Here is a 461,373-nt window from a genome sequence, read left to right as displayed (position 1 = left end):
GTCACCCCGCTCTTTTGGAGAACCCATGAGGAAAGTACCGCCAGGAACAGATACCATTTCCAGGACTGTACTGCTACCAAGATGTTCTTCAAAAAAACGCGCTTGGCGGCTGTTAACATTAGTTTGCTTCCCGCGCTTGTCTACTGTCACCACCTGAAATTCAAAAGTGCTTTTGACAGCCGCAATTCTCTGCGATGCCTTGTTCGGAGGCGCATTGGTGTTGGATTTTCCCCTGGGATTGACAGAGATATTGCTATTGATTTGCCCGCTTTGATTGACCGGAGTATGGATAGCAAGCGCGCCTCCCTTTGTCACAGCAGAATTTAAAGCAAGTGGGCCTCCCTTTGTCACAGCAGAATTTAAAGCAAGTTGTCCTCCCTTGACAAAAGGGGGTTGGGGAGGTAAAGAATAGAGATTTAAAGCTTTGATTACTTCATCAGCAGATTTATATCTATTTTTGAGATAATCTTCAATTAACTTATCTAAAATTTTTGTCAACTTGCTGCTGAGTTTTGTGCCTGCGGGCAACCGTTCTCTCCACATCCACCCGCCGTTTATCGGGTCATAAAGGTCATCGGAACCGTCAATTTTTGGCAAACATTGAGTTAGCAGTCTCAGGCAAGTTATTCCCAAACTGTACAAATCGCTTCCGGGGAAAACTTGACCGCGCATTTGTTCTACCGGCGAATATCCGGGCGTTCCTACCGTCGTGCCTACTTTGCTCATCAGGGAGCCCGTCACTTGTTTGGAAATGCCGAAATCTATCAAAACTAACTCTCCCCGCCCTCCCCTTCGGAAAGCTGAATTCGGAAAATTTCCCGCCTTGGGCAGGGAGGAGCTAACAGAGGTGCGGCGCCGCATGATATTCTCAAGTTTGATGTCTCGGTGAATGACATGGCGATCGTGCACAAATTTCAAAATCGGCAGTACATCTGCCAGCAACTGCCAAATTTTTTCTTCGCTAAAAACACCCTGCTGAGTTAATTCAGCCAGTAAAGTTTGCCCCTCAATCAACTCTTGTACTAAATAAAGTCGCTTGTCTTGTTCAAAATAAGCAATTAATCGAGGAATTTGGGGATGTTCGCCGAGTTCGTAAAGTCGTTTCGCTTCTTGCTTAAACAATTCTGCGGCTTTTGCAAGTGCTGAGGTTCCTTGAAATTGGGGTACAAACTGCTTAATTACGCAGGGATCGTCCATGCGATCGGTATCTACCGCTTCATAAGTTCTGCCAAATCCCCCTTCGCCCAACAGTCGAATCACGCGGTAGCGGTTTCTGAATAGAGGGTTGAGGCCTTGAGCTCCGCAACTTTGACAAAATTTAGAGTTGTCGGGATTGAAAGGATTAGAGCACCTGGGATTAGAACAGTAGAACATATCTGGGAAGAAATGATCCGGTTAAGGTTATGATATACCTTTTTGGCTTCCTCATGGAATCCTAACAATTAATAATTGGTTATTGACAATTGACGGTAGGGAGGGCATTACCCGCCGTTTGTGTGGCCCCAAGGGAGAAAGTAGAAGGCAGAATTTCCAACGCCAATTAATCCAAAGAAAGGGATTTGAGGGCAAAAAATGCCAGCGCGATCGACCGATTTTAGCAACCCGCTTACCGCCGATATTCGTCTGGGGATCTTGGTAATTGCTTTACAGGGGCTAGTATAAGCAGTTCTACATTTAAATTGTCTGTTAAAAAAAATCCCCGTCTTGTGGGGTAGGCGTCCCGCCCGCCCTGAATATACAATTTAAACGCGCGACAGCTTAGTACAACTTGGCGATCGCCCAACCAAAAAGCGATCGCACTCAAAGGACTATCGGGCTAGAAATTAAGAAAGCAATTTCCATAAGCAATTCAATCGCTTCATGGAGGCGTAAGAACTCTACAAGCTCGATCGCCCTTAAAGGCGATCGGGGTAATTTCAACCTCAAATTTCATATGTATGCTGCTTTCACCAATTTTATAGTCCCGCTAAATAAATTTATTCTTGAATACTTTGACTGCTAAAATAAGTGATAAAAATAGACCGCAGCATGATACTGACACTATTGTTTCGGTGATATTTGGTGATATGAATACGATCGATACCCGAAGTTTAATTAAAGCAGAGAAGCTTGAAACACAAAATGGCATGAGATATAACCTGAATGCCTGCCAATTATCTCTTTTGCCTTTACTAGAGTAAACACTTAGCATCAGATCCGTACCGATTACAGCACTTATACCAATTGAATCGATCCATATCTTTACCGAAGGATCAAAATGAAAACAAACTACTATAATATACCAAATGAGATAAGCTGTTCGGCATTTAAAGGAGGATAAGCTGTTGTGCATTTAATTTGTATGTTGAGGGCGGGTTCTCCTGCCCACCCCACAAAGGAAAAGATTTATTTTACTATGCAATTTAAATGCGGATTAGCTTAGTAGGGTGCGGAGCGTAAATTAGCGTTTCCCATGTATAGTAAGTGTTCTAGCTGACGCACCTTACCTGGATCGTTAATGGTTTAAATGGGTAACAGCTTAGCACCAGAGAATAGCTTTATCTAATTTGATTTCGTAAAGATATTGAATTAACCCTTTCATAGGTTTAAACAAGCTTTTACCTTTTCATTTTTTTTGATGAAGGCAACCCGGTGGATTCAACTATTAGGGATGGAGAGCAAAAGAGTCTTCTAACGAGACAAAGCAATAAGGCCAAGGTGGCTCGCAGGCGCACAACTTCATCTCTATCCTGCAAGGCTTCAATCAAAGCGGGAACCACCGTATCGGCTTCCTAACTCATCCCACCTAATGCCGATGCTGCCTGACTGCGCTGGCGCCAATCCTTATCGGTTTTTAACTTTTTGATGTACGTGGAAATCTGGGGATCTGAGGCACTTTTTCCCGAGGCTTCGCCAACGGTTGCCAGCGCGAACCTACTGCTGAGAACGGCAACGGTGAGGAAGGTCGCAAACTGTCGTTGGGGATGTGCCATCATCGCTTTGGTCGGGTAGATGTTCGGTTTTTGAGCTGTGGCGGTGTCTTGTCGCTATAGGTAAATGGTAGCCCTTTGTATTTTAATCTCTCCTCCAACCATTTGGGTTTCTCGCTAAACGAGATCGACATCGTACCGTCGGGAGCAACGCGATACAGCCATTTTGAGCCCGGACAAATAGACGATTTCATATCGGGAACCGATGCCGGCCATTTTCCGGTTTGGGCTGCTAGTGCTTTGACTTGCAGAATTTTCTGAGTGAGTTCCAAATCCAGCATAGACTTGGCTGCTTTACTGGTTTGGCTGGGTAAATTTGTAGATGTCCTACCTATATAATTCCACCACGCGAAGTCCTTTGCCGGGGCTGAATCAGAAGCGCAAAAATTCTGCTGGCGAGATGCTGCAAGCGATCGTTTATAGGCGTGATAAGTATCGATCGCACAAAAGCGAACATAAGGTTTGATTACTGGCTTGAACCACACCAGGACATGAGATAAAGTCCAGTCTAAGATTTTGTCTTTTAAAGTTGGGGGATAGTTCGTTTCCGTCTGAAATAGTGAAAGTATTCCCAGACCACTAAAAGGGTCTGATGCTTCTAGTATCGAAGACCACGAGTATTTCCAAGCGAAGTCTTGCGAAAATTTGAACTTAGACAAATATTCTCCCTGCAAGGATGTCAATACCGATTCGCGGTAATCGCGTTCCAGCAAGCGCTGCTGCCACTGGGCCGGAAGGCGATCGACTTTCCGCATCACCCCTGCTGGATATTTAGTCACAATCAAACCCACAAGTTGAGAGATTAGGAGGGGGCTTTCTGTTAAAGGCTGGTTGATTTTCCAGGATACTTCCAGCATTTCTGCTGCTGCTTCCGTCTGACCTTTACGGTATTTTTCTAGAATGTCTAGGGCTAAAAGTTTTTGGAAATTAACCTGCCATAAATAAGCGGGTAGGGGAGCCGTCATATCTCCTTCTAGAATCCAGGTAATATCCGTTCCCCAATGCGGCACTTCATTATTTATTAAAACCTGCTGGCGAAGTTTTGCTAAAGCCGTTTGCTTGGAGGCGAGATAGCGCTGTAATTTCTCTGGAGGTGGATTTACGGTATCGTTTGGTTTGGCAATCTCAGCGTCTAGGTACTGATTTAATTCTTGAGAGAAACTTCCCCAGTCTACGAGCCCCACTTTAGCGAGGGACGGCCCCAGCTTCAATGCCGCATCATTCGGCTCAGTTTTGGGAAACCGTTGGGCATAAGCTGCTAAATCCTGCTCGATTTCTTTTTCCTGCACAGAAGCGATATAGTTGCCACCCACAATCCAGACTGCCAGCAGTCCCGCCAACCCAACAGCCGAACCACCCAGAAATTTAAGGTACTTTTTCCGTCTGAACGATGGGTTTTGAATGCCCATAAACTCCTCCTTCGCGCGATCGCACCTGAAGATGAGTGCCAGAATCAATTTAAACTCAACCATTGTCTTCTACATTCGCCGGTTCTCGATACTTTTAAAAGTTAAATATTGTTAAGATGAATTGGATCGATCGGCGAGATTCATTTGGCGATCGCCCGTAGGTAATTTTGAAGTATTGCGATCTAACGACTCGGTTAAGTGGCAGACCGCTCCGCAATACCCGGAACACACACGCAGAAACAGGGTGCGCTTTCCGCTGCACCCTCATTGTTCGGCGACTGTTGATAACTTCTACCTCATTTGAACGAGGTTAATTGATTGTTCCAAAGTGGATAAGTGCTGCGCGGATCGCGATGAACCATACCGCGAACGTGGCAAATAGGTAGAGGTAGAACCGAAGTATGATAAGATTGAATGTGCAATGAACAGCACTATGCAATGTGCGAAACACAACGAATACCCACGCGGCGTTCACATACACTGTATCGACCTGCTTTGTGACGAACAGGTATAGGACAAGCGCATAGAAAAGTACCGGAATCTCGAACAGGTTTTTTAGGTTATCCGATGGATTGGATACGCTTGGTGGCGAAATTTGTGCCAGTGCGCCCGGTACAGCAAGTTCATTCAGGGCGATCTTTCTACTGGTAATAAAACTGATACGGCGGATGTACATATACACCCAGACGATGAATGTGAGAAACACTGTTGCAAAGAAGGGACTGAAGATTGTATCTTGCGTCATTTTTACCTCTCAAATTTGATGGTTATGATTGTTGGTGGGCGAGAAAGTGCGCGATATGTGATGTACAAGGCTTGAAGAAACATAGAGCAATGTAAATCCAATCAGAGGATGGAGTATCTCTAGGTGAAGAGGACTTTTGAGATGAATGCTGGCAAATTGTAGTCCAAGCAGCACTGGCAAACTTGTGGCGAGATTTCGTATTCTGCGTGAAAATGGGGCGACAAACGACCATCCCAGTAATACTAATGACAATCCGCCATAACCTCGCACTAGCCAAACATGAATATTCCACCATGCAGGATTATTGAAGTAGGCAACTCCAACCGTTAATAACTGAGCAATCAAGCAGACATTAAAGATGATTGAAGTCACATAAAAGCTGATGAGTATCCCACGTGCGGGAGTGCGATCGCGATCGATTTCCGAACAGGTTGTCATGTCAAGTTGTTTTTGAGACTGTAAGAGTAATATAATTCGAGTAAGCCAATGCTTCTAGACCTCGATCGGGTACTCTTTTTGACAATCAAGCAATTTGGTTACAAGCCCCCGGATTCCTCCGTGGGGTCAATTCTAAAATCTAAAATCTAAAATCTAAAATCGGTTGACATCACGACCATGAAAAGTTCCTTGCAGCTTTTATTTGAAGCGATCGAGCAGGTAAAGGACGAACAAGATTTGCGATCGCAAGTCGTGCCCAAAATCGGCGAGTATTTTGCAGCTAAGCGATCGGGAATCTTTTTCTTCGATCGACTGCCCTTGGTAGATAGTAAGCTTCAGAAAACATTGAAAGTGGCGCTATCGATCGAACACAATCCTGTTGCGCGTTATTTAGTGGAACGTCATTCTCCTGTCCATGAAGCATTGGTGGCATCTCCCAAGGTTTGGACAATAATTTGTCCCCGACCCGATCATTGGCACGTGATGGCGGGGCCGATTGTCAGTCGCGGTCAATTAATGGGTGTAGTGGGCTGTACGCGCGATCGGTCAATGCCCGCCTTCGATACAGAAAATCTAGCCGATTTGAGTGCGATCTGTTTGCACTTGTCTGTTTGGGCTGCAACAGTACGCGCGGCGGAGCTATCCCGTAGGGAATCGCAACACCAACCTTTGAAGACCTCACGCCTAACGCCTCGTGAATTGCAAATTGCCGAATTGGTTGCTTTGGGGCGAACCAACGCAGGAATCGGGAGGGAACTTTGGATTACAGAGAATTCAGTGAAGCAAGCTTTGAAGCGAATGTTCCGCAAGCTTGAGGTTTCGTCTCGTGCAGAAATGGTTGCACAGCTTTCCACAACATATAATTTGCCCAGCGTAAAAAGCTCTCCAGCCAACTTGGTGCAGAACACCCAGCAATAAACTTAAGGCTGGAAATCCCAAGAGCGATCGCTCTTCAATTAAGTGCGATCGCCCGTAGGTAATTTTGAAGTATGGGGTATTGCGATCGAGTGTGGGAAACTAATATTCATCAAATGAATGATTACATATTAATTTGTAGTTTTGGGCAACAATTGATTTAGCGCACCGCACAAGTATCGCTTCACGGTATCCCTACTTGCGCCCACCCCACTGGGAAGGGTAAAGATCATCTCAACATTTAATAGATTGCCGTCCATTGAGGCAAATACGTCAATTGGCAAAGCACGCTGAAATGCTGTCGCGGGATTTTCGGCTTTCATTACACCTAAGTTCAGATCCGTGCTGAGAGTCTTGATACCCTCGCGGGCCAAAATTGGTCGTAATTGGGAAAATGCTCTCTCTATCGATAACCCCTCAACCTGAACACGTGCAGAAAAGGCGGCACCATTCAAAAAGTCCCCCTTTTTTTGAAAGCTTTCCTCGCAGGTTGCGGCAACAGCGGGGGTGGCTAAACATATGAGAGCTAGAGTCAATACAAGCGATCGCATATTAGCTTAGTTAGGAGAATGAAACGAAACAATCATCAAGATTATGATGAACCATCATAGGATTGTTTGGCAAGTGATGCAAATACCTTCGATGGTTTTTAGCATGAGTTGCAGTCGGGTTAGTATTCGCTGCTATTGTAGCAACTATAGAAACTAGAATAATTAAGGGTAAAGACTAAAAGAGCGATCGTACTTAATTGAAGCTCGTACTGAATAGAAGGTCGATTTAAGGCTAGATGCTCATCTTCCAACAACATTTCGCTCGCTTCACGTAAGTTCGCTTGTATGTCGTCTAAAGTTTATCCTTGAGAATGTGCTCTCTTAGAAACCGGAAACATAGACTACATATAAATCAGTGTCAGGGTCTTTCGGAACCACCGCTGTAAACGTTCTCATAAATTTAAACTTAAACAGCTTGACTTTCAAGCAAAATCCAATAAACTTAAGTTTAGCATATCCATCACCTACCATACGTGAAATCACTTAGAGTGAGGCTCAATGACACTACCTAGAGATGCTGCAAGTTTAGATCCAATACGGATACCCTAGAGTCTAGCATTTGGATGTTTCGCACTCAGGTAATCAGCAGCCTGTAAACCAGTTTCATCAACTTTATAGTCGGCTGTTTCTAGATCCATGATGACGATCTTGCCAACATTGTCTTCTCAGTCAATTTTAGGGCGGATGCTGCTCTCATATAAATGTTTGGTACGAGGCGAGACTTCTTCACGACTCCAAAGGATGGTTTCCATACATTCCCCATTTTTTGTAACTTTTGATCCTGTTACGGACGTGGGCTTTATGAGGCGAATTCACAATGTTTCTGGAGCGAGTTCTTGGGTTTTACCTGGCGGATACTCAGCCATTGCTGAGGCTGCAAGTTTGGTAAGAGCGTCGGAAGAACGAGCATTTGGTGGTTCCCCTCTGGTATCATCTTCAAGTTCTTCCACAGTCATTGAGGCGATCCTCTTCGTTGGCGTAGCCCCCGTATGGGCGGGCAACGCTTACGCATCTTGCTCACTTACAGACCAGGTTTTCAACTTAGCGATGATCCTCTTCAAGGGCTCCGCTAACGCGCGCTCAAGTAATTCAGTCATGGCTAGCACACTCTTACAATAGACCTCTTAAAAAAGTAGGCAAGGATCTCGCGACTTGTACCCTGGTAAGAACAACGATCGCGCCCGGTAGAATTGCTGCAAATAGGTTGTAGTAGGATGTATAATCCTAATTTGGAATAATTCAGGGACAGACAGATAATCAGCTACTGGGATGTAATAAAAAACCTGAGTTCTCAAAAATTTAAGCGTCTGTGCGGAGTAAGTTCAGAGAACTTTAAACAGATACTTTAGGTAGGGCGATCGCATAATTTATCTGGAGGCGCTTGTCCAAGCGCCAATTCTTGCTTATCCAACTCCAGCATAGGTATTATAGTTCTAATTAAACATTAGACCCTGATGCACATTAGCATTTAATGAGCACAGAAAATATTGCCACTTGCTAACAAGCTGATTCCCTGCTAGTTTAATTTTTCCCTACAGGCGATCGAACATCGCCGTTTCAGATTTCCCTCTATCAATTCCAGGCCAGAATAATCGTACTCATCGAAAAAACGAATATGAAAACCACGCTGCCCGGTTACAAACTCTTATCGTTGCCCATTCATGAAGGTGTCAATACAGTTATTTATCGCGGGGTTAGGGAGTCCGACCTAATCCCGGTTATAGTAAAAACCCTCAAATCCGAGTATCCCACAATAGAAGAAATCGCACGATTGAAGCATGAATATAAAATTCTCAAAACTCTGGACATGGCAGGGATTATCAAAGCTTACTCTTTGGAAAAGCATAATAACGGTCTGGCGCTGATCTTAGAAGATTTTGGGGGGGACTCCCTGAAAAACCTAATCGCAGCTAAACACCTTGAAATCAGCGAATTTCTGAGTCTGGCAATTCATCTAGCAGAGACCATAGCTCAACTCCATGAAAACAAGATTATTCATAAAGATATTAAACCGCAGAATATTATTATCAACCCCAAAACAGGTCAAATAAAAATCATCGATTTTAGCATTGCCACGCACCTAGAGCGAGAAAACCAGACCCTCAGCAATCCCAACTTGCTAGAAGGCACCCTTGCCTATATGTCCCCAGAACAAACCGGGCGGATGAATCGATCGATGGACTACCGCACCGACTTTTACTCATTAGGTGTCACCTTTTACGAAATGCTAACTGGAAAGCGGCCGCATCAAGCCACCGACATCCTGGAATTAATTCACTGCCATATCGCTAAAAGACCAGTGCCACCCCATCAGCAAATCGGTGAGATTCCCCAAGCAATTTCTGACATTGTAATGAAATTATTAGCCAAAACTGCTGAAGACAGATACCAAAGCGCTAGGGGACTAAAAGCTGATCTAGAAATATGCCGTCATCAACTGCAAACCCTGGGTAAAATTGACAACTTTCCCATCGGTAAGAGGGATAAATTTGGACAATTTATCATCCCGCAAAAGCTCTATGGTCGCGAGCAAGAAGTAGCCACTTTGATGGCAGCCTTTGAGCGAGTCTCCGGGGGAACCAGCGAAATGATGCTAGTGAGCGGTTACTCGGGGATTGGCAAATCTTGCTTAGTGAATGAAGTTCAAAAACCGATTGTCAGGCAGCGCGGGTATTTTATCTCCGGTAAATTTGACCAATTAAAGCGAAATATTCCTTATGCTTCTTTGATTCAAGCTTTCGCCGACTTGATGCGGCATCTGTTAACAGAAAGTTCAGAAAAACTAGCGATTTGGAAAGAGCAACTTTTAGAAGCTTTAGGCTCAAATGGCCAAGTCATAGTAGATGTCATTCCCGAAGTCGAACTGATTGTCGGGCCTCAAGGATCGGTTCCGCAATTGGGGCCATTTGAATCCCAGAATCGCTTTAATCGGGTGTTTAAAGAATTCATTCATGTATTTACTAAACCCTCACACCCCCTCGTCGTCTTTTTGGATGACTTACAGTGGGCTGATTCGGCATCGCTCAAGTTGATTCATCTGCTGATTTGTGACCCGGACAGCCAGTATTTACTGCTGATGGGAGCCTATCGAGATAACGAAGTTAGTCCGACGCATCCGTTGATGCTGACGTTAGATGAGATTCAAAAGAATGGGGCGGTTGTAAATCATATCACCCTCCGTCCTTTGGATCTTGGCAACGTCAGCTTGCTGGTAGCGAATACCCTGAATGAGTCTTCTGTTCCGAGAAACCGGGTTTCTGAATTGTCCGAGCTACTTTTCAATAAAACCCAGGGCAATCCTTTCTTCTTGACTCAGATGTTCGCCACTCTGCATCAAGAAAAGCTATTGACCTTTGAATTCAGTGCTGGGTGCTGGCAGTGGTCATTGAACCAAATTCAAGCAGTAGGAATCACGGATTATAATGTCGTCGAACTGATTGCCAGAAATATTCAAAAACTCTCGGAGGAGACGCAGGATATCTTAAAGTTAGCCGCCTGTATTGGAGACAAATTTAATTTAGACGTTCTGGCTATTGTCAATGAAAAATCTGAGTCGGAAACGGCGGCTGATTTCTGGGAAGCGCTTCAGGCTGGCTTGGTTTTGCCTCTGAGCGAAGCCTACAAAATCCCTCTCCTTTTTACCTCTGATGAAATGAGCAGGGAAGTCAAGGAGAGAATAGTTCCAGATTGTCCTCTGCTATCATGCTCACCTGACCCTTTGCCTTACAGCCATCACGCGCCTATCGCTTACAAATTTCTCCATGACCGGGTGCAGCAAGCGGCGTATTCTCTTATTCCCGAATCTCAGAAACAACAGACCCACCTGAAAATCGGTGAACTGCTACTAGAGCATACTCCAGCAGAGGAGATTGAAGAAAATATTTTTGAGATTGTCAATCAGTTAAATGTTGGGGCTGACTTCATCACGGATCGGGCAAAAAAAGAGCGTCTAGCCCGATTAAATTTGATAGCAGGCAAAAAAGCTAAGGCAGCAACAGCTTATGAAACTGCCGCCCGACAACTACGGATGGGGCTAGAACTCCTCAGAGAAGATAGCTGGGAAACTCTGTATGACCTGACATTCCCTCTGTATGCGGAAGCGGCGGCGGTGGAATTTCTAAATACCAACTTCGAGCGAGCAAAAATGCTGTCTGAGGAGGCTCTCAAGCACACGAAAACTCTGCTAGAAAAAGTCAAAGTTTATGAAATCCAAATGCAGTTTTATTCCCTGCAAAACCAGATGCAAGTCGCGTTAGATATCGGGCTGCAAGTTTTGGGTATGCTGGGTGTCTCCCTTTGTTCGGAACCTCCACAAGAGATGAATACTGAGGCGTTAGCTAATCTGCCAGAAATGACGGATATCAATAAGCTGGTGGCTATGGGGATATTATGGAAATCCGCCCCTCTTGCTCATCATGTGACTCCTGCCTTATTTCCGCAATTTCCATTTACAATGATTCATCTTTGTATTCAATATGGTAATTCACCCCAGGCCGCTTCCGGCTATGGGATTTATGGCTTATTTTTGTGCGGACCTCTGGGTGAAATTGAAGTAGGATATCGCTTTGGACAGCTAGCTTTAAATTTGTTGGATCGATTTGATGCCCGGGAAATCAAATCTCACGTATATGTAGTTTTTAATGCTCATATTAGACACTGGAAAGAGCATGGAAAAGAAACCTTAGCACCATTGCTTGACGGAATAAAAAGCGGTCTGGAAACGGGAAGTTTAGAGTATGTTGGTTATAATTCTATCTACTATTGCGATCATATACTTTTTACAGGTCAACCGCTGGAGTTTGTGGCTCAGAAGCAGGCGCAATATCTTAATATACTTCTAAATATTAAACAAGATTCCCATATTCGTTATTTAAAAACATGGAGAGTAATGGTATTACAATTACTCGATGCCCCTGAAGAAGAATATACGATCGAAGGCGAATTTTTGAATGAAGAAGAACTCCTGCAACAATCTATTGCCGACAATAAACATATGTTTATTTTTGTTGCTTACCTGACAAAAGTGATTCGATTTTACTTGTTGAAAGATTACGGTCGGTCAGTAAAAAGCGCCCGCGAAGCCGAAAAATACAAAGATGGTGTGCCCGGTCTGATGAGTGGTGCGGAACACAATTTTTACTATTCTCTGGCTCTCCTTGCTCAATATCGCCAAGTTTCCAGCAGTGAACAAAAAGAATCCTTGAAGCAAGTGGCGAAAAATCAGGAAAAAATGCAGCAATGGGCTATACATGGGCCGATGAATTATCAACACAAGTATGAGTTAGTGGAGGCAGAGAAAGCGCGGGTATTGGGTAAAATTGGCAAAGCGATGGAGTATTATGATGCTAGCATTCAAGGAGCCAGAGAACAGGGATACATTCATGAAGAAGCCATAGCTAATGAACGGGCCGCCGAGTTTTATTTCTGTCGCGGGCGGGAGAAGATAGCAGAGATTTATTTGACGGATGCTTACTATGGCTATATTCGCTGGGGAGCCAAAGCAAAAGTGCAGGATTTATCAGAAGAATATCCTGAATTCTTCTCGCGACTACTGACTAAAGAAGCTTCCAGCCTCGACGTATCACGGACAACTAGCGCGACGACTACGGGGAGTTTTGCGGCGCTGGATTTCGCCTCTGTGATGAAATCTTCTCAAGCTATTTCTGGCGAAATTGTTCTGGAAAGTCTGCTTTCTAAGTTATTGAAAATTGCCATTGAGAATGCTGGGGCTGAAAAAAGTTACTTAATTTTAGAAAAAGATGGTCAACTGGTGGTAGAAGGGACGGCAAGCATAGATAATAATGAGGTATTAGTGCTGCAATCCACACCCATAGAAACGAGTCAGAAATTGCCGTTTTCTATACTAAATTATGTGGCGCGAACTCAGAAAAATGTGGTATTAAATGATGCAAGTCAGGAGGGAATTTTTACCAGGGATAGCTATATTGTTAACGCCCAACCCAAGTCAGTTTTATGTATGCCGGTCGTCCATAAAGGAAAGCTCATTGGTCTGCTTTACTTGGAAAATAATCTGACAAGGAGTGCGTTTACTCCCGATCGCCTGGAAGTTTTAACCGCGATCTGTTCTCAAGCGGCGATTTCCCTGGAAAATGCCCGACTATATGCCAATTTGTCTGAGGCGACTGACAGCCTGAAACAAGCCAATGAGCAATTAGAAGATTACAGCCGGACTTTAGAGCATAAAGTGGAAGAGAGGACGCAGGAATTAAATGAAAAAAATCTGCTCCTGAGCCAGGAAATTCGCGATCGCGTGCAGATAGAGCAAGCTCTGCGAATATCAGAAGCGCAATTAAAAAAACAAGCCGAACAACTAGAGCTTTCTTTTGAAGAACTCAAGCGCACCCAGACCCAGCTCATTCAGACTGAGAAAATGTCCTCCCTCGGACAGATGGTGGCAGGGGTGGCCCACGAAATCAATAACCCGATTAACTTCATATATGGCAACCTGAGTCACGTCAGGACTTATTGTGAAGACATACTAGGACTGGTGAAACTCTATCAAGAACAATACCCCCATCCCACAGCAGTAATTGTTGAGGATATTGAGGCAATCGAATTAGATTTCTTGATGGAAGACTTACCCAAAGTGCTGGATTCGATGAAGGTGGGGGCAGACCGAATTCGCAAAATTGTCCTCTCCCTGCGAAACTTCTCGCGACTGGATGAAGCGGAAATGAAAGAGGTCGATATCCATGAGGGCATCGATAACACCCTACTGATTTTGCAGCACCGACTGCAAGCCAAATTAGACCAGCCTGCTATTCAAATCATTAAAGAGTACGGCCCGCTGCCGCTGGTGGAGTGCTCTGCCGGCCTACTGAACCAGGTGTTTGTAAGTATACTGGCGAATGCGATTGACACTCTCAATGACCAAAGGGGGCCGCGGGCGATCGCAATTCGCACCTCAGTGGGGTATGGGGAAGAAGAAAAATCCCCGATTTCCAATCCCCCCCTTGCGGAAAGCTCTACAGTTTCTTCGGCTGAGGTGGATTCCCCCAACCTCGACCCAACCCGGAAAAGTCCCCAATTTGTTGTGATTCGCATTTGCGACAATGGCCCCGGTATGACAGAGGAAGTGAACCGGCGGCTGTTCGACCCCTTCTTCACCACGAAACCCGTAGGGAAGAACACCGGTCTGGGGCTGTCAATCAGCTACCAGATTGTGGTAGAAAAACACCGGGGACAGTTGAAATGTGTTTCTCATCCCGGTCAGGGGGCAGAGTTCATCATTCAGATTCCTATTCGACAGAACTATCAAAAATTGGCTTTGCAAAGACAAACCAGATGAGTAGTTGTTATTGGTATTTCCCGTAGTCCTAAACAGACAAAAATCAGTTGTATTGATGAATAGACATCGTGGAAAAATCTGGGTGCAATTGCTTCTGTACGCCTCTATTTCTCTTCATTTTTATGAATTTTTTGCACTTGATTTAGTTCTTAATTATCAAGTCTAGCTATCAGTTACACTGTAAATATGATACCTCATATCAAATCCGGTAGCATCGGAATTAATATTACCCACAACCAGGACACGGCAGTGCCCTTGGACTACAATTAATCGCGGTAGTCCAAGGACACTGCCGTGTCCTCTCGATCGTGTCGGTGCTCGGCGCGATCGCCCTTGACAAACATCGCACTCTTGGCATAACAATAACCCGAGAAACTAAGAGATCGCATTGAATTGAAAGGCGATCGACCTTATGGTAATTTTGAAGTATGGGGTATGGCGATCGCGAGCTCAGGGCTAAGAGGAGTGGCGGCAGATCACCTCGGCATCACAGCCGACATCTCCCGTCCGTCTGCAGAAAGTGCGTTGTGAGGTGGCCCGTCAGCAGATGACTTTTTGATTCCCTGTAAGCTATCACGATTTTGGACTAATACGAATGTGGCGACTAATAGCAGGAAGTAACCGAACCCTTTTTGAAGTTGTTGCGCTGGAATAAACTGTGCAAGATAAGCCCCCATCACCGTTCCGCATCCAGCTAAAAAGGTGAATGAAACCGTGAGATTCCAGTCTAAGGAAATATGCCCTAAATAACCTAGCAAACCCGCGACCGAATTACACGCAATAATTAGCAGAGAAGTCCCGATCGCCTGTCGCATGGGTACGTTTCCCAATAAAACCAAGGCAGGGACGATCGCAAACCCGCCCCCCACACCGACTAATCCTGTCAAAATCCCTACTGCAATCCCTTCAGTCATCAGCCATAGCCAGCAGTATTTGCAAACAGGTTTGACATACTGGATAGCCTCTATATCATCCTTACTAGATACGTTCTTTGACAAGGTGGTGCGATAAATCATCAAGCCTGCAGCAATCAGCATCGACAATCCAAATAGGGTCATCTGGAATGCGCTGGTAATCAACGGCAGCGTGGCAATTCTTGCACCGAGGTAAGCCCCCAACATGGTTGCAGTTCCAAAAATAACTGCGGTTTTGAGATTAAGATTACCGCGCCGCCCGTGGGGAATGCTGCCCAACAAGCTAACAGTCCCGACAATAATCAAAGTCATGGCGATCGCAGGTTTAGGCGCCACACCCATCACATAAACCAGCACAGGCAGTGCTAGCACAGAACCACCACCGCCCAACAAGCCTAAACTCACACCAATGCAAACTGCCAGGAAATGTCCAATTATCCAGATCATGATTTATTTCCGGCTTGTTGGTTGTAAGGTAACTTTGCCAGTAGCATTCCCATCGCACAGGTGTTAGTGATTCCAGCAAACACTAAGCCAGCACCCACAAATCCACTCAGAAGTAAAAAATTAGGTGAGACAAACACCCCTAAAACTGTTCCCAGCACAACCAATGAGCCTGCAACAATCTGCACCTGTCGAAACAAGCTAATCGGCGCATTTTGACTTTTTTCAATGCGATAGCCTGCATTCTTCCAAGTAGGAATTCCGCCACGCAGATGAATCACAGAATTGAATCCTGCGTCTAAACATTTTCTGGCGGCTTTGGCAGAGCGATTTCCCGATTGACAGTAGAGAACGAGTTTTTGTCCTGCAGACGGTCGTAATTGAAGTGGATCGAACTGTGAAAGTGGATGCAATTTTGCGCCGGGAATACGTTCAGTTGCATATTCGGCAGCTTCCCGAACATCCACTAAAGTTACGGCGTTTTCCTCAAGCAATTGTTTCAAGGTTTGAGCATCAATTTCTTGAAGTTGAGAATCGTTAGTCAGTGTCATAGTTGTACTCCAAATAAAATAGATCGAAGGTCTAGGCAGAAATTGAGGTTAGGTTGCCACACCGTTCATTAGCTGGCACAGCTTCCATCATTTTTTGAGGGTTGGGCAGATTCAGTGCATTCATAAATTCAATAAACTCATCCCGGCTGCGCCCTGTAAACCTAGGGTTCCAGCGTTTTTCTTCCTCAATGGAAGAAACAGTTTGCCCGCGATAGTCGTGTCCTGGATAGATCGAGGTAGAATCAGGCAAGGTAAATAATCTTTGAGTGACAGAATCAAACAAGGTTCCGGCGTCCCCGCTTTGAAAATCCGTGCGTCCACAGCCACGGATCAATAACGCATCCCCGGTCAGCAAGTGAGTTCCATTGACGATGTATGCCATGTGGCTATCTGTGTGCCCTGGCGTGGCGATCGCCTTCACTTCCACCGTTCCAACCTGTAGCGTTTCCCCTGGGTAGATAAAACGGTCTGCACAGTTAACCTGTGCTTGGGCTGGAACCACACTCACACAGCCTGTTAATTCCCGCAGTTGAGATGCACTGGTAATGTGATCGGCATGAACATGAGTTTCCAAGCAATAACGCAATGTCAAACCCAGTTCTTTCAGCAATTTGAGATCTCGCTCAACCTGTTCCAACACTGAATCGACCAATAGGGCTTCTGCGGAAGCGCGATCGGCTATCAGATAAGTATAGGTACTGCTTTCCCGGTCAAAAAGTTGACGAAACAGCATAGCCATCAGTCTCCTACCATCTAGTTTGCTGATAATATTACTATATAGTAGTATATTCGATAAAGCAAGCCTTGCTCAAAATTAATTCACTCGTCCTTATGTCTCAAATCCCAGTTTCCGCTCTCGCTCAGATTGCTGACTACTTCAAAGTTTTATCAGACCTGAGCCGGTTGCAAGTGCTGTGCGCGCTCAAAAATAATGCTAAAAATGTCACTGAAATCATTCAAGAAACAGGGCTGGGGCAAGCCAATGTTTCCAAGCACCTCAAGATTTTGACCCAGGCAGGCATCGTTCAACGGCAGCCGCAGGGAGTCAGTGTTTACTATCAAATCACTGACCCGATGATTTTTGATTTATGCGAACTTGTGTGTCAGAGGCTCGAAACTCGATTGCAAGAACAGTCACAACAGTTAAAAAAGCTCGACAGATTGCGTCAACTCTAACCGCGCTTTGTTGGCTGCAAGTGCTGTGTGCGATCGAGAGCGAGCCTAAAAATCTCACTAAATCTAACTATCTGCACGCTTATAATTCATCACCAAATCCAACCGCGATAAAGAACTTGTGGCTGATTCCCGCACATAGGAATCCACCGATTCATCATTGGCAAATGTGGTCAGAACTTCTAAACAACGTCGATCGCCCACAGAAGCAAGAGCATTCACGATCGCCACCTGTACTGCCACATTATCCGTTGTTTTCAGCGACTCCACCAAAATCTCAAAAGCTCTTGAACCCATCTGCCCCAATGCCATCACTGAAGCAATATTAACCACAGGATTCGGATCGTCGATCGCCTTTTTTAATCCCTGCAAGCCCGCTTCAGGGAACGGCAACTCTGGATAATTAATCGCAATTTGTGCCAATACCTTCGCCGCACTCCCTCGCACAGTCACATTATCACTGTTTAACAATGCGTCCACCACCGATGGCACGGCATCTTCACCAATCACGCCCAAGGCTTTTACGGCCGCCCGACGATAGGTGACATCTTCTTCATCTAAAATGCCCACGAGTCGAGAAATTGTATTTTCATCGCGGGAATCGGCAATTTCAAACATTGCCCGATCGCGCAGATGAGGATTCGGGTGTTTTAGTTGTTCAAAGAAAGCATCTGTTGTCATGGTTTTTGGGGTTTTATAGCAGTTGACAGTTGACAGTTGACAGTTGATAGTTGTAAGCTGTCGCGCATTTAAATTGTATATTCAGGGCGGGCGGGACGCCCACCCCACAAGACGGGGATTTTTTTTAACAGACAATTTAAATGTAGAACTGCTTATGGCGGTTCTCAAGCGTGGTGAGGTATGCCCTATGCCCTGCGCGGGCCAATGCCCTATGCCCTATGCCCTATGCCCTATTAAGATAATTCGGATGTTACACAAGTATGAGCATCTACTTTAGCTCTAACCAACCAATCTTGGTCGGCCCCAGCAATTTCATAACCGCTGACATCACCAAGTTTTTCTAGTGCCATTAATGCAGCATACTTCAAATCCCAGATTTTAGTTTCCAGACAGGCTTTCAATTCTGGAATAGCACGTTGTTCTCCCAGTTCCCCCAGGGCGATCGCCGCCGCCGCACGGGATTTCTGAAACTGGGGTTGGGGGTGATGCAAAGCTTCCAATAACAAATCGCAGGCTGGAGAATGTTTTAACCAACCAAACAATTTTACCACATGAAAATGCGCTCCATAGTCATTATTTGCTTCTTCAGCAAAGGTAGCAAACAGGGCGGCTGGTGCATCCTCTGAGTAATTTTCAAGTATCGTTTTAGCTGCTAAATAGCAACGTCCAAAATCTGTTTCGTATAATTGGCGAATCAAAAACGGTAAGTCTGGTAATTTTTCATAACTATGCACTAGATCTAAATCTGCTGGATAGTCTCTTAATGTTTGTTCCAAATATGGTTTAATGTTAGCAAAGGTCAGGAATTTGTCAGCAATTCCTGCTTCTGCTAACGTTCTAATTCCTCTGAGTCGAAAGACTAAAGATACCGGACATCTGGCAATATTTGGAATTGCATCGTAGTAACGCGCATCTATCAAATCCTGAATAGATAATCTGCGCCCGAGGACATTTTTGTGTTGCAACATCGCGACAACTTTTCCCATTTGAGAAAAGTCTCTGGTTAAGCGACAAATTGCGGCGATCGCAGCACTAGCAGTCGGCGGGTCAATATCATCGACAAATCTGCGAATTCTGGCTACGGCTGGCTGATAATCTAATTTAGTCAGGGTGTGGATAATTACCCGGTAGGTTTGTCCCGGTTTGTCGAGCAATTGAGCAACTTCTGCTAAAATATCGGCATCTTGAGTGCCAATTTCGCCGATCGCCCAAACGGCATTTTCCACCGTGTAGCAGTCATCATCGGCCAGACAGGTGCGAATCACCGGCAATGCTTGCACAGCTTGCAGTCTTCCCAAGGTTTCCACCGATTTGCGGCGCACAATCCGGTTTTCCAGCACCGGATCGGTTTGTTGTACTGCTCGCATCAGTGCTGCGATCGATCGATCACTTGAGAAATTGATCAAGTGGGAAGCAGCTATGTAGCGGGAATCCTCTTCGCCGATTTCAGCTTGGGGCGTATCTAAAAGGGCGATCGCCTGGTCTTCCGTTAAATTAAAAAAACTAAAAAAGCGTTTATCCATAAAATTAGCAGTCGGCAATAACTATAATATGATATGCCTATTAAAACACAATAACAAGCCTAAGAATTCTTTACCCTTACCTCACCAAAATCGGTAAAGCAACGAGCCAAGAGTTCCTAGACTTGTCGGGTAGAAACTACCCAGTCACGACATTACAAACCTGTCAGTTAATTAGGACAGGGAGTTGATCGCGTAGTCAAGAAGAGCATTGTACTCAGTCAAAGCTTGAGCAGACAAATCGCGAGGAGCGCAACCGCGGTTACGAGCAAAGCTCAATGCTTCAACGTAAGGAGCAGTAGGCAAGCCCAAAGCGCGATAAACTTCGCGTTGACCGGCAATACCCCATTCGTCCAGAGGGCCTGTGCCGCCAACAACTAAGCAGTATTGGATCAAGCGCAGGTAGTGCTTGATGTCACGATGGCATTTTGCTTTGAAAGTATCGGTCGAGTTAGCTTGACCGGCTTCGTTCAAGTAAGGATACTTTTTGATGCAAGCATCATAAGCTTCTTTAGCAACTGCGTCGAGGTTGTTGCCTAGTTTTTCTGCAGCTTCTAAACGAGCAGCAGAGCGTTGGATAGAACCTTGAACTGATTCTAAATCTGAGGTGCTAGGGAAGCGGCCTGCTGCATCAGCAGAGGCAATAGCGGTGGTGAGAACTGATTTCATTTCCTAAAACTCCTAAAGTGATTTTGACGACAGTGAGCGTAGTTTCAATTTTGCTGAGCGAATTGCGATTAGCAACGGACTAGCTCAGTGCAGAAATGATGCGATCGAAGTAGCTGGAAGCTTCAGCAACGAGGCTAGCACAACGATCTTCTACTACAGGACTGCCCATTTTGCGGAGCTTAGCACCAGCAAATTTTTCGCTGGGATTGTCTTGGATGTGAGCGGCGGCTTGAGCCTTCATGATTTGAACGGCACGCACGGTGGAGGTGGTGGGCACGCCCAAAGCTGCGTAGGTTTCTTTCAAACCATTCAAGCAACGGTCATCAAGAACTGAAGCATCTCCAGCCAACAAAGCATAGGTTACATAGCGCAAAATGATTTCTGCATCGCGCAAGCAAGCAGCCATGCGGCGGTTAGGATAGCAGTTACCACCAGCTTGAATCAAGCCTTGGTTTTCGCAGATCATACCGGCAACAGCATCAGAAACCATGCAGCTAGCGTTGCTGGCGATCGCGTTTACAGCATCCAAGCGTCTGTTGCCGCTGGCAACGAAAGCTCTCAGGGCACTAATATCACCGACGGTGGAGGTGCTGGCATCGGCTGAAACTACAGCTCTTGAAAAAGCGTCAAGCATTGAGTTCTCCTTAACTTAGAAAAATTATTTCTGATCTCAGTTGGTCAACTGGGTGACTAACTTAATGGTTTTGAATATATCTCTGGGGTGTTTCCTCTGTCTCATTCCTGAGAAACAAAGTAACAATTTGTTACTTTTGTGGCTAAAAGCACTTTTTTTCGTGGACAGGGGCGCAAAAAGTCGAGTTCTGAAGACAAGAAGATTTTGGCTCTTGCCCCTGTACAATGTTTTCCATGAACCATATTAAGCAGTTTGTTGAAAATTCTCTAGGACGGTGGCGATCCCAGCGCAGCGCCCATCATTTGACTTTCAGACACTTTGAAGCTGTGCAGTCAGTCATTGATATCGTTGCTATCTCACCGGACGATCGGGCAGTAATCGAACTCTGTCAATTGTATAGTGTTGACCCATCCCAAGCAGTAATGCCTTTTCAAATGAGCTGGGAGGGTGAGTCAGATTGGGATGAGAATTCTGAGGTTAAGGGGAGTTGTATTCTTGTACCAATCCCCGATCCAAATCTACCTAATCGGGGTAAGTTACTACGAGATCAAGGTTATGCTGAAACTATTGCCGCAGCAGGTGACTATCACATCACAGAGGATGGAACTTTTGTGCTGTTGACTACCTACGAACACGCCGCAGCGGAAGAAAAAATCTGGTTTGCTAATCCTAATTTACGGTTTCGTGTTTCCCTAATTAAAACCAGCGGAGGCAGTGGGGTAGTAACCGCATCATTTTCCTCAGAGATTCGTTCGATGTCAGGTAATTAGTGAACTACTAATTGCTATTAATCAACTTTGTTCTACCTTCTTCTTAGCTTATGAATTCAGTTAAAAGCAATGATTTAATCACTTTAGCTCAGTGGATGGCTGGGGATTTTAGTAACTATCAACAATCCTTTAATAACCCACAACAATTTGCCCATATTCGGATATTTTTTCGTCCCTTACCCTTTGAATTTTTCAATGCCATTGGCTTTTACTCTGAACAGGTTTACGATCACGATCTGTGGAGTCCCTATCGTCAGGGAGTTCATCGCTTAATTGACCGGGGAGATCGGATTTATATTGAAAATTATAGCCTCCAAGACCCCATACAGTACGCCGGAGCAGCACGAGAATTAAGCATTCTCAAAACTATTAAACCAGATAGTCTGCAACGACGCTATAACTGTTCCATGATTTTTAAACGAGACGGCGAAATGTTTCGAGGCGGTGTGGAACCAGGAAACCTTTGTCTAATCGAAAAAAGAGGTTGCTCAACCTACCTAGTCAGTGATGTCGAAATTACAGAAACAACTTGGAGTAGCCTCGATCGAGGTCTGGACGTGAATACCCATCAACAGGTTTGGGGGTCGGCTTTTGGCTCTCTACAGTTTGAAAAGCGTCAAAGTTTTGCCACTGAGTTGCCTCACCTCTTATAACTTATCGGCTTAATAATTTCAAGTCACATTCGCTGTATATTACAATAATTCACGATGTACTACAAAAAAATATTGCAAAAGGAGAGTCATAGCCAAGATATCAACCTCTTTGTGTAGTACGAATCAGCTCCCAGAGCAGATTTTATGTTAAGTTATGTAAAGTTTTTTAATATAACGTCTAAATATGGTAGTTTCTCATGTAATACAATTGTGGAGATTTTTTCAATGGTTTTTGGACCTGCATCTCGACTTGGAGTCAGTTTATTTGAAGAAACACCCCGTTTAGAACTAATTCCAGGACGTTCACAAGAAGAAGTAGAAACCATTATTGCTGCCGTTTATCGGCAAGTTTTGGGTAATGCTTACGTCATGGAAAGTGAACGGGCGACGATTCCTGAATCCCAATTCAAAAGTGGTGAACTCAGCGTGCGCGAATTTGTCCGCGCTCTGGCAAAATCAGACGCTTACCGCTCTCGCTTTTTCGATACTTGTCCTCGCTATCGGTTTATTGAACTCAATTTCAAACATCTTTTAGGTCGGACTCCTGATGGCTTAGAAGAAATGAGAGAACATAGCACCATTCTAGATACTGAAGGCTTCGAGGCAGAAATTGATTCTTACCTCGACAGTGATGAATATCAAAATGCCTACGGGGAAAATATCGTTCCCTATTACCGAGGCTACAAAACCCAGCCAGGACAAAATATGGTTGGGTTTACTCATATGTTTGCTCTCTTGCGGGGAGCTTCCAGTAGCGACCTCAAGGGCAGTCTTTCTGGAAAAACCCCTGTTCTGAATAAATTCGTGATTCAGCAAACCCCCCTACCCATAGTTCCCCCTTCCGGTGGTGCAGTTGGAGATGGTTGGGCATTCCAAGAGTCTGGTATCAATTCACGTACTCGTGCTGGATTAGGCGCCTCAGCAGAAGGCAAAGTTTATCGCATTACTGTGACTGGATATCGTTCTTCAGCAACGACTGTGATGAACCGAGTCTCTAAATTTCGCTCTAGCAATCAAGCCTATCTCGTACCATTCGATCGGCTCTCGCAAGAATATCAACGCATCCACAAACAAGGCGGCGTAATTTCCAGCATCACTGCTGTCAATTAACAACCGCTCAAACTTCTGCCTTAACGACTTGGGGAATTATCTCCCTGAGCGTGTCTTTCACAATCCCTAATTCTCTGTTTTGAAGCGTTATTTTTTCTTAGGAGAAACTCAATGAGTGTCGTTTTAGATGCGCCAGTAGAACTTTGGCCTACAAGCAGCTCCGATGATAAACAGGCCGTAATTCGCGCTGTTTACAAGCAAGTGTTGGGCAATCCCCATGTGATGGAAAGTGAACGCCTGACGACTGCAGAATCCAAGTTGTGCGATGGCTCGATAACAGTACGAGAATTTGTCCGCGCTGTGGCTAAATCTGACTTTTATCGCCGTCGGTATTTTGAATCCTGCGCTCCTTACCGCTTTGTCGAGCTAAACTTCAAACATTTGTTGGGTCGCGCTCCTTTAGCTCAAGAGGAACTTTCTGAGCATATTTGTCGGTGTACTCAAGAAGGCTACGAGGCAGAAATTGATTCTTACCTCGATAGTCCAGAATATCAGGAAAAATTTGGCGAGAATACAGTCCCTTATTATCAAGGGGCAAAAAGTCAAGTCGGACAAAAGCAAGTCGGCTACAATCGCACCCTTTCCCTGTATCAAGGTTATGCAGGAGTTGATAGTGCTTTTACCGCTTCTCGCTTAGTAGATTTTGTGGCTGGCAATAGCGGTAACAAGATTACTTTACCAACAACAGGCGGTCGGATCAGTGCTTACAAAGATGCCACTGACAAGACCTTCAAGATTTTAGTCAAGGGGTCTAAATTTGACAGTCCTCGCCGAGTAAGTAACACTGAATATCTTGTATCCGGTGCGAATATGACTCCGCAAATTCAGCGAATTCATCGTGCAGGTGGCAAAATTGTCAGCATCACAGAAGTTGCTTGAGGCATAGAGTGATTAGCGGGTAGAGAAGTAAAAACTTACTTCTCTATCCCTCTGTGAAACAATCGCGATTTTTATCTTATCACCCTCGCAATTATGAAAGCGATAACGATAGAAATAGATAGTTTTTCTCTGCCTCAATAACAGATGTGTTTCCGTCTGTCAAGCTATTTCAACTGGCAGTGACTTTTTTTTTACACTCTCAATCAAACTTTAATTAACGTTAGGAAAAAACAATGTCTAGTTTAACAGCCGCTTTCGTCAGTGACCCAGTAGAACTGCGATCCAATGCAACGGAAGACGATTTACAAGTCGTTATTCGTGCTGCTTACCGACAGGTGTTAGGAAATGCTCACCTGATGGAAAGTCAGCGTCTCACCAGTGCTGAATCTTTGCTTCGCAATGGTGATATTACGGTGCGCGAATTTGTCAGACAAGTGGCAAAATCAGACCTGTATCAATCTCAATTTTTCAACACCAATTCTGCCTATCGGTTCATCGAGTTAAACTGCAAGCATTTACTTGGTCGTGCTCCTTTAGAACAGAAGGAGATTTCCGAACACGTCCAAATTTGTAACGGTCAAGGCTATGAAGCCGAAATCGATTCTTATATCGATAGTGACGAGTATACCCAGAACTTTGGCGAGAATATTGTGCCTTATCCTCGGAGCATTCGCAGCCAAACTGGTATCAAGAATGTCGGGTTTAATCGGATGCTTTCTTTGCTGGGAGGAGCAGCTACTAGCGATAGCAGTAATCAAGCTCAATTAATTGCGACGGTTGCTAGCAATCTGCCTCAGAAAATCAAGCTCTCTAGCGTTGGTACCAGTGGAGCCTCTAGCACAACTGGTAAACGTTTTCGGATTACTGCTGCTAAGTCTGGTGGTGCTAAAGTCAGAGTGAGCAATATCAGCTATGAAGTCAGCTATGCTCAAATGTCTAAGCAAATTAAAAATATTCAGAAAATGGGAGGCAAAATTCTCAGTATTACTGAAGTTGGCTAAATTTACCTAGACTTCACCTTTGTGTTCATTGAAGTGTGGTATCTCCTGCTTTCTATAGAGCGAGTTTATTATTCGCTCTTTTTCTTCTGTGCAACACTTGAAAATAAAAATAAATCACTCAGTTTTCAAGCTGAGGATCTGAAAAATGCTACCCCCAATAGCTTGTAAAAAAATTCAGGCTTGGATCAGAAGTCGTCACCTAATTTTTTGCGGTCAATTGCTAGTTTTTGAAACTTTAGACTATCCAGCAGTTGAGCGATTTGAGGAATGTGTTAACAGTCTAGGAGGGTGCTTAATTTCTGTTGAACCAGCCAAACGACTTTGGATGGGAAATCATCGACAAGTGATTCTCTATCAGGCTAAAGCCAGTTTGCATACACCTCATCATGAACTGCGGCAATATTGGTTCAAGTACGGCTGTTTTCAGACTCGATTCGATCAAAGAGCTTAGCTATAACAACCGCCAAGGTTATTAATTATTAAAATATCTTTGGTTATTTGCATAATTAGGAACTTTTTGGTTAAAATAAAGAAAACTTATACTTTGTTGTGGTTATGGATATTCACGAAATCGAAACGTCTCTGAAAAATCCTGATTTTCAGTATCGACTCAAGGCCGTCGCGGCTCTCAAGGATTATCAACCAGAGATTGCTGTTCCCTTGCTCAAGGGCAAACTCGATGACCCGGAGTTCTTAGTACGTTCTTTTGTCAGTCGGGCATTTGGGACACAACAAACCGCTGAATCCTTCGCCGCATTGCTCCAAATCATGAAATTTGATAATACGCCGAATGTGCGAGCTGAGGCTGCTAATTCTCTTTCGCTTTTTGGTCGATGTGCTGCATCTCATTTAGTCTTGACTTTTTTTCAGGATGACCACTGGTTAGTTCGTCGTAGTATTCTGGCTGTTTTGGTTGATATGAAGTGCGAAAGCGAACTCTTTGAGGTCTGTATGGAAGCCTTAGCTGGCGAAGATATGACCACCCAGGAAGCCGCTGTGGATGCACTTGGTACATTAGCCGGAACTAATCAGGAACAGGCTGCACTTTCTCAGTTATTAATGCTGGCTAATTCTGAGTACGAACGTATGCGTCAGCACGTCGCATCTGCTTTGCAGCATTTTGACGATCCGCAGGCTAAGGAAATTTTAGGTCAACTTCGGCAAGACTCAAATCATCGAGTTGTTGCTACTGCTTTAGAAAATCTGCTTTAGACAATAAATAGTAAGGAAGTTGATTAAGCTTGACTAAAAGTTTTTAACCCACTGATTAAATGGTCAAAATAGAGACTCAATAAATCCCGGTCTTCCGAATTAAAATGCTGCAAGCTAACTTTTTTCAACTGTTCTAGTCCACAGAGCATCGCCGAAACAGGAACCCGCAATTCTTGATACAGTAGCTCCATGTTTTTAAGTCCTTCTTGGCTAGTAAATTGAGGACTGTTACCTGCAATTCCATAGGTGATACAGCGTAGGAACTGCCAAAAATCTCGCCAACAGGCTTCAGCACGTTCGGGAGGATAAAGGTCATTACCAGGCTCAGTGATATTGGGAAAGTCCGCTAATACCTTTTTCCTCGCATCAGCAACAATATTAGGAGCTTGCTCTCGCAATAATCTGGCTTTCTCTAGCATTAAAGAGAGATGAGGATGAAGATTTTTAATGCGTTCTAAATCCTCATCTGTGAGATATCGACTTTGATTGTCAGCATCTTGAAAAATGGCAATTACTTCATCTGAATATAAGTTTTTCCAAGTCGCAAAACTGACAATTCTCGCTTGGGGAATTAATTGCTTGGCTCTTTCACTTAATTGCATATTTATTAAATTACACTCACTTAATTTACTAGGATAGACTAAAATTATGAGCGAATTGGTTAAGATTTATTACAAATAGAGCCGTTTAATGATGGTTGGTAGAGGGTTTTTCTGGGGAATCCTGAGCGCACAACGGATTTTTGTAACGAAATATTACTTTGTTTGTCAAAAACAGAGACAATATTTAAGGTAATCCCTTATGATATTGTTTTTAGGGAAAGATTGAAGGAGCTAGATTTTAATCTATGTTTAAGCCGTTTCAGGAATTCTTAGAAAAAGAACTGTTTGGACGTTTTGCTCTAGAGAGTCGTCCCATTCCCTCTGGGTTGGAATCGGTGGTGAGTGAAAGAGGCAAAAATCCCGCCACCATTCAAAGTTGGTGCTATCAATGTCCCGAATTGCGAAAGATTCGTTACACCTACATTGATGCTGGAGAAACGGCACAAATTTTCAATAGTGTCATTTATCCGAATTATAATTACGATCTGCCTTTGCTAGGAATTGATTTTTTAGCCTTTGGACAGAAGAAAATCTTGGTTGTCTTAGATTTTCAACCTTTATTCCGCGATCGAGCCTATATAGACAAATATATCGGGCCAATGAGCGCAATTAAGGATAAATACAAAGATTTAACGCAAGACTTAGAAATGAAGTTTTACGATGCGAACCAGTATTTTTCTAAGAACTTGCTATTTGCTAAAACAGATGCAGAAACGGTTGTAACTCGTTTGTTTCCAGCCTATCAAGAATATGTCCAGTTGTATTGGCAAATGCTAGAGCAAGCCTCCCCGCTTAACACTCCAGAAGAGATGCAGCGGATTGTGAAGGCACAGAAAGATTACGACCAGTATAGTGCGGAACGCGATCCAGCATCAGGGCTATTCGGCAGCTATTTTGGGCATGAATGGTCAGATAGATTTCTGTACGAATTTTTGTTTGAAGATGCTGTTCCCTTAGCAGTTCCAGCGGGGGTAAGATAAGTTAAAAATGACTCTTTATCAGCCTTTCTTAGATTACGCTATCCCACTTCTAAAAGCACGACTTGACTTGGCGCCCTATCCAATTCCCGCAGGTTTTGAACGGAAAGAAGCTCTAACTGGGAAGGGGAAAAAAGAGCAGTTGGTGGTGACGACAAGTCATGCTTTTAAGTCCTCAAAATTACGGCAAATTCGGGCAGCTCATGTTGAGGGTGGTGATGCTCTCCAGGTACTTAATTTTGTGATTTTCCCCCAGTTAAATTATGACTTGCCCTTTTTTGGGGCGGACTTAGTAACCTTGCCGGGGGGACATTTAATTGCTTTAGATATGCAGCCTCTTTTTCACGAGGCGGCTTATCAGAAACAATACTCAGAGCCAATTTTGCCGATTTTTAACAAGTATCAAAAGGAGTTGCCTTGGGGAGGAGATTTTCCTGACGAGGCAAAACCTTTCTTTTCACCTGCTTTTCTTTGGACTCGTCCCAAGGAAACAGAGGCTGTGCAAACTACGGTATTTGAAGCTTTTAAGGATTATCTTCAAGCTTATCTCGATTTGGTGGAGCAAGCGCAACCTGTCACAGATAGTCAGCGACTTGGAGAGATTCTTGAGGCACAGCGACGTTATATTGATTATCGTGCTGCCAAAGATCCGGCTAGGGGGATGTTTACGCGGTTCTATGGTGAGGAGTGGACTGAGGAATATATTCACGGTTTTCTGTTCGATTTAGAACGCCACATTCCAGAAGTTCAACAATCAGTGTAAGTTTATCCTACCTGAGAGCCAAGACTCTGAGCCGTATTGTTACGAGTAAAAGCATTCCAAGTTCCTAATTCTTTGCGATCGCGACTACGAAGCATGGCTTTCATCTCTTGGGTGAGTCCTTGTGCTAGGGTAAAATCAGCGCCAGCAATACTCTTTAATTGCTCTAAATTTGCTCCGGTTAAGTCAGCCCCTCGTAAATCCGCTCCTTGTAATTCGACTCCAATTAAGATAGCATTTCGCAAATAAGCACCAGTCAGAAAGGCATTCTGAAGACTCGCCCCACTTAAGGCGGCTCCCTCTAAATTGGCCCCAGTTAAATCGGCTCCACTGAGATAAGCACCTCGAAGGTTACAGCCGTGTAAATCTGCGCCTCTGAGGTAAGCTGTATTCAGAAAAGCTCCACTGAGATTGGCTTGGGGACCAATTGCTCCCGAATTTTTGTAATTAAAACCCTCTGGCCACAGGGTACGAGCATCATATTGAGCTAATTTTAATTTAGCCTCTTGTAGCTGGGCATCGACTAAATTACAGCCCTGTAAATCTGCACGAAAAAGATAGCTTTCTTGTAAATTCGCTCCACTCAAATTGGCATCTCTGAGATTTGCCCTTCGTAAATCAACCCCTTGGAGATTTGCCCCTTGCAGATTGGTTTGACTGAGGTTTGCCCCAATCAAGTTCGATCCGCTTAAATCAATACCAAATAAATCCATCTGGCTGAGGTTGATTCCCGCGAGGTTGCTTTGAGCTAGACTTTTCCCTTGCTGAATGGTTGCCAAGATTTCTGTTGCAGAAAGGGGTTCGGAGAGGAAAGATGAGTGTTGACGAGGTGACATTATATTTTTCTGAAAATTTATTGGTCGATTTGCTCAAAATTGTCCTGTGTCATTTATCCTAGAATTTGAAGGATTACAGACTGACGTTTGTTTATTTTTCTTAACCAAAATCAGCTCTGATTCCCTGTTCGGCTAAACTCAGGTCAAAGCCTAAATCCCCGTTTTTCATTGAGATTTGTCTCAATCCCTCTGATTCCTCTCGCTAAGTTGACACAGAAATGCTGCTAACACCACCTATGACTATGATGGATTTCTTTCGCAAGAGTGAGGGCGTTTGGTTTACTCAGCGAACAGTGCATAATTTTGATACTGCTGCGGCTGATGAGTCGGGAGAGTCCAATGTCATCGTTGAAGTTTTGTCAATAGACGATCGCAGACTTTTAGATGTTTGTCAAGAGCAGAATGTCGATCCCGCTTTAGTTAGTGGGGGATGCAGTTTTATGTGGCAGGACAATTTAGATGATACAGTTCCGAACCAAAACTATGCTGCTATTCTTTTAGATGTGCCTAATCCTACTAATCCGAGAACGGGCAAGTTTCTGCGAAATCGAGGCTATGTTGAAGGTATTCCGGTCATCGGTGTTTACCATTTTGCGGATGATGGGGTGTTGACTATTGAGACGGAATATGAGACCAATCAAGGACAGGAACGCTGTTGGTTTATTAACGATCATTTTCGGGTACGGGTGATGACTGTGCAGATGGTAAATGGGGTTAAACAAATGGCATACTGTTCTGAGCGTCGTTGTATTTCTCACTCTGCTTTAGAAGAGATGATTGAACAAAATCGCTTGAGATTTTCTGGGGTGGGTGTGCTGTCACCTTAAAGCACAAAGATCCAGTGTCTTGCAATCCCAGCTACACACAAAGTCAAAATATACTGGTGATTGAAATTGCGATAACACAAACAAAAAATATCCAGACGACTGCAATCTCATCTGCACACAAAGTTCGCAGACGCGGACTAATTATTAAACTATCAAAACTATGTCTGAAAACGAAGAATTGAATCCATCAGATAATGAGGAAACTGTTGCTACTTCACCAGAGACTAAGGTTGAAGAATTGACCGAAGTAATTGCTGAATTTGAGAAATATCGCGAACGTTTGGTTAATGAAACGATGACGGCTGCACAAAAGGCCAAATTACCTCCGAAGGCGGCGATGGCTAAAATTGAGCCGGAACTTGCTAAGATTGATGCTGGACTGGAGAGTCTTCGCGCTCAATTGGCGGCTCTAACTACTAATAATTAGGTGATGGTGATGGTCAATTCTAATGCTCGATCGGAGGCAGATCCAATTCTATTGGATCACGCTGAAACAGATGCTTTTCTTCGGGAAGTTACTGAACAAATTGATTTAGATACTTTCGACGCTAACGATCCCAATCTGTTGAAGCGGTTGGTTGAATGTTTGGGAGATACGCGGGGGATGACTCGACTGCGTTTCGCGGAAACTTTGGCGGAAATTGGCGAAGCGGCGACTCCTTTTTTGTTGGATGGTTTGGCAAATCATGCTAATCCGGTTGTGCGGCGTGCTGCTGCTAAAACTCTGACTTTGATTGCCGATCCTACTGCGGTTCCTCATTTAATTCATGCTTTGTTGAACGATGAGGATACGGTGGTTAAGGGTTCATCAATTGGGGCTTTGGCGAGGATTGGGGAACCGTCTGTGCAGGCTTTGTTGGATATTTTAGGGTCAACTGATTTGCCTGAGAGTACGATCGGTCATGCGGCTTGGGCGTTGGCTTTTATCGGGGCGGGGGCGAAGGAGTATTTGTATCGGGCGATCGCGTCTGATTCGCCTGTGGTGCGCGGTGCGGTGGTGGGTGCGATCGCCAAGGTTGCACAGGAAGAACCGAAGGATGAATTATTCGAGATTTTAGTTAAGTCTCTGACGGATGTTGATGTTGATGTGCGCTGTGAGGCGGCGGCGGCTTTAGGAAATCTGGCTTATAAACCTGCAATTCCTAATCTGATTGAGTTGCTGGATAGTGGTGATGGGGAAACTCGCAGGGCGGCGGCTTTGTCTTTGATGAAAGTGGGCGATCGGGCGGCTATTGAACCGCTACAAGCTGCATTGGAAAAGGAGTCAGAAGCGGCGATTCAAGGTGTGATTAAGTTGGCAATTTCTCAAATTAAGTAACTAAAAGTATGACTGAATCGGGAACCGGGCGGATGTTGCTTTCTCATAATTTTGATATGCCCGAGGGTGTTTTTCCCACTTTAAGTAGGGAAGAATTTACTCTGGTATTTGCTGAGGGTTTAAGTCAATATCCTGAGATTAAGTGTCGTCAATTAAATCATCCTCATTGGATGGTAGAAGTTTTATTTTCTACTGATGCTTTTTCTCCGCCTCAAGTGGGAGAATTTTGTGCTCAAAGTTTGGTGGATAAGCGGATGAGTCAGGGGAAAACTGATGAGTTTTTTCCTGATATTTTGATTTTAGCGGGATTGAAGAAGACTCCTCCTTTGAGTAGCGATGCTGATGCGCTGCAAACGGGAGAATGGGGGGTGGATGTGGTGGAAACTCAGTCTGCTGAGAGTTTTTTGATGGCGATGGGGTGGGAGGAGAAAACGGCGGGGAAAAGTATTGAGGATGTTTTTAAGGTTGAAAGGAGAAAGGGGTAACGGGTGAGTTAAATTGCCAGGATATCTTTTTGATTGATACTGTTTTTTATTCTTGAGACTCAGCCAATTTAAAGGCTTCCCAATAAGCTGTAGCAAATTCAGTTTCTATTTGTAAAATATCAGCTTGATACTCTGGAGCGCTTGCCATTTCTCCTCGCTTCAGCGTGGCTAATTTTCGACTAATAGCCCGCATAATAAATTCATCAGGGCTTTTGGCTTTTCCCTGGTTTACGGCTCGATAAGTCGCTTCTAGTAAATTAACAGGGAGACTGATTTTTGATGCAATTGTAGGATGCGAAATCCAAGTTACTCTTAACTGAAACCTGAAGGTTCTGTAGATCTATATTAACTCTTTTTTCTCCAAATAGTCATGGGTAAAGCGATCGAGGATGTTTTTAAGGTTGAAAGGAGAAATGGAGGAAGGCTTCAAGGTTGTTTGGAAAGTTGGATATCAGTCCCAAAACGCTGATTTTGACGTTTACCAGGCTATGATCTATCTCCCGTAGATAAAATCGTCGTCGATCTCGATATTGTCAACCCCTAATGCTGAACGGGAATACAAATCTCAAACTCCGTCCCTTTTTCTGGCGTTGAAAAACACCTAAGCGTCCCACCATGTTTTTCAGTAACAATCTGATAACTAATCGCCATTCCCATTCCGGTTCCCTTCCCTACAGGCTTTGTTGTAAAAAATGGATTGAATATCTGTGTTTGAATTGATTCTGGAATTCCATTGCCATTATCGGCGATCGCAATTTTAACCCATTGCGAATCTACCACCGAGGTACTAATTGTAATACAACATGGTTGCTTCTCGATCGAGCAAGCTACCTGTTGAGTATTTATTTCTTCCAGTGCATCAATAGCGTTTGCCAAAATATTCATAAATACTTGGTTAAGTTGTCCGGCATAACACTCAACTAGCGGTAAATCACCATAGTCTCGAATGACTTTAATTTCTGGATGTTCGGGCCGCGCTTTGAGACGATGTTGCAAAATTAACAGGGTGCTATCAATTCCTTGATGGATATCAACTTCTTTAAATTCTGACTCATCCATCCGGGAAAAATTGCGGAGTGACAGCACAATCTGGCGAATGCGATCGGTACCAATTCTCATTGAACTCAAAATTTTAGGTAAATCATCTTGCAAAAAATCCAGGTCAATCTTTTCTGCTTCTTTCTCAATTTCGCCAATTGGGTTGGGATAATGCTTTTGATATAGGTGTACCAAATTTAATAGACAGTCAGCATAATATTGTACGTGAATTAGATTGCCATGTATGAAGCCGACCGGATTGTTAATTTCATGGGCGACTCCTGCAACTAATTGCCCCAAAGATGAGATTTTTTCTGTCTGAATAAGGTGGGATTGCGTTCGTTTTAAATTATCAATAGCCTGTTCAAGCTGCTGAGATTTGTCTCGTTCTCTGGCTTCGCTATCGCGTAATGTGGCTTCTATTTGTTTCCGTTGAGTTATTTCTGCGGTGAGTTGGTCGTGGATTTCCAATTGTCGGAATACTTCCTCAAATGTGCTTGCCAAAAACTGAATTTCGTTAGCTGGAATCGTCTTTGGCATAAGAAAAATGCCAGTTTTTTTACTTTGAGAAACTGCTGCGTTTAAGTCGCGCAAGGGTTGCAATACATTCTTCTGAAGGAGTATCCCCATGATTAACAAAATTGTGATGATGCCAACTAGCAATGACAAAGTTGAGGTAATGAAAGTTCTGTCGGCTGCTTGCTTCATTTGGTTGAGATCGAGTAGCGCGATCGCCACTCCCCGCCGTTGAGATGCGCCAAACAAGGTACTGCTAAAAGGCAGAATTTGTACGATCGCAGGCTGGTTGTCCACGACGATATCTTGGCTGACTTCAATGCCTGCGGTTGCCGCCCGATCGATCGCGATCGCGAGTTGTGGATAGATCGAAGTGTATGGCCCATTAGTCGTATTCTGAGGACTGCGGGCGATCGGCATTCCAGATGGATTAACAATCGCAATTTCCAGCACGCCGGGCATCGTGGCAAAATTTTGTACAACCCGTCGCAGAATGCTTTTATTCTCCAACTCTAGTAAGCCTTCTGTAGAAAACTCCAGAGATTGTGTAATTGATTGAGCCCGGTTATGAACTTGCGTTTCTAAGTGAGACTGCATCAGCCGATAGTTAAGTCCCAGAGTTGCCAGTCCAACTGTGGTAATCGACAACCCAACGCTAACCAGCAAGCGCTGCGACAAGCTATGGGGATGCAGGAATTTCGTCATAATTTCCATTCATTGATTGCTGTAGTTACGATCTCAGTGTTAATCTCCACATCCTGACGCGGCATCCGTCCGGCACGAAGGTCAGATTTTAATAGTTCAGCCATTTGAGCGATCGCCTCTGGCAACCTACCAGACAGAAACATCTTCTGCTGCATGGCAATGTCACCCTTTTTCAGACCAGCGTAATCTTTAGCAAAAGCCTCACCCTTCTGTCCCAGGTTTTGAGCAACTTTTTGAAACACTTGATTAGGTTTTATTTCCACCGCACTCATAATATCAAACCAAGCCATAATAAATTGCTTCACTTCAGCTTTTTTCTGGCGAATAATCGTTGACCGAGAAACCAACGTATCAATAACTAAACTATCAACTTCCTGAGTGGTAAAAATAATATTCCCCTTGATTGCTTGGGCAGTTTCGCCTAGAAGCGGTTGCCAGATCACGGCGGCATCTAAACGTCCCTGCTGCATCAAATCAACCGCTGTTTCGTTAGAGATATCTTCAATCTTGACCTCTTCGGGTTTAATCTGGTGCAACTTGAGGGCTTCCAATAAAATCAGATGATTCACCGTTCCCAGTTTCGCCCCGACTCTTTTACCGCGAAGGTTTGCCACTGACTCGATCGCAGGTTGAGCAACAATACCATCAGCCCCATGAGAAATATTTGTTACCATCAGCACGGCAGGCTTGTCACTCCCCGAATCAGACTGTACCACATCCCACAAAGAAGCGAAATTAGCATCGAGATTACCGCGCAGCATGGCGCGAGTTGAATCTTGTTGATTCTCAAACCGAATGAGTTGCACGTCCAATCCGCGCTGTTTGAATAAGCCTGCTTCCTGAGCATAAAGTACAATATCAAATCCTGCCCAACTGACGATTCCGACGCGCAGGGGAGCTAGTTGCTGTTGTGCAAGGCTGCAAGCATTCACAATCAGGCTAACGGCCAGTGTCAAAACGCAGAGGACACTGAGCGATCGCCATTTCGTTAAAGTCAACCAACACCTACGCAATAATTGTCTAGTCCCAGTCTGAGCTTTGCCAGTCATCTATGCAGCCTCAACGCTGTTGTTCGTCGATGATAGCAAGAACTTTTCTGGATGTCATTCCCTGAAAAAATGCCCAAAACAAATGTAAAATAGAACTATTATCCTCGCTTATAATTCATTAGCAAATCCAACCATAATCAAGAAATCGTTGCTGATTCCCGCACATAAGAATTCACCGATTCATCTGCTGGGAAATGTGGTGAGAACTTCTACACAACGCCGATATTGCGATGCGAATCGCTTGCTGGAGTTGAGGGGTTCGTTGCTCTCGCGGTTCCGGGGCCGCTGCAATCCACGGTTCATCCACATGGGAAAATTCCGTCCAAGATCGCGGTAACGATATCAGCCGGATGAGAATGCTTCCGGGCCTCAACGAATTTCCCCAAACCCCTTTTTTCAACTAAATTTGGGGGTTGTATTGTTATGTTTTTTGCCTGTAACAGCCCGATCGCATCAAAAGTTGCGATCGCGCGATCGCCCTTAACAAATATCGCACTCTTGGCAGAACAATAACGCTAGAAACCTGTATAGCAGCGATCGCACCGAATTGAAGAGCGATCGACCTACTGGTATTTTTAATGTATTGGGTATTGCGATCGAGCGTTGAAACTACAACTCATCAATCGTCACTAACCCCCCTTCAGTGAACTGAATCACAAGTTCTTGCTCGTCCAGCAAAGCAGTTCCAATCAGAGGCCTTCGCCCTGTAGCAAATACACGAACTTCTCGTTCTTCCCCGTCCCAAAGGATGATTGCTTCGTGAACTGCTACTAGGACTTCACTGTTATCTGCTAAGTTTACAGGCATATCGTACAGGAACGGCAACCCCAGTAAGGTAACTGCCTCCGGTGGCAAACATAGGTAGTCAGTGAAGCCCGTATCTATGACAAACTCGATCGGGAAAGTAGAGCCGCTTGGGAGGAGAAACGTCAACAAGGGCGATCGCGTGCCGATCGGTCACAATACCAGAAATCACTTGTTGACACGCTCCATTACACCACCCAACGAAGCAGCCACATTGTAACCAATACAAATGCCAAAAAGTCGAGCATACGGATGCTTTGCCATCAGACTACGTGCGGCTTTTAGCCCAGTTTTATCAACTTCGTAGTCACCTGTTTCAATATCAATGATGACCATCTTGCCAATATTCTCTTCTATTTCAATTTTTTGGCGGATGGTGCTCTCATACAAATGTTTCGCACGACGCGCGACTTCTTCACGACTCAAAAGGATTGTTTGCATACATTCCCTCTTTTTTGTAACTTTTTATCCTATTATGGATATGATAGCTCACTACTTCACAATGTTTCTGGATCGAGTTCTTGGGTTATACTTGCGCGATACTCAGCCATTGCAATCGCTGCAAGTTGGGCAAGAGTATCGGGAGAACGAGAAAATGGTTGATCGCATCTTAGAGCCTCTTGAAGTTCTTCCAAAATCATTGAAGCGATCGACCTTTTCAAATATCGCACTTTCCGTAGAACAATAACGCTCAACTACCTCCAAAACTGCCACCATTGCTTAGATTTTAGATGTTGATGCTTCTGTCCTTGGCTGAATTTATTGATTAACTCTTGCAATTTTAACTCGGATTCGCGATCGTCGCCAATTTCTCGATAAATATCTAAAGCTTGCTGAATATTTTCAAGAACACGATTGTATTCATTCATCGAAACGTAGTACATCCCAAGGTTATATAAACAATTCGCTTCACCTCTCCGTTCTCCTAACGAGCGATAAATCGGTAGTGCTTTTTGATAGCACTCATAGGCTTGAGCAGACTGGTTGAGGCGTGAGTAACTTACACCGAGAGACAGAAACATTCCTGCCTCTGATTGTAAATTTCCTTCCGTCTGGGCAAAACTGAGTAACTGTTGGTAAATCTCGATCGCCTTTGGGTACTGTGCTGCTGCAAAGTATGCTTCTGCTAGGCGATACGAGCAATCCAATTGAGCCTGATAATTCCCATTCTCCTGGGCAATCGCTATTGCCTGTTGAAAAACTGCGATCGCCTGTGAGTGTTGTCCCAGTTGAGTATAAGCCGTACCCAAATCTGCCAGTATGGTGGTTTCTGGAGCTTGCTCACCTGACTCACGCCAGACTGCAAGAGCTTGCTGAAAAAAATTAACACTCAACTGAATTTGATTGTATTTGTAGTGTAATTCCCCCAGCGCATAAAGCGTTTTGGCTTCCTCCCGCAAATTACCGATTTGCCTAGCCAACATCAAAGCCTGCTCATAAGACGCATTGGCTTGAGGATAATCTCCTTGGTTACTGTAAATAGCTGCTAAATTTCTGAGTGGCATGAGTTGCCCATCTGCGCTGCCAAGTTTTTTAGCCACTTCAATTGCCCGTTGATAATTCTGGGCTGCCTCTTCCAGTTTACCGGATATCCAATAGGTCACACCCAGACGGTTAAGAACATTGCATTCTAGATCTGCATCAAACACGTGATACACATCAGCAGCCTGAGTCAGGTACTCAATTGCTTGCTGATATTGCTGTAAGTCTGAATGGAGTGAACCTAGGGTTTCCAGTGATTTTGCTTCATCTTCCCGATGATGAATTTCTTGGTAGATGGCGATCGCCTCTTGTATGTAAGCGATCGCATCTTGATGCTGTCCTAATCTCTGATATGAAAAGTGAAGATTATACAGAGCATCTGCTTCACCTTTGCGACTTTCCTGGGGAAATTTCTTGCGAACATCAACCTCCCGATAAAGCATTAATGCTCGTTGTAAAGAATTGAGGCTATGTTGCGTTGAGCTTGTGGACTGAAATGAACTAAAAAATGGGCTAGAACTGAAAAACCCCTCTGAGAGCAACTTATCTGCCTCGGTTTTTTTCGCCGCTATTTTATCAGACATGACACTTCCTCTCGCTGATAGAAGTATGGATTTGTAGTAATATCTTTATTCTACTTCCTTGACCGCATACCCACTTTTTTTTTCAAACCCAACTCCAAATTGCTTGAGAGCCAAAGTTTCCCTGATTTGTCTCTCAATATAAATAGAAAACCCCCAAACCCATTTTAAAATGGGTTTGGGGGTTTCCTTCCTAAATCCAGTTTAAATCACAATTTGCTAGGCTCGATCGCCGGAGCACGCAGAGACACAGTTTTATCCGCAGCAGCCTTAGCCACAAGCGACGGCACAGAATCCCTCAGCTTAGCCGTCAACTGTACAGTAGTCGCATCGTAAACCTGAGTCAGAATTTTCGGATACAAACCAATGCCAATAATCGGCACTAACAGCGAAGCAATGATAAACACTTCTCGCGGTTCCGCATCCACCAACTCTTCGTGTTCCGCCAATTCCTTATTCTCAGGCCCGTAGAAGATTTCCCGCAGCATCGACAGCAGGTAAATCGGAGTCAAAATCACCCCGACAGCAGCTAGAAATACCACACAAACTTTAAACACGGGATTGTAAGCATCGCTGGTTGCAAAACCCACAAACACCATCAATTCTGCTACAAAACCGCTCATTCCGGGCAAAGCCAAAGAAGCCATAGAACAAGCAGTCCACATCGCGAAAACCTTACGCATTTTCTTGCCGACACCGCCCATTTCATCGAGCATGAGCGTGTGAGTGCGATCGTAAGTGCATCCTACCATGAAGAACAAACTCGCCCCGATTAAACCGTGGGAAACCATTTGCAGCATTGCACCGCTAATTCCCAAATCGGTAAACGAAGCTATCCCAATCAGCACAAACCCCATGTGCGAAATTGAAGAATAAGCAATTTTCCGCTTCAAATTGCGCTGAGCAAAAGAAGTTAAGGCAGCGTAAACAATGTTTACCACACCCAAAATTACCAAGATGGGTGCGAAGACAGCGTGAGCATCGGGGAGCATTCCCGCATTCATTCTGAGCAAAGCGTAGCCGCCCATTTTCAGGAGAATTCCTGCTAGCAACATGTGGGCGGGTGCGGTTGCTTCGCCGTGAGCGTCAGGGAGCCAAGTGTGCAGCGGAAAAATTGGCAGCTTGACGCCGTAAGCTATTAAGAAACCTGTGTACAGTAGCAATTGTATATTGGTGCTGTAATCTTTAGCTGCGATCGCCCGCATATCGAAAGTAACCGTATCGCCGTAAAACGCCATCGCCAGCGCGCCAACCAAAATAAACAGCGAACCCCCTGCCGTGTACAGGATAAACTTAGTTGCTGCGTAAAGGCGCTTTTTGCCGCCCCAAATCGACAAAATTAGGTAAACCGGCACTAATTCCAGTTCCCAAACCAGGAAAAACAGCAGCATATCCTGCACGGCAAAAACTGCTATTTGGCCGCCGTACATAGCCAGCATCAAAAAGTAAAAAAGCTTCGGTTTAAATGTGACCGGCCAAGCTGCTAAAGTAGCCAGCGTAGTAATAAAACCTGTCAGCAAAATCAGGGGCATCGATAAACCGTCAGCACCCACCGACCACTTCAAATCGAGTTGCTGCACCCAAGTATAGCTTTCTACCAGTTGCAAATCTGGATTGCTGAAGTCGTACTGAGTGTAAAAAGCGTAAACAAGTAGGGCAAAATCGATCAAACCCACAATTAGGGCATACCACCGCACCGTCTTGCCATCCTTATCGGGAATTAAAGGAATCAGCAAGGACGCAGCAATGGGAAACAGGATTGTTGTTGTTAACCAGGGAAAATTAGCTGTATCCATTGCGTTTTAAAATGATCCATCTGTTATTAGGTTTAAACACATTTTGGCAATTTTAGCCTAAATTTTATACTTTCTTTAGACGGAACATTTTTTTTTGCTATTATTTGGACAAATTATGCGATCGCAACAGTTAAGTTTAATGAAAGATTTATTTCTATTTGCTAATTGTCAAGTGTGAGTTCTTGAGCTAATACCCGTTCTTAAAACATCTTCTGGTGGGAAATGGCATTGCCCATTGGTGTCAACTTAAGCCGACGATCTGCAATTCCACGAGTCCGCCAGGGGTTGAAACCCCTGGCTAATAGCGAAAGTCCTCGCTATGAGGACTAATAGATATCTCCAAAAAAGCTAGTATTGAACAGGCAAGATGCCTGTTCCACAATAAGAGGTTTAAGGAGTTCTTCAGTCCTCATAGCGAGGACTTTAGCTTTGAGACAGGGAATTCATTCCCTGTCGGACTATCGGTTTTACCTGTTTGTTGACACACCTAGGCAGTGCCGCTTCCCTACAGATTTAACCGACTCCAGAAACGATCGCAAAACCCAGAACTGCGACAAACACAATTAGGGCATAAAATTGAGCGCGACCGCTCTCAAAGTATTTCAAACCTTCGCCGCTAACCAGGGTGATAAACCCTGTTAAGTTGACGACACCATCGACGACTCGCAAATCAACTTCCATGACTTGCCGCGCTAAACGGCGGCTGCCTTTGACAAAGAGAAAATCGTTGATCTCGTCGAGATACCACTTGTTGAGGGAGAACTCGTAAAGCGGTTTGATCTTTTGGGCGATCGCACTTGCGTCAATTTTACGGCTCAAATACATCAGAGAAGCCAAAGTAATGCCCAGCAAAGCAATACCTACAGAGCTTCCGCCCATGATGAGAAATTCCGTCAAATTGAACTCAGCAGCGTGTTCCAAAACTTCTTCAAGAGACTCGCCTGGAGCGCGAACAAACTGCTCGAAATAATTGGCAAACGGCGTACCGAGAAAACCGATAAACACAGAAGGTACTGCCAGCAACACTAACGGCAGAGCCATTGTCAGAGGAGATTCGTGAGGCAAATGGTCGTGTTCGTCGTGACTGTCGCCAGTGGATGCCAATTCCTTAACGTTCATCGCTCCCGGGCCAAAAACAACACCCGGTTGCAGGAGTTGCCGCTTGATGGCGCTGTCATTGCCCCGGAATTCGCCCTCAAAGGTGCTGAAATACATCCGGAACATATAAAACGCGGTCATCCCGGCCGTCAGCCAGCTAACAGCCCACAGAGCGGGATTTGCTGCGAAGGCGCTGGCGAGGATTTCGTCTTTTGACCAAAAACCAGCAAACGGGGGAATTCCGCAGATTGCCAAATTTCCGATTAAAAAGCAACTAGCGGTAATCGGCATATATTTCCGCAAGCCGCCCATGACTCGCATATCTTGAGCGAGTGCGGGGTTGTGGCCTACAACTGCTTCCATCCCGTGAATCACTGAACCCGAACACAGGAACAGCATTGCTTTGAAATAAGCGTGAGTCATCAAGTGGAAAAGTCCGGCACTGTAAGCGCCGACGCCCATTGCCATCACCATGTAGCCGAGTTGGGAGATGGTGGAGTAGGCTAAGCCTTTTTTGATGTCATTTTGGGTAATCGCGATCGAAGCACCCAGAAATGCCGTAAAACAGCCGGTGCAGGCGATCAAATTCATGACGGCCGGCAGCCCTTCAAACACCGGGTACATCCGAGCGATCAGGAAGACGCCGGCTGCTACCATTGTCGCGGCGTGGATCAGGGCTGAAATGGGTGTCGGGCCTTCCATTGCGTCTGGCAGCCAGACGTGGAGGGGGAATTGAGCGGATTTGGCGGCCGGCCCCAAAAATATGAGGACGCCGAAGATTGTCGCCAGAGTCGCCGAAAGGGCGCCGGATTCGACTAAGGAGTGCAGGCGTTCGCCCATCACCTCAAATTCAAAGCTGCCGGTGGCCCAGTAAATGCCGAGGATGCCCAGCAGCAGCCCGAAGTCGCCGACGCGGTTGGTGACAAAAGCTTTTTGGCAGGCGTCAGCAGCGGGTTTGCGATCGTACCAAAATCCGACTAGCAGGTACGAACACATACCTACGAGTTCCCAAAAAATGTAAATCTGAACGATATTCGGGCTGACTACGAGACCTAACATCGAGGCGCTGAAGATGCTCAGGTAGGCGTAAAAGCGCACGTACCCGTCATCGTGAGCCATGTAGCCGTCGGTGTAAATCATCACCAAAAAGGCGACCGTGGTGACGATCGCCAGCATTACCGCCGTCAGGGGGTCGATGATATAGCCCATATTCAGCGAGAAGTCGCCTGCTGAAGCCCACTGAATACTGCGGGTGTAGGGTGCGTGGCCCTGTAGTTGACTCCACAGCAATGCGAAAGAGAGTACCATTGACCCTCCGAGCGCGGACACGATTAATATCGCATTCGCTTGTCGGAGTTTGTTGGTTGCCTGGTTAAAGGTGATTAAACCTAGACCTACTAGCATTGCGCCTGCCAGCGGCAGGACTGGAATCAGCCAAGCGTATTGATAAAGCAGTTCCATGACTGATAGGTAGTTTAAAGTTTCTACTAGATATTGCCAAAACTGTAAACAATTGTGACACACGCCTGCGCGACCCGGCATAAATACTTGTTGTAATTCTCAAGCGTTGTCGATCGACAACGCTTGAGACCTACTGCCTATTTTCCCGATCGAGCCGATCGATCTAGTTCCCCTTAAATTTCTACCAAAATATAGATTGACAAATCCAGATTGTCTTGGACGGACAGGAATCAAGAAACCGGGTTTTTTAACCTATACTCTCGCGCTGCACCTATATTTTTGTAAAAAACTGTTTCTGCGTTCACGACTGCGAGATTTGGCCATCAGGTGGCCCATCGACAAATCAGGAATTGCTTCTGCTTTCTACCTAAAAGCCGAATCGCTTGCAGCCGTTACCTTTTAGCTACTTCCTGAAGTTGCAGCCGTTGAGATGGGGAAGCTACGTGAGCCGCGAGCATCCAGGAATCCAGAGTCCGCCGCAGTTCCTCGCGCCCTTGGTAGTCTTCAAATCTAAATCGAACTTTATCGCCCTCAAACAAAATCAGCGTGGGCAGACTGGTCAGCCGATAAGTGTGGGCCAACTTGAAACATTGATCGGCATTCACCGCTACGATCTTGACTTTTGAGGCCCACTGTGCCTCAAAAGTCTTAAGCGTGGGGTCGATCGCGCGGCACAAACCGCACCAAGGAGCCGAAAAGTGAACTAAAACGGGGGTAGAGGCTTGAAACACCTCTTGTGCAAAAGTGCGTTCGCTAACCGACAACACCATGAGCCCTCAAAATTTAATAATTTTTTTTCTATCCTAGGGATCATGCTACCAGTATATGTTCCTAGTTACACGCATCAAAAAAGGATGAATTTCCCAAAGCAGGCCCGTAAAAATGACTACACCTACGTAGGAAGGTCGCAAAAACTCAAGCAAATCAAGGGTTTGACGCTTTTGTAGGATTGCCAAAAATGGAATTATTGAGGTTCGAGTTTTGATGGTTTCAAAGGATTCTCCAAAACGAGCCTGAAGTCGCCTGTCGCCGTGCCACACTCCGAACAGGTGGTGAAGTACCAAACCGATGGAAGTGACGAGGGTAAAGCTAGTGCCAATCCACAGGGTGTGGGCCACGCACCAAATCAGTTGTCCCACCATTTGCGGGTGACGGGTGATACGAATGATGCCAGTTTCGTAGAGGTGAACTTGGGGCTTTTGGACGGCGGCAATTTCTAGGAGGTTGAAAGTTGCTGGGTACAGAAACAGAAAGGAAATTGCCGAAAGTATCCAAACTGCAGGTTTAACTCCGGACACTCCCTGTACTTGCCAAAGCTGCAGGCCGTCGTAGCGGTGGTTGAAAAAGTAGACTATCAGAATGACGGCTAGCGGCAAACTGACAAGGGCAAACAAAACCCGGTAAAGTCTCGGCCCGATCAGCTTTTCACCTTTTGGCCGGAGGGCTGCTAAACCGCTGTGGGCGATCGCAAAAACCAGTAACAGACCCAGAATAACTAAGTGGGAGTCGAGTCCCAAGTCGATTGTCATTGCAAATATTAAGAAAAGTTATTGATTCTCGGCCAATTTGTGTCACAAAGTATCTATGGGAGCATTCAGCGGTTATCAGTCAGTTAACTGTTCACTGTTCGCTGTTGACTGTTGACTGTTCGCTGTTCGCTGTTGACTGTTCGCTGTTGACTGTTCGCTGGAAAGCTGTTCGCTGCCTACAGTCAACCGTCAACCGTCAACTGACAACTGACAACTGACAACTGACAATTTAGATATATGTCTGACCTTCCTTTCACTTTAGACCAGTTACGCATTCTCAAGGCGATCGCCTCTGAAGGAAGCTTCAAACGCGCCGCGGACAGCCTTTATGTATCCCAGCCAGCAGTTAGCTTGCAGGTGCAAAACTTAGAGAGACAGTTGGACGTGCCGCTGTTTGACCGGGGGGGGCGGCGGGCGCAACTTACCGAAGCCGGACACCTGCTGCTGAGTTACGGCGAGAAAATTTTATCGCTTTGCCAGGAAACTTGTCGAGCTCTGGAAGACTTGCAAAATCTCCAAGGCGGTACTTTGATCGTCGGCGCTTCTCAAACAACGGGAACCTATTTGCTGCCCCGGATGATCGGGATGTTTCGCCAAAAGTACCCGGATGTAGCAGTACAGCTTCACGTTCACTCGACCCGCCGCACGGCGTGGAGTGTGGCCAACGGGCAAATCGATTTGGCAATTGTTGGCGGAGAAATTCCTACCGAACTTGTAGAAGCTTTAGAAATTGTTCCTTACGCTGAGGACGAACTGGCTCTGATTCTCCCTCCATCTCACCCGATGGTACAACAAGAAACTATCCAAAAAGAAGACCTTTACAAATTGCAGTTTATATCCCTCGATTCGCAGTCTACGATCCGCAAAGTAATCGATCAGGTACTGACTCGCTGCGGCATTGACACGCGCCGCTTGAAAATAGAGATGGAACTAAATTCGATCGAAGCCATTAAAAATGCCGTTCAGTCGGGGCTGGGGGCTGCTTTTGTCTCGGTTTCGGCGATCGAAAAAGAGTTGCTTATGGGCGTCTTGCACAAATCTCAAATGGACGAAGTTTTGGTAACTCGGATTTTGTCGCTGATTTACAACCCCAACCGCTACCGTTCTAAAGCTGCAGAGGCTTTCAGCAATGAAATTTTGCCCCAGTTTGCTACTTATTCGACCATCCTGGAGAAGAAAGAACCCCCAGCGCTCGATTTGGGATTCATAGAAATAGCAACTCCCAACTCGGCGGGAAGTTAATCTCTTAGGTCGCTGGCAGTTAGCAGTTCGCGGTTAGTTGAGAAATCGAAATCTGGTTTAACCATCACTTTTTCTTCCTTCTTCCCTTTTCCTTCTTCCCTCTTCCTTCTTCCTTCTTCCCTCTTCTTAGCAAACAAAAATGGAAGTTTACTGCACCCGACCGGGCTGCCCGCGCCCTCAAAACTATTTTCCCGACCTCGATGACAGTTCGCTGCTGAAAACCGTGCAGCAAAAGTTTTGCACGACTTGCGGGATGCCCCTGATTTTGAGCGGGCGCTATTTGCCCGTGAGGTTGTTGGGTCAAGGCGGTTTTGGGGCGGCATTTTTGGCCAGAGACCGCTATACTCCCGCGATGCGGCTGTGCGTTGCTAAACTTTTGCAGCCGTCGGTAGGTCTGACTCCGCCCCAGCTAAAAATCGCTCAAACTCTGTTTGAACGGGAAGCGGCGGTGCTGGAAGAACTGGGAAACGAACATTCCCAAATTCCGAGTTTGCTGGCTTTTTTTGAGCTGACTGTTACGAGTTTGCAGCCGGGAAAAAACGATCAGTTTTTCTATCTGGTTCAAGAATTTATAGACGGTACAAATTTGGAGGATGAACTAGCTGTTAAAGGCAGGTTTTCGGAAGCGGAAACGGTGGAGGTGCTGCGGGAAATTTTGAAGGTTCTCGATTTTGTCCACTCTCGCGGTTCGATTCACCGGGATATTAAACCTGCTAATATTATGCGGGGTAAAAACGGTCGGCTTTATTTATTAGATTTTGGGGCTGTTAAACAAGTAACGCAAAGTGTTGGGAGTGCAAAAGCTTCGACTGGAATTTATTCTTTGGGTTACGCTCCGCCAGAACAGATGAGCGGGCAAGAAGTTTATCCGGCAACGGATTTGTATGCTTTGGCTGTCACTTGTATTACTTTGCTGAGCGGTTTGCAGCCGACGGAGCTTTTTGATAGTTACAGAAACGAGTGGAATTGGCATTCGCGGGTGCAGGTAAGTTCGCGTTTGGCTCACGTTCTCGATCGAATGTTATTATCAGCTCCCAGCCAGCGTTTTCAATCTGCCAGTGAGGTGGAAGCGGCCCTGATGTCTCGGCCTCAACAACATCCTCAACCACCTACAGTCGCGGTAGCGTCGCCTCCAATACCTGTTCAACCGACTCTGCCGCCTCCTGTACGGGTTCCTGCAACACCTCCTGGAGGGCTGCAACCTCCGCAGAGAGCGACTTTTTCGATTTGGGAGGTTTTGTCGGGGGCGGCGTTTACGGGTTTTGAGGGGGGGGTGCTGGCGATCGCCCTGACGAGTTTGCTGCCGTCTCCTGGCTTGAGTATCGGATTGTTGGGGATGATTGTGGCGGGTTTGATTTACGGCCTTTACCGCAGGGCGATCGAACAAACTGAGATGTTGATTATTGGTGCAGGTACTGTGGCTTTGCTGTGGTTTTTCCCGGTTTTACAGACGGCGGCACTTGCGATTTATCCGAATTCTCCGATCGCGGGCGTGTTGTTTGTGGGATGGTTGGGTGCTTTGGGTGCGATCGCTGGCACAGCTATTTTTAGGTTGATTTATAAGTTACTTTCTAATATTTTTTAACTTGCACCACTGTCAGCAACAGGCAAGATGCCTGTTCCACAAAGAGTGAATTTATTGTGGGATGGACATCCTGCCCGCAACAGGCAAGATGCCTGTTCCACAAAGAGTGAATTTATTGTGGGATGGGCATCCTGCCCGTCCATAAAAAGCTTAATAAATCAATGGAAAATCAGAAGTTGATTAACCCGAATTGGGTCATTGCTTGGGGCCCAGAAGCCCGATCGCACCCTGCAACTTGGCAAACTTCCGGTTTTGCCATAATCGGAGCGGAACCCACCTTCAGCCGCGATCGGCGATTTGTGATCGTAGGTGACTGCTGCTTCGATCGCACTCCAATCCTCAAACAACAGATTGACACGGATGGATTGACTGATTTGGCGATCGCCGCGCGGCTATGGGAACAGTCAGGCCCTCAAACTTTGAGCTTACTGTCAGGACAATTTGCCCTTGCCGTGTGGGATAGAGACGAGCAAACCTTGTGTCTGGGGCGCGATCGCGTTGGAGCCAAAACCCTCTATTACACCCGTACAGGAACGACTCGCTTTCTGGCGCCTCGACTGCGATCGCTCAATCCGTATCACGATCGAGAACTTGATTTAGTTGCTTTGCGCGACTACTTGTGCTGTGCCTTTGTACCCGGATCGCAAACGCTGTGGGAAGCGGTGCGAGAGTTGCGGCCCGGTAGCTACCTGTATTTACCGGATGTTGAGGCGCAGAGATACTGGCAGCCACAGGAGCAAATTACTAATGCCGATCGCCCTTTGGAATGGCACAGTCAGCAGGTGCGATCGCTTTTGGAACAACTCGTGCAGTCAGCGCTACCAGCGGGAAAACCAGTCGCAGCATACCTTTCCGGTGGTATTGATTCAAGTTGCGTCACGGCGATCGCCACAAGGCTGCACGATCGTCCGGTACACACTTTTTCGATGCACTTTGGCGCTCAATATCCCAGCGAGATTGAATTTGCCAACATCGTTGCGCCACATTGCGGCACTGAGCACCACGTTTTGGAAGTTTCGCCGCAGCAAATTTGGGAGTTGCTGCCGGAAACGCTGGTGGCGATGGACGATCCGGTGGGGGAAGGCTTGACGGTTCCTAATTTGCTGCTGGGGCGATCGGCAAAGCAATTCGCAGACGTGGTACTCAATGGCGAAGGCGGCGATCCGTGCTTTGGCGGGCCGAAAAATAAGCCGATGTTACTCAACAGTTTGTACGGTTCGATTCAGGGTAAACCAGATCCGATCGCAGCTTACTTGACTTCGTTTCAAAAATGCTATGTGGATTTGCCGCGTTTGCTGAAGCCGGAGGTTTGGGAAAAGGTGAAGAATGCGCCTTCCGTCTTTGCTGAGGAATTGCAACAGACAGAAACGACGTTTTTGAATCGGCTGATGCGGCTCAACATTGAGTTTAAAGGAGCCGATTACATTTTAACCAAGGTGAATAATCTCACGGCTGCGGCGGGACTAAAAGCTCGATCGCCCCTGTTCGATTCGCGGATGGTGGCACTGAGTTTGCAAATTCCCCCAGAGTACAAGCTTTCGGGCGCGCAGGAAAAAGCGGTTCTCAAAGCTGCTGTGGCCGATTTGCTGCCCGATGCGATTGTCAACCGTCCGAAAAGCGGCATGGTGATGTCGATGCAGCAGTGGTTTTTGAGGGATTGGCAGCGGCAAGCGCGATCGTTGTTGCTGAATCGTCATGCGGCGATCGGGCCTTACCTCGATCGATCGCTAATCCGCGAGTGGCTAAACTATCGTGGGGAAGTTTTTCCCCGCTATGGGCTGAAGCTGTGGCTGCTGGTGACGCTGGAAATTTGGTTACAAGTGAATCGCCGTTAGGATGGCGAATTAAATAACTTACAATTTTAATTGTTATTGTGGGATGGGCCTAAGAGCCCGTCCAAAAAAGACGGGCTCTTAGGCCCATCCCACTTTCAAGAGTGGAAGTTTTTTATACCAATTTTAAAAAAGAATGCAACAGTATTCTTTTTTGAAATTGGTATAGAATCTAAAATCTAAAATCTAAAATCTAAAATCTAAAATCGAATGACCCCCAAATTTGTCGATCGACAATGGAATTTTCCCTATGCGGTTTTCGCTCTTGTTTATAGAACCGAATTAAACCGCAAAGGGCGCAGAGGATACAGAGAAAAGGAAGAGACAGATGAATCGTTCCGATGCCAACGGATTTGATATACAGCGTATTCTAGGTGTATTTCATAAACCTGGAATACGCTGTATATAAGCTGCTACGCATTTAAATTGAATCCAGAGAGGGATCTAACTCCCGACCAATTTTGGCCGGGTTTTTTTTGTCAATCGCCCGCCCTCGCCACAAATTCTCCTAAATTCTGCCAAAGTGTCCTGAAAGAGGTGCTGTGAGGTGGAAGACTAAATTAGTAGATGCACCCGTCGCTAATTTAGGATGATTGCATTTATGTATTTGTGTAGTTAATTCTGTCTAACTACTTATCTAACACAACTACGTCAATAATTTTTCAAGGAAAAAAATATGTCCAGTAAACAAGGTCAACCCCCCTGTCAACATAATGTAGAGTCTGGAGATACATTTTCCAATCTTGCACTTGCCTACTATGGTGATGGTAGCGATGCGAACGCGAACAAAATTGCAGGTGCAAATCCTGGCGTTTCCCCTACAAGTTTGCAAATTGGTCAGAAACTTCAAATTCCTGCTTAACAGATTTGGAAAGCTTGTCAAACTAACCACTGCTAATAGCAGTTATTAAGAGTGCAGAAGGTTAGCCAATCAAACTGACCTTCTGCAACTAACACTTGCAAAGGGATTTATATTGACCCGAAGAAGCCAGAAATAACTCTTTTTCAATTTTTGGAGCGTTAATTATGTCAGTCGAAATTTTTACAGATTCCAATTTCTCTGGAACCAAATCAGGTTCTCTTGAGCATGACTCTTCCTGGATTGGAGATTTTTGGAACGACAAAATATCCTCGATAAAAGTTTACTCCGGCACTTGGGATTTTTTTGAACATTCAAAATTCCAGGGACGAAGCCTCCGACTTGGACCAGGCGAATATCCCAGCTTCAACAATGAAGTTAATGATACTATCTCGTCATTTAAAAAAGTGGCAGTAGGTGATTCAACTGGTTCAGATAATGGTGTTCTGAAAAGAATCCTAGACCTTACAAACAATGAGCGCGGTAAAGTGGGTTTATCTCCGCTCACACTTAATTCCCAACTGACTGCTGCTGCACAGAAACACAGCCGGAGCATGGCAATGCAGGACTTTTTTGATCACCGACAAATGGTGGAGCGGGTCACAGCGGAAGGTTATCATTACTCACGAGTGGGGGAAAACATTAGCGCTGGCAACTCTACACCAGAGGATGCCATTAAAGGCTGGATGAATAGCTCAGGACATCGTGACAACATTCTGAATTCTAACTATCGAGAGCTTGGGGTCGGTTACTACTTTTTGGAAAACGATCAGGGTAGCGTCAACTACAAGCATTACTGGACTCAGGTGTTTGGCACACCCCAGTAACGCTCGATAGCCCGATCAATTACAAGTTGGGCAAACACCTCAAATTCCATAAACCTGAATCGCCGTAGGAATAGCTGATTTTAATTGCAGTTATTGAGGATACAGAAGGTTAGTAACTCAAACTAACCTTCTGTAATTAATACCAACCCCTGGATTTATATTTAGCGAAAGAACTTGAAAAATGGGAATTTCTACAGATTATTCAAACGTTCCTGACTGGGTAGCTAAACCCGAAGGGTACCCGACCGGATCGATGGTCAAATACAATGGCAACATCTTTTATGCCAACTTCTGGGCTTCAGAACCAGGGGTAGGGGATGCAGATCATAATGGTTGGCGGTTTTACGATGAGTTGTACGATCAAACACCTCACACGCCTACCGCACAAGCTAAAATCATTGCCTATATTCCTACTTGGAGAAAGAAAGAGGGATTTAACTATGCCAATGATGAGATGTATCGATACATCACACACGGCATCGTCTCATTTCTCATGTTTAGTGAGGTAAATCTCGGTGAGTTTGAACCAAAGTCTTTGGATGAGGTTAAGGCAATCCTCTCAGATGTGGTCAACACCGGACATCGAAACGGTACGAGAATCTCAATTGCGCTGGGAGGTGCAGTTGATTATGGATTCCTCAAGTTGATGACTGATATAGGAAATAATCCCGATAATCCACTTCTGGATCGCGCCGTACAAAATGTAGTCAATTTTGTCAACTCAAACAATCTCGATGGCGTAGACCTGGATTTAGAGTGTTGGTGGGGCAAACCTGGCGAACAGGATCAGGGAGGAAGACCAAAAGGTGATGGACCTCATCCGGCTGGATCTGCTTTGACTTTGTTTGCTCAAAAATTAAAGCAAGCTATGCCTGATAAATTGGTTTCTGCAGCTATTTTTGGCACCTCATGGTATGGAAATAACTATGACCCAAAATTAGCAGATTATGTGGATTGGCTGGGAATTATGACCTACGATCTTACTGGATCTTGGAATAGTTCTCCAGTGGGGCCACATACAACCCTGTATAAGATACGCAATCAGGAGTCATATGTTGAAGAACAACAGGGAGAGTGGCCTGGTGGTGGGATTGTAAATAATCCTATTCTTTCAGTGGAAGACACACTTTGGTACTGGACGAATCCATTATTTGTGAACTGGCAGGGTGCAGGACAAAATATACCCAGAAATAAGATCGCCGCAGGAGTTCCGATCTATGGCTATGATTTTGCCTACGGGAAAGACCCAGATGACCTGAGCGGTCAAGTACCTCCAGGGTATAAATCGATTCGGTACAAAGATATCCTGGCTCAATTTCCGGATGCTCATACGGCTGCCAATGGCAATATTAAAGTGTCGGGAAGTACACCTAGACCTCCTTTTATCTCTGCTTCAGGAAATTACCCGTATACTCACAATATCTACTTTGAAACTCCAGACACTGCTGTTAGCAAACTGAATTTCTTAAAGGATGTGGGAGCGCAGGGAGTGATTATTTGGGAACTTTCTAATGATGTCTGGGAAGATAACAAGAGTATAATTAAAGCTCTTTACCAAAACTCAGGTAATCCGGAGAAACCGCCCTTGCCCTCGACGTTAGAGCCATCTATCACCCCTTTAGGTATTTTTGATAATGCTAAAGCCCTAACGACTGGTAGCGCCAACATTATTGGTACATCTGGACCACCAGCCGTGGCGGTCTATGATGACAAGCTTTTCTGCGTTCATGAGGGACAAGGAGAAGATGGTTACCTATGGTACTGCACTTTTGATTTTAAACGTAACGAATGGTCTCAAGATATAAAGTTGAGTTTTGGAACAGGTGGACCACCAGCCGTGGCGGTCTATGATAACAAGCTTTTCTGCGTTCATGAGGGACAAGGAGAAGATGGTTACCTATGGTACTGCACTTTTGATTTTAAACGTAACGAATGGTCTCAAGATATAAGGCTGAATGTAGGAGTAGGATCGAGGAGACATAACAACCCCTCTGCGGCTTTAGCAGTGTATCGTGAGAAGCTTTTCTGCGTTCACGAGGGACGAGGGGAAGATGGGTTGCTGTGGGGCTGCACTTTTGATAAAAATACTCAGACTTGGTCTGAAGATTCATGGTTGGTATCAGGAGGAAAATGGCCTTGGGACCCCAAACCAGGAACTGTCGGCTCTGCTCCGCCATTTATCAAAAGCTCTGGTGCACCAGGTCTAGCGGTATTAAATGATCGGCTAATTTGCTTGCATGAGGGATCGTCTGAAAGTGGCACCTTGTGGCATTGTGATTTTAACGGTACAGAATGGTCTAAAGACCAAGAATTCTTTCCGACAGCGGAGCTAGCAGCGCCAGTAATTAGTATAACTGGTCCTCCCTCTCTGGAAGTAATCGATGGCAAGCTCTTCTGCTTTTATGAGGGACCTGGAGCAGATGGTTACCTACATACTTTAAATTACGATTTAAAACATGAAGATCTAAATACAGATATTGGTCTATCCGGTTCTCCCGCTGCAAAAGCCTATAATGGCGAGTTGTACATCCTCCATGAGGGGCCTGGGGACGATGGTCGTTTAATGATGACTAATGCTCCTTTACCCAAAGTACCAAAAGGCTGGATTGAAGTACGAGGGGAGAATTCTTACTGCTACTGTGTATGTAATAGAGCTTCTAGTGAGCAACAAGGGGATATCTCTCATAGCCATACGATGAATATCGAAGCGGGTGCCCCATATTTTTATGCTGTCCTCACTAAAGATGATGATACGGTAGATTTCCCAACTGGTGCAATACTGACAATTCAAGATCCCGATGGAACCAAATACGATCGCGATATTCAAGAAGAAAACCTACTGGTAATTATGTCTGGTTCTTCAGTTCGGTGTCTTATTGTCAAAAACCCTAAGCCCGGAAATTGGACGATGACGATGACAGTGCCTGATGGGGTCGGCTTCCATTGTGAATGCAATACGATTCCGTCTAAAGACGTATACGATACGATAACGACTGCCCTGAGTACAACAAATCAGCTTCAGAAGAGAAGTGTAGTCGCGCTAGGTATGCTTGGGCTAGCCGTGCTCGTAAATTTCTACCTTGAAGATAATAAGACCAAAAATCAAGACATAAAACTTGTGCCAGAACTTGTCGGAACCGCTGTAGAAAGTCCAACAAGTATTGCGCTGAATGCCTCTGGCGCAACACCTACAAGATCCAATTCAGAAAAGGCAACAGCTCTGGCTGCGGCTGCATCATTGTCCTCGAAAGAGAAAGCTCTAGTTACCGAAGGAGATGCACTTCAACAGTACCTTTTGGAAGGAAAGGGAAACAACGACACGGGGACATTTGAGATTTTAGATTCAAATGGAACTGGAACCCCTGAAACCTACACCTCCTACCTTCGGTGGATCGCTGCGATAAGACCCAGATTAGGAGGAAATGGTTATTTTGCTGTGCGACTCCAATTACCTGATAGTCAGCAAAGTCCCTGGATTAGAATTCAAGCCTCTGGCTTTTATCTAGAGGCTTTTAGTACCGCAGACAATCCTTTTGTTAATGGTAACTGGCAAGGGAGAGATATACCTGAAAACTTAATTCCCTATCCCGATCCAAGTAGCCCAGAAAATGCTCCTACTGTTTCCTTTGATTCAATTAACCAGGGGGCTATTCCTAACGCAAACAATTGGATGAACGGAACGACTGATACTTTGAATCACTCAACAGTAGTAATTCTTATCTTTGTGATTTCTGAAGCAGCAAGATTTGATGGAGTTGCGTTTGCTGTCGATAGAGTGTTGTCGCAATTCGCAACTTATAATTGGTACTATTTTAGACCTCTCCTTAATCTTTGGGACCCTATTTCTAATCAATACTACAATACCGAACGCCACGCTGGAGTATCAGTGCGTGCAGCAGGTCAAATGGTTAGGAGACGGCCAGAACTACAAAATGACCTCCCGCGTAGAAATACGCTACTGAATTACTTGGTAGCTCTTGTAAGGGACTATGGATATCCCTCGGAGCCTAACAACTAAAAGATCGTATGAGGGAAACGGTGGCTGAAATCAAATCTAAATACCCTCGGATCTCGCAATCAGATTCCATCCTCCGATCTTGAGGTGGTGAGATCGCCGCTTTCATCGGGTTCTAAATGCCTCAGTCGTGGTGGGTTAGAGTCAGCATAACCCACCCTCCAAAATTCTACTCATCCCCATTGCATTTCAATAATACTCAATTCTTCTTAAGAAAAATACACCCATGAATAACTTACAAATTGGTGCCCCAAAAGGGAATCAAGCCGAGGCAACCATGATAGTCAAAGAGACCATCAGTACAGCAATGCAAAATCTTCGCGAAGCTGTCACGAGCATAGCGCAAAGCTCCAACAAAGAAAAAATTATAGTCGAGGAGTTTCAGGTCGTCGGCTTCGACCCCCAGTCTGCTGTAGCACTTCTCACTCTCCTCGAAGACTCTCAAGGCAATCTCCTCGAAGACCAATGAATATCTAGAGGCTCTGCCTCGATTGAAAAATAGTAGAAAAGATGAGTTTTTACCGCCGGATTAATAGCCATGAAAAAAATCCGTTTTATTGACTTATTCTCAGGAAGAGGTGGCATGAGATTAGCGTTTGAAGCCGCCGCTCGTTCCTTGAATCTGGAAACGGAATGCCTCTTAAGCAGCGAAATTAATCCCGACGCTCAGTTACTTTACCAGTACCGGGTAGGCGACTAATTGACTATCGCGGTGGCACTTCTCTTCATTCTTGGGAACTGGGTTTGCGAGGCGAGTTCAGTTTAGACAAAATTGAGTTGATGAAGAGTTTTATTTTGAGAAGGCGAAATAAAGAATTTGGGCATGACCCAGATGGCAAGCTATTAACTAAAGAGCAAATAGCTACTTTTTTTGCTCATCCCAATCTCGATAAAATTTTGGATTCCTTGGTAACAAAAAAGTACCTGCAAGGGAACAACAATCAGCACAAACCTGTAGCCAGTAACTTTTCCTTTGAAGTCTATAAATTTCTCGATCCGCATAAGATTTCGGTAACAATTGTTGCCAGTGATGCTAATAGATTAGGAGTTTACTCTCATAACCGAGTCCGCAGGATTACTCCCCGCGAAGCATCACGGTTACAAGGTTTTTTAGAGAGTTGTATTTTGCATCCTAACGATGATAAAGCTTATCATCAACTGGGTAATAGTGTAAGTATTAATGTAGTTAAAGCTGTTGCTCTAGAAGTTATCCATAATTGTTTATCCTCAGCAAAGCAAGTTCCTTTGAAAAATGCAGTTTAATAATTCTCAATCATAACCTAAAACTGTATAGGATGGACAAAGCGATTCGCCCGCCCAACTAATTATTGCGTCACGACCTGTATTATGCAAATGGTGAGTAGTATGACGGGATCTCCTGCCCGTTCCACAATAATTGTATAAAAATTGACTGTCAAATTAGGTGTACAACAGCTTAGCAATCCTCGCATCATTTGTGAATTTCTTACTCCCTCCCCTTGGTAAGGGGAGGGTTGGGGTGGGGTAAAAAATTTACTGATCCAGCAAGGATTACTATAGCTTTCCTGGGATGATTATGGGATGTTTGGTTTCACCTTTTTTAAATTCGCCAACAGTCTCTTGAAATCGCGCGCAATTCTTCAACCCGCAATTTTAAGCAGCCGCATTTTTAACCCCCAATTTCAAGCACTATTTTACCGGTTACTGAGCCTGTTTCTAAGAGTTCGTGAGCGGCTTGTGCTGCTTCGAGAGGGAAAGTTTTGCTGACGTGAATTTTTAGCAAGTTGCGATCGCACAAACGAGCACAATTCTGCAAAATATGAGCCTGCTGTTCCTGTTCCTCCACCAAACCTTCCAGCATCGGTGTTAACATTAATTCCAGACTAATTCGCAGATTCCGCATTCTCGCTGTTTTCAAATTGCCCAAAGCCGGATCGGGTTCCAAAATTGTTACCAAATCCCCATAAAACTTCACAGCCGGAATAGTTTGATAAAAAGTTTCTCCCCCGACTGTATCGAAAGCCAAATCAACTCCTTCTCCTTGAGTCCAAGTCAAAACCTCATCAACAACATTGGTATTTTTGTATAAAATAACTGAATCTGCACCTAAGTGCTTGACAAAATTGGCTTTTTCCTCAGAACTAACAGTGGTGCAAACCTCTGCCCCCTGCAACTTCGCCAACTGTACCGCGACGTGACCGACACCGCCGGCGCCAGCTTGAACCAGCACCTTTTGACCGGCTTGCAAGCGCCCTCGATCGTACAGCGATTCCCAAGCTGTAATTAAAACTAACGGTGCCGCCGCCGCCTCAGCAAAACTTAAAGCAGCAGGCTTGATGGCGAGAAAGCGTTCGTCTACAACGGCAAACTCGGCATAAGTACCGATCGGCCCGCCCAAACCGCCATTGCAGAAAAAAACCTCGTCTCCCACTTGGAAATTTTGCACGCCAGCACCGACAGCCTCTACGACTCCAGCACCGTCGCACCCCAAAACGTGAGGAGTTCTCTCGGGGTAAAAAGTGCCGCGCGATCGCAACTTAGTATCGATCGGATTGATACCCGCCGCTCGCAACCGCACCAAAACTTCAGTTTCTGTTTGTATAGTAGGGGCGGGGATATCTTGCAGTTTCAATACGGAGGGGCTTCCGGGGGTTTGAAAAACGATCGCTTTCATCATGGGTGTTACACTAGATTGGATAATCCCTAAACTTTATTGTATATTGCTTGGCAAAGCAACAAAAAACTTTTCGTTTATCCCAAAATTTATGATTGTTTTTGAAAGGCCTTACATAGATCGTCAGCATCAGTTTGATAAACAGTTTGATGACTTATCATTTCTGTCCAAAAATCTCTACGACTACGGTAAACATTTATGAAAAAACACTTTTTTACTTCTGGATCTAAAGTTGGTGGCACTAGAACTATCGGACAGTCTTTTACCATCTTAAAACCTAGAGATTGCTCTCAATCATTCCCCGATCAAATTAGCAATCAAGTTCTCAAACAACTTGTTTGCGATTGGGAGGATTGCCAAAAGTCAATAATAGCTTATGACCGAGATATACCTAGAGTTTCATTCCTCCCCAGCATCCCCCAATACAAACATAAAATCTGTACAGGTAACTTGTTCAGTTCTGATAACCAATCCATAGAGAAAAGGGGGATAAACCCCAATAATAGACTACTTCATTTATCTCAAAGTGACATAATAATTTCTACAAAGTCCCAAGATGTCATAAAGGTAAGGGTAGTTCCTGCAACAGCAATCTACTTTTTTGAGGTGGCTCATCAAAAGCCTGTAACGTTGGTGGATTTAAATTACCACCTCAGAGCAGGTATAGATTTAGGGATCGATCGCCTCGTCGCTTTGGCACCTAACAATCCAACATTTACTCCAACTATTTATGATAAAAAACATCTCAAATCAATCAATCAAGGTTTCAATCAGCGCCGAGCATTTTTACTGTCAAACATCGCTCGGATAAAATCTACCGCAGGCCAAATCCAGCAAATTACATTTAATCGAAACAAGCGATTAGAAAAATACTTTTGTCAAACGATCGGTTTGATTGTCAAGCAGTTGGTGGATGAGAAAATAATCCAGTTAATTATTGGCACAAATGCTGTCGAAAAACAGAATATAAAATTAGAAAAAAAGCTTCATGTTTTTGTGGTAATTCCTTATGCCCAGCTCGTAAAATTTATTACTTGCAAAGCTGAGTTAGTCGGAATCAAGCTAATAGTTACAGAAGCCTCTTATACAAATAACTGCCGCTTTTGGGATTTAGAGCCTGTCGGTAAGCAAGAGTCTTACCAGGGTAAGAGCGGTAAACGCGGGTGGTTTCGGTCTGGGAATGAAAGTCGGATTAATGCTGATGTGAATGCAGCGTTAAATATGATTAGAAAAGTAAACGTAAACTCACCCCCTTAGAGGAGTGCCACAACCGTATATAGCAGTTCTCAATCTTGGTGAGGTATGCCCAATGCCCAATGCCCAATGCCCAATGCCCAATGCCCGCTTATCAAGCGTGCACCTCATATTACTGAGAAAGGCTATATATGTGTTTGCAATTTCACCTGTACGGGTTGATCCTGTACGAAAAGAACCACAAAAAGTTGCGTAATGTCAAGTATTGCCCGGTTTTTTGTGAACTGTTAACTCTCTTGTCGCCTTCAGGGCGATCTGACCTTGTATTCGTTACCCATCCGTGACGATACTTAGTTATTTTTAAATAGATTGGCTTCAGATAACTACAATAATTGTCGAGCGGTGCTAATCGATGTTCGAGCTAGATTTATTTTTTTACTTTGAGATTCTTGCATATCTTCTGGGATTATCGGCGACTTTAGCCTTGGTGTCGGCGATTTATCTCAAGTGCCACCGAAGGCTTTCCAGTCTACCGCCAGCCCAAGAGCAACGGCAGTTGGCAGAATTAAAGCCCGACGATTTATCTGCAGGATTGAAAAGGCGGAAAAACTTTTTGATTTTCCCCAACTCAAATCTGTGGGCGGCAACTGACAGCTTTTTGGGTAAAGTTTTAGGTATTGGGCACGCTGTATTCTTGGCCAAGCAACAGGGCCTAACTGTGAATTCTTCGCCTATTGTGGGGTCTGGAACCAGCAAAACCCTAAGTCCGAGCATTTCGGGTTCGATGGGGGAAAATCCCGATCGCCCGAATGCCGAGAATCATCCCAAAGTTACTGCTTCCGAGCAATTAGAGGAAGATTTGCTGGGCGAAATCTTAGCAGGTACTGAGTCGCCGGGAGGAGCAGAATTCTTTGATGCCTTAGTTAGCCACTTAGCCTTAGCACTCGGAGTTCGCACCGCCGTCGCTGCCAAATCGATTAAGTCGAAGGCACGCACCGATGCTGCTGCCGATAGATTGCAAGTTATCAGTTTTTGGAGCGACGGACAGCAGCAGCCAAACTTTGAGTGCGAAACCGCCAATACTCCCGAAGCGCGGGTGCTGGAGGAGGGAATGTATTCCTGTCCAGACTACCTCTTGGAAACCTTTCCCGAAGACCGCAGACCGGTAGTTACAGGTGCGCGCAGTTTCCTGGGAGTCTTGCTGAAAAACTCTTACGGCGAACCTTTAGGCATTATTTGTATTTTCCACGATCGACCCCTGGTGGAAGCACATCTTGCCAAATTCCGATTAATTCTCAATATTTTTGCCGGACGGGCAGCCGCCGAATTAGAGCGGCAGCGCCTAGAAGCAGCACTGTCCACTGTAGAAGCGAAATACTGCGCCCTGGTAGAACAAATGCCCGCTGTCACCTACATTTCTCCCCTCAACCGCAAGGCTGCCAAACTTTACATCAGCCCGCAAATCGAGACTTTTCTAGGTTATTCTGTAGCTGAGTGGAGAGCAGATCCCGACCTGTGGCTGAAACTCGTTCACCCAGAAGACCGTGACCGCGTGTTAGTGGAAAACGCCACACAGAAATTCAGCGATGGAGAAGATATCTTCTGCGAGGGGTCGCTGGTTTCAGAATACCGCGCGATCGCCCGCAACGGGCGAGTCGTCTGGTTCCGCGATCGAGCGACCGCAGTTCGGGATGAAGCAAGCAAGTCTGTCATCCTTCAAGGCGCAATGTTTGACATCACAGAGACTAAAGTAGCTGCCAGCGCGCTGCTAGAAAGCGAATACCGCTATTACACCTTGGCAAAAATACTGCCGGTCGGGATTTTCCGCGCCGACGCTGCTGGAGATTGCTTGTACGTCAATGAGCGATTTTTGGAGATGGCGGGACTGACTGCGCCAAAGGCACTAGGCGAAGGTTGGGCGCAAAGTTTGCATCCCGAAGACCGCGAGCGCGTTTTGAGCCAGTGGTATCGCGCTGTCACAGACAAGTTGCCCTGTAAGTTAGAGTACCGCTTTTGCAACGGTGACTTCACAACCTGGGTATTTTGGCAAGCAGTGCCAGAAATGACCCAAAGCGGGGAAGTTCTGGGCTATCTCGGCACCTTGACCGATATCAGCGATCGCAAGCAGGCAGAATTCGCGCTGCAACAGGCGGAAGAGAAATACCGCAGTATCTTTGAAAATGCGATCGAAGGCATTTTCCAGACAACGCCCGACGGACGCTACCTCAGCGCTAACCCTGCTTTGGCGAGAATTTACGGTTACGAGTCGGCGGCCGACTTGATCGCGAATATCCAAGACATAGACCGCCAACTTTACCTCGATCCCAACCGCCGCGTGGAGTTTTTGCGCGCGATCGAAAAACACGGTTTTGTGTCTGAGTTCGAGTCCCAAGTTTACCGCGCTGACGGCACTACTATCTGGGTTTCCGAGAACGGCCGGGCAGTTCGCGACCCTGACGGAAATTTACTTTACTACGAAGGCACTGTCGAAGATATTACCCTCCGCAAAATAGCAGAAGAGAAGTTAGTACACGATGCTTTGCACGATATGCTAACCGGTTTGCCCAACCGAGCTTTATTTATGGATCGCTTGGGACACGCGATCGAGCTTTCAAAACGCCGCCCCGAGATTTGGTTTGCGGTGCTGTTTATCGATATCGATCGCTTTAAGGTTGTTAACGACAGTTTGGGGCATTTAGTGGGCGACCGGTTGCTGATCGCGATCGCGCAGCGCCTGGGAATCTGTTTGCGCGCGGGAGATACCGTTGCCCGTCTCGGCGGCGACGAATTCGCTATTTTGCTGGAAAATATCAAAAGCAGCGAGGATGCGATCCAGATTGCCGAACGAGTGCAAGCGGAACTGGCAGAGCCTTTTTACCTTAACGAGTATCAAGTTTTTACCAGTGCTAGCATTGGGATTGTTTGTTCTGGTTTTCCTCCGTATCCAAGGGAAACCCGCAAACTGTCGAGTCCCGAAAATCTGGGCAATATCGATCGGGAAACTTCTTTGTCTTGCTTATCTTCTGACTCTCCTGTTCCCAATGCCCCGTTCCCCATATTGTACGATCGGCCTGAAGAACTGCTCCGAGATGCAGATGCTGCCATGTATCATGCTAAGGGATTGGGCAAAGCTCGCCACGAAGTTTTTGACTTAAGTATGCACACTCGCGCCGTCGCCCTTTTGCAACTGGAAAACGACCTGCGGCGCGCTTTAGACTCCCAGGAATTTCAGCTTTACTATCAGCCCATCGTCTCTCTAATTACGGGTAAAATCAGCGGTTTTGAAGCGCTGCTGCGGTGGTATCACCCGGAGCGGGGTGTCGTATCTCCCGGCGAGTTTATTTTAGTGGCTGAAGAAACTAGATTGATTATACCTATTGGTTGGTGGATGATGCGATCGGCCTGTCATCAGATCCACGAGTGGCACCAAAAATTCCCAGCAAATCCGCCGTTGACTGTCAGCGTCAACCTTTCTAACCAACAATTTAAACAACCGGATTTAATCGATCGCATTCGCGAAATTTTACAAGAAACTCAGCTTGACCCCCGCACTTTAAAGGTAGAAATTACTGAAGGCGTCATCATGGACAATGCCGAATCAGCAGTCGCTATCCTCGCGGAATTGAAAAATTTAGAAATTCAATTATATATTGACGATTTCGGCACTGGCTATTCTTCTTTGAGCCGCCTGCACACTTTTCCAACTGATGCTTTAAAAATCGATCGAGCTTTTGTCAGCCGCATGACTGAAGATGAAGGCAACGAAGCGATTGTACAGACTATTTTAATTTTAGCCAGTCATTTAGGTATGGATGTAATTGCTGAAGGAATCGAAACCAGCGAACAGCTTAATTTACTCAGAGCGCTGCAATGCGAATACGGACAAGGATACTTTTTCTCAAAGCCGATAGACAGCATCGCAGCCACACTTTTGATAGAAAGTCAACCTAAATGGTAATGAGTCATGGGTAATGAATCATTGGGAATTGCTAATTCGGAATCGGGAATAGGGAATTGAAAATTGGAAATTAGAAATTAGCAAGTGGAAGTTAAAACCTTCTTCCTTCTTCCTTCTTCCTTCTTCCTTCTTCCTTCTTCCTTAAACTTTCGCTTCCAAAGACTTGAGAAACTCTGTATTTACCCCCGACTCCCGCGTCAGGGCAATTTTCCCAGTACGAGCAATTTCCTTAATCCCAAATCTATTCAGAACCTGGACGATCGCCACCATTTTACCGGGATCTCCCACAACTTCCAATGTCAGCGTATCATCACCAATATCCACCACTCGCGCTCTAAAAATTTGAGCTAACTCAATTATCTCCGATCGCGTCCCGCTAGCAGCATTAACTTTCAGCAACATCAACTCCCGTTCCACACAGGGAATTTCCGTTATATCCTGAACTTTAAGCACGTTAATCAACTTGTACAGTTGCTTTGTCAACTGTTCGATAATCTGGTCATCTCCCGGTACAACCATCGTAATCCGAGACACTCCCCCTTGCTCCGCCGGGCCAACGGCCAGACTTTCAATATTAAAACCCCGACGGGCAAACAAACCAGCAATTCGAGTGAGGACACCCGCTTCATCTTCAACTAAAACCGAAAGAGTGTGTTTCATTTCTCCAAAAAGACGCATTTCGTGCCATTCTACTTTCGCCAATTCGCCTTTTAGCAGAACCGCACGGTCATTGAACCTGTATTAAACAATATATAGCAGTTGACAGTTGACAGTTGACAGTTGACAGTTACATATAGCAGTTCGATCGCTTTGTGAGGTACGCCCGCTGTGACCTATATCCCAGAACTCTTGATGTTACTGAGAAAGGCTCTAGTATCCCACTCAAACCGTTGACGAAGCAAGGGATCGCGGGATCTATTCATGACGTTATTTGTGTCAACACCGATATAGCGGTTGCTATATTATGTTATACGAGCAGGTATGGGGCCGATTCTTCAATTGTAAAATTGCTTTCGCATTGTTCGCGATCGCCCTGCTACCTCTAAAATCTAAAATCTAAAATCTAAAATCAATTGACCGGGACTGAAATTTTGAGACCCAATGGGTCTCAAAATTCCTTCACAGAAAAACCCGGTGTTGCAGCGACGGCATCTGGCGGCGGACTTGTTCTAGTCTATCGGGATTAATTTCTGCAATCGCCACACCCGGTTCCTCTCCAGCATCCGCCAAAACCACACCCCAAGGGTCTACAATCATCGCGTGACCGTGAGTTTGACGGCGACCGTAGTGGCGGCCAGTTTGTGCTGGGGCGATCGTATAACAAGTATTCTCGATCGCCCTAGCTTGCAACAAAACCTTCCAGTGATCCTTGCCAGTGTAAGCCGTAAACGCCGCCGGCACGAACAAAATATCGGCACCCTTGTACGACAAATGCCTGTACACCTCCGGGAACCGCACGTCATAGCACACCGAAAGTCCCAGCGTCCCCAACTCCGGCGACACATAAATCGGTGGCAACTCTTCACCAGCTTTCACAGTGTTCGATTCCCTGTAAGTAATGCCGTCTGGCACATTCACATCGAACAAATGTACTTTTCTGTACCTTGCCACTTCAGTGCCGTTTTGGTCTACCAGCAAAGAGGTATTGTATACCTTCCCCCCCTCCGTCGGCACCGGAAACCCGCCGCCCAGAATCGTTACCTGGAACCGCTGGGCCATCGTTTTGAGGAATTTTTCGCTCAGGAGCCCGATCGCCTCTGCTGAAGCAATCTTTTCCTCCTCTTCTCCCATAAACGAGAAATTTTCTGGTAAGGAAACTAACTCTGCACCCCGACGCACTGCCAGGTCGATTAATTCCTCTGCCTGAACCAAATTTTTTTGCAGGTCAGGCAAGCTAGTCATTTGAATTGCTGCGGCGAGATAAGACTTCATCGATTCACAATATTAGTCAGTAGTCAGTAGTCAGTAGTCAGTAGTCAGCAGTCAGCAGTCAGCAGTCAGTAGTCAGCAGTCAGCGGTCATTAGTCATTAGTCATTAATCATTAATCATTAATCATTAATCATTAATCATTAGCCATTAGTCATTGGGAACTAATTTGATAACTACAGCAGTTCTCAATCTTGGTGAGGTGTGCCCGCGGAGGCCTATTCCCACGGAGGCCTATTCCCGCCGATCGAGCCTGCACCTCATATTACTGAGAAAGGCTATAAATAGTTTATATCCTTGGCTTTCACCCATTTAGGCGCTGGTTTTGCACTCACTGCTCCGGTTTGAGAGTTTTGATATTTGAGCTTTGAAATAACTTGATAAATCACCGCTCCAACTTCAAAACTCTCAACTTTTTTCCTAGGTTGGGGAACCTAAATCCACTGATTTTTTATGGCATCGGATGGAAAAGCAAGTCTGGGAAAAAACGGTTGAATTCAATTAAAATTCCCGCCGTTATCACCATCCAAGCTGCTGCCAATACTGGTGCGGTCGAAAGATACTTCAGAAAGTATTGCATGAATACTGCTCCTCAAAAGTCGAGACAACTTAAATTATGCGAACCGATTTTAGATTAAGGATTTTAGGCTGGGAATTTGTAAACCAACTAAAATCTAAAATCTAAAATCCCAAATTGCTAGCGCGGCGAAACAGTAATTTCGTCGTCCTTCGCAAACATTTCACCAGTGGTGATTTCTTTGAGAGCTGCTAGAGGCCACAAAAAGCCACTCAGCATCAATGCGACTGCCTTTGGAACATCGATAATAATCTCTTTTTCCTCAGGAGAGTCAGATTTTTTGGCTGCTTGCAGATAAGAACGGCCTACCCAACCAATCCAACCTGCGATATACAAGAACAGCACGCTGGGAATCAAAAAGTCTCCGGCTTTGCTCAAATTGCCGTCTACGATCAAGTGCGGGTATCCTTCCGGGCCGCACATAGCTTGAGAATAGCGATCGAATCTTGCTTTGGCAGATGCGGGGTCGCCATTCGTAGAACGGGCATTTTTAGCCAGTTCCTTGAATTCGGGAGAGTCCTTGCACGGCACTAAATTGTAAGCCGAAGCAACTGGAGCAAAACTGATCCAGACACTCAACACTAAAATTGCAGCAAACAATCGTCGCATGGAATTGTTTCCTTTTGTTACAAAACAATAAGTTTTTGTACAAGCATTTCAACTTGCCGATCTGGAATCCAGATTACCGTGTTTGTTGACAGTGTAAAGTATCCATCATTGATGCGGCAAATCCCAAGAGAATGAGGGATTAGCGTTTTCATAGGTCAATGCTGAGCTAGCAATACCGCGAGGATATTCCTTCATGGCATCAGATGATGATCTTACCTGTCGATCGGGCAAAAATCCCTTAACAATAACCTGATTACAGGTAGAGCGGGGACTCGCGCCGAATTAGTTAAGCTAGCAATAACTAACCTATCAAATAAAATTACCAGTTAATGGCAACCATTTTCGCAATCGAAACAAGTTGTGACGAAACAGCAGCAGCAATTGTTAAGAATCGTCAAGTTTGCAGCAATGTTGTAGCATCGCAAATTAAAATCCACGAGCAGTATGGCGGGGTAGTACCGGAAGTGGCTTCGCGGAGTCACCTAGAAATGCTCAATCAGGTAATTGCCCAGTGTCTGTGTGAAGCAAACCTGAGTTGGTCAGAAATTGACGGCATTGCAGCGACTTGTGCCCCCGGTTTAGTAGGTGCATTGTTAGTCGGGCTGACAGCGGCGAAAAGCTTGGCAATAGTCCATCAAAAACCTTTTTTAGGCGTCCACCACCTCGAAGGGCACATCTACGCTTCTTACCTTACCGAACCCGACTTGCAGCCACCGTTTTTGTGTTTGTTAGTTTCCGGGGGACATACTAGCTTTATTTACGTCAAAGATTGCGGCGTTTATGAAACTGTAGGACAAACACGCGACGACGCCGCCGGCGAAGCTTTTGATAAAGTCGCGAGACTGTTGCAGCTAGGATATCCCGGCGGGCCGCTGATTGACAAATTGGCCGCCCTTGGCAATCCCCAAGCATACCCTCTACCAGAAGGCAGAATTTCCTTGCCTGGTGGCGGCTACCATCCTTACGACAGTAGTTTTAGCGGCTTGAAAACCGCAGTTTTGCAATTAGTGCAGAAACTCAAAAAACAAAATAACAATGTGGGCGAGGAAGGCATCTTGCCTGCCTCTACAATTAATGATATTGCGGCCAGCTTTCAGGAAACAGTAGCCAAGGGTTTAACAAAAAGAGCGATCGACTGTGCCGTAAATTTCGGGCTTACCACTATTGTCGTGGGTGGCGGAGTTGCAGCAAACAGCGGACTGCGAAAACACTTACAAACAGCAGCCGCAAAACACAACTTGCGAGTATTGTTTCCGCCATTAAAATATTGTACAGACAACGCAGCAATGATCGGCTGTGCGGCGGCAGAACACTTGCAGCGAGGACACACATCGCCGCTAACTTTAGGAGCAAATTCAAGAATGGCCCTCAGCGATATTATGGAACTGTACAAGAGTTATTAGTCATTAAGCTGTCGGACATTTAAATTGTAGATTCAGGGCGGGCGGGACGCCCACCCCACTCATTGTTTGATTTTTTTGACAGACAATTTAAAGGCCGCAACAGCTTAGTCATTAGTTAACAGTCAACAGTCAACAGTCAACAGTCAACCCAACGATGAAAATCCGCGACGCAGAAGAAAGCGATTTGCCAGCAATTGTCGAAATATACAACGCAGCAATACCAGGTAGAATGGCCACAGCAGATTTAAAACCAGTCTCAGTCGAAAGCCGCCTCCCGTGGTACAGAGAACACTCTCCCAATTCCTGGCCGATTTGGGTAATGGAATCAGAACAAAATATTGTTGGCTGGCTGAGTTTTCAGATTTTCTACGGACGCGCTGCCTATCAGCATACTGCAGAAGTTAGCATCTACGTCGCACCCGATCGCCAACGCTGCGGAATCGGACAAAATTTATTGCAATCGGCAATTGTGCGGAGTCCAGAATTGAAGCTTAAAACTCTCATAGGAATAATTTTTGCTCACAATCAGCCGAGTGTAAGATTGTTTGAGAAATTTGGCTTTCAGCGGTGGGGATATCTGCCACAAGTTGCCGAACTTGATGGCGTTGAAAGAGATGTCGTAATTCTGGGTTTGCGTTGTCTGTAGGGACTGAGATGTTGCAGCATTCTCAAGAACAGGCAAGATGCCTGTTCCACAAGAAGAAAATTCATCTCTTGTGGAACAGGCATCTTGCCTGTTCATAAAAGGATTATTGAGAATGCTGCAACATCTCAGTAGAAACTGATACCAAATCCGGTGCCACCGGAATTGATGCGATGTTTGCTCAATCTGCTAAAATTGTAATTTCTTCCAAAGATGCGATCGCCACATCAGCATTTTCCAAATGGCGAACCTCCGCCTTTCCCCAACAAATCCCGATACAGCCAGCCGCGCCCGCATTTTTACCCATCTGAATATCGCCCGCTGAATCTCCCACCATCAAAGTTGCTGCGGGATTGACTCCGAGTTTCTCACAAGCTTGCAAAAACAATTTCGGGTCTGGTTTATGAAGGGTTGAGTCAACTCCCATTTCTAACTGAATCCACTCGGCTAATGCGTGGTGTTTCACAAATTTCTGCACCGATTCTGTTGTAGCCGCCGAAAGAATGCCCAGTTTTAAACCCGCTTCCGAAAGATATTTCAGCACTTCCAAACTGCCGACAAATAAAGGAGAAACAGCACTATTTTTAAACATTTCGTCAGCTTCGTCAAAAGCGCGGCGCGCCATAGTTAAAGATTCCAGCCATCCCCTGCCGGTTTCGGCGATGTATCCCGCCGCCACAATCTCATTTTCCCTGCGACTACCGACTGCTAGCAAGCCTGTGGGGTCGATGCTGCCACCTTCGACGATGCCGAAAGCCATTTGTAAAGGCTCTCCAACGCCCGGAATTTGAGCGTCTGCGAGGCGCGATCGCTTAATTCCCAACAATCTCAAAAATTCTTGAGAATCCTCTAGAGTGCCGTCTTTGTCAAAGATTACGGCTTGGATATTCGAGAAGGTAATGCCCCGACATTTAATAGTTACCAAGAATCTGAACTCCGTAATTTTTATATTTTTTTCTATCTTCCCATATTGCGCTATTTTTGGCAATTTTTTATTGTCTGTAATCAGGTTTTGTTCCTATAAAATCACGGTCCAACATTAGACATCTCCAATAATCATTGTGGAACAGGCCGGAAAGCCTGTTCAAAACAGGCTTTTATGGAGCTAACTATTGTTGTGTTCCTACAAAATTAGGACACAACATTGTTGTGTCCCTACAATCAATAAATTAAAATCGTCCTACTAAATTAGCCACCATTAATCCTAGTACAACCGGCTCGATCGGCTTAACCATATGCCTTTGAAAACCAGCTTCGATAGCCATTTCGCGTTCTTTATTCCCCGCATAGGCAGTCAGCGCCGCGGCGGGGATTTCTCCTCCGGCTTCCGCAGCAAGAGCTCGCACTTCTCGAATTAAGAAAAACCCATCTTCCTCTGGCATTCCCAGATCGGAGATGAGCACATCATATCTGCCGGGATTTTCAGTCAAAGCAGCGATCGCACTTCTGGCAGATGCAACTGCCAAAACCTCCGCCCCATAGCCTTCAAGCACAAATTGTAAGAAATCGCGCGTATCGATCTGATCGTCTACGGCTAAGATGTGCAAGCCTTCGAGAGAGGGGACGCGATCGCTAGAGGCGTTTAAAGGCCCTGCCAAAGCAGTTGACTTTAAATCGATCGCCGATGTCAACTCTTGAGGCAGCGATCGCAACGGCAATCTCACAGTCATTGTAGTTCCTTGTCCCTCACCCGGACTTTCGGCTTGCACCGTTCCCCCGTGCAATTCAACCAGGTGACGCACGATAGATAAACCCAATCCCAGCCCTTGATTTGCCTTAACGCTGCTGGAATCGCCTTGATGGAAACGATCGAAAATATACGGCAAAAATTGTGCCTCAATGCCTTTTCCCGTATCGCTGACTCGAAGTTGAGCATGATTATCGATCGCCGATAGCAGGATTTCCACTCGTCCCCCCGCCGGAGTAAACTTAATCGCATTAGACAGAAGATTCCACACAACTTGCTGCAAGCGATTGATATCCCCTAAAACACTCGTAGAAATCAACTCCGAAACAATTTGAATGTTTTTTGCCTCGGCTGATAATTGCACCCCCTCCACCGCAGCTTGCACCACTAACCGCAGATCGATCGGACAAATGCACAGTTGAAGCTTGCCGCTGGTAATCCGGGAAATATCCAGGATATCTTCGATTAACTGAGATTGCGCCCTCGCGCTGCGATCGATCACCTCTAAAGCCTTAGTAACTGCTACTCCCTTCAGTTTCCCGGAACGCAGAATTTGTGACCAGCCCAGGATCGGAGTCAAAGGATTGCGTAATTCGTGGGAGAGATTCGCCAGAAATTCATCTTTAGCACGGTTGGCCGTTTCTGCTTGTTGGCGGGCCAACTGTTCGTGCTCAAATAACTGCGATCGTACTTTCTCAAACTGCTTGCGCTCCGTGATATCCTCGATCGACAACAGAATCATTAAAGCTTGGTCTTCTCGTTGAAGTTTACAAGCATTCAGCAGCATAGTTTTCTGCCCGATCTTCTCAAACAGGTGAGTCAACTCAAAGTTTTCAAGCTGAACATCACTAACTAGAATATCTTCCAATATCCATCGCAATTGAGGGATATTCCACTGCCCGTTTCCTAGCTCAAACAGCGAAGATTGCGCTGTTTCTGAGGATGAAATCTGAAACGTTTCATAGAACGCTCGATTTGCTTTATTCACTCGGAAATTAGCATCTAGCGCGACTAAAGGCGTTTGCACAGTTTCCACAATGGTTTCAGCATAATTTCGGGCCTCCTCCAAGGTTCTGGCACTGCGTTTAAGAGCATCAATATCGAGCAAAACCATCACCACACCGTCAATCTGGTTTTCCGTTGTCCGGTAAGGACGAATGCGGAGGTTGTACCAATATCCCGATAAAGTTTGAATTTCTTGTTCTTTCGTCTGGAGAGTATCAATCACCTCCAAAATCATCTGTTCCAAGCCAGGAACGTTCAGAGTTGAGCGGATGTCGCTAAAAGGTCGTCCAACATCTGTGGGAATCACACTAAAAATTTGCTGTGCCGTTGGGGTAAAGCGTCGAATCTGTAAATCGTTGGTCAACATTAAGATAGGGATATTGATACTGGAAAGCAAATTTATCAGATCGTTATTTACCAGGCTTTGTTCAATATTGCGGCTGCGAAGTTCCTCGTTAGTGGTAGTGAGTTCCTCGTTAGTGGCTTGAATCTCTTCTTTGGCAGTTTCTAACTCTTCGTTGGTGCTTTGCAACTCCTCGTTGCTCGATAGGATTTCTTCGTTGGCAATTTTGATGTCTTGGTTGAGATTTTCGTGTTCCTGGATCACCGCTTGCAGTTGCGTTTGAACCGCAGTTTTGTCTTGGTAAGCGGTTGCAAGTGCCTGCCTCAGCAGATCAATTTCGCGCACTAAATCAGCTTGCTCGAAGCTTTCAGAAGGGAGGGGTGTGAGTTTAAGCATTGGGGGTGAAGCCTGTTCCAATAGCACCAAAAAGTAGCGTCCTTCAACCGCCTGTGGCTGGAACGGAATCACTTCAAAATTGACGATACTCGATCGTCCGGCCGATTCAACAACCGATACCCCTTCTTTCCTAACGGTCACGTTCTGCGTTTGTGCCTGATAAATAGCGGTGCGAAGCTCAAGCAGCAAGCCTTCCCTTGCCATTGTCAGCAAGTTTAAGTCGGGCGTTCCGAAGGCCAATCTGAAGTAAGGATTGATGTCTCCCCGCACTTGCAGGATGTTCATGAGATCGTTGACAACCACACCTGCTAGGGCATAGCGATTCAAAATCAGTTGGTCTGTTTCTCGCTGTAAATCAAAGCTATTTGTCAAATTTTCCTTCACTTCCTGCCGTTCACGTGCTTTAGCTACGGGATAGGAACTCGGCGTAAACGAAAAAGTCGGACGAGTCGCCGTCAAGTTTTTGGCATAAATTTTAGAGTTTTTATCCACTGAAGTAAACAAGTATGAGAATTTTCCGGTACTCTCAGAAGTGCCTAACAACAGAAAGCCATTTGGGTTAAGACTGTAATGAAAAATGGGCATCAATTTTTTTTGCAATGACTCTCCCAAGTAGATCAGCACATTGCGACAGCTAACTAAATCGAGATTGGAAAAAGGCGGGTCGCTGCCTAAGTCTTGTCGGGCAAATACACACAGTTCGCGGACTGCCTTGCTGATTCTATAGCTACCTTCTTCTTGGGCAATAAAGTAGCCAGTACGTCGTTCTGGTGAAACATCTACCATCTGGTTTTCTGAGTAGACGCCAGACCTCGCTTTGCCAATTGCCTGTTCGCCAATGTCCGTGGCAAAAATCTGGATCGGTGGCTGGATGGCTCGATCGCCCAAAAACTCTAACAAGCAAATCGCGATCGAATAAACTTCTTCACCTGTGGAACATCCCGCCACCCAAATCCGAATCGGAGTTTCGGCCGATTTATTTTGGGTAATCGTGGGGAAAACCAGTTCTTTTAACTTTTCAAAGGCTTCGGGGTCACGGAAGAAACTGGTAACGTGGATCAGGATTTCTTCATACAGGGCTGTGACTTCAGCCGAATTGTGTCGAAGATGTTGGGCGTAATCATCCAAGCTTTCCAGCTTGTACAACACCATCCGTCGCTGGATGCGTCGAGCGATCGTCGTGGGTTTGTAGTGGCTAAAATCAACCCCTGTGGTCGATTTCAGCAGCGCAAAAATAGTTGCCAGGGCATCTCCCTGTTCGGGCGATTCCTCAACTTTTGTCATGGCAAGCGGGCCAGTGAGAAGGGGATTGTGACTGTAGTTTGCCAGTTCCTCGGCAATTTTTTCCGGTGGCAGAACGAAATCGACATTTCCTGTGGCAACAGCGGTAATCGGCATACTGTCGAATTTTGCCGTGTCTTGACATTGAGCAAACGTCATGCCTCCGGCTGCTTTGATGGCGTTGAGCCCGAGTGAACCGTCTCCGTCTCCCCCGGATAAAACTACGGCGATTGCTTTGTGCCCGCGATCGATCGCCAATGAGGTAAAAAACGCATCTCCCGGCAGATATTTGCCGTAAATCTTCTCGCGCGGTGATAGTTGCAGCACGCCTTTAGATAGCACCATCTTGGTATTGGGCGGAATAACGTAGACTTGATTGGGTTCTACAGCTACGCCGTCTTCTACCTCATTCACAGGCATTTGCGTCGTTCTCGCGAGAATCTCGCTCAGCAGACTTTTGTGATCGGGGGCTAAATGCTGAATCAGCACAAACGCCATACCCGTATCGCTCGGTAAATGGCTCAGTAACTGCGTGAATGCTTCCAACCCTCCTGCTGAGGCAGCAATCCCAACAATGGGAAAGGGGGCATCGGTTTCGGTTAATTGTTCTCTATCGAGGGCGGCTGGTGCGATCGATTCGGGTGTATTTTCTGGAGATAATTGAGGAGAAGTCATAATGTGAAGTCCTCGACTTCAGTTATTTAAGAGCCAACATATTTGGTAAGTGTGTGGCTAAGTAATTCGGACTATTTGTATCAGAGCCTACTTAAGTTAGCGGCATTATGAAACTCCCTTAAGGATGAGCTACACTGTGGGAGCCATGAGCTGAGGGCTATCGAACAATCCTATATGCTGTTAGGGCGATCGCAACAATATGCTGGCAATAACCAAGTAATATATCAGCTTTTGTACTTACAGCGGTTCTCAAAAAAGTCAGCTATAAAGGCCTTACCAGTTGCAGTTTGTTTTGGAGTACGGGAGGGGGAGCGCAGACGGGCTGCAGTTGCGGGTATTCGATTTCTTTGTTCAGGGAAAAAGTAACTTCGACACGATCGAGCAAGTCAATTTTAAACTCGCGAGCGCACATCGGGCAAAAAGACATTTCTGATGTGTCTGCCAAATCCTTAAATTCTTCTGTAAGGATTAATTCTCAATCTCTGCAAAATGTGGGAACCGGTTAACCAGTTTTCGATTTGGTCGATCGTTCCTTTGCTACAATTGGGACGTTTTTTTAGCTGTTCTAATTTTTCTTTTAATAGTTCGATGTTCATAATCAACTTGCCTTTGAGCGTCAGGGCAAGAAATTTTTGACACTCTCCTGGCTAAAGCCGAGGAGATTCTTGATTCGCAGAATCGACTTGCCGATGCAGAATTACTTCAACATCGGTAGCGGTCAATTCTCCACAAGCGTTCGGATCTAAGATCCAAGTTCCGACGTGCCCCGCCGTACTCAATCCCCGACTCAGGATATTTTTAGCTGCGTTCCAGTCACGATCTAATACGCATCCACACCGACAAGCGTGGGTTCGCGTTGAGAGACTTTTCTTAACAATTGTTCCGCAACTAGAGCATTCTTGACTTGTTCCGTTAGCTGGCACAGCAATCGTAATTCTTCCGAATACTTTGCCAAAATATTCCAACCTAATTCGGAACATATACCAAGAAGCGTCGTTAATCGATTTTGCCAGACAGTGATTCTTCACCATATTTTTAATCCTCAAATCTTCGTAGACTACGCAGTCGTTAGACTGGATGACGCATCTTGCCAACTTCACGGCAAAATCTTTACGCTGTCTACTTATTTTGAGGTGGCGCTTTCCTAGAATCGCTCTAGCTTTTTTTCTGTTTTGCGAACCCTTGACTCGTTTTGAAACTCGTTTTTGGGATTTCTTCAACCTGCGTTCTCCCTTGCGGAGGAAACGCGGGTTATCGACTGCAATGCCATTTGAGTCAGTGTAAAACTCTTTAAGTCCTACATCTAACCCGATGGCGTTACCCGTGATTTCAATCTTTTCAGAACGGTCAACTTGAATGCAAAACTGGACATAATATCCGTCTGCCCGTCTCACCAAACGTACTCGTTTGATTTGACTGCGCTGAGAGAAATGTAAGTCGCGGGTTCCTTTTAATTTAAGTTTGCCGATTCCTTGCTTGTCGGTAAAAGTGATTGATTTCCGGTCGTCTGCCAGACGCCAGCCCGTAGTTTTGTACTCTACCGAGCGGTTGTGTTTCTGGAATTGCGGAAACCCTTTTTTCCTGGGACCTTCTTTTTACAGTTGTCGTAGAATCGGGAGATTGCCGACCACGCTCTTTCTGAACTCGATTGTCTGGCCATGCTGTTCAATTCGTCGCAAAACGGGAATTCCTTAGCTAAAACAGCGCTATACTTGTTCAATGCGTATTTATCAACTTTTTCGTTGTCCATCCAAAACCGCAGTGCTTTGTTTCGGATGAACTGCACTGTTCTAATCGCTTCATCTACAGCGTCAAATTGCTGTTTTTTCCCGTATGCCTTGAACTCAAAAACTAACATGACTTCGACCTCATCACGATAGTCTTATGCTACCAGAGTCGGCTTAATATCCCTCTAGTTGTTCACAAAGATTTACATGGTTTTACTTGACAGCGCCATCCTGAGAGCTCAGAAAATAGACTGGGAGGCTAAAGCCTCCTTGTCCCTTTCATCCCCGGACTAAAGTCGCGGGGTTTTCAGGGTTTTATTTATAAGAATTTTGTTGTATACTTTGCTCGTCTGGTTGGTTCTGGCGTGAGAATTCTGATGAGTTTGCCCCTGTACGGATGTCTCTGGCCTTTATAAAAGTTAACAAATTAGCACCATAAAGGCCATGCCTATTTAGGCAGATCGATCGCGCTGTCACTTGTTTTAATTCAAAGTGCGATCCGTGCATCGGTCTACAGAAATATCTTAAATCTCGGTAATTAAGAATGGGGAATAGGGAATGGGAAATTCTCAACCAATACGCTTGGGTTAAAACTATTTATTCCTCGGATATCCCCCTAAATCCTCCTGGTTGTTGGGGGACGCAAGAGTAAGTTCTTGTCCCCCCCTTTGTAGGGGCGGTGCCCCCGTGCCCGCCCTAGGCGCCAGGGAGATCGAGCTTAACCCAAGCGTATTGAATTGTGAACCACCCAGCAGCGACTAATGACTAATGACTAATAACTAACTCAAAAAAAAAGAGGGAAAATTCCCTCTTTTAATCACACTAACTGCGATGTTATTCTTCCGTCGCAGGAGGGATTTCTTCCTCTACATCTAATACTGCTTCGGGTGCTGCTTCGGGTGCTGCTTCGGGTGCTACTTCCGGCAGATCCTCTTCCATTGCTGAGGGTACATCTTCGAGTATTTCGTCGGAGAGGTCATCATCAGCATCGATCGAGTCTACAGGAATGTCTATGCCTGCTTTAGCTTGCTTTTGAGCGAGCATTTTCTCGCGGAACTTAGCTGCCATTTCCTCAGCTTTTTCGTATACCAATTCGCGATTTTTAACCATCGCGCCCGGTTCCGGTTCCAACTGCTTGGTGGAGAGAGAAATCCGGCCCCTCTCGGCATCCAAGTCAATGATCATCACTTTCACTTCGTCGTTGACATTGAAGACGCTATGAGGCGTATCGATGTGATCGTGTGAAATTTCCGAGATGTGCAGCAAGCCGCTGACGCCGCCGATGTCGATAAAGGCACCGTAAGGCTTGATACCGCGTACTGTACCGATGACCACTTCCCCGACTTCGAGGCGGTTCATCTTGCGCTCAACTAAGGCGCGACGGTGACTCAACACTAGGCGGTTGCGGTCTTCGTCTACCTCTAAGAATTTTAATGGTAATTCTTCGGCGACTAATTCTTCCTTCGGTTTGCGGGTACTTATATGAGAACCGGGAATAAAGCCTCGCAAGCCTTCTATTCTCACGAGTGCGCCGCCGCGGTTGGTGGCAAATACTTGCGATCGTACTGTGGCATCTTCTGCTTGCAGTTGTCGGACTCTTTCCCACGCCCGCATATACTCGATGCGCCGGATGGACAGGGTTAATTGTCCGTCTTCATTTTCATCGGTTAGAATGAAAAATTCTCTGGTTTCGTTTGATTGCAATACCTCTTCTGGGCTTTCCACTCGATTGATCGACATTTCCTGAATGGGAATGTACGCTGCTGTTTTAGCACCGATATCAATCAGAGCGCCCCTGGGTTCTATACTAAAAACTGTACCCGCTACTACATCGCCCGGGCTAAAGTGATAGTCATATTTATCAAGTAGGGCTGCAAAATCTTCGTGAGTAAAGCCGATGTCTTTGACTGTGGTTTTGAGATTGACCATGCGAATAGTTTCCTAGGATTTCTCTCCTTCATGTTTTTCGTTTGTGCCGGCAGATATTCGAGATTTTGGTGAAAAAGCGATTAACTTTTTTCAAAATCTTTTACTAAAGTCAGTTTTTGCTAACTTTTGCTGGGTGCAACTGCACACCAGCGCTTGCCATTACTGTTACTCCATACTCTGTGTTAAAACGTTTAATCTTAACATTCCGAGTCAAGTAGACTATTTTGACACTCTCAGGTATAAATAAACTGAGATTCTTCGTTCAACGAGCCGACTTGCTGGCGACAGGATTACTCCAGTCTAAGTAGAGGTCGGTTTCTCCAGAAGCGTAAATTTCGGTATGCCCTACCGTATTTAATTAGTCACCGATCTTTAGTTAGGTTTTGTTCAAATGCGAGCTTTCCTAAACTGCAACACCGTTAGGTGTGACTACGCACTCAACTAATCCAGTTAAGTTTTTACGTTGTCTAGTTATACTCTATTTTAGACCGATGACGATCATATCACACCCAGCACTCTTACTGAGAAAAAAGAACACTCGCTCGAATGAGAGTTCCTTGAGTCGCTATTCCTCCGGGCCTTCCTCGCGACACGGTTTTCTATCTCCCAGAATATTTCTCTAAATTAATTTAAGCGAGCTTAGCTGGGAGTAGCGCAGGATGCTGGGCTTTCTCGATCGACTGATTCCGCATCCGGCAAATCTGCCTCAAAATTCGGTCTAGTTTCTGTATCTTCAGCTTGGTTGAGGGGATTCTGAAGGTGATTTAGGGTTTCTACAAAATCTCGGATGCCTCGAAATTGCCGATATACGGAGGCAAAACGGACATAAGCGACTTCGCTGAGCGGCCGCAGGTGCAACAGCACCAGTTCCCCTATTTCTGAGCTGGCGATTTCTCGGAGCGATCGACCTTGGAGTTGGGCCTCGATTTCTTCGGCCAGAGTTTCGAGATGCCCGGAAGACAAACCGGTTTTTTCGCAGGCCCGAATCAATCCCCTGACTAATTTTGACCTGTCAAAAGATTCGCGCTTGCCGTCGCGCTTGATCACCGTAATCGGCACAAATTCTATGCGTTCGTAAGTTGTGAAGCGGTGCTGGCAGCTCAAACACTCGCGCCGCCGACGGATGCTTTGACCTGATTCGGCTGAACGCGATTCTAAAACGCGACTATTGGTGTGTTGGCAGGAGGAACAGCGCATGATTGCTGATTTTAACAGGCATTGCCAGCAAATTGCCATTCATCTAACCGCCTGGGGTCTGATGAATGGCTGGACTAGAAAAATCACTTAGCACACAGCAGTGAAATAGTCCCGCACCAAATTAGATCACTATGATGCGGGTTGACGGCAGTCCGGTTCAAGATATTTTGGACTTGCTGGAGGCGTATAGCTAATTATTTGCCAATCCGGGGAGGTTCCCGAAAGGCGATCGCAAAAAATAGTACGCCTATGGCTAAAGCCAGAATCAAAATGTAAGCAACACTTTCCATGTTAAATTTTCCCTATCTTCCCTTGCCGTATTATTTTATCTTAATTGTTGGTTTTATTATTAACTAAAAAAACCCGGTTTCTTGAAGAAACCGGGTTTTTTTACACCGGGGAAGTTTCCCGGCTAGCCAGAGGCTGGCGAAATCTAGAGAGGTTCTTCTCTTCTGGTGGTCACGTCACCCAGTTTTTGGAACAAGCCCCACTCGACTTGTTCTTCCATGTCAGCCTCAACTCCAGCAAACACGTCGCGGAAGATTGTCCGAGAACCGTGCCAGATATGGCCGAAGAAGAACAGCAAAGCAAAGCAAACGTGTCCGAAAGTGAACCAACCGCGAGTCGAAGTGCGGAACACCCCGTCAGAGTTCAAAGTTTCGCGATCGAATTCAAACACTTCACCCTTTTGAGCAGCGCGAGCAAACTGCTTAACATCTAGAGGATTATTAAAGGTTTGACCGTTAAGTTCGCCGCCGTAGAAGCTGACTGTAACTCCGCTTTGTTCAAAGCTGTATTTTGATTCAGCACGGCGGAAGGGGATGTCAGCGCGAACGACCCCATCTTTGTCCGTCAAAATTACTGGGAAAGTTTCAAAGAAGTTGGGGAGGCGGCGAACCGACAATACCCGACCTTCGCTGTCAGTAAATACTGGATGGCCCAGCCAAGATTTAGCAATACCGTCGCCATTGACCATCGCGCCGGCGCGGAACAAACCGCCTTTAGCAGGAGAGTTGCCCACGTAGTCGTAGAAAGCCAATTTTTCGGGAATTTGTTCGTAAGCTTCTTCGAAGCTTTGGCCCGCGGCCAAGCTAGCTTGAGCTCTGCGGTCGATTTCTTGTTGGAAATAGCCGCTGTCCCACTGATAGCGAGTCGGGCCGAAAAGTTCGATCGGAGTCGCAGCAGAACCGTACCACATCGTACCCGCAACCACAAAGGCTGCGAAGAACACGGCAGCGATACTGCTAGAAAGTACAGTTTCGATATTCCCCATCCGCAGGGCTTTGTAAAGACGTTCCGGCGGCCGCACTGTCAAGTGGAACAAACCGGCAATTACGCCGACTACGCCCGCTGCAATGTGGTGAGCCACGATGCCGCCCGGATTGAAGGGATCGAAGCCTTCAGGGCCCCAAGCAGGTGCCACTGGCTGGACGTGACCGGTCAGCCCGTAGGGGTCGGAAACCCACATTCCCGGGCCAAAAAGTCCCGAAAGGTGAAATGCGCCGAAGCCGAAGCAGAGCAAGCCGGAGAGGAACAGGTGAATGCCAAACATTTTTGGCAAGTCGAGGGCTGGTTCACCGGTGCGAGGGTCTCTGAAAAGTTCTAAGTCCCAAAATACCCAGTGCCAAACTGCTGCTAAGAACAGCAGCCCCGAGAGGACGATGTGAGCGATGGCTACGCCTTCAAAGGACCAGAAGCCCGGATCGACGTTACCTTCGCCGGTGATGCTCCAACCGCCCCAAGAACCCGTAACTCCCAAGCGAGTCATGAAGGGCAACACGAACATCCCTTGACGCCACATCGGGTTCAGAACTGGATCTGTGGGGTCAAAAACTGCTAGTTCATAAAGGGCCATTGAGCCGGCCCAACCTGCCACGAGGGCTGTGTGCATTAAGTGTACAGAAATCAATCGGCCTGGGTCATTTAAGACGACTGTGTGTACGCGATACCAGGGTAGTCCCATTGACTGCGGTTCTCCAAGGTGTAAGTGATGATGTCTATTTTTACGGAAAAATCAGATTCTGAATCCCCAGCAGTTACCTGCAGGGTTTAAAATCTGCCTTTTGCCGACTGCCATCTACCTTCAAAGGTGGAGGCATAAAAATGAAAGTTATTTAAAGAAGTGTATCGAGTGTTAGAACCGATTGCAATATGTTGAGCATTACATTAATTGCGGGTTGCCCATTTCGCAGCGGGCGGCGATCGCCCCGAGGCGTTCGAGGACTTGTTCGGCATCAATCAGTCTGGTGAGGGTGACGTTGCCGATATTTTTGGCGGGATCGGCGGGATCGGGACGGACTGCTGGTTGGACTTCTACCATGAGTACGGCGTCTTCTACGCGGTAGAGCCACATTTTTTCGTTGCGATCGAAAAGACAGAGGTTGAGCTGTTGGATGTCCGGCGGCCGCCTCCAGGCCGCGTGACTCCACTCGCCGCCTACCCCCCAGACGCGCCCAACTTTCCAGCCGTCGGATAAGAAGAAGTATTTCACTTGTGTACGCTGGTTGAGATTTTTTTGTCTAACATAGCGCAAAACTGCAATTGTACGGAATTAAGGGTGCATATAAATATTGTTATTCTATCGACTATTGCCTATAATATGCTATGTAAGGCATAATCGATCCAAATGACATGAAACATTGAGTTTCACTTGGATTTTTACTGTGAGTTTACCTAATTCCCCACTGATGTCAGATGACAGCTTTTAAAAAAACTCACACTGTTACAAGAATTTGGTCCAAACCTCAAGCGTCCTCACGTCCATAATCTCAATGGTTCTACCTACACCAATAGGAAGGAACTTAGGTTTCAGGCAGCTCGTGGAGTTTGGCGATTCGCTTTTGCATTTGACCCCCGCCGACCTGCCATTCTGTTGGTAGCAGGGGACAAATCTGGTAGTAGTGAGAAACGATTTTACAAGCAATTAATCTAAGATAGCAGATAGTAGATTTACCTGCCATTTTAATCAGTTACTGGAGCCAGAAACAGATGACAATTAGCCTGAAGAATATTATGGATAATTTGCCTCCTGAACAACGAGCAATAGTCGAAAAGAGAGCGGTTGAATTAATGGCTGAAGAAATGACATTGCCAGACTTACGTAAAGCCAGGAAATTTACTCAGATTCGCATGGCAGAATTATTAAATATGCGTCAAGAAAATGTCTCGCGACTCGAACGCCGTGCGGATTTGTTGGTATCAACTTTGCAAGGTTATATCGCGGCTATGGGTGGGGAGTTGTCATTTGTCGTAGAATTCAAAGATCGACCCCCCGTAAAAATTACTGGATTAACATCGATGTGTGAAGAAAGCAGCTACACTAATGGAGGGGAAGAGTTTTAATTGAGGAACACCTGTTGTTTGAGTGAGATGCTCGAACCTTTTCGCATCTAGAGACCGAGCAATCAAAAACATCCTATCCGATAACTAAGAAGCATCCGGATTAAACTCTGAAGTCAATTAGACATTTCCTAAAAAGATTTTGTCAGCCTTGCCCTACCCGGACTAAAACCTAATTTTGCCAGATGTCTGTTATTCAATCTCAAATCTCAAATCTCAAATCTCAAATCTAAAATCGAATGACTGCACAAACTCCAGTACAATTCCAAGACAGTTTCGACATCATCGTAGTGGGTGGCGGACACTCCGGCTGCGAATCCGCCCTCGCCACTTCTCGCCTCGGCTGTCGCACCCTTCTCCTCACCCTCAACCTCGACAAAATTGCGTGGCAACCTTGCAATCCTGCTGTCGGCGGCCCGGCTAAAACCCAACTTACTAACGAAGTTGATGCGTTAGGCGGGGAAATTGGCAAAATGGCCGATCGCACTTACTTGCAAAAGCGCGTCCTCAACGCTTCGAGAGGCCCCGCTGTGTGGGCCCTGCGAGCACAAACCGACAAGCGGGAATACGCCACTGTGATGAATAATATTGTTGAAAATCAACCCAATTTGACCGTCCGCGAAGCGATGGTAACAGACTTAGTTTTGGGCAAAAATGAAGAAGTTATCGGAGTCGAAACATACTTCGGCGTCGCTTTTGAATGCAAAGCAGTAATTCTCACCACAGGCACTTTTTTAGGCGGCACGATTTGGGTGGGCAATAAGTCGATGCCCGCCGGACGTGCTGGAGAATTTGCCGCCGTTGGCTTGACGGAAACTCTCAATCGTTTGGGCTTTGAAACTGGCAGGTTGAAAACAGGAACTCCGGCAAGAGTTGACAAGCGGACTCTCGATTACACCAACCTGGAATTGCAGCCGGGAGACGCAGAAGTTCGCTGGTTTAGTTTCGATCCTGAAGTTTGGGTGGAACGGGAACAAATGCCTTGTTATTTGACTCGAACTACGCCCGCTACTCACCAGTTAATTAGAGACAATTTGCACCTTTCTCCAGTCTACGGCGGCTGGGTTGATGCGAAGGGGCCGCGCTATTGTCCGAGTATTGAAGATAAGATTGTGCGGTTTGCGGATAAGGAAAGTCACCAGATTTTTATTGAACCGGAAGGTAGAGATATTCCTGAACTTTATATCCAAGGATTTTCTACTGGTTTACCGGAAAATTTGCAATTGCAAATGCTGCGGACTCTTCCGGGTTTGGAAAAGTGCGAGATGATGCGCCCTGCTTATGCTGTGGAGTACGATTATTTGCCGGCTACTCAGTGTTTTCCGACGCTGATGACTAAGAAGATTGAAGGGCTGTTTTGCGCGGGTCAGGTGAACGGTACGACCGGATATGAGGAGGCTGCTGCACAGGGGATTGTGGCGGGTATTAATGCGGCCAGGTTTGCGAAAAATCAGGAGATGATTGTGTTTCCTCGCGAGCAAAGTTATATCGGCACTTTGATCGATGATTTGTGTACGAAGGATTTGCGGGAACCTTACCGGATGTTGACTTCGCGATCGGAATACCGGCTATTATTGCGATCGGACAATGCTGACCAACGCTTGACGCCGCTGGGACGGGAAATTGGTTTGATTGACGATCGCCGCTGGGAGTTGTTCGATCGCAAACAAGCTAATATTGTGGCAGAGAAGGAACGCTTGTACTCGACGCGGGTGAAAGAGCACGAGGAAGTAGGCAAGGCAATTTTTGCAGACACTCAACAAGCGATTAAAGGTTCAATTACTCTTGCTGATTTGTTGCGCCGTCCTGGTTTTCATTATGTGGATTTGGAACGCTACAATTTAGGCAATTCTACTCTGAAGTTGGCTGAGAAAGATGGTGCAGAAATTGACATCAAATATTCCGGCTACCTGCAAAGACAGCAAAATCAAATCGATGACATTGCCAAACACGAACGCCGACAATTGCCTGCTGATTTGGATTACATGGCAATTACAACTCTCTCCAAAGAATCGCGGGAAAAGTTGGCTAAGGTGAAACCGCTGACGATTGGCCAAGCTGCCAGAATTGGTGGGGTAAATCCGGCTGATGTTAATGCTTTGTTGATTTTTCTGGAAGTGCGAAACCGTCAGCAGCCAGCGGGTGTGGGTAAATAAGCTAAACTAGAGGTGTCTCAAAGCTCCCTTCAATTTTATGAAATAGCAGTATGAAAAAGTGTGACTATTGTGGAACCACTATTTTGTTCGGCGGCTTTCATATTGATGGATATAGATTCTGCACCTTGCTGATTCACGGTATGAATCAACTTTTCGCTTGAGGTTACAAAACTCACCATACTTGGCTGATAAAAATTCCAAAATCTTGAATTTATACCTGCATTCAGCAACGCCACAAAAAAGGAAAACTGGCAGAATGTCAACTATAATTGATAAAATTCTGCCAGTGTATTGTAGATATTGATCGATCCTCGCACCAATTCTGAATTTCGCAAATATTCCGCATAAGAATCAGCGTTCATCGGTAGTTCAAACCTCCCCGAAATCCCCACCCGTGTTGCCACCCTCAAAGCCTTAAAAGAACAGCGAGATGCCTTGCTATACGCTTATATACGCGCTCACTGGTGGTAGTTGGGAATAGAGCGGAATGTGGTATTGGGCGATCGTTTCACAACCGGCTACACAACCATTCCCCAACTTCGATAAGAAAAGTGGGAGACCGGGAGAATTAGGAAAATATTCCTTGATTCTCCTGACTCCTAACTAATGACTACTGACTACTGACTACTGACTAATGTGCCCAGAGAATCACGCCAGCTTCATAAGGACTGCTGAGATTATCGTGCTTCGGCAAAACGCGCAACGACAAACCTTGCAAACCGCTAGAAGTATAAGTAATGTCAGCCGTATAAAGGCTAGCATTGTGAGAATCTTCTCCCAAATACTCCATCACCACCGGCACGCCGCCGACAATATCTCCGTTAGCATCAACCGAACCTTGATAAAGTTCGACTTGCACGTCTGCAGGGGTCAATCCCATGAGATTAATCCGAGATTTAACAGCGATCGATTGATTGACCTTAACTTCCTTATCCTGGGAAATATCAACAGCCTCAATCTTAATATCGTGCCACTTCGCGAGAACGTGCTTCTTCCAGTGAGACAACTCCTTGGCGGGAGCGCAATTATCCGAAGTCATGGTGTGGTAGCGATCGCTCACCGGGAAATAAGCCCGCCGCGCGTAATCTTTCACCATCCGAGCAGTATTGAAAAAAGGACAGTTCAAGCGAATCGAATCCTTCATTTTCTCCGTCCAACCGCGGGGAATGCCATCAGCATCCCGGTTGTAAAACAGCGGTACAACTTCCTTTTCCATCAAGTCGTACAAAGCATTCGCCTCGACCTCATCCTGATACTTAGTATCTTCGTAAAACTCCCCATGTCCGATCGGCCAACCGGTACGAACATAATCAGCCTCATCCCACCATCCGTCGAGGATGCTGAGATTCGGCAAACCATTCATCGAAGCTTTCATCCCCGAAGTACCGGAAGCTTCGCGGGGGCGGCGCGGCGTATTCAGCCACACATCGCAGCCGGACACCATCATCCGAGCGACGTTAATGTCGTAGTTCGGCAAAAACACCATCGAACTCATCGTCTCGTGCTCGCGGATGAAGTGAACGATATCCCGAATCAATTCCTTACCCGGAATATCCATCGGGTGAGCCTTCCCAGCAATCACAAACTGCACCGGGCGGTTTTTGTCCCGCATGATCCGCATAATGCGATCGACATCGCGCAAAAACAGCGTCGCCCGCTTGTAAGTAGCAAAGCGGCGGGCAAACCCGATCGTCAGCACCTTCGGATTGAGAGCCTCCCGCGCGTGTTCGATTTCCGTTTGGGCCGCACCGCGCTCGCGCAAAGTCTTTTGCAGCCACTCCCGCGCGAACACCACCAACTCCGATCGACAGCGTTCGTGATTCCGCCACAGTTCCTCATCAGGAATCGACGACAGCCTGTCCCAGAGACGATCGTCCTTGCGAGTCATTTCCCACTCCGGGCCGAGGTATCGATCGTACAACTCCTGAGTAGACTTCGCCACACAACTGCGAGCGTGCACCCCGTTGGTAATCGAAGTAATCGGCACCTCATCCACGGGCAAACCCGGCCACAAACCCTGAAACATCGGGCGCGACACCACACCGTGCAAAGCGGCCACCCCGTTGACAAAACTCGACATTTTAATTGCCAAAATTGCCATATTCAGAGGTGCGGACAAATCGCCAGTATTCTCCCGGCCCAATCCTAAAAACTCATCTTGCGACAAGCCAAACATCTTGGGATACTGACCTAGATAGTGCATCACCATATCCGGCTCGAACAAGTCAAACCCAGCAGGTACCGGCGTGTGAGTCGTAAACATACTGCTCGAAACGACCACCTGTTCCGCTTCCTCGAAACTCAGGTGATATTCCTCCATCAGCATCCGAATGCGTTCCAAAGCCATGAAAGCCGCGTGACCTTCATTCATGTGGTAAGCCGTAACTGTCAGCCCCAATGCCTTGAGCATTTTCACGCCGCCGATGCCCAGCATGATTTCTTGGTGCATCCGCAGAGTTTTATCACCGCCATACAGTTGGTCGGTAATATCTTGGTCGTAGCGGCTGTTAGGTTCAATATTTGTATCCATCAGGTACAAAGGAACCGTTCCCACTTGTACCCGCCAAATCCGGGCATACACCTTGCGGCCGGGATAGTCCACCTCAATCCGCAATTCCGAACCGTCGGGATTGCGTTCTGGGTGCAGCGGCATATTGTAGAAATCATTGAGCGGATAGCGTTCTTGCTGCCAGCCATCAGCGTTGAGATACTGCGAAAAATAACCTTCTTGGTAGAGCAGCCCGACACCCACTAAGGGCAAGCCCAAATCACTAGCTGATTTGAGGTGGTCGCCTGCGAGCACGCCCAAACCGCCCGAATAGATCGGTAGGGCTTTAACTAAGCCGAATTCCATCGAAAAGTATGCGTAGCATTCTTGCTGCTCGGTGCCGCGCTGTTTGCGGTACCAGGCGCGATTTTTGAGATAATCGTCTAACTGCTGGGCTGCTCGGTTCATTTGGGCAATGAAGCCTTCGTCTTCTGCCATTTCTTGCAGCCGCTCTTGAGATATGGTTCCGAGCATCAGCACCGGGTTTTGGTTGCTGGAGTCCCACAGGTCTCGATCGAGGCGGCGGAAGAGGTCTTTGGTATCGACGTTCCAGTCCCAGTGCAAGTTGTAGGCAAGCTTGCGTAGGGGTTCGAGAATTGTCGGTAGCGACGGGGAAACGTTAAAAGTGCGAATTGGCTGCATAGACAAAGCCTTTATGTTGGGGTAGCGATATTTTCCTCTGTCTTTAGGCACAAGTCCGTTATTCTGCACACTATTTTAAGTTTTAACAAGCGCGGGCGATCGCGATCGACGATCTGTATCGACTATCTGCAATGACACAGCAGTGCGGTGTCCCTAACCCAGCTAAGCTTTTAACTGCGGTGGCGGGTGCGAGGACTTGATGCCTCGAAGCTGAAAATCCCTCAAGTTTAAACGGAACTTACCCCGCACCCTTTGAAAGTTGCATTTCAAACCTCCATCAGTGGGGCGATCGGACTTGAGCCAGGACCCGCTACATGACTAGAATGTCAGTGAAACCTCTAGCAAATCGAAGGCTTTCTGTTGTAAAGAACTCGGTATCGTCAGTTTGTCAAAGCTAACTGAAATACCCCCCAATTTAGGCTGCACCCGGTTTTTAGTAATCGTCGCCAAATTAGTCAGCAAGGTCCGAAAACTTTGAACTGGAAAACACTCAGAATTACGTTTGGTTGAAGCTTTCCGCCTAGCCGGAGTCTGGGATTTATTCGGGACAACGACGCTCAGTAGGTTCCAGAGGCTGTAAGCTGTTCTACATTTAAATTGTCTGTTAAAAACAATTCCCCGTCTTGTGGGGTGGGCCTATGAGCCCGCCCTGAATCTACAATTTAAATGCGCGACAGCTTAACTCAATCTACAGCGGTTCTCAAGCGTGGTGAGGTATGCCCGCTCCAGCCCGCGGAGGCCTAGAGTATGTCATATGAGAGCTCGAAAGGCTATACATTCGAGCGCGTAAAGAAATATTAAAATCACAAAAGTTGATAGTGTGAGTTATAAAATTCACCTATGGATTCAATTACTGTAATTAAATTTCACTACATATTTATTACTACCTGCAGGGGGAAGAACGAATTCAGGAAAATACTATTTATGTGCGATTGCGGGAGGGAAAAATTTGGATTGAGGAGGATTGGACAGAAGATGGAGTGGTGACAGATTTTTTGCAGGCTGGGGTGCCGCGGGAGAATATTGTATTGGCGTTTCATCCGCCGCACTTGCGGCAATATACAGAGTTTGCGATCGCTTAAAAAAGGCGATCGCCCATCTAACTAAGTATGCCTACATAAAAAACATAATACCAGATACCCACTTTCTTAATAAGTCAGGTATCTAAAAAATATCGCGGTTTTTATTCCAACCTTGCTCTCAATTCATCAGCCGATAACTGAGGCAATTGTTCTACAAACAATGTCAATTGCTCGACAGGCATTGCTAGTAAATTGCTAACGGCTGTATGCAGAATATCCCCCAATTCATTTTGGCGAGTTCTCAAAACATTTTCTGCTAATAACCTGACCGCTTGTTGTCTTCCTGCTTCATCGACTGTTAGCATGGATATTGCCAGCAACAGCACCGTAAATTCTGCAGCGGGTAACTTTGATATTGGAGATAAGAAAGCAGTCATTTTTGAGTTGATTTCTCCAAATCTTACTTGCAGAAAATTTTCTAAAATTAAGCGCTGTTGTGCTTGTCTTCCTTGTTCAATTCCTTGTTCAATTCCTTGTTGTTGTGCGGCTTCTAACTGTTCTCTAAAAAGTGATGGGATCGCCATAATTAACTCCCGCTCTTCTGGCTGTAACTCTTGTTCGGTATCGGTTACTAAGTTAGACTGTAACTGATACAACAATTCTAGCGCGATAATCCGTAACGGATCGTCGGTTGCTAAAGAGCTCAACTCGCCGATCGCCCTTTGCTGCACTTTCCCTTTCCCTAAAATCCTCAACCACATGGTTTCGGGAGTTTCGGGCAATTGGTGAATCACCGCAATTGCCGATTTCAGATGCCTGGGCAAAAAATAAATGCCCTCCATCCAATTCTCAGGCTTGGGTATCGCGCCAAAACCCTCCAGCATTGCTTTCGATGCTGTAGGTGTCAAAATCCACAGTGTCGGAAAATTAGCATCATCATAGCGAGTATTTTCTCTTCTGGCTTGCCGCTCCAATTCACCTCGCAAATCCCATAACTTACTCATACAGCTAATGACTTCGCCGACAGTCACTGGATTGCGAAACGGTTCAAAAATTGCCGCCGTCTCAGCCATTTTTCCCAACAACCCTAAAGTTGCTGAGTATTCAGGAATTACAGTCATTGGAATGAAATAAACATCGATTTCTCTGACTTCGGCAGTAACATCATACCCGATATTCACCGTCCCGATGGGAGACAGCAGTTCTGTTAACAAGTCTTTGGCAAAGCGATCGTGAATAAATCGCGTCATAAAAATTGCTTGTCATATTTTATGATTGAATTTTATCAGGTTATCGTCGGATATTTAAGATATTTTATCTAACAACCAGCAGACAAACATAAAAAATAAAACACTCAGATACCCGGCTTTTTTAAGAAGTCGGGTATCTAACAGATATCGCATTTGACGTTCATTTAGAATGCAAGCTGCAATCAATATCCAATTTGCAAAGTCACAGATGCTTCAATCTGCTGTTCCCCTCCCACCACAGGTGTTGCAGCATCAGCAGCAGCAGCGCGAGCACCAGCCAATTGCCGGTACATAGGAGGCGGCGCGATCGCACCGTTGACTTGAATGCCCAGAATGTCTCCCCGCTTGAGGTTGAGGGCGCTCAAGACTGCATCCGCTTGCGATTGAGCATCTTGAGTTGCTTTGCGGAGTGCTTGTTTTCGAGCTTGTTCGATCGCACTGTCGGCGGCTACAAAACTCACGCCTTGAATTCGCGTTGCTCCCGCTTGCACTGCATCGTCGAGCAAAGTGCCAGCAGATTCAGTATTAAGGCGAAAACTGACGGTATTCGTAGCAATATACCCTGTTAGGCGCTGCTGGTTGTTTTCGTAGCTGTAAGTCGGGTTCAGGGTGATGCCGGTCGTTTCGAGTTTTTCCACTTGGCGCGATCGCAGCAATGCTACCACAGCGGACGATCGTCTCGCCGCTTCCTGCTGCACCTCGGCCGCCGTTTTCCCCTGCACCTCAACCCCCAAAGCAACTTGAGTTTGGGTTGTCGGAATTGCTTCGACGCCCCGCCCAGTGACACTCAGCGTTCTCATCCGCTGTTCTTGAGCTACAGCAGGATCTAATCTCACAAAACTAACGAGAGTTAAGGTTAAACACAACGCTGTTACCAGGCTGCGAAAATTAATGCGATCGCCACGTTGCAAATTTGAATTCATAAACTTGATTATCCTCACATACAACAGATGCTATACTTTACCTTCCCACTGAAATTGCTAAATATCCGGGTTGTTACATTTTTAGCAACTAAAAAAAGTATTAGTCATTAGTCATTAGTCATTATATGCAATGCTTAAAACAAGCTGCCCGCCGACTAAAAAAAGAGACTTACGCGGTTTATTTAGCCAGTACAGACCAGAGAGTACCTTGGTACGCCAGAATTTTAGCAGGTCTTACGGTTGCCTACGCTTTTAGCCCGATCGACTTAATTCCTGACTTCATACCAGTTCTCGGCTACTTGGACGATTTGATAATTGTACCTTTGGGAATTTGGCTGGTACTGAAGATGATTCCGCCACAGGTTTTAGCCGAGTGTCGGGAAAAAGCAGCCGCAGAAATAGAGCGAGGAAAACCGATAAATCGGGCTGCCGCTGTTGTGATTATTGCCATTTGGATGGGCTTGGGAATATTAGCAGCAATGTGGCTCAAACAACTATTTAAACGTTAGAAGGCCGGGCGGTTGAAACCGCGGCTATACAGACAAAACCCGCCGACGCGGGTTAAAGAATAGGTGGTGAAAATTATGTTTTACGCTATTCTCTTAAGTCCGCAGAGGCGGACATCGTTTGTGTAGACGCGGTTTAAACCGCCGTCCGATCTGATATTATATTGTAGGGCGATCGCGCCTTACCTTAAAAAAACTCGCGTTATCCGATACCAAGTATTATTTACCCCTTAAAAAAATAAACTAACATTCTAGCTATGACTCAAACCACTGATTTCCTCAGCCACCTCAACCCATCTCAGCGCCAAGCAGTCGCCCATTATAACGGGCCGCTGTTAGTAGTAGCGGGCGCTGGTTCCGGCAAAACCAGAGCTCTAACTTACCGAGTTGCTAACTTAGTTCGCACCCATCGAGTCGATCCTGAAAATATTCTGGCGGTGACATTTACAAATAAAGCCGCCAGGGAGATGAAAGAAAGAATTGAGAAATTGCTGGCAACTCAGCAAGCTGAAGCGGAATATGGCAAACCTTTGGTAGACTTAGCCCCGGATGTGCAAACCAAATTGCGATCGCAAATTTACCAGAGAATTACCAAACACATTTGGATGGGGACTTTTCACTCTTTGTGCGGTCGCATTCTCCGCTACGATATAGAAAAATACCAAGACGAAAAAGGCCGCCAGTGGAAGAAAAACTTTTCGATTTTTGACGAGTCAGATGCTCAAAGTCTAGTCAAACAAATCGTCACCAAAACACTGAACCTCGACGACAAGAAATTTGACCCGCGCAAAGTCCGCTATGTCATCAGCAACGCTAAAAATCAAGGCTTGTCGCCTCAAGAATACCAAGCAGCAGAACCGGATTATCGAGGTCGCGTGATTGCCGATGTTTACAGTCGCTACCAAGACGCTTTAGCAGCCAACAATGCCCTAGATTTTGACGATTTAATCCTCGTTCCCGTTAAACTTTTGAGCCAAAACGAGCAAGTATTAAGTTACTGGCATCAAAAGTTTTGCCATATTTTAGTTGACGAATACCAAGATACCAACCGCACTCAATACGATTTGATTCGGATGTTGGTGACAAATAACGCCGACCCGAAAAACTTCGATAAATGGCAAAACCGCTCGATTTTTGTCGTGGGCGATGTCGATCAGTCAATTTACAGCTTTCGGATGGCAGATTATACCATATTGCTGGAATTTCAAGAGGATTTTGGCGATGGTTTGTCCGACGAGAAAACTCAGACAATGGTAAAATTAGAGGAAAATTATCGATCGCGCGAAAACATCCTGCAAGTCGCGAACCACTTGATCGAACACAATACCGAACGGATCGAGAAAATTCTGCGCCCGACTCGCGAACCGGGAGCTCCGATTGTTGTCTGGCGCGCCGACAACGAATTAGAAGAAGCGGAATTTGTAGCAGGTCAAATTCATTCCTTGAAGCGCCAAAACTCCGAATACGAAAACGGCAGTAACTTTGCGATTCTCTACCGCACAAACGCTCAATCTCGATCCTTTGAAGAAGCGTTAATGCGTTTAGACATTCCTTACAATATTGTCGGCGGCCTCAAGTTTTACGATCGCAAAGAAATCAAAGATATCCTAGCATACCTGCGGGCGCTTGCCAATCCCGACGATAGCGTCAGCCTCAAACGCATCATCAATACTCCCCGGCGCGGCATTGGGGATACCACATTTTCCAAAATTGAAGACGCTGCAACTCAGTTAGGGATTCCGTTGTGGGAAATCCTCAGCGATGAATCTTCTGTCAATACTCTAGCAGGGCGATCGGCAAAAGCTATTATTAAGTTTGCCGAAATGATTGGTCGTTGGCAATCGCAAGTTGAAACCCTGCCGGCTTCGCAAATTGTCCAAGGAATTATCCAAGATTCAGGCTACATTGAAGATTTGAAAAATCAAGGAACCGAGGAAGCAGAAAATCGCATAGAAAACGTCATAGAATTGTACAATGCAGTGCTGCAATTTGAAGAACAAAACGAAGAACCGACGCTGACATCATTTTTAGCAAAAGCATCTTTAGCATCCGATTTAGATGACTTGCAGGAAGAAGATTCCCGCGTGTCGCTGATGACGCTGCACTCCGCAAAAGGGCTAGAATTTCCCGTAGTATTTCTAGTCGGAATGGAACAGGGTTTATTTCCCAATTTCCGCAGTTTGGACGACCCGAAAGCGATTGAAGAAGAACGCCGTTTGTGCTACGTCGGCATCACTCGCGCCCAGGAATTGCTATTTCTCACCCACACTCGCGAACGCCGCCTCTGGGGAGGTTTCCGGGAACACTGCACCCCTTCGCTATTCTTAGGGGAATTGCCGACACATTTGCTGGCTGGAAGTGGGAAGAAAACTAAAGCGGGGAAAACGGCTGCATCTAAAGGAAAAACTAATAATTCAGCAGCCAATTCCGGCACTTCTCAACCGGGAAACAATGTACAATCGGCGGATTGGCAAACAGGCGATCGGGTTTTTCATCATGCTTTTGGAGTTGGAGAAATTACCCACGTTTTAGGGGCGGGCGACAAAACTAATCTGGCAATTAAATTTTCGGGTTTGGGCAGAAAAATCATCGATCCGAGAACAGCTAAGTTGCAGCGAGTGTAATAGAAAAGCAGAAATAAAAACAACATCAGATTTTATGCCTTACAGTCAATTTACAACGATCGGCAAAGTTAAAGAAGCCTTCAATCTCACAGCAGTCGAAGGAATCAGATTTCTGCCGGAAATCGAGCCGATCGCACCCGCGACAGCCTTGCAGACCCTGCTAGAGACAAATTTGCCTTGGGCGATCGCTACTAGCACAGAAAAAGCCCGTTCTGAAGCTATTATCAACCCTGTATTGCTGGAAGTCCGCAATATTCTGAACCAACAAATCAGCGTGTTTTCGGGTGAAGAATTTAATGTCGATCCTGCTGTTGGACTTACAGGAGTTTGCGATTTTCTCATCAGCCGTTCCCCCGAACAATTAGAGATTGAAGCCCCAGCAATTGTGATGGTAGAAGCTAAAAAAGGAGATTTGAAAGTAGGTTTGGGTCAATGTATTGCTGAAATGGTGGCTGCCCAGAGGTTTAATGAAGCGAAAGGGATCTCGATATCAGCCATCTACGGCAGCGTTTCCAGCGGCACAGCTTGGCGGTTTCTCAAGCTGGAAGGGCAAATAGTGACGATCGATCTTACCGATTATCCGCTACCTCCCGTAGATAAAATATTGGGATTTTTAGTCTGGATGGTGCGCCAAAATTAGCATATATCAAATCTGCATTCAAAATTCGCGATCGGAGTCGGCGGTTAAAACCCCTACTAAACAAACTAAGTCCCAGGAGAGGGGGACACAAAAGAAATGATTCAAGGCTATCCCGCAGAGAATGGCCCCTCGATCGATCTTATCTCACATCTTGCACCATTCTCAAGAACAGGCCGGAAAGCCTGTTCATAAAAGACTTATTAACAATGATGCAACATCTCATATCTTATTCGACTACCTGAGATTCCACACGCCTGTATTTACCCGCCAAACGTTCTCGACGCTGGCGGCGGTTATCAGCTTCAAATATGGCGATTAATTCATCCAGGTTTAGAGTCAAAGCGTCAAGCTGTTGGCAGACTTCACGCATCTTTTCAACGTGTCGTTTTCTGGTTTCAGCGTCGGGGATTCTAGGTTGTTGATTCATGGCAAATTCCAATCCATTTTGATTTCTCGGATAGTTGCTTCTGAGGCCTCGACAGCCGCCTCTGTTTGTTCTATCGTTCTATACAGAAAGTTTAACGTATCTGCAGTCGCAGCGGGTTGAGATTCTGCCACCTGCTGCAAAAGCCTGTACAAACGATTGTAAGGGTTTCTCAACCTTTCCTTAACATTATCCAGGGATTCTAGTTCGGGGAGTGTCGCTTCTGTCTCGCCAAACTGCTGCATTAAAATGTATTCTGTGGCGGTTGTTTCGTTGAGGATTTCCACTAGCCGCCGCTGCAATGTGAAAATTGTGTTCAGTATGTCATCAGGTAGCTTTGCCATTGTCCTTAATTTTTAGGATAACAACTTAACACAATATATCAGAATGTTTGCTTCCTCTCATTTTAGTTTTAATCGACTGCGATATCAGTCCAAATTTACCCCCTTTCAATTTGCGTTCCATGCTTCGCCAATAACGCACTTCCATAAGCAGCCGCAGTATGAATTGGCGTTACTGCAGGCACTTTTAAATAACGCTTTCTCATCGCACTCCAAACCGAATTTTTTGCCCCGCCGCCAGCAGTATAAACCTTTGTCAAAGGAGTTGCACCCAATTCTTGCAATAATTGATATCCCCGCGCTTCAATTCGCGCTATGCTTTCTAGCAAACCGTGCAGAAATTCCACTGAATCAGTGGGACGCGGTTCGAGTCGGGGCGGCAAATTCGGGTCATTAATCGGAAAGCGATCGCCCTTTTTTAACAATGGATAATAATCCAGCAAAGTCTCTTGTTCTGGATCGATTTGTGTGCTATAATTCTCCAACTCAACATCAGTAAAAAAGTGTCGCAGCACCGCACCTCCGGTATTAGAAGCACCTCCAACTAACCACAAATCGCCTAATTTGTGACTGTAAATTCCGTATCTAGAATCATCTACGCGGGTATGACTTAACAGTTTGACGGCTAAAGTAGAACCGAGAGAAGTTACTGCTTCCCCTGGTAAATTGACACCGCTTGCTAAAAATGCTGCAATGCTATCGGTTGTGCCAGCACAAATCATACAATCGCGGGGAAAACCGAAGCGATCGCCCACTTGAGCTCTCACTTCCCCCACAGGCGTACCCGGTGCGACAACTCGCGGCAATTCAGGCGTTGCAGCGCCCGCAATTCCCTGTGTCAGCCAATTCGGATAGCACAAAGTATCAACATCGAAACCGAGTTTCAAAGCATTGTGATAGTCGCTAATTCCCAATTTTCCGTGCAGCAGAAATGCCAGCCAGTCAGCTTGATGCAGGAAATAAAGCTTCTCAACCACCGGCAAGATGCCTGTTCCACAAAGACTGACAGGCAAGATGCCTGTTCCACAAAGACTGAATTGTGTTGTGGGGTGGGCTTCTAGCCCGCCCTCCTGCCACCACAGGAGTTTTGCCAGACTGGATGTAGCGCTTAATACTGTGTGGTTATCGGGCGCGATCGCCCGCAACCTGTCTGTCACCGCTGCACCGCGCGCATCATTGTATAAAATGGGTTCGCATACGGGTATACCCTCGGTATTGCACAGCATGACAGTGGAAGATGTGCCGTCAAGGGCGATCGCCCTTACCTGATTGCGGATTGTTGGGGGAATTTGCTCGATCGAGTCCCACAGCGCATTTTGCCACACCGACGGCAATTCCGGCTGTTGTTGCCCGTTGTTGGCAAAAGTATATTCAGTCTCACAATGTATTGTACCCTGGGAGTCTATGACAGTCGATCGCGCGCCCGTGGTGCCGAAATCTATTCCCAAATAAAGATTCATTTGTTACTCCCGCGAATTTTCCTATTTTCACCTAAAAACTTTATTGGCATCAAATACTTATGTTTGATTTTATGTCCGGTCAATTACTATTAATAAAAAACGTTTGTATTGAGGAATGCAAGTCCTTGGATTTATTGCGCTGCTTGTTTTGCGCCTAAATCAGCTTTTATTTCTGCTTAATCTATGAAATATTTTGCCCTACTACCGTGCTTCTACATAGTCCCAGAGCGTAGTTGGTTCGGGAATCGGTAAACCTTCTTCTCGCAATCCTTCTAAGTGAAATTCGATTGCTTCTTTAATTTGCTGCTGTACTTCCGCAAGGGTAGCGCCTGTGGCTGCACATCCGGGCAAATCGGGTGCGTAAGCTGAATAATTATTGGGTGTTTTTTCAATCACAATGGCATAGCGCATTAGTTGATACCCACGGGTGGTCAGAAACCGGGTTCTTTTACGAAAATCTTTCGTTGTCACCCACAAATTAGGTAAAAAACCCGGTTTCTTTGGCTAACTGCTATGACCCAAAATTCGCGACTCTGTTGTTTGATGAGTGAGCCTACCTTACCCTCTTTCAGGTAATTCAATAGATGAGCACAGTTATACGAGTGACGTAGCAGGTAATGAAATGACGAAAAGCCTATAACTTCGTAAAAAAAGGTTCGATAAAAAAGACTTGACAAGGGGCTGAAATCGTTATAGGTTACAGATTACAACTCTCGACGCGAGAGAAGAATCCTTCCCAATCCCATAACCCTGCACCTACCATCAACGTACGCCCAACGAGCACGCCGCCCTGCCACGGCCGGACCGCCCAGACCGCCAACCCCGTCGGGAGGTGGCCATGCTCTGCTCTGAGATTAAAGGTCAGGTACTCTAAGTCCAACCAACTTCCTCCTTTTCGCCAACCGAGGCGATCGCCCAGGTCGTCTTCAACCTCCCAATCTTCTTTACCGCGTACTTCCCACCAGATTTGTTTCTGGACACTAAAGCCGAAACGACCCTGACTGTATTTTACCCACAACTGGTCGATCGTCCGTAAATCATCGCAAGGAAAATTATCAATTGATTCCCGCTCCAAATAACCTTCCTTCTCCCGTCTAGCAGCTTTCAGCATCACCTTCAGCGTTTCCCAATCCGCCTCTTCCCACTCCCCCGCCGCCAATAAATCCCGCAGATCAGTATAGTCAACACCCCGGGCCGATTTAAGGGAGTCTGGTAATGGTTGAGGTAATGGCTGAGGTGATGTGTGACGTGGCGGTGGAGGTATTTGAGGTGATGGTTGAGGTGATTGAGTACCAAGAGCCTGCAAAACTTCAGTAGGAGATTGATAACGTCGCTTACTAGCAGGTAGTATCATTTTATCTAAAATCAGACCCAGTTCCGAACTGACAGATGCTTTTAAGTGTTGTCGCCACACCCACTCCATCTCACTTGTATCGAATAAATCAATCGGTTCAACCTGAGTTAACAGATACAGACAAGTGACACCCAGACTATAAATATCACTAGGATAAATGGCTTTGCCCGCTGCTTGTTCCGGTGCCGTATATCCAGCAGTCCCGATCACCGTTCCCGTTACAGATAAAGCAGTTTGTGTCGCATATTTCGCGGCTCCAAAGTCAACTAAAACCAATTGCCCATCTTGCCGAACAATAATATTTTCTGGCTTGATATCTCGGTGAATTACTTGGCGAGAGTGAATGAACTCGAATACTGGCAGTAAATTATTAAGCAAGTTGCGAATCTGCGTTTCGCTAAAATATCCCTTAGATTCTAGTGCTTCGGCTAAATTTTCACCCTCGATGAATTCTTGGACTAAATACTGCCGTCCATCTTGACTAAAATATGCTAATAAGTCGGGAATCTGAGAATGTTTACCCAACTGTTCTAGGCGTACTGCTTCAAGCTCAAATAACTCAGCAGCTTTCTGGATACTAGAAGCGCCTTGAAGTTGGGGGTAGAATTGTTTAATAACGCAGGGAGGTTTTGAGGGTTTATACTCGTCAACAGCTAGAAAAGTGCGCCCAAATCCCCCTTGTCCAATAATTTTTTTCGCTCCGTAGCGATCGCCCAATAGCAGTTTATTCCCGCATTTTTGACAAAATTTTGTAGAGCCAGAGGGGCTTTGGAATAGGCAATCAGGGTTTAGACACTGGCTCATAAAATATGCTTACAGATTACAGATTAAAGCTCTTGATCCGATGCCAGGGGACATGGTGTTAAATATGAAACAGCAGAGCCGGGTAAGGACATGGCATTACCTTTCATCGTGTCAACTTAACCCGAAAAACCGCTTAACCCGAAAGATCGGCAGGGGTTTAAACCCCTGCCCAACAAGGCATTGCCGTGTCCCTAGTTAAACTTTTGTCCCGCACTCAGGACAAAAGTTATTGGTCGAAACATTTTTAGCGCCGCAACTGGGACAATAAACCAACTCTGCTGATTGCAACTTGCTACGATCGGGCAAACCAACCATTTGAGCGTTGCTCTTACCTGGAACTACCATCGGATAGCAGTTTTCGTCCCTCGTCACCTTGACGTTCATCAGCACCGGGCCGTCGTGAGCGAGCATTTGCCCGATCGCATCTTTGAGTTCCTCCGGTCGCGAAACCTGCATCCCCTTAACCCCGTAAGCTTCAGCCAGCATCACAAAATCCGGCATCCCTACAGTCATATTCGACGACGAATAACGCTCGCCGTAGAACGCCTGCTGCCACTGCCGCACCATGCCTTGCCAGCCGTTATTTACAATCACAATCTTGACATTAATGCCGTATTGTGCTAGCGTTCCCAACTCTTGAATATTCATTTGCACGCTAGCATCGCCAGCAATACAAATCACTTGCTCGTTGGGTAGCGCCATTTTCGCGCCCATAGCAGCCGGCACCCCGTAACCCATCGTGCCCAAACCAGCGCTCGAAATCCAGCGGCGCGGCCCGTTGTTCAAAAATTGAGCCGACCACATTTGATGTTGACCGACATCCGTCGTGTAGTAAGCATCCGGCGCTTGAGTACCCAACTGAGAAATCACCTCTTGCGGAGACAAAATGTCTGGGTAATGAGGCACAACTAACGGATAGTCCTGTTTCCACCGATCGATCCTGTGCAGCCATTCCGCAGTCTGTCCGGCCTTCCCCGAAACTCCAGTCTCCCGGCAGCGGCGCAGCAAATCGATCAAAACTTGGCGGACATCTCCGACAATCGGCACGTCAGGGCCGCGATTTTTGCCGACTTCCGCCGGGTCGATATCGATGTGAATCACCTTAGCGCGCGCGGCAAACTCGTCTAATTTGCCCGTCACCCGATCGTCAAACCTCGCCCCGACAGCAATCAGCAAATCGCACTCGGTAACGGCAAAATTAGCGTAAGCAGTGCCGTGCATCCCCAGCATTTTCACCGACAAAGGATGGTTTTCGTCAAAGGCCCCTTTGCCCATCAGCGTTGTCGTGACCGGCAATTGGAAAAGTTCGGCCAGTTCCTTAATTTCCTCGTGGGCCCCCGCCGCGATCGCCCCGCCGCCCACATACAGCAAAGGACGCTTTGCTTCCTTCAGCAAATAGATTGCTTGATTAATTTGCCGGGGATTTCCCTTCACCGTCGGCCGGTAGCCCGGAATTCTCACTGCTCCAGGTTCCACGGGCAGATAGTCAAATTCTTCTAAACCCACATCCTTGGGTACATCAACCAAAACAGGCCCCGGCCGCCCTGTACTCGCGATGTGGAAAGCTTCTGCCATAATTCGCGCCATATCTCTCGGGTCGCGCACTACATAGGAATGCTTGACAATTGGCAGGGTAATCCCGTAAATATCAGTTTCCTGAAACGCATCAGTGCCGATCGCCGGACGGGCCACCTGACCGGTAATAATTACCATCGGGATCGAATCCATGTGGGCCGTCGCAATCCCCGTCACTAAATTAGTTGCGCCGGGCCCGGAAGTTGCGAAACAAACCCCAACTTGTCCCGTAGCGCGGGCGTACCCGTCGGCCGCGTGAGCGGCACCTTGCTCGTGGCGCACCAAAATGTGTTTGATGGCGCCGGTTTCTTCAGCGCGGTAGAGTTCGTCGTACAGGGGCAGAATTGCGCCGCCGGGATAACCAAAAATATGCTTGACGCCGTGGCGGATCAAGCTGTCAATCAGAGCAAATCCACCAGTTGCACGCTTGATGGTCACTTTAGTTTTTAGTTGCACAGAATTTCCTTCCTTAAACTAATTATGATTTTTAATGAAAGCTTTGATACTACTTTAATCTCAATTAATGAAACTATGAAAATTTAAGCGGTAAGATTTTACAAAAGATTTCGCGATCGCAGAGGGTTCGCCCGATCGAGAAATTGTGGAACAGCAGAGGAAGAAAAGAAACAGAGGAAATCGCGGCTTCTATGCCGGTTTACCGCTATATGACGCTTGTACAGCATTCGTCATGCGGCATTCGACAACAAAAACAATCGTTTCAGCAATTAAGAACGTCCTCACCATCAGGGCGATTGCTATGTTAGAGATCGATCGCGAAAAGACAGTCCTCTTCCCTCTTACCATTGGTGTCAACAATCGCCTAAAACCCTTGATAAATCTTGTTTAGACGCGAGTCTCGAACCCGCTCCCGTTCCCGTTAACAAGGGAAACTAAAGAGAATGCTCCGGTTCCCCCCAACTCTCAGGGGATCTGGACAATCATCGTCAATCGATTTTAGATTTTAGATTTTAGATTTTAGATTTTAGCATTGACTTGCGCGAGATAAATACGTTCGGCTCTTGATCGGATACAGGTTTTTTCTTTCTCCACGGATGAATCCGGGGGCTTGTATCCTCGATGCTTGATTGTCAAACAGTAGCTCGGTACTACATTTGACCTTAAGTTGACGCCAATCCCCTGTTCTTCCTTCTTCCTTCTTATTCCTTCTTCTTTCTTCCTCCTTCCTTCTTTCTTCTTTGCAAAGCTTACAAAACATCCTGCAAGACTTTGCGAGTATTTTTCCAAGCTGCCATGCCCATCACCGAGACCAAAAAGCCCAAACTCAGCAACACGATCCGCAAGCCCTTGTCATCCGAGCCGACAGATTTGCTGACAGCATCCGTCAGGGGGCCAGTAATCGCTAAAGGCAGGCTCAGAGCAATATTAATCGCATTGTTTTCCAATCCAAAGACTTTGCCCCGCATAGATTCAGGAGTTTTTTCTTGAATCAGAGCCTGCATCGGCCCGTTAATTAAGGAAGCACCAAAACCGAACAGAGCGCTCAATCCGAATCCCACCCATAACTGTCGAGTAAAGGCAAACATTGCCAATACAAAACCCATCATCAAGAAACCGATTAAAGGCAGAGGTTTGTGGTGCATTCGATGACCCCAGTGTCCCAAAAAGGCTGCGCCGAAGACCATTCCGACTCCCGCAGCAGCGAGCAAAAAGCCAAATTGAGTTTCTTTGAGACCTATTTTGCCTGAAAGCGCGATCGCCAGCACCTGAAGCGCCGCAAACACGGAATACAAAATGGTCAACTGCACCATCGCGTTGCTGACAAGGTGATTGTGTTTCAAGTAGCGCAAACCTTCTTTGAGATCTTGCCAAGGATGGACGTTTTTGCCGCTGCCGCCGGCACGACTTTCTTTGATCCGCATGGTATAGATCAAACCTGCTGATATCAGGTACAACCCGCCCAGCAAAAACTCTTGAGAATCGGCTCCGAAGCTGTGTTTTACCCAACTAAACAGCGGTTCGCCGATCGTCATCCCGACAATAATCCCGCCCATTGTGGACGAGGCGAACAGCGCATTTGCCGACATCAGTCCCTCTCGCCCCACGGCCAGGGGGATTGCAGCCTGCTCTGCCGGAGCAAAAAATTGCGTTACAGTAGAGATTAAAAACGTCATCGTCAATAAAACCACAAAAGCTTTGGGCAAAAACGGCAAAGCTACAATCAACGCGGCTCGAATCACGTTGCAGGCAATCAGCATTTGCTTTTTACAAAAGCGGTCTACGACGATACCCGCTGCGGAACCAAAGACGATCGCCGGCACGGTGTAGGCAATCATCACCGCTGACAGCATAGAATTTTCCGAATGTTGCCAAGAAACAGGCCAGGGTCGGTAGTCGCCTGTTTTCAGCAGAATAATCAGCAATACGTAAAAAATTTTATCCGCCACTTGGGCCAATAACTGGCCCGTCCACAAGGCGAGGAAGGGGCGATTTCTCAGTAGGGCATCAAGCCCGCTGCGGTCAGGGGGAGGGCTGGCTGGGTGCATAGGAATAGTTTAACTGACCGCCTCTGGCAATTATAGTTTTCAGCAATACGTGCAAATCTGACATAGCAAAGCGGAAACTCGGAAAACTCCTGTCTCCTGGGTTCTTTTTCTGTTTTAGCATCTCGGCGGGGGACGGCTGCTGCAGTCTTCTTAACTCTACCGCGATCTGCCGGAGCCGAGAACCCGCGCCCCCGGAAAATCCGAGAATATTGTTAAAGGTTGGCGTGCATTTCATCGCGAGTACAACATAAGGTAATATATTTGACAAAATACTTGCCGTTGGCAGTGATATTAAAAGATGTCACGCCGATTAAGTAATATAACGAAAGTAGTAGTGTTAGGAGTGAGAAACTTGAAAAAGGTTGAAGCTATTATTCGCCCCTTTAAACTAGACGAAGTGAAAATCGCGCTCGTCAATGCTGGTATTGTGGGGATGACTGTTTCTGAAGTTAGAGGTTTTGGCCGTCAGAAGGGCATGACAGAACGCTATCGCGGTTCTGAGTACACCGTTGAGTTCTTGCAAAAGCTCAAGGTCGAGATTGTTGTGGAAAACGATCAGGTTGACATGGTGGTTGATAAAATTATCGCGGCTTCCCGCACGGGGGAGATTGGCGACGGCAAGATTTTCATCTCTCCTGTAGAACAAATTATTCGGATTCGGACTGGGGAAAAGAACTTGGAGGCAATCTAAGATACTGGGGCATTGGGCATCGGTCATCGGTCATCGGTCATCGGTAATTGGTAATGGAGAAAGCTTCTTCCCTGTTCAGTTCTGATATCTGATTGCCAATTCTCATGCCCCTGTTTTTTGACCTCAGTTTTGGTTGACAATATTCGCCATTTGTGGTATTAGAGCATGGAATGCTCTGCCGCGGTGAGAGTGCGATCGCTTGATATCGGGTGTCATTTCTGCAAAAGTCTGTTGCTGTGCGGGTACGTAGAAAATGGGGTCATATCCGAAACCTCCAGTACCGCGAGGAGTGTGCAGGATTTCGCCGCGGCAAATTCCTTCTACTTGCAAGGCAATTGTACCGTCGGGACGGGCGATCGCGATCGCGCAGACAAATTGTGCTTCCCGGTTTTGTTCGCTTCCCAATTCTTTGAGGAGTCGAGATATCCTGTCAGCATCGGTTTTCCCGTAGCGCGCCGAGTAAATCCCGGGTTGCCCGTCGAGTGCATCTACCATTAAACCAGAATCATCGGCGATCGACCATTTGCCCGTTGCTTTTGCCACTTCAGACGCCTTCAAGCAAGCATTCGCAATAAAAGTTTCGCCTGTTTCCTCGATTTCCAACTCTTCCGGTTTGAGTTGCAATTCCCATCCCAAATCCTGAAGATAAACTTGCATTTCCTTGAGTTTACCCGGATTGCCCGTAGCTACAACTAGCAATTTGCGATTAGTCATTATTTCAATTAAAACTTACCAATTGATATTAACAAAAGATTAAGAAAATGGTTGCAATAAAATTCCCAAAATCTTATCAACATCTTGAATATAGTATTCAATCGGATCGATATAGAGAATAGTTTCCTGTAAAATCAAGAACTTCCAGTTAGTCCCAGTCGTCACAGCACCGTAAATGCGATCGACCTCACTGTCTTGGTTTTGATTGAAACATTGAGCAGCCACCATTGCCGCCGCGCATTGCCCCAACCCGCCAATGATATCTTCCTTTTTTGCCTCAAAAATTGTTATAACCGGAGCACTGATGAACAATTGTTCTGAAGATCCGCTAATAATATAATCGCAAAATCCTTGCAAACCTCTTTCTGGATCGACAGTAAAATCCTTACCGGAAAAAAGAGAAACTCGTTTGTTTAACAATCGCCGGACTTCTGCTAATATCGGCGCGATCAAAAATTCTGAACGAGCTTTTTCTGTCGAAATAAACGTGGCTAGCGGTACATAATCAATCAGGATTGTTGTTAAAAGTTCGGATGGTAAAACTGGTTTTGTCTCGGCAAATAAATTGCGACTTTCATCTAAGGTTAATCCAAAATCTTTTTTGACTCTCGCAAGGCTGAAATCGCTGTATGCCATCTTCTTTTATCCTAAAATTGATCTGATATAGCAATAGTCTTTCCTTGGTAAGTAAGATTTTTACGAATCGCGAAGACGCAAAGGAAAAAAAGTTCACAATTGATGGGAAGATTGCTATGGCAATACGATTTTATTTATGAAGAAGCTTTTTTTTACCGGAGAGGACGCAGAGGACACGGAGAAAGAGAGATTTGATCTCAAGTCATCCGCGTTTATCAGCGTCGATCTGCGGTTCAAAACTCCGATTAATTTTGCGCCCAAGTTTTCGCCCAGTTTAAGTTTTGCATAACTTCTTTCAATGTCGCCGCTTCTGAATACAGCCGCAACACGGGTTCGGTTCCGCTAAACCTAATTAACAGCCAACTTCCGTCGGCTAAACGGAATTTATATCCGTCAACTTTGTTGCAATCTACAACTGCTTTGCCGGCGATTTCTGTTAAGGGTTGATTTTGCAGCAGCGACAGCAAACGCGACCTTTCTTCCATGTTTGCTAGGTGCAGGTCTATTCTGTCATAAGCTGAAGTAAAGCTTGTTTCTTGTTGCAGTCGGCTGTAAATTTCGCTTAAGTCTTCTCCGGATTTGACAACTGCTTCTAACAAGTACAGCGCTGACAGCAAAGCATCTCGTTCGGGAATGTGTGTACCGTAGCCAATTCCTCCCGATTCTTCGCCGCCGACTAAGACTTGGGTGGTTAACATTCGATCGGCTATATACTTGTAACCGATCGGCGTTTCAAATAAGGGCAAGTCGTACAGCTTGGCAATTTTGGGAATTATGTCTGAACCGCTGACTGTTTTGATGACTTCCCCGGTCAAGCCGCGCCGCGAAGCTAAATGTTCGATTAATATGGGAATTAGGATTTGCGAACTGAGAAAGTTGCCGCTAGAGTCAACGGCTGCAATTCGATCGCTATCTCCGTCAAATACAAATCCGATCGACAAACCAGAACTTTTTCGCTGGTGAGTTCGCATTACCCGAAATAACTGCGACAGGTAGCGGGGCAAAGGTTCCGGTGCACCGCCGCCAAACAGCGGATCTCGATCGCTGTTGACTTCATGTACTGTTTCTTCTAAAATTTGAGCTAGTCCTCCTGCTGCGGCACCGTGCATTACATCTACAAATACTGTAATTTTGCCGCTGGCGATCGCTTGTTTAATCGCCTCAATATCTACCGTGTCCCGCAAGGTTTTGCAGTAAGCCGGCCAAGGATTGAAATTCTCCAATTTGCCGGGAGTTGCTGAAAGTACCGCCGGATTTTCGAGTTTTGCTTCTATCTGTTGAGTAACTTCTGGCGAAACTGAACCGCCAAATCCGCCCTTGACTTTTAACCCTAAATATGCACCGGGATTGTGGCTGGCTGTCAGGACGATCGCACCCAAAGCATTTAATTGTTTGGCAGCTAAACTGAAAGCTGGAGTGGGGGCGTAAGATTCGCTCAGCAGCACGTCAAATCCTGCGTTTTGGACGGCAACAGCCGCTGTGAGGGCAAATTCTTCAGCCAGAAATCTGCGGTCGTGACCGACAATTACGGTACCGCTGCTGCCATCGCTGCCGCCGGTTTGTGCGAGAACTTGTGCCGCTAGGGGAGCGACTAACGCTACGCGATCGAATGTAAAATCGTCAGCAATGATACCGCGCCAGCCATCTGTACCGAATTTAATAGGATTCATAAACATCTTGAAAAATCAATACTTTCAGCCATTCTTACTCTAGTTTCTAGACTCTTTCTAGTTGTCTAACGTATTTAATAGGATTCATCAGTCACAAGTCATGAGTCACCCGTCTATTTTATGGGTTTATCAGTCGATCGTCATCTGATTTTAGATTTTAGATTTGAGATTTGAGATTATGGAATTGCTTCCACAGCTTTTACTCTGGCTGTTGACTGTTGACTGTTGGCGGTCCTTAGCCTTGCTTGATAGATTATGTTGGGTTTAGTCCCTCAACCCAACTTACTAATTACTGTTAAGTGCCAACTGCCAACTGCCAACTGTCAACTGTCAACTGTCAACTGTCAACTGACTAAAAGAATGTCGGTTGGTGGCGGATCAAATTCAGGAATTCTTCGCGAGTTTTCTGTTCCTCTTGAAACACGCCCAACATGGCACTCGTAACCGTCCAAGCACCGGGTTTTTGCACGCCCCGCATCGTCATGCACATATGGCTGGCTTCCATGACTACAGCTACTCCCTTCGGTTCCAATATTGTCTGAACTGCTTCGGCAATTTGACGTGTCAAACGTTCCTGCACCTGCAACCGGCGGCTGTACATCTCGGCTATTCTGGCTAATTTGCTCAGTCCCACTACTTTTTGATTGGGAATGTAAGCGATGTGAACTCGGCCCATAAACGGCAGCATATGGTGTTCGCACATACTGAATACGCTGATGTCTCGTACCAGTACCATTTCGTTGTGGCCTTCGTCAAAGATAGCGCCGTTGAGGAGTTCTTCGAGGGATTGACTGTAGCCGCTGGTGAGGAACCGCATTGCTTCTGCTACCCGCTTTGGGGTTTTGAGCAATCCTTCGCGTTCGGGATCTTCTCCTACTCCCAGCAGCATTGTGCGAACGGCCTCCATCATTTCTTCCAGCCCTACTTCTGAAGCTATGGGCACGCTGGATTCTTGACCGTGAGAGGAATTGCGATCGGGTCGAGTTGGGATGCGCGGGGTGTTGTTGTCTGCGGTTTCTGAAAGTTTCATGCTGTCAGTCGAGAGTGAGTTCGAGCCATTGGAATCGGTGGAAGATGCAATTGTCATAAGAAGTTGGTGTGAGGGTGAATCGATTTTGGATTGGGGGATATAGCTAGAGATTCAAAGATTGTTGAATTCGAGAAAAATCCAGCAGTCTCAAATCTCAAGTTCACAAAACTCCTGCGTTGGACATGAGGGTGATTTCTTCAATTACTGCACTTGCTGGCAACTGAACTGCGTGCAGAATTGATTGGGCGACGATTTCTGGGGTTAACATGGCGGTGCGATCGAAGTCGGCGTCCACGGTGTCTGTGTCCCACATGGGAGTATTGACAGAACCCGGACAGATTGCTGTTACGCGAATTCCGCGAGCCCGTTCTTCGGCGGCTAGCGTTTTAGACAAAGCCATGAGACCGAATTTGCTGACGCAGTAGGCTCCCCAGTTGGGGAAGGTTTGGCTGCCGGCGATCGAGGAAACGTTGATGATGATTCCCGATCCGCGATCGCGCATGGAGGGCAAAACTCCTAAAATGCACTGCCAAACGCTAGTCAGATTGAGGTCTAGAACGCTCTGCCACTCGGCTAGCGGCGTTTCCGTTAAGGAGCCGGTGTAGCCCATGCCAGCGCTGTTGACCAGGATATCTATGGGGCCGAATTGAGCTGCGATCGCGCTGATGCTGCTTTGCACTTGCTCAATTTTTGCCAAGTCTAAGGGATAAGCTTCTGCTTTCACTCCGACTTCTCGGGCTGCTGCGGCAACGGCTTCTAAGTTTTCCGACTCTCGGCTAACTAAGGCCAGATTTATGCCCTCGGCGGCGAACGCTAGAGCCGTCGCTTTGCCAATACCGCTGCTGGCTCCGGTAATCAGAGCCTGCTTTGTTGTGGGATGGTTCATTCAGTGTCCTAATACTTTCGCTCGGCAACTCCCTACAGCGTTGCAGCCTTCTGAGGCAAATTAGACAACTGTCTGCTGCGGGCGATCACAGTTAATTATGAGATGAACATTAAGAACTGTTAAGCCGTGTCACCTGAGAAATTATAACACTGCTGACAGATTCGCAGAATAGTGAGTTATCAGTTTATATGAGTTTAAAGTTAAGAATTTTTAACTCATAACTGATAACTCTGAATTGATCGGCTCAAGCCGCAATTTCAGTGAATACACCGATGTGGCGAAACTTTTGATACCGGAGTTCGCGTCGCTGCTGACCCGTAAGCTGGGTTAGTTCGGCTAAGTTTTCTAACAAAGCTTGTTTGAGTATGGACGCAGCTTTGAGGGGATTCGAGTGAGCGCCGCCGATCGGCTCTGGTACTATTTGATCGAGAACGCCGAGGTTTTTCAAATCCCAGGAAGTTATTTTTAGGGCTTCTGCGGCCAAGTTAGCTTTAGCAGAGTCTTTCCAGAGAATGGCCGCGCAAGCTTCCGGCGTGGCGACGGTGTAGACGGAATGTTCCAGCATCAACAGCCGCTCGCCGACACCGATACCCAATGCGCCGCCGGAACCGCCTTCGCCGATGACGGTGCAAATAATGGGAACGTCCAGGCGAAACATTTCTCGGAGGTTACAGGCGATCGCCTCTCCCTGTCCGAGCTGTTCTGCTTCTAAGCCCGCCCAAGCCCCCGGAGTGTCGATAAAGGTGAAAATTGGCATTCCGAAGCGATCGGCGTGTTCCATCAACCGCAGGGCTTTGCGGTAGCCGCCGGGAGCTGCCATGCCGAAGTTGCGGGCGATATTGTCTTTAGTGTCGCGCCCTTTTTGATGGCCGATGATGACTGTGGGACGCCCGTCTATGCGGGCAATTCCGCCGACGAGGGCCGGATCGTCTCCGCCGCGCCGATCGCCGTGAAGCTCGATCCACTCGTCGCTAATTGCCTGAATGTAATCGAGGGTGCTGGGGCGGCGCGGGTGACGGGCGAGTTGCAGGCGCTGCATGGGGGACAAGCTGCTGAAGATTTCTTGTCGCAGTTGGGCGGAACGCGCTTCGAGTTTGCGAATTTCGTCGGTGACATCGACGCTGTTTTCTTCGGCGAGTTCGCGAATCTGGTGAATTCGGGTTTCGAGTTCGGCCAGGGGCTTTTCAAAATCTAAGAGTAACGGTTTACGGTCTGGGTTTGGCACGCGGATAATTTCTATAAGGTTTTGTCAGGTTTTGTCGATCGACTCTTTCCAGATCCTACCCTGTCAGGGGATGGTAAAAAAGACGGGCTAATTGGAAACTTTGAGTTTTAAATTTTGTATGATATCAAATTCTGTCACATCATCATTATCATATAGCGCGAGCTTCCCGATCGCGCTGCACTCCGAAAAATATTATTCCGATGCCAAAGAAAAAGTCAACTGTTAAATGTGAAAATTTAACAGTTGACTTTTAACATCAAAATGACATTAATAAAGGTCGGAAACCGTGTTTGACAGAAATCAGACCGATTTGCTCCATCTTCTCCACAGTAATTTGGTTCCGTCCCCAAGAAAAATTGGTATACAATTTTTCAAATTCCAGCAGCATTGATTCGGCAAAACAGGCAAACAACTGTCTCCCCGGTACATCCATATTGACAATCTTCATAATTTTCCACTCAATATCGAGGGAATGCTCCACAATCCCGCCATTGAGTACGTAAATTCCGGGATGCTGAACCTGAGTTGCCAGATTTTTCGGATAGCCACCGTCAATCAATAAACATGGTTGCTTCAGTGTCTTAGGGTCAATTTCTACTCCCTTTGGCATACTGGCTACCCACACTACAATATCCGCTTGGGGGAGAGCTTCTTCCAAATCCATGATTTTGCCTCGCCCCAATTCCGATTGCAAATCTTGCAATCGTTCTTTGTCGCGGGCAATGAGCAATAATTCTGCTACATTTGTTTTAACATTGAGCCAGCGACACACAGCACTGCCAATATCGCCAGTAGCACCGCAAACCGCTACCGTGGCTTTTGAAAGTTCAATCCCCAATTTAGGGGCTGCTTCTTCTACTTGGCGGCAGAGGATGTAAGCCGTGTGAGTGTTACCAGTGGTGAAGCGTTCAAACTCCAACTTGAGATTGCGAATTTGCTTAATTTGCTGCAAATTGAAAGTCTCAAAAATGATCGAAGAAAAGCCGCCTAAAGCAGTGATGTTAATCCCGTTTTTTTGAGCGTGTGCCATCGCATTAAGGATTTTGCGAGTGGCTGCTTTAATCCGGCGAGTTGCTAGCATTTCTGGCAGAAAACAGGACTCGACATAGCGCCCTTCTATTTTTTGTCCAGTGATGCTTGTTACCGTGATATGATCAACTATTTGGGGCGGTGCGCTGCACCAAAAATCGAGACCTTGATCGCCATATTCTGGATAGCCCAGCTCGTTAGCTACTGATTGGGCGTGTTCTAAGCTGGTTAAGTGACCGATTAGACCAAACATTAAGTTGTCAAATGAAGGAAGATTGAAGATTGAAGATTGAAGATTGAAAATCGAAGAGGGAAGATGGGAAGATTAAAAATTTATATTTTCAAATGAGGTATCCCATTTTTAATTTTTAATTTTTAATTTTTTTCCCATTCCTTATGTCCGAATTAACTAGGCTGCTAAGCCTTGTGCTGACATCCGCATGATATCGCGGTTGTTAAAGCCTATGTTGCCTAGAGCTTCGCCGTAGGCAATCATAAAGTCTTCGATTAAAGCGTCTTTTTCCATTCCTAAAACGCGGGCATCGTCTGCGACAGCGTTTAGCAGCTTCCAGATGATGGGCAGGTTTTGGCGGTTGGCGGCTTCTAGTTCGGCTTTGGATTCCTCAAAGTGAGCTTGCAGCCAGACTTCCCCAAAGTTGAGGTGGCTGTATTCTTCTTTAACGACGCCTTCGGTGATTTTGCGGGCAAAGTCATCGGCGACGGGGATGTAGATGTTGTAAGCTGCGATCGCAAAACACTCGATAATTAGCGATTGAATCAGCAAGCAAGTTACAATCTGACCTTGGGCCGCTGCCGTTTGGAAGTTTCTGTGCAGTTCCGAAAAGAACTCTTTGGCAAATGCCATGTCGGGCGTGACTTTAAGATTCCGGCCACAAGCTTGGAAGCCTTTCATGTGGCGGTTCTCCATCTTGGACAAGCCAACTAACTCTGCTTTTTTGTCAGCCAACAGTTCGGCCAGTGTCAGGTAATTATCGTGAGCTTCTTGTTCGCCTTCAATCACAATGGCGTTGATGCGGCTGTAAGCATCTTTGTAAGTTTCGGTTTGAAAGTCAATTGTTGGGCTGGCCTCAAGCTGGGGCATAGATATGTAGTCTCCTCATATAAGCTTGTGGGATGTTGGAAAACCCCTTTAAAATTGGGGGTCAGTGACAGTACACTTTACCTATTTTGAACGCACCCCATCTAAATCACAGATTATAGCTGAGGATGCTTTCGACAAAGAACTTTTCTTTGACGTTCCGGGAAAAACTGGCGTCCTCAGCGCGTTTGCCGGACTTTTGCCGTCGAACACTCCAGAAAGACTATCGCTAGAATGCTATCTATTTACTAATTACTTGAATTAGTCGTTAGTCGATCTTTTGCCCGGAAATAGATGATAGAAATACGGTCTATGTCTCCCCCTTTAAGGGTTTTATAGTACCAACTCTATCTATAACATTATATCCCCAATCACAACTTCCTCCCTAGGTACTCCTTCTTTCCCTCTACGACTATTATGTTGTTGTATGGGAATCTGGGAGGCGATCGGGTTGGAGAACCTCACAGGCTTATTATTTTAGGTTAATTCACAAATTTATGGGTAAATCATTTGACAGGTCTCAAGCGCTGGAACTGCTGAGTTTTATTTTGTTGCTGGCGGGTGCTGCGCTGGTGCTGCTGCCGCTGGCTGCTGTATTTTTGGTTTCTCTATCACCATCTGGTGTCGGTGTCAATGCCACAGAGCTGACTTTTGCGAACTATCAGGAGGCTTGGCGGCGGGGCAATTTTTTGTTGGCATTTGTTAATTCTACTCTAGTGGCGATCGCAGTAACTGCTTTTCAGGTTGTAACTTCTGCTTTGGCCGGTTACGCCTTGGCCAGGCTGAAGTTTCGGGGGCGACAGGCGATTGTGTTGGGTGTTTTGGCGACGCTGGTAATTCCGTTTCAGCTTTTGGTGGTTCCGATTTTCTTGGTTTTGAAGTGGGGCCACCTGCTGAATACCTACGGGGCGCTGATTTTGCCGACGGCGGCTAACGGTTTTGGGATATTTCTGCTGCGCCAGTATTTTATGACTGTTCCGGTGGAGTTGGAGGAGGCGGCAATGCTGGATGGGGCTAACCGCTGGCAGGTTTTGTGGCAGGTGATGTTTCCTTTGGCCCGCCCTGCTTTGGTGACGCTGTTTTTGTTTACCTTTATCGGGGAGTGGAACGATTTGTTTAAGCCGCTGGTGTTTACGACGCGGCCGGAGTTGCGGACTGTGCAGTTGGTTTTGGCTGAGTTTCAGGAACAGTTTACTAGCAGTTGGCAGTTGTTGATGGCGGCGGTGGTAATTGGAACAGTGCCGGTGGTGTTGCTGTTTTTGGCCGGTCAGCGGCAGTTTATTCGGGGGATTGCGGCGACGGGGATTAAGAATTGAGTTGGAAATGCTTCACAATTAAGTTTGTAGTAATTTGTGACACCATTCTCAAGAACAGGCTTTCCGGGCTGTTCCACAAATACTAAATATTCTTGTGGAACAGCCCGGAAAGCCTGTTGCTGACATGGGTAAAAAATGTGAATTCGTAGTCACTCGGCGATTGAAATCGCTACGGAATGAGAATTAAATAACTTACACTCTTGAAAGTGGGGTGTGCCGATTCCGCCCGCCCAGAAAGGACGGGCGGAATCGGCCCATCCCACAACAGTCATGAAAAGTGGATTTTATTGAATTCTCATCCCTACTATACAAACGAAGTCCACTTTCAGCGGACTAACAGATCAAGGGGATATCAAAGCGGTAGTATGTGAATCTATGCAAAAACTCGGTTTATTTTTATTTGTCCTATCTTTTCTACCGTGGTTGGCAGTCTTATTTGTTGTGCCATTCCTGCCGCTGGACATTACCCAAAAAACTACTTTATCTGTCGTTCTGGCTGTTGGGGCGGAAGTTTGTTTTTGGATTAGCGTAGTGCTGTTGGGGAAAGAAGTAGTTACCAAATATCGGCGTTATTTGCATCCCCGATATCTTTGGAAAAAACTTAGAAATTTTAACCGCAGATGAACAGGGTTCGACGCCGATAATGAGCCTGGAGGTTAGTGTTGATATGCGGTCAAGGTTGAGCTATTCGCTGAAAATTTGCAAGCGAATAGAGCGTTCTCCGTCTCCGAAATCCACTTCAATCTTTTCTCCCGAAAGAGTGTCCAAGCATCCCAAAAGCAACCGCAAATTGGGTGTGCTTGCTCCTGTATCCACATACAATCTATCTGCCAAACTGCCTAAACGCTTCCAAATTGTGTAGAGTTTGACTACTGTTTGTTCTAGCTGTGCGGCTTGTTTTACAACGTCGGCGGTGGTTCCCAAACAGCCTACTCGCAAAGATTCTTCTAAGGCCATTTCCATGTCTAAATGAGACTGATTGAGAGCTTGCACTTGGGCGGCGGCGTCGAGATATTTTGATAAGTTCTTGGCGTCGGATGTTAGCTGTTTGACAGTATCTACGTCGGGATTTTCTGCTACTTCTTTTTGAATTTCGCTTTGGTGAGATGGGGAGAGTTTCTCCATTTCTTTGACTAAAGGAGCGAGGTAGCGGGAAGGTAGAGAACCGGTAGATGCTTTTTCTTTGACTTCTTCTGGCAGTAAATCTGAGTTCATTGCCATCCATTCGTCGGAGAGTTGTTTGACTTCGCGGCGGGTGATGCGATCGCCACTTGCTGCGGCATCTGTTACCATTTGCTGCACTTCGGGTGATGCTTTGGCGGTTTCTACAAAGGCTCTTTTGCTGAAGTTTCTAATGGAATTTGGATCTAAATCTCCTTGCTGGATCAGAGTGTCGGCACTATTAGCTAATTCTATCAAAGAATAGGCTTGACTTTTGCCAATTTCTCTTTCTTTGAGCCAGTTCAAAAACCCTGTGCCGCGTCCTTCGCCGCCTTTTTTTTCTCTGTCTCTAACTGTTCGGAGAATGCGTCCCCGCCAAATGTCGGTTTGCAAGTCGAAGCGATCGCACACTTTCCAAGCATTGTCAACCTGATTTTCAAAATCAAAGTCTGGTAGTTGTTCGTCTTCGGGGTCTGGCAATTGGAAATTGATATCGGTAAAGCCGTTGAGGGCTTCTGCAAGTTCTGCGGGATTTAGGGGGACTTCAGCCATTAGGAAAAATTTGTGTAGTGCAACAGCCGGTTTAATTGGGAACTTGCACGGGTTGACAGTTGAGACGCTATATGTAGCGGTAAGGTAGGCAAAATTTACCTACTAATAGAGTTTTTGTGCAAGTCATATCATTATTGCACGATGGGGTGCGATCGGGCGATCGCTACCTGCACAAAAAATCTGCTCCGATAGTGGCCCCACAGCGTCGCCACAATACAAAAGTGGGTGACACAGATAGTCGCGTATTTTGAAGAAAGAGCCACTAACGGAATAGTTGAAGGAACTAATTACCAACTACAGCGGCGATACTTTATCGCGTTCAATCTCCTCGTGGGGAGCCGTTTTCCCGTTCAAAATTGTGCCATCCTCGTCGGGCAGATTGTCTACACGATCGCGCTTCTTAAAGCGATCGCGAGCCGAGACAACCACCACATACAGAACCGGCACTATAAACAAACTCAAGACAGTAGAAACAACCATCCCTCCGGCGATCGCATTTCCTAGCGATCGGCGGCTGGCTGCACCCGCACCCTCCGGGTTAACCAGAGGAGCAATACCCAAAATGAATGATAAAGAAGTCATCAAAATCGGTCGCAAACGCTCTTGAGAAGCCTCAACTGCCGCCTTAGCAATTGGATATCCCCGCTCCCGTAACTGGTTCGCAAACTCCACGATTAAAATCGCATTTTTACTAGCCAATCCAATCAACATCACCAAACCAATCTGGCAATAAACATCATTAGCCAAACCCCGCAACGACTGAGCTAAAAGCGCACCTAAAATCGCCAGAGGTACCGATAGCAAAATAATGAAAGGATCGACATAATTTTCATACTGCGCCGCCAACACCAAGAACACAAAAATCAGCCCCAAACCGAAAATAATCGGTGCTTGACCCCCCGACTCAATTTCTTCTAAAGAACTCCCCGACCATTCATAGCCAAAACCCGAGGGCAAAACTTGAGCCGACACCTTTTCCATCGATTTTAGAGCCTGTCCAGAACTCGCTCCCGGAGCCGGAGAGCCAGTAATTTCAATTGACCTATATAAATTGTAGTGGTTAACAGTTTGTGCCCCCACCACCGGAGTTATCTTCACCAAATTGCTCAAAGGAATCATTTCATTCTTTCCAGAACGCACATACAATTTCCCAATATCTTCAGGGTTATCGCGAAACTGTTTGTCCGCCTGAACATACACCCGATAATTGCGCTGCTGCAGGTTAAAATCGTTCACATACTGAGCGCCCAGAGCCGTTTGTAACGTACTGAAAACATCATTGATGGGGATATCTAGAGCCTTAGCTCGATTGCGGTCAACCTCCACAATTAACTGAGGCGTATTCGCAGCAAACGTACTAAATACCGCTTGCAATCCGGGTGTCTGATTAGCCTGCTTTAAAATCTCGCCCATAGTCTGGACTAAAGCATCTAAACCGCTGTTGCCTTTGCGGTCTTGCAATTGAAATTGGAAACCCCCAAATTGACCTAAACCTTGAATAGCAGGCGGATTCACTGGGAAAATTCTCGCTTCTGGAATCGAGAAAAACTTACCCCGCAACTTACCAATAATCGCTTGTACAGTTTGATCTTCTCCGTGACGTTCTTTCCAGCCTTTAAGTGTAGTAAATATAATGCCTTGATTAGAAGTGCTACCGCTAAAACCAAATCCACCCACTGAAAAAGTCCCGACAACTTCAGGAAGTTTGAGGATTTCTTGTTCTACTCGATCCATTACTTTCTGAGTGTATTGCAGCGAAACACCTTGGGGCCCTTGAATAATTGTCAGAAAATAGCCCTGGTCTTCTTCCGGGATAAATGCTGTGGGTACTGATAAATAAAGCCAAGCTGTTACTCCCAGAGAAGCGATGAACGCGAGGGTGACAATAGTCTTAATTCCTGTGAGAAATATTAAGGATTTCCGATATTGCCGCTGTACCCAATTGAGAACTTCATTAACCCGGTCAAACACCCAACCCAGCGGGCCCCCAAACTTCGGGCCTCGGCGCAGTAATATAGCTGAAAGTGAGGGCGTGAGAGTAATAGCAATAAAGGTAGAAAGGGCTACAGAAAAAGCAATTGTCAGCGCAAATTGTTTATAAAGCGCTCCCGTAGTTCCGGGAAAAAATGCCACTGGCACGAACACTGCCATCAACACTAAAGAAGTCGCAATTACAGCGCTAAAAAGCTCGCGCATTGACTCAAAAGCCGCTTGGCGGGCGTTCATTCCTTGGCGGATCAGGCGGTCAATATTTTCTACTACAATGATAGCGTCATCTACCACTAATCCCGTCGCTAATGTCAGACCAAACAGAGATAAACTGTTAATCGTAAATCCAAAAACTTTGATAAAGGCAAACGTCCCAATCAAAGAAATTGGAATAGTGACGGTAGGAATAATAGTTGTGCGCCAGTCTTGCAAGAAAACAAAAATCACTATCACCACTAGCAAGACTGCTTCAAATAATGTCTTGACTACTTCTGCCATCGACTCTTCTACAAACAAAGTCGTGTCCAGCGCTACTCTATGTTGCAACCCCGGAGGGAAAGCAACAGCTAGTTTTTCCATTTCTGTTTTGACGGCATGGGCAACATTCAAAGCATTACTTCCCGGCAGTTGGTAAATCCCTAAACCTACTGCATCATTGCCTCGAAATCGCAGAAATGAGCTGTAATTCTCTGCCCCTAGTTCGGCTCTCCCCACATCTTTTAATTTAACTAAAGTTCCATTTGTCTCTGTTTTGAGGACGAGTTCTTCAAATTCTGCTGGTTCTTTGAGGCGACTTTCAGCACGCAAGTCAATTTGATACATTTGTCCCTGTGGGGCAGGTTCTTGACCAACTCTCCCAGCACCAACTTGCAAGTTTTGTTCGTTGAGAGCCCTCGTTACATCTTGCATTGTGAGACGGCGAGCTGCTAATTTATTGGGATCTATCCATAAACGCATTGCATAGCGTCTTTCCCCAAAAATTCGCACGTCGCCCACGCCTTTTACCCGTTTTAAGGCATCGGCCAAATATAGGTCAGCGTAGTTGCTTAAAAATATGGTGTCGTATTCTTTATTTTCGGTAAATAAGCCGATCGCTAATAGGAGACTTGTAGATTGTTTTGTAACTCTAACTCCTGTGCGCTGTACGGCATCTGGTAGTTGTGGCTGAGCAACTGCAACTCGATTTTGGACATCGACGCCGGCAATGTCTTTGTTGCGCGATGAATCAAAGGTAGCTGTAATGGTGCTGGTGCCATCGTTACTACTACTGGAAGTTAGATATTTTAGTCCTTCAACGCCGTTGATTTGCCTTTCGAGGATGTTGGTAACTGCATTTTCGACAATTTCAGCACTCGCCCCGCTATAGTTAGCTGTGACGTTAATTTGGGTAGGGCTGATGTCGGGGAAGCGCTCGATCGGCAGCGTCGGAATGCTAATTGCGCCTACCAAGATAATAATTAAGGCGCAGACGCTAGCGAAGACTGGTCGTTTAATAAAGAAATCTGCAAACATTATTTGGGTAATGGGTAGTTGTTAGTCGATCATTCGTAATTTCTAATTCCTAATTCCTAATTCCTAATTTGAATTACCTCAAAAATTAAAATTTCTACTTTTTTAAGAGCTGAGCATTCAAGTAGTTTCACATAAAGTACGTAGTTGCGATTTAGCACTCTTAAGAGGTTAATCAAGAGCGCTAAATCGCAACAATATACCTTATTTTTTGCTTTCTACTGGTGATTTTTTACCTGCTCCTTGCCCTTCCTCTTGAGCCATAATGGGAACACCGTCTGTAAGGTTAAGGATGCCTGCGGTAACAATTTTTTCGCCTGCTTTCAAACCTTCGATAACTTGATAATTATTCCCCTCAATGGCTCCCAATTTCACGGACTTTTGCCGCGCTACTAAAGGTGGCATCCCAGGTTTTGGCTGTTCTGGCTTTTGAGCTGTGAAGACAAAAGTTTCGCCACCTAAGCGAGTGACTGCTGTTACTGGAACTAAAATTCCGGGGTTCTGTTTCCAGATGACTTTAGCTTTTACAAACTGGAGATTAAGCAGTTCGCCGCTGGGGTTGGGAAATGTGGCTTTAGCTAAAATTGTTTGGGAATTGGCGCTGACGTTGGGGGAGATAAAACTGATTTGACCTTGGGCGATCGCCTTACCTTGAGCGTCGAGCATTTGTACTGGCAGCCCTAAGCGTAATTGAGGCTGCCGTTCCAAAGGAATTGATAACCGCAAGTCTAGCACTTGGTTCTCAGTCAGGGTGGCGATCGCATCACCTTTTTTCAAGTAATCACCTACTTTCACTGGTATGTCGCCGATGACTCCCGCGAAGGGCGCGATGACCGCAGTTTCTTGCAGTTGTACTTCAAAGCCGCGCACTTGAGCGGCGGCCTCGGCAACTTGCGCTTGGGCTTGATCGAGCTGTTCTTGGCGCGTACCGTTGGCTAACTGCGCTAATCTGCTCTTGGCTTGTGCGACTTCTGCTTCGGCTTTGGCTATTTCCTCTGGGCGCGAACCGTTTTGCAATTGCCGCAAAGCTTGCCGCTGCTGTTGCAAAGCTGCTGTCCGTCGCTCGATCTCGGCTTGTCTGTTCTTTTGCCGCTGCTCGAACCGCCTTTGAGCTTCTCGGAGGTTGGCTTTGGCGGTACCTGCTTTTTGGGTGTATTCCTCTAGGGTGTTGGCGGATTCTGCGCCTTCTTTTGCCAATGCCTGATATCTGGCAAGCTGCTGGCTGGCTAACTTTGCTTCGGCTGTGCTTGCTTCTATTTGCGCTCTGGCTTGGGCGATTTCTTCTAAGAGGCTACCTGTTTGGGCATCGGCGAGGTCAGCTTCAGCTTGGCTAACGCGGGCTTGGGCTTGACCAATTTCTTCTGGCCGAGAGCCCGATCGCAGTTGGGCGAGGTTGGCTTGGGCTTGGGCGACTTGGGCTTGAGCTTGGGCGATTTCTTCGGGCCTGGTTCCTGCTTGCAATTCGGCTAAGTGGGATTGAGCGCGGATCAGGTTGGCTTGAGATTGCCTCAAGTCAGCTTGGGCGCTGTCGCTTTTTATCCTGGCGATGGCTTGCCCTTTGTTTATGAAGTCCCCGGATTTGACAAAAATCTCGGTGACTAGCCCTTCTGCTTCGGGTTTGATTTCTACCGAACGCTTGGCCTCTAAGCTGCTGACAAATTCCGAGGCATCTTGGACTGAGCTGGTTTGTACGGCTGCGAGCTTGACTGGTATGCCTTTGGGTTGGGCTGCTGCTGCCGGTTGCTGTGCGCGATTCTGACCCGATTGCCACGAGTACCAGCCGAAACCTGCTGCGCCTGTGGCGATCGCGAGCGCGGCAATTAGGGGCCAGCGCGATCGCGGTTTACCAGGCTGGGGGCGATCGGCAATAGGCGGAAAATCCTGCGGTCGATCGCTGTCTGCATCGGTTGGGTGCAGTTCCGGTTTAGCAACAGCTTCGGGGCGATCGACAACGGTAGCAGAATCCTGCGGTCGATCGCTGTCTGCATCCCTTGGGTGCAGTTGCGGTGTGGGAGATTTTTGCTCTTCAGCTTCAACGACGGATTCTGGGGATTTAGAATAACTCATTGGCAGCACCACTTAGATTTTTTTTAACTTCTGACTTACTGAGACTTGGGCGGAATATTTGATTTTCCGGCGTTCCCCTCAAACATGGGGGAATAAGGACAAGCGATTTTAAACAGGATGGAATCGGGAAAGTACCTTTTTAATGAGGTTGCGGTATGTGCAGGGCTTTAGCCCGATCGCAGTTAGCCAAGCCAGGGAGTGATTCTTTTTAGGAAAGCTTCTTGTTGTCTCTCAAAAGTTACGATGGCAGGAAAGATTACACATCCTTCTTATGACTCACCTGAGTGGGTGAGTTGGAAGGATTTTCCCTTGGAGTCGGCGGATTCAGCGGAGGTTGGGGAGTCACGAACTCCAGCGATCGCCCTTTTTTCCTTGGCTAGTTGCTCGGTTAACCACTCTATCTCTGACGCCAGCACTGACTTGCAGCGATCGCGAGAGGCAAATTGATAGTCGTCGGTTAGTGGATATTCGCTCTTGAGGCTTTCGATGTAGTCTTGCCGGGTGTAACAGGCTCGCAAGCGGTGTTCCAATAGCTTCAGCCGTTCTGCGGGTTCTAAGTCCCCAAAAAAGAAAAACTTGATTTGGAACCGGGAACCACTGTTAACCCAGCTTTCTTGAGGGTGTTCGAGCATTTTTTGCCGCCACAGTTCGCGCCCTTTGGGGGTAATTGCGTAGATTTTGCGCGGACAGCCCGCATCTCCGGCTTCTTCGGCAATTGTCGCAATCTGGCCTCGCTCTTCCAAGCGCTTCAGGAGTGGGTAAATCGCTCCGTAGTTGACGCTGATGCAACTGCTCATAAACAGCTCCAGTTTTTGCTTTAGCCGATAGCCGTGCATCGGTTGCAACTGTAGCAGCCCAAGGGCTGATAATTCAAGCATTTATATCAATTTGATATTATAGTCTGGATTATATCACTAGATCCGACTCAAGGGCGAGCCGCTCAATAGCTAGTTTCAAAGACAATTGAGAGTTGAATACACATTTAATATTTTTTGTCAACACCCTTAAAATATATTATTTTAGGTTCGAGAAAGGGCGATCGCTTTTAATCTCTTAAAAATTCACAACAGAACCTAGCAATTAGATGCAAGATGTAAGTTAGCGCGTTTCCCTATCTATTTTCATATCCCAATTCATTTGTTAATTGGCGAATTGATTTTTGATTGATAACTGGCAGGATTAGGGATTTACGATTAAGCCATCTAGTCTCATCTGCTGGGACTGAACACATCACTGGCTGCATTTCTTCAACAACCTTTTTGAGTTCGTTATCTTCGCCAATTCCGATAAATTCCAAAATTCTACCAATTGTCAGTAGACGCTGTTGGGAAGATGAGATAATATCTTCAAATTTCACTCTCAAAATGTTATTTGCTTTCTCTTGTGCTAAACTTTCTAAAATTACCTGATGTGAACTCGACCACTGAAAGCAACAAACATATTCTAAAGGTTGGTTGATCACCTTTTTCCATTGGGGTGGAAGTTCATAGTTCCACCAATGTTTCCCCCATTCATAGAGATCAGAATATCCAGGGATTGCTAAATTAGCAATCCCCTCTAAATTATGAGAGAAAAATCCTCTGTGACTCCAGCCGTCATAGAGACCGTTAATACTTGTTGCGGGAAGGCGAGTAAGATGAATGATTTTAAACTCGGCATTGGGAAACAGTTGCTTGAGCAGGGGAAGGCGAAAAGCATCAATTGAAGCTTTTAACAACCAAGGCTTGCTGCTAATTTCCTCTGAAGTTGGACAACGGCGGGGTTTGAGAACAATAAAAGGAGGCTCCTCAATACAAAAGTGGGGATTAGGCGGTGCTTTTGGATAACTAATATTTGGGAAGTGGGACTTTAATAAAGATGGTTTTATATCGTAGTAAAACGGATTAAATCCTGGATAATAAATCAATAATCTTTTTAAAATGTCGATTAGAAAGATAGATGAATTCCATGTTGAATGTTCGTAAAAGTATTGTCTACAAGCTTCTGCAATATACCCTAACCACTGTTCTGCTGACATACCCAATTGTGGCCATTGCATAGGTAGTCTTAAAGCCATAAGTTGAGTAAAATTTTTCAATTCTTCGGGTCTCGAAATTACTTGTTCAGAACCTACACCAACAGATGATAAAAAATCCCGTGAAAAATTCTTTAAGTCCGACTTACTTATCTTGGGATTTTCCAGAAAATCTGATTGAAAGTTGCGAAACGGAAAACTGTAGCCATTAAGTTTGTAATAAGTGGTATGTTCTCCATTAAGTGAGAGCAATTGTTCTGTATGGCTGAGGAGATGAAAAAGGAGACTACTCCCGCTACGTGGCGAGGATAGAATAATGACTACTTTGCTAACATCTTGGATACTTTTCTGATACCAGAGAGGTTGATTTATGTGCTGAAAAATTTCTTCTCTGACTGCTTTTGCGTAATCTAAATATTGACTGGTCATGGTTATAGACATACACGAAATTTTTTAAGTAGAATTTATCCCAGATTAGGTTCTCTTAACCTGACACAGCTAGAATGATTTATTATTTTTACCCTAAAACCCAAGATTAACGCCCTGTAATTACTTGAAATAGCCAGCCAAAAAGCATCACACTCAAGAAAATCACGCCTCCGACAATTAATATCAAACCCAACAACAACGCCGCCACAAATAGCCAATCGGCTTTTTTGCCTTGTTCAGGGGAACCTAAATGAGCATCCAGCAATTCTATATTTTTGACATTAGCTTTCCAAGCAACATCCAACAAATCTCCGGCTACCGGTACAGTACCAGCAACTGTATCAAATACGATATTAGCTGCCATTTTTACTAAAGTCTCTTGAGGCACTCCCATTTGAGCGGATTTGAAGACAACATATCCTGCAAAAATTGAACTGATTAAATCGCCGCCGCCCGGTATAAGTCCCAATATCGGATCGAGTCCGATACGGTATTTTGTGCCGGGAATCGGAATTGCATTGTCTAGTAAATGGCTGATCCGGCGGAGTCGGCGCAAGGATGCGACATGAGATGGGCTGGGAGTATTTGGGGAGGAATTTTGTATAGGATAACGTGACATTTAATTGATCTCGATTGCGCTATTACTGCTAGTTTATGATATTTATCGAAGCATATTCTAGTTTTGTCTCTATGCCTCAAGCAAGATTTTTAGTAATTTTAGTCGATCGGCTTTGGTTTGTTTTTGAATGAACAGAAACCCGGTTTCTGTTCAAAACCGGGTTTCTTGCTTCTAGCTACGGGCTTTTAGTTAAGCCTTCTATTTGCCTTCTGTGAAGTCGGCGTCAATCACGTCGTCGCCGCCGCCAGTGGGGCCGCCGTCTCCATAGCCGCCAGGGCCACCGGGGCCACCAGGGCCATCAGTTGGGCCGCCTGCTTGCTGGTACAGGTTGCTGCTGACAGCGTAGAATGCTTGCTGCAACTCTGTTGTTAGGGTTTTGATGCGATCGTCATCTTCACTGGCGATCGCCTCGCGCAAGTTTTTGAGCAACCCTTCAATCTTAGTTTTGTCAGCAGGGGGGACTTTATCACCCAATTCTGCCAACTGCTTCTCGATTTGATAGGCTTGAGAATCAGCTTGGTTTTTGCGATCGATCTTTTCGCGACGTTCCTTGTCAGCAGCCGCATTTGCCTCGGCTTCCTTGACCATTTTGTCGACTTCATTGCTGGGCAAAGTAGAAGCACCAGTAATGCTAATCGATTGCTCCTTGCCAGTACCTTTATCCTTAGCAGCTACATTCAAAATACCGTTAGCATCGATATCGAAAGTAACTTCAATTTGAGGTACGCCACGGGGGGCTGGAGGAACTCCATCTAAGCGGAATGTTCCCAAATCCTTGTTATCATTCGCCATTTCCCGTTCGCCTTGCAAAACGTGAATTTCCACGTTTGTTTGGCCGTCTACAGCAGTCGAGAAAGTTTCCGACTTCTTGGTAGGAATAGTGGTGTTGCGGGGAATGATTTTGGTCATCACGCCGCCCAAGGTTTCGACGCCGAGAGACAGCGGGGTAACGTCGAGCAACAGGATGTCTTTGACTTCGCCGGAGAGTACGCCTGCTTGAATTGCTGCGCCCACTGCGACCACTTCGTCCGGGTTTACCGTTTGGTTGGGTTCTTTGCCGAGGAGTTTTTTGACCAGTTCTTGCACCGCAGGAATCCGCGTAGAACCACCAACTAAGACGACTTCATTAATTGCAGATTTGTCTAATTTGGCGTCGCGGATCGCATTTTCTACGGGGATGCGGGAGCGATCGATCAAATCCGAGCACAGTTCTTCAAACTTGCCCCGCGTCAAAGTCGTGTCCAAGTGTTTTGGCCCGTCTTGAGTCGCGGTAATAAACGGCAGGTTGATTTCTGCTTGCGTAACGCTTGACAGTTCAATCTTGGCTTTTTCTGCTGCTTCCGTCAGGCGTTGCAGTGCTTGTTTGTCTTTGCGGAGGTCAATGCCTTCGGCTCTTTGGAATTCGTTAGCGATGTAATCGACGATTTTTTTGTCGAAGTCGTCACCGCCGAGGTGAGTGTCTCCAGAAGTTGCTAACACTTCAAACACGCCGTCGCCTACTTCGAGAATAGATACGTCGAAAGTACCGCCACCTAAGTCAAATACGAGGATGGTTTCGTTGCTCTTTTTATCTAATCCGTAAGCTAAAGCTGCTGCTGTAGGTTCGTTAATAATCCGCAGCACTTCTATGCCGGCAATTTTTCCCGCATCTTTCGTAGCTTGGCGCTGGGAGTCGTTGAAATAAGCGGGAACAGTAATTACTGCTTGGGTAACAGTTTCGCCGAGGTATTTACTGGCGTCTTCTACCAGTTTGCGGAGAACTTGTGCAGAAATTTCTTCTGGGGCAAATTGTTTGCCGCGGGCGGGACAGTCTAGTTTGAGGCTGTTGCCGACTTTGAGGACTTTGTAGGAAACTTCAGTGGTTTCATGGGCTACTTCATCAACCCGACGCCCGATAAACCGTTTTACTGAGTAAAAGGTGTTTTCGGCGTTCATCACGGCTTGACGCTTGGCGATTTGTCCGACAAGTTGATCGCCATTTTTAGCATATGCTACTACAGAAGGTGTGGTGCGACCCCCTTCGGCGTTGGCTATGACGGTGGGTTTGCCGCCTTCCATAACTGCGACGCAGGAGTTTGTCGTACCTAAGTCAATTCCAACTACTTTTCCCATAGGGGTGTTCCGGCTCCAATCTCTACAAAATTTTGGTTTTCTATCTGTGTGATAGTCTGGTTATTCAGGACTGCGATTTCACCTGGGAGGTGTACGGATAGTGAGTCCTGCTTTAATACAGTCTTCGATAGGGTGCTTATCTCTATACTGCGGGCGGTTAGACCGGGGGATGAAGGCGTGTTTACCGAACCTGTTGAGGGACGGTTGCATTCACGAGCCTTGCACCGCTACAGTTGTTGACTGCTTTTCTTTACTCTTCCTAATGTACGGGGTACGATGGATTCGGGTATTGTGGCAAACCGTATAGGTTGTGTTGTATTTGCCGTCTTTGTTGTATCAATTTTGTTTGGTTGGTAGGGGCGATCGATCTTGTGGCGGCAAAATAGAAGTAAAAATTCTCAATTAGAATCATGTTAAGTAGCGGTTGGATCGGAAGGCTTCACATTTGCTGCTTGTTTAATTGTGTTCATCAGCATAAAAAGTGAAAGGGCAGTTTCCTGGCATTCTAAAAAACCAAACTTCTGGTAAAACTCTTTTGCCTTCTCGTCTATGGCATCAACTCTGACACCGTAAACTCCTACTATTTCGGATACATCTATTGCTCTAGCAAGAGCGTGAAGTAATAGTTGTTTGCCAAGTCCTCTACCCTGCATTGAGCGATCGACTGCAAGTTTAGCAATCAGTATAGCTGGAATCGGATATCTCGGCAGCCTCTGGCGCAGGTCTGCTGGTAAGTCTTCGCGTTCAACTACACCTGCACAGCAAGAATAATAGCCAATTATCTGACTGCCTCCAGACGAAAAAGCCACAAAAGTTTTGGCAATCCCATCTCGATCGTTTTTTTGAGCGTATTGTTTGAAGTACCGATCTAATTCGGGATTTCCAGAATTAAATGGCTCTTTTTTAAGGCTGCTTGTACTGCGCTCTATTCTATCGATCGGAGCAATCAAGAAGTCCACAATGTATTATTTGTTTGAGTTGCCATAGTCTTGAAATAATTTAATCAGAGCTTCATTTGGAGGAGGCGGATCTAACATCATGTCTAGCAAAAAATCCCAGTCGCGCTCGGACAGCTTCAAAACTGGGTTGCCAAGGGCTGCTGGGCCGTTGATAGTAGCATCTGCTTCGGCAATGAATTCGTCGAGGACAAATAGGTAAGCCCACCAAGAGAGTCTGGTTTCGGTACTGGTTTCGGTTTTGACGAGCGATCGCATTTTGCTATTCCTCTCGCTACTAAGATTGCTTTCCTGCTAATATTTTAACTCAAAAAGCCCAGCACGTGGTAGGGTGCGTCAGAGCCAAAAAACCTTGTGAAATCCCAATAATCAATGCCTGACGCACCCTACCACTTTAGTTTCTATTTTTTACCGATCAGCAGAGCTGCGGGAAAGTAACTCAGAGCTTCACCAATTGCCAAAGTACCGTTACTTTCTACCGCCTGATTTGTAATCGCATCTTTCCAAACCGACGGCATTTGCTCGGATAATTTCAAATTAGTATCTTTCCAGACTTGTTTGCCGATCGGCATTTCTTCCGGTTTGACAATTCCCGTCAAAAACCGGGGAGCAATGACAATAACGGTAGTCTCTCCAAAGCTTCTGGCAAAGGCAACAACATTATCTTTAAATGTGCCAACTGCTTGCAGGGGCAGATAATCGCCTGATTGAAAAACTTGCAAGTATTTTTTTCTCGCTTCTAGCGCTCTTGCCGTCAAAAACAACTTAATTCTCGCGTCTTCTCGCGTCGCAATCAAATCTTCCACCAGTTGCAAAATATCAGTCTGAGCTTGCTCTTTAATTTCCCGCAAAACCTCGATTCTGCGATCGAAATCTACGGGACGGCGGTTATCCGGATCGACGTGGCTTAAATCCCAGAATTCCGTCCCTTGATAAATGTCGGGAACGCCCGGAGCCGCGATTTTCAGCAGCGTTTGAGATAAAGAATTGAAAATTCCGTAATTAGCTACTTTTTTACAGAAAGGTATAAATTTGTTGAGAAACTGATTTTGTTCCGAAGGTTCGAGAACGCTATCGACAAAGGTCATAAAACCAGCTTCGTAGTCGTTATCCGGTCTCAGCCAAGCCGTATAAACTTTGGCTTCGCGGACAGCTTTAATCACATAATCTTTCAGGCGAGCGACATAATCAGTGTTTTCAATTCCCTCAAAGGGAAAACTGCCGAGCAGAGTTTGGTACAGGAAGTATTCGTCATTAGTATCTGGAACCATTCGATTCACAAAGTTGACTTTCTTAGAAGAGTTTACCTCTCTCCAAGACCTGACTTGCTGTTCCCATTCATCGGGAATTTCTGACAAAACGTTGATTCTGGCTCGCACATCTTCGCCGCGTTTGGTATCGTGGGTAGCTGTCGCATTCATTTTGTGCGGCCAAGCAACTTGCTGTTGTTTGTTGAACTCGTGAAAATCTACCAGCGACACGCCGAACTGACTGGGATTTCCTCCCACTTCGTTGAGGGATAAAAGCCGATAGTAGACGTATAAAAGGGTGTCTTCAACGCCTTTTGCCATTAATGGGCCTGTCAACTGCTGGAGTTTCATTACAAAGTGTCGGCGCTGCTCTTTTTGTTCGGGTGTTAGAGTTTCTTCTTCTTCGAGCAACAGCACCGTTTCGATAAAATTAAGTTCCTTGAGGAGTCGCGGTACTTGTTGTTTGGCATGGGCGATCGCATATTTTACGTAAGTGCGATCGGACTCTCTCAAACCGTCTTGATTGATGTAAGTTCGGTAGACTGGAAAAATCGTCAAAACAGCCGCCAATGCTTTTTCCAAACCGGGACGAGTAAAGTCATTTCCCTGTCTCGATTGACCGGAGATATTCTTCAAAAGTTGAGCTAGATTGTCTACGTCTCCCGCCAAGTTTTTCTCAACAATCAGTCCTTTTTTATCTAAAAATAACTGTTCGTAGGGAACGTTCAACCGAGTAAATCTCTGATATATTTCGCTAAATTGCTGTTCGCGATCGCACCGACAAAAAACGCCGTTTACGTAATTCAAAAAGTCGTACCCGCTAGTTCCCTCAATCGGCCAATATGACGGCAAATCTTCTTCGTGTTCCAGAATTTTTTCAACAGTAATATAAGTGTCTCCGACTTTCTCCCGGAGCCGTTTTAAATATTCTGTGGGGTCATACAGTCCGTCGATGTGGTCGATTCTCAATCCAGTAAACTTTCCCTCATCAACCATGTCGAATATCAGAGCATGGTTTTTGTGAAACACTTTAATCTCTTCAACTTTTACCGAAATCAGTTCGTTGACCGTAAAAAACCTTCGGTAGTTAATTTCCTCTGCCCCCACTTTCCAGAAAGCCAGACGGTAAAACTGCTCGGAAAGCAAATCGTCTAGCAAATTAAAGCTTTCTGGATTTCCCTTTTCTCCGTTAAACACTTTGATATTTTCATCGATGAATTCCTGTACAAGGGGATTTTGATTGTAGAGTTCCCACAGCAGTCCTTTGACAAAAGCTATTTGATCGTATCTGGTTTTACCTTTAGTTTCTGAAGGTGTATTTTTAATCAAATAAAGAATTCCTAAAAACTTGATAAAATCTGGATGGCGTCTGCCTAATTCTCTGGCTAAATGCCCCAAATTATGACTGATAAATTTAGCATAAGATTCAATTCTTACTGGCAATTGTAAGCTATAATAATTGATAGTCAGCCCAATTTCGCTGTATTTGAGTTGAATCTCGCCATTTTCCAGACACTCTCCATAAAAATTGCCCAGCAGCGGAGCCAGCACTCGACCCCTGAGATGTTCGTAAGCGTGATTCCATTCAATATCGAAGTAATCAAAATAGTCGGAATCGGGCCCGTGTTCCAATACGTCTAACAGCAGCAAATTTTGAGTATCGTAAGCCATGTGGTTCGGGACAATATCTTGCAGCCATCCCATGTTCCGTTTCTTGATTTCGTATGTGAGGCCTTCAAAATTTTCTGATGTTCCCAAATCGGGATTGAGCTGATTTGAGTCAACGACATCGTATCCGTGAGAGCTGCCTTTTCTGGCTTTAAATATTGGTGAAGCGTAAAGGTCGGTAATTCCTAAATCTTCCAGATAGCTAAGGATTTGTTTGGCGGCTTCAAAGTTAAAACCTCCATGAAATTGAATCCGATAAGTTGTTGTGGGAATTCTCATCATGTTAATTTTACTCCGGGTTTTTTAGGGTTTTCTCTTTTAATACTATGAGGCAGAGCCTCCTCTACTGCATTCCCGGGCAGAGGCGGGGAATGAGAGAGGCTCTGCCTCCCGTTTCTTGTGGGACTACATTCCGCAGTCTAGCCTGAGAGCGAGACAGGTTCTGCCTCCTGTTTCTTCTTTCTAGGCTCTGCCTGGGAACGCCTGTATGTGAGGCTTTGCTTCCCGTTTTAATTACTGTAATTCATAGAGTGCGAAACTCTGCGGTTTAACGGTCAATTTTTGCTCGGAATTGATCTTTTCAGGCAAGCTAGAACCTGAACCCATCCATTTTTCATCAGCAGAGTCTAAAATTTTGTGACCGTTGCCTTGGGGAAGTGCAGCCGTAAAAGCTACCTCTTGCCTGTTGAAGTTTAGAATGCAGAATATCTGGCTGTCATCTGTCCACCGACGTAGAAATAAGATTTTTTCGGCTTCAATGCTGGACACTTCAAGACTGTTTTTGTCGAGTTTTTTAAGGGCTGGTATTGTCCGCCGCAGTTGAATCAGATGTTGATGCCATTCCCAAAGGATTTTGTGTTTGCCTTCCGTTTGTTTTTCCCAGTTTAACTTGCACTTATCAAAAGTCTCAGGACTCTGGGGGTCGTGAAACTCGCCTCGCCCTTCAAAGATTTTAAATTCTTGTTGTTTGTCTTTGCGGATAGCTTCAATTAAGTTTTCGTCCGAGTGGGAAACGAAGTAAAAAAACGGTGCTTCTTCTCCGTATTCTTCTCCCATAAAAAAGAAGGGAATGTAGGGAGAAATTAAGACAGTGCCTGCTGCAAGTTTCAATCCTTCAAAGTCAACTATTTTCGAGAGTCGGTCTCCCAAAATCCGGTTGCCGATTTGATCGTGAGTTTGGGAAAATACCAGAAATTTATGACCGGGTTCATCCTTAACGGAATTGCCGTGCTTCCGCTTTCTGTGGGGGGCGTACTGGCCCGAGTAAACAAAGCTTTCTTTGAAGGCTTTTTCTAAGTGTTCGCACTTGCCGAAATCTTGGTAGTATCGGTCGTCTTCTCCGGTGAGCAAGGCGTGCAGTGCGTGGTGGAAATCATCGCACCATTGGGCATCCAGTCCGAAGCCACCGAGTTCTTTGGGACGTACAGTGCGGACATCATTTAAGTCACTTTCGGCTATTAAGTAAAGTTGCCGTCCTAGTTCTTGGGAAATATCGGCTGTGGCATCGGATAGTTCTTGTAAAAAAGGTCTTGCACCTACTTCAAATATTGCTTGAATGGCATCTAATCTCAGGGCATCGATGTGATAGTCTCGAAACCAGTAGAGGGCGTTTTCAATAAAGTAGTTGCGTACCCCGTCGCTGTAGGCGTCGTCGAAGTTGAGGGGATCTCCCCAAATCGAGCCGTATTTTGATGTAAAGTAGGGGCCGAAGTCCCTGAGATAGTTTCCTTCGGGGCCGAGGTGGTTGTAAACTACATCGAGAATTACTGAAATGCCGTGTTCGTGGCAGGCGTTAACGAGTGTTTTGAAGCCTTCGGGACCGCCGTAGGAGTTTTGAACTGCGTAGGGATATACGCCGTCATATCCCCAGTTTCGGTCGCCGGGGAATTGGGCTACTGGCATGATTTCGATGGCGTTGATTCCCAATTCTTTAAGTTGTTTTAGCTGGGGAATTATTGCTTCAAATGTTCCGGCTTGGGTGAAGGTGCCGACGTGCAGTTCGTAAATAATCATTTCGGCTAGCGGCACGCCTTGCCAACTTGTGTCAGTCCAAGTAAAGTTATTTGCATCTATTACTTGCGACGGAGCGTGTACGCCTTGGGGTTGATATTTTGAGGCTGGGTCTGGTCGGTCGGTTTTTCCTTCGATTTGGTAAGTGTAAAGGGTTCCTGGTTCGATGTCTGTAGCTGTGGTTTGCCAATAACCTTCTGCCGATTGTTGCAGGGGTATCAGGCGTTTGTTTGGGGAAACAATTTGGACTGCGATTTGTTTGAGGGTGGGCGCCCAAACGGTAAATTCACATTGGTTATTGCCGAGGTAATTTGCTCCTATCTTCACTTTTAGTTGTTCTCCTTATAAAATAGTTTGGTAGTTCGATCGCCCGACGCGCTATCAAATGCTTGCCCTTAATGTTCAGCGCCTGTTTAGACGGTAATATTACTCAATATAACAAACAACTAACTTTAGACAGAGGCATCAAAGGCTAAAATTGTGTAACGGGCAAAATTAGCGCTTGGTTGTGTCTAAATTAGAGCAGGAATCGGCACGGGAGCGATCGCCAAATTAACGGTCTGGAATCGTTAATATTTCAGGTTGATATCATGTGGAAAATCTACCTAAAGGTAGGTCAAAAATCAGCGCGAGTGTGGATTTTATGGTTATGGCTTTTGGACGGGAAATCTGCTGCAATCTCGACTCGGCGGAGTCTCGCGAGTGGTTGGTCACCAACGGGATCGGCGGTTACGCTAGCGGGACGATCGCAAATCTCCTCACCCGCCGCTATCACGGCTTGCTGGTAGCCGCCCTCAAACCCCCGCTGGGACGCACTTTGATGCTCGCCAAGCTGGACGAGACGGCGGTGTATCGCGATCGCCCCTATCCGCTTTATACAAACCGCTGGGCCGACGCGACGATGGAACCCCACGGCTACAAATACGTCGAAAGCTTTCACCTAGAAGGCACGACGCCTGTTTGGAGGTTTGCTCTCGCCGACGCTATCCTGGAAAAGCGGATTTGGATGCAGCAAGGTGCTAACACAACATATATTCAATACCGCACCCGCCGCGCCTCACAACCGATCGCCCTCGCTGTCAAAGCCCTAGTCAACTACCGCGACTACCACCACACGACGAGGGCCGGTGACTGGCAGATGAGCCTAGAAACCTTGGAAAGCGGGGTTTGCGTGACGGCATTTCCCTCCTCTGCACCCCTGTACCTGCTGACGGATGCCGAACCAGAGGCACAATTTCGCGTCTCTACGCCGTTATACAATTGGTACTACGGATTTGACTTGGCAGCAGAAAAGCGGCGCGGATTGGACTGCTGCGAGGATCACTTGCACGCGGCGACTTTTCACATGACGATCGCACCGGGAAGTTCTCTCACATTGATAGCCAGCACCGAGAAAAATCTCGAAATCAACGGCGGTAAAGCTTTAGAAGGGCGCCGCACTTATGACCGACAACTGCTGCAAAACTGGTCAAAAGTCAGCGAATCTCCCGACTGGATCGATCGCTTAGTGCTCGCCGCCGACCAATTTATCGTCAGCCGCCCGCTACCGCAGGAACCCGAGGGCAAAACGATTATCGCCGGATATCCCTGGTTCAGCGACTGGGGCCGCGACACGACGATCGCCCTGCCAGGTCTCACAATCTGTACCGGGCGATGGGAAATTGCGCGATCGATTTTGCGGACATTTGCGCGGTATGTCGATCTGGGAATGCTGCCGAACCGCTTCCCGGATGCGGGCGACGCACCGGAATACAACACCGCAGACGCGACGCTGTGGTACTTTGAGGCAATTCGCGCTTATATCGATGCCACGGGGGACGATCGACTTTTGAGCGAACTCTGGCCTACTTTATGTGAGATTGTCGATCGGCACGTACAGGGAACTCGGTATAACATCCGCGTCGATCCCGATGACGGTTTAATTTACGCGGGCGAAAAGGGTGTGCAACTGACTTGGATGGACGCGAAAATCGGCGATTGGGTGGTGACGCCCCGGATTGGTAAGCCGATCGAACTCAGCGCGCTTTGGTACAACGCTATACAAGCAATGGCAAGTTTTGCTCGAAAACTGGGCAAGCCTCACAATGAATACCAGCAATTGGGCGATCGAACAGCAGCCGGATTTCCTCGCTTCTGGAACGCCTCAACCGGTTACTGTTACGACGTTCTCGACGGCCCAGACGGACACGATAGTTCCCTGCGCCCCAACCAAATATTCGCCGTATCCTTGCCCCTCGACTCGATTCCCCCTCACTGGGCCAACTCCTTGTCAGCGGGGAGGCGCCAGGAAACCCGCTATACACCGTTACTGACGCCCATCCAGCAGCGCGGCGTGGTGGACGCCTGCGCTGAAGGGCTTCTCACTTCTGTCGGCCTCCGCAGCCTCTCGCCGCAGCACCCGCAGTATCGCGGCGCATACGGAGGCGACCAATTGCAGCGCGACGGCGCCTACCACCAGGGCACAGCTTGGGGCTGGCTGATTGGCCCGTTTGTCTTGGCGCACTTGCACGTATACAAAAACCCAGCACAAGCGATCGAATTCCTCGAACCGATGGCACATCATATAAGAGCCGGCGGAGTTGGCAGTCTGGGCGAAATTTTTGAGGGCGACGCCCCCCACTCGCCGCGGGGCTGCACGGCTCAAGCTTGGACTGTGGCTGAGGTGCTGCGGGCTTGGTTGGCAATTAATACTGTGGGTGTTTAAATTAGTAGTGTTATCAATCATTTGGTAATATCGCAAATTCAAGCCATTAAGAGAATCTCTCTTTCTCTGTCTGTTCTCTTTCTCTGCGTCAAGAGTACCTCTGCGGTTCGTTAAAAAAAAGAGTTCACCAATCTGCCTATCATTGCTATAAACTAGGTGGGTTATTCGGCAACAAAATCAAGACAACTACTAATTAAATAGGAGATTTATGGCATTATTATTAGCGGGCGATATTGGCGGAACTAAGACAATTTTGCGCTTAGTAGAAAGGACTGTTAACGGTGAAATGAACCCTCTTTACGAGTTTCGCTATCCGAGCGGGGAGTTTCCCGATTTAGTACCGATGGTGCAGCAGTTTTTGACGGAAGCTGGTACTAAGTTAAATTTGACACCACAACCTGAAAAAGCTTGTTTTGCGATCGCAGGCCCGGTGGTTAACAACACTGCAAAACTGACTAATTTGCCTTGGATGCTGGATGCGAAGCGTCTGGAACAAGAATTAGGAATATCCCGCGTCAGTTTAATTAATGATTTTGTTGCGGTTGGCTACGGCGTGTGGGGTTTGGATGCTAAAGATTTGCACATTTTGCAAGTCGGAAAACCCCGCCAACACGATCCAATTGCTGTGATTGGTGCGGGGACTGGTTTGGGAAATTGTTTTGCAATTCCCGAGGCAAATGGCATCAAGGTTTTTTCTTCGGAAGGGGGACACGGTGACTTTGCTCCTCGTTCGGAGTTGGAGTTTGAATTGCTGAAATATTTGTTAGCAAAACACGACATTCAAAGAATATCGATCGAGCGTGTAGTTTCGGGACAAGGGATTGTTTCAATTTACCAGTTTTTGCGGGACAGAAAGTTTGCTCCTGAATCGCCGGAGGTAGGGGAAGTTATCAAACAATGGGAGTCAGAAATCGGTAAAAGCGAGAAGAGTGTCGATCCGGGGGCGACAATTGCACAGGCGGCACTCAAAAAGTGCGATCGGCTTTCGGAACAAACAATGCAAATGTTTGTAGAAGCTTACGGTGCAGTGGCGGGAAATCTGGCTGTGACACTGTTACCTTACGGCGGTTTGTACGTAGCTGGCGGCATCGCTGCTAAAATTTTGCCGCTGATGCTAGAAGGGGGTTTTATGCGAGCTTTTACCCACAAAGGCCGGATGGATTCGCTGTTAGAAATGATGCCTGTTCGTCTTGTTTTGAATGATAATGTAGGGTTAATTGGAGCCGCAGTTTGTGCGGCCGGTCTTTAGGAGAATTTTAAATACTTTGGGCGGGCTAGAAGCCCACCCCACAAGAATTATTGTGGCACAGGCATCTTGCCTGTGAAATCCTTGTGGCACAGGCATCTTGCCTGTGAAATCCTTGTGGCCAGGCATCTTGCCTGTGACTGAAGCTTGGGCGGGCTAGAAGCCCACCCCACAAGAATTATTGTGGCACAGGCATCTTGCCTGTGAAATCCTTGTGGCACAGGCATCTTGCCTGTGAAATCCTTGTGGCACAGGCATCTTGCCTGTGAAATCCTTGTGGCACAGGCATCTTGCCTGTGAAATCCTTGTGGCACAGGCATCTTGCCTGTGACTGAAGCTTGGGAAGGCTAGAAGAGCCCACCCCACAAGAAATTCAGCATAGGCTAAACTTCATACATTTGCCAGAAAAAAGGATATTCCTCTGGAGTCACTGACAGACCAGCTTTGACAGGATTTTGCCTAATATATTCCCAAAAAACCTGAAATTCTCGTTCATCTCTGACAATGTGGTCATGTCGCTCATCCTGCCAAACAGTACCAATATGCTTCATCACCTTGGGAATTTGTTTAGAACTGTAGCTTTTAATACTGTGCAGAATGCTGCTGAGCGACCAGAATTTATGATCCGACTTTTCTAAAGGCTGCATTAGCATATGTACATGATCGGGCATTACAACCAAGCAAAATATTTGATACCTTTGCCTATCAAAAAACTTGCAAGCATTGACGACAACTTGCCTCGCAGCCGGAGTTAATTCCAGCTTTTCCCAAGTATTAAAAGTGATGAAATAGACCGCTCCTTCTAACTCCCAATGAGGTAAATTTCTGTAAGTATAGTCATTTCAAATAAATGTGAGACAAATGCAAGATGATGTAAAATCAAGAAAAATTGTTAACTCGGAGCCGAAAAATGGCATACAGTCTAGATTTAAGAAAAAGAGTAGTGGATTATGTGGAAAATGGAGGGGGTATAACCAAAGCCGCCGCCCTGTTTAAAGTAGGAAGAGCAACAATATACAGATGGCTAGGGAGGGAAGACCTTCGAGCCACTAAGGTAGAACACCGTGAGCGAAAGATAGACTGGGAAATGCTCAGAAAAGATGTAGAAGAAAATCCCGAAGCAAGATTAATAGAAAGAGCAAGGAAATTCGGGGTGAGAGCGAGTGCCATATGCTATGCCTTAAAGAAAATGAAAATTACGATAAAAAAAAGAATTTCGTTATAGAGAAAGGAATAGAGAAGAAAGAATACAATACTACCAAACACTGAGAACTTTAATTAAAGTTCATGGGAGTAAAAGCCTTGTATTTATTGATGAGTCAGGGTTTGAAGAGTTTCATGCTTGTGTTTATGCGTGGTCAAAAAAAGGGAGAAAAGTATATGGGGAGAGACAAGGAAAACGCGGAAAAAGAGAAAATTTAGTAGCAGGAAGAAGAAAAGGCAACAAGGACTTGATTGCACCTATGGTCTTTACAGGGAGCTTGAATGCAGAAAGTTTTGAAGGGTGGTTAGCTTTATATTTATTGCCATCTTTAACAATACCATCAATATTAATCATGGATAATGCACCGATTCATCGTAAGACAGCAATTAGGCTCCTGGTGGAGGAAGCAGGCCATCAGATACTTTTTTTACCAAAATACTCTCCTGACTTAAATGATATTGAGCATGATTTTAGTGCATTAAAGAGAGCTAAAATGTATGCGTCTCCTGGCACATCTCTTGATGAAGTTATTCGTGCTTATTGTGCAGAAAGAGTGTCTCATACTTATTTGAAATGACTATAACTTTTAATTGAGCATCTCTGACTTTAAGTTGCAGACTAGAAGCCTGTCCCACCAAAAGCTGATATTGACCTGTGGGGTGGGCATCTTCCCCGCCCAAATCCTGATTGCTGGCTTCACTCAAATTTCCGCGAATCATATGACTAAGCACAACCGCAACTTAATCTAAAATAGCCTTCATCAGGCAAGATGCCAATACCCTTACAGCTCATTTTCCTAAAGTCTTTAAATTTTTGTGGGGTGGGCATCTTGCCCGCCCCAAATATGCAGGTTAAATTGCCACAGTTTATCTCATCTTCAAAATCTTCTGGGCTGCACTTTCAGACACCGGCATCACCGATAACCGATTGCCTTTCCTCACCACCAAAATCTCATCAGCACTAAACTTTTGTTTCAGTTCATCCAAAGATATTAACTTAGCAAACTCCTCAACAAACTCAACTTTCACAGTTTGCCAGCGAGGCGCATCAAACTGCGATTTAGCATCATAATATTCGCTATTAACATCGAACTGAGTTGGGTCAGCAATTCCAGTTTCAACGACGCGCACTAACCCGACAATACCCGGAAATTTAGTATTAGAATGGTAAAAAAATACTAAATCTCCCCGACTCATTTCTCGCATAAAATTGCGCGCTTGATAGTTGCGAACGCCATCCCAAATCGAAGTGCGATCGCCCTTCAAATCCGCAAGACTGTAAACATCTGGTTCCGACTTCATTAGCCAATAATTCATACAATCAATTCGCTTGGGTTAGCCAAATATTCTTGAATATTATCTAAACACTGCTGCATAGCTTTTTGCATAAAAACCTGAACTAGCAACAACCCAAGCGGATAGAATACCGGAGAAGTCAGCATAAAATAAAACTCCCAATCAATCCGAGTTCCCTTTGCTGTAGGAGTGAAATTCCAATCTCCGCCACCAGACTCAATGAGTAGAGAAATCGGAAACTTAAACCCTCTAACCAGTCGGTAGGTTTGTCTTTCTGGCTTTTTGAAAGTAATGATTTCTTCATCAATAACCGAAGCGTCGGAATTTTCTATCCGCCGCACGCCGCCTTCACGCATCTCTCCACCATCTGCCATCTCAGCTTTAATAATTGCTGGAATTGGGCCATATCCGCGAAAGACTTTGGGCAGATTTGACAGGGACGTAACAAAATCAAAGACTACTTCAGGCGATGCAGCAATTTCTACTACTGCGTTGGTTTTAACTAACACTTATCTCTCCTACGATCTGATTTTATAATGAACTATGAGTGAAAAAGGCGTAATTTTAATTATAAAATATCCTTCCGCTTCTGCAACCACAGAGTCAACATCAAATAAACGAAAATATGCACGAACAAAATACCCCAGTTCAAACCCAAATTCTCCCATGTTGGATCGTAAACAGGAGTAGGCTCAAACGGCAGAGGAAGCGTACTCCCGTCCGGTAATGCAGTAGGCGCGGGAACCATCCCATTCACATTAACTAAAGACCCGTAAGCACCCACAGACCAGCGGCTTAACATCAGCCAAGAAAACTTGCTCGCCGCACCTTCCATCTTAAACAAAACTCCCGAAAAAATAATCTGAGGCAGCAATAATAGAGGCAAAGCGCTGTTAGCTTGAGAGCCATTTTTAACAATTGCGGAAACGAGTAATCCGAGACTTATGCAGCTCATCAAAGTTAGGAATGTGGTAATACTTGCTCCCACAGGCCAGGAAATAAAACTCGGTTCTGGGGATTTAAACGCACTCAGAATAACTCCTACCATTAACAGCGTTTGCAATACTGCCAAACCAGAAAGTATGAAAAACTTTGAACCCAAATAAGCAAACAATCCTAAATTAACCAAACGTTCGCGCAGATAAATAGCAGATTCTTTAACAATTTCTTGCAGAGAAGTTGCCAGTCCTACCCAAATCGCCGCACAGGTAAATACAAACAAAACTCGCAACGCCAAAGGTGCTAAAGTTGCCTCCGGTGCGCCAATTAACGGGTCTTTATCTCTGACGGCTAGCCGCAGCAAACTAATGCCTATCGGCGCTGTCAAAAGAGCTAAACTCAAGTTAACTACGTCGCGGGAAATAAGCTGAAAATAGCGCTGGGCAAGCAAAACGAGTTGTTTTACAAAAGATTGAGATTTGGGTACAGAAGGTGCGGAAGGCGTTTTTCGATTAGCGTTGCCTGTGCTGAAGTGGTTGACAATATAGCGCTGATAGTAGGGAGATTTATTAAACTTTTCTGCCCAGCTTTGAACGTTGGTTTCTCCTGTTTCTAATTCGTTGTAAATGTCTGCAAAATCGCCCGTTTTGACATCGAAAAAATCGAGCGCTTCCGCAGGCGGGCCGAAGTAACAAAGGCGTCCGCCGCGACCCATAAAAACAATCCGATCGCACATCGTGATATTTGCCGTCGCGTGAGTCACCAGAATCACCGTCCGGCCTTGATTTGCCAACTTTCGCAGCAGTTGCATCATCTTCTTATCCAAACCCGGATCGAGTCCTGAAGTCGGTTCGTCTAAAAAGAAAAGTTTCGGGTCTGCTAACAGTTCGACTCCGATACTGACCCGTTTCCGCTGTCCGCCGCTAAGCTGTTTTACCAAAGCCTTGCGGCGGTGAGTCATTTCAATATCTTCTAAAGTTTTGGCAACTACCTGATTGACATCTGTATCGGGAGGTAAGCGCAATTTAGCTGCATAACTCAAGACTTCTTGTACTGTCAAATCTGCGTGTACAATATCATCTTGAGGCACGTAACCGATTTGATTGCGGTAAATATTGAAGTTTTGGCGCAGGTTGTCACCGTTGAGAAACACAGCGCCGTTAGTAGTTTTTTCGATGCCTAAAAGCGTCCGCATTAAAGTAGATTTACCCGCACCGCTACCGCCGACTAAAGCCACAAACTGCCCCGGTTCGATCGCCAAAGTGATGTTATCCAAACGCTTCGGAATCACCAGACTGTCAGCATCCAAACGAATTTGATGGCCGGAGTCTTGCATCTGCAACTCACCGCTGCGGTAAGTTAGAGTAAACGGGCCGATCCGAATTGCATCTCCCTCGGACAACTGTACAGAATTTGTCACTCGCTGACCGTTAACAAAAACCCCGTTAACGCTGTAGTCTCGCAAAATATAATTACCGCGACTGTCTTGGTCGATTGTGGCGTGGCGTCTAGAAACAAGCGGCGCATCTAATTGCAGCGAAGCGTTTGGATCGCGGCCCAACAAAACCGACCGATTCTTAAGAAGAATTGACTGCTTGCTAGGGACAGCAACCTGATTCGCTAGCGGATTAAAATAAGTCAGCAAAACTTGATTTTGAGGATCGAGACCGATTTTAATTTCTGTACCGTCTTTCAGACAATAACCGTCATTGGGAGTGATGCGAGTGCGATCGACAAATAAGCCATTAGTGCTCGGCCGCTGCCCGTCACCGTCGTAAATCCAGTAATTATCCCCAATTTGGCGCAAAACAGCGTGAATATTGGAAACTGCCCGCCAAGCTTCGGGAATGACTAAATCAGCACGAGTGCGATCGCGCCCCAATACGTGCTGCTGCTGTTTTAACTCTAACTGTAAAACCTCCCCTTGATTGCTTAATACTATATACGGTCGATCGCTTAAAGCAGTCAGTTGTCCTATATTGCCTGTCATACTTCAATCGCGGTTTTTGCACTCACTTTTGTCAGCATATCAAAAGTAGGACAACAATACTTATATTAAGCAAGTCTACTTAGCAACAACCGACAAACTGCGAAGCCGATTAATTGCCGCCGCCAATTCTAACCCTCGAAACATGGCAAAATCCCCTTCAGGAAAAGGCGATAAAATATCCATCCCCCGCGCGTCAATATCTGCCATCACCAAATCTATGATTTCCGACAAAGTGCGTTTCCCGTCCATGTATTGCTGCTTAGCATAAACCATTGCCGCAGCGATCGCCCTTAACTGTCCGCTGTCCACAATTTGCTCAACTGCACCCAAATCAATCTCCTCTGTTCCGAAAGCCAATTCATCAACATCCCGCACCTTCACCCGCACATTTCGCCGTCCCCGACTCGGATCTAAACTAGCAGGAACCGGCACTCTTTGAGTAATCTTACCAAAATTTTCTCCCCCTTCAGCAGCGCGGCTAATCGAGTAATTCTTAGCAATTTCTTTAGCTTTTTTCGTCACATTATATGCTTGAAAATTATCCAGTGCAATCACAGTATCTGCCACATCAAAATAATCGCCGCTTCCGCCCATTACTAAAATAGTCGATACGCCATAATCCGCATACAATTGTCTCACTTTATCAATAAACGGCGTAATCGGTTCCTTATCCTTAGCGATGAGTTCCTGCATTCGGCGATCGCGAATCATGAAATTCGTCGCCGCCGTATCCTCATCCACCAATAAAACAGGCATTCTTTCCACTTCCAAAGCCTCAATAATATTAGCAGCTTGCGATGTACTGCCGCTCGCATTTTCAGTATAAAATTGTGCAGTATCTCTACCTTGCGGCAAGTGGTTAATAAAAGGCGAAATATCAACCCCCGCCACACTTCTGCCATCTTCCGCCCTAATTTTAACCGCCGCCGGATTAGTAACCACAAATTCCCGACCGTCTCCCGGAATTCGGTTGTAGACTCCCAACTCGATCGCCCTGAGTAAAGTTGATTTGCCGTGATAGCCGCCCCCAACAATCAAAGTAATGCCAGCGGGAATACCCATACCGGAAATCCTACCGCGATTCGGACAATTAAACTCAACTTTTAACGACGGCGGCGACTGAAAAGCCACAGCATTATTTAACAAAGGACTGTTGTCAACACCAGTGCGGCGGGGCAAAATAGAACCGTCAGCAACAAACGCAACTAATCCGTTTTCAGCTAACTGCTGCCGCAGCCAGTCAGCATCTTCTACAGTTTCAACGTGACGGCGACATTCCGCAGCATTTAAGTTAGCATACTCCAGAGATTGACTGACAATTTGCGGGATATCTTCGCACAGCATTTCAGCAGCTTGTCGCCCTAAGATACTGCGCCCTCCCGCTGGAAGTCCGACGATAAATCGCAGTTCTACCCCCCCTAATTCCCCCCCTTGGTAAGGGGGGGATATAGAGATTTTCTCCCCTCCTTGGTAAGGGGGGAATATAGAGATTTTCTCCCCCCCTTGGTAAGGGGGGGATATAGAGATTTTCTCCCCTCCTTGGTAAGGGGGGGATATAGAGATTTTCTCCCCCCCTTGGTAAGGGGGGGTTGGGGGGGTAATAAATGCGGAAGTTCGCTCTAAAACTTCTTGTCCCAAGCGAGTCACTGCAATCAAACCGCTTTTTCCTGTGCCGCGTTTGCTGCTGATGCTGTGTGCGGCTTTGTCAAACTGGCGAGTTAGGTAATCTCGCAAGGCTATTTCTCGACTGCGAGAGTTGAAAAGTTCGCGGGGAATTTGAGCTATGTTTGGCGGAACTCTGACTCTAAATTTACTGGGAGAAGCAAACGGATCTCCCTGCACGTAATCAATAATTAATCTGAATTCTGAAAAGTCGTAGTTACCTTGAATGTCTTTGTAGGCTTTGTAGCCTCGATTATCTAGTTGCAGTAAATGCCGTCGCAGGCTTTCTTTGTTAGTCATTAGTTATTAGTTATTAGTCATTAGTCATTAGTCATTAGTCATTAGTTATTAGTTATTAGTTATTAGTTGGCAGTTGGCAGTAGTCAGTAGTCAGTTGGCAGTTGGCAGTATCAATTGCGCGATGCCCCATCCCCAATTCCCAATACCCCATGTTCAATTCCCAATTTCCCATTATTGAATTTCCAATAATTTAGCCACGGCATTAACAACAATTTGAGCAGAACCGGCGAAAAAAGGTCGATCGATAGTTGCTAATGTATCGCTAGATTGGTGATAGTGGGGCGATCGCAAATTTGCAGTATCCGTCACCAACACAGCACCAATTCCTTTATACCAAAAAGGGGCGTGGTCGCTCCGCAAAACATCGGGAGTCAGCAACCCTTTCAGGGGAACCGGCAGCGCCACCACCGCAGGTAAATCGGCTTTTCCCGACTCCGCAAAACTTTTCAACAGCAGCGGATGTTCCGCATCGCCAATCACAGCGATAAACTCGCCTTTATCCGGAGATTTTACCCCCGATGCTTCTAGAAAAGGTTGCGCTGTCAATCCTTCGGGATATTGCTGGCATCCGGGCGTGCGGCAGGCATAACCTACCATATCCAGGACGATCGCACCCTGCAAATTTTTTAACCGCGCGTCGCTACCGGTGAATGCTAAACTGCCTAAAAGTCCGATTTCTTCCCTGTCGAAAAAAGCTACTTGCAGTGTCCGAGGTGTGGCACTAGAACCCAGCAATCTTGCTACTTCTAAAACTACCGCAACTCCCGTCGCATTGTCGTCAGCCCCGGGCGAGTTGGGTACAGTATCGTAGTGGGCTGCCACTAAAATTGCACCGGCGTTTGAGTCAGTACCTTTTCTCTCAGCGAAGACGTTGATTCCTCGATCGAACTGCTGCAACTCTGCGGAAAATCCTAATGTTTGCAGTTGTTTGGAAATGTAGTCTCTAGTAAAAGAGCGAGATCGTTCTCCCTCGCGTTCTCCTGCTAAAGTCTCGACGTGTTTCCACAACCGGGACGGGTCAATTTCGGGCAGATAAACTGCATTTTTTTCAGCAGGAAGCGGTAAGGGAGAAGGGTTTTCGGAAGTGTGGATATTGCGATCGATCCAAACTTCTGGTACAGCCGACAACCGCTGCCACGAGTCAGAACCCCAGCCGACAGCCACCACCGCAACCAGAATAAATAGCGCTATCCAAATCAATTGTTTCATCAGTAAGTCTATTTGAGATTTTAGACAGGGCTTACGCACTCCTCACTCTCATCAACCGGGTTTTTTAGCGGAAGCGAGGGCTGCAACAAAGTCTTTTCGTACAAACCGGTTGATGCGTCCAGAACTGTTATATTTTAGATTTTAGGTAGACACCAGAGTTAAAAATAAACCTGTTTCAAAAAATGAAACTCAAAAATCTTAAAATTAGCTGCGCCAGAGGCAGTTTTGTATTTTTTATCTGGAAAAGCAGGTAAAAGCCTTGAAATGTTGCCGTCGAATCTCTCTTGCTTATTGGATCGTTCGACGGCGACATTCAAATCACTAATTTACCTTAAAAATTAACAAGCAAAAACTACTTTTTTTCCCACTCAATCTCCTTATTCTCCAATATCAACCCGCTGCTGCTGGGGACAGCGTAAGGAATAGTTGTTGCCGAAAATTTGACTATTTGAGTTGGTTGTTGAAACCACTCGGAATAACTCGGATTTAGTTGGTCGTACAGTGCTTTTAAAGCTTGGATTTCTACCTCTAGCTGCGCTGCTGCTTGATTGATTCGGCGAGCTTGTGCTTGCAAGCGCTTTTCCCCGGTTTGAACTTTGTTTTCTACTTCTTGCCAGTGCTCTCCGGCCAGCAATTTTTCTAGTTCACCTTGTTTGTAATTGAGTAAAGCCTGTTTTGGCTGCAGTTGCTTTTCAATATTTTTAGTCTCTCGGTCAATTTCCTGGATTTGCTGCAACCACTGCTCCCCAAAAGCAGCAGTTTGCTGGTGGAACTCGGCAATGGCTTCAGGAGTATTATTTTTGGGAAAACTGACTGCCACTCGGCACTCAGAGCGCTGTAGGCCAAGTTTGTCCCGCGACTCTTGCAGGGCGGTAACTTCTGCTTGCAGCGCGCGGACTTCTTTTTGGAGTTCTGGGATGGTCTGACTCATGGGTTCAATTAGTGGACCTCTGCATCGATTTTAAGCTAATTGTTTATTTTTATAACAAATCCCGGTCGCCTCCTTGCGGGAATTATCTAATTTTAGCGCGCTTCCACCCGGTGTCTAGGCAGAATGGCGGATAATTTGTGGCACAATGGCTGATGACACATTTTAAATTAAGATTTAAATTGTAATTAGTTAGAAAGCTAAGTTATTAGCTTGGTCAAATTTAATTGACAAATCCACATAAATTAATGGTGGCTGGGTTTTCCAATGGCTGAGAGATTTATGCTATAGCTTTTTAAATTTATGGTTTCTCAAAACATTTATTTAAAATTAGGAAATAGAGCAAATGCAAATTATTTTTAAATTCATGTTGGGATATTTCGCGGTTGCTATTTTTGGTGTGGAATGTGGCATTAATCCAAAAATATTACCGACAAGTCTAGGAGAGGGGCATGGCACTCGCCCTGTAGAAGGGATTTTGATTGGGTCTCAGAAACATAGCTATTTGCGATCGGCATCTCGCCCCCTTACTTCTGCAAGCGCCACATTATTTTTGGATAAATTATCCCGAATTCAACCAGTAAAATTTCCGATTTCTAATTATATACAATCTCAGGAAAATCCTAAAAAAGAACCTACTATTAGGTTGAAAATAATCTGTTTTTATCTGGTTTTTATTTATTTATTAATCTCATTATTGAGCGGGGCGAAGACAGTAAATAGCTTATCCAAAATGATGAGGTTAATCAAGCCCAAGTCTGAAACAGACAATGACAACCTACCAAAAGGAGAAAAAATGTTGTACCCAAAAAAAGAACAGGATATCTGGCATACTATTGCCCAAATGACCCAAGATTGGCAGCAAACTGCCGAATATGCCCTGGATATTTGCGAGGAAATGAACGTCTCGATAATTGCGACCACCCCGGGCGGTCATATCCTGTCGTTAAACCAAGCTACCTGTCAACTTTTGGGATACTCTAAACAAGAGTTGTTAGGCAAACCAATAGCCGGACTTTTTAAGAAAAGTGAATCAACAGCCCCGGAGTTAGAGTTAGCAAGTTTAACAGCAGAAGGTGCTGTCCGCAACGTCGAAAAAGTCTACCTTTCTAAACACCGAAAAAAAATAATTGTACAGCTTTCTATTTCAATTATTCGCGACGGTCAAGGCAAGGTCAGAGGCAAGTTATACATAGCACAAGATATTACTGATAGCAAGCGGGCTGAAAGAAATTTGCGGCGCAGTGAAAAAAAGTTTCGCCAACTGATAGAAACTGTTAATGCTGTGGCGTTTATTTATCACCGCAGACAGTTGCGCTATGCCAATGCTCAGACAGAAGCTCTGACAGGATATACTCGCGAAGAATTACTAGCATTGGATTTATACGACTTAATTCATCGAGATTTTATAGAAATAGTTAAAAAATGGGGTAAATCCAGCCACGCCCGCTCAACTGCAGGGTCAAAATATGAATTAATAATAGTCACGAAAACAGGAGAAATGCGCTGGATTGAAGCAACGGTAGATATTATAAAATTTGAAAAAAAAGCCTCAATTTTAATCACAGCGTTTGACATCAGCGATCGCAAATTAGCAGAGTTAGAAATAGAAACATCTCTTTCGTTGCTTCAAGCAACCATTGAATCTACTGCTGACGGTATTCTGGCGGTTGACAGTGCAGGAAAAGTTGTCAGCTTTAACCGTAAATTTGCCGAAATGTGGCAGTTGCCGGATTTGCAGGTTGATTCGAGAGATAACAACCAAATTTTGGGGTTTGGAATCAACCAGTTAAAATACCCGGAAATATTTCTCAACCGCACTAAAGAATTGTCCGATCGCCCCACAGCAGAAAGTTACGATATCATCGAGTTTACAGATGGCAGAATCTTCGAGCGCTACTCGCTGCCCCAGCGCACGGGAGGCAAAATTACTGGTCGAGTATTCAGCTTTCGGGATGTAACGAAACGGGTGCAATCTGAAGAAAAACTACGCAAAAGCGAAGAACGCTTTCACCTGCTGACGCGGGCGACAAATGATGCAGTATGGGATTTTGATTTGTTAAAAAATGAGTATTGGTTGAGCGAAGAATTTGAAAAAGTTTTTGGATACAAACTCAACGAAACTCAGACGATAGAATTAGAATCTTGGTGGCTAAATATTCATCCCGAAGAACGGGAAAGAGTGATGTTAAGCTTCAACAAAACAATGAACTCAGACGCTGAATGTTGGTCTGAAGAATACAGCTTTCACCGTGCAGACGGGGGATATGTTTTTGTGCTCGATCGCGGCTACATCATCCGCAATGAAAGTGGCAAAGCAGTAAGGGCGATCGGTACGATGATGGATATCACTCAGCGCAAGCAAGCTGAAGAAATTATTCGCTATCAAGCTGTTTATGACCAACTCACCGGTTTACCAAACCGGATACTTTTTAACGAGCGGCTGCTGGCGTCCTTAAAACAAGCTCAAAAAAACCAAAAAATGCTAGCTGTGATGTTTTTAGACTTGGACAGGTTCAAAAAGATTAATGATACACTAGGTCACGCTGCGGGCGATCGCCTGTTAGAAGGTTTTGCCGCACGCATCAGCGACACTTTGCGATCGACTGACACGGTTGCCCGCTGGGGAGGCGACGAATTTACCATACTGCTTCCGGATATCAATTGCTTAGAAGATGCAGTTAAAACAGCTCAAAGAATACTCAACAATTTAAAGCCAGCATTTAAACTAGAAGGACAACCGTTTCATGTTAGCAGCAGCATCGGCATTGCCCTTTATCCAGATGATGGTGAAGATGCCGAAAATTTAGTAAAAAATGCCGATACTGCCTTGTACCGCGCTAAAGAAATGGGAAGAAATAACTATCAGTTATATACTTCAACAATTAATCCCCAAGGCAGCCGGTTACTCACTATAGAACACAGGCTGCACGAGGCTTTAGAACAGGGAGAATTTGAGGTTTTCTACCAGCCAAAAGTCAACCTGACTACTTGGAAAATTCAGGGTATGGAAGCCCTGCTGCGCTGGCAACATCCACAATTAGGTTTAGTTACTCCCGCTACATTTATTCCGATCGCCGAAGAGAACGGACTAATTGTAGCTATTGGGGAATGGGTGCTGCAAACAGCCTGCACTCAAAATAAAGCTTGGCAGGATGCTTTGCAGCCAGATTTGCGGGTAGCAGTCAACGTTTCGGCTCGGCAGTTCCAGCAATTTAATTTATTAGAAATGGTAGCGAACTGCTTGGAAAAAAGCGGTTTAGCACCCAAGTATTTAGAGTTAGAAATTACCGAGACTACAGCCATGCAAGATGTGGATTATACCACAAAAGTTCTCACGGAGTTGCAGAATATGGGAGTGCAAATTGCCCTGGACGATTTCGGCACGGGTTATTGTTCTCTAAATTATCTCAAAAAGTTTCCCTTGAATATCTTAAAAATAGATAAATCCTTTGTCAGCGGAATGACGACCGATCCGTGCGAACGAGCGATCGCCAAGGCTGTAGCGACGCTGGGGCGAGATTTGAACTTGAGCGTGGTAGCCGAAGGAGTAGAAACTAAAGAGCAGTTGGAGTGTTTGCGATCGCTCCACTGTCAAGAAATTCAGGGTCACTATTTCAGCCCTGCCCTCTCGGCTGGTGAGGCTAGCAAACTTTTAGTAAATTCTATGTTGAGGAAAGTGCAAATTGCTTAATTAGTCATTAGTTATTAGTTATTAGTTATTAGGGTAGTAATAAATATGTAGTTAAATTCAATTACAGTAATTGAATCCATAGGTGAATTTTATAACTCACACTATCAAATTTTATAATTTTAATATTTCTTTACGCGCTCGAATGTAGATTGACTTACAGTTATGCTATCCTAAATAAATTTTGCTAAAATCCTGGATATTTCCCAACATTAGTTTGGTCATATAATATGCTATCCTTACGACCAAATTGCTCTAATTTTGGTTCAAATCACATAGTTAAGAATGGTAGAATTCATAAGAAAAAACCCAAATACAAGTGTCTTAGTTGCGGTCGCCAACTTCTCGAAAATCTTTCCAACAAAGTAATTAGCTCACCAACAAAAGATTTAATCGATCGACTTCTGTTAGAGAAGATTTTTTTGGTTGGTATAGCTAGAACAAAGGCATATTTCTCAAAAATAGTTACAGGATTACGTAAATAATAAATATTCCTCAATCGAACGCATAGTCAAGGTTCAACCTCAAAAACAAGTCAGATTGAATGTTGAATGTGAGGAATTGCGGTTATTGGTAGATTCCAAACAAAATAAACAATGGGTGTGGCGCCGCAATGGATAGAGAGACCAGAGAGATTATGGGTTTTTATATTGGCGATCGTAGCGTATTCCCGATCGAGAAAATTATGGAATTCTCTACCTCCTGTATATCGACAAGGCGCTGTTTGCTATAAAGATTTTTGGGCTGCCTCTGCTTGTATTTTTCCAAGCAAATGCCATCAGCCAGTTGATAAAGAGAGTGGAAAAACTCATCATCTTGAAAGATTTAATAATACTTGGCGTCAACGTGTTTCTCGGAGCGGAAGAAAAAAAATAATTTATAAAAAGTTAGATAATTCTATTGGTGCTATGTGGTATTTTATCCCTCACAAAAACTATGTTATCAACCAATAAATATCTAATTACTGCATATTTATTACTACCATATTGTCGAACTCAAACAAGGTGAAACTTTGAGAGCTGATTGCGATTTGGTTAAAGGATTTACCCAGGGAATTGAAGAAAATTAGCGAAAATGATGTCATTTTGGCAAAGTCGGTGGAGAGGGTTATGTTTGGTTTTATCGGGGGAAAGGTAAATTATTAGTATGTGAAAATGATGCTATGGGCTTGGGTTGAGTTATTGACAGCGACAGGAGATGCGATCGCTCAAAAGGAATGGATTTGACAAATTAGTTTGATTTTAGCAAAATCTGGAAACACAGGCGATCGATTACACTTGGGTACATCAGGGACACGGAAGTGCCGTGTCCGTAACTGTATTTTAAGCAACAGTCCGATCGCCCAAATCCCTCTCAACATCCGCTAGCAGCCCGTATTTTCCCTGTATTCCCAATGGCCGACTTGCTTATCTGCCTAGAAATCATATACTTTGTCAAGTTAAGAAAATATTTTTTTGATTCTTCCAGGAGCGAGAAAAAAAAATGTACATAGTACAAATTGCCTCGGAGTGCGCCCCCGTTATCAAAGCAGGGGGTTTGGGCGACGTAGTTTACGGTTTGAGTCGGGAGTTGCAGAATTCCGGCCACTGCGTCGAGATTATTCTACCGAAGTACGACTGCATGAGGTACGACCACATTTGGGGACTTCACGAGGCCTACCGGGATTTGGCTGTGCCTTGGTACGGCGGCGAAATCCTCTGCGATGTCTTGTGCGGCTGGGTGCACGGGCAGTTGTGTTTTTTCATCGAACCTCGCTCTCAAGATCGCTTTTTTAATCGCGGCTGTTATTACGGGTGCGATGACGACAATATGCGGTTTGCATTTTTCAGCAAAGCCGCTTTGGAATTTTTGCTCAGAAGCAACAAGCGTCCCGATGTGATTCACTGTCACGATTGGCAAACTGGTTTAGTGCCAGTCTTGCTGTTTGAAATTTACAAATACAATTGGATGGAAAATCAGCGAGTCTGCTATACCATTCACAATTTCAAACATCAAGGCATGGGAGGTAGCGATATTTTGAATGCAACGGGTTTGAATCGAGAGGATTATTATTTTGAGTACGATCGCCTCCGAGATAACTTTAACCCTTTTGCTATCAACTTTATGAAAGGCGGCATTGTTTACTCGAACTTTGTTACCACTGTTTCGCCGCACCACGCTTGGGAAGCTCACCACGGCGAGTTTGGCTACGGTTTGGGTCACACTTTGCACTTGTATCAAGACAAGTTTCGCGGGGTGCTCAACGGCATTGATTATGATGTGTGGAATCCCGAGAGCGATCGCTATCTTCCGGCTCATTACACTCAGGATGATTTGGCAGGAAAAGCCAAAACTAAAAAAGCTTTGCGCGATCGGCTGTTACTGCGCGATGCTGACAAGCCTATTATTACCTTTATCGGTCGTTTGGACGACCAAAAAGGTGTTCATCTCGTCCACCATGCAATTTATTACTCTCTGAGTAAGGGAGCGCAATTCGTGCTTTTGGGTTCCGCGACGGAAGCGGGAATTAACGCACATTTCCAGCACGAAAGATACTTTTTAAATGATAATCCAGACTGCCATTTAGAACTAGGTTTTAATGAGGAACTGTCGCACTTAATTTACGCGGGTGGAGATATCATTGTGGTTCCCAGCAATTACGAACCCTGCGGGCTGACTCAGATGATCGGGTTGAGGTACGGCACTGTGCCTGTGGTGCGGGGAGTTGGCGGTTTGGTGAATACAGTGTTCGATCGAGATTACGACACCCGCCACCTGCCGGAAGAACGCAACGGTTACGTATTTTACCAAACCGACTACTACGCTTTAGAGTCGGCGCTCGATCGGGCGATCGGATTGTGGTATGACTATCATGATGAATTTGAAAAACTCATGCTTCAAGGCATGAATTGTGACAATTCGTGGAAATATCCAGCTAAAGACTATGTGGAAATTTACGAGCTAATTAGACACAAATAATCAGTAGGACTAGCAGTGTGCAACTTACTAACTGTAGGGTGTGCACTGCTAGCCCGCGTCTTGGTGGCTGTTGAGCCTGGTTGCGAATTCCGGCAGTTGATAGATGGCGGTGACGCGAATCGCTTGGGAGATGGCTGTTGCTTTTTTTTTGGGAGTGCGAGATTGTTTAAGGAATCTTTTTAAATTTACCTCCTCTGCAGGCCATAACAAAGTCTGTTCGGAAAAAAACAGCCGGTTGAGCGAAGCCGAGACCGGATTTCTGACCGCGAGTGCGGCAGCCCTAAATATAGTTACGCTGTCGCTCATCAAATAAGAATCATTTGCATTAATATAGTAAAGCAATGACTATAGATGGCTGTAGATAGACCATCGTGTCAATTACCAGATGAAAAAACCTATCATTATAGAACAATGAGCATTTCTCGGCGTATTTTTCTTGCCAGCGGTACAGCAATGGCTGTCGTGGCCGTGGGGGAACTAAGCAAAAAAGCCCCTGTCGCAGCCCAAACCGGCACTCTCAACCTTTATTCAGCACGTCACTACGACACTGATAATGAGTTGTACCAAAGCTTCACCAAAAAAACTGGGCTCAAGGTTAACCTCGTTGAAGCGGATGCTGACCAACTAATTGAACGGATCAAAAGTGAAGGTGCAAATAGTCCCGCTGATGTTTTCATCACGGTGGATGGTGGGCGTTTGTGGCGGGCAAAACAAGCCGGTATTCTGCAACCTGTTTCTTCAACAGTCCTGACATCGGCAATTCCAGCAAGTTTGCGAGATCCTCAAGGTTTCTGGTTTGGTTTATCGCGCCGGGCACGGGTGATTGTTTATAACAAAAGCAAGGTGAACCCTGCCCAATTGTCAACCTATGAGGCGCTGACAGAACCTCGGTGGAAAGGCAAAATTTTAGTGCGATCGTCCACTAATATCTATAATCAGTCTCTGGTTGGGGCTATGTTAGCGGTTCATGGAGCTCAAAAAACAGAAGCTTGGGCGCGAGGATTGGTAGCTAATTTTGCGCGTCCTCCAGAGGGAAATGATACGGCGCAAATCAAAGCTGTTGCTGCTGGGGTAGGCGATATTGCCCTGGTTAATACCTATTATGTAGCTCGCTTAATGAAATCGAAAGATCCAGCAGAACAGGCGATCGCGGCGAAAGTAGGTGTATTTTTCCCCAACCAGCGCGATCGCGGTACCCACATCAACATTAGTGGTGGGGGTGTAGTCAAAACCTCCCGTAACAAAGCAGGCGCGATCAAATTCTTGGAACACTTAGCCAGTCGCGAAGCGCAACAAATTTTTGCTAGGGGTAATTACGAATACCCTGTGATTTCAGGTGTGGCGATCGATCCTGCCGTTGCCAGTTTTGGTACATTCAAATCTGACCCTCTCAACCCTGACGTGTTTGGGAAAAATAACGCCGACGCTTTAAAGATTGCCGATCGCGCAGGATGGAAATAGACGCTTTTTGAACGAGAAGCTACTCTTTGTTATTCGGCGGTTTCAACCGCCGAATCCCATCAACTTTCATTTTTAATTTTACCATCCGGCATTATAGCGCCTTTGAGGTTTGCCCCTTTCAGATTTGCCCCTGTTAAATCAGCAATATTTAAGTCAGTTTCACTTAAATCGGCATTACTAAGATTGGCATTATTCAGTTTTGCACCTCGCAAAAAAGCCCCCTTGAGATTTGCATTACTCAAATCAGCCTTTGTGAGATCGGCAGAAAATAAACCTGCTTTTTCCAGAGAAGCACCTTTTAAATTTGCACCTTTGAGATTGACGCTATCGAGTAAGGCTTCATTAAGTTTGACATTTTCGAGCACAGCACCTTCCAACTTAGCACCATTGAGATTAGCGCTTGTTAAATCCAGGTTGCTTAACTTAGCGCCAGTCAGGTCGCATTCTGGACATTGCTTAGTTTTTTGTAATGTTTCGAGGGGACCAGCCACCTGTTTTTGGCATCCAAACGTGACCAAAATAGTAAGCAGTAACAAGGAAATTGTGCCAGTAGTGCGGGTAAACATTGCTGAATTTTTATTAATCATCTTGATTTATGAAGGAAAAAGGAAGAGGGAAGAAGGGTTGATACATTCTCCTGAAACCCGCCAGGGAATAAATTCCCTGTCTAATAGCTTGCATTCGGTTGAAACCGACTGAAATCTTAGCTTTATAGTCGTCTTCAGACGACTTTCGCTATGAGACAGGGGTTTCAACCCCTGTCGGACTATAGCTTTAAAAGAATCAATCAACTCTGCAAGCAGGTAAGATATTTGGGGGTTATAGTATTGAAGACTGGCGCGATCGCGCAATTTTCCAACTTAATAAAATAACCGGTAACATCCCCACTAAAACAATTGCCAATGCTGGGCCAGAAGCTTCAGCCAATCGCTCATCAGAGGCAAGTTGATAAGTTCGCACAGCCAAGGTATCAAAGTTAAAAGGTCTAATAATTATAGTAGCAGGTAACTCTTTCATTACATCAACGAATACTAACATCATGGCAGTTAGTAAACCTCCCGTCATCATTGGTGTATGAACTGTAACTAAAGTTTGCATCGGACTGTAACCCAAACTTCTCGCCGCATCATCTAAATTAGGCTTGATTTTGCTCAAACTTGACTCTACCGCATTTAAAGAAACAGCTAGGAAGCGAACTATATAAGCAAATACCAAAGCTGCGATCGTACCGCTTAACAACAAGCCTGTAGAAATTCCCCAGTTTTCGCGCATCCAACTATCCAATAGATTGTCAATTTTTCCAATTGGAACCATAATCCCCACTGCAATCACAGAACCAGGTACAGCATAGCCCATTGCCGCAACTCTAGTTGCTAACTGCACTCCTACATTAGGATATAACCGCAAACCATAAGCCATAATCAAGGCAATAATTACGGCTAAAATTGCTGTCAGGGTGGCCAAAATTAAACTGTGACGGGCAAATATCCAAAAGCGTTCATCTAAGGTTAGTTGCCAATTAGCTAAGGTCAACTTTACTAAAAGACCCGCTGGCAATAAAAAACCAAAAAACAGCGGCAAAAAACAAGCAATTACCGCTAAAATTTCCCTAATTCCTTTAAGTTGATAAGTTTGTAGTTGGCGATAGCGGCTGCTAGCTTGATAATATTTAGTCCGACTTCGAGACCAGCGTTCTAGTAAAATCAAACCCAGAACAAATAATAATAGCATCGCAGCTAATTGATTGGCTGCAATTCGTTCTCCCATGCCAAACCAAGTCCGATAAATACCTGTGGTGAATGTATCAACTCCAAAATACTGAACAGTGCCATAATCGTTGAGAGTTTCCATCAAAGCGAGTGCTAAACCTGCTACAATTGCGGGTCTTGCCATTGGTAAAGCAACTGTAATAAAACTCCGCCAAGGACTACAGCCCAGTATTCTACTAGCTTCTAGGGTACAAGTGGATTGCTCCAAAAAGGCTACTCTTGTTAATAGGTAGACGTAGGGATATAAAACTAAGATTAGCATTAAGATTGCTCCAGGGAGCGATCGCACGTTAGGAAACCAATAGTCTCCATAACTCCAGCCAAAAATATAACGCAAAGCTGTTTGAACTGGGCCTGAAAATTCTAAAAAGTCTGTATAAGTATAAGCTAGCACATAAGCTGGGGCCGCTAAGGGTAACAGCAATGCCCATTCAAATACGCGACTGGCCCGAAAGCGACACATTGTTACTAGCCACGCACATCCTACGCCGATCGCGACAACACCAAAGCCTACACCGATCGTTAACAATAAAGAGTTGACGATATAACGGGTTAAAACTGTATCGGTTAAATGTTGCCATGTATCTTTAGCTTCCAAAAAGATACTGGATAAGACACTGATCACTGGTATGGCGATCGGCAATGCTAAAGCGATAACCGCAAGTGTCCACCCACTAGCGGATAAACCGCGTAAGGTCGATCGCCATTGGATTGTCCTGATTGCTGTTTGCTGTAGTGATTTTTGGGAATTTTTCATTGCTAGTAAAAGGTCTAGCTTGCTATTTTATCAGTAGGTGTAAACATTTGTCAAGGCTTTATGATAATAAATCTCACTAAACTGCTTTATTGTAGAATAGTAAGTTGTTGATTATTTATGGCAATAATGGCTCGACCGATAATTCTGCATTTGGATGGTGTAACAAAACAGTATGCCCAAGCAGCATCACCTGCGGTGGCATCTGTCACCCTGACCTTACATCAAGGAGATATCCTGGGGTTGTTGGGACCATCGGGTTGTGGGAAAACAACGTTGCTGCGGTTAATTGCTGGTTTTGAACAGCTACAAGCAGGGACGATCGCTTTAGCAGGAAAAACTGTAGCGAGTGTTAATATGTCAGTCGCGCCGGAACAGCGAGACATTGGTATGGTGTTTCAAGACTATGCACTCTTCCCCCATTTGACAGTCGCGAAAAATGTAGCTTTTGGCTTGACGCATCAAGGAAAAGAGTCAAAGCATAATATTCAGAAAGGTGTCGCAGAAGCATTAGCGTTGGTGGGATTAGAAGGATTGGAAAACCGTTATCCCCATGAATTATCGGGGGGTCAGCAACAGCGAGTAGCCCTGGCCCGTGCGTTAGCCCCTAGACCTGCGATTATTTTACTAGATGAACCCTTGAGTAATTTAGATGTACAAGTACGGTTAAGATTGCGTCAGGAAGTCCGCGAGATTCTCAAAGCAACAGGAACCTCTGGTGTATTTGTCACCCACGATCGCGAAGAAGCACTTTCGATTTCAGATTGGGTAGCGGTGATGCGTCAAGGCAAATTAGAACAGTTTGGCACTCCAGAGGAAGTTTATCAAGAACCAGCATCTCGGTTTGTGGCTGAGTTTGTGACGCAAGCTAATTTTGTGTCGGCATCGCTAAAGCAGGATTTTTGGGAAACAGAAGTAGGTTGTTTTGCTGTGAAAGGAAATTCATTTGTAAAAGTTCCTTGTGATGTTTCTACTGAAGGAGAATTGATGATCCGGCAGGAAGACTTGAGTTTATACTTAGATGAAGATTCGGCTGTTGTGATTTGCGATCGCCAATTTTTAGGCAGAGAAAATCGTTATTGTTTAAAAACACCTTCGGGCGAAAAGTTATATGCACTCACAACCACAGGAAATGTTTTTCCCATTGGTTCTAAAGTTCGGTTATCTTGTGGGGATAATTCTCCCTTAGCTTTCTTTGTAGGTAAGCCTAAGCCATAGCTAATGAGTAATTGCTAATTCCTAATTGGGAAAAAATCCTCCCCCTCTTCCCATCTCCCAGTCTCCCCCTCTTGCTTCTTCCTTATACTGCCTGATAGGTTTTCTGTCTATCGCTGTTGTCAGGGAAGGGGCTACTCACGATATCCTCTGTTTTTATACCCCCTGCAATCAGCGCTTGGCTTAGACCTTCCTCGAAGTTATCCTCTTCAATTACAACTTGATTATCGACTAAACGAGCATGAAACAGAATCGTGTCAATCCACCGCTGTTTATCCCAGCCTGTAGCGAGAATCAGAAAGTGACCCGAATCGACATCACAGACGGGGTAAAGCTGGATCGCCTGTAAGCGGGGTTGGGCGATTGTTGCTTCTTGCAGGGTTTTTTTGAGGATGTCTGCATAGCTTAGTGAGTTATCCATTGGAGAATCACCTCTTGATTTGGTTCGTAAACTAATAAGTTGATTTTATTTCGTTGAACGGCTAACTGAAAAATCGGTTTTTGAAAGTGTTTAATGTACATCGCTTGGCTCACAGCTAAAAACAACTGACGCTCCGGTTCTTGCCCTTCCAATGCCCATTGGAAAAGCCTACGCAGACATCGTTTTTTCCAGTTCGCTGATGACTGAGGGGGAATCGAAGTCTTTGATTTCAACAGCGATTTTCTGCCCTTGTTTTTCCGCAGTTAAAAACTTTTCGGCTCCTAAGTCTGCTTTCAAAAGTGTCTGTTCTAACACTAAGACTAAAGGATCGTCCGTAATTGTCCACCCGTCTTTTTCGAGGGTGCGACGTAGAGAGAAGTGTAAATTATCGCGTCTAGACATTCGACATTCGAGAATTGAGGTTAGGAAAGATAAGCAGGGACTTTTTGAACTCCTATGTCTTGCAGATATCGCTTATTACGATCTATGGTACCACATCTGCGATACAATTTAAGTTATACGTCAGATCAAACTGGTATGGAGTTTAAATGGCAAGGCAACCAATTGTTCTAAATGGAATAGAGTTCAAATTCCAGAAAGATGCTATTGAACACTTCAGAAATATGTTGGATCGCTATCGAAATGGTCAAAGCATAGCAGGTGACGATCGCGATATGTTACTAGCTCTTCTGGAGCGCCATCCTGAAGCAGATAAAAAGATTGGATGTGGTATAAAACGTTTGTACAAATATAGAACCGATATGCCGACAAGTTGCTTTTGGATAGAAAGAACAGATGGCTCTCGAACAGATTTTTCTTATCGAACAGCGATTTCTGCTAAAGGAAAGTCTCTTTATCAAGAATTTTTAGAAGCCTGCCGTGCCACTGTTGAAGATGATCTGCGGGTAACTAAAAAAAGATACTTTGAAAAGTGTGCAGATCTGGATGGAAAAGTTGAATGCGATATTACTGGTGATAAGGTAGCTATTTATGAGAGCCATCTTGACCATAAAAAACCATTGACATTTCAGGTTATTGTGAACACTTTTATTGGCGCTAATGATATTGAAATAAAACCTGAAATGTTGTTGATGTCCCAGGATGTCCAGTTTCAAACAACTATGATCGATCGAGAGTTAAAGGATAAGTTTCGACGATATCATCATAAAGTGGCGCAGCTTAGGGTTATTAAAGCCGAACAAAATCTTAGTCTTGGCGGATCTGAGAGAATTCGGAAGAGCCGTAATCCTGTATTGATTCCTATGGAACTTGTAGGTGACTGACGTATCACATCCCTGTTGGAGCGGATGGACTCAGATTTCTGGTGCATTGCGAAGTTTTCTGGCAGCCACTCAACAGGAAGGTTACATTTTTTCCCGATAGGTGAATGCTCACGCCTGCAACTCCTTCTCATGGATCGCCCTCTTTTCCTGTCCTCAAAAAATACAGCCACCACCAAGGCTCAAATCAGATCCCGATCGCCAATATGCCGCCAACCCCGTCAGCAACAAATTCCCCTCGCTATCCCACCAGCGCAACCAACGCTGAGTCTGATTGTGGTAACTGCCTGACCATAGGCTCAATTGTACTCCCATGAGTTCGATCGGCTAGTGAAAGAAAGGATATTACAAAATAAAAGCCCTTCATCCCCGGACTAAAGTCACCGGGATGAAAGGCTTTTGCAAGTTTTAACCAGCCTTCAATCTTGTTGGTTTGACAGATTTAAGCTAATTTAATTCAAATGAAAGTCTGTTAATTTTCGGACTTCTGTCCTTGCGATTCTCGCACAGCAACTTCTGAATCCGGTTGATTCAGAGCCATTTCTAGAGATTTTGCAATCTCGACTGGCTCAGGAGTACGCTTAGAAAATCCCCAGACAAACATCAAGACGATACTGGAAACTAGCAGCCATTGCGGAGGAACTAAATCGGGATTAATTACTTTCACCAACAACCGCATTCCCACGAACCCAACTGTGATGTAACCAGCACTTTCTAGGTGAACGAATTCATCCAGCCAGCGGATGAACAACCCGGCCATGAATCGCAGGGCAATAATTCCAATAGTAGCGCCTGTTACGACGATAAAAGTGTTGTCAGAAACAGCGATCGCAGTAGTAACGCTATCCAATGAAAACGCTAAATCCGTAAAAGCAATCATGGGAATTGCTTGCCACACAGAGGCAAATCTGGGCCCGTGATGTTCTCCTTCGGAGTCTGTATCTGAAGTAAAATGTTGGAAAACAAGCCACAGCAGGTAGAGAGCACCAAGCAGTTCAAACTGCCAGTATTGGATCACCCAAGTAGCCATTAAAATTAGGGCGATCCGCAGTACAAAAGCAATGATCAAACCAAGGTTGAGAGCATTTTGCTGTTGCTTGGCATCTTCCAAACCTTTAGAAATAGACGCCAGGGCGATCGCGTTGTCAGCCGAAAGTACAGCCTCCAAAGCCACCAAAACCAACAATAATAAAAAGCCGTCAACTCCAAAAATGGGTGAAGCGTCGAGAAATTGATCTAGCATTAACTATTTTGTGCACCTAAGATTGGCAAGGGTCGAGCGCAGCGCAAATTACCCGCTCTGTCTAACATTTAGTGTCACCTTCACTTAAATCTTAACCTAACGCGGTAATTCTGTGGGAGGCGATCGTCAGAACAACGTCCGAAGGAAGCAGTCCCAGGAAACAAGGAAAAATTCTCCCCTCCGACACTCAAAAGCTGCGCCACTGCGCCACTGCGCCACTGCGCCACTCCTCCCCGGACGCAGCATTTGTGTTGCAAGTTGTAACAAATGATTCCCAAAAGCGCCAATTTGTCTCAAATTGGTGAAAGCTCGTGCCCGCGAAAAGGAGTTTTGCGAATATGTCTTTAACAGATACCCAAGTCTACGTAGCGCTCGTAATTGCTTTGATTCCCGGAATCTTGGCTTTCCGGCTGTCAACTGAACTGTACAAATAGTTTCCAGACACCTGTTGCGAACCGCAAAACGCCTGCCTGACCAGTTAAATCTCTCGCTTTACAGATACAGACAATTGCTGCCCCAGTGCAGTAGATTGTTTGTGTTCAGCAAGACGAGACTGCAAGGGCAGGCATTTTTATGGGAAAATTCCGTCTTCAGGCGTCACCTTTGTCTCAACAATTTTGGTTGTCAGCACCCTGACGAACAGGGGCGAGTGTGCGTTAAGCTCAGAATTTGCTCTGTTGAACTCTAAAACGTCAGTCTCAGGTATTTGAAAAAAAAATTATGCAAGCGATTCAACCCACCGTTACCCCACTGCGTCCTGTAAAAAACTCCCCTCGGGTTACTCCTCGTCGCAGCAGCAGCCGCCAGCGTTCCTACCCTCACCAAACCCTCGCGGCCGAAACAGGGGTCAAGTTGGCAGTCAACATGGTACTTTCAGTCTGTGCAACTTCTGCTGTGCTTCAGCTTTGGCCTCACTACCGGGCGGTGCAAGAAAAATTGCACGAAATCCAAGCTGAAGTCAATCTTACCCAAGGGCGAGTAAATCAGTCGCGATCGAACTTTAACCGCTACTTTGACCCTAGTCTTGCTAAAACTGTGATGCAAGAGCAAAGCAACCAAGCTGACCCGCAACAGCGTCCGGTGATTTTGCAAGAAGCCGAGGTACCAGACGCCGAGGAATCAACCCTGCAACCTTAAGGGAACGGCAGTTTTGGGTTTTGATATCACGTCCGATGTGCATCACATTGTTTTATGTCATTGCTTCGCACAGCAAACAATGACAGATGAATCTGTCGGACGTGATATCACTTTTGAGTAAAAGAGTTTTTAGGATGATTCTTGTCTGTCCGGGCGAACGAAACGCAGAGACAGACAGACCTGCGTATTGTCACCTGTTGCAATCTCAAAACTTCAAACTCCGGCTTATACTGACTTTGCCAGCACGGTTTTTTCTTTCAGCAGTTGCAGTGCAGCTTGATATTGCAAGTCTGCTGCGGTGCCAATTCGATCGCGCGCGATGGGTTCCAAAGGCACTACGCGATCGGGCGCAATCCCCAGCTTGTTAATATCTTTATGGTTAGGTGTCTCGTACTTAGCAACAGTCACGGCCAACCCGGAACCGTCAGACAAATCAAACAGCGACTGAATCAGTCCTTTGCCAAAAGTCTTTTCTCCTACCAGTTGAGCTCTGCCGTTATCTTGCAGCGCACCCGCCAAAATTTCGCTAGCACTGGCAGTTCCCTTGTTCACCAAAACAATCAGCGGATCGTGAGTTAGAGCTTCTCCAGAGGCTTCAAAACTGCCGAGAATGCCTTGTCTGTTCACCGTGTAGACGATCGTCCCGGAATCCAGCCACAGGCGGGCAATTTCAATCCCCGCTTGCAACAGTCCGCCCGGGTTGTTCCGCAGGTCGAGAATGTAGGCGGCGGCTCCTTGTTTTTCCAAGCGGTCGATCGCGTGAGCGACTTCCTCAGTGGCGTTAGCGCTGAATTGACTCAAGCGAATGTAGCCCACCGGCAAATTTTCCGACCCCGACTGCAATTCGGCGTAAACCGGATTCAGAGCAATGCGATCGCGCACTAGCTTAATTTCCTCAGCAGCCTCCCTTCCCTCGCGCCCCAAGGTCAAGGTAACGGCAGTGCCGATGGGGCCGCGCATTCGAGTTGCAGCCTCGTCTAGGCTCAATTCTGAGGTGGGAGTGCCGTCAATTTTCAGAATGCGATCGAGGGGTTGGATACCAGCTTTATCCGCCGGTGAGCCGGCCAAAGGAGCCACCACTGTCAGGGTATTTGTCTGGGGGTCGATCGCAATTTGCAGCCCCACACCCGTCAATTCTCCCGAAGTGTTAACCTGCAAGCTGCGGTACTGTTCGGGTTTCAGCAGTCGAGTGAAGGGGTCGTCGAGATTCGCCAGCATCCCCTGAATCGCCGCGTAAGTCTGCTGTCTGTCGTTAAGCGGTTGCTTGACAGCTTTTTGGCGAATCGACCACCAGTTTTGAGAGTTGAAGCTGTCGTCCACATAAGAGCGGTTAACAATTCGCCAAGCTTCGCTCAATAGCTGCTGTTCAGGAGTCAGCGCCGCGGCAGGCTGCGCCCACCCACCTAGAACTAGGACGACTTGGAGGAAAAGTAAAATAGCAATCTGGAAAACTCGTCTGTGCATGATTGTTCTGTAAAATACCAGTAAGTATTACATTTTATGTATTTTACGTTTGTACGCTGGGAACGCTGTTGCAGATTTAACTCGCCTTTTGAACGATCGCGAGCGTCCCGCTGGCACTTGTAAATAAATATAAGCGATCGGTCGTCGATGATATGACGCGATCGTCTCAGGAATAGGGCGCGATTCGCTTGCGCCCTCGGCTGGCGCGACCAGCGAGGGATTGCTGGAAAACCTGGTTTGACTCTCCGCAGAGATACTAAAGCACCGCCTAACTATCTCCATTAGTCGCGGACGCATCGGAGTTGACAAACCGGGTTTGATGTACTAAGGATCGTCAATTAAATAATTTCCTTTTTTTCTTGTGGGATGGGCCTATGAGCCCGTCTCCGATAGACGGGCTCATAGGCCCATCCCACAACAGTCATGAAAAGTGGATTTTTTTTAATTCTCATCCCTAAATTACTTCGTTATCACGCGCAGATTCGGTAAAAAATTGGGTTTCAGAGTCTCGCAGTACCTCCAGGAGTGTCTGTCTGGATGCAGCAAGATTTAGTAGCATCCCTACATCATCGATACGTTAAAAATTAATGATTGTATAGTTGGTTAAGTTATCAAAACTTATATGAATTTTTGATAAGAAAAGTGGGAAAAACAAATATTTTTTGGAGAGCTGCTAAACAAAAACATAAGTCATAGGATATCCTATTTAAATTTTAGCAAATCTGTCATGTTGAACTCAATGACTCCACTTTCCTCAAAAGCGATCGCATTTATCGATGCTGCCGTCCCCGACCCTCAAACCTTAATCGACGGCGTTATCCCTGAAACCGAGGTAATTCAATTAGAGTCAAACCGCAACTGCCTGGAACAAATTGCCGAAGCTTTGGAGGGAGAGAAATTTTCAATAATTCACATTATTGCCCACGGGCAACCCGGTTGCGTGCAACTGGGGAACGTTGAATTGAGTTGGGAAAATTTGAGAGATGGGGCGGGTAATTACGCAGCAGCAGTCCAAGGATGGGCGCAATCGCTGACACCAAATGCCGAAATTATCCTCTACGGCTGCAATGTTGGCCAAGGAAATATAGGCAAAGCATTTGTACAGCGTTTGAGTCAACTAACAGGGGCAAGTGTTGCTGCTTCTGAGAATCTGACAGGTTGTGCAGAAGCTGGTGGCGACTGGGAATTAACAGTGACAGCGGGGACAATTAAAGCTGACATTGCATTTGGGCCAGAAGCGATCGCAGCTTACAGTCACGTTCTCAATACGTTTAAACTAACACCTACTGGCTTGACAACAGGAAATCGCCCTACAGCTATTGTTAGCCAGGACTTCAACGGAGATGGCCTTCTCGATTTAGCCGTAGCTAACAGAAGTTCTGACAGTGTTTCGATCTTGTTGGGAACAGGTCAAGGTAATTTTGGCACAGCTACTAACTTGACCTTGGGGAGTGCAGGAAATCCCAACGGTATTGTTGCGGGCAATTTTAATGGGGATACGCTGCCAGATTTAGCTGTATCGACAGCAATTGGCGGCGATATAGGAGGAGGGGTTTATGTCTTTTTAGGAACAGGCCAAGGCAACTTTAGCAATCCTAACAACTTTGGCCCGGGCATCACTAAAGAGGCGATCGCTACGGGAGATTTTAATCAAGATGGCTTCGCTGACTTAGTTGTGGCAGAAGACAACCAAGTTTCTATTGCTTTAGGCAATGGTCAAGGAACTTTTGGTAATTTTAACAATGTGGGGACTGCAATCAGCCCCTTAGCGATCGCGATCGGAGATTTTAACGGCGACAACAATCTCGATGTTGTTGCCACTAACGGGAATCCGGCTAACAGCGTTTCTATTTTTTTCGGTACGGGTCAAGGCACTTTTGGCAATCAAACCAACTTGAATGTCGGCACAAGTCCCAGCGCGATCGCAGTTGGAGATTTTAACGCTGACGGCAGTTCCGATCTGGCTGTAGCCAATGCAGACAATCAGAACGTATCAATTTTATCAGGTACAGGTCAAGGAACTTTTAGCAATCCTGCTAACTTTAATGTGGGATTAAGTCCTGATGATATTGCCGTTGGTGATTTCAACGCTGACGGTCAACCCGATTTAGCTGTAGCGAACGCCGGTTCTAATGATGTTTCAATTTTAACTGGCACCGGTCAAGGAACCTTTAACGGGCCCTTTAATTATAATACTGGGGGAACAACTCCGAGGGCGATCGCGGTTGGAGATTTTAACTCGGATACCAGACCAGATATTGCTGTCGCAAATACTGGCAGCAACAGAGTTACAATTCTGGCGAATGTACTCTTGCAACCAAATTTTGACGGCGTACCACTCAGCGTCGCGGAAGGAGACACCGACACAACAGTTAATCTTCCTATAACTCTCGAAGAGGGGTTGCTATTTGCAGATCAGATTGTTACCATATTAACTGCACCTAATTTTGTTACTTCGACAGCTACAGCTACTCAAGGTGTTGACTATAATCTTTCTAATAATCCTCTTACTTTCCCTGCAGGTAGTAGCAGTTCAACCCAAAATCTTGCACTCACAATCAAAGCAGACAATTTTGCAGAAGAAGACGAAGCAATTGTATTGACTAGTACAATTTTTCCCTACTTTCGTAGTCTTTTAATCCCTGCTAACGATCCGATTATTTACACAGTTGGTGCTAGTGCTGGTACTGTTCCTGAAGGCAACTCCGGCACAAATCCGCTGATATTTACTGTTAGTCGCAGTGGCGGTACTGATTCTGCAGGGACTGTCGATTATGCGATCGCCGGAACTGCTACAAACGGCAGCGATTACAACAATATCGGCGGCACTTCCGGGGCAACTGACGTTAATGGTACGGTTAATTTTGCTGCGGGCGAGACATCGAAAACGATTACTTTGGACGTTTTGGGGGACAGTGCGATCGAACCGGATGAAACTATTACTGTCACGTTATCAAATCCGATCGCACCAGGCCCGACTCCAACAATTACAACTGCTAGTGCGACAACTACTATTACTAATGACGACACTGCTGGAATTTTAGTCAATCCCGATAGCGGATTAACGACAACAGAAGCAGGAGGAACAGCAACATTTACTGTCCAACTCAACTCTCAACCAACTGCTAACGTGACTGTTGGCTTAAGCAGTTCCAATGTTGCCGAGGGAACAGTTTCTATACCCTCGCTGACATTCACTCCCGCGAATTGGAGTGCGCCGCAAACAGTAACTATTACTGGCGTTGACGACAATATTGCTGACGGCAATCAAACTTACACTATTTTCACTGCTGCGGCTGTTAGTACAGACAGCAATTACAGCAATTTCAATCCCTCTGATGTCAGCGTTACGAATAGCGATAACGAAACTCCCGGCATTACCGTTAATCCCACAGCAGGATTAACTACAACAGAAGCGGGAGGTACGGCTAATTTCAGTGTTGTCCTCAACACTCAACCTACGGCACCTGTTACTATCGCTTTAAGTAGTTCCAATCCCGCAGAAGGAACAATTTCTACTAATACCTTAAGTTTCACTCCCAATAACTGGAATCAGGCGCAGACGGTAACGGTGACAGGTGTGGGCGACAATATCGCTGACGGCGATATTGCTTATACTATTGTTACTGAGGCTGCTGTTAGTACAGACAGCAATTACAGCAATTTCAATCCCTCCGATGTCAGCGTTACTAACAGCGACAGCGATACAGTCGGCGTTACCGTTAATCCCGCCAGTACCACAGCAGCAGAAGGCGGTGCCACGGGAAGTTATACACTTCAGCTAAATTCGCAGCCAACCGCGCCCGTAACAGTCAGCTTTGACGGCGGGAATCAAATAAGTGCGATCGCCCCTATTAGCTTCGACGCTGCTAATTGGAATATTGCCCAAACTGTAACTGTGATTGCGACGGACGACACAGTTATAGAAGGTACTCACACTGGCACAATCAATCACGCGGTAACAAGTACCGACGCGAAATATAGCGGAATTGCGATCGGGCCTGTCACAGTCGCCATTACCGACAATGACACGCCAACACCAACACCAACACCGACGCCAACATCGCCAACACCAACGCCAACACCAACGCCAACATCGCCAACACCGACACCGCCAATAATTACATCGCCAACACCAACACCAACACCGACACCGCCAATAATTACACCGCCAATTACATCGCCAACACCAACACCGCCAATAATTACATCGCCAACACCAACACCGCCAATAATTACATCGCCAACACCAACACCGCCAATTACATCGCCAACACCAACACCGCCAATTACACCGACGCCAACACCAACACCCACACCACCAATTACACCGACGCCAACGCCCACACCACCAATTACACCGACGCCAACGCCGACACCCACACCACCAATTACACCGACACCAACACCAACGCCTACAGTTTTGCCGCCGGCACCAACACCAACACCGTCAATTACACCGACGCCAACGCGCGCCCCCGCCAAGTGGACTTTTATGGTTTACATGGCCGCTGCCAACGACTTGGAACCCTTCGGCATCGAAGACTTTTTGGAAATGTCATCCGTTGGCTCTAACAGTGATGTCAATATTGTCGTGCAATTCGATCGCACTCCCGGTTTCGATGCTACTTACGACAACTGGACAGACACTCGTCGGGGGTTAATCCAGGCGGGAGATTTGCCAAATTTGACTTGGGGAACCAGCGTCGGCGAAGTCAACATGGGAGATCCCAATAACCTCACAAACTTCGTGAATTGGGGTACAGCCAACTATCCCGCTGACAACTACGCGATCGTGGTTTGGGATCACGGTGACGGCTGGCGCAATACGGCAACAGCCAGAACCGTTGCTAACGATTGGGAGTCAGGCGATGTTTTGGAAAACCGCGAGGTGGGGGCTGCTTTAGCAGGGGTGCCAGAAAATATGGATCTGATCGGCTTCGATGCTTGTCTGATGGCGATGCTAGAAGTTGCTCACCAGGTTAAAGATGAGGGATCGGTTTTTGTCGGTTCAGAGTACCTAGAGCCCGGAGATGGTTGGCCTTACGACCCAATTTTATTGCAACTTAAAGCTAATCCTACTTGGTCGCCAGCTCAATTAGGCAGCGCGATCGTCACTAACTACGGCGATTCTTATGGCGGTTCCCAGACGCAATCAGCTACTGACTTATCGAAGATCGGCGGTTTATCAGCAGCAATGAGCGATCTGGCAACTGCGATCGTCAGTGGTGCCACAGCAACAGATGTCGATCGATTGCAGGTACACCGCAATAATTCAGCAGACTTTTATTACTCGCATTACCGCGATTTGGGAACGTTTCTTGCCAATGTTGCTGGCGATTCTACAATATCCGACAGCATTCGTACCGCAGCTCAAACAGCTTTTGATACTTACAATCTGGCAATTATCCAAAATCATTCAGGTCTGTCCTATGGTGGAACTGGTCTGTCAATTTATTTGCAATCTCGCGGTGAAGCTTTAAACCCAGATTACAACAGCACGATTATAGATTTTGCTGCCGACACTCAATGGGATGAGTTTCTTAACTGGTGGCAAAGTCCTATAGTCAACAACCCGCCAGTTGTCAATCGTTCTGTGTTTTCTCAAAGTGCAGCGCTAGGTTTTTCTCAAACTGGTAATGCTTTTAATTTAGTAGCAAATACCTATACTGACCCCGATCCGGGCGACAGCATTAATTACTCGATCGCCCTCGCAAATTTTAGCGAAAGTTTCTCTGCATTTACCTGGGAAACCGATCTCAATGGCGGTTCTTATCGCCAACCAATTGCCGGTTCAACTTTCCCGGAAATTCCTTTGCCTTCCTGGCTAACTTTTAATTCCGCAACTCGCACGATTAATTTAGGCCCGACTCGTCCAGCATCGTTCAATTATTGGCTGAAAGTAAAGGGAACTGATGAATCTGGCGCGACTGCGAGCGAAATTATTCGGTTCAAGAGTAATGCCCTGGGCGGTTTTGTGATTGACGGTTACATCGCTGGCGCTACAGTCTTTTTCGACGCTAACAAAAACAGTGTATTAGATGCTACCGAACCTTCTGCCACTACTGCGGATAGCGGCGAATTCGATCTCGATCTCGACTCCAACATTTTCGACAAAAATCAAAATGGCGAACTCGATCCAGAGGAAGGCAATATTGTTGCTTTCGGCGGCATTGATACTGCTACGGGTTTGCCTTTGGAAACGCCTGTCACTGCCCCGCCTTACGCTACTGTTGTCACCTTGTTAACCAGTTTAGTCGCGGATTTAATTGACAGAGGAATTGACAGCGATCGCGCCGAATCTCTCGTCAAATCTTCTCTTTCCATTCCCGCTAATGTTGATATAACTAGCTTAGATCCGATCGCAGCTACCGAAAACGCGATCGCGGGTGGAGTAGAAACTTTGACTGCAATGGTCAAGGTACAAAACGTCATTACCCAAACTGCTGCTTTAATAGACGGTGCGTCGATTCTGGAAAATACCGACAGCGTAAAAGCAGTTGTAAGTGCGATCGTTCAACAAATTCAATCGGGGACAACTCTCAATCTCAGCGATGCCAACCAGTTAGCAACAATTGTCGATCGCGCCGCCACCGCAGCGCAACAATTTGACTCGGATTTAAACACTCAGCAACTGTTGCAAATTGCCCCGGATGCAGCTAAGGTAATGGCCGAAGCAAATCAGCGCATTGACCGAGTTGTATCGAACACAGCAACAGTTTCAATTAACCGAGAAGTTGCCCGCGTGCAAAAAGTAGCTCTAGGCGCAACCTCTGAAGACTTAAAAGCAGTCGGTACAGGTACGAAATCGATCGCCCAAGTTATTGCCGAAAATACTGGTACTGCCTTAGATACCAAAATTCAACAAACGACATTGCCCGATACACCTGCTGTTGCGGTGATTGAAGGAGAAATAGATGCGATCGCAGCTAACTCCAATCTCACCGGTACTGACGGCGACGACAGCCTCTTCGGCGACAGCGGCAGCGATACAATGGCCGGTAAACGCGGCAATGATACTCTCAGCGGTTTGGGCGGCAACGACTGGATACAGGGCAATCAAGGCAATGATTCCCTCGACGGTGGCGACGGCGACGACACTGTTTACGGCGGCAAAGAAAGCGATAATTTATTGGGCAATAATGGGGAAGATATCCTATTTGGAAATCGCGGTCAAGATAGCTTGAGTGGAGGAGAAGGCAATGACAGTCTTTACGGCGGTCAAGCTAGCGATATTCTGCTGGGTGATAACGGCGACGATTTTCTCAGCGGTGAAAACGGCGATGACAGTTTGATAGGAGGAAATGGGAGCGATCGCTTCTTAATTTCAGCCAATTCTGGCAGCGATATCATTTTTGATTTTGAAGCCGGCATCGACTTCCTCGTACTTGCCGAAAATTTAACCTTCTCGCAACTTTCTATTCTCCCTAGCAACAGTGCAGCTTTAATCAGCTTGACAGCAACTGGCGAAATTTTAGCGGCTATCAATGGCGTGACAGCCAACCAAATTAGCATCGCCAATTTCACTTAAAACATTAGGGACACTGGCAAATCTAGTGTCCCTAAAATTCGTTCAACAATCACGGACACTGCAACCTGAATTGCTCTAATTTATCTGCGTTAATCCGCGTCAATCAGCCCTCATCTGCGGTTTTAACAAGAGAAGGTATTAACCGCCCAAGACAATGGCTATACACGAATTAACGCAGATAAATAGAAGAAAAATAGGAATACTTCCGATGCTAACAGATTTGAAATCGGGACCAAAATCCTTACAAAATCCCCAATTCAAAATTAAAAATTGAGTTGACGGGAACAATCCAAAATCTCAAATTGATTGACTGTTGTGAAATAGTTTTCATGAGGACAAATTTATGGTAGTTATATGCGGTGACAATCTCGATAATTTGCTAGCAGGTGAAATTGGCGATGATTCCCTGTGCGGGCTTGGAGGTAACGATACTCTATCTGGTTTGGGTGGCAATGACACTTTAGATGGCGGAGAAGGAAATGATAGTCTCGCAGGTGGAGTCGGTAGCGATCGCCTTTTGGGCTACTTTGGTAACGACAGTCTCAGCGGTGGCGAAGGCAATGACAAACTTGAAGGAGGTGCCGGGAACGATCTTCTTGAGGGTGGCGAAGGCGCCGATTTAATCAGAGGAGAAGACAATAACGACAGTATCTTCGGAGGGGCTGGCAATGACTGTCTTAACGGCGGTCAAGGCAATGATACGGCGATCGGAGGAGATGGAGACGATCGCTTGTTTGGTGGCAGCAACAACGACTTGCTAATGGGCGGCAAAGGTAACGATCGCCTGTTTGGAGAAGGTGGCAATGACACTCTAATAGGTGACTTAGATAATGACTACATCAACGCCAATGCAGGAGACGATTTGCTTGAGGGAAATCAAGGCAGCGACACCCTGATTGGCGGGCCGGGTAATGACATCATATCGGGTTATGGATTTTCCTCAACAGTAGAACAAATTGATTATTTAATCGGGCAAAATGGAGCCGACTTATTTGTTCTCGGTTCGTCAAATGCCCGCCCTTACCTTTTCTATAGCGGTGACGCCGCCCATGCCGTTATTGAGGATTTTAACCGGGGCGAAGGTGACAAAATTCAAGTTGTTGGCTTCGTACAAGATCGTGACGGTTCTCGCTTCTTCTCTTACCGATTTGAATCTTATGATGACGGTACGAGACGGGGAACTCGGATATTGGTCGGATCGGATTTAATCGCCGATGTTCAAAATATTACTGATGTGAATCTATCAGATTGCGCGATCGTTTCGACAGGGTTTACACCGCCATCGCGAGATTTTCCATCCTTCCCGTCTCTGCCGGAAATTCCCTTCCCGATACCGCCGCTTCCCACTCCTTTCTCGCCACTGCTGCCAGTTTTTGTGGAAAGTTTGGCTTCTTTTCAATTGTGATAAAACTTACCGACGGGGGCAATCACCGGCTTTTTTTACGGAAATACGCAGGTTGCAGCCAGCAGATTTTGTTAGCAAGGACTGCTGTCCTGACTGCAAAACAAGATTCGATTGTACGATCGAACCGGATCGGGCTACTCGATCGACAATGAGGTCGTTTGGGGCCGAAAGTGAAGTTTTACGATCGAGATGAAATTTGGGATCTCCCGGCAAACCGGTTTCCGGCTCGGACTGCTTTCTGCAGCTCAGCCCTCCCCGCATAGTAGCTTGGGCGGATGTTGAGATTCCGAAAAAAGCCTTTTAAGTGTCCAAAAAGCGATCGCGCGCGTGAAAATTGCACGGCAATTATGTTACATTTTTTATCACAGTCTGGAATTCGATCGGGCAACGCCAGCGAGTAGGGACAAGCCACCGCTTAGTTTCCCAGAGCTTGCAGGCGATCGCACAAGAGATTTCCTTTCGTCAGCTCCAAATTTAAAAAATAGCCTCAGGCATTTGCTAGTAAAAGCAAGCTGCTCGGCGCGGGGCGACAAAAAACCTTGTGGCTGCTGCCCTGAACCTCAACCACAGCAATATTCTTTTAGGAATTCTGGCTCCATGTTTTCTAAACAAATCACCGACTCAAAAACCTACCAGTGGTTTGAGGAACGCCTGGAAATTCAGGCGCTCGCCGATGACATCACTACAAAGTATGTACCCCCGCACGTCAATATTTTCTACTGCTTGGGCGGAATTACTTTAGTTTGCTTTCTGATTCAGTTTGCCACTGGCTTCGCCATGACTTTCTATTACCGTCCCACGGTAGCAGAAGCTTTTTCTTCAGTGCAATACCTGATGACTGAAGTCAATTTCGGCTGGCTGATCCGCTCCATCCACCGCTGGTCTGCAAGCATGATGGTGCTGATGATGATTTTGCACATCTTCCGGGTTTATCTGACCGGCGGCTTCAAAAAGCCCCGCGAATTAACCTGGGTGACAGGAGTAATCTTGGCAGTCATCACTGTTTCTTTCGGCGTGACCGGCTATTCACTGCCTTGGGATCAAATCGGTTACTGGGCGGTTAAAATCGTTTCCGGCGTCCCCGAAGCTATCCCGTTTGTCGGTTCTTTGATGGTAGAACTGCTGCGCGGCGGTGTCAGCGTCGGTCAAGGCACTTTGACTCGCTACTACAGCTTGCACACTTTTGTGTTGCCTTGGCTGATTGTAGTCTTCATGCTGGCTCACTTCTTGATGATTCGCAAGCAAGGTATCTCTGGCCCGTTGTAAATTTTGAGTTGTGGGGGCGGTATTTTTTTGCCCCCCCGCTGAATTGTGAGTTGAAAATTCAGAATTCATCACTCATGATATTTATTTACGGCTAATACTTCCTGCGATCGCGCCGCTGATTCAAACTAACGAATACAGTGGAATGGCAGCCCCGGGTAAAACTAAAAGGAGAACACTCTCACTATGTCTATTATCAAAAAACCAGATTTGAGCGATCCCGCGCTCCGCGCTAAGCTCGCTAAGGGCATGGGTCATAACTATTACGGCGAACCAGCTTGGCCTAATGACTTGCTCTACGTTTTCCCTATAGTCATCATGGGAACGATTTCTCTGTGCGTGGGTTTGGCCGTGCTAGACCCGGCTTTGGTTGGCGAACCTGCTAATCCTTTTGCTACTCCGCTGGAAATTCTGCCGGAATGGTATTTGTGGCCTGTGTTCCAAATCCTGCGCGTTTTGCCTAACAAATTGTTGGGTATTGCTTGCATGGCCGGTGTTCCCCTGGGCTTGATTTTGATTCCGTTCATCGAGAGCGTTAACAAGTTCCAAAATCCGTTCCGCCGCCCTGTTGCTACTACTGTTTTCCTGTTCGGAACTGCGGTAACTCTGTGGTTGGGTATTGGTGCTATTTTCCCGATCGACAAATCTTTCACACTGGGTCTTTTCTAAGATTTAAGTTTGCTTGATTTTGACGCCTGCGGGTTTCCTGTAAAGTGCTTTTGTACTGGTGGGAAACTTTAGCGGGCGTCAATTGATTTTAGATTTTAGATTTTAGATTTTAGATTGAAGAATTGGGGATTTTAGATTGGGGATTTTAGATTTTATATTTTATATTTATAGCTATAAAAATTAATAATTATCGGTAATTAATTGTAGGCGCAACGGCTGGTATAAAAGTGCCGATGATCGATCGACCCTCCACCACCCTAGGGTCGAATTCCATTAATTTTTATTGCGAAATTTTGACAAACAGACCGAGAATATGTATGGTAAGTGCGGGATATATTTTGTATAACTGAAAGGACTTCAGACCTATAGATTGACACTCTCCTGGCTAAAGCCGAGGAGATTCTTGATTCGCAGAATCGACTTGCCGATGCAGAATTACTTCAACATCGGTAGCGGTCAATTCTCCACAAGCGTTCGGATCTAAGATCCAAGTTCCGACGTGCCCCGCCGTACTCAATCCCCGACTCAGGATATTTTTAGCTGCGTTCCAGTCACGATCTAATACGCATCCACACCGACAAGCGTGGGTTCGCGTTGAGAGACTTTTCTTAACAATTGTTCCGCAACTAGAGCATTCTTGACTTGTTCCGTTAGCTGGCACAGCAATCGTAATTCTTCCGAATACTTTGCCAAAATATTCCAGCCAAATTCGGAACATATACCAAGAAGCGTCGTTAATCGATTTTGCTAGAGAGTGATTCTTCACCATATTTTTAATCCTCAAATCTTCGTAGACTACACAGTCGTTAGACTGGATGACGCATCTTGCCAACTTCACGGCAAAATCTTTACGCTGTCTGCTGATTTTGAGGTGGCGCTTCCCTAGAATCGCTCTAGCTTTTTTTCTGTTTTGCGAACCCTTGACTCGTTTTGAAACTCGTTTTTGGGCTTTCTTCAACCTGCGTTCTCCCTTGCGGAGGAAACGCGGGTTATCAACTGCAACGCCATTTGAGTCAGTGTAAAACTCTTTAAGTCCTACATCTAACCCGATGGTGTTACCCGTGATTTCAATCTTTTCAGAACGGTCAACTTGAGTGCAAAACTGGACATAATATCCGTCTGCTCGCCTTACCAAGCGTACTCGTTTGATTTGACTGCGCTGGTAGAAATGCAAGTCGCGGGTTCCTTTTAATTTAAGTTTGCCGATTCCTTTTTTATCGGTAAAAGTGATTGATTTCCGGTCGTCTGCCAGACGCCAGCCCGTAGTTTTGTACTCTACCGAGCGGTTGTCTTTCTGGAATTGCGGAAACCCTTTTTTTCCTGGGACTTTCTTTTTGCAGTTGTCGTAGAATCGTGAAATCGCCGACCACGCTCTTTCTGAACTCGATTGTCTGGCCATGCTGTTTAAGTCGTCGCAAAACGGGAATTCCTTCGCTAGAATGGCGCTGTATTTATTCAAGTCGTATTTGTTGACTTTTTCGTTTTCCATCCAAAAGCGCAATGCTTTGTTGCGGATGAACTGCACCGTTCTAATTGCTTCGTCTACAGCTTCAAATTGCTGCTTTTTACCGTATGCTTTCAACTCGAAAACTAGCATGACTTCGACCCTCATCACGATAGGTTTATGCTAGCAGCGTTGGCTTAACCCGGTTCTCATTGTTCACAAAGATTTACATATAGCGATTCTCATAAAGATGAGGTATTTACTAATTAATTAACAATTCCTCAATCCCCCAATCCCCCAATCCCCCAATCTAAAATCTAAAATCTAAACTTGTACCTCATCTATCTGAGAAAGGCTATAGTTGTAATTTACAGTACATACAATTCAGAAATCTCATGAAAAATACTGGGAGGCTAAAGCCTCCTTACCCCTTTCATCCCCGGACTGAAGTCGCGGGGTTTTCAGGGTGTTCTTTATAATAGCAACTCTCCCAGGTGCAAGCTATGTCCCCAGAGAAAGCCTTAATTCTTGATTTTGCCCAGACAGACGCGATGAAATCGATTCTCCCGAGTCCCTCAATCCTGTCGAGTCACGGGGCAAACTGGGAGGGAATTCACGTCGAATATCACCGTCAGCCAGCCGACGAAACTCCCGAACACTGTTTCCAACAACACAACCTTGGGCTGATACTCAATTCAGTTACAGTAAACGGAATACTCAACGGCAAACACTACGGTAGCGAACCGTGGCAAAGAGGAGAGATTTTCATTGGTGGTGCTGGTACTGATTTCCAGTCAGGTGCAGTCGAAGATCCTGAATTTGTCGCGATCGCGATCGACCCTACCGACTTCGACAAAACAGTTGGCGAATCGACCAATTCAAACCTCATTGAAATTATACCGCACTGGAAAATCAGCGATCCTTTGATTTTCGGCATTGGCTGGGCCCTCAAAACCGAACTCGAATCAGGTGGATTAAACGGTACTCTTTATGTCGATGCACTGAAAAACGCGCTTTCAATGCACATACTTCACCGCTATTGTGCACAAAAAACCAAGATGCGAGATGTTGAAGGCGGGATCGATCCTCAGAAATTACAAATAGTTATTAATTACATTAATGAGTACATACACAGAGATTTGCACTTAACTGAACTTGCTAATTTAGTGCAGATGAGTCCTTATTATTTCGGTCGTTTGTTTAAACAGTCAATTGGAGTCACGCCCCATCAGTACGTGATTCAGTGCCGGATTGAAAAAGCCAAACAGTTATTGAAAAGGCAAGATTTATCAATAATCTATATCTCGCAGCAAGTCGGGTTTCACGACCAAAGTCACTTTAGCAAGACTTTCTGTAAAATTGTCGGTTTAACTCCTAAGAAATATCGCGATCAACTTTAATAAAGGTAACACCCGCAGTCTGGCAGCGGTTAAAAACCCCTGGCGGACTGTCGGACTCTCGGACTTACCCAAAGTTTTTGGCATTCTTGAGTTTTTGCATTCACCCGCAAGTCCGCCGGGGAATTAATTCCCCGTCTCATAGCGAAAGTCGGTTGAAACCGACTGGCAAATCCAATTAAATTATCATCAACACCAGTCCTCTTTGAGAGGACTTTCGCTATGAGACAGGGGTTTTTAACCCCTGGCGGACTGTCGCACTTACCCAAAATTTTGGGCATTCTTGAGTTTTTGCATTCACCCGCAAGTCCGCCGGGGAATTAATTCCCCGTCTCATAGCGAAAGTCGGTTGAAACCGACTGGTAAATCCAATTAAATTATCATGAATACCAGTTTTCTTTGAGAGGACTTTCGCTATGAGACAGGGGTTTTTAACCTCTGGCGGACTGTCGCACTTACTCATCGAACCCGTAGACTGTCACACTTACCGATCGAACCCGTCATCGTTGTTACAATTATTCATAAAATTAGGTAAAATTTCGCAAGAAAATTGTATTTTTCACAAGTTTTCCGCAAGAATTTACAATAAAGCAGAGCTCGTACTTGTATATACTTAGTCGCATAACATAAACCAGGGGTACCAGCTATGAGCTCTCAAAATCAACAGGCATCTTACGGTCAAATTCCCTTAAGTTTTATTGCAAATGCTGGACAAACTGACCCCAATGTGAAATTCCAGGTTAAAGGTGCTGGTCACAGCATCTTTTTTAGTCCAAACGAAATCGCCTTCGTCGCTTTCCAGCAACCGAATGAACCGGGAAACCAAGCCACAAATTCTTCAATTGTCCGCAGCAGCTTAGCCAACAGCAACCCGAATCCCACAATTTCCGGGCTGGAACAATTGCCGGGAGTTGCTAACTTTCTGTTAGGCGAAGATTCTAGTCAATGGCAGACTAATGTGCCTACTTTTAACGGTGTTGTTTATCAAAACGTCTATCAAGGAATTGACCGCGTTTTCAAAGGCACAGAAGGACAACTTAAAAGCGAGTTTTTAGTTGCACCTTTTGCCGATCCGAGTCAAATTAAGATGAACTATAGCGGTGTTAACGACATCCGGTTGCGTGACGACGGGGCGCTGATATTAGAAACACCGCTAGGCGAATTAATTGATAACGCACCGATAGTTTATCAAGATATAAACGGACAGCGGGTGAATGTTCCCGCAGCTTACAATTTATTAGGAAACGGTCAAGTTAATTTTAGTTTGGGAAATTTTGACCCCTCTCAACCCCTAGTTATTGACCCGGTTTTAGCTTACTCCACTTACCTAGGCGGCAGCGGCAATGAGAATGCCAACCGCATCACCGTAGATAGCACAGGTGCGGCTTACATTATTGGAACTACTTTTAACAATTTTCCGACTACTCCTGGTGCATTCCAAACTACACCAGGGGGTCAATCTGATATCTGGGTTACGAAAGTTAACCCCGAAGGAACTGCCTTAGTTTACTCTACATATATTGGCGGCCCTAACAATGATGAAGGTTTTGACATTGCCGTAGACAGTCAAGGAAATGCTTATTTAACCGGGCCTGTCAATCCGGGTTATCCAACTACAGCCGGTTCTTTTAAACCTACAGCAGATATTACGAGTGCTGCTGTAACTAAACTCAATGCAGCAGGGAATTCGTTAGTTTATTCTACTTTTTTAGGCGGTAGCGCTATCGCCAATGGTGGTACTTTTTTCGGCGCTAGCGGGAGTAGCCTCGGCAACGGCATTAAAGTAGACAGTAGCGGTAATGCTTATGTTGTCGGGCCGACATACGGTGGTTTCCCCACCACTGACACTGCTTCCCAGTTTAATTACGGAGGCGGACTGGATGGGTTTCTTGCTAAAGTTAATCCCACCGGCAGTGCTTTAGTTTACTCTACCTACTTGGGCGGTAGCGGTACCGATGATGCTAAAGCCATTGCACTAGACAATTCTGGTAATGTCTGGGCTACCGGAAATACGGATTCGACTAACTTCCCGCTGAACTCAGCTAATGATACACTTACAGGCGGTGTTGAAGCTTTTGTCAGTAGATTTAACGTTGATGGCGCACTTACTTATTCCACTTATTTAGGTGGCAGCGGTGAAGATAAAGGTAATGATATCGCTGTAGATAGTTCTGGAAATGCCTATATTGTGGGAAATACCTCTTCAATTGATTTTATTGTATCTGCTGATGTTCCTATAGCTCCTAAGATTATAAATACTCCGATTCAAGCTGCTAATGCAGGTGGTGCTAAAGACGCTTTTGTCCTCAAGATACGTGCTAATAACTCTTTGGCTTATTCAACTTATTTGGGCGGTAGCGGAGATGAGAATGGCGATCGCATTACTGTAGACAGTGCGGGTAATGCTTATGTGACAGGAAATACGACTTCGACTAATTTCCCGACTAAGAATGCTATTCAAAGTATCAGCGGCGGCGGGCAAGATGCTTTTGTCACGAAAATCAATTCATCGGGTTCTGCCTTAGTTGATTCTACTTATCTCGGTGGCAGCGGTAACGACTTCGGTAGTGGTATTGCGGTGGATGCTTCTGGTGCAGTTTATGTAGGGGGAGGTACTGCTTCTACTAATTTCCCAACAGCAACTCCTTTGCAAGCCGCAAATGCGGGAGGTGTTGCTGATGCTTTTATTACTAAAATAATTCCTGGCGGGCCGCAGGTTAAGATTGTTGAGTCAGGCGGCAGCACTAATGTAGCAGAAAGCGGGACGACGGATACTTATACAGTTGTGCTCACTAATCAGCCTACTGCAAATGTGGCGATCGCACTTAACACCGACACTCAAATTCAACCTATTGCTGGCATTACTTTCACTCCAACTAACTGGTTTGTACCGCAAACAGTGACAGTAAGTGCAGTTGATGATGCAGTAACAGAAACTTCACCACACAGCGGCCCGATCGCCCATACTGCTATCAGTACCGATGCCAATTATAACGGGGCGACTGCAAGTTTTATCGTCAATGGCACTGCTGGCAATACCGTCAATGCTAATATTACCGATAACGACACCGCAGGCGTTACCATTACTCCTGCTAACACGACTGCGACGGAAGGCGGTGCAACTGGAAAATATAGCGTTAAATTAAATACTCAACCGACAGCACCTGTTACGATTAACTTGGCTACAGGCAGTGAAATTCAACCAATTACCGCACTTACTTTTACCGCTACTAATTGGAATGTCGAGCAAACTGTAGCGGTGAAAGCAGTTGATGACAATTTAGTTGAAGGAAATCATGCAGGTGCGATCGCCCATACTGCTACCAGTACCGATACTAACTATAACAGCATCACAATTCCGGCTGTTAGCGTCGCCATTACCGATAACGACACGGCAGGTTTCAGCATTGCACCTACGGACATAACTGCTACAGAAGGCGGTGCAAATGGCAGTTACAAAGTCAAGCTAACTTCGGAACCGAAGGCAGCGGTTACTATCAGTTTCAATACTGGCGATCAACTTAATCCGATCGCCACACCTATTACTTTTGACAGCACTAATTGGAATGTTGAGAAAACTGTCACTGTCAGTGCGATCGACGATAATTTAGCACAAGGAACCCACAGCGGCACGATTTCTCACACAGTTACGAGTACCGATGCCAATTATAATGCGAAAGCCATTCCCAATGTGACAGCATCGATTACTGATAACGATAGTCCCGGTGTTTCTATTGTGCAATCAGAAGGGGAGACAGCTATTGCTGAAAGCGGTGCAACGGATAGCTACGGCGTACTTCTGACTACCGCACCTACTGCAAACGTCACGATTAATTTTGATACGGGCAGTCAAATTAATGCGATCGCACCTCTGACTTTCACCCCGAATAATTGGAATGTGGCGCAAAATGTCACTGTTACGGCGATCGATGACAGCATAGCGCAAGGAAGCCGCAGCGGCACGATCGCTCATACGTCTGTCAGTACAGATACTAATTATAACAACCTGACGATTTCTCCCGTGACTGCCACGATTGCTGACAACGACACGACTGGTGTGAGTATTTCACCGGAGAGCACAACTGCTACAGAAGGCGGTGCCACAAGCAGTTATACACTCAAGTTAAATTCGCAGCCAACTGCACCCGTTACTATCAGTTTTGATGCGGGAAATCAAATAAATGCGATCGGTGCAATTACCTTCGACGCTACCAACTGGAATGTTGCCAAACCCGTCACAGTAACGGCTACAGATGATGCGGCTGTAGAAGGAAATCATGCGGGGGCGATCGGGCATACTTCTACCAGTAGCGATGTTAAATATAACAGCATCACCATTTCCCCTGTTAATGTCGCCATTACTGATAACGACACTGCCCCAACCCCAACACCTCCAACACCTCCAATACCTCCAACACCTCCAACACCTCCAACTCCAACACCTCCAACTCCAACACCTCCAACTCCAACACCTCCAACTCCAACACCTCCAATACCTCCAACACCTCCAACACCTCCAACACCAACCCCAACACCTCCAACACCAACCCCAACACCAACCCCAACACCAACCCCAACACCTGCTGGAATTACCGTTAATCCTACAAGTGGATTAATCACCACAGAAGCAGGCCAAACAGCAACATTTAATGTTCAACTCAACACCTTAAACATCCCACCTACTGGCGATGTGAAAATAGATTTAGCAAGTTCCAATACAGCAGAAGGAACAGTTTCCCCGCAATCGCTTACATTCAACTCTACTAATTGGAATCAGCCGCAGACAGTAACGGTAACAGGTGTTGATGACTTTGCTATTGACGGGGATAAAGCTTACACCATTGTTACTAACCCAGCGGTCAGTACGGATAACAAATTTAACGGATTAAATGCGTCCGATATCGCTGTCACCAATAACGATAATGACAGCAATATCCCAGCACAAGACTTAGCTGGAAACACGGCAAGTACAGCCCGCGTACTCAATGTAAGTTCCGATCTCAGAAACTACAGTGATTCAGTCAGTAGTAACGATCCAGATTACTACAAATTCACGATCGGTGCTGACAATGACTTCAACTTGGCAGTCAGCGGATTTACGGGAGATATTAATCTGGAATTGCTTGACAGTAATCAAAATGTCATCTCAACTGCACAAAGTTCGGGTGCTGGCTCAAAATTAATTAACCGCATTTTGGAACACGGGACTTACAGCATTCGAGTTTCTTCAGTTAATAGCGCTCAGACTCCATACAATTTGAATTTGTCGGCTGTACCTCGTCTTGCAGGTGTCACCACTACAGGATATGAAGGCCCTGCCGTCACAAATCCCCAGTCAAATTCACCTAGCAGCAGCATTTTGCGCGGCATCAACAACAATCTACTCACTAACAATCTATCCACTTCCCTGATTGATAGCAATTTCCTCGACTCAGTGTTGTTTAGTGGTGTTGGTGGTAATAGTAATGCTTCAAGTTTCGTTAATAACTTCTTGCCAGCAGACTTTTCTGGTGGTTTTGACGCTATCCCCACCGGCAACGACCCCTATAATACTAAAACTGCCAGTGTATCCAATAAACTGATCGATCTGGACAAATTCCGCGCCACACCGCGTTTTTCCGGTATTGACGGCAGCGGTTTCTCTGTAGCGGTATTAGAAACTGGCATCAACTTAAACCACCCATTCTTTGGCCCTGACAGCGACTCAAACGGCATCAGCGATCGCATCGTTTATAACTACGATTTTGCCGACGGCGACGCGGATGCTAGCGACAAAGACGGACACGGATCGAACATTGCCAGCATTATTGCTTCCCAAGACCCAACCTATACAGGGATGGCACCAGGGGCTAAGATTATCGACCTCAAAATCAGAAAGGATACTATACCTGCTGGTAGTTCAGACGAAATTAATAAGTTTCCGTATGTTGAACAAGCCTTGCAGTGGGTATTGCAAAATGCAGATACTTACAACATTGCCAGCGTTTGTATGGCATTCGGCAGCGGTGAAAGTTTTACCAGTCCTATTTCACTCTACGGTATTGGAGATGAACTGGCAGCATTGGCGGCGAAGAATATAATTGTTGTCTCTTCATCAGGCAACCGTTACTTCCAGTACCAGAATCCTCCAGGTGTAAACTACCCTTCAGCCGATCCGAATTCGCTATCGGTCAGCGCGGTATATAACTCCAACATTGTTCCTGAGCCTTACCCTTATACAAGTTATTTTGGATCGGCAACCGCAAATACCACTGCTGCCGATCGCATTGCTCCTTTTTCTCAGCGTAACGGGCAATTAACCACTGTTTTTGCACCAGGAGCACCTATCACCGGGGCTGGCCTAGCTGGCGATCCCACAACCGCCTCTGGCGCTCCCATAAACACCTATCACGGTAGCAGTCAAGCTACAGCCCACATTGCCGGCATTGCAGCATTAGCCCAACAGTTAGCACAGAAAGAATTAGGCCGCAAACTGACACCAAAGGAGTTTGGCAATCTTTTAAAACAAACCGGTGTCACTATCAACGACGGCGACGATGAAGACGACAACGTTAAGCATACCGGTCTTAATTTCAAGCGCGTCGATGTGCTGGCTTTGGGTGAAGCTATTGCTGGAGGAGGTGTTGTTCAGAACCGTCCGCCACAAGAGAAGATTCATTTAGCCTATTACTATAAGGAGTTTAATCAAGACATTCAAAATGTCTACACCGATCCGGATGGCGACTTAATCTCCTACAAATTAACTCGAGAGGATGGCAGTCCTTTAACCAGCAGTTTCAACAGTAGCTGGCTGGGATTCTCTTTCGACTCTAACAAGAACACCATCAAATTTACTGGCACTCCACCAGTGTTTAATATTAATGGAAAACCATTGAGTTTTGTAAGACCGTTTAAGGTTAAGTTAACCGCCACCGACCCTGCAGGTGCTAGCAGTTCTCAAACCTTCAAGATAACGAAAGTTAACGGTCGCTGGGTAATTGATAATTACATTGCAGGTGCCAAAGTATTTTTGGATGCCAATAAAAATGGTGTTCTTGATGCTGGCGAACCATCAACTAATACTGACGGCAACGGTGCATTTAATCTCGATATCCCCTTCGAGACTTTCGACAAAAACGCCAATGGGGAAATTGATTCAAATGAAGGCAATTTAGTTGCTTTTGGCGGCACTGATACTGCTACGGGTTTGCCTTTAGAAACGCCTGTTACTGCACCTGCTGACGCTACTGTGGTCACACTGTTAACGACTCTGATGGTGGACTTGGTAGATCGGGGAATTGAGAGCGATCGGGCCGAATCTCTGGTCAAATCTGCTCTTGCCATTCCCGCTGATGTTGCGATCGCAGATTTCGATCCGATCGCGGCCACCAACGACACCGAACCGGGCGGCGTCGCAACTTTGGCAGCAATGGTAAAAGTTCAAAACGTCATCACTCAAACTGCTGCTTTGATTGACGGTGCTTCCAGTGCAGCTACTAATGAAATTGTCAAGGCTGTTGTCAGTTCAATTACGAGTCAAATTCAATCGGGCACGGTTTTAAACCTCAGTAACGCAGCCACTTTAGAACCAATCATTCAGCAAAGTGCCGCGAAAATTCAGCAGATTGACCCCAGTTTCAACAGTCAAAAAGTTACCTCAATTACCTCGCAAGCTGCGACTGTAATGGCAACAGCAAATCAGCGCATTGATTCTGCTGTCTCCAACCCAACAGGAACATCAATTCCTGAATCAGTAGCCCGCGTCCAACAAGTAACTTTGGGCCCAACTACTCAAGACTTCAAAGAAGTTGGTGCGGGAACTAAGACAATTTCCCAGGTAGTTACTGAGAATACTGGTGCTGCTTTAGATACCAAAATTCAAGCTGTGATATTACCTGCTGGGATTGCAACTCCTGTTGTCACCGGCGACGCAGATTTGGGCAGCAATTCTCCGAATCGCATTCTCGGTACAAATGGCGATGATACCCTGACTGGCGACAGTCCAAATAATGTTTTGCTGGGTCTGAGGGGCAATGATTCCCTGGACTCTGGCGTGGGGAATGACACTCTTTTCGGCGGCAAGGCTAACGATACTTTGCTTGGCGGTAACGGTGAGGATGTCTTGTTTGGCAACCGGGGTGCTGACATTTTGAACGGCGACGATGACAACGATATTCTGCTGGGAGGTAACGGTGATGATTTGCTGAATGGCGGTTTGGGAAATGATAGTTTGACAGGAGGTGATGGCAACGATCGCTTCTTGCTCTCTCCCAATTCTGGTATCGATCTTATCTTGGATTTTGAAGACGGAATAGATTTGCTTTCTCTAGGCAATGGTCTTACTTTCTCCCAACTGTCCTTTACTCAAGAAAACAGTGCAACTTTCATCCGTTTGTCAGCAACCGGAGAAATTTTAGCCGCTCTCAATGGGGTATCCTCCACTCTAATTAATGTCGCCGATTTTGGCTAAATTTAATAGCAAGTAGTCGCACATAACTAGGGTTTATGTGCGACTCTCAGAGATTGGGGCTAATACTTTAGATGTAGAAAGTAGATCTACTTACCAGGAATCATTATAAAATCCACTCAATCTCCGGAAAAAGGCTAGACTTGAGCGCAGACATATTCAGTAAAACTATCTCTATATTGCCACTGCGTGCACAAAGAAAAATGGCTATAGTTATACTTACTGATTTTGGCAATGAAGCGGGTATTCGATCCCGCTCTATTACTGCTCAATACCCTCTTGCTGCTAAATGCAAAGCGGGTTATGGGGAGGGATTCTCGGAGGAATTATGATGAACCTAAATTTAGATACTATTTTCTCATCGCTGATGAACCCGGCACTGAACGAGTTTCAGGTTTGGGCTTTGCAAAACCCGGAAGAAAGTCTCAGCAAAACGATGCTACCGCCGATCGCCCTGATTGAGGGTTTGATTGCCAACGAACCCACCTATTTGCAGATAAAACGGCTGGCTTTCGGAGCCAACTTTTGCTGCGCCGGGCAAGTCGTGATGGGAGAGTTTGACACGCTGGAAAAAGCACTCACATCGCCCCAGGCGCGCGGATGGCGGCTGGGTACTTCTGTACTCGATCCCGATCGCGCGCCCAACCAAGATGTCGGCGGCAGAAACCTTTTCCTGCTGTCTTTGTCCGATCGCGAAACTGACGGTAGCAGCAACCACGCAGCATTCCGAAGCTGCATGCAGAAATATCTGTTCAACAGTGCCACAACGGATCGCCAAGAGGACGAAATCAGCAGACGGTTGCTCGATCGGCTAGCCGCAGATTATGCCGAGATGTCGCACGGTGCGGGGGGAGCGTTTTTTACCGATGTCAAGCGGGGTTGGATGGGATTTTTAGTCCGATACCTGCACTACGTCATCTTTGGGATTAATCCAGACGATTCAGAGTCGATCGAACTCCTCACCGAATTGCATTACACCCGCCAAAGCCCGCTGCACTACTTCGCCGTCATCGGCAACCTGCTGCAAAGCCTGAACCTCTTTGGACACGGGGATTTGTCCGCTCTAATCGAGCGTGCGGCGACTATCTATGAAAATTCCCCAGCTTTAGCCGACTTCGAGGAGAGCTCGGAAAACAACGGCATGACTAAGCGGGAATTGGCGAAGCTGATGACATCAATTATGGGGATAGCGGGACTGCAAGGCCCCCTGCACCTAGGCTACACGGCAATGGGATATCGCCCTCTCCCCGCCTATAAAGGACAGCAGACGGCCGAAATTAACCCGACTGATTTTTGGGATCGGCTCGATTTGGACGATCGCCAGTCGATCGAGCTGTTCCTCTTGGAATGCGCCCGCCTCTGGGCCCCCGTCAGCGCCACCCACCGAGTCGCGACAGAGCCCTTCACCGCAACGGTAGCGGGCAAAGAGCGCACCTTCCCCGCCGGAACCAAGGTACTGATACCGCTCAGTTTGGGGCTGCTAGACGAGAGTTTCTGGGGCTCTACGGTATACGAATTCAACCCTAAGCGGGAGAATCTGTGCCCTTTTCATATGGGATTTCATTCCGTGGGCGATCGCAGCGCGGGACGGATTTGCCCCGCTAAAGACATTGCACTCAAGATGCTGGTGGATGTCGTGAGTACGGTAGGCAAAGTGCGCCGAAGCTCTGAGCCTAATTTGCGGCGGTAATCAATCCAAAAGCTCGATCGTATATCTCTGGTAGGGACTTAGGCAATCGCGGTGTCTAAAGCTGTATTTCATCAGATTGAAAACTGCTATCAGACTCGGCGGTTGAAAGAGATCCTACCCTGCACAAACTTTCGTCCGAGCGATCGATCGACGAAGAAATCAAGGGGGTATTTAACAGGAAACCAAAACACAACTACTTTGAGGATAAATAATACCATGTTAATCGAACAAAAGCAACTAAAAGACATCGCGAATTGGATGAAAGTAGAACATCCAGCGGAGTTACCTGAAGTCCTGCAAGGTATCTTTTTTATGGACGGGAATGTTTTACCAGATGATTGTCTGACGATGTACAGTTCAGACTGGAATGCTGACAAACGGACGTTATTGCTGCGCGTTTTTGACCCTGTTATCTGGACATTTCATTCATCAATGGCGGGACGGATGTTAATTTATTTAGTTAAATTTTCTCGCTTCAGCTACTTGTTTCGATTCTCCGATGCAACTTTGCAGCACGGACACATCACCCCGATAGTGTTTGGATGGTGTGTACCGCCGTGGCTGGTAGATTTTTTGATCGATCGAGATCCGAACACTCCGAATGGAGATATCTGGTATCGCACAAACTCGTTTTTCGGCAGACCTCCTGACAACGGATATATACTCCGCAGGATTGCAGACAAAGATGGCAACTACACCTCAGCTTTTCCAGATATGCTGTCTAAAGTGGAGAGTGATTGTTTGATCGTTGCCAAAGAGTGAAAATATTTACAAAAACGACAAAACCCTCTTCGTTACGGGTTTTGTCGATCGCAGCGGCGGCATTTGAACCGACGACCCCCACTAACACAGTTTTATTTGCTAGCCTATAAAGGCTATGCAGCAAGCTCTAGCAGGCTGTTGTCAATTATTCCTATCAATAATTCGGATAGTGTTTGATTGGCAACTGTAGAATCAGGGTTTCAGGGCAATTACACAATCGATATCCCAACGGAAAATCAACGGTTTCCGGCTAGGAGCTAACAACAGTCTTGACTATCGATCGTTGACAGTGTAAAGCTTGAAACTAGAATGGGGAACACGAGTTCTCTGTACAGTGCGATCGGCATCTCCTCATGGGATATTGAGGGTAGGAAATCTCTCCGTCCAAACTCATCATTATAACAAAAAATCTGGGTTTCACAAGGATTTAATTCAGTTTATACAGGCTCGACAGCTCGCATTTATCTAGGTCATTGTTGACAGGGTTGCAGTTTCTCTTTCCTGAATCTACTGCGATCGCACTTGATTCAGGTAGATGAACACAAACATTCTCAAAATAGCTGGTTCTTTGGACTTAAAGTCCCTAGGTATTAACTTTGGAGGAATTTGTCATGACTAAACTTTCACAAATCGACTCTTATCAACTCGAGCAATTACTAAAACGCCTCGAACAAATTGAAGCTAAGCTGGGAATCAAAGTTGTCTCAGGTGGCGAAGCATCAGGTAAAGAAGCACAAAAATTTTGTGCTTTGCTAAAGGTTCCTCCACGCACTTTCGATCCGAGCGTGCTCGTCTAATACTGTTACTCGGGAAGAAGTGGGTTAACGGTACAAAATTACGTTATTACTTTTTTGAGAGCGGTCCCAATTCAGGCGGGAACGAACAGAAGGAGATCGTGCGGCAGGGGTTTGAGGTGTGGAAGAAGGTAGGGATTGGTATCAAGTTTGAGGAGGTTCGGAACATCAGCGAGGCAGAGATACGAATCGGCTTTGTGCAAGGAGATGGAGCCTGGTCATATCTTGGCCGCGATGCGATCGATATTCCTCAACAAAGCGAGCGAACCATGAACTTCGGCTGGGCTCTTCGGGCTGATCCCCGTGGGGTAGATGTCCCGGTTATCGTTTGGGACGAAGAAGCCGTTTATAAATATTTCGGTGCTTCTCCTAACAATTGGGACCGAGATACAACTTTTGATAATGTGCTTCAAAAGCTGGCAGTAGGAGAAGTGGAGGGGTCAAAGTGGAACCCCAACTCGATCGGGCATTACGCTTTTGCAGCGGGATTCATTGAGAAACCTGTGGAGTGCCAGAACGGATTAAACCCTGCTGGCGGACTTTCTGAGCAGGATGTGTTGCAGGTACGATTATTCTATCCCCCGCTTGATGACTCGAGTTATACAGAACTTAAACCCTTCCATTCCGAGATTCTTTCCCTCGCGCCTGCTGAACAGAAAAACTTTGCGATCGAACCCTCTGCTACCCGAACCTATAGCGCGTCGCGTGAGAACCCCGGTCTTTCCCGCAGGGTATGAAACGCACTTGTAGCCTTTAGGCTACGAGTCTGTGTTATAATAATTGAGCAATGCCGAACAAGTAGGCGTATCAACTACGTGATGAACTATTCCTAGTACGGTGAGATTCCCGGCAGTAAGACACCCTCAGCGTTCATCGTCTGAGAAAGACTAAGGCACAGCCAAGCAACGCAGGATAGTGAGCGTACCGAACTGGCAAGCGTGTTGAAAAGTGCGAACGAAAGCATACAAAAAGTAAGCGTAATTGCAACACCGAAAGGTAGTTGTTTTGAACGTCTAGAGGTGTCTTGACAGCACCTTTAAGAGTGTTAAAGTTTCTCAAGAATCTCCGTACCTTCAGGTCGGAGAGTGTCAAACAATTGGAACCTTCGGAAAGGTAGATACAGTTATGGTTCTTTTCGAGGATCAGAGTGGTGACCTGAAATATGTTGCTGGTGACGACGACAGTGGCACAGACTTGAATGCACAAATCAATGTTCGGCTTGATCGAGGTCGGCGGTATGTGCTGAGAATCCGCTTGTACTCTAACTTTTCTGGTGGTGAAGCCTCAGTGATGCTTTGGTGAGGGCTGCCGCAAAAGTTTAGAGAGTTGATGGCAAGGGCATTTCCTCGGGCGATCGTCGCGCCCACTTGCTATCACCCATCAATTACGCTAATTCGCGGGTTTCTTTAACGGCAGATTGACTCGATTGAGCTACATAGATACCGGATAAAATCACGACAAACGCCACCAAGTCAAAGAAACCCAAGCGTTCAGAAAAAATTACCCAAGCGAAGATTGAGGCAAGGACTGGCTCGAAAAGCAGCGTGACGGCGACGAATCCTGACGACAGCTTGCTGAGGCTGTAAGCCAAAAGTCCTTGACCCAACACTTGGCACAAGAGGGCTTGCAAAATTAAGAAAAACCACCCCATCCAGGAATGGGGAAACAATCTTTCTTCGGCGAGTGCGAGGACGGGAAACGCCAACACAGTCGTGAAGGCGCAGCGCCACAGCAATAAGGTTGCCGTGGTAAATCGTTCTCGCAGCAGTTCTAGCAGTATCAGATATGCAGCAAAACAAATCCCCGATAGCAAGGCGACGGCATTACCTTGTACTTGGTTAGTGGCGAACTGCACGTCATCCCATCCCATAACGATCGCTCCCACCAGTGCCAGGATCATGCCAATGATGAATCTGCTATTGTAGCGCCTACCTAATAACAACCACCCCCCCAAACCGACAAACAGTGGGTTCAAACCACAAAATAACGTAACGTTGGCAACGTTGGTTTGAGTCAGCGACAAAGACCACAGCAGGAAGTAGGTTGCTCCGAAAGTTCCCAATCCTACCAATAGCGCGAATTCTCGTCTCGTAAAAGGCTTCTGTTCTACGGGTTGGCGATCGGATTTTTGGCGGTCAAAAGCCTCTATTGTGCTCAACAAGCCAAAGACGGTGGCAGCGATCCAGCCGCGATGGAATGCTACGGCATTTGAACCTATTTCTTGTTCGCACAGTTTGACGAGGATTGGTGCTAAAGATAGGGGGATCAGGCTGGCAAATAATGAAGCAGTTGCTATCCAAGCAGGTGTTCTGGACGACGGTTTCTGTGCTAATTCCAGTTTTGCTGTCATACTTTTTAGCAATTGTGTTGACATTGAGTTGTGCTGATTTTTTGAGCCAAGTCTTGTTAGCTTGCTGACCGTTGAAACAAACAGTAATGGTGACCGAGAATTTCTTCATGGTACCCGCCACGCGATCGATCCGTGGAATCAATCCAAAATCTAAAATCCTCAAGCCCCCGACTCGATCCGTGGGGTCAATCCAAAATCCAAAATCTAAAATCTAAAATCGAATGACTACCCGCTCTCTAGCCGATTTTGTGGCAGATTAACAACAGCTTGGCTAGATACGGCTAGGTATAGACCGATGAGAACTAGGGCAAAACCTACCCAATTCGAGAAACTTAATTTTTCCCAAAATAAGGCCCAAGCCAAAATGCTGCTAAATACTGGCTCTAACAAATGTACTAAGGAGACAACCACTGAGGACAAGCTAGCAACGCTATATGTTAAAAGTCCCTGGCCTAAAACTTGGCAGATGAGGGCGAGAAAAATGACGAACAGCCATCCATTCAGTGAAGAAGGCAAAACCCGCTCTTGAGCGAACACAAGCATGGGCAAGATGGATATGGTAGCGATCGCACAAACCCACAACTGAATTGTGATGGGGTCAAATTTGGTTCTCAGTTGTTCTACCACCAGCAGATATGCACCCATGAAAACCGCAGAGACGATGGCAGCTATGCCTCCTGTTACCTCACCAGTGGCGATTTGTATCTGCTGGATTTCAATGCCGATCGCTCCCCCAATGGCGACGACCATCCCAATGACAAATTGGCGGTTAAAGCCTTGACCGAATAACAACCACGCTCCTAAGCTAGTAAATATCGGGGTGAGATTGTGCAGGATTGTCGAGATAGCGACGCTGGTTTGAGTCAGCGACCAAGCGACAAAGGCTAAGGTGGCAGCAAAAAAAGTCCCAGCACCCAGCAATAGCAAAAGCTCCTGACTGGTGTAGGAATGCTGTTGAACGGGTTTGTCACCAGACAGTCTCTGACGTATCGCCTTGTATCCTTGCCACAGCCCAAAGACCATACTACCTATCCAAAAGCGATTAAATATTGTAGCATTGGGACTGAGTTCAGATTCACTCCATCTAATGAAGATAGAGCCAAAAGATAGGGCGACTACACCGACAAATAATGAGGCGATCGCCATCGTCGTTTTATTGGATTCATTCATCAGGGGTGAAACAACTATAAAACAGAAAAAATTATGATTGGCTGTGAAGCAACTGTGCTTCGTGGCGATCGAGAATTCTTCTCTAGCAAATCCCGGAGCTAAATGCTGGTTTTAGTTTTTTTATATTTCTATTTTTGAAAGAGTATCCCTTTAATTAATTAACACCTATCTAATACTATGTCAAGCACAATTTTTTACATCCTTTACGGATCTATGGAGCCAGTTTCCCAATGACGACGATCGGCAGTTCTACGTTTCTGTCAGCTATTTTTCCTGCTCCAGGATGGGGTTGATTTTTGCTTAACTTCGGCATTCTTGGTGTTGTCGTTATTGTTCTCTACCTACTTTTTGGTATTTTGCGGAGGGTTTTCCGTCAATTTACCTCAGACCTGGCGTTAGTTGCACTCAACGTCTCACAAACGCCGCTGACACTCATTGTGTTCGCGATCGGTTTCAAGCTGGCATTGCAGACGCTATTTGTCACTCCTACAATTTACATTACTTGGTTCCAACGAGGCTTGACCGCTTTTCTTGTCCTTGTCGCCGCCTTTTGGGCGGTTCAATTGCTCACTGAGGTTGTGACCTATGCTTTCAGGGAGTATGCCGCACGCTCCGAGGCAATGTGGGATGATGTTCTGACTCCCATCCTGCAAAATGTTCTCCCTGTAATAGTTTACTTGGTGGGTGGACTGCTGTTTCTCCAGGCATTCGGTATTGACATCCAAGGTTTGTTAGTTGCCATCGGAGGAATCAGTTTTATCTTGGGGTTTGCCCTAAAAGACATTCTGGCAAACTTCTTCAGTGGGTTAGTCTTGCTCATCGATACACCGTTTCGCTTTGGGGATGTGATTGAGCTAGCCAACGGTAGAAGAGGCGTGATTAAACACATTGGGCTGCGATTAACCGAACTGTATCTCATTGACACGCACTCACAGATTTACATCCCCAATGCCGCGTTTGAAGGGCAGAATATTATTAACATCAGCCGTCCGACCAATCATTACTACTACACGATATCCATTCCCATCAAAGCAGATGTTGCCCCGGCTCTAGCCATCTCCATGATGGAAAAAGTCGTGCTGGCACACCCCGATACCATGGGCGAAATTGGCAAGAAGTTAGAATTAGTTGACGAGTTTTATGGTTGCTCTATACCTGGGGTAAAAGCGCAACAGAAGCGAGAAGCGGGACGGCTACGCTTATTAGCTGAGGCTGAGGTGAATAGTATACTAGCTGAGATTGAAATGGGTTTGGCGCACCTAGCCGATCTGATCTCCCAATTAGAAAGGGGCGGATTAGATGTAGAGGAGCGGCGAACAGTGCAAGCATACTATCTGGAACTTTGTCAAAAGATTGGACTGGAATCAAAAAAGTCCGATCGACATGACCGTCGCAGACGCTTGCTCAGTGAAGCTACGGGAACAGTATCCGAGAGTACGTTGATTGGGCTGATACGCCGTTGGTATAAATACTGGTTGAAAGACCCTGACCTATTTCAAGAAGACCAGCAAATGTTGAAGCAAGAGTGGGAACAGAAGATTGATTTGTTGAAGATAAAAGTTAACAAGCTGTTCTCGGCAATTAGTAATCCCGGTAGTCCTGCATAGCAAGGAAAACCCTGGGTTTTAATTCATAGATAAACTGGCGTTATACTCATGAATAAAATACCAAATAGCCCCAATATGATTAGAGAGTTTTTTGGAGAATGAAAGAGTTTTTCTCACCAATCTAGATATTCTTTGTCTCATCGTATTATTAAATTTTTCTATATAGTTTGTCAGACCAGTCTCCTTTCCTACTGCCTTGTGTCTTTTTTGAGGAAAAACTGTTCCATAGGCGCTCCAAAAGTCTGTATAACTTACGGCACATTGACTCTGGAACAGGTCGCACGAGAATCCCATAATCCTTGAGCGCCCGCTCGATCTATTTTGCCAATATACACTCCTACAATTTATGAAAGTTGATACATCAATTGCCACCCAAATCCACTGCTTGTTATCCTTATTGCCTACAAATGAATGACCGCATTTCATCACATTGAATTGTTAGCTTCCCTTGATTTTTTGACTTCACTTCTACTTCTCTTTTTACAGCTCCTAATTTTTTATTAACATAGTATTGCAACCACCGTTCCGAAACCCCAGTCGCCCTCACAATCCCAGCCAGAGATATCTTTTCTAATAAAAGTCGGTCTATCAACTCTTTTGTTGCTAATGAAATCGGTTGATGTCTGGGAGTCTTGACGAATTGTCTTCCACAATCTCGACATTTAAAATTTTGCTTGCCGGAACGAGTGCGACCATTTTTCAATATGTATTCAGAGTTACACTTGGGACAGTTCATAAGCTTAAATTTAAGGTAGGTTAAAAGCATAAAATTATAACACATTTTCCTTGCTATGCAGGACTACCCTCACCGGAAGGTAGCGAACTGTATGTCAAGCCAATCTCGCTTTACTTTCCCAAAGAACAGATTAGCAAGCTGACTTTCGCTGATTGTGTATTAGCTGCACAAAACCGTAATGAATTGTGTATTGGCGTAAGAATTAGCGCCATAGCCCAAGATAAAAATAAAAACTTTGGTATTGATTTAATACCGAGTTTGGATAAGCAGTTAAATCTCAGTTTAGACGATCGACTGATTACTTTAGCTGAGGATGAAACTTGATGGCACTGTAGATTTACAATAGTTGCAAGAATACGGAGCGATGAACTTTGCCTGAGAGCGGGTTAAGAAAGTGAATCTAAATTAGGCGTTGCTGATTAACGGTATGAATCAACTTTTCGCTGGAAATTACGAAATTCACCCTCAAGCGGGCTTATAGCAATTGGGAAATATTGAATTCATACCTGTATTCAGCAACGCCGAAAAAAAATGCAACAATTATGCCCTAATATTTGGTCAGTTCTTATCGATAGACCGTTGAAACCCTTATTTGAGCGTTGGTTTCGCCGTTGTCGGTCCTTGGGGGACTGACAACGGCGAAACCAAGCGGGGTAAGGGATTGGGAATTATTGAAGAGGTCTATTGGTCGATCTATTTTACACCATAAACTCAGGAAAGCCGCTCGATCGCACTACAGGAGTGCAAAATCTGTGGCAGTAATCACGCTTGCAGGCACATTGCTGAGAGTTGCCAAAAGTTGCCCGGAACCACTAACTCGGATGAGAGTAGAAGTATTCTCCGCAACAATGCTCAGTTGCGAGAAATTGAGACCACCAATTAAGCCGATCGAATCGATACCGTATTGAAAGTCTAAAATAGTCTCGCTGCCGAGGTCAATACCCAACACAAATCGATCGTTCCCGGTACCTCCTATCAGAGTATCATTCCCCCGATCTCCAAACAGCAAATCGTTCCCAGCACTGCCAAGCAAACTGTCCTCATCCTTACCGCCGTAAAGAGTATCGTTCCCAGTATCCCCGTTGACAGTATCCTGACCTTCATTGCCAAACAACAAATCGTTGCCCAAACCGCCGCATATTTGGTCTTTTCCGCCCGTAGAACCAATGGGGAGGGGGCTACCTATATCCCCGTACACTGTATCTTCCCCCTCGCCGCCACAGATAGTATCACTCCCTTCATTGCCAAACAGCAGGTTGCTGCCCAATTCGCCGACAACTATGTCATCGCCCTTGCCGGCACGCACTGTATCATTACTAGGACTTACGCATTGACAAAAAATATCATCTATGTATTCTAGACGATACCATCACTGAATCGGTTTGCCAAAATATGCTCACGTATAACTGAAGTGAATAAATTCCTTTGGACTTCATACCAGTTACTAATTATTTTTTCAGACCGCATAAACTCCAATTTTACAAATGCTTGAAGTGAACAAAATATATGAGTCTCGATCGCTTGGGTGTCTCTCACCATGAAACGACAAATTCCACATACTTGTTTGATGGCTCTATGAAAGGTTTCAATTTACCAATGAGTATCATGAATTGTGAGGAATTCATCTCTTGTAATCTCAGCCATTTTTTCTGACTCTGGCAAATAGAAAATATAGTGTCTAGACGCCTCTTTTTTGAATCTTTTTCTAAACAACTTTATAAATCCAAATTCTTTTAAATGAGTTATCAATCCTGACTCGGGAATTTCCAGAGTGCTTACCTGGCAATAATTACGTGGCTCATTTGATACTGTCCTGTTTTTTTCAATTCCGAAGATAAAACCCTATTTCTGGTTTTTTAGAAATTTTCAATTTTCCACTCCTGAATACCAACTATCTCCTGTTACTATTCTTGGCTTGACTCCCCAATTTATTATTTCACTCACCATTTCTCTAAAATAATCGTTTTTGGTTTTTCCCTCCTTTTTATCATAAGTTCTGTAATTTATTGGGACTAAATTACCATTAATATCGCTGTAATATAGGGTGGTTAAATTTAAAATAATAATAGTTTTATGAGCTTTTACTGACCAAAAATAACTAATTAATTCGGCTTTTTTGGGATCGCTGTAAATCTTTTCTATGACTGTATCGTCTACACTCAGTATCCCTCCTTCTAGATTTATTATTTTCTGTATTGTGTTGAATAAATCTTTGGGTTCGTATCTCTCTCTCAACAAAAATCGATTGATACTGTCATGTGAAACATTTCCTAATATCTCTGATCGCCTACTACACCCTCCCAACTTTGGCTCTGACATCAATGCAGGAGGTGTAAGTGTCTATATTACATTGTGCTGTCGAGGGTTTAGTTATTTTTCTCATTGTCCGATACCTAAAATGTTAGACGACCCATATTTATCAAGGCATTGTTTGGTTATTTTGTCAATGCGTGAGTCCTATAAGTACACTTTTGTGAACAAGAATCCAATTCTACGCAACTTCCAAACCCAGAGAGTGGTAGGTATCCAGCAATTTTTAAATCTCAAATCTCCAGTCTCGAATCTCAAACCGCAGGGCTGGGATTTTGGCAAATTCAGCGTGTCCCTCATAACATAGAGGAATAGTCGCCTTCATGGCATCATAGAAACTTGTCCCTCACATAATTGAAATAGATGACCGCTCAAAACTCCCCCGTTTCCCCCGTCACTTGGAAAGAAGACCGAGTTCTGCTAATTGACCAAAACCGGCTGCCGAAAGAATACGGTGTAGTCGAAATTAGCCGCTGCGAAGATATGGCTGAGGCGATTAAAACTATGATAGTCCGAGGTGCTCCGGCGATCGGGGTAGCAGCAGCTTACGGGATGTATTTGGGGGCGCGAGAAATCGAAACGGGCGATCGCACCGAGTTTTTAACTAAACTAGAACAAGTTGGCGAGTTATTGCGATCGACTCGTCCCACTGCGGTTAATTTGTTTTGGGCAATATCGCGAATGCTCAAAACTGCCGAGAGAACTAGCGGTTCTGTCGAACAAGTGCAAAAAACTTTGTTAGAAATGGCCAAAACCATTCAAGCAGAAGACTTGCAAACTTGTAAAGATATCGGCGACAAAGGTTTAGAAGTTCTGCCAGCTACACCTGAAAAATTGAACTTACTAACTCACTGCAATGCAGGTGCATTAGCAACAGCCGGCTACGGAACTGCTTTAGGTGTATTTCGTTCTGCTTGGCGAGAAGGAAGACTCGGAAGAGTTTTTGCAGACGAAACTCGGCCCCGTCTCCAAGGTGCAAAACTCACCACTTGGGAATGCGTGCAAGAAGGAATTCCCGTCACTTTAATAGCAGACAATATGGCCGCTCACTGCATGAAACTCGGCATGATTCACGCAGTAGTTGTCGGTGCAGACAGAATCGCTGCTAATGGCGATGCAGCCAATAAAATTGGCACTTACAGTTTAGCAATTGTTGCCAAAGCTCACAACGTCCCGTTTTTTGTCGCCGCTCCTCTGTCAACAATTGATTTTGAACTTTCCGACGGCAGCAAAATCCCCATTGAAGAACGCGATCCAGTTGAAATGTATCAAGTTGGAACTACCCGAATTTGTCCTGTGGGGGTCGAATTTTACAATCCCGCTTTTGACGTAACTCCGGCGGAATTTATCTCAGGAATTATTACAGAACACGGTACGGTTGCTCCTGGGGAATTGAAACACTTTCAGGCAAAACAATTAGTTTAATTATATGTTTCTCAACTGCTCATTCCACCGAGTGTCTGTGAAATTAAGCAGGATTTATAGCAGCCGCAACTGGCAGCTTAAAGTTGCGCTCGCAGCTCTAACTCTGCCAGTTTTTTTCAGTTCTGTCTCGGAAGCTCAAGTTTCACCAACGCTTAAAACTAAGGAATTACAAGCGAAAAATTTTGTGGGTTCGATGAATAAAGCCCAGCAAGTTTACTATGCTGAAAAAGCAGGTTTTACAAGTTCTGTTTCCAATTTATTGGTTTATATGGGTCTCCAAATTAAACCTGACGCAGCCAATTACAGCTACTCGATCGGCATGGTGAAAAAAGGTGCTGTATTTAACTACGGAGTCTCGAAGCAAGCTAATCTCAAAAGTTTTGTAGGGGGAGTCTTTTTGGTGGGAAACAAAACCCAAACTATTTTGTGTATAAATGCAGCTCCGGGTAAGACTAAACCAGCTAATCCAACTAATACCAAAGGGGTTTTAGCCTGCGGTGCTAATACAGCAAAAGTTACTCAATAAATTATGCCGAATTTACTGGGTAATTTAGCAAATAACTGGATAGTAAATGCAGATTTAGCTAAGCAATTGCTGGAACAAGAAGCTACTTTACTAGATGCTCGCGCACCCATTTTAAAGTTATTTTGCCGTCTCCCACCAGCTATTCCCGTAACTTGGCAGGAATTTTCGCGTTCCGAGTTTCCCCACAAGGGAAAAATCCTAGAAAATAACAAAGTTTTAACTCAAAAACTGCAAGCAATTGGTATTTGTCAAGACAAACCTGTGATAGTGGTTGCCGATTCGGTGAAAGGGTGGGGCGAAGACGGGCGGATTGTTTGGATGTTGCGGACTTTGGGACAGGAAAAAGCCGTTTTTGTCGATGGAGGATATCGGGCTTTAATCAAAGCTGGAATTAATCGAGTGAAATCTGCAAACAATCCACCGAAAACAGGAGATTTTGTAATATCTCGCCTCTCGAACTGGGAAATTCAGCGGGATGAATTGAAAGCAATTTTAGGAAATGAGAATTTAGTCATTATTGACGCCAGAGAGCCGCGAGAATATGCAGGTAAAACGCCTTACGGAGAACAGCGGGGCGGCCACATTCCCGGTGCGGTTCACCTCTATTACAAACAGTTGATGGACAAACAGGGAAAACTGCTGTCTCGCGGGGAAATTGTCGCTATTTTGCAGCAAAAAGGAGTTTCGCAGTCAACTCAAATTGTGAGTTATTGTAGTGGGGGAATTCGCTCTGCATGGTTGACTTGTGTATTGACAAATGTGGGATTTTGTGCTAAGAATTATGCAGGTTCTATGTGGGAATGGTCGGCGTCGCCGGCAGATAGCTATCCCCTTTCAATCAGCTTTTCAGGGGCGGGCTAGAAGCCCACCCCACAAGAAAATTTAATGTTTGTGGAACAGGCCGGAAAGCCTGTTAAGCGAGAATGGTATCTGAACTCAGATTCAACCTATTAACTACAAACGATCGAGGTTGAGAATCTCAACCTACTTGTTCGATATACTGAGCGAGATCGTCGCGCAGGCGGCTGAGTTCGGCTTCTGTGGTCACGCGCACGCGATCGTCCCTAACCGTAATCAGCACTTTCGCAGCAAAAGGAGTTGGCCAGATATTCGGGTTGCAGAAAACTTCCAAAAATACATCTCCTGCATACCGATATTCCATCGGTTTTTGGGGAGAAGCTTTAGCGCCAGCGGTTTTGGCGGCTACAGCTTTCAAGCTTTCCATCAAAGCTGCAATTTCGCTTTGCAAATCCCGGGCGGCTTGCGGGGAAAAGCTAAAGGAGACAGAACCTTCGACTAAATTCAGTGTCAGCGGAGAAAGAGACATGGGCAATGAAATTTAACATACAATTGTTAATGATAAAAGATATAGTAACCCAAAAGAAGTACATTCCTGCTCAATTGGACTGCGAGAATGCTATTAATTAAAATTAATCTCAAGAAGCGAGGCACAATTAATGAATATAAATCTAGTCGCAAGCTAGATTCCGCAAGAGTTTTAACCTGTGATGACTTGATAAGCTTTAAACTAGAAACCAGAAAACTTGACGGCCGATCGAGGAGATTTTATGGTTGCCGATAACCGTTCCGAAGTCCGCAAGGTTTTAATCATTACCTTATTGCTAAATTTGCTGGTGATGGCAATTAAAGCAGGCGTGGGATGGCTGACTGGTTCCCTCAGTTTGCTGGCAGATGCTTTGCACAGCGTCACGGACAGCGCTAATAATATTTTAGGATTGGTAACTAATCATTATGCCAATCCGCAGCCCGATCGCGATCATCCCTACGGACACCAGAAATTTGACGCTCTCGGAGCTCTGGGAATTGCTGTTTTTCTGGGAATTGCCTGTTTTGAAATTCTCAGCGGCGCTGTTGAAAGGTTGCTCAAAGGTGGCACAGTTGTCAAAATATCGCCAAATGAATTGTGGATATTACTGCTGGTACTGGGGATTAATATTTTTGTCACTTTTTACGAGCGCAGAGTTGGCCAACGTCTCGGTAGCGCGATTTTAGTGGCTGACGCTCAGCACACGATGAGCGACGTTTGGGTGACAATTATGGTCATCGGCGGGTTGATCGGTGTTTGGCAAGGAGAGGTTTGGAATATGCCTCAATTACAATTCCTGGACGTGTTTTTGTCTTTTCCTGTGGCTGTTTTGGTATTTAGCAGCGGTTGGAAAGTTTTAAGGGAAAATCTGCCTTGGTTGGTGGATGAAATGGCGATCGCACCGGAAGTTATTCATGCGATCGCAATGGAGGTGCCGGGGGTTGTTAACTGTCACTCGATCGCCTCCCGCGGCTTGATCGGGCGTCAAGTGTTTATTGAAATGCACGCGATCGTCGATGCTGTTGATGTAGAAACAGCTCACCGGATTACAGAAGAAGTAGAAGCGCGGTTGGAAGAACGTTTCAGCCCTGTACGCATCTTAATTCACGTTGAGCCACCAGCTTACAAGTCCGACCACATTAGCTACGATTCTGAAGAAAAGGAAGAAGGAAAGAGGAAGCAGGAAGGATGAAAAATGTAGGCTGTATCTCCAGCAAACAGCAGGTTGAGGGATGAAGGATGAAGGCGGTTTTTGCGATCGCAATTCCTCTAAATTTTTAAATGCTATCAAGGGAATTAAAGCGATCGCACTTAATTTAGTGCGAGTTTTCCACAGGAAAAGGGGGGTTTTCCACAGGAATCAGCAAGTTTTCCACAATAGCTTTGATAATTATTGAGCAAAAGACTATTGGTACAAGTTGCGAGTTTTTTGGATTTCTACGGCCATTTTCTGTCGCAAGTCCCAAGGTAGCAGAATTTCGACTTCTGAACCTAAAGCGCGCAACCACCTCAGCGGGTAGTAGTCTGTCACTCGGTAAGTGACTTGGTAGTAAGCATCGTCGGTTGGGCGAGACTGGAGGATTTGTAAAAGTGCCGATCGATGTTCTGGGTTGGGAGTATATTGTTTGATTAATGTGGCGGCGCGATCGGACTCTATGGCGGTAAAAGTATTGTGGATGGTGATTCCTTGCAGGTAGGATTGAGCAAAAGCGCGATGTTGCCTTCATCCTAGCTGTGATTAACAGTATGATATACTCAAATATCTAGGAGGTTAAATTTGATGAGTAGTAACGATACTTTCCAAGACTACAAAGTTAAGCACCTTTTCTTACTGGTGGGTGAAAACCCACTGCCTAATTATGTAGCTGCCGTGAAGTTACTAGAAAGTGGTGGCACAGTTTATCTTGTTTATACTAATCAAACACTATCGCAAAAAAGCCTGCTGCAAAATGCCTTAAAAGATAAAGGCTTTAGCAGCAAGCCAGTTGCTTTAGACAAGGATAAAAGGGAGAATAATAAATCTAATGCTCATCGAATTTACACAAAAGTTAAAGAAGATGCAGGAAAAATACCGACTAATGAACGTATTGGTCTGCATTACACAGGTGGCACAAACACAATGGCAGTTCACGCCTATCGAGCGATCGCGGATTTACCAAGAAATGATACAGTCTATAGTTATCTAGATGCCAAGACGTTAGAGATATTTATAGATGAGCCCAATTCTGATTCTACTCACAGAGCAGTTCAGCTTACAGTGCCTCTAGAAGTCCTGTTTAAACTGCACAAGTATGAGTGGCAAGAAAATAAAAAGCCACTACCTACCCCAATTTTACCAGATGCAGCCGCCGAATTTGTCAGACTTTATCAAGATGAAAAAATAGCAGAAACTTGGAGAAGATGGTCTAATACTCATCGGTACAACAACTATGGAGAGTTAAAAAGAGCAAAAGATTCAGCCACAGGTCAGTGGAAATCTGAAGATGAGCTTTCTAATTTATCTTTGAGTTTAACAGGCGTACACTCAGAAATTATTGAAGTTCTGCGCCAGAAGTTAGATGCTTCGCCGAGTCAACTTTCTTTGAACGTGACAAAGGCTAAAGGATTTAATAGTTATGAACAAGTTTGTGCATGGCTAGGGGGGATTTGGTTAGAACATTATGTACTCAAACAAGTTAAAGAACTGGCACAAGACTTACAGCTTGGGGACAGCAAAATGTCATTTGTTATTAAAAGAAGTCAAACTTGGGAAGGAGGAGTATTTGAATTTGATGTTGCCTTCATGCGAAGCTACCAATTGTTTGCTATTTCCTGTACAACCAGTAAAGACCCAAAAGAATGCAAGCTGAAACTATTTGAGGCATACACAAGAGCAAAGCAACTCGGTGGTGATGAAGCCAGAGTTGCTTTAGTTTGCTGTTGTGATGACGATCCAAGTAAATCACCACGTTTAGACAGATATCTCAAAAGTCAGCTTGAAGGCGCTGTAACTAATCCTAAAATTGCTGTATTTATTCGACAAGATTTACCAATACTCAAAGAAAAGATTGCAGCGTGGGTAGACCTAAATAAGGGAAAATCATGAGTAAACTAACTGTCACTGTAATCGATACAACAGGAATTCAAGACTATGTTTTCAGCAGTAACCGTCTGCGCGAAAATATTGGAGCATCCTACTTAGTATCTCAAGCTACTAAAGAATGGGCTGAAAAAGCTTTGCTGGATTTAGCAAAAGAACTTAATCAAAAAGTTCATATTCCTAAACGTAATTCATTACATGAAATCCATATCGGTAATGAGGATGTAGCGGCTGAGATGGTTTATGCAGGAGGTGGCAATACAGTTTTACTTTTTACGAGTTTTGAATATGCTAAACGCTTTACTCAAATTTTGACCAAAGGAGTTTTGCAAGATGCACCCGGTTTAAATATTGTCGTTGCTCATAATAAAGAATTTGAATTTAGGAAGGGAGAGTTTAAAAAGACGTTAAACCAGCTTTTGGAAAAAGACTTACCTAAAAAGAAACGAGAGCGAGTTGCTTCTGTACCTTTATTAGGTTTAGGAGTAACAGCAGCTTGTCGGTCAACTCAACTTCCCGCAGTCAATACCAGCGAGAAATATATTGATGCAGATGAGGAGGATATTTATCTAATTTCTAGAGAAACTGAAGCTAAACTCAAAGCAGTTCCTAAAGCCAATCAAAGACTAATAGAAAAATTTGGAGGCACTTTTAACTCAGACATTTATGATTTTCCTTATCGCACAGACTATTTAGGTCGTTCTGAAGGTGAATCAAGTTATGTTGCGATCGTTCATGCAGATGGTAATGGCATGGGAAATCGTTTTCAAAAGTGCGGTGAAGGAAAATCGGACGAAGAAGCAATTATTGAAATGCGTAAACTTTCTTACAGCGTTGAGGATGCTGGAATAAACGCTTTGAGAAAAGTGCTAGAGATAGTTCATAACTCAATTGAAAACGGAGAATTAGTAGGCTGTTTGGGTCGATTTTCGCTCAAAATAGCCAAAAATGGTAAATACTATTTGCCGTTCCGTCCTTTAGTTTATGGTGGCGATGATGTCATCTTTGTTTGTGAGGGAAGGATAGGACTTGAGTTGGCTGCAATTTATCTGAAGGAATTTGAAGAACAAAAAGATATAGAATATCAACCACTTAACTTAACAGCCCGTGCTGGTATTTGTGTTATCAAAACTCACTATCCATTTGCTAGAGCTTACCAAATAGTTGAGGAATTATACGGAGCAGCGAAAAAACTGATTTCTGAAGAAAGAAAACGATTGTATAAAGATAAGGAATATTATTGTTCGACTCTAGATTGGCATTTTGCTGCGAGCGGTTTAATTGGTAGTATAGGCGAAATTCGGCAGCGGGAATATGAGGTTCCATCAGGAAACATGATGATGCGACCCATACGGCTAAAAGAGCATGACAGCGACGATAACCAATGGCGCACTTGGGCGAATTTTATTAGCGCAGTTCAACATTTTAATGGCTACTTCGATGATGTAGAAGGTAATGAAAAATGGAAAGACGGTCGCAATAAAATAATTGCCTTGCGCGAAGTTCTCCGCCAAGGTGCTGACAACACGAAACAGTTTATGACTACTTACGGTATCAAACAACTGCCACCTTTTCCACAAATTGATAACTTACAGCAGGAAGGTTGGGCCGAACAAAATGAAAAGTATTATTGCGGTTATTTTGATGCGATCGAAGCAATGGATTTTTACATGGGCTTAAAGGGTGACAACAATGAGCAGCTATGAATTGCAAGTACAGATTAAACTTTTGAGCGATACAACCTTTGGTCGAGGTGACGGTGTTGCGGGTTTAGTTGACCAAGAAGTAGAACATGATTCTTTCGGATTTCCTTATCTTCGAGGGCGTACTTTAAAAGGCTTATTGAGTGAGGAGTGCGATAATTTAATTGTCTTGCTCAAAGGCGAGAAATTTCGACATTGGAAAAAGATTAGAAATCAATTATTTGGTGTTTCGGGAAGCACTCTAGAAACAGCATCAATGGTTCGCGTTGGCGATGCTTGTTTGCCACAACAGTTACGGGAAGCCGTGGGAAATCAAATAGAGAAGGAGCGAGAAGAAGATAAACCGCGTTTAACACCAACAGATATATTGCATTCCCTGACAACAATTCGCCGCCAAACCGCAATTAATCCTGATAATGGCACAGCAGATAAAGGTAGCTTGCGATCTGCTCGCGTGGTAATGCGCGATCGCCCCAAAACCCCATCCCGTTTTACGGCTTTCCTGTTTTTTGATGAAGAACCAACACCAGATATGAAAGCTCTTTTAGCAGTTTGCGTTTTAGCACTTCGGCACGTTGGTAGTGGGCGTAACCGAGGGCGAGGCCACGTCCAATGTAGTTTATGTGATGCCAGTGGTCAAGATATTACTCAAGATTTTATCCATCGCTTTACAACAAACAATTGAGGAGGTAGATCGATGAAAGCGATTACTTTTATTTTAGAAACGCAGCAGCCAGTTTTAGTCACTTCATTTCAGAAAGATCCGAACAGTCATGTGTCTTATTCTTATATTCCTGGGAGCGCGATCCGAGGTGCTTTGATAGGTCGTTACCTCAAGCATCCCGCAGAATTAGGTGAAGATATTTTATCGGATGCGAATCTCGATAGACAGGTGAAATGTTTATTTTTTGATGGCAATACCCGTTACTTAAACGCTTACCTATTCTGTAACAGACAACAAAAACGAACTTTACCCATTCCTCTTGCTTGGTATCGAGACAAGGATGAGGAATTGCCTACACCAAAAGAAACAACAAATTTAAATGTTCGGGATTTGAGTCAATATGTACCCGAACAACAGATGTCTCTGAAAAGCTTAAGTGAAAGATTTTGCACTGTTAACGAAAGACAAGTTGTTTTATATAGAGAGAAGCGACGGATTAATATTCACAACTTGCGCGATCGCACTAAAGGACGTTCGTCACCAACAAAACGCGATCCAGTGACAGATCGAGTTATTCAAGAGGGAGAAGGTGCAATTTTCCGTTATGAAGCTTTAGAAGTTAAACAAACTTTTCAAGCCGTTATATTGTGTGAAAATGATGAGGCAAAAACTATTCATTATCTACTAAAACCAACAGATATATGGTTGGGTGGCTCTCGAAGTGCTGGCTACGGACACGCAAAAATTCATGCAGTTAAGTGTCAAAATATTGAGGATTGGCATGAAGTAGATATTAGCCCCGAACAACGAGTTAATCGTCGAAAACTAAAAATCACCCTTCTTAGCGACACAATTCTCCGCGATGGCTGCGGACAATTCTCAGTCGAGCCCTGTTTGGTCAAGCAAGCGATTGAAGATAAGTTACCAGTGCAGTTACCTGAAGCAACCCATGTCTTTATCAGTAGCACTGTTGTTGGTGGATTTAATCAAAAATGGGGTTTGCCTTTACCTCAAGTACCAGTTTTATCAGCAGGAAGTGTTTTTGTGTTTGATGCACAACTAACCACCGAACAAATTAAGACTTTAGAAACAGAAGGGATTGGCGATCGCTGCATAGACGGTTTTGGTAGAGTTTGTGTTAATTGGTTGGGAGAATATCGAGATTTTTGTGCTAGACCTCCTGAGCCAATTAAAAACAATATTCAATTAGACGAAAAATATCAGGACTTAGCTGGACAAATGGCTGAAAATATTTTACGCCAAAAGCTAGAGCAGTTTCTTGTAGATAAAGTCAGCGATATTAAGATACAAGGCAAAATTACCAACAGCCAACTTTCTCGCCTAGAAATTGTTGCTCGAAAAGGATTGACCAATCCTCCCAGCTTTCTGCCAATTATAGAGTTATTGAGTAGCTTGACTTCAAATGCCAGCGAACAGTATAGAAATACAAAAGTTTCGGGCAAGAAATCTCTCGAACAGCAGATTAAAGATTGGTTAATAGACCCAATGAAATCTAGCTCATGGCTGAACAATTCCCATGAATTAGAAGTTAATATTGCTGGAGTTACTCGCAAAGTTGAACCTGATTCAGATCTGGTTAAAGAGTATACACTGCGTTTAATTATGGCAGTTGCTAAAAAAGCCAAAAAGGAGCGCGATAGATGACTGAGGAAATCTCTTTAAGGGAAAATGAATTGACACGGAAACAGCGTTATATTATTAAACGCATTATTGTCCGCGGGACTTTAATTTTAGATACTCCTACTTGTCTGGGAAGCGGGGATGCTGAAAGTCCAACTGATTTACCATTACTTAGAGATAGTATCAGCGATCGCGCCCTGTTAACGGGTGCATCGATTGCTGGTGCTTTGCGGAACTATTTGCGCGAATGCGAACGCGGATACTTAGCTAGCGAACAAGCAGAGGATTTAGCACCTCTCTTATTCGGAGGAATGCGGAGCGATGATGACGGTAATCAAAGTCCTTTAATTATTGATGATGCGATTAGCAATCAAGCCATCAAGGTTGAAGTCAGAGATGGAGTAAAAATAAATAGTATCACTCGCACCGCAGAGGATAAAGCTAAGTATGACTTGGAGTTGTTGCAAGCTGGGACAGAGTTTCCTTTAAGTTTTGAGTTGTTAATAGAAGAGAAAGTAGATGAAGCAAAGATATTCAAAGCATTAGCGATCGCACTCCAAGGATTAGAACCTAAAAAAGATCCAAATGTCTCTGAATGTGAAAATGATTCAAAAAGTGGCGAAATTTGTCTCGGCATGAAAAAGCGGCGCGGTTTTGGTCGCTGTCATGTAAAAGAGTGGCAGGTTTGGAACTTTAATTTGGAAGATGAGAACGATCGCACAGTGTGGTTAAATTTTGAACATTGGCATACAGGTTTATTACCCGATCGCGAAACTTATTCATCAATTGCTACAGCTCTGGGACTATCATTAGAGAATAAGGAAAATAAGCGCGATCGATTCCTCATCCACGCTCAATTCCAATTAGTTGGTTCTCTCCTCATCCGTTCCGGCCAAGACTCAACTGGACGCGCTCCCGATGTTGTACACTTGAAATCTCATCGACCAGATAAATCAGACTCATTACCAGTATTATCCGGTACGAGTTTAGCTGGAGTATTGCGCCATCGAGCCGAGCGTATTGTTAACACATTGGGCGGTAACTCAACACTGGTGAAAGATTTATTTGGTTTTGTTGAAGGGAAGGAAGCCAAATCAAGTCGTTTAGTCGTTCACGAGAAAGTCATTGAAAAGGCAACTGAATTAGTACAAAATAGAATTGCGATCGATCGTTTTACAGGAGGTGCTTATCACGGCGCATTATTCGACGAAAAACCTATATTTGGTGGTGATGAAACCCGTGTTTATATCGAGCTAGAGTTACGGAATCCAAAAGATTATGAAATTGGATTGTTGTTACTCTTACTGAAAGATTTGTGGACGAGTGATTTACCTGTGGGGGGTGAAAGCAGCATCGGACGAGGACATTTGAAAGGAATCCAGGGAGACTTAATCCGACATCATCCACAAAATCCGAAACAATGGCAGATTACAGAAAGTAATGGGAATTTGCAAATTGAGAATATATTGCATTCAAGCCAGTCAGAAACTTTAGTTAAATATGACTTAGAACAATTTGTCAAGGCTTTGTTAAAAGAATTAGGTAAGGAGGTGTAAATATGAGTGAAGATAGAGAGCTGCCAATAATAAGTTTTAAAGATGATGATGACTTACGCAGTTGGTTAAAATCTCAAGCACCATCTGTATCCGCACAAACACCTTACCTATTGGCTCATGCTGAAGATGGGATAATTTGGGGAAGGTTTGACAATGAAAAGTTAACAACTGCTGAAAAGATATTTCACAAGCCTGATTTTAAAGTTGATTTACCTGAATTGCGTTTACTAACACTGCAACAATGTCGGCTCTTTGGTCTAAATGGCGAAATTCTACTTTGGCGGATTAGCGAGACAAAGTTTAAATGGCGTTTCATCGGGAATCCAAATGAATATAAAATTCCCGAAAGTCAGATTCTTTGGGGAACAAATGGCATCAAGCGAAATAATTTTACCCTACTTTGGGATGGCTCTCAGGGACTTAAACACGCTGTACCATTTGCTGATATCGAGTTGAATGGCGATCGCTTAGTTAAACCAGTGCGTTTGCTCGTACACCACTACATCAAATATGAGGAAGAAACGGGTTTAGCTCGTATATATCTCAGCCGTCTTGTGGATCTAACTACTAAACAGGAGATTAAATCATGAATCTAAAACATTTAGAGAATGTACCAGATAATCGCCGTGCTGTTGCACCTTATAACTTTGTCGAACTCCCTGAAGAAATAGTCCCAGCAGAGCCAATACCAACACATAACTGCTACCATGACAACCGTCATACTGGCAAAATCAAATGTACCTTGACTACTTCATCACCGTTGTACATTCGCTGTGGTATGTCCTCCACTGAATTTGCTAAGTTTGGCGGTAAATTAGATGAAGATTTAATAGGTGAGGAAACAAATCAAAAGCGTAAAATATTGGCTCACTTTTTCGAGAATCCTGCTAATAAATATCCAACTATACCAGGTAGCAGTCTGCGCGGTATGTTACGAACCCTAGTAGAAATTATCAGCTATAGCAAAATTGACAAAGTTGCTGATAAACAGTTAATTTATCGAGCGTTTGCTGACACTACATCTTTAGGTGAATTTTACCGCGATCGCCTACTCCAAGAAGAGGGAGAACACCACTATTCTTTTCTAATGCAAGCTGGTTATTTGATTAAAACTCAACAAGGTTCTGGCTGGGCAATTCAACCAGCAAAGAATCTTGTTGAAGGAGCATCTTTTGCCAAAATAGACATATCACAAATTAAAAATTTAGTGAAACATCCTTGGCATGACATCAAACACGCTCGTAGGGTAACTGTTGATGTTAAGCCAATGACCTGGCATTCTCATAAAGGAGGATTTATTGAACTGTACTATGCTAAAGCCATTCCACCATCTGGATCTAGCTCTCGCTCTCAAGGGGTCTTGGTAGAAACAGGTGGAATGCCAGGAAAGAAAAAAATGGAGTGTGTAATTGGTTTACCAGATGATAAAGCCACACTAATCTCAATTCCCGATCATCCAGACTCAATGATTCAGGATTATCAAGAGCAGCTAACTAAAGAGCAGAAAAATTTACTAGGTAAAGATGGTGTTTTAAAACATATGCACCCTGTTTTCTATCTAATAGAGGAAGGCAAGCTTGTATTTTTCGGACATACAATGATGTTTCGCTTACCTTACAAGGAATCAATTAAAAAGTTTATTCCCGCACCTAACTATAAGTTTCTTCCCGATTATCCGTACAATTCTCCAACTCTTGATATAACGGAGGCTATCTTTGGGTTTGTTAGGGATACCAAACAAAAAGAAAACCAGACACAAGCTGGACGAGTATTTATTAGTGATGCTAAGTGTCAAAAATCTAGTGCTGAGGACATTTGGCTTAAAGGTGATATTACCCAGTCAATGACACCTAAGATATTAGCTAGTCCAAACCCTACTACATTTCAGCAATATTTGGTGCAGAATAGTGCTATTGAAAGTGAACTAAAGCACTATGAAAATCAGCCGAATAACGAAACAGTCATTCGAGGTCACAAGCTTTATTGGCATAAGGGAAGTGTTGAACAAAGTCAGATTGAAGAAAGTAACACAAATAAAATTGAAGAAAAACGCTCTCAATACACAGATATAAAACCAATCAAAAAAGATGTATCTTTTGAATTCACTATCTGTTTTGAGAATTTAAGCAAAGTAGAATTAGGTGCTTTGTTATGGGTGCTAGAGCTGGCTGCTGATAAAAATTATCGCTTATCCCTAGGCATGGGCAAACCTCTGGGAATGGGAGCAATCCAGATTATATCCCAACTTTCATTAAGTATCCGTCACCATCGTTATACTCATTTGTTCCAAGAGTGTGGCTGGGAAACAGGTGATAATTTTCAAGTTGATACTAAGGAAATCAAAAAATATTGTTTACAGAAGTTTGAGGATTATGTTCTCAAACATACTGAGGCACAATATAAGTCTTTAAAGGATGTGCCACGCATCAAAAGCCTTTTGACAATAATGTGTTGGACTGGTGTTGTAGAAAATTCAAGCAGATATATGGAAATTGAGCGTAAGCAACAACCTTGTATTGGCAATTTAGGAAAAAATGGTAAGGCTAACGAATATAAAAATCGTCCTGTTTTACCAACTCCCTCTCAAGTGATGAAAGATGACAAAAAAAAGAACTATCCAGGCTCTTCACCATCTTCAGGAGGTGGCAATTCTGCGGCTTGGCAACGACCAAAATGAATTAAAATATTGTAAATAAAGATTACTAATTTCAAGAAAAATGGGAGTATTAAAAGAGTCAAATATGTGGATTAATTCGCTTTACCATAATAGCGATCGCACTTCCAATTTTTTGGACACAGGCTTTACTTACGCCAAAATGTTGGGCTACTTTCCTAATTTTATGTATAACCTTGTTGAGATGGTTTGACTATTTTTTCACGAAACTCGATCGCATAAACTTTCATTTTATGCCCCGAGCTACTGAATACCGTGTCCCACAAATGGAATATGCTCGATGATTACAAATAACGATCGCAACTTGGACAACGGTACAACATGGGTGGGAGTTGTGCGGACAAGCTTTACTTTCTAAAATGTTAAAAAGTGTGCATTTAGGACATTTTTTAAATATAACTTAGTAGCCTAATTATCTACAGCAGATTCCAGCTTTATGAAGTACAGTAGCAGCAGCTTGTAAACCAGTTTTTAAAGTGCTTAGGATTGACCAAATCAACGGCCGTAGCCAGTAAAATGTCAACCATCTTGGTAGTTGTTGGTGAAAACTGACGTAAAAAAGATTTGAGTTGCGACCACCATAATTCTATAGGATTGAAGTCGGGAGAATAGGGGGATAAGTTCAGTAAACTAGCACCAGCGGCTTGTATCAATGATCCAATAGTCCCCAACTTGTGAGCGGGTAGATTATCCATAACAACTACTGCACCCTCCCATAAGTTTGGCACTAAAAAATGTTCAATAAAGACTTCAAAAGCTCTGCCATCCATTGAGCCATTGAGGGTCATCAATCCTACTACTTTTTTTAAGCTAATTGCTCCGACAACTGTGACTTTGGCTCCGCGATAGAATGGTTTTAAATCGTAGACTCTACTACCACATATTGAACGTGCATGGGTTCGTGTTAACCCCAATAAAACGCCCATTTCATCCAAAAAAACGAGGTTGTCAGGGTCAATATTTTTCACTTTTTCCCAATATTCACACCTCAGAATTTGTACTCTTTCAGTGGCAGACTGACTACTGCGTATGGTCTTTTTTTCGCGTTAAATTTTCTTTTTGTAATTCACGACACATCATGCTAGGACTGACAGCTTCCTTGTAGTTCATAAGCCAATATTCACAATATTCTGACAACGTGCTATCCGGATATTTTTCTACCATCTGGGTCAATTCAGTCCGGCGCGAGTTTAACACACTTTTAAGGCTTCCACCCTGTTTTTTGGGTTGAACGTGACCAGTCGTTTGTTTTTGTTTTAAGATTTTTTGAACAAACGCTTTACTCACATCAAAACGTTGGGCTACTTTCCTGACTGATGTATCACCTTGTTCATAGGCTTTAACTATTTTTTTACGAAACTCGATCGAATAAGCTTTCATTTTTTCTGCTGATGTACTAAATAGAGTGTACCACATATACATGGAATCTGCTGTATCTTTAGCCCTGGGCGCATTAATACCTTTATAACCGGGTTTTTTACCCTGGTTAAAGGCTAATTATGCAGTTTGTTTGTCCATCAAACCCGGTTTCTGGAAACCCGTGCGTCCAGCAGTATATCTCCCTTTACAAAGGTGACTTGATTCCGATTTGTGGTATATTTTCTGGGCGAGGGGATTTTTTAGGACAATGTTCGATATGAAACGTTTAAAATTAAAATCAATGCTGGCGGCGATCGCGATCGCCTTTTGTTTAATTGCGATCGCCAGCTACGCCCAAGCCAACAAGACTTTAACACTGGCGACTTCCCCAGACTACCCGCCCTATGAATTTAAAGATACGGCTGTTAGCGGCAACGAAATTATCGGTTTTGACATCGATATTGCCAAATATATTACTAAAGAATTGGGCTACGAGCTGAAAGTAGTTGGCATGGATTTTAACGGCTTAATTCCCGCTTTGCAGGCGGGAAGAGCCGATTTTGTCATGGCTGGAATGACTCCCACAGCAGAAAGGAAAAAAAATGTTGATTTTTCTGACCTTTACTACGAAGCTCAAAATACAATTGTCGCCAATAAAGGCAGCAATTTGACCAAAGCTGAAGATTTAGCCGGGAAAAAAGTAGGCGTTCAACTCGGAAGCATTCAGCAGGAAGCTGTGAAAAAAATGCCCGGTGTGCAACTGGCTGCTCTCAATAGGATTCCTGATATTATTCAAGAAATTAAATCGAACCGCATCGCGGCAGGAGTGATCGAGGATACTGTCGCTACGGGTTATGCAGCAGCGAACCCGGACTTGGAATTTAACACAATTCCGAATACTGAAGAAAGCGGTTCGGCGATCGCCTTTCCGAAAGGTTCGAGATTAGTTCCAGAATTCAACCGAGTCCTCCAGCAAATGAAAGCCAGCGGTCAAATTAAGGAACTAGCTACTAAGTGGTTTTCTCGACCAATTCCGCAAGAACCTGCTCAAGCAAATCAGCCTGCGGTAGCCTCCAAGTTCGGGTTAGATTTTGGCAAAATATTGCCGAGTTTGCCTTATATTTTGTCCGGAATTTGGGTAACGCTAACTTTTACCTTGCTGTCGGCATTTCTGGGATTTATCTGGGGAATCGTGCTGTCTCTGTTTAAGATTTCTAGCATTAAACCGCTGTTCTGGTTTGCCACTGCTTATACCTCAATTTTTCGAGGAACGCCGCTAATTTTGCAGTTGACTTTAGTTTATTTTGCAACGCCCCAGCTTACGGGCTACAATATATCGGCGCTGCAAGCTGGCGTGATTACTTTTTTCCTCAATTCTGGGGCTTATATTTCCGAAACTATCCGCGCGGGAATTCAAGCCGTAGATAAAGGTCAAAAAGAAGCCGCAGAATCCCTTGGCGTTCCCTACAAACTGATGATGGGCGATATTATCTTGCCGCAAGCGTTGAAAAACATCTTGCCTGCATTGGTGAATGAAAGTATTGCTTTGCTCAAGGATTCAGCTTTAGTTTCAGTAATTGGTGTAGAAGATTTGCTGCGGCGCGGTACAATTGTGGGAGCAGAAAAGTATATTTACTTTGAACCTTTGATATTTGTCGGTGTAATTTATTATTTGATGGTGCTTAGTTTAACTTGGGGGGCCAATGTACTCGAACGCAGACTCCAAACTAGCAGTTAAGGTCGATCGCCTGTATAAATCTTTTGGCAATCTGAAGGTTTTGCGCGAGATAACTACTGAGATTCACAAAGGAGAAGTGATTGCCATTATCGGCCCTTCGGGATGCGGTAAGTCTACTTTTTTGCGGTGTTTGAATTTACTGGAAATTCCGACTTCTGGACACATATACATTGACGGAGTGGATATTACTGCGCCGAAGGCAGATATTCTGAAAATTCGCCAGAAAGTGGGGATGGTTTTTCAGCATTTCCACTTGTTCCCGCACATGACTGTGCTGCAAAATGTGACGTATGCACCTGTAAAGGTGAAGCAGGTTGAATCGGATGAAGCGCGTCAAAAGGGATTGGAATTGTTGGAAAAAGTGGGTTTGTCAGATAAGGCGGATGTTTATCCTTCTAAGCTTTCGGGGGGACAAAAACAGCGAGTGGCGATCGCCCGCTGTTTGGCTATGGAACCGGAAATTTTGTTGATGGACGAACCGACTTCTGCACTCGATCCAGAAATGGTTAAAGAAGTGTTAGATGTGATGAAAGCTTTGACGAAAACGGGAATTACAATGGCAATTGTAACTCACGAAATGGGTTTTGCGCGGGAAGTCGCCCACCGGATTTTGTTTTTGGATGGGGGAAAGGTGGCGGAAGATGTGCCGCCGCAGGAGTTTTTTAGCAACCCTCAGTGCGATCGCGCCAAGCAATTTCTGGAAAAAATGCTTTAATTCATATAATAATGAGAGTTTTTAACCGCAGAGGACACAGAGGACACAGAGAGAGTTAGAGGAGAAAGAGACAGTTGCGGTAGGCTGCGTCAGGTTGGAGATGCTCGATCGCTGCGGCAAGTATAATAATGTTGCTCCGATGATTAACTTGGTAATTATGTTAGAAAAAGGAGAGAATTCTTTGAATCACCTGGGTATTAAAATCTTTCGGAAAGCGGTGTCTTTCCTGAGCGTGATCGAGAAAGAAAGTCTTGGGATAATAAGCAAGATTGGCTTCCATCTCGCTAATCTTTTCTAATAAGGGTTCGATCCGATCGATTTTGTCGGGATGGCGATGTTGGATGAGAGTCGCAGCATTCCTAAAATGCCGCCCCTCATCCTGCGTGACCAAATGTCCTACGCGAGCAAAGCCCTTCCCATAGTGTTGGTAGAATTCCTTAATATCCCGGTGATAAGACCACACGGAACCCATTTCGTCAAACATTAAACCAACTAGAATGGTGAATTCGTTCTCAATCAGAAACGAGATCGGTTCGAGTTCATGCACCCGACTCTGGTTTTTTTGGTCGATCGCCTCTGGGGACAAACCTGATACCATGTGATAGACCTTACGTAGAGCAACGTAGTGCCGTAATTCGTCTTGCAGCCAAAGTTCGATCGCACTCATGAATTCTAACGAGAACTCCGAACTGCGAGATAGCAGATGCTCGTAGAGTGGCTGACTGTCTCCCTCAGAGAACACATCTCGGCTCAGGAGATCCATAAATCCAGCCTGAATTGTAGGCGCGACTTCGGGAATTTTCAACTCATCGGCAATAAATTCATCTACACTCCACTCACTGCTAAGAATCGGAATTCCCCGGACATCATGAGTCTGTAATTTCATAGTTTTTCTGATTAGAAGTTAAGTATTCACCAGACGATCGCTCACGATATGCGGAACAATTAAGCAATGTCGTCCGGTGATCGGATTGGTATCTCCGCGCAATACGATGCCGGATGGAGTATCGCCGACAATCCAGGAACCTACGACGAAGTGGTAGCCAAAATATTCGGGCAAGGGTTGATAGGACTGAATAATGAATCCTTCGCGATCGTAGCCCATCGCCTCGCGGGTATGAACGGCTCCAGCAACAAAATCGCCTGTTTCAATAGAAACCCCAACACCTTCTAGACCGACGAGGGGCTTTTTGACGTGCATTTGGGTCAGTAATGCTGTGGATTCGATCGAGATAGTATCTGTGAAGAAAGTGGGTAGCAAGAATTGAGCGTACACTGGGTGGTTGCCAAATAATTCCCACATCCACACCATCGATCCTTTATTGCTTAAAATCTGTTTCCACAGCGGTTCAATGATTTTCACATCCCCTGCTATCAGGCGCGATGCTAGGGCTTCATCTGCGTTAAAGGATTGGCTGGCGAGTTGCAAATCCAGCCAATCGACGATTTTCCACAGCCGCAAGATCCGATTATTGAATTGATCGACAAAAAATCCTTCTTCATCCACGCCTAGATGGTTACGCAATCCTACAAGTTGGGTGAAAAAGCGATCGTTTCCCAATTCTTGATTAATAATTTCGACCAGTTGTCCTGCCATCTCGGTATCTTCTGACAGATGCTCGTCAATTAACAAGCTCAGCCCGAACTGCTTTAAATCATAATGACGACTTAGAGTGCGGAATCGACCCGCAACTTCGTCCCAAAAGTTGTTGAACTGATTGGCATCGTTGGGAAGCGATCGCAAATCTCGGCTGGTTTTTTTCATGTCATCTAACCACAGCCATTGATAGACTGTTTCTGCACCCAAGAGAGGAGTTTCGCCGTTGATTTCTAGAAGGCTAATTTTTCCATCTTCCGTGACGGCAAGATCGAAACGGGTATAAAGAGACATATCTTCTGCTTCGTCAACCCGATCCCACGAAACCTGAATAGCTTCCCAGAAAGCAGGGGGAATAGCGAGTTTATTCATCCGATTTTCTAGGCCGTCGGCGGTGAAAAACCAGTCCAAAAACTCCCGACACATATCCCAAAGAGCCTCAGTAGCATCCCAGAGCCTCGCCTCTTCCTGGCGCGAAAACATCACCCCAAATGGACGGTCTAAGGCTTCTGCCCAGTAGCGTTGGTTGATGTCTGCAAGAGGCTGACATTGGTAGGCGTTATCTAATACGTGCTGCTGCCAGTTGCGCCGTCGCTGAAACAAAAAGGGATACATGGTTGAAGCGCCTTGCTAGTGGTGTGGAACTCAATGATCTACAAAAACAGAGAAAAGAACTAGAGAAAAATAGTGGTGGGATGAATCGCCGCTCAAAAATGCTTGCATCCTATCAATTCCGGCTGCGCCGAAATGATATCAAATCCGCGCTTCATCATCGGGCGTAAAGTCGAATCAAGCTGCCAACAAATCAGGAGCGCAATTTTCATTTTTTTGACCTCTCCTTCTACAGTCAACAGTCAACAGTCAACAATGATAAGGAGTGCAACCGGAATCGATGTCATTTGCCTCCGCTTCCCAAAGGAGCCGTGGAGCGGACTGCATTGCCAAAGCTCCCTCGTCCCTTGATGGTTCCCCGAGCTGCGTGGCCTGGGGGGCGATTTGGGGTGTCGCGACTGGAGGAAAAGTAGGGAGAATCTAGCGGTATGCCCTGTAGGGGACGAGTAATCAGGGTTCTATCTGGAGTTACAATTCCGATGTGGGAGCGGTAAACGGGTTGCACTGGATAAACCGTGTAGGAGCCGCCGTTGACGCCGTTGACCGCTGTTGGAGGGGCATCATCATCATCGACATCATCGGTGAAATAGAAGCCGCCGAACTCTGGTCGCCATCCGGGGGTAGCAACGCTGGAATTCGATACCTGCGAGCAAATGCTTGCTGTGTCTTCTTGGCATTCTGACTGCGTGCGGTACACGGGCGTAATGCGTTCGTATTCCTGCATGGCGTACCGAAACTGGGCCTGACACTGCTCTTTGGTGAACCCGTTGCTTTGGTTCGCCGCATCTACAATACATTGCTGTTCGGATTCGTAGTAGCGTACTTCGTTGGGTTGGTGCAACATGGTATAAGCAAGATAGCCTAATCCACCGATCGCCAGTACACCTGATGTAATTAGAAGGTAACGAATTGTTGTCGTTCGATTGTTGTTATGAGTCATGGCTAACCGGAGGTTTGAGTCATTATTTCAAAGAACCTGTAAGGTGATGAATTTGCTGCCACTGAGATGATTGGATTTACACGGTTAGCCAAAGTTCAAGTAATTTACCTAAGTCTGTGAGTTGGCACTCACGACTTTGATTATAGCTGTTACTACATTGGCAGATTCAGGGATTCCTCGATCGCAGCAAATTATATTCCTCAAATATTTGATTTCAAATTCGCCTTTTTTGACTGTGCCGATCGCGCTGGCGATCGAGCTTTGCCAAAACAGCACCGGAAACATCCGCCAGAATGCTAATTATCCGATACAAAGCCACCGCACTCAGAATTATACCCGTAGAAAAGCGATCGGACAGCAGGGCGATCGCCGTTGCTTCAAATACTCCCATTCCCCCCGGTGCTCCCGGTACGACTAAACCGACAACAGGCAGATATTACTTTGGCGAAGGCAGATATTATGAAAATCCGCCAGAAAGTGGCGATGGTTTTCCAGCATTTCCACTTCCGCACATGACTGTGCTGCAAAATGCGATGTATGCGCCTGTCAAGGTGAAGCAAATTGAATCGGATGAGGCGCGTCTCAAGGGGTTAGAATTGCTGGAAAAAGTGGGTTTGTCAGATCAGGCCCAGGTTTATCCTTCTAAGCTTTCGGGGGGACAAAAACAGCGGGTGGCGATCGCCCGCTGTTTGGCTATGGAACCGGAAATTTTGTTGATGGACGAACCGACTTCTGCACTCGATCCAGAAATGGTTAAAGAAGTGTTAGATGTGATGAAAGCTTTGACGAAAACGGGAATTACAATGGCGATTGTAACTCACGAAATGGGTTTTGCGCGGGAAGTCGCCCACCGGATTTTGTTTCTGGATGGGGGAAAGGTGGCGGAAGATGTGCCGCTGCAGGAGTTTTTTAGCAACCCTCAGTGCGATCGCGCCAAGCAATTTCTGGAAAAAATGCTTTAACAAGTTTGTAGTGAGGACTTCAGTCCTTCTCAAAGTTTAATTAGGAGGAATAAAGTCGTCACTACGAACTAATTTTTTTTGTGCGATTTCGATGGCGAAACCCGCTGAGACAGAGTGATATCAGAGAGAAAATGTTTAAATTAAAGTGAAATTTGCTACATTAATAGTGGCTGCAGAAACACTATTTAAAACCGCTAGAGTTTCCCCAGTCGGCAGAAACTGAATCAATGTTGCACCGTTATTTTCAGTAACATTTAATTGCTCAAATGTCAAGCCATTAGCTAGCATCAGCAAATCTTTTCCAGCTTCAAAATCGGCAATAATATCGATCCCGGAATTGCTGGAGAGTAAAAAGCGATCGCTCCCAGCACCTCCAATTAAACAATCATCCCCCAAACCGCCAATCAGAGTATCATTACCTTTGCCACCAATCAAAGTATCATTTCCCTCGCACCCGTCTAGCAAATCATTGCCAGCACCTCCACTCAGACAATCATTGCCAGCACCTCCGCAGAGGGTATCATTACCATAATCGCCGTAGAGAGAATCCTCGCCTTCGCTGCCGAAGATTATATCATTTCCTCTGCCTCCAAATGCCAGATCGCTGCCTTGGCCGCCGTCGATAAAATCAGCACCTTCACCGCCAAAAATTAAGTCGTCGTCTTCTTTACCATTTATTGAATCATTGCCACGATTTCCGAAGATGATATCTTCGCCTTCAGCGCCAACAATGATGTCATTGCCCTTGCTGCCAAAAAGGATATCATCTCCCTTGTTCCCGTCAATAAAATCATTGCCTCGGTTGCCGTAAATGATGTCGTTTCCTTCACCGCCGTAGAGGTTGTCATCGCCTAAATTCGCATCGAAAATATTCGGATTTTGACTGCCGTAAAAAGCATCATTTTCTGACGTGCCAAACTGAATTTCACCGCTACCATTGCTGTTGATAATGTTGTCAGCTTGGTTTGGGCGATCGACTTTTGGATACTCAATAGTATTGCAAACGCAATCAGTATCACTTCCTGGTGTAACAACGGGTACTGATGGTGTTGGGGTCGGTGTTGGGGTCGGAGTTTCCGCAGGCGTTGGCGTCGGCGTCGGAGTCGGAGTCGGTGTCGGAGTTTCCGCAGGCGTCGGCGTTGGCGTCGGAGTCGGTGTCGGAGTTTCTGCAGGCGTTGGCGTTGGTGTTGGCGTCGGATTTTCTGCTGGAGTCGGCGTCGGAGTTGAAGTTTCCGCAGGCGTTGGCGTTGGTGTTGGCGTCGGAGTTTCCGCAGGAGTCGGCGTCGGAGTTGGTGGAGTTGGCGTCGGAGTTTCCCCAGGAGTCGGCGTCGGGGTTGGCGTCGGTGGAGTTGGCGTCGGAGTTTCCGCAGGAGTCGGCGTCGGGGTTGGCGTCGGTGGAGTTGGGGTCGGAGTTTCCCCAGGAGTCGGAGTTGGCGTCGGTGGAGTCGGCGTCGGAGTTTCCCCAGGAGTCGGCGTTGGAGTTGGCGTCGGTGGAGTCGGCGTCGGAGTTTCCCCAGGAGTCGGCGTTGGAGTTGGCGTCGGTGGAGTCGGCGTCGGAGTCGGAGTCGGAGTCGGAGTTGGCGTCGGAGTCGGAGTCGGAGTCGGAGTTGGCGTCGGAGTCGGAGTTTCCCCAGGAGTCGGCGTTGGAGTTGGCGTCGGTGGAGTCGGCGTCGGTGGAGTTGGTGTCGGAGTCGGAGTTGGCGTCGGTGGAGTTGGTGTCGGAGTCGGAGTTGGCGTCGGTGGAGTTGGTGTCGGAGTTACTGGGTTGACGGTAATATCCACACGATCGCTATCGGTTTGAGCACCGCCTAATTCTGCCGATCCGCGATCGTTTGTCGTCAAAGTCAGCGTATCCGTTCCGCTAAAGTTCAGATTCGGCGTATAAGTTAAACCGTCTAAAGCAGCATTAATATCAGCCTGTTTCCCCGTATAAATCAGGCTGTTGCTGCCATTCCCCGATCCGGTAACTCCCGTCAGCGACTTGAGTGTAAGAGTGCCGCTGGTAACGCTGAGATTAACTTCGACAGACTCACTATCTGCATCCGATACAGAGATACTATTGCCGTTGCTAGCAGAGAAGATGCGAGGAGTATTTTGATTCGTCGTTTCTTTGCCGATATCAGTAGTAATGTCTACACTCCAACTGGCAATATTTCCTGGAGTAGTAGCATTGGAAGCTTTACTATTATATTGGTTGGCATCAACCGCATACAATTTCCAAGTGCCGTTGGGATTAGTTTTGTTAAAAACAGAAAGAGTCGAACCGTAAGGCCCTTCTGGTGCTCCTGTCGGTGTCGGTTCCGGTATAACAAAGGGATAAATATCGCGAGCATTGTTTAACGAATAGTTACTCGGTTTGTAGTTGCCTGAAGCGATAGTTGGGACTGTAGAACTAGAAAAATCATAAAGAAAAGAGGCTGCATTATCATCCAACTTCAGCGTGACGTTGTTGAGTGGTGCAGATGGAACGTGAGACATTAACACCACGTTTTGTCCCTCTGGCCCAACTAGCAAGAGATTGATGACCTGCGATTCATCGGGATATTGACCATAAACCGTTTTAACATTGTTAAGAGCGATCGTAACGCTGTCTACTTTTCCTGTTACACCTGAAACGTCAATAGCAGACGGATAGGGTGTCGCTAAAACGTTATATACGAAGTTTCCGCTGTTGATGGTAATGTTATTCGGGTTAGTTGTGGTGGTGGTTGTTCTTCCCGGTATCGAATTAATAGGAGATTGATTGCGACGGGAAAATTCCGAGGTATCGCCTGTGGTTTTATTAGTAGCAGTAGCAGCGAGAACTGGTTTGCCTGCTACTGGAGTGTAGGCCAAGTTGATATTAGCATTGCCAGCACTATCTGTAGTAACGTCTTGGAAACCCAGGAAAGTTTCACCTTGACCTGCACCTGCCTGGTCATAACTGGTATTTGCAAAGAATTCGACGCGGAAGTTGGCGTTAGGAGTGCTGTTGAGAATGCCGCTGACTGTGTTGCCACTAACTGAGGTCAGAACCGGGTAATTTTGCAGATTGTTGCTGCCTGTATCCGCATCTCCCAAATCGTTGGGAGTGAGGCCAGTATTGCCGATTAAGTCAATACCTAATCTTTTGTTGTTAAAGATACGATTGCCTTGTATGGTGTTACTGCCGGAACTTGCATTAATTTCAATGCCACTCCCTTTATTGTTAGCAATGATATTACCTTCTCCAGGTACTATGCCCCCGATTGTATTATTCCCGTTTTTGCCTAAGATCAAAATGCCATCGCCCTCGGTGCCTAAATTTATTGTCCCCGTGGCATCAGTCCCGATGTAATTGCCAGTAATTTTGGTATTTGTGACTCCGTCCCTCGCCACAAATATGCCTGTAAAGCCGTTGCCAGAAATGACGTTGCGCGAGATAATATTACCTGTTATGGGGGTGACATTAGGAGGATTGTTTTGAGTGTAACTTTGGATTCTGACCCCAGCGAAAGTGTTGCCTACAGCAGTCGTACCGCTAATATCAGTGCCAATGTAGTTATCTTGGATGGTATTGTTATTAGTTGTCACCAGAATGCCGTGACCTATCAAATCTCCGCCCTTTCCAAATCCGTTAATAACCAATCCTTGAATGGTACTTCCACTGGAATTTTCTGCGCCACCATAAAGGCTTTTACCTAACTCTAAACCAGTGAGAAACTTAGAGTTGCCCCCAGATGACGAGCCTGGTTGTTTTACTAAACTGCCATTGAGTTCTATAATTGGTTTACCAGCATATCCTGGTTGAGATTTGCCATCGATAATAACTGGGCTGGTGATGACAGGTAAGGCTTGATTAAGGGTAATGGTATAAGGGCCAGTGCCGGGAATGTTAAAGTTAATTGTGTCTAATCCGGGATTGGAATTGGCTTGTTGGAGCGCATCTCGCAGAGATCCCAAACCGCTATCGAAAGTATTGGTAACGCTATAGGTAGCCAAAACAGACGCATAATTTTGCATCGCCTGTGACTCGAATGCTAGGGGCGATTTGATGTGGCCGATTTGTATTTCGAGTTCCCAGTTGCCACCTAATTTTGCACTCCCCGTGAGATGCTTGGATGCGGCGATATTTGCACCAGTGAGGGATGCAATACGGTGGAGGAAGTGGACACCATCTAAGGCTGGTTCATCAAGTCCGTCGGGGGTTGAAACCCCCGTCTCATAGCAACAGTCTTCTAAGGGTGGTTCATCGAGTCCGCCTGGGGTTGAAACCCCCGTCTCATAGCAAAAGTCCTCTTTAGAGGACTGTTTAATGAAATTGTTTTTAGTCGGTTTCAACCGACTTTCGCTTTGAGACAGGGAATTCATTCCCTGGCGGACTTTCTGACAAGCGCGGGATGCTGCTGCTACATTGCAGCCGTAAATCAGGATGTCTGCATCAATTGTGAAAGCGCGCCGCCATTGCTGCAATTGCTGGCTATAATCTTCTAGGTTATCAACAGATACTCTGGTTTTACCGAGTTGCAATCTTCCTGGTTCGCCGTGGGAAACTAGATGAATGCTGTCAATATTGGTGCGATTAGCTAACACTTCGCTAATTTGTTCGACTCCATCTCTGTGCGAGTCGATAACTATTGCTTCTACTCCCAATTTCACTCCATTTATGAGTGTTTGATAGTCTGCTACTGCCGCATCAATAAATACTATTGTACTGCGGTTATGGGTGCGATCGCTCTTTTCCCCAAAACTCCCATTGCCCGCGTTGATTTGATTCGGAACTTTGCTCGCACCTGCTGATAAAACTGGCATCATAGCTGTGTACCCTATGGTCTAAAGTTAACAATTTTTCATAAATCCAGGACAAGCACACCGGAACTAAAAAAAAACGTTTTTTTTAGGGTATAAATACCTAAAAATGTGGATTTTATGAGAGCAACTCGGTTTGTTTGCAGGTCTTAAATTTATTGATTCAGACTATATTGTTTGTGGCTTTGTTCTGGATGAACCCAAACAGATTATTTGACAAAATTTTCTCTAAGCTCAACTATACCCAGCATACGTAAGTAAGCAAAAAATCTTAATAAAAATACATATTTTCGACTCGTGCTAATCGGGGCAAGTCCGCTGGGATTATATATTTTCCCACTCATTTGCTGCGCCGATCGCGCTGGCGATCGAGCTTTGCCAAAACAGCACCGGAAACATCCGCCAGAATGCTAATTATCCGATACAAAGCCACCGCACTCAGAATTATACCCGTAGAAAAGCGATCGGACAGCAGGGCGATCGCCGTTGCTTCAAATACTCCCATTCCCCCCGGTGCTCCCGGTACGACTAAACCGACAACGAACGCAAAACAAAAAGCACCGAACAAGTTGGGAATATTGCTAAAGTTCACCGGAGTTAAAGCAGTTACCGTTAGCAAAAAACCGCATCCCCGCAATCCGATAAAACACATTTGTCCGATTAACGGTACTAAAGGATAGCGTTTAATTGGCAAATTAATTTGGCGGCGGGACTTGACATTCGATGTTTTTTTAGGTATATTGGAACTAGACTCTACACGAAAATTAAGTTCCTCGCCTGCCGCCTCCCCAGCCTTTGAATTTGCCCCATTGTTCTTGGATAACTTCAACCGCTCTACAAATAGAACGATCGGATTTAAAATGCGGGGATGAATCGCCGTTAAAATAGCAGCACAACCGACAATCCGCAAAAACCAATTGAATTTGTCAAAACAAATCAACCCAATCAAAACGCCAGCAGAAGCCATCAGCAGCGGTTCCAGCAACACGCTGAGAGTAGCAGCTTTCGGAAAAATACCTGCCTTTTTGGCGTCCAATATTCGACCCCAAAAATGCCAAATATTCCCCGGTAAATACTTGGCAATATTAGTTTTGAGAAAAACTTGAATCGCCCAGGCGGCAGTTACAGGTTGGCGGAATTCTCGCAAAATCAACATCCACACCCAGCCGACAAAAATTAGAGAAAGTAAAGTGACGCCGAGGGCGATCGCCAGCAACGGAAAACTTTCGGATCGAATTTGGATATTCGCGACTTCTCGCCAGTGAGTTAACAAAGCTTTGGCAATAAATAAAAACGTCCCGCCCAAAATCAAATAGCGCAAATAAGGCTTTAAATGCGACTTCGCGATCTTCAAAAAACTCTGAATTCGATGCAAGTGTTGTTTTCCCATTTTCCGATCCCGATTTTGAATTTGGGATTAAGTTATACTGTTTTAGATTTTATATTTTAGAGGGACTAAGGCGGAATTGTGGTAGATTTACACGGCATGATATGACGGAATAAATCTGTTTAACCTGAGATGTTGCACCATTCTCAAGAACGGGCTTTCCGGCCCGTTCCACAATAACTCAACATTTTTGTGGAACAGGCCGAAAAGCCTGTTCCTAAACAAGAAATTGAGAATGGTGGAACATCTTAGTTTAACCTAACCTGTGCAGGCCTCTACAGACTGTCCGTAATGCCCGCCTTACCGACGATTTAGGGCGTTTTTAACCACAAACTTAAATTTAAAATCTAAAATTTAGATCGATATACCTCGCTAGGAGTACATTTCTATGCCCGGCCCGAGCCCTGACGGTCTTTCCTATCTTTTAGATGATAGCCCCAATAGTTTCGCCTTGACTCCGGGCTTTTTGACTCCTTATCCTAACGGATTTTTTGCCCTCGGCGGCAACGATTTTATTGTCGGTTCGTCCGATGCCGAAAGAATTAGCGGCGATAATGGTAACGATCGCATCCTCGGCGGTGGCAATTCCGATACGCTGTTAGGTGGTGCGGGCAACGATGTACTTAACGGCGGTGCCGGCGCAGACTTCCTGTTTGGCGATGCCGGCAGCGATACCTTGCAGGGAGGTAAGGGAGGGGACGCCCTCAACGGCGGCGACGGCAGCGACGTTTTAGTGGGCGATGGGGGTAAAGATACGCTGACAGGGGGTTTGGGTCCAGATATCTTTGTCCTCCGCAGCGACTCCGCAGTCTCCGATCCGGCTGCTGCAGACGTGATTACTGACTTTAACAGTTTTGTGGATTCGATCGGACTGACTGACAATCTTACCGAAGCTGACTTGATTCTCGAAGAAATATCGATCGCCCCCGGTATTTCCAATACATTAATTAAAATTCGCCAATCCAATGCTATTTTAGGCTTGGTAGCCAACGCATCTCCACAAGACCTCGCCAATACATTCATCTCTGCAACTACCGTATTGGGCAACCAACTGGATCGAGCTCGCGATTTAGGCGTTTTGGGCGCCACTCAAACGATCGCAGACTCGGTTAGCAACGCCCGGCCAGACGGCCTTTACCGCTTTACTTTGCCTGCAACTAGCGACTTTAACTTAACTGTCAGCGGTTTGACGGCCGATGTTGACGTGGCTTTAATTAAAGATCTTAACGGCGACAATTCTATTGACTTTACCGATATTATTGCTTCTTCTCAACAACCGGATTTATCGCCGGAAGCGATCGACATCAACGGTTTAGCCGCAGGAACTTACTTTGTCCGAGTTTATCAATACCAAGGCAGTACAAATTTCTCCCTCAATCTGTCTGCAACCCCTGCAACTGTTTCTCCTAACAATCCGAGCAACTTGCAGGGTTTTGACTCTCGTTTTGGGTTCGGTTTGGTGAATGCAGCGGCGGCAGTTGCTAAAGCTCAAGGTACTGCAACTTTTCCTGATGTTCCCGATTTGGGCGGCGACGAGTGGGGCAGAGATTTAATTAAAGCTCCAGAGGTTTGGGCCCAGGGGTTGACTGGAGACGGAATTGTGGTGGCAGTTATCGACAGCGGAGTTGACTACAATCACCCGGATTTGACGGGGAATATTTGGAGCAATGCGGGGGAAACCGGTGTTGATGCGATCGGTCGCAATAAAGCTAGCAACGGTGTTGATGATGATGGCAATGGCTTTGTTGACGATTTCCGGGGATGGGATTTTGTGAACAACGATAATGACCCGATGGATGATAACAGTCACGGCACTCATATCGCGGGTTTAGTTGCTGCGAAAAAAGATGGGGTTGGGATTACTGGAACGGCTCCGACTGCGAAGATTATGCCTTTGAAAATACTCGATAGCGCGGGAGTAGGGAAAATTAGGGATGAGATTAATGCGATTAATTATGCGGTAGCAAATGGAGCGAAGATAATAAATGTGAGTTTGGGCGGTCAACAGTTGAATGCTCAAGAATTGGATGCGATTCGAGCGGCTGAAGCTCAAGGCGCGATCGTGATTTCGGCGGCGGGAAATGATGCTCGCCTACAACCAGATTATCCGGCTCGGTTTGCCAATGAAGTAGGAATTGCTGTCGGTGCTGTTAGCCGAAATGGCTTGTTTGCGGATTATTCTAACCAGGCAGGTGCGGAGGGAATTAATTATTTTGTTGCTCCGGGCGGCGACGGTGGTAGGGCGGATTCTGGTGATATTTATTCAACTGTGCCGCTTTCTCAACCGGGGATTCCCTATCGATATTTTGCCGGTACTTCAATGGCAGTGCCGCAGGTAGCTGGGGTGATAGCTTTGATGTTGCAAGCTAATCCGAGTCTGACTCCTGCTGATATTAAGAGGATTCTTGCGGAAACTGCGAATCGAGCGGTTTGAATTAATTGATAATTGATAATTGGTAATTGGTAATTGGTAATTGGTAATGGGCTTGACATACTGTTACCAGATTTCCTAGGGGCGGGTTTCACCAACAATATCGAATTGCTACTAACAATCTACATAAACCCGCCCCCACACAACTAACAATCTACATCAACATTGATTTGTATTGAATGCGAAAAATGTACAAGGGGTTTACCGTGGAATAGGGGCAGGTTTTATAGATTGTTAATTAACCTAAATATTGTTGGTGAAACCCGCCCCTACAAGCCAAATTAAAAATTGGCGGCGTAAGTTAAGTCAAATTGGCGGCACAGAGTGATGCAGCAGTAGGTTGGTCGATCGAATACTAACTCGTAATTCATCTGACCGTCTATTTTGGTGATCGGCTGCTTTAAGGGGATGCCCTGAATATCGTATTGGCGACGTTCTAAGGCACTCCAGTCGATAATTTTGGAGTCGATTTGGTTCTGCAACTCAGTTGCGATCAGATATAGGTGCATCTTGTCTTGAACTTTCCCAGTCAGGGGAAATTTTATTAACACTGACTGGGTAACGAGGGGTTTTTGGTCGTTGGGATGCTTCTGGGTGTGGCAGCTTTTGAATTCTATATCGTAAGGTTCTACCTTGAATATATCTCCGTTGGCGATCGCAGATGAATGCAAATCTTTCAGGCACTTTTCTAGGTGAGGAATCAGCCCTAAGTCTGGATCGCACAGCAGTTTACGAATGTTGGAGGTTTCAGGGACTGTCATTTGAGAGTTTTGATGTTATTTTTTTATTCTTAACTTTGAGCTTACCACAAAAAGCCAACCTATCGAACTATACTTGCGACATATTTCCACAAAGGTCGTTTATGGGCCGTATGTCGCAGTGACTAAGAGATTGATTTTTGGCAGCAAACCCGTGTTTTTTGCATTAATATTTTAGATTATTTCTTGGTAATTTTCCACAAATTAAGCTCGACATTAGTGTCAGCCGGCTCTATTTGATAGTTTTGTTGCTGAATTGCAGATCGCAAAGTTGAGGACGGTCTGTATACAAACAACTCACTGAAACCGCCGGGAATTTGCGGGGGTTGGGGTTTTTTCTTTGCCAATTCTCGATTTTTGTAGCAAGAAGTGTAACAGCGCGGTTCTATTAGCAGTTTGACTTTTGGTTCTAGGTAATAACTTAAAGGCATGATATATGCGATATTGGCATCGCTGATAATTAGGGGATTGCTGGCTTGATTGACAGTCCCAGCTACTTCCAAGGCGCGCAACCAACCGCTGCCTTTATTCCACCAAATATCTGCTTGAGAACTAACTCCACCGGATATAATACCTGCGGAAAAAACGGCAAATATAACTATTTTCCACAGTTTTTGCTGTTTGAAGTTCTCCAAATTGTTACTAATTTTTGCAGACAGCAGGTAAGCCACTGCTAGCTGAATTCCCACATAAAAAGGAACTAAATATCGCGGATTAGCCGATCGCCTTCCACCCTTGATTAGATCGGGTACTGCTAAAAACAAAGCAGTTGTTGCAATTAATAACAATACTATCAACCAGACTCGCTTTGGTGTTTGTCGGCACAGATAATAAAGGGCATAGCCAACTAAAGTTAGAATCACGATCCCAACTGGAATTAGCAAGGCTAATTGTGCGGCGTTGGCGGTTCCATCAATGCCAATATCAAAAAATGCTATGGTGACGGAACCAACCCACCTGCTGACTAATCTTAAGTAATTTGTTTGTTCTGCCCATGCTGTTGTGCTTCTAACTTGATTGAAGTTTTCTACAGTATTTATGAGGGAAGGCATGAAGCCGATCGATGCGATTAAAGATGCGACATAATAGGAAATGAATGTTTTCACATCGCGCCAGTTGGCAATAACTGCGACGTAGATTGCATGGGCAGCAGCGACGCAGACAAATAACAAGTGGGTGTAAAATCCCATTGTTGTCATGACTGCGTAAATTGTCCAGTGATAAACAAGCCAAATTGGGTTTTGATTTGCGTCGGTAGCGCGCATTGCTCGCAGCAGGGCGGCAGTTGATAAAATAGTAGTAACAGTCCACAAGCTGTACTGTCTCGCTTCTTGGGCAAATAGGATGTGGTAGGGAGAAATGGCAAAAATTGCGATCGCCATCCACGCTACGGCTGAAGATTCAAATAACTCCCAAGCCAGCCAATAAATTGCGGGAAATACTAGCAGGCTAATCACGGCAGCCAAACTTCTCATTGCTGCCACGGAACTGCCGAACCACTGCGCCCAATATCGCGCTAGTACGTAATACAGCGGGGGGTGTTGGGGGTCTTCTGTTGCTAAAGAATTCAGGGTATCCCTTACAGTTTTTTCGGAATTTATCTGCTGATATTTTTGTAAATCCGCAGGCGAGGTTATTTTCTGGTAGGAAATTTGTTTGATTATTTCGGCTTCGGTGTAGCCAGAAACTCTCAAAGAAGTATATGTTTCGTCGATCCAGTAAAATTTGCGATCGAGATTGGCGAAGCGAAATAAAATACCTATGACTAATACGGCGATAATTAAAAATCGCAGCCACTTGTCAAGTGAAGGGTTGTGAGAATTTAGTCGATCGCGATCTTTCGTAGATTCCATTTTATAACTAGCTAATCTGGCACAAATTTTTTTTGTTACCCCACCCGTAAGGTGCGCCCTTACGCACCCTACTAACTTAGGAGCGCGAATTAAATAACTTACAATTTTAATTGTTATTGTGGGATGGGCGTCCCGCCCGTTCTTTTTGGACGGGCGGGACGCCCATCCCACTTTCAAGAGTGGAAGTTATTTAATTCTCATTCCTTAACAGCCAGAGAGAAGACTTCAGTCCTCACTACGAACAAAGGAATGATTAATCATCTACTCCTTCAATCGGCGCAAAACCTTGCCGCTGAATATTTTCAGTTATGGTGCGGGGTTCGAGAAATTGCAGCAAATAATCCGGGCCACCCGCTTTAGAACCAACTCCCGAAAGTTTGAATCCTCCGAAGGGTTGGCGCGATACCACAGCGCCGGTAATTCCGCGATTGATGTACAGGTTTCCGACTTCAAAATCGGATGAGGCTCGATCGATATGTGAAGGCGTGCGAGAATACAATCCGCCGGTTAAAGCAAAATTCGTACCGTTAGCAATCGCAATCGCTTCGCTGAAATTTTTTGCCCGCATCACCGACAAAACCGGGCCGAAAATTTCTTCTTGGGCGATAGTTGCTGTCGGCGATACTTCCGTAACAATAACTGGGCCGACAAAATAACCGGTTTCCGGTGCCGGCATTTCTAAAGCTATCTTAGCTTCGGCGCGACCTGTTTCGATGTATTCGCGGATGCGCGACTGGGCATTTGCATCGATCACGGGGCCGACTTGAGTGCCGGGATTTTCTGCTGGGCCGACATTGAGCGATCGCGTCGCTTCTACCAATCTTGCCACAAAATTATCGTACACCGATTCGACCACAATTACTCGCGAACAAGCGGAACATTTTTGGCCGCTGTATCCAAATGCCGAATAAACTACGCCTGCAACTGCTTGGTCTAAATCCGCACTTTCATCGACAATAATTGCATTCTTGCCGCCCATTTCAGCAATTACTCGTTTCAGGTGTTTTTGTCCGGGCTGCAAAATCGCAGCATCGGCATAAATCTGACAGCCCACTTCCTGAGAACCCGTGAAAGTAATCATGTGAACGTCAGGATGTTTCACCATGTAAGCACCGACGGTTGAACCTTTGCAAGGCACGTATTGAAATACGCCTTTGGGGATTCCAGCTTCTAGCAAAATTTCTGTGATTTTTGCTGCAATTACTGAGGAAACTTCCGCAGGTTTGAGCAAAGTACAATTCCCTGCTACCAGCGATGCAACTGTCATGCCGACAGGAATTGCGAGGGGAAAATTCCAAGGCGAAATGATTAAAGAAATGCCGCGAGGCTGATAGGTGTAGCGGTTGGTTTCTCCGGCTACGTCGTAATTTTTTCCTTGTTCCAACCGTTCCATTTCGTCGGCGTAGTAGCGGCAAAAATCAATAGCTTCGGAGACTTCCGCATCGCATTCTCTGACAGGTTTGCCGACTTCAAACACCATCCAAGCTGACAGTTCGTGCCGCCGCTGTTCCATCAATTCTGCGGCTTTGCGGAGGACGCCGGCGCGCTGTCGGACGGGGGTTTTTCGCCAACTGGTGAAGGCTGATTTTGCTGCTTCAAGGGCTTGTTTGGCCTGTTCTTCGGAAAGCAATCCGATGGTGCCAACTACTTCTGTGGGATTGGAAGGGTTGAGTGAGTTAACTGTTGCTTCAGTATTTTGGTACTCGCCATCGATTAGGGGTAAATAGGTTTTACCTAAGTTGGCGCGCACTGATTTGATGGCTGTTTCTGCTTGTTGCCGCAATTTGGTATTGGCGTAGTCGGTATCGGCAACGTTGGGAAATACTTTGCTGTAAACTAGCTGGTCATTGCCGCTAGCAACTGGTGCGGCTAACAATTGTTCGATCGGCATTTCTTCGGAACTTTGCCGGATGAAAGAACTGTTGGCGGTATTTTCCAGCAAACGGCGGATCAAATAAGCCATTCCCGGCAGCAAATCGCCGTAGGGGCAGTAGACTCGAACCCGATAACCCCGATCGACCAAAAGCTTCGCCAATTTGTCGCCCATGCCGTACAGCACTTGCATTTCAAAGCGGCGGCGCGGGATGTTGAGAGTCTCGGCAATGGCGATCGCCCTCGCTTGCGATCGCACATTATGACTGCCAATAGCTGCATACAAATATTCGTGATTTTCTAGCAGCAACTGCGTCATCTGCTCGAAATTTGCATCGGTAGCAACTTTGTCATTGTAGACCGGCTGCGGCCAATCTTTCTGCATCGCTTTAATAGTTTCCTGATCCCAGTAAGCGCCTTTTACCAGACGCACTGTTACCGGATTTCCGCGTTTTTTCGCCCAGGAAATCAGGTTTCGCAAATCTTGGGCGCTGTCGCGCAAATATGCTTGCAATGTAATTCCAATATCCGTGCGACTGCGAAACTCTTCTTCTAACAATAAGTCTTTGAGAATGGTCAGAGTTAAACTTTTGTAAGCATACTGTTCCATATCGAAATGAACTGCCGCTCCCAATTCCTTCGCGCGGCGCAGTAACAGGCGAATTCTCTCGCTTACTTTCTCCTCGCTACCTTTAGCATCCAAAGGGTCAAACTGAGAATAAAAAGCCGTTAACTTTACCGATACTTGGACTCGCGGCAGAGTTTCGCCGTCTGCTGTGTCAATTGCATCTACCTGCGACCAATTCTTCGCTGCATTGGCGAGTTCCGCCATCAATTCCAAATAGCGGTTAAGATAAATTTGCGCCTCAGTTTCAGTGATGACAGCTTCCCCCAAAAGGTCAACTGTAAAACCCATTTTATCTTTGCGAAGTCGCTCTAAGGTTTTAATTACTTGCTTGATATTTTCCCCAGAAATATACTTATGCGCCAATGTTTCCACAGCAGGCGCAACCGTCGTCGCCGCCAATTGACCCGGAACTGAATCAGGGCTAGCAAAGTTGAGCAATTTTTTCAATGCTTCGGGCAATTCTACCTCTTCGGCGGTCAGGTATTCTTGCAAGTGGCGGGCAATTTCCGGCCTGCTGCGGAGGGCCGGCAAACAGTCAATAAATCGAAACAACTGCACCCGCAGTCCGGGGCTGGCCATTGCCCAATCCATCAGTTTGTCGTCCCAGCGCATTTGGTCTTGGAGTTGCCCGAAAAAAGAGCGCTTTTTCTCTTGAGTTAGCCGCAGGATTTCTTTGGCAATTTCCTGGGTTTTTGCTTCGTAGATGTTTTCAGATACTTGTGCGATCATTGGTAATAAGTAATTGGTAATTTGTAATTAGCAACAGGGGGGGATTATATATTTTGTAACTACCCCCTGATACAATTATACTTGCTATTTGACTTCAATTTTAACTTGGTAGTTTGCTTGGCGATCGCCTGAAATTTCAATAGTATAATCGCCGCTACTGGCTAATTGACCTTGCCACTGACCTGTGCTATCAGCAGTACCTAAATTTTCACCGTTAGGAGCAATAATTGCGGCGCTAACTTGACCTTCTTGAACATTTATTGTCATGGTTTGGCCGCTATTGCACTCCAGTAAGTAGCGCCTGGATATGTTGGCTCGCAAACTATTGCTCAGAGTAGTTCCCGTAGCACCGGCTTGAAAGTAAACTCGCTCGGTTACAGGGGTTTCAACCGCAGCGGGAGTTGGAGAAGGAGAAGGCGACGGCGACGGCAATGGCGAAGCAAGTTGCGGAACACCAGAGAGAGAGGGTATTTGAGTGGGACGGGGCGACGGAGGGATTGTGGCGGGCAGTCGAGTTCCAGGTGCTGGGGGAAGTCCGGGCCGGCGGTTGACGGGCGCTGTTGCGACAGGGGAAGGGCTTTCGGGGAGGGGTACGTCGGCGGGTAGTTTGATTTGAAGGTTCGCTCTTTCCTGATACATTCTCCACGCCAGCAAACTGCCTAGACTGAGGACGGAACCCACTAACATTCCGCTGAGAAAAACTGCTAAGATTTGCCACGAGCGAGCTGGTTTGGCATCGGGGTTGGCAATTGGAATTGTTGGAGGCGGATAACTTGTAATTTGAGTTGTTTCCGGCGCGCTATCGGCGGCAATTGGAATTGTTTCGGCTGCGTCGATTGGCGCTGAAATATCTTCGGGCGCGGCAATTTCTGCTGGAGTTTCTGGGGGTGCGGAAGTTGAATCGCTGCTGGCAATTTCACTGCGATCGAACTCATCGCTAGTAGGGGAAATTGTTTCCGGTGGCTGAGTCAAAATTTGTTTTTTTTCCTGTTCGTCGCTCATGGGGCTAAATTTATTTTACAAAGACCGCTGTTAGACATTTTACGTTACTGGTGCGATCGCCTGCACTTAAATTATCTAGCATAAGGAAGAAGGCACGACACGGATTTTGACACGGATACACGGATTAATTATCGAGCGTTAGGCAAAAGTTAGAAGGAAGATTGTTCATCTGCATACAAACCTGCCATGATATTATACCACTTCTCCAAAAATATGCTACAATAAGACTCAAGCGCAAGGATGATTGTATGAAAGTAAATTACCCTGAAAGAATTGAGGACACTGTCAGCGAATTAAAAATAATTATGTCACAGCAACGAACTGTAACTAATAGACAAAAAGTTCAGGCACTTTATTTGTTAAAATCTGGTTTAAGCCAGAGCATTACAAATGTAGCTGAAGTTTTAGGAGTACATAGAATCACCGTACAAAGATGGTTCAAACAATATAGTGAGGGGGGTTGGTCATCATTATTAAAGCTGAGGAAATCGACGGGTAGACCCCGAACAATATCCTCAGAAATAATAGCAGGAATCTCGAGAAAAATCCAGGCCGAATCCTGCGAATTTAAGAGCTATAAAGAAATTGCCAGATGGGTAGAAGAAAACTATCAAGTATCCGTCAAATATCAAACTTTACATAAGCAAGTACGCTACCGGATGAAAGCCAAGCTAAAAGTACCAAGGCGTTTGAGTAACAAAAAAGACCCGGCGGCAGCAATCGAGTTTAAAAAAAACTAGAAAAATTGCTGAAAGTAGCGTGCTGGTTAGATTATGTCGATCCAAATCCAGCAAAAAAGGGTCTCAAATATTGGTGCCAAGATGAAACGAGAATTGGCTTAAAAACGATTGAAAGGAAAAAAATTACAGCCCGTGGAGTTAAACCAATAGGTTTAGTTCAATGGAATTTTAAAGCTTACTACTTATACGGGGCGGTTGCCCCTCAAACCGGAGAAAATTTCTGGTTGGAGTTTTCACATCTTGACGGTCAATGTTTTCAAATATTCCTAGATAACCTAGCAGCAGAATATCCGGAGCATTTAAATGTTGTGCAACTGGATAATGGTAAGTTTCATCATAGTAGTCAGCTCAAAATACCAGATAATATTTTACTGGTTTTTCAACCACCATACAGTCCCGAATTGAATCCAATCGAGAGAGTATGGCAATACATAAAACAAGAACTGAGTTGGGGGTTGTATGACAACTTAGATGAAATCAAAGAAAAAGTTCGCAGTTTTCTTGAAGAATTTTCAACTGAAACAATCGCATCTATCGCGGGATGGGATTATATTCTATCGGCCCTAGCTACTGTTGCATGATTTTGGAGAAGTGGTATTAGTTAGCGATTTACAGTTGGGTGGGGGCGGGTTTACGAGATTGTTCGTTACAGGCGAGTATTGTTGGTGAACCCGCCCCTACAAATTCCTAATTCACGATTCCCGATTCCCGATTCCCCATTCCCGATTCCCAATTAGTAATTATTAGGCAAAGACTGCCAAAAAGGCCGCTCTTCTGGCTTCCTCACAGTATTCGTTGCCGACTGCACGTTTCCTTTTAATTCTTGATAATACCTGTCATCCAGAAAACTCACGCTGACGCCAGCAGGCAGCAGCAGTTGGCGCAATCTTTCTTGAGTGTAATCTACACCGTCAATCATTGGCCCGCGCGGATTTGAAACTAACAACTTGCCGTTAACTGGCACCGAATTGACCATATTCGGCCACCAAGCATAACCGCTGTAGCCAAACATCACCGGAACTTGAACAATTTGGTCGTCTCGGAGTAAAAACTCTCTTTTCAACTTCTCTATAATCGGATTAAGTTTCTGCTTTTGCAAATAGAGATTGTGTTGAATTAAAGCACGGTTTTTCAAGGCGGCGCTGACTGTTGTTTGAGTGCTCAAACCGCGATTGATCGTCACATCGCCGTAACCTCTTCCCTCCAATTCTTGCAACAGCTTAACTCCGGCTTCGGGACTGGCGATTGCCATTACATATTGTCCGGGAGTTTGAGTGGGAATAAAATTGATAATTTCATCGACTTGGCGAGTCAAAAGCCAAGAAGTATCAATATCCACCGGCGGCCCTTGAATTCTCTGAGCTTGAATAAAATCAAGTACCTCTGGATTAAAACTAGCATTTCCCGAATTCCCGTAATAAACTCGACCCAGTGGGTGTCCGGGAATCGGCGGTGTCACCTGCAAATTGCCGTATCCGTCAGACCACTGACTTACAGGGTCTAAAGAGCGAGGATTGCCAATTTTAAATACTTTCAAATCCCGGTTTTGAGTTGATTTAACAGGCGGGTTTTTATCTTGCTCGCTATTGCTTTTTATGGCTACATTAAACAGGCGGATTGCCGATTTGTCTGGCAATTGAACGTAGCCGTTTTTCTGGGTATCTTGCATCCAAGTGCGATCGCCCTGGAGAATTTTTACTTGGGCGCCTGTGGGTTCTACTGCTTGTTTTAGTTGCGAGATAAATTCGCTGTTGACCGAGCCTCTGTCGCTGACCTGAATTTCGGTTACTGGTGCTGTATTTGGCGGTATCATCCAAGGACTAACGCCCATTTGGATTGTTGTGGAGGCGATTTCTTGACCGTTGTTTAGGGCAGTCGCTTTGAGATTTACAGTGCCGTTCCAATTGCGATCGGCAAATTGTTTGGCTTCCACACCTAAAACAATATTCGTGCTGAAAACTAGAGGTTTAGCGCCGGATATATCTACAGGTTGCCAGCCGTCACCCGTCTTCTGAAAAACGCTGATGTGAGGGCTAGCAATGCTGTCAGCCGTGATAAATAGTTGAGATGTTTTGAAGTTTTCAGACAGTGTTAAGTTAACTTGAGAAAGCATCGCTGCACGGCGGGGAGTGTTAACTTTGGTTTGTTTCCAAGTCGGTATCTTGCCGCGATCGTTATTGCGATCGTTAAATAAAATTAGCGCGCCCTTGGACAAAGACCATTGTTCTTTTCCGGCTTCGTCTTGCTCGTTAATTTGGCCATCTCTGTTAGTATCTCCTGCAAAGAAAAAGTTCGACGGCGACGCGGCGGCCGTAACTAGGGCGGGAGTTGGTATTGCAGTTGATTCAGGAGTTGGTTGAGGAGTTGCTTGCTGATTTCTCTCTAACTCTTGCCTTTCAAGTTCTTTTCTGGCTAATTCTTGCCTTTCAAGTTCTTGTCTTTCAACTTCTTTCCTGGCTAATTCTTGCCTTTCTATTTCTTTCCTGGCTAATTCTTGCCTCTCAAATTCTTGCCTTTCTATTTCTTTCCTGGCTAATTCTTGCCTCTCAAATTCTTGCCTTTCTATTTCTTTCCTGGCTAATTCTTGCCTTTCTATTTTTTTTCTGGCTAATTCTTGCCTCTCAAATTCTTGCCTTTCAAGTTCTTTTCTAGCCCGGTCTTTTTTCTCTTGCTCTTTTCGCTCTCTTTCTCGACGAGCAAATTCTTTTTTCTCTTGCTCTTGGCGGGCTCGCTCTCTTATCTCTTCTTCCTCGGCTCTAACTTTCTCAACAGAACGTGCAACTTGCATTTCATAGGTAGCGGCACTGAGGTTTCCTTGGTATTCGATGGTTTTGTCGATCGCCCCATCAGCCAAAAAAGAATCGTGAGGAATGAGTCGCAGCGTATTGATAGCCAACTGCCACAGGCGCTGGGACTGTTCCCAAGTAGCAGAAGAAGGATTAGAAGTGCGTCCAATTTCGACTGCTTGGGCGGCTAATTTAGCAGCATCGTCCCAATTATATTTGGCTCTTTCTTCTATTTGAATCTGAATTTGAACGTTTTGGAGTTGCTGCGTCAGAGTTTGGGATTGCTGGCGGTGGATTGCTGATTGCCAAAGTTCTGCAAGAAACGGGGCGCTGTCGGAAGTTTTGGCAAGGTTATCTAATTGTACTTTGAGCCGATCGCGCAATTTGTAGAGTTCCGAAAGGGATTGCGGATTTTCGCCGTCTGGCTGTCGCCCAGAGAGTGCGAGTTGGTAGTTTAGGGAAGGTTGAGCCACTGTTGCGGGGACTGCAACCCAAATAATACCGATGACGACACCGAAACCATTGATAATGGCGATCGCAATATATCGAACCCAGCGCATATAGTTTATCCTCTGACACGCCAATAATTTTACCTAATCTTGGGAGCAATGGGGAATTTAATTGTAAGATTTTAGGATGGGAAGGGCGATCGGCTTTTTTTCATGTCGAAGGACGGTTAACTCGAATCAATTTACCGTTTAAAGTATCGATCGCAGAAATAGCATCATTAATTCGCGTCGCCAGCCTTTCAAAATTTGGGTCTTCCGTGCAAACAACAATACCACTATGGTCAGAGTTTTGAAGGTGTAATCGCATGAAATGACGGCGATTTCGCGTTAAAACTGTTCGGGAATTGCTCGCAGCAAAAGCTAACACATCTTCGTCAGGAATTTGAAGATTTGCATTCCCTGCTTCCCTCGCTGTTAATACATCGTGACCCAAAGTCCGCAGTAATTCTACCACTGCTAGCGGAAAGTTTTCATCTGTGTAAAAACGTGCCAACTTTTAATAAACCTCGCTTTCTTCCATAACTTCATCGTTTTCTCTAATTGCCTGTTCAATTTCCTCTGGGTAAGCATCAGCATAAGCCCACGCATTTACCAAGTCAGCGGCGGTTAGATCGGGAAATGATTCTAGGATGATACCATCGGAAGCACCTAAACGTCGATCGCACACCAGTGACCAAACTGGTATGCGAGTATTGCCGATACAAGCATCGCCTCCGCACACACCAGGAGTTTTTTTAATTCCTAGAGAACCGTTGGTTAAAGTTTGAGTTAGGATGCTGATGAGTTTAGCTTTATCAGCCAGATTTAAGGTTGAGATTTGAGTTTCTAATTCTTGTATAGTCATAAGTGCGATCGCTCGGATTTGATATTAGTTAGATTCTAGCAAATTCGCGCCATGTTTTAGGGTTCCTCATTTCTAGCGATCGCAGCTTGAATTTCCTCTGGGTGTGCCTCAGCATAAGCCCAAGCATTCGCCAAATCTGCTGCACTCAAATGAGGAAACTCTTGCAAAATCCGCACATCATTTGCACCCATAATGCGATAATTTACCAGCGACCAAATAGGTATGCGAGTTTTGGCAATTCTCGCATCGCCACCGCACACGCCCTGAGTTTTTTCTATTCCTTGCCAAGTATTGCTTAAACTTTCGACCAATAGCTGTATTGCCTGACTTTTTTCACTGGGAGTTAAGGCAAGTAGTTTTTTTTCTAATTCTTTCATTGTCATTGTTTGCTATCTAATTGAGATTGAATAACATCCAGGTTAGAGTACACCGCAGTGTCCTGTCCCTACAAACAATTCGGGTAGGGATACGGCACTGCCGTATCCTGACAAATATCTGCAATTAACCAACAGAATTTGAATGCAATCTATTAGCTAGATTATAGCGCTTGAATCAGCGCGATCGCCCGTTTTGTTACCACATCTCGGCAATACTGATTCCTTACCCGTAGCTGCGACTTGAAAAAAATGGTACGATCGTATTAATGTGCGATCGAGAAAATCATACACCGCTATTGTAGAAATTATTCCCAGGAATTACGCGCTCAGACCAAAGAAACCGCGTTTTCCACGGAATCGGTCGCTGTGTATGAAGTATTTCCCAAAAAACCCGGTTTCTGCCTTCCCACGAGTCAGTCCTATATTCATTTAGTCGCTTTCTCCATAAATGGAAGTAAAAATCGTGAAATCGCCCTGTTATTTCCTAATTTTTATCCTTATTGGATTATCCTTAACAAGCTGCGAACAGGCGAAGTCATTTCAAAAAATAGATCGCACATTTAAAAAGAGTAATGCGATCGAACAACACAATTTTAACTTGCAAGCGGGCGATCGCACGATCGATCGAACTAACAACATTCAAGCAAGTCCCAATAGCGGGAAGTTCGATGGAAGTATCAACTCACCGGAAGAAAGTGCGATCGTGTTAGGAATATTCGGGTTTTGTTTGATGTGTTATTTATTAGTTTGGAAGTTTCGCGGGAGGGAAGAAGCTAACAGGATGCTGAGAAGAATCAGAAGAAGGGTGAAGTGAGGATAGATACTTGCTAAACCTCATTTTTTCTTAGTGCGGTTGCGTTTTCTCGATTCAGCAGCCGTATTTTTTGCTTTTTTTTGTTTTTCTTTACTTGCCTTAGATTCATTGACAGCACTACCACTTATCGGTTTGCTGGAAAATCCCGATGTCTCGGAGTTTTTAGCTGCAATTATAGGAGCAATGCTAGCATTATATATCTCCTGAAATTGTGTTAGACCTTCCCCCGTACTCATATCAAACCCTGCTTGCAGACCGAGAGTTACAAAGGATTTGGCAAATCCAAATTTAGAGGAATCTTCCATAATCTCCTTAAATTCCGGCTCGATATCCCGCAGGTATTTGATAATTGAAGTGGCATTTCGCAGTTTAAATTCTCGCTTCAAAAATTGCCAGAACGCCAATAATTCCGGGATAGCATTTTCACCTTCTTCCGGCGAAAGCAAACTCACTTTCCTGGGAAACAACTCTTCGACTACAGTTGCCACATCTTCCACTTTCATGCTAGGCAGCGTAAAACCTTCATAGCCGAAACCGTAATAAATGAACTGCGAGATCCAAAATCCAACGTCTGGATAAGTTTTACAGTATTCTTCTCCTTCGGGAGAATTGACAAATAGCTCGATTAGCGTTTCCTGATAATCTTCCAGGAGTGGTTCTGCTTCGTCATAATCTAGCCCATTTAGTTGGCGGATGTTAAAAGGTTTATCTGACATAGTTGAAAATTTTTTAATTTAATTGACTTTACCTCTAAGGTTAGTACAATTTTTGCAGTTCTATTAATTCTTTAGGATTTCATTATATTTAAAAAATCTCCGCTCGTAGGTATATTTGACTAGCACCGATCGCCCGTGACTATTTAAACCAAGCTAGCATGGCATAGGGCGATCGACCTGTCCGCAAAAGAGCGATCGATGTGATATGATATCCAAATAAAAGTATAATTGTTTGAGCTTGGCAGTCCGCCACTTCAAATTATGAAGTCAACACAACAGTTTACAGCAATTATTGAACGAGAAGGCGATGGATATGTATCCCTTTGCCCAGAACTTGATATTGCCAGCCAAGGTGACAATATAGAAGCAGCGCGACGAAATCTGATCGAGGCGCTGGAACTATTTTTTGAGACAGCAGATCCTTCAGAAGTCAAGAATCGGCTGCATAGTGAATTTTTTGTGACTCGTGTAGAGGTGAGCGTTGGGTAAACTGCGGGTTCTATCAGCGGCTCAAGTTTGTCAGATTTTAGAACAATATGACTTTGTTCAAGTGCGGCAGCGCGGCAGTCATATTATCATGCAGCACCGACTACCCAATACAACTGTAACGGTTCCTGTACCCAATTATTCAGAAATTAAAATTGGCACTTTACAGTCTATTATTCGGCAGTCAGGATTACCTCGATATCTTTTTGAAGTGAACGAATAGCTTAGATTAGCATCTATACAAACCCAAAACAAAAACCCGGTTTCTTGGAGAAACCGGGTTATTATTGAGTCCTAAAAAATCCTACAACTGCTTCACCTCAGAAACCAACTTGGCAACCACATCCTTAGCACTACCAAACAACATCATCGTCTTATCCTTGTAAAACAACTCGTTGTCAACACCGGAAAAACCAGCACTCATCCCGCGCTTAATCACGATCGTATGCTTGGCCTTATCAACCTCCAAAATCGGCATCCCGTAAATCGGGCTCGCCGTATCGTGACGCGCCGCCGGATTCACCACATCGTTAGCCCCGATTACCAAAGCCACATCCGTCTCGTCAAACTGCGGATTGATATCGTCCATATCGTACAACTGCGGATAAGGCACGTTTGCTTCCGCCAACAGCACATTCATGTGCCCCGGCATCCGCCCAGCCACCGGGTGAATCGCGTATTTCACGTCAACGCCCATTTTTTCCAAACCGTCGGCTAACTCGCGCACCGCGTGCTGTGCTTGCGCTACAGCCATTCCGTAACCGGGAATAATTACAACCGATCGCGCATAACCCAACATCATCGCACTTTCTTCGAGATTGATGCTGCGAACAGTTTTGTCGATCGCACCAGCAGCCCCAGCAGCACCCGCAGCACTACCGCCACCGCTACCAAAGGCGCTAAACAGCACGCTACCCAAGGATCTATTCATCGCCTTGCACATGATTTGCGTCAAAATAATCCCCGACGCGCCCACCAATGCACCAGCGATAATCAGCATATTGTTCATCAAAATGAACCCAGCCACACTCGCCGCAATCCCCGAATAAGAGTTAAGCAGCGACACCACCACGGGCATATCGCCACCGCCAATCGGGAGCACAAACATGATTCCCAGAATATTGGAAATCGCCACCAAAGCCAGGAATACCGGCACATCCTCCGGATTAAACAGCATATAACCGCTGCCCGCTAAAAGCGCGATCGCCAGCATGGCATTAAACGGCTGTTGCAGCGGAAACGTCATGGGCGCACCCGGCAGCAATTCTTGCAGTTTCGCAAACGCCACAAGGCTACCAGTGAAGGTAATCCCGCCGATCAACACGCCCAAAAGGATGGTGATTGTCGCGTCTGGAGTTGGCGATTCCGGGATGCTGAGATAGCGCCAGAATTCGCCCACAGCAACGAGTGCAGAAGCCGCGCCCCCGAAACCGTTAAGCAAACCCACCATCTGCGGCATATCCGTCATCGCCACGGTTTTCGCCATAATTGTTCCCAAAATGGAACCGACGATAATTCCGACAGCAATCAATTCGTAGCTGACTACTTGCTTTTCCAGCAACGTACCGACGATCGCAATTAACATCCCGATCGCAGCTAACACATTCCCTTGACGCGCGGTTGCAGGGGAACCCAACTGTTTCAAACCGATAATAAACAAAGATGCGGCAACTAAATAACCTAGTTGAATGCCACTGGGCAGAAAATCGCTCACGCTTTAACCTCTTTTTTCTTGAACATTTGCAGCATTCGATCGGTTACTAAGAAACCGCCGACTACGTTAATTGTGGCCAGGGCGATCGCGATCGTCCCCAAAATCGAAGTAACAGTCACATTACCTTGGCCAGAAATCAGAATTGCGCCTAAAACCGCAATTCCCGAAATCGCATTGGAACCCGACATCAAAGGTGTGTGCAGCGTCGGCGGGACTTTATTAATTACTTCAAATCCCACAAACGACGCTAGAGTAAACACCACTAAACCTGCAATCAATCCTTCTGCCATGACAATTGGTAATTGGTAATTGGAAATAACTCGTTCCCCGTTGCGTCCGCCAGTCCGCCAGGGAATGAATTCCACGGGGCTTTTAGCCAAAGTCCTCGCTATGAGGACTAATAGACATCTCCAATAATTCTTGTGGAACAGACCGGAAAGCCTGTTCAAAAAAGGTTTTTCTGGAGATATCTAATGAGTTTTTCAGTCCTCTTGAGAGGACTTGAGCTTTGAGGCAGGGGTTTCAACCCTTGCCGAACTTTGCCTCATAACGACAGAATCTAACTGACGGCTGAAGCCTGAGCAGCCAAAGCATCGCGAACTCGCTGGTTGCTAATTTCGCCGTCGCGGGCAACGCAAGCACCGGCGATGATATCATCTTCAAAATTCAAGTTTAGTTCCTTATCTTTGACCATCAACTGAAGTAAAGCCGAGATATTCTTCGAGTAAGTTTCGCTAGCGTGGACAGGCATCGACGAGGGCACATTAATCGGGCCGATGACATTAACGCCGTTCCATTCAACATCTTTCCCCGCTTCAGAACATTCGCAATTGCCGCCTTGTTCGGCCGCGAGGTCAACAATTACCGATCCGGGCTTCATTTGAGAAACCATTTCTCTAGTAACTAAAATAGGTGCTTTTCTGCCGGGAACTTGAGCGGTTGTAATCACTGCATCGGAAGCGCTGACGTGTTGGGTGAGCACTTGGCGGGTGTATTCTTTAGCCGCTTCTGATAGCTCTTTAGCATAACCTCCGGCGGCGACGGTTTCTTCCTTGAGTTCGACATCAAGGAATTTAGCGCCCAAACTTTGCACTTGTTCTTTTGTTTCCGGGCGGATGTCGAAGGCTTCGACTACCGCACCCAAACGGCGCGCCGTGGCGATCGCCTGCAAGCCAGCAACGCCCACACCCATTACCAATACTTTCGCGGGGCGAATTGTACCCGCCGCCGTTGTCAGCATCGGAAAATACTTTGGCAAAGCGGCGGCTGCGATCAGTACCGCTTTGTAACCGGCGACGTTACCCTGAGATGACAGCGCATCCATGCTTTGAGCGCGACTGGTGCGCGGGATCATTTCCATGCTGAATGCCGTTACTTTGCGATCGGCTAAACGCTGCACTAAAGCCGGATCTCCCAGAGGATTCAAAAATCCGATGAAAACGCCTCCTTCCCGGAGTTGATGAACTTCTGATTCTTGCAGGGCCCCGATTTTCACGACGACATCGGCTTCGCCCCACAGCCTAGCGGTATCGGCGACAACCTGAGCTCCCGCTTCTTCGTAAGCAAGATCCGAGAAAAAGGATTTTGCCCCCGCACCGGCTTCCACCCAAACTTCGACGCCTTGTTTTACCAATCGGGCCACAGCGTCGGGTACTAAAGCCACCCGGCGTTCCCCTGCTGCTATTTCTTTTGCGATCGCTAATTTCATAAACTCTCCTTATTTAAGCTTTCCCAGGACGGTTGAAACCGCGCCTACACAGACATGGCATTTGAAACCTCGTCTACACGAGACTTTACTTGCCTCGGCAAGTTTCTTGAAGTGCGATTTTTAATCGCCCGATGCCTTGCTTTACATGGGAGTCGCCGTTGCCCTAAAGTTCTCTCGTTGATACTAAAGCCGATCGCCTAAATTCGACCCGTATCTTTAACTTATCTTATACATTCAAATTCGCTAAATTGTTAACTCGGTCACCGATTATGATATAATTTTATGTCGCCTAACTTTGTAGTTTGAATGTCAGTTATCAGTATTACGCAAAATTACGCAAAAAATAATTGACGATCGAGCAATTTGTTCCGAGGTTCCCAGATTCAGGGTTTCGCAGACTTAGGATGGAGGCACAGAAAAGCCTCGGGTTCTAACGATCCCCCAGATTCATTCTCAAAGCAGACGGGAGTAAATCTAAAATCTAAAATCTAAAATCTAAAATCGGCTCGCCCTCATCAAATTGCTGAGAGATTCGATATATTGTAGGCACGAGCGCAAATTTCGGGCGAGCAATATTTAAGGTTCACCAAGAGTTTAATTAGAGGAGTTGTTATGCGACGATTATTTTCAGCACTAGCGGTTACAGGTTGCTTGGTGGCTGGATTACCCGCCATCAGTTTAGCCCAGTCCATGCCAGGATTCACGATTTTCGGCGGCCCCGATCGCGCCAACCAATTAAGCTATCGCTTAGATTACGGTACAGCCGGGATGAGCGGCGATAGATATCGGCTGCGAATTCCTTCCAAAAAAGTAAGTTTGGCGATCGCCCAACTGAACATATCCTATCCAGACTACTACAAAGGCGAATTTGACCAAAAAGACATTAAAGTGCGCGTCAAAGACAAAACAATAGAATTGCAAGAAGTAATCTGGGACAAAGAAAATCGATTCATAGAAATTTATCCCAAAGAACCAATTGCCGCCGGCAACAATGTTGAGGTTGTACTCTCCAACGTCAGAAACCCATCTCCCGGCGGAATGTACCATTTCAACGTCCGCATCCGCACGCCCGGTGACGTTCCCTTGCTGCGTTACCTCGGTACTTGGCTGTTAAGCATTAATTGAGGGAAGAGTTCGGGGAAGGAATTTCTCGTTAGTCAAGCGATCGCGACAGAAAAATTTAACTGTGGCGATCTTTTTCCTGGGTGGGAAAATTTAACAATACTCAAATCCGGGTTTTCGGGAGTTGTAAAATAGAACCTTCGGCTCATATCGCAATTCTCAATGATTCGTAATAATGAGTCTAGGGGCAGTCTCCCGATGGTTGCCCTTCGCTAATTAGGGGTAGGCCCAAGGGCGCTACCCCTAAAAAATGTTTACAAATCAAATAGGATTGCTCTAGCCGTACTCTCGCATGAATCTACTAGCAAAAATCAAAACTATACAAATTCCTCCAGCGCTGCGATCGAGAAATTATCGCCTGTTTTTTGCAGGACAAGGCATCTCCCTGATTGGCAATTGGATGACGCAAGTCGCTACTGTTTGGCTGGTCTACAATTTGAGCGATTCACCTTGGATGCTCGGCGTAGTGGGATTTACAAGTCAAATCCCCACATTAATTTTACTGCCTTTTGCAGGAGTTTTAATCGATCGCTGGAACCGCCACCGAGTCATAATTGCCACTCAAATATTAGCAATGGTTCAATCCTTAGCGCTAGCATTTTTAGCGCTAACAGGAGTCGTTAACATTTGGCAGATCCTGGTACTGAGTTTCTTCCAAGGCGCAATTAACGCCTTTGACGCCCCGGCACGGCAAGCTTTTGTACCCGAACTCGTGGAAAAGAAAGAAGATTTAGCAAATGCGATCGCCCTCAACGCTTCCATGTTCAACGGGGCCCGATTAATCGGCCCAGCAATGGCAGGTTTGCTGATAGCTACAGTCGGCGCAAGTTATTGCTTTCTCATTGACGGACTCAGCTACATCGCTGTAATTGCAGGCTTATTAGCGATGCAAATCAAAGCCCGTAAAATTGCAGCAACTAATACCAAACCCTTACAAAGATTAAAAGAAGGATTCGTTTATGCCTTCGGGTTTCCCCCGATTCGAGCAATTTTACTGCTATTAGCATTAGTCAGTTTTGCCGGAATGTCGCACACAGTATTAGTCCCAATTTTTGCCACCAAAATCCTGCACGGCGGCCCAGAAGCCCTAGGCTTCTTGATGGCTGCTTCGGGAGTCGGAGCCTTTGGGGGGGCGATTTATTTGATTTCGCGCAAAAGTGTAGTTGGCCTCGGCAAATGGATTGCGATTTCACCGGCAATTATGGGATTTGGACTGATAGGTTTTGGTGTGTCCCGCGTCTTGTGGCTGTCATTAATCATGATGTTGTTTGTGGGGTTTGGTTTCATTTTGCAATTTGCAGGAGGAAACACATTTTTGCAAACAATTGTGGAAGACGACAAACGCGGAAGAGTGATGAGCATATACACGATGGCATTTTTTGGAGTGACACCGTTTGGGAATTTAGTTGCCGGCGGATTGGCAAATTATATCGGCGCTCCCAATACAGTCATCATTGGAGGTATAATTTGTGTTTTAGGCTCGGTAGTTTTTACCAAACAGTTGCCAGCTTTAAAAAACATAGTCCGACCACTGTATCAAAAAATGGGTTTAATTTCGCACTAGCGATTTAGCGGATCGGCACAAATGCCAACATTAAACAACATTCCCAAAGCTAATATCTGACAAAAATTTCTTGATGGTACCCGCCACGCGATCGATCCGTAGAATCAATCGAAAGCATCTCAAATCTAAAATCCTTGCATCCCCCAAATTTATCCGTGGGGTCGCCTCCAAAATCCAAAATCCAAAATCTAAAATCTAAAATCTAAAATCGAATGACTGTATCTCTAACAATCCTCAACAATTTGTAAAGTTCTCCCTTTATCTCTTCTCTTTCTCTGCGCCCTCTGCGCTCTCTGCGGTTAAAAAATCCAAATTAATTACGCAACCAGAGGTTAAACCAATGGCAAATACAAGTGCAATTCCACAGCAGAGCGATCGCGTTCCCTTAAAAACCTGGATCGGCGTCATGGGAACAATTCTCGGCGCTTTCATGGCAGTTTTGGACATCCAAATCACCAACGCATCTCTTAAAGATATTCAAGCAGCTTTAGGCGCAACCTTAGAAGAAGGCTCTTGGATTTCCACCGCGTACCTAGTCGCAGAAATTGTCGTAATTCCGCTGACTGGTTGGCTGTCGCAGGTGTTTTCAGTCCGTCGCTACATCTTGGTAAATGCCGCTTTCTTTGTATTCTTTTCCATGTGCTGCGCTTGGGCGTGGAATTTGAATTCAATGATTATATTTCGGGCTTTGCAGGGATTGACTGGCGGCATTTTAATTCCGATGTCTTTTACATTTTTGCTGACAAATTTGCCCCCGAAAAAACAGCCAGTTGGCATGGCGATGTTTGCACTGACAGCTACTTTTGCACCATCCATCGGGCCGACATTGGGAGGGTGGCTGACTGAGAATTACGGCTGGCAATATGTCTTTTATTTAAATTTAATTCCAGGGCTGCTGCTGCTAGCTGCTGTGTGGTACGCCGTCGCCCCCGCACCGCTGAAAATCGAACTGCTAAAAGAGGGCGACTGGTGGGGAATTATCTCGATGGCGATCGGCTTGGGTTCCCTGCAAGTCGTCTTAGAAGAAGGAAGCCGCAAGGACTGGTTTAGTTCTGATTTTATTGTGCGTTTAAGCATAATTGCAGCAATATTTCTCAGCGCTTTTTTCTGGATTGAACTAACTCGCAAACGACCGTTTATTAACTTGCGCTTGCTAACTCGCCGCAATTTCGGTTTAGCTAGTATTGTGAATATTTCCTTGGGGGTGGGATTGTACGGTTCGGTGTACATTTTGCCCCTGTATTTAGGTCAGATTCAGCAGTACAATGCCATGCAAATTGGCGAAGTGATTATGTGGGCTGGGGTGCCGCAGTTATTCATCGTACCGATGGTGCCGAAATTGATGCAGCGAATCGATATCCGGCTGCTGATTGGTATCGGTGTGAGTTTGTTTGCGGTGAGTTGTTTTATGAATGCCAGCATGACTCACGAGACGGGTATCGATCAGTTGCGTTGGTCGCAATTAGTAAGGGCATTGGGACAGCCTTTAATTATGGTGCCGCTGTCAACTATTGCGACTGCTGGTATGGAGAAACACGAGGCTGGTTCGGCTTCTGGTTTGTTTAATATGATGCGAAATATGGGAGGTTCGATGGGGATTGCGGCGCTAGCAACTTTGGTGACACAACGCCAGCAATTTCACTCGAATCGATTGGGGGAATCTGTTTCTTTGTACAATCCGGCAACGCAGGAGCGAATTAATCAAATGACTCAGTATTTTGTGAGTCGCGGTGCTGATTTAAGCGTGGCAAAAGACCAGGCTATTAAAGCAATTGATAATCTTGTCCGCCGTGAAGCTTATGTAATGGCTTTTAATGATTGTTTTTACTTTGTGGGAATTGCTTTGCTGTTAAGCGGGATTGCTATTTTGGGTTTTAAAAAGGTGAAAGCGGGCGCGGGTGCTGGCGGAGCTCATTGATTCTGTAGGGCGGGGAGTGCGCTGAATCTTTGGGGCGGGCTCTCCTGCCCACCCCACAAGAATTTTAATAGTTTTTAAAATGCACACTAAATGTTTTTTAGCTTGTTCACCATTCTTGTTGGGCTTCTGCTTCTGCTTGGATTAAATTTTGCCGCAGTTGCGCCCAATTTATTTGATGGGAGGGCGAGTCTTCGATGAGCTTTCCGCGCTGTAAATGCAGAATTCGCGTGCTGAATTGCTCGGCTAATTCTAATTGATGGTTTACCATTACAATGGTGGTTTGGCCGTTTGTTAGCTGTGTCAATACTTGCAAAAGGTGGGCGGCTTTTCCTGCGTCTAGGGCGGATGTTGGCTCGTCTAAAAGCAAGATTTTTGGTTGCAGGATGATGCCGCGGGCGATCGCCACGAGCTGTTTTTGGCCTGTGGAAAGCTGCAATTCGGTGCGATCGAGCCATTCTTGGGGTATGTGCAGTTGTTCGATCGCCCCGCTAATTCTCTCAGCAATGTTTGATGCAGTCACCCCCCGCAGCTTCAAAGGATAAGCCAATGCTTCTCGCACCGACATTCCCAAAAGCTTGGATTCTTGCAGGATGAGGGTGATTTGTTTGCGGAGTTCGATCGCAGGTATTTGCCGATATTCTGTATTTTCCAGATAAATCGAGCCGCTGGTGGGACTGCTGAGCCGATTTAGCAGCCGCAACAGCGTTGTTTTGCCGGCACCTGAAGGGCCAACAATTGCCACGCGAGATCCCTTGTGTACCTGAAATGATATATTTTCCAACAAATAACTTGAGGCGATCGGTGTTTTTAAACTAACACTGTCAATTCGCAGTTGAGGATTTGTTTCTGTATTATTTTCCGAATAATTAGGCATTTAATTAATTAAAAATATGACCTTCGTGGAACGGGCCCCAGAGCCCGTTCTTGAGGCAGACAAGATGCCCACTCCCCAATCCAACTCACTCTTTATGGAACTGACATCTTGCCCGTTCTTAAGGCAGGCAAGATGCCCCCTCCCCAATCCAACTCACTCTTTGTGGAACGGGCATCTTGCCCGTTCTTGAAGCAGGCAAGATGCCCCCTCCCCAATCCAACTCACTCTTTGTGGAACGGGCATCTTGCCCGTTCTTGAAGCAGGCAAGATGCCCGCTCCCCAATTTAACTCACTCTTTGTGGAACGGGCATCTTGCCCGTTCTTAAGGCAGGCAAGATGCCCGCCCCACAATCCAACTGCAGGCAAGATGCCCGCCCCACAATCCACCTCAAACTCAAACTTTTACAGCTTTTTCTAAAGGAAAACCCAGCTTTTCGCGCTGTTCCAAATAAAGCTGAGCAACTCGCCGCGCCAAATTGCGAATTTTGGTAATGTAGCGGGTTCTTTCCGTTACCGAAATCACACCTCTAGCGTCTAGCAAATTGAAAGTGTGAGAACATTTTAACACATAATCAAGACTAGGCAAAACCAATCCTTTTTTTGTCAATTGTTCGGCTTCTTGCTCGTACAATCCAAATAAAGTCAACAGCAATTCTGGATTGGAAGCTTCAAAGTTATAAGTACACTGTTCTATTTCTCCTTGCAGGTGAACGTCGCCGTAAGTTATGCCATCTTTCCACTGAATTTTCGTCATGGCATCGACTTCTTGGAGATACATTGCTAGGCGTTCTAGTCCGTAGGTAATTTCAATGGATACGGGGCGACAGTCAATGCTACCGCACTGTTGAAAGTAGGTAAATTGGGTGATTTCCATGCCGTCGAGCCAGACTTCCCAGCCGACGCCCCAAGCTCCGAGGGTGGGCGATTCCCAGTTGTCTTCTACGAAACGAATGTCGTGGTCTTCTGGGCGAATTCCTAATGCTCTGAGGGAGTCTAAATAGATGTCTTGAATGTTGGGAGGAGAGGGTTTAATTAAAACTTGATATTGATAGTAATGTTGGAAGCGGTTGGGATTTTCACCGTAGCGTCCGTCGGTGGGGCGGCGACAGGGTTCGATGTAGGCGACTGACCAAGGTTCGGGGCCGATTGCTCTGAGAAAGGTGTGGGGATTCATGGTTCCTGCCCCTTTTTCTGTGTCGTAGGATTGGGCGATCAGGCATCCTCGATCGCTCCAGAATTTGTTTAAGGTGGCAATGACTGATTGAAAGTTCACTGGTTTAAATCTGGTTAGTAGGTGTCTCAACTTATTTAAGCATACTCAAGGCACGGTTTATTGAAATAAACCCTGCCGAAATTAGATAAGACAGGATTTATAGCCAATTGGCCTACTCTGCTTTTTCCTGTTTGCGTTTTTCGATTTCGGCGATCGGTAATAGTAATGTATCACGGTTTCAGCTATATCAAGCTCATTGGCAATTTGCACCTTATTTTTATCTTGACCAAATAGCAGCAAAAAAACAGCTATCTCTAGGTCAGTCAGCTTTTTCGTGCGAGCGATTTCGGTCAAGAAGTCATGAGGAAAGGGCATTAGGAGCAAACGAGCAAAGGGTACACAGATAGTTTAGCTACTTTTTTTGCCCGAAGCCAGTCTAAGTCAGGTTAAATCAACCTAAGTCAGTCAAGTCAGTTTAAATAACTCTCAATTCTCATTGTTCCAATGGATTTAAGCATTAAAAAAAGGTGATTCTAATGTCTAAATCCAACAAAAAGAAATGGCTCAAAGTAATCGAGTTTACCGTAGTGGGTGTTGCCACCTGGCTCAATCCCCAAGCAGGATTTCTGCTGTTTCTACTTCGGCTGTGCTTTCAAATCTTGGCTGCGTTGCAGAAAGATGAGGAGAGTCAAATAGATAAAAGCTAAATGCTAAACGAGGAGATTGACAAAAAAGTGTCGTTGCCGATCGCCGAAATCGACAAGCGAAAATCTGAAAAATGAGTGGATGCGATCGCTACTCAAACTATCGAGCGATCGCATTTACCAATCTTGGCATGGTATAGTACCCATCTTCGATTCGCATCGACAACTCATGAAAACAGACACCATTTTCTACAGCCTGTTTCAGGAATTTCCCAGCTTCTTCTTTGAACTGATAGATCGTTCCCCAGACGAAGCCGCCGCCTATGAATTCACCTCCCGCGAAATCAAACAACTCGCATTCCGCATCGACGGGTTATTTCTCCCCAAAACCGAAGAACCCGAAAAACCATTTTACTTAGCTGAAGTTCAGTTTCAACCCGATGCCGACTTGTACTACCGCATCTTTGGCGAACTCTTTCTCTATCTGCGACAATACAAACCACTCAATTTTAGATTTTAGATTTTAGATTTTAGATTTTAGAATTGAAGAATTGAAGAATCGACCCCACTGATAAATCCAGGGGCTGGTGATGAGAATTCGGAGCTTTTTTATCCCTCCACGGATTTACCTCGATGAATTGCCAGAAACCGCAGATCGATCGCTCGGAGTGAAAGTTGTTAAACTGGTAATCGAGCCAGCAGAGACAGCAGCAGAACAAGCACGGCAGTCGATCGCAATGGCCCGACAACAGTTGTCCGATCCAACCGTTCTACGCGATTTAATTAACCTCATCGAAACAATTATCGTCTACAAACTCCCCCAGAAAAGCCGCGAGGAAATTGCCGCCATGTTGAATTTAAGCGAACTCAGACAAACTCGATTTTACCAGGAAGTCAAGCAAGAAGGCTTAGAAGAAGGACTCGAACAAGGTAAGCAAGAAGGTGAGCGGCAGGCGAAGTTAGAAGCCATTCGTCGCACGATCGGGTTGGGGATAAATTTAGAGACGATCGCGCAGTTATTAGATTTGTCTCTCGAATTTGTTCGGCAAACAATTAACAAAATCCAACGGGAATCGATGTCACTCTCCGAACAAAATATCGACTCGTTTATCGAACTATTAACTCAGCAGCGATCGCTCTTCGGGGCCGAACAATTAACCGAACTAGCGCAGCTAATTGAACCCTTATCCGATGACATCGATGTCCTTTCAGAAGCGATTTCATCCTGGGCTGAAAATTACCCTTCAATTCAGGAAGCTCAAGCCCAACTGCTCGAACCGCTACCGCCCGCTAAGCCATCAGAAAAAGCAGCAGTCACCCGAGAAAGTAGCGAATCTCAACTCGGCGATCGCCTCAACAAACAAGCTCTCAAAAATGCCATTTTATTGTAGCGCGATCTGCCATATTTCTACTGGCAAATAAACAGAGGCAGATATTGCTGTCTTGCGTCAGGTGTGGAGTGGAAGCGATCGCCAAATTGCCACTAAAAAACAGAACAGTCAGAACCCCGACTTCTTGAATAAGTCGGGGTTCTGACCGTGAAAAAGTTGAGATTACTTTCTAGTTTAGTCTGCAGGAGCCAAGGAAACTAACAGAGTGATGTTGTCAACGCCGATGACATAAACGGTGTCTCCAGGTGTGAGGGTGATTTGGCGATCGCACCGTGCGGGCCACCAGCTACCTTGGAAGCGGACGCGACCTGTTTGATTCGGGTAAATCGATTCATCGACCACTGCTTCTTCGTTGAAGTAGTTAAAATTCGTGTTGATGTAGTTGTCGATTAACATATTCTTTTCTGTGCTGTAGGTGTGAGTAGAAAAAATAGAACCGAAAGCTTTTACTACGTTAAACATTTTGTAGACTCCTTTTGTGTTAAAATATATCGAAGTTTAATCGCCTATTTTGTGGTCTTTGAAAAGTAGCATTTCCTGGTTGAAATTGATTACCAGGTGGTTTATGCTCTGATTTAGTCTGCTGGAGCGAGGGAAACTAACAGAGTGATGTTGTCAACGCCGATGACATAAACCGTGTCTCCGGGTGTGAGGGTAATTGGGCGATCGCACCGTGCGGGCCACCAGCTACCTTGGAAACGGACGCGACCTGTTTGATGCGGGTAAATCGATTCATCGACGACTGCTTCTTCGTTGAAGTAGTTAAAATTGGTATTGATGTAATTTTTGATGAGCATATTGTTAGCTGTGCTGTATCCTTGGGTAGAGAAAATCGAGCCGAAAGCTTTTACTACGTTGAACATGATATTTACTCCTGTGGTGTTAAAATATATGGATGTGTAATTGTCTGTTTATGCTATTTGAGAGGCTGCATTTTCTCCGTGTACATTGATTGATTACCTTGATATTTCATTGTTCTTGTCTTCCGTCGTTCTATCGGGATAAAAGGCAAATAATTTTTGCAATGTTGAGGGTATTTGAGAAGCGGTTGCGGGGAGTCTAAATCCAGTAATTCCGAGGTATTGAATTAAGGATTTAGTGGTTGAGCAGTTGGTGGGATTTGCCTCAAGGGTAGATGTTGTTAGCTACATTAGAGATTGGCTGATTCCGCATTACTGCTGCTGTGAAGATGTTTTATTTTTGGCTTTTATGTTTTGATTGGGTTGTGACTCACTTGCTTTACACTTACTAATTTGCCAGGAGTCGAATATCTTTGGGGCGATCGCCAGTCCACTTTCCGAGTCCGGTACTGGCACAGGACACTGGTAAAGCCCCAAGCAACGATTTTGCAAAGGTTTTTGCCTAGATATCAGACTGGTAGCTGTGCCAATTTACCAAAGTGGACTACCGCGAACAGTGAATTATGAATTTACGCAGTCTCGATCGCCCAATCCGGAATATCCATACATATCTAGTCCGTGACTTACGCACCAAACGGCTAAAAACCCGGTTTCTGATACCCTGTGCGCCATTAGGGGCCCGTAAGCGGATCTGCGATACAAGCAAGTAAACTTGGCAACTCACCCGCCCTCCCCATGCGATATTGATTTGTACCTACCTATTTAGGCATAGAACATAGGCGATCGAGATTGATATCAAATCCAGTAGCATCGTCGGGCGTAAAATCCAGTCAACAGTCAACAATCACGGATCGTGCAACCAGAATCGATCTAATTCATCTGCGTTAATCTGTGTTTATCTGCCCTCATCTGCGGTAAAAAAAAGAGAATTTATCGGGCCGCCCCGGACAACGAATTGACGCCCATTTACGCAGGGGTCGAGAAGAGATATATCAATAATGCCGATGCTAACAGATTTGATATGACCCAGATATCAGGAGGCGGTAGGAGTTTTTGAGCGATGCAGGTCGATCGCACCCTGTTATCCAATTATTGAACAGGTCGAACTTAAAATCCATTCATAAATTCAGAATCTTAAATTCATAAAAGTCATAATGATAGACAACCTGCTTGATACTGCATAATTGTTACAGGAATTTTGAATAAAGTTTTAGCTAATTGAGACAAACCGAACTTGAATTTAAGCGACTGCGGCAATTCTTGTACGGAAACTTCTACGAAGCCAAAGCGAGTATAAAATGATGCGAGTCGCTTTCCCAAACATTCTAAATATAGCGGTTCTGTAGCTTGTTGAATTAAATATGTTGTGAGGTAGCTTCCCAAACCTCGATCGCGCCAATCTTTCGCCACCACCAAACTGCCCAATTCTTGCGCGCCCGCAAAGTTCCGCAACTGTCCGCAAGCTGCCAATTTTCCCTCGCATTCGATGACCCAGAATTGCTCCCAGCGCAACTGAGTTGGATCGAGTTTGGCGCTCCACACTAACATTCTAATTGATTTGATGTCTCGAGCACAGGCCGGGCGGATGGCGCATTCTGACGGCAACGAAAAAGAACTTTCATTCATGATGATTCCTGTTTGCTGTCTCGTTTGGCTTGAGCTTTCAACATCCTTTCTTTTAACCGTGCATTTTTCTCGGCAATTTCGGGATTTCCCTCATACCAAGGCGGAACATCGTCATAATCCGGAATTCCATCATCTATCAGATAGCGCGCGTTGGGTTGCTTGGGATAACCTGCGGCCAATCCTCCAGTACAGATCGCAAACAAGGCTGTATTTTCAGCAGCTTTTAATGCTCTCTTTGCTGCGGGAGAAACTCTCACAATATCGCCGCCCTCAAGTGTCAATAGTTCTCCATCTACAACCATCAGGCCCTTGCCTTCAACTACAATATAAACTTCTTCTTGTTCTGCGTGGCTGTGAGTAAATGTGTAGCCATCGCCCGCCGGCAAGCGAATCAAACCTAAAGCTACTCCTTGCAGATTTAGCTGTCGCCAAGGGTTGGTGAGTTGGGGCAAATTTTTAAAGTCAAAGTGAGCTTTACTGAATTTATTGTTACTTTCAGAATTTAGTTCCATATTGTGTATTCAAGTTGAAGTGCTGTAATGGGAAATTATACCAGCTAATCGCTTCAAAATGCGAAAAACTTCGTAAAGTTCATTTCCCGGATTCGCAATATCGAAAAGTTTAGATACGGCATACTGCGGTGTGTCTCGTTTGGTCATTTTGATAAATCGAAAGCTGCTACCATTTGTCAGAAGCCCAAATGTTACTGGTTCTGAGCTGGGGTCATTCAGCATATAAAATAGTAACTGAGGAAGCCCAGCTTCAACGGAATATTGAGAGCGTTTGGCTTCGATCGCAACTACCCAAAAAGATTTCAGCAATAGCAGGACATCGATGCTACCCCTGACAATTGTATCTTCATCTTCAATAGTCAGTTCTACTGATTTTTCTGCCTCTATGTGAAAGGGAGTCAAGTAGAAATCTGCTAAAAATAGCAAGGGAGCCAGTACCACCATTTTTACGGTATCTTCCAGCATCGCGTACTTGACACTGTTGATATAACCTGCTTTTAGGTTGTCGAGCGATCGCTTTTTGTCATCGCTAATTTCCGGTAAGTCGTCAATCCACTCCCGGAAGAATTGCTCGTCTTCACAAAGTTGAAAATTAAATTTTGTTTCGACATCTAGCAGGGTCAGTGTTTTTGCTTGAATGCTTTGTGTCATAGTTTTATGTAGCGATTTGCTAGTTGTAATTGATTGTAGCAGATCAACTGTCGATCGCCTCCCACAAAACCTCCGCGCCAAACCTTACGGGATCGGTACAAGGCAATCCCGTTTCTGCTTGAACTTCAGCTATTGCTAACAGCGCATCTGGCTCATTTAAGTGATGAGTGTTGAGGGCGATCGCGCTCACTTTTCCCCCTGCAAAAGCACCCGCAGCAGCAGCTAACATTTCGTACAATTCGACCACTTTCGATAAAGTGGGAATCGATACGTGCGGGCGATTGCGAATGCTAGTTTGTCCGGCTCTGTGGGCTAAAATTAAGTGAGTTGGCTGCGAACCCCGCAACAGCGGCAGAGTCGCCGTCGAACCCGGATGCAATAGCGAACCTTGCCCTTCTACGTGCAGAATATCGCATTCCGAACCCAATTTTATCACCATTTGTTCGACAGCACCCGCGGCGAAATCAACTCGCACTGCATCCAAAGGAAGGCCTTCATTTCCGATCATTAAACCAGTTTGTCCCGTTGCTAAAAATTTGGAACGCAAACCCCGCCGCAAGCAAGTGCGATTGAGTTCCAGACTGGTTGACATTTTGCCAACGCTCATATCTGTGCCGACAGTTAATACGCGGCGACAGCTTAATTTAGCGGCTGCAGCAGAGGCGATCGCCCCGACAGATTTCGGTTCCTGACGCACGTCCCAAATCCATTGATTTTCGGTTAAAGCCACTGCAATTAGCGGTGCAATTTTGGTGTGCAAACCGTTGACAACTGACCAACCTGCTGCTACGGCTTGATGAATTTCTGCCATCCATTCCGGAGGCAAAACACCGCCGGAAGGAGCGATACCAATTAGCAGAATATCCGGCGCAAATTGCAGTGCTTCTGCAACGGAAGCAACTATCGGTACTTGTTGAGGAATGCCCGTTAATTCTGGTAAAGATTGTCCGGCACATTGGTGGTCTATTACTGCTACAATTTGTGCTTCGCTGTAGCGCAAAAAGGCTAAACCTGTTTTGCCGGAAGTGCCGATTATGCCCTCGTGGAGCAGGATTGCAACTTTACCATTTTTGATCGGATAGTTTTTAGTCATTGATTCACTTTTGAGACGGGCAATTTTAGATTTTAGATTCTCTTTAAAATCTAAAATCTAAAATCTAAAATCGATTGGGTGTTAGCTGTGATTTGGGTTCAGGGTAAGATCGTTCGGATCTTCTCCCAATTCTCGCAATCTGGCCTCTAGTCGCGAGGCTCGCTGGCGTTCCTGTTCCGCTTGCTGTTGAGCGGCTTCGGCTTGTTGTTGAGCGGCTTCGGCTTGTTGTTGAGCGGCTTCGGCTTGTTGTTGAGCGGCTTCGGCTTGCTGTTGAGCGGCTTCGGCTTGCTGTTGAGCGGCTTCGGCTTCTTGTTGAGCGGCTTCCTCCGGCAACAAAACTAAATTGCCAGATTCATCGAAAAAACGCACCCAAGTCGCTGTTTCTCGATCGACAATTCCTTCCCAAGTACCCAACCAAAAACCTAACGTTTCGCACCACAGCCAACCCCGCTCGTCGGGTACTAACGGCTGATAGCGTTGATTATTATCTAAATGCCATCCCCGCAAAGAATTCGGATCAAAAGGATCGAAAACAAAGTAATCAGGAGTTCTAAAAACCTGCTCGTAAATATCCTTTTTTTTGCCTGTATCCTCATTAGCCGTTGATGGCGACAGCAGTTCCAAAATCACATCCGGGTAACGTCCGTTTTCATTCCAAACTACCCAACCTTGTCGGGAAGTATCGCCGTCAACACCCAACACAGCGAAAAAATCCGGGCCTCGGAAATCCTGATTCCGAACTTGTTTAACGCTGTAATAAATAAACATATTGCCACCGACAAAAAAATCGTTCCGGTGAGCTAAACCTAGTTCTACCGAACGGATTAAAACATTCATTGCTATACGGTGGCGGTTGCTTTCCATTTCTGCACCATCATCAAAAATTAAATCAGTCGGCGGCTTGTGTTCTTCAAAGAAAAGTTTGGCTTCTCTATTAATTTGCTCTCCTATTGATTCCACTGGCATCATAGTATCTCCAGATGTGTTTTGAGCGATACTTCTATTCTACAATCTAAATTCGCCTCACTCCCAATCCCGATCGCTCGTTTGGCAGCAAACACCCATTTTCGACGATCGCACCGCTGAAAGGATCGTCTAATAAATTTAAGTGACTGTCCAAATCCAAATAGTCAGCTAGCGGTGAAAGTTGTGCTGCTGCTGTATTTGCGATCGCGCTATCTGAATAGCAGCCGAACATTACTTGCAAATTGCAGGCTTTTGCGGTGTGAATCATCCGCATTGCTTCGGTCAATCCCCCTGACTTCATCATTTTGATATTGATGCCGTGGACGCAGTGCGCTAACTTGGGTATATCGGAACTATTAAAGCAACTTTCATCAGCAAAAATTGGCAGGGGCGATTTACGGTACAGTTCTGAGAATTCATCCATATCGGCTACCGGTGAAAGCGGCTGTTCTACATAATTTATCCGGTATTTTTCCAGCCAGCGACACATTTCGATCGCGCTGGTCAAACTCCAGCCACCGTTAGCATCAACACTGATTTGAATGTTAGTTGGCGCTTCGTCTCTCACTGCTATTAGCATAGCTTTGTCGGCTTCAATTCCTTCTGGATTTCCTAATTTAACTTTAACGGCGCGGTATTTGAGGCTTCCTGGAACAGTCGCATCTTTGCCAAACCAATCGCGCACTCTTTCTCTCGCACTCCTCGGCGAATTAATGCCGATTGTGACGGAGGTGGGGACGATGCGCGATCGATCTAATCCCCACATTTTCCACAGCGGCAAGCCTGCTTTTTTCCCCAGCCAGTCGTGCATTGCCATGTCGATGCCGGCGCGGGCGGCTGAGGGTAAGTTGACCTCGGTTAATACTTGTTCGACTTTTTGGCGATCGAACGGAGTCAACTTTTCTAGCAGCGGTGCAACTTCCTGCAATGCAGCTAGCAGAATTTCGGTAGTTTGGGGCCGAGAACCTGTGGAAAAGGGCGATGCTTCTCCCCAACCTTCGATGCCTTCGTGTGCTAATTTTACCCATAAATTCGTACTTTGGGCTGTTGTACCGCGGCTGATGGTAAGGGCAAACCGCTTGCGGACAGTGAAGGTTTCAATTTGAACGTGCATTGTCAGTGATTGGTAATTTTTTGTAGATAAAAATCCGAGGTGGCGGATTGCGCCGCTATTGCCATTTTTAACTTTTTACTTTATAGTTTGATTTTGCTTGTTCTAGTTTATCAAAAACTTGATGAAATTCATTATTTCTGTTTCGCCGAAGAGAGTTGCCTACTCTCTCAGCATTTGGGTGATCTTCTTTGCTGTTGCTGGTTGCATCGTACAAGTTCTGCGCTACGGTTTTAACTATCAAGAACGCTGGATTAGTTTGTTTAACTTAGACAGAGAAATAAATTATCCTTCGTGGTACTCGTCATTTACTTTGCTGTTTTGCGCGATTTTGCTAGGTATTATTGCTAGTGCTAAGAAGAAGCAGGGCGATCGGTATTTTGAACACTGGAAAGCGCTGGCGTTCATGTTTGTATTTTTTTCTTTAGATGAAATATTGAGTCTGCACGAAATATTAATTATTAACGACTTGCGAAAGGCGGGTGCATCTCACTTTTGCGAATGTGTCAAAAAAGAGTTAAAATGAAAAAGCTAGTAAAATCGTCAAATAAAGATGAGGTAAATAAAATGACACCCTCAGACCAACAACAACTAAAAGCCCACTTAAAAGCGGTAGCAAAAATTCTTTACAGAAATACAGAGCCAACTGAGTTAAAAACTTTTGAAAGTATAGAAAAAGCAGTCCGTCAGAAAATGTTATCAGAGGTTGGTCCAGAAATAGGTAGCTTTTTTTTTCAGCAGTATCAGGAATTCAAACAGGAAAACCCCGAAAAATAAAATCAATAATCGGATCGCTCGACATTACAGATAATCAGGCAAAATATTTTGGCTTAAAAGCTTACAGTCAATTTAGTCCCCTGATGGAAAATTGCTGTCTTTTAATCAGTGCTAACGAATCTTATCAAATGGCAGAAAAAGATTTGGAAAAATTTACTGGGATCAAAATTTCTCACAGTACATTACAAAGATTAGTCAAAAGACAAGAATTGGAATTGCCTACATCTCAACAAGGAGTCAAAGAAATTACATTGGATGGCGGTAAAGTCAGACTACGCAACGCAACCAAGGGCGAGAGCTGTTACTGGAAAGACTATAAAGCCGTGTGTTTAGATAATATTTATGCGGGAGCGTTTTTTCAAAATAATCAAGATTTAATTGATTGGACTAATAGCCAAAAATTACTACATCCTATGTATTGCCTCGGAGATGGCCATGCCGGAATTTGGAACATATTTAAAGAAATTGGAGACAATGAACAAAGACAAGAAATCTTAGATTGGTATCATCTGAAAGAAAATCTCTACAAGGTAGGGGGTTCAATAAAACGATTGAAATTAGCCGAAAATATGTTATGGCAAGGCAAAGTTGATGAAGTTATAAATTTATTTAAAGACTTTAAAGGTCAAGCATTTAAAACGTTTTGCAATTATTTAGATACCCATCGCTGCCGAATAGTAAATTACCAATACTACAAAGAAGAATCCATAAGTTCGATTGGTTCTGGAACAGTGGAATCAACAATAAAACGCATTGGATTAAGGGTAAAAATATCGGGAGCGCAATGGAATATTGAGAACGTTTCCTCTATGCTTGCTCTTCGCTGTGCTTATCTCAACGGTCAACTTTCAATTTGATGTATGTGCCAAAGTGAGATGCACCCCGAAAGGCACTGCATTTAGGGGGAATTTTTTACTTCATTTGGGTAATTCCGGGGGCGATTTTTGTTGCGGTTACTGCGCTGGCTTATCTCAATTTTCTCCTGTACCTACCACGGAAAATAAGGGACTTTTTCTTGCTAGCAGGCAGTATATATGTGGGTGGAGCACTTGGCATGGAAATGGTTGGTGGCTATTATGCAGATGCGGTAACTCAACGAAACTTGATATACGGTTTGATGGTTTGTGTTGAGGAAATTTTGGAAATGGTAGGGGTGATAGTATTTATCTACGCCCTGCTGTCTTACATCGGTTCCCATCTTGAAACTATTGATTTGCGGTTGAAGATAGTGGATAATCCAGAGAGGGAAAACTGACGATAAACCAAGATTATTAACGAAATTGAAATCGCAGACTTTATGGCTATCTACTTCTACACCACTGGCAGCGAATACGGCTGTTTTTCTAATTTTTCCAGTCATGGACTCGAGTTAGACGGAGAATATTGGGCAACTAGCGAGCATTATTTTCAAGCGCAGAAGTTTCCGAATACACCTCACTGCGAACAAATTCGCCAAGCAAAAACGCCGAAAGATGCAGCAAAAATGGGGCGCGATCGCTCTCGTCCCCTCCGCAAAGATTGGGAAGAAGTAAAAGATGGTATCATGGGAAAAGCCGTACTCCGCAAATTTGAAACTCATCCCGAAATTAGAGAAATTTTACTCGCTACTGGCGATGAGGAAATAGTCGAAAATTCTCCTATTGATTACTATTGGGGTTGCGGTAAAGATGGCAGCGGCAAAAATATGTTGGGCCAGATTTTAATGGAAGTAAGGGAGATATTGCGAAAACGCACGTCAGAGTAAAACAGAACTTAAATTTCCCAAACTAAAGCAGGACTTATTTAATCCTAAGTCCTGCAATGCTCCTCAGCGAGCATTTCCTCAATTTTCTCAAACACTGAATTCAAAAATCGGTCTGAGCAACTGTCAAAACCTGTGCCAATCTCGTCAGGCTGTTCTAGTAGAGGGTTTAGCCTCTCCTCAGAGACTGCGAAGCAGGGGAAACGGTAAAAACCCTGCACCACTTTTTTTGTTTTAACAACTACTCTCAACCCGAATTAACTTTTATCGTCGCAAGTACAGCTTTGTTAGCCAGTCGCCTCCCGGACACCGTTCTCCTGAGGTTGGCGATTCACAAGTAAAACAGCAAAACACCTGTTCTGGTTAAAGTTTGTTTTTTATTTATGCTGTATCTTTCTATTGTGTACGATTTGTGGAAAGTGTCAGCAATACTACAGAATTCTTTACATTTGTCATTTATTTGGATACAATCGCGCCACTCTGTCGCAGTTGCTGTTGAATTCGGTTAAATTCTTTCTGTTCTGCGTTTAGCAAAGTATTGTCGATCGGCGATCGCATATCCCACTGCAATTCGGACAATAACAACAAACAGCCGGCCATAATTATGCCAGTGGTTAAATATTGCCAAGGTGCAACAAAAGTTAATAAAGGGATGCTAAATAAATGAGTTAGTCCGATCGCGATAAAAGTGCGCGATCGCAAACCGAGTCCCGTACAAAAATAGCCGATCGCGCTCAACCCCAACCACAAATCGCACAGGTGCAGCAGCAAACCTCCCCAACCGGCAAAAATACTGCAATCGGTCAGCACCAAACCAGTTATCATCAAAATCGCCCAACAGTAAAGAATCCAGCTAACTCGCTCGACTCTTACCCAAAACAAAGTCAAAACAGCCATTCCCGCAGTGCCAATTAGAGTCAAACTTGACCACAGAATCGCCTGAAAGCTCCAACTGATGGGGAAAAACTGAGCGGTGAAAAAAATCCCCGCCGTCACCAAACCCCAAAGCAGAAAAGTTTGGTCGATGCGGGTATAAAATCCTGAGAAAAGAGTAATATTTCCAATTTGCCAGCGGAGTTGCAACAGGCCTTCGCGGTCTTGTACGTCGAGATGTTCCTGTTTGCTGCGGATTAGGGGTTCGGAGGCGTTGAAAAAAGTCATCCAGTGTTGGGGAAAGTATGAAGTTTTGTGTATTGTAACAAATCTTAAAGAATATTTTTTATATTTTTTCTTGTTCCCAGGCTCTGCCTGGGGACGCAGATTTGGAGGCTCTGCCTCCCCCTAGTCTGAGACTTGCGAGGCAGAGCAAGAGTGATATCGATTCCCAGGCATAGATGGGGAACCAGTTAATCTGCTGATTAATTATTTATTGTGCCTGCTGTTCACACCACAGATTCAAAATTGATTGCCACTCCAGCAGTAGCCTTTTTGCTTCTGTCAAAAGGATCTCCGTGCTTTCTGGTTCTGCATCTTCTCCACCTGTGGGCCATAGTTCTGTAATTACTATACGGTCGGTATAAAGTTCAGCATCTATACAATTGCCAGTCAATTCAGTTACTTTTACATCCCTAATATTTTTGCTACATTCAATTTTCTCAATAATTTCTAGGTATATTTGTCCTTTCGTAGACCGAGCTTCTTCAAGAAAAGCTGCTAGGAGATAGCTCCGAGGGGGTAATTCTCGCTCAAAAATAGCGATCGTTCTTCCGTTAAAATTTTCCACCCTGAATTTCATTGTTTATTCTCGTACTAATAGACCTGCACGGATCGGTAGCTGATTGAAGCCTCTGCGTTTTCGGAACGAACAGAGTAGCCTATTATGCGATCGGCGTCCCCAAGCTACTTACGAACAATTCCAAATTCCCATCCGCCTGCTGAATGCGGCAGTCCGCTATCAGGAAACAAAAGGCGACAGACGAGTTTTGCTAGAACTTCCCATAGAAGAATGCAATTTATTATAAGCGTTGGTGTCAACAAAATTAGGATAAGTTTATGAACACACAATTGAGACCCCAGCGATTGGAAATCGCGGCTACACAAACAAAGTCCGCCTGCGCGGACTGAAGAAAGGAAATTCTACCCGCTTTAGTCGGGTTTTGTTTGTATAGCCGCGGTTTCAACCGCCGGGTTTCTGCAACGCGCGAACGCAGGTTTTGTTAAAATAGGCATAAAATAGAAACTGATGCTACTAGCAATGGAGTCATCCTGATGACAGCAACAATTCCCACTCAAACTTTGCCAGAAATCATCTACCCAGACAGCGACGGAAAACCCATGTCTGACAATACCAAACAGTTCCAATTAATAGTAAAAATTCAAGGTGGAATAGATGCCTTATTCAAAGACAACGAAAATGTTTTTGTAGCAGGTGACTTGCTGTGGTATCCCGTCGAAGGCGATAACAAAACTCGCCAAGCACCTGATACTATGGTAGTCTTTGGCAGACCCAAAGGTGACAGAGGTTCATACAAACAGTGGCTTGAAAATAATATTGCGCCGCAAGTGGTCTTTGAAATCCTTTCGCCTGGAAACCGACTGGGAGAAATGTTTAAGCTGTTTAAGTTCTATGACAATTATGGAGTAGAAGAATATTATGTCTACGATCCAGAGGATAATGAGTTAATAGGTTGGCTGCGAAGTGACGGACAACTCAACTATATTGAATCAATGGAGGGTTGGGTAAGTCCGCGTTTGGAAATCCGTTTTGAAACTGCATCGGGAGATTTAGAAATTTATCGTCCCGATGGACTAAAGTTTTTGTCTTATGTGGAGTTGTCAAGACAAATGGAACAAGAACGACAGGAGAAAGAGTTAGTACAGCAAAAAGCCGATCGCCTTTCAGAAAAATTGCGAGAAATGGGGATAAATCCAGAGGAAGTTTGAAACTTTTATAGTTCTGGACGCACGGGTGTCAGAAACCTGTTTTTTTGCCCAGAAGAGGCGTTACAGCGCAAAAACGGCCAAAAACCCGGTTTCTTTAGTTGAGGCGGGTTTTGTTTGACAAGACGCCGTTTCAACCGCCGAGAAACTTAACAAACTCCCCATGTTCAGCCGAATTAATCCCCTCCTGCAACACCCTCATCACCTGCGCTAAATCACCCTCCAACAAAGCAGCCACAGCCAACCGCAAACCTGGAAAAACTACACTGTGTACAACACCATTCTCATCAGGTTGAAGAGAAACATACTTACCTTTATCTAGCCTAAACCAATACAAACGTTTTTTGTTAATCTGCCAAACAATATACTCCTGCACCCCATTTCGCCGATAAGCCTTTTTCTTATCGTGCAAATCGTAAGACGCGGTACTAGCGGCTATTTCCACAATCAATTCCGGCGCACCTCGCACGTAATCATCATCAGTAATGCGCGAATTTCCCCCATTTTCAATTCGCAGCAAAGCGTCTGGCTGCGGTTCATTATCGCCATCTAAAAGTACCGTTGCATTGTCGCCCAGCCGAACACCGGGAGTAGCAATCCGATAATTCCACAGCCAGCCAATAATGTTACTGTGAGGTTCAGCATGAGGTTCAAAACGTACTGGCGATGGCATATACACAACTCCTTCTATTAGTTCAGCTTTCTTAACCTGCGGCATGGCGAGATAGCGATCGTGAAATTCAGGCTGCGAAAGCCGATCGCCATTTTCCAGCGGCAGCATCTTTTCTGCATCTTCCGAAGGAGTTTGTCGATCTAGATTTTTTGTATTTTTTACAGATGTTTGAGTCATAAGATATTACCTTTTAATCAAGGGTACAGAAACTCGAAACAGGAAATGGTAAAATAAGTAAGCAGTTATTTAGATTATAGTCCGCCTTCGCGGACTTTGTTTTTGTAGACGCGATTTCCAATCGCCGAGTATTTTTATCACTAACCAACTATGCAAAATCCCCGCCAAATAGCTTTTCTCGCACTCCGCGAAGTCCACCGCCGAGGTGCATTCGCAGATGCCGCACTCGATCGCGCTTTCAGCAATTCTCAACTCAACGACCTCGATCGGCGTTTAGTGACAGAATTAGTTTACGGTAGCGTCAGGAGAATGCGATCGATCGACTTCATCATCGACAAACTAGCAACAAAGAAATCCTCCCAACAACCGCCCGAACTCCGCACCATCCTACATTTAGGTTTATATCAACTCGAATATCTCAACCAGATTCCCCCCTCCGCCGCCGTCAACACCACCGTTCAACTAGCAAAAGAAAACGGCTTTTCAGGACTTAGCAGTTTTGTCAACGGTTTGTTGCGCCAATACATCCGTTTAACAGATAACGACTTAAACCCATTAACAGTTACTAATTATAAATCACCCGTCGAACGCCTGGGAATTCTGCACAGCTTCCCCGAATGGCTGGTAAAATTGTGGATCGAACAAATAGGCGAAACCGAAACCGAACAACTCTGTGAATGGTTCAACCAGTCCCCCACAATTGACCTGAGAATCAATCCCTTAAAAAGCTCGATCGCCCAAATCGAAGCTGCCTTCCAAACCCACAACATCTCAACTAGCAGAATCCCACACTTGCCGCAAGCATTAAGACTAAATGGCAGCATCGGCGCAATTCAAAACCTCCCCGGATACAGCGAAGGTTGGTGGACAATCCAAGACAGCAGCGCTCAATTAGTCACCCATTTACTAGCGCCCCAGCCAGGGGAAACCATCATCGACGCCTGCGCCGCGCCGGGGGGAAAAACTACCCACAGCGCCGAATTAATGCAGGATACAGGCACAATTTATGCCTGCGACAAAACCGCCAGCAGACTCAAAAAACTTAAAGAAAATGCCGACAGACTCCAGATGAAATCCATTAAAATTCATACCGGAGACAGCCGCCATTTCCCAGAGTTTGTTAACCTCGCAGACAGAGTTTTACTAGACGCACCTTGTTCTGGCCTCGGAACCCTCCACCGCCGCGCCGACGCCCGCTGGCGCCACACGCCCGAAAACATTCAACAACAATCTCAACTGCAATCGGAATTGCTAGCAAATGCAGCCACATTTGTCAAGTCCGGCGGCGTATTAGTTTATGCAACTTGCACAATTCATCCCTTGGAAAATGAAACAGTTATTCGATCGTTCTTAGACAGCAATCCTCACTGGCAAATAGAACCGCCAACAATTGATTTACCCGTACAGCCATCACCCGAAGGATGGGTGAAAGTGTGGCCGCACAGACATCACATGGACGGCTTTTTTATGGTAAGGCTAAAGCAAGATTAGATTTGTAGATTGTGATTTACCGCCCGGAGTGGGGGCGGGTTTATGAGATTATTGCTTTTAGGCGATTATTGTTGGTGAAACCCACCCCTACGGGTGGCAATTGTTGGTAAAACCCGCTTAATATCCAGGTTCTTGATAAGCAGGCTCTTGATAAGCAGGCTCTTGATAAGCAGGCTCTTGCGGTGGGTAATACTTCGGTTCAGGATTAGGATTGTACGGTACGATCGCACCATCCTCATTCACAATCATCCCCCGAATAATCCTATTAGGGTGCACCGGTTTGGCCTTAATACTGCCTTTGCGGCCCTCCAACTCCGGCAACTTCGGAAACTTCTCTACCGGCATTCCCTTAACAATTTGACTCATAAAATCGCGCCAATTGTAAGCCGCCGTACCGCTAGTTCCCCAGGTGGGATAATTGTCATCATTTCCCAGCCAAACCCCAGTCACAACCTGTGGAATGTAACCAATAAACCACAAATCCCTGACATTTTCCGAAGTACCAGTTTTGCCTGCTACAGCGCGATCGTTTAAAGCAGCCGGTCCCCCCGTACCGTCTTGCACAACACCCTCCAACATCCAAGTAGTAATCGCAGCACTATCCTTATCCAAAACCCGCTTCGGTTTAAAATTAGCCTGATAAATCACATCTCCCCGCTGATTAATCACCCGCTTAATTCCGTGGGCTTCAATAAAATTCCCTTGCGATGCTAAAGTACCGTAAGCATTGGTTAACTCCAGCAAATTAACCTCTGAAGAACCCAAAGCCAGGGAATAAATCGGACTCAATTTAGACTTAATCCCCATATCGTTGGCTAATTTGATCGCCGGTTCAAACCCCACATCCATCAACACCTTCACAGCTACGACATTCACCGAGCTCGTCAAAGCATCAGATATCGATCGCCAACCGCTAAATTTTTTGCCATAATTATTCGGTTGATAGCCGTCGATAATAATTGGTTCGTCTTCGTAACTGTCATAGGGAGAAAAACCAGCCGCCATCGCTGCTGCATAAACCAGCCCTTTAAACGTCGATCCGGGCTGCCGCAAAGCCTGCGTAGCACGATTAAACTGACTTTCCTTAAAATTTCCACCTCCTACCAGCGCCTTAACTTCCCCAGTCTTAGTGTCCATAGAAACTAAAGCCGCCTGTTCAAAACCCTGACGGCGGCCATCAACTTCGATCGCATCTTTAACTACCTTTTCTGCTATTTTCTGCCACTTCAAATCCACCGTCGTCTCGACAGTCAAACCGCCCGCTTCCAAAGCATCCTGAGAAACATAGTGCGGCAATTCCTTCCGAATGTAACTAGCAAAATAAGGCGCCACTACATTAAATCGCTTCGGCGGACTTGGTTTAACCGCCATAGGTTCCGCCATCGCCTCCTTCGCCTGAGCCTCTGTAATTACCTTCGCTTCCTGCATTTCTTGCAGCACAAGATTGCGGCGTTTCTTAGCCATATCCGGATTAACCAAAGGCGAATATTCGCTCGGTGCCGGCGGTAAACCCGCCAAAGTTGCCATCTCTGCCAAAGTTAATTTATCGACTGTTTTACTAAAGAAAACCCAAGCCGCATCTGCCACACCGTAAGCATCCGAACCCAAATAAACTAGATTTAAATACCGTTCTAAAACTTGGTCTTTACTCAACTCTCGCTCTATTTTCTGAGCTAAAAGAGCTTCCCGGACTTTCCGCTTAATACTTCTTTCCTGATTGAGAAAAACAACCCGAGCCAATTGTTGCGTAATTGTACTGCCGCCCTGCACTACATCTCTTTCTATCAAATTAGAAACTATGGAGCGCACAATACCTTGATAATCCACCCCGTGATGTTTGTAAAAACGGCGGTCTTCTATGGCAATAAAAGCTTTAACCAACTGTTCGGGAATTTCTTTAAGTTTCAGCTTCTCTCTAGTTGCAGGCCCCGACTGCAACAAAATCGTATTATCTGCTGCCTTAATTGTCAGCGTTCCGTCGCGGTTAAACGCTGACAAATCGTTAACATCCGGCAAACCTTTGTCTAAGGTGTACAAAATCCACAAACAGTAGATTAAAGCGCCCCCGCCTATACTGACTACACCTAAACTTATCCAAAATCTAGGGGGGCGGGATATCCGTTTTTTAGTTTTTTCCTGCGGTGAGCTAATTTCCTGCGGTGAGCTAATTTCCTGTAGTTCCGTATGTCTCGGCAGTTTGGTGTTCGGCGATTCGCTATTTTCCGGCAATTCGCTACTATCCAATTTTTGGGGTGATTTAGTTCCCAGCAAACTTAATCCCGGCCGCAACAATTCTTTTCCCTTGGTTTGCAAGCTGGTAACTTGAGGTTCAATGTCCAACCAAGCAATTAACCGCTTCAACCCTTCCCAATCGCGCTTGACTATTGGATATCGAGCGTATTCTGGCTCTAAATATTCTGAATCTAAATATTCTGAATCTAAATATTCTGACTCTTCTAGAGGTGCAGGATCTTCTGATACCACATACTCCGCTCGCTCATCCCTTGTCCGTGTAGAAAATTCCGCCTCCGATTCCGGCGAGTTGAGCATATTGCCCTTCGCAGCCTTCGGCGGTTCTCGATCGGAATTACCGCTTATTGCGTTAGTGACTTTGCTCAATGTATCTTTGATATTTGAGAAAAATTCTGCCACGTTCAGACCTTCACACCTCATCAAGTCCGATTAAAAATTAAAATTTAAAAAAGCTAGCTTTCTTAAATTATTAATTTTTAATTCGACATTTTTTCTTGAATAACACGCTGCCTTGAATTTAATTTTGTGAATTAAAAAGTTTTTAATTCACAACTCAAAATTCAAAACTTTTCTTAACGCTGCAGAGTTTGGTATTGTTTTGAGAAGTGAATTAGATTTTTTGAATTCAAAATTTTTTAACTCAAACCTCAAAACTCTGCTTAACTCGCACGACCCAGTGCCAAGGCTGCTACCAGCATACCCAAAACCAGGAAAGGCTGAGCACTTGCCTGATATTTAACATCATTTTCCAGGGGATTACGCAAAAAGTACATATCCTGAAAAGTAATTTGGGGAATTATCAGCAGCAGCAGAATGACAGCGTAAAGGTTTTGGTGGATGGCGATCAGGTAGCCTGCAATCCCAGCTTGAAATATGTCGATCATTAACACGCAAATCCAAGCTGCGGTGCTGATGCCAAACATCACTGGCAAAGATTTTAACCCTAATTGCCGATCGCCTTCAACACTTTTGAAATCGTTGACGATCGCAATCCCCAGCCCTGCCAAACTGTAAAACAGGGTCAAGATCATAATGGTGGGATCTAGTGTACCAAACAAAGCTTGACCCGCCCACCAAGGCAGGGCAATGTAGCTAGCACCCAGGGCATAATTTCCCAACCAGCCATTCTGCTTGAGTTTCAGCGGGGGCGCAGAGTAGATATAAGCTAGAAACGCACCGCCGAGAGTCAAAACAGTCATTGTCGGGAATTCATGACCCGCCCACAAGTCTAGAGCATAAGCCACCCCAATGCCAGCCGCTAATAATACCAAAATTTGCGTTACTACTTGGGGAATCGAGATGAGACCGGAGGGAATCGGACGGTAGGGCTCGTTAATGGCGTCGATGTCGCGATCGTAAAAATCGTTCAAAGTTTGAGTGTACCCGGCCAACAACGGCCCTGACATCAGCATACAAGCTGCTGCGATCGAGAAATTCTCTAGGTTCCAAACATAGTTTCCAGAAGACGCCGCCCCGCACACCACGCCCCAAATTAGGGGAATCCAGGTAATCGGTTTCATCAATTGCAAGCGAATCTTCCAGATAGAAGTTTCCCCGCTAGCGGCCCCTTTCATGCCCAACAGTTGCCTAGTTTTGGCACTGCGGTTGTCGGTAGCAGCACTTTCCGGTGCAGATTCTGGGGAGATTTGGGATGGAGGAGAGTCAGACATAATTTGATGTTAGCGGTACTGCTACTATTGTGTCGTTTTGCATTTCAATAATAATTCAGATAGCTTACCACTGATATTTAAGGCAGATTCTTGAAAACTTACCCTGGCTTGGAGTTGATGCTAGGGAAAAGTACGAGTTTCACAATATATTGGAATATCACTATTTTGTGTAAATGTCAAGAGGATAAATACTTTTTTTTATAATTTCGCCGAGCCCGCCTTCTGGGGGAGATTTTTGCCAGCAGGTGCATTTAATGTCAATTACCAGGAGGCGATCGAGTTTTTTGCCATACTACCCTTGAATCATCTCATCTGGCAGAAAATCAATCCATTTTAGATTTTAGATTTTAGATTTTAGATTAAAGAGATGCTACCGCTTCTTCGATCCGGTTGAAATTGCCAGTTAAGCAACTGCAGGAGAATTACCACCAGATTACTCTCTCATCTCCGGCTTTCACTTCGCCCCATGTCTTCTATTTCTGCAATCAGATTTTCCCCGTCGATGTTTAAATAGTCGCGAACCCGCTACTTTTCCACAGTGGTTTCCATCCATCAATCGATTTGAGATTTTAGATTTTAGATTAAAGAGATGCTACCACTTCTTCGAGCCGGTTTAAATTGCCACTTAAGCAAGTCCAGGAGAATTACCACCCGATTACTTTCTCCACTCCGGCGTTCACTTCGACACGACAATTTTTGTCGGTAAACTTATAATTTTGTTGTCATAAGCTGTTCGTGCTAACAACTGTAAATTAACAAATATGGCGGTACGAATCAAAAGGCAGTCCCGTCCGCCGCTTCACTTCTACAACTGATTTGTAAGCGCCTTTTCTCTGCCTTTCTCTAACTATTTTTTCGGCAACAGCCCGATCTAAACCGCTGGCGATTAACTCTTCGGGCGAAAGAATATTTAACCGTTTCCAAGTAAACTGCAATTCTTTTTGATAATTGTAGCTGAAGCAAATCATCGGGGCGATTCGTCTGACGTGACTTTCGGGAACTCCGGCTATTTCTGATAACTCTTCGGCGTGGGTAAAAATGTAGCCCTCGTTTTGCAAAGATTCAATATCGTTGGCGTAGACGATCGGCAAACCCAAGATTCTCACCATATCGTCTTTGGTACACTCATTAATATCTATTTTGCCGCGCACGTTTGCCAGTTCTTCGGCATTCGTCGCACTCGCAGGAACCAGTAAACCTCTGGGTGCGGTTTTGATCAGATAGCGCTTTTTCAAACTAAAAGCAGTAACAATCTGAGCGATCCAAACGATCGTACCCAAATTAGCTGAAGAAGATACCGCTAGTGCTGCTAAAGTAATTGCAACACCCCATCCCATCCAACTGCGAATATTTGACTTTTGGCCTGCATAGGCGATCGCCAATCCGCCGAAGTAGGGAATAAAAGCATACCACACCCAGTTGGGAGTTTGACGCAGCCAGTATAAATCTTGAGACACTTTAGTTATACCCTTAAATAGTTGCGATCTCACACTTATTTCAATCCCACTTTTTTAATAGTGGGCTTCCTTCTTCCTTCTTCCTTCTTAATTACAATTCTCGCAGCAGTTTTTGGCGTTTTTCTTCATATTCTTCTGCCGTAATTGCGCCCATATCGTAAAGTTTTTTCAATTCGCCGATCGCCCCTGTTACATCTTTTGCCGCTCTGAGGGCATACCCAGACGGCAACGTGCCGCCATTGTACTGAACCTGAAAAGCTTGTTCCGACATCAGCAGCAGCCCGATAAAATCGAAAAATGCGATCAGTGACGGAATTAATGTCCAAGAAAATAGCAAGTATAATACCCCTGCTAAGTTATTGCCCAAATAAAATTTGTGAATTCCGAAACCTCCTACAAAGAAAGCTAACACAACTGCTACGGTTTTATCTTTTACCATTTTTACTTTCCCCATTTTTTTTATTTTAACTTCCGCGATCGACCTTTAACCCTCGACCTTTAACGAGCGAGCTAAGTAATCTTACTAATTTTTACTCATTGATTTGGGTTTTTGCGAAACTTAGACATCACAAAATACAGCAGAACTATACCGGCTTGAGCCTGTAGAATGACTAAGTAGCCTCTCAAGAAATAATTTAGTTCGCTGCCTGAATTGAGAGAAAATATTAAAATTCCCAAGGCTGCGTAGGGTGCGAAACGCATCCAACTCGGCGTTCCCTCTAACTTGCGGCTGTTCAAATTGCTCATTCGGTTTAAGCCTCATCCTAAATTAAAATTTAGCTATAAATTAGCCGGATTGTCAACTTCCGCTTGGTGCGATCGCCCGGGCCAGTCTCTCAATCATCAGCCGACAAGATATTACTTCCATGTTAAACTAAGTTTTTCCGCTAAAGTAAGCGACTGGGGCGAGTCGATCTGGATCTGTTGCTGATATTAAAGATGAGGGTGAACCAGCCCCTTGTATCTTAAAAGAGTGAGTTAGTCGATCGCCACATCAATCACGCCCTCGCCACATCAATCACGCCCTCGCCACATCAATCAGGCGCCCGTACCGACAAGTGGGCGATCGCGCTGTCGGCAAGTGAATCTCAAGAAACAAGGAAAGTTTCGTACAAATGGTTCTGTAACAGGCGAAAGTGTGAGCAAGAGGACATCAGAAATCGGTGAACTTGGCCCTTCCGGCTCGACTCTGGCAAGTCTGCGGTGTAGAGATGCTCCCATTACTGATGACAGGCGCACCAAGCACAGGCGGTATCTGAGGCTCTGGCTCCCTGGGAGCAAGCCTGCATTCACTCTTGTTAGTATTAATTGCCTGTCAAGTTCTGGGATAGAGTGGAGTAGATGGAGAGCAAATAATGACAACAGTATTGGTTATAATCAACTAGAAATCTCCAGCAAAGCCAGCTTTGAACAGGCAGGATGCCTGTTCCACAATAATAATTATTGGAGATGTCTACTGGAAATGATATTATAGCCTTTCGAGCTCTCATATGAGGTACTCTAGGGCATAGGCCTCCGTGGCCTCCGCGGGCATACCTCACTTTTTTGAGAACCGCTGTATCACTAATAACTAATAACTACTGACTACTGACTACTGACTACTGACTAATGACTAAAACTATTGTTGTTAAAATTGGAACTTCGACTCTGACTCGATCGACTACAGGAAACTTAGCTCTTTCAACTATTGCTGCATTGGTCGAAATTTTAGCTGATTTGCGGCAGCAAGGTCATAGAGTAGTTTTGGTTTCTTCGGGTGCGGTTGGGGTTGGCTGCGCGCGCTTGGGTTTGACGGAACGCCCGCGAAATATTGCTCTGAAACAGGCTGTGGCGGCTGTGGGCCAAGGGCGGCTGATGCGGGTGTACGATGACTTGTTTACTACTCTACAACAGCCGATCGCTCAAGTATTGCTCACCCGGGGCGATTTAGTGCAGCGTAACGGTTATGTTAACGCTTGCAATACTTTTGGGCAACTGCTGAGGTTGGGCGTGATTCCGATCGTCAATGAAAACGATACAGTAGCCGTAGACGAGCTCAAATTTGGCGATAACGACACGCTTTCGGCGCTAGTAGCGAGTTTGGTAGAAGCAGATTGGTTGTTTGTACTCACAGATGTCGATCGGCTGTATTCGGCAGATCCGCGCAGCAATCCCGACGCGCAGCCGATCGCCCTAGTCCAAAGTATGGCACAGCTAACAGAATTTCAGGTGCAAACAGGAGATTCCCGCAGCGGTTGGGGAACCGGCGGAATGGTGACAAAAATTGAAGCGGCGAGAATAGCAACTGCATCGGGAGTGCGGACTGTCATCACTGACGGCTGCTTTCCTGGTAATATCGAGAAAATACTCAACGGAGAGTCGATCGGTACTCAATTCGAGCCTCAACCGCGCCCTGTAAACGCTCGCAAACACTGGATAGCTAACGTGCTAATTCCGGCAGGAAAACTATATTTAGATGCGGGTGCTGTCAAGGCAATTTCCCACGGCGGAAAATCGCTTTTAGCTGCGGGTATTGCTCAAGTAGAAGGAGAATTTCAAGCTGATGATTCCGTGCAGTTGTGCGACGCAGCCGGCAAGCAAATTGCTAGAGGACTTGTGAATTATAACAGTTTAGAATTGAGACAAATCCAGGGCTGCAAGTCCGATAAAATTGCTGAGATTTTAGGCTATGCGGGTGTAGAAACTGCGGTACACCGAGATAATTTAGTGATTGTTTAAACTACTACATATCGAGACAGTCGATCGAGCAATGAGCGAACGCAGAAATTGAGGATACTTGCAGCACAGTATTGCAAGAATTTGTTTGGCTGTGTCGGAACAGCTCGTTCATCGCTTCTGTAAACAATTCAAATACATTGTGTGCTAATTCTAAAGCTGCTTGGCGTTCCGCATTAGTAAGTTTGATATCTGCTAAAACTTGCAACATCTCTGGCGTGTTTAAAAGGTCATAATTTTCTAAACCCCCATAAGCTCCTCCAAAATCAACATATTCTTTTTGGGTAATTTGCTGTAATTCCATTACCACTGCTAGCGCCGCCTCAAAAAAAACTTTCGCCGTTCCTTCGAGGACTTCCACTAACACCAGTTTCTCAATGGGAGAGGTTTTCCAAGCGTAGCGTTCGAGCGCTGAACACAGCGATCGAGTTTTTTTAGTTTCTTCACCCCAAAGCAGTCTGAAGTCGCCGTAACTCATTAATTGATTTAAGCCCAGTTCCTCTAGGTATTCTAGATAGTCGTGCCAGTAATAGTTTTTTTTATAAGTATATTTATTAATTAGTTCCTGAACTTTGCTATTACTAGAAGACTCTCGCAATACATATTTATTTAAATCGCTCAATCCCACCGCCAAAGGAGCGAGTACAGGTGCAAAAATTAGTCGTTGATTCGCGTGAATGTGTTTGTTGGCTAGAAAGTCAAACAAGGGCAATTTTGCAAACTCTTGCTTTTTGGGTTCAATGAATGCTACAATGGCTTTCATACTTTTTTCGCCTGAATGGTTGCTGTCAAGATCGTCTTCATACCTTTCTTAATTATCTATATTTTCGAGCCTAAATAATTGTGTTTATTATCATACATATTTGTATTTGAGATCGCAGGTAAGAGTGTTGGCAGTCACAGGAAATTGTGACTTGTATCATATTGTGCCAGAAGTTCGAGCATCTTGTTCCCTAGAGATAAAATATTCTACATTTAAATTGCATATTTCGGGCTTTCCTCAAAGCCACCCCACAAGAGTTTGATTATTTGTTAACCGATAATTTAAACTCTGATTAACCTAATATAGGTAAATGAGCATTCTGCTCGCACTGCTAAAAAATGCTGTTTACAAAATCGGGATGCTCCCTGCAACTGAGTCCTAGACGCATAGGAGTCTCGAAACCAGGTTTCTTCGGAGATTCATCGCGGCGCAACAAAAATTTTTCTGAGAAACCCGGTTTCTTTAACCCTTGGTTTTATTGCTTCTTCCCTCTTTTCTCTTCCCTCTTCTTATTCCTTATTCCTTATTCCTGCGGCCATAAGTCTCCCAATGACAATTTCCAATTCTCAGAATTGCCTTTAGGTGCGTTCTGAGTTACTCTATCTTTTGGATCAGTTAACACAATTATAGGAGTTAATCTTGGAACGGACTTTTTTAGCGATTAAGCCCGACGGCGTACAGCGCGGACTCGTCGGCGAAATTATCGGTCGTTTTGAAGCCAAGGGCTTTAAGCTAGTTGGTATGAAGCTAATGACGGCGAGTCGCGAACTAGCGGAACAACATTATGATGTTCACAAAGAAAAACCCTTCTTTGCTGGATTGGTAAACTTTATCACTTCAGGCCCTGTAGTGGCGATGGTGTGGGAAGGCGAGGGCGTTGTGGCGTCGGCGAGAAAAATCATTGGCGCAACAAATCCTCTGAATGCAGAACCGGCGACAATTCGGGGAGATTTTGCCGTCAATGTCGGCCGTAATCTGATTCACGGTTCTGATGCTGTCGAGACTGCCCGTGCGGAAATTAGCCTTTGGTTCAAGGAAGAAGAATTGAGTGCTTGGACACCTTGTTTAACTCCTTGGATTGTGGAATAGTTTTGATATTCTCCCGGTGGTTAATCGGGAGATATAGCTTTTCTCAAACAGATGAAATATCATGTCGCTGACTCACTCATAACTGTAAAATATAGAAGAGTTTGAGATTTTTACTCGTTACCAAGCTATTCCTGGCAACGAGAATAAAAAACGTTAATCGGAACTTAAAAACTCCAAATAATTATTAGTCAATTCTTTGACTGCTAATTCGTAAAACTGCTGACCTTGTTCGGGGGTTGCTAAGCCCGGATTTGAACCCATTCTCCCGTCGGGAAATCGGCGGCGGAAGTCAGCAGCACCGAAAATTTTGTGCCCGGAAGCGACTTCTTCCGAAAGCGGAGCTTGCTTGATTGCTTCTGGATAAAGGTACTGGGTTAAGGCTATTTCGCTGGGGGTGGCGTGGGAACCTTCTTGGTTTCCGTACAATTCTTTTGCTAGTTTGTACACTGAGCCGCACATAAACCAGTTGCCGATTTGACACTGGATTCGATCGGCCTTCGGTAATTTTAAGTCCGACAAATGCGCGTATGTCTCGGAAAATGCTGCTTTCATCGTGGCAATGTTGCCACCGTGACCGTTAATGAAGAAATATTTCTCAAAACCCGCTTTTGCCAAAGATGTGATATAATCCCTGATTACCAGTATTAGGGTCTGCGGTCGCAGGCTGATTGTGCCGGGAAAGCTGGTGTGGTGCAAGGCCATCCCTACATTAATTGTCGGGCCGATTAAGGCATTGGCAGCTTCGCCGACACCGCAGGCGATCGCCTTGGCAGCAATGGCGTCAGTCCCGATCAAGCCGGTGGGCCCGTGCTGTTCGGTGGAGCCGATCGGGATAATTATGCCTCGGGAGCTATCGAGATAAGCTTCTACCTCGGGCCAGGTACTCAAATGCAGCAACATGATAGGCAGTCTACAGAATTTTTACTTGCTATCGTCGATCGTAGCCGGCACGGGAAGAAAAAGGAATTTGGACCAATTTATTATTGTATTCTTAAACAAAGCTCTACAGTGCGATCGCAACTTTACCGTTATATTACTTAACGTTAATAATTTAACCAGTTGAGGGCCAAAACTTTACCTTTTAATAACCTTTTAATAGTAGTATAACAATCATATCCCTCTAGATTGGGTGTTACGTGGTCAATTAACAGCGGGCAATGTTTTATGAAATTAACACCAACCCCGAAAAATGACCAGACTTCTGTGGCCTGGACGCAGGCAGACAGCGCGGTTCCGGCAACTGCTCTACGGCTGTATTCCTTACACGAGCAAGTAGCAAAGGTCGAGCGCGTGTCTGTGGGATGGACTGGCGAAAGATTCTAAGCGATCGAACTTTCTGGCGATCGTACAAGCGATCGCAGCGCGAGAGTGCCTCAGCTACTGAAGAAGGCACCTCCCGCTAGCCACATACAAACATCACTCCTACTTATATTTATGTCTTCTGCTGAATTAAGCGAAAGTCCTTCAAGGTTGGCTGTTGGACAAGCCGGCCGTATCTTGTTATTGGAAGGTGAAGATCTGTTGCGGGAAATGCTAGCTTTAGCCCTTAAAGAACAGGGCTACGAGGTGGTGGTTACTAGCGACGGGCGCAACGCTCTGCCTTCTGTACAGGCTTCTTCGTCATACCACGGTGAATTTGCCTTCAGCCTGTTAATTATGGATTCAATTAACGGTTTGGATCTGTGTCGAATGTTACGGCATCAAGGAAATCCCGTCCCTATTTTGATTATCGGTGCTAGAGGAAGTGCCAACAATTGCGCTTTTTACCTAGAAGCCGGATCGGATGATTATCTGACCAAGCCTTTTGGAATGCGGGAGTTTATCGCTCGCTGTCGGGCGCTGATGCGGCGCCAGCGCCTCGGTCAGTTGCGACAACCGATGATGCTGCAATATAAAAGTATAACTCTTTATCCTGAAGAGTGCCGCGTGTTGGTTCGCGGTCTGGAAGTGAAATTTTCTCCTAAACAGTTTCGCTTACTAGAACTATTTATGAGTAATCCCCGGCGAGTTTGGTCTCGGGATCAGTTGCTGGAAAAAATTTGGGGTCAAGATTTTATCGGAGACAGCAAAACAGTTGACGTTCACATCCGCTGGCTGCGCGAAAAGTTGGAAATAGATCCGGGTCAACCGGAATATATCATTACGGTACGCGGGTTTGGCTATCGATTTGGTTGAATTGTTAAATCAGTCGTAGGGTGGCAAGTTGCAGTCGAATAGACGTAGGGACACAACATTCTTGTGTCCTTATTTGTCTGTGTAGGGTGCGCCGTCCAATAGCTTGGAGGTGCAACCAGTAGAGCTATTCCAGCGAGCGTTACCGTTCTCTTTTACCCGCTCGCGATCGGTATAAACTCAGATATTACACCATTCTCAAGAACAGGCTTTCCGGCCTGTGAAGCGAGAAAATTCACTCTTTGTGGAACAGGCCGGAAAGCCTGTTCATAAAAAGCTGATTGAGAATGGTGCAACATCTCAGTATAAATCAAAACTCCCCCGTCCACTGCCAACAATTAAGTTGCGAGCAATCTCCTGCAACCGCAACAGCCGCCACCATATCTGAACTGGGAATTAATTCAATTAAAGACCATCTCGATGCTTCTTCGGGGTTGTCTTCAACATTTAACAGCGCGGCAGGTTCTCCTGGTGCGAGGCTGACAGCAAACTGATTCAGGGGAATAGAAAGTCCTTTGCCGACTGCTTTAATGTAGGCTTCTTTGCGAGTCCAGCAGGTGAAAAAAGCGCGGGGTTGGAGATGTTCTGGGAGCGAAAGCAACACAGAGTGTTCTAAGGGTGAAAAAAACTTTTCAGCAATTTCTAGGCAAGAAAAGTTGGGATTTATGCCTTCAATATCGACACCAATATCTCGATTTTTGGTAATAGCAATTAAAGCTATGTTTCCTGAGTGAGACAAATTGAAACGCAGGGTATTTCCACCTTGAGCGGCGATGAGAGAGGGTTTGCCGTAGGGATTGTAGTCAAAGCGCAAAATCCAAGAATTTATGTTAAGATAGCGACTCAGAATCGCTCTCAGCGCGCCACGACTCACAATAAATTGCGATCGATCTTTGGGAAAGTGAAAACCCTCGGCTTTTGTCCGCTCGTCGGTAGAGAGAGTCTGTTGTAAACTCTCCAAGCAAGATTCTGTTTGATCCAGAGAGACGCGCCAAACATGAATTTCGCCCCGATCCAATGTCAAGTCTAGCGGTGGAAAATTCCACGAATCAACAGCAGCAATCATGTATTTATCTTCTTTTCTGAGTCACCTCATCCAGCATTCCCAGAAACAGGCAAGATGCCTGTTCTACTTTTGTTCTACTTTGAGAAACAGGCAAGATGCCTGTTCTACTTTTGTTCTACTTTGAGAAACAGGCAAGATGCCTGTTCTACTCTTGTTCTACTTTGAGAAACAGGCAAGATGCCTGTTCTACTCTTAGAAACAGGCAAGATGCCTGTTCTACAACAGATCGATTTCAATCCCAAGGGTCAATTAATCCAGCTTTGTACAACTTTTCCTGCTAATTGCTGTCCAAACCAAGGCGTATTTGCCGATCGCGACTTCAGACTTGGCCCGTCAACAGTCCAACTCATTTCCGGGTCGAACAAAATCAGCTCAGCAGAGACTCCCGGCGCAACCGTGGCGGGGGTTTGCCCGAGACAAACGGCAGGCCCTGCGCTCAAAACTCGCCACAGTTCCAAAGCCGAAAATTCGCCAGTTTCTACCAGCCCGTGCCACAGTAAAGGCAAAGCTAATTCCAAGCCGATCGCCCCGGGCGGACTATCAGCAAAAGCCACAGTTTTCTCCTCATAAGTATGCGGATTGTGGTCGATCGCGATCGCATCAATTACGCCATCTTTCACAGCTTGAACCAGCGCTAATTGGTCGCTGAGATTCCCCAACGGCGGTTCTAGGTGTAAATTCGGATCGTAGGCCAACGAAGCAGTCAGAGCATTTTTCCCACCGGCATCTTGAGAGTTTCCTGAAATTGCCCCGACATTCAACAGCAAGTGCATCCAAGTCACACTCGCAGTCACCGGCAAACCCCGCGCCTTCGCATCTCGAATCAATTCCACGCTGCGCGCCGTAGAAACGCGCATAATGTGTACTCCTGTGCCTGCAGATGCCACCAACTCCAGGATTGCCGCCAAAGCCGAAGTTTCCGCACTCGCCGGAATTCCCGGCAAACCCAAGCGCACCGACAGCGCACCCTCCCTCACCGCGCCCTTTCCTGCCAAAGTTCGATCGCACGGCCACAAAGCAGCAGACTTGCCCAAAGGCTTGATATACTCAAGCAAACGCCTCACCAGAGCCGGATTAGACAGCGGCAAACCGTCCGCAAAACCCACCACCGCAGAGGAGGCCAGCTCGCCCAACTCGGCCATCTGCTGCCCTTTCAAGCCCGCTGTCAGCGCGCCCCAAAAATACAAGCGGGGCAGCCCGGGCGGCAAATTGCCGATGTGTTGCTGCAACAAAGCTAAACCGGCCAAATTGTCAACAGGCGGCGAGGTATCCGGCAAAATCGCCACTCGCGTAAAACCGCCAGCCGCCGCAGCCTGCATCAAAGATTCCAGCGTTTCCCGATCCTCAAAACCCGGTTCTCCGCTGTGACTGTAGATATCAGTTAACCCCGGCCCCAAAATCAGTCCCCGGCAATCCCGCACTTCCGTGTCAGGGGGAAACTCAGCAATTTTTTCTTCGACTGTTTGGATATCACCTTCAGCAATCAGAATATCAGCGATGCGATCGCTCCCTGAAACTGGATCTAGCACTCGTACATTTTGTAGCAGTTCGCGGCTCATATAACAGAAGGAAGAAGGAAGTTCGGCAACGGATTATGTAACGGATGTAAAGGATAGAAGGAAGAACGAAGGAGGAAGAAGCAATCCACCGCATTAGTTTCAGGAATTAAGAACTTCCTAAGCGTCGGGCGCGGTGGTTATCAAAATTTAAACATTTTTCAGGCGGGCGAAGCGTAGCGGTGGGAGTTCCTGCCGCTACGGATTCGCGTCCAGCACTTTACTAATTACAGTGCTCCGGCTGCTGTTTGGTCAAAAACGCCGCCGCTCAAATGAGTTGTGACATTCATCGCTTGTAATACCGGCAAACCATCCGGGCCGTGGGGATAATCAATCACGCTAACCGCCCCGTTTCCTTGTTTGAATTTCCAGAAATGTTCGGGTTCCAAACCGAATAAATGGCAGAGAATTGCTTTGTTAATGGCATCGTGAGCAACGACAATCCCAGTACCAGAAACAGATTGTACGATTTCTCGCCAAGATGCGATCGCCCTCTGCCAAACTTGCTGCAAATTCTCTCCTTCGGGCATTTGGACTTTTTCAGGAGATGTTTTCCATTCTTCTAGCAAACCGGGATAGGATTGTTCGATTTCTGATTCAAACTTGCCTTCCCAAAGTCCGTGGCTGATTTCTCTCAACTCGTCGCGCAGTTCTAGTTGCAAACCGCCGTGATATTGGAGAATAATTTCCGCAGTTTCTTTGGGGCGCAGCATCGAACTGCTAATCGCAAAATCTAATTTTACATCCTTGAGAAATTCTGCAGCCCGCCGGGATTGTTCGCGGCCGTTATCGTTGAGAGGCACGTCTATTTGCCCCTGAAATTTTCCTGCTTTATTCCAGTCGGTTTCGCCGTGACGCACCAGCAACAATCGCGGGCCTTGGTGTCCGTCCCTCGGTTTGGGAAAAATTTCCCCGGTATGGGAAGTTAAATTGACCGATTCTAATTGAACTGCAACTTTCTTTTTTTGTTCTCCGAGTTCGTCGTTGGTAACAAGGGAAGTTCCAAAATTAATGACGCTAATTCCGCAATTTGACTGTTGAATAGATTGATAGTAATCCGGGGTAATTTCCGACGCGGTGGCGATGAGAGCGCGGTTGATTCCGTTGTGACCTACTACTAGAATTGTGCCGTCTTGGTGGCGCGATAAAAGTTCTTGCCAAAAATGACGGGCGTTAGCAAAAATTGCCAATACGGGAAAGTGTTCGATTTCTCCGTCAGCAGATGGCAGTTTCATGGAAAATTTTTCGGGCTGTTTTTGCCATTGCTGATATGCTTCGGGGAATTTGTCGATCGCATCTTGGCGCAACATTCCTTCCCACAGAGGCAAATCGATTTCCATCAAATTATCAGTTGGCTGGAGTTGTGGCGGATTTGTCAAGCGCGACAGGATGATTTCCGCTGTTTCTTTGGCTCGTTGCAGGGGACTGGTATAGGCGGCATCAAAGGCGATACTGCTGAGTGTGTCGCCTACTTGCAGGGCGGCGCTGCGGCCTGCTTCTGTCAAAATCGATTTATCCAGGCGGCCTTGGATGCGGCGTTCTTGATTGTAGGTGCTTTTGCCGTGACGGACTAAGATAATGCGAGTCATTCGATTTTAGATTTTAGATTTTAGATTTTAGATTTAGCCTGCTACCCCGCTGTGGTAGGGCCGTGCGGATATTACCTCATACATCGCGGGTGCTGATGCCGCACTACTCCTGTAGGGTGCGCCATCAGCACCGTTGGGCTAAGGTGTGAACCTTACGCATACATGGCGGAGCGAGGATTTGTGGCGTAAGTCTTGTTGAGGAGAGTCAAAAAGATGAGCCAGTGAAATTTTACCAGTTGTCGGGATACTCTCGTCTGCAACGACCTATGATTAAAGACGGAAAAGATTTAGCCACGGATTCGCGCGGGACGGAAAACGAGGAATGACACTGAAGCGGGTGATTTTAGGTATTTTAACGGCGATCGCGATCGCCCTGGTCGGTTTATCTTTACTTGCTAGTTGGAATCAGCCGCAAATTCAAAGCCGACTGGAACTCTACCAGACAAATTTGCTGCTGCACGCCTCGGAGTGGCAAGGAGAAAATGATCGGAGTGCTAATTTAAGTTCGGCGCGCAACAATATTGTCGGTGCAGATCCTTTAAATACGGCTTTGACGCAATATCAAGAAGCGCGAGACTCGACTCGCAAAACTCTGGAAACAACTCAATCACAATTTAAAGGAATTCAGTCTGCCATCGCCTCCAAGTCGGCTGATAATACTCTGAATTTACCTCAAAACAAGGCTTTGTCAGAGTCGATCGATCGACAGTCTGTGCTGCTAAACGAACTTGACTTGCGATTGGGAATTTTGCAGGTAAGCAGCGGCAAAACTGAGGCGGCTCTCCAAACTTGGAAAAATTTAGTTGAGCGCTACAAAACTAAAATTGATGACGATTCTTCGGTGGTAACTGCTCAAGTTTTAACGGGAATTTGGAGCAATCCGGCTCAACTGCTGCCGGATGCCGAGCCGCGGATTCAAAAGTCTTTGGATGGCTGGTTTCGCTATCGCGCTCTCGCTCAACTGTACAAGCTGCAAGAACGTTCTCAAGAGCTGGCGGCGCTGCAAGCAGCAGAGCAAGTAACGGCCCAGCAAGCTGTAGAAAAGTTGGCAATTATAGTTGGCGTTCCGGCGATCGCACTTTGTATTGGCACGGTTTTGCTGGTTGGTTTGACCGTGCAGTGGCTGTTGCAGCGGCAGCAGTTAGATACAGCAGGTTCCGGCCCGGTGTTGGCGCGAAATGCGAGCTTGACTTGGGATGTGCCTTGGGACGGCGAGATTGTTTGGCAGGTGCTTGTGGTCGGCTTTTTCTTTGTCGGGCAAATCTTGATTCCCTATTTGTTGCTGCCAGTTTCTCTGGCTGTTTTAAAACTCAATCCTGCTACTTTTGACCCGCGCGACAAGGCTTTTTATATCTTTGCTACTTATTTGTTGCTGTCGGCTGGGGGGCTTTCGGTACTGTATTTTTCAGTCAAGTCTTTTTTGCCTTTGCCGGAAGGTTGGTTTCGGATTAATTGGCGGGGAAAGTGGTTTTTGTGGGGATTTGGCGGCTATTTTGTGGCTTTGCCTTTGGTAGTTTTGGTGTCGCTGATCAATCAGCAATTCTGGCAGGGACAAGGCGGCAGTAATCCGATTTTGCCGATCGTTCTCGAAGGTAGGGACAACGTGGCTTTGGCGGTGTTTTTCGGCACTGCTGCGATCGCCGCTCCGGTTTTTGAGGAAATCGTGTTTCGGGGCTTTCTGCTGCCTTCTCTGACTCGCTATTTGCCTGTTTGGGGGGCGATCGCAGCTTCTGCTTTATTGTTTGCTGTGGCTCACTTGAGTGTCTCTGAGATTCTGCCTTTGGCGACTTTGGGTGCGGTTTTGGGGTTTGTGTACACCCGATCGCGCAATCTCCTTGCTCCTATGCTTCTCCACAGTCTTTGGAACAGCGGTACTCTCCTGAGTCTGTTTCTTTTGGGCGGTGGCGCCAGTTAATTGGGACGGTTGTTAATAATTGCGAATTAACCGAGTTTTTGGCAAGAGCGATCGTCAGGGCGATCGACTCTTGCCAACAACAGCAGTAGGGTGCTCGGTGCGCCCCTAATCTCTAGTTCGGTAAAATAATCCGAATTCCAGTAGGGGCTGGTTCACCAAAATCTATGATTCACGTCCTGGATATTTATAAACCCGCCCCCCGCATTAATGACTAATGACTAATGACTAATGACTAATGACTAATGACTGTGGACTAATGACTAATCTTTAATTTTCAGAGAAGCCCCCAAAGCTTGAGAAACCCAAACTTCAAAAGAGCGCACCGGATACTTCCGAAGCGCATACCCCGCATCAACCATTGGTTCTACTAAAATAGTGAACATACCCAAACGATTGCCGGCCAAAACATCAGTAAAAAGTCGATCGCCCACCATAGCCACCTGTTCCACCGGCAAATTCATCGCCGTCACTGCAGTTCGCAACTTACGGCGGGACGGTTTAGCAGCACCCGTAATGTAAGGTAGATTCAAAGACTCAGCAATTCGACCGATCCGATTTTGACTTAAATTATTGCTTGCCAACCATAGCGATACCACGGGTTTAATTTCTTGCACCCACAAGCTGAGTTCAGGAGAAGCATTCATTGCCGTAATGGGAACGAGAGTTTCGTCCACATCCAAAACTAATCCTTTAATCTGATATTTTTGCAGAATATCCGCCGTTAAATTCACGACCGAATTGCCTAGAACTAAGTCAGGCTGTAGTAGTTTACCCCAAGTCATAATGATTTTACGTTTTAGATTTTAGAGTTTAGATTGAGCAATAATAAATTGAGAGTTAAAGATTCAAAAAGTAAAAATTCAAAAGTGAATAATTATGATTTTTCCTTTGTGACTTTTGACTTTTTATATCATGTCCGATCGAGTGACCGCGATTAAAAGGGCGGGTTTTTGAGATTATCAATTATGGGCAGATATTTTTCGTGAACCCGCCCCTACCGTATTAGGGGTAATCGACCGGACATAATATTACTTTTTTATTAGTCATTACCAATCTATGGAGTCGATCGCAACTGCTGGTCAACTTTAGCAATCGCAGCATCGTGTTCCGCCTGCGTGCGGCTAAAAATGTGAGTGCCGTCGTAACGAGCCATAAAATACAGGTATTCTGTATTTTCCGGAGTCAGAGTCGCTTCCAGACTTGCTATTCCCGGAGATGCGATCGGAGTTGGGGGTAGCCCTACATTGATATAAGTATTGTAAGGAGAAGGCGTTTCCACCTGCTTGAAAGTCAAAGGCTTCTCCTTAGTTTGCCTAATGCCGAGGGCGTATTCAACCGTCGGGTCAGAACCCAAGGGCATACCCTTTTTCAGACGGTTGTTGAATACCCCAGAAATACGGTTCCGCTCCGAAGCAACCACAGCTTCTTTTTCTACAATACTCGCCAAAGTCACCCATTCTTTGAGAGAGAGCTTCGTATTATTCTGATTTTTTTGATATACCGGCAAAGCTGTCTGCTCAAAACGGGTGAGCATTTGTGCGATCGCAGCTTGAGGAGTAATTCTATCGCCGTCTAGCTGATAAGTATCCGGGTACAAAAACCCTTCCAAATGAGGCAATCCGCTAGGCAGCCAAGGGTATTGAGCGTAAGGAATTTGACTCGCGGCCGCCATAAACTCCTTAGCCGGGAAAAAACCTTGCGCTTCAAAATAAGCGCTCATTTGTTGCAGCGACCACCCTTCTGGAATCGTGAAACTCTGCTGTACGACTTCGCCCTTCCAAATTTTGTCAGCAATTGCACTCAGAGGCTGAGTAGGCGACAGTTGGTAAGTTCCCGCTTGAAAACCTCCCTCGCGGTTTTGCAGAGTCAGCCAGCGGGCCCACATATTCCATGCCGAGCTCGATCGAATCAACCCCGCTGCCTCTAAATCCCGGCCGATTTTTTGACTGGGAGTACCCTCCGGGATTTGGATCGAAACAGCAGCATCCTCTGCCGGATTCCCCGATGAGGATGGGATTTTAGGCGGCGCCGAAGCCCAGCTCCACCAAGCCCAGCCCTGCCAAGCGCAAACCCCCCAAATTGCCGGCAGCAATGCCAGATAAAACAACCATTTAGAGACTTGCGGAGTACCTTTTCGGCTCTCGCGCGCGCTGCCTTTTGTCATTTGTTCTTTATTCATAGTCCGTTGTCCTGGATAAGCGGCGGTTAACTAGCGACTAATGACTGATGACCTGCGATTGATGACCGAAAAGTTACGAATACAAGCCCTTTAAAAGACTCAATTCACGCGGCCTAATTCAAAAGCCCGATCGCGAAGGCAGAAGCTGCCATCTCGAAAAAGTTCGATCGGGCGAGCAGTTTACTTTTTTATAAAATAGTAAAAAATTCTGCTTTTTGCCATCAGGGCTTGTGCCTGCAATTAATATCTAATCAAGCTCGTCAAAGAACTGGTCTTCCAGCATAGGCAACATTGGTTCCAGCCTTTGGAACTCTTCTTCTGAGAGCAATTCTGGCTTGCCGTCATCATTCATTCTCGCCAAGATAAAGAACGGGTCTAGAGGCGTATAAATCGCATATTCCTGTTCTTCGTGGTAGAAACTGGTCAGCCACATCAGTTCCTCGAACTCCGACTCCTCATCCGGATCGGCATCGGATGCCATATCCTCTTCGGGAAATTCCGGCAATTCGCCAACGACAGTCAGCGTCACCGCCGTGCGCCGGAGTGTCAAGTTCTGCTCTTGCAGGACAACTTTAGCTGTATCAAAAATTTTGTCAATTTCGGTCTCGTCTTCTACAGGAATTGCGGCTTCGTCGGTATCGTCTCCCTGCCAGGTAAAAATTTCTACGGGTGAGTCAATCGGAAGCAGCAAAGCGTATTCTTGACCTTCTAGGTTCATAGAATATTCTATGTTGCAAGTCAGCGATCGCCCAACTTCATCCGTCAGGGTGACGGACTCTTCGTTGGAATTGCCATTCTCTTTTTTGCGGTATGGGGATGAGGACATCGCGTGTATCTTAGTTTTCCGTCAATAATTCAGTAACGTTGGCTTGACAATTGGGAATTTTCGTGGCGATATTATAGCTAAGTGGGCGATCGCCAGTCCACAAGCTTAAACCGCGAGACCCGCGGCTTTTTCCACAGGTGAGGAGTGCAGCGTTTAAATCTCAGTCGAGTCAGCAAGCGACACTGAGGACAAATCACGATTTTGTGCTTCTTCAGTACCGAGGGTACAGCAGAATTTTCTCCAGTTTGTCAAGGGTTACAGGTGTGCGTAGCAAACTTGCACAACCAGGATATCACGCCTTTGTTACCAGCTATCAAGGATTGGGAAGGGCGGAGATATTTTGCCTCCGCTCGTCTAGCCACTGCTGCAAAATCAGGGCCGCTGCTTTGCGATCGATCGCACCCTTATTTTGCGACGGCGAAATCCCTTGTGTTTTCATCAATTCCTCTGCCTCAACCGAAGTCAGGCGCTCGTCCACGTATTCTAGGGGGATCTCTAAGGCTCTGGCGATGCGATTGGCATATTTCTGCACCTGTCGGGCTTGAGCGCCCAATTCTCCGCTCAGGGAGTAGGGCAAGCCTGCAACCAAAATTTGCACTCTCCGCTCTCGGACGAGCTCTCGGAGATAAGCTACGTCTCGATCGAAGGACGATCGTACCAGTGTTGTAATGCCCGTAGCTATTAAACCCGTGCCGTCACACCCGGCGATGCCCACTCGTTTGAGGCCGATATCTAATCCCAGTGCTGAAATCCATAATTTACTGTTGGACATTATCAATCAATCAATTTTAGATTTTAGATTTTAGATTTTAGATTTACTGTTTTCTTAGTAAATAATCTTATTTAACGAACCGCGAATACGCGAATAACGCGAAGGAATAAGAGAAGAAAGTAAGAATAAGATAGGTAATCTTAATTTGATATCAATCAAAAGCAGAAAGTAATTTTTGGGATTATGACAGAAAAAAGTAATTGATTTGATGATTAATTCTATTTTTTTCGGTCTTATACCTTTTACCTTCTGCTTTCATTTATTAAGAATTGAGTTCTCCGGGCCAGCCACCGTCAAGAGGCAACTCTGGCAGATTTAAAGGCAAAATGCTGCTGCCATCAGTTGCTGCTGATTCGGAATTTTGGCCGCCCGAGGGGTTAACTTGATTCGTCTGGCTGTTTCCTGAGTCAGCCAAGAGGGGTTTTATCTCGGAGGATGCGGGCCCTGCTGATGCTTCCCCAGCCATCGGGCCGAGCCAGGACATCCGGCCCGGTACGGGTTTGCGAGTTGGCTGGAAGCTTTGCAGCATTTCAGATAGCTGGAGTCCTTCGAGAGAGACCAACTTGGACTCGCGCAATTTGTGCCACACCGATCGAGACATCAGCAAACTGTGTTCCACGCGCACTGCTCCAAATTGCTCTAAATAAGCTTCCCGTTCCGGCTGATAGTCAGCGGAAACCAGTTGCAGGCTTTGAACCGGGAAATCTTGAACCAGGCGCGCCATCTGGGACAGCAGTTCTGGGTAAAGCCAAGTGTAGGCCGGGTGTACAGTCAACTGGGCGACGTGCGGTTGGTGGCCGTTGCGGGATAGCTGCACCTGAAAATAGCCGATCGCGGCTTTGCGCTGCGGTTCAAACACGTAGCCGCTGACTACCTCTGTTTTGCCCAGCCACTGTCTGACACCTTCGACTAAAGCGCCGAAAAAACTGGTTTTGAAATCTTGAATGTGGCGATCGAATACTTGGCGCACTAGGGGCGGCATAGACGCGGTATCCAGTTGGTAGAGCAACTGAGCGTCTGCGTTGCTGACCGGCAGCAGGTTGGGCAAATCTGGGGTTGAGTTTGCCATTTCTTGCAGGCGTTCTGGGGCGATCGTCCAGTAAGTCATCTGGGCCAAAGGCTGAAACCCGTTTTGCCGGTACAAAGCCAAGGAATTTTTGTCGCCGACATTCACTTCCAACAGCCACGTCCGCGCCTCCCAGACTGCCTCAAAGCAGTACCGCAGCAGCATGGAACCAATTCCTTTGCTGCGGGCTTCCGGGTCTACTCCTATGCGATCGATCCGCCAAGTGCTGCGGGTGCGGTTGAAAGGAGAAATCTGAATTATGCCCTTAACGCTCCCCTCTTCTTCGGCAACGTGGGCCCGGAACAGAAACTGACAAGGGTTGGGAAACCAGCTAAAAATCTTTAGCAGTCCGTACCAGCGGCGAATCTGCTGCAACTTTCTACCTAGTACCGCGTCGCAGCTTGCGCCCTTGCGGTTTTCTGGCTCTTCGGCTGTTTCCGCGCACAGTTGTTCCATCACCTCGATGTCGCGATACTGAAACGGGCGAATCACAACCTGGTTTTGGTTTTGGGAGGGAAATGAAGTCATAGCATAAAAGAGGAGAATGGAAATTTAAAAATAAAAATTCAGAAAGGGGAAGAGTTAGGGTAGTTTTGAGTTTTGAATGGGTAAATTTTGAGTTCAAAACTTATAACTTTTGATTCTTCTCCCTTTCTTGCTCGATCGAAAATTAAAAATTTCAAATCATCTTTTTGAATTTTTAATTTTCTGTTTTCAACTCAAGATTTTTGTGGCAGAGGTCGAATTAAAACGACCGGTGTTCGCTCGTCAGCATTCCCGGCGGGGTTGCTTCGCAAGGCTTGCTCTAAGAATGTTACCGATAAATCGGAGGTCGCTGCTAATATCTTAACTGCTTTCAAGTCATTAGCGTCTACGATCGCCGCCGCAAGTCCGGTTTCTCGTTGAATTTCTTCTACAACTTTCTGGGGATTGTCCGGGCCGAGGACAATAAATTGGTCGAAGGGAGGCAAAGTCCCGGTAACGTCGTCGATCAGCCTGGCTTGTTCCCCTGCCAGTTGGTAAAAGACTCCCGGTTTGCCAAATATTTTGGCCGCAGCGCCGATCGCAAATGCCGCAACTACGCGCCAAGGGCCGACTACATCAACTAACGTCTGCATTCCGCAAGCCGTGGCCAAACTCGATGTGGGCAAGAAAAACAAGCACACTCGCTTTGCCGCCCATCCTGGTTTGACTTCGCTGGGATGGCGGTAGCGTCCCTGCATCAAAGCTAGGGGAGTTTCTGCCAAGGCGACTATATCGCCTTTCTGGGCGCGCGGCAGCACGTACCGCTTGACAATTTCGACTGGATTGTCCAATTCCGCCAGTATGTGAGTGCGAATCGGCAAGACTTCTGCAACTCCGACATTTCTGGCGGTGGGTACGGTGTCCGAGTTGGGAAATTGCAGGGGAACTACTACGTTACGGACTTTGGGGATGCGGCCGCCCGGGCCGTAGGTGACGAAATGTACTTGCACCCAAGCTGACTGCAATTTGGTTAAATCTTGCCCTTGAATGTCTACAGAAACTTTAATTTTTGTGTTTTTTTGGGCTTTAACAATATAGCCGAACCAGTAATCGTCTGCTCTGGCTGCTGCGTCTTTGTGGCAAGGAATCACCTTTGTCTGGGAAGTAACGCCATCTAAACTTCCGTCTGACAGCAGTTTCACCTGTGCCCGCACTTCCGGCAACATCACCTCGAAACGCTGTGTCAGGTTGCGGAACTCCATTTCCCCAACTAAAAGATAGCGGTTTGGTTCGTTTACGGCTAAGTGCCATTCTCCGGCTGTCAGTTCTAGTTTATTTGGACTTCCAGTCCGGCGATAGTTCAACTCTAGGCCCAATCCGCCCAATGCTAGCAGCGAACCGGCTGCTGCGATTCCTGTTGCTAAAGTCTCAATCACTCAAATCACCGCCAATAATATTTTGTGTTTACTGTAGTCGATCTCGGGTACTTTGAGCGCCGATCCGGTAGTAATTGGATTGTGTTGAGTTTGTTGGGGGCGATCGAGCTTATGCCCAATTACAGATAAGTGCGATCGCGCGTCTGCGGTAGCGGGGTTGGAGAGTGGGATGGGCGATCGGGCTTTAACAACACCGAGAATTCATCTTGCAGTCGCTTCGGCAGTATATAAAGAGGTTTTCTCAATTACAATCGATATATTCAGTTTCAAAAACACCAAACCCACGAAGGTAGTGATGCACAGTAATAGTTTAATATTAAATCAACATAAATTTCCTAGGGAAAAGTATGGAATGTCCTAATTTTTAAAGCGCTTTTTTTATTAAGAATGGAAAAAATTATTACGGGAAACAGCCATTTAAATGTAAAAATTGTAGTCGTCAGTTTATTTAAAATTCTCAAGATCGGCAGATTTCACTCCTCTACTAAAGCCTTAATTGAGCGGCTGATTTTAGAAAAAAAATCTTGACCCGTAATTGCTAGAGCTACGGGGGTATCAATTCGATGGCTTCAGAATTATGTCAATAAAAAGTAGCCCGAAATTTTTCCAGAAATTTTGGTGATGAAAAAACCTTCATGTCAGTTGACTTGACAGCTAGATGAAATGTGGTCATTTGTCAAAAACCAGCGCAAAAAGCAATGGATCTGGATAGCTTTAGATCGAAAGACCCCTGAAAGTGTTGGACTTTATATTGGAGACCGCTCAAAAAAATCTGCGGAATAACTCTGGCAATCTTTACCTCCTGTCTATAGACAATGTACTGTTTGTTATACGGATTTTTGGGAATCTAGCTGAGGAATTGCTACCTTTTAAAAGACATCGACCTGTAGGTAAAGAATCGGGAAAAACCAGTTATATTGAAACACTTAATAATACTTTACGGCAGCTAATTTCTCGTTTGCTTCGTAAAACCTTGTCTTTATCAAAAAAACTGCTTTCACCATATTGGGGCAATTTTTAACTTTGTACATCACTATAATTCTTGCATGAGAAAACGAGCTCATTACTGTGCATGACTACCGTTTTTTTAGCTTAACCTAAAAGATTGCCCTTTTTTCTGTTTTGTTTGGGTTCAGATTCTACTCACTTTTTTGGCTTCTGTGCTGTGTTGCGTAAGCGTTGCTTGCCGTAGGCATCGCGCCCCTATTTGAAAACTGTCCTGAGTATGGTATTTTAAGAAATTGGTATTAGCGTAATCAATAGCTAATTTGTCTATCGCGTAAGTTCCACAACCAGTACCGCCACCTCTGAAGAAAAAAACACCCCCGCAGGGGTGCTGTTGCTTACCAGGTAATTTTTCTAGTCAACTTACTCAACTAAACCCTTCCTCATCCGCCGGGTCGCCGTAGGGGTCTTCGCTGGCGGGGCTCACGTTACCGAACATTCCAGCATCCGCTACGTAGTCAGCCGGGTCGCCGTAGGGGTCTTCGCTGGCCGGAGTCAGGTTGCCGTACTGTCCGTAGTCGGTCCCGGCGTAGTCAGCCGGGTCGCCGTAGGGATCTTCGCTGGCTGGAGTCACGTTGCCGTACTGTCCGTAGTCGGCAGGGTCGCCGTAGGGGTCTTCGCTGGCCGGACGCGCGTTGCCGTACTGTCCGTAGTCAGCGGGGTCGCCGTAGGGGTCTTCGCTGGCTGGAGTCACGTTGCCGTACTGTCCGGGATTTGAGGCATCTTCGTAATAGCCGTCAGGATCGACTTGCTCGCTGTCTGGCCCGACGATCGCATCTTTTAACTTCCGCAAAAATCCATCTACCATGATAAAGTTCCTCTTTTTTATGTATTGAAAAATGGCTGTTTTAGATGGGCAATCCCAGATTTAATTGAAAATCACGCCACCGGCAATCTAAAATCTCAACTGGTTAGGCTACTGTGCTGGAATAGGACTTGTAGCTTCCGGCACGCTAGTAAGGTCTCGACCGGTAGTTTGGTTGTTGTACCCCTGGAATTCGCGGTAACGCAATGCCTCGGACTCGGGAACTTTAATTCCTTCAGGCGGGGGCGTTACCCAGTGAGCGCGATTCTGGGCATCGCGGTAGTAAACGCGACCGTTTTTGGAAAGGTAATATTTTCCCTGGGGCCCCTTTTCTTGCTTGTTTTGGTGCTGGCGGTAGAGGTAGTAAAGCGCTGCTGCTCCTACTAAAGTAATCCCTACTTTTTGAGCATTGCTCAGTCCTTTTTTTGCTTGGGGCGTTGGACTGGGGCCGCGATTAGTTTGCACTCCTCCAGCGCGAGTGTCGTCAACAGGAGGCGGAGGAGCGGAACTTTGCTGGCTAGAACCGCAAGCACTCATAAACGGAAATGTCAGCAGCGTTGTCAGCAGCAGAGCCATGAAGCGCGATCTTTTGGGTTCGGATTTGATTGTGTTCATTGCCGCTCCGAATTGTCGGGATTATAGGTGGTGTGTTCTGGCGAGGTTGAGGAACCTGAGCTGCTGCCAACAGTTTTTAAAGTAAATTAATTGCTCGAAGCAATTTTGACAAAAGTAGTTGCTGAGAATTTAACAGCGCAGGTACGGTATTGCGTTTCTGTTTAATTATCCTCAATTTTTTAGAAGGCTTACTCATTCCAGGGATATAAATAAAGTTTCTTTTATTTCAGTCTGCAGGTATATGCAAATGCGCGCTTTCGGGTAACAATAAATTCCGTTTGTGGACTGCTCAAAGCAAAGTGAAGCCGACGGAGGGGGCGAGTCCGAAACTCAAAGCAGCACTGGCTAGGGAAAGGATGCGGGATTTAGAGCTGAAGGAAGAAAGAAGAAGGGCCTTCGACACTTTGACTGCCCTCAGTGCGCTGCGAAGCTGAGCGGGTAAAAAGGAGGAAGAAGGAAGAAGGAATAATAGCAAGGGTTTGAGCAATTAAGCACCTCCTAACCGTCTGGACGCTTGCTGCTATCTAAGTCCAGCGGTATTTAATTGTGCCGGACTGCTTGACTCAGATGCAGACAATTTTGTTTTGGAAATTCTGGAGAGGTCGATCGCACTATTGTAGAAATCTATTAACCGCGATAGAAAGCCCCCGAAGCTTTTTGGATATTTATGAAATTAAATAATTTATTTACCGCTGCATTGTCCATCGCAGGTGTATTTACTGCGGCCAAATATCTAACTTTTTCCAATCAACAAAACCAAGTCAAGGAATTGCTGCAAACCAAACAGTGTCCAGAATGCAATTTCAGCAATGCCAACCTAAAAGGATTAGACTTGCAAGGAGTCAATTTGCAGGGAGCAAACCTAGAAGGTGCTAACTTATCAGGAGCAAAATTGGCCAATGCCAACCTCAAAAATGCCAACTTAAATAGAGCCAACCTGACGGGAGCTGATTTGGGCTGTGCCGGCATTACTTTCAACCTTGAGGCTAATGAAAAAGAAGCCAATATGGATTTTAATGTCACCGCTATTCCCGAACAGAATAACCCAGAAAATGCAGTAGCAGGTTTCAATATGAAAGCAACGGAGCGAGGAGCGACAATGCGTTTTAACCTCATAGGATGCGCTGATTTATCAAATGCTAGCTTGCAGGAAGCTAAAATGCCAGATGGCAAAATTCATCCTTAATTGCAGCCCATAAAGCAATATGCTGTGTCATCATTTGTCAACTTCTTTTCATTCTCTCTGCTCTCTCTTTTCTCTTTCTCTGTGTCCTCTGTGGCCTCTGTGGTTCATTAAAAAAAAACCGCCGCCTGACTGACAGGCGGCGGTTTTTTTAAGCAACTAACAATCGCCTAAAATTAGTGAGCAGAACCGTTACCGTGATACTTGTCAGTATCGTAGAATCCGTTTTTTGTGCCGAAGAACAGACAGCAAACGGTGAAAACTGCTGTCAAGACTGCTAAAACTAACTTAACGTCCATAATTTACCTGCTGTGGTTGAGTGAGTGCAAATACTCAGATTGTAGAATCTTTTTGGCTGGCGCGGCCATCTACCAGCGTAGCGCCAGATTTGCTGGGCTGTACTCTGGTGCGGCAGTTTCCTGACGGCGAGACGATGCGGGGAATTATTGTCGAAACCGAAGCTTACGGCCCGGGAGATCCCGCTTGTCACGCTTACCGACAGCGCACTTCTCGCAATCAGGTGATGTTCGGGCCTCCGGGTATGAGCTACGTTTACTTAATCTACGGGATATATCACTGTTTTAACGTGGTGACGGATGCAGAGGGAGTTGCTAGTGCTGTGCTGGTTCGAGCTTTGCAGCTAGATGCGGTTCCCCAAGAATTCGCTGGAATTTCCGATAAGAAGCGATCGCGCCTCGCCGCCGGGCCTGGGAAACTGTGTAAGGTACTGGAGATCGATCGAACTTTAAGCGGTTTTCCTTTGGGTGCAGGCCAACCGCTGCGGTTGGAACACCGGAGCGAGCACTTTCAGCAAGCTGTGGAGGAGGGTACAATAAATTTTGTGCAAACTACGCGGATCGGGATTTCTCAAGGAATTGATTTGCCTTGGCGCTGGTATGTAGGGAACTCTACGGCTGTGTCACAACTCTAGTAATGTCAAAGGTATCAGTGTAAATTTTGTCGCTTATCTTAGTGAAATTATGGCTTACTCTTCTGAAAATCCGATCGTCCAACTCAAAAAATGCCTAAGCCTGGTTCAGGATGTTAACACTCACACCGAAGCCAACCGCGCCTTCGAGCAATTGTGCGGGATTATCGATGCTGAAAATCCAATGGCGGCGCAACTTTTGGAGATGCTTTGGGAAGAAGCAATTATGGCTAGGCGATCGGCTTTATTTTGGCAGCAAATGAGCGATGTTGAGAAAGATATGGCTAATAGAATGATGGAAAATATGACGCAGATGCGACAGAATTATTTGCGGTTGATGCAGGAAATGTAAGATTTTGGGAATGGGTAATTGCTAATTGGTAATTAGTAATTGCCCGGACTCTGCCCGGAAACGAGAAAAACGAGTAGCACAAGCAGATTTAACTGCGGCGAGACTTATCGTCCACCAGGCAATATGTGCGTATTGAGCGCAGTCGAACCAAGTCAAAGTAAAAATCAGATAAGCAATAGCAACAGCTTCAACACCGCGCAGAGACGACGAATTCAGCGCTAAACATATATAATATCCCCAAAGTGCAATGCCAGCAACCAGCCCGAAAATACCAACAGATAGGGTTGTATCCAGAATCCAATTGTGAGCTTTGTAAGTAGGGATTTCTCTTGTGCTGATTTCACCTTTTATGTTAATATAATCGTAGGTAAACTCGTCTAAATTTACAACTATCGGAGTTACTTGAGGATTTCTGATGTAGGGATAGGCAATGCCAAAACCGTCAAATCCCCATCCAAATAGCGGGTGTTTTTTGATGCCGCGGGCTGAGAGCGTCCACATCGGCGATCGGCTGGACATGATTTGGGCGATCGAAGGTTTGCTCCAATCTAGGGGTCTGCTGACAGTCATGATGCCAATAGCGATTATGGCGATCGGAACAATGCCTGCAAGGATTTTGTAATATTTCCCTCTGAGCAAATAGGCACTGGCAACCATCAGAGCTAAAATAGCACTTCGGGTAGATGTTAGCAGCAGCGCGGGAACAGTTAAAATTAAAGTAATTACAGTTAATTTAGTTGCGGTAAATCTCGAAAACCAACCGAAAATAGCAGTAATTATTATTAATGCTAAAACTATGGCTGCGTGACCTCTATGGGAATATAATCCGATGGGTTGCTGTCCTTGAAAAATGCTGCTGGCATTAACATCAGCTCTGATAATTTGCCCCATTGTGGCGGTGTAGTCGATCCGCCAGTCGATGATTTGGGGGAAGATACTAAGAGAAAGGATGATGCCGCCAATTAGCAGTCCTTGGAATTGGGAATTAATCAGTTGCGGCTGTACGGTTAAGAGCAAGCTGTTGCTGAGGGTGAAGGCGGCGATTAACAGCCAGTAGAGCCAGCCGTCTCCCATTTGGTCTTGACCGAAGAAAGAGGTTAAGGGGAAAGGACTTTGTAGAGTGGAGATAGCTCCGATTGAGAGAAATATTGTCCAAAGTATTAGGGAGATTTTCCATTGTCGGGGAATGGTTAGGGCTTTTCTTTGTTCCCACAAGAGGGCGAGATTGACTCCTACTATTAGCCAAATAATTAATACTTTGGGGGAAGTCCAGATGAGGCCCCGGCTGCTTCCTGCGGGGTTGATGAGGATGATGCTGAGAGTAAACAGAATGGTGTAGAGGGTTTTCATTACTCTTGGTTTTTCCGGTTTTTGAGTCTTTTAATTACAGGCAATACACCAAGAGCAAATAGCGTTCCTAATGCTGTAGTTGGTTCGGGAACGGCTTCTACCGAGAGTGTATCGTCCTCGGTATTTTTAGATGAGACTTTTGGAGTTTTTGCGGTGAGAGTATCGTCAATATACGATAGTTCTGGGTCTTCAAGTAAGTCGCTGCTGATTCCTGCTAAATCTACTGCATCAGAATTGTTATCCTCTGAAGATAGTTCTGGGTCTTCCAGTAAGTCGGCACTGATGCCTCCTATATCTGCGTTATTTTCATCGCTGTCTGCTGATGATAATTCTGGGTCTTCAAGTAAGTCGGCACTAAAGTCTGCCATGTCTGCATCTTCCATACTTAGGCGTGAGTTGTTAAGTGCAAAGTTCTCTGTTGAGTTCTTATCCAAGTCTTGACGATCAAAATTTGCACTTACAGTCTTAGTAGATGTTCCCGGTAGCACGCATCCACCACCACCACTACTGGGGATACAACGTTGTTGGTTTTCAAAGCCCCATCTAACCCCATTGTAAATTTCGACTTTCCTTTTCACGATGCTGGGATTTCCAGTATTTGGGGGACTAATTATCTCCTTAACTAGGTAAGTTTCGGCATAAAAGAAACGGTTGCGAAAAAAAACTGGATTCCATGCTACGTCACTAAAAAAGGTTGGGTCAGCGTTTCCATAGGTGTCATAGAATGGATCTCTTTGACCCCTATCATAGTTAATGTCTATTATGTCTCTGTCCACGCCCTCAAAATTATCTATGACTCGCTGAATCCAATGAATATTTTCACCCTGAGGATCGGAAGGTCTTGGGTTGTAATTTAAATTAAAACGCGCTCCTACTCCATTCTCTCTGACCCTTCCGTTAGCTCTGATCCCACAGTAACCATTAGGGAAGGGAAAAATAGGAGTACATACTCTGTATCGCTGGATATCGAAACTTCCTGTTATATCGCGACCGCGACTAAACTCCCAGTTAGGAAACTGACGGCTTAACAGCCTGAGTAATCCGTTTGTTCCTCCTCTTCGGATCGGCAGGACTCTCCCTTGAAAAATACCATAACGCCTTGGGTCTGAAATAGGCCAGGCATCTAAACTTACCCTGCCTTTTATAGTCCCAGTTCCATTCGGTAAAGGTATTGAATAAGAGCTTGAATAAATATAACTTCGTGTCGGTGGTTGTGTAACGGAGAATGCAAATCCTGAGTGACTTGGTAATGTGACTAGCAAAGTCGTTGCCAAAAAAAGTAAGGAAGGTTGTTGTGATTTCATTTCGATCGCTCCTTTGTGCATTAAGTTCTCGATTGAGAGTAAAAATTTTGCATTTAAACTAGATAACAATTTTGATTCAACTTTGAGTCAAAGTTAAACTAAATTTAACTCCACATAGGGCGCAAATATAAACCCCGTCCAGAGTTCTGTCATGAGTGTTATATTTTTTAGGGTGGGATGATATATTTCGATAGCTGTACTTTGATTGCGGTATGCGAAATGAATATAATATTTGCCAAGATTGAGTTTGCTAAAAAACCAAATACCGGCATCGGCAGCAGTAATTTGAAGGCACAATTGATTGCTCTTATCCCAAAATAGCGATCCTGGTGATAAAAATGAGATACTTTCCCCTGGCATAACTAATGGAAAATGTGATTCTTTAGGTGCGATTTCCATGCGGTAGAAAGGCCAAGTTTGTTCTCTATACCGATCGCGTTCTGCAAGCTGAGGTATTAAGCTATCAAATAAGTTAAAGCGGACAGGAGCTAGCGTATTGTTGGTAATGTTTATGCCAAACTCCATATAGATACGAGAATCGAGTTCAGAGTCGGATATTACTATTTGCTCTGCAACTACTGTTTCAAAACAAATACCATCAACTTCTACAGCATTTTTGTTAGTTGCTAGCGGTTCAACTAAGCGCAGATTGACAAATTGACTGGCTGGTTGTTCGGAATCGGCGACCTCTGTAGTTTCTACTTCAGAATTAGGTTGATTTGTATTAAAATTGATGCCAATGAATCGCAGCCGATATTGCTGGGCTTGAAGAGCTTCAAAACGCGAGACATTACCTGCGGGGATAAATTGTAGTTGAAGCCGATCGTGATTCCAGAAGAGTAGGGCTGTCACAGTTAAACTTGTGTATTTCTCCAAGCTCATTAAATATAAAATCCGCTCGGAATCTGCCGCCGAATTTCTGAATTTCAACCAATTTACTAAGTTGGCAAAGAAGCGAGTAAATGTCTCTACCCAATTTTGCTGCTGAGGTATATTAACAGGAGTAGGAGCTAACTCTGGTTCAAGGACTGATATCCTTGGTATTTCTTGACCGTCTGATGTCACAAGTTGGGGGACTACACTTTGATAAATGTGTAAGGGCAGAGCGCTCGAGCTATTGTTAGTAATGCCAAGACGAAAATCGACAGAAGTAATGAGACCCCAGTTACTGTTCGGGATGGGTAACACGATAATATCCGGTCCTTTGATGTCTATACAAATGCCATCAACTTCAATGGCATTATTGTTAGTGGGTTCTCTAGTTGTCATAATATTTACCTTGCGGAACCACGCTTTCAAAACTGATACCCTTATCTAGCCCTCTGGATTACCGAACAATCAGCGGAAAAACCAGAACCATACCGCCGCACCAATTATGATCGGCCAAAATAACTTCCCCCAACGGACACTCGAATCTCCAGGCTGCTTGACTAAAACATACGTGTAATATCCCAAGACTTGCCTGTATTCGTTCTGAAGCGCTGGAGAATTCGACCAATAATCCGAATTAGTCTGATAAGAAGGCAAGGAAGGATCTCGATAATTTTCCGGCGTATCTCGCAGTCTACCGGGTAGATAGCCGTAGCATAATTGCGATCGCCCACGCTCTGGTAAACTTGATTGAGAAGCAATTTCCTTCTTCGTCGCCGCCACAAACTCCCATCTTATATCCAAAATTGGATGCGGGCCAATGGTTCTCGAACAAGTAATACAAAACTGATTGCAATGCAGATTTTTGGGTTGACTGCAATGAAGATTGTTGCAGTAATGTTTTTCGCCGTAGTTCATAACGATGCCTTTGATTTCCCTGATTAATGAGTTAACAGACACACAACCACCTAAACCCTGAGTTGACTATTCTTGGTTTTTCCGGTTTTTGAGTCTTTTAATTACAGGCAATACGGCTAGGAGAAATTAATCATCACTAACCAACCGGACATGATATAATGTCCCAATACACGCTGACAATCATTCTTTTCCGGTGCAGAGCTCTGCCAAGAATAGGAAGATTTTGACAAATAATTGTCTGGCATACTCTGCCGTCTACTGGGCAGATAACCGTAAGTTAAATTCAGCTTTGAACGAGGCGGAAAGCGTTCTTGAAGAGCAAGTTCTTTCTGCGTCACCTGCACAAAACCCATACTTCAACTCAAAGGTTGGAAAGGCTTCTATTGTTTGATGGCAAGGGTGCATCTCACTTTGGCACATACATCAAATTGAAAGTTGACCGTTGAGATAAGCACAGCGAAGAGCAAGCATAGAGGAAACGTTCTCAATATTCCATTGCGCTCCCGATATTTTTACCCTTAATCCAATGCGTTTTATTGTTGATTCCACTGTTCCAGAACCAATCGAACTTATGGATTCTTCTTTGTAGTATTGGTAATTTACTATTCGGCAGCGATGGGTATCTAAATAATTGCAAAACGTTTTAAATGCTTGACCTTTAAAGTCTTTAAATAAATTTATAACTTCATCAACTTTGCCTTGCCATAACATATTTTCGGCTAATTTCAATCGTTTTATTGAACCCCCTACCTTGTAGAGATTTTCTTTCAGATGATACCAATCTAAGATTTCTTGTCTTTGTTCATTGTCTCCAATTTCTTTAAATATGTTCCAAATTCCGGCATGGCCATCTCCGAGGCAATACATAGGATGTAGTAATTTTTGGCTATTAGTCCAATCAATTAAATCTTGATTATTTTGAAAAAACGCTCCCGCATAAATATTATCTAAACACACGGCTTTATAGTCTTTCCAGTAACAGCTCTCGCCCTTGGTTGCGTTGCGTAGTCTGACTTTACCGCCATCCAATGTAATTTCTTTGACTCCTTGTTGAGATGTAGGCAATTCCAATTCTTGTCTTTTGACTAATCTTTGTAATGTACTGTGAGAAATTTTGATCCCAGTAAATTTTTCCAAATCTTTTTCTGCCATTTGATAAGATTCGTTAGCACTGATTAAAAGACAGCAATTTTCCATCAGGGGACTAAATTGACTGTAAGCTTTTAAGCCAAAATATTTTGCCTGATTATCTGTAATGTCGAGCGATCCGATTATTGATTTTATTTTTCGGGGTTTTCCTGTTTGAATTCCTGATACTGCTGAAAAAAAAAGCTACCTATTTCTGGACCAACCTCTGATAACATTTTCTGACGGACTGCTTTTTCTATACTTTCAAAAGTTTTTAACTCAGTTGGCTCTGTATTTCTGTAAAGAATTTTTGCTACCGCTTTTAAGTGGGCTTTTAGTTGTTGTTGGTCTGAGGGTGTCATTTTATTTACCTCATCTTTATTTGACGATTTTACTAGCTTTTTCATTTTAACTCTTTTTTGACACATTCGCAAAAGTGAGATGCACCCGATGGCAATCGATCTAAAACTCGTTACGTGCGAGCTTTTTTAGTTGAAGAGAGTGAGATTTGTCCCAGGAATGCTTTCCGCTGCGGTGTTTTTCCGAGAAGTTTATAACTATTCATTCGATTACCCTGATTAATGAATTGATAGCTAAGACTTGAACTGATTTACTAAAATTAGCATGACTCTTTGGATTAGGATACAGGGTTTATACGGAAGTTTTGGGAATTCACCTTGTATCCGAAACTTAGGCTCAACTAGAGATTTTTTTGTTAAAAAGAAGTTAACTTTACACAATCTTTATAAAAAAGATAAATTTCCGAGTTGCGGCGTTTCGGATCGGTTGTTGTCAAAAGCGTCAAGAGGACTGCTGGAACTGAAATTGGCACTCTGGCACACAAGCTAACTTTACAAAATCTTCACAAAAGAGAGAAGTTGGGCTCTCCTGACTTTATGGTGTATAATGTAACAAACAATACATTAATTATCATGAATTTTTATTTAGACTACATATTAGACTTGCCTAGAGTGAAGGTTGAAAGTTGTACTCAAATTGATGGAAAAATTATATTAGGACTGGGAATTGTAGAAGAAGGTATGGTTTGTCATCACTGCCAAAATTATACCGAACAGTTGCATCAGAATAGACCAATCTTAGTAAGAGATTTGCCAGTGTTTGGTCGTCCTGTGTATTTAAAAGTCCCGCGACGGCAGTTCTACTGTCCTAATTGCCAACGATATCCCACAGAAAAAATAGATTTTTTGGACATAAAAAGACGGCATACTCAACGATACGAACAAAATATTTATGAGCGCGTCAAACAATCGAGCATGGAGCAAATTGGGCGAGAAGAAGGACTGAGTTATCACGAAATAAAAGGAATATTTGACCAGGTAAACAAAAATCAAAAAAAAACAAATTGGAAGTTAAACGAATTTGTCTGGATGAGATAAGTATGCGGAAAAGTCAAGGAAATTTTGTGACTGTTGTCAGTGACATGGGCGAAGGTAATTTAATTGAAATGATTGATTCTCATCGCTCTGAAGAAATCATTGAAGTTCTTATGCAGCAAGCAATTGAGGTTCGAGAACAAGTTGAAGAAGTGAGTGTTGATATGTGGGGAGGATTTCCTAAAGTTATCAAAAAAGTATTTCCAAATGCCCAAATTATTATCGATCGTTTTCATGTAATGAAAGTAGTTAATAAAGACTTGAATAAATTACGTAGAGCCGCCGGAGTAACAGACAGGCAAAGTAAATATTTATTGTTAAGTAATCGAGTAAATTTGAATCTTCTTCAGATTGATAAATTAGAATTGATACTAGATAAATCAGAATGCTTGAGAATTGCTTATGAGATGAAAGAAAAATTTAGAGAAATATATGAGACTAATTTGACCGTCAAAGAAGGGCAGATAAAAATTAAAGAATGGCTAAATCATGCACAAGTATTTTTTAGAGAATCTGCATCAACAATTGAAAACCATTTTGAGGGTATTTGCAACTACTTTCTTAATCGCACAACAAGTGGAGTGATGGAAGGAATCAACAATCGAATTAAGTTGATAATGCGGCAAGGATATGGCTTTTCTAATTTTAATAATTTCAGAAATCGTGTATTAGCTTGCTTTTCTGATTAGATAAAATTATAACCAAAAGTTCAGGAGAGCCAGAAGTTGTGTCAATTTAACACTTATGTAACAAGACTTACGTATCGCACACAGACTAAAGAAACCGGGTTTTTTACCGAATCTGCGGGTTACAATCAAAGATTTCCGTAAAAAAACCCGGTTTCTGAGCCCCCATGCGTCCATGACTGTTGATATCAAATCCGGGTGCACTGAAATTATTTGTTTGTAAAACTTGTTAAAGTTCGCAGTTGCGTTTTTTTTGCCACACCGCAACTGCAAACTTTTCCTACTTCATTAAAGCAGCGCCGCGGTTGTAAATTTCGCGCGCGTAATCAGTCCAAGTTCCTTGTCCCCAATAGCGAAAACAGCTTGTTTGCAGCAACAAGTTGTAAAGCAAAGCTTGCTGGTATTCAAACTGCTTCGTAACTGCCGCATCTTGCTGCAACAGCGGGTCGTATTTTTTGTGAAATGCAGCGCTGAGTTGATTCATCGGTTCTAACACGTTTTCGTAGCCTTTCACCCAACTCAAATCGTTAGTCCAAGAAGCACCATCCATGTGAAAATTATGGTCGGTTTGCTTGAGTTGGTCGATCGCACTTTCGACTTTTTCCGGCGTTGCACTATCAGGATCGACTAGCTGCCAGATTTTGTGCTGGTTAATCCCCTGACAAATCGGATAATCTTCAGGATTAACCCCCGCCGCCTCAATTATCTCCAAATATTCAGTGCCGTTTAAACCGACAACACCGGATTTTCCGCCGCCTTGTTCGCGGTTTTCGTGCCAAGCTTTGAAAAAGGCGCTGGGAAATTCATTCATCATCACGCCGCCATTTTCCCCGTCGGCAATCTGAGTAACTAAAGAAGGAACTGTGACACTGCCAATTTGCTGTTTGTTGCGTCCTTTCGCTTCGTAATACGGCTGCATTTGACCGACCAATTTCGTATCCGAACCTTGGGTTTTAATCAAAGCAGTAATACTGATTGTTTCGCCGTGAGAATTGCGGGCAACCAAACGGTTGGGAATATATTTTTGGTCTTGCGACAATCCCGAACCGTCGGGATTTTCTACAGAATGTTCCTGCACCATCAGCCAGCGGTAGCCGCATTCTTTCAAAGCTTTGATGTATTCGTAAAGTGTATCTGGGTGATTGGGAAAGTGCATTTCTGGCGGTGAAAAACCTTTGACGCGCTTCAGGGCATCCAAGCCAAAAATAGCTGCAAAATGATGTTGCCATGCTTGAATTTGGAGTTTGATGTCGGGAATTGGAGTTGAGGGAATGACGGCGTGACTCCACATTGTCCCCAGCCATTCTACGTGAGTTTGATATTGAGGTTCGCAGGTAATCCGCTTGAGATTGTTGAAGATATCGTCGCGCCCCATTTGGCGCAATCCCCACAATAAATTGCCCGAATAGTCGAGCATAATTCGCGGGTTGCAGCCTTCGGCAATCAGTTGTGGGATAAATTCTCCCATGCGGGAATAGCACCAAGCAAACACTCCGGCATTGTGGTTATCTCCTCGATCGGGATGTTCAAACATATGCTGGAGATTGCCGATTAGTTCGCCGTTTGCACCTGCAGGAATTGTCGGTTGGTGCATGTGGAGGGCGCAGGCGAATCCGGCTTGAATATTTTCGAGGCGCAGATTTGTGGTAGGTAGAAAGACAGGTTCGTTGCTATTGGCTGCGGCACTGATTTCTGCTTCGGAGCCGCAAATATTGGGCAATCCTGAGTTGATTTCTTGTAAAATGGGTAAATTGGGAGATTGTGCGATCGCAGGCATAAGTTTTTCTCAACAATTGTGGAGGGGCGCTGTCTGCTATTGCTAATATAGCTAGATACTTTAACAGTAGCAGAGGATGTCTGCAAAAGATAAATTTCACAAGATAAGTCCGCGAGCGCGGAATCCCCAAATCACGGGTCAAAGGTTTAACGCATTTCAAGTAAATACGCGAGGTATATTATGAAATACGAAATCAAGGTTTTGGAAGCAACAGATTTGTGGTAGATCCAAAATAACATCAATCCAGAAACCCATAAATTTTACCATCCCACTAAGAACATTCCCCTCGTTCAGCAAGTAGAAATTAACTTGAACAATTCGGGAGCGATCATTCAAAAAGGTGCGCTGCATTGGTGTATGGGAAAATTGACTTCCGCTGTTTATAAAACGGATAACCGTTTGAAAGATATGTGGGTATCTCTCATCGCCCGGAGGATGGCTGGGTGTATTACATCAACTGGACGCACAATAATAGCTCGGACAATTTTTGTTATCCCTGTTTCGAGGGAGAACCGACTACGGCCGACAGCTTGAGGCTTGTCAGTCATGGCTAAACCCATCGTCAGCTACCGTCGCATTGACCAATTAAAAGCGATCGCCTTTGACCGCGGCTTGAGCAATGAAGACGCCAGACACTTCGGGAAGCTGTCTAAAACTGCGACATGGGAAGCACTGCTAGAACTGTACCCTTAACAGGCAAGAAAATTGTCAAACGGAGAGGGTGGGATTTGAATTAGCGCTAAGTTCTCAATGGACGATTTTGCGTCGTTCTAGCCATTTTTTGCACCCACTCTGAAAGTCCTGTTTTGGATTTGAGCGAATACCGAGCGACTTGCTGTACGCTGTCTACAGCAAGCAAACTCGGCATTCTTACAGTAAGGAGCGAAAGATGAGCGAAAAGTCTTATCCAGTCACAGCAAGTACCACTGCTGACTACCTGATTGGCTACGAGCGGATTCTCGACTACTTTAAACAAGCCCAAAAAGAATGCCCCAAAGGGGTAGGTCTAAAAAGAGACAGCAAAGCTAGCGGTGGCTACATAACACTTCAATTCAAGTTAGGTATCAAGCGAGTTAATAAAACCTGTGGGTGTTACCTGACGATGCAAGGGATTACCGATGCTTTGAGACGGGCTCACCTAGTCGCTAGCGCTCTAGAATCACTAAAAACTGAGTCTCAGTTCTGGGCTTGGTATGATGATGTGATTCTAGAAAAGAACGTTATCAAAAATGATTTGATGACGTTTGGTGAGGCGATAGCAAAAGTAGAGAAAGAATATTGGGACGGACACACAAAGCGTCGTCAACCTCGCGACAAGAACAATGCTAGCCACCAATATAGTTGGCGATGTGTTTACGGACACTATTTCAAGCTATTGCCACAAAACATAGTCCTGAACATGGCAGATATTCTGTTGGTAGTTCACAGCAAGCAAGTAGGAACTAAATGTTTCAAAAACTGCTTGTGCGCTATGCGTAAGCTTGCTGAGACTGTTGGCAACACTGACCTGCTTATTCGCCTTAAAGAAATTAACGGCACGCAGACACAGTTCAGAGAAGACCTTCAGTCTATATCAGTGGATGAATTTTTGAAATTTCACGAAGATGTTTTGGCTGTCTCCGATGATAAGCGATACAACTTAGAGTCACGCAAACGATGGCTGTGGGTCTTCTCGATGCAGGTGGTGTATGGTTTTCGAGTGCATGAAGTGTTTGCGATTCAGAACGTAAATGAACCGTTTAAGACAAAGGATGGCATTACTATCCCGGCATTAAGTGAACCGACTAACACAAAAATGATTGCGGTAGTAGGGGAAAAGACAAAGTTAGAAACCACGACTAAGACGGGGTATCGATTGTGTGTACCAATGCTTCCTCCTACTCACTCGGATTTAATCGAACGATTGGGAATCAAATCAGGGCAATTGCCTGAAGTTAGGCTGACATCGAGTAATCCAAAAACAATTTCTGGGGCATATAATGACCGTGCGTGGGCTACTTTAAAAAGATGGAATAAGGGTTTTACTCAATCTCACGCCTTACGTCACCTAGCTAACCTCAACGGTCAAATGGCGGGGATGTCTCAAGAAACAAGAGCTAAGAGTTTAGGACATTCAACACAGATGAATGAAGGCATTTATAAGAAACGAGCCAATACTCAGACAACAATTGATTTACTAACTCATTCCATAACAGAAGCCGTTCCATTGGGTAGTGCGATCGGGGTGCTTAAACAGTTGGGAAGTGACGGGAAAAGTATCAAATTGCTAGCCGCCATTTACGGCATTACCTCCGATGAAGTGATGGAGTTGCTAGCCGAATAATTTGAAACAAAACTTTACAGTCCCTGTGTTGACAAGGAAGTGTAAGTCTGCAATCGTGAGTAACTAAGGAAGATTGATGCGCGGTTGACAAGCACTTGCAATGCTAGCCAAACCACGACTTCCCCAAACCGTAGAGTTAGTACGTTTGGAGCCTATAAATTATGCCACTTTCAGCCGATTGTCCCAACGGACGATCGCAACTCTTAATGATTGAGTTGACGGGGTTTTGCCATGACTAAACCCACCGTCAGCTACCGTCGCATTGACCAACTTAAGGTGATCGCCTATGACCGTGGCTTCACCAATGAAGACGCCAAGCAGTTCGGGAAGCTTAGCAAAACTGCTACGTGGGAAGCGCTGCTAGAACTGTACCTCGTTGACGGTGAATCGCTTGACACAGTGAATGTAGACACTGTAGACACATTACTAGACAGTGTAGACAGTTTAAATGCAAACAATGTAGACGCGACATTTGAACCGCTTGACACACAATGTGTAGACACTGTAGACACCCTTGATTGGACTAACGACGGTTCGTTCCCTGTGTGCGGTTTCACCCACCAGAATTCCACATTTTTAGACTGGGTTGACTTCTCTCAACTCATCGCACTCGTACTCGCATCGGCGGGAGTATTTGTGCTGGCAATGTCTATGTGGCGACAAATCAATCCCTTGAATTTATTTCCCTCCCCAGTTCGCATCAACATTCAAATCGGGACAAAATTATGAGCTTACAACTACGCCTATTCGGCGGAAATTCTGATGCTGGAAAAATTGCCAGCAATGACGGCGGACACGCGATCGACAAATCAAAAGTTTTGGCAAGCACTGACGCAAGTGTTATTACACCGTTAAATCCCGGTAATTTTTCCAGCATCCGCAGTGTTCCAGTTGTGCCAGCACCGCGCTACTTTACCAAGGAAGAAGCAGACGCAATGAAGGACTTGGCAAAGGAGAAAACAGACGGCGCAAAACAGTCTAAACGCGCCTATGAAGCGCTAGCAAAAGTAGAAGAAGCCGATGCTAAAGTTCACCGCCATCACCGCAAATATGAAGGAGTTGTCGCTGATAACGAACTGGGGAAAAAACGCTCAGACACTCGACTGGCTAAGCACTTGCACAGTTTGCGTCCCGGTTATGCCCGACTGGGTTTAGGGATTGACAAGGCTGACAGCGATGCCCGCACTCGGATTGATGCGATAAAAGCCAAACTGACGGGAGGCGCAAGCTAATGGAATATATGTGGCTTTCCGGCAACAAAAAAGAAGTGAAGAAATTAGTAGAAGCTTTACGAGCTAACGGTTTCACCTTTGACCTTGCCCACTTTGTGGAAATATCAAATTCCCCTTTTGGGCGCAACCGATGCTCCTATACCTTGGAGAATTTTCGCCCTCCCGCCGTCGCTACTCCCCAGCCTCGCCCGTGGGATGCGGTGTTAGGAGGTAAACACTAATGAGAGCGGCAAACTTGGCAAACTATTTCATTGCCGGGTGCGCCGCTTCCTCTCTTTTGGGGTGGATAGCGTCGTTGCATCCGATGTCGCAAAGAGCGATCGCATTTTTGGCAGCAGCAGCATTTATTTTATGGGGTTTGTGTTGGCTCCTAGATTTTTCGGTTAGTGGCTGGCTCAAGATTTCCGTGGCGGACTTGCAGGCTTTACTACTGGCAGCGCTGGCAATGGCTGTTATTGGCGCGGGGGTATTCCTATGCAGTTAAAGATGTGGGTATTGAGCGGGGCTGCATTAGCTTTGTGGCTAGCCCCTCTGACTGCACTTGATAAGCGCATCGGCTGGCATAAATCTATGCAGGGGCTGTCATTGTTTGGCGCTGTTGCCTGTGCCATCACTGCGGGGAATATTGCCCGTAAATTGGCAGAAGAAAGTGAAATTGAAGAAATCAAAACTCGCGCCATTACTGCTGATGTAATTGATGAAATTAGTACATCAGCCTACGTTTCCCAGCAACAAAGACAGCAGGAAGCTGAGCTTATACTGACTTCCCCTGGCGTTGACGTGGAGGCTTCCCGACAAGCGCTGGAAGCTATATACAGCAACGACTTACAGGATACCGCTTCCGCTTCCGAGCATCCCGATTACCCTATATATTTGGAAGTTTGTAAGTCAATGGAAGCGGGTAAGTCCGTGACTTGGATTGTCGAGAATGTCCTCAAAATGGGAGGACGCAAATTCTCGGAAGGCAAGGCGAAATTGCAGGATTTACTCAATCAGTTCGAGGGGGGGGATGATGGCTAATCGGTAGCTCTTGTGGCTACCCCTCTGTAGCGAATTTCCGTCGGGCGAGATAATATTCAATCAGCCGAGCAAGCTCATCGCTCAGAAGCCTTAATTTAGGTGCGTTGTTTACTGTTATTTCCACGGAAACCTAATAGGTTTCCAAAAAGTTAAGAAGTGTTATGCCGAAAAATTGCCACTTGGGACGAAGTGAGTCCCCAACGTAGAATATCCCTATGCCCATCCTCCCCCCGCTAACACCAAAAGAAAAAGCACAAATCCGCCGAGAATGGCGGGTATGGTTGCGGTGGTTTTTAACGCATTTTTGGGGCGGGCGGTTTCTCAGGCAGGGGCACATTGAGTCGGAAGAGTTGGCGTGGGTAAAGTTTGTGGCTCTCTTGTCAATCTGCCACCTTTTCGCCCAGCTCTTGAAAAATCTTCTTCTCATCCCTAAATTCTGCAATGGCTTGATAGGTGTCAGCCATACCGACAGTCTGGCTGCGTCCGCTTACTAAAGTTTGCGGAGCGGTTCCACCTGTCTAGCTCTAAATTTTCAAAATGTAAACGCCAAAAAACCGCTGCCAGCAATTGGAACCTGATGTCAGCGGTCTTTGGTAATCACGCTCGCCCAGGCGGCGAGCAACAATAATGAACACATCATATCCCACTGGGTCAAATTCTGCATTTCAAAATTTCAATCCTTTCATCCCGAAGCACCTGACTGAATGGGTTGAGAGTTCAGCGGTATCAGAAGCGATCGCATCCCTCAATATCGAATCTCTAACAGCCAAAGAACTCAACGAGCGCATCCGTCCAAAAGAACCCATTAAAACGGGGGGCTGGTGGTGTCGAGGTGTCCAGTGGAAAACTGGCGAACGGGCTAGCAACTGGTACGGACAAGGCAAGCCAGACAAGCCCCATCAGCCAGAAGGTTCCAAGCCACGCAAATACCTCACAGGCACCGGCATGGAACCGGACGCAATCTTCCTAGCCATGCCCGATAGAGATTATTGGGCAAAAGTTCACGCGGACAAATCCATCCCCCGCCACTGGTCAGAGGGAACAAAGAAAGCCGGGGCTGGGTTGAGTATTGAGCTTGCAACCATTGCTCTAACAGGCGTGTGGAACTGGGGCAAGGACGGGGAACTAGCGCGCATCGTGAAGCAGTGGGCACAGCCCGACACCATCCACTACATAGACTTTGACTCGGACTATGCGGCCAACCCATCTTGCCGTGCAGCCATTCTGAAGTTTGGCTGCTTGCTGGAACAGGAGGGCTGCGAGGTATACGTCACGACTTGGGATACCAAGTTCAAGGGGATGGATGATTTCATCAAAGCTAACGGTGGTGACGCTTTCAAAGAGGCTGTAGCGAGCGCGCTAACTCTAGACAAGTGGGAGAAGCAGGTCAAAAAAGGCGATCGCAAAAATAACTCCTCCAACCCTAATATTTCTTTAACTCCTCACCCGCGCACGCGAGAAAAAGTAGTATGCCAGAAGTATGACAGTAGTGAGAGCGACTACATCCCAGACACAGCGCCAGTCGCAGAGAGTAATTTTGTTCTAAAGGCAGAGGAAGCTCTCTATTCCGATGGACATTGGGTATCTATTGGGCGTCAACTTTATCGGTTCACTGGTAGTTTTTATGAACTTTGTCCAGAGGTTGTGGAAAAACGCCGCATCCGCGATTACTTGAGCAACTACTCCGAGAAAGTGAAAGGGGGTGGCTACCGCAAAAAATACGCCAACTCTGCCAGCATTAACCAGGTTTACGACTGGGTGGTGGACGGAAAGGCCGTACACCAGGACACCATTAATCCTGATGGGTTGAATTGCTCTAACGGTGTCCTGCGGATTAATTGTGACGGTTCTCATGTCTTGATGCCTCACGACCCCAACCAGGTCTACACCTATGTTGGCGGCAAGTATGACCCCGATATTGACCCGACAGACTGCGATCGCCTTTTGGAATGCTTGGAGCCGTCGCAGCGTGAGGTATTTTTGCGGACTGCTGCTGCTGCGTTGAATTTGAAGCTTGTCCGCTCCAAGCTGACGGGACGGGGCGTTAAAGGTTTGCTGTGCCACGGCGAGGGGTCTAACGGTAAAGATACATTGCGGGCTGTGTTGTCTGCTGTCTTTGGGCGGGGGATGACCGGGAAGTCGCTGTCAGACTTCAAATCCTATGACAATGGCCGCAAGTTTTCTCTGGCAGGGATTGAAGGAAGTATCTGTAACTGGGCTTCGGAGAATACCCCAAAAATAGATTTAGACACAATCCAGAGTCTTAAGCAGTTAATCACAGGCGACATCATTGATATTGAACGCAAGGGCAAGGATGGTTATGAGTACAAGCCTGCGGCCATCTTTCTCGCCAACTGCAACAAACTCCCCTCTATCACTGGAGGGACGGCCGCCATTGATGACCGCTACAGCATCCTGAGTTTTGAGAAAACATACAAGCACAACGCTGACCCGTCTCAGGGTGAGTTGGAAGCTGACCCACGTTTCAAGGATGATGAGAACTTTATCCTTGAGCGGATTGCACCGGCGATGCTCAACAAGATGTTGGAGCGGTTGCCACTGCTACTGAAAGAGGGGATTGACTACAAGGCAACCCGTGAGGCGATGCGGGAAGCTCAGGAGGGAAGTCGGCACTTGTGGCAGTTTGCCCGCGAGGTTGGTTTGGAGGTTCAGTCTGGCGGTCGTGTCTGGGTTAAAGATTTGTGGGAGCAATTGCAAGCTTGGTATGAGGATGCAGGGATTCTAGAGCGAGAGACTAGCGGCACCAAGGAGAAGCTGATTTGGAATGAACTTTCCAATAAGTATGACGCTCCGGTGAAAGCTATAAACCAGTTGTCATCAAGGCTTAGCGAGATTTTTCCCAAGCTTCAAGTGTGTAAATATCTTGAGCGCGATGAAATGGAGCGAAGAGGACAAAGATATTTGCTTGGAATTGGATTTGTGCAAGGTTGCCCAAAAACTGTAAAAGCATCGGTTCCATCGGTTCCAGCAGATGCAGTAAGGGATACAGCGGTTCCATCATCGGTTCCAAAAAATATTGGAACCAACGATGGAACCGCACAAACCCTTATACAGAGCGGTGGAACCGATGGAACCGACGTTTCCTCACCTTTCAGTCAAGTCTGTAATTTACTCTCTCAACTTACCGATGACGAGCGGCGAAAGTTAGCAGAACTGCTACCGCAACCTCAGCTATTAACTCGGAAAATTACTCCCGAAGATGCCCAGGCGATGCGAGACATAGCACTGGTGTGGTGGCACGAATACTACCCAGAACAACTACAAACTCTCCAAACACAAATGTTTGGCTGGCAGGCACCGGGCAAAAAATACGACATAGCTACGATTGCTCAGTGGTTGGAAGGAGAAGTGGAAGCCGTTCGCGATCGAATTACTGAACTCATCCGTCTCCAAGGAAGAATTTAGCTACTGCCTGACAACTGACGGCTCAATCCCATCCCCCTTAATTGGGGGGTTTTCGTGTCTACAAATTTTGTCTACAATATGTTGACAGTGTAGACAGCTATCAGTTATTGTAGACAAATGCTGTATACAGGTGTCTACAATGAGTCAGAGTCAAGTTGTATCGTTCAGGGCTTCCGGTCATTTCCTGAACTGGATAGAAGCTCAGAGGCTAGAGGGTGAGTCGGTAAGTCAAGCTGCACAACGCATTCTCAAGGAAGTCTCAGGCGCGTCTACAACGCTGTCTACAGTGTCTACGCCAAGTGACACTAACGCGCTGTCTACGCTGTCTACAAATTTGTCTACACGAAGTAATGATAGCGTCGCGTCTACAGATATTGTAGACATTGTAGACAAGGCTGTAAGTTTAAGCCTTGACCCCGTGATGGAACGGATGGCCGCCATTGAGGAACGGCTGGGAAAATTGAGTGCCTGAGCGACGGCAACGATGAATCGCTCAGGCAGGAATTGAAAGCGGCCAACAGGCAACTTGCAGAGTGGGATGCAGAACTGAATCAGTTGCACGAGCGCAACGGCGATTTGGGACTGAAGGTGCAGATGCTGGAGCAAGAACTCAAGGAAGCGCGGCGCGATCGGGAAGCAAATAAAAAATCGGCTCCGACCGTCGCAGAATTTCCAGAGCCAGCCGACTTGCTCAACCAGTTGAAAGCGCGGCGCAAAAAGTCCGGCGCAAACTTGGCAGATATGGAGGTGGTCTTGGAGATACTTGGAACAGATGGGAGCGAAATTTGAGCGGAAAATGGGACTATCGGTAATACAATTAACCTGAAACCCTTAACAGGCAAGAAAATTGTCAAACGGAGAGGGTGGGATTTGAACCCACGGAACCTTGCGGCTCACCTGATTTCAAGTCAGGCGCATTCGACCACTCTGCCACCTCTCCAGGTGCATAAATTTTATCATACCAGCAAATGTCTCTAACTACAAATAGCTGCAGATTCAGTGCGCCGATAAAGAATTTGTTCCCTTTCTACCGCGAAATCTTCGCCTACCCATACCAGAGACACTTCCGAGACTGCTCCATTTTCCAGCAGGACGATCGAGAAATTCCGCAATTTCGAGCACTCTCTCTTCGCAATTCGCGGTACGCTGGCCGCATTCAAATACACCGTACCCTCCGCACTCACCTCCAGCGACTTCCGCAACTCGTGCTTTTTGTGCCGCAGTTTGTGGTGCATATGACCAAAAGTTACCAGAGGTATGTGCTTTCCAGAACTCCGAGTTCGATCGATCGCCTCCGCAAAATCCGGGTCGCCCCAATCCCCTCCCAACGGCTTCCAATCTCGCCCGCAGGGGTCTTCAGGAGCCTCTCCTAACCCCGTCGGGCCCGTGTGACCCAAAAAAATCACATTTTCGCAATCGGCATCCGCTGCTGCCCCTGCTATGCGCCGCGCCGACTCCTCAAAACTTTCTACCCCAAACCACTCCGAGTAAAAATCCCCGTACTTCCACTCCGATCCCCCCCAAGTAAACGGGCGGCTGCCCACCACAGTTACGCCCAATTCTGGAAAATCCCTTTTCCCGTAACCGACGTGAGCTTCTCCCATTAAATCTAACTGCTGTTTCACCCAATTTTCTTGAGTGCGATCGTAAGGGCACTGACTGCGGCCCCACTCTGTCGCCGTGTACCAAGCGTCGTGGTTCCCAAACACCGCTGCTTTCGGAATGTCCAATTGGGCGATCGCCCGCACCACCTCCACCGACTCATTGCCAAAATCCCCCACAAACAGCACCAAATCAACGCCCAGATGCTTCAGGGCCTCGCCGTCTTCAGGTTCCCACAGATCGTGAACGTCCCCCACCACCGCAATTTTGATAGATTTAGCTTTATTCATGTGATTTGTCATGTGCGATCGATCCCTAGCCCCTTCTTACTCAGCATAAGAAACAGCGACCAATTTTTGCACTCTCCCGCAGCATATTTTGGATTTGAGATTTGAGATTTGAGATTGGCTCCACTTTCTTCATCTTTTACTCCTAAGCGCAAAAATCCTCTCTCCCCATTGACATTGGAGGCGATTGCCCTGAAGTTAAGCCCGTTAATTACCGACTGCAACGCCCTAACACTCAACCGAGTAGGGACAGCAACCCTAGACTGAATTATTCCTCTAACTCTGGTTCCGCCTCCATTTGCTCATCTTCAATTGCAAATTCGCTGATATAGTCTCGCACAACTCGCTCGAAGAACAGGGGAGCCGGTAAGCTCGACCAGTCGCTGTAGTGACCGAAACTATAGCGAAGAGATTCCACAAGCGCAGCAAGGCGATCGGGATTGTCATTTTCTTGTCGCAAGGTAACAACAATCTCAAGGGGATTGGGAGTTGTCCACTGACCCAAAAACGGCGGTTTGCTTGCGATTTGGTCAACTTTTAATTTAGCTTTATTTAAAAGTTTGCCTTGAGAATCATCAGCTTTCTTGGCAGCTTCGTCAACTTTTAAATCAGCATTATTTAAAAGTTTGTCTTGAGAATCATCAGCTTTCTTGGCAGCTACGTTAATTTTTGTTGAGCGATAGCAACTTTGACCGCGTAATTTACCTGGTTTTTCATTTCTTACAGATAGATAAGCAACACAACCCGTTTGATTAGTTGCACTTAGTCGAAATAATCCCTTTAAACTAGAGGCTGAAGGAATTTCAAGGGTTGAAGTCAGTTCTTTTTTTGTCCGCGTATCTTCCAGAGAAGTTTCTGTTAAATATCGGACTTTTTTATCGATAATTCCAGGGGCGAGGTCTTGGCGAATCCGAATCAGCCGCGCGCCTTTCCATTCTTGCTCCATGTGTTCGTACAAGGGGCTTCCCGACTTGGTTTCAAAATTAATCTGATTTGCATTCATCCTGGCATCGACGAGCCAAGGCCAAAGTTGCGCGCAGTTGGAAGAATCAATCATCACTAATGGTTGATTTCCCTCGTCTACTGAATTGGAAATTATCTGCTTGACAAATTCCATGAAACGAAGTTGACGCGCCTCTTGTTTGTCAGCCAGTTTCACGGGAGAGATTTGGGAAATAAAGGCGATCGCATCAGAAAACTTGCTCCAAGGGCTGATTTGTAAATTATTACCCTTCTCATAGGCACAGCAGAGTTCGCATTCACCTGTTTCCACCTTGAGGCGCATAGCAATAGGTAAAAATGTAGGGCCAATATCACCGCGAGCGCGACCTTTCTGTTTGCGGACGATCGTAATCCCGATAATTTCTTTTGGTCTTGCTTCTGCTGGAACGTCTTTTAGCCATTTGTCAACCTTTTCTTTGACATCATCAATGCGGCCAGAATGAGCATAAAGTAAGTCTTTTAGAGCAGCTTGTACTCGATGAAAAAAATCATCTAGTTTAAGAAGTTGTTTCTCCTTAGTTGTTTCAATCGGTAGCAGAAACTGCACGCAAGAACCAGCGATTGTAGCCAGTGCTTGACGGGATGAGGGTTTATTCACCGAATCGTCATGTTTATTTTTTGGATACCATTCCCGTGCCATTACGAGGCAAAAAGTTCGCTGTTTGCGTAAAGCAAGTTTTTGGACGATCGACTCCCAGGCTTTTATTCGGTGTTGCGATCGCTCTTTGGCTTTCAAACTTGCACCGGGCAATGACTCTTTGGGCCCGTGAGTGTTTGGTGGTAAACTATTAGCAATAACTTCGATAGTATCACCCCAGAGAACTCGAATCATTGCTTGCAGCAGTTTCACTTCGGTGTGTAATTGTTCTTGGTAAAAGACAACAAGCAACAGGTTTTCGTTAGGATATAGCCGACGCATAGCTTCCTGGTTTTCCTGAATCATCGCCTTGAGTTCTTTTAATTGACAAACCAATTGCAGGGCTTTTCTGCCTTTTGAAATATTATCTAAATTGATGTCAAGGTGTTTAGTCAGCAAGTTGTTTAGCTCATCGTCCTCAAAGCTTTCTAGGTATTTTGTAGTCAAATCAGAATTGTCGTCTTTTTCGAGAACTTCTAAAGCAGCACCTAACAGAGTAGGCAAGTTAATCATGCGTGAAGCAGTATTGTCGAGTTTATGGCTTTCACCCCTCTTAAATTTTACTTCCAAGTAATTATCGAAAGGTTTGAAGCCAATAGGCTTGAAAATTTCGGCAATCTTTTCAAAAGCTTCTAATTTATCAATCTCTGGTACGCCAGCCTCAATTCCGTGTTTTCCTTCTTGCAGTCCGTTGCGGTAAGTTAACATTACTTGACAGCGTTCTGTTGAAGCTTGACCCAAAGCAATTTGGGAACCATCAATATTTTGACCGTTAGGGGTTTTCAGCGGGAGTTTTAGCTTGCCACGCAATGCTTCAAAATCTTTATCGATCGCCCAAAACCACTTTTTCTTTTTGTCCTGCTGATTTTTATCCTGTTTTTCGGACTGAGAAAGCACCGTGTAGCGAAAGGTGCGATCGCTGTAGTCTTGAGAAAACACAAAGCCGCTAATATTTGCTGAGTTATAGCGTGCAGGTTGCAACCCACTTAACCAGCGGCGTTTGGAAACATCTATCTTCAATAAAGGCTGATGCAAAGAAGGATAGGTTACGACTTCTAAGCGTACCACCAGACTGAATTTTCCCGTATGTTTTGGTAAAGTAATGGGATCGGTAATCAATTCTGCCATCCCTGTTGTGAGGCTACCACTGCTAGAGATAACCCGCTTCATTGTTCCTAGCCCCTGAAAAATCTCTTTTCCCGCGATCGCGCGAGCTGCATAATCGACTAACACCCGATAATCATAAGTCTTTCTAGCCTGAGCTGTTCCTGTTGCTTCTGACCATTTCCAAGGTAAAACTTGAGACTCAGACGGAGTAATTGTTAACAACTCCTTTCGATCGTGCAAATCTTCCAAACGGTCGATAACTTCCAATAGCCCCTCTTCTTTTTCAGCAAAAGGTTTTAGGAAATTTGTTATCCACTCGTTGATAATTGGGCGTAACGCTTTCTGTATATCTTGTGTACTTTCGGAATTTAAGTAAGCAAATGGTTCCGGCTCTTTTACACTTTTGGAATTCAACGAAAACAAACTCAAACCTAAATTTGACTGAATCCGCGCTGCACTGTCAAGTCCTACTTCTAACAAACCTAGCAGCGAGGAATAAGGGAGATTTTTACTAGCTGAATCGCCCTTGCAAGCAGCTTTTTGGATGGTCGAAAGCTCATGCAAAGCAGCTTTTGTCCAACCTAGCGTCAAGCCTTTGACTGTTACTGGCTCGATGTTATCTGGCACGGTAAAAGCTAGGGGAATCTCTTTCAGACTTTTGGGCTTGCCGAGAGGAATGTAAAGGGTGTCTGAAAGCACAGTCGCTTCAGTTTCTTCGTCATCATCGGATTCGATTTCGTCAAAAATTTCGTCGTTCATGGTGGCATCTCCAATAATAGTAGTTTCCTTTGCTTCGCCGTCATCATCGAATTCAATTTTGTCAAAAATTTTGTCGTTCATAATTACATCTCCAATAAAGGTGAAAAATCATCAAAATCATCTTCTTCCTCTGTCAAACCTTCTGAATTCCGTAAACTTGGCGGGTAAACTACGCCATCAATGCGCCGCAAGGGATCGAGAAATGCACCGTAAAGTTCTTGATAAATTTCTCGAACCACTGGATCGGGATGCTTGACGCATTCTTCTAAAATAATTCGCATCTGAACTAGCATACTGTCCCGCCCGGAGTCAGGTTCATTTTTAGTAGATTTAATTGCCCAAGCTGCATCGACAAAGTAAACTTGTACCGGACACCCATTTCGCATCCCGCGCCCAATTGTTTGCAAAATCCCAACCATCTGATTGGCCGTAAACGGTTTAAATAAATCTTCACCCAAACGGCTAGCCATGAGAGGTTCGCGTAACAGCCGATTAGCCGTTTTCCAGAGTTGTTTTCTCGACTGTTTCCAAGCATTAGAAATTGCTGACAAGTCTTCTGCTTCAGTAAAAACTCGACTGTCAAATTCTTGGGTAGCTTTTCCGGCTAGACTGTACAAAAGTTGTGTATCGTCAGTCGTGGGGTGGGGACGGGTGAGGAAATAAATTGTACCAATGGCTGCATCGAGTTGCCTATCTCCTTTGGTGAAAACAATATTTACGCCTCTACCAATTGCCAACAGCGGAAAAATGATAATATCGCAAGTTTCATCATCTCCTAAAGCCTCGCACTGAGCCCTTGTGACGAAATCAGTTGGTTGCTCTCCGTTATCGAGAAAATTAACAACTGCTTTGGTTCTTTTGCCGATTTCTGGATGGTAATCGTTGATAAATTTCTTAACGTTCCGAGCTTGTTCGTAGCTGTTAACAATTAAGGCAGCTTTGCGGTAAATACCATGTTGCACGTCAAAGTTGAGGATGGATTTGTAAATTTCAGATTTCTTGGTTCCTCCTTGCACCAGCGCGTCTACCATTTTTTTTAAATTGCGATCGCGCAGTTCGACTGCACCGCTAAATCGGAGAGGTTCATCGCGCCATTCGCGATCGGGCAGCCATTTGAAGCGGTAAATGCTCTTTTTGGGATCGTGTTCTGTTTGGCGCGGCTTCAGCAGATAATCCGGCCCAGAGTTAATGTGATAAGCAGGACTTGCTTCGAGAAAAGAAGTAGCTGAAGTCATTAAAACTGCCGGCCCTGTCAGTTCGCCATCTGCCTCAAATAACTGATGAAAACGGTGCATTAACATCCGAGGCGCGCCCACAAAAATAATATAAGACAGTTCCACATTTCGGGCTTGACTTCGAGTAGTTTGTGCCGATTGGAAACTGTATTTTACCCCCGAAAAAGACCCTAAAATATTCTCAGGAATCAGTTGTCGCAGTTCCGGTGTTGCCGTTGATTCGACAATCGGTTCCCGAATCAGTCCTTCTGCTACCATTGTTCTAGTTTGCGGTACGATCCGCTGATAGCCTAAAATCACGAAAGTAACGCAAACAAGTAAGGTAATTGTATCCTGAGCTTCGGCTGATGCAGTGCTATCCTTAAAACACAAAGGCAAAAACAATTTGGCAATTTCTTTGACAATATTGTCGCGCCGTTCGATTAGATTCTCTGCTAAATAACGGCGAAAATTAATAATTTGAGTTTCCCACTGCTGTTTGAGGGTGTCGGGGTTGATTCCCAGGCTTTGAGCGCACAGATCCAGGTTGAGCCGATCGTGCGGTTCAATGCCAGTGCGATCGTAAAAAGCATGGTAAGCTGCTGTTTCCCAGAATTGAGTTAAGGCTCGACTTTTGCTAAATCCCTGTTTGACTCCCTCTTCGTCTAGGCGATCGCGTTTAGAAGTTTTCTCATAGCCATCCAACAAATCGCTGACTATTCTCAGAACGGTTAATAACTGATTCTCATAGCGTTGGCTCACTCGCGATGAGGGCATATTTTGAACGGCAGTAATTAATGATGTATTGCGATCGCCAAATTCCGATAAATTGCGGCTGTAAAGTTCTACATTGCGGTCGAACAATCGATAGTTTTCTCCGCGAGCAAAAGGATTGTGAATTTGCTCTTGAATGGCTAAATGGATAGATTCTTTCGCCCCCGAAAGTTTTAAAGTTGCTGCACCGTAAGCATCCAGATTTGATTGCACCATATCTGCTTCGTCAAAAACTACGACATCAAATGTCCGGGCAATTAATTCAAAATAACGAATGCGATCGCGAATAGCATGAGGTGGAACTTCAGTATCCATTGAAAGAACGTGGCCGACCCAAATATCGGCATCTAGCAAATCGCGGGGTGCTTTGTGGCGGCCGCACACCGTCCAAACCGGACAAAGATACTTTTTCATCTGCCCTTTTTTGCCACCGCTTTGTAAAATTTCCTTGCAGGGTGCATAACCAAATCCCCACATCGAAGTATCAGCAGTAGAAAACGCAGGTAAGACGCAATTTAAGCCAAAAACTTCTGCCTGTTCCAAACTATAGGCAAAGCCGCCATTTCCCCCTGATGCTGCGATCGCCTCGGCAATATTGTTAGCGTGTCGGCGACGAGTTCCATCGCTTTGACCGACTAGCATTCCCACTTTAATTTCGTGAAATGCCAGTTCTGCCATGTACTGTCTGGCAACTTCAATGGAGGGAAACACAAACATTGCTTTATAACCGCGTTTTCCCAACCACACAGCTATTAATACGAGCAAAGTTGTTTTGCCCGATCCAGGCAGTCCAATTAAGTGCTTGATGCCTTCTAATTCGATGACTGTTTCTTCCCGCAAACCCTTACCAATTTCTGGCACCTTAAGTGCAAAATGTTCAAACCGTTGTACCCAGCTACCCCGTCTTTTTTCAGGGTGATTTGCTTCGCGTTCATCCATCTCAACTGCTAACTCGTACAGTTCCGAAAGGGGAATGCGGATTTTTGCTTTCGGCAAGCGATCGAGGGAATGAGTGCGGCGCGGTGCAAGCGGGGCTGCGATCGGCCCAATTGGCACTCTCGCGGCTGTTGTTTCTTCACCTAAAGCAACGGCCATTGGCTGGCGGGGATCGGCAAAGGTGGCGCTGTAAAATTGGTGTGCCAAAGGCTGGCCCAGAATTTGACGCGATGCGGCAATTAAAGGGTCTTCTAGGGGGTCTGTGCGTTCAAAGTGAAGTGTTTCTAAGTTAATTTTATAGGTTCCTTGAGTTTTGTTGCGGTAGTGGCGATCGTTATAAATAGCAACGGCGTGTTTCACTGACTGTTCTGTCACGTAAGCCAGCGACATCAGGCGCATATTGAAAATGGCTTGGCGGGCTTTTGTCAACGCGGGTGCATTGATGATACTCGCCATTCCCGATATCGTTAAAGGGGCATATTCTAGGGAATTAGTCTCAATAAATTCTGCCATCAAGACACACAGCCAGGAAATGCGATCTATTCCCGTCCAGAAATCCGGTTTAATTCTCATATTTGATTGCCTTTAACAACTCAATGACTTGTGAAACAGACAGAATTTCGAGAGTAGCAGGATCGCCTTTTTTATCGAGCGCTGACTCGAAAGTAGAGAGGTAATCTGGCCGCTCCTCAATTAATTGGTCGCTGACGGCAATGATGCGGCGGCGGTAGTGCTTCAGCCCTCCGATGCCAGTGCGGTTGAGGCGCAAAGCAAGGGAGACAGGACTGGTGTATGACTTAGCATCAATGCCGATATTGCGACCGTTAATTGCTACATCGCATAGGTCTGATTCTGGGTAAAGTTCGGCATCTAGTCCGTTTTTTATGGCTGCCTTAAAAATTGCTAATTCGTCGATCGCCGGCCCAGTCCAATAGGTTAAAATTTGCGGTTTGGCAATCAGCAATCGGTCTTGGTTTGGGTCTAATTTCTCCGAAACTTTTGCTGTTGAGGAGTTGTGACCGAGGCATTGGCGAATCGGACATCGCCCATCGGGAAAAAGTTCTTTATTGGGATAGGGGCGCATCAGCGTACCGCAATACGCGCAGCGATGAGCGTGTCCGTCAATTAACCAGACATCCGACACGCTATCAAAAAAGGTGTCAACAATCATTCCCTGTAAAGGGGTTAAATCGTTGTCACGTAAATACTCTAAGAGTTGGTGTTCTCCGATGAGCGATCTGCTGCCAAATAGCGATCGCAAAGCCGTATAAGCTTTGTGCTGGCGGCGAATCCCCAATCGTTCAGTTGCCTCGCGCAACCGTTGGTACAGGCGGTGTTCGATGATATTATCTTCGCCAAAAGTACCTTTACTGTTGGCAATTACTGCACAATCTGGGGTTGGCACTCGCAAGTCTGGATCGATGAGAATTACTTGACCCGAGTCAAAATCGGCGTGACAAAAAATATCTAAGTCCCACTTATTGAGGGGATATCTAGCACGTTCCAAAACCGTATGCACGCAAGCCGCGCGATCGCTTTGTCCGGATTCGATATACAGCCTGCCCAACTTGCACATAGCCCGATAAAGTTCCGATGGCATAGTATCGTCTTGGCGAACGATGTCTCGATTGAGAATTCTTGTGTACTGTCGCAGAATTCCCTGGGCCAGCAATATAACAGTATCTTCAGCCAGATCGATCGTGCTGGCGTGTCCTGTGGGTAATGGCAATGTCGTTGTTTGCATTTGTGGCAACCAGGTTGGGTTTTGACCATCAGCCTCGGCAAGAATTTGTTGCTCCAAAGTTGCGTCCGGGAATGAGGGTAAAACTTGCGCGATCGCGGCCAGTGTCCAGCCTTTCTTGAGCAAAAGTGCAGTTGCCAGTCCTTCTAAAATCTGCCGAAACCGAAATTCTTGACCTTTCGGCTGTGACAGGAGTTGCTTGGATCTCCACGATCGCACAGTTCGTAAGGCTGGTGGTTCCACAGATAGCCCAAGCTGCTCAATCCGTCGTTTTAGTTCTTTTGTCAGAAACTCAGCAGTTCCCTCCCACTGGCGATCGTCTTCAAAGTACATAGATGTATAAAACCAACTAATTTACATCGTATAGTGATTACATTAAACGATGTAAATAAAGGATGTCAATAGAGGCTACTCAAAATACTCGTGGCTCAAGGTAGTCATTTACCTGTGAATATCTTGCTGGATCAAGCTTTCAGTCTAATTAGAGTCAGGTAAAAACTTAGCTGAGTCCACTCTTGGATCGCAAAATCTTGCTCCCACTGCCAGTCAGTCGGTTAACCTATGGCAAATTTTCTACCTCTGGCCCAACTGCCCACCGTTTTTGGTGAAATCAACTATAATTCAAAATACACTTTAGCTGTCTTCGCCACCTTCCCCGGAATATTCTAACTGTGTTTACCACCGCACCTGCTCCGAACTTTACTCAAAGCCGACTGCCCCACGACTTGTTTGCAGCCATTAACGCCCTCAAACAAGAGTTAAACGCCGTCATTCTCGCCCACTATTACCAAGACTCCGAGATTCAAGACATCGCAGACTTCATTGGCGACTCCCTAGAACTTGCCCGCAAAGCCGCCAACACCAGCGCCAATGTCATAGTTTTTGCCGGAGTTCATTTCATGGCCGAAACCGCAAAAATTCTCAATCCCGACAAATTAGTATTGTTGCCAGACTTAAATGCTGGGTGTTCCCTCGCCGACAGTTGCCCTCCCGAAGCCTTTGCAGCTTTCAAAGCCGATCGACCAGGACATTTAGTAATTTCCTACATTAATTGTACCGCCGCAATTAAGGCAATGAGCGATATAATTTGCACCAGTTCTAACGCGGTTAAAATTGTCAACCAAATTCCCGAAAATCAGCCGATAATTTTTGGGCCAGATCGCAATCTCGGCCGCTACGTCATGGAACAAACAGGCAGAAACATGGAGATTTGGCAAGGAGCTTGCATCGTCCACGAAAACTTCTCAGAAAAAAAGATAGTTCAACTCAAAATCGAAAATCCCGAAGCCGAAATAATTGCCCACCCAGAATGCGAACCTCCCGTGCTGCGCCACGCTAATTACATAGGCTCCACCACTGCTTTGCTCAAATACTCTCAAGCTAGTTCCAGCCAAGCTTTTATTGTCGCGACTGAACCGGGAATCATTCACCAAATGCAAAAGCAAGCTCCGCAAAAACGCTTTATTCCCGCTCCTCCCAACAATAATAGTTGTGCTTGCAACGAATGCCCGCACATGAGATTAAATACCTTGGAAAAATTGTATCTAGCTATGAAAAATCAAACCCCTGAAATTACCATGCCCCTAAATATTCAACTAGCAGCTTTGCAGCCCATCCAACGAATGCTAGAAATGAGCTAACCGCTGGCTATTTTTCAGTAAATACATTGTATGCTGGGTTGGGCGCGGCGATTAAATTAAGTCATTGCCTAACCCACCAACATCGATCGGCAATCTGTGAATCAGTTATCCACTCTTTCTCTTCTCTTCCTCTGCGGTGCCTGCCTTTAAAACTCACGAACAATAAATGATGCCCGAAAAACTGATTGTTTTCACCCGCTATCCCGAACCCGGAACAACCAAAACTCGACTAATTCCGGTGCTGGGAAAAACAGGCGCTGCCAACCTTCACCGCTTGATGGCCCAACGGACGATCGCCTGCGCTCTCTCTCTCCAAAAATCCCGCCGGTTATCGGTAGAAATTCACCGAGCCGGCGGCAGCCAACAACTGATGCAAGAGTGGTTGGGAAGTGATATTTTTTGTGAAAATCAAATAGACGGTGATTTGGGCGCAAGAATGACAGCAGCGTTTCAAAAGTCTTTTAATTCAGGGGTTGAGAAAACTGCAATTATCGGCACTGATTGTCCTGGTTTGAAAGCAGAAATCATGGCACAAGCTTTTGAGGAATTGAGCCAGCACGATTTAGTTTTGGGCCCGGCCAAAGACGGAGGTTATTATCTGATCGGGCTGCGGCGAGCGATACCGGAATTGTTCGGTGGCATTCACTGGGGAACCAGTGAAGTATTGGCTTGTACGCGGGCGATCGCCCAAAAGCTCGACCTCAATATTGCTTATCTGCCCACTCTTGCAGATATCGATCGACCAGAAGATCTCCTCGGTTTAGATATTAATATGTTGAAATAACTAAAGTCTATTTAAGCTTTATATTCTATTAGAAATTGTCATATGTTTTTTAATAAAAATGCTTGATTGTAAAACCGGAACGTCATAATATAGTAATTGTATTTGTCTAACCAAATGCTGAATCTCAGTAGCAGTTAGACAGCGCTTGGGACAATAGTCCCAGGCGCGAGAAAAAACCAAAAATTACCAACTAAATAAGCAACTAACAGGGCGGGTTTTGTACAAAACCCGCCCTGCCACATGAAAACCCAATGTAGGCGCGGGCCAGGTGTAAAAAAGGAGCAACTAACAGCTTTGTTTTTTACCAAACTCTCCCAGGTTAAGGGCCAAGGTAGGGGCGAGCCCGGCGTAAGAAATTGGCCAAATAACAGATAAGCTTGGTACAAAACCCCCCTCTCTCACGGGCTGCTTAATTCTGTATGTCGCCAGACAATCCCCATCTCAAAATTTCCATTATCATTCCAGTCTTAAACGAAGCACCTACAATTGCCCCAGTCATCTCCACCGCGCTTCAGGCCCAAAATGTCGAAATAATTGTTGCCGACGGCGGCAGCAGCGACGGTACTACAGATATAGCAAAATCTTTGGGTGTCCGAGTTATTTGCACCGCCCCAGGCCGCGCCACCCAAATGAATGCAGGTGCCGCCGCCGCTACTGGAGAGATATTGCTGTTTCTCCACGCAGACACTCTGTTGCCTCGCGGGTACGACTCTGGCGCGCGTCGGGTACTAGCTAACCCGTCTGCAGTGGCGGGGGCCTTTCAACTCAAGATTGACGCCCGCAGTCTCAGCCTCCGGCTGGTAGAAACAGGGGTAAACTGGCGATCGAACTTTTTACAAATGCCCTACGGCGACCAAGCTATTTTCCTCCACGCAGTTACCTTTGACAAAATCGGCGGTTTTCCCGACTTGCCCCTGATGGAAGACTTTGAATTCGTGCGGCGGTTGAAAAAACAAGGCCGCATTGAAATAGTACCCCAGCCAGTGCTGACCTCCGCCCGTCGCTGGCAGCAGCTTGGGGTCATCAAAACCACCGCCATTAATCAAATAGTAATTATCGGTTATTTCCTCGGAGTGTCGCCCGATCGACTCGCTTTCTGGTATAAGAGGCAAAAGAAAAATTCTTCTGAAAACTAAAGAATAGTGAACTTTTCTAAAGCTCGCCGTTAATTATGTAAATAGGAAACACGTCCCTGCGTAAAATATGACTTGAACGCCTCAACTTTTTAAACTGCGAGGACAAACAGAATATGGCAGATCCCAGAGATGCAGAGCTTATTAAACCCTTTAACGGCGACCCCTTCACGGGTCATCTAGCCACCCCCATCAGTGCTTCTGATTTCACAAAAGCATTTATTGGGAACTTGCCCGCCTACCGCAAAGGACTCTCTCCCCTAGTTCGAGGTCTAGAAATCGGTTTGGCACACGGTTATTTCCTCGTCGGCCCCGAAATCGTCTTCGGACCCCTGCGGGATTATCCAGAAGCAGCTAATCTCGGCGGATTAATTACAGCCCTCGTATTAGTTCTGCTTGGCACAGCAGGTATGTCTGCCTACGGTTTAGTCTCTTTCAAGCAAGACAACACCAGCTACCCTAGCGCTAATCCGATGACTCCCGATTCCCTCAGAAATGCTGAAGGTTGGAGCCAGTTTACCGCTGGTTTCTTCATTGGTGGAATGGGTGGTGTCTTTGCTGCCTACTTCTTACTCGAAAACTTGAAGGGCGTCGATGCCATCTTCCGGGGCTTAGTCAACAATTAGACTCGACTCCCCAATATCCCTGTTGGAACACACTAACTTTAGTTTGGAGAATTTGATATGACAGGTTCCTACGCTGCCTCTTTCTTGCCTTGGATTTTGATTCCGGTTATTACATGGTTAATGCCGGTTGTGGTAATGGGTTTGTTGTTTATCTACATTGAAAGCGACGCCTGATCCTTACCCCTAAAGTAAGACCTAAGTTGGAAAGCCGAAGTAAGAGGATTGACGAACAATTGCTCTGACATTTCTAGATAAATCTAGGGAAAATCAGCAAAAATTGTTTTGAGATTGCTGGCGATCGGAAAACTTAGTTTCTTTACCCCCATCCCCAGAATTTATCTGTGGAGCAATCTTTCAGTTTTCTTCCTTCAAAACTGGTAATTCCCAAAAAATCCTCTGCCTGCAGGCAGAGGATTTTTTTGCAAAGAAGACAAATGATCCGTTCAGAGCACACAAATTGCCAAATTGTAAGCCACAATTGTTATGGAAACCTACTAATGAGGAGACAGCGATGCAATTTTTCCCCGCACGCCGCATCTTAGCTCCATTCCTGATCTCGGTACTGCTGCTGGTGACTTCCTGCGGTCAAACTCAAGCCCCCTCCCGTTGGGACAAAGCTCAGCAGGAAAGCACCCAAAAACCTGGTAAAGCACAGCAGACAACTGCTGATAAATCAACTGCTAGTAATCAAAACCTGCCCAAGAAGGCAGTGGCAGGCGGTAAGTTAAATAAATACTTCCCATCTTCAGGGGGTGGGTTCGATCGCGTTTTTGCTCAAGAAAAATCTGGTTTTGCTGAAGCTAAGTTGAACAAAGACGGTAAAAATGTCGCGGTGCTCTCGATTAACGACATCGCCGGCAACCCCAGCGCAGGTGCAAAATTCCAGCAAAGTACCAAGCAAATCAGCGGCTATCCCGCTGTTAATCAGGGTGCTAATATCACTGCTGTTTTAGTGGCAAATCGCTATCAGGTGAAAGTTCAATCCCGCAATCCCTCTTTTACCGCTAGCGATCGCGAAGCTTGGCTGTCAAAATTTAACCTCGGCGGTCTCGCCCGCCTCAAGTAGCAATCTCTTTTATCACACTCCGCGCCCGACTCCAGTCTGGCGCTATTAGAACTAAGTCTCTCAAAATGAGACTGTGAAGTTCTTGCCATCTGCCAAAAGTAATACCTTTAATTCCAGTTCCAGCAAAAGGAGTTTTTTGTGAGCAAAACAGTCTTTGAATTAGTCGATACACTGCCTAAAGACAACATGACTGTCAAAGCCCTCCGAGCGCTTGACTTTGTGGTTCCCGGTGAGTGGAACAATTTAGTTGGCTTTGAAAATACCATTCGCACCGTTACTGGCGAAACTGACGAAGAACTGATCCAGCAAATCGGCGAGCGCGCCATCTACCTCTACAACGATAAGTCTGAGGGCTACCAGCGCGCTCTTTGGCTTTACCAAACGATCGACAGTGCCTCTAGCGCCCTCGGTACCGCAGCCCTAGCTAACAAAGTCGCCCAAAATGTGCCGTTTTTGTCCATGCTGGGCAATCTCACCCCCAAGCCTGAAAAAGCTCAAACGATCGACCTTTCTTTGAAGTTAGTCACTGAGTTGCTCGCTTTTTGCCAAATCAACGGCATTCCCGGCGACAGCATCGGCGATTTTGCCGCAGCTTTGGGCGACTACGGCGGCGAATCCTTGATGCGGATGGCTGCTTTGGTTTGTTTTGACGGTTTGATTCCTTTGGGGCCAGACTTTATCATGGCCACTCAGTCTTGGATTGAGAGGCTCTCCCCCAGCGATTTGCAAGATAATTCCGCCTTTAAGTCGATCGGCGGCATGATTCCTGGGGGATCTCCCGCAGCCCAACTCGGCTTTATCGGCGAAAGCTTTAACTCGGTTTCTGGCTGGATGAGCTCTTTTGTGAGCGATCGAGGTTTGACTCCCCAAAACGTACTCGGCCACTTGCAGAGTTTTGTGGAAATTTCTGCTGACAAGGTGGACTACGTGGGCGCATTCCTCGACATGACTACCAACTACTACGAACACACCGGTGTTCAAACTCTCGCCCGCCGTTTGATTGAACGAGCTGTCGCTGAGATTTAGAATAACCAAAGGAGTTGTGATGTTTGCGGGCGATCGCCCTCTGAGAGTGTTTTGAGTTCAAATTTTTTGGAAGGAGCAATTCTCTCTCGGTTGGTTTTCGATAAAAAGTGTGCGCGATCGCCAAAGTCGATCGCCCCGACTTGCACTCACAACTCCTTTTACCGATCACTTTTAACAGGAAGCGTTAATGCCAGAAGAACAGCAAAATCCTACCGCTGGAGAATCGGAAACTCCCAGTGCTTCGATCGAGAACGCCCCGAGTTCCGACACAGCCGAGACAACCGACTTTCCCAGCACTGACCAGCCTCAGCCGACTGCTAAAAAACCCGCAGCCAAGAAAGAACCGAAAAATCCTACCGCTGGAGAATCGGAAACTCCCAGTGCTTCGATCGAGAACGCCCCGAGTTCCGACACAGCCGAGACAACCGACTTACCCAGCACTGACAAGCCTCCGGCGGCTGCTAAAAAGCCCGCCGCCAAGGCCGAAGGCGACAAGCCCCCAGCTAAAGCTAAAAAGGAAAAAGCACCTGCTGTTGAAGACAAGCCCTTTGCGGAATTTATTCAACAAGATTATTTGCCCGCTTTGCAAACTGCTTTGACTAAGCAGGGCGTTAAGGATTTAGAGGTGAGTTTTGCAAAGCAAAAACTCCCAGTTGCGGGCATGAGTTCCGCCGGGGATTGCTGGCAGGTAATAGGGAAATTCCAAGAAGGTCAGCGCCAATTTAACCTGTATTTTCCTCAAGAAAATATTCAAAGTCAAAGGGCGTTTTCCTGTGCTGAAAATAATACCAAAACTAGCACTTTAGAGCCTTTTTTGATAGATGAGCGCAAGGTAACACTAGACCTCATGGTGTTTGGCGTCGTCCAGCGACTTAACGCTCAAAAATGGCTAAATCTTAATTAGTTAATGGGGAATTGGGAATTGCGAATCGGGAATTGGGCATTGGTTTGATAACATCATGTCCGGCTAATCCTAATAATTATTGTCCAGTGCGAGCGTCCCGCTCGCGAGCTAGAAGCTCGCACTGTTGCCGTAATCGATTGACCGGACGTAATATAATTGGTAATTGCTGATGCCGATAAGATTGTTTTTCGGAGATGCCCAATGCCCTGTTTGGCCAATGCCCAATGCCCTGTTTGGCCAATGCCCAATAACTAATGACTATTGACTAATGACTTTTGACTAAGGACAGATTTTCTTCGGATTTTGTCAAAAAATTGCGAGCTTGCATAATCCCGTAAAGGTTAACATCTGTTTCTAACAAACAAGCATGACCGCTGTTAGCCAGCAGCACCATTTCAGCATTGGGAATTACCTTGACTAAAAGCTTCGCTTCTACTACCGAAGGCAGCAGCCGATCGGCACCGCTAGCAATTACTAGCGTCGGCTGTTTGATGCCGCGCAACTGATTTTCGTCAACATTAAACGATCGCACTAACGCCAATCTCCACACAGACGTGTTTTGCGGTACTGCTTGCATCGCTTCTAGCAAAGCGCGCCGATCGTCGCGCCCAATCTTTCCTAATGATGCTAATATCGGCAATAAACCGATTACCGACAGCGGATAAAGGTTGGCCGGCAGCCACTGAGTCAGATACGATCCCCACTGCACCCAAGGCTGCTGTCGAAACGAAGAAGCTGGATTGACTAAAATTAATCGATCGCACACTTGAGGATCTTCTAAAACAGTTTTCATCGCTAAACAGCCCCCAAATGACTCGCCGCACAGATAAACCGGCCGCTTGGGCTTTCCCGCTTGCTTTTCTGCTTCAATTAAGGCAATTGTTTCGCTAACCAGTACCTCCCAACTAGCCATGTCGTCAGCCGGTACAGTTAAGCAGCGAATGTCGAAATGATTGGCTAATTTAGAAATTTGCGGCCGCAGCAGCAAACCGCTGCCATCCATACCGGGCAGAAATACAAATAAAGGGCGATCTGGTTTCGGCGGTTTGGGGGTTAGGAAACGAACCTTGTTATTAGCATTTGCCATGATTCAAGTCAATCGATTTTAGATTTTAGATTTGAGATTTTAGATGGGAAATCTGACACCAGCCCACAGTCAATCGATTGCGCGATTTTAGATTTGAGATTTTAGATTGACTTGCGCGAGATAAATGCTCTTTCTTGAGGATTTTCGATTTTCGATGGATTCCACGGATAAATCCGGGGGCTTGTAGCACCTTTGAAATTCTTGGTCAACAGCCAACAGCCAACAGTCAACCGTCAACCGTCAACCAACTTACAAACTTACAAACAACCTCGTTGGAGTAATTCTGCAATTTCTCCCTGACAGTGGTATGTGAGTTCAGCCACAACTGCTTTGGCTTTTTTGCCTCGATATTGCTGCTGTCTCTCGACAGTAATCCAGTAAGGCCGGCCGATTAAAACATTAACTCGCTGATAAATTATCACAGGATGCCACCCAGAGCGATCGAACAGCGGTTCCGAAGGATCGAACAAACTCAACAACTTGAGCGGTACAGCCGATCGTATTGACTGTTCCTCAAAAGAACTAATCGCCACCGGCAACACCGCCAAATCCCGCACCGGAGCCCGCAAAGCCAAATGAGCAAATCCCCGCTGAAACTTCCCCACAGTATTCGGCCCAGTCAGCTTCACCATCGGTTCTGCACCCTCTGGAAACACCCCCACCATCTCCCCGCTTTGCAGCAGCGCTGTCGCTTGAGAGAAAAAATGCTGCTGTCGGTGATCCGGTGCTTCCAAGGGGAAAGCGCCGAAAGTCGTGACTACTTCCCTCATCAGCGGAACTTGACCCATGTAATGATGACAAGCAAAGCGGATCGATCGACCCAAAGCCGCCGTCAGCAGCACAGGATCTAAGAAACTGCGGTGATTGCTCACCACCAGCACCGGACTCTCCTGGGGAATCCGATCTTCGCGGTACATAAACATCTGCGTTCCCAAACCAGCCAGGAAACAGCGCGAAATCAGCAATTTGCTCTCTGAAGACATGGGCGAAAAGACAGGTGCGACGCTATAAAGGTTGATTCCATTCTCAGGAAGCTTAACATTACTTTACCAAGTCGGGGCTCCCTCAACTAGACAGGAGGAGTCCCGCGCTCTACCGATCGAAGTGAGCGTCGGGAGGAATGCGCGTGAGTGAAGAGAGCCACCCCTGACCAAAACCGACAATCTTTAGATGTTGGAAGGGAAGGGGTGGTCGAAGAACGAACAGATTCCCGATCCTGCCCCTTGTTTTTACTATCTTCACGAGATACAATAATACCAAAGTTCGTGAAAATAATGTCCCAAGTAATCACCGCCAAGCTAAAACTAAAACTGACTGCCGAGCAAAAAGCTTTGGTGTCTCAGACTGCTTTAGCCTACCGAGATGCCTTGAATTACACTTCACAAGTTGCTTTTGATGCAGGCAAAACCAGCAATGGTGCTAAGTTACATAAAGCGGTCTACAACGAATTGCGGGTTCGATTTGGGCTGGGAGCGCAAATGGCTTGCAATGTACCCAGACAAGTGTCTGGAACCTATAAGACTCTGTGGACTAAGGTAAAACAATCTAACGATGCTATTGCTAAAGGCTACACTAAGAGACGGTATAAAGGGCTAGACAAAGCCCCCAAATATATATCTCGAACTTGTACCCTAAATTATCAACGTGACTACTCTTTTAAAGCCGAGAGGCAAGTGATTATCATCACTCTCCAAGGTCGAATAGTTGTCTCGTATGATGGTTACAATAAGCATTTAGATTTAATTGCTAATGGTGCAAGGATTGGAGCCGCTAAAATTGTCTATCAGCGTTCCTCCAATATCTACTATCTGATGGTAAGTATCGAAGTAGAAACGCCTAAGATTGACCCACTGAAAATAACTAGAGTCTCTGGTGTTGACGTGGGTATGCGCTACTTAGCGGTGGAAATAGACTTGCAAAATAAGGCTAAATTCTACTCAGGGAAGAATGCTAGACATAAAGCTAACCGCTACCATAAAGCACGGATGACTCTTCAGCGTAAAGACACTCGTTCAGCGAAGCGAAGACTAATCGCTTTGTCTGGGAAAGAAAGACGGTTTATCGCTGATGTAAACCACCAGATCGGTAAGGATATTGCCAAACCTAACACCCTAATTGGACTAGAAAACCTCACCGGAATACGGGACAGGACTAGGACGAAATCGGGCAAGAAGGCAAGCAAAAAGAGACGTAGAGCTAATCGAAATAAAGCTAAATGGTCTTATGCCGAATTGCACGGGTATATCGACTACAAAGCCAATCTAAATAATTCGTTAGCAACTAAAGTTCCGGCTCATTACACATCGAAAAGTTGTCCTAAATGTGGACATACTTCGGATGCTAATAGACAAAACAAAGGGCTATTATTCCGTTGCGAATGTTGTAGTCATGAGCTTCATGCAGATCTTGTTGGTGCGCGAAATATTGCAATGAGAGCGTTGCTAGTTCGGCAAGACTGGATGAGCACGGGGAGCTTGTCAGCATCCCCTGATGTATCGAGCGGTGAAACCAAAGCCCAAATCCTGCAAAGGTTTTCGGAATTGCGGTGGAGTTCAGATACAAGCCCACATCATAGCGGTATCCCGCTTGATGCTGGGTAGTTGACAAAGTAGACTTTCCCCTTATGCCTTGGTTTGGTAATCCTGGACGCACGGGCGGCCATCACCTTGCTTGTTGCGTGCGTTTCCTTCTCGTGGGCCCGCCACAACAGTAAAAAACCCGGTTTCTAGGCCGGGCGAGTGCGATCGCGAACTGTTTCGGCAGAATTTCCCAGTCAGAAGCAAAAATATACCAACTCTTGTGGCAACTTATTAAAGAATGTTTACAACAGCCCCAAAACCAAGTTGCGGCAGCTAAACTTAGAAATTTACAGTCGGCATTGACGCACTGTCAAAGTATTTTTGGACAAGTCGTAATAGCAATCTCGCGAGGCATCAAATGAATAACATCCAAAACTATCGCCTTAAATGTACCCTCACCTTTGGCGACATTTACGGTCAAATCATTGTTTGGCTGATAGTCATCTTCCTAAGTCTAGCGTCGGCACTCGCCTTGTGGAGTAGCGCCCGCCAAATCTACGCCTTGGCTACCGTCGGCTTGATTTTAGTGCTGTCTCTGCCCTTCTTGCTGTTTGCTTTCGTTACAACTCTGCTAAATAACATTGAAGTGCTTGCTGTAGAACCCGGTACGGAACCTCAACCTTCTGCAACGGGAAATCAGTCGCTTCAGAACCCTGCCGAAAGCGCCGGCTAGTCCAATTTGAGATTTTAACTTTTGATTTTCCATTCAAATCAAAAGTTAAAAAACTTCCTGCTCTTTTGGTAGGAAGTTTTTTTTTGCGTCACGATAAGCTGAGCAGAACACTCAAAATAATTAAAAGAAATGCTAGAACACGACGTAATCATTGTAGGCGGCGGTTTAGCAGGTTGCCGCGCGGCTGTAGAAATTGCCCGGACTGACCCCAGTTTAAAGGTAGCTGTCGTCGCTAAAACTCACCCGATTCGATCGCACTCCGTCGCAGCCCAAGGCGGCATGGCCTCCAGCCTGCAAAATGTCGATCCCGAAGACAGTTGGAAAGCCCACGCCTTCGACACAGTAAAGGGTTCCGACTATTTGGCCGACCAAGACGCGGTAGAAATCCTCACCCGGGAAGCCCCCGGTGTAGTCATAGATTTAGAACACATGGGAGTCCTCTTTTCCCGCCTCCCAGACGGCAGAATTGCCCAGCGCGCTTTTGGCGGACATTCCCACCGCCGCACCTGCTACGCCGCCGACAAAACCGGTCACGCCATCCTCCACGAATTGGTCAACAATCTGCGCCGCTGCGGAGTTCACATCTATCAGGAGTGGTACGTTACCCGCCTGATTTTGGAAGAAGGCCAAGCCAAGGGGGTAGTTATGTACCGCCTGCTAGACGGTCAAATTGAGGTTGTCCGTGCTAAGGCGGTGATGTTTGCTACGGGGGGTTACGGCCGCGTTTACAATACCACGTCGAACGATTACGCCTCGACGGGAGACGGTTTGGCGATGACCGCTTTAGCTGGATTGCCGCTGGAAGATATGGAATTCGTGCAGTTTCACCCGACGGGTTTGTATCCCGTGGGAGTGTTGATTTCGGAGGCTGTGCGGGGGGAAGGCGCTTATTTGATTAATTCAGAGGGCGATCGATTTATGGCCAATTATGCCCCGTCGCGGATGGAATTAGCCCCCAGAGATATCACCTCGCGGTCAATTTCCATAGAAATTCGCGCTGGCCGAGGAATTAATGTTGGTGGTAGTGCCGGCGGCCCCTTTATCTACCTCGATTTGCGGCACATGGGACGCGAAAAAATCATGAGCAAAATTCCTTTTGCTTGGGAAGAAGCCCACCGTTTGTTAGGAATTGATGCGGTAAATCAGCCGATGCCCGTCCGCCCTACCGTTCACTATTCAATGGGGGGAATTCCTACTAATATTAGCGGGCAAGTTCGCAGCAGTCCTGACAGTTTGGTAGACGGTTTCTTTGCAGCGGGCGAAGCAGCTTGCGTGTCTGTTCACGGCGCCAACCGTTTGGGCAGCAATTCGCTGTTGGAATGCGTAGTTTACGGCAAAGTTACTGGCGCAACCATAGCACAATTCGTGCAAAATCGCAAGTTGCCTGTCGTAGACGAACAGCGTTATATTACGGAAGCAAAAGAGCAAATTCAAGCACTTGTAGACCGTCCCGGAAAATACCGCATCAATCAAATCCGGCAGCAGTATCAAGATACTATGACTGAGTATTGTGGCGTATTTCGTAGCGCCGAATTGATGCAGGAAGGTTTAAATAAATTGGAGGATTTAGAGCGACAATATGAGGAGGTTTACTTAGACGATAAAGGCAAATTGTGGAATACGGAAATTGTAGAAGCTTTGGAGTTGCGGAGTTTGATAATTGTCGGGAAAATGATTTTAACTTCTGCTTTGAACCGGCAGGAAAGTCGGGGAGCTCATTCGCGGGAAGATTTTACCGAGCGGGATGACGGGAATTTCTTGAAGCATACAATGGCGTATTATTCGCCTGCGGGGATTGATTTGGCTTATATGCCGGTGGCGATTACGATGTTTGAGCCGCAGGAGAGGAAGTATTAATTTGTACGGGTGGGCAATGCCAGCCCTGTTAAGGTTGTGAAGAAATCCCTCAAACGATTGAAATTGCCTAGCGGGCGATCGTTAAATCTGATTCTTTTAAAAGTCGATCGGTAATCAACCAGGTTTATTGCAGATCGCCAGTCGGTAGGATGACGTAAAGCCGATCGATGACCCACGGGTTCTCAGAAACCGGGTTTTTTTACGAAAATACTTCGTTAAAAGCCGTCGAAACGGTAAAAAAACCCGGTTTCTTTAGTCTTTTTTAGCATGGCTGTCTTAAATTAAGCTCTTTTATTATCTATGCCAAGTTACGCAGAAATTGAATTGGAGAAGAGTGGATTAGCTGAACTACCCTTAGAACTCGATTCAAAACATGAAGGTTATGTTTATGGACAAAGCTTTACAAGAACGTGGGAAATTCTCGATATAGTAGCAAAGTTAAATGGCTTGCAACCTTTGAGTTCCTTTTACGCAGAGTGTGACATTCAAAAACAATGGTACGACTCAGCGGTTGGTCTTCAAACAGTTTCTGGTCTTCTCAACAAGTATTTTACAATCATTGGTTGCGGTACTGTTACATTTCTTTCAAGTGAATCTAAGAGATTGGATTGCGAACTTTCTGGCTTACCACAAGATGAGGCTATTTTAAAGGATGCTATTCGGAGTAAAGAGTTGTTTAATTACGCTATGTGGGACTTGCGAGCCTATGAGCTAATATTGAGAGGTGCTGTAGAGAACGGTGAGTGTTTCCGAATCGTCGTTAATTAAACTTTGGTGAAAGGTAGAATCGTTGCACCACCGATGAGCGATTGGAAGCTACTATGACTCAACAACCGCAACTTCCCGAACTAGAAAAAGTTAAGCAGACAGTTGCTAAAATGATTAATTAATGTGAAACTCATCTTGGGAATTCTCGACATCACAAGTAAAAAATGCTAGTCTGGGATAAATGCTGTTAAAACCATAAAAAATATCGTGGTTTTAAATAGTTAAAAATTATATATGAGTAAAACGACACAAACATCTCAATTCCAGCAAGCTCTTGAAGCTGTAGAAGTTTTATCATTAGAAGATCGAGCCATGCTTCTAGATATTCTTCAGAATCGTCTGCGACAACAGCGACGAAATGAATTACTCAAGGAAGTGGCAGAAGTTCGTCAAGAGTATGCTGAGGGCAATGTTAAATTTGGGTCTGTAGCCGATTTTATGGCGGAGTTGGATGATTGATGAAAATTGGTTGGACTCCCAAACCTATTCGTACTTTCAAAAAGTTAGTTTGTAAAAATCCTCAGCTTCGCCTTTTAATTGAAGCTACGCTTGAACTTTTGTCTGAAGACTGCTTTAACCCCAGCTTGCGAACTCAAAAACTGACAGGAGATTTATCGGGTATCTGGTCGTGTTCAATAGATTACGATCATCGGATTTTATTTGAGTTTGTGACCGATCCAGAAGATGAGGAGGAAGCTATTTTATTGCTCAAAATGGGTTCTCATGATGAAGTCTATTAAGACCGATCGCCCTTTTCCCCAATTCTCTCTCACTATCTCACCCGCCAGCATTATCCGTCACTTCCTCCACGGATAAACTTAACGCCTCCGCCACTTGTTCGACACTCAAACCCATTCCCAACAACCGGGGAATTGCATCCCTTCTTGCCTGAAATTCAGCTTGTCGTGCCTGCTCTGCACTCTCGCCTCGCTGTGGCAGTTCATTGGTGCGCGCTTTCCGGAGAGTGTAAGTATCAACCAGTCTACTGACGAAAACGTTAAGCTCTTCGGGATTCCAAGGCTTAGGAATGTAATGGCATAGTTGGCCAGCCTCAATAGCTTCAAAGAAATGTTCCGTATAACTAATTAACATAATTTGGCTCGTATCGGGGTACTGTACCGCCGTCAGACGGAGGAACTCAGTCACGCTCATTTGGGGCGTCGGCTCATCGCAGATAATGACGGCAACTTCTCCTTCCCTTGCCAAGATTTCTAGGGCGGCGGGACCTGATTCTGCCCTGAATACTTGATATTTGCGACGGAACTGGCGGTAAAGCAAGTCAATACTACAAGCCGTTCCATCCTCAACGATCAGCATTTTTAGGCGAGGATTTGGTGGGTGGGGAAATTTATCCGACATAGCTATACCCCTCTTTGTGTGAATGTGTTTCCACTATTTGTGATTTATTATTTGCACCAGTGCCGTTTGTGCAAGCAGCTAGCCATTTGATAAGCTAAAGGGGTAATGTCATTGCTCAACATCGGTTTCCCTGAAAAAGTTTATTGATAGCGATCGCCCTTTTCCCCAATTCTCTCTCACTATCTCACCCGCCAGCATTATCCGTCACTTCCTCCACGGATAAACTTAACGCCTCCGCCACTTGTTCGACACTCAAACCCATTCCCAACAACCGGGGAATTGCATCCCTTCTTGCCTGAAATTCAGCTTGTCGTGCCTGTTCTGCACTCTCGGCCCTTTCCCGCTGTTGTTCCCCTCGCAATCTCTCTAATTGAGCTCTTTCATCCCCGATCGACAGCAAATTACCTTCCTCGTCCCACCACCGCAGCCAAAGCATGGTTTGATTTTGATAACTACCTTGCCAAAGTCCCAATTCTAGGCCTAAAGGTGCAATGGGAAAATGACCGCGCTGATTGAGTTCTAACAGTTGATAAAACCCGTCAATCAAGCGATAAACTTCTAATCTGCCATTATTAACTTGGTAGATGCCGTAATAGGGAATTCGCATCACCCGCTCGTAAACCCAAAACTTTCCAGGTTTCGTTACCATCCCTTCATCCGATCGTGATAAAGGAGTACGTGAAGCGAAGCTATCCCGAAGGGAATCGCGCTCTTCATCCCCGTTCCCGCTAGCAAATTCCAAAGCAATTAACGGTGCTATGTGTTCCCGCCACAGCACGTAGGAACGCCGAATTTGACCGTCAATGTTAGGAGGTACATTCGGAACGTAAAACCAATCAGGAGCTTCTGCACCTTTTTCAGGCGGCTCGGTTTCTCGCCAGTAAATGCCGCAGTCTTGACCGATCGCATATTGTCCGTCAGGATGGCGCTGCTGCAAAATTTGCCCGATCGAATCAGTTAAAATTAAACTTTGCGGGTGTTCCTGAAAATTTTTTACAAAAGTACCGTCGGAGTCTGGTAATTGAGTGTGGTCAGGAAAAGCAGGAGGTAGAACAACGCGGTTAACGCTTTGGGTCATAATTCCCTCCGAGGTCTTACATAATTGGTAATTAGTAATTGGTAATCGGTAACAGGACGCTCCGCGCTAGGACTTATAAACCCGGTTTCGACCTGTATCTGTCGTCGTTCAACCAAGATTTATCTTAGAAACCGGATTTCTTTTCCTAAGTCCTGCGTAATTAAGAAGAAAGCGAGTAGTTTTGAGTTTAAAGTATTAAGTTTTTAACTTAATACTTTTTCACTGACAACTCAAAACTCTTTTACTTAAAACTTTCCTTAAGGTTTCGGTAGCGCACCTTCTGGACTAGGAGAAGCAGCCGGTTCTGGAGTCTTTGCAGCCGCAGGAGAAGGCGAAGGAGTGCCACTAGCTAACTGATTAATTTGGTCTTTATAGTTAGGAGGAGCTAACTGAGTAGCTCGATCGAACAGCGTTTTTGCCTCATCTGTTTTGCCCTGTTCCTTCAGCACGATCGCCTTTCCTAAAGTCGGGCGAAAATCTTTTGGATTAGCCTTAGCAGATTCGTCGTAAATTGCGATCGCCTCCTCGTAGCGCTTCTGCACAGCATAAACCTGCCCCAAAATCAACTGCACTGAAGTTACATCCACACTTTCCGGTTTCGCCAGATTTGCAGCCGGAGCGGCCTTCAGCGTATCTTGCAGCAGTCCGATCGCAGCTTCCGGCCGCTGCTGCACCAGCAGCAAATTCACCAACCCCTGCAAAGCCTTAATTTCCCCGGGTTTAGACGCTAAAATTGACCTGTAAGCTTGAGCAGCCCCTTCGCGATCGCCCGTGCGTTCCTTAGCCTGAGCCAGCAAAATCCCGTATTCAGTAGTCTCAGGATTCAGCGAAGCCAACTTTTCCAAAGGAGCGATCGCATCCTTAATGTCCCCCACTCCTTGCCCGATCAACTCCAGCCGCACCTGCAACAATCCCCGCAAAGCCGTTACGTTGTCAGGTTCCCGCTGCAAAACCAATTCGTATCCCCTAGCCTGAGCTTGCAGCAACTCTGATTGCTTCTCCCCAGACTGCGCCGTCTGAGTAGGCGTTGGAGTTGACTGACTTTGCGCTTGGCTGGCCTTGAGAATACTGTCCAAAATTGGCACAAGGGAAAATCCCAAAAAAGCGATGAGCGACAGCACCACCACCACAGTAATCAACCCACGACGCTTGTTTGCTTTTTCCATCATTCAACTATCCCAGCTTAAAATCTACTATTTTCTAAGAATTCAGGCATCGCCTGGGGGCATCTGCCATTTAACTAGATCCATGCAACCGCAAACGTTTTTAACTTCCAAGTCCCAACGGACAAAGCAGCCTTTTACTTGCAGCTAATATGGTAACAGACCCACAACTCCATGCTAGCTAAACAATTTTGGACACTCAGACCTGCAGCCCCAAGGACTGCGGTGTCTGTCCAATTTAGTCTGGTCAAGCTAAAAATTACCGAAAATATGGCGGATCAGCCCGTTAGGTAATTGGATTAAGTAAAATAGGCAAGCTGAATATCCTAAATGCTATTAGCCAGCAACTCCAGCTCAGCGCGATCGGCGATCGATCGGTCAGCAACTCCCAAAGTCCTTGCTCGCAAGGATTTTAGCAGCCAGCGAACCGATCGGCACTCGTAGCGTTGAAAGTTGGCGTTGACGGGTCACAACCAGACCTCCGGGCGCAAGCCCGCCTGTCAGGTGCTAGTAGTTTTTAAAGCAGTTTCTTCAGTTTATTCCTAATTTCCCTTAAGGGATGTGTCTCCGCTGCAAGGAGTTTTTATGAACCCCTCTCCCAACCGGTCTTCCAAATCGTCCAAATCTACTTCAAATCGCAAGGCTCAGCCCAGCGAGTTGGCCGTCAATCCGCCTAAAGATACAGATTCCATTCCTGAGACACCAGACGAAAGTTCGGTGCCTTCGGCGTTGGCTGCACCTGTTGACCAAAATCAACCGGCAACGCCAACAGACGCCCCAGCGTCCAAGGATAGGCTGCAACGACCACGCTACAGTTCTGCCCCCGACAAGGACAAAACAAAGCCACAAGACCAGCCCAGCAATGCTCCTGCACCCCCGGCGCCTGCAGCGTCTCCGACACCTGTCAGCGATACTCCAGCCCTAGCAGTCGCACCGCCGGCAAACGCCGAGCCAGCCGCTAACGAAAGTCAGGCCGTTGAGGACATACCCTCCGTCATGCGCCAACATCCCATTCCCCCCCCCAGCGAACCCAGACAGTACCGAGCTGTTGGTTTGGTGCGGGGCCGCTACACGCCATCAGAAGATCAATTCACCCGGGGTATGCTGATAGCTGCCGACGGAACTGCCATCGACGCAGTTTTGCTGGGTAGAGTCATGAGTTTAGTCAAAAATCACTTGGAGCTGGAACAAGAACACTTGTGGGTGGTCTATCCCCGCACCAGGCAAGAAGACGGCAACTTGCACGCCCAGATTATGGGGGTTTGGGAGCCGGAAACGCTCAAGAAACCTCCCGAACCGTCCTCTGATGAGGAAAATCAGGAAGCAGCGGAGATTGAGGCTAGTGGCGAAGCATCGACCGCATCTTTGTCGCCCTCGGAACCTGATGTTGAAGATGGCTATTTTTCGATTAGAGGTGAGGTGATTTATCAATCCCAAGACGAAGAAAAATATGTCATCGTCAAAATCAAGCAAGCTCCCCGCAAGAATGACGACAAGATGAAGTTTTTCAAACTCAAACTTAAGGGAGATTTAGCTACAAAGGCGATCGGGTTTTTCTGGGATTTCCACGTCAAATTGAAAGCTGACAGTCTGATGATTGAGCAGGCTAATAATATTGGTGCTCTGCCGATTAAAAAGCGGAAATTCCCCCCTGGCAGCAAGCCGCCCGGTGGCTTCAAAGGAGGAGGGAAGCGTCCGTTTACTCCTAGGCCTAGCGGTGACGGTGCTCCTGTAGGGCGTCCTACCATCAAGTCCGCAGCACCACCACCACCGCCTGTCCCGAAGGAACCTCTTCCTAAGCCGGTTAAGAAGCCTAAGCCGATCGAGGAATGAACCAATTTTAGATTTTAGATTTGAGATTTTAGATTAGTGTGTCCGAGACTAATTTACAACCGCTAAATCGCCAATCTAAAATCCTTTATTCGAGCCGGACTTGGGCGCCCCACAAATCTTGGGGGAGAAATACTCTGTCGGTGGGTAGGGGAGCAACTGGGGCCGTGAGGGTAAATTGACCCGCTTCAATTTGCTGCTTCAATTCCAATGCGACTTGCCGGGAGAGAAACATACTCGCCAGGGGGGCGGCCCGCACAGGTTTGCCCTCTATCAGGATGCGGCCAGTCTTTAATTGAGCATAGCTGACTAAACCGAATGTGGGACGAACGCGCCGGGGGATAGAGAAATCTACCACCGGCGCTACTATTTTTTTGTCTGATACTGCACAGTGGGCGACGACTGTTTCGTTTAAGACGGGAAAGGGGATGCCGACTCCCAGCATCAGGGATGGGCCGTAGTTTTTGAAGTAGCAGCCTCGCACCCATTTCGAGTTCATCTGTTTGGCGTCGCCGATGAGTGCGAGGGTGGCAGCGGGGCCGATGGGGGTGCGGTTGGGCTGGCGTTTTTGCAGCGGAAAGTGCTGGGTTCCTTCCCAGGTGATGTAGCCCTGAGCGCCTCCTAGGAAGATGCGGGTGCCGATGCCGATGATTTCGAGGTCGGGGTCGTTGAGCAGGGGAGACATGGCTCCAAGGTTCGAGTAGACGGCGTTGCCGAGGTTTGGTTGCAGGGGGCCGAGGTAGGTGAACAGCGGGCGATCGCCCCCGTTGACGCCAACAATAAAGTTTTGATATGCGTTGCGGGGATTGAATAAATAAAACTGGTTGATTGTATCGCGGGTAATCGTGGTTTCAAAGGAGGCGCGGGGGTAGCAGTCTGTTACTTGTCCCAAGGCGCGCAACTGCACGGGTTTGCCGGCTATTAAGTCTTCGATGACGTGTCCGCCTCCCCGTTCGCGGGATTCTTCGCCGTCTTCGGCTACTTGGGTGGCTCCCAGGTACAGGTCTACAGCCCCGAAGCCGGAGTAGGCTAAAACGCCGTCTAGCCAGCACTGGCGGATTTTTATCGGCGGGTCGGTATGGCCGAGGTTGATGATTGCACCGGAGGATTCCATGGGCTCGAAGGTGCCGGTGGTAATCACATCGACTTCTTGGGCTGCTTGGGTAATGCTGGTTTCTTGAACTCTAGTTTTGAGTTCTTCGATTGTCCAGACTGTGGCTTTGCCCTGGCTGATTTTATCGTTGATTTCGTCGATCGATCGCATAAGACTATTTTAGATTTTAGATTTTAGATTTTAGTGTGATGGAATGTCGATCGAGCGAATGCAGTTTTGGCGATCGGGCTGAGTTTGAGAACAAAGCAAAATGTTATAACAGATATCGGGATTATATTATAAATAAAATCAAGAGCGATCGCCATGACTCAAGCGATATTAAAACCCGTCACCTTCGATGAATTTATTGACTGGTATCCTGAAAATTCGGTAAACCGTTACGAACTCCACAATGGAGCTATTGTTGAGATGCCTAAAGCAACCGGAGAACATTCAGAAGTAGCGGGCTTCCTTGTCGCTGAACTCAACTTTGAAATCAGACGACTAGGACTTCCTTACTTCGTTCCCAAAGAATGCGTTGTCAAAGCTGATAATCAGCTATCTGGTTACGAACCGGATGCGATCGTTTTGGACAGGCAAGGGACGGACAGCGAACCGAGATGGAAAAAGGAATCTATCATTACAATGGGTAGTTCTGTCCGGCTAATTGTCGAAGTTGTCACTACCAATTGGCGGGATGATTACGGGTACAAATTGGTTGATTATGAAGCTTTGGGCATTTCTGAATACTGGATTGCCGACTATTTGGGACTTGGCGGGCGACGCTATATTGGCAATCCTAAACAACCTACTTTTTCTGTTTACCAATTGGTTGACGGTGAGTATCAAGTCTGTCAGTTTCGGGGCAGTGATAGGGTTGTGTCACCCACATTTGGGCAGTTGAATTTGACGGTTAAACAGATTTTTAGCGCTGGCAGATATCCGGTGTAAAATGCGAGGCTTCAATATAGTTATTTGAGGGCGTTCGTACCACAAATTTCCTAACTTTGTAGTGAATACTTCTGTACTCTAACTGGGAATGAATAAGAACTGAAGTCCTTACAAACCTTAATTATTGATGTTCAGGAGCGTCATTTTCTACACGATCTGGGATGTCGGGTTTGTGTTCTGGCCGCTTTTCTGGTCGGCTTTCGGTGACTTCTATAGATTCATATTCTTCATGGATAGCAGAATCGATTGCTGCTAAGGTTTTAGGACTGGCACTCCACTGGTTGAGGATATCTTTAATTAGGGCTTCCCTAATCCAAACTTGAGCTACAACGGTGAGGGGGAGGGCTAGCAATAGTCCTAAAAATCCAAAGAAGGTGGCGAAGAATACTTGAGATATTAAGGTAACAGCCGGCAGTAGCGCTACTTGCTGCGCCATAACGTAAGGGGTGAGGAGGTTGCTTTCAAATTGTTGAATTAGAAAGTAGAGGATAAGCACAAAACCGGATTTTAAGGGAGAGTCTAAAAGTGCGATCGTCATTGGGGGAATGACGCTCAAACCAGGACCGATATTTGGTATTAAGTTCAGCAAGCCGGCTAAAACAGCGTGAGCTAGAGCTAGGGGAACCTGCAATACTGACAAACCAATTAAACTCAGGAAAGTGATGACGCTCATGCTAATTAAAGCGCCGATTACCCATCGACCGAGCGCTATTTCGCATTCATCTAAGATGCCATCGATTCGCCGCCGATAAAAAGAGGGGAAAAGTTGTATAAATGCTTTGCGGTAAGAGAGAGGTTCTGCTAATGTCATCAAGGTCAAAACTATGACGAGCAAAAAGCTGAGGATAACACCTAATGTGTTGCCGACAAAAGCTCCTGCACCGCCGACGAGTTGGTTGAATAAAGGTTGCAGTTGTTGCATGATGTCGTTAACATCAAGATTTGGTAGCCGCTGACCAAATTGTCCTGAAAAGCGACCCTCAAATTGATCTATCCACTGATTTAATCTTTCTATTCCTTGAGGGGCTCTTTGGGTAAGTTGTTGAAACTGTTGGGTAAAGGGCGGTACAATTATCAGGAATAAGCCTACGAATACGAGGATTAGGAAGCTAACTGATAAGAGTACAGCGATCGATCTTTTGAGTCCGAATTTTTGCAAGTAGCGTGCTAGTCTGTTTAAGGCGGTGGCTAAGACGACGGCGGCAAACAGCAGCAGCAGGGCCTGCCTGATTTGCCACAGGATGTAACAAGATGTGATGAGGGCTAATAAGCCCATCCACTGTCCTAGCTTCATTAGATTTTAGATTTTAGATTTTAGATTTTAGATTGAGGAATAGGGTATGGGCATTACTGCTTGCTAATTGCTCTGCTGCCCAGAAGCGATAAATCGCATCTCTATAAGATACCTTAGATGCGGGCGATCGCATCTTTAATCAGATACACCTACTCGGACATTAGCATAAGCAGCCTCCTCAATTCCCTTTTGCGAACACCTGCTGCGCTGTCAGCTTCAATTCCGGGAAAGTTGGAGACTCAATACACTCGCCCCCTCGGAACAGTTTGACTTGATACTCGCCGTCAATTAGTTGGTAAACCGAAAAAGTGGGTTGTTTGGGGTTGCCAATAAACCGTCTGCCGCCCAATCCTAGATAGTCTATAATCCAATATTCTTGAATACCCATTGACTCATATGCCTCCAGCTTTAGGGCATATGAGTCACCCCAATTGGTGCTAGTTACCTCTACGATTAGGGGGACTGATGAACCCATTGTGATAATTGATGATTTCTCCCACCGCGGCTCGTTTCCAATGGTTTGTTCCTTGAGTACAATGATATCTGGTTCATATCCCGATTCCTCGCGCATGGGTTTGATGACGCATTCTTTGGGGATAAAGTACGGCAAATTAAGACGCTCAATCTCAATTCCTACCTTCAGCGCGGTAAAGCCGGCTACTTTAGAATGTTTACCTGTTGCTTGTGGGATTTCAACAATTTCTCCGTTGTGTAATTCGTAACGGTTTTCTCAATTTTCAGGATACCAGTCAATGAATTCATCGAATGTTACTAATTCTGTTATGGTTTGAATCATGGTGAGTGCCTCAACTTTGGTTGTGATAAGCTGTACGGGGAATTAAGATTTTGGCAAAAACACCGTCTTGAGGCCTAGTGTAGATCGATCGCACTTTTTGATGGCGTCTCTACTGCTGCTGTTGGCGCGATCGCCAGCCGAGGACGACTGCTAAGATGATACTGGGGGTAAAGACGGCGATGACGGCGTTGAGGTCGGTAGAGGGTATGGATAAGCTAGGCCCTGCGTACTTGATGGCTAGGGAAAGGGCGGCGGAGAGGGTGAATACTTTGAGGATGGGGCTGATGTTGGTGTTCATAGAGGTGGTAGTTGGTTGGGCGATCGGTTTTGAGAGTATTATTGCAAGTATGTGTTGCGGGTGGGCGGGCGGTTTGTGGATGGGGAGAGGGCGATCGCTTTTTCCCTAGGTGGCGAGGATAAGATGCCTTTCCTCTTTGGACTCAGAATAGGTCACGAAGTAATTTGGTAGTATTAGGCTGGATTAAGAATGGATAACAAAGAATCGGACATATTAGATAAAATTCGTCAGCAATTTGACAATTCTCCTTACCCGAGAATTTCCCTAGAACACTCTCCGAAAAATAGCCCGGAAGTTCTTTATTTTCATAACTTAGTCACGGCTTACTACTTAAGAAATCGAAAGCTTATCAATACTGAAGGCAAACTAATTCTGGATGCGGGTTGCGGTACTGGCTATACATCATTGGTTTTGGCTCTCGCGAATCCAGGAGCTAAAATAGTGGGGATTGATTTTTCAGAAGAATCTGTTAAACTTGCCCAGCAGCGCTTGGAATATCATGAATTTAAAAATGCTGAATTTCATGTAATGAAAGTAGAAGATATACCAAAATTATGCTTGCAGTTCGACTACATTAACGCAGACGAGGTTCTTTACATCCTACCCGATCCCCTTGCTGGAATGCAAGCGATGAAGTCAGTTTTAAAACCGGATGGCATTATCCGCACTAACCTCCACAGTTCTCTAGGTCGAACAGGGATGTTTCGAGCTCAGGCTATTTTCAAACTTCTGGGATTGTTGAACGATAATCCCGGAAAATTAGAGATTGAAATAGTTCGAGAGATGATGAACAGTCTGAAAGATGAATCCATGTTTAAGAGGCTGACGTGGAACTCTAACCAACCAAAAGATGAAGAGTGGATTCTAATGAACTACTTACTTCTGGGCGATAAAGGTTATACTGTACCCGAAATGTTTGCTGCTTTGAGAACAGCCGGTTTAGAGTTGATCCAGATGGTGGCTTGGCGTCGCTGGGAATTGACGGATTTGTTCGTAGATCCCGATAATTTGCCCGTGTTTTTGGCGGCAAGTTTGCCAGAAACTTCTGTGGAAGACCAACTGCATCTATTTGAGCTGTTACATCCTGCTAATCGCCTTCTGGACTTCTGGTGTGGCCATCCGGGCAAGGCTCAGCCGTTTGTGCCTGTGGCGGAATGGACTTTGGCTGACTGGCAAGCAGCACAAGTACATTTACATCCTCAACTGAGCACGCCTCAAGTGCGGGAAGACTTAATTAACTGTATTAACGACTATAGAGAATTTGAGATTAGCAGTTATGTCTCTTTGCAGGCGCCTGTTCCAGTCACGCTCAAAAGTATCATGGCAGCTTGCCTGCTGCCTTTGTGGGACAGCCCGCAGTCTGTACAGTCTCTTGCCGAGCGGTGGCTGAAGCTCAGACCGCTGCATCCTGTTAGTCTAGAGCCTGTGACGGAAAAGAAGGCGTTTGATGAAGTAAAAGACCTGTTGAAGGAACTAGAAGCTTTACTGTACGTACTTTTAAAGCGTTAAGGGCGATCGAGCTAAAAAAATTTGCAGGGGGTGATATAAAAGATCTCAGAAGTGGGTAAGTTACACTCAGGAGTTAGAAATCACACATTCCACGCCTCTAGGAGAAAAAACTTATGAAGACCGAATTTAAAACCAAGTTCCTGCAACACCTCCATCAAAGAAAGCAGGACAAAGGTTTCACGCTGATTGAACTGCTGGTAGTTATCATCATCATCGGTATTCTCTCTGCCATTGCTTTGCCTTCCTTCCTCAACCAGGCAAACAAAGCTAAGCAGTCAGAAGCAAAACAATATATCGGTTCACTGAACAAGGGTCAACAAGCCTTTTTTACGGAAGAGGGGAAATTTACAAGCGATATGAGTACCTTGGGTGTTGGTATTAAAACTGACACTACCAACTACTCCTATTCCTGTACAGGCACTGATAGCTCAGCCCTCTGTATGGGAAAATCAAAGAATACCAACACGCTCAATACTTATGCAGGGTCGGTGTTTCTGGAAGGAAATCCAAAAACATCTAGGTCAATACTTTGTGAAACTACGGCCCCTAGTCAAGCTGGTTTGATCGCTCAAGACGCATCAGATTGTGCGCCGATGAAGGCTGTTGGTGGCTAAAGCAGAAATCTATAGTGGCTGAGTTTTTGTCATCTGAGGCTGAACATTTTTCTGTCGCGCATTCTCCCTCCAAGCCTTAGCTTGGGGGGAATTAATTGTAGCCTGCTTCCAACCAGCTCACTTTATTTGAGGGTTGACTTACTAGAGGATTTTTATGAGTTCATCTAATACTTATGCAGTTGATTCGCAGCAGCAAGCCTATCAATGTTTGCTTCGGGGAGACTTTACTGAGGCTGTCAGCTTCTACGAAGAAGCAATTGCAAATGAACCTGGAATAAAATCCCACTACTGGCATTTGGGCTTGGTGCTGCTGTTGCAAGGGAAAGAAGCAGAAGCTCAGACGACTTGGCTGCTAGCAATGGCAGAGGGGGAAGCCGAAGAAGTTGAGCTCTGGACTGCAGAATTAATGCAGATTTTGCAAACAGAAGCCGAGCGTCGGGAGACTCTGGCAGATTATGCTGTGGCTTGGGCTATTCGGCAGCATATGCGGGAAATTAATCCGACTGATATCAATAACCTGTTAAATTTAATCGACCTGGATATCAAAGGCGAAACTCATACAGCAGAGGAGTTAATTTCTTACGGTGCGATCGAGCTTCTTCAGTCTGACCAACTGGTAGATGTGAATCCTGAACTATTGATGCAAGTGTTGCGCGGGGTATTAAATTACGCGCCTTTGCATCCACAAGTGCTGGAATTGGCAGAAGCTTGCGTAGCCCACGTGCGCGATCACAAGACTTTTATAGAGCTTTTGTTGCTAGCAGCTTTTAGAATTTCTTCATCGGAGGCACGGCCGGATCTGGCAGCAAGCTTTGCTGAGCTGGGTTTGCGTTTGGAACCCCAGCATATAGAAGTGCTGCGCCATTTGGCTGCTTTATATCAAGACGCTCAAAATTACTCGAAAGGTATAGATTTCGCTAAACAGTGCTATTCCCTCCTAGAAGAATTGCCCGAGCGAGTTTTTGCCAATCACCTGATTCTGCGGGGGTTGATGCACGCTGGTGGATATTTGGAAGAAGCTTGTTCACTGCTCCAGAAGCATGAATCCCTACTATTATCTTTGGTAGAGTTACAACCGACAACGCTCGATCAAATCACAACCATACGCTTATTTAGTACCCCTTATTATTTTCCATACTTGCGGGACGCGCCCGAGGCTAATAACCGTACTCGGAATCAGCTGGCTCATATATGTCAAAAAAATATTGAAATATATGCTAAAGATCGAGTTGAATTGTCTCGGCAGAGACGAGCGTCATCCACACAAAAAATCGATGCTAGTGCTAAACCTTTGAAGATTGGATACCTGTCCCATTGCCTTCGGGTACATTCTGTGGGCTGGCTAGCACGGTGGCTATTTGAGTATCACGACCAAGAAAATTTTCAAATTTACGCTTATTTAGTCAACTCTAAAGAGAGAAAGGACGATCCTTTACAGGAATGGTATATTAACCAAGCTTCTCAAGCGTACAAACTAGGAGTTAGAGGTTTAGAGATTGCCGATCGAATTTACGAAGATGATATTGATATTTTGGTTGATCTCGATAGTATAACTTTAGATGTTACCTGCGAAGTGATGGCCCTAAAACTAGCGCCTGTTCAAGTCACTTGGCTGGGTTGGGACGCATCGGGACTGCCAGCAATTGATTATTTCATTGCAGATCCCTACGTGTTGCCAGAAAATGCTCAAGAATACTACAGCGAAAAAATCTGGCGGTTGCCTAAAACCTACATAGCAGTGGATGGCTTTGAGGTGGCTGTACCAACTCTCCGGCGTGATGAGTTGAATATTCCGAGCGACGCAGTAGTATATTTGAGCGCTCAGAGGGGTTTTAAGTATAATCCCAATACAGCACGGCTGCAAATGAAGATACTTAAAGAAGTACCCAATAGCTACTTCTTGCTCAAAGGTATGGCAAATCAAGAATTAGTCAAAAGCTTTTTTGCTCAGCTGGCGGAAGAAGAAGGTGTAGATTGCGATCGCCTGCGATTTTTGCCGGGGGTGGCTTTATCTGCAACTCACCGTGCGAATTTGGGCATAGCGGATGTGGTACTTGATACTTACCCGTACAACGGAGCTACAACTACTTTAGAAACGTTGTGGATGGGTATTCCTATAGTAACCCGTGTCGGACAGCAGTTTTCGAGTCGAAACAGTTACACGATGATGATTAATGCGGGCATAACTGAGGGAATCGCTTGGACTGATGAAGAATATTTGGAATGGGGGATTCGTTTGGGGAAAGACTCTGCTTTGCGACAACAAATTTCTTGGAAACTGCGGCAGGCAAGGCAAACTGCTCCCTTGTGGAATGCTAAGGAGTTTACGCGAGAAATGGAGAAAGCTTACAAACAAATGTGGCAGAGGTATCTGGAGAAAAGCCCTTAACAAAGTTGCAGGTAAAGCCGTCTACAGTGACTTTACCTTTTTGACTTCCTCAGAGTTTTTCCAACTGATTTTGATTTATTGGTGACTCTCTTGCATAAAATCTTCTAGTTTCCAGGTGGGAATGTCTTCAGCTTTAGCTTGTGCGATCGCCTCTCTATTCTCATTTTCCCATACAATTCGAGCGTGAAGGCGAGGTATAAGTGCTTTCCACTGAATTTCGCTCAACTCTCCAATAAGTGAAATTTCTGGGCCTTCCGAAACGTCTAAATCCTCTGCCATCAACAAATTCATGGCAATGCTGGATAAAGCAAGATTGGCATCTTCGTCAGAAATATTGCTGCTGTCTACTAAGAGAGTCATCTTGCTTTTATCTGGGTGAGTTGCGATCGCTCTAACAACTCGTTCTATATCTACGCCCAAATACTCTTCCGGTTGCGTCCAATCTGGAAAAACAATTAAATTAATATCTTTCAAGTTGAGACGTAAGAGAGTTGTGTCAATCAAGGCTGAACTAACTGTTTTCGCCATTTTTGACCAAGAGAACTGTTTCGCTTGTGCGAGTCCCGCAGCAATCAATGACTTGCGAACTTTGGGTTTTTGTACTTCGCAAAGTGCCTCAGTTAGTCCATCAACATCCTCATCATTCACATATATTGCGGCTTCCCCTGCCACTTCGGGAATAGAGCCATTACGGCAAGTAATCACAGGACAAGCACAAGTTATTGCCTCTAGAATAGGTAAGCCAAAGCCTTCATATTTCGAGGGATGAACCAGCGCCACAGCACCGGCATAAGATAATCTCAACTCCTCATCGCACAGTTGCAGCATATGCACGGTACTACCCGATGTATACGCTCTAAATTTTGGGTCTAATAATACGCTACTCCCCGTGCAGACAATTTCAAAGCCCTGTCTGCTGTAAAGTTGAGCAAAAGCCTCGAAGAACAACGTCGCATTTTTATAGCTGCTGCCAACACCAACCAACATAAAGTAAGGCTTTGAGATGCCGTACTTAGTCTTAAAATGATTAATTTCATCTTCCCTGGCGGGCGAGAAACTAGCTGTCACACCGCAATGAGCTACCCTTACTGAAGCGGAAGAAACTGCGGGAAAAATTTTTACCAGGTCATTAGCTGTATTTTGCGAAATTGCAATGTAAGCAGAGGCGTGGCGAATTCCGTAATGCTTCTCGCGCCACATGGGAGAATCGGAATTTGGCGATAACACTTCTGGAATCATGTCATACGCCATGAATACAGAAGGCGTTGATATAGGTGTTGTGTAGTAAGTCGATATAAATAAGTCAGCTCCCTCTTCATTGCAGATTTGCTGTAGAATTTCGCGATCTGCCGCTGTGTTGTCGTAGTCATAAGGTGGCGCTTTCCGATACCAAATCCCTGGAATTTCGGGAGCAGTTCCATCCCTGTCAACAACAATAATATGTTTAGCAAACCCATCTTCAGCCCATTCTTCCAGCAACGAACACCAGACACGGGCTATGCCTGTTTTGTAGCGCTGGAAAAATACAGCGTCAATCACAATTGTAGGAGATTGTTTGTTGTTTGCTAAAGTTTGGCTCTGCAACCGATCGGGTTTTACAAACTGCCAGCCTGTGCCGCTGGATTCTTTCTTTGCAATTGGTACTACAGCAAGCGACTCTGCCATATCAACCGCTGTTGCATCTTGTACCCAAGAAAAATACTGACGTAACATAACTGGAAATTTATCCTGCTGCTGCAACGCCGTCCATTCCGAGAAGGCATTTTTATAACCGTAATATTGTTCTTTAAATCGTAGCTGTTCCGGCGTCACGTAAGCAAAATGCTGGAAAACCAACCCCTGTCTTTCTGTGTCCTCATGTAAAAAAGGGTTGACTGCTGCAAGATCCCTCCATTCGGCATCTGATAAAGGTTCAACTAATCTAGGAGGTTCGTGAGCTGCCCAAACACATCCGGGTTTAAACCTCCATGTTCGCAACCATTCTTGTGCAGGATTCTCAGCATAACAGTTGCGAGTGCTAATCACCAATTTCTCTCCTACAAAATACCAGCACCAGTAGAAAGCAGCAGTTTTTTCAGGATTATTTACGAACATCTGCCATGCTTGGCAAATTTGCTCGACAGTCCACAGTTCATCTACATCTACCTGCCACAGCAAGCATTCCTCATTAATATTTTCTAGCGGTGCATTCACCATTTCACGTTTTCCCTCCCAAAAAACATCCTTTGACTTGCGATAAACGGTGATATTTTCGGGATATAGCCGTGCTAGTTCGTCTAGGTATTCTGATGTACCGTCATTGCTGCGTCCGCTGCAATGGATTTCGTCAGGAATTTGCCCCCCTAACTTCAAACTCCAGGCAGTGTCGTACTTCAAATCCGCTACTCCTTCCACAATGTGCCAGTGCCATTGGAACGGTAGTTGCTGGAAGACTTCTATGTGATAGCGAATGAAGGGTTCGCCATTTAGGACGATCGTAAAAAAGTGAATGGGAAGCACTATTTTTTGAAAGATGGCGTAACCATTGCGTAAATTTACATTTTGAGCTATACACAAATAATTTTTATCGGCGCTCAATCTCTGAAAATTTTGGTAGTTTTTAAACGTATTTATATCGTCAAGTAAAATAATTTTTGCACCGTATACTTCCTCTAGTTCTGCCCTGCCAGTAAATTCCGAGCCATCTATTAGAACTGCATCAAAAACATCAATGTTATTTTCCTTCTTAATTTTTTTTATGCCGCCCTCTAAAACCATTGAATTTTTGAGGTAGTCCACATCCTGAGCTAGCCATCCTAGAACTGTATCAATTGGATATTCGTTAAGATTAGTACGATTTTTATAGTAAAAACTAATGACTTCATCTGCCTTTGAAAAATTAGCCAAAGAAACAGAAGAAATATTGTAGCACCTGACAAAAGGGTCATCTCTGTAGGTTTTTTGAAGCTCAGCAAACCGAGACTTGGAAATCTCCATACAGAAAAGGGTTGGCCGGTTAGGATTTTCCCGAAGACCTGTTACAAAGGCTTCTGTACTTCCTTGCCCTGAAGATGAGCCGATTTCTAAAACAGTTCTGATATCGGCTTCGCGAGCAATCTCATGAATTGCTGCGTAAAATTCATCATTTTTGATTTCGGGAGGAATCAAACGGTTGAGGTCAGAATTAGCCTTGTCAGTTTTTGTACTGCCAACCTCTTCATCTCGTAAAATTGGCTCGCTGTTCCACGGATCAAATGCAATTAGTTTTTTTGCCGACAAGTCGGGGCGCATGAAAAGTTGACCTCTTTCATTTAACATACAAGCCGCAAACGAAAATGAGCTATTTGAAATCGCTACTATATCGCATTGGCTCAACAAGTAAAAATCCAGATAAAACTCTGCTTGCGGTAACTCTACGCCTAAATCTTTTGCGGTAACGGGGTTGTATTCAATAAAATCGCCACTCACTTTTGCCGGTTCATCGCTGGCAATAAATAGTATGGGTTCGTCTAGGGTTTCCCACAAACCTTTTAGCCATGCTTTGTACCATTCGCTCGGCGCTATAAAAAAATACCCGTAGCCGTAATCTCCGCGTCGCAGATGCAAACCAACGATGGTTTTGCCTCGCAAGCGAAGGCTTGCTAAGGTTTCGCTGATTTTTTCTTCTACTTCAGCCACTGGTTTGAACAGCGAGCAAAAATATTCCTTGTGTGGCGCATAATATTTTGTATGGTACTGGAAATAACCCCAAAAATCCACTGCTTTCAATATTGTTTTCGCATTAGGTATGCGAGCTTCCGCAATGTTACTACTTTGCTCTACAAATACAGGTAACTGCTGAGATATTTGGGAATCGTTGTGACCAAAGAGATCTTGTCCAATCCAGCCTGGTGTCTCCACTCTCAAGTTATGTTCTTTGGCATAGATTTTTAAAAAGGCATACTGAAAGATTTGATTGGCAAACCGCCCATTTTTACCAAGAGTAGACATTGTAACAACTGGCTTTTTTACGTAAAACGCATCACCCCAAGATGGATGAAATGGTGTTGCAGTTGCTACGCGCTCAAAACCTTGCTTGTCTAGAAACTCGTCTAGCTGGTCAATTAAAGCGCAGCCTTCATAGAGTTCTTCATAATTAACTTCCGTAATAATTGCTTCTATATGTTTGAGAACGGTGAGAGATCCTTGCAGGGCTAACAGTTCTGCGCCTTGTATATCTATGACTAAAAAATTAAATTCTTCTGGGTTGATTTCCAGTTCTTGCAACAGCGTATCTAGGGTTCTTGACTGTACAGAGATTTGATGAGTTTCTTGGATATAGGGATAGATTTCTTGATGGCGTTTCAGTGGCAAAATTGAACTACTTTGATCGAAGGAAGTGACGCGTAAGTTGACGGTGCCGTTGTAATTGCCGATCGCACAGTTGACGGCTTGCACATTGCGATGTCCGGCTATATTTGCTTTTAATCTTTCAAATACAGTGGGGTTAGCTTCAACAAACAGCACCCTTTGCGTTCCAAGAGCTTGATATAGGGTAATCTCCTCCCCATCATGCGCTCCAATGTGGATAATGCCGCGCCATGTGAGAGAATATTGCGAACAAAGCCGCTGCAAATCGATCGCCATAGGTGCTTCCTCCAAGAGAGTAGATTTGAATCGTTCGTTTACGGCTAAAAAACTGCTGTATTCATAGTTTTCATATTGGGGGAGAAAGTTTGGAATGTGTTCTAAACCATTGGGTAAAATTTTAAATAAAAGGTATCGAAAATCATCTAAATATTCAAATACTTGTTTGAGAGTCGTATTAGCCTCTAAAAAAGTGCCACCATATGCAAATTGTATGTAATCAATTTGTCCTTTTTGTAATAACTTTTTTGCACCCTGAAGCGCTTCCCATTCCCCCCCTTCTGTATCAATTTTCAAAAAATTAATATGTTCAATACCCTTAGTTTGAGCATATTTATCAATAGTGGTAGTCCAAACATGATTTTTTTTAGGTAATCCCAGATTATATTGTTTTTCTAGCTCCGATCTGGGATAAAATGTACTCCATTCAGTATAATTTTCGTAATAATAAAATTGTCGGATTTCCTCTAGCCGTGAAATTGCCAAGTTATTTGTTAGCACTCTGCCAATTTTAATTGATTCGGCAAATTTTTCCAGAATTGTTTCATACGTAGATGGTGCTGGCTCAAATACATGAACTTGAACATTAGGACATCTATTCAATACTTCCTTTGTCCAGCTACCAATATTTGCACCTATATCGAAAACCACCTGACCTGGGGCAATAAATCTTTCAATAATTGTAATTTCGTTATTAACATTCCCTTGATTACCGATGTTATTAGTAGGCATCCCATCTATATTCATAGTTACTTATTTCCTCAAACTAAGTCGGATATTTTACTTGGCAGCTAATTTTTTTCTTATTGAAGAAGCATTCAGTCTCCGGCTTCAGCATCTACTCTGAAAACCTGTAATCTGCGATAGCCCTTCTCACTCCCCCCTAGTCTTTTTATTTCATCCCTTGCCTCGCCTGCGCCAACAGCGCCTTATAATCCGATCGTCCGGGATTTAGCTTCACCAACTTCTCCAAAGGCTCGATCGCCCCCACCTGATTATTCATCTGCAACCGCACATTTGCCAACCCCTCCAGAGCCGTCTGATTCTGCGGTTCTCGCTGCAAAACCGTTTCATATCCCCGTTCCTGCGCCGCCAGCAAAGATTCCTGAGAAACAGCCACAGGCGTCGGCTTTTGCTGGTGCTGGCTGCTCAAACCGCTGCTGAACAGACTGAAAATACCAAAAATCGCAGAACCACCAAACGAAACCATTGATACTAACGCAAAAATCTGCTTAATTCGATCGCTCCGATGAACCGGACGAGCACTAGATTTTTTCTGTGTACTTTCCATTGCTAACTCTTGGCCTCGCTGTTTTCCAGGCACTCGCAAAGCACCTATCTCTAGAATGCCCAAGTTCGATCGCAAAACGATCGCCCCTCCCAATTTAAAATTTTCGCTAAAACTACCTACACATCAACCGATATTTGTCAAGCAAATTCAACAAATTGTCTGGTTCACAAGCGAGCAGAGCTTGTAACAATTATCCTATAACTTTACAAAGACGCGCCCGGACGCAGTACCGGAAATACTTCGTCCGGGCGACTTCTCCAATGTTGTCAACCCAACACGGAGAACAATACAATTATGCCAAATAATCCAAACTGGTTGCGTTACGATCCAGATGAAGACAAGTCTCGACATGGAGCGGCAGACGAAGCTTGTTGCTATGAGATGCAAAGAAAATATGGTTGGAAACTAATTGACATTGAGGAGACTGATATAAATGGTCTAGAAGTCGATTGTGTTTTCCGAGGAAAAACAGAGTTTCCTAAATCATTCTACGACACACAAAGGGAGGACGACGATGCATAAATACATTATTTTCAGAGCAGAACCGAGAACTCCTGGGTGGAAAGATAGAAAACTACAGCACACTCAATCATTGACTCGTATTTTGGCAGAACACTTTGACTCTTCTGACGGGCCAATTCCTGAAGTTGGCTATCGTCCCCCAGAGTTTGTTCGTGTGGAAGCAGAACACGATCCAACTCGGCACGGTTACAGCACTCATTACCGCACAGGTGACTGGGAAGTTGCGCGGGTTGAGACTTATACTCCCGATATTCCGATCGGTGAATTTGATATGGTAGTAATCTGCTATTGCCAATATTCCCCTATTGATGGTCCCCTCAAACCCATGCCAGAACGTCAAGTTTCTGTCGATTCCTTTAGAGGCGATAAGGAAGCTTATCAACGTTGGTTAGAGTCTCAAAAAGGCAAAGAATACACTGAAGTGTAAATAATACAGGACTTACGCATCCCCTAATCCCTTGCTCCTCTAATCTTCCCGGACTCTGACGGATCGTTATTCAACTAACAATTTACTTGAGAAATAAAAGTGCGATCGAATTGGTGAAGCGCGATCGCACTTTTATTTCTTTAGCCATTATCTTGTGGCAATTGTCCAAACTGCTCTCGATACCGCGCTAGCAAAGATTCGAGTTCAGCAGCACGTTGCCGTTCCGCTTCAGCACGTTGCCGTTCCGCTTTTAAAGCTGAAGCCAATTCATCGGGAATCAATAATTTATCTCCATTATCTTCCCGATAAAACCCAAGGAGTTTTCCCTCTACTTCTAACCGCAGTTGCAATACTTCGCTGCGATTATCTCTAATTAATTGATACCCCTCTACTCCCAGTCGGTACCCCCGCAATTGTTCGGGAATCCATTCACCTCTAGGGTCAAACAACCAATATTCCTGAACTTCTATCCCCTCGTACAAATCTTTTTTATTATTTTGATCTTCCGACTTTGTACCTGGTGATGTAATTTCAAAAATCACTTTCGGCACTTGCCCTTCTTCCCATATTTTGTAATTATCTCTGCCACCAGGTTCTACATCAAAAATCACCATCACGTCTGGTGCTACACGGACTTTTGGGAAACCTTGAGCGTAGTATAAAAATTGGTTTGCTAAAACAGTAGCTCGACGGTCTGCGAGGTATTGTTTTAAGACTTCTAAAGTAGTTAAAATTGCGTAAAGATGGTCGTAAGTTTCTGCCACTGGTTCTCCATCAGCGCTAGGGTATACGATTTCAGAAGTTTTGAGGGTGGGAACGACTGCTGTCATGGTCGTGCTTCCTGTGAGTTGTATATATATTATAAACTTGTTTCCTGCAACTAAGTAGGTTAATTTAATTAAATGTAAAACGATCTCGTGCTTGAGAGTCGCGACTTATTCAAGAATTAGGTTCTGGTATTATCTATTTTTGACTACAAATCCCCATCGATCGCCCTTTTGAATTCCTTAATTGCCTCAACATGACTCGGCATATTAACACACCTGACGAGTAAACCAATATCGAGTTCTGGGAGCAATTGGGAATTTGCAATCTCTTCGTATCCTTGCTGTCTGAGAGCATACAGAGACAGTCGGCTGTTTTCCCAAAACCAGACTTCGGGGATTTGCAGCCGTTTGTAAGCCTCTAGCTTATCAATTCCGCCGCTAGTGACGACACATTCGATCGCTAAATCTGGACGTTCTCTATCAGCACCCAATTCGTAAGACTTGTCTGCTTGACACTTTACCAGTCGCAATTCATTTTCTCAAGTCAGAGACTTCGTAGGGGTGAAATCCATTCCTGCCGCCATCAGGTAAGTTTCTAGCAACGCACCGATACGTCCCTTGGCTGTTTCGTGTTTTCTTCCAGCAATTTTCTGAATCTCCAGTATCCCATCTAAAAATGACAGCCGCACCCCTGGAATATCCAGCATCGGTTCTAAGGTTTTGAATTGTTCCCAGGTTAACCCTGGAAATAGCAACGGCCGATCTAATTTTTCTTCTAATGTTTTTGCAGTCATCCCCGCTCCTTAATTTCCAATCGAAAATCGAAAATATAAAATCGAGAATCTCAACTCTAAAATCGCTCGCTCTGGCTCCTTGATTCCCAATTATTCAATCGAAAATCGAAAATCGAAAATCGCTCGCTTCCCAATTATTCAATCGAAAATCGAAAATCGCTCCCTTCCCAATTATTCAATCGAAAATCGAAAATCGCTCCCTTCCCAATTATTCAATCGAAAATCAAAAATCGAAAATCGAAAATCGATCGACCTTTCGGGCTTCAAATGCCATCAGGATCGATACCCTGACTTCTCAAGTATGCCATTAGTCGATCGGCCCTCTGGCGTTCCTCTTCGGCCCTCTGGCGTTCCTCTTCGGCGCGCTGGCGTTCCTGTTCCACCCGTTCGGCACCCCACAGCAGCAAATTGCCATTCTCATCCCACCAGCGCAACCAATAACCCGTTCTCTGAGATTTTTCACCTTCCCAAACCCCCAGAAATAAACCCATTGATTCTATCCAGAATCGCTGATTAGCATCCGGTTCTTGCAGTTCGTATTCTCCAGAATTCGAGAGTCTGTACACTTCCAATACTCCCGATTTAGGTTCAAAAATTACATAAATCGGTACTTGCAAAATCCGCTCATAAAACCGCCATTTCCCGTAAGGATATGTCGGTTTATTTGAATATTCACTACCGTCAGTATCCGATAAAAATTCCATTACTACAGCGGGGACTTCTCCCTCAGCATTGCGCGTATAACTGCGGCGAACTTCTCCTGGTTCTGCTGGCAATACCGAGGGAACGTACACCCAATCCGGTGCTTTTACTACTGTTTTGTCGTTAACTTTGGCACAGAGTCCAAAATTGGAAGCTATTAGCATTGAAGCTAGGATAAATCCTGCGAGATCCAAGGCTTCTCGGAGGGCAGCGGCTAAAAGTGGTTGGTCAATGTTTTCCACGGGATCGTCGGGTAATTTAAAGTCATCTGGCAATTTTTCCCAAGTTACAGTATACTGGGTTTTGCTTTCAGCCGATTTCGAGAATGTTTGCGTCATTGGTTTTACTTGTTTCGATAAAAAGAGTTTTTTCTTAATAGGATTTGGACAATAACTTTAATGCCGGGTGCGAAAGATCCACCTTATTAAGTAGCTGTAATCGGAGTGCGTATTGCCCACCTTACTAACTAGAGGAAGTCGCGAATCTTGCAATGGCTGTTATTCAATGATACCCTCTTTTAAGGGGTATTCTCTGGAGCAACTGGTTCTGCTGACCTGGCAGTTTGAGAAGGTATAACAGGCAATTTTTGCTGTTTTTGCAAGCGAGGAAATCCCGGATCTACTGATTGATTTCTGGCAGGTGTACTCGCATTTACTTTCTCTGAAAGGGGAGCTAATGTTTGAGTCACTTTAACTTGCTGTCGCAGTTGTTCTGTCGAACCCAACAAGCCTCCCAATCCGTTGAACAACCTGCGAATATTGTTGCGGAAAGCCGGATCTCCTGTCAAATCATCCACGTCGGAAGTAATTTTCTGCACGTTCTGAAATGTAGCTCGTGCAGAATCTAGAGTTTGCTGCAATAATAGCAAAGTGGCGGGATTGTTTACCTGGCTGGATAAATCTCGCAAATTACCCGAAGCTTGGGCCGCATTTGCTGATAAAACTTCTAAATTGTTCAGCAATTGTCCTTGGTTGATTCGATTAATTGTCGGACTCAAACTGCTGACAGCTACCCGCAATTCCTGACTGCTTTGATTGATGTTATTCAGAGTTGAGACTAAACTGGCGCGGTTGGTTGTTACTAAAGAATTGAGTTGGTTGGCTGTTAATGTAATTTGATTGGCTGCTTGAGTTACTGAATTAGCAGAATTTATCGCAGATGCAGATACGGCTTTTGTGGAAGTGTCCGCCGTAGCGGCTACTTTAGAAACATCAGCGGCAACTCCTGAGATTTCCGTCTTGAGCGATTGACTTAAACTGGTCGCTTCTCCCTTTAATGATTGATTTAAACTGCTTGCTTCCCCCTTTAATGATTGATTTAGACTTGATATTTCCGTTTTTAATGATTGATTTAAGCTGCCAAGGTCTCCCCTGACAGATTGATTTAAAGTTTTTATTTCTGTTTGGGCTGTTTGAGTTAAAGTCGATAAATCTTGAGTGAGTTTAGCTGCACCTTTAGCTGTTTTTGCTGTATTTTCTGCCAGGGATTTAATATTGTTAAACAGCGCGGGGTCAGTGTAAAAATTAGCTAGGCGGACTGTGGATTTAATTAGTTCGTCGATAGTGACTCCAGCTTGACCTTTTAAGCGCGAATTTTGGCAGATAATTTCCGGGGGACATTCGGCACTCACGGGATTGGCGGTAAGTAATGATTCTGGCAAAATCGAGTTGGGGGTAATGTCGATCGACGATTCGCCAATTAAACCCGATTTATTCGCTTCGATCGTAACATCCCTGGGAATCACTAAAGTACCGGGGGCAATCTCCAGCGTCACGTCTACGCCGTTGGAACCCGGTTTGAGGGCGGTAATTTTACCGACGGCAACCCCGCGATACCTGATGGGCGTACCTATTTGCATTCCTTGGGCGCTGGCAAATTCTACGGCGAATTTGTAGCTGCGGTTTCCTACCTGCACGCCCCGCAGCCAGAGCACTAAGCCGCCAAATAAACCGATTCCTACTAAAATTAAGAACCCGACAGAACCTTCTCTTACAGTTCGCGATCGCATATTTTCTCCTTAGTCATTAGTCAGCAGTCATTAGTCAGCAGTCATTTCAATCTAAAATCTAAAATCTAAAATCTAAAATTGGCTGACTATCCAATCACTTGAATTGGCCCAGTAACACTGCCGCTAAAAAATTGTTGAATTAACAAATTATCTGTCGATGCAATGTCGCTGACAGTTCCCTCCCACTGCACTTTGCCTCGATAGAGAAATACGATGCGATCGGCAGTGCGGCGGATGGTACTGTCTTGGTGAGTGACGATCGCATAAGTGCTGCAAACACCTTGGGCCGCCTGCAAGTTTCTGATTAAATCTTCAATTACCGTCGAAGCGATCGGATCTAAACCCGCCGTCGGTTCGTCGTACAGCAAAACCTCTGGATTGTCTCTAGCATTATCAGGATTCGCCATGATCGCGCGGGCAAAACTTACCCGCTTCCTCATTCCCCCAGACAACTGCGCCGGATAGCGTTCGCCAATTCGCGGCAAACCCACCATCTCCAACTTTTCCTCCACCAATTCCCGAATGCGGCGGCGCGGCAGCTTAGAATGCTGGTAAAGTAAAAAACCGACATTCTCCTCCACCGTCAGCGAATCAAACAAAGCCGCTTGCTGAAACACCATCCCAATTCCGATCGGATCTGCCACGTCGTCCACCCATCCGACCCTGCGCTGTCCCTGAACAAAAACCTCACCGGCATCCGGGGCCAACAAACCCGCAATTATCCGCAGAATCGTAGATTTCCCCGTCCCGGAAGGGCCAATAATTGCCAGGGCCTCTCCCCGATAAATCCTCAGATCGACTCGATCGAGGATCGGGTTCTGGCCGAAGGACTTACTTACCCCCTTGAGTTCGATTAGTGGCTCAGCCATAAAATGTTATCAATAAGTTATCAGTCCTCAGTCCTCAGTCTACCTAATGACTAATGACTCCTGACTAATGATTAATGACTAATAACTAAAATTGACTGCCAGCTCAAAACTCTCTTGTATTCTAAATTTGTCAGCTCTAGCTGTTCCAATACCCTTAAGACTAATTAACCATGTCAATTAGTTCACTTCCTAAAGCCCTCCGTGTCTTGGCTAAAGCCAAGCAGGTTTTTGCCCTATCCAGAAATCCTTACCCCCCTTCTTTGCGGAACGGGCGAGTTCACCAGTGGTTTAAGTGGTTAGCCCCCGGACTGTTAGTGAAACGGTGGTTGCTGATCAGTGCCAGCGGCGTGGTACTTGCCACTTTGGGTTTAGCAATTTGGACTGGGATGACTCCCATTTTCTTCTTATTGCAGTTGTTGAGAAATTTTTTGGCGTGGATTGCGGAAATTGTTCCCAATTACGTGTCGGGGCCGATCGTGATTGCTGGCGGGATTTTGTTAATTCTGTGGGGGCAAACTCGCAGTTTGAACTCTATTACTCAAGTGCTGATGCCCGAAGGGAATGAGGAATTGGTCGATCGACTCCTCAACCACCGCCGCTTGCACCGCGGCCCGAAAATTGTGGCAATTGGGGGCGGTACCGGTCTTTCTAATTTGCTCAGGGGATTGAAGGATTACAGTGCCAAAATCACTGCTATTGTCACGGTGGCGGATGACGGCGGTTCTTCCGGGCGGCTGCGCCGGGAAATTGGGGTATTGCCGCCCGGAGACATTCGCAATTGTTTGGCGGCTTTGGCAGATGAGGAAAAGTTATTGACTGAGTTATTTCAATATCGCTTTCAAGCAGGTGACGGTTTGATGGGTCACAGTTTTGGGAATTTGTTTTTGACGGCGATGAGCGATATTGCTGGAGATTTGGAACAGGCGATCGCCGCGAGTTCTAAAGTTTTAGCAGTTAGGGGAGAAGTGCTGCCGGCTACTCTGAGCGACGTTTCTTTGTGGGCAGAACTGGCTGACGGCCGGAGGATTGAGGGGGAGTCCAGCATTACAAAAGCTAACGGAAAAATCATCAAAATTGGCTGCACTCCTGCTAATCCTCCGGCGTTGCCCAAGGTGGCCCAAGCACTTCGGGAAGCGGATTTTATGATTATTGGGCCGGGGAGTCTTTATACGAGTGTCATTCCGAATTTGTTGGTGCCGGAAATTGCTGATGCGATCGCCAACAGCGAAGTTCCGCGTATTTATGTGTGCAATATTATGACTCAGCCGGGGGAAACAGACGGATACAGCGTTGCAGACCACATTCGGGCGATCGACCGCGCTTGCGGCAGGCCGCTGTTCGATGCTGTAGTAGTTCAAGGAAAAGTCCCTTCTGCAAAGGCTTTGATCCGCTATTCTCAGGAGAATTCTTATCCGGTTGTGCTCGATCGAGAAGCCGTAACGCAATTGGGGCGGCGAGTTGTCATCGCCAATGTCATGGATGAAGATGAAAATACGGGTTTAATTCGCCACAATTCGCAAAGGCTGGCGGGGATGTTGCTGCGTTGGTACGGCCGCGCGCACAACATTTAAGCTGCTGACTGTTGACTGTTGACTGTTGACTAATATTATTAGTTATTGGTTATTGGCAGCCGCCAGCGAGTAACAAATAACAAATCACAAATAACAAATGACTAATGACGAATTATTGACATGAAAACTTTGCTTCCCGATTCTGAGGCTACGCGCAAGTTTGGTGCTGCGTTAGGTCGATCGCTCCCCCCCGGCACTGTAATCTTATTACAAGGAGATTTAGGTGCGGGCAAAACTACCTTGGTTCAAGGTATCGCTGAAGGTTTAGAAATCTCGGACTCGATCGAAAGTCCTACTTTCACGCTGATTAACGAGTATTTTGGAGGACAAATTCCGCTGTATCATCTAGATTTGTATCGACTAGAACCCGAAGAAGTGGAGGCTTTGCACTTAGAAAGTTATTGGGACGGGTTAGAAAGGGATTTGGGAATTGTGGCGATCGAATGGGCGGAAAGATTGCAGTACAAGCCAGAAAATTATTTGCAAATTTCTTTGAGTTATCTAGATAACGGGCGGCAAGCTGAAGTAATTGGTAATGGCGAGTTATTGGATTGGCAATTACAGGGTTAAGAAAGGGCGATTTCCTACCCTTCAGCGAACCCCTGCGGGAAGATAGCTTCGGTAGCGCGTACTTACTGCGGACGGTTGACACGAATCAATTTACCTCTCAAAGTTTCTTCACCAGCAATAGCATCATTGATGCGTGTCGCCAACCTTTCTAGATTTTTATCGTCTGTACAGACGATAATACCAGCATGATTTGGTTGTTGAGCGTGCAAGCGAATGAAATGCCTCCGATTTTGCGTCATAACCGCCCGATCGTTATTCACAGCAAAGGCTAATACTTCGGGGTCATCATCTCCGGCATTTCCTGCCTCTTGAATAGTCAGGGCATCGTGACCTAAATTTCGCAGCAATGCCACAATAGGAAACGGGAACTGTTCATCTGCATAGAGACGTGCCATAAATTATACTTCCTGCATCATTGCTGCTGCTTCTTCTCGGAGTGCTGTTTCAATTTCTTCGGAGTTAGCCTCAGCATAAGTCCAGACATTTACTAAGTTTGCAGCATTCAACTGGGGATAAAATTGTAGAAGTTCAGCATCGCTTGAACCTTGACGGCGCAAACTCACGAACAGCCAAACCGGAAGTCTAGTTTTGGCAATGCAAGCATCGCCGCCGCACACGTCGGGAGTTTTGGTAATTCCTGGCCAGCTATTGTTTAAACTTTGGGTTAAAAGCCGGATGGCTTCAGCTTTCTCAGTCGGAGTTAAGGCCAGGAGTTGTGTTTCTAGTTCTTGGAGAAGCATGGGTAATATCGCCTTTGCGATCGGGAATACCCAATTATAACACTTGAGTTAAATTCACGCTTACTCAGCGTCAAATGTCAAGGCTTCTCCCCTCACATTTGTATCCAATTTACCATTCTCAAAAACAACTTTTCCTCCCACAACCGTGACCGCAGGCCATCCAGTTAAATTCCAACCTTCAAAGGGACTCCAGCCGCACTTTGTCACCATTTCTTCTCGCACGACTGGTCGATAATTCTCCAAATCTACTAATACCAAATCTGCATCAAAACCCGGAGCAATCGCCCCTTTCTTGGGAATCTTATAAGCCTTAGCAACTGCCGCCGACATCCAATTAGCAACTTGTGCCACTGTACATCTTCCCTCTACTGCTTGCGTCAGCATCAAAGGTAAAGAAGTTTCGACTCCCGGCATTCCCGACGGCGTATTCGGATAATCTTGAGCTTTTTCTGCTAATGTATGCGGCGCGTGGTCGGTGGCGATAAAATCAATTACGCCGTCGAGTAAAGCTTGCCAAAGTATTTCGTTATCGCGGGGTTCGCGCAAAGGCGGATTCATCTGAGCTAAACTGCCAATTTTTTGATAGGCGCTGGTATTTAACAACAAATGCTGCGGCGTCACTTCCGCCGTTACCCAACTCGGTTTTTCCTGGCGCAACAACTCAGCTTCATCCCCAGTAGAAAGGTGCAGAATGTGCAGACGGCGCTGATATTTTTTAGAAAGTTTTAAGGCTAGCTGAGTTGCTAATAAAGCTGCTTGATTGTCTTGAATTTGGGAGTGTACGGCAACATCGGAAATCCCGGCAAATTCCTGACGCCTCTGGTTGATTCTAGCTTGGTCTTCTGCGTGCACGGCAATTAGTCGATCGCCTGCTGCAAAAATCGCCTCTAAAGTTGCTTCTCCATCCACCAACAACTGCCCGTGCATCGAACCCATAAACACCTTAATTCCCGGAGTCGGATTCGCATTCAACAAATCAGGCAAATTTTCGGGGGTTGCACCAATAAAAAAGCCGTAGTTCACCAAACACTTCTCGGCAGCGCGACTTAGTTTATCATCTAAGGCAGCTTGGGTTGTGGTCAGAGGTCGCGTATTCGGCATTTCCAGAAACGATGTCACGCCGCCTTTAGCGCAAGCACAGCTAGCCGTAAACAAGTCTTCCTTGTGTTCTAAACCCGGTTCGCGGAAGTGTACCTGGGGATCGATTACTCCGGGTAACAGAGTTAAGCCTTTCGCATCTATTTCTCGATCGCCCGATTCGACAATTTCCGCAGCAACTTTGACAATTTGGCGATCGCAGATTTGCACATCTCCTACCAAAAACTCACCATTGGGCAAAAGAATGCGAGCGCGACGGATTAACAAACTTGATTTGGGAGTCATAAGATATCCTTAATTGAGTAAACAGCGTGCTAGCATGGAAGCATTATTAAGTTTATAATTCGTATCCAGCTCAGTCACTACAATACCCTATGACTCGTCTAGACAAGTCAGCCGACGAAAAACCTCCGCAAGACACGGAAAATCCTTGGATCGAAGGAATTAAGACGATCGGCTTAGCAGCGTTTTTGGCCTTTGGTATCCGCACCCTGGTTGCCGAAGCACGCTATATTCCCACCGGCTCGATGCTCCCAACCTTACAAATTAACGATCGATTGATTATAGATAAGGTGAGCTATCGATTCCAAGACCCCCACCGAGGAGATATTATCGTATTTATGCCTCCTGACCCGGCTAGTTTGTGCACGGGACAGCCGCCACCGATCAAAGATGCCTATATCAAGCGAGTGATCGGACTTCCAGGGGACACTGTGGAAGTCAGAGAGGGAAAAGTTTTTATTAACAAGCAGCCGCTACAGGAAAAATATATTGAAGAAATTCCGCAGTATCCCTACGGGCCTGTAGTTGTAGCTCCAAATTCTTACTTGGTGCTCGGCGACAACCGCAACGCAAGCTGTGACAGTCATTACTGGGGCTTTGTACCCAAGCAAAATATCATCGGTAGGGCAATTGTGCGTTTTTGGCCGCTCAACCGCACAGGTTCGATCGACCCCACGCCCCTCTATCCCGCTAAAAATTAGCTCTAGCGGAAGGAAGAAGCAAGAAGCAAGAAGGCAAATTCAATAATAGCAATGGTTTTGGTGATTAAGAACATCCTAATCGTCTTGCCGGTTGCTATACAAAACGCGAGGGATATTAGAGCCCCGACTTCTTCAAAAAGCCGGGGCTCTAAGCTGACTGACTGGATCGAATCTAAAATCTAAAATCTACAATCTACAATCGCCTGACGTTTCGCGATCGAGCACTTTCACAACTTTGTTATACATCTCCTCAGCTTCTTGCTGCGAATTGCCGATACTCGTCACTCCCAATTTGCCAAACTCCGACAAACAACCCATTAGATGAAACACACTGCCAGTCTCTGTACCGCTGTCAAAGTGCAGTTGATTGTCAGCAATAATATCCATCAAATCGTTCGGTAATAATCCCCGATACCGCTCTTTTTTCAAATTGTCCGAAGCGACATAATATTTCGGACGGCCCTGCTGGCTGTAAAATAATCCGGTAGTACGATCGTACCGACCGTTTGTTAACAGCTTCAGGGCCATAAACGGATGAGTTGTGCCTCCTTTCCGCAAGTTAATTTCTATTGCTTGCATATCCCAGTGGCCGTCTGATTGCCGCACCGCGAGAAAATCTACTCCAAATCTCTCTAAAGCACCTTTTTTAGCTAAGTTTTGCCCTACTTTCCATCCCAATTCTTGCAATGCCAGCCGGTAGGATTCGTCCGCCGGAAATCGGCAACCCAAGAAAATTTGGCCGTCTGGGCCTCCTAAAATCTGGTCGTGAGTGGAGAGAATTTCTACTTCGCCGCTGGGAACAATTCTGCCTTGAACGCTGGGGGATAACTTTTCTTTCCCTTCGATAAATGCTTCGGCAATTGCCCCTAATTCGGGAATGCGGCTGCTAAAATTTTCCCAGGTTTCGCCCGTTGCTTGAAAGCGCAAATTATGGAAGCTCTCGCCAATTGCCTTCGCTCTTTCTTTAGGCGCTTTACCGGCGAGGGAATTCAGCTCTAAAATAGCATTTCCTTCACCCGAAAAACCTTCATTTAACTTAATTACGATCCGCTGCAAATGCGGCTGCCTTTCCCAGAGCCCGGCCGCAGCTTCCGCTAAATCTTCCGCATTCCAAACCAACTCGGAACCGTCAGGATAAGGCACGCCACATTCTTTAAAAATTTGCCTGCTACCGCTTTTTGTTCCCCAGTATAACAGATCGGGATCGCTGGCCCACAAAGGAATTCCCAATTTAACAGATAACTCGCGTTCTAAGGGCGTCGAGTTATAACAAACCATATAAGATTTTGCCGGCCGCACTGCTTGACGAATGCGCTCCATCAAGCGGGGACGTTCTAAAATTTTCTGGGTGAGGGATTTGGCAGAAGCATCGTAAGCACTGAATAGCACAAGCCGATCGCGCGCGTGAGAAAACGGAATTCCCGGCAGCAATTGCAGGTAATAATCCACAATCATCGGGTGCAGCGGTTCGGAGGTAATGTAAATTAAGCGCGTGTGGGGATTTCGCAGCCGAATTAATGAAAATAAATGCCGCTCTTCGTAGTGGTAAGCACCCTCAACTTTCTGCATTTCTTGCTGATCTAAGCTGACAGAAGGAATGATAATAATGTCACAATCTCCGCTGTCAAATTCTTCGATAGCTCGCCAACGTTCGCGTAATTCTGTCTGAAGATCGCGAAACTTCTGCGCGGATTCGGAAGATGAATTATTTAACTCTTGCATTGCTTTTTATCCTAAGTATTCAAATAATTATTGCCGATCGTGTCGGGTGTGTCAGCCCCAATACTTGAGACAACTCACACAGTTTTTTTCTGACCCACCTTACTGGGAATATTGACAAAAATGCCCAAATAGTGATTTAAGGTGCGTCAGTCGAAATATTTGAGGCAACTCAAACAGTTTTTTATGACCCCGCCTAAAAACGGATACCGTGCCACGTACTCCTGTCGTGAAGATCCAAACATTTTAGACCAAAGTTTAATCTCCCAGATTCATCTGTGGAATAAATCTAAAATCTAAAATCTACAATCTAAAATCGACTGACGCATTCTAACGGGGACGATCTTCCATTTCTGTCAAGCTGCTCTAAGAAGCTCGCCGCGCTCGAAAAAGTCTGGCATACTCCAATATTGGCTCTAAGCGGCGTTGATTTTGCTTGAGTGCCGATCGCAATTTTTCCGAAGGGCGGAACACTAGGGGAGCCGAATATTTGTTCAGCATCTCGATTTCTGGCGACTGGCTCATCAGCATCAGCCGCACGTCTTTGTCGAGCAAATAACTCAGAGAAAGCAAATCTCCCATGTTAGTAAAATCGTTGCCGCGATCGCTAATTACAATTGTATCTTTAATCGATCGGTTAGCTATCGCCTCTTTGTTAATAATTTTCGCAACTTCAGCATTAAAATAGCTCAAGTCTTTGCTCCACCAAGTATCAGAAAAAGCGCTGACAGTACAGGATGCTATACTTGCTGTAAATACCAAGGCTAAAATGACTTGCCAAAACCGCTGCTGAGTTTTCACGTTACTTGCGAGCAAGTAAGCAACTGCTAGCTGCACTCCGGGAAAGCAGGAAATCAAATAGCGGCTGACGGCGGAACGTTTGCCGCCTAGGATGAGATCCGGTAACGCCAGGATCGAAAAAGGTACAAAAATTGATGTTACAAGAAACAGCCAAGTTGAACTGCTAGTCCGGCTGCAGATTGTGTAAAGGGCTGCAGCAATTAACAGCAAAAATGGCAATCTCAGCAGATAAGTCCAAATATTATCAAACCCGAAGTCGAAGTCAAAAAATAAGGCTGTAAAGCTGAGTGTCCACAATTTGACAAGATACAGCCAACCCGGAGATACTCGCGTCCAATCTGTCGTAGAGGAGGCACGTTCCAGGTTGGTCGCCAGCACGTAAATCCAGGGGATATACAAGATTAAAGCTCCTATTACTGCTAGGAAAAATTGGGAATTAGTTACGTGACCTCGCAATTTTGTTTTTTTGACAAACAACCAGTAAGCAATTATAAAAACTCCGTGCCCGATGAGTGTCAAACTGAAGAAAGGGTGAGTGTAGAAACCAAGGGCGATCGCCAGCGAGTAAAATACCCAATTTTGCCAACCCGGCAACCGCACTGCTCTCAGCAGCAGCCAACTGCTGCCAATAACTGTGGCTGTCAGCAAACTGTACTGCCTTGCTGTCTGAGCAAACAAGATGTCAAAGGGAGATAAAGCCAAAAGTGCTGTTGCTAATAATGCCGCCAAATTCGAGGCGAAAAGTTCCCGAGCTAAAGCGTACATCAAAGGCAGCGACAGCAAACTCAATATTGCTGGCAAACTGCGGGATGCTGTTAGAGAACTCCCAAATTGCTGCATCCACCAACGAGCCAGGAGAAAGTATAAAGGCGGATGCTGCGGGTCTTCTAGTGCTAAAGAACGAATTGTGTCTGCTTCTGTACTTCCCGGTTTAATCCGCTGATATTTTTGCAATTCTGGTGCGGGAACAATCCGGTTTTGGAATAGTTCGCCGTCGATTTCTTGGCGGGTGAAACCAGCGGCGCGGATTGATGTGTAAGCTTCGTCGTGCCAGTACAGTTTGCGATCGATCTCAAAAAACCGAAATCCGATACCTAGTAAAATGCCGATCGCCAATAAGTTCATCAGCCAGCGGGAATTTTTGGTATTAACAGATGTGTCTTGATGTGTTTTAGATCCCATGCTTGTCCTAATTGTGGCGATTCTCTGCAGGATAGCTACGGTTGACGGAATTTGGCACTGTAGACCATCTCAAACCTCACTCAAGGAGCGATCGATACCCAGTACATATCCCAACAGACAATAATTTTACCCTCTGCCGGATGCCGAATACCTTATAGATCGGAGCCTTCTGAAAGCTGGCTGAGGCTGAACCACCCCCAAAATCAAGAATCTTCAACCAGATCCTCCCAGAAGCTCCAGAGCCCAAAAATAACTGCTAACATACGTGTTGTACAGTTAATCAACAAGCTCCGCAAGGGGTCTACCCGCGTACCGCAAATGCCAAAAAAAGAAGCGTCTATAAAAACTTCCACTGAAAACTCAGAAAAGCAAAAAGCCCTAACTTCCGTACTTTCCCAAATCGAGCGCAGCTTTGGCAAAGGGGCGATCGTCCGATTGGGAGACTCCACTCGCATGAGGGTAGAAACCATTCCCACCGGAGCCCTGACACTGGACATTGCTTTGGGCGGCGGTTTGCCAAAAGGCAGAGTCATTGAAATTTACGGGCCCGAAAGTTCCGGTAAAACCACTCTAGCCCTCCACGCGATCGCCGAAGTTCAAAAATCCGGCGGTATCGCAGCCTTCGTCGATGCCGAACACGCCCTCGATCCCACCTACGCCTCAGCTTTGGGCGTCGATATTGAAAATCTCTTAGTTTCCCAGCCGGATACCGGCGAAATGGCCCTAGAAATTGTCGATCAACTCGTGCGTTCCGTCGCCGTCGATATCGTAGTAGTTGACTCCGTAGCCGCCCTCGTCCCCCGCGCCGAAATCGAAGGCGACATGGGCGACTCCCACATGGGTTTGCAAGCGCGCTTGATGAGTCAAGCTTTGCGGAAAATCACCGGCAACATCGGCAAATCCGGCTGTACCGTCATCTTCCTCAACCAATTGCGGCAGAAAATCGGCGTAACTTACGGCAACCCCGAAACCACAACTGGCGGTAACGCACTCAAGTTCTACGCCAGCGTGCGGCTTGACATCCGCCGGATTCAAACCTTGAAAAAAGGTACAGAAGAGTACGGCAACCGCACGAAAGTTAAAGTTGCTAAAAATAAAGTTGCTCCGCCTTTCCGCATTGCCGAATTTGACATTGTATTTGGCAAAGGCATTTCCACTTTAGGCTGTCTGACTGACTTGGCCGACGAAATGGGAGTAATTATCAAAAAAGGTTCTTGGTATAGCTATAACGGCGAGAACATAGCTCAAGGACGAGACAAAGTGATCCAACACATGGAGAAAAATGCCGACTTCAAAAATGAAATTGAGCAGCTAGTTAAAAAGAAACTTGAGACTGGTGCTGTGGTTTCTGCTAATTCTGTTGCCCCTGTTGACAATGATGATGAGGATGCAGAAGATCTAGACAATGTAGAAGATGTAGACAATGTAGAAGATGTAGAGGATTTGGAAGAAATCTAAATCTTTTAAGCTGAGCTGCATCTAAATTTTACAGTCAAGTGCGATGAAGTTCCTGTAGGGTGGGCGTCTCGCCTGCCCTAAAAATACAATGCAAGATGCGCGACAGCTTAGCAATAGTAGGTGGGCTTGAATTGACCCAAGAACTATATTTTCAAGAACAGGCAAGATGCCTGTTCCACAAAAATTCAATTTTCTCGTGGAACAGGCATCTTGCCTGTTGCTGAAATTGTTGCAAAATCTGAGTTTTAACCGCCAGATACTTTTGAGAGCGCGTTTAATGTTGAGGGTTTTGGTGGAAGGAAATCTCTAAAACTTCTATCTGTTGGTTGAGAGTAGCAGAGCGCTTCTGAGCGTATTTGTCGTGCAGAAAAATAGTTAAGCCCACACCCACTGGCAACACAAAATAGATAAATCCCAGCAACATCTGAGCAATTTCTGCTTGCGCTGCTGCATCGAATTGAGGCGCAGCAGTAGGTTGACTTGTCGTGCTGTTGACTGGCTGCTGATTGGATTGCTCGATCGCCTGTGCTTTTACTTGCGGTTGAGCTTCCTGGGCGATCGCCCCAGAAGCAGTTCCCAAGCATCCAGCCACTGCTACACATACTGTCAGAAAACTAAAAAGTCTTGATTGAACCTTTAATCCGTTGTTCATGGCACTGGTTGAGCGGCGATCGCCTTGCTGAGTTTCTCTTTCGGTTAAGCTTACAAGCATTTTTACTTACCTATTATTAAAATAAATTTAATTTCTGTATTCAAATATACTGTTTTTTTTATTTCAACGCAATAAGTATTTATTACTAAAATAAGGTTAAAATGCACGATCTGCATTAATTCCATGCGCCAGTTGGGTTTTTGAGCGCAAACAGTAACTTAGTATACAATTTTTCCTCTGGACATCCACTTGAATTGGAACGCAACATCAAAGCGCGATCGTAAAAAAACCGTTACCCCAAACAGTTAGAAAGTCAACTCTAAATTAATAATCTGTATTATTTATTAGGACAAGTTATATATGCTTCAAGGGCTTTTATCGTTCAGAGGGCCTTTTCGGATTCTGAACCTGAGTTGGTTTGCTTTTTTCTTAACTTTCGTAGTGTGGTTCAACTACGCACCATTCAGCACAACGGTGCAGCACGATTTGGGACTGACAGTTGGGCAAGCCAGAATCATCAGTCTGTCCAACCTAGCTTTCGCAATTCCTGCACGTATTATTATCGGGATGTTGCTCGATCGCTTCGGGCCTCGCATCACCTTCTCTTCACTCCTGGTGTATGCAGCATTTCCCACACTGGCATTCGCCTTTGCCCAAAACTTTAATCAGTTGGTTTTGAGCCGTTTGGCAATGGGAATTGTCGGCGCTGGATTCGTGGTTGGCATTCGCTTAGTTGCCGAATGGTTTCCCCCAAAAGATATCGGCTTCGCTCAAGGTATCTATGGCGGCTGGGGCAACTTTGGCTCTTTTGCTGCAGAAGCAGCGTTACCGGCGATCGCGGCAGGAACAGCTTTTCTCTCAGTCGGACACACAAATTGGCGGCTGGCGATCGCCCTTACTGGGATTGCCGCAGCAGTTTTCGGAGTCATTTTTTACTGCAACGTTCAAGACACTCCTCCCGGCAAAGTCTATCAGCGCCCGACCCGCAACGGCGCAATGGAAGTCACCAGCGCCAAAAGCTTTTGGGCACTGTCGATGACCAATATTCCTCTATTTGGTGCCTTAGCTTTGATTGTGTGGCGCTTGCAGAAAGCACATTTTATGACTGCAAATGTGATGTACGCTATTTGGATTAGTTTGACAGCACTCTATTTAATTCAGGCTTACAAAGCCTGGGAAGTTAACCGAGAAGTTGTCATCGGTCAAAAACATTACCCACCTCAAGAACGCTATCAAATCAGTCAAGTATTCCTATTAGAATTAGCTTATGCAGTCAGCTTTGGTTCAGAGCTCGCTGTGGTTTCCATGTTACCGGAATTTTTTGAACACACCTTCAATCTCAATCATGCGATCGCCGGGCCGATAGCTGCTACCTATCCGCTGATGAACTTGGTCAGCCGTCCAGCCGGAGGGTTAATTTCTGATAAAATCGGCAGCCGCAAGTGGACGCTGACAGTGATGACCGGCGGAGTGGGATTGGGGTATTTAATTATGAGCCAAATTACGGCAAACTGGCATTTAGCAATTGTGATTATCATGACCATGTTATGTGCCTTCTTTGTCTTCGCCGCCGCAGGTGCAACTTTTGGCATCGCCTCCTTAATTAAACGAGAAGTAACTGGTCAAATTGCCGGAAATATCGGTGCTTACGGCAGTGTCGGCTCTGTAATTTATGCCACCCTTTATAGCTTTTTGCCCCAAACAGTGGCAGGCAACCGCAGCTTCTTTGAGCTACTCGGAATTGCTGCTGTAATTGTGTGCTTCCTTTGTGTTTTTATCCTGAAGGAACCGAAGGTTATTGAAAGCAAAGATTTGGCAGAAGAAGCTATGCTGCTGGGTCACTAAATCGCCAATCAAGTTTTAATTAGAACAACTTAAAACAACAGAACACCCAGCAGCCTGACTTCTTTATTTAAGAAGTCAGGCTTTCAGATGAGCAGCAGTTTATCGATCGCTTTTGTCACTTACTGTGGCATAGAAACTGGCTGAACGTATTGAGAATTAGCGCGCACATAACAGCCTTGCCTTGTCAGCAACCAGGGTTGACCGTTCGCCATCGTAATCGCATTTCCTCCCCTGAGTTCAGCAGCAATTGTATCTCTATCCGCGCGGTAAACTTGTTTAATTGCTCCGTTTGGCGTCTTGCGGCAGTTGAGTTCTCCATCTCGCGACGTGACTCGCCAAGCAGGCCAAGTTGCAGAACCAGCAGTTTCAGTCAACCAAGTATTAGAATTGCTAGAAGTATAGTCGCCACTTCCATTAGGACGCGGTAAAGATTCGACTAAATTTACTTTAAATGTCTGGCCAAGAGAAGGACAATTTTCTCCTCCTTTCACCTTCCAAGTAACTTCGGAACCCAATTGGCTGCTCCTTCCAACTTGACGCCTAACAATGGTAATATCCCCAGAACAAACAATTTTTCTGCCAGGGCCTGTCGCACTGTCTTTGAAAGTCCCATTGTAATAGTAAGAGCCTACTGCTCCTTCGGAACTGGTAATTTGAATATTGCCCAAAAATTCCCGATTGCCTACTTTGGTAAAGTAAAAACCGCTGCGATTGTTGCCTTTTTCTGACAGGTTTAAAGTAGTTCTGCCGTTAGGATTAACATAAGTCGTAGCGCTAGCAGCACCGAACCAAATTAATGACAGAACTCCTGTGGATAACAAAATGTAAAGCTTTTTCATAGCACCACCTTGTATGATGTGAATCTCTACTTTATTTGTAGCTGTTGGTGAAGATATTTGACCAGTCGCTCAAAATAGTGTCACTCATTTGAGCGACATTCTAACGACATACGGGCAATCCCCCATGATTGCCACGACAAATTCCGCAACCACAGGGGATTGGGACTACTGCGTCATTCCGAAAAATCAACTCTGCATAACTTCACCTTGCTTCCGCTCCCTTCAACTCTCTTCACTTGTATGCACCTGGATCGCAATGCCTGCAAGCTTCCACTTCTGACTCATTGCAAGTTCCAATAATTAGCAGCAGAATAAATTTATATACGTAAGTAAAGGAGTTCCAATCACCGCTAAATACTGTAGATTTTACGGGTACTTCCCAGTGAGTCAAGTTGGGATTCCAAACACTAGGGCGATTTTTACAGATAGCAGATTTCACATCTCAGAAGGTTTGTAAAGAAATGTAAAAGCTCCCGATCGCCGATTGGTGTCACAGAAAGTAAGGTTTTTAAGCTGAGTCGGTAAAAAAAGTCGTCTTGATTCAGCGTCAAAATGAACTTGACAAACACAGATTAATTGGCTCGAAAGTTAAATCATTGTTGAACAGATAATAAATTATGACTGACGGTCAATTAGGAGTTATATTAAAGATGGCTCAAACAATTAATCCTCAAATTGAGAGAGCTCGACATTTTGAAATAGACTTGGCAAAATTGCGCCAACTGCCAGCAGGAACATTAGGGTGCGAAGTGGCGCGATTTCTAGACGAACAAGGCTTTGATCCGATCGCATCAGGAGACTGGATTCAGCGAAACCACGACGTTTAACCGGTTCTGACGGGTCTTTCAGCTTCAACAGAAGATGAATTGGTACTTCAAGCGTTTACTCGCGCTCAAGTATTTCGTCCTTCCTGTGCGATTTTAGTGTTAGTTGGACCGCTCGGTGGCAAATGGGCGATCGGACAAATTATCAAAGGCTTAAAACACGGAAAACTAGCCAATCGGCTAACAGATTGGGATGTTGCATCTGATTGGGAAACTCCTTTATCTGAAGTTCGAGAAAAACTCAGAATTCAACCCTTAATTGATTAGATTTTAACTCGTTACCTCATTGCAAAAATATGCAAAGCACAAGTTACAAACCGGAAATTAGCCTGAGTCCACGGGAAAGAGCAATCGCGCAATTAGTAGCCCAAGGTCTGCCAAATAAATGTATTGCCAAAAATTTAAATATCAGTCACTGGACGGTTGCTACTTACGTGAGGCGGATTTTTATCAAACTCGGTGTTTGTTCCAGAACGGCGATGATTGCACTGCTGATCCAAGAAAATTTGCTCTGGGATTAACCAACACAGTCCTGGACGCAAAAACCCGGTTGATTCAGGCCATTTGGTCATATACGCTCGAACGTGACAGCGAGAAACCGGGTTTTTTGGGAAAGCGTGCGATCGCGACTGATATCGTTTCCGGTAGTATCTGAATGATACCGAGGACACCGCGAGTGCAAGAGTGTCCCTACCCCGATTAATTGTGGGGACGCAGGCACTCGCGGTGTCCTGACTGTGGGTACTATTAATCCCGACGCTACCGGAGTTGATATGAAACAGTAGAATTTCTCAGACATCGAGAACGGGTCGGAAAGCCCGTTCTTATTTGCAAGCGTTAATTTTTTTCTATGCCAAAGCCAAAGAAGGAGAAGAATTTCTCAGAAAACTCAGCAATTCTCGATTCACCGTTTGCGGCGCTTCCTGCTGAATCCAGTGACCGCAGTTAGGAACTAATTTCAACTTAAACGGAGCCGTAATTAACCGATCTAAACCTTCTACAAGTTTGTGGCTCAAAAACGAATCTTCTTCTCCCCAAAGCACCAAAGTAGGAACTGTCACGGGTTCTAATTTCTGTCCCCAATTCCAAAGCCGCTGCGGGTGAAACATCTGCTGGTAATAATTCATCGCAGCCGCTAATACTCCCGGCTTTTCTAAAGCAGTCTGATAAATCTTAGTTTCTTCAGCGCTAAAAGCTCCTTTACGAATAGCTTGTCCCTGCAAAATACTTTGCACAAAATCTTTCAAATTTTGCCGGATCAACCATTCGGGGATGCCGGGAACCTGAAAAGCCAAAATGTGCCAACTGCGGCGGATTTGATCTAAGTTGCTCGCCATTTCCTGCACGAATCGCTGCGGGTGGGGAGCGTTTAAAATCGCCAAGCGGTTGAGTTTTTCGGGGAATTTTTGAGCTAAATTCCACGCGATCGCCCCTCCGCAATCGTGACCGACAACGTGAGCTTTTGCATAGCCCAAGCTGGCAATCAAACCGCGAATATCGGCGCTCAGCGTATCTAAATCGTAGCCGCTGGCCGGCTTGTCAGAATCGTTGTAGCCGCGCAAATCCGGCACCACAACCTTGAAATGACGCGCTAAAGCAGGGATTTGATGGCGCCAAGAGTACCAAAACTCTGGAAACCCGTGCAGGAGGAGAACGAGCTCCCCTTCTCCTTGAGAAACGCAGTGCAGGCGGATGTTGTTGGTTTCGACAAAGATGTGTTGCTGTTCGGAATCGAAAGAATTCATAGTTGGAAAGTTAGACTTATTTTGGGGAAGTACAGAACCAGCCGACTGGTAGCAGGCTGAAACGACCCAATGGTTTTAATGTTTCTGCTTTTATTGTAGCTGCTTTTCGAGTCCCGCCGCTGCAATCTAATTAAACTTAAAACTGGTAGGGTTTTTCGGTGTCCTGCTTTTTAGGTGTAATTACTAATCTTAACTTTCTCACCTTAAATTTGTTGTTTTAACAGCGGCGCAGGCGATTCAATAATAGCACAATTTCGTCAGTTGCCGATCGCATTTTTGCAGCCGATAGGTCAGATTGATTCACTATAATGCTAAACACCAAAGGCTCGTAATTCGGAACTTCGATATATCCCGACAGTGCCGAAACTCCGCTCAAAGTTCCTGTTTTCGCTTGCAAAGTTACGCGGTTTGGTGTAATATTTAAGCGATTTTTCAAAGTGCCGTTTTCGCCAGCGATCGGCAGTGACTGGCGGTAAATAGACGCAGCAGGTGAATTTGCCATAAATCTCAAAGTTTGCACCAAGGCTTCTGGACTAATTAAATTGTGGCGAGACAAGCCGGAACCGTCGGCTAATATGTAGCTGTTTGGATTTACTCCTAATTGAGTTAAAACTGTCTTTAACTCTTTCAAACCGATTTCACCTGTATCCTCTTGTGGCAGGGGCATCTTGGCTGTGAGTGTTTGCGGCAGGGGCATTTTGTCTGTAACTTTTCCCAGCAACCTCAATAAAACTTCTGCATAAAGATTGTTGCTTTCTCGATTAGTTTCTTTCACCAATTCCGCCATCGCAGGCGATTCAACAGTCGCTAATTCTTGATTATAATTCCCAGAAGCAGATGCAACGAAAGCCTGTTTGACAGGAATTCCCTCCGCCGCCAGAACTTGCTGAAAATGCTGCAAAAAATTATTAGCGGGGTTGACAACGGCGACATAAGCTGATTCTGATTCTGCACCAACTTTCAACTGTCCGCTAACTCGAATTGCAGGTCGATCGAACTCTCTGCCAACTTCAATAAACTCAGATTCGTTTTGGGCGACTGTTACTGAATTATTCTGGATTTGCCACTGATTTGCCAGCTTGGGTTCGGCAAAAGTAACTTTCAGAGGTTGCCCGAGATTCTGCGGGGACAAGAGAAGGTCGATCGCGTTTTGATTGAAAATTAAACTGTTAATCGGTGCTCCGTAGCCAGCTTGCGCGTCTTCCCATTCCCAATTCGGATTGACTGCACTGCCTTGAAAATAGCTGTCATCGCCAATCAACTCGTTAACTTGACTGATTCCCCGCTGCTTCAACTGCTGCGCCAAGGATTTCAACTGAGGCTCAGCAATGCTAGGATCTCCCCTGCCGGCAACGTACAAACTTCCATTTTCGCCGCTGTAAACCGATGTCTTAATCCGAAAATCTGCACCGAGTTTCTGCAAAGCAGCGGCTGTGGTTAGCAGCTTGGCATTTGATGCGGGAATAAAATATTTTTGGGCGTCGCGGCTGTAGAGAGTAGCAGTAGAAGATAGAGGTTGAATCAAAATGCCCCAGCGCGATCGGCTAAATTCGGGACGGTTGACGATCGCATCTACTTGTGACCCCAATTCCGCAGGACAAATATCCCCAGCAACCGCCGACGTTTGAGCAGCAACCGCCGGCGGACGCCCCAGAACTAGCACTAACAAACTAAGCGCAATTCCTTTGATTCTCAAGTCGTACATATATTAGAGATCGATCGTACAAACCGGGTTGATGAGCGCAAGTTCCTTAACAATAATTATTAAAATTAGATGCGCGAGAGCTTGGAAGTGTCGCGGAGTAAAGTCAATTTTAATAATAATAACGCGCATGAATTCTCGGATTGAACAGCGCCTCTACAGGTTTTCCCCCTTTGAGGTGCTGTTCCACAATCAAGGGTACATCACTCGGTTTAACTCGACAATACCAAATTTCCTCAGGGGTAACTCGTACAGTCGGGCCAGTGTTGCACTGTCCCTGACAGCTACTGGCCTCAACTGTTACCCCTGCAACTTGTTGAGCTTCAAAAGCAGCTAGCACTGCTGCTGAACCGTTTTTCAGGCAAGATTGATACTGGCAAACCAATACACAGCGGGGTTCTGGTTGGGAGTCTGGTTCTGAGGTTGGAGATTCTGGCATTGCTAAGGATTTATCCGCTCTTTAAGATATCTTAACAATCTTGTCAGCCCGATCGCCCGCCGGAGTCCGGGAAAGGGCAGAATTTTAGAGTGCGATCGAAAAAAACAGCAAAAATTCTGGCACTCAAAATTTTTCCTTCCTTCTACCTTCTAACGAATACCTTCAGCAGAGCTGCCTTTCTTCAGTCTGTGCCGCGCTTTCCCTATATGATCGATTTAGAGAAACAACTCAATCAACCGCTAATCATGCCAAAAACAGTAGCCGATGTAATGAGCCGCGAGCCGATTTTGGCGCGACCCGAAATGCCCTTGAACGAAGCGATTAAAATTTTAGCCGATCGACGCATTAGCGGTCTTCCCGTCGTAGATGAGAATGACTTGTTGGTAGGAGTCATCTCCGAAACCGACTTGATGTGGCGGGAAAGCGGCGTAACTCCGCCCGCTTATATCATGGTGCTCGATAGCGTAATTTATTTGGAAAATCCCTCTCGTTACGAGCGAGAACTCCACAAGGCTTTAGGACAAACAGTAGGAGAAGCGATGAGTACAGACCCAGTTACCATCGGGCCCGACAAATCTGTCCCAGAAGCTGCCAAACTGATGCACGATCGCAGCATCCACCGATTACCAGTGGTCGATTCTGCCGGCAAAGTAATCGGCATCCTCACTAGGGGAGATATTATTCGCTCGATGGCGGCGGAGTCTTAATTAACTTTTGCAGTTCCAGGAGTGTATCAGAACATGAGTCGTGAAGCGAAGCTATCCCGTAGGGAATCGCTCCTTAAATCTCGCTCGCTTTTGGCAATTACCAATTACCAAATCTAAAATCTCAAATCTAAAATCTAAAATCCGATGAGCATTACCCCTGAGTCTGTCGAACAATTGCTTAATTCCGAGGATTTTGGCGAAAGACTGCGAGCAGTCAACCAACTGCGCCAACTAGAACCCGCGATCGCCTATAAACTGATTCAAATTGCGATCGGCGACAAAAACGTCCGGGTTCGCTACGCAGCAGTCAGCCAAATATCAACCCTCGGTACGCAGAATCTGCCGAACGCTTTAGAGGTACTGCTTCACAGCCTGAACAACGACCCCGAACCCGACGTGCAAGCAGCAGCAGCCGATGCTTTGGGCGCATTGAAATTAACCGATGCTTTAGAAGATTTGCAGCAAGTTTATAGCAGTACCTCTGAATGGTTGGTGCAACTGAGCATCGTCGCCGCTTTGGGAGAAATGGGAGATCCGAAAGCCTTTCCGATGTTAGAAAATGCCCTGACTTCTGAAAACGAATTGATCCAAACTATTGCCATTAGCGCATTAGGTGAATTGGGAGATAAACGGGCGCTGCCGCTGCTGCTTCCCTACGCTTCCAATGCTGATTGGCAGATCCGTTATAGAGTAGCTCAAGCTTTGGGGCGGTTGGGCGGTAAAGAAGCAGAGGCGGCTTTGGAAATTCTCGCCAAAGATGAGGTTGAGCAAGTGGCTCAGGAGGCTAAAGTCGGACAAGAAAATAGTTTGAAATCTTGAGAGTGCTTTGGCGATCGCGAACAAGCCTGCGCGGTTGTGAATTTTGAATTAATTTAGAATTTTTTCTGATGATTCTACTAAAAACTCTGTTCGCGATCGCACGCATATTTCAGAAACCCGGTTTCTTCCTATATTTCTTGTTCCTCTGTGCAAAAGTCGTAGAAACCGGGTTTCTCGCCAGCCAGCCAGCAGGCTGGGTGCGTAGCGTAAACCATACTAATCAGGAAAAATCTCAACTCGAAAATCTCAACTCGAAAATTGTATTGATGCCACGGGCGATCGCGAATTCCTTGAAAACTCTCCTCAAAGTCGATCGCACTCTTCCCTTTCCCAACCAGAGCCAGCCTCTTGACATCCGCACTTTGACAACAGCTATAATCAAAATAGATAAAGCAGCGGCAGGGACTAAGACAATTATTGAATTGTACGCAACCAGCTTGCGATCGGGGAAACTATCGTTAAGACGGTAAGCCATCTACCAGCAAAGCCAAGTCTTAAAACTATTTATCATCCCCATGCTTGAACAACTACAAAATTCAGGTTCTCAGTCCTCGGACATTTTAACAGGAGAGCGATCGGCTTCTCAAGTCGCACCAACTTCAACCAATCAAAACTTTATTTATAGAGTTTTAGAACTTACTAACTTAGAACGCAGTAAATTAGGTTTGTCCCCGCTAATCTTAAATACTCAGTTACTAAATGCGGCGGAAAATCACAGCCAAAACATGGCACTGCAAGACTTCTTTTCCCATACCGGAAAAGATGGTTCGTCATTAGCAAGCCGGATTTCTGCAACGGGCTATCAATTCTCAGCGGCGGCAGAAAACATCGCTGCGGGTTCTTCTACACCCGAACAAGTTGTATCATCGTGGATGAACAGCAGCGGCCACCGCGCTAACATTCTTAACCCGAATCTCAAAGAAATTGGGATTGGTTACTATTTTTTAGCCGACGATACTGGCACAGAAAATTGGAATCACTATTGGACGCAAGTTTTTGCGACTTCTCTTGACGGTAGTGTCAATCCCGCACCGACACCGACTCCCACTCCCACACCGACTCCCACACCAAACACTATATCTATTACTTCGCCAATACCCAATGCTACAGGGGACGGCAGCCCGACGACAGCACCCAAAAATACAGCCAGCGGCGGCAATTATTTCCTATCAGATAGTGCCGATACTCAAATACCGACAAATGCTGCGGGATTGCCAATTTTTGCCCTTTCCGGCAAAGACAATCTCACCGGGGGAGAAGGTGCTGATAGCATTAATGGAATGCAAGGTGCGGATACAATTAACGGCGCAGGAGGCAATGACAGCTTATCGGGCGGCAAAGAATCGGATTTAATTGATGGCGGTGTTGGCAATGATTTTATCAGCGGCAACAACGATAACGATCGACTAATCGGAGGAGACGGTAACAATACTATTCGCGGCGGCAAAGAAGATGATGTCTTGATTGGCGGTAACGGCGACGATTTGTTGGGGGGCGATCGCGGTCAAGATATTCTGACGGGGGGCGGCGGAAATGATACGTTTATCTTGGCAGGAGGTTTGTCTGCTTCTGCTACTTTAATTAGTGCCGATGTAATTGTCGATTTTGGGGCTGGGGATAAAATTGGTTTGACTGACGGTATCGGCTTTGCAAACTTGACTTTTGAAGCTGTGAGTTTGCAGTTGGATGGAGGTGCAAGCATCGCTTCTTGGGCGATTAAGTCGGGCAGTAATTATTTGGGAATCGTGCAGGGTGTCAGTCAAAGTCAACTTACATCGAGCATTTTTGTGAATGGGTAACGGGGAATCGGTAGTGTAAAATTTCACTTATGCAGCTTGTAAGGTGCGTCAGTTCGTATGGATTGGATGGGTAGCCCAGATTGTCGAAGCTGACGCACCCTACTACTTCAGTTGTTATAGCAATTCTCCAAAATCTTGCTACAAACTGCATGATTACTAAGATGGATAACTATGAAAAAAGTAGCCGTGTTTGGCAACGCTGGAGGCGGTAAATCAACTCTCAGCAAGAAATTATCTGAAATCACTGGTTTGCCACTTTACGCCTTGGATAAGATTAAATATCAATCTGGGGGCGCTGAGGTTCCAAATGAAGAATATAAGCATATCCATGAGAAAATTTTGGCTACTGACAGATGGATTATTGACGGTTTTGGTTGTATGGAAACCGTCTGGCTTCGACTCAATGAGGCGGATAGTCTGGTTTTTGTCGATCTGCCACTATACGTGCATTTCTGGTGGGTGACTAAACGACTAATCACAGGTAGCTTTATGCCGCCAGAAGGCTGGCCGGAAAAAAGTCCGATCTTGAAGAGTTCAATTAATAGTTACCGCGCTCTGTGGTTGTGTCACAAGTATTTGACTCCCAGATATCGCGAGTATGTCGATCGCGCTCACAATACCAAAAGTGTTTATCACATCAGATCTACTGAAGAGATTTCACAATTTGTTGAATCGATAGTACCAATGACAGTTGACAACTGAATGGGGAATGGGGCATGGGGAATGGGGAATGGGGAATGGGGCATGGGGCATGGGGCATCATCGCCGCAAGGCATTGTGCTAACAAGTCACCACTGACTAATGACTAATGACTAATGACTAACCCTCTTCTGTCACTTTCGGTAGAGATGATTATCCTACTCCTATTCTAATTAAAGTAGGGTGCGTCGCCGCCAGAATTCTGATTATTTACGACTATCAATGAGCGACGCACCCTACCGCGATACTCTCGCCCGAAGTGACAAAAGAGAGCTAATGACTGCTGACTAATGACTAATGACTACTGACTGCTGACCGAAAGCAATTTGGTTTGGGGGGCCGGATTTATCAGTGGGGTCTATTTCTTCAATCCAAAATCTAAAATCTAAAATCTAAAATCGGTTGACTACTGACGAATTGATGCCACAGCCGATCGCAAATTCCCTTGAAACTCGCCCAAAATTCGATCGCACTCTTCCTTTTCCAAACCAGTCCAGTGCATCATCAAAGCTAACTTAACAGACTTGCCGCTTTTTTCGAGCAAAAAACCCGCCTCATCCCGGTTCAAATCAGTCAAATCCTGCAACATCCGCACAGCCCGATCGCGCAATTTCTTATTAGTCACCGCCACGTCAACCATCCGATTGCCGTAAACCTTCCCCAGCTTCACCATTACGCCAGTCGAAAGGATATTCAAAGCCATTTTTGTGACTGTACCGGCTTTCAAGCGCGTCGAACCCGCCACTACCTCCGGACCAACCAACAACCGAATATCAACATCAGCCTCAAAATTCACTTGTTCGACGGGTACGCAGGCCATAAACACAGTCTTCGCCCCCCGCTGGCGCGCCGCCTGCAAAGCGCCGGCGACAAACGGCGTCGTACCTCCAGCAGTAATCCCGACAACCACATCTAAGTTGGTAATTTGACGGTGGGCGATCGCCTCGGCCCCATCCTCAGCCCGATCCTCCAAATCCTCCGAACTCCGCACCAAAGCCCCCGCGCCCCCGGCAATTATGCCCTGTACGAGTTCTGGCGGCGTGCAGAAGGTAGGGGGACACTCGGCCGCATCCAGCACCCCCAAACGCCCGGAAGTACCGGCACCGACGTAAAACAGGCGGCCTCCCTGACGCAGAGACTCGGCTGCAATGTCGATCGCTTGGGCTAACTGTTTGCGGGCACGGGCGATCGCGCTTAAGGTTTGGGCATCTTCCCGGTTGAACAAGTCCACTAATTCGATCGAACTGAGTTGGTCTAAATTCTCGCTGTTGGCATTCACCTGTTCCGTCAGCAGATGGCCCCGTTCTTCCAAATTCTTCATTTTTTGTCAGTTGTTAATTGTCAGTTGTCGGCTAGCAACCGAAGTCAAGAGACATAAACAGTCCCCGGTTCAGCCTGGAAGCCTTCATCTAGAAATTGAGCCTAGGATCGCGCTGGAAGATATCAAATTTATTCTTCTTCCCTCTTCCTTCTTCACCTCGAGCCTCAATATCCATCCATTCAATCCCGTACACTACTCGTTGCCGAACTTCCCATTACAAAAGTCCTTCGAGTCGGCGGCGAATAGAATCCAGTTCATTTTGGGAAACCTCAGAATCGATCTCGGGCTCGGGCTCGGAGTCCGGCTGCCACTGAGTCTGTGTTACATTGTCTTCTGGCGGGATCGCCAGCGCGCCTGCTGGCACAAGTTCCCAATCATAATCTACACTGTCGCAGAACTCCTTAATTTCCTCCTCGTCGATCGCCTCAACAGTGGGCTCGGGGAAATCCTGAGCTTCCAACATCACGCCAAAGCGGGTGGCGTCGTCTTCTGACTCAAACATTAGAACTTTATTGCGATCGCCGAGTTGAATGGTATGAATTCCCTCGTTCTCGGTGCGGGCATTGAAGAGTAAGACGAACACTCGCATAAGTTTTAAAGACCTTCTTAACCACCGTTTTTTTATCTTAGAAGCGATCGGGCAACCGATTTTAGATTTTATATTTTAGATTTTAGATTGACGATCGTGCACTGGCGGGATCGAATGGATTTGGGCCCTTTGGAGGACTTGGTTTGAGATTTGAGATTTCAGATTCACCACCGATCCTGCACTGCGGGGGAATCTAACCGATTTTAGATGTTCTATTTTAGATTTTAGATTGACGTTCGTCCACTGGCGGGATCGAATGGATTTAGGCCCTTTGGAGGACTTGGTTTGAGATTTGAGATTTCAGATTCACCACCGATCCTGCACTGCAGGGGGAATCTAACCGATTTTAGATGTTCTATTTTAGATTTTAGATTGACGATCGTCCACTGGCGGGATCGAATGGATTTAGGGGAGTTGGAGGACTTGGTTTTAAATCGTGTTGCGTGTTTTGATTAAGTTTAGTAAAGGTTATTGGACTCTGCCCCGGAGTGCGACGTGAATCTTGAAATTCGATCCTCTGCGTTGGCGTAGCCCCCGTAGGGGCGGGCAACGCTTACGCCCCTACGGCACTTCCGACCTCACTTGTGAGTCTACCAAAGGCAGAAGCCACCCTGGCGAATCACAGAAATTATACCTGTCTAAAATCGGCTGATTTCCTTAATTCCTGAATTCTCTGATTTCTGAGAAACACCCATGACTAACTCGGACGACGACAAAAATCAACTCGCACCCCGTCCCCACCGCCGCTGGTGGCGTCTGCTGCTGCTTAGCGGTACGGGATTGGGCATTATCGCCTTGGTTGCGGCGGCGGTAGGATACCAGTGGGTGCGGGAAAAGTTAGCTCCTTTGGTGGAAACTGAAGTCAGTCAGTTGCTGAAGCGGCCTGTGCAAATCGGACGTTTGGAGAGATTTTCTCTGACAAGTTTGCGGTTTGGCCGATCGACTTTACCTGCAACTCCTACCGATCCCGATTACGCTTCTACAGAAGCAGTGGAAGTGAAATTTTCAATCTTGCCACTGCTGTTCAACCGCACTCTCAAATTAGATATTACCTTAGTTAAACCCAGCGCTTATATCGAACAGGATGCTCAGGGCCGCTGGGTTAATATTCCAACTGCGGAGCGGAAATCTCCGGGTTTATTTAAAACTGAAGTTGAGGCAATTCGAGCTGAAAATGTCGCCGCAGTTTTGGTGCCGAGTCCCGCAGTCGGACAGAAAACTTCGGCTCCCATTTCTGTAAGCTTGAAAAATGGCAGCGCTCTATTTCGCGACCAAAATCAGCGCGTTCTCTACGAACTAAACGGTCAGTTTACTAACAGCGATAATTTTATAGTAAAAGCGGATTCTCTGTTACCTGTGGCTCAAACTAACGTGCAGTTGCAAGGTCAAAATTTGCCTTTGCCCGACCTCGCTCGCTTGCTGAAGCTTCCCGGCATTTATTTACAAAAAGGTCTGGCTAATGGCAATTTGACCGTGCAATTGCGAGACAATAAAGTATCGGGAATTACCGGAGCGGCTAGTTTTGGAGGAGTGCAAGCGAGCATTTCTCCGCTGAAACAGATCGTACAAAATAGCAGCGGTCAGTTGCGGTTTCAGGGAACTAATTTGATTGTCGATAGTCTGGCGGCTAATTACGGTTTAATTCCGCTGAAAATAGCAGGAACAGTTGCAACTGGAACTAATTTTAATCTCCAACAAGCTAGCTTCAATCTGACAACGAACGTGCAACCAGTCGCTTTTGCAAGTATTGTCAGTGCGGTGGAAACAGAGTTAGGGCAAAAAGTAGCATTGCCCGTTGCGGTTGCGGGGGAAGTGAAGGCGGATGCCAAGCTGACTGGAACAGTTGCTATGCCGGTGCTGACAGGTACGATCGCCTCGACAAAACCCGCTACGGTCGATCGACTGCAATTAAATAATATTAGCACTAATTTCAAATTGGAACGGGGGAGAATGGCTCAAATCCCAACTCCCAATTCTCAATCTTCTATTCCCCCGTTTTCCTCTTTAGGTTTGACTTTGAGCGATATTTTGGTAGTGCCGGCGGCGGGCGGTAAAATTGGCGGCAAAGGTGAAGTCGATATTGCATTGGGAAGTGAGAATTCGCGATCGGGTTTGGTGTTTGACTTCCAAGCTGAAAATGTACCCGGAGACGCGATCGCCCAAATTTACGCTCTCCCAATTCCTGCTGGTGTTAATATTGGCAGTGTCTCCGCCAAAACTCAAATTTTCGGCCCGTTAGACAACATTCAAGCGAGAGTTCAATGGCAAGCACCGCAAGCAACTTTCCCCGCAGCGGGCGAAATTCGAGCCGGACGTAATTCGGCGGATTTACAAAATACAGTTGTGAAAATTGGCGACGCTTCTGTTAACGTGGATGCGGCGCTAAAAAACCGTCAGTGGCAAGCTTTGATCGAGGGCAATGGCGTGGAACTCAACAGTTTGCAGCAAGTCGTACCGGGGCTTAATTTGCCTCCTGAACTAGCGGGTTTGTTCAGCGGAACCCTGGAAGCAGCAGGAACTCTGGACGATTTGAGTTTAAAGGCGATCGCAGCGACGGGCAAAGGAAGGCTGAATATTGCTGACAGTATAGTTGATGTTAATGGCGAACTAGAATCGGGGAACTGGCAAGTTGTTGGCAACACTGAAAAAGTTGCCGTCAATCAATTAATTGATATTGGCTTGCCGTTTTTAGCACGGGGAACGACCGCCAATCTAGACAATCTAAAATCCAAAATCCAAAATCTAAAATCGCTGGGCGGACAGCTAGCAGGTGAATTTCAAGCCGCGGGAAATGTTGACAATTTGACTGCCGACGGAATCAATATTAATGCTAACGGCAGGCTCAATTTTGCCGACAGCAATGTCAATTTAAACGGAGAAATAGTAGCGGGAAACTGGCAAGCAACTGCAGAAACCGATCGCACTTCCATCAACCGTTTGGTAGATTTGACACTGCCGATTTTAGATGTGGCTTCAGCATTCAATCCCGAAAATCAACAATCTGCCAATCTAAAATCTAAAATCCAAAATCTAAAATCGCTCGACGGACTGCTATCGAGTCAATTTACAGCATCGGGAACTCTTGACAATTTGACTGCTAGCAGCATCAATGCCAGCGGCAGCGGCAGACTCAATCTTACTGGCAGCAATGTTAATTTTAAAGGAGAATTGGCAGATGGAAATTGGCAGGGAACAGCAGAAACCGATCGCACTTCGATCGGCCGTCTGGTAGATTTAGGATTGCCGCTGTTAGATGTTGGCTTGGCTTTCACTGCTGACAATGCCCAAACAGTCGCCAACCTCAACAATCTCAAATCCAAAATCCAAAATCTAAAATCGCTAGACGGACAAATATCGAATCAAATTCAAGCCAGCGGCAATCTTGATAATTCAACCGCCGCCGATATTTCTGTCAACAGCAGCGGCAAACTCAATATTGCCGACGGTGCTGTCGCTTTTAGAGGTAAATTAGAAGACAGACGCTGGCAAGCTTTCGCCGATGCCGATCGAGTTATTCTCAGCCGCTTAGAACAAACTGTTCGCAATCTGCAACTGTTTCCGCTGACAGCAACTTTGCCTAAAGGATTGGACGGCAGAGTTAACGGCGAATTCCAAGCAGCGGGCAGTTTGGATAACTTGACAGCCAAGGGAATTAGTGCTAAGGGAGAAGGACGGATTTTGGTCGATCGACTCGGGGCGATCGATACTACAGCAAAATTGGAAAACGGCAACTTGCAAGCATTGCTAGAAACCAACGGAATTGCCGTCAGCAATTTAGAACAAACCCTCAAACAAACAGGTTTGCTGACAGCGGATTTACCGCCAGAAATTAACGGAACCCTCGACGGAAAAGCCCGCATTTTGGGAACAGTAGATAATCTAACCGCCAACGGCATCACCGCCAACGGCGACGGACAAATTCGACTCGCCAACGGCGGAGGAATTGTCAATGCGGTTGGCAGCGCCGCATCGGGGAATTGGCGCGCGTCAATCGAGGGCGAGCAAATTGCTCTAAGTCTCTTCCAGCAAGCCTTTGAAGCCCAGCGACAAAGCTTGCAAACCGGAGGAGTAGCCTCTGGTACCCCAAATCTCCCCCAGCTTCGAGGACTGTTTAACGGCAATATCAATTTATCCGGCCCGATTGCGGCGGGCACGGGGGCACCGCCCCTACAAAATGTTCGCGCCGGCGGCAGTTTCCGCATCTCGGAATTGCCGTTTTTGAAACAACCTTTTGAGACAGTATTTAATTGGGACGGCAAACGGGTGGAAATTGAGAACGCCACAACTCCGGGTTTGACAGCAAATGGCTTTGTTAACGTCGAGTTGGCAGGTAAAGGATTGCCTTCGATTTCCAACTTAGATTTGGATGTCAAACTCGCCAACTTTAATCTGGAAGCTTTGCCTGCAGAACAGTTAGCATTTTTGTCCACCGTTGCGGGCAAAAATTCCTCACAGCAAAACCCACCCCTGCGCGGCAATGTCGATTTTACCGGCAGCCTCACCGGAACCCTCGCCGCCCTCAGCTTAGTTGGCGACGTGGAAGTGCGGGATTTAGCAGTAAATCAAATCGCTTTTGACTCGGTACTGGCGGGGAGTGTGAATGCGGATGCTGGGAAAAGTGTAGATTTGCGTTTGGCCGGTGCCAGCGACAAAATCGAAGTAGCTTTAAATCAATCTTTTCTGCCGACATCTTTCTTAATTCAACGCGGGGAATCTGTGGCTAGGGGGCAAACCGAGGGAGAAACTTTGCGAGTTAATTTAAGCGATTTTCCCCTGGCTGCTTTGAATCTATCACCCGGTAAAGAAGCCGGTTTGGGGCCGATAACCGGTACGGTTTCGGGACAAGTGAATGTGCCCGGTTGGAAGATGCCTTTAAATCCGGCGACTTTGCAAGCAAGCGGACAAATTGCGATCGCCCAACCGGCGATCGGCTACATTAAAGGTGACAGTTTCCAAGCCGAATTCAGCTACGAAGGAGGCAGCGCCACTCTCACAAATGGCATATTCCGCCAAGGCAGCGGTCAATACTTAATTTCCGGCAATGTTCAAACAGGGGCCAACCCGCAATTTGCCGGCAAAGTTAACGTCCAGCAGGGGAATTTGCAGCAGGTTTTAGCGGCTTTGCAATATTTCAATTTAGGCGACTTAGCCCGAGGCATAAAACCTCCCGTTTACGGTGACAGCGGCGACGTGCAAACTGTGGCAGTCGGAGAACCGGATGCCCCGCTAATCGAACAGTTGCGCCGCTTGGCAGAAATAGAAACAATTTTGCAGCAGCAGCAGGCAGTGAAATCATCGGAAAAATTGCCTGCGCTATCTCAATTGCAAGGCACTTTCGGCGCGGAAATTGCTGTTGCCGGTTCTTTGCAAACGGGCGTGCAAGCTCAATTTAACGTGAAAGGCGATAACTGGCAGTGGGGAAAATATGTCGCTGAAAAGTTCAGCATAGAAGGCAGTTTTCAGGACGGGATTTTAACTGTTTTGCCTTTGGAAATTCGATCGGGCAAAAGTGCGATCGGCTTTTCGGGACAACTCGGGCAAAAAGCTCAATCCGGGCAGTTGCGGGTAGAAAATGTGCCTGTGGAAGAGTTGGCAAAACTGGTGGAATTGCCTTTTGTGGATGTCACGGGAAATTTGAATTTGCGGGCGAATTTGGCCGGCAGTTTGGAAAACCCGCAAGCCACCGGAGAATTGAGTTTGCTTGACGGTACGCTAAACGGAGAACCGATTAAACAAGCCGACGGCAGTTTCAGTTACAGCAACGCCCGCCTGAATTTTGGCGGCAGCGCTTTGGTAACTCAAACCGAACCGATTGAGGTCACCGGAAGTTTGCCTTTTGAGTTGCCGTTTGCAGCGGTGAAAGCTGATAGCAATCAAATTGATTTGAGGGCGAATTTGCAAAATGAAGGTTTGGCAATTATTAATGTATTGACTCCGCAAGTTGCGTGGGTCAGCGGCAAGGGACAGGTGCAAATTCGCGTGGGAGGGACGCTGCAAGAGCCTGTAGCGCAAGGAATTGCGAATTTTGAAAATGCAACCGTCCGCGCGAGAGCCTTCCCAGAACCGCTGACAGGGCTGACTGGGACGGTGCGCTTTGAGGGCGATCGTATTCGGGTAGAGGGAATTCGGGGACAGTTGAGTCAGGGAGAAGTTGTCGCCGCTGGCGTGATTCCGCTGTCTGTGCCCTTTGCTGAGGGCGATGTCGATGCGGATAATCCTTTGGCTGTAAATTTAGACAAGTTGGCAGTGAACCTCAGAGGATTGTACAGCGGCGGCGTTGTCGGTCAAGTGCAGGCAAGGGGCACGGCTAGGCGCCCGCAGTTGAGCGGTAATATTGAACTGTACAACGGTGAAGTATTTCTCCGGAGTCCCGGCGGCGGCACAACTCAGTTAGCTTCTTCTGATTCTGCTTCTGATTCTGCTTCTGATTCCACATCTTCTCCTTCCCCTGCGACTGATGTTGCTGCTTCCCCTTCCCCTTCCCCTTCCCCTTCCCCTTCCTTTGAAGTTGGATTGAACGATTTGCGGCTGAATTTGGGCAGGGGAATTCGGGTAACGAGTGCGCCGATATTGAGTTTTCAGGCGACTGGGGGCTTGACGGTGAATGGAACTTTAGATGATCTTCGCCCGGAGGGTACGATTCGGTTGACTTCCGGGTCGGTGAATTTGTTTACCACAGAGTTTAGACTCGATCGAGGATACCCCCAGACTGCTACCTTTGTACCAACACAAGGACTCGATCCGACGCTGGATGTGAGATTAGCAACTTCGGTTCAGGAAGTAACGCGGTTCCGCACTCCCGGCACATCTGTAGCCTCTGAAATAGCAGACGAACCGACAAGTTTCGGCAATGTGCGGAGTGTCCGAATTCAAGCGTTAGTGCGGGGAAGGGCTTCTCAGTTGGCGGAAAGTCTGGAGTTGAGGAGTTCTCCGAGTCGATCGGAAACAGAGATTGTAGCGCTGTTGGGCGGCAGTTTCGTGCAGACTTTGGGACAGGGAGACAGTACACTGGCGATCGCAAATTTAGCCGGTGCGGGTTTATTGAACAACATTCAATCTGCGATTACTAACGCCACAGGATTGAGCGAATTTCGATTATTTCCCACTCGGATTAGAGGCAACGAAGCACAAACAGCGCGATCGGGTTCGGGGACTGCTTCTGGTGGGGGTTCTCTCGGTTTAGGTTTGGAAGTTGGGGCCGATATCACGCGCAATCTTTCAGCATCAATCATTAGGGTTTTGTCAGCTAATCAGCCTACTGAATTTAATTTACGGTATCGTATAAGCGACAAAATTTTACTCAGGAGTTCGACTAATTTTCAAGGAGACAATCGCGTCACTGCTGAATATGAATTGAGGTTTTAGGCATCAGCCAACAGCCAACAGTCAACAGTTACCAATTTGAAAATAATTTGCTATAATAGTTAACAGCAGCAAATTGGTGCTGCCAACCCCGCACACAAGGTTATAGGAGTTAAGTCAAATGGCAAACAAACTCCAAGTAAAAACAGAGTCGATCGGCTACAGCGACTTTTACTGGAACCGCTTTAGTCCGAGAGTTGCGACTATCAGCAGCGTCCGCAACGCCAATCACTGGGACGGCGGATTTATCAGCTATATTGCATTTCCCACAAAAGTAGAAGCTACAGCAGCAATGAAATATTTGCTATTGCATCAAAAAGCTGCTGATGTCGATATGCGGAAAGCCAAGCGAATGAAAGCAAAAGGCATTCGGTGGGAACTCAAAATTCGGGGTTTAGCTTTTAATGAAGTGCTGAAGCTTGCGACTATGGATATAACTGGAAAGCTAGTTATGTCGCCTGCAACTACTACTGAAGCAACAGGCTGATAAAAGCATTCAGATAACAGGTTGGGTTGAGACAACAAAACCCAACCCTTCCAATATTAGCCAATATCCATCTTCCTCTCTTTTCTCCTCCTCTGGGTCCTCTGCGCCCTCTGCGGTAAAAAAACTCCTATAAAATATATGCGTTTCATCAGTCCCAAAACAGACTTTGCATTCAAAAAAATATTCGCTTCTTCCGAACATCCAGAAATTTTAATCAGCTTCCTAAATGCAATGCTGTATAACGGAGAACCAACAATCCAAGAATTAGAAATCATTGACCCTTATTCAGCCGGAAGCGTTACAGGATTGAAAGACACTTACCTGGATGTCAAAGCCAAGATTACCGGCAACAAAACAGTGATTGTTGAAATGCAGGTACTCAACGTCGCCGCCTTTGAAAAACGGGTAGTGTACAATGCAGCCAAAACCTATTCTACTCAACTCAAAGCCGGAGAAGGTTATTTAAAGTTAAATCCGGTCATTGCTTTAACCATCACCGACTTTATCTTATTTGAAAACACCGAAAAACTAATTTCTAATTTTGAATTCACAGAAACCGAAGAGAAATTCGTCTATCCCAACTGCGAGTTAAAGTTAGTGTTTGTGGAGTTACCGAAATTCAAAAAAGAATTGAATCAACTCGAAACTCTGCCGGAAAAATGGATCTACTTTATGAAGAACGCGCCCTCTTTAGAAGCAGTACCAGATAAATTGGGGTCTATTGAAGAGATTAATACCGCGCTGGGAATTGCCAACAGAGCAAATTTGACACTTGACGAATTGAATGATGTAGACAAGCGAGAAATGTTTATCCAAGACCAAATCGGGTCTGTGATGAAAGGGATAGAAATTGGTATACAACAGGGGATTGAACGGGGAATACAACAAGGAATCGAAAGGGGTAAAATTGAAGGGGAAATAGGATTAATTATGCGTCAGATAGTGCGGCGGGTGGGTGATGTTACAGAGGAAGTTCAAACTCGCATCCAGGGGTTATCTGCGGAACAGTTAGATGATTTGGGAGAAGCTTTGTTGGATTTTAGGAGTCAAGAGGATTTGATCGCGTGGTTGGAGTCGGCGGCGGGATGAATTCTCGTAGGGGCGAGTTTTACAAACAATCTGTGCCTTTGACCCATAATCTCATAAACCCGCTCGCACCCAACGGCAAATCTCGCTCTACCTCTATCAAACCTGCTTTAAATCATAGGAGAATTGCCTTAATTGCTGACGATCGCACTTACGGATATAATTACATCGGGAAATGCGATCGGGTTAACTGTTCCACCTGTTAGCGTGAATTTGGAAGCGTAATCTCCGTCTTGGGGGTCTCGAAATACGACCAACTGTCTGTTTTTGAGGTTAACTACCCAGTATTCGGGGATTCCGACTTCAGCATAGATTTTCGTTTTCGTCTCCAAGTCTTTGATGAGAGTGGAATCAGAGTATTCAATCAGCCAAAAAATATTTTCTGGATAGGGGTGATGTTCGAGGTATGTGCGGCCCAAGGGCTGTACGATCGCAATATCTGGTTCTGGTTCCGAGTTGTTAGGAAGGGTAATTGGTTTTGCCGATCGGATTGTAGCGCGATCGCCTAACAGCCGGATCAGATATGCTCCTGCTTCGCTGCTAAAATAGGCGTGGGCTTCTCCTTCCGGCGACATTTCTACGATTTCTCCTTTTAGCAACTCTACGCGCCGATGTTCCAAGATGCCTGCAGATATCATTTGGTGGTATTGGGCGATCGTCCATTTGGCTGCAATTACGCTCATGGCGATGTTTTTTGATTGCTTTTTAATTTTTAATTGTAGCTGATTTTTGATTTTAGGCGATCGGCGATTGAAATCGTTTCTTGTCAAACAAAGTCCTAGCAGAGGGGGACTGAAGAATCAACCCGAGATTAAAGCAGGATTTGCTATGATATCAAATGTGGCTTAAATGCCTCCTCGATTTCGCTTGTCTGCGGAGGCAGACTTTGTTTGTGCGCGATCGGTTTCAACCGCCGGGTGCAATCTATGCAAATACGGCTGCTACGGCTTTCGGGAATTCTATCGGCACGAAATATGCGACTGGATACAAATAATCTTCGCCGGATTCATCAATAACTCGGATAAACTGATGTTCAGCAGCGCGATTATCGGGTATGATTCCATAGATTTTTCGTACTTCTAAGGAAGCTTGATAGTGTTGATTGTTAATGCAAACTACAAATTGGGTTTCTAAGTTAAACCTCAACATATTTGCATAAAGTAGTCAGTTCAGAAGCAGTTAACTCTGTCAACAAAATCGTCCCCTCAGTTGTCAATTCCCATCTGTCGCGAGGCGAATTTGTTTCTACATATCGTTTAACCAAGCCATCAGCAGCCAGTTTTTTTAAGACAAGCATCATGTCAGGTTCTCGCGGTACATCTCGACGGGAAAGTGCATTCGCGAGTTCGTACCAACTCCACTTTCCTTGACCTTTAGCTACTAATTCCAGCAGCACTAATTCAAGCTGGGTTAATTGAGTTAGGTTTTTCATCAAAATTCCTCTACGCTCGGATGAAATAAAACGCCGAATCCTTCTTTTAATTTATAATCTTCAAAAACTGAATAATTTTTTAAGGATATGCGGGGGAAAGTAAAATATTTTGAAGATTTAACTAACCTAACATTTGATTGACTTTGATTGACTATTCATCAACAGTCATCTTCTCAAACAAAATAGGTTGAATTCGCCTCAAAACTTCCTCAATTATATCTGCTCGACATTCACTAAGAAAACTTGCCTGCCTTGCGCTATAATCTAAAGAGCGGAGTTGATCCGTCATAATTACACCTGTTATCGTTTCACCTTCGGGAATGGGAACATAAAACGGATTTTTGCGTTGTGTGTTGCTGATGGGACAAACAAACACAAACCCCATTTTTCGGTTAAATTTAGTTTGACTTACCACCAGTGCAGGCCTAGTCCCCATTTGTTCGTGTCCTGATTGAGGGTCAAAATTGAGGCGAATAAAATGACCTCGTTCGGGGATATAGTTTACCAAACTTCCTCTCCTTCTGGTTTTCCCCAAGAGACTTCTTCGCTAGATTCTATTTCGCCTGCCAATAATTCATCTAGGGTATACTTTGATATTTTATTATTTACAGGCTCTATGACCAGTTTCCCATTTTCTATGCTGCAAATTACTGAATCTTCGGCTTTAAGGTTGAGAAACTTTACTATGTAGTCTGGTATTGGCAAAGCCAAGGAATTACCTAATTTGCTGATGTGTATTTTGGCTGTCATACATTTGCGATGTTAACACTCAGGTTTATTTATTCTAACCCAATATTGGGCGGGGCGGGTTTATTGAGATTGCTGTTTATAAACATAGAGGTTGGTAAACCCGCCCTTACATAACCTTTGTCTATGCAAACACTGCTTCTACGGCTTTCGGCAATTCAATCGGCACGAAATACGCGACTGGATACAAATAATCTTCGCCGGATTCATCAATAACTCGGATAAATTGATGTTTGGCAGCGCGATTATCGGGTATTATTTGGTAGATTTTTCGTACTTCCAAGGATGCTTGATAGTCTTGATTGTTAATGCAAACTACCAATCTGGTTTCTAAGTTAAACTTCAACATATTTGCATAAAGTCCTGGCTTCAGGAATAGACGAACCAGATTGACGCAACTCTTCCAAATGAAAAACTATGGCTGCTTTAATTTGCTGTTCTACTTCCTCGATAGTTGTCGCTGTTGCTACGCATCCGGGTAAATCTGGAACATAAGCAGAATAATTGCTTTCTGATTTCTGGATCGCAATTGCATAACGTATAATTCTGCTTTGACTATCTGCTTTTGCGTTTGCCAACACCATAGATCCTTCTGGCGTCAATTCCCATCTGTCGCGAGGCGAATTAGTTTCTACATATCGTTTAACCAAGCCATCAGCAGCCAGTTTTTTTAAGACAACCATCATGTCAGGTTCTCGCGGTACATCTCGACGGGAAAGTGCATTCGCGAGTTCGTACCAACTCCACTTTCCTTGACCTTTAGCTACTAATTCCAGCAGCACTAATTCAAGCTGGGTTAATTGAGTTAGGTTTTTCATCAAAATTCCTCTACGCTCGGATGAAATAAAACGCCGAATCCTTCTTTTAATTTATAATCTTCAAGAGTAGCTGTGTGAGCATTGTTCCAAAGTTCATAAGCCTCATCCGGGTCAGCGGGTTGTCCAGTTGGGTAGCCAAGCTTTTTATACCTGAGATACTCGCGTAACTCGTGAGTATAAAAGCGTAAATCAACAGGCTCAGCTACAAGGGTTTGGGTGGCTATACTTCTTAACCGTTCTACAATTTTTAGTTCAGATTCACCCACAGGATTAAATCTGCGAACATGAGCTTCAACTAAACCAACGCCTTTATCAGTAATTTTAACATTTTGATAAGATAAGTTGAGAATCTTTCCGCCCGCTTTCGAGGGATTGAAAGGTCTGCCACTTGTTGCACCTTTTTCTAACATTGTATTCGAGTGGCTTTAATCTATCCGTAGTTAACAAAGTTCGGAAACGCTTAGATGTTACAGCCTACAAGTCTCGACGCGAGAGAAGAGTACCCTTCCCACATCCCGTCCACACACCCAAAAACGAGCCCCCCCGAGGTCCGAATATAGCTCCTCCGCTGCCCTAAAGGGAGTTTCCCCTTTGGTGCTGCGGTGTAAAATGTTAGATTTTTGTAGTACAACCATCTGTTATTCACATTCCAACCCACCCGCTGGCCAAAAGCGTCCCAAATTTTCTTATCATATTCTCTGGTTCCCCCCAGACTTTCATAGATGCGTTTCTGCACCGAAAAACCGAAATTTCCGTTACTGTATTTTACCCAAAGTTGGTCAATAGTTCGTAAGTCTTCACAGGGGAATCGATCGATATCTTCCCTTCTGAGCCACCCATCCTCTGTTCTCCCTGCTGCTTCCAGCATCTTATTCAACGTTTCCTCATCAGCCTCTTCCCATTTTCCGCTAGCCAACAGCCAATCGAGTTGACTATAATCAACTGAAATCAATTTTACAGGTTGTGGCTGTGGCTGCCGGCTAGGAATCGTTGGCAAAACACCCCCTCTTTGCCCACAATTATCAAGGGTAGGTTGAGAAAGCATATCCAACCATTTTTGAACCGACTGAGGGCGCTTTGTCTCATCCATTTCCATCCCTTTCATAATTGCCCGCTCCACCGCCTCGCTAATATTAGGATTAATCTGAAACGGCGGCTTTAAAGGATCATTGAAAGCCCTCATAAATGCAGCAGTTGGTGGTGTTTTCGTTAGCATATAGTATAGCGTTGCCGCCAGAGCATAAACATCTGTGTACTCAGCAAATCTGCCAATTTCCCCGTACTGTTCGGGAGGCGCAAAACCATGTGTTAATCCAAAAGTCATTTGCTGAGTGCGATCGGGAATAAAACCCCGCGCCAAACCAAAATCAATCAAAACTGCATCTTGATTGTCACGCACCATAATGTTTGGTGGCTTGATATCCCGATGTAATAAACCTTTTTCGTGAACAACTATTACGGCTTCTCCTGCTTTGCGGATGTAGTTTAAAGCTTCTGTTTCTGACAGAATACCGCGCCTTGCCACCCATTTCCACAAATCTTCTCCCGCCACATATTCCATCGCAATGCAAGGCAAATCACCGTGAGTGAAGTAGTTGTCTATTTCCACAATATTGGGATGCCTGCACAAAGATAGCAGTAGTGCCTCTTGCAGGAATCTTTCGCGATACCGGGCAAAATCTGGATCGCTCAATAAGTCGTCTTTCAGCGTTTTGATCACAACCCGCTGCCTGTTTTGCGCTTTCTGCGCTAGGTACGTGACCCCAAAGCCGCCCTCACCTAACTTGCCTTCAATGATATACCGATCGCCATTTAACCCCTGCCCCGGTGTCCAAACCATTCTCCTCACCGCCAACCAATATTAATTTTTATCTCGGCATAGCCCGTATTTTAACTGTATTTTCTAAGTTCCGTTTAGTTCCACGGGCCCAACTTCATTGCGCTTTCCCGGTGATGGTTGGCTTTTAGTTCGATCGCCCTTTTCCGACATAATTCGATCGACAAATTCGCCACAATCCCATTAAGAATCCTAAATCCCAAAACCTCATTGTCCAAATAGACCCTTTCTATGGCAACCTGAAAAATAGGAAACAGAATTTTATAGAGCTTGGTAACAGAACACTAGCAATCACTTATGCAAACTCTACCAAATCCAACTAAAACCGCATCTAGCCAACCGATTTTCGACACCACCATCAAACGCCGCAAAACCCGTCCCGTCAAAGTCGGTAGCGTCACCATCGGCGGCGGCAACCCCGTCGTAGTACAGTCGATGATTAACGAAGACACCCTCGACATCGACGGTTCAGTCGCCGGAATTCGCCGCTTGCACGAGATTGGCTGCGAAATCGTCCGCGTCACCGTGCCCAGCATGGCCCACGCCAAAGCATTAGCCGAAATCAAGCAAAAACTGCACGCCACCTACCAACCCGTGCCCCTCGTCGCCGATGTCCACCACAACGGCATGAAAATTGCCCTCGAAGTGGCGAAACACGTAGACAAAGTGAGAATCAATCCCGGACTTTACGTGTTCGAGAAGCCGAAAGCCGACAGAACCGAATACACCGATGCCGAATTCGCGGAAATTGGCGAAAAAATTCGCGAAACCCTGGAACCTCTGGTAATTTCCCTGCGCGACCAAGGCAAAGCTTTGCGAATCGGCGTCAATCACGGTTCCCTCGCCGAACGGATGCTGTTTACCTACGGCGACACGCCCGAAGGCATGGTAGAATCCGCCCTGGAATTCATCAAAATTTGCGAATCCCTCGACTTCCGAAATATCGTACTTTCCCTGAAAGCCTCCCGCGCGCCGGTGATGGTGGCTGCTTACCGCTTGATGGTGCACCGGATGGACGAACTCGGCATGGATTACCCGCTGCATTTGGGCGTCACGGAAGCAGGAGACGGCGAATACGGCCGCATCAAATCCACCGCAGGGCTGGCACCTTTGTTAGCTGACGGTATCGGCGACACCATCCGCGTCTCGCTGACAGAGGCCCCTGAAAAGGAGATTCCGGTTTGCTACAGCATTCTGCAAGCCTTGGGACTGCGGAAAACGATGGTTGAGTATGTCGCTTGTCCTTCCTGCGGTCGCACTTTGTTTAATCTAGAGGAAGTGTTACACAAAGTGAGAGAGGCGACGAAGCATCTCACCGGTTTGGATATAGCAGTAATGGGCTGTATTGTCAATGGCCCGGGAGAAATGGCTGATGCTGATTACGGCTACGTCGGGAAGCAGCCGGGTTATATTTCGCTGTACCGGGGCCGGGAAGAAATTAAGAAGGTGCCGGAAGACCGAGGCGTGGCAGAATTGATTGACTTGATTAAATCGGACGATCGCTGGGTCGATCCTTAGCCGATTCTTTCTCTGTTGTTAGAGTTCGACAGTCCGACACTCCGACAGTCCGACAGGGGTTGAAACCCCTGTCTCATAGCTGAAGTCGGTTTAAACCGACTGAAGAGCACCTTTGTCAGAAGCTGGAAGGCCTGTTCCACAAAGAGTGAGTGTTCTATTCAGGGGTGGGCGCGAGCCCGCCCTGAATAGAACTCGGCAAAGTGGAATAATATATGTAGGCCAAACGCGAGCCGGCCTTGCCTGTGTTAGATTGAGCGTAATTATTCTGAACTCTTTTCCTCCCGCGCGTCAGACAAATGGTTATAACAAAACGAGGGCTTGTTCTAAGTGCAGCAGCAGTGGTACTCACTGCTGTCACTCTTGCGAACGCTGGTTGCAGTTCTAAATCTCTGGCTTCTTTTCGGGGAAGCCCTAAAGAGTTAGTTGATGAAGTTTGGCAAATTATTGACAAAAGTTATGTGGATGGCACTTTTAACCAGGTTGACTGGAAAGCGGTGCGGAATGATTATTTGAACCGGACTTATACCAGCGACGAGGAAGCTTACAAAGCAATTCGGGAAATGCTGAAGAAGCTGGACGATCCTTATACGCGGTTTATGGACCCTCAAGAGTTCAGAAATATGCAGGTAGAAACTTCTGGGGAACTGACAGGAGTTGGGATTCAGTTGACTCAAGATGAGGAAACCAAAAAGTTGGTGGTGATTTCGCCGATCGAAGATACCCCTGCTTTTACTGCTGGTATTCTGGCAAAAGATATCATTACTAAGATTGACGGCAAGAGCACAGAAGGCATGGATACGAATCAAGCGGTAACTTTGATTCGCGGCCAGGCGAATACCGAGGTGACGCTGACGATTTTGCGTGGAAGCAAGGAATTAGAATTTAAGCTGAAACGCGCTAAAATAGAAATTCATCCAGTGCGGAAGTCGGTGCAGAAAACCCCGATCGGAGAAGTCGGCTATATTCGCTTAAATCAGTTCAGTGCCAATGCTGCATCGGAAATGCGATCGGCAATTAAGGATTTGGAACAGAAAAAGGTAACGGGTTATATTTTAGACTTGCGTTCCAATCCCGGCGGGTTGCTGTACGGAAGTATTGAAATTGCTCGGATGTGGCTCAAAGAAGGTACGATCGTCTCGACGGTCGATCGAGTCGGTGAGGCCGACAAACAAACTGCAAATAAGGCAGAACTCACAGACAAACCGTTAGTTATACTGGTAGACGGCGGTTCAGCAAGTGCTAGCGAGATTCTATCCGGTGCTTTGCAAGACAACAAACGCGCGGTTTTGGTAGGAACAAAGACGTTTGGTAAAGGTTTAGTTCAGTCAGTACGCGGCGTGGGAAATGGTGCCGGTTTAGCGGTGACAATTGCCAAGTATTTTACTCCCAACGGCACTGATATCAACCACGCCGGGATTGAACCGGATTTCAAGGTAGAACTCACCGACGCTCAAAAACAGGAATTGAGGCGCGATCGCGATAAAATTGCTACGACGGCCGATCCGCAGTACGCGAAAGCTATGGAAGTTTTGACACAGCAAGTTACTGGTAAAACAGGGAACAATAAGGCGGAGGCGAAACCGAATACTGCGCCACCTAAACCGAATGCGGCGCAAGCAAAACCCAGTGCAGCACCTTCTAAATCGAAGTAGAAAACCTGTGTAGGGTTTCAGTTAAAAAAAAGCATTCGGGGGAAGATTTACGGCTAAAAGCCCAGATTTTAAACTCGAATGCTTCGGTATTTTTTGCACTGCGTCCGGTGCAACCGAAATTTATATAATTCATCTGCGTTAATCTGTGTTTATCTGCCCTCATCTGCGGTAAAAAAAAGAGAATGTAAACCGCAGATGACAATTGATGGACGCTGATTCACGCAGAGGTCGATCGCAGAGATAGGAATAATTCCGATGCTAACAGATTTGAGATCGCGTTAGCTTTCGCGATGGGAGGAAAGCAATCGCAATCCGTCATTGCGGCTGGCATTTTCCGGCGCGAATTAATCCGATGCGGCGGGCGATGGCATCTTCGGGCGAATCGTAAGGGCCCCACTTTTCAATAATACTGGGGTTTTGTGCTTCGAGTTGCGCCAACGGCAAAATTTCGCAATTACCGGCAGGACGTTTGACAATATAAAATTTTGGTGTTTCTGTCATAGCTAAATTCGTCAAATAAAAGCTGGATACTAACTAGGCAATTGGCTAATTATATCAAATAGGGAAACAGCACTGCCGTGTCCAAAGCGTGTCTTAGCATTAAACCCGCAGTCCGACATTGGTTTCAAACCCTGCCAAACTGCGGATTTAACCGCATGGAATTAATAAGAATTAAAAAAAACTAACACTTTCGGAAGATGCCACAAAATTTACCTATGATAAAAATATAGACATTTGTCTAAACAGTGCATTAAACCCATTCAGAACTACCAAAATATTCTAATCAATACCAAAAAAAACCATGCAATTTTTCCCCAAAACAATCTCCGAAATTCAACCAGAAATCATACCAGTTAAAGAATCACCGCCAGAAATTGTTACTTTCGATGTCGGCGGTATGAAATGTGCCGGCTGCGCGAAAGCTGTGGAACGCCAACTCATGCAGTATTCAGGCGTCATTTCAGCTTGCGTTAACTTGGCCGTAGAAGTCGCGACGGTTGAGTGTCAACCGGGGGCTGTCGATGCAGAAGCTTTAGCGAAAAAGTTGACTGATAATGGATTTCCCTCTCAGTCTCGTTTAGGAGACAATCAGCAGGAAGCAGAAGCGGCAACAATTGAACGGCGGCGACAAGAAATTAGACAGCAAATCAAGCAATTGACGATCGCCCTGATCCTAATTATTCTATCGGGTTTAGGTCACGTACTAGGCACAAAAGCCCCAATTCTCACCAATATTTGGTTTCACTGGGGACTCGCCACCCTAGCTTTGCTGCTACCGGGCCGCCCGATTATCGTTGACGGGTGCCGCAGTTTGTGGCGAAATGCACCCAACATGAATACTTTGGTAGCTTTAGGCGCTGTTACAGCTTACACCGCTAGCAACGCGGCGCTGCTGTTTCCACGGATGGGATGGGAGTGCTTTTTTGACGAACCGGTGATGCTGCTGGGCTTTATTTTGTTGGGCAAAACTCTCGAACAGCAAGCCAGACGGCGCGCTGCATCAGCTTTGCAAGCTTTAATCGCATTGCAGCCGGCGAAAGCCCGCTTAGTTGATTTTAAACTTTCGAGTTTAGATTTGCGATCGCAAGAATTGCCTTTCAACTCGACATCAGAGGTCTACGATCCACAATACATTGAAATTCCCGCCGATCGCGTCCGAGTCGGAGAATGGCTGCAAGTTTTGCCCGGGGAAAAGATACCGGTAGACGGTGAAGTCTGCGAAGGCAAAACAACCGTAGATGAGTCGATGCTGACTGGCGAATCAATGCCGGTTTTGAAGCAGCCAGGAGATACAGTTGCCGCCGGAACTATCAATAAATCCGGGGCAGTTGTGATGCGGGCAACTCGCACCGGTAAGGAAACAACTGTAGCTCAAATGGTGGCTTTGGTGCAGGCAGCCCAAACTCGCAAAGCGCCGATTCAAAATTTAGCTGATACTGTCGCGGGATATTTTGTGTATGGGGTAATGGCGATATCGGTTTTAACTTTCCTATTTTGGTATTTTGCCGGCACTCATATTTGGCCTTCTGTGCTTTTAGGACACGGGGCAATGGATATGGGACACGGGGCAATGGGGATCGGGCATGGGGCAATGGGCGTGGGAAATCAATTATCAGTTACCGATTACCAATGGCCAATTATCCATTATCAATCGCCTTTGCTTGTGAGTTTGAAATTGGCGATCGCAGTTTTAGTTATCGCTTGTCCTTGCGCTTTGGGATTGGCTACCCCAACTGCAATTTTAGTCGGTTCTGGCATCGGGGCGGAGCGCGGGCTTTTAATTCGCGGTGGCGATGTTTTAGAACGGGTGCATCAATTAGATACGGTGGTTTTTGACAAGACTGGCACTCTGACAACCGGAAATCTCACACTCACAGATTATTTGCCGATTTTCCACAACAATTCGGAGTGGGATTTGAACTCCGATATTAATGTTGGAAACAGGCAAGATGCCTGTTCCACAATTGATGGATTTTCTGGCAACAGGCAAGATGCCTGTTCCACAATTGATGGGGTTTCTGGCAACAGGCAAGATGCCTGTTCCACAATTGATGGAGTTGCTGGCAGGGTTGACTCAAAACTGCTGCAAATTGCGGCGGCGGTGGAAAGGGGCGCTTGTCATCCCATCGCCGCAGCGATTTTGCTGGAAGCTCAACAACAAGGTTTGCCGCTGCTAGCTGCTGAAGATTTCTGCACGGAACCGGGATTCGGGGTTTCTGCTTTGGTGGAGGGCCGGCGGGTGTTCGCGGGAAATGCCGAGTGGATGAAGCAGCAGGGGGTCGCTGTGGCGACGGAATTGTCGGGGTCTTGCAAAGGCAAAACGGCGGTTTACGTGGCTTCTGAGGGCGTTTTGCTGGGGGTAATCGGGCTAAAAGATACTCTGAGGCCGGATGCTAAGGCGACGGTGGAACGTTTGCGGGGCATGGGATTGCGGGTGATGATGCTGACGGGGGATACGGCGTCTGCGGCGGCGGCGACGGCGCAGCAGCTAGATTTGACGGCGGCTGATGTTTTGGCCGGGGTGCGGCCGGAGGAGAAGGCGAGGGCGATCGCGACTTTGCAAGCCCGAGGCTGTAAAGTGGCTGTGGTGGGGGATGGCATCAATGACGCCCCGGCTTTGGCTCAAGCTGATGTCGGTATCGGTTTGCACTGCGGCACGGATGTGGCAGTTGAGACTGCTCAAATTGTGCTGATGCGAAATGCTTTGATGGATGTTGTTGAGTCGATCGAGCTGGGGCGCGCTACTTTCAACAAGATTCGCCAAAATTTATTTTGGGCTTTTGGTTACAATACTCTGGGAATTCCGGTGGCCGCGGGTATCTTGCTGCCTGCAACCGGAATTCTACTCAGTCCTGCGGCTGCTGGGGCATTTATGGCGTTTAGTTCTGTTAGCGTTGTTACAAATTCTTTGTTTTTGCGCCGGGGATTTCGACCTTAAATTTAAGGATTGCATATAAAAGTCAGAGGCCATCGGTCATTAGTTAGAAATTAATGACTGATGACCTCCTCCCAAGAGGGAAACAAACCCCTCACACCAGGAGTCGATAGCCAAGAAGTTTCGACATTAGTTAGAACCCCCTGATTCATCTGTAGAGTCAATCGAAAATCTCACACCTCAAATTGACTGACTGATGGCTACAGTGCCATACTTTCCAATAGCCGCCAATTATTGTTGTTCATAATTGAACGGCTCACTAGCTCGAACATTTGACGGCAGTGGTTGTTGGTTTGCAGGGGCAGTTCTTCGTTTTTAATTACGAAGTTCATACGAACCTCTGAGTCGCTAGCCGTGTTTTTCTCAATTAGGACTTCTGCGGTGACAAGTTTGGCAATCGAAACTTGACCTGGGATCTCGCGAGCCATGACGGAATCTCCTGTATTGTAGATAATATCAAGATTGCATGACTCTAAAATTTCAATCAGGGATTGACGGAGACGGTCGATCGGAACGGCAACGATAAAAAAACCAGTATAGCGAGCCATAGACAACTCCAGCCGTGAGGCATTTAGACTTTATTATCATACCGAACCTAGAACAGATGCACAGAACAATAATAGATTTATTTTATACAGGTGGAAAGTTAGAGCAATGAAGGGCAAACTTATCGTGTTTGAGGGGGTTGAAGGTGCGGGGAAAACTACGCAAATGCAGCGCTTGATACAGTTCCTGCAAGCAAGTTGCTTGCTGAGAGTCCCGTTGGTGGCTACTCGCGAACCGGGGGGTACTGAGCTGGGAAGGGGACTGCGACATTTGCTGCTGAAACAAGATTCGGGCGAATCTGTATCCGATCGAGCAGAATTACTCATGTACGCGGCCGATCGCGCTCAACACGTCGAAACTTTTCTCAAACCAGAGTTATCTAAGGGAACGATTGTTTTATGCGATCGCTTTACTGACTCTACGATTGCTTATCAGGGCTACGGCCGCGGTCTTAACTTAAATTTAATTAAACAGTTGAATGAAATTGCCACGGGCGGCTTGCAAAGCGATCTGACTTTATGGCTAGATATGAATGTGGAGGAGGGTTTGGCGAGGGTAAGAGCTCGGGGAGAGCGCGATCGGATCGAGCAAGCTGATTTGAAGTTTCACCGCCTTGTGCAGCAAGGTTTTGCGGAGTTAGCCGAGGCAAATAAATCTCGAATTGTCCGGATAAATGCCGATCGCCCTGAATATGAGATCGCTCAGGAAATTCAAGCTATTGTAACTCGCCGATTAGAAGCTTGGGGATATTTAAATAATACCAATTCTCAAAAATAGCGCTAGATAATGTGTAGAAACACGGCAATCCTCTGTCCGGCTCCGGCAACTTACAATTTAACATTCTTAAGTCAAAACAATTATTTAGCAGTCCGTTAAAACACAATAACCTTTTGGTATTATAGCAACCGCGCCCGACGCTTAAGATGTTCTTAATTGCTGAACCCCTAGATTTTATTCCTTCATCCTTCATCCTGACATCCGTTACATCCGCTACAAAATCCGTTGCCGAACTTCCTTCTTCCTTCTCCCGCAAACATGGATTATTTTAAATCATTAATCGGACAAGAGCGAGCAGTAGAATTGCTAACTCAAGCAGTCGAGCGAAACCGAATTGCTCCTGGTTATTTATTTGTCGGCTCTAACGGCATCGGCAAAAGTTTAGCAGCCCAGTGTTTCATCGAGCTTTTATTCTCAGCCAATCTTCCCGAAACCAGACTAACAGCCTCCGTGCAAAATCGCGTGCGGCAGCGAAATCATCCAGACTTACTGTGGGTCGAACCAACTTATATGAACCAAGGCAAACGGCTGACACCAAAGGAAGCAGAGGAAGCCGGTTTAAAGCGGAAAGCACCGCCACAAATTCGCTTAGAACAAGTTCGAGAAATCGGTGATTTTCTCAGCCGACCGCCGCTAGAAGCTGCGCGTTCAGTCGTAGTGTTGGAACAAGCAGAAACAATGGGTGAGGGAGCCGCTAACGGCTTGTTAAAGACATTGGAAGAACCGGGAAAAGCAGCCCTCATTTTAATTGCTCCGACAGTGGAAGCTTTACTGCCCACTTTGATTTCCCGCTGCCAAAAAATCCAGTTTTCACGGCTCAATCCCGAAGCAATGGCACAAGTTTTGCAGCAAGCCGGATTCGCAGAGATTTTATCCCATCCCGAGGTAATGGGGATGGCTCAAGGCAGTCCTGGCGAGGCAATTGCAATTTGGCAGCAACTGCAATCAATACCCGATGATTTGCTGCAAAAGGTGAAGCAGTTGCCTCAAAATCTGCGGTCTGCTTTGGAATTGGCCAAGGAAATTGATAAAACTTTAGATACTGAATCTCAGTTGTGGTTAATCGATTATTTACAGCACTGTTACTGGCAGCAATTTTTGGCAGGCGGAATTAGTCGATCGCCCTTAGAACCCTTGGAGAAAGCGCGGCAATATTTGCTAAACTACGTACAGCCGCGATTAGTTTGGGAATGCACACTGATGGGAATATGTCAAGCATAACCTAGTGCCAAGTTTGAACCCAATACGATGAGTAACACGATGGAAAAAGCCACATTTGCCGCCGGTTGTTTTTGGGGAGTTGAACACAAGTTTCGCGCCGTTCCGGGTGTCGTCTCGACTGCTGCGGGCTACACGGGAGGTCACTGGCCGAATCCGTGCTACCTGGATGTTTGCGCCAGAGTCACCGGTCACGCTGAAGCCGTCCTGCTAGAGTACGATCGATCGCAGGTGAGTTACGAAGCACTGCTAGAGGTATTCTGGAACTGTCACGATCCTACCCAAATCAATCGCCAAGGCCCCGACAGAGGCGAACAGTACAGGTCTGTGATTTTTTATCACAATTGGGAACAAGAAAAAGCCGCTCGCCTCTCCAAACAAAAATTGCAAACTTTCGGTAAATACGACAAAGATATTGCCACCGAAATCCAACCTGCTGGTGAATTTTATCTGGCAGAGGATTACCACCAGCAGTATATTGAAAAGAAGCGTCATTCGTCAAAATTTATTAGTTAAAAAGTAGGCAGACGCGACCCAAAATAAAAAATCTTAGGGGCGGGTAACGCAACGAACTATAGCAATCCTTGCAGGAGTCGTAAATTTTTTACCCCACCCCAACCCTCCCCGAACCCGCTGGGAGGGAGTGAGAAATTCACCAATGATTTACAATTGCTATATATACTAGCCATCAGTTTATTTTTAATGCAAAACCCAGCCTCCTCTAAGCCATGTTTATTTGCACCTACTCAGTAATAAATAATTAGTGATGAGATAGTGTTTGGTAGTGGCAATCCCCCCGTGGTAGGCCGATGCGATGGGGATGCGGCACAAGTCTCAGCTTTGAAAATTGGCAAAAGAATATAGATGCGGGACGGGGAATGCCAGTCTGAAGAGGATTGATAGCGTTTTAAACAACTTGTTACGCCAGTCATAATATTATAAAAATGCTGTAGTATTTGGGCGGGTAAGACCCAAACAATTTTGCAAGAAAGCCTAACTGAAGAGTGGGGATTTCTGTTTCAATTCTCTTGATACAATCCCACTTATTGCGTCTCGGACTGTAGCCATTAGTCAGCAATGAGTAGTTATTAGTCAGAGGACAGAAGGAAAAGGGGAAAATATCTAGTTTTGCAGTCTTGCTTGTTTATTTGCTAAGCTAGAGGTGGCGCTTATGTCACCAATAAACCTTAGATTTATGCACAGGTTATTAACTGGGAAACTGCGAGTAGAGTATTTAACAATACCCATTGCCAATCTTCCAGCAAATCTATCCGGTACTAAAATTGTACAGCTTACTGACTTTCACTATGACGGGGTGAGGCTGTCGGAATGGTTGCTAGAGAAGGCGATTGCTGCAGCCAATGAAGCTGAACCAGACATGATTTTTTTAACCGGTGACTTTATTAGCTACGACCCCGCACCTATTTACGGCTTAGTGCAGCGATTGAAAAACTTGCAAAGTCGGGTGGGAATTTACGCGGTTTTGGGCAATCACGACCACTATTGGCCGGGGGCAAAAACAGAGGTTGCTAATGCTTTAAATAGCGTCGGGATTCGGGTTTTGTACAACGAAGCAATCTATCCTTTGGGATCGGAATTGGCTTTAGTTGGGTTAGCAGATTTTTGGTCGGGCGATTTTGCGCCTAAACCTGTAATGGCATCAATAAATCCCGCGATTCCTCGGATTGTATTGTCTCACAATCCTGATACTGCTGAAAAGCTGCAAAATTGGCGAATTGATTTGCAGTTGTCTGGCCACACTCACGGCGGTCAAATCGTTATTCCCGGTATCGGGCCTTTGTACGCTTGGGTCAGAAAAATTGGCTATTTGATTCCTCAACGAATCCGAAAGTTCATTCCTTTTATGTCGGCTTGGGATCGAGTAGTTACTCACTGGGAATGGGCTAGCGGTTTGCATCAGGTTGGGAGTAATTTGCTGTACGTGAATCGGGGTTTGGGGACTTATTCGCCGGGAAGGCTATTTTGTCCGCCGGAGGTGACAGTAATTACTTTAGTTTCTCAAGATACGTAAAGGCTGGTTTAGGGTGCATACTTTCCCGATAATAAATAATACAGCCGCAGGAAGAGGGAAGAGGCAACAAGGAAGAAGGAAGAAGGAAGAGGGAACAAGGATTTTTTTACAATGTCTATTATTTTTAATTGGCTTCTCCAAAGCGATAGCCTCTGCCGTAGACTGTGTGAATTAGCACCGATTCGCCGGGGGCTTCTATTTTGCGGCGCAGCAGGCGAATTTGAGCTGCTAATACATTGCTGCTGGGTTTTTCTGCTTCACTCCACAAAAATTGGTGGATTTGTTCGTGTGTTAGCAATTGACCGGGATGGCGCATTAAGTATTCTAACAACTGACATTCTTTTTCTGATAAATCAATTGTACGATCGCCCCGATAAGCTAATTGATTGTCGTAGTCTAGCTGTAAATCTGCAACTTGCAGCCGCCCGACAGCAACCTCGGCATCAAAAGTAGGAGGCCGCCGCAGCAATGCGCGGACTCTGGCTAGCAGTTCTCGCAGTTCAAAAGGTTTGACTAAATAGTCGTCTGCACCGGCGTCGAGTCCTTGTACGCGATCGTCTACGGTATCTTTGGCGGTGAGAAATAGCACTGGCGTATTCCGTCCTTGCGATCGCAACTTCTGGCAAATTGCCAGTCCAGTTTGTCTCGGCAGCATCCAATCCAAAATTAGCAAATCGTAATTGCCCTGCATTGCTAAATTGCTGCCACTTGCTCCGTCAAATGCCACATCAACTGTATAACCTTCGCGGGTTAAGACTCGACTCAAAGGGTCAGTTAACTCAACTTCATCATCAACTAAAAGAATCCGCATCCTGATTTCAAATTTGAGATTTGAGATTTTAGGTTAAGTAAACTGATTTTTCCTAGATTTTAATGTGTGGAATACTTTCTGTTTCGCTGCAAGCTGCTGCTACCCATTCCTGGATGGCAGGCAAGGCCAAAATCGCATCCGCATAAGCTTTTTCTACTGAATCTAACTTGACTCCGTAGGTGACAAAACGCATCACAACTGGGGCAAACATAGCGTCAACAACTGTGAATTTTCCGAACAGCATATTGCCGCCTGTCCCGAATTTTTGGCGGCATTCGCGCCAAATGGCAAAGATGCGATCGATATCTGCTTCGACACCGGGAGTCATCCCTTCTCCCGGATAGCGGTTGCGGCAGTCCATCGGCATATTTTCGCGCAAATTTGGAAACCCTGCGTGCATTTCGGCACAGATGGAACGGGCGATCGCCCGTTCCGCTACATCCGCCGGCCACAAATCATTTGCAAAGCGTTCTGCAACGTATTCGCAAATTGCTAAAGATTCCCACACTTTCAAGTCGCCGTCGATTAAAACTGGCACTTTTCCCGAGGGAGAATAGCGCCGAATTTCTTCATTGGTTGTCGGCCAGTCTAAGGGGATTCTCACCTCGGCAAATTCCAGTCCAGCTTGTTTCATCGCCAGCCAAGCGCGCAGCGACCAAGAGGAATAATTTTTGTTGCCGATTACCAGAGTCAATTTGGTCATAATGTAGCTGTTAGCTATTTCCTATCGTCCGTGCAATTTTAAGTTTTAGAGTTGAATACACAAAGGCGTGAGACTAAATGACGATCCTCTTCGTTGGCGTAGCCCCCGTAGGGGCGGGCTTTCCTTCGGATCGCGAAAGCTAACGCTAACGCGCGATCGGCCCGTTTTCTGCACCAGCCTCTGCAAGCATTTTACATTAACAACCTCCCAGCGTTCCGCGTTTTTCTGCAAACTTCGATCGGGGGGCTGTATCGAACACACTTGATTTGGCATCTAACGATCTGTCTCTGTGGATTTTGGCATCGTTAGCGGTAGGTACGGCCACTGTATAGTGCATTTCCTCGGGCTCTACACCACCGCCTGAGAGGATTTCATCTACTGTAATTTTTTTGAGGGAATCCGGGTTTACACTGTGAAATTTTCCGTCAAATTGTTGACTCTCAAACTCTTGATTGTTTTCCATACAGACTGCTATTGAAAAACGCGACTAAATAAAAACTTACTAAATATAATATATACCCAAACAAAGGATCGAGCAATACCCAAAATTTATTTTTAGCTGTGAACTATATGTGTTATTCTGAGTTTGGTAAAAGCTGTTTCTGCTTGTACCGCGATCGCCCCCTTCCCAACTTGAGAAATTTACACTCTAAAAATTGACATGATTACTGTTGCACTTCCCAAAGGCGGATTGTTAGGAGATAGCATTCGGCTGTTTAAATCGGTTGGATTAGACTTCAGTGCTTTTCTCGATTCCTCTAACCGACAACTTCAAATATATGACCCGACGGGCACTGCCAAAGCTTTGCTAGTAAGGACGCACGACGTGCCGGTTTATGTGGAATACGGTCAAGCGGATTTGGGGATTGCTGGCTATGATGTTTTGCGGGAAAAAAAGCCGAAAGTTGCCAATTTAATTGATTTAAAATTTGGCAAGTGTCGGCTGTCTGTGGCGGTGAAGGAATCTAGTTCTTATCGGCGAACAGTCGATTTACCTCCTCACGGTAGAGTTGCTTCTAAGTTCGTACACTGTGCCAGGGAATATTTTCACAATTTGAATTTGCCGGTGGAAATTGTGCCGCTTTACGGTTCTGTGGAGTTGGGGCCGATTACGGGTATGTCGGAGGCAATTGTGGATTTGGTTTCGACTGGCAAAACTTTGCGGGAAAATGGTTTGGTGGAAATTGATGTTTTGTTTGAAAGTTCGGCTTATTTGATCGGTCATCCTCTGAGTTACCGTTTGAATGCGGGGGGGGTGAATGAGTTGATCGGGAAGTTGAGAGAGCAAGTTTTGACGGCTGTTTGATGCTAACTTAAATTAGAGTAGACTTATGGCATAAATCTTTCATTGATATCATTTCCGGTTACACTCATACATGATGTTGGCGGTTGACGGTTGACGGTGAACAGTCAACCCTCAACGCCGTGAACAGTGAACTCGAATTTACTATTCCGATGCTAACGGATTTGATATGATAGGGAAAGCACAGACGCAATGTAGATGCAATGCAGGATAGTTAGCGACTTTTGCAATAGCTTTAAACTATTGCGGGGTGGGCTTCTAGCCTGCCCTAAAAGTTAAATCTTTATGAACTGCTATTTGCAGGTAGAAAACCTAGTTTTTCCTGGCAGCGATTTATATAAAAACGGACGACTGTATCAGCAGGGTTTTGTTCGATTAGTTGCTGAAAATATCCCAAGGCGGCGACAAATCTTTCGGATTGCCATCCTTGAATTCCTTTGTCAAATAAACCCTGGGTAAGCTGCTTTGCTTCCGAGTCTGGACATGAGGCACTCCAGATTTCGTAGATTTCAATAGCTTGCTGCTTGCCGCGCGGCGTTACTCGATCGATCCAGCGATAGTAATAATTGTTGCTTGGCAAATCGCTGTCTCCAGCAGTCGCCGCAGAAGTAGAAATAATAGTCTGCTGTGTTTCCACTTCTAAGTCGCACTTTAATAATAGACTTTCTTTTGAGTGGGAGTTGGAACTTATGCCATTTAGAAATTCTCTCGCATGAACGATCGCATTTTCGCTAACAATAATTTGGCAGCCGTATATTTTAGTTAAATTTTCTAACCTAGAAGCTGTATTTACTACATCGCCGATGACTGTAGAGTCCATGCGGCGATCGGAACCTAAAGTGCCGATCATGCCGATACCTGTGTTAATTCCCGTACCAATATTGACGGGAGATTCTAAATTGTATTGGTGGCGACTGGCATTAAATTCTTGCAAGGTTTCTTGCATTGCTACTGCAGCTTCGATCGCATCCATGGCGTGAGAATTTGGCTTGTCAAATACTGCCATGATTGCATCGCCTAGGTATTTGTCAATAAACCCGCCGTGAGACGTTATGCACTCGTTCATTTGAGTAAAAAAAGCGTTCAACCATTCAAAAGTCTCGCGAGCTTGTTGAGATTCGGCGATCGCAGTAAACCCGCGAATGTCGCAAAATAAAACAGTCAGCTCTTCTTCTGTGACATTGCCCAACTGAATAGATTCTATTCCTTGCGGCGCAATTCGTTCGAGAAGCTGCTCCGGCACAAATAGCTGAAATTTTTCTGAAAGATATTCGTTTGCCTCCCAAGCTGCGGCGATTTGGCGCTTGCTTTGCTCTTTTACCTGCTGGTTGAATTGGGAAGATACAGCTTGCGATCGCATTTTGCTTAACTGCAAAATATTTTCAACTTTTGCCAGCAACAAACGACTGTTAAAAGGCTTTGTCAAATAATCATCGGCCATCATTTCTAACCCTTTGATGCGAGAGGTATCGTCGTCGAGGGCAGTTAAAAAAATCACCGGTACAGTTTGCAACGCCCTATCCTTCCGCAGGATCTCGCAAACATCAAAACCGTCCATCTCCGGCATCATAATATCCAGTAAAATTAAATCGGGTCGAGAGGCGCGGGCAAGCGAGAGCGCTTCATGGCCAGATAGCGCTGATACTGTAGCGTATCCTTTCAAGTGCAATAACTCTTCCAGTAAAGTCAGATTAGCTGGCTCGTCATCAACCAACATGATGCAGGGCGACTTGTTTGACATGGAAAATGATATATATAATATATTGAATTTAGATCGGGAGTGGCGCGTGGGGAAGCTCGAAAACTGGTTGATTCGTATATTTCTCCTTACTAAACTCGATATTTTTCGTAGGAACAGGCTTTCGGAGGCAAGTGCGGGCAAGTCATATAGATATTTATCTACTATTGAGTTTAACCTTTGTTGTTATCAATTATCATAAATTGCAGTGCTGGAACTGCAAATAATTATTGTTAGCCCAGAAAAGAACGGACAGTAGCGATCGTCAAATTCAAATCCAGCGGCTTGCTCAAATAAGCAGAAGCGCCAGCTTCCAAACATCGATCGCGGTCACCGGGCATCGCCATCGCCGTCACCGCAATCATCGGTATCGAATCCCAGACAGGATCTGCTTTAACTCGGCGCATCAACTCAAAGCCGTCAACATCCGGCAACTGAATGTCCATCAAAATCAAATCCGGCAGCAACTCCGGGGCTGCTGAGGCGGCGAGAATACGATCGACCATTGCCGAACCATCCGCGAGTATCTCTACCCCGTACCCCTCCAATTCCATCACCTCAGAAATTAACATTTGGTTAAAAGGCTGGTCTTCAACAATCAAAATCCGCTTCCTGGCAATGGGTAAAGCAATCGCAGAAGCAGGAACTAACTTGGTATCCAAAGCACAAGAAGCAAAGTTTCCCAACTGTTGACGCATCTCCGTCAAAGGCAGCCAAACCCGGAAAAGACTTCCCCGATCGCAAACAGATTGAAAAGAAACAGTCCCCCCGTGCAATTCGGCCAATCGCTTAGTCAAAGCCAAACCCAAACCTGTACCTTCGTGCCGCCTAGTCAGGGAAGAATCGACCTGTTGAAAAGGTCGAAATAGCAAGTGCCAGCGGTCTTGAGGAATGCCGATCCCCGAGTCTTTCACCTCAAAACAAAAATAAGGAGTGCTGGCATTTACAGGAGAACAATCCGGCCGGTAGTCGCCGTCTATTTCACTGCCGTAGACCAGACGCCCGCTGAGTTTAACTTGTCCTTGTTCTGGGGTAAATTTGATGGCATTGGAAAGTAAATTAATCACAATTTGTCGCACTCGCCGTTCGTCGATCCAAACTTTAGTAATGCGGTAGTCGAATTCTAAAGACAAACTGATGCGCTTTTTGTCTGCCCGCGGCTGCATCATTTTTATACAGTCTGTCGCGAGTTCGTGAACGCGAACCGGTTGTAAATTGAGTTCTACTTTCCCCGCTTCAATTTTAGAAAGATCGAGAATATCGTTAATTAACTGCAACAAGTGCTGGCCGCTTTTTTCGATCAGGTCTAAATAGTTGATTTGTCGATCGCTCAACAGTCCGGCCGTTTGCCGCAGCAGCAAGTCAGAAAAGCCGAGAATGCTGTTAAGAGGCGTCCGCAATTCATGGGACATTGATGCTAAAAACTCAGATTTCAACTGAGAAGAATACTCTAATTGTTCGTTAACTTGGCGCAGGTTTTCTTGTGTCTGAGCCCGCTCGATCGCCGCCCCCAAAGTCCGGCAAGCAGCCTCCAGCACTTCTTGGTTGAGGGCGGTTTGCAGTTTTTTGACGTTGCGGGACTCCAGCGTCAGTACGCCAATAATTGTACCGTCGGTGGCTGCGATCGGAAAAATGCCCAGTTGTCCAATTCCCGGATGCCGAAATTCTGGCACGGCATTGGGATGTTGGGCATAATCCTCTACGAACAAAGGTTTACCGGTTTTCACCACTTCCCACAGCAAACCGATGCCGTAGGGAATGCCTTGGTCGAGCAATTCTTGCATTCCTGCGACTACGGGTTCCCCGTAAGTAGCCAAAAATTGACCGGAAACTTGGTTGCAAATCCCCGACGCTTGCCGGTCGTTTCCCTTGCCGTTAATCACCTTGACATCTCCGAAAGCTGCATTCATTGCCCCTACTAAATAGGTGAGGGCAAACTGACCTATTTCTTGCAAACTGTCAGATTTTTGCAGGCGTTCGGTTAAACCTAAAAGAAATCTCAGCCGCCTGACTTCTGCGTTCAAGCTAGCTTGGGAGTTTTGGTATACCGTAACGTCTCGAAAGGTAAACAGCCGTCCGCCGCTGTTGGTAATCGTGGCGCACACCTCCAAACAAACCGCATTGGATTGCTCGAAATAAAATGATAAACTTTCATGCTGAGATTTTTCGAGTGCTTGCTGAAACTCTTGCCACTGCTGAAGGGACAAGTAACCCCGATCGACAATTTCCGCAAACAGCAAGTGGCACTTCGGCTTTGTTTCCAGCCATTCTGGGGACAGTCCCCAGATTCCCGCCAATTTTTTGTTAAACAAAACTAAGCAGTCAGACGAGTCGAACAGAGCGATCGCATTGTCTACTTGGTTGAGAATCAGTTCTTGGTCTGCCCTCAACTGGTGCAAGTCTCTCTCCATTTTCTCTGTGTGTGTAGCTCTTAGTTTCGTTGTCATAACTTTCTAGGGATATGGCAAGGGTTATTGTATAACTCATTACTTAATTTGACATAATTTTAGGTTTTTTGGCAGTGAGAGGGATCGATCGGCCTTGTGATCTGAGACACTTGCTGGTTTCCGAGGACGATCGGAGCCAGCTTTGAACTGCATCGGCTACACGGCTTAATCATCAGGGAATAACGAGGGAAAGCATTATCGCAGAAAGAGCATCTTTTAATAACAATGCTGTCGAAGTTGATGGCATCTGACTTGAAACTATTGTGTCCAACCCTGTGCTAAATTGACCCATAATAAAAACTAATTACGGTGATCGGAAATCAGCATATAGCAATCCTCGCATCATTTGTGAATTTCTTACGGACTCCCAGCGGGTTCGCAGAGGGTTGGAGTGGGGTAAAAAATTTACGACTCCTGCAAGGATTGCTATATGTCAAAATGCAATCACGACCTTACCCTTAAATTTTATTAGCAATAACTTGGTTATTTGGATTAACTGCTCAAGCAAGTGTTGGATTCAAAAACATAGGCATAAGGCGCGCCCTAAGCACCCGGAGACAGTGATATCAGTTTCAAAAAAGCAACTGTCGGCTCGCGATCCCAACTCATACACAATCAGTTATTCCCCATAATTTAATCTAAAATTGTGCGACTGAGCGCTCACGCCGAAGTCTAAAATATCAAATGGTATGATTTATTACGATCGCACTTATGAGTAAGGTGTGCAGTGCACACCCTACAAATGTGAGTTAAGCTAAGCCGCATTTAAATTGCAGAGTAAAATAAATCTTGACTCTTGTGGGGTGGGCAGGAGATCCTGCACTTAACATACAATTTAAATGCACAACAGGTTAGAGCGTAAGTATTGTTAATGTTTCTTAGGATTTTTTGGAAAAGGAATGCCCAAACTTTCGTGAAAAACAAGCTGAGTTTTATAAGTCAAGCGCCGGTTAACTTGTTTGATGATTTTTTCCAAAAGCGCATCGCCGGTTTTTTCTATCAAAGGTTGAGACATCGATCGAATAAACTTGGGAAAGCAAACTCCCACAGCCAAATCCAGCTTCCACGTAGCGCTGGTAATCGCAGGCGGCAGCTTAGCACGTTCCGCACTCGGCCAATCGGCGGCAAACTCCTGAGACGGTATCTCCACTAGCTTCATTGCCGATCGAAAATCCACTTCATACCCAGGCGAGGTATAATCCGGAACCGGAATAGTCTGAATCAAATAGCAGCCTTCAGCATCCGGCGGCAGCAACTCTAAACCAATTCTCGCTTCAACGCGGTAGCCGAAAGCCCCAAAACGCCCGATTAATAAATCATAGCCGTTTTCTCCGATCGGCTCGGCCTTCATCGGCGAAGCGCACTGGCAAAACCAAGTCTTGTGGTTGTTCAAATGCTTCGCCACCGTCTCCGCATCGGCGTACATCTCCATGCTGTCTTCAAAATGCGTCTGAAACCAAATCGGCTCAACTTCCTCTGGTGCATCCGCGCTTCCACTTTCTGGCTGTCGGAAACTCACATCTGGGTAGTAATTTTCGTCAGAAGCTTCAAAAGTTTGATATTCAGCGGAATCTTGCTTCATCCTATACTCTCCTGTAATACGCACCGATCCGGTTGGGGATGTGTTAAGGGAGTTTCCTCCCTACAATTGAGAAATTGATAGTAACAAAACTTACCCTAGTTCAGCATAACTCGACTTATGAAAGCATTTGTAGCAGGAGCCACAGGTCAGACTGGCCGCCGCATCGTCGCAGAATTAGTCAAGCGAGGTATTCCCGTGCGCGCCTTAGTCCGAAATCTAGACACAGCCAGACAAATTTTACCACCGGAGGCTGAGTTAGTGACCGGGGATGTATTAAATGCAACTTCCCTGGGCAATGCCATCGGCGATAGTACGGTATTGCTGTGCGCGACAGGGGCGGCCCCTGGTTTTGACCCGACAGCGCCTTACAAGGTGGATTTTGAAGGTACTAAAAATTTGGTGGATGCAGCTAAGGCTAAGGGCATTGAGCATTTTGTGCTTGTGACTTCTCTGTGCGTCTCTCAGTTTTTTCACCCGCTGAATTTGTTCTGGCTGATTTTGGTTTGGAAGAAACAAGCTGAGGAGTATTTGCAAAAAAGCGGATTGACTTATACCATTGTCCGTCCGGGCGGTCTCAAAAATGAGGATAATTCAGATGCGATCGTCATGACTGGTGCGGACAAAATGTTTGAGAGCAGCATTCCCCGCACCAAGGTAGCCCAAGTGTGCGTGGAGGCGCTGTTTCAGCCGGCTTCTCGCAACAAGGTTGTGGAAATTGTGGCGAAGTCGGAGGCTCCGCAAAAGAGTTTTGAGGAGTTGTTTGCCAGTGTGATTTGATTGAATTAGCCTCGCTTGGGTTCGGTGCGTCAATCGATTTTAGATTTGAGATTTGAGATTTTAGATTGAAGCATTGACCCCACCGATAAATTCGGGGGCTCCTCGATCGGATACAGGTTTTTTATTTCTGGACGGATGAATCCGGGGGCTTGTATCCTGGATGCTTGATTGTCAAACAAAAAACACTTTGATTTGGATCTAAGATGTTGCACCATTGTCAAGAACAGGCTTTTCGGCCTGTTCCACAAAAAGTGGATTTTATTGTGGGGTGGGCATCCTGCCCGCCCAAAAAAGCCTTATCCTGCCCGCCCGAAAAAGGCTTATCGAGAATGGTGCAAGATGTGATTTGGGTCAAAGATTTGGGCTGACGCACCCTACACCAATTTTCCGATCGCCAAATCTGGCAAAATCTTAATAGTTTTACGATTCGCCCTTAAAATTTCGTTCTCGCAGCATGAAAACTCTCAAGTGGCCAGCTTGGTTCCCCTATCCGATTTCGTGGTTAAGGGCATTTGCTCTCGCTCAGAGTTTTAGTTTTGTCCTTCGCAGGGGCATTCCTTTTGTCAGCGACGATATCGGCTTTCTGACTCTACTGCTGGCGGCTTGGCTGATTCAGTTGCCTGTGTTTTTTGTTTGTCACTTTTTAGCAGTCAAAATTTTAAATCCCTTACTAATTATGCTGCCGGGGCGCTTTGGCGTTGCGCGCAAGTTCAAGCGCCGGCATACGGGTATTCGATCGCACTTGCGAGAAGGCTTGAATGCTGTTGTAGTGATTTTTTTTGCCTTTAATCTGTCGCTGTTGGTGCAACTTGCGATTTTTTATTGGCCCGCGCGATCGATCGATCCGGCTCAGTTACTAACAGGAATATCTACTCTGACAAATGTTGCCACAGCCAGTGAATTAGATTTCTGGCTGATTAAATTGGCGGGGGTTTTATCGAGTCTAACGCTGTTAGCCGCGCCGCTATATCAATACGATTTTCGGGTGCGCCGGATGCGGGCGGCTCGCAAATTAGCCGAATTTGCGGAAATGGAAATGACTTTGCTGGAAGCTGAGAAATTTAGCCGTCGAAAAAGAGGTTTGCTGAGGCGATCGGAAATTCAAATCCTCGGATTTCTACTTTTAATCGGCGCTGTGATTAGCGGCGGTGTTTTTTTGGTTGCTAATTTGCGGGGAAATCGGCAGTTATCGCAGTCGGCAAGCGAGGTGAGAAAATTGCCACCGCTGGCTATGAAAACCGGAGATCCTTATATTCGGGCGCTGATGCGTACTATTTCTGCTAGCGAGTCGAATGTTGCTCGACCTTATCACGTTGTTTACGGTGGAAAATACGTATTAGATTTGAGCCACCATCCTGACTGGTGCGTGAAAATTGTTAATGGCCCGAATCGCGGTAAGTGTACTACGGCAGCGGGCAGGTATCAATTTCTGACTACAACTTGGAAGGATAAGGCTAAGCGCTATCAGGCGCGTCGTGCTAATTTTTTATTCTGGGAAGATTACAGTTTTGAACCAGAAGATCAGGATGCTGTGGTTTATGCTTGGTTGAGCGATCGCAAGTTTTGGAAAGCTGATATTTCTGAGATGTTGCGGCAGGAAAGATTAACTGAGGTATTGCGGATGCTTTCGGGAACTTGGACGAGTTTGGGATATGGAATTGAGAACAATTCTATGAGTTCTAGTTTGCCGAAAATCTACCGGGAAATGCTGCGGGAAGAATTGGAAAATGCGAGTTCTTAGGGAGTTAAATATTGACTGTTGGCTGTTGACTGTTGACTGTTGATGGTTGACTGTTGCCTGTTAACTGTTAACGAATGTTATTGGTTATTAAGAAGCCAAAGCGATTAAACAATCACCACTAATATCATGTCCGGTTGAATAGGGATCGTACCTTTTTTTTCTTCGACTATGCTCTATACCCTATGCCCTATACCCTATACCCGTATAAGTTTGATAAGTAATTAACCGGACTTGATATAACAAGTAACGAATAACTAATCCTTCAAGTTTGGTAAAAATGCTGTCAAACATTTGTACAATTCTAATCCCGGCCCTGCTGGCAGGGGATAAAGCCTGTCGAAATTAATCGGGTTTCCCGGTGCTAATTTCCACTCAGTTTTCTGTGCTGTTTTTGGGGAAATTTCGATCGCTACCGTGATGTTAATAATGTTGTTGTGCTGGGGGATGCCCCGGAAGCAGTAACTTTTTCCCGTGCGTTTGTCTGAATCGCTGCCGGTGATGTATCTGTCTTGTTTGCGAAATTGGATTTCTCGAAAAGGTCGATCGATCGCAAAGGAGTCTCGGTACCGGTAGTCTCCATCGGGTAAACTTTCGACAGTCGGTCTAATTTGACTTATAACTGTTGCTGGACTAAGAGTTAGCATCATTGATCCGCCTTCCTCCTGTGAAATCGGTGATTTTGCTGCCTGGTGTCTGAGTCGCGGGCGATCGGCACAAACAAACGCGCGCCGTGTAACAAATTAATAAAAGCTGTTAAGCAGTTTAAGTCGATCCCTCGCTATCGTGAATAATTATTTCATGGTTTCATCTCTGTTACCTATCTGAGTAATAATAGAAACATACAGCAAGCCGTGAGAAATTTTACGGGCGCATATTTAGGGATTAATTGACAATACTGCGAGGATACTGCTATGTTTTGCGTGACGCGAGAAACCGGAAATTCCCAACGGCGAGGCTCTTTCACCTCTGCGTCTAAAAGTACCCCTATTCTCCGATCCCGAGTTTACAAAGATGAGGCTCTGGTGTCGGCATCGCTAGCGGGGCTGCCAGCTCTTTTGGCATCCCTCGAAAGCTTTCGCGAGTAGTAGAACTTGGCATTTTCTCTTGCTATATTTGGCGCTTTGAGGTTGGTGATAGCGGCTGCAAACCGAGCAAGGGCTGTTTTGATTGCACCTAAAATTCTCCTCGATTTGAGTATTTTTTTGCTGTGCTGAACTATTGCAGGACTCAGAAACCTGGTTGTTTATACAAAAACATTTTTACAGCCCTTTGTTATGGTATGAAAAATGGTATAAAAACCAGGTTTCTTGGTATCTGTCCGTAAGTCTTGTGTTAACAAAATTTATTTGTCAGTGTCATCGGGTGCGATCGATGCCTCTACCTCTTGGGAGGAACGGCTTAACATAGAGTCGTGCAGGTGTTCGTTGTGCTGCCTTTCTTGAGCCATTAATTCTCTGGCTTTTTCTTCAGCAATTCCCTCCCCAGGTGTTTCTAGCTCGTGGGAGGAACGGTTGAGCATAGATTCGTGCAAGTGTTCGCTGTGCTGCCTTTCTCGTGCAATTAGTTGTCTAGCTTTTTCTTCGGCGTTCATGAGGAGTTTCTCCAATTGCTGGTTAGAACCGATTTTTATATTAAGATGCCACAATTTGAGGGTAAATTTAGCAAAATTAACATAAATTTTTACAAATAATTGTATAAAAAAATGTAGAAAAAAAATTGAGTCTGCTGGCGGTGGTTACTGAGCTAATTATTGCCAGACGCCGGAAAAGATATTCTTGACTGCGATCGCAATTCGATTTAAGTCTTCCTTCAGCAGCGGCGGCCAAGAAACTCCTCTGCGGAGTCCTGCTTCAAATTGCTGCAAACCTTCTACTGACAGTAAATGCAGTGCCGAGATTAATTGTCGATCGAGCATTGGAGATTCTTGCAGCCCTTCAAACAATATTTTTAAAGCTAATAAAATCGATGTCACCTGTCCGGGTACGGGCGGTTGACCTTGTTTGAGACGCATCAGGAAGGCGTCGGGATTTTTCTTGGTTTCCAGGGCGGTTCCTTGGTCGATCAGAAAACTGCGGGCTGTTTTGTAATCCATTTGACGTGCGATCGATCTCCTGCAATTAATTAGCAGGCATTATATCACTTTTTGTCGCGCTCAATTTGGTAATATATTTCCATACAGCCTGCACTACAGCTACTGGTCAGGTGCGCCCAGAAGCACTCTACAGCTAATGATTAGAGACGTAGCATTCATCCCGCAGTCGCCTCGAACGAAGTGAAACGGACAGGAAAAAATAAAACAATGGCAAAACACCCAGGAAATAGCAGAAAATCCAAGATTTATCGCTACTTGTGGCTGATTTTTTTGTGTCTGAGTTTTTTGTTAGTTCCGCTCATCAAAAAAATAGCTGCCGATACGCCATTCCCCCCACCCGCTTCTATTGAAAATAATGCTGCTTTTGGAGCGAGGATTCAAAGGACGATGGGGCTACTTGCGGCTAGCACTCCAACAGACCGCCGCCAAGTGCGTATTCTATTCTACGGTCAATCCATCACTCAGCAAGACTGGTGGAAAGATGTAGTGAAGGATTTGAGACAGCGATTTCCCAATGCAGATTTAATTGTGGAAAATCGGGCAATCGGAGGATTTTCCGCCCCGATTTTAATCCGTCCCAGCGAACACGATTTGTATCCTTTTTATCCAGACTTGCTAATTTTTCACGTCTACGGAGGCGGTGAAGATTACGAAGCCATAATTGCCAATGTCCGCAGCCGCACGGCTAGCGAAATACTCTTGCATTCAGACCACATCGACTGGATGCCGACAGGCAACAGCGACGATCCAAATTCAGTCAGCAGATACGAATGGCACAACACTCATTCTACTAAATGGCTGCCGGAGTTAGCCGATAAATACGGGTGCGAAATCGCCGAAATTCGCGAACCTTGGATGCGGTATTTGAAAGATAATCGCTTGCAGCCCAAACAGCTATTGAGGGATGAAATTCACCTCAATGATTGGGGAAATTTTCTCCTAGCTGCCCTCATAAAACCGCATCTGCGATACAAGCCAAATTCTCCTCAACCGCCGCAGGATTTAGTGAAAACCTATACGGTTGGCAGCGATGTTAAGTGGCAAGATGGCAAGTTGGTTTTAGAATTTGAAGGAAATAGAATAGATGCGATCGCCGATAAAACCTTCAACGGCAAGGCAATTTCTGCTAAAATTGCGATCGACGGCAAAAAACCCTCAGAATTTCCTGAACTTTACAGCATCACCAGACCTAGCCTTAGCCTGGGCGTCCCTTGGCCCGCTATTCTCCAAGTATCCAGCCAAAAACCGCTAATCGTCGAAGATTGGAAAGCCGTAATTACTGAGATTAACAGCGACGCCAGCAAGTTTAAATTTGACGTTGTAGGTTCTAAAACAGGTTACGACGGCAGCGGTACAAACGGCGAAATGTTTGTCTCCAACTCGGGCCGCATCGTGATTGAACCGAGAAACTGGTGGCTGAAAAATGCCTATGAATACTCTAAAAAACCGACGCCTAAAGGCTTTGAAATTTCCTGGCAGGTGAGGCCGATGTTTGTTGATTTATACGTTCCTCCACAAATTGCAGATTCAAGCCGCGAGTATTCTACAACATTAGCTCAGAATTTGAGCAACTCCAAACACATCCTCGAAATCGTCCCCGAAACAGATGGGAAAGTTCCAATTCAAGCAATTCGAGTGTATCGCCCTCCTTTCTCCAATCTAGCATCTAAAGTTGAGATTTTTCAACCGCAGATATCAGCGGATGAACGCGGATGAACGCTGATGCAATTTTATCAGCCTTTATTTGCGTTCATCTGCGGTTTAAAAAATCTTCATATTATTTTATAGCAATCCTGGTAGCAATCGGGTTGATGATTGTTCAAACCCTTAATATTTAAGCATCTTGAACGAAAGCATCCAGGATACAAGCCCCCAGATTCATTCCTTCGCAGACTCAGGACGGAGAAATAAAAAACCTGTATCCCAATACGCTTGGGTTAGCGCTTTCAGACGAATTTCATTTCACGCATTTATGAGAGTTCCCGACTTGTGAAAGGAAATCAGATTATTCTTATCTGAACCGTATTGACGTGTATCCGATGAAACTTGCCCCCCGACTTTATCCCTGGAGTCAATTCTAAAATCTAAAATCTAAAATCTAAAATCGATTGACTCCTACTAAAATCGCCAAGATTATCAACTTCTCGGAATCCCCAACTCGTGAAACATCAACAGCGATAAAAACAAATCTGCCACAAAAATCAACACCCAAGAAGTTACCACCGCCGCCGTTGCAGCTTTGCCTACTCCTTTCCCTCCGCCCACCGTCGTCAATCCCCAACCGCAACCGACAAGGGCAATTATCAACCCAAAAATAAAACTTTTAATCACCACAGTTACTAAATCCCCAGGCCCCAAAAAAGTCCGCACCGATTCCAAAAATACCGACGGTTCCAAATTATAAAAATTAACCGCCACAAACAGCCCGCCCAAAATCCCCACGGCTACCGAAAAAATTGTTAAAATTGGCAGCATGATGCAGCAAGCTATCACCCTCGGCACTACTAAATAATCAACCGGATTTGTTCTTAACATATACAGGGCGTCTATTTGTTCCGTCACCTGCATTTCTCCTATCTCCGCCGCAAAGGCCGAACCGACTTGTCCCGCCACCACGCCCGCCGTTAAAAGTGGTGCTAATTCGCCGCAAAATGCCACAGCAAAAGGACCTCCCACCGCCCCAACCGCCCCAAAGCGAACCAATTCTCTGGCTGATTGAAAGGTAAAAATCATGCCGCCAAAAAAGGCTATTAGCAACACGGATCGCAAAGAATCCAGGCCTACTGTTACTAAATGTTCCATGATTTTGCGGTGGTCAATTTTGCCTTGGAGTATGCGTAACAGCACTTGGCCGCCCAGGAACAACGTCACAAAAAACCGCTGAAACCACCTGTTATTGAAGGTTTCATCTAAATGTCGATCGTGCTTTTCTTGGTATTTCTTAACCAAAGACTCAGGACTCGGGATTTATTGCAAACAGGGCCAAGCACTCCCACATAGAGATTTTCGGCAATCCTACAGCAATTATTGCACGATTTGTCAACATATATTTTCACTCTGCCTGCCCTGCGGTTGGTGCGCTATACCATTTTAGATTTTAGATTGGGACTAATTAATTCTGTGGTAATCATCACTCATTTCCAAATCTAAAATCTCAAATCTCAAACCCTAGGACTACTCCGCAAGTAACAAGTCAATAAACTTATCCAATTCTTCATTATTCTTTTCGGCTTGATCCTTGCCAATTCTCAGCAGTTCCGATATCTTCTCTTCCGAGGCATCATCAATCGGCAGCGGTTGTTCGTGGCTCAAATCGGGAGTAATTCTCAAATATTGATTCGGTCTTTCAACCGCATCATAAATTTGGATTAGTTGATAATTTACAGTTTCCGCAACTCCCGTCATCATGATATTAATCAAAGGCTCAACCCACTCAATTTGACCCCAATTTTTTACTTTTTCGTAGGGGTATTTTTTCTGAGCTTCTCCGGTTCCCAAGGATAAAATTACCATATCTTTGGCTGTCGGGCCTTTGTCGGGGCGATCGTCAGGAATTATGAATTTATTTCTAACTTCTGCATAGGCACAAAGTGCGGGATTGTTTGCGAATACTCCCCCGTCAATTAAAGCGTAGCATTCATTGCTAAAAGAGTAGATTTTACAAACCTCAAAATATGAGGGAGCTGCCGATGTTGCTCTGGCGATATCTCTAATAAAATAGTCTTCTGCTGGACATTTTTTAGCATCTATTTGATCGAAGAAGTGAGCTTTTCTCCTTTCGATGTCGTAACTGGAAATTAAACAAGGTTTTAGCAGTTCGCTGAGTTTGCAATCTCTAAAATTTTCCCAAAATAATTTTTCTAAGGGCTCGCTGGGATATTTCTCATCTCTCAAACCATCTAGAGATCTGACTTTTTGCCAAAATGAAGTCTGAAAAACGTCGCGGCCGCTCTTAATCGAAAAATTAACCGCGTCTTGGGCTGCCCACTGAGGTCTGCTGGGATTTTCGGCATCTGGACACAGATAGATGCAAGTTAAAATTCCTCCCGCACTCGTGCCGGCGATTAAATCAAAATAGTCAGCTATTCTCGCATCTGGGTTGCCACTTTTTTGTTGCAGCTTTGACTCAACGCTAACTAAAATTTGCGCGGGAATAATTCCTCTAATTCCGCCTCCATCTATGGATAAAATTCTAGTATATTTAGCCATAACTGTTGCCTCTTCTGAATGTTTGCTCGTTTCCTACAGTCCGGGATACAACAAGGGGTTTGAGAGGCTAATCATAGCGGTAATAGCGGTAAGGTGCTGAGGACGCACCCTACATAATTCCGAATTCATGCACCGCTCAATCTCAAATCCCAAATCTTAAATCTAAATTTAATTGGCGGGCTGCGATAGTATAGCGAAAAATGTATTCTACAATTTCTACGTAATTGTAGGCGGCGGCTGGCGAATCTGCCCAGACTGTGATGCCGTGATCGCGAATTAACAAAGCGGGTACAGAGGGCGCACAAATGGCAAAGAATTCGCAAATTTCCTTGGCTATCTTAGGGACTTCTAAATAATTTGTAAAGAGGGGTATCGACACTTGCGGGTTTTCCTCCCACACCCCCAAACCTTTCAGCATTTCGATCGCGGGTAAAGGCACTGCATCTCCTGCTGTTAGCCGAGAAACTAAATTTGCCTCGATGGAGTGGACGTGATAGCAAGCTTTAGCGTCTGGAAAACAATTGTAAACGGCTAAATGAATGCTGGTTTCGGCCGAAGGGCGGCTGTCGGGAACAGGTTGCTCGACAATTGCGCCGTCTGAGTTCATTCTGATAAAATCTGCTTCAGTTAACTGCCCTTTCGCGCGGCCGCTAGCAGTAATCCAAAAACTGCCATCTGCTAAGCGGGCTGAAAGATTGCCAGCAGTCCCAACCATCCAACCGCGATCGTAAAAATGTTTGGCTGCTGCAATTAAATCCGATCTCAAATCGCCACTCATTCTTTACAAATCCTCAGTTTTTAATCTACTTTTTACTTGAATAGGAATTGCGCTGGCATATCTAAACGTCGGCTAATCCGTGCAAAGCTTATATCAAATCCGGTAGCATCGGACTTATATGCACGGGGGCGGGTTTATTATATTGTCTGTTATGGGCAATTATTGTTGGTGAACCCGCCCCTACAAAATTTAACATCATACAATACCGATGCAAACGGAATTTATATTACCTGAGAAAGGCGATAGTTTCACTTCCATTTCTGGGACAAACTTTCCAAAATGTCAAAAAAATTATCCCATTTAATATAAGGCTTTTGCTGTTCGTCTAGATACTCGGCAAGCCGATCGCGCGCAAACACCGACGAAGCCTGCAAAGCCATATTAAAATCAGTCAGCGAATCTCCGATCGCCACCTGTTCCTCGGCCGGGTGCTGGCCCATGACCCGCACCTTAGACACCAATTCCTCATCTCCTTCAAACTCAGAATTGACTTGCAAGCGAGGGCCGCTAGCGTCCACATCCACAGCGTAAATAACGCTCGCCCGGTGTACCAAATCGCCCATAACCGTCTCTACCATGACCCGAAGACCGCCGGAAACGATCGCAAAATCCACCTTTTGCTCGTCCAAAAAATCCAGCAATTCCAACAATCCCGGCCGCATCAGCTTGCCCCTAGAAAATTCCACAATTTCCCCGTAACGTTCCGAGGGAATAGACTCTAGTAAGTGCCGCACTCCCGATCGCAAACTCAGCCTTCTAGCGTATATTTCAGGCATCAGTTGAGAAGACAGTTCCGGTGCGAAATGCTTGAGCATTGCCACAAAAGTTTCTTCAACTGTTATCGTGCCGTCAAAGTCGCAGAACACCACCCGTTGCCGATTGTTCGGGATTGAAGATTTTTGCTTGTCATCGGTCATTGTCAGTCGCACCTTTCGAGAACGGGCAAAGTTTACACAATTCATCGTACACTGTCGAGCGATCGAACGCGACTGCCCAAAACTAATAGTGACGCGCTGTTGGTTGGCAATTCCCCGCAGGATTTTATGCAGATTCTTCGAGAGAATCTTCATCTTCCAGGGAATCTTCCAGTTCATCTTCCAGGGAATCTTCGAGAGAATCTTCGAGAGAATCTTCGAGGGAATCTTCCAAGGAATCTTCCAGGGAATCATCTACCTCCTGCTTTTGGTTTTTTGTCTTTTGGGGGTTAGACTTAGCCGGCAAACAGATTAAATTATCATCCTCAGTATTAATCAAACCTTTCGATCGCAACTTACCCATCAGCCGCGTCACCGTCACCCGCGTTGAGCCAATTGCGCTGCCAATTTGAGCGTGAGTCAAGGCCCAAGGCAGCCGGTAGCCCCGAACCACATCCGGTTCGCCGTCACCTACGTAAGGTTCGCCGAACTCTTCGATCAACAAAGTCAGAAACCCCAACAGTCGGTCTATAGTCCGGCGCTGTCCCAAAGTGCTCAGCCAAAGAAGTTTCCGCTGGTGCTGGTAGCGAAACGCATCCAAAATTTCCCTACGAAAGTGAGGCCAGTTATCCAAGTCGTGCCAGTACATCCACACTACGTGAGTTTGATCGGCATGAGCGTAAGCTTGAAGAGTAAACGGAGACTGAGCAACCAGTTCAAAGGGTTGACCGGCGCCGACGAAGCCCAAAAAAGCTTCTTCTGTAGTTTTGTCAGCGGATTTTGACTTTGCCGCCGCAGCGCTAACTTGAGCGCTGCCTACGAGCCGCACAGAACCTTTCTGAACTAAATACAGCAGTCCGGGTCTTGCGGGAATCCGCTCGTCTTTGCTAAAAGTCCGGCAGCGGTAGTGTTCCTGGGCCCAGTCGATAATTCGCTGCCAAGTGATAAAAGGTCGATCGATAGTCTCTACAGGTGTGGAAGTTGATTGCATAAGTGAGGCTCTGGGATATATTTAAGAGTGAGAGAAACAGCTTTTGCCAGCAGTGCGATACAAAGTGAGACAACCAACCCCCGATCGAGCTTGCACGCTTCTTAACTGTGCTGACTTTTGTTAGTTTTACCGAAAAATTCAATGTAGCAAAAAATACATCAAAATGGTAGAGTTCTGCAAAAAATTTGTCGTAAATTATTGTATAGTTAGCAAACAAATCGCTAGAAAGCACATTAATTCGATCTAGCCCCGCTCGGAGGAGCCGATCGACTATCTCTGATATCAGCAGTTTAACGTACAAGAACAGTGCAAGTGGTAACAGCGGATCGTTGTTCTTACGGTAGGATGAGCCGATATGGATACAGCAAATATCTGGCAGTGCCCGGAAGTTACAGTGAAGTGTTTCTTGCTTTCAAGGTTCCAAAGGGCGATCGACCAGCAAGAGACACTAGGGGAAATTCCGTTCAATCTCATAGGTGGCACCATTCTCAAGAACGGGCAAGATGCCCGTGAAGCGAGAGATGAATTTGATTGTGGAACAGGCATCTTGCCTGTTCCTAAACAAGTAATTGAGAATGGTGCAATATTTCCCTTAAATCGGAGTAAAGATAGCGCGCGGGTGGTGTACGTGTCTGCGATCGCCCTGAAATTGGCTAAAACTTGGCAGCAGACACCGCAGACAATCGGCACCGAGTTGGCCGAAACTCTCAAACCGCTGTGCTACCCAGATTTCGCCGTTAAAGTAGCGCCGGAGGGAATTATCGAGATGGAGTTGACTGATGCAGGTTTAGCCGTCTGGTTGCAGCGTTTAGCTCAAACGAACCTCCCAGTTTCAGAATCTAGAATATTATCTTCTGCTGTATGTGCCGATCGACTGTTTCCCATTCAGTACAGCCACGCACGCTGCTGTTCCCTGCTGCGAATGGCCCACCGCGATCGAATAATTGCGATCGCCCAGCCCGATGTCGCTACAGCCCCGCAAATTTGGTTCCTGGCGAGTCCAAATCCTATCCCTTGGATTGACGAGGGCGATCGACTGCGGTTAGTGCATCCAGCCGAACGCCGTTTAATATCCCAACTCTTAACAGTGCTAGACAATTTATATCCTACTTTTGAGGTAAACAAGCGCGAAAAACCTGTCAATTATTTCAAATTAGCCAATAGTTTGAGCGAAGCATTTCAGATTTTTTACAGCCAGTGCCGAATTTGGGGAGAAGTTAAAATAGAACAGCCAAAACTCGCCCAAGCTCGATTAGGTTTAATATTAGCCACTCAATCTTTGCTGCGATTTATCCTAGAAAACTTGTTTAATGCTATTGCTCCTTTAGAACTTTGAATTAGTCAGTATAAACAAGTAATAACGAACATAAAATACTTTATCTTACTGTATTTTAGCCCTAGTTTCGGACAAGTTTTATTGTTGAAATCGCAGTCATAAATAAGTTATTTTTGCCAGCTTAAAGGAATTTCCCACAAATTGCGAAAACCCGTTATATTATGTCCGGTCGATTCCCTCCGCTTCGCTTCGCCCAAAATCAGGTAGGGGCGGGTAAACCTGCCAAGATCTGCCAACAATCTCCAATCTCAAAAACCCGCCCCGGCCGGGATATTATGGTCAATCGATCGGACATGATATTACTCTTTGGCAGAGAAATACCAGCAGCGCGATGCAGTTTAAAACAGTGTGAATTTTCTGCCAGCGGTGCGATCGATCGTGATAAATTTCCGCTGCAATTGCCCACGAAAAAACCATCAAAAGCGTCCCATCGATGCCTTAATAAAAATGAGAAACCAGCGATTTATCATCCCTGCGAAAAATCCCGTCTTGAAATCCCAATATAATGCCGGCATCTAGTTTAAGGCGTTGCAGGCGAGATTTGCTTTTTTCTAGGTTGGGCGATCGGCAGCGTTACTGTAAATGTACTGCCGACGCCTTCTTCACTGGTCAAAGTAATTTCGCCACCGTGCAAGTCCACGCATTTTTTTACAATGCTCAGCCCCAGTCCAGTACCGGGAATTCGACCGACATTTTTAGCCCGGTAAAATGAATCGAACAACCGTTCTTGGTCGGCGATAGGTATACCAATTCCTGCATCCTGGAATGAAAAAATTGCGTCGGTTTCAGTAACTTTTAACTCAAAGATGACTTCGGTATTTGGGGGAGAATACTTAATAGCATTGGACAGCAAGTTTCCCAGAATCCGCCGGAGCAAGCTTACCTCCAAAGACGCCATCGCCAATGGACTGTGATTCACAAAAATCAGCGTCACCCGCTCATTTTCAGGTTTCAACTTCAGGCTGCTCTGAAATTCCGCGACCAACTCATTACACAACTTTGCTAAGTCTATCGGTAGCAAGGAAAAGCCTGTTGTTCCTGACTCAAAACGCTCCAGCAGCAGAACATCATCTAATAACAAATCTATGCCTTTTGCCGCTGCTTGAGTTTTGTCTAGAAGTTCTTGTGTTTTCTCCTCTGTTAATGTCAACTTGTACTTGCTAAGAAGTTGTGTAGTGCCAATAATGAAATTCAAAGGATTGCGAACGTCGTGGGCAATCATGTACAGCAAAGATGTTTTCATCTCGTTGAGTTCTTGGGCTGTTTGCAGAGTGCGATCGAGTTGGTCGTGAGACAATTTGAGAGTTAAAGACAACTGGCGCGATCGCAGCAAAATCTCCACCCGCGCTTGCAATTCAATCTTCTCGATCGGAGCGACAATCAAATCGTCAATACTTTGCCAAATAAATTGCGTTGCCATCCCTACATCCGAGCGGGATGTAATCAAAAGAAAAGGCAAGCATACCGGGTGTTCTGCATCTTTTTGGGCGGCCACCCATTCCCAGTGGCGTTTCAGGGCAAGAGCGTCAATTATCCCCAGGTCAAAAGATTGATTAAACGGTAAAAAATCCTCACTATTTTCTGTTGAGTTTGGCAGCAATACCTCATAGTAAACAGCTAGCCATTCTAATAACAGGCGGCGATTTTCTTTCTGCTCGACAAGCAATAAAATTTGACTCACGCAGGTTCTCCTAGCAAGCTGTGCACAATACCCAGCAAATCTCTAACGATCAAAGGTTTTACCAACATATTCCGAGCACCGTGGCAGAGGCTTTCGTGCTGAATGGCAGCGCTTTGTTTGGGCGAGAGTATCAGAAAAGGGATTTGGTGATTTCGCAGTTGTTCGCAGCACTCCCAAATCCGGCGGTCGAAACCAGAAATATCTACTAAAGCCATCCCGATTCTAGCAGGCTGACTGATAGCTTGTGCAACATCTTCCAAGTTATAAGCGGCGATCATCTGGTATCCTTCTTTGTTGAGAAATTGTGCTAGGAGTTCCAAGTTTCGCTGATTGCGGTCTACGGCTAAAATTATGGAGTTGCCAGTCATTTATCAGCTTCCTTTAAATACGGGTTATACGATTTTAGATTTTAGATTTTAGATTTTAGAATGGGGAGTGATTGATTGTATATGATGGGTTGGGAGGCTACCTAAAGTGGGATTCTTTTTTGAGCTGGTATTAGTTTACTTTTCGGCGATAGATTACATTGGTTTTCAGTTGAGTGAAGTAGAGATGCTGGGGTAAAGGACACGGCAGCGTGCCCTTTACCCCTACTGTATTTCATAGAATTGAAAACTACACTACGATAAAAGTCGAAAAATACACAAATTTACCAATATATTTAAGTTTTCCAGGACTTAGGCTAGTAGTAAGGTGCGCGGTGCGCCCCCTACAGCTAGCGATGAGGTGCGCGGTGCGCCCCCTACTCATTAGTAGATTCACGACTGCACGCATTAGCTGCAATTGCCCAAAAACAGCACGACACACCCGGATTCAATCTTCATCCGCTCCCTGCTCAATCCACACCGGCGCCGAACTCAAAATGCCGCGCAGCCCTCCTATCGGTTTGCTGACTTTGATGCCGTAGCGAGTAATCTCGAGTTCTCGCAGAGTTCTCTCGAAATTGCTGACTCGTTTTTTAATTACTCCGATCGCCTTGCGGATTTCTGTCCTATTATGCAGTTGGCGTTCCAGATAGCGTATAAACAGCAGATTATCCGCCAAATAGCTAATCCCGATCTCGGTCAGCCGAAAATCTCCGCTAAGGGTTTCTAGCTCATTAATCAAGATAACGGTGACTCCCATATTCTTCAGATACTTGCACAAAGCGTGCAAATTGTTCACCAAATCTTGCCCCTGCATCGAAAGCTGATAGCCAGAAATACTGTCAATCATCACAATCCGCGTCTTTTCCTGCTCCACCTCCTGGCGTACCATACAGGCAAACTGATCCGGCGAGTACAGCAAAGGTTCCACGGGTATCACCGAAAGACTTCCTTGCCCCATCATCGCCCCAACCGGGATGTTAACTGATTCGCAGCGGCGCAGCAGAGTAGAACTTGACTCCTCAAAAATGTAAACTACCGATCGCTCCCCCCTTCCTGCGGCTTCCTTCATAAACTGAATCCCCACCGTCGTTTTACCCACGCCGCTAGGCCCGCTAATCACCGTCACAGTCCCCCGTTCCAGTCCCCCGTGCAGCAGTTCGTCGATTTCTGGAACCCCAGCAGAAATCGCTTCAGGAACAAAATCCTGTTGAAAGTTGTCCGGAAGCAGTCGCGGAAATACCTCCATACCAGCCTCAGTCAGGCGCAGCGAATGGCGGCCGCTGCGGAAGTTGGAACCTCGCAGCTTGGTGACAGACAGGGTGCGTCCTTCAGGGCGCAGTTCTAAATAAATTACTCCGTCGCTGATGAATTGCAAATCGTCATCGGGAGAACTTGATGTGCCTTCGGAGGTGAACACCACTGTCGCCCCCCCTTCGACTAAAAAGCGCAGAAAAGATAGAACTTGCTTGCGGAATTGGAACTCATCCGCAGCTAAGTAGCGAAATTGAGTGATGGCGTCCAAAAACACCCGTTGTGGCTTGACAGCTTGGACTCGCTCGATAATCTTTTGTGTAGTCGGTTCTCGCTCAACCTCGGAGGGGGAGAAAATGTCATAAGTCTGAATTTCTGTAAAGAATTCTGACGATGGGCTCAAATCGAGGAACGCCATCGCATCCATATCAAAACCGAGACTTGTGGCATTGGCACGCAATTGCGCTTCCGGTTCTCCTAAAGTAATAAACAGGGGCGTTTCTCCCAGAGCCACACCTGCTGCCAAAAAGTGAAAGCCCAATGTAGTCTTGCCAGTACCGGGACCGCCGCGCACCAAATAAGAGCGTTGAGGAATTAGCCCGCCGCCAATCACTTCGTTGAGACCGGTAATTCCCAGAGAAATTCGGTTTTGAGACATTTGCTTTTTCATCTTTTGAATATCGGGCCCGTATTAATATTTAATGGTTTTAGGCAGTGTTTTGATATTTTTTTTGACCGGGCGTCTCATAACCTTCATGAAATCTTTTTCTACCGAAAATTACGTAAGCACACAAGAATTAGAAAGTATTGTCGGCACTGCTGGCATCTGTCGCTGGCAAGATACAGAGCCCTTTTGGCAAGAACGGGTAGAAAAAGCAGTTGCCCCCGACACGAAAATAGATTGTACCGTTTACCCGAATACTCAGGAAGAACTGGCGGCTGTCATTGTTTGGGCACAGCAAAATCGCTGTGCTCTCTTGCCTTGTGGCAGCGGCAGCAAACTTGATTGGGGCGGTTTAGTCAAGGGAGTCAAAATTGCCGCGAACACCGCGCGCCTCAATCGACTTGTAGAACACGCTGTGGGCGATTTAACCGTGACTGCGGAAGCCGGAATGAAGTTTGCGGATTTGCAGCAAATTTTAGCGGCAGCAGGTCAATTTTTGCCGATCGATCCGGCGTATCCGCAACAGGCAACTTTGGGCGGCATTGTCGCTACTGCTGATGCGGGTTCCTTGCGGCATCGCTATCGCGGGGTGCGCGATTTGCTGTTGGGAATTACCTTTGTGCGATCGGACGGTAAAATTGCCGTAGCCGGAGGTCGAGTTGTTAAAAATGTCGCCGGTTACGACTTGATGAAATTGTTTACTGGTGCTTACGGCACATTGGGCGTCATAAGTCAAGTAACTTTCCGAGTTTATCCGCTGCCAGAATCGTCGGGAACCGTAGTGCTGACAGGGGAAATTAATGCTCTGTCCAAAACGGCTCAAATCTTATTATCCTCTGCTTTGACACCAAGTGCGATCGATTTGCTGTCACCTGAATTAGTCGCAAAATTAGGCTTAGGAAAGGGCACGGGATTAATCGTCAGATTTCAAAGTATCGCCCCAAGTGTTAAACAACAATCAGCCCGCTTGCTGGAAGTTGCCGAAAAGTTGGGTTTGCAAGGCACTAGCTGCGGCGAAAATGATGAGGATCGGTTATGGCAAAGATTGCCAGAAACAATGTGGGATTCTGGCACAAAGTCGGCAATTATTTGCAAAATAGGAATCAGACCGTCGGAAGCTGTAACGGCCATTAACGAATTGCCGGTACAGGACGCTTTGATTCATGCAGGCAGCGGTTTGGGGGTTTTGCGGTTTGAGACTGCGACGGCCCAAACGCTGTTGCAGGTACGCAGAGGGTGCGAAGCGAAAGGCGGTTTTCTGACTGTTTTAGCAGCGCCGACCGACCTCAAGCAACAGTTAGATGTTTGGGGCTATACTGGAAGTGCGATCGATTTAATGCGCCGGATCAAACAGCAGTTTGACCCGGAAAATATTTTGAGCCCCCATCGTTTTATAAGCGGTATTTAGTTTAAACTTTGTAGTCAGGACTTCAGTTTCATTGGTGTCAACTTAACGTCTTATGTAGTACCGATCTACTGTTTGACTATTAGGCTCTAGATCCCCCCTAGCCAAGGGCGGGCACGGGGGCACCGCCCCTACAAGGGGGGGACAGGAAATGCTCAAAGTCCCCCAACAACCAGGGGGATTTAGGGGGATCTAGACTCAGCTAAAAGCAAGAATTATCAAGAATTTTAGGCGATAGTCACTAGGAACCAAAACAATTAGGTAATATATATATATGCAAACTTCAGAAAAATCTCAAGTTCCCAGCGACGATTTAAAACCTGCCAAAGAAAGTAATTTTTTAGCACAAAATCCCCACTTACAAAGCCTGGAAATCTCGGGTTTCGACCCCAACAATCCGCCCGATCCGAAATTAATCGATACTTGCGTGCACTGCGGATTTTGCTTGTCAACTTGTCCGAGTTATCGCGTACTTGGCAAAGAAATGGATTCGCCTAGAGGCCGCATTTATTTAATGGATGCAATCAACGAAGGCGACGCACCTTTAAACAAAGCAACCTCACAGCATTTCGATACTTGTTTGGGCTGTTTGGCCTGCGTTACAACTTGTCCGTCTGGAGTTCAATACGACAAATTAATTTCTGCAACTCGCCACCAAGTTACTAGAAATCAGGAACGCACTTTTTCCGACAATGCAATTCGTACTCTGATTTTTAATCTCTTCCCTTATCCTCACAGATTGCGGCCTTTGCTTGTACCCCTGTTTATTTATCAAAAATTAGGACTGCCAAAACTTGTCCGCAAAACAGGTTTGCTGAAAAAAGTATTTCCACGCTTGGCGGCGATGGAATCAATTTTGCCTAAAGTTACTGTTGATTCTTTCCGGGATAATTTACCAGAGGTAATTCCGGCACAAGGAGAGAAACGCTATAGAGTAGGCGTGATTTTAGGCTGCGTGCAGCGGCTGTTATTTTCGCCAGTGAATGAAGCTACGGTGCGTGTTTTGACCGCTAACGGTTGCGAGGTTGTGGTTCCTAAAAGTCAGGGATGCTGTGCTGCTTTGCCGGAACACCAAGGCCAAGCGGAACAGGCGAAAGCTTTAGCGAGACAAATGATTGATAGCTTTGAAAATACTGGCGTTGATTTGGTGATTATCAACGCTGCTGGGTGCGGCCATACTTTGAAAGAATACGGTCACATTTTAGCAGATGACCCGCAATATCGGGAGAAAGCTGAAAAATTTGCTGCTAATGTTAAGGACGTGCAAGAGTTTTTGGCAAGTGCGGGAATTACGGCAAAACTCAATCCTTTGATTGATGGAGATTTGACAATTGTTTATCAGGATGCTTGTCATTTGTTGCACGGGCAAAAGATTAGTTTGCAGCCGCGTCAGTTGCTGCAACAAATCCCTGGGGTGAAGTTAAAAGAACCTGTGGATGCGGCTTTGTGCTGCGGGAGTGCGGGGGTTTACAATATGCTTCAGCCGGAGGTGGCTGATGAATTGGGAGTGCAAAAGGTGGAGAATTTGCTGAATACTGGGGCGGAGTTGATTGCTTCTTCTAATCCGGGTTGTTCTTTGCAAATTAAGAAGCATTTGGAGTTGCAGGGGAAGCAAGTTACTTTAATGCACCCGATCGAGCTTTTGGATTATTCGATTCGCGGGGTGAAGTTGCTGAGGAAGTAGTTTTGTAGGGCGGGCGGTGTCCGCCCTATTTTCGATGCTGAGTGAGATTTTTTTTAATGAACCGCAGAAATTCACAGGCGGGACGCCTGTTCCACAGAGGGACCAGAAGAATGAGAAAGAGGAAGAGGTTATTGTATTGAGAAAGGTCGTGAAGCTTAGGGATGAGAATTAAATAAAATCCACTTTTCATGACTGTTGTGGGATGGGCCGATTCCGCCCGTCCTTTCTGGGCGGGCGGAATCGGCCCATCCCACAAGAAAAAAGGGAAATTATTTAATTGACGATCCTTAGCTATCCTGCAGGGCATCGCACTTCTCACCTTTCCCACAAGCTAAAATTAAATTAAACCGTCCCTAACCCCGGACAACAGTTATGGTAACTCAACTCAAGTCTCCTCAAAAACCTGATGTAATTTACCCCGACAGCGACGGCAAACCAATGGCCAATAATACTGACCAATTTCGCTGGATTCTCGTCATCGAACAAAATTTAGAATGGATGTATGCTAATGACCAAGAAAAATGGGATACAAGCCCCGTCCTTCTAGGACGGCTTTTCTTGATTCCTAATATACTCCTTCAAGACTTCTAAGGGCGCACCGCCAGCAGAAACAGCAAAATAACTCGGACTCCACAAAGCTTCTTTGTGGGGTTTTTCGTGTCCAGCTTGTCCGTAACGACGGCTAGAAACGCCCTTTAATGCGTTAACAATTTGAGATATCGACAATTTAGGTGGATATTCAATCAGTACATGAACGTGGTCGCATTCGCCATTGAACTCTAGGACTTGAAAATTCATTTTTTGGGCTACCTCTCGAAACGACTTTTCAATCAAGGCAAGACTTTCACCCGTGAACACAGACCGACGATATTTAGTTACGCAGACCAAGTGTATTTTAAGTTCTGTAACAGAATGCCGTTCGCGACGATAAGTAGTTGTCATTGTCTGTCAGCCAATGTATAATTCAATCTACAGACCAACGTTCAGTATAACCATGAAGGCGAGATTCAAGTACAGATTTTATCCCACAGCCGAACAAAAGCAGAGCTTGGCTCGGCTATTTGGCTGCGTCCGGGTAGTCTGGAACGGTGCGATTCGTTTGCTAGAAACCAAATCCAATAAGAAGGGTTTGGGGGATTAGCAGCAAGGACAAAAATAGGGAGTAATCCCGAAAATGAACCTTGACAACTGAGCGACCATGAGGGTGCAAAACCCTCCCCTGTAGATGCCAGGTGAAAGCACATCCCCTGCGGTAGCGACTAGCCCTCAATCCGTAGAGCGGGGATGAAAGCCTCTCAACACTTCCAGTTCAGGATAGTGCGGGGCAAGCAAAGAACCCATGAGTAAAACATTACGTCTGAATCCACGACTGAACCATCGTCAACTACAACCAGCAAAAAGGACTGATTAGCTGGAGCCAAAAAGGCAAAGGAAAAAAAGGTTGGCGGTTCGTTCCCCGACCAACAGCATCTCTAAATAAACCCGGTGGATAGTGGAGCTCTAAAGGTTCATAGCATGGTCGTTCGGAACGAAGTAACCCCTCGTATGTTCTCTCGGAAATCAAATACCGTGAGCAGGTGCTAACCGGATGCTGCGAGTGGGTGGGATTGAGTCAGAAGCAAACGCCTTGCTGTAATGACAAGGATATGCAGACAGACTCACGGTGATAAGGAAGGAATAGTGTAGAGTAGCAGTACAAATGTCTAAAACACTGAGCAATCAGATGGTGGAATGGAGAGAGACGGACTGGCGTAAGCTGGAACGGCGAATCTTTAAGCTGCAAAAAAGAATATTCCAAGCCTCTAGTCGTGGTGATTTGAAAGCAGTCCGCAGACTCCAGAAGACATTGATGAGGTCTTGGTCAGGAAAGATGCTAGCTGTACGTCGCGTGACGCAAGACAACCAGGGCAAGAAAACAGCCGGAGTAGACGGAGTTAAATCACTCTCACCCGTCCAAAGGATAGCACTGGTGGAAAAACTTGAGCTAAAGGGGAAAACCAAACCCACTCGACGGGTATGGATTGACAAACCAGGAACGGATGAAAAACGCCCCCTTGGTATTCCCACGATGTACGACAGAGCGCTTCAGGCGTTAGTGAAATTGATGCTTGAACCGGAGTGGGAAGCAAGGTTTGAACCCAACTCCTATGGATTCCGACCAGGACGTTCATGCCATGATGCTGTCGAGGCAATCTTTAACGCTATTAAGTCAAAGGCTAAATATGTGCTGGATGCCGACATCGCGAAATGCTTTGACCGCATAAACCACGGGGAACTTCTCAAAAAATTAAATACATTCCCGACCTTAAGACGCCAGATAAACGCTTGGCTCAAATCGGGAGTGATGGATGGCAATCAATTATTCCCCACATCTGAGGGTACGCCACAAGGCGGGGTCATCTCTCCGCTACTGGCAAACATTGCCCTTCACGGGATGGAAGAACGGATAAAGCAGGTGGCTGAAACATTGCCAACACCACGAGGACATAGTAAGCGAGGAAATCGCCAATCTCTAAGCCTAATCCGGTACGCCGACGACTTCGTAATACTGCACGAGGACTTAACCGTTGTCCATAGATGTAAAGAAGTGATTTCTGAGTGGCTAAACGGCATTGGACTTGAATTGAAACCAAGTAAAACGCGCCTTGCCCATACATTGAATAAACATGATGAGCAAGACGCGGGGTTTAACTTCCTGGGGTTTAATATCAGACAGTACCCAGTAGGTAAATATAACACGGGTTGTAATCCTCATGGGGAACCACTTGGATTCAAGACGCTCATCAAACCCAGCAAGCAGAAGCTAAAGCTACACTATGACAGTATCTCTGAGGTAATAGAACAGCATAAAACAGCTCCACAAGCTGCGCTGATAACTCATTTAAATCCAATCATCAGAGGATGGGCTAACTATTACCGCACTGTTACCAGCAAGGAAACATACTCCGAACTGGGACACAAAGTGTACAAGAAGCTAAAAAGCTGGGCACATAGACGCCACCCGAATAAATCAGGGGAATGGATAGCCAACAAATATTGGCAAACCATAGGCGATGATAACTGGGTATTCGCAACCAGGCAAGAAAGGAAAAACCCCTTGCGGTTACAAAATCACAACGCTACAGATATCGTGCGTCATGTGAAAGTCAAAGGCGATGCTAGTCCCTATGATGGCAACCTTGTGTACTGGAGTGCAAGAATGGGCAAAAACCCCGAAGTCCCTAAAGATGTGGCAACACTCTTGAAACGACAGAAAGGCAAATGTACCCACTGCGGATTACACTTCACAGAAGAATCGGTGTTAGAAGTAGACCACGTTATCCCTAAGTCGAAAGGCGGAAAGGATAGCTATGACAATTTGCAACTACTCCACCGACATTGCCACGATGAAAAGACAACCAAGGATGGAAGTCTTGGCAACAAATCTGGCTGTAATCGCGCCAAGCCTTCACCCTCAAAAACGGGGAATAGAGGTACTCATGACAAGAGCCTTATTACTGAGGAGCCGGATGAGGTGAAAGCTTCACGTCCGGTTTTGAAGACGAGCAGGGCTGGTGACAGCCTTGCTTAGTTTACCACAGCCTAGCCCTCTGCAAGCAGTCTGAAAAAAAGCCAAGTTCAGCCGAACTGCAAAAAATAGCAATAACTCAAGCGAAAAAGACTGAAGAAAGAGCTTGGTTAAGTGAAGTTTCTAATATCCCGCTACAGCAGTCTGTAGCAGATTTAGAAACAGCCTTCAAGAACTTCTTTGATTCCTGCAAAGGGAAGCGAAAAGGTCGTAAGGTTGGCTATCCTAAGTTCAAAAAAAGGACAAATAGCCAGTCTGCTAGATTTCGGATTGGAGGATTTTCGTTTAAAAATGGTGGCATCTATTTAGCTAAGATAGGCGTTATCAAGCCAATATGGTCAAGAGAACTTCCATCCGAACCTAGCTCGGTTACGGTAATCAAAGATTGTGCAAATCGTTATTTCTTAAGTTTCGTAGTAGAAGTCCAACCCGTGCATTGTGAGCCTAAAAACCAAAGTATCGGAATCGATTTAGGAATAACAACATTTGCAGTAATGAGCAACGGCGAAACAGCTAAAAGTCCTAGTTATAAAAAGTTAGACCGGAAAATCCGCAAGCTCCAACGCAAATTAGCTCGTCAAACAAAAGGGTCTAAAAGGAGAAACATAACACGAATTAAGATTGCCAAGTTGCACAACCGCATTGCCGATACCCGGAAAAATTTCCTCCATAAATTATCGACCAAAGTAGTTAACGAGAACCAAGTGATTATTTTGGAAGACTTGAATGTGTCAGGAATGGTCAAAAACCGGAAGCTTTCCCGGGCAATTAGTCAGCAAGGGTGGAGAGAGTTTAGAACTCTCTGTGAAGCCAAATCTGAAAAGTTTGGTAGAGAATTTCAAGTAATCAGTAGGTGGGAACCTACCAGCCAAGTTTGTGCAGACTGCGGTTTTAAGTGGGGCAAGATTGATTTGTCTGTTCGTTCAGTGCTTTGTGTTAGTTGCGGTACTGAACAGGATAGGGATCGTAACGCTTCGAGGAATATACAAAAAGTCGGGATGGGGAATCGCCACGACTCTAAACGGGCGCAGAGGGATTGTCAGACTACTTCGGTAGCAGATCCCTATGAAGCGTCAAGAATCACCGTGACTTCAGTCCGGTGAGTATTTCAAGAGAATGTATTCGTAGCTGGTGATTTGTTTTGGTATCCAATCGAGGGAAAACCGAATATTGTTAACGCGCCCGACGTGATGGTTGCGTTCGGCACACCGAAAGGGAGACGCGGTTCTTACCAGCAGTGGAATGAGTCAGGAATTGCACCGCACGTTGTGTTTGAAATTCTATCTCCTGGCAACACGCAGGATGAAATGGACAAGAAATTGCTATTTTACGATCGCCACGGAGTTGAAGAATATTACATTTACAATCCTAGCAACAACCAACTGAGAGGGTGGCTGCGGGCAGAAGACGGGTTAGATGCGATCGCATTAATGGAAAATTGGGCGAGTCCTCGATTGGGAATTCGCTTCGATTTATCGGGCGATCAATTGCAAATTTATCGACCGGATGGAACGAGGTTTTTCTCCTACGTTGAGATTTGCCAACTGTTAGAGGAAGAACGCCAGCGGGCCGAACTTGCAGAAACCGCTTTAGCAGAAGAACGCCAGCGGGTCGAACTTGCAGAAACCGCTTTAGCAGAAGAACGACGCCGATCGCAGATTTTGGTGGAACGGTTGCGAGAAATGGGAATTAACCCCGACGCATTAAGTTAGAAATTTGGCTGTTTTGGATTGGATCAAAAAGCTCGTGAAGCGTAGCTATCCCGTAGGGAATCGCACTTCTCGCCTTTCCCACAAGCTAAAATTAAATTAAACCGTCCCTAACCCCGGACAACAGTTATGGTAACTCAACTCAAGTCTCCTCAAAAACCTGATGTAATTTACCCCGACAGCGACGGCCAACCAATGTCTGACAATACCAAACAATTTCGCTGGATACTCATCATCCAACAAAATTTAGCGTGGCTTTTTGCCGATGACCCGAATGTATTTGTCGCGGGGGATTTGCTGTGGTATCCCGTCGAAGGAGATAACAAGATTCGCGTCGGCCCGGATGTGATGGTAGTCTTGGGCAGACCGAAAGGAGATAGGGGTTCTTACAAGCAGTGGGAAGAAGAAAATATCGCGCCGCAAGTAGTGTTTGAAATTCTTTCTCCCGGTAACAGGCTAACAGAAATGAATAAAAAACAGGTATTTTACGATCGCCACGGGGTTGAGGAATATTACCTGTACGACCCGGAACGCAACGATTTCAGCGGTTGGATGCGTTCAGAGGGGCGTTTGGACGTAATTGATGCGATCGAAAATTGGGTCAGTCCCCGACTGGGAATTCGCTTTGATTTGTCCGGTGAAGAGTTGCAAATTTATCGCCCTGACGGCCAACCGTTTGCAAGTTATGAGGAGGTTTCTCGCAGCTTGGAACAAGCCGAACAGCGGGCCCAACAAGCCGAACAGCGGGCCCAACAAGCCGAACAGCGGGCTGCTGTACTGGCAGAAAGACTGCGAGCGATGGGAATTGACCCGGAACAATTGTAAACTAGATGGGGGAAAAGAGCGATCGGGGTACATTAAGCCGTAAGGTGCGCAGTACGCACCCTACTAATAACTGTGGAGTCAATCTAAAATCTAAAATCTAAAATCTAAAATCGACTGACTATTTCCCCTCTTCTAACCTCAAAAAATGCACCTGTCCCGAAGCTTCTGCCACTACGATTGTCACCCCATCAGGTGCAATAGCGCAAGCTTTCAAAGCACTATCTCCCCTGAAACTAGCAATTACTTCTCGACTTAACAAATCCCAAACTTTGAGAGTATTATCGTCCGAAACAGAAATTGCCTTTGTTCCCATAGTCGCCACAGATGTTACCGCATCAGCATGACCTGCCAAAGTAAAAACTTCTTTTCTACTTGACAAATCCCAAACTTTCAAAGTGTGTTCCCGCCCTCCTGAAATCGCCCATTTGCCATCCGCCGTAACTGCCACAGCATTCACAAAACTCTCATGACCTTTGAGAGTGAAAAGTAGATTTTTGACGGCTAAATTCCAGAAATTTGCCAAAATATTCTTTTCTTTCCCCAAACTCCAAACTTTCAGAGTTTGGTCGCCGGAAGCCGAAATAATCCGCTTGCTGTCGGGAGTAACTGCCACAGCTTTTATCCCGTCCTCATGACCGGAAAAAGTAAAAAGTTCGTCTCCTGTTTCTAAACTCCAAACTTTAATAGTTTTGTCTCCCGAACCGGAAATCGCCATCGTTCCGTCTGCGGTCACGGCCACAGAATTTACCCAGTCTGTATGACCGGTGAAAGTAAAGATTTCCTTGCCGGTTTCTAGATCCCAAACTTTCACCGTTTTGTCGCCGGAACCCGAAACTACTCGCTTGCTATCCGGTGTAATTGCGATCGCTTTTACCCAATCTTGATGTCCCGAAATAGTAAAAATTTCCTGTCCGTTTTTGAGATTCCAGACTTTAATGCTGTTGTCTCCTGAACCGGAAACTGCTTTCGTACCGTCCGCCGTCACTGCTACAGCATTTACCCAGTCATCGTGACTTGCAAATGATAAATTTTCTTTGCCTGCTTCTAAGTGCCAAACTTTGAGAGTTTTGTCAGAGGAACCAGAAACTATCCGCTGGCCGTCGGGGGTAACAGCCACAGCATTCACTGGGGCGATGTGATTGGTAAAAGTGAAAAGTTCTTCTTTTGTTTCCAGATTCCAAACTTTCAGCGTTTTGTCCCCGGAAGCCGAAATTACCCGTTTGCCGTCGGGACTGACTGCCACAGCTTGAACGAAACTGCCGTGTTTTCCTAAAGTGAAAAGTGGCTTTCTTTCTGACAAACTCCAGACTTGAACAGTTCCGTCGTAACTGCCGGAAATTATTTGTTCGCCGTCGGGACTAACTGCTACACTTTTTACCCAGTCTTCATGGCCGGTGAGAGTAAAAAGTTCTTTTCCGGTTTCTAGGTTCCAGACTTTAATGCTGTTGTCTCCCGACCCGGAAATTAACCGTTTGCTATCAGGAGTTACTGCTACGGACTGGACAAAACTACTGTGACCTTTGAAGTTAAAAATTACTTCTCTGCTTGTCAAATCCCAAACTTTAATACTGCCATCCCAAGAACCATAAATTACTCGCTTGCCGTCGGGAGTTACTGCTACTGCTTCTACGGCAAAAGTATCGCCTGCAAAAGTAAATATTTCTTGTCCAGTTTCTAAATCCCAAATTTTAATCGTATTGTCCCAAGAACCGGAAATTACTTTAGTGCCATCGGGCGTGACGGCTACAGCATTGACGTAGGTAAGATGACCTTTGAGGGTGGACAGTTCTTCTCCTGTTTCTAAGTGCCAAATTTTGAGAGTGTGGTCGGAGGACGCAGAAATTGCCTGCTTGCCGTCGGGGGTGATTGCTACACCTTGTACCCAGTCTGTATGTCCGGTGAGGGTACGCAGCAATCTTCCGCCGGGGGGAGTAAAGCTGGGCGTTAGCGGTCGCAGCCAGGGGGTTGTTTGGTGTTTGGGCTGTGCTAGCAGTGCTTGAATTTCTGGACTTTCAAAGCACATCAAGCGGGCTATTAGTTGGGTGGCTAGTTGGCTTTTATCTGTGGCTAGAATGTGGGCAGACAGCCGAATTGCTTCTTGGATTAATTTGAGTTGGTGAGCTTTTTTGTCTGAGGTAATAATATCGGGACTTGTTGCTAAATCGTAATCTTCTATTAGCGCCTGTACTCCCGATGCTGACAGCTTGGCTTTAATAAAATTGTAATCTGTTAGTAAGCTGTATAATTTTTCGGAGTCTGAAGTCGCGGCTAGCTGACTTGGCAGGATTTCTAGGTAGTGCGTCTGTTCTGCGGGCTGCTTTTTATCCAGCCATTGTTTAAACTCGGTCATAAATTTACGGATGTGTTTTTTAAATGTATGCGATCGCTAGCTGCACCCTACCGAAAAGCCGATCGAGAATCTTGTCTCTTGACTTAGCATGACATATTTGAATGCTCTGTGCTATGGGATTGCTGTCCTCGGTTTGGTGATGGTTCGATGAATTGCTTGTTTTTGAGTCGGAGTCTGCTTTGAGAATTTTCCAGCAGTGCGATGACAATAAATCGCCGCCAATATAATTAAACTCAGCAACGCCCAATTTACCGATCGATCGACAAAAGCTCACATATATCGTTGTTTTTCTTAACATACCTGGTATTTGGGCGATGATGGTCGATCGACACTGTTAAAGCTAAAAAATTTCAGGTATCGCAATCCTATTTCCAGTGCGAAAAAGACTTTTTATAACGAAATACGATGGCGGATGCTCTAATTTTCTGTCAAGTCGGCCGCCTCAGCGAGGCAGATGTCCCCTTGGTTGGGTTTCGTACCTCAGCGGCATCTGCAATCTGTTTCACCCAAAGCTCTTAGAAAGCTTTGCAGGTGCGCCCCCTTCCTCTAAAATATAGAAAAGGACTTGCACTCTTAAACCGGGTTTTTAGACAAAATCATTGGTTTGGCCGCTAGTACGCAGGAAGAAACCGGGTTTCTGACTCCATAGCGCGCAAGTCACGATCGCAAATAAAGCAGTATTGACTTTAGAGACAAATTTCATGGATGTTATCGAGTTTTTCGAGTTAAGTGCAGGCAAATGGTTTTCTCAGCGTACCGTACACAATCTCAATTCTGGGGAATTGCAGGCCGGTAAATCTGAACTCAAAATAGAAATACTGACAGCTAGTGATGCAGCAGTCGTCAAACTTTGCCAACAACACTCGATTAACCCGGCTGCAACTGGGCTAAAGGGCGTTCGGATTAGTTGGGACGGTATTCCCGATCGCGACAAAGCTAAACAAATCGGTTCTACCATACTAGCGATCGTACCAAATCCCGACAATCCCAGCGAAGGCAAAGTGTTGCAAGACAAGGGTAACAGCCGCTACGTGATGGGCGACGACGTGCTGACATTGATTACAGAATCAGACACTCTCCATGCCGAAGAAAGACTGTGGTATCTCATACCAAACCTGCGGCTGCGGACTAGCGTTGTTAAGCAAGCTAACGGTACCGAACAAGCATCTTTTTGTTCGGAAATTCGGATGGGAGCAAGTCCGAAAACTTAACTCTCACAAACACCTATGTAATTCCCAAACATTACACCAATTCCCAAAAAAAATGCAACTCTAGGCAGATCCAAATCACGATCTTCATCCGTCATTCCTAATTATTTAATCGAAAATCGAAAAGGGTATTACACCCTATTTCTGCTTTCTCCCTTCTTTCTTCTGCCTTCTCGGGCAATCGCTTTTAACTTGGTATGAAAATCAGTGTGTTTGACAACTGGGAATGATTTTGCCACAGGTTTGTCCGCTAATTTTTGCTCGGCTTCGGCTCGATCTGCGAGGGCGGTAACAGCCACATCTTCATATACTACAAATTCTGTATTTTCTTTTGTGCGATCGTCGGCTGCGGGCAATTTTCCTGTTTCCTGGGCGTCTGTGTTCGGGACTTCTGCATGAAGCGCCCGATCGAGTTGTGTCTCTGGCGGCAATAGCAAATCTAACTCTGTGGCACCAACTTCCGATTCCGGGTTGGAGAAAAGTATATCGTCCTGGGGCAGTCGATCGCCACTTTCCCCGGTTAAATTTTGAGGAAAATTGTTGCAGACCAAGCGTTCAAACTCGCGATTGAAATGATAGAGAGGTTCACCTATCCGGTGCCACATACTCAATAGCTGTCCCACAGAAACAGCCTTGTAGCGGCCTTGATAAAGCGCTTCAACCACTGCTAAACGCAGCCAATAGCCGGGATACTTGGTTAGCCATTCACCCGCCAATTTCTCGGCTTTTTTGCCACCTAGGTCAAAACCGTAGTGAACCAGCAGAGCCGCTGCTTGTGCAGATATTGCGGTCACTTCTGTCATTTGTTATTGGTTCGCTGTTATTGGTTCGCTGTTATTGGTTCGCTGTTATTGGTTCGTTGTTATTGGTTCGTTGTTAATTGCTAATTGTTAATTGTTGGTTGCAATAACCAATAACTAATAATCAATAACTAATAACCAAATTGAATTAATCGGATAAACGCACGCCTCCTTCTACAGTTCGCGCGTCCCCGGAAAAAGGTTGGGGAGTCCCATTCCAGTTGAAGTCGCTAATTCTAAAAGTCAGGCTGCCGACTTGACGCTCAGGATTAAAACGCAAAATAATTGCGTAGCTGCGGCGGCTGTATTCTAGAGTGTAATTCGTACTGATTGCTTCCCCGCTTTCTAAATTAATAGCACGTTGAAATCCAACTCGAAAGCCTCCGTAAACTTGCTGGACAAGCCCAAAAGACAGGACTCTCAAATCTACTAAGCGATCGAATAAAAACGGCGAGATACCGTCCCGCCCCACCTGGGTATAAGTCACGTTAAACCCAGTGTAATCGAGGAAAGGGCGGGAGAAATGACCGAACTGCCCTTGAATGCCGACGCTACCGGCGAGGGAATTTTGTCGATCGCCACTGCTGTAATAAGTACCAACTCCCCGGAGTCCCAAGGCCAGTTGCACGAAAGGAACCACCGGCGTCCGCGTATACCTCAAACCCTGGGTGGGAGTGCGGGGGAGAGGTTCGCCCTCCCACAAGTTGAAGCCGCGGCTTAAGGCGAAGCTGAGTTGGGAACGGCCCAGATCGACACGGTTGTTTTCCCGCACTGGTTCGAGCAAGTCTGGTCGATCGGTGTCAGCATTGATAAATTGATACCCAGCTTGGTAGCTGAGATTGATGCCCGTGCCTCCGAGTTGGATGACTGGGGAAGTGAGGACTGCCCCGAGACTGCTCTGCACGGTTTGATAGCCCAGAGAACCGTTAAACAGTCGATCGCGATAACTGTATTCTGCTGCCAGAGAGTGAGTGCCGATCAACTGTCGCAGGCGCAAATTGCCCCGAAAGCTTTCTTCTGGCAAATTCGGGAAATTTTCCAAACTCAGAAATATTGCCGATCCGTCGAGCCTAGTGCGCGGGCCCAGAGATGCCCTCAACCTCGCTCTCAGCCCGTAGCTGTCGGGAAAAAACGGATTACCGCCGTGCTTTTCGACGACGCGCTGAAGGTAAATTTGGGGTGCCAGGGTTAGCCGTACCGGCCCGTTTTGCAACACCTCAAAACCGCACTCGGCATACAAACCGCCGCGCTGGCCCCCGTCGTAACCAAACGTCAAACACGGGCCGTTCTGCTGCCGGCTGTCAAACACTTGCCTGCGGGGATACACGGGTATTTTCACCCGGTTGTCGAACACCAAGCGGGGTTTAGTTGTGACCAATTCCTCAGCCGTGGGCGAAATCCTTCTAATCGTCGCCCTCCGGGCCCTGTATTCAAATTCCGGCGGGGAAAACGGGTCGTTAGTAATCCGAATGTTGGTTGCTACCCTCGCGCCGTCTGGCAGGAGTTCGATGCGTTCTGCTTCAAAGCGGACGCGGTTGACGGCACCAGTAACTTGGCGGACTGCTCGCTGTCGGCCGCCGCCAATAGTCACTGTAGCAGCGCCGGGGGATTTGACTCCGCGCAGGGGCTGCTGGCTGGTAATTCGATCGCTCAGCGGCTGTTCGAGAATCGTCCCGGCACTGATATCTGTCGGCAGTGTGGGGGTCAATTCGCTACCTGCTGCGGGCAGGAATATTTCCCCCCTAGCTTGTTCGACTGCGCCGGTGTTGAGCCCGAGATTGAACTCCATCTGCTGGCCGCGCACTACTTGTTGGCCGCGGGTATAGGCGACATTGCCGGATGCTACCACTTGGCGGGTGACTAAGTTGACGATCGCCCGATCGGCATCAATCACAGTTTGCCGGAACCGCACGACGACATTACCAACCGCCGTCACAATTTGCTGCTTGTCGTCAAATTCTTGGCTGTCGGCCTTAACTTCAATAGTATCGGCCGGGCTTACGGGAAACGGAACCGTCCGCCGAGAAGGCGCGGTGCGGACTCCCGGCGCGGCTGGCTTCGGCTTCGGTTTCGGCGCAGCGGGTGTTTTGGGTGTGGGGGCGGTTCCCGGTGCTGGAATCTCGAACTGTTGCTGCTCGGTGGGAGTCTGTTCGGGCGCGGGTTCGGGAACGGGAATTTCAGCAGGTTCGGGAGAGTTATCTTCTAACTGCCGGCCTTGGGCCTGATACCAACTTTCCTGCTGTCGGACAAGATTTTGCTCCTGTTTTTTCTCCTCTGTTCTCTGCGCCTCTGCGGTTCGTTTTCGATTGCGAACGGCAACGGCATTTTCTACCGAACCCAATTGGTAAGCCGTAAACGAGGAATCTTTCGGAGTTTCCGCCGTTTCGGGTTCTACCGCAGGGGCCTGACGCTGAAATCCCACCACTGCCTCGCCGCTTTCCACTTCCCCTAGGGGGTCGGCGATTTCTGGAGGCCGGTCGTTGGCTGGGGTGGTGCCGAGGAGTGTGGCTGCGGGTTCTGCTGGGGCCGGTGTGGGTTCTGGCTGAACGATATCTGGGCTTGGTTCCGGTATTTCTGCGGGGTTGCTGCGGGTGTCTCCATCGCCGGCCGCGACAGTGAGGGCGACTTTTTTTGGCTTTGCGATGTAGATGATGCCAGGGGGTTCTGGCGGCGGTACCGGATAGGGCATAGTTACACCAAGTGAGTCATCCGATTTTAGATTTTAGATTTTAGATTTTAGATTTTATAGGGTGCAAATTATTGAAAATTTTTGCATCTAAAAGGCAACTGTTTAGACATTAATCTGACATCTAAAATTTGCAGTGGCTTTGGCGCGCCGAAATATGGCTGATTTGAGAACTTGCTTTCGCCACAAGATAACCTCGCTGCTGGTGCGAGGTCAAGTTTTGTTCGACTAATTTTTGGGGGTTTGCGGGCTGGCTGAGGGGCTGCGGTGGCGGAACCCCCAGCTAGCGGGCGAGATAACTTGTTTATTCCATGTCTCTGCGGTTGGGGTTCCGGGCTGGGTCATTGGACAAAAATCCAAAGATGAACAGGGAAACAAAAAATAAAACAACTACATTAACTACGATTTTGAGGGTTAGCACTGTGGGAGTCTCCAAAGATGGCATAATACTGAGCTGATTTGCTGCTGTTGCGGCAACTTTTTTATCATAAGCTAAAGATTAGTCAATTTTATCTTTGCTTTTGAGGATTTTTGGCAAGTTGATTTTTGCCCAATTCCAGAGTTGCTCGGCGATGTTTTCTAGTCGCAGCATAACTCGATCGAGCCATTCGAGCACTTGCTCTAGCGGGTGCTTAATGTATCCCATCGATTCTGCTTTTGTTTCTAAGTATTCGCCCTCGGGTTGGACGCCTGCGCTGTGATTTTTTGGTTCAGCAGCAGCGCGGGTTGCGCGGGTTGCGGGGATGTATCTGCGGGTTGGCGCGGTGATTGCTGCTGGGGATTGGCTGTTTTGTCGGGTGTTCGGGTTGGTGTTTTTTGGCACTTCGGTTTCCGGCGCGCCCCCTGGGGTTGATTCTGCTGCGAGTGCAGAGCTATTTTTTCGAGTAACTGCTAAATTTGATGCTGGTTGGGGTTGACTTTTTGGGCTTTTTGCGAGCAAGCTCTGTTTTAACTGCCCCAGCAGGCGGTGAAGTGCTTCGGGGTAAGGGGAGATTGAGACTGCGGTCGATCGACCTTCTGGCAATTCTCCTAATTCTGCAATTTCCTGCTTGACTTTTGGACTAGATTGTGATATTTGGCTTTGAGCTGCTGCCTCGGTTTGGGAACTTCCGTCGATTAAATGCTGCGGTGCTGCTTCCCCGAATAAGTCTTGCCAGCTCAGCCAGGGTCGATCGGCCTCTGGGCTGTTTTGCGTGTTTTCTTGTTCTTGTCGCTGTTTCAAATAATACTTAATTGCGACTGACTTCTCAGTATTATCACTGGCTGCCGTTTCTTTGCCCAAAAGGTGGTCTACTGACGACCAAATCATTTGTTCGATGTTTCGAGCGTATTTTTCGAGGATGTCGCGGGCGGACAAATCTGCGTTGGCGTCTGTGGCGGATGTATTAATTTTGACTCCGGGGTTTTCTGTGGGTTGGGCGGTTGTTTTTGCCGCTGGCGGGAGGGTAAATTCTTCGAGGTTGACGGCGGCGCGATCGAGTAATGTAACAAAGGAGAGAGGATTAGCGGGTCGATCGAACTTGCTGTTAAAATTAGTTTCTAGTTGTGGGGTATTGGGGTCGATCGAATTCGATGCCGCAATTGACTGCTGTGCGGTTTTTGCTTCGATCTGGGCGCGGGCTTTTTGAACTAGGATGGCATTGCGGTCGATCGATTTTTTAACTGCGAGGATTGATTCTCCAAACTGATTTCTTTTGAGAGCAACCGGGCTCGTCTGAAGCCATGCCATCAATTCCCAAAAACGACGCACCGGCGGCAACTGCGCTTTTTTGGCCGCCGACTCCAAACCTAGATTAAATTTTAATTCTTTTTGGGTAATTTCCCGCCGTTCGGGGCTGCAGTTTGCTACTTCCCAAGTTATGCGACCTTCAAGCATTTCCTGCTGTTCGGGTGTCAAAATATCTAATATCTTATTTTCACCTCCCACCAATACTAAAGTGCGGGCTGGGATAAAACTGGCAATTCCCTCAACTTTCGGTTGCGGTTTTAATTGAGTTTTAGCAAGCGGGTGTACTAAGACGGAAGTGGTTTGATGGTTGGCGGTTTGTCCGCTAAAATTGATAGCCGGAGGTAAATCGTTAACAGCATTTCCCCGATCGATTAACAGCGGGAAGCTGGCTAAAGTTTTCGCAGTTTGCGACGAGTTTAGCAAATTTTCGGCGAGGTGCAAAATTTCCGCGATCGAATTTTCCTCGGCAACTTCCCCCTGATACCAATTTGGCGGCAAATCGGGGTTTTCGTCGCCGCCAAATTCTTGCAGTTCCGGTAAATCTACTTTTTGGCTTGATTCCCGCAACTGTCGGCCCAGCATTCGGGAACTTTGCACCAGCAAATAAGCTGGATAAAGCAGAATTTGGGTGGCGGTGAGAGTTGCTTCTTTAATTTGACGCCAAGTTCGATCGCAATTGTCGGCGACTTGGCGGGACTGTTTCGATATAAAATTTAATAATCGGCTTTGGTAGGGGCCGTAGTAACCGTTGGACATAAGTTTAATTATTGAATTCAGATTTTTGATTCGCGCCGGAATTGCTGAATATTGCTGTAAAATCAAAGCGAGATCTTAATCTCCGCTTCAAACCCTCTGAAACCTTTATTTCTTCGCGTCCTTGGCGTCGGGGCGGTTCAATCCGATTTTTGATTAATACACAAGTTTTATTTTAGCCAAATATGAGCGCTTCTGTGTCACCTGCTAGCAACAATATTTTTGCCACTGTCGAAAAGTTGCGCCGCCTCAGTCAAGTGGAGGTTCAGTCTGGTTGGAGGTACTGCGATTCTGACTCTGCTGTCTCTTCGGTAAATATTTGTAACGGGCCTGTTGCCGAACTTAACGGCAAAGGACATATTGCTTGGCCGTCGGGGAAGCAAGTTTTGTATCTGGGCCAGCAATTTGTAATTCCTGACAATTTGCACGGCTATCCTGTGGTTGGTTTGCGGTTGCTGCTGGGCTTGACTTGGTGGGCAGAAGATGCTCAAATTTTTGTGAACGGCGAGTTAGTCGGACGGGGAGATTTATTTGATTTTGCCGATCGAGTTTTGTTGAGTTCGTCGGCTAATCCTGGAGATGAATTTTTAGTAATTTTGCGGTTGGTAAGTCCGGGTCACGATAGCGGTGCTTTAGTGCGATCGATTTGTTTGTATGAAGCTGCTGACTCTTCTTGTTTCGATCCGGGTTTTGTAGCTGCCGAATTAGAGATTTTGCAAAATTCGCTAACTCTAAATTTAGATTTTATAAATTCCCAATACCTCTCCACCGAAATAATAGCAAATAACCCCATGTTTGTCAAGGGGGAATTGCTGAAATCTGAGATTGATTTGGCGCTTGGTTCGATCGATTGGTCGGCGGTGCGCGATCGCGAAAAGTTCGATCGCTCGCTGTCGGTTTTGCGGCACAATTTACTGGGATATCTGCGGGCTTTTTCTGGGGATTTAGATGAGGGAACCGCAGAGGGCGCAGAGGCCGCAGAGGGAGGAAGAAGAGAGGAAGTTTCGGAGGTTGGAGAAAATAGCAATGCTACATCTATATATATAGGAGAAAGTGGCGATCGGAGATATTTTTCTGGGGATTTAGATGAGGGAACCGCAGAGGCCGCAGAGGCCGCAGAGGGAGGAAGAAGAGAGGAAGTTTCGCAGGTTGGAGAAAATAGTAACGCTACATCTATATATATAGGAGAAAGTGGCGATCGGAGATATTTTTCTGGGGATTTAGATGAGGGAACCGCAGAGGCCGCAGAGGCCGCAGAGGGAGGAAGAAGAGAGGAAGTTTCGGAGGTTGGAGAAAATGGCAATGCTACATCTATATATATAGGAGAAAGTGGTGAGCTGACATCTATATATACAGGTAAAATCTATTTGGTGGGTCACGCTCATTTAGACTTAGCTTGGCTGTGGCCTGTCCCGGAAACTTGGGAAGCGGCAAAGCGAACTTTTGAGTCGGTATTGAAATTGCAATCGGAGTTTCCCGATTTGATTTTCTGTCATTCTACTCCGGCGCTTTATGCTTGGATGGAACAACATCGGCCGGACTTATTTGCTGCGATTAAAAAACAGGTGGCTGTCGGATGTTGGGAAGTTGTCGGCGGGATGTGGTTAGAACCGGATTTAAACTTGATTTCCGCTGAATCAATGGTGCGGCAAGTTTTTTACGGACAGCGTTATGCAAAAGAAAATTTTGGGGAATTGATGCGGGTGGCTTGGCTACCGGATACTTTCGGTTTTGGGTGGCAATTACCTCAGATTTTGCGGCAAGGCGGAGTTGATTATTTTGTGACGCAAAAGTTGCGGTGGAACGATACAACGGAATTTCCGCACGGTGTGTTTTGGTGGGAAGGGTTGGACGGTACTAAAATATTTAGCATGATGTCTGCTCCAATTGGTGAAAGCATAGAAGCTGTGAAAATGGCAAGTTATGCTTTTGACTGGCAAGTTAAGACTGGTTTGCAAGATGCTCTTTGGTTGCCTGGAGTTGGCGACCACGGCGGCGGCCCAACTCGTGATATGTTGGAGGTGGCGAAACGCTGGAAAATGTCGCCTTTTTTCCCGAAGTTGGAGTTTGCGAAAGCGGTTGATTATTTGTCTTTGATTGAGAGTCAGTTTTTGCCGGAAGTTGCGACAACTAGGCCAGAAAGCGATGTTCCAGAATCGGACAATCAGGAGAATTTGCGGGCGCGAGAATTTTCAAACTTGTCGGCAATTTCGGATGCAAATTCTCCCATCTCGCAACTCAAAACTATTCCCCGCACTCTCCCGATTTGGAAAGACGAACTTTATTTAGAATTCCACCGGGGTTGCTACACGACTCGCGCCGACCAAAAACGCCAAAACCGCCGCTGCGAAGAATTGCTCTACCAAGCGGAGTTGCTGTCTTCGCTGGCCACGATTTGTACTGGTGCGGTTTATCCGAAATCCGAGTTAGAATCTGCTTGGAAACAAATTTTGTTTAACCAGTTTCACGATATTTTGCCCGGTTCTGCGATCGCCCAAGTTTACACGGATGCTAATCTAGCCTTTGCGGAGGTCGATCGCGCTTGTCGCGAAATCCTGCTAAAATCTTTGGATGCCATCTCGGCTCAAATTTCTCTGCCGAATCCTCCGGCGCCCGACGCTCAACCGATTTTGATTTTCAATACTCTCAATTGGTCGCGCTCTGAAGTTGTCGCCGTACCGCTTCCCGATGCCGCTGATTCAGCTTGGCAAATTTACGATTTTTCCCGACGGCGATTGGTGTCGCAGATTGTCAGGGGCGATCGACCGCAATCGCAATCTACACTGTTATTCTGGGCAAATCATCTCCCCGCCGTTGGCTACCGGGTGTTTTGGCTGTGTCGCGAAGACGCTCAAACTGTAGATAATGCGTCCGCAAGTCCAGAAACCGAAAAAAAGACAGAGTTATCACAACTTACATACGGTATAGCACAAAAAAACACACCTTGTCAAGAAACGCATTTTGCAGCCGCACAAATGGTTGTAGAAAATGAATTTATTCGGGCAACAGTAGACGGCCAAAGTGGCAATTTATCCAGCATTTGGGATAAAGTAAATAACCGAGAAGTCCTGAATGCAGCAGGCGGCAATCAACTGCAAGCATTTCAAGACAGCGGTCAATATTGGGATGCTTGGAACATCGATCCAAATTATGAAAAACATCAACTACCAGCGCCGATACTGAAAGATATTTCCTGGATAGCACAGGGAGAAATACGGCAGAGTTTGCGGGTAGTCCGACAAATTGGCAAATCGGAGTTTTGCCAAGA

General features: G+C 45.7%; 398 protein-coding genes, 1 tRNA gene and 13 pseudogenes (2 of these 412 running past the window's edge). 180 read left to right on the top strand and 232 right to left on the bottom strand.

Translation table 11 applies throughout. From position 1 onward, the window contains the following. Nucleotides 1-1,374, bottom strand: partial view of a bifunctional serine/threonine-protein kinase/formylglycine-generating enzyme family protein gene (locus OSC7112_RS05270; protein WP_015174932.1) — the 5' portion only. 708 nt of this gene lie to the left of the window's left edge; only the first 1,374 of its 2,082 coding nucleotides appear in the window; the start codon lies at nt 1,372-1,374; the stop codon falls past the left edge of the window. Nucleotides 1,375-1,991: 617 nt separating this feature from the next. Between OSC7112_RS05270 and OSC7112_RS39375 the strand changes: the two genes are divergently transcribed. After that, nucleotides 1,992-2,180 (top strand): hypothetical protein, encoded by a 189-nt coding sequence (locus OSC7112_RS39375; protein WP_190274331.1) that lies wholly within the window; start codon nt 1,992-1,994, stop codon nt 2,178-2,180. A 591-nt stretch (nt 2,181-2,771) separates the two neighbouring features. Here OSC7112_RS39375 and OSC7112_RS39370 read toward each other — a convergent pair. The 4 genes from OSC7112_RS39370 to OSC7112_RS35365 form a co-directional block, all read right to left on the bottom strand. Further along, nucleotides 2,772-2,975 carry a hypothetical protein gene (locus OSC7112_RS39370; RefSeq protein ID WP_015174931.1) on the bottom strand — a complete coding sequence of 68 codons (204 nt, stop codon included), beginning with the start codon at nt 2,973-2,975 and terminating at the stop codon, nt 2,772-2,774. Further along, nucleotides 2,972-4,441, bottom strand: a complete 1,470-nt coding sequence (locus tag OSC7112_RS05255) for a hypothetical protein (protein WP_041622379.1) — start codon at nt 4,439-4,441, stop codon at nt 2,972-2,974. Before OSC7112_RS05255 ends, OSC7112_RS39370 begins: the two co-directional genes overlap by 4 nt. 247 nt (nt 4,442-4,688) lie before the next feature. Beyond that, nucleotides 4,689-5,123, bottom strand: a complete 435-nt coding sequence (locus OSC7112_RS05250) for an MAPEG family protein (RefSeq protein WP_015174929.1) — start codon at nt 5,121-5,123, stop codon at nt 4,689-4,691. Between the two features lie 9 nt (nt 5,124-5,132). After that, the gene (locus OSC7112_RS35365; RefSeq protein ID WP_015174928.1) at nt 5,133-5,561 is read right to left on the bottom strand and encodes a DUF6220 domain-containing protein; all 429 of its coding nucleotides are present in this window, start codon (nt 5,559-5,561) and stop codon (nt 5,133-5,135) included. Between the two features lie 177 nt (nt 5,562-5,738). Between OSC7112_RS35365 and OSC7112_RS05245 the strand changes: the two genes are divergently transcribed. Next, nucleotides 5,739-6,479, top strand: a complete 741-nt coding sequence (locus OSC7112_RS05245) for a LuxR C-terminal-related transcriptional regulator (protein WP_015174927.1) — start codon at nt 5,739-5,741, stop codon at nt 6,477-6,479. A gap of 128 nt (nt 6,480-6,607) precedes the next feature. On the opposite strand, the gene OSC7112_RS05240 is transcribed toward OSC7112_RS05245, so the two are convergent. Further along, the gene (locus tag OSC7112_RS05240; RefSeq protein WP_015174926.1) at nt 6,608-7,027 is read right to left on the bottom strand and encodes a hypothetical protein; all 420 of its coding nucleotides are present in this window, start codon (nt 7,025-7,027) and stop codon (nt 6,608-6,610) included. Nucleotides 7,028-7,839: 812 nt separating this feature from the next. Next, the gene (locus tag OSC7112_RS40740) at nt 7,840-7,983 is read right to left on the bottom strand and encodes a hypothetical protein (RefSeq protein WP_223300765.1); all 144 of its coding nucleotides are present in this window, start codon (nt 7,981-7,983) and stop codon (nt 7,840-7,842) included. A 659-nt stretch (nt 7,984-8,642) separates the two neighbouring features. On the opposite strand from OSC7112_RS40740, the gene OSC7112_RS05225 reads away from it, so the two are divergent. Beyond that, nucleotides 8,643-14,336 (top strand): trifunctional serine/threonine-protein kinase/ATP-binding protein/sensor histidine kinase, encoded by a 5,694-nt coding sequence (locus OSC7112_RS05225; protein ID WP_015174924.1) that lies wholly within the window; start codon nt 8,643-8,645, stop codon nt 14,334-14,336. Nucleotides 14,337-14,602: 266 nt separating this feature from the next. Here the strand turns inward: OSC7112_RS05225 and OSC7112_RS41635 are convergent, their stop codons facing one another. The 4 genes from OSC7112_RS41635 to OSC7112_RS05210 all read right to left on the bottom strand — a co-directional run bounded on the left by OSC7112_RS41635 (nt 14,603) and on the right by OSC7112_RS05210 (nt 16,978). Next, entirely contained in the window at nt 14,603-14,725 is a 123-nt protein-coding gene (locus OSC7112_RS41635) for a hypothetical protein (RefSeq protein WP_263053583.1), read from the bottom strand. A gap of 87 nt (nt 14,726-14,812) precedes the next feature. Next, nucleotides 14,813-15,697 carry a sulfite exporter TauE/SafE family protein gene (locus tag OSC7112_RS05220; protein ID WP_015174923.1) on the bottom strand — a complete coding sequence of 295 codons (885 nt, stop codon included), beginning with the start codon at nt 15,695-15,697 and terminating at the stop codon, nt 14,813-14,815. Then, nucleotides 15,694-16,245: a rhodanese-like domain-containing protein gene (locus OSC7112_RS05215; protein WP_015174922.1), complete on the bottom strand. Its 552-nt coding sequence runs from the start codon at nt 16,243-16,245 to the stop codon at nt 15,694-15,696. The genes OSC7112_RS05220 and OSC7112_RS05215 overlap by 4 nt, the downstream gene beginning before the upstream one ends. Before the next feature lie 31 nt (nt 16,246-16,276). Beyond that, nucleotides 16,277-16,978 (bottom strand): MBL fold metallo-hydrolase, encoded by a 702-nt coding sequence (locus OSC7112_RS05210; RefSeq protein ID WP_015174921.1) that lies wholly within the window; start codon nt 16,976-16,978, stop codon nt 16,277-16,279. 98 nt (nt 16,979-17,076) lie between these two features. Here OSC7112_RS05210 and OSC7112_RS05205 point away from each other — a divergent pair, with 98 nt between their 5' ends. After that, the gene (locus tag OSC7112_RS05205) at nt 17,077-17,421 is read left to right on the top strand and encodes an ArsR/SmtB family transcription factor (RefSeq protein WP_015174920.1); all 345 of its coding nucleotides are present in this window, start codon (nt 17,077-17,079) and stop codon (nt 17,419-17,421) included. A gap of 63 nt (nt 17,422-17,484) precedes the next feature. Here OSC7112_RS05205 and OSC7112_RS05200 read toward each other — a convergent pair whose 3' ends face one another. The 4 genes from OSC7112_RS05200 to cpeB form a co-directional block, all read right to left on the bottom strand. Beyond that, nucleotides 17,485-18,099, bottom strand: a complete 615-nt coding sequence (locus OSC7112_RS05200) for a HEAT repeat domain-containing protein (protein WP_015174919.1) — start codon at nt 18,097-18,099, stop codon at nt 17,485-17,487. 233 nt (nt 18,100-18,332) lie between these two features. After that, nucleotides 18,333-19,622, bottom strand: a complete 1,290-nt coding sequence (gene cpeY / locus OSC7112_RS05195; RefSeq protein WP_015174918.1) for a C-phycoerythrin alpha-cysteine-82 phycoerythrobilin lyase CpeY — start codon at nt 19,620-19,622, stop codon at nt 18,333-18,335. 171 nt (nt 19,623-19,793) lie between these two features. Continuing rightward, a complete protein-coding gene (cpeA, locus tag OSC7112_RS05190; protein ID WP_015174917.1) occupies nt 19,794-20,288 on the bottom strand; it encodes a C-phycoerythrin subunit alpha in 495 nt (164 codons plus the stop codon). Between the two features lie 79 nt (nt 20,289-20,367). Next, on the bottom strand, nt 20,368-20,922 hold the full coding sequence (gene cpeB / locus OSC7112_RS05185) for a phycoerythrin subunit beta (protein WP_015174916.1): 555 nt from the start codon (nt 20,920-20,922) through the stop codon (nt 20,368-20,370). Nucleotides 20,923-21,155: 233 nt separating this feature from the next. Between cpeB and OSC7112_RS05180 the strand changes: the two genes are divergently transcribed. The 7 genes from OSC7112_RS05180 to OSC7112_RS05150 all read left to right on the top strand — a co-directional run bounded on the left by OSC7112_RS05180 (nt 21,156) and on the right by OSC7112_RS05150 (nt 26,547). Next, nucleotides 21,156-21,692, top strand: coding sequence for a phycobiliprotein lyase (locus tag OSC7112_RS05180; RefSeq protein WP_150111498.1), 537 nt, complete (start codon nt 21,156-21,158; stop codon nt 21,690-21,692). A gap of 50 nt (nt 21,693-21,742) precedes the next feature. Beyond that, nucleotides 21,743-22,345: a chromophore lyase CpcT/CpeT gene (locus OSC7112_RS05175; protein WP_015174914.1), complete on the top strand. Its 603-nt coding sequence runs from the start codon at nt 21,743-21,745 to the stop codon at nt 22,343-22,345. 225 nt (nt 22,346-22,570) lie between these two features. Then, nucleotides 22,571-23,455 (top strand): phycobilisome linker polypeptide, encoded by an 885-nt coding sequence (locus OSC7112_RS05170; RefSeq protein WP_015174913.1) that lies wholly within the window; start codon nt 22,571-22,573, stop codon nt 23,453-23,455. 111 nt (nt 23,456-23,566) lie between these two features. Continuing rightward, complete coding sequence (locus OSC7112_RS05165) at nt 23,567-24,334, top strand: phycobilisome rod-core linker polypeptide (protein WP_015174912.1); 768 nt, start codon at nt 23,567-23,569, stop codon at nt 24,332-24,334. Between the two features lie 233 nt (nt 24,335-24,567). Next, nucleotides 24,568-25,335, top strand: a complete 768-nt coding sequence (locus OSC7112_RS05160) for a phycobilisome rod-core linker polypeptide (protein WP_015174911.1) — start codon at nt 24,568-24,570, stop codon at nt 25,333-25,335. Nucleotides 25,336-25,480: 145 nt separating this feature from the next. After that, nucleotides 25,481-25,786 (top strand): hypothetical protein, encoded by a 306-nt coding sequence (locus OSC7112_RS05155; protein WP_015174910.1) that lies wholly within the window; start codon nt 25,481-25,483, stop codon nt 25,784-25,786. Between the two features lie 104 nt (nt 25,787-25,890). Beyond that, a complete protein-coding gene (locus tag OSC7112_RS05150) occupies nt 25,891-26,547 on the top strand; it encodes a HEAT repeat domain-containing protein (RefSeq protein WP_015174909.1) in 657 nt (218 codons plus the stop codon). A 23-nt stretch (nt 26,548-26,570) separates the two neighbouring features. Here OSC7112_RS05150 and OSC7112_RS05145 read toward each other — a convergent pair whose 3' ends face one another. Beyond that, a complete protein-coding gene (locus OSC7112_RS05145; RefSeq protein WP_015174908.1) occupies nt 26,571-27,149 on the bottom strand; it encodes a bilin-binding protein in 579 nt (192 codons plus the stop codon). 245 nt (nt 27,150-27,394) lie between these two features. On the opposite strand from OSC7112_RS05145, the gene OSC7112_RS05140 reads away from it, so the two are divergent. Together OSC7112_RS05140 and OSC7112_RS05135 are read left to right on the top strand one after the other, a co-directional pair. Continuing rightward, on the top strand, nt 27,395-28,129 hold the full coding sequence (locus OSC7112_RS05140) for a 15,16-dihydrobiliverdin:ferredoxin oxidoreductase (RefSeq protein ID WP_015174907.1): 735 nt from the start codon (nt 27,395-27,397) through the stop codon (nt 28,127-28,129). A gap of 7 nt (nt 28,130-28,136) precedes the next feature. After that, nucleotides 28,137-28,889, top strand: a complete 753-nt coding sequence (locus OSC7112_RS05135) for a phycoerythrobilin:ferredoxin oxidoreductase (RefSeq protein WP_015174906.1) — start codon at nt 28,137-28,139, stop codon at nt 28,887-28,889. A gap of 2 nt (nt 28,890-28,891) precedes the next feature. On the opposite strand, the gene OSC7112_RS05130 is transcribed toward OSC7112_RS05135, so the two are convergent. Next, nucleotides 28,892-29,722: a pentapeptide repeat-containing protein gene (locus OSC7112_RS05130; RefSeq protein ID WP_015174905.1), complete on the bottom strand. Its 831-nt coding sequence runs from the start codon at nt 29,720-29,722 to the stop codon at nt 28,892-28,894. 242 nt (nt 29,723-29,964) lie between these two features. On the opposite strand from OSC7112_RS05130, the gene OSC7112_RS05125 reads away from it, so the two are divergent. The 4 genes from OSC7112_RS05125 to OSC7112_RS05110 all read left to right on the top strand — a co-directional run bounded on the left by OSC7112_RS05125 (nt 29,965) and on the right by OSC7112_RS05110 (nt 32,352). Next, a complete protein-coding gene (locus tag OSC7112_RS05125; RefSeq protein WP_263053582.1) occupies nt 29,965-30,549 on the top strand; it encodes a phycobiliprotein lyase in 585 nt (194 codons plus the stop codon). A gap of 160 nt (nt 30,550-30,709) precedes the next feature. Next, entirely contained in the window at nt 30,710-30,976 is a 267-nt protein-coding gene (locus OSC7112_RS05120) for a DUF8630 family protein (RefSeq protein WP_015174903.1), read from the top strand. Between the two features lie 9 nt (nt 30,977-30,985). Further along, complete coding sequence (locus OSC7112_RS05115) at nt 30,986-31,867, top strand: HEAT repeat domain-containing protein (RefSeq protein ID WP_015174902.1); 882 nt, start codon at nt 30,986-30,988, stop codon at nt 31,865-31,867. Between the two features lie 8 nt (nt 31,868-31,875). Next, entirely contained in the window at nt 31,876-32,352 is a 477-nt protein-coding gene (locus OSC7112_RS05110) for a DUF2656 domain-containing protein (RefSeq protein WP_015174901.1), read from the top strand. Nucleotides 32,353-32,398: 46 nt separating this feature from the next. Here the strand turns inward: OSC7112_RS05110 and OSC7112_RS40735 are convergent, their stop codons facing one another. The 11 genes from OSC7112_RS40735 to OSC7112_RS05050 form a co-directional block, all read right to left on the bottom strand. Next, a complete protein-coding gene (locus OSC7112_RS40735; protein WP_223300764.1) occupies nt 32,399-32,545 on the bottom strand; it encodes a hypothetical protein in 147 nt (48 codons plus the stop codon). Between the two features lie 347 nt (nt 32,546-32,892). Then, on the bottom strand, nt 32,893-34,620 hold the full coding sequence (locus tag OSC7112_RS05100) for a sensor histidine kinase (protein ID WP_015174899.1): 1,728 nt from the start codon (nt 34,618-34,620) through the stop codon (nt 32,893-32,895). Then, entirely contained in the window at nt 34,608-35,609 is a 1,002-nt protein-coding gene (locus tag OSC7112_RS05095; RefSeq protein ID WP_223300762.1) for an ABC transporter substrate-binding protein, read from the bottom strand. The genes OSC7112_RS05100 and OSC7112_RS05095 overlap by 13 nt, the downstream gene beginning before the upstream one ends. Nucleotides 35,610-36,269: 660 nt before the next feature. Then, nucleotides 36,270-36,593 carry a clan AA aspartic protease gene (locus tag OSC7112_RS05090; protein ID WP_223300761.1) on the bottom strand — a complete coding sequence of 108 codons (324 nt, stop codon included), beginning with the start codon at nt 36,591-36,593 and terminating at the stop codon, nt 36,270-36,272. Between the two features lie 39 nt (nt 36,594-36,632). After that, nucleotides 36,633-36,905, bottom strand: a complete 273-nt coding sequence (locus OSC7112_RS05085; RefSeq protein WP_015174896.1) for a hypothetical protein — start codon at nt 36,903-36,905, stop codon at nt 36,633-36,635. 56 nt (nt 36,906-36,961) lie between these two features. Further along, nucleotides 36,962-37,135: a hypothetical protein gene (locus OSC7112_RS05080; RefSeq protein ID WP_190274457.1), complete on the bottom strand. Its 174-nt coding sequence runs from the start codon at nt 37,133-37,135 to the stop codon at nt 36,962-36,964. Nucleotides 37,136-37,159: 24 nt separating this feature from the next. After that, nucleotides 37,160-38,530: a tetratricopeptide repeat protein gene (locus tag OSC7112_RS05075; protein WP_015174894.1), complete on the bottom strand. Its 1,371-nt coding sequence runs from the start codon at nt 38,528-38,530 to the stop codon at nt 37,160-37,162. Between the two features lie 206 nt (nt 38,531-38,736). Further along, nucleotides 38,737-40,323 carry a photosynthetic/respiratory NAD(P)H-quinone oxidoreductase subunit D1 gene (gene ndhD1 / locus OSC7112_RS05070; protein WP_015174893.1) on the bottom strand — a complete coding sequence of 529 codons (1,587 nt, stop codon included), beginning with the start codon at nt 40,321-40,323 and terminating at the stop codon, nt 38,737-38,739. A 513-nt stretch (nt 40,324-40,836) separates the two neighbouring features. Next, nucleotides 40,837-42,882: an NAD(P)H-quinone oxidoreductase subunit 5 gene (locus OSC7112_RS05065; protein ID WP_041622931.1), complete on the bottom strand. Its 2,046-nt coding sequence runs from the start codon at nt 42,880-42,882 to the stop codon at nt 40,837-40,839. Nucleotides 42,883-43,274: 392 nt separating this feature from the next. Further along, nucleotides 43,275-43,652 (bottom strand): thioredoxin family protein, encoded by a 378-nt coding sequence (locus OSC7112_RS05055; protein WP_015174891.1) that lies wholly within the window; start codon nt 43,650-43,652, stop codon nt 43,275-43,277. Between the two features lie 45 nt (nt 43,653-43,697). Continuing rightward, nucleotides 43,698-44,411, bottom strand: a complete 714-nt coding sequence (locus OSC7112_RS05050) for an NnrU family protein (RefSeq protein WP_015174890.1) — start codon at nt 44,409-44,411, stop codon at nt 43,698-43,700. A 237-nt stretch (nt 44,412-44,648) separates the two neighbouring features. Here OSC7112_RS05050 and OSC7112_RS05045 point away from each other — a divergent pair, with 237 nt between their 5' ends. Beyond that, nucleotides 44,649-45,653 (top strand): LysR family transcriptional regulator, encoded by a 1,005-nt coding sequence (locus tag OSC7112_RS05045; protein WP_015174889.1) that lies wholly within the window; start codon nt 44,649-44,651, stop codon nt 45,651-45,653. Here the strand turns inward: OSC7112_RS05045 and OSC7112_RS39365 are convergent. Then, nucleotides 45,650-45,790, bottom strand: coding sequence for a hypothetical protein (locus OSC7112_RS39365; protein ID WP_190274330.1), 141 nt, complete (start codon nt 45,788-45,790; stop codon nt 45,650-45,652). The genes OSC7112_RS05045 and OSC7112_RS39365 overlap by 4 nt on opposite strands. Before the next feature lie 2 nt (nt 45,791-45,792). On the opposite strand from OSC7112_RS39365, the gene OSC7112_RS05040 reads away from it, so the two are divergent. The 9 genes from OSC7112_RS05040 to OSC7112_RS05010 all read left to right on the top strand — a co-directional run bounded on the left by OSC7112_RS05040 (nt 45,793) and on the right by OSC7112_RS05010 (nt 56,034). Further along, a complete protein-coding gene (locus tag OSC7112_RS05040; protein WP_015174888.1) occupies nt 45,793-47,238 on the top strand; it encodes a protein kinase domain-containing protein in 1,446 nt (481 codons plus the stop codon). A gap of 161 nt (nt 47,239-47,399) precedes the next feature. Continuing rightward, entirely contained in the window at nt 47,400-49,073 is a 1,674-nt protein-coding gene (locus OSC7112_RS05035; RefSeq protein WP_041622375.1) for an asparagine synthetase B family protein, read from the top strand. Between the two features lie 207 nt (nt 49,074-49,280). Then, nucleotides 49,281-49,427: a hypothetical protein gene (locus OSC7112_RS39360; RefSeq protein ID WP_015174886.1), complete on the top strand. Its 147-nt coding sequence runs from the start codon at nt 49,281-49,283 to the stop codon at nt 49,425-49,427. A gap of 319 nt (nt 49,428-49,746) precedes the next feature. Then, nucleotides 49,747-49,932: a LysM peptidoglycan-binding domain-containing protein gene (locus tag OSC7112_RS05030; RefSeq protein ID WP_015174885.1), complete on the top strand. Its 186-nt coding sequence runs from the start codon at nt 49,747-49,749 to the stop codon at nt 49,930-49,932. Nucleotides 49,933-50,096: 164 nt separating this feature from the next. Beyond that, nucleotides 50,097-50,756, top strand: coding sequence for a CAP domain-containing protein (locus OSC7112_RS05025; RefSeq protein WP_015174884.1), 660 nt, complete (start codon nt 50,097-50,099; stop codon nt 50,754-50,756). Between the two features lie 181 nt (nt 50,757-50,937). Beyond that, nucleotides 50,938-54,774, top strand: coding sequence for a glycoside hydrolase family 18 protein (locus tag OSC7112_RS05020; protein WP_015174883.1), 3,837 nt, complete (start codon nt 50,938-50,940; stop codon nt 54,772-54,774). A gap of 223 nt (nt 54,775-54,997) precedes the next feature. Further along, nucleotides 54,998-55,240 carry a hypothetical protein gene (locus OSC7112_RS05015; RefSeq protein ID WP_015174882.1) on the top strand — a complete coding sequence of 81 codons (243 nt, stop codon included), beginning with the start codon at nt 54,998-55,000 and terminating at the stop codon, nt 55,238-55,240. A gap of 69 nt (nt 55,241-55,309) precedes the next feature. Beyond that, nucleotides 55,310-55,471, top strand: coding sequence for a DNA cytosine methyltransferase (locus tag OSC7112_RS39355; RefSeq protein ID WP_190274329.1), 162 nt, complete (start codon nt 55,310-55,312; stop codon nt 55,469-55,471). A gap of 80 nt (nt 55,472-55,551) precedes the next feature. After that, a complete protein-coding gene (locus tag OSC7112_RS05010) occupies nt 55,552-56,034 on the top strand; it encodes a DNA cytosine methyltransferase (RefSeq protein ID WP_223300760.1) in 483 nt (160 codons plus the stop codon). Nucleotides 56,035-56,419: 385 nt separating this feature from the next. On the opposite strand, the gene OSC7112_RS05005 is transcribed toward OSC7112_RS05010, so the two are convergent. After that, nucleotides 56,420-57,424 (bottom strand): zinc-dependent alcohol dehydrogenase family protein, encoded by a 1,005-nt coding sequence (locus tag OSC7112_RS05005; protein ID WP_190274414.1) that lies wholly within the window; start codon nt 57,422-57,424, stop codon nt 56,420-56,422. 198 nt (nt 57,425-57,622) lie between these two features. Between OSC7112_RS05005 and OSC7112_RS04995 the strand changes: the two genes are divergently transcribed. Further along, the gene (locus OSC7112_RS04995; protein ID WP_041622373.1) at nt 57,623-58,681 is read left to right on the top strand and encodes a transposase; all 1,059 of its coding nucleotides are present in this window, start codon (nt 57,623-57,625) and stop codon (nt 58,679-58,681) included. 349 nt (nt 58,682-59,030) lie between these two features. Then, a complete protein-coding gene (locus OSC7112_RS04990; protein ID WP_015174879.1) occupies nt 59,031-62,576 on the top strand; it encodes a sensor domain-containing protein in 3,546 nt (1,181 codons plus the stop codon). A 141-nt stretch (nt 62,577-62,717) separates the two neighbouring features. Here the strand turns inward: OSC7112_RS04990 and ilvN are convergent, their stop codons facing one another. From ilvN to OSC7112_RS04970, 4 genes are all read right to left on the bottom strand, one after another. Next, entirely contained in the window at nt 62,718-63,236 is a 519-nt protein-coding gene (ilvN, locus tag OSC7112_RS04985; RefSeq protein WP_041622928.1) for an acetolactate synthase small subunit, read from the bottom strand. 459 nt (nt 63,237-63,695) lie between these two features. After that, complete coding sequence (locus OSC7112_RS04980; RefSeq protein WP_015174877.1) at nt 63,696-64,508, bottom strand: carbon-nitrogen hydrolase family protein; 813 nt, start codon at nt 64,506-64,508, stop codon at nt 63,696-63,698. Nucleotides 64,509-64,954: 446 nt separating this feature from the next. After that, nucleotides 64,955-65,083, bottom strand: coding sequence for a photosystem I reaction center subunit IX (gene psaJ / locus OSC7112_RS35350; RefSeq protein WP_015174876.1), 129 nt, complete (start codon nt 65,081-65,083; stop codon nt 64,955-64,957). 117 nt (nt 65,084-65,200) lie between these two features. After that, nucleotides 65,201-65,689, bottom strand: a complete 489-nt coding sequence (locus OSC7112_RS04970) for a photosystem I reaction center protein PsaF subunit III (protein ID WP_015174875.1) — start codon at nt 65,687-65,689, stop codon at nt 65,201-65,203. 329 nt (nt 65,690-66,018) lie between these two features. Here OSC7112_RS04970 and tsaD point away from each other — a divergent pair, with 329 nt between their 5' ends. Both tsaD and OSC7112_RS04960 read left to right on the top strand, forming a co-directional pair. Beyond that, nucleotides 66,019-67,092, top strand: coding sequence for a tRNA (adenosine(37)-N6)-threonylcarbamoyltransferase complex transferase subunit TsaD (tsaD, locus tag OSC7112_RS04965; RefSeq protein WP_015174874.1), 1,074 nt, complete (start codon nt 66,019-66,021; stop codon nt 67,090-67,092). Between the two features lie 154 nt (nt 67,093-67,246). After that, complete coding sequence (locus OSC7112_RS04960; RefSeq protein ID WP_015174873.1) at nt 67,247-67,738, top strand: GNAT family N-acetyltransferase; 492 nt, start codon at nt 67,247-67,249, stop codon at nt 67,736-67,738. Between the two features lie 178 nt (nt 67,739-67,916). Here OSC7112_RS04960 and OSC7112_RS04955 read toward each other — a convergent pair whose 3' ends face one another. The 10 genes and pseudogenes from OSC7112_RS04955 to OSC7112_RS04920 form a co-directional block, all read right to left on the bottom strand. Further along, the gene (locus OSC7112_RS04955) at nt 67,917-68,660 is read right to left on the bottom strand and encodes an HAD family hydrolase (protein WP_015174872.1); all 744 of its coding nucleotides are present in this window, start codon (nt 68,658-68,660) and stop codon (nt 67,917-67,919) included. A gap of 244 nt (nt 68,661-68,904) precedes the next feature. Continuing rightward, nucleotides 68,905-73,122 (bottom strand): chemotaxis protein CheB, encoded by a 4,218-nt coding sequence (locus tag OSC7112_RS04950; RefSeq protein WP_015174871.1) that lies wholly within the window; start codon nt 73,120-73,122, stop codon nt 68,905-68,907. Between the two features lie 262 nt (nt 73,123-73,384). Next, nucleotides 73,385-73,567 (bottom strand): hypothetical protein, encoded by a 183-nt coding sequence (locus OSC7112_RS37865; RefSeq protein WP_150111497.1) that lies wholly within the window; start codon nt 73,565-73,567, stop codon nt 73,385-73,387. Nucleotides 73,568-73,571: 4 nt separating this feature from the next. Continuing rightward, nucleotides 73,572-73,718 carry a hypothetical protein gene (locus OSC7112_RS39350; protein WP_015174869.1) on the bottom strand — a complete coding sequence of 49 codons (147 nt, stop codon included), beginning with the start codon at nt 73,716-73,718 and terminating at the stop codon, nt 73,572-73,574. Between the two features lie 51 nt (nt 73,719-73,769). Continuing rightward, nucleotides 73,770-74,980, bottom strand: a pseudogene (locus tag OSC7112_RS04945) (RNA-guided endonuclease InsQ/TnpB family protein). Nucleotides 74,981-75,683: 703 nt separating this feature from the next. Further along, a complete protein-coding gene (locus OSC7112_RS04940; RefSeq protein WP_015174868.1) occupies nt 75,684-76,778 on the bottom strand; it encodes a 30S ribosomal protein S1 in 1,095 nt (364 codons plus the stop codon). Nucleotides 76,779-77,417: 639 nt separating this feature from the next. Continuing rightward, nucleotides 77,418-77,975, bottom strand: coding sequence for a transcriptional regulator NrdR (gene nrdR, locus OSC7112_RS04935; protein ID WP_041622371.1), 558 nt, complete (start codon nt 77,973-77,975; stop codon nt 77,418-77,420). A gap of 194 nt (nt 77,976-78,169) precedes the next feature. Continuing rightward, nucleotides 78,170-78,265: a photosystem II reaction center protein T gene (locus OSC7112_RS04930; protein ID WP_006635641.1), complete on the bottom strand. Its 96-nt coding sequence runs from the start codon at nt 78,263-78,265 to the stop codon at nt 78,170-78,172. 143 nt (nt 78,266-78,408) lie between these two features. Continuing rightward, the gene (psbB, locus tag OSC7112_RS04925) at nt 78,409-79,938 is read right to left on the bottom strand and encodes a photosystem II chlorophyll-binding protein CP47 (RefSeq protein ID WP_015174866.1); all 1,530 of its coding nucleotides are present in this window, start codon (nt 79,936-79,938) and stop codon (nt 78,409-78,411) included. Nucleotides 79,939-80,136: 198 nt separating this feature from the next. Beyond that, complete coding sequence (locus OSC7112_RS04920) at nt 80,137-80,466, bottom strand: hypothetical protein (protein ID WP_015174865.1); 330 nt, start codon at nt 80,464-80,466, stop codon at nt 80,137-80,139. 222 nt (nt 80,467-80,688) lie between these two features. Between OSC7112_RS04920 and OSC7112_RS42305 the strand changes: the two are divergent. From OSC7112_RS42305 to mnmG, 3 genes and pseudogenes are all read left to right on the top strand, one after another. Further along, nucleotides 80,689-80,907, top strand: a pseudogene (locus OSC7112_RS42305) (type II toxin-antitoxin system RelE/ParE family toxin); the annotation flags it as partial. 56 nt (nt 80,908-80,963) lie between these two features. Beyond that, nucleotides 80,964-81,317, top strand: a complete 354-nt coding sequence (locus OSC7112_RS04915) for a helix-turn-helix domain-containing protein (protein WP_015174864.1) — start codon at nt 80,964-80,966, stop codon at nt 81,315-81,317. A gap of 236 nt (nt 81,318-81,553) precedes the next feature. Then, on the top strand, nt 81,554-83,470 hold the full coding sequence (gene mnmG, locus OSC7112_RS04910) for a tRNA uridine-5-carboxymethylaminomethyl(34) synthesis enzyme MnmG (RefSeq protein ID WP_015174863.1): 1,917 nt from the start codon (nt 81,554-81,556) through the stop codon (nt 83,468-83,470). A 631-nt stretch (nt 83,471-84,101) separates the two neighbouring features. Here the strand turns inward: mnmG and glgP are convergent. After that, the gene (gene glgP, locus OSC7112_RS04905) at nt 84,102-86,660 is read right to left on the bottom strand and encodes an alpha-glucan family phosphorylase (RefSeq protein ID WP_015174861.1); all 2,559 of its coding nucleotides are present in this window, start codon (nt 86,658-86,660) and stop codon (nt 84,102-84,104) included. A gap of 863 nt (nt 86,661-87,523) precedes the next feature. On the opposite strand from glgP, the gene OSC7112_RS04900 reads away from it, so the two are divergent. Continuing rightward, nucleotides 87,524-87,742: an element excision factor XisI family protein gene (locus OSC7112_RS04900; protein WP_083888117.1), complete on the top strand. Its 219-nt coding sequence runs from the start codon at nt 87,524-87,526 to the stop codon at nt 87,740-87,742. Between the two features lie 101 nt (nt 87,743-87,843). Here the strand turns inward: OSC7112_RS04900 and OSC7112_RS04895 are convergent, their stop codons facing one another. Next, nucleotides 87,844-88,932 (bottom strand): hypothetical protein, encoded by a 1,089-nt coding sequence (locus tag OSC7112_RS04895; protein ID WP_015174860.1) that lies wholly within the window; start codon nt 88,930-88,932, stop codon nt 87,844-87,846. Nucleotides 88,933-89,114: 182 nt separating this feature from the next. Then, nucleotides 89,115-89,855 (bottom strand): SIMPL domain-containing protein, encoded by a 741-nt coding sequence (locus tag OSC7112_RS04890; RefSeq protein WP_015174859.1) that lies wholly within the window; start codon nt 89,853-89,855, stop codon nt 89,115-89,117. Between the two features lie 125 nt (nt 89,856-89,980). Here OSC7112_RS04890 and OSC7112_RS04885 point away from each other — a divergent pair, with 125 nt between their 5' ends. The 3 genes from OSC7112_RS04885 (at nt 89,981) to OSC7112_RS04875 (ending at nt 93,625) form a co-directional block, all read left to right on the top strand. Beyond that, nucleotides 89,981-90,364, top strand: coding sequence for a YkvA family protein (locus tag OSC7112_RS04885; RefSeq protein WP_015174858.1), 384 nt, complete (start codon nt 89,981-89,983; stop codon nt 90,362-90,364). A 254-nt stretch (nt 90,365-90,618) separates the two neighbouring features. Then, nucleotides 90,619-92,985, top strand: a complete 2,367-nt coding sequence (gene pcrA / locus OSC7112_RS04880; RefSeq protein ID WP_015174857.1) for a DNA helicase PcrA — start codon at nt 90,619-90,621, stop codon at nt 92,983-92,985. A 34-nt stretch (nt 92,986-93,019) separates the two neighbouring features. Beyond that, entirely contained in the window at nt 93,020-93,625 is a 606-nt protein-coding gene (locus tag OSC7112_RS04875) for a hypothetical protein (protein WP_015174856.1), read from the top strand. Between the two features lie 226 nt (nt 93,626-93,851). On the opposite strand, the gene OSC7112_RS04870 is transcribed toward OSC7112_RS04875, so the two are convergent. The 8 genes from OSC7112_RS04870 to OSC7112_RS39345 form a co-directional block, all read right to left on the bottom strand. Then, entirely contained in the window at nt 93,852-94,052 is a 201-nt protein-coding gene (locus OSC7112_RS04870) for a hypothetical protein (RefSeq protein ID WP_015174854.1), read from the bottom strand. After that, complete coding sequence (locus tag OSC7112_RS04865; RefSeq protein WP_015174853.1) at nt 94,049-94,393, bottom strand: hypothetical protein; 345 nt, start codon at nt 94,391-94,393, stop codon at nt 94,049-94,051. Before OSC7112_RS04865 ends, OSC7112_RS04870 begins: the two co-directional genes overlap by 4 nt. Before the next feature lie 95 nt (nt 94,394-94,488). Beyond that, nucleotides 94,489-95,850 (bottom strand): FGGY-family carbohydrate kinase, encoded by a 1,362-nt coding sequence (locus OSC7112_RS04860; RefSeq protein ID WP_015174852.1) that lies wholly within the window; start codon nt 95,848-95,850, stop codon nt 94,489-94,491. Nucleotides 95,851-96,051: 201 nt separating this feature from the next. Further along, a complete protein-coding gene (locus OSC7112_RS04855) occupies nt 96,052-96,261 on the bottom strand; it encodes a type II toxin-antitoxin system HicB family antitoxin (RefSeq protein WP_015174851.1) in 210 nt (69 codons plus the stop codon). 286 nt (nt 96,262-96,547) lie between these two features. Beyond that, on the bottom strand, nt 96,548-98,008 hold the full coding sequence (locus tag OSC7112_RS04850; protein WP_015174850.1) for a serine/threonine-protein kinase: 1,461 nt from the start codon (nt 98,006-98,008) through the stop codon (nt 96,548-96,550). Between the two features lie 195 nt (nt 98,009-98,203). After that, nucleotides 98,204-100,039: a biosynthetic-type acetolactate synthase large subunit gene (gene ilvB / locus OSC7112_RS04845; protein WP_015174849.1), complete on the bottom strand. Its 1,836-nt coding sequence runs from the start codon at nt 100,037-100,039 to the stop codon at nt 98,204-98,206. Between the two features lie 749 nt (nt 100,040-100,788). Further along, nucleotides 100,789-102,087 (bottom strand): MFS transporter, encoded by a 1,299-nt coding sequence (locus OSC7112_RS04830; protein ID WP_015174848.1) that lies wholly within the window; start codon nt 102,085-102,087, stop codon nt 100,789-100,791. Beyond that, nucleotides 102,062-102,322, bottom strand: coding sequence for a hypothetical protein (locus tag OSC7112_RS39345; protein ID WP_015174847.1), 261 nt, complete (start codon nt 102,320-102,322; stop codon nt 102,062-102,064). The genes OSC7112_RS04830 and OSC7112_RS39345 overlap by 26 nt, the downstream gene beginning before the upstream one ends. 117 nt (nt 102,323-102,439) lie before the next feature. Between OSC7112_RS39345 and OSC7112_RS04820 the strand changes: the two genes are divergently transcribed. Then, complete coding sequence (locus OSC7112_RS04820; RefSeq protein WP_006633346.1) at nt 102,440-102,778, top strand: P-II family nitrogen regulator; 339 nt, start codon at nt 102,440-102,442, stop codon at nt 102,776-102,778. Nucleotides 102,779-102,901: 123 nt separating this feature from the next. Here the strand turns inward: OSC7112_RS04820 and rdgB are convergent, their stop codons facing one another. From rdgB to OSC7112_RS04780, 8 genes are all read right to left on the bottom strand, one after another. Next, entirely contained in the window at nt 102,902-103,492 is a 591-nt protein-coding gene (gene rdgB / locus OSC7112_RS04815) for an RdgB/HAM1 family non-canonical purine NTP pyrophosphatase (protein WP_015174845.1), read from the bottom strand. 39 nt (nt 103,493-103,531) lie between these two features. Further along, complete coding sequence (locus OSC7112_RS04810; RefSeq protein WP_015174844.1) at nt 103,532-104,128, bottom strand: hypothetical protein; 597 nt, start codon at nt 104,126-104,128, stop codon at nt 103,532-103,534. Between the two features lie 245 nt (nt 104,129-104,373). Further along, nucleotides 104,374-105,798: a phosphoglucomutase/phosphomannomutase family protein gene (locus tag OSC7112_RS04805; RefSeq protein ID WP_015174843.1), complete on the bottom strand. Its 1,425-nt coding sequence runs from the start codon at nt 105,796-105,798 to the stop codon at nt 104,374-104,376. Nucleotides 105,799-106,150: 352 nt separating this feature from the next. Next, the gene (folE, locus tag OSC7112_RS04800) at nt 106,151-106,885 is read right to left on the bottom strand and encodes a GTP cyclohydrolase I FolE (protein ID WP_015174842.1); all 735 of its coding nucleotides are present in this window, start codon (nt 106,883-106,885) and stop codon (nt 106,151-106,153) included. Nucleotides 106,886-106,988: 103 nt separating this feature from the next. Next, a complete protein-coding gene (locus OSC7112_RS04795) occupies nt 106,989-107,714 on the bottom strand; it encodes an SDR family oxidoreductase (RefSeq protein ID WP_015174841.1) in 726 nt (241 codons plus the stop codon). Nucleotides 107,715-107,958: 244 nt separating this feature from the next. Next, complete coding sequence (gene accA / locus OSC7112_RS04790; protein WP_015174840.1) at nt 107,959-108,939, bottom strand: acetyl-CoA carboxylase carboxyl transferase subunit alpha; 981 nt, start codon at nt 108,937-108,939, stop codon at nt 107,959-107,961. Between the two features lie 256 nt (nt 108,940-109,195). Then, complete coding sequence (locus tag OSC7112_RS04785; protein WP_015174839.1) at nt 109,196-110,221, bottom strand: long-chain acyl-[acyl-carrier-protein] reductase; 1,026 nt, start codon at nt 110,219-110,221, stop codon at nt 109,196-109,198. A gap of 156 nt (nt 110,222-110,377) precedes the next feature. After that, nucleotides 110,378-111,070 (bottom strand): aldehyde oxygenase (deformylating), encoded by a 693-nt coding sequence (locus OSC7112_RS04780; RefSeq protein ID WP_015174838.1) that lies wholly within the window; start codon nt 111,068-111,070, stop codon nt 110,378-110,380. 64 nt (nt 111,071-111,134) lie between these two features. Here OSC7112_RS04780 and OSC7112_RS37860 point away from each other — a divergent pair, with 64 nt between their 5' ends. From OSC7112_RS37860 to OSC7112_RS04770, 3 genes are all read left to right on the top strand, one after another. Beyond that, nucleotides 111,135-111,332: a hypothetical protein gene (locus OSC7112_RS37860; protein WP_150111496.1), complete on the top strand. Its 198-nt coding sequence runs from the start codon at nt 111,135-111,137 to the stop codon at nt 111,330-111,332. 232 nt (nt 111,333-111,564) lie between these two features. Next, complete coding sequence (locus OSC7112_RS04775) at nt 111,565-112,383, top strand: carbohydrate ABC transporter permease (RefSeq protein ID WP_015174837.1); 819 nt, start codon at nt 111,565-111,567, stop codon at nt 112,381-112,383. Nucleotides 112,384-112,758: 375 nt separating this feature from the next. Beyond that, nucleotides 112,759-113,007, top strand: coding sequence for a transporter suffix domain-containing protein (locus OSC7112_RS04770; RefSeq protein WP_015174836.1), 249 nt, complete (start codon nt 112,759-112,761; stop codon nt 113,005-113,007). A 60-nt stretch (nt 113,008-113,067) separates the two neighbouring features. Here the strand turns inward: OSC7112_RS04770 and OSC7112_RS04765 are convergent, their stop codons facing one another. The 11 genes from OSC7112_RS04765 to treZ form a co-directional block, all read right to left on the bottom strand. After that, nucleotides 113,068-114,096, bottom strand: coding sequence for a hypothetical protein (locus OSC7112_RS04765; RefSeq protein ID WP_015174835.1), 1,029 nt, complete (start codon nt 114,094-114,096; stop codon nt 113,068-113,070). Between the two features lie 294 nt (nt 114,097-114,390). Then, nucleotides 114,391-117,597: an efflux RND transporter permease subunit gene (locus OSC7112_RS04760; RefSeq protein ID WP_015174834.1), complete on the bottom strand. Its 3,207-nt coding sequence runs from the start codon at nt 117,595-117,597 to the stop codon at nt 114,391-114,393. Nucleotides 117,598-117,798: 201 nt separating this feature from the next. After that, on the bottom strand, nt 117,799-119,661 hold the full coding sequence (locus OSC7112_RS04755; protein WP_015174833.1) for an efflux RND transporter periplasmic adaptor subunit: 1,863 nt from the start codon (nt 119,659-119,661) through the stop codon (nt 117,799-117,801). A gap of 269 nt (nt 119,662-119,930) precedes the next feature. After that, on the bottom strand, nt 119,931-120,539 hold the full coding sequence (locus OSC7112_RS04750) for a PadR family transcriptional regulator (RefSeq protein ID WP_015174832.1): 609 nt from the start codon (nt 120,537-120,539) through the stop codon (nt 119,931-119,933). A 233-nt stretch (nt 120,540-120,772) separates the two neighbouring features. Then, nucleotides 120,773-122,116 (bottom strand): sulfotransferase family protein, encoded by a 1,344-nt coding sequence (locus OSC7112_RS04745; protein WP_150111495.1) that lies wholly within the window; start codon nt 122,114-122,116, stop codon nt 120,773-120,775. Nucleotides 122,117-122,210: 94 nt separating this feature from the next. Further along, entirely contained in the window at nt 122,211-122,723 is a 513-nt protein-coding gene (locus tag OSC7112_RS04740) for a DUF4112 domain-containing protein (protein ID WP_015174830.1), read from the bottom strand. A gap of 198 nt (nt 122,724-122,921) precedes the next feature. Beyond that, entirely contained in the window at nt 122,922-124,835 is a 1,914-nt protein-coding gene (gene dnaK, locus OSC7112_RS04735) for a molecular chaperone DnaK (RefSeq protein ID WP_015174829.1), read from the bottom strand. A gap of 413 nt (nt 124,836-125,248) precedes the next feature. After that, entirely contained in the window at nt 125,249-125,794 is a 546-nt protein-coding gene (locus OSC7112_RS04730) for a GNAT family N-acetyltransferase (protein WP_015174828.1), read from the bottom strand. 6 nt (nt 125,795-125,800) lie between these two features. Next, nucleotides 125,801-126,049, bottom strand: coding sequence for a type II toxin -antitoxin system TacA 1-like antitoxin (locus OSC7112_RS04725; RefSeq protein WP_015174827.1), 249 nt, complete (start codon nt 126,047-126,049; stop codon nt 125,801-125,803). Nucleotides 126,050-126,192: 143 nt separating this feature from the next. Continuing rightward, nucleotides 126,193-128,988, bottom strand: a complete 2,796-nt coding sequence (gene treY, locus OSC7112_RS04720) for a malto-oligosyltrehalose synthase (protein WP_041622925.1) — start codon at nt 128,986-128,988, stop codon at nt 126,193-126,195. A 234-nt stretch (nt 128,989-129,222) separates the two neighbouring features. Further along, nucleotides 129,223-131,046, bottom strand: coding sequence for a malto-oligosyltrehalose trehalohydrolase (gene treZ, locus OSC7112_RS04715; RefSeq protein ID WP_015174825.1), 1,824 nt, complete (start codon nt 131,044-131,046; stop codon nt 129,223-129,225). A gap of 316 nt (nt 131,047-131,362) precedes the next feature. Here treZ and OSC7112_RS04710 point away from each other — a divergent pair, with 316 nt between their 5' ends. After that, a complete protein-coding gene (locus OSC7112_RS04710) occupies nt 131,363-133,423 on the top strand; it encodes an amylo-alpha-1,6-glucosidase (protein WP_015174824.1) in 2,061 nt (686 codons plus the stop codon). A gap of 208 nt (nt 133,424-133,631) precedes the next feature. Next, nucleotides 133,632-134,672 (top strand): glucokinase, encoded by a 1,041-nt coding sequence (locus OSC7112_RS04705; protein ID WP_015174823.1) that lies wholly within the window; start codon nt 133,632-133,634, stop codon nt 134,670-134,672. Between the two features lie 380 nt (nt 134,673-135,052). Here OSC7112_RS04705 and OSC7112_RS04700 read toward each other — a convergent pair. Further along, nucleotides 135,053-135,472 (bottom strand): annotated as a pseudogene (locus OSC7112_RS04700) (REP-associated tyrosine transposase); the annotation flags it as partial. Between the two features lie 107 nt (nt 135,473-135,579). Here OSC7112_RS04700 and OSC7112_RS36880 point away from each other — a divergent pair. Beyond that, nucleotides 135,580-136,450, top strand: a pseudogene (locus OSC7112_RS36880) (IS630 family transposase). 289 nt (nt 136,451-136,739) lie between these two features. On the opposite strand, the gene OSC7112_RS04685 reads toward OSC7112_RS36880, so the two are convergent. From OSC7112_RS04685 to OSC7112_RS04660, 6 genes are all read right to left on the bottom strand, one after another. Beyond that, on the bottom strand, nt 136,740-137,189 hold the full coding sequence (locus OSC7112_RS04685) for an EVE domain-containing protein (protein WP_015174821.1): 450 nt from the start codon (nt 137,187-137,189) through the stop codon (nt 136,740-136,742). Next, nucleotides 137,186-137,677 (bottom strand): SRPBCC family protein, encoded by a 492-nt coding sequence (locus OSC7112_RS04680; protein WP_015174820.1) that lies wholly within the window; start codon nt 137,675-137,677, stop codon nt 137,186-137,188. The genes OSC7112_RS04685 and OSC7112_RS04680 overlap by 4 nt, the downstream gene beginning before the upstream one ends. A gap of 59 nt (nt 137,678-137,736) precedes the next feature. Further along, nucleotides 137,737-140,097, bottom strand: coding sequence for an FHA domain-containing protein (locus tag OSC7112_RS04675; RefSeq protein WP_015174819.1), 2,361 nt, complete (start codon nt 140,095-140,097; stop codon nt 137,737-137,739). Between the two features lie 75 nt (nt 140,098-140,172). After that, entirely contained in the window at nt 140,173-142,059 is a 1,887-nt protein-coding gene (locus OSC7112_RS04670; RefSeq protein ID WP_015174818.1) for an ABC-ATPase domain-containing protein, read from the bottom strand. A 171-nt stretch (nt 142,060-142,230) separates the two neighbouring features. Next, nucleotides 142,231-143,268 (bottom strand): M20/M25/M40 family metallo-hydrolase, encoded by a 1,038-nt coding sequence (locus tag OSC7112_RS04665; RefSeq protein WP_015174816.1) that lies wholly within the window; start codon nt 143,266-143,268, stop codon nt 142,231-142,233. A 352-nt stretch (nt 143,269-143,620) separates the two neighbouring features. After that, nucleotides 143,621-144,199 (bottom strand): hypothetical protein, encoded by a 579-nt coding sequence (locus OSC7112_RS04660; protein ID WP_015174815.1) that lies wholly within the window; start codon nt 144,197-144,199, stop codon nt 143,621-143,623. Nucleotides 144,200-144,542: 343 nt separating this feature from the next. Between OSC7112_RS04660 and OSC7112_RS04655 the strand changes: the two genes are divergently transcribed. The 3 genes and pseudogenes from OSC7112_RS04655 to glgA all read left to right on the top strand — a co-directional run bounded on the left by OSC7112_RS04655 (nt 144,543) and on the right by glgA (nt 150,845). Beyond that, a complete protein-coding gene (locus OSC7112_RS04655; protein WP_015174814.1) occupies nt 144,543-147,890 on the top strand; it encodes a bifunctional diguanylate cyclase/phosphodiesterase in 3,348 nt (1,115 codons plus the stop codon). A gap of 227 nt (nt 147,891-148,117) precedes the next feature. Continuing rightward, nucleotides 148,118-148,840, top strand: a pseudogene (locus tag OSC7112_RS36870) (IS1 family transposase). Between the two features lie 529 nt (nt 148,841-149,369). Then, entirely contained in the window at nt 149,370-150,845 is a 1,476-nt protein-coding gene (gene glgA, locus OSC7112_RS04645) for a glycogen synthase GlgA (protein WP_015174813.1), read from the top strand. Nucleotides 150,846-150,893: 48 nt separating this feature from the next. Here glgA and OSC7112_RS04640 read toward each other — a convergent pair whose 3' ends face one another. Continuing rightward, the gene (locus tag OSC7112_RS04640) at nt 150,894-151,151 is read right to left on the bottom strand and encodes a hypothetical protein (protein WP_015174812.1); all 258 of its coding nucleotides are present in this window, start codon (nt 151,149-151,151) and stop codon (nt 150,894-150,896) included. A gap of 105 nt (nt 151,152-151,256) precedes the next feature. On the opposite strand from OSC7112_RS04640, the gene OSC7112_RS04635 reads away from it, so the two are divergent. Then, complete coding sequence (locus OSC7112_RS04635) at nt 151,257-152,306, top strand: Fe(3+) ABC transporter substrate-binding protein (protein ID WP_190274328.1); 1,050 nt, start codon at nt 151,257-151,259, stop codon at nt 152,304-152,306. 59 nt (nt 152,307-152,365) lie between these two features. Here the strand turns inward: OSC7112_RS04635 and OSC7112_RS04630 are convergent, their stop codons facing one another. Together OSC7112_RS04630 and OSC7112_RS04625 are read right to left on the bottom strand one after the other, a co-directional pair. Beyond that, complete coding sequence (locus OSC7112_RS04630; RefSeq protein WP_041622367.1) at nt 152,366-152,893, bottom strand: pentapeptide repeat-containing protein; 528 nt, start codon at nt 152,891-152,893, stop codon at nt 152,366-152,368. Between the two features lie 232 nt (nt 152,894-153,125). Further along, the gene (locus tag OSC7112_RS04625) at nt 153,126-154,832 is read right to left on the bottom strand and encodes an ABC transporter permease (protein ID WP_015174809.1); all 1,707 of its coding nucleotides are present in this window, start codon (nt 154,830-154,832) and stop codon (nt 153,126-153,128) included. Between the two features lie 126 nt (nt 154,833-154,958). Here OSC7112_RS04625 and OSC7112_RS04620 point away from each other — a divergent pair, with 126 nt between their 5' ends. Continuing rightward, nucleotides 154,959-156,047 carry an ABC transporter ATP-binding protein gene (locus OSC7112_RS04620; protein WP_041622922.1) on the top strand — a complete coding sequence of 363 codons (1,089 nt, stop codon included), beginning with the start codon at nt 154,959-154,961 and terminating at the stop codon, nt 156,045-156,047. A gap of 82 nt (nt 156,048-156,129) precedes the next feature. Here the strand turns inward: OSC7112_RS04620 and OSC7112_RS04615 are convergent, their stop codons facing one another. The 3 genes from OSC7112_RS04615 to OSC7112_RS41620 are packed head-to-tail and all read right to left on the bottom strand — an operon-like array spanning nt 156,130 to nt 156,867. Next, on the bottom strand, nt 156,130-156,465 hold the full coding sequence (locus OSC7112_RS04615) for an element excision factor XisI family protein (protein WP_015174807.1): 336 nt from the start codon (nt 156,463-156,465) through the stop codon (nt 156,130-156,132). Next, nucleotides 156,450-156,578 (bottom strand): element excision factor XisH family protein, encoded by a 129-nt coding sequence (locus OSC7112_RS41625; RefSeq protein ID WP_263053617.1) that lies wholly within the window; start codon nt 156,576-156,578, stop codon nt 156,450-156,452. The genes OSC7112_RS04615 and OSC7112_RS41625 overlap by 16 nt, the downstream gene beginning before the upstream one ends. A 55-nt stretch (nt 156,579-156,633) precedes the next feature. Continuing rightward, nucleotides 156,634-156,867, bottom strand: coding sequence for an element excision factor XisH family protein (locus tag OSC7112_RS41620; RefSeq protein ID WP_263053580.1), 234 nt, complete (start codon nt 156,865-156,867; stop codon nt 156,634-156,636). Between the two features lie 146 nt (nt 156,868-157,013). Between OSC7112_RS41620 and OSC7112_RS04605 the strand changes: the two genes are divergently transcribed. Then, nucleotides 157,014-157,748, top strand: a complete 735-nt coding sequence (locus OSC7112_RS04605) for a DCL family protein (RefSeq protein WP_015174806.1) — start codon at nt 157,014-157,016, stop codon at nt 157,746-157,748. Between the two features lie 213 nt (nt 157,749-157,961). On the opposite strand, the pseudogene OSC7112_RS37850 reads toward OSC7112_RS04605, so the two are convergent. Both OSC7112_RS37850 and OSC7112_RS04600 read right to left on the bottom strand, forming a co-directional pair. Continuing rightward, nucleotides 157,962-158,072: pseudogene (locus OSC7112_RS37850) on the bottom strand (Uma2 family endonuclease); the annotation flags it as partial. Nucleotides 158,073-158,217: 145 nt separating this feature from the next. Continuing rightward, entirely contained in the window at nt 158,218-158,988 is a 771-nt protein-coding gene (locus OSC7112_RS04600; protein WP_015174805.1) for a MeeY/MeeF family manganese export membrane protein, read from the bottom strand. A gap of 338 nt (nt 158,989-159,326) precedes the next feature. Between OSC7112_RS04600 and psaM the strand changes: the two genes are divergently transcribed. Together psaM and OSC7112_RS04590 are read left to right on the top strand one after the other, a co-directional pair. After that, the gene (gene psaM, locus OSC7112_RS04595; protein WP_015174804.1) at nt 159,327-159,422 is read left to right on the top strand and encodes a photosystem I reaction center subunit XII; all 96 of its coding nucleotides are present in this window, start codon (nt 159,327-159,329) and stop codon (nt 159,420-159,422) included. A gap of 286 nt (nt 159,423-159,708) precedes the next feature. Next, a complete protein-coding gene (locus OSC7112_RS04590; RefSeq protein WP_015174803.1) occupies nt 159,709-160,125 on the top strand; it encodes a slr1601 family putative cell division protein in 417 nt (138 codons plus the stop codon). A 225-nt stretch (nt 160,126-160,350) separates the two neighbouring features. Here the strand turns inward: OSC7112_RS04590 and ctpA are convergent, their stop codons facing one another. After that, nucleotides 160,351-161,589 (bottom strand): carboxyl-terminal processing protease CtpA, encoded by a 1,239-nt coding sequence (gene ctpA / locus OSC7112_RS04585; protein ID WP_015174802.1) that lies wholly within the window; start codon nt 161,587-161,589, stop codon nt 160,351-160,353. A gap of 727 nt (nt 161,590-162,316) precedes the next feature. Here ctpA and OSC7112_RS04580 point away from each other — a divergent pair. From OSC7112_RS04580 to petD, 4 genes are all read left to right on the top strand, one after another. Continuing rightward, a complete protein-coding gene (locus tag OSC7112_RS04580; RefSeq protein ID WP_015174801.1) occupies nt 162,317-169,120 on the top strand; it encodes a DUF4347 domain-containing protein in 6,804 nt (2,267 codons plus the stop codon). Nucleotides 169,121-169,463: 343 nt separating this feature from the next. Then, a complete protein-coding gene (locus OSC7112_RS04575; protein WP_015174800.1) occupies nt 169,464-170,525 on the top strand; it encodes a calcium-binding protein in 1,062 nt (353 codons plus the stop codon). 597 nt (nt 170,526-171,122) lie between these two features. Then, nucleotides 171,123-171,791 carry a cytochrome b6 gene (gene petB, locus OSC7112_RS04565; RefSeq protein ID WP_015174799.1) on the top strand — a complete coding sequence of 223 codons (669 nt, stop codon included), beginning with the start codon at nt 171,123-171,125 and terminating at the stop codon, nt 171,789-171,791. Nucleotides 171,792-171,974: 183 nt separating this feature from the next. After that, nucleotides 171,975-172,457 (top strand): cytochrome b6-f complex subunit IV, encoded by a 483-nt coding sequence (gene petD / locus OSC7112_RS04560; RefSeq protein WP_015174798.1) that lies wholly within the window; start codon nt 171,975-171,977, stop codon nt 172,455-172,457. A gap of 385 nt (nt 172,458-172,842) precedes the next feature. Here the strand turns inward: petD and OSC7112_RS04555 are convergent, their stop codons facing one another. Continuing rightward, nucleotides 172,843-174,054 carry an RNA-guided endonuclease InsQ/TnpB family protein gene (locus OSC7112_RS04555; protein WP_015174797.1) on the bottom strand — a complete coding sequence of 404 codons (1,212 nt, stop codon included), beginning with the start codon at nt 174,052-174,054 and terminating at the stop codon, nt 172,843-172,845. A gap of 350 nt (nt 174,055-174,404) precedes the next feature. On the opposite strand from OSC7112_RS04555, the gene OSC7112_RS04550 reads away from it, so the two are divergent. The 6 genes from OSC7112_RS04550 to OSC7112_RS04525 all read left to right on the top strand — a co-directional run bounded on the left by OSC7112_RS04550 (nt 174,405) and on the right by OSC7112_RS04525 (nt 187,727). Beyond that, nucleotides 174,405-175,301, top strand: a complete 897-nt coding sequence (locus OSC7112_RS04550) for a helix-turn-helix domain-containing protein (RefSeq protein WP_015174796.1) — start codon at nt 174,405-174,407, stop codon at nt 175,299-175,301. 643 nt (nt 175,302-175,944) lie between these two features. After that, the gene (locus tag OSC7112_RS39340; RefSeq protein WP_015174794.1) at nt 175,945-183,747 is read left to right on the top strand and encodes a DUF7948 domain-containing protein; all 7,803 of its coding nucleotides are present in this window, start codon (nt 175,945-175,947) and stop codon (nt 183,745-183,747) included. A gap of 325 nt (nt 183,748-184,072) precedes the next feature. Next, nucleotides 184,073-185,434 carry a cytochrome P450 family protein gene (locus OSC7112_RS04535; protein WP_223300759.1) on the top strand — a complete coding sequence of 454 codons (1,362 nt, stop codon included), beginning with the start codon at nt 184,073-184,075 and terminating at the stop codon, nt 185,432-185,434. Nucleotides 185,435-185,650: 216 nt separating this feature from the next. Then, complete coding sequence (locus OSC7112_RS04530; protein WP_015174792.1) at nt 185,651-186,196, top strand: hypothetical protein; 546 nt, start codon at nt 185,651-185,653, stop codon at nt 186,194-186,196. Nucleotides 186,197-186,807: 611 nt separating this feature from the next. Beyond that, entirely contained in the window at nt 186,808-186,993 is a 186-nt protein-coding gene (locus OSC7112_RS40715; protein WP_051041475.1) for a hypothetical protein, read from the top strand. Beyond that, entirely contained in the window at nt 186,939-187,727 is a 789-nt protein-coding gene (locus tag OSC7112_RS04525) for a matrixin family metalloprotease (RefSeq protein ID WP_071883964.1), read from the top strand. Before OSC7112_RS40715 ends, OSC7112_RS04525 begins: the two co-directional genes overlap by 55 nt. A 647-nt stretch (nt 187,728-188,374) precedes the next feature. On the opposite strand, the gene OSC7112_RS04520 is transcribed toward OSC7112_RS04525, so the two are convergent. Then, entirely contained in the window at nt 188,375-189,340 is a 966-nt protein-coding gene (locus OSC7112_RS04520; protein ID WP_150111494.1) for a DMT family transporter, read from the bottom strand. A gap of 225 nt (nt 189,341-189,565) precedes the next feature. Next, nucleotides 189,566-190,510 carry a DMT family transporter gene (locus OSC7112_RS04515; protein WP_015174790.1) on the bottom strand — a complete coding sequence of 315 codons (945 nt, stop codon included), beginning with the start codon at nt 190,508-190,510 and terminating at the stop codon, nt 189,566-189,568. Nucleotides 190,511-190,806: 296 nt separating this feature from the next. Here OSC7112_RS04515 and OSC7112_RS04510 point away from each other — a divergent pair, with 296 nt between their 5' ends. Next, on the top strand, nt 190,807-192,117 hold the full coding sequence (locus tag OSC7112_RS04510; protein ID WP_015174789.1) for a mechanosensitive ion channel family protein: 1,311 nt from the start codon (nt 190,807-190,809) through the stop codon (nt 192,115-192,117). Nucleotides 192,118-192,135: 18 nt separating this feature from the next. Here OSC7112_RS04510 and OSC7112_RS35275 read toward each other — a convergent pair. Further along, a pseudogene (locus OSC7112_RS35275) lies at nt 192,136-192,853 on the bottom strand (IS1 family transposase). 183 nt (nt 192,854-193,036) lie between these two features. Between OSC7112_RS35275 and OSC7112_RS39335 the strand changes: the two are divergent. Beyond that, nucleotides 193,037-193,177 carry a hypothetical protein gene (locus tag OSC7112_RS39335; RefSeq protein ID WP_190274327.1) on the top strand — a complete coding sequence of 47 codons (141 nt, stop codon included), beginning with the start codon at nt 193,037-193,039 and terminating at the stop codon, nt 193,175-193,177. 409 nt (nt 193,178-193,586) lie between these two features. Here OSC7112_RS39335 and OSC7112_RS04495 read toward each other — a convergent pair whose 3' ends face one another. Both OSC7112_RS04495 and OSC7112_RS04490 read right to left on the bottom strand, forming a co-directional pair. After that, nucleotides 193,587-194,195 (bottom strand): calcium-binding protein, encoded by a 609-nt coding sequence (locus OSC7112_RS04495; protein WP_263053616.1) that lies wholly within the window; start codon nt 194,193-194,195, stop codon nt 193,587-193,589. 14 nt (nt 194,196-194,209) lie between these two features. Further along, nucleotides 194,210-195,236: pseudogene (locus OSC7112_RS04490) on the bottom strand (IS701 family transposase). Between the two features lie 290 nt (nt 195,237-195,526). Here OSC7112_RS04490 and mtnA point away from each other — a divergent pair. The 3 genes from mtnA to OSC7112_RS04475 are packed head-to-tail and all read left to right on the top strand — an operon-like array spanning nt 195,527 to nt 197,975. Next, nucleotides 195,527-196,588 (top strand): S-methyl-5-thioribose-1-phosphate isomerase, encoded by a 1,062-nt coding sequence (gene mtnA / locus OSC7112_RS04485; RefSeq protein WP_015174786.1) that lies wholly within the window; start codon nt 195,527-195,529, stop codon nt 196,586-196,588. Nucleotides 196,589-196,625: 37 nt separating this feature from the next. Further along, entirely contained in the window at nt 196,626-197,114 is a 489-nt protein-coding gene (locus OSC7112_RS04480) for a type IV pilin-like G/H family protein (protein ID WP_223300758.1), read from the top strand. A 3-nt stretch (nt 197,115-197,117) separates the two neighbouring features. Then, a complete protein-coding gene (locus OSC7112_RS04475; RefSeq protein ID WP_015174784.1) occupies nt 197,118-197,975 on the top strand; it encodes a sulfurtransferase in 858 nt (285 codons plus the stop codon). A gap of 118 nt (nt 197,976-198,093) precedes the next feature. On the opposite strand, the gene OSC7112_RS04470 is transcribed toward OSC7112_RS04475, so the two are convergent. Then, complete coding sequence (locus OSC7112_RS04470) at nt 198,094-198,441, bottom strand: hypothetical protein (RefSeq protein ID WP_015174783.1); 348 nt, start codon at nt 198,439-198,441, stop codon at nt 198,094-198,096. 241 nt (nt 198,442-198,682) lie between these two features. On the opposite strand from OSC7112_RS04470, the gene cdf31 reads away from it, so the two are divergent. Beyond that, complete coding sequence (cdf31, locus tag OSC7112_RS04465; protein WP_015174782.1) at nt 198,683-199,633, top strand: CDF family zinc efflux transporter Cdf31; 951 nt, start codon at nt 198,683-198,685, stop codon at nt 199,631-199,633. 213 nt (nt 199,634-199,846) lie between these two features. On the opposite strand, the pseudogene OSC7112_RS35270 reads toward cdf31, so the two are convergent. Next, a pseudogene (locus OSC7112_RS35270) lies at nt 199,847-200,146 on the bottom strand (TIGR03985 family CRISPR-associated protein); the annotation flags it as partial. 75 nt (nt 200,147-200,221) lie between these two features. Here OSC7112_RS35270 and OSC7112_RS04460 point away from each other — a divergent pair. Genes OSC7112_RS04460 through OSC7112_RS39330 form a run of 8 tightly spaced genes read left to right on the top strand, consistent with a single transcriptional unit; the run spans nt 200,222 to nt 209,951 of the window. Next, nucleotides 200,222-201,526, top strand: coding sequence for a PDDEXK family nuclease (locus OSC7112_RS04460; protein WP_015174781.1), 1,305 nt, complete (start codon nt 200,222-200,224; stop codon nt 201,524-201,526). Then, a complete protein-coding gene (locus OSC7112_RS04455; protein WP_015174780.1) occupies nt 201,523-203,226 on the top strand; it encodes a Cas10/Cmr2 second palm domain-containing protein in 1,704 nt (567 codons plus the stop codon). Before OSC7112_RS04460 ends, OSC7112_RS04455 begins: the two co-directional genes overlap by 4 nt. Beyond that, on the top strand, nt 203,213-203,908 hold the full coding sequence (locus tag OSC7112_RS04450) for an RAMP superfamily CRISPR-associated protein (protein WP_015174779.1): 696 nt from the start codon (nt 203,213-203,215) through the stop codon (nt 203,906-203,908). The genes OSC7112_RS04455 and OSC7112_RS04450 overlap by 14 nt, the downstream gene beginning before the upstream one ends. 12 nt (nt 203,909-203,920) lie before the next feature. Further along, a complete protein-coding gene (locus tag OSC7112_RS04445; protein WP_015174778.1) occupies nt 203,921-205,552 on the top strand; it encodes an RAMP superfamily CRISPR-associated protein in 1,632 nt (543 codons plus the stop codon). Next, entirely contained in the window at nt 205,549-207,084 is a 1,536-nt protein-coding gene (locus OSC7112_RS04440) for an RAMP superfamily CRISPR-associated protein (RefSeq protein WP_015174777.1), read from the top strand. Before OSC7112_RS04445 ends, OSC7112_RS04440 begins: the two co-directional genes overlap by 4 nt. Nucleotides 207,085-207,086: 2 nt before the next feature. Continuing rightward, the gene (gene csx19 / locus OSC7112_RS04435; RefSeq protein WP_015174776.1) at nt 207,087-207,674 is read left to right on the top strand and encodes a type III-D CRISPR-associated protein Csx19; all 588 of its coding nucleotides are present in this window, start codon (nt 207,087-207,089) and stop codon (nt 207,672-207,674) included. Continuing rightward, nucleotides 207,671-209,761 (top strand): TIGR03986 family type III CRISPR-associated RAMP protein, encoded by a 2,091-nt coding sequence (locus OSC7112_RS04430; protein WP_015174775.1) that lies wholly within the window; start codon nt 207,671-207,673, stop codon nt 209,759-209,761. The genes csx19 and OSC7112_RS04430 overlap by 4 nt, the downstream gene beginning before the upstream one ends. Nucleotides 209,762-209,801: 40 nt before the next feature. After that, entirely contained in the window at nt 209,802-209,951 is a 150-nt protein-coding gene (locus tag OSC7112_RS39330) for a hypothetical protein (protein WP_015174774.1), read from the top strand. Nucleotides 209,952-210,192: 241 nt separating this feature from the next. On the opposite strand, the gene OSC7112_RS04425 is transcribed toward OSC7112_RS39330, so the two are convergent. Together OSC7112_RS04425 and OSC7112_RS04420 are read right to left on the bottom strand one after the other, a co-directional pair. Further along, nucleotides 210,193-210,726, bottom strand: coding sequence for a transposase (locus tag OSC7112_RS04425; protein WP_015179736.1), 534 nt, complete (start codon nt 210,724-210,726; stop codon nt 210,193-210,195). Nucleotides 210,727-210,778: 52 nt separating this feature from the next. Next, nucleotides 210,779-211,138 carry a helix-turn-helix domain-containing protein gene (locus OSC7112_RS04420; protein ID WP_041622917.1) on the bottom strand — a complete coding sequence of 120 codons (360 nt, stop codon included), beginning with the start codon at nt 211,136-211,138 and terminating at the stop codon, nt 210,779-210,781. Nucleotides 211,139-211,394: 256 nt separating this feature from the next. Here OSC7112_RS04420 and OSC7112_RS04415 point away from each other — a divergent pair, with 256 nt between their 5' ends. Both OSC7112_RS04415 and OSC7112_RS04410 read left to right on the top strand, forming a co-directional pair. Then, nucleotides 211,395-212,855 (top strand): ABC transporter substrate-binding protein/permease, encoded by a 1,461-nt coding sequence (locus tag OSC7112_RS04415; protein WP_015174773.1) that lies wholly within the window; start codon nt 211,395-211,397, stop codon nt 212,853-212,855. Continuing rightward, the gene (locus OSC7112_RS04410) at nt 212,821-213,570 is read left to right on the top strand and encodes an amino acid ABC transporter ATP-binding protein (protein WP_015174772.1); all 750 of its coding nucleotides are present in this window, start codon (nt 212,821-212,823) and stop codon (nt 213,568-213,570) included. Before OSC7112_RS04415 ends, OSC7112_RS04410 begins: the two co-directional genes overlap by 35 nt. A gap of 160 nt (nt 213,571-213,730) precedes the next feature. Here the strand turns inward: OSC7112_RS04410 and OSC7112_RS04405 are convergent, their stop codons facing one another. From OSC7112_RS04405 to OSC7112_RS39325, 4 genes are all read right to left on the bottom strand, one after another. Beyond that, entirely contained in the window at nt 213,731-214,456 is a 726-nt protein-coding gene (locus OSC7112_RS04405; protein WP_015174771.1) for a hypothetical protein, read from the bottom strand. Between the two features lie 18 nt (nt 214,457-214,474). Continuing rightward, nucleotides 214,475-215,782, bottom strand: coding sequence for a glutathionylspermidine synthase family protein (locus OSC7112_RS04400; protein ID WP_015174770.1), 1,308 nt, complete (start codon nt 215,780-215,782; stop codon nt 214,475-214,477). Nucleotides 215,783-216,062: 280 nt separating this feature from the next. Further along, nucleotides 216,063-216,719: a DUF1190 domain-containing protein gene (locus OSC7112_RS04395; RefSeq protein WP_015174769.1), complete on the bottom strand. Its 657-nt coding sequence runs from the start codon at nt 216,717-216,719 to the stop codon at nt 216,063-216,065. A 108-nt stretch (nt 216,720-216,827) separates the two neighbouring features. Next, nucleotides 216,828-217,004, bottom strand: coding sequence for a hypothetical protein (locus tag OSC7112_RS39325; protein WP_190274456.1), 177 nt, complete (start codon nt 217,002-217,004; stop codon nt 216,828-216,830). Between the two features lie 8 nt (nt 217,005-217,012). Between OSC7112_RS39325 and OSC7112_RS04390 the strand changes: the two genes are divergently transcribed. Beyond that, nucleotides 217,013-217,681 carry an amino acid ABC transporter ATP-binding protein gene (locus tag OSC7112_RS04390; protein ID WP_015174768.1) on the top strand — a complete coding sequence of 223 codons (669 nt, stop codon included), beginning with the start codon at nt 217,013-217,015 and terminating at the stop codon, nt 217,679-217,681. Nucleotides 217,682-217,816: 135 nt separating this feature from the next. On the opposite strand, the gene OSC7112_RS36855 is transcribed toward OSC7112_RS04390, so the two are convergent. Further along, nucleotides 217,817-222,454: a DUF4347 domain-containing protein gene (locus OSC7112_RS36855; protein WP_015174767.1), complete on the bottom strand. Its 4,638-nt coding sequence runs from the start codon at nt 222,452-222,454 to the stop codon at nt 217,817-217,819. A gap of 334 nt (nt 222,455-222,788) precedes the next feature. Next, nucleotides 222,789-223,838: a lysylphosphatidylglycerol synthase domain-containing protein gene (locus OSC7112_RS04380; protein ID WP_015174765.1), complete on the bottom strand. Its 1,050-nt coding sequence runs from the start codon at nt 223,836-223,838 to the stop codon at nt 222,789-222,791. 385 nt (nt 223,839-224,223) lie between these two features. Between OSC7112_RS04380 and OSC7112_RS42120 the strand changes: the two genes are divergently transcribed. Next, entirely contained in the window at nt 224,224-226,269 is a 2,046-nt protein-coding gene (locus OSC7112_RS42120; protein WP_015174764.1) for a S8 family serine peptidase, read from the top strand. Nucleotides 226,270-226,547: 278 nt separating this feature from the next. Here OSC7112_RS42120 and OSC7112_RS04370 read toward each other — a convergent pair whose 3' ends face one another. From OSC7112_RS04370 to OSC7112_RS04355, 4 genes are all read right to left on the bottom strand, one after another. Further along, nucleotides 226,548-227,027 (bottom strand): hypothetical protein, encoded by a 480-nt coding sequence (locus tag OSC7112_RS04370; protein WP_015174763.1) that lies wholly within the window; start codon nt 227,025-227,027, stop codon nt 226,548-226,550. 176 nt (nt 227,028-227,203) lie between these two features. Beyond that, a complete protein-coding gene (locus OSC7112_RS04365) occupies nt 227,204-228,877 on the bottom strand; it encodes a glycosyltransferase family 39 protein (RefSeq protein ID WP_150111492.1) in 1,674 nt (557 codons plus the stop codon). Between the two features lie 253 nt (nt 228,878-229,130). Beyond that, nucleotides 229,131-232,106 carry an L-glutamate gamma-semialdehyde dehydrogenase gene (gene pruA / locus OSC7112_RS04360; RefSeq protein ID WP_015174761.1) on the bottom strand — a complete coding sequence of 992 codons (2,976 nt, stop codon included), beginning with the start codon at nt 232,104-232,106 and terminating at the stop codon, nt 229,131-229,133. A gap of 84 nt (nt 232,107-232,190) precedes the next feature. Then, nucleotides 232,191-233,108 (bottom strand): hypothetical protein, encoded by a 918-nt coding sequence (locus OSC7112_RS04355; RefSeq protein WP_015174760.1) that lies wholly within the window; start codon nt 233,106-233,108, stop codon nt 232,191-232,193. 248 nt (nt 233,109-233,356) lie between these two features. Here OSC7112_RS04355 and OSC7112_RS04350 point away from each other — a divergent pair, with 248 nt between their 5' ends. Next, nucleotides 233,357-233,848 (top strand): helix-turn-helix domain-containing protein, encoded by a 492-nt coding sequence (locus tag OSC7112_RS04350; protein WP_041622362.1) that lies wholly within the window; start codon nt 233,357-233,359, stop codon nt 233,846-233,848. A 5-nt stretch (nt 233,849-233,853) separates the two neighbouring features. After that, entirely contained in the window at nt 233,854-234,429 is a 576-nt protein-coding gene (locus OSC7112_RS04345) for an IS630 family transposase (protein WP_150111491.1), read from the top strand. A 152-nt stretch (nt 234,430-234,581) separates the two neighbouring features. On the opposite strand, the gene OSC7112_RS04340 is transcribed toward OSC7112_RS04345, so the two are convergent. The 4 genes from OSC7112_RS04340 to OSC7112_RS04325 all read right to left on the bottom strand — a co-directional run bounded on the left by OSC7112_RS04340 (nt 234,582) and on the right by OSC7112_RS04325 (nt 238,370). Then, entirely contained in the window at nt 234,582-237,194 is a 2,613-nt protein-coding gene (locus tag OSC7112_RS04340; protein WP_015174759.1) for a protein-arginine deiminase family protein, read from the bottom strand. A gap of 100 nt (nt 237,195-237,294) precedes the next feature. After that, nucleotides 237,295-237,636, bottom strand: a complete 342-nt coding sequence (locus tag OSC7112_RS04335; protein ID WP_015174758.1) for a DUF5615 family PIN-like protein — start codon at nt 237,634-237,636, stop codon at nt 237,295-237,297. A gap of 3 nt (nt 237,637-237,639) precedes the next feature. After that, nucleotides 237,640-237,987, bottom strand: a complete 348-nt coding sequence (locus OSC7112_RS04330) for a DUF433 domain-containing protein (RefSeq protein WP_015174757.1) — start codon at nt 237,985-237,987, stop codon at nt 237,640-237,642. 56 nt (nt 237,988-238,043) lie between these two features. Beyond that, on the bottom strand, nt 238,044-238,370 hold the full coding sequence (locus tag OSC7112_RS04325) for a DUF433 domain-containing protein (RefSeq protein WP_015174756.1): 327 nt from the start codon (nt 238,368-238,370) through the stop codon (nt 238,044-238,046). Between the two features lie 457 nt (nt 238,371-238,827). Here OSC7112_RS04325 and OSC7112_RS04320 point away from each other — a divergent pair, with 457 nt between their 5' ends. Continuing rightward, entirely contained in the window at nt 238,828-239,178 is a 351-nt protein-coding gene (locus OSC7112_RS04320) for a hypothetical protein (RefSeq protein ID WP_150111490.1), read from the top strand. A gap of 20 nt (nt 239,179-239,198) precedes the next feature. Here OSC7112_RS04320 and OSC7112_RS04315 read toward each other — a convergent pair whose 3' ends face one another. Beyond that, nucleotides 239,199-239,894: a hypothetical protein gene (locus OSC7112_RS04315; protein ID WP_015174754.1), complete on the bottom strand. Its 696-nt coding sequence runs from the start codon at nt 239,892-239,894 to the stop codon at nt 239,199-239,201. Between the two features lie 261 nt (nt 239,895-240,155). Between OSC7112_RS04315 and OSC7112_RS04310 the strand changes: the two genes are divergently transcribed. Further along, nucleotides 240,156-240,383, top strand: coding sequence for a type II toxin-antitoxin system HicB family antitoxin (locus tag OSC7112_RS04310; RefSeq protein WP_015174753.1), 228 nt, complete (start codon nt 240,156-240,158; stop codon nt 240,381-240,383). After that, complete coding sequence (locus tag OSC7112_RS04305; protein WP_015174752.1) at nt 240,376-240,603, top strand: type II toxin-antitoxin system HicA family toxin; 228 nt, start codon at nt 240,376-240,378, stop codon at nt 240,601-240,603. The genes OSC7112_RS04310 and OSC7112_RS04305 overlap by 8 nt, the downstream gene beginning before the upstream one ends. 81 nt (nt 240,604-240,684) lie before the next feature. On the opposite strand, the gene OSC7112_RS04300 is transcribed toward OSC7112_RS04305, so the two are convergent. The 3 genes from OSC7112_RS04300 to OSC7112_RS04290 all read right to left on the bottom strand — a co-directional run bounded on the left by OSC7112_RS04300 (nt 240,685) and on the right by OSC7112_RS04290 (nt 243,802). Continuing rightward, the gene (locus OSC7112_RS04300; protein WP_015174751.1) at nt 240,685-242,094 is read right to left on the bottom strand and encodes an NAD(P)(+) transhydrogenase (Re/Si-specific) subunit beta; all 1,410 of its coding nucleotides are present in this window, start codon (nt 242,092-242,094) and stop codon (nt 240,685-240,687) included. After that, nucleotides 242,091-242,384, bottom strand: coding sequence for an NAD(P) transhydrogenase subunit alpha part 2 (locus OSC7112_RS04295; RefSeq protein WP_006633295.1), 294 nt, complete (start codon nt 242,382-242,384; stop codon nt 242,091-242,093). The genes OSC7112_RS04300 and OSC7112_RS04295 overlap by 4 nt, the downstream gene beginning before the upstream one ends. A gap of 269 nt (nt 242,385-242,653) precedes the next feature. Beyond that, a complete protein-coding gene (locus OSC7112_RS04290) occupies nt 242,654-243,802 on the bottom strand; it encodes a Re/Si-specific NAD(P)(+) transhydrogenase subunit alpha (RefSeq protein ID WP_015174750.1) in 1,149 nt (382 codons plus the stop codon). Nucleotides 243,803-244,414: 612 nt separating this feature from the next. Between OSC7112_RS04290 and OSC7112_RS04285 the strand changes: the two genes are divergently transcribed. From OSC7112_RS04285 to OSC7112_RS04275, 3 genes are all read left to right on the top strand, one after another. Then, entirely contained in the window at nt 244,415-244,927 is a 513-nt protein-coding gene (locus OSC7112_RS04285; protein ID WP_015174749.1) for a DUF2808 domain-containing protein, read from the top strand. 289 nt (nt 244,928-245,216) lie between these two features. Beyond that, on the top strand, nt 245,217-246,488 hold the full coding sequence (locus OSC7112_RS04280) for an MFS transporter (RefSeq protein WP_015174748.1): 1,272 nt from the start codon (nt 245,217-245,219) through the stop codon (nt 246,486-246,488). A 340-nt stretch (nt 246,489-246,828) separates the two neighbouring features. Beyond that, on the top strand, nt 246,829-248,406 hold the full coding sequence (locus OSC7112_RS04275; RefSeq protein WP_015174747.1) for an MDR family MFS transporter: 1,578 nt from the start codon (nt 246,829-246,831) through the stop codon (nt 248,404-248,406). A 106-nt stretch (nt 248,407-248,512) separates the two neighbouring features. Here the strand turns inward: OSC7112_RS04275 and OSC7112_RS04270 are convergent, their stop codons facing one another. Both OSC7112_RS04270 and glyQ read right to left on the bottom strand, forming a co-directional pair. Next, nucleotides 248,513-249,280, bottom strand: a complete 768-nt coding sequence (locus OSC7112_RS04270) for an ABC transporter ATP-binding protein (RefSeq protein ID WP_015174746.1) — start codon at nt 249,278-249,280, stop codon at nt 248,513-248,515. Nucleotides 249,281-249,674: 394 nt separating this feature from the next. Beyond that, nucleotides 249,675-250,553: a glycine--tRNA ligase subunit alpha gene (gene glyQ / locus OSC7112_RS04265; protein WP_015174745.1), complete on the bottom strand. Its 879-nt coding sequence runs from the start codon at nt 250,551-250,553 to the stop codon at nt 249,675-249,677. 476 nt (nt 250,554-251,029) lie between these two features. Between glyQ and OSC7112_RS39320 the strand changes: the two genes are divergently transcribed. The 3 genes from OSC7112_RS39320 (at nt 251,030) to OSC7112_RS41610 (ending at nt 252,528) form a co-directional block, all read left to right on the top strand. Next, the gene (locus OSC7112_RS39320; protein WP_015174744.1) at nt 251,030-251,200 is read left to right on the top strand and encodes a hypothetical protein; all 171 of its coding nucleotides are present in this window, start codon (nt 251,030-251,032) and stop codon (nt 251,198-251,200) included. A 16-nt stretch (nt 251,201-251,216) separates the two neighbouring features. Further along, nucleotides 251,217-251,657, top strand: coding sequence for a DUF2887 domain-containing protein (locus tag OSC7112_RS41615; RefSeq protein ID WP_397318847.1), 441 nt, complete (start codon nt 251,217-251,219; stop codon nt 251,655-251,657). A 70-nt stretch (nt 251,658-251,727) separates the two neighbouring features. Next, nucleotides 251,728-252,528 (top strand): Rpn family recombination-promoting nuclease/putative transposase, encoded by an 801-nt coding sequence (locus tag OSC7112_RS41610; protein ID WP_051041472.1) that lies wholly within the window; start codon nt 251,728-251,730, stop codon nt 252,526-252,528. A 174-nt stretch (nt 252,529-252,702) separates the two neighbouring features. Here OSC7112_RS41610 and OSC7112_RS04245 read toward each other — a convergent pair whose 3' ends face one another. From OSC7112_RS04245 to OSC7112_RS04210, 9 genes are all read right to left on the bottom strand, one after another. Next, nucleotides 252,703-252,990 carry an NfeD family protein gene (locus OSC7112_RS04245; RefSeq protein WP_015174743.1) on the bottom strand — a complete coding sequence of 96 codons (288 nt, stop codon included), beginning with the start codon at nt 252,988-252,990 and terminating at the stop codon, nt 252,703-252,705. Nucleotides 252,991-253,103: 113 nt separating this feature from the next. After that, the gene (locus OSC7112_RS04240; protein WP_015174742.1) at nt 253,104-253,391 is read right to left on the bottom strand and encodes an NfeD family protein; all 288 of its coding nucleotides are present in this window, start codon (nt 253,389-253,391) and stop codon (nt 253,104-253,106) included. Between the two features lie 309 nt (nt 253,392-253,700). Further along, entirely contained in the window at nt 253,701-253,880 is a 180-nt protein-coding gene (locus OSC7112_RS39315) for a hypothetical protein (protein WP_190274325.1), read from the bottom strand. A 657-nt stretch (nt 253,881-254,537) separates the two neighbouring features. Next, nucleotides 254,538-255,014, bottom strand: a complete 477-nt coding sequence (locus OSC7112_RS04235) for a GNAT family N-acetyltransferase (RefSeq protein ID WP_015174741.1) — start codon at nt 255,012-255,014, stop codon at nt 254,538-254,540. After that, nucleotides 255,011-255,526 carry a cupin domain-containing protein gene (locus OSC7112_RS34305; protein WP_015174740.1) on the bottom strand — a complete coding sequence of 172 codons (516 nt, stop codon included), beginning with the start codon at nt 255,524-255,526 and terminating at the stop codon, nt 255,011-255,013. Before OSC7112_RS34305 ends, OSC7112_RS04235 begins: the two co-directional genes overlap by 4 nt. A gap of 9 nt (nt 255,527-255,535) precedes the next feature. Beyond that, nucleotides 255,536-256,177: a type I restriction endonuclease gene (locus OSC7112_RS04225; RefSeq protein ID WP_015174739.1), complete on the bottom strand. Its 642-nt coding sequence runs from the start codon at nt 256,175-256,177 to the stop codon at nt 255,536-255,538. 43 nt (nt 256,178-256,220) lie between these two features. Beyond that, a complete protein-coding gene (locus OSC7112_RS04220) occupies nt 256,221-257,270 on the bottom strand; it encodes an N-acetyltransferase DgcN family protein (RefSeq protein ID WP_015174738.1) in 1,050 nt (349 codons plus the stop codon). An 81-nt stretch (nt 257,271-257,351) separates the two neighbouring features. Next, nucleotides 257,352-258,239, bottom strand: a complete 888-nt coding sequence (locus OSC7112_RS04215; protein WP_015174737.1) for a Uma2 family endonuclease — start codon at nt 258,237-258,239, stop codon at nt 257,352-257,354. A 43-nt stretch (nt 258,240-258,282) separates the two neighbouring features. Beyond that, nucleotides 258,283-259,350, bottom strand: a complete 1,068-nt coding sequence (locus tag OSC7112_RS04210; protein ID WP_015174736.1) for a mandelate racemase/muconate lactonizing enzyme family protein — start codon at nt 259,348-259,350, stop codon at nt 258,283-258,285. A 121-nt stretch (nt 259,351-259,471) separates the two neighbouring features. Here OSC7112_RS04210 and OSC7112_RS04205 point away from each other — a divergent pair, with 121 nt between their 5' ends. The 4 genes from OSC7112_RS04205 to ybiA all read left to right on the top strand — a co-directional run bounded on the left by OSC7112_RS04205 (nt 259,472) and on the right by ybiA (nt 261,868). Continuing rightward, entirely contained in the window at nt 259,472-259,873 is a 402-nt protein-coding gene (locus OSC7112_RS04205; protein ID WP_223300757.1) for a DUF8692 domain-containing protein, read from the top strand. Between the two features lie 41 nt (nt 259,874-259,914). Then, a protein-coding gene (locus OSC7112_RS04195; protein WP_150111641.1) for an ISKra4 family transposase occupies nt 259,915-260,981 on the top strand; the annotation gives its coding sequence in 2 pieces (ribosomal slippage) (nt 259,915-260,083 and nt 260,083-260,981; 1,068 coding nt in all). A gap of 35 nt (nt 260,982-261,016) precedes the next feature. Further along, nucleotides 261,017-261,379 carry a DUF8692 domain-containing protein gene (locus OSC7112_RS42630; RefSeq protein WP_150111489.1) on the top strand — a complete coding sequence of 121 codons (363 nt, stop codon included), beginning with the start codon at nt 261,017-261,019 and terminating at the stop codon, nt 261,377-261,379. Nucleotides 261,380-261,421: 42 nt separating this feature from the next. After that, on the top strand, nt 261,422-261,868 hold the full coding sequence (gene ybiA / locus OSC7112_RS04185) for a riboflavin biosynthesis intermediates N-glycosidase (RefSeq protein WP_015174735.1): 447 nt from the start codon (nt 261,422-261,424) through the stop codon (nt 261,866-261,868). Nucleotides 261,869-262,321: 453 nt separating this feature from the next. On the opposite strand, the gene OSC7112_RS04180 is transcribed toward ybiA, so the two are convergent. Next, nucleotides 262,322-263,026 (bottom strand): hypothetical protein, encoded by a 705-nt coding sequence (locus tag OSC7112_RS04180; RefSeq protein WP_015174734.1) that lies wholly within the window; start codon nt 263,024-263,026, stop codon nt 262,322-262,324. A gap of 205 nt (nt 263,027-263,231) precedes the next feature. Further along, the gene (locus OSC7112_RS04175; RefSeq protein ID WP_015174733.1) at nt 263,232-263,600 is read right to left on the bottom strand and encodes a hypothetical protein; all 369 of its coding nucleotides are present in this window, start codon (nt 263,598-263,600) and stop codon (nt 263,232-263,234) included. Between the two features lie 43 nt (nt 263,601-263,643). On the opposite strand from OSC7112_RS04175, the gene OSC7112_RS37800 reads away from it, so the two are divergent. Beyond that, nucleotides 263,644-263,826 (top strand): hypothetical protein, encoded by a 183-nt coding sequence (locus tag OSC7112_RS37800; protein ID WP_150111488.1) that lies wholly within the window; start codon nt 263,644-263,646, stop codon nt 263,824-263,826. A 247-nt stretch (nt 263,827-264,073) separates the two neighbouring features. Beyond that, complete coding sequence (locus OSC7112_RS04170) at nt 264,074-264,748, top strand: Uma2 family endonuclease (protein WP_015174732.1); 675 nt, start codon at nt 264,074-264,076, stop codon at nt 264,746-264,748. 130 nt (nt 264,749-264,878) lie between these two features. Here the strand turns inward: OSC7112_RS04170 and OSC7112_RS04165 are convergent, their stop codons facing one another. Beyond that, entirely contained in the window at nt 264,879-265,595 is a 717-nt protein-coding gene (locus OSC7112_RS04165; RefSeq protein ID WP_015174731.1) for a Uma2 family endonuclease, read from the bottom strand. Between the two features lie 150 nt (nt 265,596-265,745). On the opposite strand from OSC7112_RS04165, the gene OSC7112_RS04160 reads away from it, so the two are divergent. Continuing rightward, nucleotides 265,746-267,086, top strand: coding sequence for a 16S rRNA (cytosine(967)-C(5))-methyltransferase (locus OSC7112_RS04160; protein ID WP_015174730.1), 1,341 nt, complete (start codon nt 265,746-265,748; stop codon nt 267,084-267,086). 117 nt (nt 267,087-267,203) lie between these two features. Here the strand turns inward: OSC7112_RS04160 and OSC7112_RS04155 are convergent, their stop codons facing one another. The 6 genes and pseudogenes from OSC7112_RS04155 to OSC7112_RS04135 form a co-directional block, all read right to left on the bottom strand. Beyond that, complete coding sequence (locus OSC7112_RS04155) at nt 267,204-269,759, bottom strand: transglycosylase domain-containing protein (RefSeq protein ID WP_015174729.1); 2,556 nt, start codon at nt 269,757-269,759, stop codon at nt 267,204-267,206. Nucleotides 269,760-269,998: 239 nt separating this feature from the next. Beyond that, nucleotides 269,999-271,009 carry a chlorophyll synthase ChlG gene (chlG, locus tag OSC7112_RS04150; RefSeq protein ID WP_015174728.1) on the bottom strand — a complete coding sequence of 337 codons (1,011 nt, stop codon included), beginning with the start codon at nt 271,007-271,009 and terminating at the stop codon, nt 269,999-270,001. Nucleotides 271,010-271,450: 441 nt separating this feature from the next. Next, nucleotides 271,451-271,519, bottom strand: a pseudogene (locus OSC7112_RS42115) (hypothetical protein); the annotation flags it as partial. 242 nt (nt 271,520-271,761) lie between these two features. After that, on the bottom strand, nt 271,762-272,466 hold the full coding sequence (locus OSC7112_RS04145) for a helix-hairpin-helix domain-containing protein (RefSeq protein WP_015174727.1): 705 nt from the start codon (nt 272,464-272,466) through the stop codon (nt 271,762-271,764). A 91-nt stretch (nt 272,467-272,557) separates the two neighbouring features. Next, nucleotides 272,558-272,920, bottom strand: coding sequence for an NINE protein (locus OSC7112_RS04140; protein ID WP_223300755.1), 363 nt, complete (start codon nt 272,918-272,920; stop codon nt 272,558-272,560). Between the two features lie 80 nt (nt 272,921-273,000). After that, on the bottom strand, nt 273,001-273,213 hold the full coding sequence (locus tag OSC7112_RS04135) for a hypothetical protein (RefSeq protein ID WP_015174725.1): 213 nt from the start codon (nt 273,211-273,213) through the stop codon (nt 273,001-273,003). Between the two features lie 861 nt (nt 273,214-274,074). Here OSC7112_RS04135 and proB point away from each other — a divergent pair. After that, entirely contained in the window at nt 274,075-275,184 is a 1,110-nt protein-coding gene (proB, locus tag OSC7112_RS04130) for a glutamate 5-kinase (protein WP_015174724.1), read from the top strand. Between the two features lie 4 nt (nt 275,185-275,188). Here the strand turns inward: proB and OSC7112_RS04125 are convergent, their stop codons facing one another. Next, nucleotides 275,189-275,944 (bottom strand): hypothetical protein, encoded by a 756-nt coding sequence (locus OSC7112_RS04125; protein WP_015174723.1) that lies wholly within the window; start codon nt 275,942-275,944, stop codon nt 275,189-275,191. 639 nt (nt 275,945-276,583) lie between these two features. On the opposite strand from OSC7112_RS04125, the gene ndk reads away from it, so the two are divergent. Further along, a complete protein-coding gene (gene ndk, locus OSC7112_RS04120) occupies nt 276,584-277,033 on the top strand; it encodes a nucleoside-diphosphate kinase (protein WP_015174722.1) in 450 nt (149 codons plus the stop codon). Nucleotides 277,034-277,186: 153 nt separating this feature from the next. Here the strand turns inward: ndk and OSC7112_RS04115 are convergent, their stop codons facing one another. Then, complete coding sequence (locus tag OSC7112_RS04115; RefSeq protein ID WP_015174721.1) at nt 277,187-277,933, bottom strand: creatininase family protein; 747 nt, start codon at nt 277,931-277,933, stop codon at nt 277,187-277,189. Between the two features lie 264 nt (nt 277,934-278,197). Here OSC7112_RS04115 and OSC7112_RS39310 point away from each other — a divergent pair, with 264 nt between their 5' ends. Both OSC7112_RS39310 and OSC7112_RS04110 read left to right on the top strand, forming a co-directional pair. Then, complete coding sequence (locus OSC7112_RS39310; protein WP_015174720.1) at nt 278,198-278,356, top strand: hypothetical protein; 159 nt, start codon at nt 278,198-278,200, stop codon at nt 278,354-278,356. A 111-nt stretch (nt 278,357-278,467) separates the two neighbouring features. After that, nucleotides 278,468-279,208, top strand: coding sequence for a winged helix-turn-helix domain-containing protein (locus OSC7112_RS04110; protein WP_015174719.1), 741 nt, complete (start codon nt 278,468-278,470; stop codon nt 279,206-279,208). Between the two features lie 307 nt (nt 279,209-279,515). On the opposite strand, the gene OSC7112_RS04105 is transcribed toward OSC7112_RS04110, so the two are convergent. The 3 genes from OSC7112_RS04105 to OSC7112_RS04095 all read right to left on the bottom strand — a co-directional run bounded on the left by OSC7112_RS04105 (nt 279,516) and on the right by OSC7112_RS04095 (nt 283,416). Further along, nucleotides 279,516-280,271 (bottom strand): 4'-phosphopantetheinyl transferase family protein, encoded by a 756-nt coding sequence (locus OSC7112_RS04105; protein WP_015174718.1) that lies wholly within the window; start codon nt 280,269-280,271, stop codon nt 279,516-279,518. Nucleotides 280,272-280,516: 245 nt separating this feature from the next. After that, nucleotides 280,517-281,830 carry a dihydroorotase gene (locus tag OSC7112_RS04100; protein ID WP_015174717.1) on the bottom strand — a complete coding sequence of 438 codons (1,314 nt, stop codon included), beginning with the start codon at nt 281,828-281,830 and terminating at the stop codon, nt 280,517-280,519. Nucleotides 281,831-282,054: 224 nt separating this feature from the next. Then, nucleotides 282,055-283,416, bottom strand: coding sequence for a histidine phosphatase family protein (locus OSC7112_RS04095; RefSeq protein ID WP_015174716.1), 1,362 nt, complete (start codon nt 283,414-283,416; stop codon nt 282,055-282,057). Nucleotides 283,417-283,738: 322 nt separating this feature from the next. Here OSC7112_RS04095 and OSC7112_RS04090 point away from each other — a divergent pair, with 322 nt between their 5' ends. Next, entirely contained in the window at nt 283,739-285,331 is a 1,593-nt protein-coding gene (locus OSC7112_RS04090) for a CPBP family intramembrane glutamic endopeptidase (RefSeq protein ID WP_015174715.1), read from the top strand. Between the two features lie 260 nt (nt 285,332-285,591). Here the strand turns inward: OSC7112_RS04090 and OSC7112_RS04085 are convergent, their stop codons facing one another. The 6 genes from OSC7112_RS04085 to OSC7112_RS04060 all read right to left on the bottom strand — a co-directional run bounded on the left by OSC7112_RS04085 (nt 285,592) and on the right by OSC7112_RS04060 (nt 292,075). Further along, nucleotides 285,592-286,113 (bottom strand): YqeG family HAD IIIA-type phosphatase, encoded by a 522-nt coding sequence (locus OSC7112_RS04085; RefSeq protein WP_015174714.1) that lies wholly within the window; start codon nt 286,111-286,113, stop codon nt 285,592-285,594. A 272-nt stretch (nt 286,114-286,385) separates the two neighbouring features. Next, nucleotides 286,386-287,510 carry an endolytic transglycosylase MltG gene (mltG, locus tag OSC7112_RS04080; RefSeq protein ID WP_015174713.1) on the bottom strand — a complete coding sequence of 375 codons (1,125 nt, stop codon included), beginning with the start codon at nt 287,508-287,510 and terminating at the stop codon, nt 286,386-286,388. A 247-nt stretch (nt 287,511-287,757) separates the two neighbouring features. After that, the gene (locus tag OSC7112_RS04075; protein ID WP_015174712.1) at nt 287,758-288,336 is read right to left on the bottom strand and encodes a DUF3727 domain-containing protein; all 579 of its coding nucleotides are present in this window, start codon (nt 288,334-288,336) and stop codon (nt 287,758-287,760) included. 313 nt (nt 288,337-288,649) lie between these two features. Continuing rightward, on the bottom strand, nt 288,650-289,108 hold the full coding sequence (gene ruvX / locus OSC7112_RS04070) for a Holliday junction resolvase RuvX (RefSeq protein WP_015174711.1): 459 nt from the start codon (nt 289,106-289,108) through the stop codon (nt 288,650-288,652). A gap of 262 nt (nt 289,109-289,370) precedes the next feature. Further along, nucleotides 289,371-290,702 carry a GNAT family N-acetyltransferase gene (locus OSC7112_RS04065; RefSeq protein ID WP_015174710.1) on the bottom strand — a complete coding sequence of 444 codons (1,332 nt, stop codon included), beginning with the start codon at nt 290,700-290,702 and terminating at the stop codon, nt 289,371-289,373. A 191-nt stretch (nt 290,703-290,893) separates the two neighbouring features. Continuing rightward, a complete protein-coding gene (locus OSC7112_RS04060; protein ID WP_015174709.1) occupies nt 290,894-292,075 on the bottom strand; it encodes a DUF129 domain-containing protein in 1,182 nt (393 codons plus the stop codon). A gap of 380 nt (nt 292,076-292,455) precedes the next feature. Between OSC7112_RS04060 and OSC7112_RS36850 the strand changes: the two are divergent. Further along, nucleotides 292,456-293,151 (top strand): annotated as a pseudogene (locus tag OSC7112_RS36850) (IS1 family transposase). Between the two features lie 296 nt (nt 293,152-293,447). On the opposite strand, the gene OSC7112_RS04050 reads toward OSC7112_RS36850, so the two are convergent. Then, nucleotides 293,448-293,888 carry a hypothetical protein gene (locus OSC7112_RS04050; protein WP_015174708.1) on the bottom strand — a complete coding sequence of 147 codons (441 nt, stop codon included), beginning with the start codon at nt 293,886-293,888 and terminating at the stop codon, nt 293,448-293,450. Between the two features lie 108 nt (nt 293,889-293,996). Then, the gene (locus OSC7112_RS04045) at nt 293,997-294,500 is read right to left on the bottom strand and encodes a hypothetical protein (RefSeq protein WP_015174707.1); all 504 of its coding nucleotides are present in this window, start codon (nt 294,498-294,500) and stop codon (nt 293,997-293,999) included. A 667-nt stretch (nt 294,501-295,167) separates the two neighbouring features. Here OSC7112_RS04045 and OSC7112_RS04040 point away from each other — a divergent pair. Then, nucleotides 295,168-295,686, top strand: a complete 519-nt coding sequence (locus OSC7112_RS04040) for a pentapeptide repeat-containing protein (RefSeq protein WP_015174706.1) — start codon at nt 295,168-295,170, stop codon at nt 295,684-295,686. 173 nt (nt 295,687-295,859) lie between these two features. Here the strand turns inward: OSC7112_RS04040 and OSC7112_RS41605 are convergent, their stop codons facing one another. Continuing rightward, on the bottom strand, nt 295,860-295,982 hold the full coding sequence (locus OSC7112_RS41605; RefSeq protein ID WP_006633228.1) for a DUF8629 family protein: 123 nt from the start codon (nt 295,980-295,982) through the stop codon (nt 295,860-295,862). Between the two features lie 20 nt (nt 295,983-296,002). Between OSC7112_RS41605 and OSC7112_RS04030 the strand changes: the two genes are divergently transcribed. Continuing rightward, nucleotides 296,003-296,614 carry a DNA-3-methyladenine glycosylase gene (locus tag OSC7112_RS04030; protein ID WP_015174705.1) on the top strand — a complete coding sequence of 204 codons (612 nt, stop codon included), beginning with the start codon at nt 296,003-296,005 and terminating at the stop codon, nt 296,612-296,614. A 49-nt stretch (nt 296,615-296,663) separates the two neighbouring features. Next, nucleotides 296,664-296,963, top strand: a complete 300-nt coding sequence (locus OSC7112_RS04025) for a hypothetical protein (RefSeq protein WP_015174704.1) — start codon at nt 296,664-296,666, stop codon at nt 296,961-296,963. Between the two features lie 21 nt (nt 296,964-296,984). Here the strand turns inward: OSC7112_RS04025 and OSC7112_RS04020 are convergent, their stop codons facing one another. From OSC7112_RS04020 to OSC7112_RS04000, 6 genes are all read right to left on the bottom strand, one after another. Continuing rightward, nucleotides 296,985-298,313, bottom strand: a complete 1,329-nt coding sequence (locus OSC7112_RS04020; RefSeq protein ID WP_015174703.1) for an O-antigen ligase family protein — start codon at nt 298,311-298,313, stop codon at nt 296,985-296,987. Continuing rightward, nucleotides 298,313-299,686, bottom strand: a complete 1,374-nt coding sequence (locus tag OSC7112_RS04015; RefSeq protein ID WP_150111487.1) for a hypothetical protein — start codon at nt 299,684-299,686, stop codon at nt 298,313-298,315. Before OSC7112_RS04015 ends, OSC7112_RS04020 begins: the two co-directional genes overlap by 1 nt. Before the next feature lie 24 nt (nt 299,687-299,710). Next, nucleotides 299,711-300,886: a hypothetical protein gene (locus OSC7112_RS04010; protein ID WP_015174701.1), complete on the bottom strand. Its 1,176-nt coding sequence runs from the start codon at nt 300,884-300,886 to the stop codon at nt 299,711-299,713. Nucleotides 300,887-300,955: 69 nt separating this feature from the next. Next, entirely contained in the window at nt 300,956-301,405 is a 450-nt protein-coding gene (locus tag OSC7112_RS37785) for a hypothetical protein (protein WP_015174700.1), read from the bottom strand. Between the two features lie 116 nt (nt 301,406-301,521). Next, complete coding sequence (locus OSC7112_RS04005; RefSeq protein ID WP_015174699.1) at nt 301,522-301,758, bottom strand: hypothetical protein; 237 nt, start codon at nt 301,756-301,758, stop codon at nt 301,522-301,524. 70 nt (nt 301,759-301,828) lie between these two features. Continuing rightward, nucleotides 301,829-302,895 (bottom strand): ISKra4 family transposase gene (locus OSC7112_RS04000; protein WP_150111641.1). Its coding sequence is split into 2 segments (ribosomal slippage): nt 301,829-302,727 and nt 302,727-302,895, totalling 1,068 coding nucleotides; the frame shifts between segments, so codons are not numbered across the junction. A 570-nt stretch (nt 302,896-303,465) separates the two neighbouring features. Between OSC7112_RS04000 and OSC7112_RS40690 the strand changes: the two genes are divergently transcribed. Together OSC7112_RS40690 and OSC7112_RS40685 are read left to right on the top strand one after the other, a co-directional pair. After that, nucleotides 303,466-303,930 carry a transposase family protein gene (locus OSC7112_RS40690; RefSeq protein ID WP_223300754.1) on the top strand — a complete coding sequence of 155 codons (465 nt, stop codon included), beginning with the start codon at nt 303,466-303,468 and terminating at the stop codon, nt 303,928-303,930. Further along, entirely contained in the window at nt 303,897-304,616 is a 720-nt protein-coding gene (locus OSC7112_RS40685; RefSeq protein ID WP_223300753.1) for an ISL3 family transposase, read from the top strand. Before OSC7112_RS40690 ends, OSC7112_RS40685 begins: the two co-directional genes overlap by 34 nt. Before the next feature lie 277 nt (nt 304,617-304,893). Here the strand turns inward: OSC7112_RS40685 and OSC7112_RS03980 are convergent, their stop codons facing one another. Beyond that, nucleotides 304,894-306,390, bottom strand: a complete 1,497-nt coding sequence (locus tag OSC7112_RS03980; RefSeq protein WP_015174698.1) for a polysaccharide deacetylase family protein — start codon at nt 306,388-306,390, stop codon at nt 304,894-304,896. Between the two features lie 546 nt (nt 306,391-306,936). Here OSC7112_RS03980 and OSC7112_RS39305 point away from each other — a divergent pair. From OSC7112_RS39305 to OSC7112_RS03930, 11 genes are all read left to right on the top strand, one after another. Next, nucleotides 306,937-307,083: a hypothetical protein gene (locus OSC7112_RS39305; RefSeq protein WP_015174696.1), complete on the top strand. Its 147-nt coding sequence runs from the start codon at nt 306,937-306,939 to the stop codon at nt 307,081-307,083. 196 nt (nt 307,084-307,279) lie between these two features. Then, complete coding sequence (locus OSC7112_RS03970) at nt 307,280-308,713, top strand: hypothetical protein (RefSeq protein ID WP_015174695.1); 1,434 nt, start codon at nt 307,280-307,282, stop codon at nt 308,711-308,713. A gap of 231 nt (nt 308,714-308,944) precedes the next feature. After that, nucleotides 308,945-309,442 (top strand): hypothetical protein, encoded by a 498-nt coding sequence (locus OSC7112_RS03965; protein WP_015174694.1) that lies wholly within the window; start codon nt 308,945-308,947, stop codon nt 309,440-309,442. Then, nucleotides 309,439-309,945 carry a hypothetical protein gene (locus OSC7112_RS03960; RefSeq protein WP_015174693.1) on the top strand — a complete coding sequence of 169 codons (507 nt, stop codon included), beginning with the start codon at nt 309,439-309,441 and terminating at the stop codon, nt 309,943-309,945. Before OSC7112_RS03965 ends, OSC7112_RS03960 begins: the two co-directional genes overlap by 4 nt. Further along, on the top strand, nt 309,945-310,166 hold the full coding sequence (locus tag OSC7112_RS03955; protein ID WP_015174692.1) for a hypothetical protein: 222 nt from the start codon (nt 309,945-309,947) through the stop codon (nt 310,164-310,166). The genes OSC7112_RS03960 and OSC7112_RS03955 overlap by 1 nt, the downstream gene beginning before the upstream one ends. After that, complete coding sequence (locus OSC7112_RS03950) at nt 310,166-310,429, top strand: hypothetical protein (RefSeq protein WP_015174691.1); 264 nt, start codon at nt 310,166-310,168, stop codon at nt 310,427-310,429. The genes OSC7112_RS03955 and OSC7112_RS03950 overlap by 1 nt, the downstream gene beginning before the upstream one ends. Continuing rightward, nucleotides 310,420-310,965, top strand: coding sequence for a hypothetical protein (locus tag OSC7112_RS03945; RefSeq protein ID WP_015174690.1), 546 nt, complete (start codon nt 310,420-310,422; stop codon nt 310,963-310,965). Before OSC7112_RS03950 ends, OSC7112_RS03945 begins: the two co-directional genes overlap by 10 nt. 215 nt (nt 310,966-311,180) lie before the next feature. Beyond that, on the top strand, nt 311,181-311,459 hold the full coding sequence (locus tag OSC7112_RS37780; RefSeq protein WP_150111485.1) for a hypothetical protein: 279 nt from the start codon (nt 311,181-311,183) through the stop codon (nt 311,457-311,459). Nucleotides 311,460-311,592: 133 nt separating this feature from the next. After that, nucleotides 311,593-314,391, top strand: coding sequence for a DUF3854 domain-containing protein (locus OSC7112_RS03940; protein ID WP_015174689.1), 2,799 nt, complete (start codon nt 311,593-311,595; stop codon nt 314,389-314,391). A gap of 139 nt (nt 314,392-314,530) precedes the next feature. Beyond that, nucleotides 314,531-314,863, top strand: coding sequence for a hypothetical protein (locus OSC7112_RS03935; RefSeq protein ID WP_015174688.1), 333 nt, complete (start codon nt 314,531-314,533; stop codon nt 314,861-314,863). A 32-nt stretch (nt 314,864-314,895) separates the two neighbouring features. Beyond that, complete coding sequence (locus tag OSC7112_RS03930; protein WP_015174687.1) at nt 314,896-315,180, top strand: flagellar alpha dynein; 285 nt, start codon at nt 314,896-314,898, stop codon at nt 315,178-315,180. Nucleotides 315,181-315,246: 66 nt separating this feature from the next. Here the strand turns inward: OSC7112_RS03930 and OSC7112_RS03925 are convergent. The 5 genes from OSC7112_RS03925 to OSC7112_RS03900 form a co-directional block, all read right to left on the bottom strand. Further along, nucleotides 315,247-315,331: transfer RNA gene (locus OSC7112_RS03925), tRNA-Ser, on the bottom strand. A 34-nt stretch (nt 315,332-315,365) separates the two neighbouring features. Then, entirely contained in the window at nt 315,366-316,283 is a 918-nt protein-coding gene (locus OSC7112_RS03920; protein ID WP_150111484.1) for a TIGR04168 family protein, read from the bottom strand. A 265-nt stretch (nt 316,284-316,548) separates the two neighbouring features. Continuing rightward, entirely contained in the window at nt 316,549-319,866 is a 3,318-nt protein-coding gene (locus tag OSC7112_RS03910; RefSeq protein ID WP_015174685.1) for an RNaseH domain-containing protein, read from the bottom strand. A 2-nt stretch (nt 319,867-319,868) separates the two neighbouring features. Then, nucleotides 319,869-323,282 (bottom strand): pPIWI_RE_Z domain-containing protein, encoded by a 3,414-nt coding sequence (locus tag OSC7112_RS03905; RefSeq protein ID WP_015174684.1) that lies wholly within the window; start codon nt 323,280-323,282, stop codon nt 319,869-319,871. Further along, complete coding sequence (locus OSC7112_RS03900) at nt 323,272-324,783, bottom strand: restriction endonuclease-related protein (RefSeq protein ID WP_015174683.1); 1,512 nt, start codon at nt 324,781-324,783, stop codon at nt 323,272-323,274. The genes OSC7112_RS03905 and OSC7112_RS03900 overlap by 11 nt, the downstream gene beginning before the upstream one ends. Nucleotides 324,784-325,121: 338 nt before the next feature. Between OSC7112_RS03900 and nadA the strand changes: the two genes are divergently transcribed. The 7 genes from nadA to OSC7112_RS03865 all read left to right on the top strand — a co-directional run bounded on the left by nadA (nt 325,122) and on the right by OSC7112_RS03865 (nt 330,725). Beyond that, complete coding sequence (nadA, locus tag OSC7112_RS03895) at nt 325,122-326,090, top strand: quinolinate synthase NadA (RefSeq protein WP_015174682.1); 969 nt, start codon at nt 325,122-325,124, stop codon at nt 326,088-326,090. 166 nt (nt 326,091-326,256) lie between these two features. Continuing rightward, nucleotides 326,257-326,874 (top strand): TIGR04282 family arsenosugar biosynthesis glycosyltransferase, encoded by a 618-nt coding sequence (locus OSC7112_RS03890; RefSeq protein ID WP_015174681.1) that lies wholly within the window; start codon nt 326,257-326,259, stop codon nt 326,872-326,874. 419 nt (nt 326,875-327,293) lie between these two features. Further along, nucleotides 327,294-328,010: a TIGR04283 family arsenosugar biosynthesis glycosyltransferase gene (locus tag OSC7112_RS03885; protein ID WP_015174680.1), complete on the top strand. Its 717-nt coding sequence runs from the start codon at nt 327,294-327,296 to the stop codon at nt 328,008-328,010. Nucleotides 328,011-328,123: 113 nt separating this feature from the next. Beyond that, on the top strand, nt 328,124-328,633 hold the full coding sequence (locus OSC7112_RS03880) for a photosystem I reaction center protein subunit XI (RefSeq protein ID WP_015174679.1): 510 nt from the start codon (nt 328,124-328,126) through the stop codon (nt 328,631-328,633). Between the two features lie 57 nt (nt 328,634-328,690). Beyond that, on the top strand, nt 328,691-328,807 hold the full coding sequence (locus OSC7112_RS03875) for a photosystem I reaction center subunit VIII (protein ID WP_015174678.1): 117 nt from the start codon (nt 328,691-328,693) through the stop codon (nt 328,805-328,807). 337 nt (nt 328,808-329,144) lie between these two features. After that, nucleotides 329,145-329,699, top strand: coding sequence for a hypothetical protein (locus tag OSC7112_RS03870; RefSeq protein ID WP_015174677.1), 555 nt, complete (start codon nt 329,145-329,147; stop codon nt 329,697-329,699). 138 nt (nt 329,700-329,837) lie between these two features. Further along, entirely contained in the window at nt 329,838-330,725 is an 888-nt protein-coding gene (locus OSC7112_RS03865) for a hypothetical protein (RefSeq protein WP_015174676.1), read from the top strand. Here OSC7112_RS03865 and OSC7112_RS39300 read toward each other — a convergent pair. Next, nucleotides 330,722-330,871, bottom strand: coding sequence for a hypothetical protein (locus OSC7112_RS39300; RefSeq protein ID WP_190274324.1), 150 nt, complete (start codon nt 330,869-330,871; stop codon nt 330,722-330,724). The two genes, OSC7112_RS03865 and OSC7112_RS39300, sit on opposite strands and share 4 nt — an antisense overlap. A 41-nt stretch (nt 330,872-330,912) precedes the next feature. Here OSC7112_RS39300 and OSC7112_RS03860 point away from each other — a divergent pair, with 41 nt between their 5' ends. Continuing rightward, nucleotides 330,913-331,629, top strand: a complete 717-nt coding sequence (locus OSC7112_RS03860) for a DUF2996 domain-containing protein (RefSeq protein WP_015174675.1) — start codon at nt 330,913-330,915, stop codon at nt 331,627-331,629. A 265-nt stretch (nt 331,630-331,894) separates the two neighbouring features. Here the strand turns inward: OSC7112_RS03860 and OSC7112_RS03855 are convergent, their stop codons facing one another. Both OSC7112_RS03855 and OSC7112_RS03850 read right to left on the bottom strand, forming a co-directional pair. After that, nucleotides 331,895-332,716 (bottom strand): alpha/beta fold hydrolase, encoded by an 822-nt coding sequence (locus OSC7112_RS03855; RefSeq protein ID WP_015174674.1) that lies wholly within the window; start codon nt 332,714-332,716, stop codon nt 331,895-331,897. Nucleotides 332,717-332,973: 257 nt separating this feature from the next. Then, on the bottom strand, nt 332,974-333,699 hold the full coding sequence (locus OSC7112_RS03850) for a lysophospholipid acyltransferase family protein (RefSeq protein ID WP_015174673.1): 726 nt from the start codon (nt 333,697-333,699) through the stop codon (nt 332,974-332,976). A gap of 291 nt (nt 333,700-333,990) precedes the next feature. On the opposite strand from OSC7112_RS03850, the gene OSC7112_RS03845 reads away from it, so the two are divergent. From OSC7112_RS03845 to OSC7112_RS03820, 6 genes are all read left to right on the top strand, one after another. After that, entirely contained in the window at nt 333,991-335,316 is a 1,326-nt protein-coding gene (locus OSC7112_RS03845; RefSeq protein ID WP_015174672.1) for an RNA-guided endonuclease InsQ/TnpB family protein, read from the top strand. Nucleotides 335,317-335,653: 337 nt separating this feature from the next. Next, nucleotides 335,654-335,968, top strand: a complete 315-nt coding sequence (locus OSC7112_RS03840; protein ID WP_015174671.1) for a hypothetical protein — start codon at nt 335,654-335,656, stop codon at nt 335,966-335,968. A gap of 129 nt (nt 335,969-336,097) precedes the next feature. After that, the gene (locus OSC7112_RS03835; protein ID WP_015174670.1) at nt 336,098-337,825 is read left to right on the top strand and encodes a succinate dehydrogenase/fumarate reductase flavoprotein subunit; all 1,728 of its coding nucleotides are present in this window, start codon (nt 336,098-336,100) and stop codon (nt 337,823-337,825) included. Between the two features lie 300 nt (nt 337,826-338,125). Beyond that, a complete protein-coding gene (locus OSC7112_RS03830; protein ID WP_015174669.1) occupies nt 338,126-338,593 on the top strand; it encodes a hypothetical protein in 468 nt (155 codons plus the stop codon). Between the two features lie 234 nt (nt 338,594-338,827). After that, nucleotides 338,828-339,052: a hypothetical protein gene (locus OSC7112_RS03825; protein WP_015174668.1), complete on the top strand. Its 225-nt coding sequence runs from the start codon at nt 338,828-338,830 to the stop codon at nt 339,050-339,052. Next, nucleotides 339,052-339,333 carry a type II toxin-antitoxin system RelE/ParE family toxin gene (locus tag OSC7112_RS03820; protein ID WP_015174667.1) on the top strand — a complete coding sequence of 94 codons (282 nt, stop codon included), beginning with the start codon at nt 339,052-339,054 and terminating at the stop codon, nt 339,331-339,333. Before OSC7112_RS03825 ends, OSC7112_RS03820 begins: the two co-directional genes overlap by 1 nt. A gap of 37 nt (nt 339,334-339,370) precedes the next feature. Here the strand turns inward: OSC7112_RS03820 and OSC7112_RS03815 are convergent, their stop codons facing one another. From OSC7112_RS03815 to OSC7112_RS03805, 3 genes are all read right to left on the bottom strand, one after another. Beyond that, nucleotides 339,371-339,952: a response regulator gene (locus tag OSC7112_RS03815; protein WP_015174666.1), complete on the bottom strand. Its 582-nt coding sequence runs from the start codon at nt 339,950-339,952 to the stop codon at nt 339,371-339,373. A gap of 184 nt (nt 339,953-340,136) precedes the next feature. Continuing rightward, complete coding sequence (locus OSC7112_RS03810) at nt 340,137-341,030, bottom strand: Uma2 family endonuclease (RefSeq protein WP_015174665.1); 894 nt, start codon at nt 341,028-341,030, stop codon at nt 340,137-340,139. 257 nt (nt 341,031-341,287) lie between these two features. Next, nucleotides 341,288-342,199 carry a tetratricopeptide repeat protein gene (locus OSC7112_RS03805; RefSeq protein ID WP_015174664.1) on the bottom strand — a complete coding sequence of 304 codons (912 nt, stop codon included), beginning with the start codon at nt 342,197-342,199 and terminating at the stop codon, nt 341,288-341,290. A 579-nt stretch (nt 342,200-342,778) separates the two neighbouring features. Between OSC7112_RS03805 and patR the strand changes: the two genes are divergently transcribed. Beyond that, nucleotides 342,779-344,026: a heterocyst master regulator PatR gene (gene patR, locus OSC7112_RS03800; protein ID WP_015174663.1), complete on the top strand. Its 1,248-nt coding sequence runs from the start codon at nt 342,779-342,781 to the stop codon at nt 344,024-344,026. 85 nt (nt 344,027-344,111) lie between these two features. On the opposite strand, the gene OSC7112_RS03795 is transcribed toward patR, so the two are convergent. Further along, nucleotides 344,112-345,287 (bottom strand): homocysteine biosynthesis protein, encoded by a 1,176-nt coding sequence (locus OSC7112_RS03795; protein ID WP_015174662.1) that lies wholly within the window; start codon nt 345,285-345,287, stop codon nt 344,112-344,114. A gap of 153 nt (nt 345,288-345,440) precedes the next feature. Here OSC7112_RS03795 and OSC7112_RS03790 point away from each other — a divergent pair, with 153 nt between their 5' ends. Further along, nucleotides 345,441-346,067, top strand: a complete 627-nt coding sequence (locus OSC7112_RS03790) for a Uma2 family endonuclease (RefSeq protein ID WP_015174661.1) — start codon at nt 345,441-345,443, stop codon at nt 346,065-346,067. Nucleotides 346,068-346,188: 121 nt separating this feature from the next. Here OSC7112_RS03790 and OSC7112_RS03785 read toward each other — a convergent pair whose 3' ends face one another. From OSC7112_RS03785 to OSC7112_RS35225, 3 genes and pseudogenes are all read right to left on the bottom strand, one after another. Further along, a complete protein-coding gene (locus OSC7112_RS03785) occupies nt 346,189-347,361 on the bottom strand; it encodes an AI-2E family transporter (RefSeq protein ID WP_015174660.1) in 1,173 nt (390 codons plus the stop codon). Nucleotides 347,362-347,539: 178 nt separating this feature from the next. Beyond that, a pseudogene (locus OSC7112_RS03780) lies at nt 347,540-348,157 on the bottom strand (Uma2 family endonuclease). A 109-nt stretch (nt 348,158-348,266) separates the two neighbouring features. Then, nucleotides 348,267-348,455, bottom strand: coding sequence for a hypothetical protein (locus OSC7112_RS35225; RefSeq protein ID WP_015174659.1), 189 nt, complete (start codon nt 348,453-348,455; stop codon nt 348,267-348,269). A gap of 189 nt (nt 348,456-348,644) precedes the next feature. Here OSC7112_RS35225 and OSC7112_RS03770 point away from each other — a divergent pair, with 189 nt between their 5' ends. From OSC7112_RS03770 to OSC7112_RS03760, 3 genes are all read left to right on the top strand, one after another. Next, nucleotides 348,645-349,964, top strand: coding sequence for a class I SAM-dependent methyltransferase (locus OSC7112_RS03770; RefSeq protein WP_015174658.1), 1,320 nt, complete (start codon nt 348,645-348,647; stop codon nt 349,962-349,964). 113 nt (nt 349,965-350,077) lie between these two features. Continuing rightward, a complete protein-coding gene (locus OSC7112_RS03765) occupies nt 350,078-350,578 on the top strand; it encodes a type IV pilin-like G/H family protein (RefSeq protein ID WP_015174657.1) in 501 nt (166 codons plus the stop codon). Between the two features lie 154 nt (nt 350,579-350,732). After that, complete coding sequence (locus tag OSC7112_RS03760; protein WP_015174656.1) at nt 350,733-352,967, top strand: O-linked N-acetylglucosamine transferase, SPINDLY family protein; 2,235 nt, start codon at nt 350,733-350,735, stop codon at nt 352,965-352,967. A 75-nt stretch (nt 352,968-353,042) separates the two neighbouring features. On the opposite strand, the gene OSC7112_RS42110 is transcribed toward OSC7112_RS03760, so the two are convergent. Both OSC7112_RS42110 and OSC7112_RS03750 read right to left on the bottom strand, forming a co-directional pair. Continuing rightward, a complete protein-coding gene (locus OSC7112_RS42110; RefSeq protein WP_015174655.1) occupies nt 353,043-358,319 on the bottom strand; it encodes an FkbM family methyltransferase in 5,277 nt (1,758 codons plus the stop codon). 145 nt (nt 358,320-358,464) lie between these two features. Next, on the bottom strand, nt 358,465-358,956 hold the full coding sequence (locus tag OSC7112_RS03750) for a tetratricopeptide repeat protein (RefSeq protein ID WP_223300752.1): 492 nt from the start codon (nt 358,954-358,956) through the stop codon (nt 358,465-358,467). Between the two features lie 201 nt (nt 358,957-359,157). Between OSC7112_RS03750 and OSC7112_RS03745 the strand changes: the two genes are divergently transcribed. Both OSC7112_RS03745 and OSC7112_RS03740 read left to right on the top strand, forming a co-directional pair. Beyond that, nucleotides 359,158-359,385 (top strand): hypothetical protein, encoded by a 228-nt coding sequence (locus tag OSC7112_RS03745; RefSeq protein ID WP_015174653.1) that lies wholly within the window; start codon nt 359,158-359,160, stop codon nt 359,383-359,385. Continuing rightward, nucleotides 359,378-359,812: a hypothetical protein gene (locus tag OSC7112_RS03740; RefSeq protein WP_015174652.1), complete on the top strand. Its 435-nt coding sequence runs from the start codon at nt 359,378-359,380 to the stop codon at nt 359,810-359,812. The genes OSC7112_RS03745 and OSC7112_RS03740 overlap by 8 nt, the downstream gene beginning before the upstream one ends. Before the next feature lie 140 nt (nt 359,813-359,952). On the opposite strand, the gene OSC7112_RS03735 is transcribed toward OSC7112_RS03740, so the two are convergent. From OSC7112_RS03735 to OSC7112_RS03715, 6 genes are all read right to left on the bottom strand, one after another. Further along, nucleotides 359,953-360,642 carry a Uma2 family endonuclease gene (locus OSC7112_RS03735; protein ID WP_015174651.1) on the bottom strand — a complete coding sequence of 230 codons (690 nt, stop codon included), beginning with the start codon at nt 360,640-360,642 and terminating at the stop codon, nt 359,953-359,955. A 143-nt stretch (nt 360,643-360,785) separates the two neighbouring features. Continuing rightward, complete coding sequence (locus OSC7112_RS42105; protein ID WP_317623930.1) at nt 360,786-361,109, bottom strand: Uma2 family endonuclease; 324 nt, start codon at nt 361,107-361,109, stop codon at nt 360,786-360,788. Between the two features lie 9 nt (nt 361,110-361,118). Further along, nucleotides 361,119-361,373 carry a PDDEXK family nuclease gene (locus tag OSC7112_RS42100; RefSeq protein WP_317623929.1) on the bottom strand — a complete coding sequence of 85 codons (255 nt, stop codon included), beginning with the start codon at nt 361,371-361,373 and terminating at the stop codon, nt 361,119-361,121. 263 nt (nt 361,374-361,636) lie between these two features. After that, entirely contained in the window at nt 361,637-362,413 is a 777-nt protein-coding gene (locus tag OSC7112_RS03725) for a Uma2 family endonuclease (RefSeq protein ID WP_015174650.1), read from the bottom strand. A gap of 179 nt (nt 362,414-362,592) precedes the next feature. Further along, nucleotides 362,593-364,083 carry an MlaD family protein gene (locus OSC7112_RS03720; protein ID WP_015174649.1) on the bottom strand — a complete coding sequence of 497 codons (1,491 nt, stop codon included), beginning with the start codon at nt 364,081-364,083 and terminating at the stop codon, nt 362,593-362,595. Between the two features lie 86 nt (nt 364,084-364,169). Continuing rightward, on the bottom strand, nt 364,170-364,952 hold the full coding sequence (locus OSC7112_RS03715; protein WP_015174648.1) for an ABC transporter ATP-binding protein: 783 nt from the start codon (nt 364,950-364,952) through the stop codon (nt 364,170-364,172). Nucleotides 364,953-365,122: 170 nt separating this feature from the next. Between OSC7112_RS03715 and OSC7112_RS03710 the strand changes: the two genes are divergently transcribed. Both OSC7112_RS03710 and OSC7112_RS03705 read left to right on the top strand, forming a co-directional pair. Continuing rightward, complete coding sequence (locus OSC7112_RS03710; protein WP_015174647.1) at nt 365,123-366,523, top strand: gluconeogenesis factor YvcK family protein; 1,401 nt, start codon at nt 365,123-365,125, stop codon at nt 366,521-366,523. A 120-nt stretch (nt 366,524-366,643) separates the two neighbouring features. Beyond that, nucleotides 366,644-367,093, top strand: a complete 450-nt coding sequence (locus tag OSC7112_RS03705) for a bifunctional alanine racemase/tRNA (adenosine(37)-N6)-threonylcarbamoyltransferase complex ATPase subunit type 1 TsaE (RefSeq protein WP_015174646.1) — start codon at nt 366,644-366,646, stop codon at nt 367,091-367,093. A gap of 62 nt (nt 367,094-367,155) precedes the next feature. Here the strand turns inward: OSC7112_RS03705 and OSC7112_RS03700 are convergent, their stop codons facing one another. The 3 genes from OSC7112_RS03700 to OSC7112_RS03690 are packed head-to-tail and all read right to left on the bottom strand — an operon-like array spanning nt 367,156 to nt 369,216. After that, complete coding sequence (locus OSC7112_RS03700) at nt 367,156-367,488, bottom strand: DUF5615 family PIN-like protein (RefSeq protein WP_015174645.1); 333 nt, start codon at nt 367,486-367,488, stop codon at nt 367,156-367,158. A gap of 3 nt (nt 367,489-367,491) precedes the next feature. Further along, a complete protein-coding gene (locus tag OSC7112_RS03695) occupies nt 367,492-367,833 on the bottom strand; it encodes a DUF433 domain-containing protein (RefSeq protein ID WP_015174644.1) in 342 nt (113 codons plus the stop codon). A 60-nt stretch (nt 367,834-367,893) separates the two neighbouring features. Further along, nucleotides 367,894-369,216 carry a dihydroorotase gene (locus tag OSC7112_RS03690; protein WP_015174643.1) on the bottom strand — a complete coding sequence of 441 codons (1,323 nt, stop codon included), beginning with the start codon at nt 369,214-369,216 and terminating at the stop codon, nt 367,894-367,896. An 89-nt stretch (nt 369,217-369,305) separates the two neighbouring features. Between OSC7112_RS03690 and lepB the strand changes: the two genes are divergently transcribed. Continuing rightward, a complete protein-coding gene (lepB, locus tag OSC7112_RS03685; protein ID WP_015174642.1) occupies nt 369,306-369,914 on the top strand; it encodes a signal peptidase I in 609 nt (202 codons plus the stop codon). 186 nt (nt 369,915-370,100) lie between these two features. On the opposite strand, the gene OSC7112_RS03680 is transcribed toward lepB, so the two are convergent. Together OSC7112_RS03680 and OSC7112_RS03675 are read right to left on the bottom strand one after the other, a co-directional pair. Further along, nucleotides 370,101-371,636, bottom strand: a complete 1,536-nt coding sequence (locus OSC7112_RS03680; RefSeq protein ID WP_015174641.1) for a peptide ligase PGM1-related protein — start codon at nt 371,634-371,636, stop codon at nt 370,101-370,103. A 363-nt stretch (nt 371,637-371,999) separates the two neighbouring features. Continuing rightward, nucleotides 372,000-373,616 (bottom strand): glycosyltransferase family 39 protein, encoded by a 1,617-nt coding sequence (locus tag OSC7112_RS03675; RefSeq protein WP_015174640.1) that lies wholly within the window; start codon nt 373,614-373,616, stop codon nt 372,000-372,002. A gap of 318 nt (nt 373,617-373,934) precedes the next feature. Between OSC7112_RS03675 and recA the strand changes: the two genes are divergently transcribed. Next, nucleotides 373,935-375,074: a recombinase RecA gene (recA, locus tag OSC7112_RS03670; protein WP_015174639.1), complete on the top strand. Its 1,140-nt coding sequence runs from the start codon at nt 373,935-373,937 to the stop codon at nt 375,072-375,074. Between the two features lie 274 nt (nt 375,075-375,348). Here recA and OSC7112_RS03665 read toward each other — a convergent pair whose 3' ends face one another. Continuing rightward, on the bottom strand, nt 375,349-375,786 hold the full coding sequence (locus OSC7112_RS03665) for a hypothetical protein (protein ID WP_015174638.1): 438 nt from the start codon (nt 375,784-375,786) through the stop codon (nt 375,349-375,351). 300 nt (nt 375,787-376,086) lie between these two features. Between OSC7112_RS03665 and OSC7112_RS03660 the strand changes: the two genes are divergently transcribed. After that, complete coding sequence (locus OSC7112_RS03660) at nt 376,087-377,571, top strand: NarK family nitrate/nitrite MFS transporter (protein ID WP_015174637.1); 1,485 nt, start codon at nt 376,087-376,089, stop codon at nt 377,569-377,571. A 119-nt stretch (nt 377,572-377,690) separates the two neighbouring features. Here OSC7112_RS03660 and OSC7112_RS03655 read toward each other — a convergent pair whose 3' ends face one another. Both OSC7112_RS03655 and OSC7112_RS37770 read right to left on the bottom strand, forming a co-directional pair. Then, nucleotides 377,691-378,410, bottom strand: coding sequence for a hypothetical protein (locus OSC7112_RS03655; protein ID WP_015174636.1), 720 nt, complete (start codon nt 378,408-378,410; stop codon nt 377,691-377,693). A 232-nt stretch (nt 378,411-378,642) separates the two neighbouring features. Next, nucleotides 378,643-378,849 carry a hypothetical protein gene (locus OSC7112_RS37770; protein ID WP_150111483.1) on the bottom strand — a complete coding sequence of 69 codons (207 nt, stop codon included), beginning with the start codon at nt 378,847-378,849 and terminating at the stop codon, nt 378,643-378,645. A 178-nt stretch (nt 378,850-379,027) separates the two neighbouring features. On the opposite strand from OSC7112_RS37770, the gene OSC7112_RS40675 reads away from it, so the two are divergent. The 3 genes from OSC7112_RS40675 to OSC7112_RS03645 are packed head-to-tail and all read left to right on the top strand — an operon-like array spanning nt 379,028 to nt 379,755. Continuing rightward, entirely contained in the window at nt 379,028-379,237 is a 210-nt protein-coding gene (locus tag OSC7112_RS40675) for a hypothetical protein (RefSeq protein WP_015174635.1), read from the top strand. A gap of 39 nt (nt 379,238-379,276) precedes the next feature. After that, nucleotides 379,277-379,501: a hypothetical protein gene (locus OSC7112_RS40670; RefSeq protein ID WP_223300751.1), complete on the top strand. Its 225-nt coding sequence runs from the start codon at nt 379,277-379,279 to the stop codon at nt 379,499-379,501. Between the two features lie 29 nt (nt 379,502-379,530). Then, a complete protein-coding gene (locus tag OSC7112_RS03645) occupies nt 379,531-379,755 on the top strand; it encodes a response regulator transcription factor (protein WP_083888111.1) in 225 nt (74 codons plus the stop codon). A 327-nt stretch (nt 379,756-380,082) separates the two neighbouring features. Here the strand turns inward: OSC7112_RS03645 and OSC7112_RS03640 are convergent, their stop codons facing one another. From OSC7112_RS03640 to OSC7112_RS03630, 3 genes are all read right to left on the bottom strand, one after another. Beyond that, complete coding sequence (locus tag OSC7112_RS03640) at nt 380,083-380,979, bottom strand: alpha/beta fold hydrolase (RefSeq protein WP_015174634.1); 897 nt, start codon at nt 380,977-380,979, stop codon at nt 380,083-380,085. 217 nt (nt 380,980-381,196) lie between these two features. Further along, nucleotides 381,197-382,684 (bottom strand): D-alanyl-D-alanine carboxypeptidase/D-alanyl-D-alanine endopeptidase, encoded by a 1,488-nt coding sequence (gene dacB, locus OSC7112_RS03635; protein ID WP_015174633.1) that lies wholly within the window; start codon nt 382,682-382,684, stop codon nt 381,197-381,199. 109 nt (nt 382,685-382,793) lie between these two features. Beyond that, nucleotides 382,794-383,120, bottom strand: a complete 327-nt coding sequence (locus OSC7112_RS03630) for a (2Fe-2S) ferredoxin domain-containing protein (protein ID WP_015174632.1) — start codon at nt 383,118-383,120, stop codon at nt 382,794-382,796. A 245-nt stretch (nt 383,121-383,365) separates the two neighbouring features. Between OSC7112_RS03630 and OSC7112_RS03625 the strand changes: the two genes are divergently transcribed. From OSC7112_RS03625 to OSC7112_RS03605, 5 genes are all read left to right on the top strand, one after another. Further along, nucleotides 383,366-383,827 (top strand): CBS domain-containing protein, encoded by a 462-nt coding sequence (locus OSC7112_RS03625; protein WP_190274323.1) that lies wholly within the window; start codon nt 383,366-383,368, stop codon nt 383,825-383,827. A gap of 144 nt (nt 383,828-383,971) precedes the next feature. Beyond that, complete coding sequence (nblB, locus tag OSC7112_RS03620; protein ID WP_015174630.1) at nt 383,972-384,646, top strand: phycobilisome degradation protein NblB; 675 nt, start codon at nt 383,972-383,974, stop codon at nt 384,644-384,646. A gap of 68 nt (nt 384,647-384,714) precedes the next feature. Continuing rightward, nucleotides 384,715-385,116: a hypothetical protein gene (locus OSC7112_RS03615; protein WP_015174629.1), complete on the top strand. Its 402-nt coding sequence runs from the start codon at nt 384,715-384,717 to the stop codon at nt 385,114-385,116. 45 nt (nt 385,117-385,161) lie between these two features. Beyond that, nucleotides 385,162-386,445, top strand: a complete 1,284-nt coding sequence (locus OSC7112_RS03610; protein ID WP_015174628.1) for a CAP domain-containing protein — start codon at nt 385,162-385,164, stop codon at nt 386,443-386,445. A gap of 171 nt (nt 386,446-386,616) precedes the next feature. After that, nucleotides 386,617-387,147, top strand: a complete 531-nt coding sequence (locus OSC7112_RS03605) for a P-loop NTPase family protein (RefSeq protein WP_015174627.1) — start codon at nt 386,617-386,619, stop codon at nt 387,145-387,147. Nucleotides 387,148-387,550: 403 nt separating this feature from the next. Here OSC7112_RS03605 and murQ read toward each other — a convergent pair whose 3' ends face one another. After that, the gene (gene murQ / locus OSC7112_RS03600) at nt 387,551-388,465 is read right to left on the bottom strand and encodes an N-acetylmuramic acid 6-phosphate etherase (RefSeq protein ID WP_015174626.1); all 915 of its coding nucleotides are present in this window, start codon (nt 388,463-388,465) and stop codon (nt 387,551-387,553) included. A 214-nt stretch (nt 388,466-388,679) separates the two neighbouring features. Further along, complete coding sequence (locus OSC7112_RS03595) at nt 388,680-389,054, bottom strand: DUF3110 domain-containing protein (protein WP_015174625.1); 375 nt, start codon at nt 389,052-389,054, stop codon at nt 388,680-388,682. Between the two features lie 693 nt (nt 389,055-389,747). Here OSC7112_RS03595 and OSC7112_RS03590 point away from each other — a divergent pair. The 3 genes from OSC7112_RS03590 (at nt 389,748) to OSC7112_RS03580 (ending at nt 397,992) form a co-directional block, all read left to right on the top strand. Next, nucleotides 389,748-396,419 (top strand): translocation/assembly module TamB domain-containing protein, encoded by a 6,672-nt coding sequence (locus OSC7112_RS03590; RefSeq protein ID WP_015174624.1) that lies wholly within the window; start codon nt 389,748-389,750, stop codon nt 396,417-396,419. Between the two features lie 118 nt (nt 396,420-396,537). Further along, nucleotides 396,538-396,903, top strand: coding sequence for a hypothetical protein (locus OSC7112_RS03585; RefSeq protein WP_015174623.1), 366 nt, complete (start codon nt 396,538-396,540; stop codon nt 396,901-396,903). A 138-nt stretch (nt 396,904-397,041) separates the two neighbouring features. Continuing rightward, on the top strand, nt 397,042-397,992 hold the full coding sequence (locus tag OSC7112_RS03580) for an Rpn family recombination-promoting nuclease/putative transposase (protein ID WP_015174622.1): 951 nt from the start codon (nt 397,042-397,044) through the stop codon (nt 397,990-397,992). Between the two features lie 128 nt (nt 397,993-398,120). On the opposite strand, the gene OSC7112_RS03575 is transcribed toward OSC7112_RS03580, so the two are convergent. From OSC7112_RS03575 to OSC7112_RS41600, 10 genes are all read right to left on the bottom strand, one after another. Continuing rightward, nucleotides 398,121-398,672: a Uma2 family endonuclease gene (locus OSC7112_RS03575; protein ID WP_015174620.1), complete on the bottom strand. Its 552-nt coding sequence runs from the start codon at nt 398,670-398,672 to the stop codon at nt 398,121-398,123. Nucleotides 398,673-398,913: 241 nt separating this feature from the next. Continuing rightward, on the bottom strand, nt 398,914-399,138 hold the full coding sequence (locus OSC7112_RS03570; protein ID WP_015174619.1) for a hypothetical protein: 225 nt from the start codon (nt 399,136-399,138) through the stop codon (nt 398,914-398,916). Next, on the bottom strand, nt 399,125-399,421 hold the full coding sequence (locus tag OSC7112_RS03565; protein ID WP_015174618.1) for a hypothetical protein: 297 nt from the start codon (nt 399,419-399,421) through the stop codon (nt 399,125-399,127). Before OSC7112_RS03565 ends, OSC7112_RS03570 begins: the two co-directional genes overlap by 14 nt. Before the next feature lie 151 nt (nt 399,422-399,572). Then, on the bottom strand, nt 399,573-399,929 hold the full coding sequence (locus OSC7112_RS03560; protein ID WP_015174617.1) for a type II toxin-antitoxin system PemK/MazF family toxin: 357 nt from the start codon (nt 399,927-399,929) through the stop codon (nt 399,573-399,575). Next, nucleotides 399,923-400,171, bottom strand: coding sequence for an AbrB/MazE/SpoVT family DNA-binding domain-containing protein (locus OSC7112_RS03555; RefSeq protein WP_015174616.1), 249 nt, complete (start codon nt 400,169-400,171; stop codon nt 399,923-399,925). The genes OSC7112_RS03560 and OSC7112_RS03555 overlap by 7 nt, the downstream gene beginning before the upstream one ends. Nucleotides 400,172-400,292: 121 nt before the next feature. After that, complete coding sequence (locus OSC7112_RS03550; protein WP_015174615.1) at nt 400,293-400,517, bottom strand: hypothetical protein; 225 nt, start codon at nt 400,515-400,517, stop codon at nt 400,293-400,295. Then, nucleotides 400,504-400,986, bottom strand: a complete 483-nt coding sequence (locus tag OSC7112_RS42095; RefSeq protein WP_015174614.1) for a type II toxin-antitoxin system HicB family antitoxin — start codon at nt 400,984-400,986, stop codon at nt 400,504-400,506. The genes OSC7112_RS03550 and OSC7112_RS42095 overlap by 14 nt, the downstream gene beginning before the upstream one ends. Next, on the bottom strand, nt 400,986-401,396 hold the full coding sequence (locus tag OSC7112_RS03535; RefSeq protein ID WP_015174613.1) for a hypothetical protein: 411 nt from the start codon (nt 401,394-401,396) through the stop codon (nt 400,986-400,988). The genes OSC7112_RS42095 and OSC7112_RS03535 overlap by 1 nt, the downstream gene beginning before the upstream one ends. A 50-nt stretch (nt 401,397-401,446) precedes the next feature. Beyond that, nucleotides 401,447-402,826 carry a serine/threonine-protein kinase gene (locus OSC7112_RS03530; RefSeq protein WP_015174612.1) on the bottom strand — a complete coding sequence of 460 codons (1,380 nt, stop codon included), beginning with the start codon at nt 402,824-402,826 and terminating at the stop codon, nt 401,447-401,449. A 74-nt stretch (nt 402,827-402,900) separates the two neighbouring features. Continuing rightward, nucleotides 402,901-403,026 carry a hypothetical protein gene (locus tag OSC7112_RS41600; RefSeq protein ID WP_263053579.1) on the bottom strand — a complete coding sequence of 42 codons (126 nt, stop codon included), beginning with the start codon at nt 403,024-403,026 and terminating at the stop codon, nt 402,901-402,903. Nucleotides 403,027-403,120: 94 nt separating this feature from the next. Here OSC7112_RS41600 and ispG point away from each other — a divergent pair, with 94 nt between their 5' ends. Both ispG and ctpC read left to right on the top strand, forming a co-directional pair. Beyond that, entirely contained in the window at nt 403,121-404,341 is a 1,221-nt protein-coding gene (ispG, locus tag OSC7112_RS03525) for a (E)-4-hydroxy-3-methylbut-2-enyl-diphosphate synthase (RefSeq protein WP_015174611.1), read from the top strand. A 296-nt stretch (nt 404,342-404,637) separates the two neighbouring features. Continuing rightward, on the top strand, nt 404,638-405,993 hold the full coding sequence (gene ctpC, locus OSC7112_RS03520; RefSeq protein WP_015174610.1) for a carboxyl-terminal processing protease CtpC: 1,356 nt from the start codon (nt 404,638-404,640) through the stop codon (nt 405,991-405,993). Between the two features lie 315 nt (nt 405,994-406,308). On the opposite strand, the gene OSC7112_RS03515 is transcribed toward ctpC, so the two are convergent. Beyond that, complete coding sequence (locus OSC7112_RS03515) at nt 406,309-406,494, bottom strand: DDE transposase family protein (RefSeq protein ID WP_015174609.1); 186 nt, start codon at nt 406,492-406,494, stop codon at nt 406,309-406,311. Nucleotides 406,495-406,795: 301 nt separating this feature from the next. Here OSC7112_RS03515 and OSC7112_RS03510 point away from each other — a divergent pair, with 301 nt between their 5' ends. Further along, nucleotides 406,796-409,432, top strand: a complete 2,637-nt coding sequence (locus OSC7112_RS03510) for a heavy metal translocating P-type ATPase (RefSeq protein ID WP_015174608.1) — start codon at nt 406,796-406,798, stop codon at nt 409,430-409,432. Nucleotides 409,433-409,629: 197 nt separating this feature from the next. Here OSC7112_RS03510 and OSC7112_RS03505 read toward each other — a convergent pair whose 3' ends face one another. After that, entirely contained in the window at nt 409,630-409,977 is a 348-nt protein-coding gene (locus OSC7112_RS03505) for a hypothetical protein (protein WP_015174607.1), read from the bottom strand. A 106-nt stretch (nt 409,978-410,083) separates the two neighbouring features. Here OSC7112_RS03505 and tmk point away from each other — a divergent pair, with 106 nt between their 5' ends. The 4 genes from tmk (at nt 410,084) to OSC7112_RS03485 (ending at nt 414,002) form a co-directional block, all read left to right on the top strand. Beyond that, on the top strand, nt 410,084-410,752 hold the full coding sequence (gene tmk, locus OSC7112_RS03500; protein ID WP_015174606.1) for a dTMP kinase: 669 nt from the start codon (nt 410,084-410,086) through the stop codon (nt 410,750-410,752). Nucleotides 410,753-411,010: 258 nt separating this feature from the next. After that, nucleotides 411,011-411,973, top strand: a complete 963-nt coding sequence (locus tag OSC7112_RS03495) for a DNA polymerase III subunit delta' (RefSeq protein ID WP_015174605.1) — start codon at nt 411,011-411,013, stop codon at nt 411,971-411,973. 27 nt (nt 411,974-412,000) lie between these two features. Further along, nucleotides 412,001-412,486 carry a peptide-methionine (S)-S-oxide reductase MsrA gene (msrA, locus tag OSC7112_RS03490; RefSeq protein ID WP_150111482.1) on the top strand — a complete coding sequence of 162 codons (486 nt, stop codon included), beginning with the start codon at nt 412,001-412,003 and terminating at the stop codon, nt 412,484-412,486. Nucleotides 412,487-413,165: 679 nt separating this feature from the next. Then, entirely contained in the window at nt 413,166-414,002 is an 837-nt protein-coding gene (locus tag OSC7112_RS03485; RefSeq protein ID WP_041622353.1) for a metallophosphoesterase, read from the top strand. Nucleotides 414,003-414,126: 124 nt separating this feature from the next. Here OSC7112_RS03485 and rppA read toward each other — a convergent pair whose 3' ends face one another. The 3 genes from rppA to OSC7112_RS03470 form a co-directional block, all read right to left on the bottom strand. Continuing rightward, nucleotides 414,127-414,813, bottom strand: coding sequence for a two-component system response regulator RppA (gene rppA / locus OSC7112_RS03480; protein ID WP_015174602.1), 687 nt, complete (start codon nt 414,811-414,813; stop codon nt 414,127-414,129). A 52-nt stretch (nt 414,814-414,865) separates the two neighbouring features. After that, entirely contained in the window at nt 414,866-415,516 is a 651-nt protein-coding gene (locus tag OSC7112_RS03475) for a glutathione S-transferase family protein (protein ID WP_015174601.1), read from the bottom strand. Between the two features lie 196 nt (nt 415,517-415,712). Next, entirely contained in the window at nt 415,713-415,979 is a 267-nt protein-coding gene (locus OSC7112_RS03470) for a hypothetical protein (protein ID WP_015174600.1), read from the bottom strand. 198 nt (nt 415,980-416,177) lie between these two features. On the opposite strand from OSC7112_RS03470, the gene hisG reads away from it, so the two are divergent. Then, the gene (hisG, locus tag OSC7112_RS03465; protein WP_015174599.1) at nt 416,178-416,822 is read left to right on the top strand and encodes an ATP phosphoribosyltransferase; all 645 of its coding nucleotides are present in this window, start codon (nt 416,178-416,180) and stop codon (nt 416,820-416,822) included. Nucleotides 416,823-417,102: 280 nt separating this feature from the next. On the opposite strand, the gene OSC7112_RS03460 is transcribed toward hisG, so the two are convergent. From OSC7112_RS03460 to OSC7112_RS03450, 3 genes are all read right to left on the bottom strand, one after another. Next, the gene (locus tag OSC7112_RS03460) at nt 417,103-418,560 is read right to left on the bottom strand and encodes a response regulator (RefSeq protein WP_015174598.1); all 1,458 of its coding nucleotides are present in this window, start codon (nt 418,558-418,560) and stop codon (nt 417,103-417,105) included. A 230-nt stretch (nt 418,561-418,790) separates the two neighbouring features. After that, entirely contained in the window at nt 418,791-421,004 is a 2,214-nt protein-coding gene (locus OSC7112_RS03455) for an ATP-binding protein (RefSeq protein ID WP_015174597.1), read from the bottom strand. A gap of 868 nt (nt 421,005-421,872) precedes the next feature. Beyond that, on the bottom strand, nt 421,873-422,586 hold the full coding sequence (locus OSC7112_RS03450; protein WP_015174596.1) for a DUF1997 domain-containing protein: 714 nt from the start codon (nt 422,584-422,586) through the stop codon (nt 421,873-421,875). A 117-nt stretch (nt 422,587-422,703) separates the two neighbouring features. Between OSC7112_RS03450 and OSC7112_RS03445 the strand changes: the two genes are divergently transcribed. Together OSC7112_RS03445 and OSC7112_RS42090 are read left to right on the top strand one after the other, a co-directional pair. Continuing rightward, on the top strand, nt 422,704-423,363 hold the full coding sequence (locus OSC7112_RS03445) for an NAD(P)H-binding protein (protein ID WP_015174595.1): 660 nt from the start codon (nt 422,704-422,706) through the stop codon (nt 423,361-423,363). 454 nt (nt 423,364-423,817) lie between these two features. Continuing rightward, nucleotides 423,818-425,104: a glycoside hydrolase family 24 protein gene (locus tag OSC7112_RS42090; protein WP_015174593.1), complete on the top strand. Its 1,287-nt coding sequence runs from the start codon at nt 423,818-423,820 to the stop codon at nt 425,102-425,104. Nucleotides 425,105-425,358: 254 nt separating this feature from the next. Here the strand turns inward: OSC7112_RS42090 and OSC7112_RS03435 are convergent, their stop codons facing one another. The 3 genes from OSC7112_RS03435 to OSC7112_RS03425 form a co-directional block, all read right to left on the bottom strand. Then, nucleotides 425,359-425,751, bottom strand: coding sequence for a hypothetical protein (locus OSC7112_RS03435; protein WP_015174592.1), 393 nt, complete (start codon nt 425,749-425,751; stop codon nt 425,359-425,361). Nucleotides 425,752-426,446: 695 nt separating this feature from the next. After that, on the bottom strand, nt 426,447-426,695 hold the full coding sequence (locus tag OSC7112_RS03430) for a hypothetical protein (RefSeq protein ID WP_015174590.1): 249 nt from the start codon (nt 426,693-426,695) through the stop codon (nt 426,447-426,449). A gap of 156 nt (nt 426,696-426,851) precedes the next feature. Next, nucleotides 426,852-427,196 carry a hypothetical protein gene (locus OSC7112_RS03425; RefSeq protein ID WP_015174589.1) on the bottom strand — a complete coding sequence of 115 codons (345 nt, stop codon included), beginning with the start codon at nt 427,194-427,196 and terminating at the stop codon, nt 426,852-426,854. A 207-nt stretch (nt 427,197-427,403) separates the two neighbouring features. Here OSC7112_RS03425 and OSC7112_RS03420 point away from each other — a divergent pair, with 207 nt between their 5' ends. Beyond that, nucleotides 427,404-428,912: an SGNH/GDSL hydrolase family protein gene (locus tag OSC7112_RS03420; protein WP_015174588.1), complete on the top strand. Its 1,509-nt coding sequence runs from the start codon at nt 427,404-427,406 to the stop codon at nt 428,910-428,912. Between the two features lie 420 nt (nt 428,913-429,332). Here OSC7112_RS03420 and OSC7112_RS03415 read toward each other — a convergent pair whose 3' ends face one another. The 5 genes from OSC7112_RS03415 to OSC7112_RS03395 all read right to left on the bottom strand — a co-directional run bounded on the left by OSC7112_RS03415 (nt 429,333) and on the right by OSC7112_RS03395 (nt 434,088). Further along, nucleotides 429,333-430,145: an MlaE family lipid ABC transporter permease subunit gene (locus OSC7112_RS03415; protein WP_015174586.1), complete on the bottom strand. Its 813-nt coding sequence runs from the start codon at nt 430,143-430,145 to the stop codon at nt 429,333-429,335. A gap of 225 nt (nt 430,146-430,370) precedes the next feature. Further along, the gene (locus OSC7112_RS03410) at nt 430,371-431,405 is read right to left on the bottom strand and encodes a patatin-like phospholipase family protein (protein WP_015174585.1); all 1,035 of its coding nucleotides are present in this window, start codon (nt 431,403-431,405) and stop codon (nt 430,371-430,373) included. 142 nt (nt 431,406-431,547) lie between these two features. Continuing rightward, entirely contained in the window at nt 431,548-432,183 is a 636-nt protein-coding gene (gene mtnB / locus OSC7112_RS03405; protein WP_015174584.1) for a methylthioribulose 1-phosphate dehydratase, read from the bottom strand. A gap of 248 nt (nt 432,184-432,431) precedes the next feature. Then, the gene (locus OSC7112_RS03400; RefSeq protein WP_317623928.1) at nt 432,432-433,253 is read right to left on the bottom strand and encodes an HAD-IB family phosphatase; all 822 of its coding nucleotides are present in this window, start codon (nt 433,251-433,253) and stop codon (nt 432,432-432,434) included. Further along, on the bottom strand, nt 433,225-434,088 hold the full coding sequence (locus OSC7112_RS03395; RefSeq protein ID WP_015174582.1) for a helix-turn-helix domain-containing protein: 864 nt from the start codon (nt 434,086-434,088) through the stop codon (nt 433,225-433,227). Before OSC7112_RS03395 ends, OSC7112_RS03400 begins: the two co-directional genes overlap by 29 nt. A gap of 355 nt (nt 434,089-434,443) precedes the next feature. On the opposite strand from OSC7112_RS03395, the gene OSC7112_RS03390 reads away from it, so the two are divergent. Further along, complete coding sequence (locus tag OSC7112_RS03390) at nt 434,444-435,424, top strand: DALR anticodon-binding domain-containing protein (protein ID WP_015174581.1); 981 nt, start codon at nt 434,444-434,446, stop codon at nt 435,422-435,424. A gap of 279 nt (nt 435,425-435,703) precedes the next feature. Here the strand turns inward: OSC7112_RS03390 and OSC7112_RS40660 are convergent, their stop codons facing one another. The 4 genes from OSC7112_RS40660 to OSC7112_RS03370 form a co-directional block, all read right to left on the bottom strand. Then, nucleotides 435,704-435,859: a DUF4079 family protein gene (locus OSC7112_RS40660; RefSeq protein WP_317623947.1), complete on the bottom strand. Its 156-nt coding sequence runs from the start codon at nt 435,857-435,859 to the stop codon at nt 435,704-435,706. Between the two features lie 85 nt (nt 435,860-435,944). Next, nucleotides 435,945-437,105 carry an ATP-binding response regulator gene (locus tag OSC7112_RS03380; protein WP_015174580.1) on the bottom strand — a complete coding sequence of 387 codons (1,161 nt, stop codon included), beginning with the start codon at nt 437,103-437,105 and terminating at the stop codon, nt 435,945-435,947. After that, a complete protein-coding gene (locus OSC7112_RS03375; protein WP_015174579.1) occupies nt 437,102-437,473 on the bottom strand; it encodes a response regulator in 372 nt (123 codons plus the stop codon). The genes OSC7112_RS03380 and OSC7112_RS03375 overlap by 4 nt, the downstream gene beginning before the upstream one ends. Nucleotides 437,474-437,918: 445 nt before the next feature. Next, nucleotides 437,919-439,382, bottom strand: coding sequence for an ATPase domain-containing protein (locus tag OSC7112_RS03370; protein WP_223300749.1), 1,464 nt, complete (start codon nt 439,380-439,382; stop codon nt 437,919-437,921). 97 nt (nt 439,383-439,479) lie between these two features. Between OSC7112_RS03370 and OSC7112_RS03365 the strand changes: the two genes are divergently transcribed. From OSC7112_RS03365 to OSC7112_RS40655, 3 genes are all read left to right on the top strand, one after another. Continuing rightward, on the top strand, nt 439,480-440,796 hold the full coding sequence (locus OSC7112_RS03365; protein WP_041622350.1) for an FAD-binding oxidoreductase: 1,317 nt from the start codon (nt 439,480-439,482) through the stop codon (nt 440,794-440,796). A gap of 271 nt (nt 440,797-441,067) precedes the next feature. Then, on the top strand, nt 441,068-442,477 hold the full coding sequence (locus tag OSC7112_RS03360) for a (Fe-S)-binding protein (protein WP_015174576.1): 1,410 nt from the start codon (nt 441,068-441,070) through the stop codon (nt 442,475-442,477). A 372-nt stretch (nt 442,478-442,849) separates the two neighbouring features. Continuing rightward, a complete protein-coding gene (locus OSC7112_RS40655; RefSeq protein ID WP_083888109.1) occupies nt 442,850-443,068 on the top strand; it encodes a hypothetical protein in 219 nt (72 codons plus the stop codon). Here the strand turns inward: OSC7112_RS40655 and tnpA are convergent. Beyond that, nucleotides 443,021-443,419, bottom strand: a complete 399-nt coding sequence (gene tnpA, locus OSC7112_RS03355) for an IS200/IS605 family transposase (RefSeq protein WP_015174574.1) — start codon at nt 443,417-443,419, stop codon at nt 443,021-443,023. The two genes, OSC7112_RS40655 and tnpA, sit on opposite strands and share 48 nt — an antisense overlap. 52 nt (nt 443,420-443,471) lie before the next feature. Between tnpA and OSC7112_RS35205 the strand changes: the two genes are divergently transcribed. The 5 genes and pseudogenes from OSC7112_RS35205 to OSC7112_RS03335 all read left to right on the top strand — a co-directional run bounded on the left by OSC7112_RS35205 (nt 443,472) and on the right by OSC7112_RS03335 (nt 448,579). Beyond that, a complete protein-coding gene (locus tag OSC7112_RS35205; protein ID WP_223300748.1) occupies nt 443,472-443,618 on the top strand; it encodes a helix-turn-helix domain-containing protein in 147 nt (48 codons plus the stop codon). Nucleotides 443,619-444,176: 558 nt separating this feature from the next. Continuing rightward, entirely contained in the window at nt 444,177-446,048 is a 1,872-nt protein-coding gene (gene ltrA, locus OSC7112_RS03350; RefSeq protein WP_015174573.1) for a group II intron reverse transcriptase/maturase, read from the top strand. 38 nt (nt 446,049-446,086) lie between these two features. Beyond that, nucleotides 446,087-447,148 (top strand): annotated as a pseudogene (locus OSC7112_RS03345) (RNA-guided endonuclease InsQ/TnpB family protein); the annotation flags it as partial. 33 nt (nt 447,149-447,181) lie between these two features. After that, complete coding sequence (locus OSC7112_RS37760) at nt 447,182-447,757, top strand: Uma2 family endonuclease (RefSeq protein WP_317623927.1); 576 nt, start codon at nt 447,182-447,184, stop codon at nt 447,755-447,757. Between the two features lie 126 nt (nt 447,758-447,883). After that, nucleotides 447,884-448,579 carry a Uma2 family endonuclease gene (locus OSC7112_RS03335; protein WP_015174572.1) on the top strand — a complete coding sequence of 232 codons (696 nt, stop codon included), beginning with the start codon at nt 447,884-447,886 and terminating at the stop codon, nt 448,577-448,579. A 118-nt stretch (nt 448,580-448,697) separates the two neighbouring features. On the opposite strand, the gene OSC7112_RS03330 is transcribed toward OSC7112_RS03335, so the two are convergent. Both OSC7112_RS03330 and OSC7112_RS37755 read right to left on the bottom strand, forming a co-directional pair. Further along, on the bottom strand, nt 448,698-450,941 hold the full coding sequence (locus tag OSC7112_RS03330; RefSeq protein WP_223300843.1) for a WD40 repeat domain-containing protein: 2,244 nt from the start codon (nt 450,939-450,941) through the stop codon (nt 448,698-448,700). Between the two features lie 7 nt (nt 450,942-450,948). Continuing rightward, nucleotides 450,949-451,227, bottom strand: coding sequence for a hypothetical protein (locus OSC7112_RS37755; protein ID WP_150111480.1), 279 nt, complete (start codon nt 451,225-451,227; stop codon nt 450,949-450,951). Nucleotides 451,228-451,630: 403 nt separating this feature from the next. Between OSC7112_RS37755 and OSC7112_RS03325 the strand changes: the two genes are divergently transcribed. Next, complete coding sequence (locus tag OSC7112_RS03325; RefSeq protein WP_015174570.1) at nt 451,631-452,140, top strand: phycobiliprotein lyase; 510 nt, start codon at nt 451,631-451,633, stop codon at nt 452,138-452,140. 128 nt (nt 452,141-452,268) lie between these two features. Here the strand turns inward: OSC7112_RS03325 and OSC7112_RS03320 are convergent, their stop codons facing one another. The 4 genes from OSC7112_RS03320 to OSC7112_RS03305 all read right to left on the bottom strand — a co-directional run bounded on the left by OSC7112_RS03320 (nt 452,269) and on the right by OSC7112_RS03305 (nt 458,108). Further along, a complete protein-coding gene (locus OSC7112_RS03320) occupies nt 452,269-452,940 on the bottom strand; it encodes a hypothetical protein (RefSeq protein WP_015174569.1) in 672 nt (223 codons plus the stop codon). Nucleotides 452,941-453,085: 145 nt separating this feature from the next. Continuing rightward, nucleotides 453,086-455,626, bottom strand: coding sequence for a DUF3769 domain-containing protein (locus OSC7112_RS03315; RefSeq protein ID WP_015174568.1), 2,541 nt, complete (start codon nt 455,624-455,626; stop codon nt 453,086-453,088). Between the two features lie 301 nt (nt 455,627-455,927). Further along, nucleotides 455,928-456,044, bottom strand: a complete 117-nt coding sequence (locus OSC7112_RS03310; RefSeq protein ID WP_039887172.1) for a photosystem II reaction center protein I — start codon at nt 456,042-456,044, stop codon at nt 455,928-455,930. Nucleotides 456,045-456,122: 78 nt separating this feature from the next. Next, nucleotides 456,123-458,108 carry a hypothetical protein gene (locus tag OSC7112_RS03305; protein ID WP_015174567.1) on the bottom strand — a complete coding sequence of 662 codons (1,986 nt, stop codon included), beginning with the start codon at nt 458,106-458,108 and terminating at the stop codon, nt 456,123-456,125. Between the two features lie 182 nt (nt 458,109-458,290). Between OSC7112_RS03305 and OSC7112_RS03300 the strand changes: the two genes are divergently transcribed. Continuing rightward, a protein-coding gene (locus OSC7112_RS03300) for an alpha-mannosidase (RefSeq protein WP_015174566.1) crosses the window boundary here: on the top strand, nt 458,291-461,373 show its 5' portion. 769 nt of this gene lie beyond the right edge of the window; 3,083 of the gene's 3,852 nt are visible here — the first part of the coding sequence; its start codon is at nt 458,291-458,293; its stop codon lies off the right edge, out of view.

Origin of the sequence: Oscillatoria nigro-viridis PCC 7112 (genome assembly GCF_000317475.1) — a bacterium.
Classification (GTDB): Bacteria; Cyanobacteriota; Cyanobacteriia; order Cyanobacteriales; family Microcoleaceae; genus Microcoleus; species Microcoleus nigroviridis.
The sequence above is the reverse complement of the archived record's forward strand: the minus strand, read 5'-3'. Positions and strand labels throughout refer to the sequence as shown.

Coding starts and splice junctions, on each gene's coding strand:
- OSC7112_RS40740 (WP_223300765.1), bottom strand. CDS start 7,983: ATGACTGTGGAAGAACTTGAAGATGATACCAGAGGGGAACCACCAAAT.
- OSC7112_RS04440 (WP_015174777.1), top strand. CDS start 205,549: ATGACTGAGGAAATCTCTTTAAGGGAAAATGAATTGACACGGAAACAG.
- OSC7112_RS39330 (WP_015174774.1), top strand. CDS start 209,802: ATGGGAGTATTAAAAGAGTCAAATATGTGGATTAATTCGCTTTACCAT.
- OSC7112_RS05020 (WP_015174883.1), top strand. CDS start 50,938: ATGGGAATTTCTACAGATTATTCAAACGTTCCTGACTGGGTAGCTAAA.
- OSC7112_RS35205 (WP_223300748.1), top strand. CDS start 443,472: ATGAAGGCGAGATTCAAGTACAGATTTTATCCCACAGCCGAACAAAAG.
- OSC7112_RS03615 (WP_015174629.1), top strand. CDS start 384,715: ATGATTCTACTAAAAACTCTGTTCGCGATCGCACGCATATTTCAGAAA.
- OSC7112_RS04750 (WP_015174832.1), bottom strand. CDS start 120,539: ATGCTTGAATTATCAGCCCTTGGGCTGCTACAGTTGCAACCGATGCAC.
- OSC7112_RS03360 (WP_015174576.1), top strand. CDS start 441,068: ATGCAAACTTCAGAAAAATCTCAAGTTCCCAGCGACGATTTAAAACCT.
- ybiA (WP_015174735.1), top strand. CDS start 261,422: ATGGCTATCTACTTCTACACCACTGGCAGCGAATACGGCTGTTTTTCT.
- OSC7112_RS04675 (WP_015174819.1), bottom strand. CDS start 140,097: ATGACAGGCAATATAGGACAACTGACTGCTTTAAGCGATCGACCGTAT.
- OSC7112_RS03660 (WP_015174637.1), top strand. CDS start 376,087: ATGCTTCAAGGGCTTTTATCGTTCAGAGGGCCTTTTCGGATTCTGAAC.
- OSC7112_RS05030 (WP_015174885.1), top strand. CDS start 49,747: ATGTCCAGTAAACAAGGTCAACCCCCCTGTCAACATAATGTAGAGTCT.
- OSC7112_RS04960 (WP_015174873.1), top strand. CDS start 67,247: ATGAAAATCCGCGACGCAGAAGAAAGCGATTTGCCAGCAATTGTCGAA.
- proB (WP_015174724.1), top strand. CDS start 274,075: ATGACTAAAACTATTGTTGTTAAAATTGGAACTTCGACTCTGACTCGA.
- OSC7112_RS04655 (WP_015174814.1), top strand. CDS start 144,543: ATGCAAATTATTTTTAAATTCATGTTGGGATATTTCGCGGTTGCTATT.
- OSC7112_RS03765 (WP_015174657.1), top strand. CDS start 350,078: ATGAAGACCGAATTTAAAACCAAGTTCCTGCAACACCTCCATCAAAGA.
- OSC7112_RS03585 (WP_015174623.1), top strand. CDS start 396,538: ATGGCAAACAAACTCCAAGTAAAAACAGAGTCGATCGGCTACAGCGAC.
- OSC7112_RS04885 (WP_015174858.1), top strand. CDS start 89,981: ATGCAATGCTTAAAACAAGCTGCCCGCCGACTAAAAAAAGAGACTTAC.
- psaJ (WP_015174876.1), bottom strand. CDS start 65,083: ATGCAATACTTTCTGAAGTATCTTTCGACCGCACCAGTATTGGCAGCA.
- OSC7112_RS03920 (WP_150111484.1), bottom strand. CDS start 316,283: ATGAATAAAGCTAAATCTATCAAAATTGCGGTGGTGGGGGACGTTCAC.
- OSC7112_RS05045 (WP_015174889.1), top strand. CDS start 44,649: ATGTCTGACCTTCCTTTCACTTTAGACCAGTTACGCATTCTCAAGGCG.
- OSC7112_RS05160 (WP_015174911.1), top strand. CDS start 24,568: ATGTCTAGTTTAACAGCCGCTTTCGTCAGTGACCCAGTAGAACTGCGA.
- OSC7112_RS03815 (WP_015174666.1), bottom strand. CDS start 339,952: ATGTCGGATAAATTTCCCCACCCACCAAATCCTCGCCTAAAAATGCTG.
- OSC7112_RS04410 (WP_015174772.1), top strand. CDS start 212,821: ATGTACTCGAACGCAGACTCCAAACTAGCAGTTAAGGTCGATCGCCTG.
- OSC7112_RS04275 (WP_015174747.1), top strand. CDS start 246,829: ATGGCAAATACAAGTGCAATTCCACAGCAGAGCGATCGCGTTCCCTTA.
- OSC7112_RS03790 (WP_015174661.1), top strand. CDS start 345,441: ATGACTCAAGCGATATTAAAACCCGTCACCTTCGATGAATTTATTGAC.
- OSC7112_RS04090 (WP_015174715.1), top strand. CDS start 283,739: ATGACACTGAAGCGGGTGATTTTAGGTATTTTAACGGCGATCGCGATC.
- OSC7112_RS04270 (WP_015174746.1), bottom strand. CDS start 249,280: ATGCCTAATTATTCGGAAAATAATACAGAAACAAATCCTCAACTGCGA.
- OSC7112_RS04590 (WP_015174803.1), top strand. CDS start 159,709: ATGCAAGCGATTCAACCCACCGTTACCCCACTGCGTCCTGTAAAAAAC.
- OSC7112_RS04025 (WP_015174704.1), top strand. CDS start 296,664: ATGGCTTACTCTTCTGAAAATCCGATCGTCCAACTCAAAAAATGCCTA.
- OSC7112_RS03740 (WP_015174652.1), top strand. CDS start 359,378: ATGCATAAATACATTATTTTCAGAGCAGAACCGAGAACTCCTGGGTGG.
- OSC7112_RS04470 (WP_015174783.1), bottom strand. CDS start 198,441: ATGTCTCTTTCTCCGCTGACACTGAATTTAGTCGAAGGTTCTGTCTCC.
- OSC7112_RS03315 (WP_015174568.1), bottom strand. CDS start 455,626: ATGCCCTATCCGGTACCGCCGCCAGAACCCCCTGGCATCATCTACATC.
- OSC7112_RS05100 (WP_015174899.1), bottom strand. CDS start 34,620: ATGGAAATTATGACGAAATTCCTGCATCCCCATAGCTTGTCGCAGCGC.
- OSC7112_RS39360 (WP_015174886.1), top strand. CDS start 49,281: ATGACCCCCAAATTTGTCGATCGACAATGGAATTTTCCCTATGCGGTT.
- OSC7112_RS04295 (WP_006633295.1), bottom strand. CDS start 242,384: ATGGCAGAAGGATTGATTGCAGGTTTAGTGGTGTTTACTCTAGCGTCG.
- OSC7112_RS05005 (WP_190274414.1), bottom strand. CDS start 57,424: ATGAAAGCGATCGTTTTTCAAACCCCCGGAAGCCCCTCCGTATTGAAA.
- OSC7112_RS04760 (WP_015174834.1), bottom strand. CDS start 117,597: ATGTTTGCAGATTTCTTTATTAAACGACCAGTCTTCGCTAGCGTCTGC.
- OSC7112_RS04970 (WP_015174875.1), bottom strand. CDS start 65,689: ATGCGACGATTGTTTGCTGCAATTTTAGTGTTGAGTGTCTGGATCAGT.
- OSC7112_RS04520 (WP_150111494.1), bottom strand. CDS start 189,340: ATGACAGCAAAACTGGAATTAGCACAGAAACCGTCGTCCAGAACACCT.
- OSC7112_RS05110 (WP_015174901.1), top strand. CDS start 31,876: ATGACTGAATCGGGAACCGGGCGGATGTTGCTTTCTCATAATTTTGAT.
- OSC7112_RS05170 (WP_015174913.1), top strand. CDS start 22,571: ATGGTTTTTGGACCTGCATCTCGACTTGGAGTCAGTTTATTTGAAGAA.
- OSC7112_RS03335 (WP_015174572.1), top strand. CDS start 447,884: ATGGTAACTCAACTCAAGTCTCCTCAAAAACCTGATGTAATTTACCCC.
- OSC7112_RS04705 (WP_015174823.1), top strand. CDS start 133,632: ATGGCATTATTATTAGCGGGCGATATTGGCGGAACTAAGACAATTTTG.
- OSC7112_RS03980 (WP_015174698.1), bottom strand. CDS start 306,390: ATGCCTGCGATCGCACAATCTCCCAATTTACCCATTTTACAAGAAATC.
- OSC7112_RS39355 (WP_190274329.1), top strand. CDS start 55,310: ATGAAAAAAATCCGTTTTATTGACTTATTCTCAGGAAGAGGTGGCATG.
- OSC7112_RS04005 (WP_015174699.1), bottom strand. CDS start 301,758: ATGGGTTTTGTGCAGGTGACGCAGAAAGAACTTGCTCTTCAAGAACGC.
- cpeA (WP_015174917.1), bottom strand. CDS start 20,288: ATGAAATCAGTTCTCACCACCGCTATTGCCTCTGCTGATGCAGCAGGC.
- OSC7112_RS03965 (WP_015174694.1), top strand. CDS start 308,945: ATGACTAAACCCACCGTCAGCTACCGTCGCATTGACCAACTTAAGGTG.
- OSC7112_RS04040 (WP_015174706.1), top strand. CDS start 295,168: ATGAAATTAAATAATTTATTTACCGCTGCATTGTCCATCGCAGGTGTA.
- OSC7112_RS04930 (WP_006635641.1), bottom strand. CDS start 78,265: ATGGAAAGTGTTGCTTACATTTTGATTCTGGCTTTAGCCATAGGCGTA.
- OSC7112_RS04915 (WP_015174864.1), top strand. CDS start 80,964: ATGACAATTAGCCTGAAGAATATTATGGATAATTTGCCTCCTGAACAA.
- OSC7112_RS42120 (WP_015174764.1), top strand. CDS start 224,224: ATGCCCGGCCCGAGCCCTGACGGTCTTTCCTATCTTTTAGATGATAGC.
- OSC7112_RS04780 (WP_015174838.1), bottom strand. CDS start 111,070: ATGCCCCAGCTTGAGGCCAGCCCAACAATTGACTTTCAAACCGAAACT.
- OSC7112_RS04155 (WP_015174729.1), bottom strand. CDS start 269,759: ATGAGGTGTGAAGGTCTGAACGTGGCAGAATTTTTCTCAAATATCAAA.
- OSC7112_RS04600 (WP_015174805.1), bottom strand. CDS start 158,988: ATGCTAGATCAATTTCTCGACGCTTCACCCATTTTTGGAGTTGACGGC.
- OSC7112_RS03705 (WP_015174646.1), top strand. CDS start 366,644: ATGAAAACTTTGCTTCCCGATTCTGAGGCTACGCGCAAGTTTGGTGCT.
- OSC7112_RS40715 (WP_051041475.1), top strand. CDS start 186,808: ATGACTAAACTTTCACAAATCGACTCTTATCAACTCGAGCAATTACTA.
- OSC7112_RS42110 (WP_015174655.1), bottom strand. CDS start 358,319: ATGAATATAGATGGGATGCCTACTAATAACATCGGTAATCAAGGGAAT.
- OSC7112_RS04310 (WP_015174753.1), top strand. CDS start 240,156: ATGAAGTCAACACAACAGTTTACAGCAATTATTGAACGAGAAGGCGAT.
- OSC7112_RS03760 (WP_015174656.1), top strand. CDS start 350,733: ATGAGTTCATCTAATACTTATGCAGTTGATTCGCAGCAGCAAGCCTAT.
- dnaK (WP_015174829.1), bottom strand. CDS start 124,835: ATGGGAAAAGTAGTTGGAATTGACTTAGGTACGACAAACTCCTGCGTC.
- OSC7112_RS04430 (WP_015174775.1), top strand. CDS start 207,671: ATGAATCTAAAACATTTAGAGAATGTACCAGATAATCGCCGTGCTGTT.
- OSC7112_RS04475 (WP_015174784.1), top strand. CDS start 197,118: ATGCCGAATTTACTGGGTAATTTAGCAAATAACTGGATAGTAAATGCA.
- chlG (WP_015174728.1), bottom strand. CDS start 271,009: ATGTCTGACTCTCCTCCATCCCAAATCTCCCCAGAATCTGCACCGGAA.
- OSC7112_RS04620 (WP_041622922.1), top strand. CDS start 154,959: ATGGCTCGACCGATAATTCTGCATTTGGATGGTGTAACAAAACAGTAT.
- OSC7112_RS03470 (WP_015174600.1), bottom strand. CDS start 415,979: ATGGAAAACAATCAAGAGTTTGAGAGTCAACAATTTGACGGAAAATTT.
- OSC7112_RS03830 (WP_015174669.1), top strand. CDS start 338,126: ATGCCAAGTTACGCAGAAATTGAATTGGAGAAGAGTGGATTAGCTGAA.
- OSC7112_RS03445 (WP_015174595.1), top strand. CDS start 422,704: ATGAAAGCATTTGTAGCAGGAGCCACAGGTCAGACTGGCCGCCGCATC.
- OSC7112_RS03375 (WP_015174579.1), bottom strand. CDS start 437,473: ATGACTGGCAACTCCATAATTTTAGCCGTAGACCGCAATCAGCGAAAC.
- OSC7112_RS03530 (WP_015174612.1), bottom strand. CDS start 402,826: ATGGTTTGGACACCGGGGCAGGGGTTAAATGGCGATCGGTATATCATT.
- OSC7112_RS04215 (WP_015174737.1), bottom strand. CDS start 258,239: ATGATGCCAGTGGAATCAATAGGAGAGCAAATTAATAGAGAAGCCAAA.
- OSC7112_RS04175 (WP_015174733.1), bottom strand. CDS start 263,600: ATGAAATTCAGGGTGGAAAATTTTAACGGAAGAACGATCGCTATTTTT.
- OSC7112_RS37780 (WP_150111485.1), top strand. CDS start 311,181: ATGCCCATCCTCCCCCCGCTAACACCAAAAGAAAAAGCACAAATCCGC.
- OSC7112_RS04240 (WP_015174742.1), bottom strand. CDS start 253,391: ATGTTCAACGTAGTAAAAGCTTTCGGCTCGATTTTCTCTACCCAAGGA.
- OSC7112_RS04630 (WP_041622367.1), bottom strand. CDS start 152,893: ATGATTAATAAAAATTCAGCAATGTTTACCCGCACTACTGGCACAATT.
- OSC7112_RS04365 (WP_150111492.1), bottom strand. CDS start 228,877: ATGGAATCTACGAAAGATCGCGATCGACTAAATTCTCACAACCCTTCA.
- OSC7112_RS39340 (WP_015174794.1), top strand. CDS start 175,945: ATGAGCTCTCAAAATCAACAGGCATCTTACGGTCAAATTCCCTTAAGT.
- ltrA (WP_015174573.1), top strand. CDS start 444,177: ATGTCTAAAACACTGAGCAATCAGATGGTGGAATGGAGAGAGACGGAC.
- OSC7112_RS04530 (WP_015174792.1), top strand. CDS start 185,651: ATGTTAATCGAACAAAAGCAACTAAAAGACATCGCGAATTGGATGAAA.
- OSC7112_RS39305 (WP_015174696.1), top strand. CDS start 306,937: ATGGCTAAACCCATCGTCAGCTACCGTCGCATTGACCAATTAAAAGCG.
- OSC7112_RS40655 (WP_083888109.1), top strand. CDS start 442,850: ATGGTAACTCAACTCAAGTCTCCTCAAAAACCTGATGTAATTTACCCC.
- OSC7112_RS37785 (WP_015174700.1), bottom strand. CDS start 301,405: ATGAACTACGGCGAAAAACATTACTGCAACAATCTTCATTGCAGTCAA.
- msrA (WP_150111482.1), top strand. CDS start 412,001: ATGAGTAACACGATGGAAAAAGCCACATTTGCCGCCGGTTGTTTTTGG.
- OSC7112_RS03950 (WP_015174691.1), top strand. CDS start 310,166: ATGAGAGCGGCAAACTTGGCAAACTATTTCATTGCCGGGTGCGCCGCT.
- OSC7112_RS04605 (WP_015174806.1), top strand. CDS start 157,014: ATGGCAAGGCAACCAATTGTTCTAAATGGAATAGAGTTCAAATTCCAG.
- OSC7112_RS05010 (WP_223300760.1), top strand. CDS start 55,552: ATGAAGAGTTTTATTTTGAGAAGGCGAAATAAAGAATTTGGGCATGAC.
- ilvN (WP_041622928.1), bottom strand. CDS start 63,236: ATGAAACACACTCTTTCGGTTTTAGTTGAAGATGAAGCGGGTGTCCTC.
- OSC7112_RS05245 (WP_015174927.1), top strand. CDS start 5,739: ATGAAAAGTTCCTTGCAGCTTTTATTTGAAGCGATCGAGCAGGTAAAG.
- OSC7112_RS04665 (WP_015174816.1), bottom strand. CDS start 143,268: ATGAAACAATTGATTTGGATAGCGCTATTTATTCTGGTTGCGGTGGTG.
- OSC7112_RS04380 (WP_015174765.1), bottom strand. CDS start 223,838: ATGGGAAAACAACACTTGCATCGAATTCAGAGTTTTTTGAAGATCGCG.
- OSC7112_RS03845 (WP_015174672.1), top strand. CDS start 333,991: ATGTCCCAAGTAATCACCGCCAAGCTAAAACTAAAACTGACTGCCGAG.
- OSC7112_RS42090 (WP_015174593.1), top strand. CDS start 423,818: ATGAAAACTCTCAAGTGGCCAGCTTGGTTCCCCTATCCGATTTCGTGG.
- OSC7112_RS03370 (WP_223300749.1), bottom strand. CDS start 439,382: ATGTCTCAAAACCGAATTTCTCTGGGAATTACCGGTCTCAACGAAGTG.
- OSC7112_RS03870 (WP_015174677.1), top strand. CDS start 329,145: ATGCAATTTTTCCCCGCACGCCGCATCTTAGCTCCATTCCTGATCTCG.
- OSC7112_RS05220 (WP_015174923.1), bottom strand. CDS start 15,697: ATGATCTGGATAATTGGACATTTCCTGGCAGTTTGCATTGGTGTGAGT.
- OSC7112_RS03680 (WP_015174641.1), bottom strand. CDS start 371,636: ATGCAAGAGTTAAATAATTCATCTTCCGAATCCGCGCAGAAGTTTCGC.
- OSC7112_RS03805 (WP_015174664.1), bottom strand. CDS start 342,199: ATGATGGAAAAAGCAAACAAGCGTCGTGGGTTGATTACTGTGGTGGTG.
- OSC7112_RS39345 (WP_015174847.1), bottom strand. CDS start 102,322: ATGAAATGCACGCCAACCTTTAACAATATTCTCGGATTTTCCGGGGGC.
- OSC7112_RS04980 (WP_015174877.1), bottom strand. CDS start 64,508: ATGAAGTCTTATCTCGCCGCAGCAATTCAAATGACTAGCTTGCCTGAC.
- OSC7112_RS03820 (WP_015174667.1), top strand. CDS start 339,052: ATGAAAATTGGTTGGACTCCCAAACCTATTCGTACTTTCAAAAAGTTA.
- OSC7112_RS03455 (WP_015174597.1), bottom strand. CDS start 421,004: ATGACAACGAAACTAAGAGCTACACACACAGAGAAAATGGAGAGAGAC.
- OSC7112_RS03485 (WP_041622353.1), top strand. CDS start 413,166: ATGCACAGGTTATTAACTGGGAAACTGCGAGTAGAGTATTTAACAATA.
- OSC7112_RS03855 (WP_015174674.1), bottom strand. CDS start 332,716: ATGGCAAATGCTAATAACAAGGTTCGTTTCCTAACCCCCAAACCGCCG.
- OSC7112_RS04795 (WP_015174841.1), bottom strand. CDS start 107,714: ATGAACCATCCCACAACAAAGCAGGCTCTGATTACCGGAGCCAGCAGC.
- OSC7112_RS04830 (WP_015174848.1), bottom strand. CDS start 102,087: ATGCACCCAGCCAGCCCTCCCCCTGACCGCAGCGGGCTTGATGCCCTA.
- OSC7112_RS04535 (WP_223300759.1), top strand. CDS start 184,073: ATGATGAACCTAAATTTAGATACTATTTTCTCATCGCTGATGAACCCG.
- OSC7112_RS42100 (WP_317623929.1), bottom strand. CDS start 361,373: ATGACTGCAAAAACATTAGAAGAAAAATTAGATCGGCCGTTGCTATTT.
- OSC7112_RS04670 (WP_015174818.1), bottom strand. CDS start 142,059: ATGACTAACAAAGAAAGCCTGCGACGGCATTTACTGCAACTAGATAAT.
- OSC7112_RS03850 (WP_015174673.1), bottom strand. CDS start 333,699: ATGTCTTCAGAGAGCAAATTGCTGATTTCGCGCTGTTTCCTGGCTGGT.
- OSC7112_RS03575 (WP_015174620.1), bottom strand. CDS start 398,672: ATGAGCGTAATTGCAGCCAAATGGACGATCGCCCAATACCACCAAATG.
- OSC7112_RS04875 (WP_015174856.1), top strand. CDS start 93,020: ATGCCTTACAGTCAATTTACAACGATCGGCAAAGTTAAAGAAGCCTTC.
- OSC7112_RS04180 (WP_015174734.1), bottom strand. CDS start 263,026: ATGACTTTTTTCAACGCCTCCGAACCCCTAATCCGCAGCAAACAGGAA.
- OSC7112_RS04615 (WP_015174807.1), bottom strand. CDS start 156,465: ATGGATAACTCACTAAGCTATGCAGACATCCTCAAAAAAACCCTGCAA.
- OSC7112_RS05210 (WP_015174921.1), bottom strand. CDS start 16,978: ATGCTGTTTCGTCAACTTTTTGACCGGGAAAGCAGTACCTATACTTAT.
- OSC7112_RS36855 (WP_015174767.1), bottom strand. CDS start 222,454: ATGATGCCAGTTTTATCAGCAGGTGCGAGCAAAGTTCCGAATCAAATC.
- OSC7112_RS03795 (WP_015174662.1), bottom strand. CDS start 345,287: ATGCGATCGATCGACGAAATCAACGATAAAATCAGCCAGGGCAAAGCC.
- OSC7112_RS03735 (WP_015174651.1), bottom strand. CDS start 360,642: ATGACAGCAGTCGTTCCCACCCTCAAAACTTCTGAAATCGTATACCCT.
- OSC7112_RS04415 (WP_015174773.1), top strand. CDS start 211,395: ATGAAACGTTTAAAATTAAAATCAATGCTGGCGGCGATCGCGATCGCC.
- OSC7112_RS03640 (WP_015174634.1), bottom strand. CDS start 380,979: ATGAATTCTTTCGATTCCGAACAGCAACACATCTTTGTCGAAACCAAC.
- OSC7112_RS04390 (WP_015174768.1), top strand. CDS start 217,013: ATGCTAATTATCCGATACAAAGCCACCGCACTCAGAATTATACCCGTA.
- OSC7112_RS04550 (WP_015174796.1), top strand. CDS start 174,405: ATGTCCCCAGAGAAAGCCTTAATTCTTGATTTTGCCCAGACAGACGCG.
- OSC7112_RS03510 (WP_015174608.1), top strand. CDS start 406,796: ATGCAATTTTTCCCCAAAACAATCTCCGAAATTCAACCAGAAATCATA.
- OSC7112_RS03535 (WP_015174613.1), bottom strand. CDS start 401,396: ATGTTAGAAAAAGGTGCAACAAGTGGCAGACCTTTCAATCCCTCGAAA.
- nblB (WP_015174630.1), top strand. CDS start 383,972: ATGAGCATTACCCCTGAGTCTGTCGAACAATTGCTTAATTCCGAGGAT.
- OSC7112_RS04895 (WP_015174860.1), bottom strand. CDS start 88,932: ATGACGCGATTTATTCACGATCGCTTTGCCAAAGACTTGTTAACAGAA.
- OSC7112_RS05255 (WP_041622379.1), bottom strand. CDS start 4,441: ATGGTTGAGTTTAAATTGATTCTGGCACTCATCTTCAGGTGCGATCGC.
- dacB (WP_015174633.1), bottom strand. CDS start 382,684: ATGTACGACTTGAGAATCAAAGGAATTGCGCTTAGTTTGTTAGTGCTA.
- OSC7112_RS03675 (WP_015174640.1), bottom strand. CDS start 373,616: ATGGGATCTAAAACACATCAAGACACATCTGTTAATACCAAAAATTCC.
- ispG (WP_015174611.1), top strand. CDS start 403,121: ATGCAAACTCTACCAAATCCAACTAAAACCGCATCTAGCCAACCGATT.
- OSC7112_RS04725 (WP_015174827.1), bottom strand. CDS start 126,049: ATGCGATCGCTCGTCAAAACCGAAACCAGTACCGAAACCAGACTCTCT.
- OSC7112_RS04710 (WP_015174824.1), top strand. CDS start 131,363: ATGGTTATGGCTTTTGGACGGGAAATCTGCTGCAATCTCGACTCGGCG.
- treY (WP_041622925.1), bottom strand. CDS start 128,988: ATGAGAATTCCCACAACAACTTATCGGATTCAATTTCATGGAGGTTTT.
- OSC7112_RS04135 (WP_015174725.1), bottom strand. CDS start 273,213: ATGAGCAATTTGAACAGCCGCAAGTTAGAGGGAACGCCGAGTTGGATG.
- hisG (WP_015174599.1), top strand. CDS start 416,178: ATGATTACTGTTGCACTTCCCAAAGGCGGATTGTTAGGAGATAGCATT.
- OSC7112_RS04205 (WP_223300757.1), top strand. CDS start 259,472: ATGAAATTCATTATTTCTGTTTCGCCGAAGAGAGTTGCCTACTCTCTC.
- OSC7112_RS04870 (WP_015174854.1), bottom strand. CDS start 94,052: ATGAATCAACAACCTAGAATCCCCGACGCTGAAACCAGAAAACGACAC.
- OSC7112_RS04010 (WP_015174701.1), bottom strand. CDS start 300,886: ATGACAACTAGAGAACCCACTAACAATAATGCCATTGAAGTTGATGGC.
- OSC7112_RS05155 (WP_015174910.1), top strand. CDS start 25,481: ATGCTACCCCCAATAGCTTGTAAAAAAATTCAGGCTTGGATCAGAAGT.
- cpeB (WP_015174916.1), bottom strand. CDS start 20,922: ATGCTTGACGCTTTTTCAAGAGCTGTAGTTTCAGCCGATGCCAGCACC.
- OSC7112_RS03725 (WP_015174650.1), bottom strand. CDS start 362,413: ATGACGCAAACATTCTCGAAATCGGCTGAAAGCAAAACCCAGTATACT.
- OSC7112_RS04850 (WP_015174850.1), bottom strand. CDS start 98,008: ATGAGCCAGTGTCTAAACCCTGATTGCCTATTCCAAAGCCCCTCTGGC.
- OSC7112_RS05115 (WP_015174902.1), top strand. CDS start 30,986: ATGGTCAATTCTAATGCTCGATCGGAGGCAGATCCAATTCTATTGGAT.
- OSC7112_RS03940 (WP_015174689.1), top strand. CDS start 311,593: ATGAACACATCATATCCCACTGGGTCAAATTCTGCATTTCAAAATTTC.
- csx19 (WP_015174776.1), top strand. CDS start 207,087: ATGAGTGAAGATAGAGAGCTGCCAATAATAAGTTTTAAAGATGATGAT.
- OSC7112_RS03610 (WP_015174628.1), top strand. CDS start 385,162: ATGCTTGAACAACTACAAAATTCAGGTTCTCAGTCCTCGGACATTTTA.
- OSC7112_RS04395 (WP_015174769.1), bottom strand. CDS start 216,719: ATGACTCATAACAACAATCGAACGACAACAATTCGTTACCTTCTAATT.
- OSC7112_RS41610 (WP_051041472.1), top strand. CDS start 251,728: ATGAGAATTCGGAGCTTTTTTATCCCTCCACGGATTTACCTCGATGAA.
- OSC7112_RS03935 (WP_015174688.1), top strand. CDS start 314,531: ATGAGTCAGAGTCAAGTTGTATCGTTCAGGGCTTCCGGTCATTTCCTG.
- OSC7112_RS03395 (WP_015174582.1), bottom strand. CDS start 434,088: ATGCAATCAACTTCCACACCTGTAGAGACTATCGATCGACCTTTTATC.
- OSC7112_RS03495 (WP_015174605.1), top strand. CDS start 411,011: ATGGATTATTTTAAATCATTAATCGGACAAGAGCGAGCAGTAGAATTG.
- OSC7112_RS05180 (WP_150111498.1), top strand. CDS start 21,156: ATGAACCATATTAAGCAGTTTGTTGAAAATTCTCTAGGACGGTGGCGA.
- OSC7112_RS03690 (WP_015174643.1), bottom strand. CDS start 369,216: ATGACTCCCAAATCAAGTTTGTTAATCCGTCGCGCTCGCATTCTTTTG.
- OSC7112_RS04660 (WP_015174815.1), bottom strand. CDS start 144,199: ATGAGTCAGACCATCCCAGAACTCCAAAAAGAAGTCCGCGCGCTGCAA.
- OSC7112_RS03505 (WP_015174607.1), bottom strand. CDS start 409,977: ATGGCTCGCTATACTGGTTTTTTTATCGTTGCCGTTCCGATCGACCGT.
- OSC7112_RS03450 (WP_015174596.1), bottom strand. CDS start 422,586: ATGAAGCAAGATTCCGCTGAATATCAAACTTTTGAAGCTTCTGACGAA.
- OSC7112_RS03890 (WP_015174681.1), top strand. CDS start 326,257: ATGATGCCCGAAAAACTGATTGTTTTCACCCGCTATCCCGAACCCGGA.
- OSC7112_RS04065 (WP_015174710.1), bottom strand. CDS start 290,702: ATGACTTCATTTCCCTCCCAAAACCAAAACCAGGTTGTGATTCGCCCG.
- OSC7112_RS04950 (WP_015174871.1), bottom strand. CDS start 73,122: ATGACTTCTCCTCAATTATCTCCAGAAAATACACCCGAATCGATCGCA.
- OSC7112_RS03365 (WP_041622350.1), top strand. CDS start 439,480: ATGAAATCTTTTTCTACCGAAAATTACGTAAGCACACAAGAATTAGAA.
- OSC7112_RS04865 (WP_015174853.1), bottom strand. CDS start 94,393: ATGGCAAAGCTACCTGATGACATACTGAACACAATTTTCACATTGCAG.
- OSC7112_RS05130 (WP_015174905.1), bottom strand. CDS start 29,722: ATGTCACCTCGTCAACACTCATCTTTCCTCTCCGAACCCCTTTCTGCA.
- OSC7112_RS39325 (WP_190274456.1), bottom strand. CDS start 217,004: ATGTTTCCGGTGCTGTTTTGGCAAAGCTCGATCGCCAGCGCGATCGGC.
- OSC7112_RS05175 (WP_015174914.1), top strand. CDS start 21,743: ATGAATTCAGTTAAAAGCAATGATTTAATCACTTTAGCTCAGTGGATG.
- OSC7112_RS42095 (WP_015174614.1), bottom strand. CDS start 400,986: ATGAAAAACCTAACTCAATTAACCCAGCTTGAATTAGTGCTGCTGGAA.
- mnmG (WP_015174863.1), top strand. CDS start 81,554: ATGACTGCACAAACTCCAGTACAATTCCAAGACAGTTTCGACATCATC.
- OSC7112_RS03880 (WP_015174679.1), top strand. CDS start 328,124: ATGGCAGATCCCAGAGATGCAGAGCTTATTAAACCCTTTAACGGCGAC.
- tnpA (WP_015174574.1), bottom strand. CDS start 443,419: ATGACAACTACTTATCGTCGCGAACGGCATTCTGTTACAGAACTTAAA.
- psbB (WP_015174866.1), bottom strand. CDS start 79,938: ATGGGACTACCCTGGTATCGCGTACACACAGTCGTCTTAAATGACCCA.
- OSC7112_RS03955 (WP_015174692.1), top strand. CDS start 309,945: ATGGAATATATGTGGCTTTCCGGCAACAAAAAAGAAGTGAAGAAATTA.
- OSC7112_RS03655 (WP_015174636.1), bottom strand. CDS start 378,410: ATGAAAAAGCTTTACATTTTGTTATCCACAGGAGTTCTGTCATTAATT.
- nrdR (WP_041622371.1), bottom strand. CDS start 77,975: ATGCGCTGTTCCTCCTGCCAACACACCAATAGTCGCGTTTTAGAATCG.
- OSC7112_RS05240 (WP_015174926.1), bottom strand. CDS start 7,027: ATGCGATCGCTTGTATTGACTCTAGCTCTCATATGTTTAGCCACCCCC.
- OSC7112_RS04350 (WP_041622362.1), top strand. CDS start 233,357: ATGAAAGTAAATTACCCTGAAAGAATTGAGGACACTGTCAGCGAATTA.
- OSC7112_RS39350 (WP_015174869.1), bottom strand. CDS start 73,718: ATGAACATCGAACTATTAAAAGAAAAATTAGAACAGCTAAAAAAACGT.
- OSC7112_RS03400 (WP_317623928.1), bottom strand. CDS start 433,253: ATGAAGATTCTCTCGAAGAATCTGCATAAAATCCTGCGGGGAATTGCC.
- OSC7112_RS03825 (WP_015174668.1), top strand. CDS start 338,828: ATGAGTAAAACGACACAAACATCTCAATTCCAGCAAGCTCTTGAAGCT.
- OSC7112_RS04775 (WP_015174837.1), top strand. CDS start 111,565: ATGGGTAAATCATTTGACAGGTCTCAAGCGCTGGAACTGCTGAGTTTT.
- OSC7112_RS03970 (WP_015174695.1), top strand. CDS start 307,280: ATGAGCGAAAAGTCTTATCCAGTCACAGCAAGTACCACTGCTGACTAC.
- OSC7112_RS03840 (WP_015174671.1), top strand. CDS start 335,654: ATGAATAACATCCAAAACTATCGCCTTAAATGTACCCTCACCTTTGGC.
- OSC7112_RS05135 (WP_015174906.1), top strand. CDS start 28,137: ATGACTCTTTATCAGCCTTTCTTAGATTACGCTATCCCACTTCTAAAA.
- tmk (WP_015174606.1), top strand. CDS start 410,084: ATGAAGGGCAAACTTATCGTGTTTGAGGGGGTTGAAGGTGCGGGGAAA.
- OSC7112_RS39370 (WP_015174931.1), bottom strand. CDS start 2,975: ATGATGGCACATCCCCAACGACAGTTTGCGACCTTCCTCACCGTTGCC.
- OSC7112_RS04755 (WP_015174833.1), bottom strand. CDS start 119,661: ATGAGTTATTCTAAATCCCCAGAATCCGTCGTTGAAGCTGAAGAGCAA.
- OSC7112_RS04105 (WP_015174718.1), bottom strand. CDS start 280,271: ATGATTGCTGCTGTTGATTCGTGGAATTTTCCACCGCTAGACTTGACA.
- OSC7112_RS04280 (WP_015174748.1), top strand. CDS start 245,217: ATGAATCTACTAGCAAAAATCAAAACTATACAAATTCCTCCAGCGCTG.
- OSC7112_RS03475 (WP_015174601.1), bottom strand. CDS start 415,516: ATGACCAAATTGACTCTGGTAATCGGCAACAAAAATTATTCCTCTTGG.
- OSC7112_RS03910 (WP_015174685.1), bottom strand. CDS start 319,866: ATGAACGACAAAATTTTTGACAAAATTGAATTCGATGATGACGGCGAA.
- OSC7112_RS40675 (WP_015174635.1), top strand. CDS start 379,028: ATGACTGACGGTCAATTAGGAGTTATATTAAAGATGGCTCAAACAATT.
- OSC7112_RS04125 (WP_015174723.1), bottom strand. CDS start 275,944: ATGAAAGCCATTGTAGCATTCATTGAACCCAAAAAGCAAGAGTTTGCA.
- ndhD1 (WP_015174893.1), bottom strand. CDS start 40,323: ATGGATACAGCTAATTTTCCCTGGTTAACAACAACAATCCTGTTTCCC.
- OSC7112_RS04785 (WP_015174839.1), bottom strand. CDS start 110,221: ATGTTTGGTCTAATCGGTCACTTAACCAGCTTAGAACACGCCCAATCA.
- OSC7112_RS04020 (WP_015174703.1), bottom strand. CDS start 298,313: ATGAAAACCCTCTACACCATTCTGTTTACTCTCAGCATCATCCTCATC.
- OSC7112_RS04330 (WP_015174757.1), bottom strand. CDS start 237,987: ATGACTATACAAGAATTAGAAACTCAAATCTCAACCTTAAATCTGGCT.
- OSC7112_RS03435 (WP_015174592.1), bottom strand. CDS start 425,751: ATGATGCTAACTCTTAGTCCAGCAACAGTTATAAGTCAAATTAGACCG.
- OSC7112_RS05065 (WP_041622931.1), bottom strand. CDS start 42,882: ATGGAACTGCTTTATCAATACGCTTGGCTGATTCCAGTCCTGCCGCTG.
- OSC7112_RS05225 (WP_015174924.1), top strand. CDS start 8,643: ATGAAAACCACGCTGCCCGGTTACAAACTCTTATCGTTGCCCATTCAT.
- OSC7112_RS03580 (WP_015174622.1), top strand. CDS start 397,042: ATGCGTTTCATCAGTCCCAAAACAGACTTTGCATTCAAAAAAATATTC.
- OSC7112_RS05125 (WP_263053582.1), top strand. CDS start 29,965: ATGATGGATTTCTTTCGCAAGAGTGAGGGCGTTTGGTTTACTCAGCGA.
- OSC7112_RS04635 (WP_190274328.1), top strand. CDS start 151,257: ATGAGCATTTCTCGGCGTATTTTTCTTGCCAGCGGTACAGCAATGGCT.
- OSC7112_RS03875 (WP_015174678.1), top strand. CDS start 328,691: ATGACAGGTTCCTACGCTGCCTCTTTCTTGCCTTGGATTTTGATTCCG.
- OSC7112_RS03945 (WP_015174690.1), top strand. CDS start 310,420: ATGCAGTTAAAGATGTGGGTATTGAGCGGGGCTGCATTAGCTTTGTGG.
- OSC7112_RS03460 (WP_015174598.1), bottom strand. CDS start 418,560: ATGTCAAACAAGTCGCCCTGCATCATGTTGGTTGATGACGAGCCAGCT.
- OSC7112_RS04225 (WP_015174739.1), bottom strand. CDS start 256,177: ATGACACAAAGCATTCAAGCAAAAACACTGACCCTGCTAGATGTCGAA.
- OSC7112_RS41605 (WP_006633228.1), bottom strand. CDS start 295,982: ATGGACGTTAAGTTAGTTTTAGCAGTCTTGACAGCAGTTTTCACCGTT.
- OSC7112_RS41635 (WP_263053583.1), bottom strand. CDS start 14,725: ATGCGATCTCTTAGTTTCTCGGGTTATTGTTATGCCAAGAGTGCGATG.
- OSC7112_RS03960 (WP_015174693.1), top strand. CDS start 309,439: ATGAGCTTACAACTACGCCTATTCGGCGGAAATTCTGATGCTGGAAAA.
- OSC7112_RS05055 (WP_015174891.1), bottom strand. CDS start 43,652: ATGGTGTTGTCGGTTAGCGAACGCACTTTTGCACAAGAGGTGTTTCAA.
- OSC7112_RS05200 (WP_015174919.1), bottom strand. CDS start 18,099: ATGACAACAGATGCTTTCTTTGAACAACTAAAACACCCGAATCCTCAT.
- OSC7112_RS04805 (WP_015174843.1), bottom strand. CDS start 105,798: ATGAATCCTATTAAATTCGGTACAGATGGCTGGCGCGGTATCATTGCT.
- OSC7112_RS05040 (WP_015174888.1), top strand. CDS start 45,793: ATGGAAGTTTACTGCACCCGACCGGGCTGCCCGCGCCCTCAAAACTAT.
- OSC7112_RS03630 (WP_015174632.1), bottom strand. CDS start 383,120: ATGCCAGAATCTCCAACCTCAGAACCAGACTCCCAACCAGAACCCCGC.
- OSC7112_RS04170 (WP_015174732.1), top strand. CDS start 264,074: ATGACAGCAACAATTCCCACTCAAACTTTGCCAGAAATCATCTACCCA.
- OSC7112_RS03420 (WP_015174588.1), top strand. CDS start 427,404: ATGGCAAAACACCCAGGAAATAGCAGAAAATCCAAGATTTATCGCTAC.
- OSC7112_RS04160 (WP_015174730.1), top strand. CDS start 265,746: ATGCAAAATCCCCGCCAAATAGCTTTTCTCGCACTCCGCGAAGTCCAC.
- ctpC (WP_015174610.1), top strand. CDS start 404,638: ATGGTTATAACAAAACGAGGGCTTGTTCTAAGTGCAGCAGCAGTGGTA.
- mltG (WP_015174713.1), bottom strand. CDS start 287,510: ATGAATAAAGAACAAATGACAAAAGGCAGCGCGCGCGAGAGCCGAAAA.
- lepB (WP_015174642.1), top strand. CDS start 369,306: ATGACTCGTCTAGACAAGTCAGCCGACGAAAAACCTCCGCAAGACACG.
- OSC7112_RS04640 (WP_015174812.1), bottom strand. CDS start 151,151: ATGAGCGACAGCGTAACTATATTTAGGGCTGCCGCACTCGCGGTCAGA.
- OSC7112_RS34305 (WP_015174740.1), bottom strand. CDS start 255,526: ATGGAACTAAATTCTGAAAGTAACAATAAATTCAGTAAAGCTCACTTT.
- OSC7112_RS03785 (WP_015174660.1), bottom strand. CDS start 347,361: ATGAAGCTAGGACAGTGGATGGGCTTATTAGCCCTCATCACATCTTGT.
- OSC7112_RS05205 (WP_015174920.1), top strand. CDS start 17,077: ATGTCTCAAATCCCAGTTTCCGCTCTCGCTCAGATTGCTGACTACTTC.
- OSC7112_RS03720 (WP_015174649.1), bottom strand. CDS start 364,083: ATGCGATCGCGAACTGTAAGAGAAGGTTCTGTCGGGTTCTTAATTTTA.
- OSC7112_RS03700 (WP_015174645.1), bottom strand. CDS start 367,488: ATGGCACGTCTCTATGCAGATGAACAGTTCCCGTTTCCTATTGTGGCA.
- ruvX (WP_015174711.1), bottom strand. CDS start 289,108: ATGTCCAACAGTAAATTATGGATTTCAGCACTGGGATTAGATATCGGC.
- cdf31 (WP_015174782.1), top strand. CDS start 198,683: ATGGTTGCCGATAACCGTTCCGAAGTCCGCAAGGTTTTAATCATTACC.
- OSC7112_RS04685 (WP_015174821.1), bottom strand. CDS start 137,189: ATGAATTATTGGCTAATGAAGTCGGAACCAGATGTTTACAGTCTTGCG.
- OSC7112_RS05085 (WP_015174896.1), bottom strand. CDS start 36,905: ATGCAAACAATCCTTTTGAGTCGTGAAGAAGTCGCGCGTCGTGCGAAA.
- OSC7112_RS03570 (WP_015174619.1), bottom strand. CDS start 399,138: ATGTTGAGGTTTAACTTAGAAACCCAATTTGTAGTTTGCATTAACAAT.
- OSC7112_RS03595 (WP_015174625.1), bottom strand. CDS start 389,054: ATGCGAGTGTTCGTCTTACTCTTCAATGCCCGCACCGAGAACGAGGGA.
- OSC7112_RS03325 (WP_015174570.1), top strand. CDS start 451,631: ATGGATGTTATCGAGTTTTTCGAGTTAAGTGCAGGCAAATGGTTTTCT.
- OSC7112_RS04580 (WP_015174801.1), top strand. CDS start 162,317: ATGTTGAACTCAATGACTCCACTTTCCTCAAAAGCGATCGCATTTATC.
- OSC7112_RS05150 (WP_015174909.1), top strand. CDS start 25,891: ATGGATATTCACGAAATCGAAACGTCTCTGAAAAATCCTGATTTTCAG.
- OSC7112_RS04765 (WP_015174835.1), bottom strand. CDS start 114,096: ATGGCTGAAGTCCCCCTAAATCCCGCAGAACTTGCAGAAGCCCTCAAC.
- folE (WP_015174842.1), bottom strand. CDS start 106,885: ATGACAATTGCATCTTCCACCGATTCCAATGGCTCGAACTCACTCTCG.
- OSC7112_RS03905 (WP_015174684.1), bottom strand. CDS start 323,282: ATGAGAATTAAACCGGATTTCTGGACGGGAATAGATCGCATTTCCTGG.
- OSC7112_RS04290 (WP_015174750.1), bottom strand. CDS start 243,802: ATGAAATTAGCGATCGCAAAAGAAATAGCAGCAGGGGAACGCCGGGTG.
- OSC7112_RS04110 (WP_015174719.1), top strand. CDS start 278,468: ATGTCTTCTGCTGAATTAAGCGAAAGTCCTTCAAGGTTGGCTGTTGGA.
- OSC7112_RS04460 (WP_015174781.1), top strand. CDS start 200,222: ATGAGTAGTAACGATACTTTCCAAGACTACAAAGTTAAGCACCTTTTC.
- OSC7112_RS04315 (WP_015174754.1), bottom strand. CDS start 239,894: ATGTCAGATAAACCTTTTAACATCCGCCAACTAAATGGGCTAGATTAT.
- OSC7112_RS04995 (WP_041622373.1), top strand. CDS start 57,623: ATGAAAAAACACTTTTTTACTTCTGGATCTAAAGTTGGTGGCACTAGA.
- OSC7112_RS03590 (WP_015174624.1), top strand. CDS start 389,748: ATGACTAACTCGGACGACGACAAAAATCAACTCGCACCCCGTCCCCAC.
- OSC7112_RS37755 (WP_150111480.1), bottom strand. CDS start 451,227: ATGTTAAGAAAAACAACGATATATGTGAGCTTTTGTCGATCGATCGGT.
- OSC7112_RS03515 (WP_015174609.1), bottom strand. CDS start 406,494: ATGACAGAAACACCAAAATTTTATATTGTCAAACGTCCTGCCGGTAAT.
- OSC7112_RS40690 (WP_223300754.1), top strand. CDS start 303,466: ATGAATTTTTATTTAGACTACATATTAGACTTGCCTAGAGTGAAGGTT.
- OSC7112_RS05215 (WP_015174922.1), bottom strand. CDS start 16,245: ATGACACTGACTAACGATTCTCAACTTCAAGAAATTGATGCTCAAACC.
- OSC7112_RS03665 (WP_015174638.1), bottom strand. CDS start 375,786: ATGCTTGTAAGCTTAACCGAAAGAGAAACTCAGCAAGGCGATCGCCGC.
- OSC7112_RS04855 (WP_015174851.1), bottom strand. CDS start 96,261: ATGCGCTATGCCATTGTGATTGAAAAAACACCCAATAATTATTCAGCT.
- OSC7112_RS04420 (WP_041622917.1), bottom strand. CDS start 211,138: ATGAAAGCTTATTCGATCGAGTTTCGTAAAAAAATAGTTAAAGCCTAT.
- OSC7112_RS04890 (WP_015174859.1), bottom strand. CDS start 89,855: ATGAATTCAAATTTGCAACGTGGCGATCGCATTAATTTTCGCAGCCTG.
- OSC7112_RS04100 (WP_015174717.1), bottom strand. CDS start 281,830: ATGAGCCGCGAACTGCTACAAAATGTACGAGTGCTAGATCCAGTTTCA.
- OSC7112_RS04770 (WP_015174836.1), top strand. CDS start 112,759: ATGCAAAAACTCGGTTTATTTTTATTTGTCCTATCTTTTCTACCGTGG.
- OSC7112_RS04575 (WP_015174800.1), top strand. CDS start 169,464: ATGGTAGTTATATGCGGTGACAATCTCGATAATTTGCTAGCAGGTGAA.
- OSC7112_RS04325 (WP_015174756.1), bottom strand. CDS start 238,370: ATGACAATGAAAGAATTAGAAAAAAAACTACTTGCCTTAACTCCCAGT.
- OSC7112_RS04370 (WP_015174763.1), bottom strand. CDS start 227,027: ATGACAGTCCCTGAAACCTCCAACATTCGTAAACTGCTGTGCGATCCA.
- OSC7112_RS04050 (WP_015174708.1), bottom strand. CDS start 293,888: ATGGTAGATGGATTTTTGCGGAAGTTAAAAGATGCGATCGTCGGGCCA.
- patR (WP_015174663.1), top strand. CDS start 342,779: ATGAACCCCTCTCCCAACCGGTCTTCCAAATCGTCCAAATCTACTTCA.
- OSC7112_RS03860 (WP_015174675.1), top strand. CDS start 330,913: ATGCCAGAAGAACAGCAAAATCCTACCGCTGGAGAATCGGAAACTCCC.
- ctpA (WP_015174802.1), bottom strand. CDS start 161,589: ATGCACAGACGAGTTTTCCAGATTGCTATTTTACTTTTCCTCCAAGTC.
- OSC7112_RS04445 (WP_015174778.1), top strand. CDS start 203,921: ATGAAAGCGATTACTTTTATTTTAGAAACGCAGCAGCCAGTTTTAGTC.
- OSC7112_RS05250 (WP_015174929.1), bottom strand. CDS start 5,123: ATGACGCAAGATACAATCTTCAGTCCCTTCTTTGCAACAGTGTTTCTC.
- OSC7112_RS03320 (WP_015174569.1), bottom strand. CDS start 452,940: ATGACAGAAGTGACCGCAATATCTGCACAAGCAGCGGCTCTGCTGGTT.
- cpeY (WP_015174918.1), bottom strand. CDS start 19,622: ATGGATAAACGCTTTTTTAGTTTTTTTAATTTAACGGAAGACCAGGCG.
- psaM (WP_015174804.1), top strand. CDS start 159,327: ATGTCTTTAACAGATACCCAAGTCTACGTAGCGCTCGTAATTGCTTTG.
- rdgB (WP_015174845.1), bottom strand. CDS start 103,492: ATGACTAATCGCAAATTGCTAGTTGTAGCTACGGGCAATCCGGGTAAA.
- OSC7112_RS04075 (WP_015174712.1), bottom strand. CDS start 288,336: ATGTCCTCATCCCCATACCGCAAAAAAGAGAATGGCAATTCCAACGAA.
- OSC7112_RS03605 (WP_015174627.1), top strand. CDS start 386,617: ATGAAAAAAGTAGCCGTGTTTGGCAACGCTGGAGGCGGTAAATCAACT.
- OSC7112_RS03900 (WP_015174683.1), bottom strand. CDS start 324,783: ATGTACTTTGAAGACGATCGCCAGTGGGAGGGAACTGCTGAGTTTCTG.
- OSC7112_RS04235 (WP_015174741.1), bottom strand. CDS start 255,014: ATGAATGAAAGTTCTTTTTCGTTGCCGTCAGAATGCGCCATCCGCCCG.
- OSC7112_RS35225 (WP_015174659.1), bottom strand. CDS start 348,455: ATGAACACCAACATCAGCCCCATCCTCAAAGTATTCACCCTCTCCGCC.
- OSC7112_RS04115 (WP_015174721.1), bottom strand. CDS start 277,933: ATGTTGCTGCATTTGAGTACCTGGCCCGAGGTAGAAGCTTATCTCGAT.
- OSC7112_RS39320 (WP_015174744.1), top strand. CDS start 251,030: ATGTCTAAATCCAACAAAAAGAAATGGCTCAAAGTAATCGAGTTTACC.
- OSC7112_RS04450 (WP_015174779.1), top strand. CDS start 203,213: ATGAGCAGCTATGAATTGCAAGTACAGATTAAACTTTTGAGCGATACA.
- OSC7112_RS03555 (WP_015174616.1), bottom strand. CDS start 400,171: ATGACAGCCAAAATACACATCAGCAAATTAGGTAATTCCTTGGCTTTG.
- glgP (WP_015174861.1), bottom strand. CDS start 86,660: ATGCAGCCAATTCGCACTTTTAACGTTTCCCCGTCGCTACCGACAATT.
- OSC7112_RS04625 (WP_015174809.1), bottom strand. CDS start 154,832: ATGAAAAATTCCCAAAAATCACTACAGCAAACAGCAATCAGGACAATC.
- OSC7112_RS35365 (WP_015174928.1), bottom strand. CDS start 5,561: ATGACAACCTGTTCGGAAATCGATCGCGATCGCACTCCCGCACGTGGG.
- pcrA (WP_015174857.1), top strand. CDS start 90,619: ATGACTCAAACCACTGATTTCCTCAGCCACCTCAACCCATCTCAGCGC.
- murQ (WP_015174626.1), bottom strand. CDS start 388,465: ATGAAGAATTTGGAAGAACGGGGCCATCTGCTGACGGAACAGGTGAAT.
- OSC7112_RS04355 (WP_015174760.1), bottom strand. CDS start 233,108: ATGAGCGACGAACAGGAAAAAAAACAAATTTTGACTCAGCCACCGGAA.
- OSC7112_RS03810 (WP_015174665.1), bottom strand. CDS start 341,030: ATGACCCAAAGCGTTAACCGCGTTGTTCTACCTCCTGCTTTTCCTGAC.
- OSC7112_RS04045 (WP_015174707.1), bottom strand. CDS start 294,500: ATGAACACAATCAAATCCGAACCCAAAAGATCGCGCTTCATGGCTCTG.
- OSC7112_RS05140 (WP_015174907.1), top strand. CDS start 27,395: ATGTTTAAGCCGTTTCAGGAATTCTTAGAAAAAGAACTGTTTGGACGT.
- OSC7112_RS03305 (WP_015174567.1), bottom strand. CDS start 458,108: ATGTCCAACGGTTACTACGGCCCCTACCAAAGCCGATTATTAAATTTT.
- OSC7112_RS05015 (WP_015174882.1), top strand. CDS start 54,998: ATGAATAACTTACAAATTGGTGCCCCAAAAGGGAATCAAGCCGAGGCA.
- OSC7112_RS04555 (WP_015174797.1), bottom strand. CDS start 174,054: ATGCTAGTTTTCGAGTTGAAAGCATACGGTAAAAAGCAGCAATTTGAA.
- petD (WP_015174798.1), top strand. CDS start 171,975: ATGTCTATTATCAAAAAACCAGATTTGAGCGATCCCGCGCTCCGCGCT.
- OSC7112_RS04285 (WP_015174749.1), top strand. CDS start 244,415: ATGCGACGATTATTTTCAGCACTAGCGGTTACAGGTTGCTTGGTGGCT.
- pruA (WP_015174761.1), bottom strand. CDS start 232,106: ATGATCGCACAAGTATCTGAAAACATCTACGAAGCAAAAACCCAGGAA.
- OSC7112_RS04140 (WP_223300755.1), bottom strand. CDS start 272,920: ATGGGGAAAGTAAAAATGGTAAAAGATAAAACCGTAGCAGTTGTGTTA.
- OSC7112_RS05025 (WP_015174884.1), top strand. CDS start 50,097: ATGTCAGTCGAAATTTTTACAGATTCCAATTTCTCTGGAACCAAATCA.
- OSC7112_RS05050 (WP_015174890.1), bottom strand. CDS start 44,411: ATGACAATCGACTTGGGACTCGACTCCCACTTAGTTATTCTGGGTCTG.
- OSC7112_RS03425 (WP_015174589.1), bottom strand. CDS start 427,196: ATGGATTACAAAACAGCCCGCAGTTTTCTGATCGACCAAGGAACCGCC.
- OSC7112_RS04400 (WP_015174770.1), bottom strand. CDS start 215,782: ATGTATCCCTTTTTGTTTCAGCGACGGCGCAACTGGCAGCAGCACGTA.
- OSC7112_RS04745 (WP_150111495.1), bottom strand. CDS start 122,116: ATGTCTATAACCATGACCAGTCAATATTTAGATTACGCAAAAGCAGTC.
- OSC7112_RS04860 (WP_015174852.1), bottom strand. CDS start 95,850: ATGAATCTTTATTTGGGAATAGATTTCGGCACCACGGGCGCGCGATCG.
- OSC7112_RS04940 (WP_015174868.1), bottom strand. CDS start 76,778: ATGGTCAATCTCAAAACCACAGTCAAAGACATCGGCTTTACTCACGAA.
- OSC7112_RS05035 (WP_041622375.1), top strand. CDS start 47,400: ATGGAAAATCAGAAGTTGATTAACCCGAATTGGGTCATTGCTTGGGGC.
- OSC7112_RS03625 (WP_190274323.1), top strand. CDS start 383,366: ATGCCAAAAACAGTAGCCGATGTAATGAGCCGCGAGCCGATTTTGGCG.
- petB (WP_015174799.1), top strand. CDS start 171,123: ATGTTTTCTAAACAAATCACCGACTCAAAAACCTACCAGTGGTTTGAG.
- OSC7112_RS04740 (WP_015174830.1), bottom strand. CDS start 122,723: ATGTCACGTTATCCTATACAAAATTCCTCCCCAAATACTCCCAGCCCA.
- OSC7112_RS04405 (WP_015174771.1), bottom strand. CDS start 214,456: ATGAAATTACAGACTCATGATGTCCGGGGAATTCCGATTCTTAGCAGT.
- OSC7112_RS03410 (WP_015174585.1), bottom strand. CDS start 431,405: ATGGCTAAATATACTAGAATTTTATCCATAGATGGAGGCGGAATTAGA.
- mtnB (WP_015174584.1), bottom strand. CDS start 432,183: ATGAGTGGCGATTTGAGATCGGATTTAATTGCAGCAGCCAAACATTTT.
- OSC7112_RS04515 (WP_015174790.1), bottom strand. CDS start 190,510: ATGAATGAATCCAATAAAACGACGATGGCGATCGCCTCATTATTTGTC.
- OSC7112_RS03430 (WP_015174590.1), bottom strand. CDS start 426,695: ATGAACGCCGAAGAAAAAGCTAGACAACTAATTGCACGAGAAAGGCAG.
- OSC7112_RS40735 (WP_223300764.1), bottom strand. CDS start 32,545: ATGCGGGCTATTAGTCGAAAATTAGCCACGCTGAAGCGAGGAGAAATG.
- OSC7112_RS04210 (WP_015174736.1), bottom strand. CDS start 259,350: ATGCACGTTCAAATTGAAACCTTCACTGTCCGCAAGCGGTTTGCCCTT.
- OSC7112_RS04095 (WP_015174716.1), bottom strand. CDS start 283,416: ATGACTCGCATTATCTTAGTCCGTCACGGCAAAAGCACCTACAATCAA.
- OSC7112_RS04245 (WP_015174743.1), bottom strand. CDS start 252,990: ATGTTTAACGTAGTAAAAGCTTTCGGTTCTATTTTTTCTACTCACACC.
- OSC7112_RS03550 (WP_015174615.1), bottom strand. CDS start 400,517: ATGTTGAAGTTTAACTTAGAAACCAGATTGGTAGTTTGCATTAACAAT.
- OSC7112_RS03835 (WP_015174670.1), top strand. CDS start 336,098: ATGCTAGAACACGACGTAATCATTGTAGGCGGCGGTTTAGCAGGTTGC.
- OSC7112_RS04810 (WP_015174844.1), bottom strand. CDS start 104,128: ATGGCATACAGCGATTTCAGCCTTGCGAGAGTCAAAAAAGATTTTGGA.
- OSC7112_RS39310 (WP_015174720.1), top strand. CDS start 278,198: ATGAAATTAACACCAACCCCGAAAAATGACCAGACTTCTGTGGCCTGG.
- OSC7112_RS05075 (WP_015174894.1), bottom strand. CDS start 38,530: ATGTCTGATAAAATAGCGGCGAAAAAAACCGAGGCAGATAAGTTGCTC.
- rppA (WP_015174602.1), bottom strand. CDS start 414,813: ATGCGGATTCTTTTAGTTGATGATGAAGTTGAGTTAACTGACCCTTTG.
- OSC7112_RS04340 (WP_015174759.1), bottom strand. CDS start 237,194: ATGCGCTGGGTTCGATATATTGCGATCGCCATTATCAATGGTTTCGGT.
- OSC7112_RS03390 (WP_015174581.1), top strand. CDS start 434,444: ATGGATACAGCAAATATCTGGCAGTGCCCGGAAGTTACAGTGAAGTGT.
- OSC7112_RS05165 (WP_015174912.1), top strand. CDS start 23,567: ATGAGTGTCGTTTTAGATGCGCCAGTAGAACTTTGGCCTACAAGCAGC.
- OSC7112_RS03710 (WP_015174647.1), top strand. CDS start 365,123: ATGTCAATTAGTTCACTTCCTAAAGCCCTCCGTGTCTTGGCTAAAGCC.
- OSC7112_RS03565 (WP_015174618.1), bottom strand. CDS start 399,421: ATGAAAAACCTAACTCAATTAACCCAGCTTGAATTAGTGCTGCTGGAA.
- OSC7112_RS05145 (WP_015174908.1), bottom strand. CDS start 27,149: ATGCAATTAAGTGAAAGAGCCAAGCAATTAATTCCCCAAGCGAGAATT.
- OSC7112_RS04085 (WP_015174714.1), bottom strand. CDS start 286,113: ATGACTTGGGGTAAACTACTACAGCCTGACTTAGTTCTAGGCAATTCG.
- recA (WP_015174639.1), top strand. CDS start 373,935: ATGCCAAAAAAAGAAGCGTCTATAAAAACTTCCACTGAAAACTCAGAA.
- OSC7112_RS41620 (WP_263053580.1), bottom strand. CDS start 156,867: ATGTCTAGACGCGATAATTTACACTTCTCTCTACGTCGCACCCTCGAA.
- OSC7112_RS03695 (WP_015174644.1), bottom strand. CDS start 367,833: ATGCTTCTCCAAGAACTAGAAACACAACTCCTGGCCTTAACTCCGACT.
- OSC7112_RS04165 (WP_015174731.1), bottom strand. CDS start 265,595: ATGACTCAAACATCTGTAAAAAATACAAAAAATCTAGATCGACAAACT.
- tsaD (WP_015174874.1), top strand. CDS start 66,019: ATGGCAACCATTTTCGCAATCGAAACAAGTTGTGACGAAACAGCAGCA.
- OSC7112_RS03645 (WP_083888111.1), top strand. CDS start 379,531: ATGCAAAGCACAAGTTACAAACCGGAAATTAGCCTGAGTCCACGGGAA.
- mtnA (WP_015174786.1), top strand. CDS start 195,527: ATGACCGCTCAAAACTCCCCCGTTTCCCCCGTCACTTGGAAAGAAGAC.
- OSC7112_RS03715 (WP_015174648.1), bottom strand. CDS start 364,952: ATGGCTGAGCCACTAATCGAACTCAAGGGGGTAAGTAAGTCCTTCGGC.
- OSC7112_RS04990 (WP_015174879.1), top strand. CDS start 59,031: ATGTTCGAGCTAGATTTATTTTTTTACTTTGAGATTCTTGCATATCTT.
- OSC7112_RS03745 (WP_015174653.1), top strand. CDS start 359,158: ATGCCAAATAATCCAAACTGGTTGCGTTACGATCCAGATGAAGACAAG.
- glgA (WP_015174813.1), top strand. CDS start 149,370: ATGTACATAGTACAAATTGCCTCGGAGTGCGCCCCCGTTATCAAAGCA.
- OSC7112_RS04220 (WP_015174738.1), bottom strand. CDS start 257,270: ATGACTAAAAACTATCCGATCAAAAATGGTAAAGTTGCAATCCTGCTC.
- OSC7112_RS03770 (WP_015174658.1), top strand. CDS start 348,645: ATGGATAACAAAGAATCGGACATATTAGATAAAATTCGTCAGCAATTT.
- OSC7112_RS04455 (WP_015174780.1), top strand. CDS start 201,523: ATGAGTAAACTAACTGTCACTGTAATCGATACAACAGGAATTCAAGAC.
- OSC7112_RS05120 (WP_015174903.1), top strand. CDS start 30,710: ATGTCTGAAAACGAAGAATTGAATCCATCAGATAATGAGGAAACTGTT.
- OSC7112_RS03885 (WP_015174680.1), top strand. CDS start 327,294: ATGTCGCCAGACAATCCCCATCTCAAAATTTCCATTATCATTCCAGTC.